The following is a 461,373-nucleotide window of genomic DNA, read 5'->3' on the forward strand; positions in this document are numbered from 1 at the left end:
ACTCGTAAAACAGTGCAAATATAAAGCTTTTTTTTATCTTTCACGAAAATAACGCAATATTTTTTTTTGCGTAAGTATATGTTTTAGGCGATTATGAAATTGAAAATTCAGCTAATTTGTTTCTTTTTAATGATATTTCAACTGGGTAATGCACAGAGAAATATAGCGATGTTTTCGTTAAACAATACTCATACATCCTCTAATCTTCCTAATCCTTATGCTGTGCAGCCACACAAGATAGTTTCTACTGTTTTTCAGGCAGCAGTGCCTGTTTTAGGAATCACTTATGGTGTTATAGCATTGAATCCAAGTCCGTTAAGAGAATGGAATTTCCAAACACGAGAAAGAGTGCTTACACGACATACCGGTTTTCATACGCGTGTGGATGATTATATTCAATACGCACCTGGAGTATCTGTCCTAGCATTAAAATTGTCGGGGGTAAAAGGAGAGTATCCCTTTTGGGAAAGCGTTTCTACCTTTGCATTTAATTCGGTTTTACTATTAGGGGCAACTCAAATAACAAAATACACTGTGAAAGAGATGCGCCCGGATAATTCTTCTCGTAATTCGTTTCCATCTGGGCATACAGCTACTTCTTTTGCTTTTGCTGAATGGCTACGTACTGAATATTGGCAAACTTCTCCATGGATTGGCGTTTCAGGATATTTAGTGGCTAGTACCGTTGGGGTATTACGTGTATTTAATAATCGTCATTGGGTATCTGACGTGGTTTGTGGAGCAGCCATTGGTTTCTTATGTACAAGAATTGCCTATTGGTTAAAACCGTATGTGATTGACCCTATGTTTAGGGGAAAGAAAAAGGGGGTGGATTTAGATACACCACCTATTATTTATGAGCATTCTTTTTAAGAACCTATTAAATCGAGTGTTTCTTTAGAAGCAGCTTGCTCTGCATTTTTCTTAGAAGAACCTGATCCTCTTCCATAAGGGACAGAATTAATAAATATTTCAACTTCATAATTCCAAGAATCTCCTAGCAATTCTTCTTTCAATGGACGAAATTCTATATTTAATTTATTTTTCTGACACCAAATAAATAATTTACTTTTAAAATCAATTTCTTTTTCAAGTAGTGTAGGTAAATCCACATGGAGTCTTAATAGGTATTTATTGATAGAACGCTTTGTCTCGTCATATCCACCATCTAAATATATAGCACCTATAACTGCTTCTAAAGCATTTCCTTCTAGGGTTTCTACGCGAATATTTCTTCCTTTTTGATAAATCAGATGATCCGCTAAATGCATGGATTGTGCAATATTGGTTAGAGAGGCTCTACTTACAATTTTTGATTTTACTTTGGTAAGATACCCTTCATCTTCATGTGGAAATTTGTGAAAGAGAAAATCAGCCATAATAGCATCTAATATGGTATCACCCAAAAACTCTAAGCGTTCGTTGGGTATCATTCCTTCATGTGTATTGGCTATAGATTTATGTGTTAAAGCTCTTTTAAAAAGTTCAATATCCTTCGGGCGATAACCAAAATGTTTAATTAGGAATCGTATGAGTTTTAAATCGTTTGGATTTTTTACTTGCCTTCTAAAAGAAAACCATTGTATCACGTAATACTACTTTAACTTTTTAAATATGGTTGAGGTATTATGTCCTCCGAATCCGAAAGTGTTACATAGTGCCACATTGACAATTCGCTCTTGTGCTTTATTAAACGTAAAATTGAGTTTGTTATCGATTTCAGGATCGTCGGTAAAGTGATTAATGGTTGGGGGAACTATGCTATTGTCAATTGCAAGGATACACGCAATTGCTTCTATAGCACCTGCTGCACCTAATAAGTGACCTGTCATAGATTTGGTAGAGGAGATATTTAATTTATAAGCATGTTCTCCAAACACCTTTTTGATAGCTATAGTTTCAGCGATATCTCCAAGTGGAGTTGAAGTACCATGAACATTTACATAATCAATGTCCTCTGGTTGAAGATTAGCATCTTTTAATGCATTAATCATTACGTTGCTAGCCCCAATTCCTTCTGGATGAGGTGCAGTAATATGGTAAGCATCACTTGACATACCACCACCTGCAACTTCTGCATAAATTTTAGCTCCTCTTTTTACAGCGTGCTCATATTCTTCAAGAATAAGCGCACCAGCACCTTCTCCTAAAACAAAACCATCTCTATCCTTATCAAATGGACGAGAAGCAGTTTCCGGAGAATCATTTCGCATGGATAGTGCACGCATTCCTGTAAAACCACCAACCCCCATAATTGTTACTGCAGCTTCAGATCCTCCCGTCACAACAGCATCAGCCATACCTAAACGAATTGTATTGTAAGCGTCAATAATAGCATTGGAAGAGGAAGCACAAGCAGAAACAGTCACATAGTTTGGTCCCCTTAACCCAAATTCAATTGAGATATGACCTGCGGCAATATCTGCAATCATTTTTGGAATAAAGAAAGGGTTGAACTTTGGCGTTCCATCTCCTTTGATAAATTCATCGTACTCTTCTTGGAAGGTATGTAACCCTCCGATTCCTGACCCCCAGATTACTCCAATGCGGTTGCAGTCAGGATCAGATTCCATTAATTTAGAATCAGCCATGGCTTCCATTGCGGAAACCATGGCGTATTGTGCAAAGGGATCTAATTTCCTAGCTTGTTTCTTATCAATGAAATCTTCTACATTGAAATTCTTAACTTCACAAGCAAATTGTGTTCTAAATTTAGATGCATCAAATTGTTTAATAGTGGCGGCACCACTTTTTCCAGAAAGTAATCCTTTCCAAAATTCCTCAATGTTATTTCCAATGGGAGTGAGGGCACCAAGTCCTGTTACAACAACTCGTTTTAATTCCATGCAAAACCTAAGTTTAGTGACAACTGTACTACTAAAAGTTTAAAAATTACTTCGCGTTTTGTTCAATGTAGCTAATTGCTTGACCTACTGTTTGAATGTTTTCAGCTTGATCATCTGGAATAGCAATATTGAATTCTTTTTCGAATTCCATGATTAGTTCTACAGTATCCAAAGAATCTGCACCTAGATCATTTGTAAAAGACGCTTCAGTTGTTACTTCTGACTCTTCTACTCCTAACTTATCAATAATAATTGATATAACTCTTGATTTAATATCAGACATTTTTTCTAATTTTAATAAATTAATTCAGCATGCAAATAAATAATTTATGTTCCGATTTTCAAAATTAAAACATAAAATAATGCTTTTTTAAATTTATTTTTGGTTTATAATTCATTTCATAAAGGCACTTGACCCCTTCTGTTTTACTTGTATTTCGACAGTTTGAGTATAAATATATAAAAAATTTAACAATCTAGACTATTTTTGTAAAATCTTATAAAAATTAAACAAACCAGCATGATTATCCATTCGGCAGATTTCGTAATTAGTAATTCAGACATTCAAAAGTGTCCTACACCTAACATACCTGAGTATGCTTTTATCGGCAGATCCAATGTGGGGAAATCTTCTTTGATTAATATGCTAACTGTGAAAAAGAATTTAGCTAAAACATCTGGCAAACCTGGTAAAACTCAATTAATCAATCATTTTTTAATCAATAAAGAATGGTATCTAGTTGATTTGCCGGGGTATGGTTTTGCTAAAACTTCTAAATCGAATCGGTATGATTGGACAAAATTTATAGATAAATACCTCCGTACACGAGAGAATCTGATGAATGTGTTTGTGCTTATCGATAGTAGATTAGAACCTCAAAAGATAGATCTTGCATTTATGTCATGGTGTGCCGAGAAAGAAATCCCTTTTTCTATAATTTTTACCAAAACCGATAAACTCTCAGCGACTCAATTGGATAAAAATATTACTTTTTATAAGAAAGAAATGTTAAAAGATTGGGAAGTGATGCCTGATTATTTCATAAGCTCTAGTACAAATGGTAAAGGAAGGGAAGAAGTCCTTCAATTTATTGATCAAATCAACCTATCATTTTAATACTTTCTTTTTTTCATTGTTGAAAAATTAGTTGTAATTATTTATTTAGCAAATGTAAAGTTTACTAAATCATAAGTAAGTTCGTAAGAAAAAATTATGGAATCACACAACATACAGCAAAAGTCGTATTTAATACCTACTGTTATTATCGGTGTATTATTCTTCATTTTTGGATTTGTTACATGGATGAATAGCACCTTAATTCCGTATCTACAATTGGCATGTCAGTTAACTACATCACAAGCTGTATGGGTAACTTTTGCTTTTTACATCTCGTACGTGGTAATGGCTTTTCCCTCTTCTTGGATCTTGAATAAAACGGGATTAAAAAAAGGAATGATGCTTGGCTTGCTTGTTATGGCCCTAGGTGCTATTCTGTTTATTCCGGCTGCTTACATACGGTCATATACTTTATTCTTAACTGGACTTTTTGTTATAGGAACTGGTTTAGCATTGTTGCAAACCGCATCCAATCCTTATATTACGATTCTAGGCCCTATTGAAAGTGCTGCAAAACGAATTAGTATTATGGGAGTCTTCAATAAGGCAGCCGGAGGTATAGCTCCTTTAGTGATGGGTTCTATTATGTTGACAGGGGTAGATAATTTTAATAAAGAATTAGCCCAATTATCGGCTGCCGAACAAGTTGTTAAGCTTGATGAATTGGCTTCGAGAGTTATTTTCCCCTATCTAATTATTACTGCTGTGTTGGTTGTCTTGTCATTAGCTATTAAGTTTTCCTCTTTACCTGAAATCAATCAAGAACAAAAGGAAACGGAGACTTCACGAGATAGAAAAAGTATGTGGAGTTATCCTTACTTAGTCATTGGTTTTTTGGCCTTGTTCTTATATGTTGGATGTGAAGTTGTAGCTGGAGATATTATCCAAGTTTATGGAAATTCTATTGGGATAGAATTAAGTGTAGCAAAGCATTTTACAACTTATACTATGATTGGAATGTTAGCCGGTTATTTAATTGGAATTGTAACTATCCCAAAATTAATTAAACAAGAGAATGCACTTGCTTTAGCCACTGTGTTGGGTATTGTTTTCACTATTTGTGCTATTTATACATCCGGTATAACTTCCATCTTCTTTATTGCATTATTAGGATTTGCAAATGCACCTGTTTGGCCCGCTATCTGGCCATTAGCATTAGATGGTCTTGGAAAGCATATTAATGCTGGATCTGCTTTACTTATTATTGGTATTGGGGGAGGAGCGATTCTCCCTAAAATCTGGGCTATGTTAGGTGAATCTGTTGGCTTCCAAAATGCTTTTTGGCTGATGGTTCCATGCTATTTATTCATTCTTTTCTTTGCCCTTTACGGACATAAAATTGGAAAGCTAAAAGAAAATTAAACTTCTTTATTCTTTCTTTTACTTATAAAGAAAGTGGTTAAAATGATGAGTATTAAACCAAGTTGACTGATTATAGTCTCAATAGAAGCATAAAACCCTAGCCAATCAATACGAGGAAAGATAGATACAGGGGTAACAGAAATCCAACCACTTTCTTGTAGTGAATGAACTCCTTTTCCAAGTAAAATAACTGCTAAAATAACAATGAACCAAGATGAATATTGGAATAATTGACGAATAGGTAATTTCTTGGTAGATTTTAGAAATAAATATGCTATTAATGCAATTACAATTGATGCGGCAATAACTCCTAAGCCAAGGGCTGATTTATTCTCAGGGCCAGCCTCTAAATTAATAGCTTGTAAAAAGAGAATGACTTCAAAAACTTCACGGAATACAATCATAAATGAAAAGGCCGCTAACCCATACATTCTATCACTCTTAAGGTGAACACCTATCTTGTTTTGTACAAATTCTTGCCATTTCTTTGCAGTTGTATGTGTATGTAGCCAAAAACCAACAAACATGAGTATAATCACAGCTAATATAGAAACAAGTCCTTCCATGATTTCTCTGTTTTTACCACCAAATTGGATAATTAAATCTGAAAGATACCAACCTACAATACCTAACAATACGGCTAATATCCATCCACCATGTACCCATGGCAATGCCTTTTTAACATCTAATGAACGAATTAAAGCCAAGATAACAGCTAAAATCAAGAAAGCTTCTAATCCTTCACGTAGCATGATGGAAGCAGCTAAAATAAATGTTAACCAATAATTTAAGGACTGACCTTTAAGAAGTTTGTCTGCTTTATTTAAGGCTTCGATAGCTTCATCAACACTTGCCTCTAATTCATCTACCGACACATTCTTAACTATAGCACTTCGAACATTAAACATTTTTGCTTCAATCTCTCCTACAAAATCTGGATTGATAATTTTTAGTTGAGATTCGATAGGTTCAACACCTTCTAGATAAGCAGTAATGGCGTGAGTACGAGCCAGACCCTTATTTCCTTTCTTATAACTTTCTAACGCGTCTTTTAACCCTTTCACGGCAATTGGAATGCTATTCTCTTTGCTAGTTGATGAAGGAGTTAATATGCGTAGTGCCTGCAATTTAAGTTCAATATTTTTAGTCGATATCTTCTGAATCTGTTCTATTAATTCCTCATCGTTTAAGTTGGCAATTTGGCTTATATCAATATGCTTTGCTATTTCATTAAATTCCTTACGTAATAGTGTGGTGTCATAAGCTGAATATGATAATGATTTTACGAAAAATGCTAAATCCCATAGATCACTCTCATTATAAAAGGAATAAGCCTGCATTCCAGTTCCAGGAAGACCTAAACGTATAGTGTTGAGAGCTTGGAAGGGGGAGAATTGACTCATAGCTTCATGATCCGTAAAATCGCTTGGACTTGGATCCAATGATTTACCCATTTCACCGTCTCCTTTTCCTTTTAGGCCATGACAAGAAGCACAAGTTTGATCATACAATTTTTTGCCATTTGTTAGTGATGGCCATGATTTAGGTGCTGTCTGAATCCCAGTAGTTTCAATAATACTACTATTAATTTCATTGATTATTTTTACAATCTTGGCATTATCTGCTTTCTCATTTATGAGTTGGATAAGTTGCTGTATCTTTGTTGTTACTTGACTTTTAATTGGTTCTTTTAAAAAAGATGATTTTTGTGTAAAACTTAGGGCTTGTTGCGAAAACTCTTGCTGTTCTATGTATTCTAACTGATTAATAACTTCCCCATTTTGAACAGCTCCTGTATAATCAATAGAGATATAGCTTAGAAGGTGAATAACGGTTTCTGCATTTTTTTCATCTCCTTGTGAAAAGATATTCTGAATGGAAATAACTTGAAGTAAAATAACTAATATAACAAATCTTTTCACCATATCAACGGGCTTATTTAGACTAAATAAATGCAAAGATATTCCATTTTTGATATTAGGTTCTTAAAAGTGATAAAAATCATGTGAAAAGTATACTTATAGGTAGAAAATAAAAAGGGGCTGTCTCAAAAAGGCAGCCTCTTTTTTATTATTTTCAAGCAGCCAGCTTTGGATTAGTTGTTCCAGCATGGTTGATTTTATGATTTTGGGTAAAAATTAGAACAACGAGATTGATTTTTAACAAATCAGCTGATTTTTGACTGTTTTTGGGCGTAATTTTCCCTTTCTTATACATTTTTCCAATGTTGAAGGCAATAGCGAAGATAGCAAAATCCATCGTTATCAAATCTTTACCAAAATGTCGAAAGCGGTAGTACTGTTTGTTGGATTTCCCTTGTCCAAACACCGACTCAGGTTCTATTGGACGCTTACTTCTGTGATAAAGCCCCTCTTCGGAGGTCAAAAGTTGCCGGACCCGTTCTTTGTGGCGATTCAAGTTATGATTAATTTCAATTCGGCGATTAGCTTTTGCTTTGTAGCACAAGCATTTAAGAGGACAACCTTTACAGTTTTTTGCCTCATAATAACTTACTTTCGAGATAAAACCACTGTCCGATTTGCGACTTCCTTCTCCTGTTTTTTCCATGTGTTGCCCCATTGGACACACAAAATAATCTTTTTGAGAGTTGTAAAATAAATTTTGGGCAATAAACGCGTTGTTTTTGAACGCTTTTTTCTGTTCTTTATGAAAATAGGGAAACTTGACAAACGGATCGATGTCATTGAGTTCCATAAAATCATAATTTTCTTCGCTTCCGTAACCTGAATCGGCAACTGCCTTGTTCAATACTGTATCAAAATTTGCACTGAAACGCTCTCTGAAACCAGTTACAAAGGGTTTGAATGTTAAAAAATCGGTCGGATTGGAGAAAAAATCGAAGTGGCTGATAAATTGATTTTCAGTACCAATTTGCAGATTGTAAGCGGGTTTGAGCTGCCCGTTCTGCATGTGGTCGTCTTTCAGGCGCATAAAAGTAGCATCGGGGTCGGTTTTGCTGTAAGAATTGCGATTGCCGAGTGTTTCAAGGTGTTTTTCATATTCCTCCAATTTTAGCAAATACTTGTTTTCCAGTGTTTTTATCTCTTTCTGTTCTGCTTTGCTACGGTTTTCGCGATTGATCTCTGCTATGCGTTTTTTTAGTTCCTCGCTGTTGATGGGAGTGGGCGGCTCATCATCTGGACGGTTATCCTGCATAATACCTTCTTCGATATATTTCAGCACTTGATGGATTTTTGCTTCGAGTTTTGCCTTGTTTCTTTCCACCGTTTTGCGCCAGACAAAAGTATAGCGATTGGCACGCGATTCCAGTTTTGTGCCGTCAATGTAAGCTATATCCAAGCTCAAATAACCCATTTCCACCAGCATCGTAACAGTCTGTGTAAATATCTCATTGATAGTGTCTTTCAAATGTTTTGAACGAAAACGGTTGACGGTGTTGTGGTCGGGTTCAAGTCCGCCCGCAAGCCACATAAAAGTGATTCTGTCTTTTACAGCGTCCTCTATTTTGCGGCAAGAATAGATATTGCTCAAATAGGCAAAAATTACTATTTTGAGCATTACCCGAGGCGGATAGGAACTTGTCCCGCCACCCTTATAAGTATCAATAACCTTACTAATATCCAGATTATCGACTATCTGATTGACAAGTCGAACAGGAGAATCCTGCGAAATTTTGCTATCCAGACTTACAGGAAACAGAGTTGCCTGCCCTTGACTATACGCTTTGAAAATTGGTTTCATATGAGTTATGTCTTTGATTATCAGGTGCTAAGATACAAATTTATTCTCAAATTACCAAATGTTTTGACAAAAAAAAGCTGCCTCAAAATACTTTTGAGACAGCCCCTTTATGCTTTCTAAGGTTAAAGTATTTATCTTGTCACACTTGATTTTGAAGTGGTTTCTTCCTTCTTTGAAGATGTTGCTGGTTTATGGCAATCAGAACTAGCTTGTGCAGTCTTACACATTTCAGTATATTTCTTACTTTGCTCATCGTTCAGCACACGCTTAATTTCCTCCATCTCTTTCATATTTTTCTCTTGTATTTTAGCTTGATCTTCCTCTTTTACCGAAGCATACTTTGTTTTGATATCTTTGATTTTCTTAACCTGCTCTTCAGATAATTTAAGATCCTCTTTCATCTTTTGAATATTCATACTTGACATGCTACAAGTTGCTTTGTCAGTAGATGCACCTTTTCCTGCACAACAACTTTGTGCATTTAATCCAGTAGTTCCTAATAAGAAAAGAGAAACAGCAATAAATAATTTTAGATTTTTCATGTTTTATATATTTTCTGTGAAATAAAATACTAAGATATCAAAATTAATTAGATTCTATATTTGTTTAATGAAGTATTTAAAAAAAATCCGAGATAGCGTTACCTACCCCGGAATCTATGGTTGATATGAAGTATTTTACTTATTCTGTAAATCTTTCTGTAAATCTTTCTTTTCTACTGCTTTACGCTCAGTCTGTGATTTTTTTGAATGACTTCTTACTTCTTTTAATTTAGCTTTTTGTTCATCAGTCAATACTTGATTAATTTCCTCGCGTTCGGCCATATTGAGCTCTCGGATTTTCTTTTGCAATTCCTTTTTTTCAGCAGCTCTTTTTTCTTTTATAGATTGAATCTTAGTAACTTGCTCATCTGTTAAATTTAGCTGCTCTTTGATTTGTTGGGGATAATGCTCTGAACGTGCATTTGTTCCATCTTTAGCTTGAGTGGCACAACAACTTTTTGGATGAATATCTTTCTGAGTTCGTGTATTATCCTGTGCTAAAGCCATTGCTCCGGTTAGCAACATAGTGGCGGCGATCATTATTTTTAAATTTTTCATAATTTTCTATTTTAAATTAATATTTCTGATTGTTCATTTACGAACTTCATGCCAATTAAAAAAATAGCGCTTTGTTTTTAACATTTATTTATAACTTCGCCTTTAAACTTGACAGAAATGAATTGGATACTATTAATCATAGGAGGATTATTTGAAACAGGTTTTGCAATTAGTTTAGGTAAAGCTCAAATAACATCAGGAAAGGAATTTTGGATGTGGATATTTTCTTTTGCCATTAGTGTAAGCTTAAGTATGTTTCTTTTATATAAATCTATGGGAGGTGAGCATGCTATTCCTGTTGGGACGGCTTATGCAGTTTGGGGTGCTATTGGTGCAGTAGGTACAGTCATCTTAGGAGTTATTTTATTTAAGGAACCGATTTCTTTTTGGCGAATTTTCTTCTTATGTACATTAATTCTTTCTATTGTAGGTTTACAATTGGTTAGTACTGGGAAACATTAATTGTTAAAAATAATCAGGATTTTATCGGTAATATCTCTTCTCTTTTTAAACATTTTTACAAATAAATTGTAACTTTTATATGAATGATATTCTCTAAATAGGAGATACATTAATAATAAAGAAAATGAAAAATAAACTATTAAAAGTACTATCAGTTAGATATTTAACACACGATGTTTTAGAAATTAGAATAGAAAAACCACAAGGAGTTAGTTACCTCCCTGGACAAGCAACAGAATTAGCAATCAATAAATCTGGATGGGAAAATGAAGGAAGGCCATTTACCTTTACTAGTCTACCAACTGATGATTACTTGGAATTTTGTATCAAGTCATATACTGATCATAATGGAGTTACTAATGAATTACGCAATTTAAAAGCAGGAGATGAGGTTTTGTTAACAGATATATTTGGTGCTATTGAATACAAAGGAAAGGGAACTTTCATTGCTGGGGGTGCAGGATTAACTCCATTTTTATGTATTTTGAGAGATTTAAAAGCAAAAGGACAATTGGATGGGCATCGTTTACTTTTTGCAAACAAAACAAAAGAAGATATTATTTTAAAAGATGAACTTATCTCCATGTTAGGAGGTGATTTTAGAAACATCCTTTCGAACGAAGAATTCCAAGGGTATGCAAAAGGCTTTATGGATGCTAACTATATCAAAGAGAATGCTACCTCTTTAAGTGATTATTTTTATATCTGTGGCCCTGACCCTATGACGAATGCTGTGGAGAAACATTTACTTTCTCTTGGGGTAAAAGAAAATCAAATTATTAAAGAACAATAAAAAACTTATTTTGTTAATTTTATAGTAAAATTAAATAAAATGGGTAAACGAATAAATTATAATCAAGTTGATAGTACTGCTATCAAAGGCTTATTGGAACTTGAAAAATATGTACATGAATCTAGATTAGATCAAACCATTTTTGAATTAGTTAAATTTAGAGCATCTCAAATTAATGGCTGCGCTTATTGTTTAGATATGCACTCTATAGATGCAAGAGCAAATGGCGAAACGGAACAACGTTTATATCTTACATCATGTTGGAGAGAAGCTCCTAAACTTTTTAATGACAAAGAAAAAGCAGCTCTTGAATGGACAGAGGCTTTAACTCTTATTTCAGAAGTGGAAATTGAAGATGAATTGTATGAACGTGTTCATGCACAATTTGGAGATAAGGAAATGTTGGCCTTAACTATGACTATTATAGCTATCAATGGATGGAATCGTTTGGCTATTCCTTTCCAATCTGAACCAGGATATTACAAAGCAGGAAAGCATTAAATATGGTTTTACAGGGAAGAATAGCCATAGTTACTGGAGCAAGTAGTGGTTTAGGAAAGGCTATTTCTGAGGCTTTAGTGAGTAAAGGAGTTATCGTCTATGGTTTGGCTAGAAATAGATCCAAACTTAATCAAATTCAGTCTGAATTAGGAGAAAAGTTTGTACTTATTGAGATGGATATAACTGATTTTGATAAAGTTAAATCATGGGTTCAATCTACCTTTACTGATAAATATTATCCCGATATTCTGATTAATAACGCAGGATTTGGTGTTTTTGCTCGTATTGATGAGATGTCTTCTGATGATTGGTTTGGTATGATGAATACCAATCTGAATGGAGTTTATCATATCACTTCTGAGGTTGTTAAATTTATGCGGAAGCATGAATCCTCCTCTCATATCATCAATATTGGCTCCATTATGGGTAAGACTACCCGTTCAGAGGCAGCTGGGTATTGCGCCACTAAGTATGGTATTAATGGAATGAGTGAAGTATTGTTTAAAGAGTTACGAAGTGATAATATTAAAGTGACCTGCTTAAACTCGGGTTCTATTGAAACAAATTTCTTTCAAAATTCTGGAATAGAACCCCATGATAGAATGCTCCATCCAAATGAAATTGCTGATGTGATTGCCTATATTTTAGAAACTCCCGATAATGTATTGATTAATGAATTGGAAATTAGGCCTCTGATTCCGGGAGCACCTAAGAAATAATATTTATTAAAAAAGGTCGGAAATCTCCGACCTTTTTATTTTAGTATAGGTATTATATTATTGTTTTATAAATCTCTTTGTGGTTGTCTGCCCTTTTGAGTTAGTTATTTTTAGCATATAAACACCATTATTTAAGGTAGATACATTGATTTGGGCTGCATCATTCATGATGGATACTTTCAGTTCTAATGCTTGCCCTTGTAAATTAAATAACTCAATTTCTTTGATAGGACTATTTAATTGGATATTCAACTGATTAATTGCTGGATTTGGAAACAATGAAGCTATTAATCTTTCATTATTCTGTAAACTTGCCGGATTGTCGTGAACTAAATCATATCGCTGGTTTTCTAATACTCCTCTCATTAATTCTACTTGTCCTTTTGTAAAGGTATTTTGGCAATCTTCACTGGAATAATCCATATAATTCTCAAGCATATCAGGTAAATCTACCCCATCGATATTATCCACACATGTATTGGCAGTTTTTGTACAACCTTGAGATTGATTTGAAGCGTTTGGAGTATCATCAATTCCATCTTCTTGCGTACAATCACCATCCGCCCAGATATGTCGTAATCCTAGATAGTGACCAACCTCATGTACAGGTGTTCTTCCTTTTACAACTAATGTAGTTCCCATTGCACTAAGTGGGTTGGGATTATTAGTTCCAAATGCTTGATATTGTATTACTACGCCATCACTCATTCCTGAGGTTGATCCTGGAGGCCAATTTGGTAATCCAGAAGGAGGAGTAGCATATCCTAAAACCATGGGGATATTAAATATACTCATATCACATACCCAAATGTTAAGATATCTGTTCTGATCCCAAGGGTCGATACCTCCAGTTGAAGAACTTTTAACTTTCTCTGAAACAGAAATATCCGTTAAACTTCCAAAGTTTTCATTGGATTGCGTACGTGTAATTCCATCTGTTGGATTACCATCTGGATCTAATCCTGCTAAAACAAATTGAATGTTACCTCTCCCTACATGCGGAAGAAAATCATCTCTTAAGTTAATGGAGTCTGCATTTAAGCGCGCATAGTCTTCATTTAATACACGAATTTGATCATAAATAACACTATCAGGTAAATTCTGAGCAGCTGTCTTATATACTATATGAACTACTACAGGAATAACGTATGTATCATTTGATTTATCCTTTATAGCATTTTTTGCAATGTTAAATTGTACATCCACCATTTCCTTATAACCAGGCGTTTTTTGATTCTGATATTCAATATAATCAGTTGTTCCACAGCGTTTAATATCGGTCTCATTTTGCTGAGCTATACTAATTCCAGAAAGGAATGTGCATATAATAAATAAAATTATTTTCATAAGGAGATTACAATTATAGTTTAACACTCTAAAGATAGCATGAACTTTTTAAAAGGAATCAGAAATTTGATAAATGGTTGGATGAATGGATAAATTATAAGTTTTCATCGTCAACATCTGAAGCATTATCTATTTTCTCTGCATCTATTTGTTTGTCTTTTGGGAAGTATTTCTTTTGCCGAAAAAGTATGAGAATCACCCCTACCGAAATAGAGCCATCCGCTATATTCCATATTGCTGGGAAAACTTGGGTTCCGCCTAACCAAGGAACCCATGAAGGCCAAATCACATTAAATTGAAACATATCAACAACATTTCCGAAAAGAAAACCTCGGTGACGAACTTCTACTGTTTCACTAAAATTTCCATAAATACATTCCTCCCAAATTCCTGAGCCATGCATCTGATTATAGGGGATGCAAGGATCAAAATAATCTTTGAATAGAAAATCATAAAACATAGAATCAATAAGGTTTCCGGTCGCCCCAGCCAAAATGAGAGCTAGTACAACTAAGAACTCCACACGTATGTTTTTATTCTTAATCTGTTTAATAATATAATACGCGATTCCAATGATAGCTCCCACTCGGAATAAGGAGAGGATAAGTTTTCCCCACATGCCACTTCCTAATTGGGTGCCAAATGCCATTCCTTGATTTTCAATGTAATTCAAATGAAACCAATCACCGATTAATGAGATACTAGAATCAGCATAATTAAAACTTGTTTTAATCCAAATCTTAATAATTTGATCTAATAATAGTACAAGAAAAACAACCCCAAAGGTTATGAAATACCTATTTTTCAACATGTAATTCTTATGAATCTTGCTGATTCTTTGCTTCAATACTTAATGTAGCGTGTGGAACTAACTTAAGTCTTTCTTTATTAATTAGTTTACCTGTAACACGGCAAATCCCGTATGTTTTGTTTTCAATACGAATTAAAGCATTCTTTAAGTTTGTAATAAATTTCTCCATACGCAATGCCTGTTGAGCAGTCTCTTCACGCGACAAGGTATCAGAACCGTCTTCCATCATATTAAATGTACGACCCGTATCATCTGTTCCATGATCATCTCTTAATGACAAAGAATTTTTTAAGATATTAAGATCTTCTGTCGCTTCGATAATCTTTTGCTCAATAATTTCTCTGAACTCTTGCAATTCTTCGTCTGAGTATCTAGTCTTTTCTTTTTCCTTTGCCATACTTAATTGTATTTAATTATGAACTAACAAATATAATCGAAAATCGTTTTATTTTACCAATAATTGTTTAATGTTGATAATATTTTTATTTTCAATCCAAAAATTAGTAAGATGAATATTGCTCCCCCTTTTATTTTACGTGAAGATTACAATGAGGAAATTGTAAAATTATTAAAGTCGGTTACTCTTGGTTCTAACGGTGCTATGTATCAACATCAGCGTATTGATGATCGTATTGAACGACTGTATAAACCTATCTTCTTAAATTTAGAGCATGGAGGGAAAGTGCTTGGGAATATTACTTTTTGTAGAAGACCTCAGAATTGGTATGTTCGCTATTTCGCCTTCGATGGAGGTGTGCAAGCAGGAAAAAACAAACCCAAATCAAAGGCCAATAAAGATTCTGGATTAAAAAAACGAATTGAATCCTTTTTTCAACAAGCATTTGAATTAGAAGGTGACGCACCAGAAACTTTTTATGCTTATATAGATCCACATAATGAACGTTCTTTATGGATGAGTCAGAATTTTGATTTCAAAACTATTGCCAAAATTGCTACACAAACTTTTAGCAGAGTACGACTTAAGAAACCTACAGATGTGTATGCAACTGAAGTAAATGATGAAATCAAACATAAAATATTTGAAATCTATGGAAATCATCCTTTCTTTTTTCCATTGCATACCTTCAATGAAACTCCTTTTTATACGCTTGTAAAAGATCATCAGGTTGTAGCTTTTGCTAAAACACATCAAGAAGAATGGAAAATAGCTAGGTTGCCTGGTAAATATGGGAAATTACTTAAAAATATACTCCCTTTTATTCCTGCATTGAATCGTATTATACGCCCAAACGCACATGTTTTCACTGTAGTTGATTCAATTTGGAGTAAAGACTTTTCCCCCGCCTATTTGGAAGAATTATTTGAAGGAATCTTGTTTTATGAGAAAACAAATACTCTTTTTTGGTGGGTGGATAAGAATGAACCAATATATCAGCATGTACAAGATAAAATTAATTGGGGATTATTACATACAATAAATGGTGTTTCTGATGTTGATTTAGTGGTGAGAACTAAATCATCTGTTTATCTAGAAAAAATTCAAGGCCCAACCTATGTCAGTGGTTTTGATTTTATCTAGTTATTCTTTTTCTTTAATTTGAGGAAATTCTATTTTATCCTTGATAACAATGGACTCAGGGAAAGAAGATAAAAGGGAGGCTCTTGCCTTTTCAGCTTCTAGTTGCCCTCTGAAGTTACCATATAATAAAATATAATTAGGTGCCTTATATTGCACATAGGTATCTGCAGTTGGATTGTTTCGAAGTACTTCTCGTCGGGAATCTTCTACATTTGTTTTGTTCTGGTCAAAGAATAATTGAACTCTATATCCGTCTATAACAGGAGTAGTATTAGGTGGAATGGCAGTAGCTTTATACTTGATGATTTTATCAATGGAAGAATTCTTTTTTATATGAACCTCTCCTTTTGGATATGGCTTTTCTGTTTGTGTGGTAGAAGTATTGTCTGCATCTGGTTTCCACCATTCATTCTGTCCAAATGAAAATGTAATAAACAAGAAAGAGGATAAAATAAGAAAGAGTCTCATGAGAAATTTATTTATGACAAAGCTAATGAATAATATTTTATTCAAAAAATTACGGAAAATAATTCCTCAAGAGTTATGCCAAATTCTATTCTTAAAATTTTACAAAATTTCTTTTTCTTCGCTATTCCTTATAATACCTAACGCTTGAGATTTTAACAATTAAAATTTGAAAAATTTAACTAAAAAAGGATGAAAATATATTTAAATTTTTATATATTGGGTTATCATTTAAAAGAGTAAATATGGTTGAATTATGTAAAGACATCTTAACTAAAGTTAGTTTTGATAAGTATCTTTTTCAGAAGGAACTAGAAAAAGCTATTAGATGGATTACGAAGTCTGAAGATTTACAATCTTTCAAAGAATGGTGTATTATTGAATTCGGAGGTATGTATCCGAGTGTATTAAGACAAGCCTTCCACAACTACTAAAAGAATCGGAGGAAGCAAAAAATTGAAAAACCCCGCTTTTGGCGGGGTTTTCTTTTATATATCTTTATTTTGTTTACATCTTAAATACCACACCACCACTTACAAAAGATTTACCATAACCTAATTCTAGGTTAACTCCAATCTTATCTGTGAAATAGTAACGGGCACCTACTTCTGGACCTACAAAAAATAATACGTTAAACCAACCAGGCTCAAAAACATAAGAGATTCCAGATCCCACATTAATTCCAGCATAAATATCTAATTTATCTGCATGGATGTCTTTCCCCTTCTTATCTGCAATGAATTGATAAAAGTGGAAATCGGCTTTAATACCAATTGGGGCTGAAATCATCCCATAACCTCCATAAGCATAGCCATAGCCATAAGGATTCCCATAATATCCTGTTCCCCAACCATAACGACCTCCTTGAATCCCAACAATGAACCCTAAACTCACATAGTCATGAATAGCCCATTCGCCATACACGTTTAAACCTCCATTTGTACTAGACCTCCAAGTAGGCGCATAACCATAAGTTGAACTGTAAGAAGACCAATGATTAATATTAAACATGGAACTACCTACAAAATCTAAAGAAAGTGCAAGATCACCTTTTTTAAACGCTTGTGCTTGTGCATTATTCATTTGGGTGCTAAGAATTAGAGCTACTGCAACAAAACCTATTAAAAACCTTTTCATATATTTTTTTTTACAAATCTAACGGTAAATTGGCACTCGTATTATAAATTCTCATTTAGTTTTTGCACTTTGATATGTTCATTTAGACATTTTGGGCAAAGACAATCGTCATAAGTTACAGCAATAGTAATAGGTGGATGTGTTGAACAATGACACTTTCCAACATTAGCGGCGTTGCATTGGAAATATTGCTGACATTTTGGACAGATTTTGTGAGTTGGAGGCATAATTTATTGGAGTAAATTTAAATACTTGTTAAAATTTGCCGTGACTGAATAGTGATTTTGTATAACCGCCCTTCCTGCTTGCCCAATGGTTTTTCTTAAAGATGAATCTTGCAATAATTTTTCTAAAAACACCATCCATTCTTCTGTGGTTGAGCAGAAAAACCCTGTTTCTTGATGCTTTACTATTTGCTTATTTACACCCACTGGAGAGAGTAGAGTAGGGATCCCCAAAGCCATATATTGTAATGCTTTGAACCCACATTTACCTTGTGCCCATTTATCATCAGCTAATGGCATTAACCCAATTTGAATTTGTGCTAAATCTGCTATTTCAGTAGATTTATTCCAAGGGATATATTGGAGTGATTTTAAATCAAATTTGGGTTCCTGATTAGAAATAACCCTAAAAATAAATGAATAATTATCTTCCAATTTTTGTAGTACGGGTATAATCTCCTCTAAATAGTTCATGGTGGTTAGTGTTCCTGTCCATCCGATAATAATTGGCGTTTTGTCATAGTCCGTAATAAGGTTATGTTGATTCATTAAGTCAATCGTAGTTGGGATTACAGTAACATTCGGATTAAACTGTCGGGAATAATTGGCTAGAAATTCATTTCCTGCACTAATCTTTGAAGCCCATTTCATACAATAATTTACTTTCCAATAAGCTTTCAATCGCTGAAATTTTGCATTGCTTTCACTATAATTAGCCATCCAAATAGCATCATCCAAATCGTAGATAAATTTTCGTTTTAAGATTTTTGCTAAAATCCATTCAAAGATAGGAGGACCTATATGAGCCATTTCTCTATGAATGAATATGATATCATATCTTTTAGTAGTGAATACTTCTTTCCAGCGTCTAAAGAAACTAGCTAAGATATGGAAGGTCTTTTTTATATAACTCCCATCTTTGTAGAGAATGTTCCATGCACTATCACTTAAAAATGCTTTATACTCGATTACATATCCTTCTTTTTCAAATAATTCCAAATATTGTTCAAAACGAAAACGTTGTGAAGGTGCTGTTCCTTTTGGATAAGGGGCAAAAATGACAATTCTTTTTGAATGGATAGTACTCATGAATAATTCAAAAATACTAAAATTCTCACCACTCTACAACAAGCTTCCCAATAGATTCTCCAGATGCTAGAAATTCATGAGCTTGTGCAATGTCTCGTGCATTATAAATGGCTCCTACTTTGGGGTCTAATTTATTTTCTATCGCACGTTGGACTACTGCTTGCAGGCAATTTTGAAGGACGTCTGGTTTATAATCTGCTACTTTAAGCATATTTATTCCAAGAATGCTTTTTGACGTCATCATTAGCGCAATAGGCATCATAAGTCCCATCTTTCGAACAAAATTTAGTTGTGAAAGAATTCCCCATTTTTCTGATAGTTCACTTGCTCCAAATAAAATGAGTTTACCAGTTGGACCAAGCAATTTAAAATCTTTTTTAAAAGTAGAACCAGCAGCAGGATTAAATGAAGCATGTAAGAATTCGGTGCCTAATATACGCTTTACCTCTGCCGAATATTCTGACTTCTTATAATTGACAATATGTTTGACCCCTAAATCCTTGAGATATTCAATCTTATTATTGCTTCCTACTTTAGCAATAATATTTACATCTCTATCTTGTAAAAGCTGGATTAGAGCTGTTCCTACACCACCAGCTGCTGCATGGATAAGCACATTGTCTCCTTTCTGTATAGTTGTAGCCACATGACTCATATAATAGGCAGTCACATATTGAGTTGCCAAACACAGTGCTTTATTTCCATCGTAATCTCCAATTTCTACGATAGCTTTGTATGAAGAATTTACAAGTTGACTATATCCTCCAAATCTTGTAAAAGATATGACACGCTTATTTATCCATTCTTGCGAAACATCCTTTCCTACTTTCACGATTTTTCCAACAACCTCATATCCTAATACACAAGGAAGGGGAGGAGCTTCTCGATACAAACCTTTTCTCGCCTGAACATCGGCATAATTCAATCCAAAACGCTCTACTTCGATCTGTACTTCATCTGATTTAGGTTCGTTTAATAAGACATCTATTATCTTGAATGCCTGTGCAGAATTACCGTATTTGACTAGTTGAATTGCTTTCATATTTACAAATTGGATTGTAAAGATGTGAATTTCTTGTACGACATAAAAGTTTATAATTGTAAATTTGTTTAAAGCATGAAATGGATTAAAAGATTACCTTTACTTTCCAATGAAAAAATTAAAAGTCATTGTATCTGTAACTAACGATTTGTACACTGATCAACGTGTGCATAAGGTATGTTCTTTTCTCCATGAAAATGGATATGATGTGCTATTGGTTGGCAGAAAATTAAAGAATAGCAAAGACATTGATGGGAGACCATATAAAACGTATAGATTTAGATTACCTTTTACGAAAGGAGCCTTCTTTTATATGAGTTATAACCTGAGACTTTTTTGGTTTTTAATTTTCAGAAGATGTGATGTCTTGGTTAGTAATGATTTAGATACTCTCCTGGCAAATTATTGTGCACATAAACTAAAACGTAAATCTCGCTTAGTTTATGATAGTCATGAATTATTCACCGAAGTCCCCGAATTGATATCCCGCCCTAAAGTGCGGAATTTTTGGTTGGCTATTGAAAAACGAATTTTCCCTAAGTTGGATACAATTATAACGGTTAATAAGTCAATTGCACATATATACGCTAAGAAATATCATAAAGATTTGTATGTGGTCCGCAATGTATCCCGTCAATGGAAACCCAGTCAATTACTATCAAAGAAGGAATTGAATTTACCGGAAGATAAATACATAATTATTTTGCAGGGTGCTGGAATTAATGTAGATAGGGGGGCTGAAGAGGCTGTCATGGCAATGAGATATATTGACAATGCATTATTCTTAATTGTTGGGAGCGGAGATGTAATTCCAGAACTTAAGAAATTAGTTGAACGGGAAAATTTGCTTGAGAAGGTTCTTTTTACGGGTCGCGTTCCGTATGAACAAATGATGAATTACACGTATCATGCCGATATTGGTTTGACGTTAGATAAGGATACCAACCCTAATTATCGCTATTCTTTACCAAATAAAGTATTTGATTATATCCATACGGGAACACCTGTTATTAGTTCTGATTTAATAGAATTAAGGAGAGTAATCGAAACTCATCATGTAGGTAAGATTATTCCGTCTCATGAACCAAAAGACATCGCATTAACTATTCGATCCTTGATAGATAATCCTATTGTTCTTCAAGAAATGAAAGAAAACTGTAAAGAAGCAGCGGAAATAGAAAATTGGGAAACGGAATGTGAAGTTTTAAAAAAAATATACCTCTAATCATGTGCACTTTCGCAGAAAAGGCTATCCAATATCATCGAAACCTTACATATTCGGGAGAACTCCCAAAGCAGTTTAAGGTATTAAATCCGTTTTTGGAAAACACTGAGACTCTTGAGGTTATGAGTAAATTTTATACTAAATTTTACAATGATTCGAATCCTAGAAAATTCTTAATTGGAATTAATCCGAGTCGTTTAGGGGCTGGAATTACAGGAGTTCCATTTACAGATACAAAACGTTTAGAAAGCGTTTGTGGTATTAAAATGTTATCAGCAAAAACAAATGAAGTTTCCTCTACTTTTGTGTATCAAATGATAGAAGCGTTTGGGGGAGCAAAAGCATTCTTCAGTCAATATTATATTAATTCTCCTTTTCCATTAGCCCTTCTTCAAGAGAAAAGACCACATGTTTGGTTAAATGCTAATTATTATGATGATATGAAATTATATCAGATGGTAAAAGAGTATATGATTGACAACTTAAGAGAAATTATTAGTTGGGGTATGGATACTGATGAGGTTATTATTTTAGGGAAGAAGAATGCTCGATTTATACAAGATTTGAATAAAGAAGCTCATTTATTTAAGAAAATGACTGTTTTAGAACATCCCCGCTATATTCAACAGTATAAATCAAAAGAACTTGATTTGTATATTGATAAATATCTTATAGCCTTACATACGACTTGATGTTTTTATGTATCTTTAATCTTTAAATATTACAGAATGTTTGCCAATAAGAGTTGTATTCTTTTTTTAATTATTTTTTGGGGGCTTGTTCCTTTTGGAATATCTCAGCGTACGTTACTTTCCAAAGTACGTATCCATATAGGAAATGGAAAAGTGATTAATCAAGGTCTTGTTGGGATTGAAGGTGAAAATATCGTATTGGTTGAGAATGCGTTAACTTTTCCAATAGACAAATCAAAATGGGATACAATTATTGACTTAAAAGGACAAGATTTATATCCTGGTTTTATTGCGATGAACAGTATCTTGGGCTTAACAGACATTGATGCCATACGCGCCACTAGAGACTATAATGAAATAGGTGAATATAACCCAAATATACGTGGTGCTGTTGCTTTCTCTACAGATTCAGAGATAATTGCTACGGTGAAAACTAATGGTGTTTTATATGCACAGATTGCACCGCGTGGCGGGGTAATCTCTGGAAGTTCTTCTCTTATGAAAATGGAAGCATGGGATTGGAAAGATGCCCTTGTAAAAGCAGATGAAGGAATCCATTTATATTGGCCTTCTACCATAAAAGGTGGGGGATGGTGGGCACAACCTTCTTCAATTAAGCCTAATGATAAATATTCTGAGGATATGCTTCAAATTTATCAATTTTTTAAAATGGCTAAAGTTTATCATGGTTCTTCTAAAAATTCTGATTTGCGTTTAGAAGCTATGAAAGGTATCTTTGACGGTAAAACAAAATTATATATACATGCGGATGATTTAAGAGCATTATTAGATATTATTGATTTTAAAAGAGAATATGCTATTAAAAATATTGTAATTGTTGGCGGTTATGATAGTTACAAAATAGCTGACCAATTGATTGAGGTGAATATTCCTATTGTTTTAAGGGGTATGCATGCACTACCAAAGTATGAGGATGACCCTGTTGATTTATCCTATAGAATTCCCGCTATGTTACAAGAAGCCGGATTATTATTTTGTATTCAGAATACGGGAAGTATGGAGACCATTAATGAACGAAATTTACCTTTCCTTACTGGAACTGCTATGGCTTATGGATTATCCGAAGAAGATGCTGTAGCTGCCATTTCACTCAATGCGGCAAAAATATTAGGAGTAGATGACTCTATTGGAAGTATTGAGAAGGGAAAGAAAGCTACTTTATTTGTGAGTCAAGGAAATGCCTTAGAAATGAAATCAAATCAGCTGGTTTTAGCCATGATTGATGGTAAGTTTATCTCGCTTGACAATCACCAAACTGCTTTGTATAAAAAATATCAAAGACGTTACCAACAGAGATAGTTTTCAATCATTCGATTCTGAATCTTCCTAAAGTTTTTTCTTTTATAACTCGTTAGCATGTATAAATACTAATAAAATCACTTATTTCTACATGCAAAACGGTTTTTAAAATAACGCCAAGTATTAGTCTGTATTTCTTTGATTGAGATATTCTTTATCGAAAAATATTTTTAAATTACTTATATCTATTATGTTCTGTTAATCTCCAATGAAATAAGATACCTACTATCCTGCTATTTTTATTTGATGATATATGCCTAAAAAAAACGCCCGAATTTCTTCGAGCATTTATAAGTTTAATGGTGATTACTTCCCTCATCAAATTCCCCTTCTTTCAAAGGAACTGTTTGAGGAACAAAGTCATCTTCATATCCAGGCTTAGAATAATCATATGGCCAACGATATACGGTAGGTAATTCACCAGGCCAGTTACCATGTCCAGGTTCAGCAGTTGGAGTTGTCCACTCCAATGTATTTGCTTTCCATGGGTTTAAAGAAGCCTTAGGTCCTTTCCAAATACTGTAGAAGAAATTGAAAATAAAGAACGCCTGACCAAATGCTCCTAAAATAGCAAAGAGTGTAATTACAACGTTTAAGTCTAAAATCATATCAAATGCTTTCGGATTGAATGTTTCAAATACAGAGTTATCATAATATCTTCTTGGTACTCCAGCTAATCCCACAAAGTGCATAGGCATAAACACACCATATCCTGCTGTTATTGTAATCCAGAAGTGCGCATATCCCATTCGGGTGTTCATCATTCTACCATACATTTTAGGGAACCAGTGGTAAACACCAGCAAACATTCCATAAATAGCTGATAATCCCATTACAACGTGGAAGTGTGCTACTACAAAGTATGTATCATGCACGTGGATATCTAATGAAGAATCTGCTAGAATCATTCCGGTAACACCTCCTGAGATAAAAGTTGAAATCATACCTACAGAGAACAACATCGCTGGAGTATATATGATTGAACCTCTCCAAAGAGTTGTTAAGTAGTTAAATACTTTAACAGCTGATGGAATAGCAATCAATAAAGTTGTAAATACGAACACACTACCTAAGAATGGATCCATACCAGATACGAACATGTGGTGCGCCCAAACGATAAAGGATAAGAATCCGATAGTCATTAATGAACCTGCCATTGCTCTGTACCCGAATATTGGTTTTCTTGAATTTATAGATACTATTTCAGAGGTAATACCTAGAGCAGGTAATACAACGATATATACTTCAGGGTGACCCAAGAACCAGAATAAGTGCTCATAAAGGAGTGGTGAACCTCCTACATTATCTAGCATTTCTCCTCCAATCACAATGTCAGATAAATAGAAAGAAGTTCCAAATACTCTATCCATTACTAACAATAACACTGCAGATAATAAAACAGGGAAAGCAAGTAAACCAACTATTGCGGCAATAAGAATAGCCCAAATTGTTAGTGGCATACGTGTAAATGTCATTCCTTTCGTTCTTAAATTGATAATGGTAGCAATATAGTTTAGATTACCAATTAAAGAAGATGCAATAAATAAGGATAGGGATATAATCCAAAGTGTCATTCCTAATCCGGATCCTGATATTGCTTGTGGTAAAGAGGATAACGGTGGATATACTGTCCAACCTCCCATAGCAGGTCCAGTTTCAACAAATAGAGATACTAGCATTACTACTGCTGCTACATTGAAAAGCCAACAAGATAGCATGTTCATAAATCCAGAAGCCATGTCTCTTGCACCTAATTGCAATGGTATTAATGTGTTTGCAAATGTTCCTGTTAATCCACCAGTTAATACAAAGAATACCATGATGGTTCCATGAAGGGTAACGAGACCTAGATACATATCTTGGTTTAACACTCCGTTTGGTGCCCATCTGTCACCCAAGAACATATTTAGAAGATCTGATGATTCTTCTGGCCAAGCGAGTTGGATTCGGAAGAAAACAGATAGCATCATTCCTACTACACCCATAAAAATAGCTGTCATTAAGAACTGCTTACCAATTGTTTTGTGATCGTAAGAGAAAATGTATTTGGATACAAAACTCTCTTCATGATGATCATGCTCGAAATTTGCTTCGTGAGTTAATGTTGTCATCGGTTTTTATTTAAGTTTTTTTTAAAATTTAATTATTTCTTATCTACGCTAGCTGCGATGGATTCGTAGTATTTCAATAATTCTTGTTCATTAGCTTTCACCCATTTTTCTCCATTATATGTGGCTTTTGATTTTTGCCATTGTAGGTATTCTTTTGGGCCTAATACTTTAATTGACATTTTCATTTTATAGTGAGATCCCCCACATACTTTATTACATAATAAAGCATATTCCCATGTTGGGTCATTTGTTTTCTGTTTCATTTCTTCAGTTGTATAAATTGGCTGAAGAGGGAAATAAGTTATCATTCCAGGGATTGTATTCATCTGCAATCTGAAATGAGGCATGTATGCACTATGAATTACATCTTTTGATCTGAAGTGTAAGTTATATTTTTGTCCCTTTAAAAGAACTAAGCTATCAGCTAGAATTACGTCATCATTTACTAATGCATCTAGTGAATCATTATACGTTACGGACATTGCTTCTAAAACACGAATCATTCTTTCCTTGCGAGCTAGTTCTGTTTCGTATTTTTTTCTGTCTTTTGCTGACATAGCAATTGTTGGATCATTTAATTTAGCTTCCAACATGCTTATTCCTTCACTTCCTGGTTGACCATTTTTCATTAATTCTAATGAGGCAGCTATGTTTTCTCTTGTCATTAAGCCATAAGGATTAAGGTCAGTTGTTAACTTATAATCAAATTTACCTAATTTGTTATTTGCTCCTGCATATCTAGCAGTCCATGCGAATTGATAAGAGATAATTTCAATGTTTTCTACTTCACCTCTCATTCTGAAAGTATCATTCCATGTCTTTAATCCTAAAATTACGACAATGGTAACTACTGCAGCTGGTATTACTGTCCATACCATCTCCAAGGTATTATTATGAGGATAATAGTAGGCCTTAACTCCTTCTTTTCTAACGTATCTTCTTGAGAAATAAAACAATACGCCCATGAAGATAAAGATAACCAACAAAACAATAGTATATTGAACATCGAATAATAAGTCGATAGCCTTGCCACTTGTAGAAGCAGCTGGTCCCATATTACCATATCCATATGCTACTAATAAATATATTAGGGTACCAAATAATATTGCACCAAATACTACTATTAAGTTGGCATTAAATAGATTTTCACTTTGCGGTATTTCGCCAGGTTCTCTATTTGCCTTTTTGTGAACTAATTCGCTCACACGCATTAGTTGGGCTACTGCAATTGCTCCTAGGACAATCACTAGTAAAATAATAAATTTATCCATCAGTTTTTGTTTAAATTTTACTTTTTAAATTTTGATTAAGTGGGTTAAGTCGGAATTGATTCAAAGTTTAGATCTCGTGATGTAGAGATTCTTCCATAAATGGCTCATTCTTACTAACAAGAGGTGCTTTTGCTAATCTCATTAGAATTACGCGAGTGAATAAGCCTAGGAAAAGAACTCCCATTCCGATTTCTAAAACTCCAAAATTTGCTGCAGGTCCCATAGAACCTCCAAATATCATTAACCATACATCAAACCAATGTCCAATAATAATAAGAACACCAATGAAAGTTAATATTCCTGTACTTCTTTTAGCATCTCTTGACATTAATAAAAGCATAGGAAAAATGAAATTAATAATGAACATACCAAAGAACATTACTTTGAATTCGTTTATTCTAGTTAAATAGTAAGTAACCTCTTCTGGCATATCACTGTACCAAATTAACATAAATTGAGCGAACCATAAGTAAGACCATAGGAATGATAATGAGAAAATCCATTTACCAACATCGTGTATATGACTATCGTTTAACTTAGGCATATATCCTTGACTTTTTAGGTGAGTTAATACTAAGATTAATACAACCATTCCTGTTAGCCAAGCTCCTGAGAAAGTGTACCATCCAAAAATAGTTGAATGCCAGTGAATATCAATAGACATTACCCAATCCCATGCACTTGTAGAACTAAAGAAAGCATAAACACCTAAGAATAACGCTCCTCTGTAATAGTTTTTGTAGTGTAAATCCAATGCGTTTGCCGGATTGTTATCTTGTAATTCCGATCTCTTCATGAATCCTCTCCACATGATATAATATACAACCATATAAAGTGCAGTTCTAATCCAGAAATAAAGTGGATTCATGTATTGCGATTTATGCGCAATCACTTCGTCGTAATGATGACTACCTTCTGTGGTGTATGCAGGATCCATCCACAAATAAATACCTCCACCTTTCATAAAAGATAAAGTAATAAGCGTTGCCAACATAATAACAATTCCTACCGGTAGATATCCCGTAACTGCTTCAATAGGTCTTTTGATATAAGCAAACCATCCTACCTCTGCAGCATATTGAAGTGCTAAGAAAAATAATGCACCTAAGGAAATAGCCATGAAGAAGAAGCTATTTGCTAATAGATTACCCATTAATCTTGTCATAAATAAGGATTCACCAGAAGTCATGATTATTCCTACAATCATCAACACAAGACCGCCAGCAATTAATGCTGTTGTCACTGTTTTTGTCTTTTTCGAAATTTGATAATCCATTGTATATAAGTATTTCTAGTTTTTTATTTTATTTAACAATTTCTGCAGTTTCATCAGAAACTGTTGTTGAATCTGTAGCCTCTACAGGATTTCCTGCTCCTTCTGTACCATAGTTGTCAATTCTGAACTTATTGATATAGTGAACTAGAGTCCAGATTTCTTTGTTATTTAGTTGCATTGCATGTGCTCCCATCATTCCTTTACCATAGTAGATAGAATAGAAAAGTTGTCCATCTTTTAAAGATTGAAGGTTTTTGTAATTAGGAACCCCTGCATACGAACCGTTTTCTACAATCTGACCTTTTCCATCTCCTTTTTCACCATGACAGTGTATACAGTTGATATCATATAATCTTTTACCCTCTTTAAAAATAGCTTCTTGGTTTTCAGCTGTTAATACGATAGGGTTAACATCTTCTGCAGAGGTAAAATAATCCCCCATAGCATCATCGCTTAACAACCAACCATCTTGAGGAAATAAGTTATGTGTTTTAGATGCAAATTTACTAGCTCTTCTATGGTAAGGTAGATACATTTCCCATCCTTCTGCATTTCCATGATATGGAATTGTATAAACTGGAGGTACTTTAGCTGATTGAACAGTTGTATATTCAGTTTTTTCTCTATCCTTTATCCATCCGTAATCTACGTAAGGTTCAACTGCAGGTGAACGATACATATCGGGCATAAACTCAAACCCTGGTGAATCTTTATCAGATATACAAGAAGAAAGTGCTCCTATTCCAAGCGCGATTATGAATAATCTGTATGATATTGCCTTTATTGTTCTTTTCATGGCAAGTATTTATTTAATAAATTTTTGATCGAATTCTATAACTCCAGTTTCCATTAACATTTTTTCTAACTCTTCAGCAGAAAATTGTTGGTTCTGGTCTAATCTTAACTCTATTACGAATCTATCACTAGTTGTTCGAGGGTCTGGATTGTCAGCTGGCATTCCCGGTATTGTTTTATTCACTAATAAATAAGTAATTGCCATAGCATGTGCTGCAAATAATACAGTCATTTCAAAAGAGATTGGAATAAATGCTAATAAATTACCCAAAAGTGTAAAGCTTGGTTTACCACCGATATTTAATGGCCAATCATAAATCATGAAATACCACATTCCTAATATTGCTAATGATAAACCTGTTAATCCATATAGGAAAGACATAATTCCTAATCTTGTTTCTTTTAATCCAATGATTGGATCTATTCCATGGATAGGAAATGGTGAAAATACTTCAGCCACTTTAACACCCTTAGAAACTAATTTCTTAGCTCCATCTTTTAGGACATCATCATCATTATACATCCCGTAAAATACTACGTTTGATTTCATGTCTTCTTTATTATCGTTTTTTAATTATGTTCTTCGTTTGTTTGTTCTGATTGGTCATTATGAGAATGACTATCGTGACTAACTGCTTTTGCTAAATGTTGTTCTTCCAATGAATATGCACCTGAAGTAGCCTTTCCATCTTTAAATGATTCTCCAGAAGATTTCAATATAGTTTTTACTTCTGCTATTGGTAAAACTGGGAAGTAACGAGCAAATAAAAGGTAGAATACAGAGAAAATTCCTAATGTTCCAACATAAATAGCAATATCTATGTGAGAAGGATAGAACATTCTCCAGCTAGATGGTAGGAAGTCTTGATGTAAACAAATTACAATGATATCAAAACGTTCAAACCACATACCTATATTTACAAAAATTGAGATAATCCAAGCAGCTACGAAATTGGTTCTTACTTTTCTAAACCAATTTAAACCTGGTATCATTACGTTACATAAAATTAATAACCAGAATGCCCACCAGTATTTTCCAGTTGCAGCTCCATATGACATATATGTATAAGCTTCATATTCTACACCTGTGTACCATCCTACGAAAAATTCAGTAGCATAAGCAACAGCTACGATACCACCTGTTACTACCATTACGATACCGATGTAATCCATATGTTTTTTAGTGATATATGCCTCTAAATGGAAAGCCTTACGTACAATTAACATCAATGTGGTTACCATTGCAAATCCTGAGAATACCGCACCTGCAACGAAGTAAGGCGGGTAAATAGTTGAGTGCCAACCTGGAACAATTGATGTAGCAAAGTCCATTGATACAATTGAGTGAACTGAGAATACAAGTGGTGTTGCTAAACCTGCAAGAACTAATGATACAGTTTCAAATCTTTGCCAGTGTTTTGCTTTCCCAGACCATCCAAAAGATAGTATTGAATACATTTTCTTTGCAACTGGTTTCTTTGCTCTATCTCGGATAGTAGCAAAGTCAGGAATTAATCCAATGTACCAGAACACTAATGATACAGAAAGATATGTTGAGATTGCAAATACGTCCCAAAGTAGTGCAGAGTTAAAGTTAGGCCACAATGAACCAAAATGATTTGGAAGTGGAACAACCCAATATCCTACCCATAGACGACCCATGTGAATTAATGGGAATAAAGCTGCCATAAATACAGCAAAAATTGTCATTGCCTCTGCAGATCTATTAATCGCCATTCTCCATTTTTGACGGAATAATAACAATACGGCTGAAATTAATGTACCAGCGTGTCCAATTCCGACCCACCATACGAAGTTGGTAATATCCCAAGCCCAGTTAATAGTTTTATTTAATCCCCAAGTACCAATACCTGTTCCAAGCAGATACAAAATAGCTCCTATTCCGTATAGTGCTATAATAGACGCAATGGTAAATAAAACATACCATGTCTTAGGTGCTTTTCCTTCTATTGGTCCACAAATGTCATCCGAAATATCTTTGTAGGATTTGTGACCTAAAATGAGGGGTTCTCTAATTGCCGCTTCTTTATGCATTACAATAATTTTTTATTGTTTCTATTCTTTTTAACCTTTATCTTTAATGATCTTGATGATCTTTTTTTGCTTGTATTCCAGCTAATACATCATTCTCGTTATTACGTACTTTTGTTTGATACCATACATTTGGTTTGGTTCCTATTTCAGCTAATGCTTGATATGAACGTTTATGATCTGAAATTTTTCTAACTGCAGAGTTTGGATCATTCCAGTCTCCTACTATGATTGCATTTGTAGGACAAGCATCTTGACAAGCTGTAGTTACATCTCCATCTTTTACTGGTCTTCCAGCCTTCTTAGCTTCTAACTTACCTTCTTGTACTCTTTGAACACAGAATGAACATTTTTCCATGACACCTCTTGTTCTGATAGTTACATCTGGGTTAAGCACTAATCTTCCCATTTCATCTTGAGCAGGGTTAACTTCGTTAAATTTCTTATAAGAAGGATAATTGAACCAGTTAAATCTTCTTACTTTATAAGGACAGTTGTTCGCACAATAACGTGTACCAATACAACGGTTATATGTCATTTGGTTTAAGCCTTCATCAGAGTGAGTGGTTGCAGAAACTGGACATACTGTTTCACATGGTGCATGATTACAATGCTGACACATCATAGGTTGGTGAATAACCATTGGATTTTCTGCTGGTTTCTCAGCTTTCTTATATCCAAAGTCAGCTTCATTTATTCTTTGACCTATAGCAGCCTCTTCTTCAGAAGCATAATAGCGGTCAATTCTCAACCAGTGCATTTCACGTCCTCTTCTCACTTCATCTTTTCCAACAACTGGAATGTTGTTTTCAGCCTGACAAGCAATTAGACATGCACTACATCCGAAACAGTTGTTTAGGTCAATTGTCATTCCCCAACGGTGACCAACATTTTCAATTGGATGCGCATCCCATAAATCGAACTCCTCAATAGGAGCAGTTACGTGATTAGCATTTTTGTCCAATTTAACCATAGTCCACTCTGGATTGTATGCATCTCTTGAGTGTGAACTATAAATATCTAAAGTTGTTTCTCTGATTACAGAATTTCTTCCCATAACGGTTCTTGAAATCTGAGTAGTTGCAATTGCGTATGAAGCATTTGCGTTTACTACTGTACCTGTAGCAGTATACTCAAAATTATTTCCTTCAGTAGAAACCCATTTAAATGCATTTTTACCAACAGGAATTGGGTTACCATTTTTATCGGTAGCGTGACCTCCATATTCTTTTGTTTGGAAGGCAGCCTTTCCGATTTTAGCACCTCCTTCACCACGTCCATAACCTAGGGCAACACCAACAGTGTTTGGCGCTTGTCCTGGTGAAGGGAATACGGGTAAATCATAAGATACATCACCTACTGTAATTTTAGCCAAACTAGCTCCATGTTCCTGATCAATGTTAATAGCATATCCTGCTTTTTCCATTTCTGTTGGGTTCATGGTAATATAGTTATCCCAAGTTACTTTTGTAATTGGGTCTGGCATTTCTTGTAACCAAGGGTTTGCTGCTTGAGAACCATCTCTTATTGCAGCTTTTTGGTAGAATACTACTTCTAAATCTCCAGCTTTTGGAAGATTAGATGAACTTATAGCGTCATCATTAAATTCTGGATTGCTAGCAGCTGTAATTTCTTTTGTATAAATGGAATTATGTACAGATTTATTCCAGAAAATATCAAAATTTTCTTCTCCATTTAACCCCATCTCTTTCCAATTTTCTTTTATATAGTCATGGAATACAGTACTGTCTTTTCCAGCTCTGCTAGCTTTATTAGCCCATACCAAAAAAGATTCTTGTGCTCCAATTGTATCGTATAATGGACGAATAGTTGGTTGAGCTATTGCTAATTCATTTGCTTTTGGTGCATAATCATTCCAAGATTCCAATGCATGGCTATCAGGCATGATATATTGACAACGCATTGCTGTTTCATCCATATATCCAGATAACGAAACAGTTAAGGTTGTATTAGCCAATGCTTCTGCAAATGCTGCTCCATTAGGAAGTGAATATGCAGGATTGGTACCATAGAAGAAAATAGCATCAGGACCTTTTCCTGCAACTACTTCTCCTGCTAATTTTATTATCTTTTCGTCCTCTGAAGCAAACAACAATATAGGATTGTTTAGGTTGATAATTGAGTTATATGCTCCTATGATGTGATTAATTTTATTTACTAAAACTTGAATTCCAGCATTATTAGAACCAGATACAACTAAACCACCTCCGTCTTTTAATCTGTTAATAATTTCTTCAATAATAGCATTATCTACAGTATCAGCAATATTTGCAGAGATACCGTTTGCATTTCCACCTAATCTTTGGATGATAGTGGCTAAAATTCCAGCCTCGTCTGAAGGTTTAATCATTGCACGTACATCTGCATTAGAACCAGTAATAGACATATTTGACTCTAATTGATAATGCTTGCTCATCCAATCTCCATCAGGATTACGTCTCATTGCATATTGTCCTGCATATTGTGAAGATAATAACCATGTACTTAAGAAATCAGCGCCAAAACTTACAATTGTTTTAGCTTTTGAGAAATCATAATCAGGGATTACAGCTTGTCCAAATGATAATTCGTTTGCTTTTCTGATTCCTGAGTAGGAAATGGCATCATATTGAATATGTTCAAATGTTGCTCCGTTTGAAGGTGTAGATACGTCAGATCCATCTTCAGTTGCAGTTGCTTCACCACCTGTGATAAAGTTTCCAAATTCTTGGATTGCTTTATATGTAGATGGAGATGCAATAGTATTAGATACTAAAACAACTTTTCCTTTCTTATTTTTAATTTTAGCTAATTCAGTAGTAATTTCTTTATCTGCATCTGCAGTTGCGATTCCTAATCCACCTTTAAATGCAAATTGAAGTCTTGATTCATTATATAATGAGAGAACAGAAGCTAAAACAACTGGAGAAGCTCCTCCAAAGTTAAATCCAGCATCTTTATTCCCTTTAATAAAGATAGGGCGCCCTTCTCTTGTCTTTACTAAAATGTTTGCATAGCTTGTTCCATCATAATAGGTAGAAGCATACCAAGTAGCAACACCTGGTGTAACATTTACAGGTTTATTTACATAAGGTACAACTTTAGTTACCGGAGTCTCACAAGCTGCGACAGTTGCTGCTGCGACACTAAAACCTAAGAATTTTAAGAAGTTTCTTCTAGATGTAGAAGATTCTGCTACTTCCTCATCTCCTAAAAACTCTTCAACAGAAACTACATCTTGACCAAACTCATCTTCTTTTGTTCTTAAGAACTCTGATGTTTCATTTAGTTCTTCAAGACCTTTCCAATATTTTTTGCCCATTGCTTTATATATTATTTAGCGATCAAAAACTTAATCTTATTTATTAATAGTGGCATTTAGAACACTCCCAACCACCTAATTCTCTTACAGTCACTTTATCATCTTTTAAGTAATCCTCATATAATTTTGGATCATTTTCAAGTAAACGCTTATGAATTTCATCATAATATCCACCCTTTCCTTCAAGAGGACCTTGAGAGATTTCTTTTTTATCGTGACATTCAATACACCATCCCATAGTTAAGGTTGGTTTTGTTAATTGTACGTTTCCTTCAATTTTATTTAATTCTTCTACAGGAACGATACGCGCTGTTTCATTTTGCTTAGTCATATCACCATGACATTGCTTACAGTCTATACCACCTACTGTTACGTGTTGTTGGTGACTAAAGAATACGTGGTCTGGAAGAACGTGTACCTTATTCCAAACAATGTTTTTAGTTTCTCCGCTATAAGTGCCTCCACCTTCTGGGTTAAATCCAGCTGATTCATAAATTTTCTGAATTTTAGCCACCTGTGCGTCTGTTCCTGTAATTTGTTTGTGACAGTTCATACACACGTTGGTTGTTGGAATTCCTGCAGTTCTTGACTTGTCTGCTGAATTATGACAGTATTTACAATCAATTTTATCTAATCCCGCATGAATATCGTGTGGAAATGCAATTGGTTGAGTCGGTTGGTATGCCTCGTAAACTCCAATTCCATATAAACCTAGGAATCCCCATGTGATTAGAGCAAGTGTCACAACTGCACCACCCAATAAAAGTCCTTTACGATTTTTGAAAACCCATGCTTTTGAACCAAAAGTAATTTTTTCTTCACCGTCTGTTTCTTCCAAATCTCTTCTTAGCGCTCCAGCGGAGAAAATAATGATTAAAAACACACCAGCTAAGATATACCATACCCAGTTTGTGCTTCTAGTAACAACTACTTCTCCGGCACCTTCTCCACCAGCCGCAGGCCCACCAGCACCAGGTACAGGTTGTGCATCTACATAATCAAAGATAGCATCAATATCTTCATCGGTTAATTCCGGGAATTTATTCATGGTAGATGGAGACCAATCTGCTACTGATTTCGCATAAGGATCGGTTGCAACAGCTTCTTGCCAGTTTCTTACCCAAGTGTGTAAAGACCCTGCTTTTGCCCCTCCTGCTTCCCATTTCTGACGAACGTTAAATAGTTTCGGTCCAGTCATATCTTTATGAGGAGTGTGACAAGTAGCACATTTTGCATCAAAAATTTCTTGTCCGCTGTCTTGCGCTCTAACAGAATAAGATGCTACAAAAAACAGCATCCCAAATAACGCAATTATTACTTTATTTACCTTGTTAAACATCTGATTCTTAGATATTATAATTTATAATTTCAAGTTTTTTAGAGTGTTAATTCACAATAATTTGGAAGCAAAATTAAAAGAATATCGATATCTTCTGACAGTTTTATGACAAATATGAGACCCTCTTGTTTAATTTAGAATCATTCTAAATATAAAGCATTGAAAGCCTTTATTAAAGGAGTATTTTATCCTAAATAATAAAATTAGTGATTTTAATTCGAAGTGCATCGAGAATAGAATATAGATTGCAATGTCAGACCTCGATAAGTTGTCAACCCTCGATACCCTTCGGCATGCTCAGGACATGCATTTTTTCTTCAAAAAAACACTCGGTCTGACAACGTATCGAGGGCTGACAATCTAATTAATAGGTGTAATTATTAATCTTACTCCTGTCGTATGTTTTTGATAGGAATTTGAAAACCGAGACCTCCTGAACCCATGAATTGGTCAAATGGGCGAGCATGCCACGGGTCTGGTTGATGTGTATAATCCATTTCTAAGAAGAAGTAAAAAAACTTGTACACATGAAAATTCAAACCCGCTTTAACACTAAAAGTTGAATTAACTACCATTTCAGTTGGACGTTCATGTGTATTCAATAGGGAAATTCCTATTTGTACGCCTACATAAGGATCAAATCTTTTTACAGGAAAATAACGCATAAATCCCCATGTAATGCGCGTTTCATTTTTCACATACGAAGGCTTTGTTTGCGAGTTGATGTATTGATAACAATCTCCGCGAAAACTGTATTTATCATGGAAATAATAGTTGGCATAACCTCCTAAATAAATGTTCAAGCCTTTTGTATTTAACTGCTGTGAAGGATAGATAGTGGCTGTTGCCTGAATTAATCCTTTTCGTTGTCCATCAGCTAAAATTTGAGCTGAGACCATAGTTGAAATCAGCACCGTGATTACAACCATTGTTATTTTCTTTTGGAGTTCCATAGGTCAACGATTTTATAGTTAAACGATAAGGTAGTTAGTAAATGCCCTTCAAGGGAACCACCTTTGTGTGTCTCAAAATGAACCTCTCCATCTTCAATGTGTGAATGAACATCAGTTCCAAGATGTATCATGTATTGACTGGATAGGGAAATATCCAAACGTGGAGTTAGATTAAAATGCACTCCCAATCCAGCTTGCACAGCACTACTCCAGCGTTTCACGCCATTATCTCTGTTGGCAATCTCATAGTGATCTGTCATGTCAAAACAGTGACCTGCAATGATATAGGGTTGAACCAAAGGCGCAGGATTCTTTAAAACATAGAACATGATACTCCATCCAATGTGTAAATCGTTACGTCTTGTGTATTCATTCGTTGCAGGCAAATAATCCATAAACCATTCAGAGTTTAAGCGATTGGCAAACTGCAATCTGAATTGACCTCCTGCTCCAATAGCAGGTTTTTCTGAAGCTCCATTAAAGGAACTCAAGGTTGACCGTACTCCCACGGAGAATAATCCCCCTCTTTCTCCCTTCAGTTTTAATCCTGAATTTTCGGTTGTAGCTTCTTGCGAGAAGACTAAAAACGAGGAGAGAACAATAATAGTTGTTACCAGCGTTTTCATCAGTTTAGATTTTAAATTTCACAAATTTTAACGGTTTAAAAATTCGTTTATTGTTATGCTTTGAATTCATAGAAATAAAAATGCCCTCCAAAGAGGGCGTAAATGTATATTTTAGAATTCTTAAATAAAATTTTAACTAAGAATTTCTTAGTTACTCATTTAATAAAGTCGGTAGCTTAATACCCACCACTTAATTCTAATTTTCCTTGTTCGGTCACAAAATCCATGCACCAAGCGGGTTCCCAGACTAATTCAATATCTACTTCCATCCCAGGGAAACAACGTCCACATGTTTCACGAATATCTTGCATGATTGTATCACCCATTGGACAACCGCGAGAAGTTAGTGTTAAATCGATATGTACTTTAGGGAAAGGTTCTTTGGTTAACTCTAATCCATAAATTAATCCAAGATCCACGATGTTTACAAATAATTCAGGGTCGATAACGGCTCTTAATTCTTCGTAAATAGCCATGTCATTTAATTTGTCTATTTCTTCCTGTGTCATAACTCTTTTCTTTTGTGTGTGGCTACTTCCAACACGTTAATAAAAAATAGAACAGCTCCGATGAGTAGAGAAGCCACTCCGATATAAAAAATGAGGGTTTCCATCGTTACCAAACTGATAGCTAAGATAAGAAATCCTATAATATGAAAATAAAAATGTGCCTTTAAAATTTTGGGATCATACAAATCTTTTGGAAGTAAGGTTTTTACTTTTCCTACGTATGCTTTATAGACTTTTAACCAAATAATAAAAGGTAATGTCTTATAAAACATTCCTAAAATTAATGTGCTGATAAACCCAATCAAAAGAATCACGATGTAGAACACAGAAAGATTGAATTTACTATTGAATTCAACTAAGAAGAGAATTGCTACCGGAATAGCAAGTAATAAAGGTATATAGGAAGCCATGGATTTTTTCAAATCATAAGCAAGATTCTTTCGCATACGCTGTTTATATACATTATAGATAAAATAAGCATACGATAATAGTCCACCTGCCACAAAGCCATACCCTATTTCTAAAAGATAGAAAGTGCTCCAGATTTTTCCTGTAATTCCTAATAAAATCCCAAATACCAATAAATAATAGGCAATGTATAAAGGCTTTTTACTTTCCTTGTGCACGAGTAAGAACATTGGGATTAAAACGCTTGAAACTCCAATAATTAGGAAAATAAACCAACCAAATATTCCGATATGTGCATGCACTTTAAGTAACTCTAAGTGATTAAAACGAAGATAAGGGTGGAGGAAGTTGATAGCCAGTAATAAACCTATTAGAGTGGTGATGAGTAACCACACAGCACTGGTTCTAACAAAGAGTTTAGCCACAGGGTTTTCCGTAGATTTTCCAATGGTTCCCCAAATATTAATCACAAAAAGGATGACTGCAATATTAACGAGTGTACCAAAAAGAGTTAGACCCCCGCCATCAATGCCAAAATAAAAAGAAGCTGATAAACCAAGTACTCCTGCTAGTAAAAAATAGAATACTGCTTTCCCAATTTTCTCTGAATATAGCGATTGCAGGAAGATTACAGGTAATAATTGAAATAAGGCGCCGATTATTACAGAAGTCATAAAGCCAAGTACAAGCAAGTGTGTTACTACCAACATATCTGGATTAAAGAAAGGTTTGTGTAGTATAGAACTTGCATGAAAAAGGAGAAATAGTAATGCAGCCACCCAGCTACTAGCAGAGAGTATAAAGAAAGGTACAACTACTTTTGTGGAGGGAGCGTTTCTAGTTCCTTGGTACATCTTATTTTTTTATAAAAATCATCACATTCCCTTCTTCGATATAATCAATATATACCTTCAGTTTTTTAGGTTGTAGTTCAGGTAGTAGGTGTTGCGGAATCTTTTTATGAAACACTTTAATTGCTTGGTTGTCTTGCAGATTCTCTACCGCTTCCAATACGGCAATCATGGGACCAGGCATTTCTAGCATGCGCACGTCAAGAGTTATAATTTCACCGGGGAAATCTGCCAGTAATTTTTCGTACTCTTCGGTACTCACTTTTTGGTAGAGTTCCTCTGGATTGGCATTCGAACTTGCTTCAACTTTCTCACCTGCTTTGAAATAAGTATGATAAACGCCTTCGTCATCAATGATAGTAAGCGTTTTATACCCTTTCTTTTCTTGCAAATGGATTAAAGGAATGGGTTCAAAATTGATAATTACTTCCAACAATTGATTATCAGATAGTTTTTTCAATTCATTTTGAAGTAGAAGTAGAGGATCTTCGTTGCGATCTAGGTAGGGACGAACATCGATGGCAACAACTTCCATCTTTCCAATAAATACAGCCTGTTCTGCAGAAGTATCTATGGTAGTTTCGACTGTATTGTTAGCGGCATAATCAACCTCAAATCCGATTTCGGCTAATTTTTCCAACATCAATTCAGGAGTAACTTTGCCAATTTTAGCAGCCTCACGCACATTAACACGAGGAGCAAGCACTCTTCTTAATATGGGATTTCTTAATTTAGTAAAATGATGATTTAGTGAGGCAATTACTTCAATTGCCTCACTATTTTCTTTAATTATTTTTGAAATCTTCGTATTCCCGTCTATCTTCATATCTTTTGTTTTATCCTTCTACCACCTGTTTTTCCATCTCAATTGCCTTGTGGAATAAGATGTTATTTTCTAAGTGAATATGTTGGAATAAATCTTTTTCAAATTCATCTAGCTTTTTATACATAGTGCTATACGTATTGCAAGCATCTTCTGGTATTTTAAAGCCATTACTTAATTCATTGATTCTTTTCATGTGTTGACCGGCACTATCGTGTTCTTCCAAGTGATGTTGAATTGGTTTATCGATAGAACCAAATCCAGGAACTGGTAACTTTTCATTATTGTTACGAGCATGAACTAGTTTTTTCACATAAGGAAATAAATATTTCTCTTCAGCTGCCATGTGATCGGTTAATTCTTGTGCCAATTTTGCCCAATGCTCTGCTATTTCAACTACTTCTGGATGATGTGCCCCGTGAACGTTAGCTACTTTTTGTGTAAATTCATTCAACATAGGTATAGAATTTCTTACATACGTGTGGTGATTATGAATAATATAATCAGATAAGAAATCTAATTCCCAGTTATTGAAAGTATTTTGTCTTTGATCAGAATTTGAATCTAATGCATCTAAATCCTGTTTTACAGTTTCATAATTTAGGTTTTGTTTATCACAAACGGCTTGTAAACTAACATTTCCGTTACAGCAAAAATCAATACCGTATTTACGAAATACTTCAGCCCTTCTGTAGTCATCCGCAACCATATCTCCAACAGTTGGTTCGGTTTGAGCAGGTAAGTGACGTGTAATTTGAACTTCCCAAATGAGAGGACCCTTTTCTAGATATTCCCAGTCAAAAGTTTCACCATGGATAGCTTTAAAATGGTGATATAATGGAATAGGATCGTGGTCATTATGCAAAATGAAATATTCTCCATCTTTTAAGCTATCAAAGCGAGAAAAAATAATTTCATGTTTGAGAGCATGTGGTTGTATGGCTGTTGCATCTAGTAAAACATCTTGAGTTTCCATGTGATTTATTTTTATTTAGAACAAATCTACATAAGATTATTTTTAAATAAAAGAGTTTTGAATCTTTTTCTGCGAGAATGTCACATAAGTATGGAAGTTGACAAGTTATTTTTTTCCTAAAATCTCGTAAAGTTTGGCATCTAATGCTGTAATTTGAATTTCAACACCATCCTTATTCCATATTTGAACACGGATTTGATCATGTTTTGTTCTTAGGTAGGGAACTAAAAAGGTGGCATTGATTTGGTGATTTATAGTATCATTTTGAAAGTTGAAGTGTCCCTCTTCCATGCCTCTCCAATTGTATCCTTTTCCTTTATACTCTGCGATGAAATTTGGAATCACACCTTGTAAGTGGGTATAGCTATCTCTATACGATTGTATCGTTATTTTTCTTTCAAATATACATAAAATCAGGAACAAAAAATACCCATCCCCATTTTTTTGAAAATGAAGCCAATAAAGCTAAAATAAAGAAAATTGATGATACAATGAAGTTGAACGAAGCCTGAGTAATAATTGAGCTTGAGATGGTTTTAGGAGCTATGGGCATGGTATTCTCTCGAATAATATTTCGATGATGAAAAAGCGTTTTTAATTGCTTTTTTGGGCTCTGAAAAGAATAAACCCCATTCATTCATATCGTTTATTTTTACAATATGTTACCGATAAGACATACCTATCCCGTTACGGTTTTGTCCCGTTTTAAAAAAAAAACTATCTTGAGTCAAAGAGCGTTTCACTAAATATACTGTCACGAAGGCGCCCTTTCTATCGGCTTTCGAATGACCATGTGCCCCTTCTTACACTTCGGGCATAGCAAAGGATCTTGCTGTTTGATTTCTCGATATACCTCATAGGCATTTAAGCCTTCATACTTCGGAAAGAAACGTTCACTTTTGTTTATGGTGGCACATAACTCTACGTTTTCTTTTAGATGTCGCAAAGCTAAAAAACCAATGTACCTTACCTTGCAAAGACCTGAAGGCAGAATGTGCTGTAAAAATCGTCGGACAAATTCTGATTCATCCAATGTCATTACACTTTTAAGTCCTGCTTTCTTGTAGTTTTTGTAATAAAAAGTGACTTTCCCATTTTTATGACTGATAATTCGTTGATTGGAAATCGCAACTCGATGTGTGTAATTGCCAAGATATTTGATGATGTTATCAGGAGTAGTAAAAGGTTTTTCACTGTAAACAACCCACTTTTTCTGATAACAAGTATCTTTAATTTGCTTAAAATTTTGAATATCATCCGGCAGCTTTAATTTGCCGATAGCATACTCTTTTTCTAACGTTTTCATCAATAGTCCTCGAAAAATAGCACTTAAAACTTTCACTGGCAGAAAGAACTTTTTATGGGATGGCACCCATTCAAAGCCGTCTTCTGTTAAACCTCCCGAGGGAACAATCATGTGAATGTGTGGGTGGTAGGACATAGTTTGTCCCCAGGTGTGTAGCACTGCTACGCCTCCCATTTTAGCACCAAGATACTCGTTGTTTTCTCCGCATTGCATAAGTGCTTGACTGGCAGCCTTAAACAAACTATCATAAGCAATGCGCTGATTGATGTAAAACAACTTGTTGAGTGATTCTGGAATGGTAAAAACCAAATGAAAATGCTTCACTTCTGGTAAATTGCTTTTCAGTTTATCCACCCACTGTATTTTTCGTGTCATTTGACACTTCGGGCAATGTCTGTCTCTACATGAGTTGTAGGCGTTTCTGTAATGATGACAGTGATTGCACTCTGCAACATGTCCTCCTAGTTTTACTGTTCGACAAGCTAAAATAGCCTGAAATGCTTTTTCTTGAAAAGGATGCAAGTCATTCAGATTCAGTCCTTTGTTGAGTACTTCACTAAAAATATCGGACAACTCTACTTTTTGTCGTTTATTTTGCTTTGTTTTCATAAGCGAAGATCATCAAAAGGTGAGACAATGTTTTTTAAGCTAGCATTTGAAAGATGCAGGTAAATCGAAGTAGTTCGGATAGAACTATGCCCCATAAAAGATTGAATAATCTTTAGGTTAATTCCTTTGTCCAAGAGATGGGTAGCAAAACTATGTCGTAGCAAATGAGGGGTTACTCTTCTTTTGATGCCCGCTCTTTGTGCAGCATCATGAATTACTTTATCAAAAGTTCGGACACTCATCTTCTTCCCTGGATGCCCATTTGGTTCAAACAAGTAAACTTTTGGTCTAAAACACTTGTAATAATAGCGTAATTCCTCTAGGGTTTGCTTTGAAAGAATCGTTCTTCGGTCTTTCTTTCCTTTACCTTGACGCACGATAATAAAACCGTTTTCTGAGTCAATGTCCTTCGGTTTTAACTGCAATAATTCCATTTTGCGCAATCCTGCCGTGTACATGGTCATAATCATCACCCGATGTTTGATGTTTTGAGTACGCTCAATCATCAATTTAATTTCTTCCAAGGAAAGAATTTCGGGTAGTTCTCGCGGCAATCTAGGACGTTTTATTGCAATGGGTTCCCATTCTTTTTTTAACACATCTTCGGTGTAGATCTTAAACGCACTAATCTTTTGATTGATATAAGATGGTGAAACTTTTTTTGACTTTACTAAATGATGCAAGTATTGTTTCAAATCCTCGCTGGTCAGTTTATCCAAGGTCTTGTTTGCATACGACTCGAAGACCTGCATAGTCTCACAGTAGCTTCTCACAGAGCAATCGCTGTAATTGCGAATCTCCATTTCTCGTTTTAACAGCGCTATGGCTGGGGAAAATTTATTCTCCATAACTTTTTGATTTTTAAAATGAAATCTAAAAGTTATGGAATGTTTTGGGAATTACCGACTTGGTCGGTTTAGTTCAACTGGAGCATAACTCCATTGAGCTTTCACTATGTATAAGATATCGGGATAATAATAATCAGAGAGATCTAAATGGAAATCTGGAGAATATAGATGAAGACTATCTAAATAACCATCTTCAATTTCTGAGTGCCATTCATAGAGTTGTTTTAACTCCAGATTTTCAAAGGGTATACTTTCATATTCAATTCTAGACTTTTCAAGTAAAGCTAATTGTTTCTCTGTGGGACTTGTTGTTTGACCAAAGATGGAAAAATAGTAAGGTTTCGTCATAGATGAGTCTGATAAAATTCCTTTCGTCATCTGCCAAGTTTGGAACATATTAAGGAATATGAATAAACTACATATACCAAAAAATAGACGTTTCCAACGGATATTAGAAAGAAGAGCTCCTAAAGCAATAGCAAACATGGGATAGCTATCAACCATTGCACGTTGTGAGAAACTTTCAGCATACCACCAAGTCGTCCATGTACTCACAACATACAAAAAGAGCACAAATGAGATACTTATTATTTTGCCATTCTCATATTTCCGATATAATTGAACAAATCCTAATAAACCTAGTAGACTAAGAGGAGTATATAGTAGCCAACCTCTTTTAAAACTCAATAGAAACTGTTTAGTATGTGGTTGTAACCAATCAAAACCTTCTCCTGGATTATTCGCATAAGAATTCACAAAGAAATGTCCTGTTAAACTATACCAGAAGATTAGTTGTATCCCAATAATTAATAGAAAACTGATAAATACTGTGGCTAATACTTCCTTCTTTTGAAGAAAGAATTTGATTTTATTCCAGAAAGAGCCATATTGCTTGATACCCCAGAATACGGGTATACATCCAAACAATAAATCGGGTATACGAATTAATCCAAGTATTCCAAGGGATACTCCTAGATAAATCCCATTTCTAATTGTCGGATTTTTATGAAATTTATTTGTGGCTAGCAGTAATAACCCTACAAATAGGAAAGATAAATTATGCGTGAATGTGCTAGGAAGGATTGATAGAGCATAAAGATTTGTTCCAAAGAAAACAAGAGGAACAATCCATGTTACAATTTTATCTTCGAAAAAGAGAAGAAGCACTTTTCTTAGAACAAAGAGACTTATAACAGTATAAAACAAACAGCCCACCCAAAATGCAGTGGTATAAGGGAGCGAATAACCATCCATAGGATAACCTAAAAAGTTAGCAAATAGATGAGCAATTAGAAAGAAAGGAATAAATAGTAAGGCTAAACCACTTGTGTATTTGGAATAGACAAAATCACCGGCATGATTAAACTGATATAATGTTGATGAGAAATTATAAGTTTGATTTAACTGTTCAAAATATTCATAGCTTAAATAGAAAGTTTTCTCAATAAATAGAGAGGGTAGATAGCAATACTGACCAAAAATGTCCCAAGAAATATAATTTACAACTCCTCTATTTATAAAAATTAGTATAAAGATTAAAGCTGTTAATAAAGTGCTGTTTCTCGAGTTAATGTATTGTTTCATTAATGTATTGTCCTATTTTAGGAGATGAATATATAAATAGTTTCTCTAATATTATTGGAATCGGTTCCAACTTTAATAAAATACCTTTAAATTAGTCCCGTCTTTTAATTCATATATTGATGCGGAATCGCTTAGTTATTTTATCATTATTTTTAGTAATTCTTACTAATAGCACTGCACAGCGACACACTTTTAAAGATACAGTCCCAGCAATTATTGAATGTAATTATTTTGCCCCAAGGTTCTCTATTGGCAGTATGACTTTACGAGATGAGAATTTATCCCCTCTTTTTTATGATGGTGTAAATTTGAATTTTGGAGTTGGATATGAATGGTATAAACCGAAATGGTATCATGATGTTTTTGTAGGCTTAGATTATGGAGCTTTGAGAGCTAAACTTCCCAAAAGTTTTATGCCCACCAATAAGGATATGACTCATGTTGTGGGATTTCAATTATCGACGACACATTTATGGAGGACTCCTTGGTTACGTAGTGAGAAATGGGTGATAGAAACTGGAGGTGCTTTTAAAACCGCTCCTTATGTGAAGATAAATCCCTCCTTATTTAATAATACTGTTAGTTTCCAATATTTTATGAATATTATGGGAGCTACCAAAATATCTTATGACTTAAGTCGTACAGCATCTTCGTATAAAACAACCAAAAAAGGAAAAGAGAAATTTAAGGGAGCTGTTCAGCGTAAATTGAATCTACAGGTTGATTATGGGTTATTAAATCTTGGATATTTACCTGGATTTACGAATGTGTATATGTCAGAATATGGAGATGAAATGAAAACATTAACTAGTATGTTTAAAGAATATTATTTCACTTTAAATAGTTGGCGTTTTGATTTTAAATTAGAATTTCTTCATTTGTTCTCAACTGGGAATGGCCACCGAATTGCTCTTGTAACATCTGTAATTCATACACCGGGACGATATCGTCCTCTTGATTTTGGTGCAACATTCCTTCAGTACACTATGATGATTAATCAAAAGAAATAGCCATGAAAAGAATCATTATAATTTTTGCTTTAATTATTGGTTTGACTGGGTGTCAAAAATTATTCTTTAAGAAAAATAATGCATCCGTTGATCCCCAAGAAAATTTTGAATATCTATGGCAAGAGCTCAAAGATAAATACAGTTATTTCCAAGTTAAGAATATCAATTGGGAAGCGGTACATACTCAGTATCAAAATCAGATTCATCCAGGAATGTCTGAAAGTGAGTTGTTCGAAGTTTTAAAGAAAATGCTCTTCGAATTAAAGGATGATCATAGTAACCTAGTTAGTGCTTTTGATGTATCGGTATATAATATATATGCGCAATATCCCAAAAATTTTAACGATCATTTAATCTATCAGTTATTTCCAAATATACACCGAACTGGTCCCTTCGCTCATAGTTGGATTACTGGAAAAAATATTGCTTATGTACGTTATGGTAGTTTTATGAGTATGTTTAGCGAAGAGCAATTAGATTATGTATTAGACATGTATAAGAGCTCTCAAGGATTGATTTTTGATATTCGTGAGAATGGAGGTGGAGTGCTGTTGAATGTGCCAAGTATTTTATCGCGCTTTACGGAACAAGAACTTTTAATTGGCTACTCGAAAACTAAAATAGGTCCGGAAGTGGATGATTTTGGAGATTTAGAGCCTTTCAACATTAAACCTTCAGAAAGAATAAAATATACAAAACCAATTGTTGTATTAATCGATAGAGGATCTTATAGTGCTTCTACTTTCTTTGCAGCAGCTACAAAAGCCTTTAACAATATCACATTAGTTGGAGTGCCAACAGGAGGTGGTGCAGGCTTGCCACATGGAGGACAACTTCCAAATGGTTGGACTTTCCGTTTCAGTATTTCTCAGTTTTTATATCCAAATATGGATGCTTCAGCTGAATTTGGAGTTCAGCCTGATGTTCCATGGGCTTTTGATTGGACGGATATGACAAAAGATGTAATAATCGATAAGGCGGTAGAAATTCTAGAATAAGAAATACCTTTTTTACGGTATTGTTTAGAAACATTCTAAATAGTATCTTTGATAAAATTTTTAGTCATGGCCAAAGAATTACCAGATGTTGATCATGCCGCTAGTCATTATTTATTAGCAAGCATTGGAAAGAAAGTTTTACGTCCCGGAGGTAAAGGATTAACCAAAGAATTAATTGCAAGCCTACACATTTCGGAAGGAGACAAAATTGTAGAATTTGCTCCTGGACAAGGTTTTACTACAACATCGGTATTGGATAAACACCCTGCATCTTACATTGGAATTGATATAGACGAAGAACATGTAGCAAACTTGAAAAAAAGATTTCGCTCTAACGGCACACATGTGGAGATTATGCTAGCTGACGCAGAAGACACTAAATTGCCTGACGCATCACAAGATAAAATCTTTGGAGAAGCTATGTTAAGTATGCATGCTGACCAGCGTAAGACTAGAATTATCAAAGAAGCAGCAAGGGTACTAAAAAGTGGTGGACTCTATGCCATCCATGAGTTAGAACTCAATTTAAAAGAAAATTGTCAGGACGAAAAACACGCGCAGATTCAACGGGATTTAGCAATGGTTTCCAATGTAAACGCACGTCCACTTACTTTCGAAGAATGGACTAAATTGTTAGAAGATGAAGGGTTTGAGGTAGTGTCTGTTGAACGTCGTCCGCTTAAAGTATTAGAACCTTTCCGTATCTTGGCAGATGAAGGATTCTTTCAAACATTAAAGATAGGTTATAACATTCTTACAATGCCAAAATCACGTGAACGTGTACTTAAAATGAGAAAAACTTTTAAGTTACATTATGAGCACCTAAATGCCATAGTGATTATTGCTAAAAAGAGATAAGACTATTTTAATTTACAATCAGCTCCCTTTACATATCCTTTTTGAGGATCGACATCATATTGAATCATCTCACATGCTTGTTTTGCTTCGGACTTAGTATGTGATTCTTTAGACATTTTTACTGTATTCTTTCCAAAATCACCTGTACATGTGCAATTCCATTCTTTTTTGCAGGAAATTAAGGTTAGAGATAAAAGTCCAATACTAAATAATAAGATGTTTTTCATATATAGATGATTAAAGTATGATATTAACTTGCTGATAAAACGTAAGTACAATGTATAAATTGTCTTTTTGTTTTTTATAATTCCACTCTCACTTTTTCTCCTGCTCTGTCTTCAATCAGCATGTGACTGAGTATCAATTTATTTTGAAAATGTAGCTTTTCTAATGAGTTCCCATGTAATCCTTTAACATAGGAGAAATAAACAGTTAAGAATTGTTTGATTTCGTATAAATCTTGACCAGAATTAGTGATAAAATAAGTAGAAAGTAATTTCTTTAACTGCTTAATTTCGTCTTCTGTGAGATCTAGTTTTGTATTATCAAATTCAGTTATTGAGGCAGGTAGCATATCATTGTATTGAACATTCCCTATGTGAGACAGGATACTCTTTGTTACATCTGCTGCTAATACGATAGCTTCTAAGAGAGAGTTAGATGCTAAACGATTGTTTCCATGTAAACCTGTATTCGTGCATTCACCGATAGCATACAGATTTTGAACCGTTGTTTTTCCTTCTATATCCACCTTGATTCCGCCACAGCTGTAATGTGCTGCCGGAACGATTGGTGCAATTTGTTGACTTAAGTCTGTCCCCGCTGCTTTACAATAATCATAGATAAACGGGAATTCTTGTAAAAGTATCTCTTTAGAAATATGTCTACAATCTAGATAAACTTGTTGACTACCACTGCGTTTCATTTCACTGTAAATAGCTTTTGAAACAATATCGCGTGTAGCTAGCTCTCCTCTTTCATCGTAATCAAATACAAAACGCTTTCCTTCATCATTGATGATATAAGCACCAGCGCCACGCATGGCTTCTGTAATAAGGAAAAGTTGGTTCTTTCCTTCTTGCTTGAAAGCTGTTGGATGAAATTGGATGGCCTGAATATTTTCAATGGTTGCTCCTGCTTGATGAGCTAATAAGATTCCATCTCCGGTTGCAATAGCTGAATTAGTGGTGTATTCGAATAACTGACCCATACCACCAGTTGCTAACACAACTATTTTGGCTTGAATTTCTTGAATCGTTTGATCTTGATAGTTGTAAACGGAAGCTCCACCTACGCTTTTATCTGTGTTTAGTAGGAGTTCAATCGCTTCACAATCTTCCAAGATGGTGATATTTTGTAAAGAGCTAGCCTTCTGTAATAATTGCTTGTGTACAGCAGCACCAGTTTGATCTTTGACGTGTAAAACACGTGGTGCAGAATGTCCACCTTCTAACCCGAAGTGGTACTCTCCATTTTCTTTGTCAAACTCAACCCCCCATTTTTCAAGTTGATGGATTCCTTCGTGAGCATGTTCAACAATGTGAGTTACCGTCTGAATATCTGCCTTATTTTGAGAAGCCTTAATGGTATCATCAATATGAGCTTGGTAGCTATCTTTTTCGGTTGACATCACGGCAGCGATTCCACCTTGTGCCAAACTGGTATTGGTTATGCTAACTTCAGATTTACTGATAACTCCTATTTTTAGTGAAGCATCCTTCTCCACCAAAGTAATGGCTTGAGATAGTCCCGCTATCCCTGAGCCAATGATTAATATATCAAATTTATTTTGCAACTGTAAGACCTGCTGAAAATTCTACCATTCTATCAATTGGAAGTCGTCCCCTTTCTATGATGGCAGGGTCAACGAACATCTCCGGAGTTTCATTTAATAAACAACTATATACTTTTTCTAAGGTGTTCATTTTCATGAAAGCACACTCGGAACAAGCGCAGGTGTTATCTTCATTCACTGGAAGAGGAATCAACGTTTTGTTAGGTGCTACCTGACTCATTTTATGTAGAATACCAGCTTCTGTACCTACGATAATAGTTTCAGCATCTGTAGTTTTAACAAACTCAATCATTTTTGCAGTTGAACCAATAAAATCAGCTAAATCTAGTACATGTGGCTCAGATTCTGGGTGTGCAATTAATTTGGCAGTTGGATTTTCATTGATAATTTGTAAGAGTCTATCGAATGAAAATGCTTCGTGCACGATGCAAGCTCCATTCCATAAAACAAGTTCTCTTCCTGTTACCTTCATAAGGTATTTTCCTAAGTTTTTATCTGGAGCAAAAATAATTTTCTGATCTTTTGGAACAGATTCTACGATAGCACGTGCATTTGATGAGGTACAAATAATATCACTCAACGCTTTCACGCCAGCTGAACAATTCACATAACTAATTACATAATGATCAGGATGTGCGTCTATAAATTCTTTAAATTTATCTGGAGGACAGGAATCTGCTAAGGAACAACCCGCCTTTAAATCTGGTAAGAATACACGTTTATCAGGATTCAATAATTTAGCTGTTTCAGCCATGAAATGTACACCTGCAAACACAATGATTTCAGCATCTGTTTTTGCAGCTTCTATAGCTAATCCTAAGCTATCACCTACAAAATCTGCTGCATCTTGGATTTCATCACGTTGGTAGTAATGCGCCAATAGCACTGCATTTTTCTCTTTTTTAAGCTGATTGATTTTTTCGGTGAGTTCCTTCTTATACAATTCGTCCATTTTCTTTCTTCATTAACATTAAATATCTGTTGTTCAAATACCTAAAAGCTATTGCCTTTAGCAAAAGCAATGCCTGATTCATTTTAAAAAAAATATTTGAACACACCCAACCGGCGAATTTCATTGCAAAGATAAAGAATTTCTCTTTTAAAATAAAAAGGAAAGGAGACAAAAAGATGGATTTTCTTTAAAGTCTATATTATTTAAACCATTGTGTATTTAGAATAAGATACAAATTATGATGTCATCCCTCGATACATTGTCATCCCTCGGTACATTTTTTCTTCGAAAAAACACTCGGTCTGACAATATATCCGGTTGTCAGACCGAGTGTTTTTCGACGACAGGAGAAAAATGTACCGAGGGCTGACAAGACAACCAAGCACCGTTAGTTTGGATCTGATAAATCTGGATTTGTTATAAAATCATTATCTGTCAATGTTTTTAAGAAAGCTATGAGATACTGCATTTCTTGTGCATCTAATTGTACCCCACCATTACTAGCATATTTCATTAATGGGGAAAGATTGGGAGAATCTTTTTGTACTCCATTACTATAAAACATCAATACTTCTGCTAAGGTTTGAAAACGTCCATCATGCATATATGGAGCAGTTAACTCAATATTTCGAAGTGTTGGAGATTTGAATTTTCCATAATCACTTGGCTTGCCAGTTGCTTCAAACATTCCTGGATCCGGATTAATATCCAATCCATTGTTGTGCATACTATTGTCATGCGTCAATAAAGTCCCATGGCAATGAAAACAATCTCCTCGTTCAGAAAAGAAGATATAATAACCTTCTAATTCATCATTGGTAAAAGTAGTTTCTCCTCGCAGCCATTTGTCGTATTTTGAATTGTAAGAGTTCATGGTCCGGAAGAATTGAGCTAATGCATAAGCTAGGTTTTTATAACTGATTTGCTCTACGTTGTATGCTTTCTTAAACATAGATTTATATTTTTCGCTAGCGTTTATCACTGCGAGATCTGTTTCAAAAAAGTCTTCAACCTCATAGAGCATGACATCTTCGAGCGTTTTATATTTTCCATTCCATAAAAATTGTTCGCTCCACCCTAAATTAATATGAGCTAATGGGTTAGCTGTTGGAGTAGTGAATGCTTTACTTTGATCATGGCAAGAAGAGCAAGATCTATTCTGATTTTTAGATAACATTTTCTCATAATACAATGCGCGCCCTAAAGCAATAGCCTCTTTAGTAGGAAGATTATCGCTAGGAATCTTCATTTCTGGAAAATTAGATGGGTATTTTATAGAAACAGGTGTTGGTTTATACGGCTCTACTTGTTCAATCTTATTCTTTTTACAACTGAAGAATGGGATAAAAAGAAGTGATATAAGCAATATTTTGTGTATAGTTTTCATATTCATAGTATTTATGCAAACAAGATACTCCTTATTTAGCAACTAAAAAATGATATAAGTCATTTCGGAATATAATGACCTAATTAAGGTTGAGAAAAAGACGTGTTTTGGATAAATTCCTGATCGGTAAAAGTCTTTAGAAAAGCGAGGAGATACTGCATTTCTTGGGCATCTAACTGAACCCCACCATTTGCAGCTGATTCCATGAGTGGAGATAGGTTTGGCGAATCTTTATGTATGCCTGTGCTATAAAACATAAGCACTTGGGCTAAAGTTTGGAAACGGCCATCATGCATATATGGAGCAGATAATTCAATGTTACGTAAAGAAGGGGTTTTAAACTTTCCAAAATCATTTGGGTTTCCTGTAGTATTAAATAGACCAGGGTCGGGATTTAAATCCAAACCATTATTATGGAAACTATTATCATGCGCTAGAATAGTTCCATGGCAATGAAAACAATCTCCTCGCTCTGAAAAGAAAAGATAATATCCTTCTAATTCATCGTTTGTAAAATTAGTCTCTCCTCTCAACCATTTATCGTATTTAGAGTTTCCTGAAATAAAAGTGCGTTCAAATTGAGCGATTGCTTTAGCAACATGCGTTGAGTCAATATTTTCTGTACCAAAAGCTTGTTTAAATGCTTTCCGATAAGAAGCATCGCTTTTAAGTTTGGCAATTACATCACTCCATTTTGAATTCATCTCTACAGGATTTGTGACAGGTCCAAACACTTGTTCTTCGATAGACTTAGCTCTTCCATTCCAAAAGAAAGCATCTTGCCAAGCTAGATTAATGAGAGTTGGGGACTGTACATCCCCAGTTTGTCCACCCACTCCGATTGAGAACTGATTAGGATCACCGAATGAGTGACCTTGTTGATGGCAAGAAGCACAAGAAACGGTATTATCACCACTCAAAATAGGATCATAAAAGAGTCGTCTACCTAATGCTATCCCTTCTTTGGTCATTGGATTATCTGCTGGGATAATCATTGTTGGAAAATTAGAAGGATAAGAAATTTTTACGGGCGTAGGATTATATTCTCCATTATATTCACTATACTCAACTTTATCCTTTTTACAGCTGAAGGATGCACCAATGAGTATTAGAATAAGCCCTATTTTATATGTAGTTTTAATCTTTATTCACTTACAGAAAAAACATCGACTCCATTTTCCTTAACCAACTGCTGTTTTGCTTGGTTTCCCATCATACCTCCAGCTATAGTTGTTAAGTCAAACGTATGAGGGTTTCTGAACCAATTCTGAATTTCCATATTTAAGGAGATATCAAATTCATTTTTAGTCACCTTTAAATTCATAGGAAGTGATACAGAAAAATAATTTTCTGCTCCATTTAATGGTCCCGTATGAAAATTAAAGAAGTTATATCCCGTCCCTACAGCATAACGCCCTTCTAATTTCATATAATGATATCCTCCTCCCATCATAGTTGGCCATTCCATAGCAGTTTCAGGGAAATTAGGAAAAGCTCCTGATTGATTCATTGCGGCATCTAAACCAAAAACGAATTTAATTCCAGTATAAATACCATTTGGGATGGATTTTGTTATTTTTTTGAATAACAATTCAGGCTTCTTTGCATCCACATAAATAGCATCTTTAATCACTATTTCATCACCATTTTCTTTTACTAGCGTAACGCGAGAAATAAAATATTGGATAGTTTCTATACTGAAATTATTTCCAAATTCGTTGGTATATTTAACCGTATCATATACAACATCTACACCATCTACCCAATGGTTAAATCGAATGTATGAAGTTATCTTTTGTGAAGTATCATCCTTTGGTTCAGGATTATTTTTTTTACAGGAATACAAACCTAGTATTACGAATCCAATGGCAAGAGCAATTATAAATTTATTTTTCATAGTAATAATATTTCTACTAAGATAGTGGAATATTTGAAATTATCCAATAACTTATCTAATTTTTATTTCTCTTTGTGAGCTATAATAGTATGGAGGGCACATTCATCCGAAAGTTTTTTAAAATTTGATACAAAACATCCTGTATCGTCCTATTTGTAATAGTCAATAATCATAATGTGAGAAAAAAAGTCAAACAGTTAAAACATTTGGAGTTGTACCGTTGTCCACAAATCATCTTCTGGAGGAGGTTTCTCTGCTTTTTGGACAATCGGTCGGATAGTATTTATAACATAATCTAAGGAAAGATAGAATGGCAGACAAATTCTTATTTTTTCTACAAAGTTTGAAAAAGCCGTTTTCCCTGACACCCCAACTCTTCGTAAAAGTTCAAGTAGTAAATAGGTAATTAATGCAATAAATATTTGTGATTTTACTGCATTTTCAGAAGTTCCTATAAAAGTTTTGACATTGAGATTTTGTTTTAAAAGCTTGAAGAAAGTTTCTATATCCCAACGCCTTCTGTATAGTTCTGCAATTGTTGAAGCTTTCCAAGAAAGATTATTAGTTATAATTTCTATCGTTGTATTTTTCTCTTCATGGTAGGCTACAACCTTTCTGAATTTCATTTGATTTATCCCAACTTCTTTTGCTTTTTGTCCTGTCAAATAAATAATCTCGTCTATTAAAATATGTTGATCCTCATTTTCTGGAAGATCTAATTCTTCAGCTACTTCATAAACAGTGTTTTCTTTTATTCTTGTAACAAAAACATTTTGGGACAACACCCTAGCTTTAATGATGTTAAAATCCCAATATCCTTTATCTTCAACAATAATCGTATCCTTTGGGAAAACAATTTCTTCAAATCCTTTTCTGTCATGAATAGATGCATTAGTGATATTCACAAGGTTAGGCATCATCATCGCCTCATCCCATTGCGTATGGATTTTAATTCCTCCTTTTGCTGTCCGAAACTTTGCCCAATCAAAAAGCCCTAGACACACGCTAACTGTACTGCTATCACGAAGAAGAATAGTTTGATTTTTAACTTCTTCTACTACTTTTCGATGAGTATGTCTTTTCAATAAATTACCGTAGTAGCTTAACAAACTCATATACAGACTCTCAAAGACTTTGTGGCTACGTTTTTTATTCCCATCACTCATCGTTGATTTTGCAGGACTTTGTTTTAAGTCTAAGTCCCGAATAAAGGTTTTCGACACACCAATACCAACAGAAATATCCTCTAAAGTACTACATCGAGACAGCTGTCCGAACAAATTTGCAACAAGTTGGTCATAAGTCTTGTATTTATGGCATCCCTTGTCAGAATTATGCTGTTGAATAACTCTTGCTAATAAATGTTGAGGAATTAAGTCAATAATTTGACGAATTACAGGCTTATTGTTATTTTTGTTCCTACGAAACAGTCCCATTTCATTTGAATTTTGTCGTGATTTTCAAATTTAAGAAGACTGTTTCGGTTTTTTAATTTTTAATATGATTTTCTGAAAAAGTTTCGGATAGTTATGTATGGAGGGTTATGATTGATAAAATGATTTGTATTCTACTTTTTTCTTGTCAAAAAAGTAGGTACAAAGACAAGATAAAAAAATGCCGTCTCCCTGCTCTGGCAGATACCCGTAGAGATGTACGGCCGTACGTCTCTACGGGTATTTGCCATTCACGCTCGCTGCATCCCGCTTTTTTGTCTGGCCGATGCGCTTTGGGTTGGCTTTTCAGAAGGGAGTTGGGAAAAAGAAGAAGGAACTCCAAAAAAATACAATTTTTATTCTGTAAATAACAACTAAACAACTCTTTATATCTTAGACTTCGTTGGATTGATGGTTTTTATTTGTCCTTCCTTTTTATATTTTCTATTTGTTTCGGATTGTCTTTACTTTTTAAAGAGGCCTTTGCATTTTGAGATGTAACAACTTTCTTCTTTGTCTTTGCCTCCAGTGCTTTTCTTGCATCTCCTGCAATTTTTCCGCCTTGATGAGCAATCTTAGCACTATCTTTAAAGGTTTTGGGATTCTCAACTTGTGAAATATCTTTAGTAGAAGCCTCTGCCAACATATTCAAAATAAGTTCAGTATTAGTCATATTATCCCGAAGATTTTCCTTTTTGAGACCTTTAAGGATTTTGTATTCTTTAGTTGTTTTACCACTCCACGCTTTGGTAATAATATCGGTTAGGGTGGCAAACTGTATTCCTTCTTTTAATCCTCGTTTTTTCCATTCATCAGTAAGCTCTTTTCGGATCTCAATACTTTTTAAACGTTGGTTTATCCAATTCTCAGAATAACCTAATTCAAGGTATTGCTTTAATGCTCTATCAATCGTAATTTCAGGGTCTTGCATTTCATCCAGACGTTCAGATGCTAATTGTGCTAACCACAATTTAAAAGGCTCTGCTTTTGGTGATGGGATGGATTGAATGAGTCTAAAAGTTTGTTCTGTATTAGCAACGTCAGTTTTGTAAAATTTCCCATCTTTCGATTTCATTTTCAGTTGTCCGATTTTTTCGGACAACTCACTTCCTTCCTTTTTTAACTTTGTTTTCAAGTCGCTCCAATATTTTCTTGGTCGATCTGTTCCTGTAAGTACTTCAATTACATCAACTACTGAAATATACCAAAGTTCTTCTTCTTCGTCCCACTGTGTGCGGACTTGTTTTTGCTCAAATATTTTTATTGTATTTTCTTTCTCCATTCTTATAAGCTACTACTTAAACCTTAGATAATCTTTTTTAAAGTTAATTGAATTACTATTTTCTAGTCTAAAATTAATACTTTTTTCAACTTAAGCAATTGTCTGTAAATAAGAAAGCATTATAGTACAAAACACATAAAAGTCTATAGATTAAAACATTAGCCTAGCTTAGGGTGCGTTGATAAGATTTCCCTTACTTTCTTCTTGTCAAAAAAGTAGGCAAAAGACAAGACAAAAAATACTACCTCCCTGCTCTGGCAAATACCCGTAGAGACGTACGGCCGTACGTCTCTACGGGTATTTGCCATTCACGCGCGCTGCTTCCCGCTTTTTTGTCTGGCCGACGCGCTTTGCGATGGCTTTTCATGATGGGGTTGAGGATTGTTGATTAGTTTTTATTCGCTTTTACTTTCCTTTGGTTAGTGAGCTTCGCTTCACTACGGTTGTCTCGGGAATTGTCACTTAATTTCTTCTTATACAAATAATAATCATTAGACTCTATGAAATCACTATATGACTCAAAAGAGAGGTGTCCATTTTGAGATATAGAAAAATAAATAGCATAAATCAAAGGAGCCTTTTTACCATCATAAAATACATTATTACATTGAGTAGTATCAACAAAACTAGAAATAGATGAGAATTGAATTGTATCAATCAATATGACATTATCGAACAACTTTGTCTCATATTTATCAAATGAAACGCAGAAAATAAGAGTTTCATTGACTTTAAGAAGCACTAATGTACTATCATATTGCATATCCTTAAAATAATACTTAAACCCCCTATGATTACTTAAAGATAGGGTTGTACTATTATCCTTAGAGTTTTTTAACGATAACTGCAATAATGTAGGTGAATCACAATTCCATTTTCCACTAATAGAATCCATTAAATGATTATAAACTAATGAAATCGGATTTTCCTTGGGGACAGAATACACCATTACTTGAAAATCATTAGTATTTTTCTGACTATAACTATAACTTATCAAATAGAACAGGATTGAAATATAAAAGATAATCTTATTAAATTGCTTACTTTTTGTTAATAGTATTATTTTCATCATATTCATTTGTTTTATAAAATTGCCAGATATAGTTCACCGTCTTTGTTGTATTTTGCTTTACCACGTATTAAACCCATACCTATACCCCTCACTCGCTACCAGCTCCGTTTGTTCCTCGGTTGTTGCTTCCTCGTAGCTAATCAGTACATCATCCACTTCAAAGTAATAAGTTGGGCAAATGCTGCGCACCAAAAACTCGTTTTTGTTGGTTTTCCCAGCTTGGGGAAAAGTATCGAGTATGTGGTTTTGAAGTGTGCGTATCATAATCGAAAGATACAAATTTTAATTTCTTTCCTTACTTTTTTCTTGTCAAAAAAGTAGGCAAAAAGACAAGACAAAAAAATGCTGCCGCCCCGCTCTGGCAAATGCTTGAAATTCATTCGAAGAAGTTCTTTTTGCAAAAGAAAACGACAAGCGTCTTCGAAAATTTGCTACGTATTTGCCATTCACGCGTGCTGCTTCCCGCTTTTTTGTCTGGCCGACGCGCTTTGGGTTGGCTTTTCATGATGGGGATTGGGGAATGTTAATAAGATTTATTTTTGATTATTTTTTCTAGCTTTTAATTTACGTTTCTTATTTTTATCTGACGATTTTAAAGGCATTAAACATATATAATTCTTATCAACTTTACCATCAGGTAAAAATAAAAATCTTAAAAAATCAAAAGACCCAGGTTGACATAACTCAAAAACTTTACCATATTTCAATATTATATTTTTCTCTCCTACATAGTGTATTGAATCCCTGAAAGGTAAATCTTTTAAAACCTCCTCCCGTATAAAAATGTTTATTGAATCTACAGTTACAACAACATTACCCATATCTTCTAACTCTTTGAAATAATTATTTGTATAAAATGGCATATTTTGTATATTATCTATTTCATAGTAGTAATATTTTTTTATTGAATCAAAACCAGTTCTTTGAATAATAGACAATTTATCAGTATTTGTACAACCAAGTCTATTATATGTAGAGTCTAAATAAATATTAACTATATTTTTAAGCATTTTAGAGTCAGAAAAATAATGTTTTATTTCTCCTCCATCCATCTTATCTTGGCTAAATGTAATAGGATTACAAAAAACAAATAGTATTAAAATAATTTTAAATCTATCCATTCTTAGTGTTTTGTAGCTAAAATCTTGAAGTGTCCTTTGCATAAACTAAATATACGAAAATGACTGGCATCTTACTTTTTTCTTGTCAAAAAAGTAGCAAAAAGACAAGACAAAAAATACTACCTCCCTGCTCTGGCAAATGCTTGAAATTCATTCGAAGAAGTTCTTTTTGCAAAAGAAAACGACAAGCATTTTAGAGAGTTTACTGAACGATGAATCTTACAGTTTGATTCTCAACTTTGATAAAGTAAACGCCCTTAGGTAAGTGTTGTATATTTAGGTAGATCATTCCCTCTCCGGTATAGTCCATAACTACATCTTGAGTAATTTCTTTTCCAACGAGGTCAAAAACATGTAAATCATTTATTTCTGCTGTAGTAATTACATTTAGATAATCAGAAGTTGGATTTGGGTAAACTTCTATGAGTTCATCATTCGCTGTTGAATAATCTTGAACGGATATAATTTGTTCGTAATACGCTTCTTTTCCGTCATAATCGGTTTGTGAAATTCGGTAGTAAGAAATTCCGGCAGGGGGATATTCATCTATCATCTTATAAGAAGAGATTTGCGAAGAATTACCTGCTCCATCGTGCGTTCCAACTTTTTTCCAATGCGCACCATCTACTGATCTTTCAATGGTAAAATAAGCGTTGTTATGTTCAGAAGCTGTCATCCAATAGATGGAAACTTTTCGGTTCTTAGAAACTGCTTTGAAATTAAGCCATTCCACAGGAAGTATGATAATAGCTTGCGTGTTATATGCAACAAATCCTTGATCACTTGAACCACTTAGATCCTGTAAGAACTGAACGACTTGTGTATAATTCGAAGTTGTAATTCCAAAATCAGCTAATTGGAAAGTAATGATACGAATTGCACGTGTTCCTTGAAGATCACTTCTATAAGTTTCCGAAGTAGTATAAAATTTCCAACTTGCAGTACCCAAAGAAGCAATCGAATTAAAAGAGATATTGATGATATTTCCTATCAATGTATTGCTGGCATCATAAAAGCTGAATTTATCAGAAGCTCCAGAAGGTTCTCCCATCTGAGTAACAATAATATCGGGCACCCCATCATTAATGGCATTTGGATCTATGGAAGGTACTGAATATTTATTACTTCCAGTCGAATTAAAAAGAGCTGTACCTAAGTCTAATCCTTGAATTCCATCTATAAGATATTGTCCGAAATTAGTTAACGAAATTGGGATAGGGCTTACATTTCCATAACCACCATACCACAGTCCAACCCCAATATATTGAGGGGAAATATTCGTTGCCAAAGGCATGGCTTCAAAAGTCATAGGGGTAAATGTAATTCCATGTGAGATTAGCTTGCTATCATCAACGCCAGTAGAATAAATATTACCGTTTACAACAAATCCAAGTAAATTGTGAGAGTTATCAGGTATTACTCCACCTGTATTTCCACTATCCCACCAACCATTATAGTCAGTAAATATCCTAGTAACAGTACTTTGTGAAAAAGCATGTACAGATATAAATCCCCAAATCATTAAAATGATAATATGGCTAGGTTTCATTATTTTGTAGTTAATTCAGCCATCAATATTAAATAAAATAGTTTAAAATCCAAAATTTATGATTGATTTTCTTCTTATTATGAGCTAATTACTAACTTTAGAACTGTCAAAAATAGAGTCATGAATTATCCATATCAAATTAAGACCAAAGAAGAATATATAGAAATGTATCAGAAAAGCGTAGAAGCGCCTGAAACGTTTTGGGAAGAAATTGCTGAAAATTTTCAATGGAAGAAACGGTGGAGTTCAGTACTTAATTGGCAGTTTAAAGGCAAGGAGGCGCCTATTATTGAATGGTTTAAAGGGGCTAAACTAAATATTACAGAAAACTGTTTAGACAGACATTTAAAAGATAAAGCCAATCAACCTGCTATTATTTGGGAGCCAAATGATCCTTCAGAACAAGCTCGCACGCTAACCTATCAAGAATTGCATGATGCTGTAAATATTTTTGCCAATGTGTTAAAAAACAATGGGGTGAAGAAAGGAGATCGAGTATGTATTTATATGGGAATGATTCCGGAATTGGCTATTTCTTTATTGGCTTGTGCTCGTATTGGTGCTATACATTCAGTTATTTTCGGTGGTTTTTCTGCAAAATCAATTACAGATAGAGTCAATGATGCTCAAGCAAAGCTTGTTATAACTTGTGATGCATCTTATCATGGAAAAAAAATAGTTCCGTTAAAGAATACCGTAGATGAGGCGTTGACGCAATGTGATAGCGTGCAAAAAGTGCTTGTTTATGCTCGAACTGGAGCAAAAATTGACATGTTGGAGGGTAGAGATTACTGGTGGCATGATGAGGTGGAAAAGGTAAAAGCAAGCGGCACCACTTTTTATCCGACTGAGGAAATGGACGCAGAAGATCCTCTGTATATTCTCTATACCAGTGGAAGTACAGGTAAACCAAAAGGGGTAGTCCATACTACAGCAGGTTATATGGTATATACCACCTATACATTTGTAAATGTCTTTAATTATCAACCCGGAGAGGTGTTTTTCTGTACAGCTGATATTGGCTGGGTGACAGGACATAGCTACATTGTATATGGACCGCTATCAGCTGGAGCAACTACCATGATGTTTGAAGGAGTACCCACTTATCCCGATGCTGGAAGAATGTGGGATATTGTAGATAAACATCACGTGAATATCTTATATACAGCTCCAACAGCCATTCGTGCGTTGATGGCTCATGGATTATCGTTTGTTGATGGCAAAGATTTAAGTTCGCTGCGAGTTCTAGGAAGTGTTGGAGAACCTATCAATGAAGAAGCATGGCATTGGTATTATGATCATATTGGGAAAGGAAAATGTCCTATTGTGGATACATGGTGGCAAACCGAAAATGGAGGTGTTCTGATTTCTACATTGGCACATGTTACGGATATGAAACCATCGTATGCAACTTATCCTTTACCTGGAATTCAACCAGCTGTGATGGATGAAAAAGGGAATGAGATCACGACACCTGAAGCAGTAGGCAATTTGTGTATTAAGTTTCCATGGCCAGGAATGTTGCGTACCACTTGGGGGGATCATCAACGTTGTTTTGATGTTTATTTCTCAGCGTACCCTGGAATGTACTTCAGTGGAGATGGCTGTTTACGAGAAAGTGATGGGAAATATCGAATTACAGGAAGAGTTGATGATGTATTGAATGTGAGCGGTCACCGCATCGGGACAGCAGAAATTGAAAATGCTATTAATATCCACCAAAAAGTGGTAGAGAGTGCCGTTGTTGGTTTCCCTCATGATATCAAAGGTCAAGGGATTTATGCCTTTGTTTTATTAGACAAACAAGTGAATGAATCTGAGATAGAATCATGTAGAACTCAAATCATTCAAAGTGTGAGAGATTTGATAGGTCCTCTTGCCAATCCTGATAAGATTCAATTCGTTAAAGACTTACCTAAAACTAGGTCTGGAAAGATTATGCGGAGAATCTTACGTAAGATAGCGGAAGGAGAGATGAATAATGTGGGAGATATAACTACCTTATTGAATCCAGATGTAGTGGAAGATATAAAGAAGAATAGATGCGGATAATTTTCTGGTTTAGTCAATTTAATTACCTTTGCGCTTTTAAAAGTCAATTTGAATAGATGTGGTTTAAACTCTCTCAGTTAATCTTAAGAAATAGAGTTCTGATAATTATCTTGTTATCTGTTCTAACGCTAGTGTTTGGTTATTATGCTTTAACGAGTTTAAAAACAGATAATAAGTATGGAAATACTTTACCAAGAGAATCTCCTGCACAAGAAGATTATGCCAAACTCACAGAAATGTTTGGTGAAGAGGGGGGCACACTTGTTATTGCAATAAAAACTGATAGTCTTTACACCGAAAGTAATTTCCTTCAATGGAAAAAATTAGGTGATTCTATAGCAAATATACCAGGTGTTAAATCTGTATTCTCTGAAGCAGATTTGTTTAATATTATCAATAACACACGTGATCGTAGATTTGAAATGGAGCCCATCTTTAGTGATGAAACTTTCCAAGAAAAATCTATTGATGAAATTCGCGAGGAAGTAAGAAGGGTCCCACTTTATCATAATCTTTTATATAATGATTCAACCCATGTTTCTTTGATGATGATTAACATCGACGAAGCTTATTTAAGCGATCAAAAGAAACAGGCAGTAGTTTTCGATATTGAAGGTCTAGCCGAGAGTTATGAAAAAACATTTGGAAAGATGCACTTTGCAGGGCTACCTCATATCCGAGTGATTCTTGGTAAACGCGTTGTGAACGAGATGTTTATCTTTATCGGAATAGCCATTCTTGTTACTTCCATACTACTTTATATTTTCTATCGCTCTTGGCGCATCGTGATGATATGTAATTTAGTGGTATTTACTGCTGTTATTTGGTCATTAGGAAGTATCGGTATGATGGGCTTTAAGTTATCTATCCTGATGGCTCTGATTCCTCCGCTGATGATTGTTATCGGTATTCCAGATTGTATTTATCTCTTGAATAACTTCCACCAAGAGATAAGAGATCACGGAAATAAAATTAAAGCGCTTTCTCGTGTGATACAAAAAATTGGGAACGCAACTTTTATGACAAATTTGACTACTGCGATAGGTTTCTCAACTTTTATCTTTACAAATTCAGATAAATTATTGGAATTTGGTTTATCAGCCTCACTAAATATTATGATGGTTTTTGCTTTGTCAATCACCATTATTCCAATCGTATTCTCCTATCAATCCCAACCAAAGGACCGTCATTTAAAGCATTTAGAGCAGAAATTCTCTACTTTCATTGTAGACAAGTTAGTATATTATACAACCAATAGAAGGACTCGTATTTATTGGATAACTGCTATTCTTGTTGGTCTTGGTATTTGGGGTGGTTCTCTTATGAAAGCGACAGGTAACCTAACAAGCGATTTACCAGAATCAGACCCGATTTTAAAGGATATTAATTTTATTCAAGACAACTTTAGAGGGGTTATTCCTTTTGAGGTATTGGTGAATTATAAGAGTGATGCTCGAAAATTTGATCAAACGCTTCTTCGAAAAATGGAAGCTGTTCAGAATGGTATAGAAGAAGATACAGTCTTTAGTAAATCTCTTTCCATTGTTAGCTTTATGAAGCTATTAAATATGGCTTACTATGGAAATAATCCAGATATGTATAAATTAATTGAGCGTAAAGATATGTTACGCTTGAAAGATTATGTACAAAATTTCCAAGAGGATGTTTCTAAGAAGCAACGATTAGCAGATTATCAAAATAGTCTAAAAGAAGGAGATACGCAGTTTGCTGATTCTATCTTACTAAACTTCCCTAAAATTGCTTTAAGACTAATAGAGCAACCTAATTGGCTAATCGAAGATTCTCTTTTGAATAATGAACTATTCAATCAGGATAGTTTGCAGGCGTCTTCATATCAAATCTTTCAAAAACAAGTATCGGAATATTTAGAACAAGGAAATGCTCCAAGAGCAGTGTTACTGGCTTCTGAACAACTATATCCAGCTTCAACGAATGGCTTATCGATTAAAGAATTAGTTGATACCACAAATACTACATACCGGATTCGTTTACAGATTCGAGATCTAGGAAAATCTGAGATGGAGGCGATAATAGCACGTGTTTCTCACTTATTGGACAGTGTATTAAACCCTACCTATCCTCAAGCAATGGAATTCTACACCAACTATGAAAAAGGTGATAAATCATATATAGATTCAATTTTTGCTTTATCAAATGCGTATTGGAATAATACAGCATCAAATATTGCTGGTGGGGATGCAGATTTGATTTATCAATTTGATATGGATCCAGCTCTATTAGCAAGCTACTATGACAAACCTGAAATGGCCCAAGCGTTAAGAGATGGTATTGAACATGAAAAATTAGATTATATCATTACAGGAACATCTGTTATTGTAGCAGAAGGAACATCCTACTTAATTTATAATATGTTTACGAGTATCATTATGGCGGTTATAGTTATCAGTATTTTGATGGCTCTACTTTTTGGATCCCTTAAAATGGTGTTAATCTCAATGGCTCCTAACCTTATTCCGTTAATTATGACTGCTGGGATTATGGGCTTTTTTGCTGTGCCGATTAAGCCTTCTACACTGCTGGTATTTAGTATTGCATTAGGTATTACTGTAGATGACACTATCCACTTCTTAACCAAATACCGTCATGAATTAATGCATAGAAGTTATAATCAAAAGGCATGTATTATCTATGCATTGAGAGAAACAGGAATAAGTATGTTATATACTTCTGTAGTCTTATTTGCTGGATTCTCTATGTTCGTTTTCTCTCAATTTGGAGGAACTAAAGCCCTTGGATTATTGATTTCATTAACCTTATTAGTAGCTATGCTTACAAACCTTATTCTTGTGCCTTCTTTCTTACTGACTATTGATAAGAGGATTACACGTAAAGCCTTAAGAGATCCACTTTTCAATGTTTATGACGAAGAAGTAGATATTGAATTAACAGAATTAGAGATAGACCCTGATACGCGAATCGCACCAGATTCTGAGGTAAATCCTGATGATGAATAAAATTACGATTAATGCCTCAACTTCCTCATTTCCAAAAAGCTATTGAAGATTCTATTACGAATTACCCTTTTCCAAGTACCCCTCGTAATTTATATGAACCCTTAAATTATTTTTTATCGCTTGGAGGTAAGCGCATGCGCCCTGCATTAACTCTTTTGGCTTGTGAATTATTTGGAAAACCTGCAATGGAAGCATTAAATGCAGGAGTAGCTGTTGAATTGTTTCATAATTTCACCTTAATTCATGATGATATTATGGATGAGGCACCTTTGAGAAGGGGGAATATGACTGTTCATGAAAAATGGGGTAGAGATGTGGCAATTTTATCTGGAGATGTTTTATATACTGAAGCATTTAAGTTACTCTTAAATTATTCTCCCCATATTACCTCTAAATTATTAGCCATTTTAACTAAAGTATCTCAGGAGGTATGTGAAGGCCAACAAATGGATATGGATTTTGAAAAACGTACGGATGTTTCCATTGAAGAATATATTGAGATGATTCGCTTAAAGACATCTGTTTTGTTGGGTGCTGCTTTAGAAATGGGAGCCGTTGTTGCAGGAGTGGAGAATGAAGAAGACATTCGGAATTGTTATGAATTCGGAGTGAATATTGGCATAGCTTTTCAGATTCAGGATGATATATTGGATGTTTATGCCAATCCAGATAAGTTTGGAAAGCAAGTGGGAGGAGATATTCTATCAAATAAAAAAACAATACTTCTTTTATCAGCTCTACAATTTGGAAATAAAGAATATCAAGAAAGATTACAAGTTTGTTTATATCATCTGGAAGGCCATGAAAAGATAGAAGAAGTGAAGAAAGTATTTGATGCTATTGGAGTTAGGGAATTAGTGGAGAAACAAAAAACATTATTTTATCACAAAGCTTTGAAGAATATGCAACAAATTCATGTTCCAGAAACCCAAAAAAGTGAATTAATTAATCTAGCTAATTTTTTAATGATGCGAGAATATTAATGAAGCAAGAGATACGCTATATTACTACTGACACAGAGTTAAAAGATGTTGCTCAAGGGTTCTCACAAAAAGATATCATCTTTATAGATACCGAATTTGATAAAAATCATTTTAAATATGGATTTCATTTGTGTTTAATTCAAATTTCAGATGGAACAACTTGTTATCTGATTGACCCCATTGGGGAATCTATGAATCTGAAATCTATCTATGCGATTTTAGAAAATCCAAAAATTATAAAAGTAGGTTACGCCTTTAGTGAGGATATGCGTCTATTCTATTACTTAGGAGTTCATCCGACTCATGTTTTTGATTTAGCTATAGGTTTCTCTTTACTAAATAATCCTATTCTCTCATTGGGAAATGCTTTAGCAACTTATTTAGATATTCATGCAAAACAACAGAAAAGTTCTTCTCAGCAAAAGAGTAATTGGTTTTTGCGCCCTCTCACTCAAGACCAAATGGAATATGCTGCGAATGATGTACTCTATCTATCTAAATTATATGAATTTTTAACGCATACCCTATATAAATCCCATAGATTCTCTTGGATGGAAGAAGAAATGGAAGCATTTGAAAGAGCAAGCTGGGATGATGGAGAAGTTTCCAATTTCTTATTATATAAAGATCAAAAAATATTGACAAAAATTGAGTGGATGCGTTTTGAGAGATTGATGGTCCTAAGGGAGAATTTTGGAAAACAGATGGATAAACCAACCTATAAGGTACTCAATAAAGACATTGTATTTGAGTTGGCTCAAAACCCACACATAATTCGTGATTGGCTTATTCTCAAAGGGATACATCCGAAAATCAAGACAGTTGATACTCAGAAGAAAATTGAAGGTATCTTGATGGAGGTAGAAAATGAAGCACAACAAAAACAGATTAAAGCAGACCAATTATCTATTGACATAATAAGCAGAGAAGAAAAAAACATTCAACGCGAAAAACAGCGACGTATTAAAGAAATGTCTGAGCGTTTCTTTCTACCTGTGAAAGAGTGGTTGGAAAAAGAGTATGGTGAACACCTTACACATTATTTTCTTTCAAATAAGCGGGTTATTCAATATGCAGGCGGAGAAAGAGAGTTATTACATTATCAAAAAGAATTAGTAATGGAGGCAGTTAAAGCCTTGAATATCCAACAGATTCCTTCTTTATTTTAGTATTTTAAATGTGAGGTACATTTTATTTTTTAAAATATTATGTAAAAAAGACAACTAAAATGGATAATATTGCGTATATTAGTTAAATAACAATTGTATTATGAAACTTTTTAGTAAAATAATGATTGTAATGGGTGTATTCCTTTTTGCATCATGTATTAAACACGAGATTATTCCGGCACCTGAGAAGAAAGTTGATCTTCCAGCTAGTTTTTCAGGAATGTTAAATGGTTCTCCATATGAATTAATTAAAGATAAGGATGGATATAGATGTATAGCCACGCAGGCAAAAGAGATTCTTCCTTCTCCACAACCGTCCAACGTTATTTATTATTCATCTATTGAGTCTGCTCAAAAAATGGACTTAATTAAGATTAGTTTAGGAAAATTAAATTTCAATCCTGGAACTGATGCTGTCCCTACTTTGAATGAGTTTAAAACTTTCTTTACAAATAATAAAACTCCAGACTTTATGAGAGATGGTCTAGGAGGTGTAGAGATTGCTTATCGTGATGCACAAGGGAATGTATGGCTGAGCCGAGAAGATTCTACTCAACCACAGAATTTTGTTTTTTCTTCCCAAAAACAAGAAACAGATGAAAAGGGAGATTATATGAAATGTGTAGCTCAATTTAATGTAACTCTATATGATGATAGAGATGCACCTACAGATTCGATTGTATTTATGAATGCCACGTATGAGGGGTATTTTAAAAGATAAAATAATAAGCTAATTTTTAAAAATGGTCGCAAATTTGTTGACCATTTTTTGTATATAACAACCCGCAACTTGATATGCGTCGTTCGCTTAAAATAGTTATTATTGGTAATTTTGATTTTTCAAATAACCTTCATCATGCTACTATAATGTCTATAGAGCATTCAGCACGTGTAGTTGGAGTAGAAGTTGATTGTTATTGGTTGAGAATTCAAGAAGCTATTCAAATCAAAGAATCTAAATTAATAGAATATGATGGAATCTGGGTAGCTCCTGATACTTATGAGAATAGTATCGAACTTCAGCAAATTATGCATATCATTATGCAAACATCAATTCCATTATTTATTACAGGAGGAGCATTTCCTTATTTTATTGAAGAAATAGTAGCTACTTATAAACTAAATGTGCTTGAAAGTAAGGTGATTTCTCAAAATCTCATAAAGGATGAGTTACTTCAGAAGATTGAAGTAGAGCCAATTTCTCATAATTTAAAGATTTTATATGGAGATAGACCTCGAACGGAACTAACTAATTCTCGCTTTTCTATTTATCCTGCTATTTTAGGTCCACTTTCTAAAATTGCTATTGATATTGAGGCAGTCAACCAATATGATGATCCTGAGATTGTAAGTTTAAAATCGCGCCCTTTTTGTGTAGCAACTATGTGCATACCTCAAATTTGTAGTTCTGTAGATACTCCCCATCCTCTTATAAATGCCTTTATTAATTTTATGTTCCAGCTTAGCCGGGGGATACAACCTAACTGATATTCTTGAGCTAAATATTTTGATAAAATTCGACAGCATAAAGGTATTTATAAGTCATTCATCTCAATAAATTTGGCATCTTTTAGTAAATAAGTCTATCTTTCATAGAAGTGATTAACTACTTAATCTATTGAAATATCTTATTGGGCTAAAAAATGCAACCACTCCATCAAAACAGAGTTTAATATATTAAATTTGGTTACTATGAGAATGCAGCTTGTGTCAAATAATATAGTAGAATTTCCTGGAGAAATCCAACCAAATGTTTATATGGAAGAAAATGTTTGTCACATTCTGTTAGATTCTGAAGACACATATAGCTATGTAATTTATACTGAATATGATACAATTGTAACTAAAGGGCGTTTTCAGAAAAGTGTGAATATTGATATGAGTATTCTGAATCCTAAGAATAAGTACCAGTTAAAACTCTTTAATTTAGATAGCGTTTTCACCTATAGGTTGAAGGCAGCGATTTAATAAACAAATTACTTGTTCAGGAGCCTCATCATATCCATTGTGCCCAATATTCTTAATTAAATCAAATGTATTGTGATGTATTCTTGCCTCTGCTTGCATGGTGGAAGCGTCAATTAGAACATCATATTCACCTTGAATGATATGTAAGTTCTTACCCATCATTTCTAATACATTGACTTTATCTTCTCTATCACGCATAGCGAGCAAGGATTGAATGATAGCTTCCTCACTAATCGTTTGTGCTATTTTTATAGCGTGTTGAATTTCCTTTGTGAAAGCTTCTTGCTTATGATACAGATATGGAATAGCCTCATTTAGGAATAACATCTTATCGTATTCGACTACTCGCGCAGCACGTGTTCGATTATTCTTTTTCTCTTTTGGGTCTGCCCATGGATGTGAATGAAGAAGTATAAGATGATCAATCTTCTCCGAAGCTAATTCATATAAATTTAAGGCAGTATATCCTCCCATCGAATGACCTACCATAGAGAATCGAGGAAGATTCAAATTCTTAATAACAGTATATACAGCTTGCGCAATATTTGATAGACTTAATTCTTCAGCTAATAAAGGAGATTTTCCATGGCCTGGAAGTTCTATACAAATTGCTTGAATATCTTTCATGTGAGGTAAGATATTCTCCCAGATATGATTAGTTTCTAAAAATCCATGTAAAAAAACTACCGGATAGCCATCTCCAACTATCCGATAGTGTAAGGATGTGGATGAACTCATTTTTTCTTTTTATTCTTGTTCATCAATTCTTCAATTTCATCGACTTCAATAGGAATATTTTTCATTAAATTTTTAGGGCCACCTTTTGCTTGAATAACTAAATCATCTTCGATACGTATTCCTAATTTCTCTTCTGGGATATATATTCCAGGCTCACAAGTGAAAACCATTCCTGCCTTGATTGGTTTGTTAAAAAAGCCATAATCATGTGTGTCTAAACCAATAAAGTGAGAAGTGCCATGCATAAAATATTTCTTAAATGCAGGCCACTCTGGATTTTGGTTTTTAATATCTGTTTTGTCTATCAACTTCAACTTTAATAGTTGAGCTTCCATGATTTTACAAACTTCTTTCTGATATTCGGTAATGATAGTTCCAGAGACCAACATCTTTTGAGCCTCATTTTTTACATGGAGAACAGCATTATATACTTCTTTTTGCCTTTTTGTAAATTTCCCATTTACAGGAATTGAACGTGTTAAATCAGAGGAGTAATTAGCATATTCAGCGGCAACGTCTAATAGGATTACATCACCATCATTACATTTCTCATTGTTTTGAATATAATGTAAAACACATGCATTTTTCCCAGAAGCAATAATTGGAGTATAAGCAAATCCTTTTGAGCGCTGCTTAGTAAATTCATGAATTAATTCTGCCTCTATTTCATATTCCCATACTCCTGGTTTAATAAATCCCAATAACCTTCTGAAACCACTTTCGGTAATGTTACATGCAGTCTGCATTAATTCAATTTCAATATCTTCTTTTACACTGCGTAGTTCATGTAAGATTGGAGCGCTCTTATATACTTGGTGAGCAGGATATTTCTTTTTATATTTCTTTATAAATCGATCTTCACGTGTTTGAACCTCTGTGTTTGCTCGTAAATGTTCATTGGTATTGAAATAGATTCCTTCTGCCTCAGCCATCATTTCATTAAAGATGGTGTCGAACTGATTTAACCAATATACTGTTTTAATTCCACTCGTATCAAAAGCAGCTGCTTTAGTTAGTTTTTCTCCTTCCCAAACTGCAATATGTTCATTTGTTTCACGCAAGAACAATACTTCTCGATGATTCTTATTTTGCGCATCTGGAAAAAGAACTAAAATACTTTCTTCTTGGTCAACTCCTGACAAATAGAAAATATCTCTGTGTTGCTGAAATGGAATGGTACTATCGGCACTTATAGGGTAAATGTCGTTCGAATTAAAAACCGCCAAAGTATGAGCTTTCATCTTTTTTGTGAATTTTGCTCTATTCTTCTCGAACAGTTTTTTGTTTATTTGTTTATATCTCATCGACTTATATTTTAATTTAATTCAAAATTTGCACCTCGAAAAGTACGTATTCTTATATGCAATTAAAAGGAAAATAATATTTATTACTCAACATAACTTAATCGAATCATATTCGATTTCCCTTTAGCTTCAATTGGCATAGAGGCTAAGTTGATAATTAAATCACCTTCTTTAATATAACCTAATTCTTTTAGAATAAATTTAATGTCAGCTATCGTATGATCTGTACTTACCATCTTGTCGTAATAAATAGCACGAACACCCCATACCAAATTAAGTTGCGTCAAAATTTCTTTATTCATAGTAAAGACAAAAATCTCTGATTTTGGACGTTGTGAAGCAATCTTATAGGCTGTATATCCTGAGAAGGACATAGTTACAATTGCTTTTGCATTCACTTGACTTCCTAAACGCGTTGCATTAAAACAAATAGAATCAGAAATAAAGCGTTCTTGATTTTTCACAGGAACTTCTTCTCGGTAATAAATACTATCTGATTCCTCAATTTTGCTTACAATTTTACTCATTGCCTTTATAACTAATGGAGGGTGTTTTCCCACTGATGTTTCACCTGACAGCATCACTGCATCAACGCCATCTAGAACGGCATTCGCCACATCATTTACTTCTGCACGAGTAGGTGAAAAATCGGTAATCATGCTTTCCATCATTTGGGTGGCAACAATAACCGGCTTAGCATAAGAATAACTTTTTTTGATTAACATCTTTTGAACCAATGGTACATCTTCCATTGGGATTTCGACACCTAAATCACCTCTTGCAACCATAATAGCATCGGTATTCTGGATAATATTGTCAATGTCCTTTAATGCTTCTGGTTTTTCAATCTTGGCAACAATTTTAGCCTTATTGTGGTGCTTACTTATGATGTGTTTTAATTCTATGATATCACGTGCAGAACGGACAAAAGATAAGCCTATCCAATCTACATTTTGATCCATAGCAAATTGTAAGTCTTCTTTATCCTTTTCTGTTAATGAAGGTAGAGAGATAGCCGTATTTGGTAGATTTACTCCTTTGTGAGAAGACAAAAAGCCTCCATATACCACTTCTGCTTGGATAACTTTTCCATCTGTGCTCAAAACTTTTAGTTGTAATTTTCCATCATCAAGTAAAATATATTCTCCTTCGTTTACATCTACAGCTAATTGATCATAATTGATGGCAAAACGTTTGCTAGTACCAAGAATCTCTTCTGTTACAATTTCTACTTTTTCTCCCGGGATTAATTCTACTTTATTATTTTCCATATCCAAAGTACGAATCTTAGGTCCCTGCAAGTCGGCGAGAATAGCTATGTTTAATCCGGTCTCTTCATTAATCTCTCGTATATATTGAATCACTTGCGCATGGTATTCATAAGAACCGTGCGAGAAATTAATTCTTGCTACATTCATCCCCTCAGCAACCATTTCACGTAATACTTCCTTTGAGGAGGAAGCAGGTCCCAATGTTGCTATAATCTTCGTTTTTTTCATTCTTTTATTTTTAAATTCTTTTAATCAAATAATAATTTTGGCGCAGATTTCAGTGATTCAACATCTATAACGACTGCTGTTAAAATACATGCAATTTGTTTTAAATCACTAACAATTTTATCTACATCTACCCAACCTGATTCTTTACTAATTAGGAAAAAATCAATCTGCTCTTTCTCGGGTATCAGATACTTATTTCTTTCTCTATCTATGTTTTGAATAAGGTAATAATTCACATTTTCTTCTGCGTCAAACCACTCATATAACGAATGAGCTGAAGCAATTGTTCCTCCTTTTCCCGAAATAATAAAAGATTCTTCAGCTTTGGTTAGTCTAAAACCCATTTGTTCGTTGATAGACCAACATACTTTATAGTCAGCGCTATGACTACAAACCCCAATTAAATCAAAGTTAAAATCATTCTCTAGGTTTAATGTATATTTCGCCATCTGAAGTAATCTTTACTAAGGAATCAAAGATAGAAAAATTATGAAACATGTATATTAGGATAAGGGAAAGAATACAGTATATTTATTCCAAAATTGATTAGTATGAGATTGTTAATAGTATTTCTCTTTTTTTCTTTGGGTATATTAGCTCAAGAGGTGACAGATTTAAAACTACAAATTCTTGGACAAAAGAAAGAAGCTGTTATCAAGAATGGTAGATTAGAATTAGGTTTAACCTTGCCTGATTCAATCTTACATGAGATTGCAACATATCTCACGGACGAACCATTTCAAAGAGGGGGACTTAATCCTTTTGTGAGTTGGGATGTGGATGTTCGAGCTGAATTTTCACATAAATCAGATAATTATAAGTTTACAGCTGTTGGTTTTTGGTATGCAGATATTAAACGGAATACACGAAAAGATACGTGGGAATCCAAAAATACAGACCTGCCTTTCAGAATACGTTATGCGCCCCCATCTATTGGTGAATGGGATGTAGTTGTTTCCGTTCGGATTCGTCATCAGAATTTGATTCAATTAGCTCCTTTAGCATTTACTGTAATTGATTCTGAGATGCCTGGATATGTCACGTATAATAACAGCAAAAACCTCCTTGAGCGTGACGGAAAATCTTTCTTTCCTGCAGGAATTAACTTACCAGGGCCATACAATCAGAATAATGTATTGTATGATTGGAACCCTGATGCAAAATTAAACCTTTCAGCTTGGACAGAATATATGGAACAAGTTACAGATTATGTAAATCAAGGAGGGGAAACTTTTAGAATGTTTATCAATCCGAGTTGTACAGATATAGAATTTGAAGAAGTAGGATTTTATCAGGATAGACAAAATTTTGCTTGGGAAATGGATCAGTTACTTAGTTTTTGTGAATCCAAGCATGTTTTGATTCAATTGAATTTGATGTATCATACACTTTTTATGAAGTTGGGAGATTACTATCAATTTAAATACGATTATACAGATTATTGGTACAATGGAGAGAAACTCTCAGAAGATGACCCCAATTATATCTCTGGATATTCTAAGATTCTGAATAGTAAGACCCCTTCTGATATGTTTTTAGATCCAATAGGTATGCGTTATTTAAAAGAGAAAACACGTTATATAATGGCTCGCTGGGGATATTCAACTAGTATATCTATGATTGAATTAATGAGCGAACCTTGGCATATAGACCAAAACCCATATTTTAATGAATTCCCCTATGATGAAGTATCTCAACGTGGAGATGTAGCTAGAAAAGCAGTATATTATTATCATAAAGAAATAGCTAATTATATCAAAGATACGCTGCATTATCGCCAACATCTATTGAGTGCTATAGGGCGTTTTCCAGTAGGTTCTTCGCATATTTACTCTCATTTAACAGAAGAAACGCCAGCTTTTGTAGATAGCACGTGGTATATTCCCAATATAGATATTATTGCTATTTCATATTATACTTCTAGTCCAGAAAAAATGATTTTCTCAAAATCAGGCTCAAACAATGAATGTGGAGGAAATGAAAACGCTATGCCTTGTACTATTAAACGGTTAAAAGATACCTATGGAAAACCAGTGATTTTTGGTGAATCGGATGATGGAGATGATACGTACTTTTGTTCGGATTATCAGGGACACTATATCAATCTGATGAGATCCCCCTTTACAGGTATGATTGGACATTATTTATGGGATGGTTTTGTAGAGGATACACCAAAAGATGGAATTCCTGGAAGAAATGGGAGGAAATCTTGGGCAGGTATTATTTCGATTCAAAATTATGTTAATCAGCCGTGGTATTATGATTTATGGAGAGGGAGTCCTGTGTTAGGTCATGAGAAAGGTGATTTCCAACGAAGCCCTAAAGATAGAGTAGAACATCAGTATATTATTTCTCAGAATAAAGAAACAGTAGGAGGATATGTGTATAACCGTACCTATAATATAGCGACGGCTTTAGGGAAATCTAATCAGGACTTGAAAGGAACTCCTTGTGATTTTGGAGATACTCCTTTTACGCATCCGGTAACGATTCCTTGGAAGCCTAAGAAACTTAAGATAGAGGGATTGAAGACTATGAAGAAATATGAGATTATTTTTTACAACTATAAAACAGGTTCTTTACACTCGAATGTATTGGTTCGATCAACAATAGGAGGAAAATTAAAATTAGAGCATCCACCATTAATACCTTCTACAGATGGTACGCCTCTTTTGTGGTATAAAGTGAATTTGATTAAATAAGTGTAAAGGAAATTAATCATCCCTTTACACTAAAGTAAACTCCTTATGGTAATGTTCTTAGCATTGCTTTATACTCAGATTGGTACGTATTTTTACCAGTACAACCTAATTCTATAGCTAGATTATTAAAATGTTCTATTCTATTTTCAGGGCTTGGGTGAGTACTCAACCATTCAGGAATTGATGCACCTCCCATTGCTTGGATTTTCTCGAAGAATTTCCCAGCTGCGTTAGCATTATAATCGGTTGGACACATGTAAGTTACTGAAGCCTGGTCTGCCTGAGTTTCATGCGTGCGAGAAAACTTCAATCCAATCAATCCTGTGGTGAGTTCTTTAATCATTTGTCTATTTCCTGCGATAACCTCCAAGAGTACCTGAACACCATATAATTTGGTCATAATTTGAGTGGAATGTCGTAAATCGGCATGACCAATTTCGTGCGCTAATACCCCAGCCAATTGATCTTCTGAATCCAAGAATTTCATTAACCCCGTATATACATAAATGTAACCTCCAGGAGTACAAAAGGCATTTAAAGTATTATCGTCGTTAATTATACGCAATCTCCAAGCGAATTCATTCTTATTGATCACTTTACCTGAATTCAGAATTTTATCTCTGATTTTATATAAATAAGCATACGAAGCACTGTATCTAGCACTATCCAATAATGGATATTCATTTGGATTCCCATCAATCTCAGCCGCTACCTCTTTTCCTAAAGAGATATCATCTTGAATAGAAAATAAGTTAAATCCTTTAGCAAGACCATTATCAGATGTACCACATCCAGATATAAATAGCAAGCTACCAGTGAAAATTGTAAAAAATAGTATCTTTTTCATATTCGATTAATAATTAAAGGGTAAAAATAAATAGTTAAAATTTGAGAAGCAAATCCAAGTAAATACCCCCATCCAATTTCTTTTAAATCATGGGAGTTTAGGGCGAGACGAGCGGAAAGCACTATACCTCCTAAAAGAATAGATATAATTAAAATAAGGTAGGGAATTTCTTCTAATTGTGTACTGTACATATAAAAGAATCCAAAAAAAGCACCCATACCAATAGCATGGAGACTAATTTTCATTCTCCGATTAATCACGGCAGCAACTAAGGCTGCTAAAGCCCCTCCAAGCACCATACTATTTAAGATAGCTGGTATCCATATTTGTTTAGATTGAAATTGAAGGAAGAAAAATAAGATGAAACAATATAGCCCGGTAATTAAAATAGGAGTATTTCGTTCTTCTCGATTCTCCATGCTAAACGAAGAGATTGTTTTATTCATTTTCAGCATGGCAAATGAGATACCTGGTGCTATTACAATAAAAGCAAAAAATAAAATGATAAATAGCATTTTAGCTATAAAAGGCATGTAAAATAGCGATTCTGCACTTCGATAAGAATTTGCATATACAGGTAAGAATAATGCGATTAAAAGTGCATAAATGGGTGTAAATAAAGGTAAGAACACCCAAGAAATCAAGGTGGCAAATTTTCTCATTTATAATTCCTTTCTCAATCTTGCTACGGGGATATTGAGTTGTTCTCTATATTTTGCAATGGTTCTTCGAGCGATGTTATAACCTTTATCCTGTAAAAGTTTAGCTAATTTATCATCTGTTAGTGGTCTTCTCTTATTTTCATCTGACACAGCTTCCGATAAAATTTGCTTTACTTCCCGTGTAGATACTTCTTCTCCTGAATCTGTAGAAAGCGATTCAGAGAAAAAATATTTTAACGGAAAAGTTCCGTATTGTGTTTGTACGTATTTTGAATTAGCTACACGGGAAATAGTAGAGATATCTAGGCCTACTATTTCAGCAATATCTTTAAGAATCATAGGTTTCATGGTAGTTTCATCTCCTGTCAAGAAGAAATCTTTTTGATACTCCATGATGGTACTCATAGTTCCTAGTAAAGTATTCTGTCTTTGTTGGATAGCATCAATAAACCATTTAGCTGCATCTAATTTAGATTTTACAAAGGTGAGTGCTTCTTTGTCGGCACGACTCATTTTGGCTCCTTCGGAATATGTTTTTAGCATGGTTTTATAGCCCTGACTAATTTTTAAATCAGGTGCATTTCTTCCATTTAAGGTCAATTGTAATTCTCCATCTTCCTCAATAACCATGAAATCGGGAACAATTTGTTGAATGGCTCGTGAGGCTTCTTTATGTGAACCACCTGGTTTTGGATTTAATCGAATGATCTCATTAACGGCATCTTTTAAATCATCTTCCGAAATCTCTAATTTTTGTATTATCTTTTGATAGTGTTTTTTTGTAAATTCTTCAAAGAATTCTTCCAACACTTTTAAGGCTGTGTAACGTGTAATATCTCCATTCTGCCTTCTTTCCATTTGAAGAATTAAACATTCTTGTAGGTCTCTAGCACCTACTCCAGCAGGATCTAGTGTCTGTACTTTTTCTAATACTTCCTCTACCTTATCTTCTGTAGTACTAAAATTTTGAGAGAAAGCTAAATCATCTACGATAGATTCAATATCTCGTTCTAAGTACCCTGCATCGTCGATATTTCCAATGAGGTATGCAGCTATTGTTTTTTCTTCATGAGTCAAATCCAATAGATTCAATTGACCAACTAAATATTCATGGAAAGTTGTCCCAGAAGCTAATGGTACAGATTTTTCTTCATCGTCTTTACTTTTATTCGAAATGGATGTTTTATAAGACGGTGTTTCGTCATCACTCAAATAATCATCTATGTCGATATCTCTCTCGTTATCCGTATCTCTTTCTTCGTAATCATCCTGTGTAGTATCCTGCTGATAATCCTCTTCCTCATTTTCTCTCCCTTCTTCTAAAGCTGGGTTTACTTCTAACTCTTGCTTTATACGTTGATCTAATTCAACGGTAGGCACTTGCAACAACTTCATTAATTGAATCTGTTGTGGCGAGAGCTTCTGCTCCATTTTTTGAGAAAGTGATTGTTTTAATGCCATAATTTATATTTTCAAACCTTAAAGTAAGAATAAATATTTAAAATCCTACGTCTTCGATTAAAATTCCGCATTCCCCGGAGTTCTTGGGAAAGGAATAACATCTCGAATATTCGTCATCCCTGTTGCAAACATCACCATACGTTCAAATCCTAAACCGAAGCCGGCATGAGGTACTGTACCAAAACGACGTGTATCCAAATACCACCACAATTCTTTTTCAGAGATATTGAAATCTGCACACTTTTTTTGGAGAATATCTAACCTTTCCTCTCTTTGAGAACCTCCCACTATCTCTCCAATACCAGGGAATAAAACATCCATTGCAGCTACTGTTTTTCCATCTTCATTTTGACGCATGTAGAAAGCCTTAAAAGAAGCAGGATAATTCGTGATAATTACAGGGCATTTGAATTCTTTTTCTACCAGATAACGTTCGTGTTCTGATTGCAAGTCTGTTCCCCAATCCACATCGTATTTGAATTTCTTCTTTTTGTAATGATTTGAATTGCGCAATATTTCAACCGCTTCGGTATAAGTAATACGTTTAAAATCATTTTTTACCACGAACTCCAAGCGTTCAATTAAACTCAAAGGATTACGCTCATTTTCTGGTTTACTCTTTTGTTCCTCTGCATCACGATTATTTAGAAATGCTACATCATCTTTGTAGTTTTCTAAAACATAAGCACACAAATATTTTAAGAAAGATTCTGTTAAATTCATATTATCTTCCAAATCATTAAATGCCACTTCTGGTTCTATCATCCAGAATTCGGCTAAGTGACGAGAAGTATTCGAATTTTCAGCTCTGAAAGTTGGTCCGAAGGTATAAACCTTACCTAAAGCCAATGCTGCTAATTCTGCTTCTAATTGTCCAGATACAGTTAGGTTTACCGGACGTTCAAAGAAGTCTTGACTGAAATCTACTTTTCCATCTTTTTTTGGAATGTTATTTAAATCAAAATTGGTCACGTGAAACATTTCACCTGCTCCCTCTGCATCTGAAGCAGTTAAAATAGGAGTATGTATATTAAAGAAACCTCTGTCGTTAAAGAATTTGTGTATAGCGAAAGTTAAACCATGTCTAATTCTGAAGACTGCACCAAAAGTGTTTGTTCTAAAACGTAGGTGCGCTTGTTCTCTCAAGAATTCTAACGAATGTTTTTTAGGCTGCATTACAGTCTTCTGTACATCATCTGGGTGTGCTTCTCCAATGATTTGAACTGTATCTACACTAATTTCAACAGCTTGTCCTTTTCCTTGAGATTCTATCACAGTTCCACATACTTCGATTGCAGCAGCAGTGGTAATCTTATGTAGAATAGTTTCATCGAAGTTTTCAAAGTCTATAACAGCTTGAATCGTATGGATAGTAGATCCATCATTAATTTGGATAAAACGGTTGCTTCTAAATGCTCTAACCCAACCTCTTACGATTATTTTCTCACCTATTTTCGGAGAGGATAATAATGTTTTGATTTCGACGTGTTTCATTCTTCTAAATTTACAGTGTACAAAAATAGTAAGTTTCAGGAGATGAAGAAGAAGCTAGTGGAAAATATTGGTATGGGATCAGATTAGTATTAGTATTTCCTGTGTATTTTTACACCATGCAAGAAAACTCCTATACATTTCCTCCTGCTGAGACTGCCGATAAAGATGGTTTACTTGCGGTGGGAGGCGATTTATCCCCCCAGTGTTTACTTGCAGCTTATCGTGCAGGTGTGTTTCCTTGGTTTAATGAAGGAGAGCCCTATTTGTGGTGGACTCCCAATCCACGTATGGTACTTTTTCCAGAAAAATTGCATATTTCCAAAAGTATGCATCAATTATTGAATCAGCAGAAGTTTAAAGTGACTGTGAATCAAAATTTTGTAGAAGTAATTTTGAATTGCGCACGTATGACACGCAAAGGACAGCAAGGTACGTGGATTACGAATGAAATGAAAGAGGCGTATATCCATCTGCATGAATTGGGCTATGCTTATTCAGTAGAAGTGTGGCAAGATGCTGAATTAGTTGGTGGCTTATATGGTATTTACTTAAAAGAAAAGCATGTGTTTTGTGGAGAAAGTATGTTTGCCAGAGTAAGTAATGCCTCAAAGTATGGGTTTATCACCTTTGTGCAAAGATTGCAAAGAGAAGGCGTTAAACTTATAGATTGCCAAATCTATACCCCTCATCTTGCAAGTTTAGGGGCAGAAGAAATACCTAGAGAAAAGTTTTTAGCGTTTTTGAAATAACTCTACTTCTTTTTGTATCCTGGTATTTCACATTCCCATTTATCTGTGGCGTTCTTATAAATATCTGTTTCTAGTTTCTTGCAATCATTATCGGCTTGTGCTTTCTTCTTTTTATTCATTTCATAATGAGCTATTTCATTAGCATCACTGGTACATTGACATGTCCAATCTTTCTTACAAGCAGTTAAACTCATAACAATAACTATTATTATTAGATAGGATTTCGCACATTTCATAAAATAGGTTTTGATTATTATAAAGATAGTATAAATTTTATTCCTTTTAAAAATTGTACTTTTGTTTTTCAAATTTTGGCTATGGCATACATTGATACACATGCACATCTTTATCTGGAAAATTTCGACGAGGATCGAAAAGAGGTTATGCAACGAGCCATTAATGAGGGTGTTGAAAAGATTTTTCTTCCAAATATTGATGGTACTACTTTGCCTGCTGTAGAGAAAATGGTAAAAGATTATCCCGATACATGTTATCCGATGATAGGTATTCACCCTTGTGATGTTCGCGCTGACTGGGAGGAACAGTTAACGGAGATTAGATCACTCTATAAAAAAGATTTTCATGTTGCCATTGGGGAGATCGGAATTGACTTATATTGGGATAAGACGTTAAAAAAGGAGCAAATACTATCATTTACTGAACAAATACGCTGGGCAAAAGCAGAAGGACTTCCTATTGTGATACATAGTAGAGATTCCTTTGATGAGATTTTTGAAGTTATGGATAAAGAAAATGATACTTCTTTGTTTGGGATCTTTCATTGCTTTACAGGTACAATAGAGCAAGCGCATCAGATTATTGATTATGGTGGTTTTAAATTGGGAATAGGAGGTGTGGTTACCTTTAAAAATAGTCATTTAGATGAAGTTATAAAGGATATAGATTTATGTCATTTGGTATTGGAAACAGATGCTCCATTCTTAACCCCGGCTCCTTTTCGTGGGAAAAGAAACGAAAGTTCATATATTCCGCTCGTAGCTAAGAAACTTTCTTCTATCTTTGGGATAGATGAAAATGAGATTGGAAGAATTACCACTCAGAATGCATTGGAAGTATTCAAAATAAAGTAATCCCTATGGAAAAATCAAAGGTACTTTTAATTTATACAGGAGGAACAATTGGAATGATTGAAGACCCTAAAACGGGCGTATTAATTCCTTTTGATTTTGAACACTTACATCAGCAGATTCCTGAATTATCGCGTATTAATGCTCAGTTGAGTGTGGAGTCTTTATCCGAATCGTTAGACTCTTCCGATATGCATCCCAATAATTGGAAAGAAATGGCCATGATTATTGAGAAAAACTACAATTCTTTCGATGGTTTTGTAATTCTTCATGGAACAGATACCATGGCATATACAGCAAGTGCATTAAGTTTTATGCTCCAAGGTATTAAAAAACCTGTAATACTTACAGGTTCACAACTTCCAGTTGGTACTATACGTACAGATGGAAAGGAAAATCTAATTACTTCAATTGAAATAGCAGCTTGCAAGGATCAAAAAGGAGAGAGTATAATTCAAGAAGTAGCTGTTTATTTTGAGTATTCACTTTATCGTGGTAATCGCACTACGAAAGTTTCGGCCAATGCTTTTGAAGCTTTTCTTTCTCCTAATTATCGAGAACTAGCTGTGGCTGGGATTGATATTGATTATCATGCGGATGCTTTTCTTCGTACATCTCTTTCTACACCATGCTTCCGTTATGAAATGGATGAAAAAGTTGCACTCATGAAGATATATCCAGGTTTTTCTGTGAAAGTTTATCAGGAACTATTTGATGTTAATCTAGTAGATGCAGTTGTTATTGAGTCCTTCGGAGCTGGAAATATTCCCAATAGCTCTGATTTACATAAGATGATTGAAAACTATATTCAAGCAGGAGGTATCGTAATCAATATCACACAATGCTATTCTGGAAAAGTAGCACAAGGGAAATATGCAAATAGCGTCAAATTAAAAGAATTAGGTGTAATTAGCGGTAGCGATTTAACTACGGAAGCAGCAATCACCAAAATCATGTTCCTTTTGGGTAATTATTCGGATAAAGAACAAATTAAAACACTTATGCAACACGCATTAGTAGGCGAGATGACTCTATAATCTCATCCCTTGGAAAGAATTTAGATTACTTTCTCTAATCGTAATGGTTTTGTATATAATAAATAACCTTCAGTGGGCTTTCCGCTCATTTCGTTAAGAGCTATACAGTAATTATTTACCTGCTTTTTATAACTTGGACGAGGGGTCCCTGATTTAAAATCAACTACTGTAATACTTCTATCGGAAATGTATATTTTATCCGGACGTTTCATTTCTGTTTCATTGATGATGATGTCTTGTTCGTTTATGGTCTGATTCGCCGTAAAAACAAACGCTTGCTGAGATAGAAGTTGGAGCACTTCTTCTACTGTCTGAGCAATTTCATCTTTCCATTGTTTATTGATTTTACCCGTAGTGGTGAGTTCTTCAATAATAGATGTTATATCAGATAAATGAGTAATTCTTGAAAGTGCCAAGTGAATCTGATTTCCTTTTTGTTGTTCTTCACTTAAATTCTCCGTATCAAGGGCTTCTTCATCTTGCAAAGCTAATTTTGGAAACCATAAGAAATCAGTTAGGTTCGTAGCGTGAAATTCCTGAATATCTGATTCGGCAGCTTTGGTATTAACTTTTGAGTGTAATTCTCCTATTTGGAAGGAGTTGTCAGTTATTTCTGTAGCAATCTCAGGATGGTTCCAATTCTGAATAATTTCTGTTATTACTTGACTAATAGATGAATAATCCTTCTCTTTTTCCTTATTAGATTCCTCCAAATACACATATAAACGGTGAATGGGTCGAGTAAAAGCTACATATAAGGTGTTCAACTCATCTAAGAATACTCGTTCATATTCTTCGTTGTATGCGTTAACCATATAATCGGGAATATAATCTTTTCCTTGTTGCTTTATTCGAGTATATAGTAAGCTACCATCATCTGCAAATAGAAAATGAGTGTTTCGAGAAGTAGAGATATTCCAGTCAACTTTTGGCATTATAACGATTGGAAATTCTAACCCTTTTGATTTATGAACCGTCATAATTCGAATAGCATTTTCATTTTCTGGCATTTGGAGCGAACTCTTATATAACTTTTCATGCCATCTTTCCATAAAAACACGGATATCTGGACCTTCGTGTAAATCAAATTCTTGAAACAACTCCATTAAATGATGTAAGTATGGATTAGATAGTTCATCCTTATGGAGTATCTTCATCAATTTTTTGCCTAGATCGTACATGTTTTCATACGGAAAAAATAAGCCGTTGATGTTCCCAAAGAAGTCAATAGCAAATTGTATGAAATTAAAATTTCCCACCTTTTGATTTATCCAATAGGGTAGAAGTGATTCAACAGGATCTTTATTGAGTGAAACCAGATATGTAGTAGCAAATTTAATTTGCAGTGATTTATTTCCTTCGTTTCTTCGTAAATTGATATAATCTATACATAATTGAACGCTTTTATCTGAAGAAACAATTAAACTATCAGAAGAAACAATGGCATATCCCGCATTGATTAATATCTGAGCAAATAGATTTCCTTCTTTATTATTTCGGCAAAGCACACAGATATCTCCTGGACTGAATCCATCCTTTATACAGGAATCTACTTTATCTAATAAGAAAATATCTTCTTTACATGTTTTTTTGGGTTCTAGATGAAAATGTACAGCCCCTCCTTCATTACCCATTGGGTTTTGTTTGATATCTGCATAATATTCACTTAGATTTTTAGGTGAACGCGCTAGAAAATCCAAAAAAAAGTCATTATTGAATTGAACAATTTCTTTACTAGAACGGTAGTTATCTTGGAGAGGTAGTTTTTTACCTTGAATTTTAAAATAATGAGATATCTGTTGTAGATTCTGATTCTTTTCTGGATTATATATTTCTGGCAAAGCAACGAATTGTTCTACTAAGCCATTTCTAAACCGATAAATAGCTTGTTTAGGATCCCCTACAATTAAATTATCATGATTATGTGAAATTGATTCATGAACTAAAGGAATTAGGTTTAACCATTGTAAACGACTTGTGTCTTGGAATTCGTCTAGTAAATAGTGATTATATCTATTACCTAATCTTTCATAGATATAGGGAGCCTTTTCTTCACTTAATAAGGTAGAAATCTTTAAACCAAATTCGTATATACCGATGATATTTTCTTTTTCTTTATATTCCTCAAGTTCATTCGCAACAAACTTCAGAAGAGCCAGATTATAGAAATCCTTCCGCCTTATTTGTAGAGTAAAATATTTTTTTGCTTTGTCTTCTTCGTAGGTGATTAAATCTTGCACTCGCCTTAAGAGTTGTGCATCCATAGGTTTTTTTAACACCTTTTCATCATTATTCAGATAGGCGGTAATATAGCTATTTGGAGCATTGACTTTGGAAATACTTCTCTCATCCAATTTGGATAAAAGATGGAACATGCCACCACTTTTTCCACCTTGGTAATATTCTTCTGGAGAAGTTCCAAGTGAAACAAAATATTCAAATAATTCCTTACATCTAGTTTGATGTTCAATTTCTATCTGTTTAATTTCATTTTGGATGTTTTCATAGGTATCAGTATCGAATGTCTGTTGGAGTAATTCTTTGATATATTTTTGGTCACGCTCTTTAGTGAGTACTTTACTAAAATCAGCTAAATTATCTTTAAAATCCCACCTGTTCCCATCGTCAGAATTGCGTTTTGCATACGTAACAGTCAGATTAGTGATTTCTTCCTCGCCTGTAACACCAATTCGAGAGATAAGTTCATCGATAACCTCATTGAGCATTGAATCGGCATCTAAGCTTACCTTAAAATTATCTTGTAAATCTAGGTCTTTGCTAAATGTACGAATCAAACGTAAACTAAATTTGTCAATAGTTAGCACATTAAAATCGGCATAATTGTGTAATATATTTGAAAGTACATTACCTGCTCTTTTTTCGATTTCTTGAGGAGAAAGTTTAGTAGATTTAATAACCCCATTTATGATGCTAGTTACTTTCTTCTTTTCCCCATCTGTGAGTGAATTTGGATGTGCTAACCAATTTAACGCTTGTATGATACGTTCACGCATTTCAAGGGCTGCCTTATTGGTAAAGGTCATAGCCAAGATATGTGAAAACTGATTAGGGTTGAAACCATTTACTGGATGATTCCCCAGCACTAGTTTTAAATAGCTTTGTACTAAAGAAAAGGTTTTACCAGAGCCTGCTGAGGCACTGTAAACTAAAAGAGGTTTCTTTTCCTTTTCCGCCATTCTTTACTCTATTTTGGCAATTTGGAAAATCCCATATTATAAAGCGTAAAGCTATAAATATCGGCATATTGTTGAATCATCTTACTGACTGGTGTTCCAGCTCCATGTCCCGCATCAGTTTCAATGCGTATTAATACAGGATTATCACCTGTCTGCTTTGCTTGTAATTCTGCAGCAAATTTAAAGCTATGAGCAGGAACCACTCGGTCGTCATGGTCTCCTGTCATAATCATTGTTGCAGGATACGCTACGCCTTCTTTAACATTATGGACAGGTGAATATCCTTTTAAATATTCAAACATTTCTTTACTATCTTCTGCAGTTCCATAATCATAAGCCCATCCAGCTCCTGCGGTAAATTTGTTGTATCTTAGCATATCTAATACACCTACAGCAGGAATAGCTACTTTCATTAAATCTGGACGTTGCGTCATGGTTGCTCCCACTAATAAACCACCGTTTGAACCACCGCGAATAGATAGGTAGTCTGAAGAAGTATATTTATTTTCTATTAAATATTCAGCAGCAGCGATGAAATCATCAAAAACATTTTGTTTTTGCATTTGGGTACCTGCATTGTGCCATTCTTGACCATATTCTCCACCTCCTCTTAAATTGGGAACAGCATATACTCCTCCTAATTCCATCCAAACGGCACTCAATACGCTAAAACTTGGAGTTAAGCTAATGTTAAATCCGCCATACCCGTATAACATGGTTGGATTCTTTCCCTCTAACTTAATACCTTTCTTATAGGAAATAATCATAGGAACTTTTGTTCCGTCTTTAGAAGTATAAAACACTTGTTGACTTTCATAATCATTCGGATTAAATTTAATTTTAGATTCTATAAATAATTCGGATGTACCTTGTTGAATATTGTATTTATAGATAGTACCAGGAACTACATAATTTGTGAAAGAATAATACAGTTCCTGCTCTTCTTTTTTAGATCCAAAACCACTTACTGTACCAATACCTGGAAGTGCAACTTCCCGTATAAGTTTTCCTTCGTAATCGTATTGCAGAACATGTGAAATGGCATCTATCATGTAGCTTGCAAAAATATTTCCACCTGCAATGCTAGGAGAAAGTACATTTTCAGTTTCAGGAATAAAATCTACCCAATTTTCTGGAGAAGGATTTGCAGCATCAACGGTAATAATTTTACCATTGGGAGCATCCTTATTGGTATATAGATATAATTTTGAGCCTATATTGTCAAGTAAATAAGTGTCGAAATCATGTGTTCCAATTATTGTTACGAAAGGACTATGTGCTTTGGTTAAGTCTTTAATCATAAGCATATTTCCAGTAGTTGAGATGCTCCCGCTCACCAATAGATAGTGATTATCTTCCGTTACACTACCTGAAATATAGCGATGTTTTTCCGATGCATTAGCCCCGTATATTACTTTATCTTCTTTTTGATGAGTGCCTAATTTGTGATAGTAAAGTTTATGCTGGTCAGTCATAGCAGACAGTTCACTACCTTTTGGCTTATCATAACTGGAATAATAAAACCCTTCTTCTCCTTTCCAAGAGAGTCCGCTGAATTTAATATCTATTAAAGTATCTTCCATTAATTCTTTTGTAGCCGTATTCATTATGAGCACCTTTCTCCAATCACTACCTCCTTCGGAGATGCTATAGGCTAGTTTACTCCCATCTTCGGAAAAGCTGGTAGCATCTAATGAAATAGTACCATCTTCTTTAAATTTATTTGGATCAAGGAAGACTTCTGCTTGATTAGGATTTTCTCCTTTTCTGTATCTATATAAAACAAATTGATTTTGTAGTCCATCGTTTTTATAGAAGTAAGTATAATCCCCTTCATGGAAAGGAGCTCCTATTTTTTCGTAGTTCCAGATTTCAGTTAAACGTTTTTCTAAATCCTTTTGATAAGGTATCTTACTTAAGTAATCATAGGTAAGTTTGTTTTGAGCTTTTACCCATTCAGCAGTTTCTTCACTTCTATCATCTTCTAGCCAACGGTATGGATCTTTCACTTCTATTCCGAAGTAAACATCAACCGTATCTACTTTTTTTGTGTCGGGATATATCATGGTTAATTTTTCTTGAGTTTTTTCAGTACAACTTATCAAAAGGAGCGCTAGTGGAAAGGCAATGAATTTAGATTTCATAGTTTGAATTTTAGAGATACTAAAGATATAAATTTTATGTTATAAAATGTTATCATAAAAAAAGGGGATTCTCAGAATCCCCTTTTTAGGTTTTATTTTAATTTCCTTATTCTAGAATTAATTTCTTTTGAATTAATTTGTCGTTTTGACGAATCTTTAAGATATAAACTCCTTTAGCGGCTTTATTATTTACAGCTAAATTCATCATAGACTGACCCATTGGTAGTTCAGAAGTACTGATAACTCTTCCAGCAATGTCATATAGTTGAACATTTGCTCCACCCCATTGAGTTGCATCATAGTTTATATTCCAACCTGTTGAGGCATTACTTGGATTTGGGTAAACACTGATTTGACTATTTAAGTCTTCCGCATCTGTAGCAAGAACACCACTTACATTGATATTATCGATAGAAATGTTATTAGATTGATCAGAAGCTAAATATTCAAATTTAAACATTACATGACTTTTATTAAGAGTTGCCACGCTAAATGATGCATTGGTCCATGTAGAATTTGCATCTGGTTTAAAAGATTCCCATCCTGTTCCGTTGTTTACCAAATTTTTAGGTAATATCTTATTTCTCAATTGCCAAGAATTTCCACAGTCAATTGAAGAATATACCCAAAGTTCTTCAGTCATTTCTGTTAAGCTTGTAGCATCAGTTGCACAAGCATAATCAAATGAAAGAGTACCATTGCTAACTAACGATAAATCCATAGGTTGAGTTACAAATGAAACCTTAGAACCTCCTCTTCTCACTTTGAAGAATGACTCAGGAGATAATGGAAGTGGATTTGTATAAGGGTTAGACATATCCAAGAAGATAGCACCTGATCCGTTTGTTCCTACATTTGGAAGTACTTCCCAAGCATAGTCATAGTTTTGAGGATTCAATGCAATTCCAGCATATTGTTGACTAGGAGTATTGAAATCAATATTTACTAATCCATTGAATACTGGCCAATTTGGAGCAATCCAAATAAAGCTTTCTTTTGTAATGGTATTACTTTTCCCATGATCTTCCACTTTTAAGGTAACAGTTTTCCATCCTGGAGAAGTAAAAGAAACGGTAGGGTTAACATCATTTGAAGTTGTAACGTCTGCATCTTCAAAAGTCCAAGTATATGTTGGACTGCTTGTAGTAATTCCCCATGAATAATTGTTGAATTTCACAGAAGATCCCACACAAGAAACGATTTCTTTTGAATTGGTGAAGAAGTCAGCCACAGGATCTGCAACCACTCCATCAGGAATAGAGTTAGCTAAATTTGCTTCACTTACCATTGTCATTCTACCAGATGTATTTGATTTTAATGAGGTTCTCATATATTTCACCTGAAGTTGGGTAAACATGTGGCTGCAATATGAGTAGTCCATGTAATTCTGGAAATTCTCAACAACAGTATCGTTACAAATCATAGCATTATCAGGGTATGTTTTTCCAGAATGTGGAGGATATCCTGAAGGATAAGATTGATTCAAAGGACAGAAATCATATCCTCTTGTTCTTGGAGTATCTTCAATTCCATCATCACCGCAAGCTTGCATTGGATCATTGTTATCACCCCAAACGTGTGGCAATCCTAAATAGTGACCTACTTCATGTGTTACTGCACGTGATGAATACGGATTACTAGTACCATTATCTGCAACATAATTATGAAGAACAACTACTCCATCCATAAATCCAGCAGCGCCTTCAACGTTAGTTGGATATTGAGAATATCCAGCAGCACCAGAATAAATCTTCTTAACAGTCCAAATATTTAAATAACGACTTCTTGGCCACTGGTCTAATTTGGAATATGCATCTCCGATATTAGATTCATGAGTAAAATGTCTTACAATACCAGTAGTAGGGTTACCAACTGGATCTTGTGTAGCTAATTTAAATCGGATATATGCTTTCCCTATGATTGATTGAAATTCAGGGATAACACTTGCTGTATCAGCATTTAACTTTGCATAATCTCTATTTAAGATATCAATTTGTCTATGGATTTGAGCATCTGAAATATTTTCTACACCATATTCATGAAGAACATGAAAAACTACTGGAATGGTAAAAATAATAGTATCTGGCTCTTCACCATCTTTGTCAAACACTCCGTTTGAGTTCCTAAATTGAGCCATCTGTTCATAGAAGGCCTCTTTTAGTTCGGGATGAGTTGCCCATAAATCGTTGGTTAATTCACTTGTTCCACACCAATTATCTTGCTGAGCTCCCACAAAAAGAGGAAATGCTAAAAGAATATAAATCAGATACTTCATGTTATAAAATTTAATTATTTGTTTCTTTTTTAGTTGTGCCTTTGTTTTACTATTACGTATTCAACATGTATAACGTTGGCTAAATTCATAAATAAATCAAGATGTCAAATATACATTATTTTTATTTATTTCAATAACTTCCTTCTAATTTTTATAGAAAAAGAGAATATTCTAAATGCACAACGGGTTATTCTAATATCCTTTTAAATTTGATTTCCAAATAGAATCCTTTTGTTCGGTTGTCCAGTTATATTTTCCCTGATAGATACCTTTACTTTCCCAATCGCCATACATAGGGTTTGGCAGTACAATAAAATTATACCCGAATTTTAAATGAATCGCATCTACAATCTGATTGCGTTTTTGAGTTGAATTTACAATAAATTCAGAAGAGAAATCGGATAGATTATCTCCCATGAATAATAATACAGTATAGTTTGCTAATACCTTGTCAAAACGTACTTGTTTAGAACTCTCAGTAGTTTTAAATAACAGATGCTCATTATCTGCAAATGGAAATTGAATCTGTTTCATATTCTCCAACGTAGCTTCCTTCTCATGTTCCATACGGTTTGAAATGTAAAACACCTCAACTCCTTTGTTTTTCGCATAATTTAGAAAATCAGTAGCTCCTGGAATAGCCAGTGCCGTTTTATGATTTACCCAATCTGTCCAGTCTGCTGCTGTATATTCTTTGTTGTCTAAAATTAAACGTGCATTGTATGGGCTATTATCCATTACTGTTTCGTCTATGTCCGTGATAATTGCAAGTTTTTTCCCTTTGAGCGATTCATCTGCTAGAAATTGATCCAAACGCAATTGGGCAAGATTAAATGCTTGATAGCATAAGGCTCTATATTCACCAGCATTTTGTTGCCAAAGTACTGATTGGATGGAATATTCTCGAGTATTATAAATATGTGCATCTTCTTCTTGTGAAACTGTATTTTTTGTAGTTGAACAGCTTAGAAGAATAGCAAAAGCTAGGATAAAAGATACAAATTTGTATTTCATATGTTCAAAATTAGATGGGCTAAATTACTAATTTTAGTGAGAGTGAACAAGAGGGAATTTCCACATTTGTGAAATTTGGTTATATTTTTGTTATTTTTAAAACCAAAACACGTATCATGATAAAATCGATCCATACCCTTTTATTCATTGTAATCATAACTTTACCAACAATATATTCTCAAACTATTGAATTTCCGAATGGAAAATTCCCATTTACGCAAACCGTGGAATGGTCTGGAAGGGGAAGTTTATTTTATGCTTCAGATCCATCAGGTAAAACAGAAGAAATTAATATCTGTCTTTTAAATCAAACTGGAGTTATTGACTGGACCCGTTCAGTATATCCAAAAGCTAAGGGAACTCATTTGATTTTATCAGGGATGGCAGATTACTTTTATTTTGTAGATGATTTTGTACCTGTGAATAATGCTATTCGCTATAATCAGGTGAATATCAGCGGAAGCGTGACTCCTACTAAAGTGGATTTACTCAATGTGATTAGTAGTTATAAATACCGAAATATAGTAGATCTTGTGTTAAAGGATGTAATTAGTACGCCAAAATCTTTGGTTTTTTATTTTCAGCTTACGACTCCAGATAAAACAGCGATTGAGAATATTTTTGTTTCCATTACCCATCATAATAACCGTGTATATCATTGCAAAGGACCTGTTTCACATCCCGACTTAATTTCTCAGGGAAAAGAGGATGCTTTTGTCTTTTCGGGGGCTTTTGAAGATGCTATTTCATTCTCTCGATTTGCAGGAGGTGCAGTAGAATTTTTCTCATTTTCGTCAAAAGCTGAGCCATTAGTGGGGCATACCTATAAAATTACGGGAGCAGATGCCATTTCTTCTAAAATCCATTTTGTGTCTCTAAACGGAAGCGCCTATATTGAAAAAGAGATGAAACGTATAGCCACTGCCTATGGAAAAGGAATATTTGTAAATGGATATTTTTATTATGTGATGAATGACGCTAAAGACCGTTGTTTAAAGATATTTAGAAGAGATGATAAAGGAAACCTTGTACAAATAAATACATGTGAAAATCCTGCAAAATCGGCTAAGAAATACAGTGGTGATATTACGTTTATCAGTTTGGGTGAAAAATTGATTGTGATTGGAGATATTGACAAAAGCGTAAGCGCTTTTGAAATTTTAAATGATAAGGTAACTTCCATAGATGCTGCCAAAGTGAATAAGGATATAATTCAAAGAAATCCTAGTTCTTTCTATGTTGGAAATAATTCTTCACGTTTTATTCATTATATAAATGGGGCGCCTTATTACGTAGATCCTAGTGACTTGACACAAGCTATAATTTCCTTGAAAAAGCTCGATAAGTAGCCATACGTTATTTATTTCTATAGAATATAAGAATATGGTTCACTGATTTTATTTAGATTTGTTTGTTATGACAAAGATTTCTCATAAAATTCGGTGGATGTTGGTTGCTTTACTTAGCATCATCTTGTCATGGACAGCCTACACCGTCTTTTACAACACGAGAGCTGAAAAGGAATACAAACGATTTCAAGAAGAATTCTCTTTACTAGAGCAAAAGCAGTCACGTTTTAACCAAAAACTGAAAATAGATATTAGTAATCATACCATTGCTTCGCTTTGGAAATCAGAAAATCTACAAAAAAGTAATTATATTATTGCTATTTATAAGAATGAGTCTTTGATTTACTGGAATTCTAATCAAGTTGACTTAAAAAATAGATATTCTTCTAGTTCTGGACATTTTGTAGGTCGTTTTTCAAATGGATATTATCTAGTGGATCATTTTGATGTACATGACTTACATATATATGTAGGGAGTGAAATTAAACATCAGTTTTATTACGAGAATAAATCTTTGCAGAATGTGGTATCAGACTATTTTAAAACACCAAACAAAATCACGATTGATTGGGAACAAAATAAGGACAATAGACCTATTTTATCACAAGATGGCAATCCTTTATTTTACTTAACTATTTTAAAAGAAAAAACCATTGGGGCGTATGAACAACTCATCACCTTCCTTTTGTATCTCATTGGAATGATGTGTTTATTGGTTGCATTGAGTTTGTTTTTACGAGATTGGAGTGCTAAATTTCGTGTTATAATTTGGTTGTATCCTATATTTCTTTTGGTTCTTCGTTATTTATCTATTCAATATGAATGGATACACTTATTCAACGATTTTGCCCTTTTTGACCCAAGTTTATATGCTAATAATTTATGGATTCCAAATTTGGGAAGTTTGATGTTATCACTTCTGGTCATAGGAATAGTCATCTGGTGGGCACTTTACTTTTTGCGAAAAATGGATTATCCACAACAAATTAATAAGATTTTACTCTTAGTTTTTTATCTGGGATTACTTCTTTATTCAATTTTTATCCATTATATATTTCAATCCTTAATCGTCAATAGCTCCATATTTCTTGTAATAGATGAGGTTTCATCTCTTACACTTTATTCAATTATAGTGCTTACCCTTACCGCATCCTTGTTTTTATCTTATTTCTTATTAGCCAAACAAATTATAGAGGGAATCATACAAGCTAAATTCCAATTGAATCTAATTGCTATTGTATGGTTTGTAAGTGGGATGATTTTGATAGGATATATATTTGTTTCTAAGGAAACTTATGAAGGTATTTTCCCTGTCTTTATCAATGGTGTATTTTTTTATCTCTTAAGTAAAGGAGTTAAAATTAATGCATTGAAATATTCCTTGTTTTTTATCATCTTATTTAGTTTGTATAGTGCTGTTATTTTATTTGAAAATAACCAAATCAATGAGCATCAGAAAAGAGAGTTGTATGCGAATCAATTGGTAACGGATCAAGACCCTGCTATGGAGATAGAATATACTACTACCATTGAGAATCTAACCAGTAATTCCGAGTTTTACCAATTGGTTAAAAATAGTAAGTATTTTTCGAGTTCTGACTTTTCATTTCAATTAGAAAATTGTTGTTTTAATGGCTATTGGGAACGCTATGATTTGAATTTCCTCTTATTTGATGAAAAAGGGACTCCACTGCTGAATTCAGATGAATTCCAAAATAAAGAAGAAATTAACCGCTTGATTAGACACCATGCTTCTGCTTCAGCTATTGCCAAAGATTTGTATTTCATTCATGATTATTATCACCAATTAAGTTATTTAGGACATTGTCATTTAACACTTTCTGATTCTTCTCAGGTGGATTTTTATATTTTATTTAAATCAAAAAAGATTCCCGAAAAAATTGGCTTCCCACGTTTATTGATGAATGAAAAATCGAATGCACTTCAAAATATAGAAGCGTATTCATTAGCGCGTTATTCGAAGGGAAAATTAGTGATGCGGTACGGTGAGTATAATTATCCTATAATCTTACAAGCCATACCAAATGTAAAGACAATTACGTCAGGGTTTGTGAATTATAAAGGATTTAGCCATTTTATCTATCAACAAGAGGGCGGACAAGCTATCATCATCTCTCGACCCGCCAAGAGTTTTATTGAGAAATTGAGCACCTTCTCTTATTTAATTCTCTTTTTTGGTGTATTCGTGCTGGTATTATTGCCTTTCTTCTATGCTAGACAATTGTATCCCTTCCGTTCCATTAATTTATCCGTAAAGGTCCAATCCATGTTGATCACAATGGTGATTTCTTCCTTTATTGTTTTTGGAGTGGTCGCCATTAAAAATGTACAACAACAGTTTAGTACCAATGCAGAAGACAATCTCAAAGAAAAAATGTATGCTATTGATAAAGAGATTAATCACGAGTTTCGCGCCTTAGGAGTGGATACGCTATTTAGTTTCTCAAATATTCAGAATCTGAATAATTATATGAAGAAGTTAGCAAATACCTTTAGTACAGATGTTAATTTTTATACAAACAAGGGAGACTTATTAGCTACCTCTCAGCCTAAACTATATGCCAAGGGGATTAATTCTACATTGATGGATAATAGAGCATTTTATGCGATGAATTACCTAAAACGAAGTGAATTTATTCACCATGAATTGTATGGGAATCTAAGATTCTTATCTGGATATTTACCTATTGAGAATGTAAATAATGAATTTATAGGGTACCTCAATATTCAACATTTCTCCCGTCAAAATCTTTTTGAAAATCAAATGAATACGTTTATAGTGGCTGTTATTAATCTAACAGTGCTGATTTTGGTTATTACGGTGATTATTTCCATTATTGTTTCAGGTTGGATTACCTCACCACTTCGATTGATACAGCAGAGCTTCTCCCACATGGAGTTAGGAAAGGAGAACAAACCGATCAATTATAAAGGAGATGATGAAATTGGGGCACTAGTTAAGGAATATAATGATAAATTAAAGGAACTAGAACTCAAAGCTTTACAATTAGCACAAAGTGAAAGAGAAACTGCTTGGCGTGAAATGGCAAAGCAAGTAGCGCATGAAATTAAGAACCCATTGACACCGATGAAGTTGAGTATTCAACAATTCCAGCGTTCTTTTAATCCTGGAGATGACAATGCGCAAGAACGTATCAATCGCTTAGTAACTTCCTTAATTGAACAAATTGATGGGCTCACGCATATTGCTAATGAGTTTTCTAATTTTGCCAAAATGCCGAAAGCAAACGAAGAAGATCTTGATTTACTTCCTATACTGCATAATATTCAGGAATTGTATTCTTCTGCAGAAGTTCACATAGATATACAAACAGACCAACAGGAAAAATACGTAATTTTTGCAGATAAAGATTTAATCATTCGGGTATTTAATAACCTCGTAAAGAATGCCATTCAAGCTACTAAGGAGCATGAAGTCATTGATATACAGATTAAAATAAAGGAAGAAGAGGAGAGTTATCTCATTCAAATTCAGGATAATGGCCAAGGAATGACTGAAGAAATTAGCAGTAAAGTGTTTACTCCAAATTTTACTACCAAATCTACAGGTTCTGGTTTAGGTTTGGCAATGGTAAAACAAATTATTTCCAATCACAACGGAGAGATTTGGTTTGAAACCGTGTGGGGACAAGGAACAATTTTCTATATACAATTGCCCAAGAGAAAATAAACGATGAAAGTGATCTTAAATTCTAGGAATATTAGCGTGTTAAGTGTTATCATCTTTGCAGCATTATATTTGAATCGAGGATTTATTGATTATATCTGTTGGGATGTCTTTGGGCAATATGTATATCTACCTTCTGCTTTTATCAATCATACTTTTTATTTGCCTTTAGAGCATTTTGAAGTGCTAAATCAACACTATCACTTTTCTCCAACGCTATACCAGTTTAATGTTGTAGATGATATTGCTTATTCCAAATATACGAGTGGTCTAGCCATCTTATTTATTCCTTTCTTTTTGATTGGACATCTTTTTGCGAGCTGGTTAGGATATCCTTTAGATGGTTATTCTGAGCCGTATTCGTTGGCTTTTTGGGCTGGTTGTTTCTTTTATACTGCTCTAAATATTTTTGTATTGAGAAAAGTATTATTAATCTTTTTTAAAGATGAATTGGTTACTTGGTTGGTCCCTATTCTCTTCTTTGGCACGAATCTCTATGCACAATCCTTGATTCCAAGCACTTTCACCCACAATTTGGCATTTCTTTTCGTTGGCTTCCTGTTGCTGTCCACCAAAAAATTTCACGATGCTCCCTCTCTTAAGACAGGTTTATATTTGGGTATATCTTTAGGTTTCTTAGGATTGATACGTATTCCGGACTTACTGTTAGGAATCATCCCTGTATTATGGGATATCAAGAAATATGGTTCTTTGAAGAAGAAACTTCTCTTCTTTTGGAGTAAAAAGACGGCTTTTTTCTCCGTGCTAATAAGCTTTATGTTAATTATTGGAATACAACTGACTTTCTGGTATAGTCTAACAGGTCACTTCTTCATAGATTCTTATGCAACAGATCCAGGAGGAGGATTTGATTGGTTACGTCCACATACACTTCCTTTCTTGTTTAGCTTTAAGAAAGGGTGGTTTATTTATACACCTTTGGCATTGTTGGCGATATGGGGCTTTGTTCTTTTATTTAAAAAGAAAGGAAATGAGCAGATTTTGACGATTGCATTTCTTTTATTTTTATATGTTATGAGTACGTGGACGAATTGGTGGTATGCACAAAGTTTCTCCCAACGACCGATGATAGATATATATCCTATTGTAGGAATTGCTATTGGAACACTTTTCTTAAATGTAAACAGAAAATTTTGGCTATATCTATTTACTTGTTTTTGTATAGTTTTAAATGTTTTCCAAACGTGGCAGATGACGGCAGGGATTGTATCTGACTCGCAAATGACACGTGCGTATTATTTTTCTACCTTCGGACAACTTTCTCCTCCTACAGATTTACAAATCCATTTACTGGAAAAAGCCAGAAGTGATTATTATGATTTGTCTTTTGAAGACATGAATTTACAGTTGCTACATACGTGGAAAGAAGAAATTACAGATGGACAACTAAACCCTGAAGAGGCATATACTGATGATTATTACTTTGATATTTCGGAATATTATAAAGAAGATAAATTATATATTCTCCGTGCAAATTGGGAATTTATTCCGGAAAATTCCATTATACTCAATGGGCTGATGCCTAATATTACTACTCAATACAAGGGGAGAAGTTATGAATGGAGAGGTGGTTATGAGGGTAGTTATGACTTCTCCATAGATAGTCTTAACCATCAAATTCAGATGATTTATTTAATTCCTCATTTGCGGACTAAACACGATAAGATACGCGTACAGGTTTGGAATAGAGATGGTGTCTTTATTACATTCTCAGGGTTGAAGGTGGAATTATTTGAAATAATAGGGCGAAAATAGAAATATTCGTAGTTTTGTACTCAAATCACATACATTGAATATACACAAGCTTTCCATATTAATCCCAGCTTATAATGAAGGATCCACCATTCATTTAATTTTAGATAGAATTAGGGCTGTTGTTTTACATCAAAGTATCCAAAAAGAGGTGATTATTGTGAATGACTGTTCGACAGATGATACAGTGGAACGCATAGAAAAGTATAGGGAAAACAATCCAGACTTTCCGATTCAGTTGTTTTCGCAACCGTTTAACATGGGAAAGGGAGCGGCCATCAATCGCGCTATTCAAGAATGTACAGGAGATTACTTAATCATTCAAGATGCAGATTTGGAATATGATCCTGAAGATTACAATCAGCTGTTGCAGCCTGTTTTTATGGATAATGCCGATGTGGTTTATGGTTCTCGTTTTGTGGGAAATCAACCACACCGTATTTTGTTCTTCTGGCATTCAATCGGAAATAAGTTTCTGACTTTCCTATCTAATATGATTAACAATCTGAATTTGACTGATATGGAAACATGTTACAAAATGATCCGTTCTTCTATTGCTAAAAAAATTGTAATTAAAGAAAGTCGTTTTGGCATTGAGCCTGAGATTACTGCAAAGTTATCACGTGTTCCCAAAATTAAAATTTATGAAGTAGGTATTTCCTATTATGGCAGAACCTATGCAGAAGGGAAAAAAATTGGTTGGAAAGACGGGTTTAGAGCAATTTATTGTATTATTCGGTATGGGATAGCAGACTAAAGGCTTTTTATTCAAACTCAAATTCAGTTTCCTGTTCTTTTTTATTCTCTTTTTGCCATTCTTCTACTTTCTTTTGGAATTTTCCTTTCCGTTTTTCCTTATTCTCAGGAGAAAACTCATCGCTTTGTTTGGGATCTGTTCCAAAATCAAGAATGACCTTATCCTCTTTAAATTTCTCTGATTCTATCTTTTGAATGGTGGAATCTTTTTTATTAATTCCAAATCCTTCTTTTAACACACTTTTTAAATCTTCTTTAGCTTGATCTTCTTTCTCTTTTTTGGCCAACTTCTTAGCATCTTTATCCCAAGAGAATATGGGATTTTCTACTGTTCCTGTCATCTTTAGATAAACACGGAACCCTGTTTCATCATCTTCAATGTCTCCAAATTCAGAATGTTTTTTACTTTTTAAATCTCTGAATCTAAATTCAAAAGAATAGTCAATAGCATTATCAAAAGTATGTGTTCCTTCCAATGTTAAATCAATAGCGTTAGAGTTGATGACCATTTTAGGAATATAAATCACACCATTTTTGATACTGAAAGAGTTCTCAAAGGTAGCAAACTGTAAATTTAAGAGCCTTTCCTCAAAATCTTTCAGATTGGATTTTGAAATCATCAAACGAGCCGCAGAAGATTTTAAACTTTTAGTAATCTCTTTAAATGTTTCGACATTTATCAAAGCTCCATCCGTTATTTGGATGGAGGTTGTGACATCAAATTTATCTTTTACTATTTTTTGTTCATACAAATCAAAAGGAGCAGTCATATTGAGCAGAATACTTGCTTGCCCCTTGATATTGTCGGCAGAAATTACGGTCTGATCAAAATTATTCCATTCCTTAAAGAGAGGGCTAAATTTTACAGCATCGGATTTCAAATTGGCGTTTACTACCAGATACATAGGACTTGTTTCGGTTAGGGTTAAGTTTCCTACCACTTTAGCACCCGAATTTACACCTTCAAGATAAGGAAAAGTGAGTTCATGTGCCCCAAAACTCATCTTTGTTTGGATAGATGAATATTTGTGTCCACTGTATTCTACTGTATTTAACATGAGTCGCACATTGCCACTAATATTATCAGGTAAGAGCCATGTCTTAATAGGCTCTGATGTGCTACCTGCGTTGCTAGCTAAATCTTCTATATTGAGATAATTACTGGAGATATCTGCATCTATATATAAGTTACCTTGTTTATTGATATACTTTGCAATCTGGTTAAATTCTCCATCAAATTGAGCAGAAGATTTATTGATATTTAAGGTTAGCCCAGTAATAGCAGCTGCCTGATTTCGTATGGTTAGTTGACCTTCTGGAATAAGAATCTGACGAGAATCATCTGCCCATTGTACTGCTATTTGATGTAAATCTAAGGAAGCCTTTACATCATTAAACTGAACATCCTTTACGACGTTGTTTACAAGTGCCAGATTGATGTCAAAATTCCCCTGTACATCTATATTTCCCGATAAATCTTGTAAACCTGAGAAGGAGAAAAAACTAGAAATAGCCTTGAGGTCGAGTGTTCCGTTGGCTTTACCGACAAAACGAGGATGGTTAAAATTGGTGATGCGTAGATTTCCCTGAAAATCTTTATTAAGCGAATGAAATTGAATAGAAGTGAGTGATAAATGTTCACTATCTGTACTTACCCCATTGGAATATTCTCCTGTGAGTTGGATATTGGAAAGTGTAAACTCTTTTTCAGACAGACTACCATTACTTATGGCAAAATCAGCATCAATAGCGATCGCTTCAGTTTTACTCCCCTTCCCTTTGATGTATAGATTAAAATCTACAGTTCCTTTCCCTTTTAGTCTGTCAACTACTTCTAATTCCTGAAATGCAAAATTCTTTGCCACATCAATTAAATCGAGCTGTTTAGCGCTTATGTAAAAATTCACGTTATAATCACTTACCCTCCCTGTAATTGAAAAAGGTAAATCGTTAATTTTCAGTTTTGCCGATTTAATCTCAAAGATATTATTATCGTAATCCATTTGGATAGCAATCTTACATTCAGCATGTTGATTTTCAATAAGGATCAACGACTTAGATTGTATTTTTCCAATCTGGAAGTCTGTTTTAGCATCCATCATAAACTGCTTCTCGTTGAAGGCTCCTTTTAAGGTAACATTGTAAAAATACCCTGAGTGATATTCTTGTAAAGCTTCATTTGAATAGCTAAATCGAATACCTTTTAAATGAATCCTTTTTAAATTAAATTCGAAGGGAACTTGTACAGTGTCTTCACTTTCCTTTAGAAAATCATAGTTAATTGCGCCATTTTTTAAAATTTTTAAGTAGATTTTTCCTTTGGTAGCGTCCACTTCATGGATGGTATAATTTTTCCGATAGAAGTCTAATAAGCTAAAACGGAGATCTAATCTCTTGGCATAGAAAGCAGTATCTGTTGTTTCTAACTCCCCAAACTTACTATATACCATTACATTGTCAAAAGAAAGAGCCACATTGGGAAAAGTACGCCAAATTCCCACATCAATATTGCTCACATGCACTTCTTTATTCAAATATTGATTAGCTGTTTGCAGGGCATATTTCTTTATGTCATCCTTATATATGAAAATCAGCAAACTAATTAAGAAGATAAAGACAATAAAACTGCCTAATATCCACAAGCTTATTTTCATTATTTTCCGCCAGTTCATAGTACAAAAATAGCTGCTTTTCAATGTGATTACCGCCCTATATTTTATACTTATTAACGGTGAATTTTTTATAATTGTATATGTATTTTAACATTTTGGCAATTTTAAATAGTTACCTTTGACCCTAGAAACGTTAAATACTGATATTATGAAAAAGACATCCCTTATCCTATTAACATTTTTAATCACCTTTGGAATACAAGCGCAAACTCAAATTGATAATGGAGGATTTGAAGCATGGGAGAATATACCCGGAGGAAGTGAACCTGAAAATTGGAATAGTTTCCTGACTGGAGGTGGTTCACTTTCTAGTATGGCTCAAAACCAAATTGCTTCTTCTACCGATGTAAGACCTGGATCTTCTGGAACTAAAAGTGCCTATATTTGGTCAAATAAAATTGCCGGTATCATAGCCAATGGAAATATGACAATTGGGAAAATTAATATGGGAGCTGTTCAACCTACTCATGCTGATAATTATAATCGAACTATTCGTTCAGATGCTGACTTTAATCAACCTTTAACGGATTCTCCTACAGGAATTAAGTTTTGGGTAAAATTCACCCCGAAATCTGTCAATGATGGAAGTGGTAATCCAAACAATGCAAGAATGAAAGCCACTATTCACGATGATTATGATTATAGAGACCCAGAAGATGCTACTTCACAAGATCATGTTGTAGCAACTGCTGTTCTAAATTATCCTTCTACCAATGGAGAGTGGGTGGAAATGATTGTTCCTTTTACGTATAATGGTCCAGCTACAGATCCTCACTATATTTTAGTCACTTTTGCTACCAACGAAATCCCTGGAGGAGGAAAAGAAAACGATAAAGTATGGATAGACGATGTGGAATTATTATATGTGCCGCTAAATATTGAAAAATATGATTATTTATCAAATGTTTCTGTCTATCCAAATCCTGCAAAGGATATCTTAGTAGTAGATGGTATTCAGACTGCTACTGAATATGTAATAACTTCTGTTATTGGAGAGCAAGTAGCTGCTGGTAATTTATCTCAGATAACGACTCATTTGAATATTGCTCAAATCAATAAGGGAGTTTATCTTCTTCAATTAAAAGAGGGACAAAACACACGTACGGTTCGTTTTATTAAAGAATAATTGAAATAGAAGTTTATTAAATAAATCCTATGAAAATTTTTACAGCTCTTTTTTTTATACTGGTTTGCAGTATCTCGTTTTCCCAACAGAAAGCTAAAATAGTGGGTAAGATTACAGATGAAAACAAACAACCTATTTTTGGTGCAACTGTAATTTACAAACAGGATATTACTGTTGGTGCTCATTCCGATGATAATGGAAATTATATGTTGGAAATTCCTGCTGGAAAAGCCATCTTAGTATTTCGTTTTGCCGGTATGCATACGGATACAGTAGATATTGTTTTAAAAGAAGGAGAAGTAAAGAAGGTAGATTTTCAAATGAAACCGGAAGTCATCGAATTAGAAGGTGTAGAAATTAGAGTAGGAAAATTTAATAGACCATTAGAAGAACAAACCGTATCTTTAGAGATCATCCGTGCAGATTACATAGAAAATAAGAATACACGTAGTATCGAAACAGCCTTAGATCAAACACCGGGATTAAATATCTTGGATGGAGAACCACAAATCAGAGGAGGAAGTGGATTCACCTTTGGTGTGGGCTCAAAAGTAGCTGTAATTGTAGATGATATGCCTCTATTATCTGGGGATGCAGGGAGACCTGAGTGGAGTTTTATTCCTGTAGAAAATATTCATCAAATTGAGGTGATTAAAGGTGCTTCTTCTGTGCTTTCGGGGAGTTCAGCTCTATCTGGAGCTATTCATATTAGAACGGCTTACCCTTCTGTGAAGCCTCTAACAAAGGTGAACGTTTATGGTGGATTTTATGCCAAACCAAGTATTGCGGGAGCAAAATGGTGGAATGATTTCCCATTGATAACCGGAGCCAATTTCTTACATTCACGTAAATTAGGAAACTGGGATTTAGTTGTTGGAGCAAATCTAAATTACGATCATGGTTATTTGGGAGCTCCTATTCAAGATTCACTTGTTGAGGCTAAAAACCCAGACACTATTTCTAATTTCTCAGCCAAACAAATGGTATCTAAACGCGCCCGAATCAATTTTAACGTGCGCCATAGAAGTAAACGTTTTAAAGGTTTGAGTTATGGTATTAATGGAAATGTTATGATTGCCGAATCTCCTTTAGTTTTTGCATGGTTAAATGACAGTACAGGACTGTATCGTGGATATCCAGGCGCTGTGTTCTTACAACAACAATTCCTATTTAATGTAGATCCATTTATTTCCTTTGTAACGGATACTGAAGGAAAGCACTATTTGAGAACACGTATTATGCGTGCGGATAATAAAATAACAGCCAACCAAGATAATAATTCCACTACGTATTATGCGGATTATATGTTCCAGAAAGAAATAGTTCGTTTGAAGGGTATTGATTTCATTGCGGGGGTTACAGGAAAATATACGGATTCATACGCACAGATGTATGTAGGTTCTGGATCACCAAACAATACGCTATTAAATGTTTCTGCTTATTCTCAAATAGAGAAGAAATTGATGAAACTGTTAAATCTTTCTATTGGTGGACGTTTAGAATATTTCAATTTAAATAATACTACTACAGCATTAAAACCTATTTTCAGAGCGGGGGCAAGTGTAAACGTATTAAAGGAGACTTATTTTAGAGCTTCTTATGGACAAGGGTATCGTTTTCCAACTATTACAGAACGATATATTCGTACAGGAGTAGGTAATTTTGGTGTATTCCCAAATCCTGATTTAAAATCAGAAAGTAGCTGGAATGCCGAATTTGGTATTAAACAAGGAATTAAATTATGGAATATTTATGGGTATTTTGATGTTGCTGCATATTGGCAAGAATATAAAAACACGATTGAATACTTATTCGGATTCTGGGGTAATTCCTTCACTGTATTGAGTGATGGTTGGGGCTTTAAATTCTTAAATACCGGAAAATCTCGTGTGGTTGGTATAGATGTTTCTTTCCAAGGAAAAGCAAAATTGGCAAAAAATGCAGAAATGGTATTTATGATTGGATATAATTATATTTTACCTAAAACCTTAAGTCCTGATTATGTTTACGCTGTTGATACTATCTTGACTGGAAAGGAATATAGCTTTAACTCTACTTCTTTAAATGGAAAAAATGATATATTAAAATACCGTTTCTTGCATAATTTCAAAGGCGATGTAGAGGCTACTTTCTATAAATCGTTCTCTGTAGGTGTGAGTGCCAAGTATTTTAGTAGAATGGAGAATATGGACCAAGTGATTGAAGAATTTGAGAATGCTACGAGCGGACCTTTTATTCAAAATATCCGCTATATGGATTACTTTAAATCTCACCAAAAAGGAGTATGGATTTTTGATGCACGTGTTTCTTACGGTATCAATGACCATCATAAGGTAGCTGTGATTGGTGCTAATATTTTGAACAAGTCTTATTCACTACGTCCGTTGAAAGTAGAATCTCCAATGACTTTGATGTTACAGTATACCTTTAAACTATAGGCTACAGATTCTTGTAGAATATAAGATAAACACCGTGAGAAGTTTTAAGCTTCTTTTAATTGTGCTGTTTTTATTCTAATCATCTAAGATTTGTAAGTTAAATTACGTCATTTGCCGTATAGGTATTATTTATCTTATACATACATTTGTTGAACATTAAAAACCTATTAAAAAGAAAATGTATGAATAAAAGATTTTTAAAAGCTATCGTTTTAGCTAGTATGACACTTGGATTAGGACTTTACTCTTGTAATAAAGATATTGTTGATCCGAAAGAAACTCCAACAGATACAAATGGTGGAAAAGGATTTACCCCTTATGCACCTGTAATGCCTGGAGCAGATGCCACATTAGTTTCTATTGAAGTATTTACAACGCAAAAAGCTCCTGAGATACCAGGAATGCCTGCTATGGATGATATTGAATTAAATTATGAAATGGGCGTAGCTAGTTTTAAAGGAAATGGAGGAAAAGTAGGTTCTATTACATTGAATGGTAATGAATTAAAATTCCAAAATGGTTCTTATTTATTTATGCCTCAAAATCCTGTGGATCCAGCAGATGATGAGATATTGGATTTTAAATATTCTGGAATTAATTGGGTTGTAACCTCTCCAGATTTTCAGAAAAGTGGATATGGCGTACCAGGAATGCCTAAGATTACAAGCGCTAAAGAAGTAACCATGGCCGATGGATATGCATTTCAAACTGTGTATGCTAATGCTGATAGTGTTGTCTATATGATCTCAGGCTCAAAAGGTACAGTGATAAAAACAATGAGTGCATTAGCAGGAAACCCTACATTTACACCAGAGGAGTTGAGCAATCTTGGTGCAACTGAATATGGAATGCTTCAAGCAACTGCAATAATATATGAAAATGAAGAAGTTGATGGTAAGGATGTATGGTATATAAAAGAAGCTTGCTATAATGTTCCTAACGTTATAATTAAATAATTTCTAATTGAGAACCGATAGCTATCGGTTTGAAAAATGAAAGTTATGGAACTCCATAACTTTCATTTTTTTTTCTTCCAAATCTTTCAGAGAGAATAATTCGATGTCTTTCGAGAGTTTCTTTCTAGTGACTTCTCCCTATTGTTTGCCTATTTCCTCCCCCCAGCCCCCTCCAGAGGGGGAGAGGGTTTTCGTTTCCCCCTCCAAAGGGGGAGTTAAGTACCACTTTTTTATGCTTTTAGATATCGGTATTTTAATTATTTTTCACATTATTAGTAATTTGTATTAAGAATATCGTACCTTTGCACCCTATTTTTAAAATTTTATGACCTTTAGTGAATTAGGACTGCGAAGTCAAATGGTCAAAGCTGTTGAAGACATGGGGTTTAAACAGCCAACGCCAATACAGGAAAAAGCTATACCTCATCTCTTACAATCAAAAAGTGATTTTATCGGATTAGCACAAACAGGAACGGGGAAAACTGCCGCTTTTGGGCTACCCTTAGTAAATCGAATTACTCAAGCTAATAAAACCCCTATGGGCTTGATTATCTGTCCAACAAGAGAGCTTTGCCTCCAAATTGCAGATGATTTAGTAGAATATACCAAATACGAAAAGAATGCGAGCATTGTGGCCGTATATGGTGGAGCTGATATACAAAAACAAATTAGAACCATTAAAGCAGGTATTTCTGTAGTAGTTGCTACTCCAGGAAGATTGGTGGATTTGATTCATAGAAAAGCTGTACAACTACAAGATGTTGAGGTTGTAGTACTCGATGAAGCAGATGAAATGCTGAATATGGGATTCAAAGAAGATTTGGATACAATCTTGAGCCAAACCCCTAGTACCAAAAGTACATGGTTATTCTCGGCTACTATGCCAAAAGAAGTGGAGTCAATCGGGAAGAAATACATGACCGATCCATTGGAAGTGAGTACCGGGAAAAGAAACGAAGGAAATGCCAATATTGATCATATTTACTTTTCAATCAAGGAAAAAGACCGTTTTGATGCTTTAAAACGATTAATTGATTTCAATCCTTCTATTTTTGGATTGATTTTCTGTCGTACACGTAGAGAAACACAACAAGTAGCTGAAAAATTAATGAAAGAAGGCTACAACGCAGACGTATTACATGGTGATTTATCGCAAGCACAAAGAGATCGTGTAATGGGTATGTTCAGAAATAGAAACATCCAATTATTAGTAGCTACAGATGTGGCTGCACGAGGAATTGACGTAGATGATATTACACACGTAATTAATTACAATTTACCAGATGAGGTGGAGAATTATACCCACCGAAGTGGTCGTACAGCACGTGCTGGAAATACAGGTGAATCTTTAGTGTTAATCAATACACGAGAGAAATATAAAATTGACCAAATCGAGAAAATCATCAATCAGAAGTTCACTTTTGGTGCAATTCCTACTCCGGAAGCAATCTGTGGCGTTCAATTAAAATCCATGATTGATAAGGTGATGGATATTAAGGTGAATGAAAAAGAGATTGCTCCTTTTATTCCTCAGATTTTGGAAGACTTTGATGCATTATCTAAGGAAGAAATCATTAAGAAATTTGTTTCGGCTGAGTTTAATCGTTTCTTGGATTATTATAAAAAAGCAGGTGATTTAAATGCAAAACCTTCTGATCCTACTGAAAAAGATATGAGCAGAGGTAGCCGTAGAAGAGGAGGAGACACAGATGAAAATAAACAACGTTTCTTCGTTTCTTTAGGTAAAAAAGATGGTTTAAATCCAGGCGGTTTGTTGCGTATGATTTGCGATGAAACAGGATTAAAATCCAATTCTATCGGTCGCATCGATATCATGCCAGCTTTCTCTTTCTTTGATGCAGATAAAGAAGATGTTCAAAAGATTTTATCTTCTCTAAAAGGAGTGAAATACGAAGGAAAGAACATGAGCGTGGAAGTTACCGAAAATAAAAGCGCTAAAGGAAATAAAGGAAGCAGAGACAGTCGCAGAGATTCTCGTGGAAGAGGAGGAGATAGAGGCGGAAGCAGTCGAAGTGGAAGTAGAGGAGGAGATAGAGGCGGAAGCAGCAGAAGTGGAGGAAGAGACAGACGTAGTAAAAGAAGATAAAAGAATAATTATAAATCAATGGAAATAAGAAATATTGCAATTATTGCACACGTAGACCACGGTAAGACGACCTTGGTGAATCGTATTATTGAATCAGGGGAAAAAGACCCAAATGCTCATTTACAGGAACCGATGATGGACAACAACGACCTGGAAAGAGAAAGGGGAATTACCATCGTTTCAAAAAACGTTTCCGTTCGCTATAAAGGAACTAAAATTAACATTATTGACACTCCCGGACACGCCGACTTTGGTGGTGAGGTAGAACGTGTATTGAATATGGCTGATGGAGTTTGTCTGTTAGTAGATGCTTTTGAAGGTCCTATGCCTCAAACGCGTTTTGTATTACAAAAAGCACTTCAACTTGGATTAAAGGCTTTGGTTGTTATCAATAAAGTAGATAAAGAAAATTGTACTCCCGATATCGTACATGAAAAAGTGTTTGATTTGATGTTTGCCCTAGATGCAAATGAAGAGCAGTTAGAATTTGAAACAGTATATGGTTCCGCTAAGAATAATTGGATGTCTAAAGATTGGAAACAAAAGACGACATCTATCGAACCTTTATTGGACACTATTTTATCTTATTTTCCACCAACAAAAGTGGAGGAAGGAAATACACAGCTGTTGATTACTTCACTTGACTATTCTTCTTTCGTTGGTCGTATTGCTATTGGAAGATTACACCGTGGAAAATTAGCGCCTAAGATGAATATCATCTTAGCAAAAGCAAATGGAGATTTGGAAAAACATAAGATTAAAGACTTATATGTTTTCCAGGGAATGGATAGAATCAAAGTGGAGGAAGTACAACCGGGAGATATCTGTGCTATCACAGGATTGGAAGGTTTTGATATTGGAGATTCTATTTGTGATGCTGAAAATCCAGAACCATTGGATACGATTTCTATTGATGAGCCAACAATGAGTATGTTGTTCTCTATCAACGATTCTCCTTTCTTTGGGAAAGATGGAAAATACGTTACTTCTCGTCATATCGATGAGCGCTTAAAGAAAGAATTAGAGAAAAACCTTGCACTACGTGTAGAACAAACTAATTCTGCCGATAAATGGATGGTATTTGGTCGTGGTGTAATGCACTTGTCTGTATTAATCGAAACCATGCGTCGTGAAGGATATGAATTACAGGTAGGGCAACCTCAAGTAATCATCAAAGAAATTGACGGCGTGAAATGTGAGCCAATCGAGGAATTGACAATCGATTTGCCAGAACAACATTCTGGAACAGCGGTGGAAGCAGTTTCTCGTAGAAAAGGAGAAATGACCAATATGGAAACCAAAGGCGACCGAATGATTATTAACTTTATCATCCCATCTCGTGGTATTATTGGTTTACGAAACTATTTACTCACTCAAACTGCTGGGGAGGCCATTATGAACCACCGTTTCATTGAGTTCCAACCGTATAAAGGAGCAATCCCTGGACGTATAAATGGCTCCTTGATTTCCATGGAAAAAGGAACGGCTATTCCTTATTCTTTGAATAATTTACAAGATAGAGGTAAATTCTTTGTGGATCCAAGTGATGAGGTATACGAAGGTCAGGTAATTGGAGAAAATACACGAGCTGGTGATTTAGTAGTAAACGTTACGAAAACTAAGAAATTAACCAATATGCGTGCTTCTGGTTCTGATGACAAAGTAAAATTGGCTCCGGCTATTAAGATGTCTTTGGAAGAAAGTTTAGAATATATCCAGTCTGATGAATACGTAGAGGTTACTCCACATTCATTGAGAGTAAGAAAAATATTATTAAGCGAAGCGGATAGAAAACGCGCAGGGAAATAGTCGAATGCCAATAATTATCGGCATGAGAGTTGACCCTTCGGCAGACTCTGTATGAAAAGTTGAATTCCGATAACTATCGGTGTTTAATTTTAGATTATGCGAAAAACATTTTCCTATATTGATGAAATTCTACCCTACGACGTTGTTCTATTGGGACTTTCTCCCATCTTAGTGGGTTCTTTTATCGATTGGGATTTAGTGGATTTTCGCTATATATTTATTAATCTACTTTGGATATTACCTTTTACATTAACAGCATCAGGGTTACGTTCGAGTATTCCTATAAAGATAGGCAGTATATTTATTTTTATCAGTGGTTGTATGGAAATAGCTCATTGGCTGATTGTCAAGGGGCCTATCTCTACGGCGAGTTTACTCACGCTTCTGGCTACTAATTTTGAAGAAAGTAAAAGCTTCTTAGCACTACAAGGGTTACTTCCTTTTTTGATTTTGATACCCTATCTAGTGTTATTTCTCTTTTCTTTGCGACGTAAACGCGTTTTTATCCAAGATAAATTCAAGTTTTGGGTAATCTCTGTATTTGCGTTAGTTTTTATTGCTTTTACTTGCGAAAATGCCTTTCATCAGCGTTTTATTCGTAAGGCAACACCTCAATTTGTTAAAACGCTTTTTTCTTTTTCGGAGCAATATGGATTCTTTAAGCAAACGGAAGGAAATACAGTTAGAAAAGTGCAAGCAAATAAGATTGATAATCAAGGATCTATATTTGTCCTAATATTAGGGGAATCGCTTAATAGGAGTCATCTTTCTCTGTATGGTTATCCCCGACCAACAACTCCAAAACTTGAGAAAAGACAAGACATTTATGTATTCCGAGACGTAGTGTCGCCGTATTCTAACACCATTAATTCCGTGTTGTCTTTGCTTACTGAGTCTAACTTAGAAAATCAAAAAAAACCGCTGGAAAGTATAGATGTTTTTGATATATTTTCCTCCGCTGGATATCAAACATATTGGCTTTCGAATCAGCCTCCGTATGGGATCTGGGAAAATAAAGTCACTACCTTGGGAAAGAAAGCCCAACACGTACAGTTTCTCAATTTAGCTAGTAATTCTTCTATGGAAGCAACATTAGCTGCTTCGTATGATGAAAAGGTATTACTTCCCTTTCAAAAGATTCTTTCGCAACAAGTGAACAACCAATTTATTGTTATTCATCTTATGGGAAATCATACTGCTTACGAGAAACGATATCCTTCATCTTTTTCAATTTTTAGCGGAAATACGTCGAAAGAGAAAACCATTGCCGCTTATGATAATGCTGTTTTATACAATGATTTTGTAGTGGATTCTTTATTACACATTCTCCAACAATACAGCGAAAGCACGAATAAAATTGTTTCGGCTATTTATCTTTCTGATCATGGAGAGAATGTGTATGATGAAAATGATGTGGTTGGTCATGTATATGCCGGGAAATTACCCAAAGCCAACGTAGAAATTCCACTTATATTATGGTTATCGGATGCGTATAAGCACAAATATCCTCAAAAAATTCCGCTTATAGAGCAAAACCTAAACGCACCTTATGTAAGTGATGATTTATTTTATAGCATTCTTGATTTGAATCAAATTCAAACGCCTTCTTTTGAGCCTTCTCGAAGCATTTTTCATAAACAATTCAATGCACAACGCAAGCGTATATTAGAAGATGGGTTTGACTATGATTAAATGGAGAGTAACAGAATCTTCTGTGGAGTTGCCGTTCCTACTAGATTTATTTATATTTTTATAGTCTATGAAAAATGTGGAGACTATCAACAGTCAAACGGAGGATTTTTTCCAGCGTGTATTTGAGATTGCGCGACTCATTCCTAAAGGCCGTGTCACTTCTTACGGGAGCATTGCTAAGGTATTGGGAACACCAAAATCTAGTCGTATGGTAGGATGGGCGATGAATAGCGCACATTCACAAAAGAAACCCGTTCCCGCACACCGCGTAGTGAACCGAAATGGACTATTAACTGGAAAGCATCATTTTAATCCACCAGAATCCATGCAAAAACTTCTGGAAGCAGAAGGTATTCGGGTGGAGAATGATAAAATTGTTGATTTTAAAAAATACTTTTGGGATCCTATTGAACTGATTGATTTCTGAGTATCCTCCCCCTCCAAAGGGGGAGAGGGTTTACGCTTCCCCCTTTGGAGGGGGGCAGGGGGGGGAGGACTTTGAAATCCAGGGGGGAGGACACTGTAGACCCAGAAGGGAGGACACTATAAACCCAGGGGAGGACATCGAAAGACTCCAAAATGAAGTAAGATTAAACATTCACACCAAAGAGGTATCCTACGACTCCAGAAATTACCATGGCGAAACTTCCCCAGAGTGCAATTCGTATCACGGCTTTCCAGATACCTGCTCCTCCTGTTTTTGCTGAGATAGCGCCTAATAAAACCAAAGATAATATGGCGATGCTGTACATCCAATATTCCATAAAATTTAAGGGAGCCACTAAAGTTACCATGAAGGGCAAACTTCCACCAGCCAAAAATGAAGCACCTGAAGCTAATGCAGCTTGGAGTGGATTTGCACGACTCGTGTCGGTGATACCCAATTCATCACGTACGTGGGCTGCTAGCGCGTCATGTTCGTGTAGTTCTATTGCTACTTGTTTAGCTGTTTCGGGTTTGAGACCTCGTTCGATATATATTTGCGTTAACATATCCAATTCCTCCTCTGGCATAGTACGCAACTCTTCTGCTTCTCGTGCAATATCTGCATCTTCGATGTCGGTTTGCGAACTAACCGAAACATACTCACCGGCAAACATGGAAAGTGCACCGGCAACTAAGCCCGCGATTGCACCCAAAATGATTGTTTCACGAGAAGAATTAGCCGCAATGATACCAACCGAAATACTCGCTACCGACAAAATCCCATCGTTTGCACCCAATACCGCCGCACGCAGCCAGTTACTCTTGTGGATATAGTGATTCTCAAAATATATTTCCGTATTATTAGAAGATTCCATACGTTCTTATTTTTGATAAAGATAATTAATTAGTTGAAATCCGATAGCTATTGTAGGAAAATGCAGGGTCCTCCCCCCAGCCCCCTCCAGAGGGGGAGTTGGTTTACCCACCCCATCTGTTTGCTTTAATGAATGGGTTCTCATATTCTCCAAAAACCTCTCATCCCTAAATCCATCCGCTTATGTAAAACCGCTCCTTACTCCCTGTTTTATTGCGTTTTAGGGTTACATTTACAAGAATAATGTGAAACCGAATTTAAAAAATTTAACCATTAAGAATAACTTAACTGAGTACAAAATTATGAAAACAAAAATATTATACCTTATATTTACAATAGTATGGACAACTACTAATATCTTTAGTCAAAATCCTGTAGGCTTTTATGGTTATGGTGGTAATTATTCATGGGCAAATCACTTATCCATGAATAGTGCTGGTAACTTATTTGCAATGGCTGGAACTGTTTCTGGACCAAAAGAACATCTTTTGGTAACAGATAATCTTGGTAATGTTGTTTTAAGTAAAAAAACTGATAAAACTGGTGAATTCTTTTCATCAGCCATAGATAATGATGGTAGTATATATGTTGTTGGTGGAGCAGGCTATGCGGGTTCTTATTCTAAACATCTTATGAAACTAACCTCATCTGGCGCCTCTACTTACTCTAAAAACTATGGGAATGGGTAGTTGAGATATGTTTTAACAGATGGTAATTATTTATTAGCTACTGGATTTGATGCAAAATGGAAATCGGATCATACTGGAAAAATAGGTATGCCTTGCATTCTAAAACTAAATAAATCGGATGGATCAATTGTATGGTATAAGGAATACAAAATAAATGGTTCTGAATATGTAGATTCTTATGTTATTCGAAAATTAGGTACAAATTATTATATTACAGGAACTTTTAATGGAGGTGGTAATAAGAGTTATATTCTTTGTGTTAAAGAATCTGATGGTAGTGTTGTTTGGTGTAAAACATATTCTACAACTACATCACCTAATTTTACTGGAATGTCAATAGATAACTCTAATTTAGTTGTATGTGGAGTAAGTAATAATAGAGGATTTGATGGAGATTTATACGTATTAAATGTAAATCCTTCAAATGGAAATGTTATTTGGCAAAGAAAGATAGAAAAAGCTGCTGGTTGGCATTATAATACGATGGATGGTGATAGTTGGGGAATAAATTGTGTTATCGACCCTTATGGTGATGTTGTTATTGCTTATGAAGATAATCCATCATTTGATGGTAGTAGTCCTCAAAGAGGTGGTCTTTTAGCAAAATTAAAAATGACTGATGGAACCACTAAATGGGTTAAAAAGTATAGAACGAGTGATGGAGATGGATTTCATGGTTTAGTTATTTCTGATTGTAATTATGTAGCTAGTGGTTGGTTTCACTCTACAGACTATAATTATGGCTTAGTTATTAGTGATTCAGCTGGTTATGTTGGAGGAACTTATGGTACGCTTGTTACAAAAACCAATTCATCTAATTCATTTTCAGAAGTTGATGTAACATCTACAACTACTGTTTCTTCACTATCTACTAATGCAAATCTAAGTATATCCCTATCTGATGTATCTATATCAACAAGCACCAAAAAATCAGGTAGCTCTCCTACATGTGCAATTCCTTTACCTGTCGAGCTCCTTTCTTTCACAGGAACTCCAGAGCGCGCTGGTAATCTTTTAGAATGGGTTACAGCATCTGAGACCAGCAATGCTTATTTTGAGGTGCAAGCTACCAAAGACGGGCAACATTTTGAGACTATCGGAAGGGTGAATGGCGCAGGTAATTCTACTGAGCGTATCGCATATAGCTTCTTAGATAGAAATCCATCTGCGGAGATTATGTATTACCGTTTAAAACAAGTAGATTATGATGGAGCAGAAAGCATACATAATATTATCTCTATAAAGCGTACTTTTGGTAAAGATATTACCCTATATCCAAATCCTTCTAAAAACATCTTAAACATTGAGTTTGATGCGGAGTGGAGTGGTACGTATGTTGTTTCCTTTGTATCTACGGATGGAAGAATGATCAATAAAGATATTCACGTAGAAACAGGAAAAAACAGTGTGCAAATTAATGTAAACGATAAATTATCAGATGGTTTCTACCAAATGAGATTGCTAGATGAAGAAGGTAATTTGTTAGGGGTTAAGAAATTCATTAAAGAATAAAAAACTTACAACCAATACTGGTTGATAGATCAAGTTAAAAAATAGTGTGCGTAAAAGAGAGAGGCGGAAGCCTCTCTTTTTTTTGGGTCAGCCCTCGGTACCCTTCGGCCAGCTCAGGGCGGGCATTCCCTTAGTTGTATTTTAAATAAAGATGTTAAATTCTTTTGAACTAACAATTACTACTATATAAAGGGTTAGCTTGTGTTCGCTTCGGATCCTAGATCACTGTTAAAGAAAGAGTTTTAGCTTGTGTTTGCTTCGGACTAACATTCACTGCAATAGAAAGGGGTTTAGCTAGTATTCGCTTCGGACTAACATTCACTGCAATAGAAAGGGGTTTAGATTCCGTTCGCTTCGCTCCGGAATGACACGTAAACCCCAAAAAAAGGGTAAAAGGAGGGCGGCGAAGCCGCCCTCCTTTTACCCCTACTCTCTTACGGGCGGTTGTCATTCCGGAGCGAAGCGAACGGAATCTGTTCATCAACCGTAATTCGATAATCGGGGCACATCGAACGGAATCTGTTCTTCCCTCACGATTATTGTTATAGCATACGCACAGCGAACGAAACCTATTCTTACTTGATGATTGTAGTTTTAGCATACGCACATCGAACGGAATCTGTTCTTTATCTATGATTGAATTAAACCGAAAATTTTTCTTTCAAAAATTAGGAAAACCAAATAAAATGACTATTTTTGTCATGATAAAATAAGTCATCATGAAAACACAACTTGAAATCCGAAGAAGTGAATTAGGCATTAAAGTGTTTGAATTAGCTCAATTAGTTGGAATAGATTCCAGTCTAATGAGTCGTATTTTATCAGGTAAGCGTGAAGCAAGTGATGTTCAATTACAGCAACTAGCAGAAGCGCTTTCAATGGATTATTCTATTTTGCTTAAAGAGAAGATGGGTCGTAAAATATTAACAGTTTTACAAGCATACCCTGAACTAGCAGAAGATGTATTGCAAACTGTTCAAGAGGAGCGTATCGCATACCTTACTAGTGATAAACGCATGGAAGTAATTGATGTTTCTAGTTCTATTCCAGCATTGAAAAAACTTAGCAAGCTACAAGAGGAATGGGCACAACATAAACCACTCAATTCTCTTCAACTCCAAAAGATGATGGAATATTTTCATACGGAATACACCTATGAAAGCAATCAAATTGAAGGGAATACTTTGGATATGCAAGAAACGCATTTGGTTGTGAATGGAGGAATAACCATAGGTGGTAAAACCATGCGCGAGCATTTGGAGGCTGTCAATCATCAAGAAGCTATTGAGTTTATTTTAGATTTAGTTGCACGTAAAATAGATTTTACCGAAAGCACCCTCAAACAAATTCATCAGCTTATCTTAAAAGGTATAGATCCAAAAGGAGCTGGCGTATATCGCAATGTTCAAGTGCGCATATCTGGAAGTAAACATCTTCCCCCAGAAGCATTTCTGTTATCTGGCTTAATGGATGATTATTTCCGATTCTATCAACTGCATAAGAATAACTTACATCCAGTTATCCTTGCCGCAGAGATGCATGAACGTTTGGTTTCTATCCATCCATTTATTGATGGAAATGGTCGCACTTCTCGTTTGGTAATGAATTTTATCCTTTTACAACATGGTTATCCAATCGTTAGTTTAAAAGGAGATTTAACCAATCGTCAACGCTACTATAAAGCATTAGAAACAGTTCAAATAAATCATGAAAATGATGATTTCTATCAGTTGATTATAGAGCGAACAGAAGATGCGTTGAAGAGGCATTTGGAGTTGTGTTAGTTAGTGGAGAGTGGAGAGTTGAAAATGGAGAGTTGAAAGTTATCTCTCATTTCATTCGAGATTTAAAAATCTGAAAAAATTTTTCATTTCATTCGAAAATTAAAGTGAAATACCACTCTCCACTTTCAACTATAAAACGCCCAGCCTCTCTTTCGTCGTTTTAACTATAGAAGCTAATATCTTTACTAATTGTGTGGCCTCGTCACTTAATCTTTCATACTTTAGATCAGTTAGATAATTTGTCCTTTTTAATAAAAGAAGCCAGTAGAGTGTTTCATTAGCCTCTTTAAGAGCAATATTTATCTTATTTAGAAAATCTCGTTTACTTTGAGCATGTTCAGCCTCGCTAATTAAAGCGCCAATTGCTGTGCCACTCCGTAACAACTGTTTAGATAAGGTGTATTCTTTCAGAGAAGTCAAATCTTTATAGGTTTCAATAATCCATACTGAAAACTCAATACTACGTTCTTTAATCATAAATTTTAATTTGGTGGTTAATCTCTAATTTAGTTAAAATAATTGAAAACCGATAGCTATCGGTTTGAAAGTGGAAAATTGAAAATGATTGGGTACTTGTGTTTAAACTGATAGTTATCGGTTTTCACTTTCCATTCTCAACTCTCCATTTTCAATTCTCCACTCTCCATTTTCAATTCTCCACTTTTCCACTCTTCACAATCCTCACAACGCTTCGTTGTTTACCCCGTACAATGATTCGATAGCCACCAGCGGCCCAATTGTGGGAATCTATGTAGATATTGTTGATTCCTTTTTCAAGTGGGTATTGTGTAGTATGATATACAAGTTTTCCTGCGTTATCTGTTACATCAATGTCCACTTTTTGCTCATCCGGAGCAATAATCTTCAAGGTAAATTTATCTTGGATGGGGTTAGGGAATGGGTGAATAATAATTGTTCTTCCTTTAGGGATACTCTGACAAACCTCGTTATTAGTAAGATCATCCTCTTTGAATTGAGCTGGAGTTAAGATACGACCATTTATACAAATATGGCTTTGTACGGTGTCTTTTAATGGGATATTTACGCTTGGTTTTGCAGAGAAGATATAAATCTCTTTTTCACCGGATAAGAGCGTTCCTTCCCAATGTTCAAGGATAGTTCCCAGTCCTGTTTTATGAAGTTCAAGTTCTACTTTGGTAATAGGTGTTGTACCATTATTTTTAAGTTCGACACCTATTGAAAGGAATCCATTCTCTTCAAAGGTATAAAGTTCACCTAACTCCAAATCAGTTGTACGGTCTAAAACTGGTAAAGCGAAAGACATACTATCGCTGCAACCATAAGAATTATTAACAAGGAGTTGCACGATTATAGTATCTCCAATTAAGCTTTCATCGAAAATAATGCTGGTATCTTTTGTGTGGCTTTGGGCATAATTACCGAAACTCCAAGTATAGCTGTTAGCACCTATACTATTATCTATAAAATCGATGGGAGTTCCAGCAATCAGAGCTGGCGGATTGACAGTAAAATCAGCTTGGATAAGATCGTGAATGGTGATATTAAATGTTTTGGTATTGAAACAACCAAAGGCGGAATTTACATCTTGTTTGATAGAATAAGTTCCAGGAGTATTAAATAGATGTGAGATTTCCAAACCTATATCGGGAGTTTGGTTATTAATGCTCCATTTAACAACCGCCACGCTACCGTTGGGAACAAAAGATTGATCTAGGAAATGAGTTTCAATGCCTGCACAATTTTGAGTTATCAAAGAAGCCACTTGTGGGTATGCATGCACTTTCAGGTATTCAGTTTGTTGATTAGAACACCCATCTTCGGAAAGTGCTGTAAGAGTTACATAATATTCTCCATAGGAGATATATGGTTTCTGTGGATTTTTAAAGGTGGAAGTAGTTCCATCTCCAAAATTCCATGCATAAGATAAAATATTGGAGCCATCTGGCATATTACTCGTATTTATAAAGTTTATAACACCCCCTTCACAGATATTATTAAAAGTAAATTGAGTAATTGGCTGAGGATAAATCTTTTTAGTAATATTGGCAGTATCTATACAACCATAGATATCAGAACCGATTAGTTGAACGATGTACGTACCATATTGTTCAAAAGTATGAGTTGAATTTTGGGTTGATGCTGTATTATCCGTACCACTTGCTGGATCATCGAAATTCCAGCTCCAATTGTTGATTATAGTAGGTGTATTTTGTCCTCCCATGAAACTAATAAGTTCATTTTCACAAAATTGTGATGTTTGAATAGTTAGCTCAGGTAAAGAGCGAACCAAAATTGTTTTACTATCTGTTTGACCACATCCTGAAGAAGTTTGCACTGAGAGTGTTACTGTATAACTCTGTGCATTTGCATAAGCATGACTTCCAGATGTGCTTGTAGCTTGTGCTAGATCTCCAAAATCCCAGTTCCATGTATTAATTGTTGACCCGTCTGATGTCGTGGAAGCATCCGTATAAGTGAACGGTTCATTTAAGCATACTTCAAGAGGTATATTAAAATTAACAAAAGGAGCATCTCCAATTACTGTGATATTCACAGTGTCTTTAGCTTCACAACCATTAGCATTGGTGGCAATAAGACTGTATTCTCCTGTAGAAAATATGGTAATTTGAGGAGTAGTTTCACCAGTTGACCAAAGGTAGGAAGTAACCAAGCTACTTCCAGAAACTAACCCTATTTTATTTCCAGAACAGAGGGAAGTGTCATTTAGTAAAGCCACATTAAGCGCAAAATCATCTTCTGTAATAATGAGGGTATCAGAAGTTTTAAAACAGCCAAGCGTATCGGTAACTCTTACATAATATGTACCGGGAGTACTTATTACTAAGCTATCTGCATCCGATCCATCCGACCATTGGAAGGAATATAGTGTAGAATCAAGGTCTGTTTTCCAATTGAGAATTTCTCCGGGGCAGTAAGCAGGGAAGAGAGGTTGAGATATTTTTGGGTTAATAACCTTGATGGTATCCGTTGAGATATTCCCAAAGATATCTGTTACTCTGCACCAATATTTTCCAGGTTGTGTAATTATAAGTGAATCCGCTGTTGAACCATCTGACCAGAGGTAGGAAGTAAAATGTTTTTGTGCCCGAAGTAAAGTATCACAAATTCCATAATAAGCTATATCTTTTCCGAGGTTAATAGGTGGAGCATATTTGGATTGATAGAATTCCCCTACTAAATCATTGAGTGAATCATTTAATTTAGTATTAAAGAAAAGTATATTTCCAAATGCACCATCAAAATAATAATTTGCATTTGATTTTCCTATTGTTACTCCATTCTTAAATTGCGCAGTACCAGTAACCGAATTGATAAGAACCTGATTGTTAAGTTTTAATTTAAACCTTGAATCAGAACTAATATTTAGGATAAGCGGTTTCATTGGATTAAGTATCGGTGGAATCGAACCCACTTCAATTCTTGTGTTCCTGCCAAATCCTGAATAAATATGAAGATCTGTCCATGTGAAATGATCATCGGGGCTAGCTGTTCCAAAACCCCAAATACCAGTATTTGCCGGAACTGTAGGTGGAAAATTATGCCTAAATAATAATGCAAAAATTTCTCCTTGTGTCAAGGAAGATAAATTAACACCACCTAGGAAATCTTGAGTATTGGGATTAAAATCAATTACTTTTTGATTATTGGCTAATGTTTCGGTATTTTGTTGTGGTCTATTTCCAGCTGTATTTTGTATAAAATGGTGACCATTTCCGCTTATATCTTTCCATTGTTGTACTTTATTGCTTCCATCTAATATCACACTGTCAGGATCAAGCATAAACTCTAATTCAGACCATGTGCGAAAATCCACAATTATAAAAGAATAAACAGGAGACCAAGCGGAATTATTAGCTTTTACGCGCCAGTAGAATTTTTGATTACTTAAGAGATTATCGGCTATATAATCTGTGACCAATACGTTATTCGCATCCTTAATGAGTAGAGTGAATGCCGCATCAAAGGCAACTTGTACATGATAATTTACAGCGTTGGGATATTCATTCCAGGATAGTGTAATGCTTGTTTTATCAAAAATAGTATTGTTTTTAGGAAACACCAAATCCACCTGAGAAAACGAAGGGAGAGCAATAGCTAGCAATAAAATTAGTAAAAGCTTTTTAAGCATTTGCGTTGGTATTGGTAAAACAAATATAGGGAAAAGGGAGGAATATTATTGGACCTCAGTGTATTTTTCTCCTGTCGTCGAAAAACACTTGATCTAACAGTCCTCGATACCCTTCGGCATGCTCAGGACATGCATTTTTCTCCTGATGTCGAAAAACTCGGTCTGTCAGCCCTCGATACCCTTTTGAGTATTCATGGTGGGTATTTTGTTACGTTATATCAAAACCACAAAGAAGGATATTAGATTCCGTTCGCTGCGCTCCGTTGTATCAGAATCATGAATAAAAAGGATATTGTCTTGTCCTGAAATAGGTTTACACATTTATTAACCATAAAAAGTGTAAACAATGCAAAAAAGTAAAGTCAATTTAGGACTAAAATCTTCGGGAGAATTTAATTTAGAAGAACGGAGGCAAATCATTGAAGAATATCTTCAATCAGATTGTACTAAAAGAGAAATCTGGTATAAATATACCGGTCAAGAACATGAAAAAGGTTATCTTTTAAATTGGATGCGTCAACTAGGTTACCAAGTTCCAGAGAAAAGAGTTAAATTTGTTTCGACTAAAACACTAGCTATGAGCAACAAAGCCAAAGAATCGGTAGAAGTAACTCAATTAAAGGAAAAAATTAAACAGCTAGAAAAGGCACTAGTCAGCTCTGAACTAAGAGCCACTGCGTATGAAACAATGATTGAAATTGCAGAAAAGGAGCTAAAAATAAGTATTAAAAAAAAGTCCAATACCAAACAATCTTTACGATAAAAATGCGTCAACCTAAAATAGGATTAAGCAAATTATGCTGGTTGTTTGGTGTTACTCGTCAGGCATATTATCAGAGTTTTTATAGAGCAGAATTTCAAGAAATTGAACAAGCTTTAGTATTAAAAGAAGTCATTTCTATTAGAAATAATCATCCAAGAATAGGAACTAGGAAGCTGTACATTATGTTGGAAAGTTTTCTGCTAGAGCACCAAATAAAAATGGGGAGAGATGCTTTGTTTGACTTGCTTTCCCTACATACTTTATTGATTAGAAGGAGAAAAAGAGTCATCAGAACAACCCAGTCTAATCACTGGATGAGAAAATACCCCAACTTAATAAGAGCATTTATTCCAACTGCTCCTAACCAGTTATGGGTAAGTGATATAACTTATTGGAAAACAGGATTTGGTGTTTTGTATATTTCTTTAATTACAGATGCTTTTAGTCATAAAATAATTGGTTATAACCTAGCTCAATCTCTTGAAGCCATTGAGAGTTTAAAGGCTCTTAAAATGGCATTAAAGCAGGATATATTGTCGCAAAATCTTATTCATCATTCTGACAGAGGGAGTCAGTATTGCAGCTATAAATATGTAAATCTCTTAAATAGTTATGATGTTCAAATAAGTATGACTGAATCTGGAGATCCGTTAGAAAATGCCGTTGCAGAAAGGGTTAATGGAATACTAAAAGAAGAATATTTAGAGTATTATAAAGTAAGAACTTTTAAGCAGGCTAAGGAGTTATTTGACAAGGTGGTTGTTCTGTATAATGAACATAGACCTCACATGAGTATTGGGAATCAAACTCCTAATAAGGTTCATTTAGGAGAGGTGGAAAAGGGCGAAAGGAAATGGAAAACATATTATAGAAAAGTAAATCAAGAACAAAAAAGTGAAGAGTGTGTATAGGTTTTTTTTAGGCATTAAGACCTCTAAAGTATTTAGAAAAGGGCTAACAAAAGTTAGCCCCATAACAAAGTTTAATACTTCGTCGGTCGTCGATTTATCCCTGATAAGTTGCTCCTCAGCAGAGCTTATTTCCGTTTCCATCGATAATGCAAAAATAAATAAAATGTAAATGAATTTTAGGATTAAAATAAAATGTAAATTTATAACAGGATTAAAGAGAAAAAGTGTAAACTTTTTTTAGGACGAGACATATTAGATTCCGTTCGCTGCACTTCGTTGTATCAGGATCATGAATAAAAAGGATATTAGATTCCGTTCGCTGCGCTTCGTTGTATCAGGATCATGAATAAAAAGGATATTAGATTCCGTTCGCTGCGCTTCGTTGTATCAGGATCATGAATAAAAAGGATATTAGATTCCGTTCGCTGCGCTCCGGAATGACACTTAACCCTTAAAATAATAAGGGAGAGGGGGCGGCGAAGCCGCCCCCTCTCCCTCTAACTACGTTGACGGTTGTCATTCCGGAGCGTAGCGAACGGAATCTGTTCTTCCCTCGCGATTGTAGTTTGCAGCATACGCTCAGCGAACGGAATCTTGTTCTTCCCTCACGATTGTAGTTTGTAGCATATGCTCAGCGAATGGAATCTATTCTTCCCTCAGAATTGTAGTTTGAAATATCCTCCCAAATCGTGAATCTCATACTATTTTTATTTTAGAATAAGAATCACCTATTCTGAGTACACCGAAGGATTTCGAGGATTTGCAACTATACGTAATCCGCCATATCATCTTCTACTTTTCTAAAATAGAGAAGACTCGTAATAAATACAACAAACACCATGGCTACAGATATCCAGAAATAACCATCGGGGGCACTTCCACCAAATAGGCTCCATCGAAAGCCTTGTATAATACCAGCCATAGGATTTAAGAAATAGAGTTGTGCTGCCCATGTAGGAAGAGTTTTCATGGCAAATTCAGCGGGATATGCAATTGGAGTCACATATAATCCAATTTGTACGATAAAGGGAACAACATGTTGAAAATCTCGAAATCGTACAGTAAGTGCACTTAGCCAGATTCCTGCCCCAAGAGCTGCGATCATAGCCAATAGGATAAAGAGAGGTGTTGCCCAAATGTTGGCAGATGGCAATATCTGATAGTAGAAAAGCAAGATTATAAGTATTAACAAGACTATCCCTAAGTCAATTAATCCCACAACGGCTTTGGAAAGCGGAATAATTAAACGAGGAAAATAGATTTTTTTGATCATTGCTTGGGAAGTAATGATAGAATTTCCTGAATTAGAAAGTACAAAGGAGAAATAGGTCCAAATGGCCATTCCTGTAACATTGAAAAGCAAATAAGGAACTTCCGTTTCTACACCTACAAATTTCCCAAATACCAAAGCTAAAATAGCAATGGTAACGATAGGTTGTAAGATAGCCCAAAGCAGGCCAATGGTAGTTTGAGCATATCTTACCTTAAAATCACGCCAAGCTAGAGTCCAAAATAAATCTTTATATCTCACTAACTCTTTGATATTAGGGAGGATAGATTTTTTTTTAGCATCTATAATAAGTTTTGCCATATCACAAAAATAAAAAATAAAGAATAGTATTGTAAAGAATCTCTTTCATTTAAAGATTTATATGAGCTAAAGCCTTTCTCTAACTATTTATATTCAAAAAATAATTAGATTTGTAAGTACATGAGCAATATAGCCATTAAGTTAGACCATGTTTCCAAAAAATACAGTATTGGGAAGGAAAAGGACGGCAGTTTACGCGGTACCTTAGCAACTATTTTTACCAAAAAATCAGAAAAATCGGAAGATTTCTGGGCCTTAAAAGATATTTCTTTTGAAGTGCAAAAAGGAGATGTGGTGGGCATTATTGGAAAGAATGGTGCAGGTAAATCGACTTTATTAAAGATTCTTTCACAAATTACGCGACCTACTGAAGGAAGAATTGAAATTAATGGCCGTGTGGCTTCTTTACTGGAAGTCGGGACTGGTTTTCACCCGGAATTAACCGGACGAGAAAATATTTTTTTAAATGGCACTATTCTCGGCATGACACGCAAAGAAGTACAATCCAAATTTGATGAGATTGTAGCTTTCTCTGGTATTGAGAAATTTATCGATACACCTGTTAAGCATTATTCCTCCGGAATGTATGTGCGTTTAGCTTTTGCAGTGGCAGCACATTTGGAACCCGAAATTTTGATTATTGATGAAGTCTTGGCGGTGGGTGATGCTGAATTTCAGAAGAAATGTTTGGGGAAAATGAAGGATGTGGCTGGAGAAGGGAGGACGGTGTTGTTTGTGAGTCATGATTTGGCGGCGGTAAGAAATTTGTGTACAAGAGGAATAGTATTGAAAGAAGGACAAATGATTTTTAATGGAAATACCACTGAAGCCATTTCTATTTATAATCAAAATCAGTTCACAACAAAAGACTTCTTCAATGAGTCAATTGATAAATTAAAAGATTATGATATTCATTCTATCCAAATAAAAAATGAGAAAGGCAAAAGTCAACACATATTTGAGATTTCAGATAAAATAGTGATTGATTTTGATTTTTATATCAAGCCTCATGCATCTTTATATTCCATGTATTTATGCATCAAAAACACCAATGGAACAAAGGCTTTTTCAATAGATAAGAAAATAGAAAAAGAGCATCACCAATTTATTATTGATAGCTATTGCCTTACTAGAGGAAGCTATACTTTGGAGATATTTATACAGATTCCCCAAAGATTCAGATTGGGTGTGTTTGAGGATGTGACTATGTTTCAGGTGGTTGATCATGAGTCTGAATTAGCAGTACATGGTAGTTATGATTATGGGAATACCTTTGGGAAATATGAATGGAGTTAGACTTTAAATAACTTGGAAAAATTTCAACGATTAAGAAATAGACATATTAAATTTTGAAAAAATTCATTCTTCATATTATTAATAAGCTCGGTTATCGTATTGAGAAAAATTTCAATGATAATAATATGGAGTTTTATGCCCAAAGTAATCACGTAATTCTTAATAAAATTGAACAAGGAAGAATTCTATATCAGTTGAATGATTTTTCTATTTCACTTCGAAAGTTACCTTCTTCCGATTATGAGGTTCTAAAACAGGTCTTGATTAAAGAGGAATATGCCTTTGTGAAAAGCTTCTTTAAATTAAATAATATTATTCCAAAAATTATGATTGATGCTGGAGCAAACATTGGTTTGACTTCGATATATTTCAAAAATACTTTTAAAGATTTACAAATTTTCTGCATAGAACCTGAATGGAATAATTTCAAGCAACTAACTACGAATATTGAAAATAATCGATTAGCCGATTCAGTAAAAGTATATCGAGCTGGTTTAATGGGAGTAGAAAATATTCCACTAAAGATAGGTTCAGAGTTTAGAGATCATAACGATTGGGCAAAACAAACACTCTATGCAACTGATGATGAAAGCGATATTAAGAGTATAACTATACCCCAAATCATGCATGAGAATAATATTGAATACATAGATCTTTTAAAAATAGATATTGAAGGTGCTGAAACCTTTCTTTTAGAGAAAGAAACAGAGACAAATTTTTTAGACAAAACAAAATGTATTGCCATAGAAGTACACGATGAATATGATTGTCGTACAGGTATCTATCAACTTTTAAAGGCAAGAAATTTTATACTCTGTGAATATGGAGAAACAACTATGGGAATTAATACAAATCTTTTATAAATGCAGTCATCAATAGTAGTTAGTATTATCATTCCCTGTTACAATCACGGGAAATATATAGAAGAAACGTTAGAGAGTATCGAACGTTCAAAAGATAAATATTCTGTTGAAATTATCATCGTTAATGATGGCTCAACTGACGAATTTACTATTCAGAAGCTGAAAGAAATAGAAGAGAAAGGATACTTTGTACTTAATCAAGAAAATCAAGGTTTAGGAAAAACCCGAAATAATGGAATTAAATTAGCAAAAGGAAAGTATGTTTTACCTTTGGATAGTGATAATAAGGTTTGTTCTCCCTATCTGAATGAAGCTGTTGATATGTTAGAAAAGAATGAGCAAATTGATATTATTTATGGGAATGCACAGTATATTGGGGAAAAAAAAGGTATATGGAAAAATCAAAAACTAGATAGAAAAAGATTATTATTTGCTAACCAAATAGACGCTTGTGCTATTTTCCGTAAATCTGTTTGGGAAGAAGTAGGTGGTTATGCAGAGGACATGCCATATATGGGCTGTGAAGATTGGAACTTTTGGCTAAGAGCTTTAAACAAAAATAAATCATTTTATTATCTTGAAAATGTATGTTTTGAATATAGAGTTTTATCTGAATCCATGATACATTCTATATCTGATGATTTTAACTCAAAAATATTTTCTTATAATACTATGGATTTATACGATTTATACAATCGTTCTATGCGAGAAGATCACGACAAATTTCATAATATCTTTCATGGTGGTCTTTTACGAAAAATAACCAAATTAATACTAAATCATTTCGGATGCTATAAGTATTAAAAGGTTAGCAAATGATTAAATGTAAATTATAATCATCATTTCGATTATATCTGAGCAATATAATATTCATGATGTTCGAAACTCATACCGTAAAAGAAACACAAATCGAAATTGGGAAATGGTGCAAACGCTTGCGTAAATAGACAAAGATTTAACAAGGAGAATTGGCTGATCCATTGACGGTATCAAGGATTACCATCTCCAATTTGGAAAAGGGAGAAAATGTGATCTTGGACACGCTATTAAAAGTTTTACAACGTTTTCACCAGCTTCAAAATGTGTATGAATTAGTTAAGAATCAAGATTAAACACCACCATCTCTCTATTAATTTATGAAAAAGAACACGAGCATATCCGTTTTTTATTATCAACAAGAAGTGGGAAAAGTAGCTAGAACGGATATAGAACAAGTTGCCTCGTTTGATAGATAATGGGATTATCTTTTTATTTTTTCCACTTTTGAGTAATTTATTCAAACTTATTGAGTAATTTTACTCATTCAATTGAGTAATTATGGATTTTGAACGAAAAGAGCTTTCAATTTTGCAGCAGCGAGTGCTTGAAAAACGGAATTTCCTTCAAGTCATTGTAGGCCCTCGGCAGGTGGGAAAAACGACCTTGGTCAAGCAATTAATGCACAAAATCGAACTTCCAACTATCTTAGAATCCGCCGATAGTGTCGATTCTTTAAACGAAACGTGGATTGCGCAAATTTGGGAAAGTGCCCGTTTAAAGATTACCGCTCAGAACGTACCGGAAGTTTTACTAATTATTGATGAGATTCAAAAGATTTCCAATTGGAGCGAACAAGTAAAGAAATTGTGGGATGAAGATTCTCTTCATGGTACGAATATTAAAGTGATTTTGTTGGGTTCTTCCCGTTTACTTCTTCAAAAAGGATTAACGGAATCATTGGCAGGGCGATTTGAATTACTACCTCTTTCCCATTGGACTTTTTCTGAAATGAAAGAAGCGTTTGGTTGGTCCGCTTCCCAATACGCATGGTTTGGAGGTTATCCCGGTTCGGTGTTCCTCATTCAAGATGAGAATCGATGGAAAGATTACGTACGAAATTCACTCTTGGAAACAACCATTTCAAAAGATATTCTACTTCTAACGCAAGTAAATAAACCGGCACTTTTAAAGCGACTTTTTGAGCTCGGAAGTTTATACTCCGGACAAATTCTATCCTATACTAAAATGCTGGGACAATTATTAGATGCCGGAAATACAACCACACTATCTCATTATTTAGATTTGTTGGATACAGCCGGCTTGTTGGGCGGAATTGAAAAATATGCGACTAATAGTATTCACAAACGTGCCTCAAGTCCCAAGTTTCAAGTATATAATTCTGCGATTATTGCTGCCCAAAGCGATTTGCATTATCAAGATATCATTTTGCAACCAAAAGAATGGGGGCGAGTTATCGAATCGGCTATTGGAGTACATTTAATCAATGCATGCAAAACGAGTAGCATGAAATTGTTCTATTGGCGGGAAGGAAATGATGAAGTGGATTTTGTACTTACAAAAGGAGAGCAATTGATTGGCATTGAGGTGAAGACCAATGCCAAACGCTCCACCCAAGGAATGCGCAAATTCAACGAGCGATTTTCTCCTAACAAACTATTATTAGTAGGTTCTGAGGGAATTCCATGGGAAGATTTTCTAAGCATGGAAGTAGAAATGTTGTTTTGATTTTTAATATAGGAACTTGTAAAATGGAACTTTCAATTATAATTGTAAATTATAAAACACCGATTTTAACACATCGTTGTATTGAAAGTATTTACCAATCAAAAACTTCTTTCAATTTTGAAATAATTGTAGTAGATAATTTCTCACAAGATGATTCAGAAAAGATTATTACAAAAGATTTTCCCGAAGTAAAGTGGATAAATAACACCTACAATGCAGGTTTTGGGAGAGCTAATAATTTGGGAGTTTCACAAGCGAAGGGAGAGTATATTTTATTGTTGAATTCAGATATGCTTCTTAGTCAAGATTTGCATCCATGTATTGAAAAATTGGAAGAATCAACATTAAATGGAGTTCTAGGCTGCCAATTACAAAACGAAGATGGTAGTTTTCAAAAATCTTGTTATTATGATGTTGGAACCATTCGTCACCTTTTATCATACAACATATTGTGGTATAAACTCTTTAAACCTCAACCAAAATCATTAGATGCAGTAATGGGTTCCTTTATGCTTATTCGCAAAACAGATTTTGACGTAGTTGGTGGGTTTGATAAAGATTTTTTTATGTATGCTGAAGAATTAGAAATGTGTTATCGAGTTAAAAAGAAAGGTAAAAAGATTGTTTATTTTGATAAATACATTGCAATTCACAAACATGGTGGAAGTTCAACTGAAAGTAATTGGACACTTCGGCAAAACTTGCTTTCTAACGCACTTCTATACTTAAAAACTGGAGGGTGGTTAAGTTATTTATCATATCATCTTATCTATCATTTCAATATCATTACTAATACCTTCTTATCTTTCAGCTTATCAAAAAATGACCGACAAGTTTATCAAAAACTATACATCGCTTATTTATCAAACTATTTTCGCTATTTTTATCTTCCTTTTATTTATTCCTTTAAAAAGAATAGGGAATTTTTGAAAGTTAAGAGATGAAAGAAGAACAAATGGACTTTCCAACAATCAGTATTGTAATGATAGCCTATAACGTTGAAAAATATATAGGTGAAGCAATAGAAAGTGTCTTGGCTCAAAAAACATCTTATTCGTACGAATTGGTTATTGGAGAAGATTGTAGTACAGATGATACACGTCAGATAGCTTTAGCGTATGAATCAAAATATCCCGATAAAATCCGAGTCATCCAAAATAAAAGTAATCTTGGATTAACACCAAATTGTGTGGAAACGCATAATCATTGTCGTGGTAAATACATTGCTCTTTTAGATAGTGATGATTATTGGACTGATGAGAATAAGCTACAAAAACAGGTGGATTTTCTAGAAAATAATCTAGATTTTGCTGGTAGTGGTCATCAATCAATAAAAATATATGAGAATAATCTAACTAAAAGAGTTCTATTTGGTGAACAGCAGAATAGGGTTTACACCTTAATGGATATGTTAACACACCGAAAATTTCATACTTCTTCCTTTGTTTATCGAAAAGAAATTTGGGATAAAACGGGAGGCATCCCTAAGAATATTTCTTCCAATGAACGAGCTATTTATCCAATGGTGGCTATTTTTGGTAAGATCAAGTATTTTAAAGATGAAATGTGTGTGTATCGCTTTTCAGGGGAAGGGTTAAGTTCTAGGATTGATTACCGAGAACTGGAAACTGACTTCAATATGTTCTCTTGGCTAAAAGAAATCGACAAAAATTTTCCCATATATAGATTTAAGTCATTTATTCATCTATGTGTATATACCTATGGAACAACCAAAATCCCATTCCGTAAGCTAGCCTATCATTACCTTTCGTTTTCTATTTTATCGCTCTCTTACTTTCCAAAAAATTTAGGTGATTTAAAGTGGGGAACTATCTTCTTTTTTCAAAAGTTTTTAAAGATAAAATGACCCCTCTTATCACCATAGCTCTTCCTGTTTTTAATGATGTTGACTTCATCTCTGCATCATTAGATTCTATCTTGGCACAAACTGAACAAAATTTCAAACTTATTATCTCCGATGATGGGTCGACAGATGGATCTGCTGAAATTTGCAAAGCCTATGCAGGAAGAGATAAGCGTATAAAATACATTCGTCAACCGAAAAATCTAGGAATTTCAAAGAATATGGAATTTCTTGTTGCACAAGCTGATACACCATACTTTATGTGGGCTGGAGATGATGATTTGATTCATCCTGATTTTATCAAAACGCATACTACTGCGTTAGAGAATGATAACAACGCTATCGTGTCTTTTAATGCGTATGCAATCATTAATGAAAAAGATAAAATAATAGCACAAATTGATATTAATTATGGTAGTTTTTCGCGATTAATACAACTATTTAAATTGGTCTATTTTGAGAATGATGGATTTGGATATGGAGTATTTAAAACAGAAAAAATAAAGCATGTAAAATTTCCTATTTGGTGGTGGCCAAACCGTAAAACGCCTTACAATAATATCTATCCTAGTTTGGCATATTATTTAAATCGTGGTAGATATTTACACCAAAAGAAAGTGTTATTCTCAAAAAGACAAAAATCTCCACAAAAGACGAATCATGTGATTGGAGGCCAAGGAAATGGGACGAGAGAAATTATCACCTATATCATTCGTAGGTTTTATCTGGTTCATTATACCTTTTTTCAAATGCTAAAATCCATTACTTTCTGGAATGCATTTGTTGTTTATCCTTTTATGCTAATCAAGTGGTTTTTATGGAGCAGTTTAAAGCTGGTTTGTAAGAGTTTCTGGTATAAAATCAGGAAGAGATGAATAGAAAAATTATATTTACACCATGAAAACCGTTCTTATCCTCGCCTACGATTTTCCACCCTATATCTCGGTTGGTGGTTTTCGCTTTATTATAACGGATTTTTTTATAACTTTATGATATGCAAGTTGAAATTATTCGAAATATATTAAAACAAGGAGAGGGATTAACTATAGAATTTAAACAAGCTGAATTTGAGTTGCCTAAAAATCTTTTTGAAACTGTATGCGCTTTTTTAAACCGTGAGGGCGGTACAATATTATTAGGCGTTGATGATAATGGAGGCATAAGAGGTGTAAACGCTGATTGCGCTGAGAAGTTATGTAAGGATTTTGCGAATTTGTCAAATAACAGTGAAAAATTGAACCCAGTTTTTTTACTGCAACCAAAGGTTGTTGAACTGGAAGGAAAAAAAAATATTCATGTATTTGTTCCTTCAAGTTCACAAGTGCATCAAACGAGAGGAGTACTGTATGACCGAAGCTCGGACGGTGATTTTCAGGTAAAAACGCATATTAAAAGAGCAGAATTATATACTCAAAAAAATACGATTTATACAGAGAATACGATCTATCCTTATTTGAATGAATCCCATTTTGAGGATAACATTATTGAAAAAGTAAGAAAGTTAATTCGTTTGAACCGACCAGCTCATCCATGGTTAGAGGCAGAGGGGAAGACATTTTTTAAAATGGCAGGATTGTATCGTACCGATTTACTCACGAATGTGGAAGGTTTTACTTTAGCAGCATTGTTGCTTTTAGGGAAAGAAGAGGTCATCACGAGTATGATTCCGTATTATAGAGTAGAAGCATTAGTCAGAATTAGAGACAAGGAACGATATGATGATCGATTGTCCTTGCGTACTAATTTGATAAATGTTTATGAACAATTAATGGAATTTATAGCAAAACATTTACCCGATAAATTTTATTTGGAAGGAGACACACGGATTTCGTTGAGAGAGCATATTTTCAGAGAAGTAATCGCTAATTTTCTTATACACAGAGAGTATATTAATCCACGTGTTTCCACTTTAGAAATTTTTGAAACAGATTGTATTATACGAAATGCCAATAAACCACATTTATATGGAGATGTGAGACCGACCAATTGTGAATCATTCCCCAAAAACCCACATCTGGCTAAATTTTTTGTACAAATAGGTAGAGCGGAAGAATTAGGTACTGGAATACGTAAAATTTTTAAATATAGTCAGGCATACTCAGGTAGTAATCCTAAAATAGCAGAAGGAGATATTTTTGAAGCGATAGTACCTATTTTAACTACCACTAAAACTACCACTAAAACTACCACTAAAACTACCACTAAAACTACCACTAAAACTACCACTAAAATAGAAACACAACTTATTGATTATCTTACAGATAATCCCAAATTATCCGCTAAAAATTTAGCTAAATTATTAGGGTTAACGGAATATGGTGTCCGCTACCACTTAAAAAAACTAAAATCTGGTAAACTTTTAACGTATGAAGGTAGTCCGCGTTCGGGAAAATGGATAATACTAAATAACAAAAATAACAAATGAAAACCGTTCTCATCCTCGCCTACGATTTTCCACCCTACGTTTCTGTTGGTGGACTTCGACCGCATTATTGGTATGAGCATTTCAAAGAGATGGGAATTTATCCGGTGGTTATTACCCGCAATTGGAACCCTATTCATGGAAACGGACTAGATTACATACAACCGAGTAATACTGCTAAAGTGATTATTGAAGAAACTGAATTTGGCACACTTATCAAAACGCCGTATAAGACTACACTCTCCAATCGCTTGAATTTAAAGGGGAAGAATGATATTTTTTCTAATATTTTAAAGAAAATCAGTACCGGTTGGAACGAAATGGGGCAATGGTTCTTACCAATAGGCACAAAATATGAAGTATATAAAGCTGCCCGAAATTATCTGAAAGCAAATAAAGTTGATCTCATTTTAGCTACCGGAGAACCATTTGTATTGTTTCACTATGCCGCCAAATTGAGTAAAGAATTTGGGGTGAAATGGGTAGCCGATTATCGTGATCCGTGGAGTGATAATACTTCAAGGAGTAAGTCTTCACCTTCCTTCCGGATGAATGTTCGGAATGAAAGACTTGCCTTACGAAATGTCGCGCATATAACTACAGTATCTGATTTTATGAAGAAGAAAATAGAGCAAATTATTGGTAAAAAACCGATTGCTATCTTTCCCAATGGTTTCAATGAAAATGCATTTGAAGGAATTAAGACTGAAACACAAAATACTGAAGTGCTGACCATTTCCCTAGCTGGAACGATTTACGATTGGCATCCGTATCTTGCCTTTTTACAAACCATTCACACTTATCTTGTCAAGTACCCAGAAAAAAGACTTAAGATTCATTTTTACGGTATCAACAAAGAACAAGAAATACAAGCACTTATAACCCAAAATGAAAATCTTAAAGAGGTAGTCGTTTTCCATCCCCGCATGAAAAATCTACTCCTGCTTCGAGAAATGGCAAAAAGTAATGTCTTATTGCTCTTTAACTATTATTCCTATATGGGAACGAAGATATATGACTACCTTGCACTTAACCGTAAAATCCTTCTTTGTTTTGAGGATGATATGGAGGCACAAATGTTGAAAGAGAAATATTACAATATGGCATCCATATCTGGCCTTAGTGAGAGTCTCCAAGCTGATTTAATTCATAGTACCAATAGTGGAATTGTGGTCAAGGATAGAGAGCAGCTGGAAAAAGTTTTAGATGATTTGTTTGAGGAATTTGAGCAAAGGAAATATATTGAAAATCATACGATTGGGGCTGAAAATTATTCACGAAAGATTCAAACAGAGAGATTGGTAAAATTATTAATAGAGATAAGTAATAAGGAATAATCCAAATACTGTCTCGCCCTGAAATTTCATTAAAATACACTACAAAACCATTAGGGAGGAGTCTCCCCAAACGCTGTCATGCCCTCGGTACCCTTAGGCATACTCAGGACAGGCAAATTTATCTTCGAAAAATCACTCAGTCTGACAGCTGGATGAACTGTTATATTCAATGAATTCACGACGTTATAAGTCTCCCCAGACGCTGTTATGCCGAGTGAATTCGCGACGTTAGGAGTCTCCTCTAAACACTGTCAGCCCGAGTGTTTTTCGACGATAGGAGAAAAATGTATCGAGGGCTGATAGTGTTGCCCATTTTTCCTTACCTTTATCCCATGAGATTTGTAACGGGAGGCACAGGACTTATAGGAAGTCACTTATTGATAGAACTTGCTCAACAAGATGAGCCTATTACCGCTATCTATACTCGTCAACATAAGATAGCTCAGGTTAAAAAGCTGTTCGAGTATTATCTTCAAGAAGAGGCTGAAGCTTGTTTTAACAGAATCACTTGGAAGGTCTGTGATATCTTAGATGTTTCTAGCTTGGAAGAGGTTATGCAAGGGCACACAGAAGTATATCATTCAGCTGGATTTGTATCTTTTGCTCGAAAAGATACAGGGAAACTCATCGATATTAATCGCTATGGCACTGCTAATTTAGTGAACCTAGCACTAAGCTTAGGTATCAAAAAATTTGGTTTTGTGAGCTCTACAGCTGCTGTTGGGAAAAAGGATGTTGTAGAAGGAATAGAGATTACAGAAGAAACTAAATGGGTGAAATCTTCTGAAATTGAAACCTATGCACTTTCCAAATATATGGCAGAAAAAGAAGTATGGAGAGGTATTAATGAAGGTCTGAATGCTGTCATGGTAAATCCTGGGGTAGTTATTGGTGCAGGGGACTGGAAGGAGAGTTCCTTGGCTATTTTTGAGACTGTTTCCAAAGGTTTATCCTATTATCCACCTGGAGGCACAGGCTATGTGGACGCTCGTGATGTGGCTAGGTCACTTACCCAGTTGATGAATAAAAATATCTTTGGTGAGCGTTATATCTGTGTGGGAGTTAATGCCGGATTTAAAGAATTGATGGATACTATCGCTACACAAGTAGGTAAAAAGCCACCTCATAAAGAAATAACTCCGTTTTTGATGAAAATCGCGTATGTTTTTGCCTCTATTTATAGTGGAATCACATTTTCAGCACCAAAACTCACTAAAACAGTATTGAAATCTTCTTTTACCAAAACTAAGTTTAGCAATCAGAAATTGAAGGATGCCATTGGGTATGAATTTTATACTTTGAAAGAAAGTGTGGAAAATGCAGTGAAAGGTAAACTCGTGTAATGACCTTTCTCCTTTAAGTCAGATTGTTTTTAACAAAAGTTTTTTTGTTATTCAAAAAAATCAACTTATAATTGCTATAGTAATTAGAGTAATTTTCTAAAATATATTACTACTTTTTATAAAACGTTGGTTAGGTAAATCAGAATTTATTAAGAAATAATTTCTCATGAAAAATAAAAATTGATAGGTTGTAACATACTTATGAATACTATGAAGGAAATATGGTTTCTATCTATTCTTCTGTTTCTATTTGTACAGACTATTTTTTCATTTTCTCAAGATTTGCTGTCAGATACCTTCAAGATTTAGTATAAACAAAATCTTCAAAACAATGAAAATATTAATAAAGCAATTAAGAATATCCAGAACCAACTTTTCAAATAGAATAGGTTAGATAATTAAATCAAAATACTTTAAATTTAAAACTTATAACTATGAATACAATAATTAAAAAAATCGTTTTAGTCCTTACAATAGTTTTGCCAACAATGCTATTTAGTCAAGGACAACCCTACTTCTCGGAAAACTGGAGCAGAGAAGGAGGTGAAATGTCAGTGTTTTATAAAAATGCAACAACCACTGATAACCAACGAAATGTCTATGTCGCTGGTTCGACAATTAACCCAATGGGTAATCACGACATTTTAATTCAAAAATTTAATCCAAAAGGCGACCTAATATGGGAACAGAGTTATAATGGGGCGGCCAATATGGACGATATAGCAGCAGATGTATTTGTTGATAACAATTACAATGTGTATGTTACAGGAGTCGCTATTCAAAATACAAGCAATGGACAAGACCTTGTTGTATTAAAATATGATGGGAATGGTGTATTGAAATGGGATTATTTCTACGATAACAACGGCACTCCTACTCCCACAGATGTTGGAACGGCAATTACAGGAGATAATAATGGGAATATTTTTGTAACCGGAAGTAGTTTTGGAACAAATACGTTAGCAGATTATGTTGTATTAAAACTAAAAGCAAACAATGGTATCAAAATCTGGGAGAAAAGATATGATTTCAATGGCTTAAATGAAATACCTGCTAAAATTGAATTAAAAGGGAATAACCTATACGTATCAGGAGCTAGTCAAGTGGGGCCAAACAAATGGGAATTGGCAACATTAATGTATAAGACTTCGGATGGTACATTATTAGGAGAAAGAAGAAGTGTTGGTAATGCAACGCAAGGGGTCAATGAGATTAACGATTTGACTATTGATGATAATGGGGATATATATATTACTGGAGCCGTTAACAACCAAAATTCATTTGATATAGCAATTTATAAGTTGGATGAAAACCTTAATATTCTTTGGGAAAAACATTATGATGGATATGGAAATGATGACAAAGGAAATGGGATAAAAGTTGATAGCCAAGGAAATGTTTATGTTGCCGGAACAGTAGAAACCAATAATGAAGGGAAGAATTATATTTTATTAAAATATAGTCAAAACGGAGACTTGCTATGGTCAAGGGAGTTTAATGGAAAAGAAAATACAGATGATGAGGCTACACAATTAGTAATAAGTAATAATAAAATATTTGTTACTGGTTTAGCTAAGAATTCAAGTCTCACCTCTTTTCAAACCTTGGTTTATAATGAAGATGGTTCTATATATACACAAGCAGAATTCACTAATCCAGATCAAAATGAAATGCCAACAGGAATTACTGTTGATTTAAGTGGAAATATTATTGTAATTGGTCAAACAGATTTAGGAAATGGAAATTATCGTGCAAGAACTGTAAAATACACCTTATATGAAAAACCGTTCGAACCCGTTTTTGAAAATGGAGAACCAAAATATAATGCTAATGAAGTGATTATTCGATTTGATAGAAGTGTTGTAAATTTCCTGGCTATTGATAGAAAAGGTTTTACAGCCGGTATGCTAAGTGATTTTGTGAAACCGAACGTGATAACCGAGATGAGTAATAAGCTCGGGTTTGATGTTTCGAGATTGGAAACGTTTAAAATCCATAGAGGGATGACTACTGCCGATAGCTTGTCAATTACTCGTTTAGGTGACACTATTCAAGTGCCTGACTTCTGGGCATCATTAACGGTTAGACTACCAGAGAAAATAGATGAGCTTAAAGTCGTTGATAGTTTAAATACTATTTCATTTAATATGGTTCATTACGCAGAACTTAATGGTATAATTCAACACACGAGTATTCCCAACGACTCTCTTGTAACAATAGAACAAGCTGGTTTAATACCAACAAGTCAATATCCTGATGCACATATAAATATTAACCCTGCATGGGATATAGAAACAGGTTATTGGAATGTAAAAGTCGGCGTCTTTGATGATCCAATTTATTGGGTACATGAAGATTTTGGAGACGGAACATTTTTAGGGAGTAAAATAACTGATGGTTGGGACTTTTATAATAACGTTCATGTTTCAACTGTACTTAGTCCTGGCAGCAGTCATGGTACTTCAGTGGCTGGTATTATTGGTGCATATAGGAATAATGGAATCGGTATTGCAGGAATTGCCGGTGGTGATGGTATAAATCCTGGGGTTCAATTAATTTCAATGGGAATTTTCAGTAGTGGAGATTTTAGCACAAACGCTAAAGCAAAAGAAGCAATAGTTAAAGGGTCTTTGAGCACTACAAATAATTATGGATACGGCATAAATATACAGAATCATTCCTGGGGTGGAACTCAACAAAGTCAGGAGATTAAAGAAGGAGTTAATACTGCTTGGAGAAATCATAGTATCTTTATTGCATCTAGAGGAAACGATGGGAGTAATGGGAATCCCATAGAATATCCCGCATGCTATGACGATAAAAAGGTTTTAAACGTTGGAGCTAGTGGAATAGATGGGAAGTACAAGGATGGAACAAATGGAGATATTCTCATCGGACAACAAACTAACGTATTTTGGTCATCTTCTTATGGAAATGGTGTTGATTTTATTGCACCAGGTTGCACCGAATTAGTAACCACACCTTATAATCCTATTTCACCATACTGGTGGCAAAATACGTCCTCAACCCCAAATAATTATTATACCTTTAATGGAACTTCTGCTGCCGCTCCTCATGTTGCGGGTGTGACGGCATTAATGTATAGTAAACATCATCTTGATAAAGGAGCTCCTAACAACTTAGCAACCGAAGATGTAGAGCATATATTGGAAAAAACTGCTAATAATAAACAAAATCCAGGTAGTTATGATCAAAAAAATGGACACGGTTTAATCAATGCCTATGATGCTGCCGAAGAAGTGAATTTTCCAAAATACATTATTAAACATTCGGAAAATGTTACCCCCTCACAAACCACCTCTTCTGGCATGAATATCATACTAGCTAATAATGTAAATGGAATTGCCGCAGGTGCTTATAAAGCAGACAGAATCCAGGTTAATTGGACATATATTGACGTTCTTCCTACTTATCAAGAAATAATTGATTGGTGGCCATTAGAAGCTAGAACAATCAAAGGTGTTAGCGCAGTTGTTCCAGTTACTGGTGAAGAATGGATGGATATAACACCAAATGTAACTATAGGCGGTAATGTTGCCGTTTTTAGTGTTCAAACTTTTGCTTGGTGGGTTAAGAAATCAAATGTTTCAGGGCAAGATATTAATAAATGGATCCCTAATGGAGGACCGTCAAATATGAGATTTGCATATTCTCTTCATATAAAAGATAATAGTGTAACATCTTTAAGTGAGAATGCATTTGAAAATAATGTGATTATTTATCCAAATCCAACGAATGAAATTCTAAATGTTTCTTTAGAATTTCAAAATTCTTCAAACACAACTTTGTTTATTTATGATACACAAGGAAAACTAATTGCGAATCCAAATTTGGGAATTAAGAACAAAGGAGAGCAAAATTTCACAATCAATATTTCAAATCTTCCTAAAGGAATGTATCTATTAAAAATTGTTTCTGAGAACAATTCTATAACTAAAAAATTCATAAAAGAATGAAACAATTAATAATAAATCATTTATATTCAAGCAACAAATTTGTTGCTTGGATATTATTTACATCAGTCATAATGTTTTTCTTGGGATGCAAGAAAGATTTGATACAAACAAATGAAAATACTAGCTCTTGTATTTCAATATCAGCCGAAAATTGTGGCAACCCTTTTGGTATGACTTATATATCAGCAGATACGATAGCTGGTGGTAGTAGTCGATGTTACTTCAATCCTAATAATGATAATGAATTCCTTTATACAAAAGCAACGAAGATTGAAGGGGGGGCAGGTATTTCGAATTCAATGGGCATTTTTAAATATAACATTACAACGGGTCAATCGACTTTAATCTATAATGGAGAAATTTGGAGTTTTCCAAAATGGAGTAAAAAAGATTGGATTATTTTTAATCTTCCAGATCAAAATATATATAAAGTTAAAAGTAATGGGGATAGTTTGACTCAGCTAACCTATCTTAATGATTTACATTCTCCTGAGTGGAATAATGATGGTACCCAATTTGTCGCTTTTTCGGCAAGTAATGCCTGGACTTATCTATTTGATGAAAGCGGGAATATTCTTGATACACTGTATTTTAGTCATAGTCAACTGGGCAATTATCAGAACCCAAAATATATTATTGAAAACACTATTCATATTTTATCATTTTTTAATATGGAAAATAAAGCAATCGAATATCAATTAGATTATTCATCATTATCTACTTCCTCAGTTTGGGGAAGTGTTTTTTGGCTAGATGACGAAACTGTTATATATTCCAATGAAAATGGTCTCAACCAATTTAATATTAATACAAAGGTTAATAAGATAATCAAGAAAAGTTGTAATGCTAGGATTTATTTGAGTGGTAATATTAATCAATCCAAAACAAAAATGATTTGGGAGCGAATCGATAGAAAATTAATTAACGATTGTACCATTGAATTCAGTAATCAAATCTACATTATGAATATTGACGGAACGAATGAACAAAAAATAGAAATTAAATAACAGGTTAATTATGAAAAAAGCATTATATATTACAATGTTAATAATTTTCAATTCTCTGAATATTTATGCTCAAAAAGATAAATTATCCTTTAGTTTTGGCTATGGAGTAAACACCTATTCAATGGGTAATATTAACGAGTTTTATATCGATTCTTTTGCTGCCAAACCCAATGTAAATATGTTGAATGACAATATTAAGAAAGGTAGTCAATATCAATTCTCTTTATTATATCAATCCAATCGTCATTTTGATGTTGGTATATATGGCAGTTATCAATATGGAAATAGTAAATCCAAACCTTTTGTGACCGAAATAGATGAATGGGGGTTTCCTATTAAAGAGCATAAAGGTACTTTTGAATTACGAACAGAGGCTATTTCTGCTGGAATCTCAGCCACTTGGTATATTGACGGTCTTTTAAAATGGCATGAAAAAGAAACAACACTAAATAGGTTTCATTTTGGCGTTGAAGTGAATGGAGGGATTGGTTTTTCAAAAGTATTGATAGATATGCGTTTCCCTACTCTTCCTTTCGCTTCAAGCTACGATTATTTTACCAGTCGAGATTTTCAAGGACAGTTTGGAGTTAAAGTAGAGTATGATTTTACAAAATCTCCAATATATACAACACTTGGAATTCGATTAGGATATCAGTATTTCAAAACCAATTCGGTGAAAGATAGACTTGGAGAAGAATGGGTTGTAAATAAATATCCTATAAATTTAGACTTCTCTGGGTTTTATTTTGGTGTTTATTTGAAAATTGGAAAATAAAAGAAAATAATTTTTATGATTTTATTTTGATATGTTAGTGATCATAGCGGGGAGACAGCATTTTTTATCTTTTCTTTTTGTTACATTTTTTTTGGATAGTTATAAATTAGCTTCAATCTTTTACGCTGATAAATACTTGCATCTTTTTTGTTAAAAGCTTACCTTTAACATCCAATTTTTAAACTGATGAAGATTTTTTCTATACTTATTGGTATATTCTTTACACAATTTCTATTTGCACAAACATCGCCAGAATTCAATTCTGCTCAAATTTTACACGAACTTAAAAAGTTAAATACAGTAGGTTCTGTATTGTATATTGCGGCACATCCCGATGATGAGAATACACGCTTGATTGCTTATTTAACCAATGAATTACATTTGCGTACCGGATATCTGTCTCTAACCCGTGGTGATGGTGGACAAAATCTTATTGGGACAGAACAAGGAGAAGCTCTAGGCTTGATTCGGACACAAGAATTATTAGCAGCGCGTAGAGTGGATGGTGCTGAACAATTTTTTACTCGAGCAAATGATTTTGGGTTTTCTAAGAATCCAGAGGAGACCTTGAGTATATGGGATAAAGAAGAAATTTTATCTGATGTGGTATGGACGATACGTCAATTTAAACCTGATGTGATTATTTGTCGTTTTCCTACTACAGGTGAAGGTGGACATGGGCATCATACAACATCTGCTATACTTGCTGAAGAAGCATTTGATGCGGCAGCAAACCCCAATCGTTTTCCTGAACAACTAAAGGAAGTATCCGTTTGGCAAGCTAAACGTCTTTTCTGGAATACCTACAATTTTGGTATGATAAATACGACCTCCTCGAATCAAATGAAAATGGATGTGGGAGTTTATAATCCTTTGCTCGGGAAAAGTTATGGTGAGATTGCATCCATGAGTAGATCGCAACATAAAAGTCAAGGTTTTGGTGTAGCCATGCAGCGAGGAGAAGAGATAGAATATTTTAAATTTTTAAAAGGAGATTCCAAACCTGATAAGGACTTATTTGAAGGTATCAATTTTAAATGGGATAGATTTACAGAAACTGCTTACTTGGATGATGCTATTCAAAAATGTATTGCGGAATTTAATCCCAGTCATCCAGAGAATTCCTTGGATCAATTAATAGGAATATACAAGGTGCTAGATGAATTAAGAATAGGTCATTCTGATATGTCCTTTTGGGTAAATCAGAAGTTGGCAGCTTGTAAAAATTTGATTATTCAATGTGCAGGTCTGTGGATGGAAGCATATCCGAAAGATTATACTGTAGTTCCTGGTAATACAATACAGGTTACAGCTCAAATCTTAGTTAGAAATCCTGTACCTGTCCAGTTTAATGCGATTAGCTTTTTTAAGCAAACAAATAAGAGTATGAATAAGACTTTGAAGCAAAATATAATGGAAACAATTGAGCAGTCAGAGAAACTGCCGGGGAATTTAGCTTATTCTAATCCATATTGGTTGAATCAATCTCATTCCGTAGGAATGTATTCAGTAAATGATCAAATGTTAATCGGCAAACCTGAAAATGATTTTGCCGAAAAGGTTGTATTTGATATTACAATTAAAGATCTGAATTTACAAATTGAACGAGGACTTTCTTATAAATATACGGATCCAGTGAAAGGAGAAGTATATCGCCCTATGGAAGTATTACCTCCTGCAACAGTGAATATATCCAGTAATGTTTGGGTATTTAGTTCTACCGAGCCTAAGAAAATTGAATTTAAAGTTAAAGCGAATCAAGCACGTGTGAAAGGATTAATTCAAGTCAAAGTTCCAGAAGGTTGGACCTTAGATTTGGAGGATGCTAATTTTGAAATTGCTGAAAAAAATGGAGAAGCTCAAATAAATGGATACCTTCATCCATCCGATTCTGGTAAAGATGGAAAGCTGGAAGTTTCTTTACTGATCAATGAAAGAACCTATACTAAGAGTATTACACGTATTGAGTATGACCATATTCCGTATCAATTCTTTTTATCGGATGCGACAGCTCAGTTAGTACATTTGGATTTAGTAAAAACAGGAACTAAGATTGGATATATTCCAGGGGCAGGAGATAAGGTAGCTGATAATCTCAAACAAATTGGATATGAGATTACTATATTGAATAATGAAGATTTGGATAAAATAGATTTAGCTCAATTTGATGCTATTGTTACAGGAATTCGAGCCTATAATGTGAATACACATTTGCATATTTATCATGAGAAATTAATGAATTATGTGCATACAGGAGGGAACCTTATTGTTCAATACAATACGAATAACCGAATAGCTCCGCTTAAAGAGCAAATAGGACCTTTCCCTTTTGAAATTACAAATGGCCGTGTGACAGATGAAACAGCAGAAGTCAAATTTAATAACCCAAAGGCATCTGTTTTGAATGTGCCTAACAAGATAACAGAAGAGGATTTTAAGGGTTGGATTCAAGAGCGGGGATTATATTTTGCTGATAAGATAGACAGAAATTACGATGCTATTTTCTCTATGCATGACAAAGGAGAAAAGGATTTAAAAGGGAGTTTAATTATAGGTAAATACGGTAAAGGAAACTTTGTCTATACCGGACTAGCCTTCTTTAGAGAACTCCCAGCAGGTGTACCTGGAGCTTATCGCTTATTTGTGAATCTATTAAGTCTTCCCCAAAATTAAGGGAGCAGGTTTGAATTATTCTCCTCCAATCATTTTAGAAGTGATTCCTTTATCTTTTCCCTTCTCTGCTAGAAATACACCCACAAAATGTAGTACGATGAAGATAGGAAAAAGATATACACCTAATTTATGGGTAGCTTCTATTGATTTATGAAGATCTGGGAAGAAATCTTGACGTAAACAAATACCTGTGAAAGCTGCCATAAATACGTATAGGTAAAAATATATGTATGTTAAACCCTGCATCTTTTCTTTCATAGAGGTGCTTCCTTTGAATGGATTCGGAAAACGTATTCCTTTGGCAATCATGTATATTACTCGTATTATAAAAGCTATAATCATAACATGAGCAAAAATCACATGCCATTCCCACATAGGCTCACGAAGTACCTTATACATTGCGTTTGATTGTTCTTTAGTTACCTCCAAATCTTGAGAATTTACTGCTGCGAAAACAGCTTTCTTTCCCATCCAATACATACGTAAGAAACCAGTTACCAATAAAACAGGCATAGAAAATGCCATAACCCAATGTAGAAGTCTATGAAGAGCTGAGAATTTATTTTTTGTTTCCATGAAAATTTATTTTTACGAATCTATGAATAATTGAAATAATATGAAGTGAATTTTATAAATTCCTACGCTTTATCCATTTATATACCTCAAACCATAAAACCGAACTAGCAGCAAAAGAAAAAGCTATCCCTAATTGGTAAGTAGTGAGTGGAATAATATGAAAGAACTTCGAAATTATTGGAATATATAAAAGTGCAAAAAGTGCTATAATAACAATCAAAGTAATTCCAAAAAGAAGTTTGTTCTTATATTTAAGAGTAGTGATAACACTGTAATAAAAGGAGCGGTTAATAAAGCTTAAAAAGATATTAGCTAAAATCAATGTAGTAAAAACCATAGTTCTAGTTAATTCTTCTTGATATCCTTGCCAGATACTGTATTGGTAAATTCCTAACACACCTATGGTAATGATAAGACCTTGCAAAATACTTAAGTTTAATTCTTTCCAGTTGAGGAAGGTATCGGTCATTTTTCGAGGTGGCTGTGTCATTGTGTTTTCTTCCATAGGCTCGTTCTCGTATACGATGGAACAAGTTGGACCCATAACTATTTCTAAGAATATAACATGAATGGGTGTAAATATCTGTGGATATATCCAGCCTAAGAGTAAAGGCAAAGAGACCGTTAGTATAATTGGAATATGAATTGAAATGACATATTGAATAGCCTTTTTTATATTGGTGTAGATTCTTCTCCCTTCTCCAATCCCATAAATAAGTCTATCTAAATTATCGTTGGTGATAATCAAATCAGAAGCAGCTTTTGCAATCTCAGTTCCTTTACTCCCCATTGCAACGCCAATATGTGCAGCCTTTAAGGCAGGTGCATCATTTACACCATCGCCAATCATGGCCACAATCTCATTATTCTTCTTTAAAGCTTTTACAACACTAAGTTTGGCCTGGGGATACATACGTGAAAAGAGTGTTGTTTTACTGGCTATTTCACATAATTGTTCTTCAGAAAGTTGCTCAAGATCACTCCCTTTTACTGGATTGGTGTTGCTTTTTATTCCTGCCTGATTTGCAACTGCTAGTGAGGTATCAGGATTATCTCCAGTAATAACCTTTACTTTAATTCCTGCATCATATATCTGCTGAAAAACTTGTTGTATTCCTTTTTTAGGTGGATCATAGAATATCGTAAACCCTAGGAATTGGAAATCGAATTCTTGTTGTCTTTTAGGGAATTCAGCAGAAAGATACGTAGCTTTTGCTATTCCCAAAATTCGGTATCCTTTATTTCCAAGTTCTTGAAGAAGTCTTTGACATTTTTGAAATGTATCTTCATCTAAGTGAGATACAGTTAGAATAGCTTCTGGAGCTCCCTTGGCAGCAATAATTCTGTTGCCCGATTTATCTTCATAGATATGCGTCATCATGGGAGGTTTACCCTCTAAAGGATACTCGTGAATCATATTGAAATCAGATGATTTATCACTTGTACATACTTTCAAATACCAATTTTGTAAGGTTTTTTCCATGGGATCAAAGGGAACAGGTTCGCTACTCCACATGGCATATTCAATAAGCTCTTCTAATTCAGGTAAACCATATTCGTCTTCTCCATACAATTTTCCTGTTGAATGATTATATAATTTCTCTAAAATCATAGAATTCTCTGTGATAGTACCTGTTTTGTCAACACAAATAACCGTAGTACTCCCAAGAGTTTCTACTATTCCACTTCGTTTGACAATGATATTTTTTTGCATCAATTTCCAGGCTCCCAAGGCCATAAAGGTGGTAAAGGCAACAGGAATCTCCTCTGGTAAAATAGACATAGCCATGGTGAGTCCATAGAGCAAGCTCTCTACAATGCTATTTGTTTGGAAATAACTATATATCCAGACAAGTAAAAAAATCCCTATACCTACAAAAGCCATATACTTCACAAATTGAGAAATTTGTATATTGAGAGGAGTTTTTTCTAATTCAATGTCTCGAAGTGATTCGCCAATTTTTCCAAAACGTGTATTCTTGCCTATTGCAGTGATCTCAAATACGGCAAGACCTGACATTACAATGGTCCCACTGTACACTTGATTGTTATCTGTATCACTATTCTTAAAGATAGAGTAACTCTCTCCTGTTAGCGCAGCTTCATTGACAGAAAAATCATTACTGTGTACGATTTTACCATCAGCATTAATCATCTTTCCTTCTTCTACAATGCATAAATCACCTATCACCAAATCATGAGTTGGTATTTTCTGAACATTCTGATTGCGTATAACTGCACTTAGTGGCTCATTTAATTTCTCAAGTTCTTTGAGTGCCCGTTTTGTTTGAAAATCTTGGTAAAATGAAATTCCTGAGATAATAACGATGGCTGCGAACATAAAAATTGCTTCTCCATATTGAGCTACAATAAGATAAATAATGGAAATGGCAATTAATAATAGCAGCATAGGTTCTTTTATTAAATCAAAAAACCATGCAAGAAGAGGACTTTTGTTATTATCTTTTAATGTGGCTTCAGCATGCAGAGTACGAGAGGCAATAACCTCTTCATCTGTTAATCCCACTAAATTTGAAGGGATATTAATCATGTTATTATTTTTAGTTATACTCCTTTTTCTGACTCGAAAGGTTCCCAAGTGGGTAATACACAACGAATGCCGTTCTTATCATTCATTAAAGGTGCACATTTATTACAATGATTGCAACCATTTATATATTTTTCTTGATAGTGAATTAAATGATTGACCATTTCTGGATCACGAAGTAGAGGTCGGGCTAATTGTACAAAATCAAAGCCCAAGTCCATAATCTTTTCAAGACTTTCTATAGTGCTTGCACCACCGATAAAGATGAGGTTACAGGTCAGTTGTTCACGAAATTTCTTCGCAGCTTCTAGTAAATACAATTCTTTGTATGGATATTTACGAAACATGGTTTGACCTACTAGCAACATCCCCAATTTCATCAATGGATTTTTTTCATATTTGATTAAATCAGGGAGTATGCTATCGCCATGAAATAACAACATAGGATTGTCACTACTTGCTCCGGCACTTAAAATTATTCCATCAATTCCATTATCTTGTAAAAGCTTTCCAACTTGTAAGCTATCTTCTAAAGTAACGCCTCCTTTTTTGTCATCATACATAGAAATCTTGGCGAGAATAGGAAAATCAGGTCCTACATTTTTTCTAACTTCTGCTAAAACTTCCAAGGGAAAACGCATCCTATTTTCTATACTTCCCCCGTATTCATCTTTGCGTTTATTCACCCTTGGGTTGATAAACTGACTGAGTAAGTAACCATGTCCAAAATGGATTTCAACAGCATCAAACCCTGACTCTTTCATAATTCGGGCAGTTTTCCCAAAATTTCCGCTTACTTCTTGTAGTGTGGTTTTATCCATACCTTGTGTAAAGAAATTTCCATAGAGCATTCCCACCAAATTAAAAGCGGTACTAGGTCCTACGGGTCTTTTACGTTCCAATTTCTTATTTCTGCTAAAACCACCACAATGTGCAATTTGTCCGGATAAGAGCGAACCCTGTGCATGAACAGTTTGTGCTAATTTTTGAAGTTGGGGTTTAATTTCTTCTCGGATGTACATGTAGTAATCAAGCATACATCCGTCATTTTCTGGAGCACAGTAGGCAAGAGTGGTCATAGCTACACCACCTCTTGCAACTTCTTCATGGAAATCGATGCAACGCTGTGAAATGTTTTGATTCTTATCTAGCATTCCTTCAAAAGTAGCGGCCTTAATAATTCTGTTTTTCAGGGTGAGCTGATTCAATTTTGCACTAGATAATAATCGTTGTAAGCTCATAATTAGCTGTTAATTCTTTTCCAAATTTGGGTGCGATAAAAAGGTCCTAAAAATACACGTACGAATAATTCATCCTGATTACTTGGATTAAGCCATACTTTTAATTTGTATATCTTTCCATCTTGAGTATTACAGATTGTGCCTCCTTCCCATACACTACCAGTCCAATTTAGGTCACGGATGAATTCAGTTCCAATCACTTTTTTTCCTTTTCGGTCATCTGTACATTTATCACAAGAAGGGTCATTGGATGAATATCCTTTGAAGCTATATAAGTGCAGCATCTTTGCATAGAGTTTTCCATCTTTCTTATAAAATTCTACTTTAGATTGTTTTTCGTTGGTATTGTCATCAAAGGTTTCGTAGATACCAACACAAGATTTCCCTTGTGAATATCCTAAGGAGATGAAAGACAAGAAGATAAATAATAGGATTCTTTTGTACATAAATTTATTATTCATTTGATAACATAAAGATAAGGAAAATGAAGGAAACTCTATATGACATTAGAAAATAAATACCATTACATAAAAGAAGTTAGATTCCGTACGATGCGCTTCGGAATGACACTTAAGCCTTAAATAATAGGGGAGAGGGGGTGGCGAAGCCGCCCCCTCTCCCTTTAACTACGTTGGCGGTTGTCATTCCGGAGCGCAGCGAACGGAATCTGTTCTTCCCTCACGATTGTAGTTTGCAGCATATGATCAGCGAACGGAATCTATTCTTCACCCATGATTATCGTTTATAGCATATACTCAACGAACAGAATTTATTCAGCCCTTAGCACCCTTCAGCATACTAGTGGCTAAATTATTAGTTCTTTATGAATGTACAAGGGATTCCCTATCTACCCAGAACTATTTTTTTCTTTGCATGTTATTCATATTTGTGTGACTTTCTCATAATCTTGATAAATTCGCATTCTATTTAAAAAGTATGAAAGAAAATAAGGAGAAATTATGGAGTAGAGATTTTATTATCATTAGTATATCCTATTTCTTTTTAGCGAGTTCTTTTAGCTTATTGATGCCTACAATTCCTATTTTCTTGTCCAAAGAGTTGGGGGTAGAAACATCTAAAATTGGGATTGTCCTTTCATCCTATGTGATTGCCTTACTAATGTTTAGACCATTTAGTGGATTTATTGTGGATATATATTCTAGGAAACCACTACTTATATTGGGTGTATCTTTATTTGTGGCGACGTTCTTTGGCTATTACTTTGCAGCAACGGTTTTATTTTTAATCTTACTCCGTTTTCTGCATGGTATATTTTGGGGGATGGCAACTGTCTCATCTAATACTGTGGCGATAGATATTATTCCAGCCTCAAGACGTGCTGAAGGGATAGGATTCTTTGGGGTAAACTCCAATATAGCTATGGCAATTGCGCCCTATATTGCGGTGAATATATATAATAGATTTGGATTTCATGCCTTAATAACTGCGTCACTTGTAATGGGGGTATTTTCAATTGTTGCTGTAACACTTATTAGAGTACCAATCCGAAAGAAATTGGATGAAACACCGCCTATTTCCATTGATAGGTTTATTTTGCTTAAAGGCCTTCCTATTTTCTGGAATCAGTTATTTATATCATTTGGTTGGGGAACCTTAGTAGCATTTGCAGTATTATATGGTATAGATATAGGTTTACAAAATTCGGGTATCTTCTTCTTATTTTTAGCGTTAGGATTAGTATTATCTCGTATAAATTCGGGCAAATTAGTGGATAAGGGACATTTACATATCGTTATGCAGGTAGCCTTACTACTCATCACAATAGGTTTTTTAACGTTTGCTTCTTTCCATAGTATTTATATGTTTTGTGTGGCTGCCTTTCTAATTGGATTAGGATATGGCACTTTATTTCCTGCTCTACAATCCATCTATGTAAATATGGCACCTTCTTCTCAACGGGGGACAGCTAATTCTACGTATTTAACAGGCTTTGATGTGGGAATTAGTTTAGGAATGTTAGTGGGAGCATATTTTGTAGAAAAATATAGTTTTTCTTTTATGTACAACATGACAGCCTGCTTAAGCTTTATTGCTATCTTTATTTATCGTTTTAACTCTATACGAGTGTATGAAAGAAATAGATTGTAATAATACAGAAAGCATAAAGAATGTTTTAATTACAGGTGCTGGAAGTGGTTTAGGATATACTACCACACAACTATTAGCCGAAAAAGGTTGGCGTGTTTTTGCCTTAGACATACATTTGTTTGAATTAGAACGCCCTAAGCATGCGTCTATTATCCCTATAAAAGTTGATGTGTCTAATGATGAGAGCGTTGCAGAGGCAATAAAGCAAGTAGAAAATTATACCCACACCCTTGATGCTATCGTAAATTTTGCAGGAATTTTAGTTATTGGTCCTTCCATGGAAACGCCTCCTGATCTTATGTTACGCATAATGAATATCAATTTAGTGGGAACTTATCGTATCAATTATTATTGTTTCCCACTTATACAGAAAGGGAAAGGGAGAATTGTGAATATTTCTAGTGAGGCAGGTATATTTAGTCCGCCTCCTTTTGCCAATTTTTATTATACATCCAAACATGCAATTGAATCTTATACTGACGCATTGCGTAGAGAACTTAGGTTTTTAGGTATAAAGGTTATAACCGTACGCCCAGGTGCTTTTCAGACAAATATGCAAGGTGGAGCCAAGAATAAATTTGATGAAATAGAAAAAAATAGTCAGTTATTCGAGAAGCAAATTGCAAAAGGAAATGCTATGTTTGAGTTAGGCGCCGGTAAACCACGAAACCCTTATGTGTTGGCAAAAAAGATTCACTATATATTGGAAACAAAACACCCTAAATCAGTTTATAATATTTACATAAATAAACTCTTTTGTTTACTAAACATCCTTCCAAAAAGATGTCAAGATATGATTTATTATAGAATGTTGAAGTAATTTAGAATACTAGCACCTTTACAGATTCATTTTCTTGTCGAAAAAAATACATCCCCTTTGATAACTCAAGGGAAGATGATTCACCATGATATATTCTATCTCCTAATATAGAATATACGGAATATCTATGTTCTTTATGGTCAATAAAAACTTTCCCATTGTGAGAAGGGTTTGGATATACTTTAAAAGTCTTCTGTTCTAGTTTGGGTTGCTCTAACATTCCGGAAGTGCCTATTATAACATCTTCTGAAATGGTGTCCGTGTAGCACGCATTGGAAGTAATCATACGGACGTGATAGATTCCTGTTTCGGTATAAGTATGTGTGGTATGCAAAACATGGGATGTATCTCCATCACCAAAGTCCCAAAATTCAAAAGTCCCTTCTTCAATATATGGACTAAGTGTAATTTTATCACCATCTAAGGTGATTCCAAATAGATTATTTGAAAGTGGTCGGTAGTCAATACGTACAGAATCTACCATATAAACGACATGATCGGCTACTTCTTGTAGATATTTAGCTTGATTTGGAGTAACTCCATTTGGAATAAAGGTATTTCCATAAGATGTTTGAGAGAAGATAATATTGTTAAATATGCAAGCAGCCAAATAAGACCCGAAGATAGAGGGGTGACTTCCATCGGAAACATATAAATCAGTAAAAGGAATGGGACTGATTGTGTCTTGCTTAATGTGTTGGAATCCTATACCAACAGGAGAGAGCAATCCTTGGTTATCATTTGCCATAAAAGAATAAGCCGTGTGTAGTCGTGCATTCATACCTTCAAACGTACTAATACTGTCCCATTGTGAGTCGCCATCACGTCTGCCCCAAGTATTATAAAAGATCGGAATAACACACTCATTACTTTGTTTTGCACTGTCTATTAAGATTTTAGCGTAAGGGAAAACATTTGTTTGAACTTGTGCCCATGGGAAAGATGGATTTTGACTTTGTTCCTGGATAACTACTATATCCCAATTGTTACTAGCAATTTTTTGGAGTGTTTGTGGATTTTGAGTGTGTTGAGAAAGAAAATGCCCTCCTGGAAAACTGGCATCCTTTATTAAAATATTTCCGTCTGCTGTTGCCAAATTTTTTACAATTTCAGGAAGATTATTTACATTGGTATAGCTGTTTCCAATAAACAAAACCTGCTTGGTTTTTTGAGTAAATCCATAGCTTGTTATAAGTATGAAGATAATGAGGAGGGTTCTTCTCATAAGGATATGATTTTTTTGCAAATCTACGATATCTTTCAGTAGTTTACATATTAAGATGAAAGTATTTTGATCAAAAAATATACCTAAAATTTATAAGCTATCCGCAAGCCAAAATTGTAATTTTTAGCTATAAGAGATTGCGTAAATGCAAGTCCAAGGGAGAGTGGATTTTCACCTATCCTAAAGTCATAACCAAAACTAAATTGATTACTGATATCCTTAGCACTAATTGTAAATTGGAAATAAGCTTTCTTATAAATTCCTAAATTGAAAGATAGATAGCTGTTTAACCAGTAAAGAGGAGCAGTAAATACCGAGATTTTTAGCGAATAATTCTTTCTTTTTCCTAGCAAAAAATTATAAGCTAGTTGCAGATAAATCTCCCGATCAGTACGAAATAAAATATCATCGGGGGCATATTTTGAGGCTAATATATTCTTAGTAGATATGCCTAATTCGAATCTTTTTATGAAATAATGTATCCCTAAATCAAAATCTCCTAACATTGTCCATTTCTTTGATTTCTCTATATCAATAAATCCAATTTCGTTAAATCGTTTTAGGTTATATATTCCAAAACTTCCACGAACGCCAAAGCTTAATTTATGCTGAGTAGTAAAAGGGATGGTATAAATGAATCCAAGTCCCAATTCATTATTTTTGGTAAACGTAAGTGGCTGCAAATTGTAGTTATAAGTAAGGGTTACATTTTGCATTTTCACGAAAGCTTGGTAAGTAAGATTGGGTACAACTATTTGTCCAATATTATTTGGTACATAACGTAAAAAAGTTCTTGTATCAACTGCCGCTTTAAAATCGGTGCTATCTGTATGAGTGGGTGCATAAGCAGCATTGTAATAATTACTTCCTTGGATGAAGAATAGGTCATCCATATTACGTTGGGCTATTCCAATCTGAAAAGAGATTAGAAGCCAAAAGATGCTATGAAGAATACTTTGTTTCATTTAAGTGCGTCCAATTGATTTTTAGCGTCTGTTATAAAAGGCTTTAAGACGTTCCAGTGCTTCTTTCCTGTATAGGTGAAAAACTGTACATCTACACCATTCTGACTAAGTGTTGTATAGGCATCTTCCGAATTAAAATAAGGAACGAAATCATCTTGATCTCCGTGATATAAATATATTTTCCCAGGAGAATACCAGTTTTTTGCAACCCAACATCTTTCCAAAACCTTTATCATTTCTTTATCTTTCCCATTTTGGATTTGTTGCATAAAGAAATTATTGAGGATTTTGGATGGCACTTTCGAAGGAGGTAAAAAACTAGAACCTTGGTCATACACAGGGTATGAGAAAAAATAATCATTAGGACGTTTTAATTCAGAGAACTTATTGATAGAATATAATGCCCAAGCATACACACCGATATTAGCCTGTTTCTCATCTTTATGTTCTATAATTGTTTGAAGAATACGTTTGATATGATAAGGACCAGAAAGATTTAAACTAGCCGTAACGTTAAATTCAGACGAGTGGTATGTATCAATATACCAATGCGAAAAGAATGAAGCTCCACCACCTTGTGAATATCCTGCCAAAAATAACTTGTTTTCATAGTATGCACTTTGGTCAAGTAGATATTTCTTAACGGCAATTGTTCCATCATAAATGGCATTGACTAACTCAGGATAATAAACGTATGGGTGTTCTACTTTTTTAGTTCTTCCATATCCGATATAATCAGGCATAAAAACAGTATATCCTGCGGTAGCCCATGATAAACCAACGTTTCGGGATTCTATAAAGCCAAATTTTTCACCTTTAAACTGAGAAGGCGTACCCCATTTCTTTCCCATTATATCTGCAGGCGCCACGGTCCCATGACAGTAGGTTACTAAGTTAAAAGTGTCAATTCCCACAGGAACAAACAACATTCCTGATGTTTCTATAGTTTTTCCTTGGTATGTCGAAGCATATACAACTTCTAATAATTGCACATCGTATGTGGCAAAGCCAGATGCATCTACAGAATCAATGAGAGAAATACATTCAGATTTTGTGATTGTTTTTATTTCTTTTGATTCAATGAGTGTTCCAGGGGCTACATCTACATATTTTTCTTTCTTACATGAGACAAGTAGCGTAGTTAAAATAATTCCTATGAAGATAAATCTTTTCATTCTTTTTCTTTAAATATCCACCATTTCTGACCAAAGAAATTCAGTAAGGCGCTAACCCCAGTTGCAACGATGAAAGCGACTAGGTATTTCTTTGGAACAAAACTTAATGCTGGGTAAAGTATTAAAAAGTGAAGCATACCAGAATTTACAATTACGTTTATAAACATAGATAGTATGTATAGAATATAAAAATTTACTAAACGTTTATTGTTTTTATCGCTCTGCTTCCATGTCCAATATTTATTCAGATTATAAGTAACTAAAGACCCACAAATAAAGGAGGTTGATTTGGCTGACATGTCATTGGCAATGAAGCCAAACATTTTTTCGGGGTATATGTGAAGAAATGTATAATAACATGCTAAGTCAACTAGAACTGCTAATATTCCAATGAGTACAAATTTGATAAATTGTTTTTGAAAATCGGGTAGTGTCCTTAAATTCATGCTATTATATTCCGTTGTAAAAGTATGAATTTTTTTTGCATATCGTATAAATAAAAAAGGTGTGAATATTTTCACACCTTTCTATAAACGATATGTAATTACGCTTGCTCTTTTTCAGAAGCAAGAGCTTCTTTAATCTTGGATTCCAATTCGTCCATTAATTCTTGATTATCATTAATAATAAGTTTTACAGCATCACGTCCTTGACCTAATTTGGTATCGCCATAAGAGAACCAAGATCCACTTTTTTTGATAATATCTAAATCAACACCTAAATCAATAATTTCTCCTACTTTAGAAATCCCTTCTCCATACATAATATCAAATTCGGCTTTTTTAAATGGAGGAGCTACTTTGTTCTTTACCACCTTTACTTTAGTGCGGTTACCAGTTACGTCTTCTCCCTCTTTAATTTGGCTTGCTCTTCGGATATCTAAACGCACTGAAGCATAGAACTTTAGAGCGTTTCCTCCTGTTGTAGTTTCAGGATTACCAAACATAACACCTATTTTGTCTCGCAATTGGTTAATAAAGATGCAGCAAGTACCTGTTTTATTGATGGAAGCAGTCAATTTTCGCAAAGCTTTAGACATCAAACGAGCCTGTAATCCCATTTGACTATCACCCATTTCACCTTCGATTTCTGCTTTTGGTGTAAGCGCAGCAACAGAATCAACGACTATTAAATCGATTGCTCCGGAACGAATTAAATTATCAGCAATTTCTAATGCTTGTTCTCCATTGTCAGGTTGAGATATGATTAACTCTTTCGTATTTACACCTAATTTCTTAGCATAGAATTGGTCAAAAGCATGCTCAGCATCTATTATAGCGGCAATACCTCCTTTTTTTTGAACTTCAGCTATAGCGTGAATAGCTAAGGTTGTTTTTCCAGAAGATTCAGGGCCATATATTTCTACAATTCTTCCTTTAGGATATCCACCTACTCCAAGGGCGAGATCTAATGTTACGGAACCAGATGGGATAACATCTACATCCTCAACTGCTTCATCTCCTAATTTCATCACGGAACCTTTTCCGTAAACTTTGTCTAGTTTGTCCATGGTAAGTTGAAGAGCCTTTAACTTGTTTTCATCAACTTGTACTTTTTCTTTAGTCATATCGTTTATTTTTTTTGTTTATGCAAATTTAGATGGTCAGAACGTAATCTATTTACGTAGTTATTTTTATTTAAATTTTTCTATAATTTCTTCTGAATGATTTTTGGTATTGGGCTTAGTTATAATAGCATGAATTGTTCCGTCTTCATTTATTAAGAAGGTCGTTCGATGTAAACCATCGTATTTTTTTCCCATAAATGATTTGGGTCCCCAAACACCATATAATTGGATGACTTTCTTGTCAGTATCCGCAATCAATGTAAAAGGTAAGTTATATTTTTCAATAAATCTTTGATGTTTTTTTTCATCATCGGCACTAACTCCCAATACAATGATCCCTTCTTTTTTAAGTGCAGAAAATCCGTCTCTTATACTACAAGCCTGATTCGTGCATCCAGGTGTCATATCTTTTGGATAAAAATAGAGTGCTACTCTTTTACCTATATAATCTGAAAGTTTTATCACACGACCTTCTTGATCTTGCGCGGTAAAGTCAGGCGCCTTATCTCCTTTTTTTAATGTAATCATGTTGTTGTTTATTTAATCAACTGTTTGATGATAATTTAATCAAATGTAAATATCTTTTTTTATTTTCCAACTATTTTTTGCATTTATTTTTATTTATAAGCCGTTGTACATTTATTAAAGGCTAATAAATCTAATAATTATCCCTAATATACAAGGAGTTAGTTATTATGTTTTCCTTACAAATTGAGTATTAGCATTTTAAGAATATCTATTTACATTAAAATTCAACATACCACTAAGCCATAAAAAAATTCCGTTTATCTATTAAAAATAGCAGTTTAACAAATTTATTCAAAAACTTTATAAAAAAATTGGGTTTGATGCCTAAAGTACTTATATCTTTGTACCGTTAGGTTTCATAAGTAGTAGTGTTTGATTGGAGATAGAAGCGCCCGCTTTTATCTCCAATCTTTTTTTGTAGCTATTTAATGTTAAACCATTCAAAAAGAAATAGGAAAAAAGCTAAAATCTATTAAATTCGCATTTGGTAAGTTGCCTTTTGAATGAATCAATAAAAACACATAAATAAAATTGAATGAAGAACATCCGTAATTTTTGTATCATTGCTCATATTGACCATGGAAAAAGTACATTGGCAGATCGTCTTTTGCAGATTACCGGTACAATCTCTGCGCGCGAAATGCAGAACCAGGCCTTAGATGATATGGATTTGGAGAGGGAGCGAGGGATTACTATTAAGAGTAAGGCCATACAAATGAATTATGAATTTGAGGGGGAGAAATATGTGTTGAACTTGATTGACACCCCGGGACACGTTGATTTTTCATACGAAGTGTCACGCTCCATTGCTGCCTGTGAGGGGGCTTTGTTGATCGTAGATGCAACTCAGGGGATAGAGGCTCAAACAATTTCTAACTTATATTTAGCTCTGGAACACGACTTAGAAATTATTCCTATCTTAAATAAAATGGACTTGCCTAGTGCTTCTCCGGAAGAAGTAACGGATCAAATTATTGACTTAATTGGATGTAGTCCGGAGGATGTAATTCCTGCTTCTGGAAAAACGGGATTAGGTGTAGATAAAATTTTAGAAGCAGTTATCCGTAGAATCCCTGCACCAAAGGGAAATTCAGAAGCGCCTCTTCAAGCCATGATATTTGACTCTGTATTCAACTCTTATAGAGGGATTATTGCCTATTTCCGTGTGTTAAACGGTGTGATTAAACAAGGACAACGTATTAAGTTTATGAATACCGGAGAAGATTATATTGCAGATGAAGTGGGCGTTTTAAAAATGAATCTTTTACCTAAAAAAGAAATTAGAGCGGGAGATGTGGGATACATGGTTTCTGGAATTAAAAATGCAAAAGAGGTTAAGGTAGGGGATACTATTACAACTTTGGAGAACCCTTGTGGTGAAGCTGTAAAAGGATTTGAAGACGTGAAACCTATGGTGTTTGCTGGAATTTATCCTGTGGATACGGAAGATTTTGAAGAATTGAGATACTCGATGGAAAAATTACAATTGAATGATTCTTCATTGGTGTATGAACCAGAGTCTTCTGCTGCTCTAGGTTTCGGATTTCGTTGTGGTTTCTTGGGAATGTTACATATGGAGATTATCCAAGAACGTTTAGAAAGAGAGTTTGGAATGACAGTGATTACAACTGTACCTAACGTTTCATATTATTGTTATACGCGCAAAGAGCCAACCAAAGGAGTTGTAGTGAACAATCCTTCCGAACTGCCGGATCCATCTTCTATTGAGTTTATTGAAGAGCCCTTTATCAAAGCACAGGTGATTACTAAATCGGATTATGTTGGACAAGTTATGACACTTTGTGTTGAAAAAAGAGGCCAACTTAAAAATCAAGTGTATTTGACCCAAGATCGTGTCGAGATTACATTTGATATGCCTTTAGCAGAGATTGTATTTGATTTCTACGATCGATTAAAGTCCGTTTCCAAAGGTTATGCATCTTTTGACTATTCACCAACTGGGTATCGGAAATCTGATTTAGTTAAACTAGACATTCTGTTGAATCACGAACAAGTAGATGCTTTATCTTCCCTTGTACATAGGAGTAATTCATTTGATTTAGGAAAAAAGATTTGTGAAAAATTAAAAGAATTAATCCCACGTCAACAGTTTGAGATTCCTATTCAAGCAAGTATTGGCGCTAAAATTATTGCTAGAGAAACAATAAAGGCACTTCGTAAAGATGTAACAGCTAAATGTTATGGAGGAGATATTACGCGTAAGCGAAAGTTATTACAGAAACAAAAAGAAGGAAAGAAACGTATGCGTCAAGTGGGGCGTGTCGAAATTCCTCAAGAAGCTTTCTTGGCAGTATTAAAATTGAATGATTAAGTATGGATGGTGTATTAGCAGGTCTTATCTTAAAAGGAATTGTCACTGGTTTAATACTAAGTGTTATGCTGGGACCTGCTTTTTTTCTCTTACTTGAAACAAGTATTAAGAAAGGAATACGTGCAGCTATAACCTTTGATGCAGGGGTATTAACTGCGGATATCATATACATCATTATAGCCTATTTGTTTATTCAACAAGTTGAAGAATTATCTCAAGGGGAAAATAACATTTTGATCCGAATTATTGGCGGTACATTATTCCTTGTTTATGGATATATAACCTTTAGTAAAAAGGTGCAACCGATGGAATTGAAAAAGGAATTAAGTGGAGATACAAATGCAAAAGATTATTGGGTGCTTTATATTAAAGGATTGTTGTTGAATATCGCTAACCCCTTAATTATCTTTTATTGGTTTTCAGTTATGGCCTTTGGTCATTCGGGATCAGATTATATATTATCAGGATGGAATATGTTCCTATATTTATCCGTTGTACTTGGAACATTCTGGATAATAGATGTATTGAAGATTTTTGGAGCAAAGAAGTTAAGGCCTTTTATCACTATGAGTCTGCTAGCTTCACTCAATAAAATAATAGGAGTCATTTTAATGGCATTTGGCGCATTCCTTGTAATTAATAGTATAGTAGTGTGGTTGCGATTCTACCAATAAATTTAATAGAATAACGTTAAGATAGTATGACTAAAACTTTGATATCCCTTTTTTCTTTTCTTTTTTTAGTTGCTCCAATTTTCTCGCAAAAGCAGAAGCAACAAGCAAAAGATAATAATCTATCTAAGAAGCAGACCTTTTATTACGATCCATCGACTAAAAATAAGATTGAGAGTGAGGGATATTATTATAAGGATGACCTTGGTGAAACAGCGGACAGACATGGTGAATGGAAATTCTATGATGAAGAAGGAAACTTGGTGGAAGTTCGTCATTATAATCGAAATAAATTAGAAGGAGAAGTAAAACGATACTATAAAAGAAGGAAAGTAAAGGATGTCGGTTATTTTAAAAATGATTTACAGGATAGTATTTATATAGCTTATAGTCTAAAAGGAGATACGAGTGAGGTTGGATATTATAAGATGGGAAACCCAACTGGAAAATGGCGCTATTTTTATGGAGATGGAGCTCTGAAATCGGTGGAGGAAATTATTGACACTATTTCGTATGTATGGCAATATTATAGTGCCGATTCTTTACATAAACCAACCATTATCCAAGGAAATGGAGAAATGATTGATTACTACTCCAATGGTTATATAAAATCTCAGTATCACTATAAGAATGGATTAAAGGATAGTACCTTTTTTGAAGGTTCGGTATATAATTACCCATTGTTAACTGGAACATTTGAACAGAACTTACCTCACGGTGAATGGAGATACTACTTTAATTCTGGAGATTTACAAAAAATTGTACACTATAATAAAGGAGTCATCGAAGGAGATTATATTTATTATTACGATAACGGTAAAGTACGTACTGAGGGAAAATATCTAAATGGGAAGAAGGATGGAAAATGGGCATGGTACACTAATTTAGGTAATATCGATATGGAGGGAACCTTTAAAAATGATTTACAGCACGGTGCATGGGTGTATAATTATCCGACAGGTGAACTTTCCTATAGAGCAAAGTATAAAGAGGGAAAGAAAGACGGAAAATGGTCTTATTATTATAAGAATGGCAAGAAATTTAAAGTAGGCACTTTCGTAGATGATACGCGTAATGGAATGTGGCAAACATGGTACGAAAACGGTACACTTCTAATGGAAGGAGAATATAAAAATGATAAAGAAGAAGGTACGTGGAAGAATTATTGGGAAAACGGAAAATTAAAGAATCAATCTGATTTTAAAGATGGAGAATTGAATGGAGAATGGTTTTCATATTACGATGATGGCAAACTGTTGAACAAAGGATATTACAATATGGGATTGAAAACTGGGGTTTGGACTTCTAATTATATAAATGGTAGAACAAAAGAATTGATAACATATAAAGTGATTTCGGCTAAATCAAAGGTGAAATATGGACCAATGAAAGGTAAAGTTACTCGTAAGTCTGTAGAAAATGGAAAGGCAATTTATTATTCAGCCAATGATTATACTCGTATTCAGGAAGGAAAATATAAGAATGGTAAAAAGAATGGAGAATGGGTAGATTATTATCCGGGTGGACTACTCCCAAAAATTATTGCCAATTATAAGAATGGAGAGTTGAACGGAAAGATGAAAACCTATTCACTCAATCCAAATATTGTAGTCTCTGACATTGAATACAAACATGGCTTGAAAGATGGGAAGGCCAAAATATATGACAAAAAAGGGAAATTAATTAAAGAAGTAGAATACAAAGAAGGAATGCAGGTGGGGTCTGGAAATTTTACACCTGGTAAGTAATTAGCTTCGCTTTTCTGTAAAATGGTGTATGTCCAATAAGAAATCAATGTCTTCTTCAATCCGATTTCCTATTACCACAATATTTGCACCTGCTTTTGTAAAAGATTCTATATGAGCAACATCTCGTATTCCCCCTCCTACAATGACAACGGTGTCTAACTCAGATTTTAATTTTTGGATGAGATGCGGATTTATGGTGTGTTTAGCTCCACTCCCTGCATCGAAATATACTACTTTCTTACCTTGTAATGTGCCAGCAATTGCAGTGTTTAATGCTATTGTCTCATTATCATGCGGAATAGGTGTAGTTTGACTGATATAGGAGGTTGAAGAGTAAACTCCTCCGTCTATAAGTATGTATGCTGTTGGAATAATTTCTAGTGGCAACGCTAATACTTCTTGAGCACTTTTTACATGTTGCCCAATTAAATATTCTGGGTTTCTTCCAGACAAGAGACTTAAATAAAGTAATGCGTCTGCTTCTTTAGATATTTGCTGATGATCACCTGGGAAAATAATGATTGGAATAGACGTTAAGGAACGCAGTAGGTGAATAGTAGATTGAAAATCCTCTTTGGACACAGAACTCCCTCCAATAAAGAAATAATCTATCTTAGCAAATTCAGCCTTTTGAATGATAGGTGTTAATACCTCTAAAGTATTTGTCTTTTCGGGATCAATTAACACCGCAATTTGACCAACGGCAGATCTGAATTTAGTATATATCTTATCTGTTAATTTCATATACGGGAGATGAATTTACTGAAATTATAAAATTATCTTTTTTTATAAGTTGCATTTCTACTTCTTTATGTGCTTCAGGGAAAACTAATTCTCCTTTCCAAGTATCGTCAATTATCTTTTGTAGCAAGAGATTTTCTTTGAATATTATTTTCTTTCTTCCGGCTAATTTATATAAAGCTTCTTTGCCTGACCATATTTTTGTCATTTCTTCTTCGGATGAGGTGTCATTATTCTGATATTCTGAGTCACTAAGAAATTTATGTTTTACTAATAATGCTTTCTCTCGAATGGGTTCCAAATCTAATCCAACTAAGAAATCTTTACAGTAAGCAATTCCAACTACGTTATAAGAATGTGAAATAGAAATATATCCTTCTTGCTTAATATATGGAGCTCCAATCTCAGAATAGAAAACAGGAACTTTTCCAAATACTTGAGTGCGAAGTATGCGAGTGGCAGCAAATTCCTCTTGTTTTAGGTTATGACCATAATTTGTTATTTTATCAATCTCATCTGGAAGGAGAAATGGATGTAACTTAGACAAGTCAATTCTTTCATATCGTAAAAGATAGATAGTAACTTCCCCAATAGATATGTTTTCATATTGCCACACGGAACAAATGTAAGTAAGTTTTGGCTTGTATGGATGAAATAAGGATAATTTACAAGCAGATCCCGAGCAACATAGGTTATCAGGTGACAATTGTGAGGGATTACTATCGGTCGGATTTATCGCCTCCTGTCTGTCAACCCTCGGTACTCTTCGGCAAGCTCAGGATAGGCAATTTTCTTCTATCGTCGAAAATCACTCAATCTGACAGTTCATCCGGTTGTCAGTCCGAGTGATCTTTCGCAGAAAGATTGTGTCGAGGCCTAACAACCTAATCTATATTTATTTTAAATACATAACCTGTTATGTATTATATTTGCAATGAACAGATCTACTTTATAATGAACAAATTAATCTACTTAATCATTTTATTATCCTTTTTTACAGCTTGCTCGAAAGAGAAGAAAACAAATAAGGCAGCCGAAAAAATGCAGGAATTTGTAATCAATATTTCTAAAGCTGCTAAGATGCATAATCCTCATTTTATTGTTATCCCTCAAAATGGAATAGAATTGTGTTATGGTCAGGCAGATATTGCTAATGGAATGAATTTCCAATATACAAATGCTATTGATGGCGTAGGAATGGAAGAACTTCTTTACAAAGGTTACAAAGAAGCAATAGATGAACGATTAGACATGACTCGTGATGTGTATAAGAACTATAAATCTATTTTAGTTTCTGATTACACAGAAACGGAAACGAACTACACCAACTCGGTTCAAATAAATGAAGCGGAAGGATTTATCTGTTATCCTCGAAGAGGAAATAATTACGACTATGCATACATACAACCCATTCCAAATGGAGAAAATGCAGATGATATAACAGCACTTCACATGGCCAAAAACTATCTATATCTTATTAGTGATAATCAGTTTTCATCGAAGTCTGCCTTTTTAGATAGCATTAAGAATACAAACTATGATGTAGTAATTATTGATTTGTTTTTTAAAGGGAATCAACTCTCCTATGGAGATGTAGAATCCTTAAAAACCAAGAAGAACGGAGCGAAACGATTGGTAATCTCTTATATGAATATTGGCTCAGCAGAGAAATACAGATATTATTGGAAAGATACTTGGAAAGTACATAAACCCGCTTGGCTAAAGAAAGAATACGATGGATATCCAGACGAGATATGGGTCGAATTTTGGAAATCAGCGTGGCAAGAAATCATATATAATAACTCAGATTCTTACCTTAAGAGAGTATTGAAATCTGGCTTTGATGGTGTTTATTTAGATAATGTGGAAGCATATTACTTTCTTTATAATGAATAATTTGTCGATGAAATTCATTCATTCGTAGAAGAAAATATATGTAAAATCCATTAAAATATTTTGCCGTTAAGATAAATAACACTAATTTTAGCGCCGTAAATAAAATAAATGTTTGATTTTATAATCAAAGAGGAAATTAAAGATACTAATATTTACTACGAAATATGAATTTTTTAAAATCAAGAAAACTAACCACTCGCCATATACTTATATGGTTGATGTTGGTATGTTTCCACCAAGTTACTACAGCGCAGATAGACACTATTTTTTGGTTCTCTGCCCCTGAAATTAGTGCATCTTTAGGAGATAACCCAATTTCTTTACGCATCTTGAGTTATGATAATCCCTCTACAGTTACTATTTCACAACCTGCAAATGGAAGTTTTACTCCTATTGTAATAAGTTTACCTGCACATAGTGTACAAAGTGTAGATTTAACTCCCTTTATAGCAAGCATTGAAAGTCCGTCTGCTAATACAATTGCTAATACAGGATTAAAAATTTCTGCCACAGAAAGAATTAGTGCTTATTATGAAGTAAATGCAGCAAATAATAGAGAAATATTCTCTCTAAAAGGAAGTAAAGCACTTGGAATTGATTTTTATACTCCGTTCCAAAATTTCTGGAAAAGCGGTGCTACTACGCCTGCTTCTTTCTCTTCTGTAGATATTGTAGCTACTCAAAATAATACCACTGTGTTAATTACTCCCAAAACTGCTATTGTTGGTCATGCTGCCAACGTAACATATAGCATTACATTAAATGCAGGTCAAACTTATAGCATACGCGAAACAAATATTACAAATCCTACTAAATTATCAGGATCTATTGTTTCGGCAAATAAACCAATTGCAATTACTTTACATAGTGGAGCGCTTAATAATGCAGGATGTTTAAGCACCATGGGTGACCAAATCACCAATTCAAGTTATCTTGGGAAAAATCATATAGTTCAAAGAGGAACTACAAAAAATGATAGAGTGTATGTGATGGCTATTGAGAATGGTACTACTATTACATTTACCAACTCAACTACATCTTCAACATTAATTAATTGGGGAGAGACAAAAGAATATGTTCTTTCAACCGAGAATTTGAATTATATTCAAACAAACAAGCCTGTATATGTATGGCATGCTAAAGGCTTTGGCTGTAATGTGAGTGGAGCACAAGTTGCACCTTTGTATTGTGCTGGTGAATATTCAACATCATTTTCTAGAAATACAACTGACTCTATTGGAGTTATGTTAACTGTTCGAAATGGTTTTCAAAATGCATTTAAATTAAATGGGAATGCTTCTTTAATTCCTGCCTCTGCTTTTAATGTTGTTCCAGGAACTGCAAATGAGTTTGTTGCGGCAACTATTTATTTCTCTATAACTCAGGTTCCATTAAATAGTTATAATGAGGTAACAAATACAGGTGATATTTTCGGAATGGCTGTAACCACTGGTGGTAGTGGTGCAGGTGGATCATATGCCTACTTATCTGAATTTGCTTCAATTCCTTTTGTAACCGCAGGCCCAGATGCTACAATTTGTGCAAACTCTACATTGAATCTCAATGGTATTGTAGGTGGAGGTTCTGTAACCGGAAAATGGTCTGGTACTGGTTTTGGAAGTTTCCAAAACCCAATGACAGATTTGAATAACGTATATATTCCTAGTGATTTGGATACTTTGATAAGCCCAATTAGTCTGATTCTTACATCTACAGGGCCTTGTTCCGTTAGGAAAGACACCATCTTATTAACGGTTCAGCCTGCTCCGCTTGTTAATGCTAGTGTAGATCAGATTGTATGTGTGAATAATTCAGAAGTTCAATTAAATGGTGCTGTGAGTGGTGGCGCTAGTACGGGTATTTGGACTACATCAGGTACAGGATCTTTTTTACCAAATGCTACAACTCTCAATGCGAAATATATCCCAACACCTGCTGATATCACGAATGGTTCCGTAACTCTGAATTTAACTTCTACTAATGCAGGTATCTGTCAGAATGAATCAGATTTTATGACAATAACTTTCTCTTCTGGTCCTTCTGTAAATGCAGGGCCAGATACGTTATATGTTTGCTCTAATAATGCGGATGTTAATTTAGTGGGTAGTGTTTCTGGAAATACAACTACAGGTAAATGGTCAACTTCAGGAAATGGCATATTCTCCCCCGATAATTCAAACATGATGACCACTTATCAGTCAACAACAAACGATGTAAATCAAGGACAAGTATGGATATATTTGACTTCTACAAATAATGGAACTTGTTTGAAAGTAGTGGATAGTCTGTTGGTTCAATATACTCCAGCTCCAGTTGTAGATGCTGGATTAAATATTACAGCTTGTTCGAATACAAATGAAGTAAATTTGAATGGAACTGTTTCAGGTCCAACAACAACGGGTCAATGGTCTGGAGGATTAGGTACTTTTTCTCCTGATGACCAAAGTTTGAATGCTACATATTACCCTACTGCTGCTGAAATTAGTAATGGAACTATTACGCTGACTTTAACTACTACTAACAATGCGGGATGTAATTCAGTTTCTGATATTGTGAAAGTAGTATATGTTCAACCTCCTTTTGTCAATTTTAATTATACTGAAGAATGTGCTGGTGTTGCTAGTGTATTTACTGATTTTTCTTTGCCAATAAATGGTACCTTAACAAATTGGAATTGGGATTTTGGAGATGGCGCAACAGCTACTACCAATAATGCAAATCATGCTTACAATACAAAAGGTACGTATAGTGTTACCTTAATTGCTACAAATAGTTATGGTTGTTCTGATACAGTTGTAAAAAATGTAAATGCTTTTGAATCTCCAGTTGCTGACTTTGATTATACGCTAACTTGTACCGATAACGATTTCTTTGTAGCATTCACAGATCAATCAACTTATGATCAAAATCCAATCAATTTCTGGTTTTATGATTATGGAGGACAAGGTTCAGCAGCTGTTAAAGATCCGACCAAATATTTCTTTACGCCAGGAGATTATACTATTACACACATTGTAAGAAATATTCCAGGTTGTTCGGATACTATCCAAAAGACAATTACAATCCCGCATAAGCCTAAAGCTGGATTCTACTACAATACATCAAATGGACTAAATATTGGTGCAACATTTAACTTTATTGATACATCTTCTTATGCAGATTCTTGGTTCTGGACTTTTGGAGATGGAAAGACATCTACTTCTACTAATACAAGTAATGTATATATGGCAAACGGTACTTATACAGTGACACAAGTTGTGTATAATACGTACGGATGTACAGATACGGTTAGTAAAGTATTGATTATAAATACAGCTAAAACTGAAGTGAGTGACTTGATTCCAAACGCCATTTCTCCTAATGGCGACGGAGAAAATGATGTATGGAAATTAGATTTCATTCAAACTTATTATCCAAACGCAACGGTGGACATCTTCAATCAATGGGGTCAATTATTATTTTCTTCAGTTGGATATAAGATTCCTTGGAATGGAACCTATCATGGTGAATTTGTGCCGGATGGGACCTATTTCTACATTATTAACTTGAATGACGGTAAAGAAGACAGTCTATTCAAAGGCACTCTACTAGTATTAAAAAACGGTAACTAATTAGTTTATGAAAAACCTATTATATAGTACAACATTCATTATTCTATTAGTAAGTGGGATAAGTTATGGTCAGCAACAAGGCGTCTATTCCAACTTCTTGATGAATAATTATTATTATAACCCTGCCATTGCAGGTAGTACTCCTAGTTCAGAGTTAAATTTAGGAGTTAGAAAGCAATGGGTTGGCTTTGAAGGATCTCCTTTTATCTTAAATGCCAGTTTCCAAGGTTCTATAAAAAATAGAGGAAAAATTGGATTGGGAGGTTCTATCCTTTCAGAAAATGTGGGAATTACAAATCGTTTAGGAATCTATATTAATTATGCCCAACATTTTAGACTTTTTAAAGATGTAAAATTAGGCCTAGGAGTTCGTCCTGGATTTATGCAGTATAGTGCCAAATTATATAAAGCAATTTTAGCGGATGAGGATGATAAAACTTTGACAGGTAACACCTACTCCGGAAGCGCTTTTGATGTAGATATGGGATTCAATGTGTATTCACCCAAATTTTTCTTCATGGCTTCTTTTAATAATATATTGAGAGATGCTATTCGTTTCGCACCTTACAATTCAAACTTAACTATGCACATCAATGTGATTGCAGGATACAATATTAAATTCCCTAAAAAGAAGTTTGAATTACAACCAAGTTTGATGTTAAAGTATTCTAAACCTGTTCCTTTGCAATTATGTGCTATGTTAAAAGCTACATATAATGACATGGTATGGGTAGGACTCTTAATGAGAACCAATGATGCTGTAGGCATATCTGCTGGTGCAAAGATTAAAGATCAGCTTTGGATCTCATATTCTTATGATTATACTTTGGGAAGATTGATTGGATACCAAACTGGTTCACATGAAATTGGATTATCCATTTTAATCAATAATAAGAAGAAATCTCTTTCTGAAAAAGATGAAGAGCTAAATAATAGTATTATGGATTCTAATAAGAAAAATATTAAATAAAAATTGACTTTGCTATGAAACATATATTCATAATTTTATCGATATTATTTGTTCTAATAGGAACAAAGTCTGCAAATGCCCAGATTGATACGGTTTTCTGGTTTTCAGCTCCTTGGTTAACGCCAGATCATACCAATCAAAAACCGATGGCATTCCATATTTCTACGTTTAATAACCCAACTACTGTTCGTATAAAACAGCCAGCAGGAACTTACGATACCACTATCGTAATCCCTCCAAATACGCTCTTCTCAAAGTATGTTAGTTTTATGATTAATCAAGTAGAAACGAAACCTGCCAATACAGTGTTAAGCACAGGTTTTAGATTCACTTCTGATTATCCTATTACAGTGGTGTATGATATCATTACAGCACCTACAACATATTATAATCCTGAAACATACTCATTGAAAGGACAGAATGGATTAGGAAAGGAATTCGTGTTACCATTCCAAACATTATGGCATAATAGACCTTCCACTGCTGATAATAATGGAGATGGTGTTATTACTCAACCTTACCAGCAATTTTCAGTTGTTGCTTCAGAAGATAATACGACGGTTTATATAACACCCAAAACGGATATTGTGGGGCACCCTGCTAACGTAACCTTTAGTGTTTTCCTACCTTTTAAAGGAAATACATGGACAGGTCAAAATATTTATCAAGAGGTTCAAAACCCAGGTCAAAATCTCGCTGGAACAATTGTAGTTTCTGATAAGCCGATATCTATAACAGTCTGTGAAGACTCAGTGCAACCTGCTGGAGGTTGTGCCGATGAATTAGGCGACCAGATTGTGCCGGTTGATGTTGTTGGAAATGAGTATATTGTAAACAGAGGCTTCTTAAATGCAGCAGTTCTTGAATCTTTCTTTGTAGTAGCAACTGAAAACTTTACATCTGTGACAATAAATGACGGAATAGTTACAAATGTGTTATTAAACAAAGGAGATACCTATCCGTATAATATACAACAACCACTGACGCATATTCAAACTGATAAGTCAGTGTATTTATACCACATGTCAGGATATGGATGTGAGTTAGGATCAGCGCTACTTCCACCTTTAAACTGTGCGGGTTCAGATCAAGTGAGTTTTGCTCGTGCAAATGGACAAAGTTTCCTTTTAAATATTCTTTGTAAAGGTGGTACGGAAGGTGCATTCCAATTAAATGGGAATCCTGCTTTAATTCCTGCTAGCGCTTTCGCTCCTGTACCTGGAACAGGTGGGGCATGGATGGGAGCTCAGATTAGTTTTACAACTGCTCAAGTACCTGTAGGAACTGCAAATACTGTTACAAACTCTATGGATAATTTCGCATTAGGTGTTATTAATGGTGGACCTTCGACAGGTTGTTTGTATCACTATTTATCTTCATTTTTACGACGTGTATATACAGACGCCGGAGAAGATACTACTTTGTGTTCCGGAATTAATTCTATCGATTTAATTGGATCTGTTAAAGGGGGAGTAACTACAGGTGAATGGTCTGTTTTAGATGGTTCTGGGACTATTGCTGATATCTCTAATCTTTCTACAACATATTCCCCAACAGTGAGTGACTTCGCTCAAGGTGAACTAACATTCGTTTTAACATCTACAGGAAACTGTACTCCTGTAACAGATACCATGAAAGTATTTTTTATACAACCACCAGAAGTTAGCACTGGAGCAGATATGACTTATTGTAGAAATAATATTGGTGCCATCCCTGTTAGTGGAACACTTAACTTTGCGATAGGTTCTACATGGTATGGTGGAAATGGTGGATCTTTTGCAAACTCAGGAAATTTATCAACTACATATACTCCTTCACCAACAGATATTGCTCAAGATAGTATAGTTCTTTATCTAGAATCTCAGGGTAGTTTATATAATTGTCCAAATGATATCGACTCAGTTGTCATTCATTTTACCGATGAACCTTCCGTTTTTGCAGGAACTGATATTTATGTTTGTTCAAGTGTAAGTCAAGTATCTCTCAATGGTTTAGTGAGTGGTGGTGCTACAACAGGAGTATGGAGTACAGGAGGATCTGGATCCTTCTCTCCTTCAGAATTTAATTTATCTACTGATTATATTATTACTGCAGCAGATACTACTTCGGGCCAAGTTAAGATATATCTGACTTCTACCAATAATGGAAATTGTATCGCAGCTATGGATAGTATTGTAATTAATATTTATAGTAAACCAGTGGTTGAAATAACTTCCCAAGATTCTATTTGTTCTAACTTACCTATCTTAAATTTAGATGGTATAGTCTCTCTAGGATTTAATGCGGTATGGTCTGTAGATGGTTTAGGTACTATTGCAGATCCAAACTCTTTAAATACTTTTTATACATTAAATCCATTAGATGCTAATAATGGATATATCACAGTATATCTTACTACTGATGCTACTGTTTGTCCGAGTGAAGTAGATTCTATTCAAGTGTACTTTATTGCCCCTCCAGTTGTAGATGCTGGTTCAGATTTAGCAATCTGTCAGAATGAACCAGTTGCCTTAAATGGTTCTATTTCTGGTCCTAATTCGGGCGGGGTGTGGAATACGTTAGGAACAGGTAGTTTTGTTCCTGGTAATAATTTCTTAAATACATATTATTATCCATCTGCATTGGATGTAGCTAATGGAAGCGTAACACTTGTGTTATCTTCTTTGGGTGATTTTGGCTGTGCACCAGATAACGACAATATGGTGATAACTTTCAAACCTATCCCAGCGGCTGATTTTAGTAATAATACTGCTTGCGAGGGGAATAATACAAGCTTCCAAGATGCATCAACTACTTCTACAGGCTCTATCACGGGTTGGGCATGGGATTTTGGTGATGGAGGCAATTCTATTATAAATAATCCACAACATGTGTATCCCGGATATGGAGATTATACAGTTACCTTGGTTGCCACTGGCTCTAATGGTTGTACAGATACGGTACAAAGACAGATTTATGTAAATCCGGCACCTGATGTAGCTTTTTCATATTCTACACCTTGTGTAAATATGCCGATTAAATTTACAGATAAATCTACAATTCCTGTAGGAAGTGTGGTTGCTTGGAACTATAGCTTTGGAAATGGAGATAATAGCTCACAGCAGAACCCAACTTACACGTATTATTCTTCTGCTGATTATGGAGTAACTTTAACTGTGACTTCAGATGTGGGATGTACGGCTTCAACAACTTATTCTATTTTCGTTAATCCTGCACCAGATGCTGAATTTACAATGGACCCAAATCCTGCTATGGCGATGGAAAGTGTTGATTTTATTGATCAATCCGTAGGTACCGGTATTTCTGGTTGGTTGTGGAATTTTGGGGATGAACAAGGTGATAATACACAGCATCCTACACATGTTTATACAGATGGAGGCACATATAATGTATTCTTAGTAGTTACTGATGCAAACGGATGTGTAGATACAGCTTTCCATGAAATGGTTATTGGTTTGATGCCTAATCTTCCTTCCGGATTCTCACCGAATGGAGATGGTGAGAATGATGTGTTTATTATTAGAGGAGGCCCTTTCAATAATGTGATTTTCCAGGTATTTAATAACTGGGGAGAATTATTATTTGAGACACATGATTCCAAAGAGGGATGGGATGGAACTTATAAGGGTCAACCAGTACCTGTAGGAGTATATACCTGGGTAATGAAAGTGGAATTATTTGGAGGAAAAATGGTTAATAAATCTGGAGACGTTACTTTACTACGATGATTAGAAAGATAAGAAATATAGTAATAGCATTAGTTTTTATCCCTGTAATTGGGGTAAAAGCGCAGGATTTCCACCTGTCTATGTATGATGCTGCACCTATTTATTTAAATCCTGCAATGACGGGTTTATTTGAAGGCTCATGGAGATTACATGCACAGTATAGAGATCAATGGAGAGCAGTGAATTTCAAACCTTATAATACTGCTTTATTAAGTTTTGATGCTTCTTACAAGAAATGGGGATTTGGAGTTCAATTTGCTAATTATAGAGCTGGTGCTGGAAATTTTAATATTTTCCAAGGCTTACTCTCAGTGGCATATAATGTTCCTCTAGGAGCTAAGAAAGCACATAATCTAGCCTTTGGAGTTCAGGGAGGTGTTACTAATAAATCTGTTCAGTATCAGTTGTTGACTTTTGATAACCAATACACTACAGCTAATGGAGGTGGTTTTGATCAGACTATGCCTAGTGGAGAAGTATTTGATGTTCAATCTAGATATACTCCAATTGTAAACTTTGGTATGTTATACTATTTCTCTAAACAAGAAAGCAGATTGAATCCATTTGTTGGAGTTTCTGCATTTAATTTAATCAATCCGAATGAATCTTTCTTTGGTGATAAAGCTAAATATCCATTTAGATTCTATGGACATGCGGGAGTTCGTATTAACATCACAGAACTATTTTATATTGTACCTAAGGTGTTAGTAATGAATCAGGATAAGTTTTTTGAACAAACGTATGCTCTTGATTTGGGTTATTATATTTCTTCATCTGATTTATACCTTTTGGGAGGACTTGTATATAGGAATGCGGATGCAATGGTATTCTCTTTAGGTTTAAAGATTAGTAATATCACTGCAAAATTTGCTTACGATGTAAATATGTCTAGGCTTACAAATACATCTTCAGGAAAAGGAGCTTACGAGATTTCATTAACGTATGTATTCTCTAAAAAGAAGAGAAAGGAATATGAAAAGATTTGTCCAAGATTATAAAAAATTGAATTCATGAATACACGATATTTATCCATACATAAATCCCTATTAATCTTAGCAGCAATTTTCTTTTCCATGTTGTCCTATGGACAATCAAAAAAAGTATGGCTGCAATATGCGGACGATTTCTTTAAGAAGGGAGATTATATTACAGCATTAAAATATTACGAGAGAATTTATAGTGATTCTTCTATTAATGAGAGTGGTGTGCTTCCTTATGAGGTGGGGACTACTAGCCAAAAATTAAAAGATAAAAAACCAAAAAATGATTCCGTAGTTAAAGTTCCTTTTAAAGACTATATCGATCACCAGATTGCAGTTTGTCACCAAAAGACTTATGATTATAAACGTGCTGCAGAACATTTTAAAGAAACAGCCAATAGCTCCTATTATCCTGCTGATCGATATGAATATGCAGACGCTTTAATGAAAATGCGAGAATATGATCAAGCTATTCAAAACTTTAAAGCGTATGCAGAAAGTCCTAACCATACAGATTCTCTTGCTATTCTAGCCGCACAACGTATAGTCGCATGTAAATATGCTTTAGATGATGAACATTACGAGAAAGAAATTATTGTGGAGATGGCTGACACCAATATCTTTAATAAAGGAACAGCATCTTTTGGGGTAATGTTTTTTGGCTCTGAAGATAGAATCATGTTCGCTTCTGCACGTGAGGATGGTGTAATTCTAGACCCAAACAAACAGGATTCTCGTTATTTGATGGACTTGTATTGGACTCAAAGGGATGATGTTGATGATCCTTGGGAGACTGCTAAGAACTTTGGTCGTCCGCTAAATGGAGCTGTAAATGATGCATCCGGTACTTATAATGGAAATAATGTAATCATTTATAATCGTTGGGAAAACGAAAACCCAAATGGTGTTTCTATGTACCTAGGGAGAATGTTAGATTTTAAATTCTTTGAATCATATAAATTAGATTCTGTGATTAATTATCCAGGATCCCAAAATATTAATCCATATGTTACCGAAGATGGAAAATGGCTTTACTTCTCAAGTAATAGACCTGGAGGTAAAGGAGGTTTTGATATTTGGAGAATTAAAATTGATGCTACAGGACTCCCAAGTGGCACTCCTGAAAACCTAGGATATCCAGTAAACACTGAATTTGATGAAAAGACTCCTTTCTATCATTCAATTGGTAATATTTTATATTTCAGTTCAACGGGGCATAATTCAATAGGAGGTTTAGATATCTTCCAAAGTAAATTTAATTTGGATGATAGTACATTCATGGCTCCAACTAATATGGGTGAACCAATTAACTCTAGCCAAGATGATGCTTATCTCATTTGGGACAAAAACATGAAACATGGTTTTTTCTCTAGTGATAGAGAACCTTGTGAAGCCGGACATTGCTATGATATTTATACGATTGAAAATGCTCCTATTCGTATATATATAGAGGGGTATGTTTATGATATGGCTACCAACGAGATTATCCCAGGCGCATCTTTGACTTTTAAGGATGTAAGAGGTACTATCCCAGATTTCACACTTACTTCTGATGCAAAAGGGTTTTATCATACGGAATTAATCCAGCAGTCTGAAATATTTATTGTGGCTAAAAAGAAAGATTATTTTGCAGATGCTACCAATATTGATACGCGAAATATTACAAAATCAACTACACTAAAGCACGATTTTTATTTGGAGCAAATTCCACAGGATGAAATTAAAATTGAAGGAATTGAGTATGATTTCGATTCTGCGAATTTACGCCCAAAATCTAAGGAAGTATTGGATAAACTGTATGAATTTATTAAGCTAAATGATAATCTAACGATTCAGATTAACTCTCATACGGATTGTAGAGGTTCTGATACCTATAACCAAAAACTCTCTCAAAGAAGAGCTCAGTCTTGTGTGGATTACCTTGTAAAAGAGAAAGGTATTGAAAAAGAAAGATTGATTGCAATTGGTTATGGTGAATCTAGACCAGCTTATAGAACAGATGAGAATGGTCGAGTTGTGTTGGATGAAAGTGGAAATAAAATTCCATTAACTGAAGCATATATCAATTCTATTCCATCTAAAGACGAACAAGAAGAATTACACCAAAGAAATCGTAGAACTGCTTTTGAGGTAATTAATCAAAAATAATAAGTAAGATAACTATACAGAACTCCTTCATAGAAAGGAGTTTTTTTTTTAAAAATTATTTAAAAATGAATATTCTTTGATGCTATAAATACTGAGAGACAAAAATTATTTGCATTTTTGTTCTACTAGAATAAATAAAATGAGAAAAATAACAATAAGCTTAATTGCTATAGGATTTCTTTATTCCTGCGGAACCACAAAAAAAGAATCATCAAATACCATAAATCCTTCTACACAAACAACTGTTCAATCTGACCAAAAAGAAGAAGTTAGAATTACAGAACGACCTTTATATCAGGCGACAAGTACAGTGTCCACAGATATTAAACATACTAAATTGGAAGTTAATTTTAATTGGGCTGAATCTCAAATGAATGGTTTGGCAACTATTACATGTTCTCCGCATTTTTATCCATCTGATAGTTTAATCCTAGATGCTAAATCTATGGAGATTAAGTCGGTTAAGTTGAATGATAAGAGCTTAAATTTCCGATATAATAAGAAAATGCTTCGTATTGGATTAGATAAAACCTATTCAAAGAACGATACATATAGTGTTGTAATTGATTATATCTCTAAGCCAGAAGAAAAAGAAGAGGGAGGCTCTGCTGCTATTTCCAGTGATAAAGGTTTATATTTCATAAATCCACGTAATGAACGTAAAGGACAAATGCCTCAAATTTGGACACAAGGTGAAACAGAATCGAATTCTGTTTGGTTTCCTACTATTGATAAACCCAATCAAAAAACTAGCTTTGAAATATTCATTACAGTTGAAAATAAGTATAAGACGCTATCTAATGGTACCTTATTATCTTCCCAAATAAATAATGACGGTACTAGAACAGATCACTGGAAACAAGACTTACCTCATGCTCCATATCTTTGTATGTTAGCAGTAGGTGAATTTTCTATAATTGAAGATTCATATACCAAAAACGACGGGTCAAAAATTCCGGTTAATTACTATGTTGAACCTGAATGGGCTCCGTATGCCAAAGATATCTTTGGTGAAACTCCTGCTATGATTAAATTCTTTTCAGATATATTGGGGGTAGAATATCAATGGGATAAATACCATCAGATTGTGGTGAGAGAATATGTTTCGGGAGCCATGGAAAATACGGGAGCAGTAGTTTTTGGTGATTTTGCCTATAAAACAAGAAGAGAATTAATTGATGAAAATGACCAGAGTACGATTGCACATGAACTTTTCCACCATTGGTTTGGAGATTTAGTTACTGCAGAAAGCTGGTCTAATCTTCCTTTGAATGAATCTTTTGCTAACTATTCGCAGTATCTATGGGATGAACACCGATATGGTGTGGATGAAGCAGATTACAATGCAGAAATAGAAGCAAATGGATATTATGCATCTGCACAGCAAGTAGGATATCATGATATGGTTTGGTTTGGATACGATAGTAGGGAAGAAATGTTCGATGGACATTCTTATAATAAAGGAGGAAGAATACTCCATATGTTACGTACCTATGTAGGTGATGAAGCATTCTTTGCTAGCTTAAAAGATTATCTAGAAACCAATAAATTTGGTGCAGCTGAAATGGATAATTTACGCTTGTCTTTTGAGAAAATTACTGGAGAAGACTTGAATTGGTTCTTTAATCAGTGGTTTTTTGCTTCCTACCACCCTGAATTAACTGTCACACCTACCGTCAATGGGAATGAGGTTACCTTAAAAGTTGAACAGAAACAAGATTTGAGTAAAGCGCCCATTTATAGGTTGCCGCTTAAAGTTGGTATATATGCAAATAATCAGAAGAAAACGTTTAATATAATAGTAGATAAGGTCAACTCTGAATTTACTTTTCCGTTTGAAGGAGAACTTCAGAATGTAGTTTTTGATGAAGATAGAGCACTTTTAGGTAAAATTAAATTTGAAAAACCGCGTGAATGGTATATACATCAATATTATCATGCACCTAAATTTATAGATAGGAAAGAGGCTGTTGTAAATGGAAGTAAACTAAAATCTGAAGATTCTTATAAGATGATAGCTGATGCCTTGAACGATAAATTCTGGGATATCCGTAGCCAAGCATTATCTCGCTTCTTAAAAATGAGTGACGAATCTGTGTCTGGGCTGTATGCAAAGATAGTGGATATGGCGCAACATGATGAGAACCCAGCTGTAAGAGCTTCTGCAATTTTAATTCTTACAAATAAATTCTATACAACTACTTCAAATAAAGAACAGATTAATTCTGTTTATGAGCACGCTATCCAGCAAGACAGCTCTTATTCTGTAGTAGCTCAGGCATTGGGTGGTATGACAAATTCCCCTGAGGGAATAAAGAAGGCATTGGAGTTATGTAAAGGACTTGAAAAAGAAAACTCCTCTTCCATGAAGGCGTCTATAGTAAACATTTATACTAGCTATGGAGATACTTCTGATATACGCTTTGTAATTAATACGTTGAAGAACGGAGAAATTACAGGATATAATTCTATTGGAGCAATTTCTGGTTTTTCTCATTTCTTTGCTGAACAAGATTTTGCTTTCCAAAATAAGAATTTCGATGTCTTTGAGGTAATTTCTAAAGATGGAGGAGCTTATTCTCGAGCAGTACTCCCATACGTTTTGATTGGCTTACAACGTAATACAGATAGCCAAATTGAATATATGGAAGGACAACTTTCTGATAAAAGCGTTAGTCAGGTAGAAAAAGATGCTATTCGTATTCATTTAGAAGAAGCGAAGAAGTTATCTACAAGAATACAGAAGCTGATAAACAAATAAGAGTTTAATTTATTTCTTTTGAAAAGGCATGGGAATATATTCCGATGCCTTTTCTATCTTTGCACCATGATTAATATAGAACGTTTAGGAGTTTTCTTACCACAAGGTTATTTGTTTAAAGATGTTAATCTTCAAATTAATATAGGTGATAAAATAGGATTGGTAGGAAAAAATGGAGCAGGAAAGTCAACTTTATTAAAACTTTTAGCAGGGAAAGAACGTCCTTCAGAAGGAAGTATCCATAAATCAAAAGATATTACGATTGGATTCTTGACCCAAGATATTGAAATAGATACTAACCAATCTGTGTTTGAATATTTGGATCATTCTAATCCTAAACTCAATAAGATTAGAACAGGAATTGATGATATTAATCACCAATTAGTTACGCGTACCGATTATGAGAGCGATTCCTATTTATCTTTACTGGACGACTTGAGTGAATTTAATCAACAATTCCAAGTACTAGATGGGTATCAATGGGAGGAGAAGATTATTACTACTCTGCAAGGATTGGGATTTCAAGATAGCGCAATTCATAAGTCCTTAAATGAATTTTCAGGAGGTTGGAAGATGAGAGCAGAGTTAGCCAAAATCTTAGTAAATAACCCGTCTGTAATTTTATTGGATGAGCCAACCAATCACTTGGATATAATCTCCATCCAGTGGCTGGAAACCTATCTTAAAAAATATGATGGAGCTGTTATTACTATCTCTCACGACCGATACTTCTTGGATAATGTGACAAAGAGAACGTTAGAAATTACAAATGGAAAAATCTTAAATTTCCCTTATCCGTATTCTATTTATAAAGAGAAACGTGCAGAAGAATTAGAAATCTTAAAGAATGCTCAAAAACAGCAAGAGAAAGAGATTAAAAGAACGGAAGAGCTAATTGATAAATTTAGAGCAAAATCGAGTAAGGCCGCTTTTGCTCAATCGCTTATAAAGAAGCTAGAGAAGACAGAACGTATTGAAATTGAGTCTGATGCAGTTGCAAAAATGAGAATTTCTTTTCCACTAAGTGTGCAACCTGGAAAGGTAGTACTCGATATGGAAGATCTAGGAAAGAGCTACGGTGATTTAACTTTATTTAAAGGAGTTAACTTGTCTGTAGGAAGAGGAGAGAAGATTGCTTTATTAGGTCCAAATGGTGTTGGTAAGTCAACCCTCTTAAAGCGTATCATGAAAGTGGAAGATGGAGAAGGAACGGTAAATTATGGACATAATGTGAACCTTACTTATTTTGCTCAAGATCAAGTAAATCAGTTAGACCCTAATAAAACTGTTTTTGATACTGTGGATGATATTGCAGAAGGAGAAATTCGTAAACAGTTGCGATCAATTTTAGGAGCGTTCTTATTTAGTGGAGAAGATATTGATAAGAAAGTTTCAGTGCTATCTGGAGGAGAGAAAACACGTTTAGCACTATGTCAGTTGTTGCTGAGTCCATCTAACTTTTTAATTCTGGATGAGCCAACAAATCATCTAGATATCCAAAGTAAGGAGGTTCTAAAACAAGCACTTCAGAAATATGAAGGAACATTTATAGTAGTATCTCACGATCGTGAATTCTTGGAGGGCTTAACAAACCGTATCTGGGATATAGAGAATAAGCATCTTAAGATTCATCATTATACAGTTAAAGAATATCTTGTGAAGAAGATGGATGCTTTCGAAAAGGCACAGAAACTTGGTGTTAGCGCTAAGGAAATTGCAAAGGTTGCTACGAAAGAACCTGAAAAAATGCTTTCTTATGAAGAGGAAAAAGAATTAAAGAGGCAACAAACCCAGAATCAGAATGCAATTAAGAAAATTGAACAAAAGATTGGACAATTGGAAGATAAGATAGCAGAAATGGATAAGGTTGTTGCTGAATTAGATTATACAGACGAAGTAAATTCCACTAAAGTTTTACAAGAGTACGAAACACTAAAAAGTGACCTTGATAAAGCTATGACTGAATGGGAAAAACTTATGGAGGATTAAGTCTTAAATTATTCTCCTTTTAAGATCCCTAATTTTATCATCTTCTGAGCGATTTGAATAGTATTTAATGCAGCCCCTTTACGAAGATTGTCAGCAACAACCCACATATTAAGTGTATTTGGCAAACTCTCATCTCGACGAATTCTTCCTACAAATACATCATTCTTTCCTTTCGCAAATATAGGCATAGGGTAGATGTTCGCTTCAGGATTATCTTGTACATGTAAACCTGGAGTATGATGAAATGTTTTGCGTATCTCAGAAAGATTAAAATCCTTTTCAAATGTTACATTGATTGCTTCTGAGTGACCTCCCGAAACGGGTACTCGAACTGCAGTAGCGGTTACAGCAATAGATGGGTCTAATATTTTCTTAGTTTCATTTACTAATTTCATTTCCTCTTTGGTATACCCGTTTTCAAGGAAAGTGTCGCAATGTGGAAGTACATTCTGGTCAATAGGATAGGGATAAACCATTTTTTCCTTGATGCCTTTACGTTCATTATCCATCTGTTTCACAGCCTCAGCTCCAGTACCTGATATGGATTGATAAGTTGAAACAACCACTCGTTTTGCTTGGTATTGTCGATGTAGTGGTGCTAAAGCCATGAGCATCTGGATAGTCGAGCAATTAGGATTAGCAATGATATAATCATCTTCTGATAACTGATTCCCATTAATTTCAGGTATTATTAACTTCTTATCAGTGTCCATTCTAAATGCAGAGGAATTGTCAATCACTCTACAGCCTACTTCAACAAATTTTGGAGCCCATTCCAATGAAATAGAACCACCAGCAGAAAATAATGCTAAATCGGGTTTTTTAGCAATTGCCTCTTCCAAACTAACTATAGTGTATTCGCTCTCTTTCCATGTAATTCTAGAACCTGCAGATCGTTCAGAGGCAACTGGAATTAGCTCGCTAACAGGAAAATTTTGTTCAGCTAAAACTTGGAGCATCTCTTGCCCCACCATTCCAGTAACACCAACGATAGCAACTCTCATAGCAAATAATTTTTACAAAGATAATGATTTAACCGATTAACCGCAAAGGTTATGAAGGTCTTAAAACTCTGTAGTCTTTGCAGTTAAAAAATTAAATAATTAATGGTAGTCTTTTACAGATTTCCCATTGATAATTAAATCATTAATAACCGCATCCCCATCTTGTACATAAAGAATGGCGTAGCTTTTTTGTAACGTATCGTTTGCCATTTTAAAGTAGTCTCCTTCAACTTTAGGGGCTATTGTTTCATTTAAATAATATCTATCAAAAGGATATCTAATATATACCAATTCATCATAGCTATAATCTATTTTTGCTTTTACAAAATCTTCGTTCGCAGCTGGTTTCTCTTTTGAAAGTCCTTTGATAGTAGCAAATCCATTTGGTCCGGTAGAATGAAGTAAGACATATATGTCTCCTTGCATATTTTCATCCATTGATTCTGGTCGGAAGCTATTTTCTTTGAGTCTTACAATGACATATTTTCCTCGAAATGGATCGGAAGGATCAATAGGAGCAATCTCAAATCGATATATCTTTCCAATTTTTAGAATAGTTTCATGTTCCATTATCATTTTTATAGGTATGGCTAGCTGAACGAGAGCTACTATAATAAAAGTGAGAAATAAATATTTTTTACTATTCATGAGCTTTTCTCTTTTTTAGTAGTTGATAATTCGTTACAAAGAACCCAATTCCAATTCCGATAAAGATAAGTCCACGTAATAGGAAGGAAATATTAGTGTCAAAGAAACGTGTGAGAATGAGTGTGGAAATGATTATCAATCCAAAATTCACAACTCCTAAATGATTCTGTTTTATGCCACGTAGGATTGTATTTATTCCTATTATTAAAATGGCTAGGTTTGATCCAATAGCAATTATAGTAGGAAATTTCATGAAAGTTATGATGAGTATAAAGAAGAAGATGAAAATAAATTCAAGTGGACGTATTCCTCCCCAACCTACTTTCTTTAGTTTGCTTATAAATAAATAAAAACCAATAATAGTGGTTAGAAGCATTGGAATAAATAGAGGGAAATCAAAAAATTGGAAATAAATATCCTCTATGTTATTAATGTATCTCCACATAGAATGAAAGCTGTTGATATACAATAAAATAAGAGTACCAATAGTTCCTATGCTAAATAAAGCATTATCATGTATCTTTAACTTTTCTTTTAAAGGAGTTGATCCCATGAGTAGGAAGATTCCAAAAAGATTCATATATGGGATAAACATTAGTAAAGGCTCACCCTTAGATAAAGAAGTTAACATGATTGTTACGGATAAGGCTATGATAATATGGTGAAAGAATACAAAGTTACTTAGCGTTTGTTTTTTACGCATATAAAGGTAGAAAGGAATGATACCAACTAGAAGTAGCCAATATTCATACGGAATACGAGTTGGATAATTCCAATAGCCAATTTCCATTGCATATACTGTGATTCCTATTAGGTAAAGAATAGAGGAAGTTGCTGACTTCATAATATATATGATAGGCAATCCAAGTAAAATCCATGTAAGAAGGAAGGTGGACATTTCTCCTGAAATGTGATAAATCTGACTTATCAAAGAAATAGAGGCACCAATGGCAAAGATCAGGAGCAAAGCTGAACTTTCTCTCCATACTCTGTTATCATTTTTACGTAGTAATGTATATCCACACAAGATTTGCATAGCAACAAGTGGTAAAAAAGCAAATAAGACTCGTACAGTCTTAGGTAATTCATCCCAGTTGGAAGCTAAAATAAGAATGATACCCAAACCAATTAAAAGGGCTCCTAAAATCCCAAAAACCAAGAGTAGTCGATTTTGTTTAGGTTGTTCTTGTTTACTCTTATAATATGACGCAATTTGAGTAGCAGTTTCTCGGCTGATAATGTTCTCTCTAACTAATTCTTCAAGTTCATGTGGAGTCATTCCAATTAGTTTATATTGTCCATTGATTATGCAAGATGGCTTTTAGTAAATAATTGCTATTTTCTTTATCCACCACAACAATGAGGGCATTCCAGTCAAAGTATCCCTCTTGAGAAGGTGGGAGATAAAATTCAACATAAGTATTATTTGGAAATATCTCCTGAACATTATGGAGTTCGCTTCCATACGTTTTAGGCTTATCTTTATACACGTTAATTTTTAGCTTAGGGTCTTTTAAGTTTAGCCATGAGACATGTTTTTTAATAAACTCATCTAATGTGCTTACAATAGAGTCTCCACTTCCATCGGCATATCCCCAAAACATTTTTTCATTAGATTGATTGAATCGTTCCTTATCAAATTGTTGAGCTGTCTCAACATCGATGTACGCATAAGGTGAAAAAAGAATTCCCTTTTCATCCATATAGTCATTAAGGCTATTATAGTTACCTGCAATTATCTGTTGAACACAAAATTGAGCGAACTCTAATTCATTTTCAAAAGCTCGGAAGTTATCTTCCGAGCTTTTAATGTCATCTTCTATTTCTACTTTATCTAATGGTTGTTCTTTCTTTTCTAAATCACAAGAAAAAAGAGAAATTAAAAATAATAGTCCTAAGAAATATTTCATTTACTCTTTAATTAATTTCTTTACAATAAATTGCGTATTAGATTTTAGAATCACATTGTAAGACCCACTGCTTAAACGCTCAATATTAATGACGTTATTCGTAGTAGAAATAGAAGATTCTTGAATCAATTTTCCATTCATATCATAGAGTAGTAATTTCATTTCTCCATTTATATTTTCGAAAGATATTTCTTTGGAAGAAGGATTTGGATACATTACAACTTTTTGAATATTATCTTGTTCTATTCCAGAAGTTGATTCTACTAATCGTTGACCGTCACTTGAAGCAGTTGCTGTTAATCCCGCATTATTTGTAGCTTTGATAGAGATATAATATATCTGTTCATAAATGGGATTAGTAAGTACATAAGCAATGGAAGTGTTTAAACCAAGATTATTTCCAGACCATGCATATATATCGTCACCACCAGGTGTAGTTCCAATTGCTAATTCGTAGGAAGAAACATCTGAATGAGGGTCATTTACTGTACCCCAATTTGCTTGTAAGGTGGTAGAATTTGTTGTGTCAATATCAGCACCTATACCATCATTTACGATTAAATCCTGAGGCGGAGTCCAATCCACATTTACATCTTTATATGCAACGGCTGATAAATTTCCCGCGTTATCAACAACCATTGATTTTACACGTCCAGCTGGTGTTGATGGATCGCTATTTTGATAGCGGATGTCATTTGTTGCAGCAGGACCAACCGTAATGGTATTGCTTGGGAATCTTGAGCGATAAGCTTTGATGTTATTAGCATCTAAAATACAATTTCCTGATCTAAACGAGATAGCATTACCTGTTGCAATTGGAGTAGGGTCTGTCCAACTCATGACCAAATTATCGTTTACATAAACAGCTAATTCTCCTGTGATTCTATCATATCTTACAGCATAATTATACCAAGTATTCGCATTGATTGTATAATCCTCTTGTTTTACAAGAGTCAGAGCGTTATTGACAATTTTATAAATTTGGACTTCCTTATTCGGTTGATTTTCTGGTAGATTAGCATCTACTCTAAAAAATATCAAATAGCAATTTCCTCTTTCTGTTTGAGTAGGATTATCTGAAAAGATATGTAACCCAGCACGTCTATTAGTCCCTGATCCACTAATTTTCATAGACCAAGTATATAAATATTGATTAGACAAGGATTGATTGAGAGGTGCATTTATATTCGTATTTCCATTTCCTTCATCTGATTGATGTAGATAATTATTAGAAGTTCCCCAAGAGCCGAGAGTATTTGTCCAAAAATACGCTAAATCCGTACTGTCGAAATTATCGGCAAAGAAACCATTGTCGCGATTAGAATACCAGTTGTGACCATTATATTCAAGGACTTGATAGAAGCTTTTCTTTACGCCACTGCCTCCTGGTTCATCAGCATCAGTATAAGTCACTGTAAAATCATCTGTCTGCCAATTTCCAGAAAAAGCTACATCAGTTGTAGGTGAAATATTATCGACAGGTGCACTTGGTACAATAGAGATATTAGCGGCCCAACCAGCTTGGGTTGTTGCGCATTCAGATTTAAAAAGTAAATATAATTTACCTGATGTACCTGTTACAGTTCCTGGGCTAGATGTTCCTGTATATTTTCCAATCAGAGGAGCGGAAGTATTACTTCCGTTATATATATAAAGATAGTCCCACGTGTTTTCAGTATTAAAACTTGTAAAAGTTAGACTAACTTTAGCTGCACCAGTAGGTGCGATGAGCCATCTTTTTCTTTCATCATTACTATAATTTCCGGTTGCACCACCAGAGTCATAAATAGTTCCACTTGTGTTTGTGATTGTTGTAGTAGGGACATTATCGTTGATTAAGTTATCAAAATGTTCCCAATTCCATCTGATTCCAGGATCATTATGTGTTTGATTTGGATAATGCTGGTGACCTTTAATAATATTACATGAACCAGGAATACCAGATTGGTTATAGTAAGTGCTTTTTGTCCATGGATAGTATGCAGCACGTTTTCTGTTTAGATTTCTACGTGTACAAATATCTTTTACTAAATCGGCTGATGCATTATATAAAGCTGAGGTGTACCAACCATCTTGTTCAACCCATCCCTCGTGTTCAAATCCGATGGTATATGGATTTTCACTACCTACGTGCCAGGCCTTATTAGTCTCATCAACCATATAAGTAATTTGACCATCTGAAGAACGGAGTACGTAATGAGCAGAAACTTGAGCCGCACAATTCTTAAACCAATTAATACAACTTGAGTAACTTCCTTGCACTGTGTGAATGGTTATAGCAGAAATAGCAGTACCTCCTCTAGAGGAGTAGTTACAGCTCGCTGCTGGATTCCAGATAGTGGTTACTCGGTTTGTAAGTTCATTAGGTATGAATGAAACTCCCTCAGCAGTTTCAATTCCAGTTGATTTAATTAAAACATTTGGAGAAGAAAGCACTTGAAAATTAGCTTCACCAAAGGCGATTGCCAAATCTAGATCTTGCTCAGGGTAATTATGTGTATTCGCAAAAGAATTGTTATTGAAGGTATTAAGTATGTCATAAATCTGAGAATCAATAGCATAAGCGTCCACATTATCATTTTCTTCAATATTTGTTAAAGCTTTCAATGTACTATACAATCTTCTCTCAAATGGTTGCTCACTATATTGATTGTAAAAATATTCAAATGCGAAAGCATAAGCTTCTAGTTGTAATTGGACTGAAAGCTTTTGGTCCTCAACAGAAATACCCGAAATTTGAGCAATTAATTTTCCGTTTTCAATAAACCAATCAGCTCCATTTTCAAATACTCCCATTACACCGTAGGGTAGAGGCATACCGGTACAACTTTCTTGATAACTTTCATCTATGTTATTCATGTGGGTATTTGTCCAAGATACTGCTTCCAAAATTCCTTTCGGAATCGTTGGATGATTCTGATAGACATTAGTGAAATCTAAGTTTTGTGCATTTAAGGGGAATATGGTTAAGGCAATTGATATAACCAATAGTAAAATGTATTTCATAGTAGTTTGTTTTTAAAATTATAATGCAATGTATAAAAATTAAAGATAAAATCGAAAATTTATTACAGAGATTATCTTCTTTTAATACTAGATTTGTAAAAAACAAGATTTTGAGTCAGGGAGCTTCCAATTTTAATATTTCTTTTTACCAAGAACGAATTAAATTTCTAGAGATTGAACTAAAGAAATATGTAAACTATTCTCGGTGGTGGGTTATTATTAGATTAAGCTACTTCTGCATGATGATTGTTGCTGCTTATCTACTTTTTCCGTATTCATTTCTTTCAGGAATAGGTTTGTTAGGTAGCTTTATTATATTTCTGTACTTAGTACGAAAAAGTATAGAAAACAAAGAAAGATTAAACTTTATAAAACGACTTATACGTATAAATCAACAGGAAATTGATGCAAGTACCTTAGATTATTCTTCTTTTGGGGCAGGTGAGAAATTTGTAGATCCACAACATCCGTATAGTTATGATATGGATTTATTTGGAAAACGAAGTTTATTTCAACTCCTTAATCGAACGGTAACAATTCATGGGGAAAAGGCACTGGCTAATCGCTTACTTAGTGGAATAATATCTAGAGAGGAAAGTCTCCAAACAATAGACGAATTGACAGAAAAAATGCCTTGGTGCCAGAATTATCTAGCTTATGGTGGAATGTTGGAGAAAGAAGAAACAGATCGAAGCATAAAAGAGATTTTAGAACACAAATACGAAGCAAAATCTTGGATGAATTGGCTGCAATATGTGTTTCCGATATTTGCCCTATCATTGAGCCTTATATATTATTTTGATATTATCAATGGGTTTCTTTTTTTACTTGGAGCAGTTGGAGTTTTGTTTCCTATCCAGCGACTATTGAAAATAACAAATCCTATCCATCAAACGATGGGTCATATAGAAAAGAGACTAAAGGCTATGCAGCACCAATTAACTATTATAGAAGAGGAGTCATGGTCTTCCAATCAAATGAAAGCATATTATTCAATATTTTTTGAAGAAAATGAAAATGCAAAGAAAGGTCTAACTGAGTTGGCCAAATTAGCTAAAGAGGCTTTGTATAGAGATAATGTCTTAGTAGCTGTTGTACTTAACTTTTTTCTAGCTTGGGATATTCGTCTATTATGGAGATTTAGTGTCTGGAAAAATAGATATCAAGAGCATATCGCAGAATGGGAGAAAATTTTGTTTGAATTAGAGGCATTAATAAGTGGTGCTACTTTTCGTTATAATTTTAAATCTGTTACTTCTATTCCTGTATTAACAGAAGACGGAATGATTGATATCCAAGGCTTGGGACATCCAATTATTCCTATTCAAAAGCTAATAACAAATGATTTCCAACTCTCTTCAGATGTGAATTTCACGATTATAACAGGACCTAATATGGCTGGGAAAAGTACCTTTCTAAGAAGTATTGGAATTAATTTAATTCTTGCAAAATCAGGCTTCCATGTATTCGCTAAAAAGTTTTGTTTTCCCGACTTAAAACTATATTCTAGTATGCGTAGTTCAGATGATTTGAAAGAGGAGACTTCCTATTTTCATGCTGAATTGTTGCGATTAAGATTCATTGTAGATGCCATCGAGAGAGGAGAAAAAGTTTTTATTATTTTAGATGAAATACTAAAAGGTACCAATTCAAAAGACAAGGAAGAAGGCTCTGCTAAATTCTTAAAAAAACTTAATCAATTGGGAGCAAAAGGAATTATCGCTACCCATGATTTATCGCTTACCCAATTAGCAGAAAACTACTCGCAAATCGTCAATAACTATTTCGACACACATATTGAAGGAGAAGAAATTTCTTTTGATTATAAAATGCGACCTGGTGTTGCTCAAAATATGAATGCAAGCTTCCTGCTGCGAAAAATGGGTTTGGTAGAGGAATAATCTTTCTTTCTAAAACAAAAACTGCCAATCCGTGTTGTTTTTACTGGGTAAGATAAGTTATACACAAAAAGTACTGTCAAATTGTCAAAAAAATGTAAAGGCAGGCTCTTTGATTATTGATAATTGAAAGTATCTTTATCCCACTTTTGAAAAGAAAAAATTAATAAACTTTAAAATAAATAATTATGGCAGTAGAAATCACAGATGCAAATTTTGAGGAATTAGTATTGAAATCTGACAAACCTGTAGTGGTTGACTTTTGGGCTGAATGGTGTGGACCATGTAGAATGATTGGACCAGTTATCGAAGAAATGCACGGAGAATATGAAGGGAAGGCATTGATAGGAAAAGTAAATGTGGACGAAAATCCAGGTGTTTCTGCAAAATTTGGAATTAGAAATATCCCAACTGTATTATTCATTAAAAATGGAGAGATTGCTGATAAATCAATAGGAGCTGTTCCAAAAGCACAATTAACTGATAAATTAAATTCACTTTTATAGTGTAAAAGATTATATCAAAACAAAAAGGGCTGTTAGAAATAACAGCCCTTTTTAACAATTAAACAAATAAAGTAGTAGTTGTTAAACCATAAATAAATCTACCACCTTAAAAAGAAGGACAGGAGATTGTTCTAAAGCTAGGGGTTCTTGATTTACAATTCAAGTTAATACCCATAGACACTTCATGTGAACCCCCTGACACCATATTATTTAATTTGGAAACAGTTACGTCGTAGCTATAACCAATCTTAAAAGTTCCTGTATCAATACCAATAGAGGTAATAAATGCATCGCGAGAACGGAACCAAACACCGGCAGTGAATATTCCATATTTAATATAAGTACCTAACATCAACTCCATAAATCCTTGTTGGTATTGGAAGATAATGTTTGGTAAAATAGATGTTTGGTTAGAATACTGAGATTTTCCACCTAAAGCGATGTTAGCACCTAAATGCCCTACAAAACGCATAGGCATAGGACTCTTTCCAACAATCATAGATTCGTTAGGCATATTTAAGTGGTAAGCAGCCACACCAAAATAGATAATATCTGTATATCCCACAATCCCAGCGGAAACATCAAAGAAACCACGAGTTCCTCCTCTTGGCACGTCACCTGTAGCATAGATAAAACCACGACGAGGGTCAATCATATCTCCAAAAGTCAATTTATCCCAATCCAAGAATTTTTGATTCCATGTAGCTTTCCCAGCAAACATTAATGTGAATTTTCTACTTGCCTTTAAATGGTAGTTATAAATAAAGCTTAATGTAGAATGATTAATCGTACCCTTCCCTTGTTGGTCGTGGGTAACAATCACACCGATACCACCTGCAATTGATTTAAAGAATTGATCGTATGAAGCCGAATAGGTAACAAAGGTTCCTGAAAGTGATGGCCATTGATTTCTATAGTTCAACGCAAATCTCGGGCAACCGTGACTACCAGCAAAAGCTGGATTCAAATAAATAGGATTTGCATAAAACTGTGAAAATTGAGGGTCTTGGGCATAGACCTCACTCAATAACATCAAGGATAATATAAACAACAACAACTTTTTCATCATGACATCCTTTTATAATTTAACATATCTTATAGTTCCTCGTTTTGTAGGTTTAATTAATACTTTCATAGTTAACTGGTGAGACAGAAAACGTTTTTGGAGTAACTCGCTTTTAGTATAATCAATATTATAGGTGAAGTGAACCTGATTAAGCAAGAATCCTGCTGATGCTCCAAAATCTAGATTTGTACTCATACCAGCACCAAATTGAATCCATTTGTATTCAAAATTAGCTCCTGCCCATAACTCATTTAGCTTTCCATAATTCTGATAGAAGGCATAGGTGCTAATTCTATAATTAGCTGTAAGTGGTTGATATTCTGTACCAATAACGGCAGAATAATGAATATTTTCCTTATAGTTTTTACTAATATCATTGGAGTAGTAATTATTGTTATGGCGACTTAAATTATCAAAATTAGCTCCAGCATAGAACCACTTAGTGTTTAACATAAATCCAAGTCCAATATCTTTATACCATAGTTGAGAACCTGTAGCAACTTTATCTTCTTCAAAAAGAGAAATTATATTTTGTCTGTTAAATTCAACTTTATTCCCAATAATGGAGGAATTTTTATTTAGATTCACAACCCCCATTTTAAAGCTTAATGCAGGCTCTATAGAGATATTTCGAGTGATAGCAAGTTTAGGTGAATAAATGATTTGTGCAGAATAGGAGTTTAGTTTATTAGCACTCATGGTGTTATAGTTGATATTAAAGCCTAAGCCACCACGTAAACCACTGATATAACCATCCCAAGCTAAGGTATTCATCAATTGACTGTTAGAAGAGCCCATCCATTGAATACGGGAAGTTGCTAAGATACGATTCCCTAAGTCTGTACCTGCGAGGGCAGGGTTCACTTGTGTTCCTACCATCATAGGAATGTGATAGCTTGGATTTTTGGTGCTTTGTAATGCAAGCGGTTTGCTTGTCATACGATCTATCTTTCGCATAATACCATTAAAGAAAGTACGCGCATTAGATTTATTAGTATGAGAAGTGGTATTAGATGCAACTTTATTCTTTTCTGCTATTCCTTCATTATCTGTAGTAGTTGTTTTGGCTTCAATATTTTCGTGTGTTGCTAAATCAGAAGTACTATCTATGTTAGAATCAGTTGTGTTGTTGCCCTCACTAATCTCAGAGTTATTTTCTGTGGAATTGTTTGAAACCAACGAATTTCTATAATCTTCGATAAGTTGTGCGTAATCTTCTTGTGTTACGTTTGACTCTTCAGTAGCATGATTTTCAGATTCTTCCTGTGAGAGGACGTTATTTATATTGGAATGAGTATTAGTTGAGTTAAGTGTTTGGGTGTGTGTTTGACTTGTAGAAGTCTTTTTAGAATTTATTGTGTATAAATCTGATTGTTCATCAGTTTGGGCAATTAAAGGAGTAGTTGTATTTAACTGAGTGAATTGATTTTCAGCGTAAATAATAGAGGTATCAATGTTTTCAGTTAAATATAATGGACTCAATGTATATAGAGAAGTAATCCACCATCCTAATAATACTAGCATAAGTACTCCTGATGTAATTGCGATTGGCTTAGCGTACTGAGGAGCAGGCTTAAGTAAACCTTCTACAGCAAATTCAGTAGTTTGTGAATTACTGATTTTTGTTTTCTTCCAAGCATCTAATTCCATTGCTAACTCAGGGTTTTCAGCAACAAACTGCATCAATTGAGTTTCTTGAGTAGAAGAAAGATTTCCCTCCATATACTCAAATAGCCACTGGTCAATATTTTCGAAAGAAGGACTACTCATTGATTAACATTAAAACGCCTAACTGTTTCTTTATTTTCTTACGCGCTCTGTAGAGGTACACCTTCACCTGACTTTCAGAAATATCTAAAATATCTCCTATTTCGTCATATGCATAACCTTCTAAATCACGCAAAAGAATAATACTTTTTTGGATGGGAGGAAGTATGGAAAGCGCGAGCTCCACAACTTCTTTTGTTTCAAAACGGTTATCCATTCCTACAAATTCAGGAATTTGTTCCGAATCAAAAATAGTTCTGCCTTTGCGCTTTGCGAAATTGATTAATGCATTGTGTCCAGTTTTAAACATCCACGCTTTGCATTTATCCATTTCTACTTTTTTCCTATTTTCCCATAACTTTTCAAATACATCTTGAACAATATCTTTGCTATCTTCACTGTTGCGAAGAAAGTTGAAGACATACCCATATAAATTGGAGGCATGTTTTCTGACTGCGATATTATATTCTAAACGATTCAAAAAAAAGTATTATTTAACAGTAGAACATTTTAATGGGTGCAAAAGTTACACCTCGAGTAAAATCTTTTTTAAAGATAAGCTATTTTTTCATAATAACGAATAAAATATAGATAATTATGCAATTAAATATCTTTTTGTCTGAAATATCCAACTAATTAGCAATAACTTTATTCTGATTTTTTAGAGTTATCTAAAAAAGTAATTGTTTTTGAGTGTGTTTTTAATTTAAAAACAATTATATTTATCAAAATTAGTAGCATTAAAAACAAAACATATACTATGATGAAGATTGAAAGATTATTTGATATTCCATATTACCAGTTGGAACAACACCCATTAGATATTATGTTCTCAACAAAAAGAAACCAGAAATGGGAAGGGATTAGTACAAAAGACTTTTTAGAAAAGGCTAATCTTGTGTCTAGAGGATTAGTTGCTCTTGGTGTTCAGCCTGGAGATAAAATAGCATTAGTATCAGCAAATAGAGTTGAATGGAATATCATGGATATTGGTATTCAGCAAACAGGTGCGATTGGAGTTCCTATTTATCCTAATATCTCAGTTAAGGATTATAAATATATCTTCAATGACGCTGGGATAAAGTTATGCGTTACAGGGGATGAGGAATTATATAATAAAATTAATGGCATTAAATCTGAATTGCCATTACTAGATAAAATCTATTGTTTTGATCAATTAAATGGGACTCCTTTTTGGGAAGAAATTATGGCTGAAGCAGATAAGATAGATATTTCAGAGGTAGAAAATCGAAAAGCTGCTATCCAAAATGGCGATTTAGCAACCATGATCTATACCTCTGGAACAACAGGAAATCCAAAAGGAGTTATGCTTTCTCACAATAATATTTTGTCTAATGTAAAGGATTGTAGACCGAGAGTTCCAGGGGTTACTGGCAATAGAGCATTGACATTCCTACCTGTATGTCATGTATACGAGCGTATGTTACATTATTTATATATGTATGTTGGATTCTCTATTTATTTTGCAGAAAGTATAGATACAATTGGGGAAAATATCAAAGAGGTAAAACCACATGTGTTCTCAGCTGTACCTCGTTTATTAGAGAAAGTATATGACAAAATAGTAGCTAAAGGTGATGAGTTAAAAGGATTTAAGAGAAATTTATTCTTTTGGGCAATTTCTTTAGGTGAACAATATGAATTTACAGGGAAATCACTTGGATATAAGATAAAACTAGCCATTGCAAACAAACTAATTTTCTCTAAATGGAGAGAAGCATTAGGTGGAGAATTATTGGCGGTAGTTTCTGGTTCAGCTTCCCTATCGCCACGATTGGCTCGTATCTTCACTGCAGGTGGAGTTCCTGTACTAGAAGGATATGGTTTAACAGAAACTTCTCCTGTTATTTCAGTGAACAGTCTTGAAAAAGGAGGCGCTATGTTTGGTTCTGTTGGAACGCTTATCGATAATGTGGAAGTAAAATTTGCAGAGGATGGGGAAATCATCGTACGTGGACCAAATATCATGATGGGTTATTATAATCAACCGGAAAAAACTAAAGAAGTATTGGAAGACGATGGATGGTTCCATACAGGAGACATCGGTGAGTTAGTACAAGGTAAATTCTTAAAAATAACTGACCGAAAGAAAGAAATATTTAAAACTTCTGGAGGTAAGTATATTATCCCTCAAGTGATGGAGAACACCTTCAAACAATCACGATTTATTGAACAAATTATGGTGATAGGTGAGGGTAAAAAACATCCTGCTGCCTTAATTGTTCCTTCGTATGCGTTTGTGAGAGATTGGGCAGAAAGAAAAGGTATTGATGTTGGAAGTGACAATGCTTCCTTAATTTCAAATCAACAAGTAATAGAGAGAATTGGAGAAGAGGTAGCTAATTTCAACCAAGAATTTGGCCACTGGGAGCAAATTAAAAAATTTGAACTCCTACCAAAGGAATTCTCAATTGAGGGAAATGAATTAACTCCTACCTTAAAATTCAAGAGAAATAATATTCTTGAGATTTATAAAGATTTAGTAGATAAAATCTATGCTGAATAAGTAAAAAGTAATATCGGGAAAGAGGTCGTTAAATTATATCGACCTCTTTTTTATGCTATCTACTGTTTTTTCTTACATTCGTACAGATAAATGAATTCCATCCATCAACAAATAGCATCTTGGAAAAAGGGCTTGTTGTCACCCAACAAGAATGATGTTTTATTGAATATTATCCCAACTAAGAATGCAATGGATATTCAGGATTCTTATCAGCCGGAAGGATGGTTTAGTGTAGAAGAAAATGTCTTATTAAAGAAAATTATACAACAACATAACCAGCATCTTCGGGAAACTGGCTCTCCTATTTTTGGAATAGCAAAAGATATCTTATCGTTTGAATTAGCTGGAGTTGCATATAATACTCCTTTTTTATTAGCGAGCGCTCACATCCAGAGAAATAGATTCAATGCTACTTTTGAGATCCAACAAGTAGAAGATTTCTTTATTAACCCGCTTTTATTGAAATTACTACAACAAGAGGAATTGACGGAAGAGACAGAAGATATCGTTTCTTTCCTTTCTGATAAAGGATTAACTGTACAAACTACACAAGGAATTTGGGTAGCTAATTATCATCCACATCGATTCGTCTTGCAAAAAGAATTTGATGAATTATTGGAAGTTCAGGAGTATAGTAATTCGGTAAAAGGATTGCTTGGGGAGACATGTGAAAATAATTTATTGGATTTGCCTGAGATGTTACTTTATCCTGCTGATGAGAGTCAACTTACAGCAATGGAACTGGTAAAACATGAAGATGTTGTAATTCAAGGTCCTCCAGGAACAGGTAAATCTCAAGTGATAGCCAATCTAATTGGAAAAACATTAGGTTGTGGAAAATCGTCATTGTTAGTAGCAGAGAAGCCAGTAGCACTTCAGGTAATTTACGATCAATTAAAGAGGCATAAGCTCCATTATTTCAGTGTACTTTATCACCATGAATTACAGTCTAAACAATTTATAGGCTCACTCAAGAGAACGTGGAAGTACTTGGAAAAAATGGATATAAAATCAATTCAAGTTGCCAACCAATCTCATTTAATTACGCAACAATTGGATTTGAATTTGGCACGTTTACAACAAACTGATTTGATAGGTGGAATCTCATTTATAGCCTTTAAATCCAAGTATGACATATCTAAAAAGGGCACTTACATTCTTAAAAAACCAAGTTTAGCACATTGGCAAAGGGATAAAGAAATATTAGTGTCTCTTGAACAGAATGGGTTTCCTTTATTTAGTGGGTGGAAGATTTTAAAAATCAAACAATTTTCTTTAGAGAAATCGCAAGAAATGTTGGAAAAGTCGCTCTCAATTGTTAAGATACATTTGGGAGATAATGCTACTCTAATAGATTTGCAACAAAAACTAAAACTAAGCAATTATATTTCTTTGTTTTATTATAATGATACACCACTTTCTATAGATGTTTTTCAAAAAGGAAGTAAAACTCATGCGAGTTTTGTGAAATCATATAATGCACTAAAATCTTTAGTTGAGAAAGAAAAGATATATCAAAAAGAAGAAGAACATTGGAAAAAGAAATTTAGCCTTTCTGAGCTAAATGAATACATTTTGGCATTGACCAATACAAAGTTGAGTTATTCAGCTTGGAAAACAAAGAAACACTTACTTAGATTCACCAATTTGAATATGGTGGATGGGAAAAAGATGTTAGAAAATTTACAGTCTTTATATCAGGTAAGAAATGAAATAATTCAAGTAAAGGAACGACTTAGAAAGAACGGCTTACCCGATGAATTAACCGTTTTGGATCATATTCAATATACACTTGGACGTTTAGAAGCTACAGATGAGAATGCATTGAAGATTCTGTTTTCTCTTTCACAACAAGAGCGAAATACTATCCAAAAATCTGCGTTTGAACTTCAACAAGTATCTGAAATACTGCGTACGTATTTTAATTTGTCAGAAGAGCAGGAGATATATCCCCAACTCCTTGAAGGAAGTAAGGCTATTTCTTTAGTAGCAGCATATCGTTCTTTCCTTCAGAATCTTTCGGATGAAACTTTAGATGTGCTTTCTCGGGCAACAGATTTAGCTCAATTAGAAAATGATATATACTATTCACATTGGATTGATTTTAAGGGACAATATCCGAGTTTAGCTTCTTTGCAAGGTAGAGATATTACCCAAAAGATTGAAGAAGTTATTACACATTTTGATAAAGAAGCAGTGCAATATGCCGAGTTTATTCAACAACTAATACGTGCTAAGTTTGAGTCATACCACCAGTTATTGCAAACTCCTTCAAGCAAATTAGATGAAGAACAGAGAGCATTTAAAAAAGTGTTAAAGAAAGGAAAGTCTATATTAATAAATGCTTTTGATAAAAAACGTGTCTTTCCTACTGTTAGAGAATTGTTAGAGAGTGAGGCTGTTTACTGGATTCAAGTCTTACATCCTGTTTTCTTATGTAGTCCGTATAGTGTTTCTAAGAGTTTACCGATTACTACTGTATTTGATTTGGTGATTTTTGATGAGGCAAGTCAGATTCCTTTAGGACATGCCATTGGAAGTATTCAACGTGCTAAACGTGCTGTGATTTGTGGAGATCAGCAACAGATGGCACCTCAATTCTATTTTCAGAAATTGGAATATCAGCAATCTGATGTGTTGCATCATGCTAGCTTTTATTGGAAAAATGCTATGTTAACTCATCATTACCGTTCTCAATATTCTCAATTAATTGCTTTTAGTAATCAGTATTTCTATCAGAATAAATTGAAAACTTTTCCATTACCCAATATTCATAATGCAATAGAGTGTGTCACATTAAATGGAGTATATGCTGATAGAAAGAATAAAATAGAAGCAAAATATGTAGCAAAAATTATTGAAGAGAAACTTCAGAAAAAGGAGTTGGATTTTGGGGTGGTTGCTTTTAGTCAGACTCAACTAGAAGAGATTTTACATAATCTTCCAATGGAAGTGCGAGAAGAAATCCTTTCACTGGATGATGTTTTTATACAGTCACTAGAAAATGTTCAAGGCGACCAATGTCAGCATTTAATTATAAGTTTAGGATATGGGAAGGATGAGAACGGTGATTTTGCCATGCGATTTGGCCCGCTGAATCAAGAGCAGGGACATCGGAGATTGAATGTATTAATGTCTCGTGCGATTCAAAGAATCACATTTATTCGTAGTGTTACCTCTGAAGATTTTACAATTTCTGATAATGAAGGAGTGGAAGCTTTGCGTAAGTTGATGCTTTTCTTAGAGAATTTATCTAGTAAACAAGTTCAATATATCTTTTCAGAAGGAATTCATGCTGAAGATGGAACTATATTTATAAATGATGTCAGTATAGCATTTCCACAAGCACAAGAATTAATCGACTTTTATAGAACATTTAGAAGTAGGGGATGGGAGGTAAAGATTGAAATTTGATACTATAGAGTATTGTCAAAATTACCAAAAGTAGCCTGATTAAACTAAAAAGAGGATGAATATAATCCATCCTCTTTCTATTTTTCAACTTTAACGTTAGTTCTTAATAATTTTCTTAATCACTCTGTTTCCATTGATATATGTTTCAAATAGGTAAACACCTTGATTTAATTTTTCTAAAGAAACGGTAGTGTTGTTTTCAATCTTTTGATTACTTGAAACAACTAAAGCTCCCAACATATTATATACTTTGTATCCATCGATAGAAGGAACATCCTTTAATTGAATCACAAAGCTACCCTTAGTTGGATTTGGATATAATTGGAATGCAGATTCTAAAGAGTTTTCTTCTAAACCAGCAGCACTAGTAACAATTTTAAATTTCTTATCTGAAATATCGAAGAAAGTTTCATTCTCTGAAGTTACCATGATAATAGCTTTGGTTGTAGCCACATTGGGAACTGTAACTTGCTCAGAACCATCATTAGGAGTACTTGCAATGAGTGTTGTGAAGGTATCACCACTATCAGTAGAAATAGAAATCTTTACGTTGTTACATGAAACGGGCGATACATCAGTATTTGCGACATCCCAAGTTACAGTTTCGGTAGTTCCACCTGTCCAAGTAATACCTATAGCATTTGGATAGGTCACTAAGAAAGGTCCTGCATTAGCAGTGACTGGCACAGTAATATCTTTACTATCTGTACATCCTCCAGTTCCGTGATTATCTCTTACAGTTACTCTAAAATTATATGTTCTCGTTTTTTCAGACAAAATTTCCCATTTATAGTTAGGCTGCAATTGCTTGTCAATAGCAGGTACATAACGAATAGGAGAAGTGGTTGGATTATATGATCTAAAGTTCGGGCCTGATGATGCAGTTGCAAGAGGCGGCTGGGTAGTAATCTCTTTATTCATTTGTTCCCAACAATATGTTATATCATCTCCATCAGCATCTGTTGCAGCTGCTTTTAAAATAAAGGGAGTTTTAGCAGGAATAGTTGGAAGAGAATTAGCACTTGTTACGACGGGTGCTGTATTTCCGTTTGGTGTCTTTGTTGGGCAATTATGACTTGGGCTACTTATCTCAATCCCAATCTCTTGTAAAGATGCTGCATGAAAATAAGCATCTGAATGTGCTTGTACATCAGAAGGACAAATTCCAGCATAGCTTAAAATAGTAGAACCACTTCCCGTTTCATAGGCTGTTGAATTATTTCTATTATTACCACATGAGTTATTAAAAGTATGATTAGCCCCAAATTGGTGTCCCATTTCGTGTGCAACATAATCAATATCAAATGCATCTCCAACCGGAGCCCCACTACCTGTTACTCCGCGACCTTTATTACTGCTAGAACAAACGCTTCCTAAGTAAGCAACCCCTCCTGAATTAGTACCAAATACGTGACCTATATCATAGTTAGAACTTCCAATCACAGAATTAAGGTTATTGTGATTTTCGGATAACATCGCACTTGCATTTCCATTTGTATATGGGTCTGTAGCAGGATCTGTATAAATAATAGCATCGTTATTTATCATTGTCATGTGAATAGATAAATCACGCTCATAAAGTCCATTTACCCTATTCATAGTGGTTACTTGTGCGGCAAGTGCTTGAGCCTTTGTACCTCCATGGAAGATGGTGTATTCACCCGTAGCTGCAAGCGCTAAACGATAAGTTCTCATTTCACAAGATTGAACACCTCGTAGACCTATTTCTGTTTCAGGAGCGGATTGTCCTTCAAAGAAACATTCGAAATATTTGTCCGTTATCAAATCTTCTTTTTCATATAATACATATTGATCTTGCAATTCATTTGTAAACGCAGCTGGATCAATAAAAATAGTTGACTTTCCAGGCTGCATAATCATAGCTCTGAAATAGTTGGGTCCTATCTCAACCTTTGCTTTACGACTGGATTTATCTGTGGGATATCCATCAAAAGCTCTAACTTCTGGGTAGGCATCCATTAATTCAGTGCTCATGGTTGTATTTACTGATAATTGAAAATAAATGAATTCATCTACACCCATTGGGAGAGCTATGGTAATAGGAGAATTTGTAGCTACAAGATTCTTAAATGAAGAGATATCAAAAGAGAAATAAGCATCTGTTTTAGTTTCTAATTGATACCCTGAATGATTTATCTTTCCTTTAGAAATAGGTTTCCAAAAATTACTTTGAGAGAACCCAATTGCTCCGCTTAGGAGCATAACGAGAATTAGCATATGTTTTTTCATAGGCTTAAAGTTATAGAAAAAATGTTTAAATTTTAAATCTATTTAATTAAAAGAATGAGATACTATTGGAAACCTAAACAATAAAAAAAGGAGGGATTCCCCTCCTTTCTTCTTTTGATATTCAAATTACTTTAATTCACATGTAGCATTTGGATCATATTGCTTGTAAGTTGTTTGCCAACTATCACATGCGGCTTTTGCATCTTTCTTTTTAGCAGTTACTTTATTGGATGCAGTAACATAATCATTTGTACTTGTACATTTGCAATCCCATGTTTTTACACAAGAAGTTAGAGATGCTACTCCTAAGATGGCAGCTACATAAAATACTTTTTTCATATTATTAAGGTTTTTAGTTAATACTTCAAATCTAAGATAAAATTTTGAAAAATCCAAATTGAGTGTATAAAATAGGGCATTTGCAGTAGTAGTTAACTTATTGAAATAAAAAGGGCTGTCAGATGACAACCCTTTACAACAACCTATCAAAGGAATTATAATCTCTCGATAATACCAGCAGCACCTTGACCAGTTCCTACACACATGGTTACGATACCGTATTTCTGATTACGCTTTTTCAACTCGTTAATAACCTGAACTGTTAATTTAGCCCCAGTACAACCGAGTGGGTGACCTAAGGCAATAGCTCCTCCATTTACATTGAAGATATCGGGATTCATTCCAACTTCTTTAATTACAGCAACAGATTGAGAGGCGAAGGCCTCGTTTAATTCTACTAAATTGATATCATTTTTAGAGATGCCTGAACGCTCTAATACTTGTGGAATTGCATAAGCAGGACCTATACCCATGATTCTAGGCGGAACACCAACTACGGTATAATCCACTAAACGAGCTACTGGTTCCAAGTTTAATTCTTTCACCATCTTTTCTGACATTACAAGCACAAAAGCAGCACCGTCACTAGTTTGTGATGAGTTTCCCGCTGTTACACTTCCTCCAGCAGCAAAAACAGGTTTTAATCTACCTAATGCTTCCATAGATGTCCCCTTTCTTGGACCCTCATCTGTATCAACTACATATTTTTCTACTTGTCTCTTTTCATTCTTATCTAAAAAGATTCGTTCAACTTCAATAGGAACAATATCATCCTTAAATCTACCGCTCTCGATTGCTGCGAGTGCCTTTTCATGAGATTTTAGAGAAAACATATCTTGTTCTTCTCTTGAGATATTATATTCATTAGCCACAGCTTCTGCAGTTAATCCCATTCCCCAATACCAAGTAGGATCTTTCTTAGCTACATTATAATTTGGAACAATTCTCCATCCTCCCATGGGCATGGAAGACATAGATTCTGTACCTCCTGCAATGATGCAATCAGCTATTCCCATATTGATTTTAGCAGTAGCTAAAGCAATAGTTTCTAAACCGGAAGAACAATAACGATTTACCGTCATACCGGGAACCTTTTCTGTGTTTAGTCCCATCAGAGAAATTAAACGACCTACGTTTAAACCTTGTTCAGCTTCAGGGTTAGCATTCCCTACAATCACATCATCAATTCTGTTAGGATCTAGATTTGGGACTGTTGTCATAATATGCTTGATTACTTCTGCAGCCATGTCATCAGGACGATAAAAGCGGAATCCTCCTCTATTGGCTTTTCCTACTGCCGTTCTGAAACCTGTTACGATATATGCATTTTTATTTTTCATTGTCTAATTTTTTAAATAAGTTTTTGAATTAGTTTCTTAGGATTTTACCATTTTTAACCATACTCTCTAAACGCTCTAACGTTTTTCTCTCTGCACATAATTCTAAGAAAGCCTTTCTTTCTAAATCTAATAGATATTGCTCTGATACCTGAGTGAGTTCAGATAAATCCCCACCACACATTACAGTACCTAATTTTTCTGAGATTAACTTATCATGTTCTGAAATGTAGTTTCCAGATTTCATGGAGTGAGCACCAATATATACAATACCTAGTCCTTCTTGACCTAGTACAGTTATATTTCTTTCACCTCTTACTGGCGGCATGTATCCTTTATTTGCCATCTCTAAACAAGCTGCTTTAGCTCTTGTTAATTGACGCTCTCTACTAACAATCACCTCATCTGTTCCTTCTCTTAAATAACCTAAGTCAAACGCCTCATATCCTGAAGTTGCTACTTTAGCTTGACCTACAGTTAAGAAACTATTGCGTAGTCTATTGATACGAATATCTCCGTCTTGTAAACCATCAGAGAAACGTTTTGCAAATTCCTTGGTTCCACCTCCACCTGGGATTAAACCAACACCAAATTCCACTAAGCCCATATAGGTTTCAGCATGTGTTACCACTTTATCAGCATGCATAGAGAATTCACATCCTCCACCTAATGCTAAATTGTGTGGTGCAACAACTACTGGGCATTTTGAGTGACGGATACGCATAGAAGTATCTTGGAAAGCTTTTACTGCAAAATTCAATTCGTCAAAATCTTGCTCAATAGCCATCATAAAGATTAATCCAACATTTGCACCAGCACTGAAGTTTTGTCCTTCGTTATATATTACTAATCCTTTGTATTTTGTTTCAGCTAAGTCTATTGCTTTGTTGATTCCTTCAATAACTCCACCTCCAATTGTATTCATTTTTGTATGGAACTCTAAGTTTAATATACCATCACCTAAATCTACAATTGTAGTATCAGCATTCTTCCATACAGTATGTTCATCACGTAAAGCATCTAGAATCACTAGGTCTTCAGTTCCAGGAATTACTTTATAGCTTTTTGAATGTATATCATAGAATAACTTCTGTCCATTCTCCTTCTTATAGAAAGTTTTTACACCGTCATTTTTCATTTGAATTAACCAATCGGCTGGTTTCTTACCTGCTTTCTCAATTAATTCAATTCCTTTTTCTAAACCAAAGATATCCCATGTTTCAAATGGACCTAATCCCCAGCCAAAACCAGCTTTAATGGCATCGTCAATTTTATAGAGATCTTCAGCAATCTCAGGAACTCGGTTGGTTGCATAAGCAAATAGGCCTCCAAACATCAGACGATAGAAATCTCCAGCTTTGTCTGGACCTTGAATAAGCATCGCAGTACGTTTTACTAAATCATCTACTGGTTTTGCCATATCAAAAGTTACAAACTTCACTTTCTTTTGACTCTTATATTCTAAGGTGTCAAGATCTAATGAGAGAATCTCACTCTTCCCATCTGCATTTTTAACTTTTTTGTAAAATCCTTGTCCAGATTTAGAACCTAGCCATTTGTTATCCACCATTTTGGTAATAAATTCTGGTAACGCAAATAAAGCATGTTCTTCATCATTTGGACAATTCTGATTAAGACCATTTGCAACAAGTACTAGAGTATCTAGACCAACTACATCTGCTGTTCGGAAAGTAGCGGATTTAGCTCTTCCCATGATAGTTCCTGTAAGCTTATCAATTTCTTCAACAGTTAGACCCAAATCTTTGATGCTGTGGAAAAGAGACATAATAGAATATACACCGATTCTATTAGCTATAAATGCAGGAGTATCTTTACAAAGTACTGTTTTCTTTCCGAGGTATTGTCTTCCATATTCCATGTAGAAATCAACTACCGCAGGATCGCTCTCAGGGGTTGGGATGATTTCTAATAGTTGAAGGTATCTTGGAGGATTAAAGAAGTGCGTTCCACAGAAGTGCTTTTTAAAATCTTCACTTCTTCCTTCAAGCATCAGATGAATTGGAATACCAGATGTATTGGAAGAAATTAGAGTACCTGGTTTTCTATATTTTTCTATATTTTCAAAAACAGATTTCTTGATATCTAGACGTTCAATAACTACCTCGATTATCCAATCAACATCTGCTATTTTGTTTAAATCATCTTCTAGGTTACCTGTAGCTATTCTACTAGCAAATTCCTTTTTATAAATAGGGGAGGGACTCATTTTTAATGCTCCTTGTAATGCATCATTGACAATTCTGTTTCGAACAGCTTTATCATTTATGGTTAAGCCCTTTTTTGCTTCAACCTCATTTGGTTCTTTTGGAACGATATCCAAAAGTAACACTTCAACACCGATGTTCGCAAAATGACAGGCAATTTGAGATCCCATCACACCAGAACCAACAACGGCTACCTTACTTATTTTTCTTTCCATTTCTAATAAAAATTTTGATTAGTAATATTAATTGATTTTAATTCATCATCAATGTGCTCTTCCACGATATCCATAATTTCAAAGAAAGTTTGCAGCTTCTTTTTTGGTATGGACAGTAATATCTTTTCATTGAAATCTATAATGTATTGCTTTACTTCTTTACGAAGTTCTAAACCTTTTTTCGTGAGGTAGATAAGTACTCTGCGTTTGTCATTCTTATCCATTTCACGGTAGATATATCCTTTATCCTCCATTGTTTTTAGAGTACGAGATAAACTTGTAGGCTCCATTCCCATGCGCGGACCCAATTGTGTGCTTGGAGTACCCTCCTTATCTACTATCAGGAGTATAAAACCAATAGACATAGTTAATCCATGTTCTTTTGCTTTTTGATTATACATACGAGATATTTTATGCCAAGCATTTCTAACATAAAAATCGAGATAATAATCTTTTTGTATTTTGCTCATAAGACGCTAAAAATACAAAAAATTACTAAGTATGCATAATAATTTTTTGAAAAATTAAGAAAGTTCTTTTATATTATTTGAAATAGCTTATTTGGTTTGGATCTTTTTCTTTTTCTTAAAGTAGAAATAATATAATGATACTCCTATTAGTCCTAAAAGAATAGCTACATTTTCTAGGATATACTCTATTGGTAACACCCAAATCTCTTGAAATAAATTCCATCTACCCATAATCTCAACTACATTCCAAAAGATAATAACTGTTGGGATAGCGTATCGTATAGCATAATCTAATTTACTGATACGTAATAATTTAAAGATGAGGTATAGAGACCAGATTAAAGAACCAAGGGCTACAATAAAAGTAGCAGGATGTCTGTCTCCAGCAATATCATTATCATAAACAACTAATAAAACGATATAGAATGTCCATAATAACATGATTGTTTCTATGAAGGTGATAATTGCAAGTGGTTTAAACGACGCTTTGTTGTCATCTATATGTTGTTTGATTTTGAATGTTTTTTGTATCCATACAAAGAAGGTGCATTTTGTTTTAGAGAATAAGAAAAGTAACAAGAAAGATAGTAAAAGTCCTATGGAAGATAACATCACTAGATATTCAGGTTTTGTAAGAATTTCATCTCCATCCATAAGCGGAGCAACCTTTAATTTCTCAGCAATCCATACAAATGAAAACTCTACCCAACCAGTCCAGACTAATACCCCAGCAAGAAAACCTAATACTGTTGCAGCGTTCCTATGATGATTATTTACGAGTCCGAATACTAATAGTATCAACCCAATAAAACCTATCCCAAAAGCGCCTAAAAATTTATGATCTTGTAAAATAATCTCATTCAATACCATGAGCGCATGCCCTATTGGCATAAGCAATAAAACAATCATAAAAGAAACCAAACCAATTCGAAAGGAATACCAATTTATCTTCATCGCACATTTTCTATGACAATTCTGTGACAAAGATACAATTAAGATTGAGTCTAAATAAGAATAAGCTCAAAATAGATGAAAAATACCACTTTTGTGGTATGACAACAGTTAAACATAGAGTCAGCTTAGTTTATATTTCGATATGCTTTTCTGGCTTCAGTAACAAAGAGGCTACCTGGATAATCCTTCATTAGTTGGAAATAATAATCCGATGCCTTTTTGTTGTTAAATAAATGATTTTCATATATCAAGGCGATTTGATACAAGGCATCATCTGCTAAAATATCCTCCGGAAATTCATCTACAATCTTTTGAAGATATTCTATAGCGACTTCCCACTTTCCTTGGTATTGGAAGGCTTCTGCTTTTTTGTAGAGTATGTTGTCCATTAGTTGATGGTTAGGAAAATTTCTACTTATAGAGTCATAGATTAGAAAAGCAGCATCATATTGATGTTGTTCTACTAGTAAATCTGCTTTTGCAAATTGTCGCATAGCTACGTAATTAGAATCCAAACCTAGGTTTTCAGTTATGAATATAGATAAATTCATAGCATCATTGGCAATTAATTTAGTAGTGGCTTCTTTGAGGATATCCAATTGAGATTGTGCAAACTTAAAGTCACCATCATAATAGAAAATGCGTGCATTCTTAAATTTAGCTTCTTCTCCAATTGGTTCATATTTAAAAGCTTTTTCTACCTGCATATATAGGAGAGACGCATCCCATATCTCATTATTAAGAAGGAGAATATCCGCTAATAATATCTTTAGTTTAGCTTCTTCTAAATCATTATATTTTGGATAGGTAAGAGCTTCGTTTAATAAGCGGATAGCTTCATTTGCTTGATTTCCATAATATGCCTCGATATAGGCTAATTCTTGAACAATAGGTAGTGCTTTTCCATTTTTAGGAATACGATTGAGAACAGCTTTATATTCATTGATAGTTTGATCGATATCCTCTTGAGAATAATTGCGTACAATGGTGATTTCCTTAAAACGTGTATTTAGCAGAAGCTGTTCAGCTGTATAATAATATGGTTTACTTTCCCCTAAGTCTAAAATATAGCGATATGCCTTCCGTGCAGTAGAAAAATCATTGTTTTGTAGGGCTTGATTAGCTAAGGCATAAACTTCTCTACCGTCATTAGAAGTTCGCTTGTCAAGGGCTTTAGCTTGAACAAGTGCTGCTGAGAAGTTTTTTTGTTGTACAAAAGACCAAATAAGTAGATTAGCATATACTTCATCACTAGGATTTTTCTGAATTTTGAGTAGTACTTCTTGTTCAAATATCTTGAAACGCTCATTATTCGCATCTTGAAAATCAATCATTTGAGGGAGGATTATTTTCAATGAAGAAAGCATAGATGGATTATAATCTAGTAAAGTGATATATTCTTTGATCATTTTATCAGTTTGACCGAGAGCACCATATACTTCAGCAAATTGAACATTGAGGGGGTAATTACCCTTTAATAAAGAACGACCTTTCTCTAATGCTTCGAGTGCCAACTGATTTTTATTGGCCTTTGTAAATTCACGTTGCAGGGTGATAATTAAAGATGCATTTGTGGGTAGATTGCTGATAAGACCTTTGTATATCTTTTCAGCCTTTGATACATCTCCCATGCGTTCGTATTCTTTACCTAATTGAATAGGGTATTCATAGTTATTTGGATAAATATCAATTTGCTTAGAAATCAATTTTATAATTTCTTTATCGTTTTGAGTTTCACGTAAACAAGATAAATAACGGGAATAGTTGGTTGGCGAGGGGTTTTTAGGGTATATTTTTTGGAAATAAGGAATGGCTTTTTCGCAATCTCCTTGATTAAAATAGTAATTAGCTAGTTGCTCATCGGTACTTTGACCCAGTGAAAGAGTATAACAACAAAGGATAATTGATATGGTTAAAAAGTATTTCATTATTCTTTTATTTCCCAAGTTGTATTGAATTCTTCCATAATAGGTTGAAGTGAATCATAGAGGAGTATATATTTTTGATTGATAGAGGTGTAGTACTCTAATACGGTCTCAATCTCTTTTACTTTGTTTCTTTCAAATTCTAAAAACTCTTCATATTTATCTCTTTCATTTATACCATTTTGTATATCATGTTTTAAATCTTCTAGTTTCTCTTTTACTTCAGGAATGGCTACCTTAACTTTTGCTAAGTTTCCTGAGTTGATGGAGATAGTTGTGGGTATGTCTTTATAGGTGTCATATTGACTGGCTAAGACATAAGAAATGGTATCCATATTCTCATGACTTTTTATGTGTGATAAAGTAAGATGAATTTTTTCTAGCATTTGGTCAATTTGAGATTTATCAAAATTTTCTGAAATTTCCTGTAGGCTATCCAAAGAATGCACCATTTTCTCAATTTCTATTATATATGTTTCTTTGACTTTGTCTTTACATGAAATGAGAGAAAAAGCTAAAAAGAAGAAAAAAAACCATTTTGATTGCATATACCGAAATTTACTCATGTCAAAAATAAACAAAAAGTTAAAACGAATCGTGAATATAATTCGTATGTTATAAAATCGAGAGTGGACTTATTTGTAAATGCTCAAGTTTTTTCCCTGTAAGTAATTTAATTCCCTGCACTTGAAACCCCAGGCGAATATATAATTTTTTAGCCTGTGGATTTTCTTCTTCAACTAATAGTCCGAGTGTTTTATTCTGTTTATAAACATATTCATCTATCAAGAATTGAAGTAATTTTGTTCCTATCCCTTTTCCTTGGTAGTTAGTTGAAACTCCGATAGAATCTATATAAATTTCTCCTTCATCTGTTTCGTCTTCTGGACTAAATTCTTTATGAAATTGAAGCATAATCTTTTGTGCAACAGGTTCCCTTAATTCTGTTAGCATATTGCCATCATATGCACATGCAGCAGCAATAATCAATTGATTATCTTCAACCACCCAACAATTTTCATAGGAATATTGGTTTCGTTCTTCACTCACCAATTCTGTAAGAAAAGAGAGTGCTTTTTCAGCGTTAACCTCACCTATAAAATCGTACAAGATTCCCTCCATAGCAGATAGCAAGAGAGGAGCAATAGAGTATGCTTCGTCGTGTTTAGCTTTTCGAATAATCATAGAGACATAGTTTACTTAGAATACAGTAAACCAAAGAATCAAAATTATAGGTTACAGTTTTCAATGATGGATCTCAGAAGCAATCGGCCATCTGTATTTCCTAATATGCCTTCAGAGGCTCTTTCAGGATGAGGCATCATTCCCATAACGTTTCCTCTTTCATTGCTTATTCCTGCAATATTTAGAAGAGAGCCATTTGGATTGGAAGTTTCATCAACTAAACCTTCTTCTGTAACATAGTTAAAAAGAATTTGATCTTTATCTTGTAGTTTCTTAATCGTATCATTAGATGCATAGAATCTCCCTTCTCCGTGTGCGATTGGAACTTTATACGCCTTATTTCTATCTAGTCCTTTGGTAATCGCACTACTTTTACTTACAGGTTTAAGATATATATTTTTACAAACAAATTTTTGTACATCATTATGAAGTAAGGCTCCCTCTAATAAACGGGCTTCTGTCAATACTTGAAATCCGTTGCAAATACCAAGTACATATCCACCTTTTTCGGCATGCTTATAGATTTCAGCCATGATAGGGGAGAAACGAGCAATAGCTCCAGAACGTAGGTAGTCACCGTAAGAGAACCCACCCGGAAGCACAATAAAATCACATCCTTTTAAATCGGAATCTTTGTGCCAAAGATGTTCAACCTTTTGGTTAAGTACGTTCTTTAGTACGTGAATTGTATCTCCATCGCAATTAGATCCAGGGAAAGTAACTACTCCAAATTTCATAATCTTCTTTTATTGATTTTCAGCTTACAAAATTACGATATAATTCCGAATGAAAGAAGTTAAACGAAGAATTTAATAACATTTATCGCTAGCAAGCAATAGAATAAGATGTAGGACACCCATTTTATCCTCAAATCCAAAAAAGCGTATGATAAGATGAATGGAAGAACAGTCACACTAATTGTGATATAGAAATAAGAATCAGAAACTCCCAAGATAAAAATACACGTAAAGATAGTTAGAAAAAAAGCGATTAATGTGATAGAATTCATCTTACGGAAGTGAATGGAACTCTTAAATCTCCTTTCCAAGATTTTTTTGTGTGCAATAATAATCAGGATACCTACTACAACGATAGTGACAATAAGGATGCCTATATTGACATTAGAGTAGTGCAACTGACTTCTAAATAAGATGAGATTTTGTAGAAAATCCATATTTACTAGAGGTATCCATAAGAATGGGATAATAAATCCAATGGATGGTAGAAGATGTTCTCGAAGCGAAAAAGGACGAATTATAATTAATGCGATATGAATTAGGATAAGAAAAATACTAAAGACAGGTAAGAAGGAGGCAGATATGCCAAGAAAGAATCCTGCCAAGAAAGAACTGTTTCGAGCATCATCATTTTGTTTAATTTTAAATATGTGATAGAGATATATAATGAAGAAAAGATGAGAAATTAAATCTTCACTTAATTGGAGACTTATAGGGAAAAGAAAGAGCAAAGAAATATAAAGAATACTTGGAATGAATGTGAGTCTGTCATAAAACTCAATGGAATTAAATATATAATTTAATAAGAAGGCATTTCCACAAATAAGAAAGAAAGCAATGATTTTAGAATAAAGCATAGGGATTGCATAAAAATCAATATTCCACAAATTATCAGAGCCTTCCATAAGGTTTGAGAAATTAGGAAAATAAAAACCCAGCACTAAATGCACTAATACCAATACTGGAATTAAGGTAAGTACGAGCGGATTATTACTTGCAAATTGCTTTATCATGAAATTTGTTTATAACGAAACAAAGTTATTCAAATGTCTAATAAAACTTCATCTTTTTGTTGCTAGTTTTAAAAAAAGATTATATTTGTAGGCAAAATATTTTGTTATGAATTATACAGATGTAGTTTACGCGATTGGAGATGGTCTTCTTTGGACATGTGATATTATATTTGATCACGTTGGAAATATTTTCAATATAACTGCTTTATTAGTAGGTTTTGTTGGAGCTTTCTATTGGTTGCGTCTTCAAGCAAAATACCAAAAAGAAGATAAGGCAAAAGGGGTTAGATATTAATCTGATTTCAAACGAGCTTTCTAAATAGATTGTATTATCTATTTTTTTGATATGTAAGGGTTAGATATTTCTAACCCTTAATTTTTTGTATTACACTTGATACACTTATCTGTGTGATATCTTCTAATTTTGGATTTGTTGTATTGCCTATCGTTAGTGCAAGAGCCTTCTCTCCAATAGGTGCCCATCTTCCAGGATGCATAGGAGAAAGATCTGTATATAACCCTATGGCTTGTATCCCTAAAATAGCAGCTATGTGAAGAGGTCCAGTGCTACATGCTACTAACGCATCACATTGAGAAATAAAAGTGATGAATTCTTTTAAGGTACTCTTTCCAGAGATGTCAATAATATGTGCATGTTGAGGCAGCTTATCTCTAAATTGTAATCCTTCATTTTCTGTTCCTGAGAAGCATACTACATATCCTTCTTGTACTAACTCTTCGGCTAAAGTTATGTAGTTTTCGATAGGCCACTCTACGGCAGACCCTTGAGATTTTGGATGGAGAATGATCTTTTTATTTGGCAATTGAATTATTCCTTGTAAGAAATTAGATAGCGCTCCAATAGGTTTGAATTCTGTTAGATATTCTTGAATTTGATTTTTATTTGGCAAGTGTGTTAAGCCTAAAGGTCGTAACAACTCAAAATTGAGTTGAGCCTCATGTAAGGGAGAGTTCTTTCGGGTAAAGTGAATGTATATATTACAAGTTGCCCAATGGAAGAAGCGATGAGAAGTTCCAATTCGGTTTTTCACATTTGACTTTTTCATTAATTGAGCTATTTCTTTCTTGGGAAATACATGTATGCATGTATCAATCTGTTTGGCTTGGATAAATTGAATTTGTTCTTTTTCCGAAAGCAATTCTACTTCATTCCAATCAATAAATGAATCTATCGCAGAGAAACAGGCTATTATGGGCGCTGTGTATTTTCTTCCTAAAAAGATAATGTTTATCTGGGGATATTGTTCTTTGAGCCAACTACAAATCGGAAGAGTTAAGATAACATCGCCAATACTATCTGTCCTACTTATTAAGATAGTATGTGGATTATTTATTTTCTTCATGTTGTAATCGTCTTAATTCTTTGTATTTTAAAATGTTAGATTGCGCAGAAATCAATGCGATATGAAATCCTCCATTTCCATCTAAAATACCACCTTTAATAAAATACATTGTAATGAATCTTCCGATGGCGCTAATATATGGTTTGAGAAAACCTGCCTTCTTTCCGTTCTTCCACAATTTCTGAGCAGTCAACAAAGAATACTTATCTGCTCGTTCTCTGTGTTCTCTATGATTGTAATAGGAATAATGTAAGAGATGCCCAGGGAGTTCTTTGGCTGAGAAGTTAGTATCGAATTCAAGCTCTTCGTGAACAAATTCTCCAGTCCATTTGGTATGTGATTTTGGAAAGATACGAATCTTCTTATCTGGATACCAACTAGAATGTCTAATCCATTGCCCACAGTAATTAGTTAGGCGATTAAGCACATATATCCCTTCCAATCCCTTCTCAATTTCTTTTTGAATAGCCTTTTGTAATTCTAGATCTGGAGCTTCATCTGCATCAACTGATAAAATATATTCGTTTTGGGCAAGTTCTTGTAAATAGTTTTTAGCGTTGGAATATCCTTTCCATTCTCTTTGATGAATGCTAACGCCTTTTTCTTTACATATCTCAACGGTGTTATCTGTAGAGAATGCATCCAGCACGATAATTTCGTCTGAAAAGGAGCGTAAACTATCAATACATCTTGCGATGTTGCGTTCCTCATTGAGAGTGATAATTACAGAAGATAATTTATGTTCCATGGATGGTAAATATACTTTTATTTTTAACCTAAAATGCCACTCCTATCGGAATGGCATTTAATTTTTTCTCAATTTGCAAGCTGAGAGGATATAATTTATATTTATTCTACTTCTTTGATATAAATGCTAGAGAAATCTAAGGTCTCAATTTCATTTGTTACAAATTTTCTAACTCTTAGATTAACCATAGTAATATAATCTTTTATTAAGATAGGCATTACAACGGCATCGTCAATAATAATTTGGTCGCATTTAACAAATAATTTCATTCTTTCTTCACGATTAGGCTCTTGTAAAGCTTCTTCATAATACTTATCAAATGTCTCATTCTTATATTTGAATGGATTAATAGTAGTATTGTGCTCAGAAATATTCTTGCTATAGAATAAGCTTAGGAAGTTGGATGGACTTGGATAGTCAGCTATCCAGCCTGCTCTCCAGAAAATAGCTGTTCCTTCTGCGATTGCTTTTTCTCTATCGTCTATAGAAACAAGTTTAATATCAATATTAACATTTAAGTTTTCTTTTAAAGATTTCTTTACTGCATTTGCCAACTTATCTTCAGCAGAACCTTCCAAAGCATTTACATAAAGCGTGATAGTAGGGAAGCCTCTTCCATCAGGATATCCTGCTTCACTCATTAATTGTTTTGCTTTTGCAATATTGAAATCAAAACCTTTTACGTTTTCATACGGATAACCTTCAATTTTAGGAACAAAACCATTTGTAATTGGCCATCCTTCACCTTCTAACCATGATTCAATAATGGTTTGTCGGTCAATAGCGTAGTTAAATGCTTTTCTAACTCTTATGTCAGAAAATTCTTTACTCTCATTGGCAAAACCATAATAGGTCAAACTCATACTAGTTTTAGAATCTACAATATGTTTTACATTTTTGCCGTCTTTAGCTTCTGTAAGAGAGCCTAAGACATTCTTTACTTCCTCAACTGGAATATCTAGCACTAAATCAATCTTCTCAGCTCTGAATGAAAGTAATTCGTCTGTCTTATTTTGGCTATAGGTCATAACAATATTATCTAGGAATGGAAGTGGATTACCAAATTCATCCTTTTTGTAATAGTGATTATTTTTAACCAAAACAATCTGAGTGTCATCCATCTTATCTAGTTTGAAAGCTCCTGTTCCTACAGGATGAATGCGAATCTGGTCACCGTATTTATCTACAGCTTCTTTAGGGAATACAGAGAGCCCTACATGGGACAATACTTTTCCAAAACCAGAGAATGCACTCTCTAATTGAATAACTAAGGTGTAATCGTCTTTTACAACAATTCCCTCTACATTCTTACTCTTGCCATCGTAGAACTCTTTAGCTCCTTTTATCTTATCTATCAATAAATGTGACATTTGGTTCATAGGATTGTTAGAGCAAGCAAATTCTAAAGAATATTTAAAGTCAGAAGCTGTTACTTTACGACCTTTTCCATTTGTGAAACAAGCATCATCTTGAAAGAATACATCATCACGAAGAATAAATGTAAACTCGGTAGCATTGTCATTTATACTATATTCCTTTGCAATAGAAGGAACCAAATCTGTACTAGCTGGATCAATCTTTAATAATCCTTCAAATATTTGAGATGCAACTCGGTTTGCATAAATATTTGTCGTTTCTAAAGGGAAAAGATTTGTTACTTTCTCACTCGACATAAAACGGAAAGTTCCTCCGTATCGAACTCCTCCTTTAGCTTTTACAATGTTTTTATCGCCAGTTGTATCACAACTAAGAAGAAGCAATGCTGTTAGTGTAAATAGTATAATCTTACGTGTCATTTTGAAGTATTTATACGTTGTATAGTTATATAAGATTTCAAATATATAAAAGTTTGAATAAAATGAATCATTTTTAGTAGATAAAATTGAAATAAATTTATACTACGATACTAAATTGAAATATTTTATTGAAAATATTCGTGAAAAGTTTGGTAAGAATGCTCTAATTCATTTACAATTTTCTGAGCATCTTCTATGTTTTCAGCCTCACCCAAAGCTTTTGTTAAGTCTAAATGCGGATGTAACCACTTATGTAATTCATCGTGACTCTCACCTTCCATAGTACAACTTTTGATTAAATGATTATTTGCCTCTTTCACGTTATTGGCTAAACTTTTATAATCTTCATCTTTTTCTTGAAGATACGCATTTACCAATTTTTCTCCTTCTTCAATAAAAGGTTTCATTTCTTCATTGATAGTCCATTTTTGACCATCAATTAACTGAATTGCTTCAATATTGTGCTCTTCATGCTCATGATGTTCAGTTGCTTCAACTTCATGATGTTCTTCCTGTGGGGCGTCAGTATGGTTACAAGCAATGAGCAAGCAACTAGCTATCCCGGCAATTAAAATCTGTTTTTTCATAAAATCTTATTTTGTATTAAGACAAAGATATCCAAAATAGAGAGAATATAGTTGTTTGGAGAACTTAATTTAAGATTTTGCGTATATCATGATATATTGTTAATTATTTTGGGTAATGATCGAAATTAATCTAAAAGGAAAACATGCTATTGTGTGTGGTAGTACACAGGGTATTGGTAAACAAGTTGCTATGACACTTTCTTCATTGGGAGCCTCCATTACTTTGATTGCACGAAACGAAGAAAAGCTAAAGCAGGTATTAAAAGAATTGACTCCTAATGCGAAAAATGATTATATCGTTGCCGATTTTTCTAAGCCACTTGAATTAGAGAAAAAAATACAGCATTGGGCTGAAAAGAAAAAGGCGCACATTTTAGTTAATAATACAGGTGGACCTACAGGTGGGCCTATTCGTAATGCGAAAGCAATGGAATTTATAGATGCCTTCAATCAACATTTGATTTGTAATCATGTTTTGGTTCAAACACTTTACCCCATTATGCGAGAAGAAGGATATGGCAGGATTATTAACATTGTCTCAACCAGTGTAAAACAACCTTTGAATGGGTTGGGTGTTTCTAATACGATACGTGGTGCTGTTGCCAATTGGAGTAAAACGTTAGCGAATGAATTAGGTCAATTTAATATTACAGTAAATAATATCTTACCTGGCCCGACAAACACATCTCGTATTCAATCAATAGCAGAGAGTGAGACAGCAAAATCTTCTGGATTAGATTATCAAGAAATCGTAGATAGCATGGCTGCTTCTGTGCCAATGAAACGAATAGCAGAACCTCAAGAGATTGCAAATGCAGTTGCCTTTTTGGCAACTCCCGCAGCGAGTTATATCAATGGAATTAATTTACCTGTAGATGGTGGTAGAACAAAGTCACTCTAGTTGTCCTTTACTATCATTACTGAAACTTTCACCCTGTGTCGAACCGCATCAACGGTTGTTCCAAACAACCAATCTTTGATTCCTGTGTGTCCATGCGCACCTAAAATTAATAAATCTACATCACTGTTGTTTACAATTTCTGGAATACTGTTCTTTGGAATACCAAACCCAAGCTTGGTTTCTATCGTATAACCTTGACTTTGAAGTTGTGCTTGGTAGTTCTGCAAATACTGCTGGTCACTATTTGTCTCAAAATCTTGCGTTTCTTTTCCATATATCTTAGCCCCAACGGTTTCTACCACATGGATTAGGGTATATTTGGCAGTATTTCCTCCTAATTGTAAAGCAGTAGAAATACTTCTCTTATCTGATTCAGAAAAATCTACAGCTATTGCAATGTGCTGATATTGTCTACTTTGTTGTAACTTACCCATATCCACATTAGTGATGTGAGGAACCATATTTTTCTTCTTGAAAGAACGTTTTGCAATAAACGGTTCACACGTAATATAAATGAGTAGAAGAAGCAGAGATATTGCAAAAGGAACAACAAATATCCAAATGAATAGAGGTTGCTCAACCGATTCAAGCCATCGATTGATTTCATTGTATGCTAATCCAATGTTAAATCCAACTATGATAAGTGTTATGAACCAAGAAGCAATCTTGAGAGTTGTTTTAATATGGAATCCTTTCATCAACTCTTTGGAACTCACAAAGTGAATCAATGGTATGATGGCAAACCCAAGTTGAAGACTTAATACGACTTGACTCAATACTAATAATTTTCCCGTGGAACTTTCACCAAAATAGAGTATTGCAACAATAGCTGGTACAATAGCTAATAACCGAGTGATGAGTCTGCGCACCCACGGTTGGATACGTAAATTGAGGTGACCTTCCATTACAATTTGACCAGCTAATGTACCTGTAATAGTAGAACTTTGCCCTGCAGCAATTAAGGCTAGAGCAAATAACATCGGAGCCCACTTTGTACCCAAAAGAGGTTCTAACATCTGATGCGCATCTTGTATTTCGGCCACATGAATTCCATTGGAATAGAACGTAGAAGCAGCCAATATAAGAATAGCTGCATTAACAAAGAACGCCATATTCAAAGCAATAGCAGAATCTATGAAATTAAATCGCAACGCCTCTTTAATCCCTTTCGTAGTACGTTCTATTTTACGTGATTGCACCAATGAAGAATGTAGATATAAATTGTGAGGCATTACTGTTGCGCCAATTATCCCAATAGCAATATAAAGCGCAGTACTGTTTGGTATAGAAGGAATAAACCCTTCTATTACTCCATGCATATCTGGCTCTGCAATAAACATTTGAATAAAAAATGAAATACCTATTATGATAATTAGCATCAGAATGAAAGCTTCCATCTTACGTATGCCTTTATGCAATAAAAAGAGTAAGATAAAGCTATCCAAAGCGGTAATAGCAACTCCCCAGATCATTGGTAGTCCAAAAAGCAGATTTAACCCAATAGCCATTCCAATAACTTCTGCTAAATCACATGCTACAATGGCTATCTCGGCTAAAATATAGAGTGAAAAATTAACAATTGGGTTATAGGTGTGACGTGAGGCCTGAGCTAAGTCTAGCCCACGAACAATACCTAAACGGGTGCTCAGGGTTTGTAATAGCAGTGCCATAATATTGGACATCAGAATAACCCAAATCAAGGTATAGCCAAATTGACTTCCTGCTTCAATTCCTGTTGCCCAATTCCCTGGATCCATATAACCGACACTCACAAGATACGCTGGACCTAAGAAAGCCAACAAACGTTTCCACCCTGATTTCTTCAGAGATGGGTCAACGGATTCGTGTACCTCTTCAAGCGATTTATGATTATTATTTAGTTTCAAGTATTTTGTTTTTACAAAAGTAGTGGAAAATAGGTATAATCTCATAATTTCTTGATTATATCTGGCACATTTTCTGTTTACATTTAAAAAGATTATTATTTTTGAACTTCAGAAAAATTACATGCAAAAATTAGTATACCTCACCTGTTTATTTATCACCTTAGCCACCACATTTTATACTCAAGCACAAGCTGATAATTGGAATTTATTTATCAAAAATGATATTGATGAATGGCTTCCTTTCCGTATTTCTTTTAAAGATGTTCAAGGAGAAAAATATTTGAATATTAAAAATGCTGAAGAAGTTATTCAGTTGAAGCCTAGTCGAACAGTGAATGATACCACATTCTATCATTTCATTGATTATAATGCTGAAATTTGTTTTACACCAAGCGAAGAGAATATACTGACAGGATATTGGGTGAATTTTGAGAAGGAGCCAGTAGCTAAAAGACCAATCCGAGCAGAATTAATAAAAGGGAATATAGAGTCAACTTCTAAGGAGACAATGAAGCTGGATGGGCGTTGGAAGACAGACGTAATATTGCCTGATAGAAGCTACGATGCTGAATTAGTATTTACATACCAACAAGGAGATGTAATTTATGGAACAATCCGAACTAATGCTGGTGATTATCGATTTCTAGAAGGAAAGGTGGAAAGAAATAACTTTTACCTGAGTAATTTTATGGGAAATTCTATCTTCCAAATTACAGGAGAGTGGAGAAATGATACAATTTTTGGAGTAATGCATACTGTCTTTAGAAGTAATATCCATACGATTTCCGTGCAAGACGCTGATTTCGCATTAAAAGATCCACTTACTGCAACTAAAATCATAAATGATAAGCCTTTTAATCTTGACTTAAAAGATGAAAATGGGAAGCAACATATATTTAATGACTTAATCAAAGACAAGGTGGCTATTGTTACCATCTTTGGTACTTGGTGCCCTAACTGTATCGATGAGCTTAATTACTTCAAAGAATTGCAGCAAAAATTCCCTGATCTTGCTATCGTGACTGTTGCATTTGAAACTTCCTCCAGTGAAGAAGTGAGAAAACAACGTGTAAAAGGATTTAAACAGCGCAGAAATGTGGATATGCTAATCTTAGTTGCGGGGACACCTGTTCCAGAAAGTGTATTTTCCTATTTTCCTATGATAGATAGTTTCTCCTCTTACCCAACTTCTTTCTTACTTGATAAAAATGGAAAGATTGTTTCTACTCATACAGGATTTGATGGACCAGCAACTGGATCTCTATTTGATGAATATAAAGAACATCTGGAAGGACAGATAAGAGAGTTAATGAAGTGATAGATATTTATCTAATCACAATTTCCATCCATATCACATGAATCACCCTGATTTAGAATTTCGATATTATTCTCTTGAGCAAATTCATGGTAACTTTTTTCTAAAGCCCTTGTGAATGTTTCTACTGGTTGGGCTCCTGAAATAGCATATTTATTATTAAACACAAAAAAAGGCACACCTGATATACGCAATTGCTGTGAACGAACGATGTCTTGTTTAACCTCTTGTGTATAAATGTCCGAAGTAAAAATTGCTTCAATTTCAGCTACATCTATACCGATTTCTTTTCCAATTTTTAGTAAAGATTGGTTGTCATCAATGTTTACACCATCAGTGAAATGCGCTTTGAATAATGCTTCTTCGGCTTCATTGGCCTTATTATGCTTTTGAGCCAACTTGATCAGACGATGTGCTTTAAATGAATTAGCAACGACAGCTTTATCGAAGTTAAAAACTAAACCCAACTCTTTCCCCATCTCTACCGGATGATGCATCATTTGTTGTGCTTGTTCTTTACTAATCCCTTTATTTTGAACAAAATAATCCAAGGTGTTGATGTTTTCATCTGTCTCTATCGTTGGGTCTAATTCATAACTATGCCATACCACTTCTAGCTTATCACCATCTTTAAATTGTGATAATGCCTGCTCTAAATTATGTTTTCCTATGTAGCAAAATGGACAACGGATATCTGACCAAATATCTATCTTCATACGTTTACTTTTTTGTGTAACAAGTATATGTCTTTTTTGTTTCTATTCTAAATATCCAAACTTCCCCATATTGAAATCTTCAAATGCTTCAATCAATTCTTCACGGGTATTCATCACGAAAGGACCGTGTGCTGCAATAGGCTCTCTAATAGGCTCACCACTTAAGACAAGTACAATCGCATTTTCATTGGCCTCAATAGTAAAATCTTCTCCTTTATTGTCGAATAGTACCAAATGGTCTTGCGGAATTTCTTGGTCATTCATTTTTACAGTCCCCTCAATAACAATAGCAAAAGTGGTATAGTTAAATGGGAATGTAAATGTTGCTTTTCCTCCTTTATTTAACTTTGCATTCATCATGTGAACAGGAGTGAAAGTAGAAGCAGGTCCTTTTGTATCTAAATATTCCCCTGCAATTACTTCGATATATCCAGCATCATCTTTTAGTATATGCTTTCCCATTTTATCGTTGGAGATTGCCTGATATTTAGGAGCACTTCTTTTATCTTTTGCTGGTAGATTTACCCAAAGTTGCACCATTTGGAAGTCACCCCCTTGTCTGCTGAAATTTTCTTCATGAAATTCTTTGTGCAAAACTCCATTTGCAGCCGTCATCCATTGTACATCACCTTGGTGAATAACACCACCACCTCCGCTGCTATCATGATGAGCTACGCTGCCGTGATAAGCAATCGTTACTGTCTCAAATCCTTTGTGTGGATGTACACCTACACCTCTCGGTGTATCTGTTGGGGACATGTAGAATTTAGAATTATAATCCAATACAAGAAATGGATCCATTCTGTTAAAATTTAATTTTGGAACACCTGGAATAAATCCATGTACTCTAAATCCATCACCTACCATGTGGGGAGTTGGGGGGGCTATAATTGCTTCAATGTTTCTAAAATTCATAACTCATTGTTTTTATTGATACAAAGATACTAAGGAAGTTAGGAGGGGGCATTGATGTATGATAAGAAGTGTGAGGGAATAGTATATTTCAAAATATAGCTGGAGATGAAGAGAGAAAAAATGGAACTTATTTTATCTTTGTATTTCTTACAATTACTCCTCGTATGAATAAAATAGAACTCATTTTTGCTACACATAATAACAATAAGGCCCAGGAAATTCAGAATCTGTTTCCTGATTTTGTAGTAGTTAAAACATTGGGTGATATTGGATGTCATGAGGAGATTCCAGAAACCCAAAAAACCATAGAAGGAAATGCTCTTCAAAAAGCAAAATACGTGTTTGAGAACTACAACTATAATTGTTTTGCAGATGATACGGGACTAGAAATAGATGCTTTGGACGGTGAACCTGGTGTGTATAGCGCACGTTATGCTGGACCCCAAAAGAACAGTGATGATAATATGGATCTGGTGCTGCAAAAATTAACAACTGAAAACAATAGAAAGGCACATTTTAAAACAGTGATTGCTTTGGTAATTGATGGTGAACAACATTTGTTTGAAGGCATTGTTGAAGGAGCTATCCGAACTGAAAAAACGGGTACTGAAGGTTTTGGATATGACCCGATCTTTGAACCTGAAAACAAAGGAAAAACTTTTGCGGAAATGTCATTGGATGAAAAGAACTCCTGTAGTCATCGAAGTAGAGCAATTGAAAAATTAGTTGCATATTTGAGAGAATTAAATAGAACAAATGAGTAAAGTTAAGTCAGCCTATTTTTGCCAAAACTGCGGTTATGAAGCGCCCAAATGGTTAGGACGTTGCCCATCTTGTAGCGAGTGGAATACCTTTGTAGAGGAAGTGGTAAGTAAAGGGAAAAAGGAGGTTACAGCCTTCTCAAAATTCTCTAAGCGACAAGCTCAACCTCATGCCATCCATGAAATTGAAGATGCACCACAGCAAAGAGCGAATATGGTGGATGGAGAAATTAATCGTGTATTGGGTGGTGGTTTGGTGCCTGGTTCTTTGGTGCTATTTGGTGGTGAGCCTGGTATTGGAAAATCTACCTTGATGCTCCAAATGGCAATGCAGGAAAAAAATTGTAAGATTTTATACGTGTCGGGAGAAGAAAGCGAACAACAAATTAAAATGCGGGCAGAGCGCATTGGGGACTTAAACCCGAATTGTTACTTATTAACTGAGACTCAACTGGAAAGTATCTTTTCCCATGCAGAAAGCCTTCAGCCAGATATGGTAATTATTGATTCTATCCAAACAATACACAGTGAGAACATTGAAAGTTCTCCTGGAAGTATTTCTCAAATCAGAGAATGTACCGCAGAATTATTGCGTTTTGCGAAACAAACTGATACGCCTGTATTTCTGATTGGACATATTACCAAAGAAGGTTCGCTTGCTGGACCAAAGGTTTTGGAACACATGGTGGATACTGTTTTGCAATTTGAAGGCGACCGTAATCATGTATATCGTTTATTGCGAAGCATTAAAAACCGTTTTGGCTCTACCAATGAATTGGGTATTTATGAAATGTTAGGAGATGGTTTACGTCAAGTAGAAAACCCGTCCGAGATCTTAATTTCAAGTCATCAGGATAAACTTTCGGGAGTCGCCATTGCAGCCACTTTAGAAGGTTTACGACCTATGTTAATTGAAGTGCAGGCTTTAGTGAGCACTGCGGCCTACGGAACTCCACAGCGAAGCGCTACCGGTTTTGATTTGCGGAGATTAAATATGTTGCTTGCTGTGATGGAAAAACGATGTGGTTTTAAATTAGGTGCAAAAGATGTATTCCTAAATATTGCAGGTGGAATCAAGGTAAATGACCCGGCTATTGATTTAGCGGTGGTGGCTGCCATCTTATCTTCTAATGTGGACGTAGCTATCGAAAAGAACATTTGTCTTTCTGCAGAAGTTGGTTTATCTGGAGAAATTAGAGCAGTGAATCGTATCAACCAACGTATTTCAGAAGCTGAGAAATTAGGCTTTAAAAAGATAATTGTAGCCAAAGACAATAAAGGAATAGACGCACAAAAATCTAAAATCGAAATTGTGCAATGCTCTCGTATTGAGGAGGTGTTGAAAGAACTATTCGCTTAAGAATCTTTCAAAATAACTGAAAGTAATCTTACTCTATCACCAACTTCTTTGTCTGATTCATTTCAGGGATACGCACTAAATAAATACCCTTAGAAAGCGTGCTTACATCTATACTTGTTCCATAGTTATCCGTATGTATTTCTTTCTGAAGCAACAATTGTCCATCCAAACTAATGATTTGTACATTTCCTTTGATAGGATGATTCCAAGCTATATTTACAATACCTTGAGTTGGGTTAGGATAAAGCTTCAGTTCATAGCTAAGTTCTTTCTCCTTTGGGACATCTAGGTAATAAGAATCATTGAGTTGAGGTAAGGAGATGTAACTCGGGAAGTCGTCATTAAATTCATAAGTAATGGTAGCATTTTGTGGTGTATATGTATGTCCTTGATACATGTATGTTTTACTTTCTCCCGGATTCCATCTAAAGAACTCATTATCTTCATTTGGAAGATGTGGATTACTTTGGTATTTAGGATAATTGGAGCTACTCAAAAGAAATTTAATCTGATGATTTTTCCCAAAAGTATGCCCCAATGGAAGAAGGTCAAATTGGAAATAATAATAGGTATTATTGTCGATATTGGTCAGTAGAATAGTTTCGTTCGTGTCTCTATCAAAGATAGATTTAGCATATTCTCTAGCTCTTGCATTTACCACTCCTTCAGTGATAAGCATTTCTCTTCCATCTGGATAAACATCTACTACTCTGACCATGACATCAAAATCAGTTTTGGCAGTAGGGTATCCTGTTGTATGTCCTTTTGCATAAATTCCTGCTTTTGGGAAACCAACAAAAGTTAAGGTGTCTGTTAAAGGTGCAGAAGTGAATTGCAGTACATCTGAGCGGTTCATGGTAAGATTTATATAATTTGGATTAGCTAAATCCATAGAACCTTGTGATTTTTGTGTATTGTCAGGAGTTTTTGGAATCATATTATTTCCCCCAATGGTAACTACAGGGTTATTTGGGTTGGCAACGTAACTCAAAACACCTTCATTTTGTGTGGGTATATTTCCATCGGTAGTTTTGTTTTGATGTAGATAAAATATCTTTTCTGTAATTCCTTTTTTAAATGGTAGAGAATCTGCACCCATCCAATAATTACCAACTCCTAGATTATCGTTATCATTTGTTGGTCCTGAGATATACATACGGATATCTTTTTTATTATCAAGAGCATTTACATCTGTTGCCCCCAGCGCTTGTGGTAAATAAAAAAGAGGATCGTCATTGACAGGGATAGCATAGGTAAGAGAGCTTATATTCCCTCCATTATCTTTTAGTTGAAATGGGACATTGGGTAGTGCTGCTTTTCCCCCTAGATAATTGAGGAATTTATAATAAGGAATAATATAATTTTGAGAAGGGATGCGTATGGTATTTGTCCCTAGGGTTTGCCAATCATTAGATTCAGGAATGATAAAATAAGGTTCTCCCCCAAGGTATTTCTTATACCAGCTCATCAATTCTGAATTATAGATATTATAAGCTAAGGAAGTGTCAGTAGTAAGATCTAAATCACCCTCTAAATCAAAATTTAGTGTTTCGAAAACATTATCAGGATAAACCATGTCACCCACTTTGTTGCTACCTATGGTTTGATGCGTCCAGGGACCAATTATCAACTTCTGAGTTGATGTTGGGTTTTGTTCTTTGATTTTACGGAATGTTTCAATTTGTCCATTGATGAAAATATCCCACCATCCTGTAAGATGATATCCGGGCATGTTTAGATTTTTATAACGGGAGGTAGTTCCATTGGCCTGAGAATATCCAGCATTATCTATAGGAGCCATGGATGCATCTAAGTCGATACGATGAATAGAGGTTGGATGAGAACCCGAAGGAGATCCATTCAATTCATCGGCTACGAACCAATCAATTAAATCATTGGCAAGAGTCAAGTTATCTGTATAATTATAGTCAGAAGGACTGTGTATATTGTTGTAAATATTTCCACCATCAACAACATTTGAATCATTGTGAACGCCATTTAAGATTTGTCCGGTAATCCAACCTGAAACCAAGGAGTTTCTAAAGACACCATTATGAAAAAGGGTAGTATTATAGTGTTCATTAGTGGCAACAATAGGTAGATAACATTTAATAGGATTATCTTTAGTAAAGGGCATATCTGAAATACCTTGATATTGCGTATTTCCTAAAGCAGATGCCCCAAACATTCCTATTCTTCCATTAGAATAACTTATGGTATCATTTATTCCATCTTTATTAAAATCAAATATACGATACGCACTATCGGCTAAATAGTATATTGTTTCACTACCATCGTGATGGTGAAGGGCGTTGTTGTTGTCATTTAAAGTAGTAATATCCATGGGGATAGTATTATTCGGATGATAAGGAGCTTTTGGCCAAGAATCAGAGTACATAGGAAAATAAACACCTTCACTTTCATATCTACCTCTCATATCTTGGGTTGCATAAGCATATCCCATCATAGGGAATAAAGTACCTCCGGTCTCATCATCTTTTCCGTAAGGAGTTCGAGTTAAGATTATTGGTAATCGATAACTCTCCTTAGTAATATTGGTATTATCATAGATGATAAACTGCGTATTTTTGGGTATAATTTGGACAGTGTAATTAGTGCCGCCTATATTAATAGTTGTAACTACAGAATCCATAAAAATGGGTAGATAAATGTTAGTAGCTAATTTGGTTCCATCACTCATTGGGATAGAGATTACTTCTTTTTTGATGAGTTCGTCCATATTATCTATTTGTCCATTAGGAATAATCTGAGAGTTGGAAGAGAAAATTAAGCTTAGAAATAATAATATTGTACAGAGATGTTTCATGAAGTGAATGTTTTATCTGACTAAAGTATAAAAAAAATAGTATATATAAAAGACAAGAGAGAAAGCGGGCGCTCTCTCTCCTGTGCAACACTACTACTTATGAAACCTAACACTCATACCAAACGAAATTCAATTTTAGATATTGTGTAAAAGGCATAAAAAAGCCCCAACATAATGTTGAGGCTTTCCTATTAGAATAAATATTCTTATTTATTTACAATTAATTTATGAGTAACTGTATTGTTATCAGCATTTAATTTAATGAAGTAAACTCCGTTAGCAAAAGAAGAAGCATCAATAGTGATCTCATTCTTTCCTGCCATAGTTTTTCCATTATCAACTGTAGCAACAATATTTCCAGCTAAATCTGTAACTGTATAAGAAACATTAGCGCTTTCTTTTAAGTTAAAGCTAACTGTAGTTTCATTATTAGTTGGGTTAGGATAAACTCTTGATTGAATTGTATTGATTGTATTTTTTTCAACACTTAAAGTTGGATCAAAGTTTAATCTAATTACAGGGATTGAAGTAAATGTACCCCATTTGTATCCAACACCATCAGAGTAGTTTAACCAAGCTTGAGCTCCTAAATCATTTTCTCCAGCAGCAGCAAATTCAACGGTTTCAGCCCAAACTTCTAGGTAAGCAAGATAAGTCTTTCCAGCTTCTAGTGTGATTGGATTATCAAACACTAAAGTTTGAAATTGTTGAGCTTGACTTGTAGCTGTTACCTCAAAAGGAGCAGAAACCTCATCAATATATATCCAATAATCATCAATAGTTCCTGCATTAGGATTAATCTCTAAGATAGAAGCAGAAACTTGAGCTCCTACGGTAGTTCCGGTATATAATCTAAATGTAATACCAGTTAAATCTTGATCTGCGAATATATCATAAGATGTACCAATTCCCTTGATCGCAACTGGAACGCCACCCATTGATAATCCATTTCTAGGAAATTGTGAAAATGGTGACCCTGCATCAGCAGCATACAAATAATCAGTAACAGTAAACTTAACTGGTGTAAATGGACCATTATTGCTTAAATTATCGTCTACTTCAGTTAATGATAAGCTTGGAGTTACTTCGTAGTTACCTAAATCACTTGGAGTATAGGTAGCAACAACTGTATCTCTGTCTCCAGAGTTTAAAGAATATGCAGAAGAGGAAGCAGACTCATTTCCATTTGGAGCTGCTATACTTAAATCTAATTTAATACCATTTAGAGCATTCATACCTTGATTTTTTATACCAGCATTAAATGAGAAATCCATTTGAGTTGCTTGTGTTAACGGAATTTGAGAGTATTTATAAGCTTCAACATCCCAATTCTCATAAGTTTTTACTAAATCATTATCAGATTTCTTAACAATTTTAACATCGTCTATTCTCCATCCATAAGTTACCCAAACATTTGGATTGGTAGCTTGTGCAGGCACATCAGTCGTCCAGCGAAAACGAATTCTTACTGCAGAAGCATCTCCGCTAATAGCATTCTCAATGTCTGCTTCAACAAGATCTGGGTTAGGATATGCAGAACCTCCGGTACTAGTTAACATTCCTTTTCCTCCGTTATCATAAACAGATACCCAATTTGTACCATCTACGCTAACTTGAACTTCTTGTCTATCATAGAATTTAGCACCAAATTGTTCAAATTGTAGAACTACCTTTGGCACACCTCCTGATAAAGAAAATATGTCAATTGGATCACTAGTTAAAGTATAAACTACTCCTAACCATTGTGTACCTGGTGCTGGTGAAGGAACACCGTTGTTAACCATCGCGTATTTGTTTCCTGAGGTTGAAGTAATTCTTTTAACATTACCTGTCCATCCATGTCCATTGGCATCACTATCAATTACCCAACCGTAATTTGGAGTATTAGGAATTGGATCTGGAGAGCTGTTTGTAGCATCAATTGTCCAAGTAAAACCATTTAGTTTTGTTGCTACACCAGCATTAATAGTTACTGTAGAGTCAAAGTTTTCGTGGAAAATCGCTTCTCCTACCGCTTTATTTATGACTGGATTAGTAGCAGGCTTAACATACTCTGTTTGTAAATCTGTACGAATCAGTCTATTTTGTGCTATTACTAGGCTGGAAGACCCTAATAACAACATTCCAAAAAGTATTTTTTTATTCATTGTTTTATAATATTATAAAGTTTCTACAAATATAAAAACTTTTGGTTATTAACTATATACAACGCTATTTTTAACAAAAGAGTTGGAAAGTTCTCTATTATAAAAGATAAATCATTATATTACACCTTTTAAAAAAATAAAACGTGATTTGTGATGAATGTTAAGATTGTTTCTTTCCTTTTATTTACCATTATCTCATTGGGTAGTTTTGCTCAGAAAAAAAGTATAGATTATACGGTTTATGACTCGTGGAAAACACTATCTAGTCCTGAAATTTCTAGCAGTGGTAATTTTGTTTATTATCAGATAAAACCGTATAAAGGAGATGGTATATTGTTTCTCTATAACCATACAAAGGAGAAAATTAATCAATTTAGTAGAGGTGAAAAGGCGACTCTGAATCAATCAGAGAATCTATTGGCGTTTATGATAACTCCGGGTTATGACACTCTGCGCAACTTAGAATTAGCTAAAGTTAAGAAAGAAAAATGGGTAAAAGATTCGTTGGGCTTATACTGGATTAAAAAAGATACACTTACTAAAATTCCGAATGTTTTAACGTTTAGTATTCCCAAATTCGGAAATGTGATTGGATATACTGTGATAAAGGATTCATTAAAAGTAAATACTGCATCTAAGAAAATAAAAAAGACAAAAAAATCAGCAAAAGAGAAACCCGAAATTAAATCAGATGGAAACACATTATTTGTACTAAATCCTGAAAATCTAAAAGTAGTTTCTTTCTCTAATGTTAAAGATTTTAAATTTAACGATGACGGTAGTCTTCTTTTCTTCACTACACATGAGAAAACAAAAGATTCCACTATTTTGCGAGCCTATCTATATGATATAAAGCAGGATAAGAAAATTGTCTCTTACACCAGATATAGTGATATAGGACCATTTAAATTTACTGAAAAAGGCAATCAATTAGCTTTTATGGCATCTTTAGATACTGCCAAGCAAACAAGGTTGTATGCTATTTATTCATGGAAGATGGATGGAAATCAACCTACGATGTGGGTGAGTCCAACACGAGTCGATTTTCAAAATAATCTTACTCCTAGCCCAAATGGTAAGCTGGAATTCTCTCAAGATGGGAAGAAATTATTTTTTGGATTATATGAGAGACCCCAAAAAGAATTTAAAGATACCTTGTTAGACAGCGAAAAAGCGAAATTGGATGTTTGGCATTATCAAGATAAACGTAACCAACCTCAACAATTAAAAGAACTTAAAAAAGACCAAAAAAAGAGCTTCTTAACAGTCTTTCATATTGTAGATAATTCAATTGTACAATTAGAAAATGATACTTTAGCAGTTTCCCTACTAGATAAAGGGAACACGCGTATTGGATATGCTTCTTCTAATGCACAATATGAAGCTTCTTATAACTGGGTATATCCTTGGCCGGAAGATTCTTATTTTATAGATTTAGAATCAGGAAAAATACAGAAGATAAAAGATAAAATAGAGTATCCGTATGGAATATCACCTAAAGGAACCAGATATTTATATTATAAAGAGAACCAATATTATAGCATTGATTTAAAGTCACAAGAAGAAATTTGTATTACTTGTTCAGTAAAAGATGTTATCTGGTATTCGGATATAAATGGGCAGATTTATGATGCAGAACCTGAAGGAGTTGTTGGTTATACAAATGAAGATAAGCTACTCATAAACTCTCGCTATGATATTTGGGAATATGATTTTGAGCGTAACCAACTGCGATGTGTTACCCAACAAATTGGAGAGAAGAATACAATGGTTTTACGTATTCTTAATCTAGAAAAGGATAGTACTTTTATACATTTATCTAATACATTGGTAAAGGGAGTGAATCAAGAAACGTATGAAGAATCAATATATCGATTTAATTCGGAAAATATTCTTGACACAAACTCCATATATATGGTTGATAATAAGATGATTGCTTTTGCAAAATCAACTCTCTCAGATAAAATCATTTTTCGTCAAATGGATGTAAAAAATTATCCAGAAGTATATTATTCTAGTATGAATCTGCAAAAACCTCAAAAAATTTCTGAAACTAATCCACAACAAGAAGAATATATATGGCCAACAGTAGAGATGATTCACTGGACGTCTTATGAGGGGGAAAAATTGAAAGGGTTAGTGTACAAACCAGAAGATTTTGATTCTTCTAAAAGTTATCCTTTAATCGTATATTATTATGAAAGGTCGAGTGATATGAAGAATATGTATTCATCACCCAGACCTACTGCTTCTATTATTTATCCAACAGAATATACTTCTGCCGGATATATCGTGTTCATGCCAGATATTAATTATAAACCTGGATATCCAGGGAAAAGCGCATATAATTGTATTATGAGCGGTACGGATGAGGTATTGCGTCGTTTTCCCAATATTGACAGTATGCGTATGGGCTTACAAGGGCAGTCGTGGGGTGGCTATCAAACAGCACATTTAGTAACATTAACACACCGTTATAAAGCCGCTATGGCCGGTGCCCCAGTAAGTAATATGATTTCTGCTTATGGAGGTATTCGTTGGGGGATGGGAATTAACCGCGCCTTCCAGTATGAGCATGGACAAAGTAGAATAGGAGCTACAATATGGGAAAAACCTGATTTGTATATTGAAAATTCTCCCTTGTTTGGAGTGCCTAATATAACAACACCTTTATTGATAATGAGTAATGATAACGATGGGGCGGTTCCGTGGTATCAAGGAATAGAAATGTTTATGGCAATGAAACGTATGGGGAAACAAGTATGGATGCTGAATTATAACGGTGATGAACATAATCTTATGAAGGAGACAAATCGTATTGATTTAAGCATACGTATGCGTCAATTTTTTGATTATTATCTATTGAATAAACCTGCTCCAAAATGGTTAATAGATGGCGTTCCGGCTCTTCAGAAGGGCAAAGAGAACAGATTAGAAATGAAAGAATAAACTTTTGGAGTAACCAATTGTTCAGAAATCCGAGAAAAGGATTCCGAAACTTCTTTGTTTTAAAAAGAACTTCGTATTTTTGTAATGGATAAAAAAAACGATTAAGCATGGCTCAAATTAATATCAAGAAAGTATTAAAAGAATTAGATCTTACAGAGGCGGTAAATAACGGTGCTTCAACAGGGTCAAAATGGTTGAAAACCAAAGGAGAAAAGATTGACTCAATTACTCCTGTAAATGCTTCTATTATTGGAAGTGTAAATGCTGCTTCTGTAGCTGATTACAATAAAGTATTAGATGTTGCTCGAAAAGGATTTATAGAGTGGAGAAAATGGACTGCACCCAAAAGAGGTGAGGTTGTTCGTCAATTTGGTCTTGCTTTGCGCGAAAAGAAAGAAGCATTGGGAGCCCTTGTGTCATACGAAATGGGAAAATCATATCAAGAAGGATTAGGCGAGGTACAAGAAATGATTGATATCTGTGATTTTGCTTTAGGATTATCCAGACAATTATATGGATTGACTATTCAATCTGAGCGCCCAGGACATAGAATGATGGAACAATGGCACCCATTAGGTGTTGTAGGTATTATATCTGCATTTAATTTCCCTGTAGCAGTTTGGAGTTGGAATACAGCACTTGCTTGGGTGTGTGGTGATGTATGTGTATGGAAACCGTCTGAAAAAACTCCATTAACTGCAGTTGCTTGTCAAAAGATTATTCAAAAAGTATTCGAAGCAAATAATGTTCCTGAGGGAGTATCCAATATTGTAATTGGAGATCCTGAGATTGGAAAAGCCATGGCAAATGATGTACGTGTTGATTTAGTTTCTGCTACTGGTTCTACTCGAATGGGTAAATCTGTAGCTCAGGCAGTTGCTGCTCGATTGGGTAAATCTTTACTTGAATTAGGAGGTAACAATGCAATTATTATCACTCCAGATGCAGACTTAAAATTAGTTGTGCCGGGAGCTGTCTTTGGTGCTGTAGGTACTGCTGGACAACGTTGTACTTCAACAAGAAGATTAATTATTCATGAAAGTATCTTTAGTAAAGTAACAAAAGTAATTACCGATGCATATAAGCAATTACGTATTGGTGATCCTTTGGATGAGAAGAATCACGTAGGTCCTCTTATTGATAAAGATGCTGTGAAGAACTATCTAGAAGCAATCAAAGCTGCCAAGAAAGCAGGAGGTAAAGTATTGGTAGAAGGTGGTGTTCTTACTGGCAAAGGATATGAATCAGGCTGTTATGTAAAACCAGCCATCTTTGAAGTAGAGAATCATTATGACATCGTACAGCATGAAACATTTGCTCCTATCCTATATGTTATCAAATATAAGGGAGATGTGAGAAATGCAATTGCGCTACAAAATGGTGTTGTTCAGGGATTATCCTCTTCTATTATGACAACCAATATTCGTGAAGCGGAGTTATTCCTTTCTCCAGAAGGTTCTGATTGTGGTATTGCTAATGTAAATATTGGTACTTCAGGGGCTGAAATAGGCGGAGCTTTTGGTGGAGAAAAAGAAACAGGTGGTGGTAGAGAATCTGGCTCAGATGCATGGAAAACATATATGAGAAGACAAACAAATACAGTGAATTATACAACAGAACTTCCTTTAGCTCAAGGGATTAAATTCGATTTGTAATTTTAAACCATAAATAAATAAAAATAAGGCTGTTGAAAGACAGCCTTATTTTTTAATCCCATATAGTCAGGTAGTTTACATTTAAGAGCACTGCCTCAAACTTTCTACTATTCCCCAATTACTTTATAGCAGCATTCAATTGCTCTACAATTTTCTCCTTTTCAATGATTCCATTGTGTTTCCAAATTTGTTCTCCATCAAGAAATAGGAAAAACTCAGGAACCCCTTGTATTTGATATGCTTTAGCTAATTCTTTGCTTGCATCTGCATCAATTCGAATAACAATGGCTTTTTCTTTAAATTCTTTTTCAACTTCATCAATTATAGGAGCCATTTTTTTACAAGGAGCACACCATTGTGTATGGAAATCAACAAGAACAGGTTTGCCTGAAGCTAACATCTTATTAAAATCTTCTACACTTACAGTATTTATATTACTATCTATACCTTCAATAGGTTTAGTAATAGGATAACCTTTATTTTCCCAAGCCATAATACCTCCACTTAGGTTATATATTTGTGTAAAACCATTTTGAGAAAGAATTTCGGCAGCTTTGGCAGATCGAGCTCCTGATTTACAATAAACGTAGATTGCCTTATCTTTTTGCATCAGATTTATTTTATTTACAAAATCCTCATCATATACGTTAACTAAACTTGCATTTTCAATATGTCCTTGGGATGTTTCTTGAGGAGTTCTAACATCTAAAATAATACCTTCACCTTTATCTACTAGTGCCTTAAACTCTTCAGGGGTAACATTCTTTATAAATCCTTTATCACCATCGCCAGGTAGATTCATAGCACTTTCATTGTTTTCTAATATCTCCTTAGGGTGTTCATTTCCAGCATTACTGCAATTAGTAATAAGTAAACCTAGAAGTAAAGTAAGCAAAATTCTTTTCATTGTTTTCAATTTATTAATCGCCCTAAAATATAAAAACAAATTAGTAATTAAAATGTTTTTTTAATAGGAGTCATTTTATGTTATAGTTTAATTTCTTAAATTCGAGGCTCTAAATAATAGAAAGATGAAAAAAATCATTTTAAACACACTAGCTGCTGGGATCCTTTTTTCCTGCTCAGGAAATAAAGATCCACAGATAACAGAACAGCAAACAGAAAATCAAATGGAACAAGAAGAAACTACCTTTGAATATAAAGCAGATCGTTTTGCTGATATTCAAGTTTTACGTTATAAAATTAAAGATTGGGATAAACTTTCTATTCAGCAAAAAGAATTGGCTTATTATCTAGTTCAGGCAGGATTAGCTGGAAGAGATATTATTTATGACCAGAATTACAAATACAATCTAGAGATTCGCAATGCGCTAGAGAATATTGTTCAAAATTATCAGGGAGAGAAAAACGATGACTGGGATAACTTTATGACTTATGTGAAGCAAGTGTGGTTTGCCAATGGAATACACCATCATTATTCTATGGATAAATTTCTACCTAAATTCAATAAAGAATATTTTAACAGTCTCCTATTAGCAACTAATACCACCATAAGTAATGAAGCTCTTATAGCTATTTTCGATCCAAAAGTAGATGCGAAACGAGTGAATCTAGACGCTTCAAAAGGGTTGATTCCAGGAAGCGCTAATAATTTCTATGGGTCTGGAATTACAGATAAGATGGTAGATGATTACTACGAAAAGGTAATTGATAAGAATGATCCACGACCAATTTCTTACGGATTAAATTCAAAGATGGTTTTAAATAATGGACAGATAGAAGAATTACCTTGGAAGATTGGAGGGATGTATGGGCCAGCATTGGAGAAAGTGGTTTATTGGTTAGAAAAAGCAACCTTGGTTGCTGAAAATGATGCACAACGTAAAGCACTTGAAATCTTAATAGAATACTATAAGACAGGAGATTTAAAATTGTGGGATACATATAGTATTGCTTGGTGTGAAGCAACAAAGGGAGACATTGATTATATCAATGGATTTATTGAGGTATATGGTGATGCTAAAGGATATCGAGCTAACTATGAAACCATAGTTCAAATGAAGGATTTTGAAGCAACTGAAACGATGGGAGTTTTAGCTCATGAAGCACAATGGTTTGAAGATAATTCTCCCATTATGAATGAGCATAAGAAGAAGAATGTTACGGGTGTTACCTATAATGTAGTTACTGTAATCGGGGAAGCAGGAGACGCTTCTCCATCTACTCCTATTGGAGTAAACCTACCAAATGCAGAATGGATACGTGAAGAACACGGATCAAAATCAGTGAGTTTAGGGAACCTTATCGATGCATATAATGAAGCTTCCGGACCAAGTATTTTAGAAGAATTCACATATAGCCAGGAGGAAGTTGAGCGTGCTAAAAAATATGGGCATATTGGAGATAATTTACACACTGCTTTACATGAAGTAATCGGACATGCGAGTGGGCAAATTAATCCAGGGATAGGAACTCCAAAAGAAACGTTGGGAAGTTATGCAAGTGCATTAGAAGAAGCAAGAGCTGATTTAGTTGGGTTATATTATTTAATGGATCAGAAATTAGTGGATTTAAAGCTAATGGAATCTCTAGAAACAGGGAAAGCAGAATATGACAATTACATTCGTAATGGATTGATGACTCAATTAAGAAGATTGGAGTTGGGCAAAGATATTGAGGAGGCTCACATGCGTAATCGTCAATTAGTAGCAGCTTGGGCTTTTGAAAAAGGTAAGACTAAAAATGTAATTGAGAAGCTTGTAAAAGATGGGAAAACTTACTTTAAGATTAATGACTATGAAGCGCTTCGTGGATTATTTGGAGATCTTCTACGTGAAATTCAACGTATCAAATCCGAAGGTGATTTTAAAGCAGGAAGAGATTTGATTGAAAATTATGGAGTAAAGGTGGATAGAAAATTACATCAAGAAGTATTGGATAGGACATCTCATTTAGATATTGCTCCATACATGGGCTTTATTAATCCAGAATTAGTTCCTGTGACTGATAAGGATGGAAATATCACAGATATTAAGATTGAGTATCCAAAGAGTTTTGAAGAACAGATGTTAAGATATTCAAAAAACTATAGTTATTTAAAGTAAAAATAATTTTGGATATTTATAAAAGGGATATAATTTATATCCCTTTTTTGATATCCTTAAACGATAATAACTATGGCACGACAGGATAAGGTTCAGTTTACATACCGAAATCCTATGTTGATGTTAAGAGATAAATTATATTTTTTTGTAATTGATATTAGGATGGTAAACAGATTTCGTGCTAATCCTGACTGTAATAGGTGTTAGATAGAAAACAGATTCCGTTCGCTGCGCTCCGGAATGACACTTAAGCCTTAAATAAAGAGGGAGAGGGGGCGGCGAAGCCGCCCCTCTCCTCAATAGCGATGGCGATTGTCATTCCGGAGCGCAGCGAACGGAATCTAATATCCTTTATGTAATGGTAATTGATAGTAGATACGAACGGAATCTGTAATGGTAATTGATAGTAGATAGCGAACGGAATCTGTAACAGTAATTGATAGTAGATAGCGAACAGAATCTAACATCCTTTTATTTGTAAAAGATGCAACTGATTAAAACTTAACAAATTTTAATGGTTTATACATTTTATTTCCTAGTAGAAATACAGTATATACACTTGGAGTCAGATGTTGTGTATCAATTTGATATTGATTAGTTCCTGTAATTAGGTTAACATCTTTTTCGATTACTTTTCTTCCATTGTCATCTATGACAACTAATTGTCCAGCACCATCTTCTAAAGCATGGATAGATACAGTTGCATTATTGATAACAGGAATCGGATATATACTCCAAGAAGTTTCTTGATTATTGCAATCTGCGGAAATTGGACCATAAACTTCTCTTCCTCCATCATAGTCAACTGATTCTAAACGATAATATGTTAAACCACCTCCATTCATATCATTATAGGAATATGTCAAAGGGAGAATTGAGTTCCCAGATGCATTTAAGGAAGAAACAAAATTCCATTCATAACCATCTCTAGAGGAATATAATTCAAAGTGACTCACGTTAGTTTCAGTTTTAGTTTCCCATGTTAATTCTACGCCATCGTTACAAGATGCTGAGAATGAAGTAAGCTCGATAGGAAGTGGTCTTGTTTTATCTTGTAGTACCCAAACTTTAAAAAAGTCTGCAGAAGAAATAGTCACATTTTCCACACGTTTCGCTCCTGTGTTGGCAGTTCCGAAGAGTAAATCTTGCCAGCTTCCGATAGAACTCAGACCTTCGCAGTAATTTCCATATCCGTATCCCGGATTAAAGCGTTGAGCTTGCAAATTCAATTCTCCAATCGTGTTTGGCCCAGCTCCTTCATTAGTCCAGTCATACCCAAAACTTAATGTTGCAGCCGGTTTCGTGGTATAGTTATCATTATCGATAATCCAAAAACGGTCAATAGCATATAAAGATTCGTTGGCATTAGTTACTGAAGAGCACATGTTATTTACAGGTGAAGGATATACACCCCCATGCTTATTTTGTGCATCTGTAGGAATTGTAGATAGTAAGAAATATCCGCCAGCATTTCCAGCAGATGTAAGATTCATTGTATAAGGAATCTTTACCAAATGATTATTGGTAAAAGGCACTTGATAATTTCCAGTTTGATTGCCAATATTCCATTTGATGCGATTTGTTATTTCTTCCGTAATGATATTTCCTCCCGTTCCTGTTGTCGTTATAGCATTTGCGTTTGAATTATCAATGACCAAATAGGCGCTGTTGGTAATGTTTATGTAGGCGTTGTTGTTGAGCACTAATTGAGCACCTTGTGAAAAAGCCCAGATGGGTAAGAAAAATATGAATAATAATTTCTTCATAAATCTACTTATTTTTAATTTCTTCTTTCAATTCCAATAGCATTTGCTCTAGCTTCTCAATGCGATTATTCTGAGACTCTATTATTTGTTGCTGTTCTTGAATTCCCTTTGTTAATATTGGTATTAATCCTATATAATCTACCATATAGTATCCAGTAACATTGTTTTCTTCACTTCTAATTTTTGGTTTTTGAGTAGGATCAGGTATATTTTTCTTATTTGTTACCAGCTCAGGAAATATTTCTTCTAATTCTTGAGCTATAAAACCGAATGAAGTACGAGAAGAATCAAATCCCATTCCTGGAAACTCTTCAGCATTCCAATTATATTGCATAGGTTCTAATAATTTAATTTTATTTAATATAGAATTTGATTCTTTCTCAATAGGTTGAATATTCTTTTTCCATCTAACATCAGAGCTATAATAAGTTCCAGTTGCTCCTACATCTCCAGCAAAATAACCAGCCCACCCAACTATTGTATTCACAACAGATCCTCTAACACCAGTTCCCGATGATGTATTCCATCCCCAAATTCCCGCATTATTACCTGCCGAAATTCCTTCAATAGAGTTGTAACCATTACCACTACTTGTGTTATGAAAAAATCCTGACCCAGATAATGTACCTGTATTATAAGAATTAATTAACCAATAAGAATCATTTCCTTTAACTTCAAATCTATTAGGGTCTGTTGGAATAGTTGTATTAACTAATACTTGTCCACTAGCATTCACCCTCATCCTCTCAACTCCCGCCGTAGATGTTGCTAGAATATTTGTTCCAGCACGCCAAAATCCCATTCCTGTATTTGCACTCCAAGAATAAAAAGGCAAGGCTGCTGTTCCATTACTCATAGCTTGTACTTGATTACCATTCGCAATCCTAAATCGTAATGTATTATTTGTTCTAAAATCCAATGCTTGTGTGTTGGTAGTTCCTAGGAAGTTAGTACCAGAAGTAGTATTTGCGTTCCCTAAAATCTTCCAATCATCACCGCCAGTTGAGAATCTTACCCAAGCACTTCCACTCCAGTAATAATATCCGGGTGTTACTGCTGTTGCACCTGAACCTGCTGTAGCTGTATTATAAACCAATAAAGAGGTGGCAGGAGAAGCAACAGGACTAGCAGAGTTTGTAGCGGTTAACGCTACACGAGGTACTAATACACCTTTATTTGTGAAATCAATATCCAAACCTGCACTAGCGGCAGGTGCAGCACCTGTGGCATTGATTCCAACATTTTGCGCATGCCCATACAAAGTAATAAAACAGAATCCTAAAATTAAATAATATGGATGACAGAATCTTTTCATAAGTATAATATTTAGCGTTTGTATTTAGTGAGTATAGACAACCATTCATATTGCAATAATAACCGTCTGTACTTAAAAAATAACTTACTACAAGTTTACACCTAATTTTATTAATCACCAAAAAATAGGGTTCTTTATTTTAAAAAAATCATTGTACATGTGTAAAAGATTAATAAATTCAATGCTTACCCATGCGATTGATTTGTAAAGGTTAAAAAAATAGATTCCGTTCGCTGCGCTCTGGAATAACACTTAAACCTTTAATAAAAAGGAGAGGGGGCGGCGAAGCCGCCCCCTCTCCCCCAAACAGCGATAGCGATTGTCATTCCGGAGCGCAGCGAACGGAATCTAACCTCTTTAAGTAATGGTGATTGTTAGTATAAGCGAACGGAATCTAACCCCTTTAAGTAATGGTGATTGTTAGTACAAGCGAACGGAATCTAACCCCTTTAAGTAATGGTGATTGTTAGTACAAGCGAACGGAATCCAATCCCTTTAAGTAATGGTGATTGTTAGTACAAGCGAACGGAATCTATCCCCTTTAAGTAATGGTGATTGTTAGTACAAGCGAACGGAATCTAACCCCTTTAAGTAATGGTGATTGTTAGTACAAGCGAACGGAATCTAACCCCTTTAAGTAATGGTGATTGTTAGTACAAGCGAACGGAATCTAACCCCTTTAAGTAATGGTGATTGTTAGTATAAGCGAACGGAATCTAACATCCTTTTATAAATTCAAGAATAATAAGTGCAAAGCGAACGCTATTGCAAATGCTAAAATGGACCTTCTCTATGTTCTGTAACCCCGTTCTGTAACCCGACGGACGCAGGAATGTCAGGGTCTAAGATTATACTCTATACAATATTTGAATTATATGTTCGATAGCCTTAATCTTGACAAACAAGCAAATTGCTTTTCCAATAATTGGCATTTCATCAAAATAGCGTTTAACTTTGCGATTCAATAAATTATATAAATGGATATTCAAGCAATTCGGGCACAGTTTCCAATTTTAACACAGGGGGTACATGGAAAGCCCTTAGTTTATTTTGATAATGGGGCTACCACACAAAAACCTTTATCTGTAACTAAGCGATTGGAAGAATATTATACCAAAGAAAATGCGAATGTCCACAGAGGAGTACACACTCTTAGTCAAATCGCTACAGAGGCTTATGAAGAAGCTAGAAGAACTATACAGCGGTATGTAGGGGCCAAAGAAAGTCACGAAATTATTTTCACAAAAGGCACTACGGATAGTATCAATTTAGTAGCATTTTCTATAGGAGAAACACTTCAAGAAGGAGATGAGATTATAATTTCTCAGATGGAGCATCATTCTAATATTGTTCCTTGGCAAATGGTTTGTCAGCGTAAAGGCTGTAAATTAAAAGTAATCCCTTTTGATGAAAAAGGAAATTTAATGATGGATGAATTTACTAAACTTTTATCCTCAAATACAAAGATAGTTTCTGTAACTCACGTTTCAAATGCTTTGGGAACTATTAATGATGTGGAAACTATCATAGAAAAGGCACATCAAGTGGGAGCAAAGGTATTGGTTGATGGTGCGCAAAGTATTCAGCATATACCTGTGAATGTGAGTGAACTAGACTGTGATTTTTATGCTTTTTCAGGACATAAAGTATTTGGTCCAACGGGTATTGGAGTGCTTTATGGAAAAGAAGCAGTTTTAAACGAACTACCACCATACCAAGGAGGAGGAGATATGATTAAAGAAGTTACACTCGAAGAAACAACTTACAATGAATTGCCTTATAAATTTGAAGCTGGTACTCCCAATATTGCAGGAGCAATTGGTTTGGGTGCTGCTTTTGAGTTTCTTACGTCTCTAAATATGAAGGAAGTAGAAAATCATGAACATGAATTAGTAGAATATGCTACTCAAGCATTAAAAGAAGTAGAAGGATTGAGAATATATGGAGAAGCGGACCGTAAAACGAGTGTTATTTCTTTCTTAATTGATGATTTGCATCCCTATGACGTTGGAACACTTTTAGATAAAATGGGAATAGCTGTAAGGACGGGTCATCATTGTACACAACCTATTATGCAGAAATTCTGTATTCCAGGAACTATTCGAGCTTCTTTTTCTGTTTATAATACTAAGGAAGAAGTAGATGTCTTAGTTCAAGCACTTCATCGTATTGTACCTATATTAAAATCCTAGAAATGAATATTCAAGAAAAAGAAACTGAAATTATAGAAGAGTTTTCAATCTACGATGATTGGATGGACAAATATGCTTATATCATTGAATTAGGTAAAGAATTACCCTTGATTGATGAAGATAAGAAAACGAAGGAAAGACTTATTGTTGGATGTCAATCACAGGTGTGGTTAGACGCAGAGCATGTAGATGGAAAGATGAGATTTACTGCTGATTCAGATGCTATAATCACTAAAGGAATTATCGCATTATTAATTCGAGTAGTAAATGATGAGTCTCCAGCTGAGATCGCAAAATATAATTTTGATTTTATTCAAGAAATTGGCTTACAAGAACATTTATCTCCTACTCGGTCTAATGGATTGGTTGGGATGGTAAAAGATATTAAATTGAATGCCCTAAAAGCTATGAAAGCATAGTCTTTAGTATGTTAAGACTCTTACAGAAGATAATATCTTATCCAAGAAATTAGTTAAATATTCATGGTCTATGACTTTCTTATCACCTAACAATAAGATTGATTTTGGACGATTGTTTTCTAGCCACCTTTCAAGATTAGCTGATGTGGCAAGTAGAGTTCCATTTAAATCAACTTTGTGACTTGGGATATTATGTTTATTTAATGAGTTTATTAACTCTTCATCCTCACGAAGAATCTCATAGTTGTTGTGAAAAAGAACTATGCCTTGTAATAGATTATTTTCATCTTCATTCCGATAAGTAGTGGAGTGAATAGTGATTTCTCTTTCATTACTCATGCTTACAATCTTTTTCTCAAAATTGCTACCTGAAATTGTATAAATAGAATCTATTATCATTGTTGCTCCTTTTTAGCTAAAAACATTACAAATATAGTGCCTTATGGCTATCCTATATTGTTTAAAAGCAGAAATTTATCCTCAAAATCCGATAAGTTATTAACCATAAAACTCTGATTTTGTTCTAAATCAAAATTAAAAATTAATAAAAATCTGATAGGAGTGATGATTCGTAAATAATCTTTTTCGAATGTCTAAGAGCATTTTCGTAGCAAAAATTAATTAGTTTTTGTATATTTACAAACCTTAAAATTAAAATATGTCAGAGACAAAATTAGCTGAACAAACTGGTCAACTTATAAATAAAGCTACAGTACAACGTGCTTTTGAGTTGATGTGTACCGCTAAAACATTATCCGAAAAATACGAAGCTCATAAAGAAATAACTAGTAAATATGTTCATGCTACTTCTCGAGGGCATGAGGCTATCCAATTGGCTTTGGGTATGCAGTTAAAACCGCAAGATTTTGTTGGGCCATATTATAGAGATGATAGTATTTTATTAGGCATAGGAATTACTCCGTATGAGTTAATGCTACATATTTTTGCTAAGAAAGACGAACCTTTTTCTGGAGGAAGAACCTATTATTCTCATCCATCCTTAAGAAGGGAAGATATGCCAAAAATCCCTCACCAATCGTCAGCTACAGGAATGCAGGCTATTCCGATGACAGGAGTTGCAATGGGGTTTCAATATAAGGAAAAACAAGGATTAGCAGAAGATTTTGGAGGTGAGAATCCAGTTACAGTTTGCTCTATTGGTGATGCAGCCTGCACTGAAGGTGAATTTTCTGAAGCACTGCAAATGGCTGCCTTAAAGCAATTGCCAATATTATATTTAGTACAAGATAATGGTTGGGATATTTCTGCTAGTGCTGACGAAGTAAGGGCGCAAGATATTGCATACTATGCTAGAGGTTTTAAAGGAATTGAAGTATACTCAATTGATGGGACTGATTTTGAAGAATGTTATTTAACAGTTGAAAAAGTATTGGCTAAAATTCGTAAAGAAAGAAGACCCTTTTTAATACATGCAAAAGTCCCTTTACTAGGTCACCATACTTCAGGTGTACGAATGGAATGGTATCGTGATGACTTAGAAGACCATAAAAAACGTGATCCTTTTCCAAAGATTAAGGAATTAGCTAAGAAATATGGTGTTACCCAGAAAGAGATTTCAGATTTTGAAAATACTATCAAACAGGAAGTGGATGAGGTATATGAAAAAGCTCAACAGGCTCCAGATCCAACACCTGAAAGTGTAACAGATTTCCGTTTAGCTCCTTCTCCTATTACAGAAGAAAAAGGAGAGCGTGAACCTAAAGGAAAGCAAAAGACGGTAATGGTGGATTGTGCTTTATTTGCCATGCGTGAGATTTTAGAAAAGCATCCAGAAGCATTGTTATATGGACAAGATGTAGGTGGTAGATTGGGAGGTGTTTTCCGTGAGGCGGCAACCTTAGCTCAAACTTTTGGTGATAACCGCGTTTTTAATACTCCTATTATGGAGGCATTCATTATAGGAAGTACTGTAGGTATGTCAGCCGTTGGTTTAAAACCAGTAGTAGAAGTTCAATTTGCTGATTATATATGGCCAGGATTGAACCAATTATTTACAGAATTGAGTAGGAGTTATTATTTGTCTAATGGGAAATGGCCAGTAAGTGCAGTGATACGTGTACCTATTGGTGCTTATGGTTCAGGAGGTCCTTATCACTCTTCCAGTGTAGAGTCTGTAGTGACAAATATTCGTGGAATTAAAGTGGTGTATCCTTCTACAGGAGCTGATCTAAAAGGTTTGTTGAAGGCAGCGTATTACGACCCAAATCCTGTTGTTATTTTTGAACATAAAGGTTTATATTGGTCTAAAATTCCTGGAACAAAAGGTGCTATGACCGTAGAGCCAGATGAAGATTATGTTATTCCTATTGGAAAAGCAAGAGTGGTTCAAGAAGCTTCACCTGAAAAAATTGAGAAAGGAGAGAGTGCTGTAATCATTACTTATGGACGAGGTGTTTACTGGTCGTTGGAAGCTTCTGAAAAATATCCTGGTGCAGTTGAAATTATTGACTTACGTTCCTTGAGTCCAATTGATACAGATGCTATTTATGCAGCGACAAAGAAGCATAGTAAAGTTTTATTAGTAACAGAAGAAACTATAGAGTCTAGTTTCACACAAGGTTTGGCTGGTAGAATACAACGAGAATGTTTTGAGTACTTAGATGCACCAGTTGGAATAGTAGCTGCATTGGATACTCCAGCAATTCCTATGAATAGTGCATTAGAGTTTGAGTATTTGCCAAACGCTGATAAAGTAGAGGCAGAGCTGAAAAAGTTATTAGACTATTAGAGCTACCCGTTGTGCATTTAGAATAAAATATGAATTAATAGTATTAGACCCCGACACTCCTTCGTCCGTCGGGGTGACAATTCCTAGGGAGAATCAGGCGGTCGGCTTTGCCGACCGATAGCCTCTCCTCACAATTGTCACCCCGAGAACCTTGGTTGCTCGGGGTCTATTCATAAATATAGTATAAATTTTATCTTTTGTAAATGCACAACGGATTAGATTTAGTTTCCGATATTCTTTGGTCAGATACTAAAAAGTGCTAATACATTAACTCAAACACACTATGGTAGGCACCAATTTCTTCGGTATATGATACAAATTGTTTGTAAAAACTATCACTGGTAATGGTTGTAGAATCGCCTATTACAATGAGTTTTGATTTAGCTCGAGTTAAAGCTACATTCATCCGGCGGTAGTCAGAAAGAAATCCTATTTTACCCTCAGGATTACTTCGTACTAAGCTAATGATGATGATGTCTGCTTCTTGCCCTTGAAAAGAATCAATTGTACTTACAGTAATTTCAGGAAATTGTTCCTTAGCAAGTTCAACCTGCGCAGCATATGGAGAAATCAACACTACTCGGTCGGTAGGAGTTTTCCATGTATCTATAAGCTTTGCGATGATATTAATTTCTTCTGGATTATAGGTGCTTTGAGAGTTTTCATCTTTCTTTTCGTCAAATCCAGCCCCAGCAGTGTCGTAGAATATGAGCGAATCTGGGTTGGAAGGAGCTACGCTTTTTAATTTTCCTTCATAAAAATAACGAGAGGAGAATTCCGCTATCTCTGGTGTCATTCTGTATTGAATGCCTAATAGGTCGGAAGGGATGCCAGCTTGAATAGCTCTTTCTAAAATAGAAATATTTAATCCTCCTAATGCTGCTTCCTCACTAATAATAGTTGGCGGTAGCTGTAAATGATCGCCAGCTAATATACAATGATTCGCCTTTTCCAAAAGTAACCAAGCTAGCGGTTCTATGCATTGACCTGCTTCATCCAATATCGCTATGTCAAATTTCTTGTCTTTCATTAAATCATCCATCAGCCCAATAGGAGTTCCTAAAATAACATCTACTTTATCAAAATAACCTGATAAATAATAGTTGCTCAAATCTTGGATTTCATTTCTAATAGCACGTGCCTCGTGATTGAGAAGTTTTCGTTGTTCCCGTTCATCTCTTCCAAAATTTCGTTTGTATTGATGAGCTAATTTTCGAAATTCCTCAGCCCTGATTCTTAATTTTTTGAGTGGTTTACTGTATTCTTCTTGGCTCAAAATACCCTCAGGTGTATGTTTCCAAATATCCTCATTAACTTTAGCAGTATTACCTAGACGTAATACTTTAAGACCTTGTTTGATAAGTTGTTTAGCTAAATGGTCAATGGCGGCATTACTTGGAGCAGAGGCAATAACGGTCTTCCCTTGTTCTCGCAATGCTTGAATAATGGCGACTAAAGTTGTAGTTTTCCCTGTCCCAGGAGGACCATGAATAATTTGAACAGAAGGTAATTGTTGACTTTTCTTTAGTGCTGCTAGTTGGAACTCATTGAGATTTCTATACTGATTTTCTATATACTGATTCTCTGATTGTAAAATTTCTTCTTGATTTCCAGTAATTTTATGAAACCTCTCAAATAAGTGATAAATAAATTTGTTTTCTTGCTTTGCGATCCTATTGAGAACTCCATGCATAGCTTGAAAAGTTCGGTTGTCGGGTAATCTCTTTATACCAATTGTGGATGCATAAATCCAATCTGGAAAATCTTCTGTATAAAGTAAGATTTCCGCAGTTCTGTCTTCAATCGATAGGAGTTGACCATTACATATTTCATTATCCGTAGTATTAAATAAAGCAATGGGCATTCCACCTTTGTATAATTGAGAGTTAATTCCTCCTCTAAGATGGAATGAAACCTGAATTACTGGAAAATCATTATAACCAAAGGATTTATTATTTATCTTGACAGGATAGATAATAGCACCCTCTTCTCGAAGTGTTTTGAAAGATATGGATGCATTAAACCATTTCCTTTCTTGTTCCTTCTCTTCTATACGAAGAAGTTCTCGTAATTTTTGTATGATAGAATCTACTTCCATTTTGAGGTCACTAAGTTATAATTTAAAAGTAAATGAAACTTAACTAAAGGGTAAAATCACGTGAATAGAATACATGACTTTTATCAGTTTTTATTTTATAACATATTATAAATCAATTAAATATAAGACATTGACTTTTGTCAGTTCTTGTTTAACAAAAAGAACAATTTTTAATACCTAAATTTGCTTTATGGATATATATCCTAGTTAGTTTTCTCTTTAACAAAAGAGTTATTTGTTTTAAATTTTATGTTAAAACTTGATATAGCCACCTAAATGTCATCAGTTTTTTTAAATTTTTAATTCCTTTGGTTTGCGAGGCCGAGGGAATTTTTTTTAATTGCTGCCTCAGATTTTAAACAATACAATGATAAAATTGTAACTTAGGCATGTGAATGTGATTGCTGAATCTAATGATGTCTAAATTTAAATCTACGTTACACTCAATAATTGAGGATAATACTACGAAACAAGGAAGGTTTTTTGATCTTTTTATAGAGTTTCTAATTCTTTTATCTCTTGCAGGATATGCCATCGAAACCATTCCCGACATTCCATTGCAGTTGAGGAAAATATTGCAAGGAATCGAAACATTCACAATTAGTATATTTCTAATTGAATATATCTTAAGAATTTATGTGGCAGAGAAACCTTTAAAATATATTTTTAGTTTTTATGGTATCATTGATTTTATTGCAATCCTTCCATACTTTATAAGTAGATCGTATGATTTAAGAGCTATTCGAGCATTCCGAATTTTCCGAATCTTCCGGGCATTTAAGTTGATCAGGTATAATAAGGCATTGAATCGTTTTTCACTTGTTTTTAAGTTAATTAGAGAAGAACTTATTCTATTTTTTATAATTACATCTATTTTCTTATTCTTAGCATCTGCTGGGATTTATTACTTCGAGAATCCTGCGCAACCTGATAAATTTTCTTCAATATTTAGTAGCGCTTGGTGGGCGGTTGTCACTCTTACTACAGTTGGTTATGGAGATGTTTATCCCATTACACTAGGAGGTAGAATATTTACCTTTTTTGTGTTAATGGTAGGTGTTGGGGTAGTTACCATTCCTGCGGGTTTAATGGCTAGTGCATTAACCAAAGCTAGGCAAATAGAGGAGGATGAATTACAAAAGGAAATAGAAGAACATGAATTGAAGGAAAAACATGTGAAAAACAAATAAACTTGAGTATCATGAATGAATTTAGCTTTTCATCTTTTCTTACCTCCAACATTGATGTGGACGAAACATATCTAGCAGAACTTATGCAGAACTGCCAGCATAAATCCTATGAAAAGAATGAATTTTTAGTTTCAGCAGGAGAAATATGCACGAATGTATTTTTTGTAGAGAAGGGCTTATTAAGACAGTATTCAATTGATGATAAAGGGAAAGAGCATATTATCCATTTTGCTCCAGAAAGATGGATTCTAAATGATAGGGAAAGTTTGTATTACAATAACCCTTCTAACTATTACATTGATGCTTTGGAAGATACAGAGGTGTTTATTCTTACTAAGGATATGATTTCTAAATTAGAAAGAGAGGTTCCTGGCTTTGCAGATTTTAACACCATGTTACTTAATAACCATATTCGTCAACTTCAAAACCGAATAAACCAACTTTTAAGCGCAACTGCAGAAGAGAGATACTTATCTTTTATTAAGATGTATCCTGATATCATGTTGAGAGTTCCTCAATGGATGATTGCCTCTTATCTTGGGATTACTCCTGAGAGTTTGAGTAGAGTCAGGAAAGATTTGGTTAAAAAGAACTTTAAATAAAAAAGGCCACCTACTGGTAGCCTTTTTAGTTAATTCTGTGGAATTATAAATTCTTGTATTTATCATCTACATCTTGTGTCAACGCTTTTAAGAAAGTAGCAATTGATTTTACATCTTCCTCTGACAATTCTTTATTTACCTGAAGTTTACCCATAATTCTGATAGCATCTTCTAAATTTTCAACGGAGCCATCGTGGAAGTAAGGATATGTCTTTTCAATATTACGTAATCCAGGAACCTTAAAGAAATATAAGTCTTTTTCTTCATTAGTTTCATCAAAACGACCTTTATCAATGTTTTTACTCTTGGTATGTTCCCAGTAATCTCCATTTAATCCAAATTTTTGAAGCATGGTTCCACCAAAAGCTTTTCCATTGTGACAAGTAGTACATGTTTTATCCATGAAAGTAGCCAAACCTTGTTTCTCATCATAACTTAATGCATTGTCATCTCCATCTAGCCATTTATCGAATCTTCCTACTGGATTTAATTGACGTTCAAAAGCTCCAATGGCATCGGTAATAGTTGCAAAAGTGATAGGTTGTGTAGAGTCCGAATAAACTTTTGAAAATAAGCTCACATATTCTGTTACTCCTCTTAATCTTTCTTCTAAGAACTCTTTGGAAGGAATATTGTGTTCAACTGGATTTAGTAGCGGACCTCCAGCTTGTTCTTCGACATCTTTTGCTCTAGCATCCCAAAATTGCATGGTGTGTAAAGAGGCGTATATGTTTGTAGGAGAATTTCTACCTCCTAATTCTTTTGTATCACCTGGAGAGAAAGATAAATTATCAACTCCAAAGGAAGTGTTTAGATTGTGACAAGAATTACAACTAATATTCCCATCTTTTGAAAGTCTCGTATCATAATAGAGCATCTTTCCTAATGCAATTTTATCTTCACTAATAGTGTTTTCTGGAAGGTCAGAGATAGAACCAAAATACATATTAGCCTGCTCTCTTAATTCTTTTTCTTGTTCAGCCGAAAGTGTAACTATTTCTTCAGTTGAAGTGTTCGTACATTTTACAAAAATAAAACTCACTATAGCAACTATTGCCATTAGAGTTATTCTGAGGGATTTTGTATTTTTTCTCATTCTTTTAAATTTTTAATAGTACAAAATTAGGGTTTATCTTTAGGATTAACTATGATAAAAGTCAGGCATATACTTTCTTCCTTAAAATTGTGTGAATCTCCTCTGAGTTTCTACATTTTTAACTGTACTTTTGTGCTGTGGGAAATAAAACACAGACATATAAAGTGGGGGAGCTTTTACAACAAATTAATCTCCCGAAAGATGTAAGAAGTCTTTCTCAGAATCAATTGCAACAGCTAGCTGATGAGGTACGTCAATATATTATAGATGTAGTTTCTGAAAATGGAAATGCTCACTTTGGTGCAAATTTAGGAACAGTTGAATTAACCGTTGCCCTACATTATGTTTTCAATACACCTTATGATTTATTAGTCTGGGATGTTGGTCACCAAGCTTATGGTCATAAAATATTGACGGGAAGAAAAGATGTTTTCTCTACCATACGTAAAAAAGGTGGAATCAGTGGTTTTCCTTCACGAGAAGAGAGCGAATATGACACTTTTGGAGTAGGGCATTCTTCAACTTCTATTTCAGCTGTTCTGGGAATGGCGGTTGCTGATAAATTGAAAGGAATTTTTGATAGGCATCATATTGCAGTTATTGGAGATGGAGCTATGACGGCAGGACTAGCTTTTGAAGGTTTAAACCATGCTGGTTTTGCTAAGGACACAGATGTTTTAGTGATTCTGAATGACAATAGTATGTCGATAGATCCTAATGTAGGAGCCTTGAATGAATACCTCGTACGTATTTCGGAATCATATAAAGGAACGAATCTTTTTGAGGCATTAGATTTTAGTTATTATGGACCTATTGATGGACATAATATGGATGAGGTAGTGGATATGCTGATAAAACTAAAAGCAGAAAAAGGACCTAAATTACTTCATTGTATCACAAAAAAAGGGAAAGGGTACAAATATTCAGAGGAAGGAAACCCAACTAAATGGCATGCACCTGGTTTTTTTAATAAAGAAACAGGGGAGTTTTTGAAATCTCAAAATGATGCACCACAAACACCCAAGTATCAAGATGTTTTTGGTTATACGCTCTTGGAATTAGCACAAAAAAATCAACAAATTGTTGGCGTAACACCTGCCATGCCTACAGGTTCTTCTATGGATATAATGATGAGAGAACTTCCAGAAAGAGTTTTTGACGTAGGAATAGCCGAACAGCATGCAGTCACTTTTTCAGCAGGACTTGCAACCCAAGGAATGATTCCTTTTTGTAACATCTACTCAACCTTTATGCAACGGGCTTATGATCAAGTGATACACGATGTAGCTTTACAAAATTTACATGTTGTATTTTGCTTAGATAGAGCAGGATTAGTAGGGGCAGATGGTGCGACTCATCATGGAGCATACGACTTAGCTTATATGAGAAGTATTCCAAACATGATTATTTCGGCTCCCATGAATGAAGAAGAATTGCGAAATTTGATGCTCACAGCCCAGTCTAAGGAAACGGGACCTTTTGTAATTCGATATCCTCGAGGTAGAGGAGTGATGGTAGATTGGAAAATACCTATGCAGCTTGTAGAGATAGGAAAGGGTAGAGTAGTATCTGAAGGCAATGATATGGCTGTATTATCCATTGGCCATGTTGGTAATTTTGTTCAAGATGCTATTTCTGAAATCCATAAAGAAGGTTTATCTGTTGCACATTATGATTTACGTTTCCTAAAACCACTTGATGAACGTTTATTACACGAGGTTTTTACGAATTTCAATAAAATTATAACCGTAGAAGATGGTTGCTTAGAAGGTGGAATGGGAAGTGCCATATTAGAATTTATGGCAGATAACAATTATGCTGCTAAAGTGATGCGTCTTGGAATTCCCGATCGATTTATTCATCACGGCACACAAGAAGAACTCCAACAAGAATGTGCGTTTGATAAGGAAGGCATCATAAAAGCAATTCGCATGCCCGTTTAATTATAATCCATTGGTAATCAGAAATATAAATTAAGTTGTTGAAAACCTATTGATAAGTGTTTTTACTTTCCAATTTATCAATTTGCTTCTTTTATAACTTTGTTGTGTTATTATTTGCCACGGTGAATTGAGTGAAATCCTCAAACTGTTGCGCAACTGTAAATAAGAGAAATCTTATGAGTCAGACCTCTGGTAAATAAGGACATTACTTTCGCATTAAAGGTAATCGTCTGTAAGTTCTGACTCAATTTAAATGAAATCATTACTTCGGAATTGCCTACGATCCGAAACTGTTAGAATTATTGTTTCATTTAAAACCTAAACGTATGAGTCTTTTCGATAAACGTATTAATTATAAACCTTTTGAATATCCTGAAGTAATGGACTTTGTGGATATGATGAATAAAACCTTTTGGGTACATAAGGAAATAGATTTTACAGCTGATATTCAGGATTTTGGAGCACAATTAAGTTCCACAGAAAAAGAGGTCGTGAAGCGAAGCCTACTTAGTATTGCACAAGTTGAAGTAGGAGTAAAAGCTTTTTGGGGTGATCTTTATAAACATTTTCCAAAACCGGAAATTAATAATTTAGGAAGCACCTTTGCTGAATCTGAAACACGACACTCTGAGGCTTATGCAAGATTGTTAGAGGTCATGGGATTAAACGATTCATTTAAAGATATATATTCTATTCCTATCTTTAAAAAGAAGATAGATATGATGGACAATTATATGAAAACAAATGATGATATCATTTGGAAGCTGTTGTTCTTTGTTGTTGTAATTGAAAATAGTAGCTTATTTTCTCAGTTTGCAAATATTCTTTCTTTTACGCGCTTTAAAGGATATTTAAAGAATACTTCTAATATCATTGCTTGGACTTCTATAGATGAACAAACTCACGCCAATGCAGGAATATATCTTATCAATAAATTAAGGGAAGAAGGATATATTGATGCTAAAATGATGGAAGAAATAAAGCGTGCTGTAAGTAACTATATTCAATATGAAGAAGAATTATTAGACTGGATCTATGAAAAGGGTGAGTTGAGCTTCTTTACTAAAAACGATATGCTCAATTTTATGAAATACCGTGTAGATGATGCATTAGTAAATATGGGAGTAGAGAAAGTATTCCATATTACTGAAGATCAATATCGTGCTATGATTTGGTTTGATGAAGATGTTTTTGCCAATGAATTAGATGATTTTTTTGCGAAGCGGCCAACAGCATATACCAAACACGATAAAAGTATTACTGCAGAAGATTTATTTTAAAATTCTTTTATGAATATACAAGAACGCATAGTACAGGCTCAAACTAGTCTATTTAAAGTGGTGTTTCCGAATACTACGAATCACCATGATACCCTATTTGGAGGCAATGCTATGCAGTTAATGGATGAGATTGCTTTTATTACGGCTACTCGTTTTAGTCGAAAGAAAATGGTAACTGTATCTTCAAGTCAAATTGATTTTACTGAGCCTATTCCTGCGAATACTATTATTGAATTGAATGGGAAGGTTAAGAAAGTAGGAAATACAAGTTTACAGATTGAGGTAACAGTTTATCAAGAGGAAATGTATGACGCATCCAGTCGTAAAAAATCGATAGAAGGACTCTTTACATTAGTTGCTATTGATGTCAATAAAAGACCTATACCAATCTTATAAAATTATAAATTATGGAAGAAGTTATTAAAAATGAAATAGCAACATGCCTTCGTCCCGATTATCCACTAGGGAAATTTCTTTATTTGGGAATGGCTCGTAAGAATGGTAGAAAGGTATGTGTAGCTGTTGCTTATAAAATGAACTATTGTATTAAAAAACTTGACCAATTTTTATCGGAAGATACTTCCTTAGAATTAGAGCATATTAGCAAAATACAAGTAGGAGAATTAAAAGCATGTACAAAATTTAAAATTACTAAACCTTATAATAAATACTATCTATGAAAAGATTATGGTGGCTCAATGAAGAAAGTGAGCAAATTTTAAACAGAGGATATCTGTTAAAGGGAGAAACACCCCAGAAAGCTATTGAAAGAATAGCGAATGCTGCGGCTAAAAGATTATATAAACCCGAATTAGCTGAAGCTTTTATTGAAATGATAGAGAAAGGCTGGATGAGTTTGTCATCACCTATTTGGGCTAATATGGGTACAGAAAGAGGTTTGCCAATTTCTTGTTTTAACGTGCATGTGCCAGATAATATTGAAGGAATAACTGGGAAATTGGGTGAAGTAATCATGCAAACAAAAATAGGAGGAGGAACTTCTGGGTATTTTGGAGAATTACGTGAACGCGGAAGCGCTGTGACTGATAATGGGAAGAGTAGTGGAGCTGTTAGTTTTATGAAATTATTTGATACTGCGATGGATACGATTTCACAAGGAGGAGTCAGAAGAGGAGCTTTTGCAGCTTATTTGGATATTGATCATCCGGATATTGAAGAGTTTTTAGAAATCAAAAATATTGGAAGTCCGATTCAAAATCTCTTTAATGCCGTTTGTGTGCAAGATTATTGGATGCAAGAGATGATTGATGGAGATACAGAAAAACGTAAAGTTTGGGCAAAAGTATTACAATCTAGACAAGAAAAAGGTTTGCCTTATATTTTCTTCACTGATAATGTGAATCGTAATAAACCACAAGTATATAAAGACAAAGGAATGATGATTAATGCGAGTAATCTTTGTTCTGAAATTGCATTACCATCTTCACAAGAAGAGTCATTTGTTTGTTGCTTATCTTCTATGAATTTAGAATTATACGATGAGTGGAAGAATACAGAAGCTGTGAAACTGGCGATCTATTTTCTAGATGCTGTAATGTCCGAATTTATAGAGAAAACAGCGGGTAATTATTACCTAACAGCTGCACATAACTTTGCTAAGAATCATAGAGCCTTAGGATTAGGAGTAATGGGATGGCATTCTTACTTGCAGAAGAATAGAATTTCTTTTGAAAGTTTGGATGCAAAATCGCTAACGAATAAAATCTTTAAAGGAATTCAAGAAAATGCAAATAAGGCATCTGAGGAATTGGCATTGATTTATGGTGAGCCTGAAGTTTTAAAAGGATATGGTAGAAGGAATACGACTCTACTTTCTATTGCTCCAACTACTACATCTTCTGCGATTCTTGGTCAAACTTCACCAGGTATTGAGCCATATAGTAGTAACTATTATAAAGCAGGATTAGCTAAAGGAAATTTTGTCAGAAAGAACAAATATTTAAAACAACTTCTCATAGAGAAAGGGATTGACAATGAAGATACTTGGCGAGATATCATGCTACATAATGGAAGCGTTCAACACATTGCAGAATTTTCCGAAGAGGAGAAAGATATCTTTAAAACTTTCAAAGAAATTAGCCAATATGAGATTATCCTTCAAGCATCAATAAGACAAAAATATATTGATCAAGCTCAGAGTTTAAATATTAATATACCATCCACTCTTCCGGTTAAAGATGTAAATTCTTTGATTATTGAGGCATGGAGAATGGGAGTGAAAACACTTTATTATCAACGTAGCCAATCGGTGTCTAAAGAAAAGATAAACGAGTTGGTAGTTTGTAAAAGTTGTGAGGCATAGACCTTATTTTCGCTTTAATAATAAAGGGGCAAATATTTTCGCCCCTTTTTTTATCTTTCAAATACTGAATTATTTAGAGATAATCTTAAACTCAGTACGTCTATTTTCTTGGTGAGCAGCCTCACGATCTTCTTTTCGTTTCATTTGAGCAATTTGAGCATCGGTTACAATAGGGCGTTCAGAAGCATATCCTGCCGAAGTTAAACGATCCGCACTAATACCACGAGCAATTAAATAATCAACCACTGCTTTTGCTCTATTTTGAGACAATGTTTTATTGTGAGCAACAGAACCTCTGGAGTCGGTATGACCACTAATTTCAATTTTAATGGTTGGATTCTCCTTCAATAAAGCAGTTAAACGAGCAAGTTCATTCTCAGATTCTGGACGTAGTGAATATTTATCTAAATCAAAGAAAATGTTACGTAATACGATAGATTTACCCACATCAATTTTCTTTAAATCTATGTCTTTTTCAACTTCTTTGTATCCCTCTTCTTTTTTTACTTCAAAGTTTTCAGAGTGGAACAAGTAACCGTCAGCCTTAACTGCGATACCATAGTTTCTTCCACCTGGCAGGGAAACCAAATAACGCCCAGTTTTACTGTCAGAAGTGAATTCAGCAACTGTTTGTCCGGTAGTATTGTCAACTAAAATAATGTTTGCTTTTAATGGCTCTCGGGTTGTTTCATCTCGAACAACTCCTTTTAGAATCATTAAATTTCCTGTTGAAACTTCTACTTTAGGCTCTATTTGGATAGCACGTGTTGGTGTGCTTGCATTGGCTAGAAGCATGTCCTCCCCACTTAAAATAGGCTCTTTCTTAGGACCTAATAAAGTAACTTTATACAAATCCTTATCACCAATTCCATCTTCTCTAAAAGAGGTCATGTAGGCATCTCGTCCGTTTGCCGCGACAACAAAGAAAACGTCGTCATCTGGGGTATTGATTGGATAACCTAAGTTTTCGGGATTAGACCAAGATCCATCATCTTGTTTAACAGATTTAAATACATCATATCCTCCCATGGAATTGTGACCTTTAGAAGAGAAATAGATTGTTTTTCCATCAGGGTGTACATAGATTCCATCCTCGTTGTATGGAGTATTTATATTATCTGGTAAACGTTGCACATTCCCCCAATCTTTTTTAGCCTCATCCCATGTTGCTACAAAAATATCACGGTCTCCCGGTTCACTCCCTGAACGTGGGCGTTCACTAATAAAATAGAGTTGTTTACCATCTGGAGTGTACCAAGCAGAAGCTTCATGGTATTTACTGCAAATCTCTTTATTGAATTTTTGAGGTTTACTCCATACACCTTCTTGCCTTACACTCTCATACAAATTCCCATCTCCTTTATCATCAATATATACAATCATCTTACTTCCATCAGGATTTAATGCAACTGCCGCATCGTGACCTTTTGTATTAATAGGCGTCCCTACGTTTTTTGCTGGAGCCCAATCTTTAGAATTGTATCTATTGGAAGTATATACATCTTCATAATATCCATCTGTAAACTCATCAATTCCACCACCTGTTGTGTTAGGTCGTCGGCTTGTATAGTAAATTTCCATAGCATCAGCCGTCATAATCATCCCATAATCAGGATAAGCTGAATTCACATTTGAACCCATGTTATCAATCCAAACACGCACAGGAGTAGTTACTAATTTTTTACCGGAGTTACATTCAAATATTTTCTTCTGAACATCCTGACCTTTAGCTACATCTTTTGGATTAATCACTTTCTTATATGCTTCATAATGCTCAATAGCCTTATCCCATTCCATTTTTAAATGGTAACCTCTTCCAAGATAGTAATGAATGTCTGGAAAAATCCCTGCGTTTAATTTAAAAGCATTCTGAAAATATTCTAATGCTTTAAACTTCTGAGGAGTATTCAAATAACATATTCCAATATTGTAGTTTAAAATAGAAAATTTTGGATTAAACTGTTGTGCTAATAAATATTCCTTTAAGGCAGCATTATAGTGAGGAAAAGGCATAATGCCCATTAGTCTATCACCTTCTTTCAAATGAGCTTCGGCTTCTTTGAAAGCTCCTTTATCATCTTTAAAATTCTTCTTGTCAAAGGTTACTTCTTGAGAATATGAAATATAACCAATGGTGAATATCGTAAGTATCGCTAGTATCTTCTTCATTATTTCTCAATTAAACTTTTACAACCATTTTTTTCATAGTGCTGATTAGCTACATGTACGCCTAAATCAGCGGCAGTACTCCAATCTTTACATGCTTCTATCTCTTTTCTCAACATTTCGTATGCAATTGCTCTGTTATAAAAAGCGGCACCATAGTTTTCGTCTAACTTGATAGCTTTGGTACTATATTCCACTACTTTATTATAGTCTTCCATAGCCATGTAAACACCTGCTAGATTATTAAAACCAATTGCATATTCTGGCTTTAATTGATTCACCTTTTTAAAATCAGTAATAGCATCTTGATAATCTCCTTTTTCATATTTTGCATATCCTCTATTATTCCATGCTAAATAATTATCTGATTCAATCAAAATGGCTTTGTCATAACTCTTAATAGCTAAATCATATTTCTTTTGCTCACGGTATAAACTTCCTAAATTATTATAGGCTAATCCTGATTTTTTGTTTACTTCAGCTGCTGTATTGTAATCACTAATAGCTTTATCAATATTGCCACTTAACTTGTAAGCACTTCCTCTATCGTTATATGCATCAGCAGCCTTTGGGTCTATTAAAATTACTTTGGAAAAATCTGTAATTGCATCATCATATTTTTCAAGTTTAAAATATTGAATTCCACGCTGATAATAATATTTCTTTTCTCCAGATTGACGTTCAATGGCTTTTGTGTAGAAGCTAATTGCTGTTTCAAGACTATCTTGTGATTCTGCCATCAAGCCAATTTCATAGAACGGTTCCCCAGAGTTTTTGTCTAATTCGGCAATGTGTATAAATGTATTCTTGGCTTGTTCAGAATTATTATTAGCTAAATAGGTATTAGCTAAGTTTTTATACGCTTCATAAAAATTAGGGGAAATGCTAATTGCCTTTTCAAATTGCTCAATAGCAACTCGATAGTTTTTACTTTCAAATGCAGAAATCCCTTGATTATAGGCCTCTTGTGCTTCAGGTTTAATAGCTGTAGAATCAATTTCCACATTGGAAGCAACAACCATTTTTACTTCCTCTTCTTCTTGAGCTAGTAAACAAAAGCTTGAAAAAGTGAGCAGCATGGTAATACTCAATTTGTATAAATTCATATAGTTTTATTTTCGTAATTTGTAATATAGATTTCTAATATAACAAGATTTTCTTTGAAAATACTGTGCCGAAACTATTTTTTAGATGATTTGTGTAAAATATTCGATGATTCGTATTAAAACCGAAGGAGTTTCTTAAATAATTTTAAGTTTTTCTCAGTATTAAACTTGTATTTTAACTTAGGATCTATCCAGGTAGCTTTATGTACAACACCTTTGTAATGGGTAAAGGCATCAAACCCAGATTTTCCGTGATAACTTCCTACGCCACTGTCTCCCACACCTCCAAAGGGAAGATAGGTATTTGTAATATGCATTACGGTATCATTAACCATCCCTCCTCCAAATGAAATTCGGGAGATTATTTCATTTTGTATAGTTTTTGAATTTGAAAAAATATAGCAAGACAATGGTTTAGGAAGTAAACTCACTTTCTCGATTACTTCCAAAAGGTTATTGTATGAAATTACGGGTAAGATTGGTCCAAATATTTCTTCTTGCATTATAGCATCAGAAAACGCAATATTGTGTAAAATAGTTGGTGCCAAAATTCTTTGCGCTATATCAGATGTTTCTTGGTAAAAAATCTTTTCTTCAGGGATTAATTTTGATAAACGCTCCAGATGTCGTTCATTGATAATCTGTGTATAATTTCCATCTCTTACGGTGTAGTTTATTGCTGTGATACGATTCTTTAATTTCTCTAAAAAACTATCGTGAATAGCTTGATCCACTAATATATAATCAGGAGCAATACAAGTTTGACCTGCATTAAGAAATTTGCCCCATACAATACGATTTACAGCAATATCTATGTTACAATCTTTGGTGACAAACGCAGGACTCTTCCCGCCTAATTCCAGGGTTACAGGGGTTAGATGTTTTGCAGCTGCTTGATACACAATTTTCCCAACTTGTGTACTGCCCGTAAAGAAGATCTTATCCCATTTGAATTCTAGCAGGGAAGTTACAATTTCCGCATCTCCTTCAATCACATGAAAGAAAGCTTTATCAAAATGTTGATTAATGAGTTTGGCAAGTACATTACTGGTGTGTTGAGCAATTTCGCTAGGCTTTAAAACAACTGTGTTTCCCGCAGCGATAGCGGCAATACATGGGGCAAGGGATAATAACAAAGGATAATTCCAAGCACCAATGATTAAACTTTGTCCATAAGGTTCAGGATAAATATAACTTCTTGCTGGAAGATTGAGTAAATTGGTTTTAACTCGTTTTTTTTTAGACCAACTTTGAATATGAGAGAGAGCATCTCGAATGTCGTGTTGTAAAAGACCAATTTCGGTTGTTATCACATCATATTTGGATTTGTTGAAGTCTTGATAAACAGCCTTACATAGTTGATCTTCATGTGTAAGGAGTATATTTTTTAATTTTAGGAGTTGCTTTTTACGAAAATCGATTTCTTTTGTAACTCCTGATAAGAATGTTTGTTTCTGTGCGTTATATATCTCTGTGTAATCCGTATTCATGATTGCTTATTGATATGGAAAGATACTATAAATTATCGTATAAAGCAGGAGGTTTTACATTTTTTCATAAATTCGTGGTATGGTAAGAAGTTTCTTTATATTTTTTCTACTTACAATTGGCATATCCGTTTCTATGGCACAAAATAAATGGATGTGGACTGAAGTGACCTCTTTACCAATTTCAACTACTAACAATGCTCTTTGTGAAGCAAAAACGGCAACAAAGAAATTTGTATATAGTTTTGGAGGAGTTTCTGATTCATTAAAAATAACTGATATCCACCAGCGTGTTTTTAAATATTATACAAATAATGATTCTTGGGAAGAAATGCCTATGATTCCTGATACGGCCGGAAAAACTGGAAGCATGGCAAGTTATGTAAATAATAAAATTTATTTGATAGGAGGGAATTATCACCCTAATGATTCAACAGCTATAAGTTCTAATAAAGTATTTGTATATAATCCCAATCAAGATATTTTTGAAGCGGAAGGGGCTGATTTAATTACCCCAATAGCTGATCATGTGCAGGCAGTGTGGCGAGATAGCTTAATTTATGTAGTGTCAGGTTGGAGTAATTCTACTATTTTAATGGATGTTCAGATTTATAATCCATTTGATGACACTTGGTTTTCAGGCACACCACTTCCCAATGATGAAATTTTTTCCAGTCACGGTGCATCTGGATTTATATTAGGAGATACAATTTTCTTTTATGGTGGGGTAAATGAAAATGCTATCGATAATAAGAAATATATCATTAAAGGTGTTATTGATAAGGATATTCCGAGTCAGATTACATGGTCTTATATCAATTCGAATCTAGGAACGAGTATCTTCAGAGGGGCGTGCTCTGGGTTTGATAAATCTATTTTTTGGGTAGGTGGTGCTGATGAGGCATATCTACTAAATGGAAAAACACTTGATTCGACAACTTATGTGAATCCTAATCAACGACTGATGACAGTTAATTTAGAAGAAAAAACTCAAGTAAATTCCTTTGATCCAAAAAATAACGTAATGGACTTAAGAGGAATAGCTAATTTAGGAGGAGGTAATTGGATGATTGCCGGTGGAATTGACTCTACACATGTTGCTACAAACCGTGCCTTCTTATTGCATAATCCTACATTATCTAATATTGGTAAAGCGTTAAATCCAGCTTATTTTGAAGTAATAGACCTAAAAGATGATTTTGTGATTTTGACTGAAAATATTGGAGAACTTAAGGTATATGACCTCTCTGGAGGAGTTTTATATATTTCTCCTAAATATTTAGCCGATTTAATTATTCCTAGGTATTTACTTCCTAAAGGATTGCTTCTGTTTGTTTATGAAGACTCTATTAATTTGCCATTGGTAATTAAAAAGGTTAACCCATAATTCATGCATGGAAAGTCTTCAGAATATTTCCATAGAATACATTAAAGGTGTTGGCCCGGAACGTGGGAAAGCGCTCCGTCAAGAATTAGAAATCGAAAATGCTTGGGATTTATTAAATCATTTCCCATTTCGTTATGTGGACAGATCATTCTATCATCAGATTCGTGATTTACCGAACTTAGAAGGACAATCTGTGCAATTAAAAGGAACCATAAAAGGATTTAGATTAATTGGAGTAGGCCGACATGCTCGTCTCCAAGCTCAATTTCAAGATGAAACAGGAGTTATAGATTTAGTATGGTTCAAAGGAATTAAGTGGATTCAGGATAAAGTTAAGCCAGGAATTTTATACAGAATATATGGAAAGCCAACACAATATCAAGCGGGCTGGAATATAGCACATCCTGAAATAGTTTCTTTTAAAGATGTAGCACATGAAAAGGGATTACAGCCAATCTATAACTCTACGGAGAAGTTGGCTAAAAAAGGTCTCAATTCTGGAGGAATAGAAAAATTAACATACCAACTGGCAAGCCAGATTGAAGGCAAAATTCCAGAAATACTTCCCGTGAAATATATTGAGCAATATAAGTTGTGCTCTCGTGAAGAAGCCTATAGATATATTCATATTCCACGAAATTTACAAGATGTTCAAAAAGCACAATTTCGATTAAAGTTTGAAGAACTATTATTACTCCAATTGGAACTATTAATCCGAAAAATTGGGAATAGTAAACCATTGAGTGGTTTTCAATTGGATAAGACGGGTAGTGCGTTCGATGATTTTTTTGAACATCATTTACCTTTTCCGTTGACCAATGCTCAAAAACGTGTCACGAAAGAAATTTGGCGAGATTTAAAGAGTGGGAAACAAATGAATAGGTTACTACAAGGAGATGTGGGAAGTGGTAAAACCTTGGTTTCAGTGTTAAGTATGCTCTTTGCTATAGGAAATGGATTTCAGGCAGCTTTGATGGCACCAACAGAAATATTAGCACAGCAGCATTTCCTTACGATTTCAGAATTATTGGCTCCGATACAAGTGAAAGTAGCCTTACTTACTGGATCCACCAAAAAATCTGAGCGAAAAGGTTTATTTGAGCAGTTAAAGAATGGAGAGATTCAGCTGATTATTGGAACTCATGCCTTACTAGAACCTACTGTCCATTTTTCAAATTTAGGTTTGGTGGTTATTGATGAACAGCATCGTTTTGGAGTAGAACAACGTTCTAAGTTATGGAAAAAAAATACCAAACCTCCACATATTTTAGTCATGACAGCCACTCCAATTCCCAGAACATTAGCAATGACTTTTTATGGAGATTTAGACGTGTCAGTTATCGATGAGCTTCCGCCCGGACGAAAACCAATTACCACCATGCACGCGTATGAGAGTCACCGATTAAAAGTGTTTCAACTAATCAAACAAGAAATAGCTTTAGGAAGACAAGTTTATATTGTGTATCCACTGATTAAGGAATCTGAAACCTTGGATTATAATAATCTAAATGAAGGATACGAAGCTATTTCACGAAGCTTTCCACGCCCTCACTATCAAACTAGTATTGTTCATGGACAATTGTCTCCTGAAGTGAAAGCTTATGAAATGGAACAGTTTGTTAAGGGTAATACGCATATTATGGTTGCAACAACGGTTATTGAAGTTGGAGTGAACGTTCCGAATGCTTCTGTGATGATTATTGAAAGCTCAGAGCGTTTTGGATTGTCACAATTACATCAGTTGCGTGGACGTGTAGGAAGAGGTGCAGAGAAATCCTATTGTATCTTAATGACAGGGAATAAATTAAGTAAAGAAGGTAAAAAGCGTATTAACACGATGGTTTCTACGAATGATGGATTTAAAATAGCTGAGGTGGATTTAGAAATCCGAGGTCCTGGAGATATTATGGGGACTCAACAAAGTGGCATATTAAACCTAGCAATTGCTAATTTAGCGGTAGATGGCCCTATCGTAAGTCTGGCACGAAATGTGGCTATAGAAATCCTAGATAATGACCCCACAATGGAAAGATTAGAGAATCAAGCATTAAAATTAGCCTTAAAACGAAAAATTAAATCAAAGCCTAATTGGAGTAAAATCTCATAAAAACCCTTACATTTAATCCATGAAAAAATACATTACACTTCTATTATTTGTTACGCTTAGTTATGCTACATTTTCCCAACTAAAAGGGGATATTGTGAGAGATAACCGGAAATTAGTTACCCCAAAAGATTATATTATACAAGGAATTGCGGATGGTCGAGTTACCTTCCAAATTGCTGTTGATATTAATGGAGATATTTCATCTGCAAAAGTGGTGGATTCTCTTACAACACTTAAGAGTTCTCCAGCTAAAATTGATGCCTACACGTATGTGAAGGATTTTAAATTTGAGCCGGGCACTTGGTTTCCAAAGTTTCATCAAGGACAAATAACCATTACGATGCTTCGACCAAAATAGCTATCTTTTAATCCCCATTACACAAGCATCATTTATTTGTTCCCTCTGACCTTTCAATTGCTCAAAGGTTTGACTAATTACTTTAGCTTAGTTCATTGCTTAACAATCTTTAACAGCCCTTTTTTTGAAATAGGAGTAAACAATGAACATCTTTGTATTAATGAATTATTGATTTATTTATGGAAGAAAATAATACATCGTCATTAACTCCTGCTGACACGATACGCCAGGTTACTGAGAAAATTCAACAAGAGCGCCCACTTATTGACTTGATTAATCGCGAGATGTCAAGCGTAATTATCGGCCAGCATAAGATGCAAGAGTGTTTGTTAATTGGATTGTTTTCTAATGGACACGTACTATTAGAGGGGGTTCCTGGATTAGCAAAAACATTAGCTATTAAGACGTTGACAGATATTATTGGAGGAGTATATAGTAGGGTACAATTTACACCTGATTTACTACCTGCAGATATTACAGGAACTCAGATTTATAATCAGAAAACGCAAGCATTTTCTGTAACAAAAGGACCTATCTTTGCCAATTTCATTTTAGCGGATGAGATTAATCGTGCACCAGCTAAAGTGCAAGCAGCTTTATTAGAAGCTATGCAAGAACGCCAAGTTACAATAGGAGATGAAACTTTTAAACTACCTGAACCATTTTTAGTTTTGGCAACACAAAATCCTATTGAACAGGAAGGAACCTATCCATTACCAGAAGCACAAATGGATAGATTTATGCTAAAAGTTACCCTAGAATATCCAACACGTGATGATGAAAAATTAATTCTACGTAACAATGTTCGAAGTGAAGGATTAGCCAAAGCAAATCGAGTGGTTTCACCTGAAGATATTATGCGCCTAAAATCACTTGTGAGAGAGGTTTATATCGACGAAAAAATTGAAAAGTATATCATTGATATCGTGTTTGCTACGAGAAATCCAGATGAATATAATCTAAATAACTTATCTCCATTGATAGCCTTTGGAGCATCGCCTAGAGCAAGTATAAATCTAGCTTTGGCAGCAAAGGCAAATGCATTCTTAAATGGAAGAGCTTATGTTATTCCAGAAGATGTCCGAAGTATGGCGGTAAACGTGATACAGCATCGTTTGGGATTAACTTACGAAGCTGAAGCAGAAGGAGTCACTGCAACCGATATCATTGAAAAGATTCTAGGTAGAGTAGAAGTTCCGTAAATCTTTGTGAAATGGACATTAGCGAATTACTCAAAAAGGTTCAAGACATTGAAATAAAAACGAAGCGTAACTCTAAACTTGTTTTTTCAGGGGGATATCAGTCTGCGTTTAAAGGCAAGGGTATGATTTTCTCTGAAGTTAAAGAATATCAATATGGAGATGATGTGCGAACAATAGATTGGAATGTTACTGCTCGCTTTGATACTCCTTATGTTAAAGTTTTTGAGGAGGAAAGAGAGCTTTCTATTGTTCTGATTATAGATGTATCAGCATCTAATTTCTTTGGGAGCAAAAATAAGTCCAAGTTAGACTTAATCCTAGAAACAACAGCTGTTTTAGCTCTTTCCGCTGTAGCTAATAATGATAAAGTAGGAGCTATTTTCGTGACTGATGAGGTGGAAAAGTATATACCACCAAAGAAGGGTAAACCACATGCACTGCGTATTTTAAGAGAACTGATTTCATTTGAATCCACCTCTAATGGAACACATCTTAATAAAGGTATTCAGTTTTATATCAATATGGTGAGAAGAAAGGGAATTTGCTTTATCATAAGTGATTTTATTGATGAACATGATTTTCAAGAAGGGCTTAAAATTGCAAATAGTAGGCATGATATGGTAGCAATTCGTATTACAGATCCTGCCGAGAAGAATCTTCCTAAAATAGGCTTGCGTAAAATGTTCCTGGCAGAAGGAAAGGGAGAACAGTGGGTCAATACCAATTCTTCTTCTGTGCAGCGTCAATTTCATAAGAATTATAAGACAAGAGAGAGTAAGTTAAATAATCTACTTTGGAGTTCAGGAGTAGATCACGCAGTTTTATCAACGGATAATAATCACTTGGTTGAATTAAAGAAATTATTTTTAACGAGAAGAAGATAGTGCGGGTAATTTTATACATATTGTCAATAACTTTCTGTACTTTTTTACAAGCACAACAATTAGATATTGTTATAAATAAGACAGAAATCAAGATAGGAGAGCCTTTTATACTTACCTTCCAAATAAAAGATAAAAATCCAATTACGAAGATTCAATATACGCCACAATTAAATGAATTTATCGGCAAAGAAAGTACGAGTAAACCCATAGATAACTCACAAGGAGTCTCAACAGATTATCATTTTGATATTTTGCAACCTTTTCATGATACTACTTATCAGGTTAATGGTGAATATATCTGGCAAGGAACTTACGAATTAACTGGATGGGATAGTGCATACGTAGTTATTCCGCCAGAATCAATTCAGTTAGCCGAGCAAGAATTATTCTTTCCAGCAGGTTTAATAGGGGTAATTAAACCACTGGTAAATCCAAACCAGCCTATCTATGATATTCGAGAATCATTCTCCGAAATCCCAAGTTTGACCTTCTTGGAAATTCTTAAGAAATATTGGTGGGCTTTTGCATTAGCTTTAATAGGACTCATTATACTTGTATTTCTTCTAGTGAGAAAAGGTAAAAAACGAGATGAACCAGTAATCCAACTTTCTTTCTTGGAAGAAGCTTTATTGAAGATTAAACACCTTCGTGATGCTAGAAGTTATGATAAAAATTTAAAAGAATATTATTACGAATTATCTATTATTATTCGAAAATTCCTAGTGGCTCATTTTAAGGTTGAATTATTAGATAAAACAACGTATGAGATAGAGATAATACTTCGCAAACATGCATTGCCTGAGGTAATTGTTTCGGATATTAGATTACTCCTTAATCAGTCTGATATGGTGAAATTTGCTAAATCAAAACCCGATGTTGGAGAAATTCTGCGAATAACTGATATGGCTGAGAATGTTCTTAAAAAGATAGCTCAAATAGATTCATAATGCGTTTTTGGGAGTATTTACATATCAATATTTTGGATTATCAATTCTATGCAAAACAATGGCTGTGGCTTTTATTAATAACACCTATTATTTTATATCTCAGATATCGCTGGACAGAACAAAAAAGAGGAGAGGTTAAATTCTCTAATTTATCTAAAGATTTAAAGAGTATCTCCTATAAACCCGCTAGCTTGATCCAGTTACTTATCTATACTTCTTTAGCAGTAGGGATGAGTTCTTTAATTATTGCTATGGCGCTTCCTACTTTACCATATTCTGAAGAAAGCTCACCTCAATATAGTGAGGGAATTGATATTGTGATTGCTATGGATATCTCAGGCAGTATGATGGCGACAGATTTCTTGCCAAACCGATTAGAAGTTGCTAAGAAATTGGCGCAGGAATTTATCGATAAAAGACCACAAGATAAAATTGGATTCGTAGTATTTGAAGGTGAAGCATATACAACATGCCCTACCACTAAGAATCATAGTTTCTTAAAATCAAAAATTGAAGAAATTCAATCAGGAAATTTACTACCTGGAACAGCAATAGGTGTTGGACTAGGTACTGCTGTGGCGCGCTTAAGAAGTGATACGATTGAATCGAAAGTAGTGATCCTATTAACGGATGGAGAGAATAATAGAGGTGATTTATTACCTATGGATGCAGCTCAAATAGCTAAAAACAAAAATATCCGTGTTTATACCATTGGAATAGGACAGAAAGGGGTTGTGAAAATGCCGATTGATACCCCTTTTGGAAGAATCATGCAAGATATGGAAGTGAATATCGACGAAGATCTTTTAACCAAAATGGCAGATATGACAGGAGGGGAATATTTTCGTGCAACTGATGAGAATTCTCTTAAAGATATTTATGGAAAGATTGACCAAATGGAAAAGAGTAAAATTGTTGAAAATCATATTGAGAAAGAACCTCCCTATACCCCAACCTTCTTTTTATTACTTGGAGTAGTCACCCTAATCTTAGGATTTTTTACGGAACATATTGTATTCAAAAAAAATGATTAACCGCAAGTTATATACATATAAAACATCTTTGTTTCTGATTACAGCACTTGTTGTGGAGTTTGTTTTTTGGATTGCTACATGGCAAATATTAAAAATATTAGGTTTCTTCTCCTATACGCAAAATGGAGAAAAATTCTCTTTTCTTCACCCTGAATTTGCATGGTGTTTATTGAGTGTATTATTTGTTCTATTAATTTTTGTATATCAGATGTTAGCAAGAAACCGTATGGTAAGGAAATTCGATGGACTACAAGATTTATCTCATTTGCTTCGCCCTGTTTCACTTAAAAATTTATTTTTTAAATATTTCTTTATCCGAAATGTTATTGTATTTGCTTGCTTCGCCTTGATGCAACCTGTGTATGGAACAAAGAAAGTCCATGGTGTGATGTCAGGTGTAGAACTTGTTTTTGCGGTGGATATTTCTAATTCAATGAATACGCGTGATATTGACGGAAAGGAAACTAGATTAGAAGTTGCAAAGCGAGCCATGAATCAAATTATTACTAATTCCAATGTTGCTCAGGTAGGTTTAGTGGTATTCGCAGGTAGTGCTTATACACAACTACCACTTACAGTGGATAAGGGTATTATCCGTATGTATATTCAAGACTTGAATACTAATTTTATTTCTAATCAAGGAACTAATATTGCAGATGCTCTGATTGAATCTAGTAAACTCTATATAAAAGAAAAAACCAAGCGTATGATTGTGCTGATTTCAGATGGAGAGAATCATGATGGAAATATGGAGGAAGCATATAAAACTGTAAAAGAAAAGAATATAGAAGTATATACCTTAGGAATTGGTACAGAAAAAGGGGGGATTGTACCAGAAAATGATAGACCAAATGCAAAATATTTAAAAGATGAGAAAGGACAATCTATTTTGTCTCGCGTGAATCCAGAAATGCTTCGAGAAATAGCTAAGAACTTAGATGGAAGTATGACACTAACAAGTAGTTCTTTTCCCAATGTTTATCAAATTTTAACTGAAATTAACAAACCCTCTAAAAGTAGTACCGTAAATTTGGAGTTAGAAATACAGGCAGACAGATATCGTTGGCCTTTATTGATTTCGATATTATTTTTAATAATGCTGTTTGGCTGGGAATTGATACTTAATAAATGGAAGTAAGAAGAATATATATCATTTTCTTTTTGATGTTGGTTGTAAGTTTCTCTTATGCTCAATCTTGGCGTGATACTTTGAGATTAGGGCAAGAGTTATACCGCAAAGGCGAATTTGATAAAGCATATAAAACTTTACTTTCTGCCCAAAAAATTGCTCCAACAGGTGTCGATTTGTCTCAAGATATTGGAAACGCTGCTTATCGAGCAAAAGATTATGAATTGTCACAAAAGGCATATTCAGCAACCGTGGCTAATCAAAAGAACTCTGCTCAACAAGCTAATTCTTGGCATAATACAGGAAATAGCCAAATGATGGCTAAAAATTATCAAGGGGCTGTAGAGAGTTATAAAAATGCGCTCCGTTTGCAGCCTGACAACGATGAGACGCGTTATAATCTTGCCGTTGCTCAGCGAGAATTAAAGAAACAAGAACAGCAAAACAAAGAAAATCAGCAAGACAAACAGAATCAACAAGATAAAAAGAATGATAGCTCTGATTCTAAAGATGCTAATTCTCAAGATCAAAAAGATAAACAAAACCAAAACGAAAATCAACAGAAACCTTCACAGGGCAACTCTGAGAACCAAGATAAAAAGCAATCAGAAGGTCAGCTTAGTGATCAAAAATCAGATCGTATTTTAGATGATTTGCTAAAACAAGAAATGGAAACGAAAAAGAAGATCAGAAAAATAGAACAATCTAATGATCCAAAAAATTCGGTTAATTCAGGAAAGAAATGGTAAGAAGCATTGTTTTACATATCGTTTTGTGGTTTATTCCCGTATTTGCTTGGCTCCAAAACTCGGATGTAGTGCTAGAGATATCTCCTACTGTTGTAGAAAAAGGACAACCAATTACCATAACCATTAAAACGAGTGTAGATGGTGAAATTGACATGCATCTTCCAGATCAGTTTGTTCAGTCTGGAGGTGTACAATCAGGTATGTCCTCTTCTGTACAAGTAATCAATGGAAAGCGTACTATGACGAGTTTTAAGTTCCGTACTTTTGTAGGATACCTCACTCAAAATGGAACCTTTTCGCTTGGACCAGTCACTGTAACTAACGGAAAAAAGAAATATACCTCAGAAGCATATACTGTCAAAGTGCTTGAAAAACAGGATATGATTAGTTCTGTACCAAGTGAAAATATGAATAAAAAGATTTTTGGATTGATTTCACACTCACGTTCAGAAGTATATGAAGGGGAGCCTATTGTGGTCGTTAGTAAAATCTATGCACGTGTTCCTATTATGCAATTTGAAGATTATACCCCTTTTCAATTTGATAAGTCAGTTGATGCACATGCCTTGGGAGAGCAAGATAAAGTAAAAACAGCGTATGAGGTTATTAACGGCTCCAATGTTCAAACGTTTGAGATAGGGAAACAAATTATTTTCCCAGATCATGTAGGAGAATTAAAAATACAACCCTTTAAGACATCTCTCTTATATGATGATCCACGTAGTTTCTTCCCTGAAAGGACAAAAATTGAGTCAAATACAGTAACAATTAAGGTGAAGTCACTTCCAAGTGGAGCTCCTACTGATTTTATTGGAGCAGTTGGGAAATTTAATTTATCAGGCAATATTTCTACTACACAAATTGAGCAAGGGAATGTGGTAGAATTAAAACTTCGTGTAAAGGGTAATGGTAATCTTCAAAATATTAAGGAACCGAAACTTCAATTACCGGATGGCATTTCTTTATATGGTTACCCCGAAGTAGTGGATTCATTTACTTATTGTTCAGTTGGAGCAGAAGGAAAGAAAATATTTACCTATTATCTACAGATTAATAAGAGTGGAGATATTCAGTTGGATCCTGTTACGATTTCGTATTTTAATCCAGTAACAGAAAAGTATGAGTCTGCTTCCAATAGTTTCCCTACTATTCATTCTATAGCGAATCCTAATGCAAAGATTGAAAGTCCAATTATTCATAAAGATGAGGTTAGAAATGAAGGGTTACATCCTTATTTAACAAATAATTCAAAGAATGCTAAAGATCCTAATTCTTTCTTCACAAGTTGGAAAGGCTCTTTTATATTGTTTTCTCCATTGTTTCTTGGGTTTTTAATTGGATTTGTGATCCGAAAAAGGAATGAGCAATCAGTAGCTGGAGGTAGTAAAAAATCGAGAATTATATATAAAGAAGAGGCATTAAAGGAACTTAATAAGTTAAATTATCTCGCTACCGATGCGGAGAAAGGGAATGCACTCATGAATATCTTTATTTCTTTCTTAGCAAATTATTTTGTGGTTGAAAAAGGAGGTGTCACTAAAGAATATATTCTGAAACAGGAGGAAATATCGTCTGCTTCCAAGGAGTTAATAACAAAAATTATGGATGATGCGGATCAATTGCGATACAGTGGAGGCGTATATAATAATACGGATATTCATCGCCTAACTGGAGAAATTCAATCTGTTATTCAAACTATAGGGTAATGAGAATACTAATTCTGGGGATATTATGTTGGGTTGGCAGCTTTTCTTATAGCATAGCATCAATAGACACACTTTTCCAAAAAGGTGTCGAGAGGTTAGCTGAAGAAGATTTTAATGAAGCACGCACAACCTTTAAAGCCATAGTGGAACAAGAACCATCTTTCGCAGCATATTATAATTTGGGGATTGCTTTTGCTCGTTTAAATGAATGGAATCATGCACGTTGGGCTTTTGAATCTGCATTGAAGTATAAACCTATGGAGGAAGATGCACAATACAATGCACAATATGCCTTGCAACAAGTTAATCCAAAAATTGAATGGCAACATCCATATTCTTGGTACAATCGGTTTGTGCTAGGTGCAGGAGTATATTTATGGTATGTATTAGCTTTGATATCTTCTCTATTAATTGGATTAGCCATTTATTTTTCTGTTAGTAAGTACTCAAAAGAGTTGGTACGCAAATGGATTAACCGACTTCTTCCTTTGGGAATTTTATTATTTATCTTCTCTACATATAATGTATCTGTTATTAAACAGCATTTTAATGCTTATCAATTTGCTATTGCATCTCGTAGTGAAATCAAATTATATCTTTCACCGAATGGATTAGAAGTAAACGAGGAAATAAAATATGAAGATCGGTTTATACTTGAAGAATATGCTATAGATAGTACATGGATTCATATTCTTACATCAGAGAATAGAGATTTTTGGGTAAAGAGTGAAGATATGTTAGTGTATTAAGACAGGAATACTTTCTTAAAGTTTGTCCTAGAGTGCATGAATAACATTAATTGTATAATGATTGAAAGCAGTCTAATCAAAAATCCTTCACTTTTTCTTGATTTCTCACAGTAATTTTCTTTGCTTTGTTATCTGGATTAAACGAGCAAAAATCAACATGAAAAATATACTCATATTAGGCGCAGGACTTTCTTCTTCATCTCTCATCCGTTATCTTTTAAAGAATGCTGAAAAAGAGGATTGGCATGTGAAGATTGTGGATAAAGATAAATCACTTATAGAAAAAAAGATTAACGGATCAGCATTCGGAGAAGCTTTAGTAATCGATGCGCTTAATCCAGAACAAAGACGACCTGAAATCCAGAAGTCTGATATTGTGATAAGTATGCTCCCTGCTATGTATCACATAGAGGTAGCAAAAGATTGTATTGAATTTAAGAAAAATTTGATTACCCCTTCTTATGTCTCTAAAGAAATGGAAGCCTTGGATGAAGCTGCTAAAGAAGCAGGTATTATTATTATGAATGAGATTGGTGTTGACCCTGGTATTGATCACATGAGTGCTATGAAGATAATCAATCATATTCGTGAGCAAGGAGGGGTGATGTTAAATTTTGAATCTTTTACAGGAGGTTTGGTAGCACCAGAAAGTGATGATAACCCATGGAATTATAAGTTTACTTGGAATCCAAGAAACGTGGTTTTAGCAGGTCAAGGAGGTGCTGCACAATTTATTCAGGAAGGACAGTATAAATATATTCCTTACCATAAATTATTTAGAAGAACAGAGATTATTGATATTACAGGTTATGGTAAGTTTGAAGGCTATGCTAATCGCAATTCACTTCAATACCGTAAAATTTATGATTTGATGGATATCCCTACCATCTACCGAGGAACATTAAGAAGAATTGGGTTTTGTAGAGCTTGGGATATGTTTGTTCAATTAGGAGCCACGGATGACTCGTATATACTAGAAGATAGTGAGCACATGTCGAACCGTGACTTCATCAATTCCTTTTTACCCTATGATCCACATGATTCTGTTGAATTGAAATTGAGACATTATCTAAAGATTGATCAAGATGATATTTTATGGGAAAAGCTAATGTGGTTAGATATCTTTCATCCCTATAAATACCCTGGACTTAAAAGAGCAACCCCTGCACAAATGCTTCAAAAAATATTGGAGGATAAATGGACTCTACATTCAACCGATAAAGATATGATTGTAATGTACCACCGTTTTGTATATGAAATGAAAGGAGAATTGAAAGAAATGAAATCTGAAATGGTGTGTATTGGTGAAGATCAAACCTATACCGCTATGAGTAATACTGTAGGATTACCTGTAGCGATTTGTGCGCGACATATTTTAAATGGAAATATTCAGTTAAAAGGTGTACACATTCCTATCATTAAAGAAATTTATTCCCCTATTTTGAATGAATTGGAAGAATATGGAGTTAAATTCCATGAGAGTGAAGTGTTCCCAGCAAGATTATATAGCCAAGATAAAATCTGGAGTCAAGTGTAATTAATCTGACTCATTATGGGAAATTCATCTCTCGCTATTAAACTCAGTAAATCAGCTGAAACTGCCGTAAAGAAAGGACATCCTTGGATTTTTGAGAAAAGCATAATAAAGGGGCCAGCAAATAATCCACAAGCTGGGAGCCTCTGTGTATTATTTGATCGAAGCAATAATAGACCCTATGCTTTTGGTCTTTGGGATCCCGAAGAGATTATCCGAATAAAGGTTATTGCACATGATTCCAAACTCCAACTTTCAGAAACGTATTGGATAGAGAAATTAGAAGTCGCTAAAGAGAAACGTAAGTTGCTTTTGCAGTACGTTACAGGTTATCGCGCAATTCATGGAGAGAATGATGGTTTTCCGGGACTTATTTTAGATATATATGATAAAGTTGGGGTTCTCAAGGTATATTCAAAAATTTGGAAGCCCTATTTAGAAACGCTCACCCAGGCAATTCCTTCGATATTCCAGGTGGAATCAATCGTATTTAGATTAAATAGAAAATTAGAAGGAAGTAAAGAATTTGCATACCAGCAAGGTCAAGTAATTGGTAAGAAGTTATCGAATGAAAGAATTCCTTTCTCAGAGTATGGGGTTAAGTTTTATGCTTATCCAATTTCTGGACACAAAACAGGCTTCTTTTTAGATCAACGCCCAAATCGTTATTGGGTACAACAGCATGCAAAAGAAAAGACCATTTTGGATGTATTTAGTTATGTAGGTGGTTTTGGTATTCATGGATTAAAAGGAGGAGCAAAATCTCTTACTTCCATGGATATTAGTGCTCAAGCTATGGATGTAGCTAAGGAAAATCTGCTTCTAAATCAACTAAAAATTGAAAAATGGCATCCATTGGTGGGTGATGCTTTTAAAGAATTAGAAAATTTGATTCAATCACGAACTGTATTTGATATTGTAGTGATAGATCCCCCTTCTTTTGCCAAACAAAATTCAGAAGTAGAAGTGGCTCTAAAACAATATCAGCGTTTAGCAGAATTAGGAGCAAAACTTACACGCAAAGGTGGTTACCTTCTATTAGGCTCCTGCTCAAGTCGAATCACTCTCGAAGACTTTAAGATATCCCATGAACTTGCTTTCCAACAAACAAATACACACTGGAAGATTGTAAATGAAATCTTACACGATGTTGATCATCCTATCACATATTTAGAAGGTATCTATTTAAAGACAATCACCTACCAAAAGAGCTAATAAGCCTTTATTCAATAATCTCCCTTTTTCCAGTCAAACCAGAACTTTACTCCAATTATTGCTAAAATATAAATGTAATATGGAATGGGTATGAAGTAAGAAATAAGCACAGCAGTAACTCCACCACCTAGCGCTATCCATAAAAGCTTTCTATTCTCTAAGATAATATTCTTCCAAGAAAGTACTTGGTATCTTCCAGTTCGTATGAATAGCATTTTGTATTGTTGCCAATTTCCCAGAATCACAATAGGTAGTAAAATATACCCTTGAGGGATAGGCATGCCTGCTTCTTCGTAGGCTAGAAAATCTATAAACTGAGTATAGAAATCAATTCCTGGTTCAATAAAGAAAACAGCTAAATGGGCAATAAGTATGACAGATACAGTAATAGTATTATTCACTAGAATTCTCCCATAGCTTGAATTGTAAGGATACTTAATACCTTGGAATTGAATTATCTTTTTAACTTTTAAGTAAAGAAATACTTGTGAAGTAAGTAAATCAAGAAAATAAAAAAGCAAGATGAAATAGATTCCCCAATTAAAGAAGAGCATACCCATAAGTGGGATGATTGCTTCACCAATAGCACTTATGATACGCAATCGAGTGTTCATTATTCGTATTTGAAATTCTTTAATCTTTTTGCTCCATCCAAAGCAGGTTCAAAGTGAGGGTCTATGTGTAATGATTCTGAGAAGGCACGAGCTGCATCTGTTGTTCTTTTTTGAGCTAAATATACTTCTCCTAATTGATACCAAGCTTCTTTGTATTCAGGGAAAATGCGAATAGCTTTGTCATAGTAATAGGCTGCACTATCCAACTGATTTTGATGGTATTGTTTAATAAATGCCTGATTGAAGAAGGTAATATAAAATTTGGGACTCACCTTTGCCAATTTCCGATAATGGAATAAAGCTTCATCGTAATTGGCTAAATCTTGGTAACTCTTAGCTACACCATAAATGGCATTTATATTATTAGGTTGTAATTCTACTGCATTTTGATAGTATTCCAGGGCTAAGTCATGCTTTTCCATTTGAGTCAATAACCAGCCAGTTTCCAATTGTCCCATAAAGAAATTAGGATCCATCTGTAATGCAGTTTGGTAGCTAGATAATGCCAAATCATATTTTTCCATCACACGATAAATAGAACCTTTTAATACATAAGCATCTCTGTATCTCTCATCAATTCGAAGCGCATCATTGATATATTTGAATGCTGTTTTAAAATCTCCAGTTAATGAATATGTGTTTGCCAAATCAACCAAAACTTGTGGATTTTTAGGAGAGATAGAAAGTATGTATTCATAATGACGTTGTGCGGTTTCAATATCAGAGAGAGGAGCATTAGGTTTATTGATAAGCGTCCATGCATATAACTCTCTTGCCTGAAGATTGGTAGAATCTAATTTGAAGGATCTTGCTCCTGCATCTAAAGCACATTTGAAATCTAAGTTTTTTTTACATAATTCACCTTTGGCCAACCACAATTTGATGTCATTTGGATATTTTCCTAAACTGTCATTGAGCATCTTTAATCGATCTTCATCTGTTAAAGAATCCTGTGTAGTATAAAACTGTTCATTATCTTTGGATTTGTCCACTCCATTGCATGACAATAAAGTAAGTATCAAGATTATATATGCTATGTAATAAACTTTCATTTTAATTTAAATCTTCCTTTGTACGGGTTTTATACATTATTCTTTTGATTTTCCTCTATTGCTGTTCTCTTCTTCCTCTTTCTCAATATCATCATTGTCTTTTTTAAGGCCGAAAATGGAACCAATACCTTTACCTAATTTTTGTACTACTTCTAGACCAACATCCAATGGCTCACTAGAAACATCTCGGTAAGTTCCTTCTGAATATTGTGCAAATTGTTCAGGATAAATCACAATGAGATTATTTTTAGGAAAATATTTTTCTAATTTGGAGGGTAAATTTTCTAAGATACCCATAAAAGAATTTGCTTTTCTACGTGCTGAAATCAAGACAACTAAATCATCTTTATCAATTTCACGAGATAAGATTAAGAAATCATCCCAATTATCAAAGATTTTATAATTTTTAGAGGCTTGTATTTTCTCCTTTGTTAAGAAAGATTCAATAGCATTTTCTGTAGCCTTATTGCAATAGATGGATATAACACTACTTAATTCACTACTTAATTTAACTATCTTTTTAACCCATAATTCAAAGCCAATTTCTAACTCTGCCATGGGAGGTACAGTTATAACAATTCGCTTATTAAGTGCAAGAGGCTTCTTAAAATTGCAGATGAAGGTTGTCTTGTATGTTTTTTCTAAGATGCTATCTGTATTACTACCAATCAGTTTATTAAAGAATCCTGCTTGATGTGGCCATCCTAGAATAATCATATCTGCCATAATTTCTCTTGAGATACGTGCAATTCCACTGGCTACATTGAAATCGATAGTTGTAATCACATTGGCACGAGTTTCAGATGCAGAGGCTTCTTTTACAAAGTTTTCTAATTTGCTCTTTGCTTTTAAGATATTTGCCTCTGCTTCGTTGTCATTCGGAACAACGGTAAGAATGGAGACAGGATTAACAGAGTTCTTGTCTTTAATGAGAACGCCTAATTCAAGAAGTTTTTCACATTTCTCAATATTATCTATTGGTAAGAGGATATGTTCATTAGCTGATTCTGGATTATCTTCTAAAATTTCATCCGAATCATTATCCATTTTCTTAATGATTTTCACACCTGCTCTTTCTGTGGCAAAAGAGGCAACAATACTAGCTATCAATATTAGGATAATAGTCCCATTTAGAATGCTATCACCTAATATACCCTCTCTATGTCCCACCATAATAACAGCTAGAGTAGCAGCTGCATGTGCGGAACTTAAACCGAAGATTAATTGTCGTTGAGAGCCTGAAAATTTGAATGTTAACTGTGTAATCCATGCAGCTAGCCATTTTCCAAAGATTGCAACCGCAGTTAGAATCCCTGCAACCACCCAGGCATCATATCCATGCATGATGACACGTACATCTACTAGCATCCCAACACTAATTAAGAAGAATGGAATAAACAATGAGTTTCCCATAAATTCAATACGATTCATAAGAGCTGAAGAGGATGGGATCAATTTGTTTAGGGCTAATCCTGCGGTAAATGCACCGATAATTGCTTCAACCCCTGCAACATCTGCTAAGAAGGCGGCTAAGAATACTACAGAAAGTACAAAAATGTAATGGGAATGTTTTTCACTCTCCAATTTTCTAAAGAACCATCTAGCAATACGTGGAATTACTAAAAACATGAATATAGAGAATAGGGCTAATGAAATCCCTAGTTGTATCCAAAAGGACTGTGATAGTCCGCCATGATGGTTTCCTACAATAACCGCTAAGATTATTAATACAGCCGTATCTGTTAAGATAGTTCCACCTACGGTTGCAGCTACGGCTTTGTTCTTGGAAATTCCTAATTTGCTTATAATAGGATAAGTTACCAAAGTGTGTGTCGAGAACATACTTGCCGTCAAAAGACTCGCATTAAAATCTAGCCCTAATAGGTAATGACAGGCTGGGTAGCCTAAAGCTAATGGAATAATGAATGTGTAAAAACCAAAAACTAAGCTCTTGTTTTTGTTTGCTTTAAATTGATTCATGTCTAGTTCCAACCCTGCTATAAACATGATATAAAGTAACCCAATGGTTGAAAAAAGCTCCACAGCATTGACAGCATCTGTATCTGCTCCTGCTCCTGCCCCTTCAATGATATATAGCCCATGAGGACCAATGACAATTCCAGCTATAATTAACCCAATAATCCCCGGAATTTTTAACTTCTTTAATACGATTGGAGTGATTAGGATGATAAATAATATCAGTGAGAATACAATAATAGGATCCGTTAAAGGTAATCTGAATGCTTCTTTTAACTCGAGAATTAATTCTTTCATAAGCCTCCTTTTAAATTGAGAATTCAAAAATAAGAAAATAAACTAACCTTTTGGAGTGAGTATAGAAGTTTAGGTATTTTTAAGAATTATTTTGAAATACCCATTGTGTATTTACAAAAAATAAATATAATCAGTATCTTGTTTTTAATGCGCAACAGATTTTGATGTGTATCTATTAAGAAGATTCTTAAATTCTTTACTCTTTTTGATTGACTGAAGGTCTTCGTCTTCTTCTATACTTTTTCTATCAAAATCCTTCACTAATTTTAAATAGTTTTCAAGGTAGAATAGCGCTTTGTCTTTATCATTTAGTTGTGCATAAACTCCAGCCAGATAATAATATGTATCCTGATTGAATTTGTTATTTTCAAGGGAAATTAGAAAATAATGAGCTGCATCATTGTATGCTTTCTGGAGGTAATAAAGATACCCAACGTTAAAATTCAAAAGATAATCTTTAGGATTAAATGTTAATCCCTTTAAGAAAGTATTCAAAGAATAATCTATGTAATCTAGATTGTAGTAGAAAGTTCCTAAGAGTGCGTATGTGGAATTGTTTGTACTATCAATTTCAAGAGATTTTAAATAGATAGTATGCGCCGTATTATAATCTTCTAATTTGTAAGAACTATTCGCATAAGCATTCCAATAATCAATATTGAGCGAGTCATAATAAATAGCATAATTGAAAAATGTGCGTGCCATACTGTCCGCAGAAAATTCCGATAAGATTATCCCAATATCAAAATAGATTTCAGGATTAGTTGAATCACGTTCTACTATCTTGTTGATATAGAACTTTGTGCTATCTGAATCCATTTTTTTAATATGAACCTTAAGTGCGTTTTCATAGCCATATAAAAATGACTTGTCATAACTAAATGATTGTATATAATAGCTCAAAGCTTTGTCATAATCCTCTTTTTGATAGTAATAATAATTTCCTTTCTGAAGTAGAAGGGAAGGATCGGTTGGGTCTTTTGATAATCCTTTGTTAACATACTTGATAAAAGATTCATAATCATCAATATGTGCATATTCTTGAGCAATCACGCTGTATGTAGTTTGATAATTAGTGTCTAATTCTAATGCTTTAAAATAATAGTAAAAGCTACTGTCTCGTTGACCTAAATAACTGAAGTTTAAGCCTAAATTATGAGTAGGATATATCCATCCTGGTGCTAACTTCATGCCTTTATGGAAGGCTAACGAAGCTTCTTTATATTGCTTTAAACGTTGGTGTAAAACTCCTTTTAAATTATAGAGATAAGAAGCTTCAGGTTTTAAGATAACAGCACTATCTATTTTTTCTAAGCTAGATTTTAATTCACTTGTTCGATTAGTTTTCCAATTTGCATGCGCCTCTAAAAAGAGAAGATTTACTTTAGCATCTAAAGGAATGTAAAATAGCGTGTCTGCTATCTTTATGAATTCTTTAAGCTTGAGATATCCAGTATAAAAGTAATCGTAAGTATAAAGATTGTTGTTTTGAGCTGCATTGATGTATGTATTGATGATTTTGTTGACATCTGTTATCAAACGACTACTTAAAATTCCTCTAAATTCATTTACAAGATATGTGGGAATTGTCTCTTCTAGCATAATTTTTTGAAAAGTAGTGGCAGCACTATTCTCCCCAATGAGTTCATTGTTCTGTAGATGATTTACAAATTCGTTGTATAAGGCTTTGAAACCTATTTTATCCATTTCGATAGGTAGATTGACTCCTTTAGCAGGAGAAGATGTAGCTAGTGCATCTTGATAAAAGGAGTTGTCACCTTTTTGTAACTCTTGTGCTAATCGATTTTTTTCCGTGTCATTCACAAGATTTAAAACAAATGTTTCGCAATTTTCAGCCTTGCAATCAAATTGTGGAGTTTGTTTGTAGGTCTTTGTTGCCTTATCATAGGAGGCATTCTTTACCTGCGTTTTAACATAACTTACTAATTCATCTACGGTTACTTCTCCATCTTTTGGAGAGGTATCTGCCATTCCAATTAATCCGTTAACTAAATGCCAAGAGAATAACCCTCGTCCACCTCCCCAACGGACATCTTCATAAGAAACTTGGTTCGAAGAACAAGAGCTAAAGCGTATCTCTCCCGCATCATCTTCCATAATTTTTTTAAATACGCTCGTTCTACCTTCTTCTCCACCACTTAATTCATTAGTTCTGCACGCATCACTTATAAAAATGACTTTCCTTCCATTGGAAGTTAAATCTTTAAAAATTACTTTAATGGTATAAATATCCAATACAGTTGTTCCAATTAGGTAATGATTTTTATCAGAGCGTCCATTTCCAGAGGGAGCATCATAGGGTAGGAGGAAAGCTTTGGCGGCATTGTAAGCATCTCCGTGGCCAGAAAAATAGAAATATAATAAATCATTTTCCTTCATGCGATCTTTGATGCTGAGTAGCTTCGACATAACTTCACCATACGTTGCTCTTTCGTTAAATAGGGTGTCTATATTTTCAGAAGGAACTTTTCCTCCTGCGTCTGAACGCAGATAAGTATAAAAGACGCGCGCATCTTTATCGGCAAATTGCAGTGGAGTATAAGTTTCAGGATATTGATATTTAGATAGACCTACAATCAATGCATAGATATTTCCCACAGGATGTGTAGGCTCTGTATATACTTGCTCAATACCTTTGGTTTGGGGTGTTGTTTGTGCTTTTGTTTGATTAAAAACAATCAAAAGAAGCAAAAAGAAGATTAGTTTGAGTTGCAGCATCAAATAGGCTTTAAACAAATATATGATTTTTCAAAAGTTGAAGCAACTTTTACTTTGCCTTTTTAAAGCCTATTCGATGATGATGAGGTAATTATTCTTTTTTCCTTTTCCTAATAATATGAATTTATTATTAATAAGATTGTCCTGAGTTATTAAGAAGCTTTCATCTACTTTGTTCTTATTTACACTTACTGCATTTCCCTTTAACTCTCTACGGGCTTCTCCATTGGATGCCAAGAAACCTGTTTTGGCAGAAAGAGCATCTACTATTCCAATTCCCTGAGTTATATCGGTACGTGATAATTTAGCTTGAGGAACCCCTTCGAATATTTGTAGAAATTCTTTTTCTGAAAGTGATTTTAAATCTTCTTCGGTAGATTTTCCAAATAAGATATTGGAAGCCGCCATAGCAGTTTTTAAATCTGCTTCTGAATGAACCATGATGGTAATTTCTTCTGCTAATTTCTTCTGGAGTTGTCTTTCATGAGGAGCTTCTTTGTGGCTCGAAATAAGCGATTCTATTTCGTCTTTAGAGAGGAAAGTGAAAATCTTAATAAATTTTTCAGCATCTTCATCTGAAGTATTTAACCAATATTGGTAGAACTGATAAGAAGAAGTTTTATCCGCATCCAGCCAAATATTTCCCCCTTCTGTTTTTCCAAATTTAGTTCCGTCTGCTTTGGTAATTAGTGGACAAGTTACAGCAAAGGCTTTCCCACTTTCTATTCTTCGTATTAATTCAGTTCCGGTGGTGATGTTTCCCCACTGGTCTGATCCTCCCATCTGAAGTGTAGCATTTTTTTCTCTGTATAGATGAAGGAAGTCATATCCTTGCACCAATTGATAAGAAAACTCAGTAAAAGACATTCCTTCTGTTTCATCTCCAGAAAATCTTTTCTTAACAGAGTCTTTAGCCATCATATAATTGACAGTGATGTGCTTTCCAACATCACGAATAAAATTCAAAAATGAAAAATCTTTCATCCAATCGTAATTATTTACAAGAATAGCTTGATTTCCTTTTTCAGAATGAAAGTCTAGAAATTTACTGAGTTGTTTTTGAATCTCAGTTTGATTATGACGAAGTATGTCTTCAGTTAATAAGTTTCTTTCTTTTGATTTTCCAGATGGATCTCCAATCATTCCTGTAGCTCCGCCTAATAATGCGATAGGCTGATGCCCAGCTCTTTGAAAATGTTTCAGCATCATAATACTTACTAAGTGACCAATATGAAGTGAATCTGCTGTTGGATCTATACCCACATAAGCAGTTCGTTGTTGTTCCATTAAATGTTCTTCTACACCAGGCATGGCATCATGTATCATACCTCTCCAAGTTAGTTCCTCGATAAAGTTTTTAATCATCTTTTAAAATTTTGCCAAAAATACAAATTTAGTAGAAGAATAGAAATAAAAAAGCGCCTCCCGAAGAAGACGCTTCTTAAAAATATCAGATTGTTTTATTGTTTTACAATCTTAAAGATTCTATATCCTTCTGTATTAAATACACGAAGTGTATATATACCCTTTTCAAGGAATGAAATGTTTATAGTTGCCTTATCTGCATGAGATAATAGATTTTTATCTGCTAATACAATTCTTCCGTTCATATCAACCATCTCTACAATTAATTCATCCATATTAGATGGATTTTCAATTGTAAGTTGTGTAGTTGCAGGGTTAGGATATACCGCTAATTGGGTAAATACCTCTTCACCAACAGATAAATAATCACAAGTTCCAACAATTACTTCAATGATAGCAGTATCTGCAGGACATACACCGTTATCAACTATATACATATAGTTAAAGCTACCAGGGAAGTTTGAAGCGATTGGTTGTGAAGTAGTTACATTATTGTTGTAATCTTTCCAAACTCCACCCATGTGTACAACACCATTTAATCCATCGTATAAATTAATTGGTTGGTTTCTACATACGTTGATAGAATGTCCTGTACCAGATGTTGGATAAGTATGATCTTGTACAGTAGCAACAACTTCAACTAAATTGGAAATACAGCTTGGATTGCTATAGTAAACCGTTCCATTGAAAGCTCTCGGTGTATTTGTACTACCAAAATCAGCGCAAAGTCCAAACTGAGCAGCAATTGTTACATCACTGTTGGAATAAGTAGAACCTGGTGTTACTGTCGTATATGCAGCATAGTGATTAATATAGATACCATAAGTTTGACCAGCATTCATTTGAAGCGGATTTGAGAACGGAATACTTATTGGACCACCTGCATAATTTCCAGGAAGAGTTTCTAGTAATGTCCAATCAGCAGGATTGGTTTCATGACCTACACAAGTTCCTGCAATATAATATACTTTTAAGTTAGATCCTGCATCATATGAGAATGTCTGAATAGAATCTAAATTGAAATTGCTATTCGGAGTGATGTCAAACATAACACCACCACTACAGCCATTGCTTTGATCTGTTAATGTAGTTAATGAGCCACCAGCGCCGTTTCCACCATTTGCAGCAGCTACCCAGTAAGAAGTAGTTTGACTTAAAGATGGAGTTGTAAAGTTAGCACCTATGTAGATAGGCTCTCCAATTCCTCCTGGGTTATCATACCATAAAGCTTGTGTATTTGTTGATGTTTGTGCAGAAAGTGTTACTGGCCCATCCTCACATCTTTCACCATCTGTTGTAGAAAGCACTTGTGGATTTACTACAGGAATATGAATTGCTTGTGTTGGATCTACTGGATTTCCATTACAAGCCCACATTGCTCTTACATAAATATCTGTACTTACGTTTAAGATGTATGGATTAGCTAAGTTTGTCCAATTTATGCCATCTGTAGAAGATTGGTAAGTATAAGACACGTCATTCGCATAGATTGGATTTTCAATGCTGAGCCCAACTGAATCTGCAAAAAGACAAATAGTATCCATACTAGTTTTTAGCGCCCAATCAGCAGGTGTCGCTGTAGTGTCACATGCTGGTTTAGGGATAACAATGAATGTATAATCTTCAAATTCACGACTTCCTGTTTCACAAGGGGAATTTGGTCCGGTATTAGGTGTGTAACTGATTCCCACACGCATTCGAGTTGGCCCTTCAAGTGCATCGTTAGGAACAATGAAACTACCTGTTTGAGATGAAACATAGCTGTTGCTCTGAAAAGCAATTTCATTTACATCAAATTGTCCATTTTGATTCCAATCAACCCATATTTTTGTACCAAATGTTCCACCACCATAGGCTGCACTGAAGTTAACTGTTTGATTAAAATTTTGAGATACTGTATCTGTAGCTGTATAATCACCATATCCACCTGGATCTGAACCGGTATTTAAATTAGAGATATTCTGTACTCCTCCAGTAGTTGAGAAGTCATTGATGTAATAACTTGTACTAGTACCACCAGGTATACAATAACATTGGTTAGCTGGCTTTAAAGAAACGGTCATTACATTAGAAGTGTCAGCTGTTGATGTCAGATTACAACCAATTATTAAACGGTAGTATGTTTCTGAAGTAATTCCACCTGTCACATTATGACTATATCCATTAGCTCCCGTTATATTATTCCAATTAATCCCGTCTGAAGAAGATTGCCATGTGAATTCAAATCCATTTGCAGGAGCAGATGCACCTACTGTTTCTATTATGAAGTCTTTATTCGCACAGACGTCTATGTCTGAAATTGTTCCTGCATCTGGAGTTCCAGCACAATCTGCTAGTGGCAAAACTTCAACTGTATAGTCTTCCGCTTCTCCATAAGGTTGAGGGTCGCATGGTGTTCTATTTATGTAATTTCGGATACGCATTCTTGTTGTCCCTAATACTGCTGTCACAGGTACATTAATTGTCCCAGTATAATTATTTAAACTGGAAGATTGACCAGCGCCTGAAGAGAATACTTCTTCTACAGCTTCAAAAACACCATTTTGATTCCAGTCAATCCAAATACTAATTCCAGGGGAAGATCCACTCTGTGCATCAATATTAAACTGAAAATCACTAAAAGGAGTAACTTGAATAGTCATGTTAGTGTAATCACCATATTCGTTTGGTTCAATTCCAGTTCCTAGATTACTTATGTTTATACTTCCTCCAGTAGTAGAAACATTCTCAATCCAATATAATCCTCCTGTAGAAGCAGGAGGAGGAGTACAATAACACTGATTAGCTGGTTTCACAGTTACTGTTATTATATCGGAAGTATCAGATAAACCAGAGTTTGTACATTCAACCCATAATCTAAATTCTAAATCAGCATTAAAATATCCTGGAGGATAATTCAGATTTGGAGTAGTAGCAGCATTTAACCATGGATCTGTACTTCCCGCATTTCTTCCTTGCCATTGATAAATTACATCAGCTTCATTTGTTACACCAGACATTTGTATTTGGAAGGGTTGACCTCCACATACGCTAAATGTAGATGGTCCAACAACAACACCTGCGGATGGTTGTCCAGAACATGCTATTGCTGGAGTCATATCAAATTGTATTTGAGCAACAGTGTTTATTGTATTACTAGCTGTAGGAGGAGATGCAGGATCAGGGTTAGTTCCATCACTGTAATAATAAATCCCTTTACTTCCTGTTGAAGGAGCTAATGTATAACCTGCCCAATTTGGAGTATTTCCATATCCAGATGTATTCTCATCTACTGCAATTACAATATTTGATGTTCCATCCCATAAGAAGGAAGAGTTAAACGGAATTTCTAGCCAATCATTAGCAGTTGTATTAGCTGGAAGTTGACCATTAAATACTTCTGTTAGCGAACTAACAGCTATCCAATCAGTAGTCCCAGAGAATCCGTCTTGACTAGTGGTACCAATATACACAACCCAATCTTTCCAATTATTTGTAGATGCAGAACTCGTTGGCTTATATCTTATAGCTGATATAAGTTGAGCTCCAGAAACTCCCTGTGATGTGAACTCATCTGCCGTATAAATCGTTTGTGAGTAAGAATAATTATAAAGATAATATAATGGGAAATAATTAGAAGTAGCTGCTCCAGAACCGATTGTAATAGTCATCTGAGAAAGCGATACACTTCCAATTGTTAAAATAAAGATGAAGGACATGATGGCCTTCTTTGCAAAGCTACCTATCCATAGGTTACTATGCTTTTGTAGTGTTTTATTCATAAACGTTTTTTTTAAAAGAGCTAAGTTATGAAAAGTTCTTATATTAAAAAAATTATATTCTAAGATTTATGCATAAAAAAAGTGCGCTCCATTATTGAAACGCACTTTCTTTTAAAGTTAGTCTATGTTATTGTTTTACAACCTTGAAAATTCTTTGTTCTAGGTTGTTATAAACTCTAAGTGTATATACCCCTCTTTCAAAATTAGAAATATCTATTGTTGCTTCAGAGGTATTGAATAGCGCATTATTATCTACTAATACCACACGACCATTAACATCTATCATCTCTATTCTTAAATCTGTGTAAGAAGTAAGGTTTTCAATATTAACAGTTGTATGAGCAGGGTTTGGATATACTGTGATATTTCCTAGACCTTCAACAGTAAGTGATGAAGAACAATCTTTCACAGTGATAGTTATTGTAGCTGTATCAGCACAATTACCAGATCCAACGATATAGTTGAAGTTATAAACTTCTCCTTCTACATTACTTACAGTAAATGGTGAAGTTATTGGATTTCCATTTTCATCTTCCCAAACACCGCCAGCATCAGCACCATTTAAAAGATCGTCTAAATCAACACTTTCTTCTTGACAAGCCTCATCCGTAACATCAGCACCTGCATTTCCTGTTGAGGTAATTGTTAAATCAAGCGTAACAATACTATCACAACCATCAGCATTAGTTAATGTCCAAGTAGCTGTGTTATCACTTGTTGTATAAGTAACTCCATCTATCCAAGTGTAAGAATCACATGCAGTTATAACATCTGTTCCTGTAGATGAATAGTTAATTGTTAAATCAAGTGTAATAATACTATCACATCCAGCAGCATTAGTTAGCGTCCAAGTAGCTGAATTATCACTTGCTGTATAAGTGTTACCATCAATCCAAGTATAAGTATCACACGCAACTTGTACATCCGTACCAGTAGTTGAATAATTGATAGTTAAATCAAGTGTAATAATACTATCGCAACCATCAACACTAGTAAGTGTTACAAAGTCTGAATTATTACTTGAAGTATACGTTTGTCCATTTTCAGGCCAAGTATATGTATCACATGCCACTTGAACATCAGTTGTATGAATCACTCCTAAAATTAGATTTAAGGTAACTATACTGTCACATCCATCAACTGTTTGAAGTGTTTCAGTAACACCTGTCACATCTGATGTATATGTTTGTCCATTTGCTGGCCAAGTATAAGATGTGGCACATGTAGATATATTATCAGTTCCTGTAGTAGAGTAATTGATAGTTAAATCAAGTGTAACAATACTATCACACCCAGCAGCGTTTGTTAGCGTCCAAGTAGCTGAATTGTCACTTGCTGTGTATGTGTTACCATCAATCCAAGTATAAGTATCACAAGCCACTTGTACATCAGTTCCTGTAGTTGAATAATTGATAGTTAAATCAAGCGTAACAATACTATCACACCCAGCAGCGTTGATTAATGTCCAAGTAGCTGTGTTATTGCTTGATGTATATGTATTTCCATCAATCCAAGTGTATGTATCACAAGCTGATTGTATATCTGTACCATAAGTAATTCCATTTACAGTTAAAGTAACAGTAGCTGATTCGTTACATACTGGACTATGGTCAATTACATAAGTATATTCTGTCATGCTTGGGTCAACTATGATTGAACCTGATGCTAACGCATTATTATCACTATCATACCAAACACCGTTATTTTGTGGTGTTCCACCAAGTACAGTTAGCAAGTCAAGTGAACTTCCTTCACATACAGTAGCATTTCCATCTATACCAGCATCACAGATATTCGTAACATTTAAAGTGTAATCTTCAGCCTGACCAAACCCTGCGTTGTTACATGGAGTAGGTGTTGTTGAAAATCTCTTCATAACACGCATCCTAGTATTTCCAGGAAGTGCAGTATAAGGTACATTGATAGTTCCATTTGACTCTATAGCATCCACACCAGTAGATCCATAAATATCAGGAAGTGTGTACATTTCATCAGAACCATTTGAATTATCAAAAATACCATCTTGATTCCAGTCTACATAAACAACTATTTTTGCATTATAAGGGCCATCTGTATTACCTTTTACCTTAATAGGATAAGCTATTCCTGCTGTAACATTAGCGGACATACTGGTAAAATCTTCTAATGCTGGAGTTCCACCGACAACAGCACTCGTTGTATTGCTAATACTTTCAAATTCAACTAATGTAATTGGTTCAACACTAGATGGGAAATCTACATCACAATAATCAAATAAGAATGTTATTGGACCTACCCAATTACTAGTACCATCTGCATCACAATCAGCTTGTATATATGCTTGATATGTAGTTCCTAAAACTAGGCCATTCAATACGTATGAACCATCTATAGTTGTGTTTCCATCAGGTGTACTTGGTGTATATGGAGAAGTACCCCAAGCAATATTCCAACTAGAACCTGAACCACCGGTAGTCCATGAAATGTCGGCAGTGCCATTTGTGAAATTCATTCCATCTAAAGTTAAATTAGTTGGAGATGGACATGTTGGTATTATTAATGATACATTGTCAACAGCTGCAGGAGGTTGATTTCCCCCAATTCCGTCGTTTCTCCATTCAAATACCAAACGCATAGTCTGCCCAGCAAAACTACTAATATCTAAACTGTTATTAGAATAAGTAGTCCAAGTGTTTTGTGATAAGAAATAGTTTGGACCTTCTTGTATTCTTCCGTTCCCAGCTGTCATTTGAGTTCCAGCTGTAGGAATATATGAGGTTGGTACCAACCAAACCTTCATCCAATCCCAACTAGCTCCTTCTCCCTCACATCTCCAGTCAAAACTAAATTCGGCAGTTGTTGCTCCTGTAGGAATAGCAATATCTCTATAAGCATGTGCCACACTTGAAGAACTTGTAGTATAAGCATTTGTTACTCCTCCATCATTTGAAATATATATAGCGTCAGATGGGTTTCCAGCCGCAGAACCATGAGCCCATTTATTGGTTTGTGTTCCATTTACAAAAGTGTATTTGTTGGCAGAAAAATCATCTGTATATGGGATTGTTGCTGGAATTTGAGAAGTCGTAAAACTAAAAGGACCTACCCAGCTACTTTCATCACCTCCTCCACAATCAGCCTGTACGTAATATTCATAGGTTGTAGAAGGAGATAATCCAGAAAGGGTAAATGGATTTGATCCTGTAGGAACTATAGTTCCACTGCCTTGTGTAAATCCAGAAGCACCATGTTCTATGTTCCATTGAGTTGCAGTACCATTTTCAGTCCATCCTAAATCAGCAGAGTTATCAGTGATATTAGTTGCTGTTAAAGCAGAAGGAGCGATACATGTTGGTGTGGGCTCCCATCTGAAATCATCTATCAAGATACTATTAGCAGGAGAACCTGTATGTTTTATAGCAGGATAATTAGAATATGTTCCAGCCACTGGAATGAATGTATATTCTTCATATGTTAGTGAAGATGCGGTAACAGTTCCTAGATCAACAAAACTACTAGCATCGCTGGGATCTGTCAAATAGCCAATTTGTATTTCTCCTCCAACTGTAACATTAGCTCTCATATTAAATCTAAACCAATGTGTTCCATCTCCTAGATTGGATACTGGTTGCATACTAACTATTGGGGTAGCACTAGAGGATGACCCATATATGTATAGCGTATTTGGAGCTGAATTTGAATTTGAGGTTTGTGTATAAACAGAACCTGATGTTCCAACTTTTTCCCAACAGTTAGGAAGAGCAGGAGTGCTAACTCCGTCAAAAGTTTCAACAAAATCTGTTACTAGAGAGCATTCAGTTGTAAAACTATAAGGTCCAACCCAGCTACTTTCATCACCTCCTCCACAATCAGCTTGTACATAATACTCATAAGTTGTGCCAGAGGATAATCCAGTAAGAGTAAATGGATTCGAGTTAGTAGGGACTACAGTTCCATTACCCTGTGTAAAACCAGGAGTACCATATTCTACGTTCCATAGTGTTGCTGTGCCATTTTCAGTCCAATCTATATCAGCAGAATTATCAGTGATATTTGTTACTGTTAGGTCGCTGGGAGCAAGACATGTTGGTGGTATTTCTATTTTTATGTTATCAAAGGCCATATCATAGTCACCACTTACCCAGTTTCCAGTAATTTTAACTTTAACTATTTGACCTATATAAGAAGTTAGAGAATATGTTTTAGTTCTCCATCCTGCTACACCATCATTTGTAACTGTTTCAAGTGCAGTATAAGTTGCGCCAAAATCAGTTGATATTTCGACTACATAATCTCCTGAACCAGCTACAGGTGCATTATATGGAGAAGAATAGTTAGAAACTTTGTAATCAAATTTTAACTCATCTCCAGTTTGAATGGGACCAACATTAATAGTAGTGAAACTTGCTCCAGATGAACTGCTAGACCAAATATTTTTATAGATGTTATAACCAGGATTTCCGGTGACTCCTCGTGTTGAACCAATATTCCAACCAGTAGTTGTCCATTCTGTTGGAGTTGAAGTTGTTGTAAACGGTTCTACCCATGGAGAAGGAACAACAAGTATCGTTGTAAATGAAATAGTATTACTATTTGTACTATATCCATCTCCATCACCAGAACAGTCTTGACGAATTACATAAGAATAACCAGTCCCAGATAATAAACCAGATAATCCTATTGTATTTGCATTAGAAATAGTTAGAATAGAATTATTAGCATTTCCTGCAGTTGCTCCTGTTCCTACTGGAGTAAAAGTAGCTGTAGGTCCATATTCGATAATCCAGTCTCCAGTTATATCTGTCCAATTTACATCAGCTGTAGCATTTGTAATGTTTGTAGCTGCTGTAGCTGTAGTGGAAAGACATGCAGGTGCCGGTTCTAATTTAAGATTATCAATACCAATATCTGTTGAACCATAGTCACTAGTAGCTTCTATACGAATGATTGTTGTTCCAGAGTTACTGTTAAAATCAAATGTCTTATTAGTCCATGTAGAAGAAATCCCAATATTATTTCCTACTTGTGTTTCTGTAACACCACCATCAGTAGAAACAAAGACTTTAACAACATCAGTACCGCTTGTGTTGATATGATCAAAACTTAAGCGAGTATTGCCTGAAGCCGCACTCATATCTACATAGAATCTCAATGAACCCTGTAAACCACTTGTTGAATTGAAACTATGGAAACGAGCTGAATAAGCGCCTTGACTGAAAGAAGGACTATAAGACCCGCCTGTTGAAGTCCAACTTGCACTTGTACCTTGATCATTTCTTCTCCAACTATTATTTCCAGTTAGAGGAGTATTTGTCCAGCTTACAGAAGGCTGTTCCGTAATGTCACAGCCACTAATCCAATTTTCAAAATCTTCAGTATAGGATACGCCATCATAGCTCGCATAAATAGGATTGTTAATTGTGACCAAAACAGGAGTGGAATAAGCGTCTGTACTTGTGTTAGTACAAGTTACGAGACAACGATAGTATTTATCAGAAGATGGAGATACGGTTTCAGTAGAGTTTGTACCTAGCATAGTAAGGTTTGCTGTAAATCCAGCATCGTCAGCACTTTCCCATTGATATGTAACTCCAGTACCTGAAGTTAGATTTTGTAACGATAAAGTAAAGTTAGCTCCTGAGCAAACAGGGTTTGCACTTGCTAAAGTATTTCCTGGTGTAGGTGTTCCAGAGCATGGAGGACCTGCTGTATAAGTAATACGAACATTTGGTCTACTAGAGGAGGTAACCCCATTTCCTGTTGGAGGGTTATTATCTGCTGTCCATGTTAAATTATTGCCCGTTGATGATGAATATCTTAATAAAGGATTAGTTCCACCACCAGATCCTCCAAGATTAGTTTCTACTAAAACTACGAGATTTCCTCCTGAATATAAATAAGGATTGATAGGTACATTATACCATCCATTAGTAGGAGCAGGTGTTGTGGATCCATCGTAAACTAAAGTAGCTCCTGAAATCATAGTAGCCCAAGTCGTAGATACTAATGGAGAAGCAACACCAGTTGCTAAATAAATTTTTGTAGGACATGCACTACCTGCAGTACCAGCTACATCCCATCCAATATCTGTAATAATGTTAGATGCAACAACAGACATCTCAGCAGCTGTATATAAAGAGGCAGTGCGTTCATAACCCCAAAGATGACCTAGTGGAAACCGTTGGGTAGATGTTCCAGAGCCAATGTCAAGAGTCTGCGACCATGCAGACCATTTACCCCCCATAAGGAAGCTTAGTGCCAATAGTGTTCCTAGTATATATCTTTGATAGGAACTTTTAAATAATTCTTTTTTCATAAACCAAATTATTATGTGATTAAAATATAATGTTAGTGGGGCGCAAGATAGGTAAATAATTTCTGTTGAACTAATTTTTTAACATTTTGGTAGATTTTTTTATGCTATTTGTCGGAATAAAACAGAAAGAGTTCTTTCTGGTTGTATTATTTCTTCTCCTTTGGAAAAAGACGTATGTTTGTATATCTAAATTGAAAAAGAGAACAATGGAAACACAAGAAGAATTAGATGTACGTGTACTCGTACCTATGGATAGACATACCTTATTAAACAAAATGTTTAATGAATTACCTGCTGGAGAAAGCTTTATTTTTATTAATGATCACGATCCAAAACCTTTGTTTTACGAATTTCAATCCATACATGGAGATGTAGTTGGTTGGGAGTACTTAAACCAAGGAGGAAGAGAATGGAAAGTTAAAGTAACACGTTTGGCTAATTCTGTTGGGCGAGATTTTGAGGGAGCTGCAACGTTGATTGATTTACGTAAAACAAAAGAAGAAGATAAAAAGCATACTGTTTTTCATCGCTACGGAATGATGTTGGTTGGAGATACCATGGAATTAATTTCAGAGGGTTATCCCAATGAGATTAAAGAAATTTTTGATACTAAATTTCAAGGTGAATTTGATTGGAAATATAAAAAGCAAGAACCTCAAGAAGTAATTGCTCATATTACTAAGGTAAAAGTGCATGATAAAAAATTAGAAGAGAGTAATATCATTGAAAATTTTGATTTACGCCCTTATCCTCCAGCACAAAGACACGATATGGTATTTGATACATTTGATAAATTAAAATCAGGTGAGGCTTTTGTTTTTATAAATGATCATGATCCGAAGCCTTTGTATTATCAAATTGAAGCAGAAAATACCGAGCCATTTAAATGGGAATATTTAGTTTCTGGACCTATTGAGTGGAAGATAAAAGTAAGTAAGGATTAGAAAATAATGGAGTGATTATCTATTCTACAACTTTCATAGAGTAGATAATTGCTCTTATCTTATTTATTTCTAGACTAGGGGATACTGTTGGTGGGGCTCCTATATAACCACTTAGGGCTACGATGGTGTTTCGATGTGGATGTTTAAATTGAAATTCCCAAAATCTACCACCTGAAGGCTCCATCTTTCCAGTAAATTTATATAGACCACGAATTTGGTAGCCTATCACGTCTCCAATTTTAAATTTTTCATATTGCGGAATAACTGCAGGATGGTATTGGGTTCCCATATATACGCCTGGAATTTCATGTTTAACATATTTCTTTAAGATAGAATCTCTCATTTGGATGAGGTGTTCAGGGATAAGTTGAGAGGAATCTTTAAAGGGATATTCCCAAATCATGACTCCACTTTCGATGAAATTAACACGCGAAACTGCACTGTTTCCAGTAGTTTTTAAATCCATTTGTTTGGAACGTTCAGGGAAAAGGATAATTCCATAAGTATTGTCAATAGACTCATATTTATACTTATCAGGGAGAGTTAAATCTATTCCAAATTTGGTCTTAATTTTTTCTCTTACTTCTGTGTTTGCATATTTCCTATGGCGATAAAATTCACGTTTCCACTCTTGGCGGTCATAGAGTTTAAATAAATATCCAATCTCTTCCTGAAGTATTTGATACAAATCTGTGATATCATGCGCCTGTATTTTTGTATAAAGCTGCGTTTTTGCATAATAATTCTCAAAAATATGCATGATTGGTTTTCCTTTTTCTACTTTATTATCAATAGTTAATTCAATTATGTTACGTAGTTTGGTAGAAAGACTGTTGAATTGATTGAGCGTACGCTCATGAATCTCAAAATAGGGTGTATATGGATAAAAAGGACGAATAGGCGCGGCAAAGATTGAGTCGAACAAATTTTTAATCTCATTTGTATAAACCGTGTTTTCCGTAACGACAATTAATTTACCTGGAGAACCTGTATATTGTGTTTCAGAACCAGCATTGATAATATCACGTCCACTCTTTAGATCTTTAAGGGCAACTTTCTTGGTTTTATTTTTCCCATTATTCGTAGTTTTATGACCGTCTAAACAGGAAACTAATATTGTAATTAACGCCAAAAAGAAAAGCCAATATGTGAGTTTCTTCATTTTCATTTTATGGAGAGATTGTGCAATAAAGATACCACTTATTTAACGCGAATGATTTGACCAGTTTTTAATCCGTTGCGATCCATTCCAGGGTTTAATTGTAGTAATTCATCCACTGTCAAACCATTTTTATTAGCAATACCCCACAGTGTATCTCCTGCAACAACTTTATGAGTTTTACTCTCTGTACTCACAGTATCTTGATTTTCTACCACATTATTTTCGGGTGTATTCGAAATAGAGTCTTGTACAGCAATTTCATTAGTTGGAGTTTCTGTAACTTTAGGTGTTACTGGAGTAGGCGTAGTTTGTGCGGGTTTTTTTACTGGTGGAGCACTCGTGTAAATGATTAGTCGTTGTCCAATTGCAATATTTGTAGAACGTAACTTATTCCATTCCATAATTTTTTGAACGGTCGTTTTGTATTTCCCTGCGATATGCCCTAAGGTTTGTCCTACTGTTACAACATGTGTGATATAAGTGGGTTGAGATGCTTCAGCTTCCAATATCTTTTCTTCAATTACTTTTTGATATATCAAAGAATCTATCTTGAAAATACTATCTTCTATTTCTATCCATTTATTAATAAATGTACTAGGGATATTAATGCAAGCATGTTTCTCGCTATAAGGAATGTACGTTGTTTTGTAGATTGGGTTCAATGCTTGAATGTCTTCTACTTTCCAGCCTATTAATGAGTCGATGGTTTCCATGTGAATTCCTCTTTTGATACATACAGTATCAATCTGGAAATCATGAAATTTAGGTTCTCTTTCTGAAATATTATGCTCTGCCGAATAGGTCATCATATATGCCATAGCAATGAAATTAGGAACATACCCTTGAGTTTCTTTAGGCAAATAAGGACGAACTCCCCAATAAGTCATTTCACCTCCTGATCGTTTAATTGCCTTATTTACGTTTCCAGGTCCAGCATTATAAGCTGCAAGTGCCATAGACCAATCTCCATATAATTCATATAATTTTTTTAGATATAAACAGGCAGCCTCTGTCGCCATTTTAGGATCCATACGTTCATCAATGTATGTGGACTCATCCATTCCATACATTTTCCCAGTTCTATACATAAACTGCCATAGGCCTAGCGCTCCTGCTTTTGACTTTACTTGTGGGCGTAAACCGCTTTCAATGACGGCGAGATATTTTAGTTCTAACGGCATGTCATGTTTTGCCAACTTTTCTTCAAACATTGGAAAATATAGCTTAGATCTCCCTAATACAACACTTACAAATCCTCTTCTACTTTGATTGAAGAATTTGATAACACTTAAAGTAGTTGGATTGCATACAAATTCAAAAGGACTTTGTGCATCTAAAACAGTTAATCTGTTGCAATATTCAGAATCGGAGAATTGAGGAACAAATTTTTCATCATATCCAAAGGCAGCCTTAATTGAATCTTTTTGTTTTTTAGTAGAGGAAAATTGTAAATAATAATCATGTAATGTGCTGTTAATTACCTCTATAAATTCATCGCATTCTATTGTAGTAGTATCAGAGGTAGATTTAACGTTTTGTGCAAAAGAAGGCAATCCTATTAAAGATGTGCACACTATAATTATTATCTTACCTATTGTTCTTTTCATCCACCAAATTTCAGGAGATACGCTGAAGCGTCAATTAATATTTTTTCCTCAAAAGATTTGCCAATTACCTGCAATCCAAAAGGCATTCCGTTGTTATGTGTTCCAATAGGAAGGGAAATAGCAGGATTACCAGCTAAATTTGCTTGTACGGTATAGATGTCTTGTAGATACATCTGTATGGGATCTTTGATAGAATTTAATTTAAAAGCCGTAGATGGGGTTGTAGGTAATATAATGATATCGTAATTGCTTAAGATTTCATTTGTTTTATTTTGAATAAGACGTCTTACTTTTTGCGCCTTTGAATAGTAAGCATCATAGAAGCCATGTGAAAGCACGAAGGTACCAGCCATAATTCTACGTTTGACTTCTTGCCCGAATCCTTCATTTCTTGTTTTCACATAAATTTCTTCTACACCTTCTGCTGAAGGACTTCTATATCCATAGTGAATCCCATCAAATCGGGCTAGGTTGGAAGAAGCTTCTGCTGTGGTCAATACATAATAGGTAGGAACCATCTCATCGAGATAGGGAAATCCAACACCTTCTACAGTATGCCCTTCAACTTGTAACTTGCTGATAATTTCTTTTATTTTTGACTTTACTTCGGTATCGATTCCTTCACGTTCTATAGTATCTGTAAGATACGCAATTTTAAGCTTTTTGTTTAACGGAATTGGTTGATAAGAAGGTACTTCCTTACTAGAAGAAGTAGAATCATATTCATCTTTTCCAGCTATAACTTCTGTAATAAGTGCAATATCTTCAATCGAATTAGCAATTGGACCAATCTGATCAAAAGATGAAGCGTAAGCGATGGCTCCATAACGACTCACTCTACCATAGGTTGGTTTTAAACCGATAGTTCCAGTAAAAGATGCAGGTTGTCTGATGGAACCTCCTGTATCTGTACCTAATGAAACAGTACATAAATTAGCAGCAACTGCACATGCACTACCTCCAGAAGATCCTCCTGCTACATATTCCTGATTTATCGGATTTTTAACAGATCCGTAGTAAGATGTTTCGCTGGAACCTCCCATTGCAAATTCATCACAATTGAGACGTCCGATAATAACAGCATCTTCGGCTAATAATCGTTCTACTACAGTAGCTGAATAGATAGATGTGAAATTTTCTAAGATTTTGGATGCAGCAGAAACTTTATGGCCGTTATAGCAGATATTGTCTTTTAATCCAATCACCATCCCAGCTAATTTGCCAGCTGTTCCTTCTTTGATTTTTTCATCTATTTTTTTAGCATTAGCTATAGCTGTATCGGTAAACACTTCAATAAAAGCATTTAAATCTTTACGCTGCTCTATCACATTCAGATAACTCTGAACGATTTGCTCTACCGATTTCCCAGCTTGGAGTGCTATTTTTATTTCAGCAAAAGTTTTGTACATGAAAAATGAAAATCTTATTGATCGTTAGATTCTTTATTTTCAATATTCTTTGAGTCTTTTCCTTCCTCACCTTTTGTGGCATCCTTAAATTCTTTTACTCCTTGTCCAAGACCTTTCATTAATTCAGGAATTTTCTTTCCTCCAAATAAAAGTAAAACAACGACAACAATCAGAACTATTTGCCATGGGCCTGCTATTCCTAAAATCATTTTATTTCTATTAAAATTTATACAAATTTAATCAATAATCTAAAATTAAAGGTTTATCGTGAACAAAGTTTTAAGAAATGCTGTTATTTTTACTGAATTAAAAGAATTCTTAAGATATATTTATGGAACTTATATTAGAATCTCAAAATTTACAGGACTATTTGCAGGAAATTCCACCTGTTATCCAATTTAACAATCCTTCCATTCAAGAACGAATAGTTGAAATCCAAGAACGTTCTGGTTCAAAAATAGATCAGGCTAGATGGGCTTTTGAAATAGCAAGGGATGAAATTGCACATTCGTTTGATACCAAAGACCCTATAGTTACCATTAATGCTATAGATGTGATAGAAAATAAAGAAGGTATTTGCTTTGCTAAAGCACATTTATTAGCTACATTATTGCGTGGTTTGGGTATTCCTGCTGGCTTCTGCTATCAACGTGTTTTAAGAAATCCTAAAGATCCAGAATCAGGTCATGCCTTACATGGATTAAATGCTCTTTATTTAGAAGATTATGGCTGGTTCAGAGTAGATCCAAGAGGGAATAAACCTGGTGTAAATTCTCAATTCTCTATAGAAAAAGAACAGTTAGCTTACCCAATCCGCTCTGAATTTGGTGAAATAGACTATCCAAATGTATTTATAGCTCCCTTAGATACTGTAATTACATCTATGAAGAATTCTAAAACGAGTCAGGAATTATTTTTTAATAGACCTGAGGCTTTGTAATTTCTTATTTGGATAGGGGAGCGACAAATTTAATATGTACCAAGCTAATTATCTAATGAAAGTTAGGACGTGATTTCCCGTTTCATTTATAAGATATAGGAAACGGAAATTAGATGATCCCAACAACAATTAGAGTCAAATAAAAAACCAAGAAAAAAGCCGTTCCAAACTGAAACGGCTTTGTGTATAAATCACCTCATATAAATCTTCTTTTTACCTCTTCATCATTCGTTTAGTAGCCACCACTTGACCATCTGCGATTAAGGTGTACATGTAAATTCCAGTACTCAAATCGTCGGCATAAACATTTAATCTGCCTTCTCCTCGCTCGTCAATTACAACAGTCTTAATAATTTTACCCTCTGCACCGTAGAAAACGATTTCTGCTTCTTTAACGGTTTCAGGAATGGTGTAACCAATTATTGTTCGTTCGGCAAATGGATTCGGTATATTTTGGTTCAAAATAATAGTCGATTTATCGCTCAAAATAACCTTTATCTCTTCCAACAATTTTGCTTGGTTATCCTTTGGCATTTCTTCTGTCATTGACTGATTAATTTGACACAGTTGGGGCAATATACCACTTAGGCAATTTTCTAACTGGCTCAACCGATCATTTAAATTATTGATTAATGAATCTTTCTTGCCAATTTCATCTTGTTGCTCTTTAATTGCCGCTGCCAGAATACTTATAAAGGCATTGTAATTTACATTCTTATAGGTTATTTCTTCTGTAATAATATTTCCTATAGAATCCCTTGTTGCTGGTTTTGTTATCTCCTTAACTAATTCAGGAAGTATTTGCTCAACATCTTGTGCTATAAAACCATATTGTTTCTCATTTGGAAAATGAATGCCATATACATTTGAAGTGTCATAATAATATGACTTTGGTTGCAGGTTTGTTATTATTTCTATTGGGTTTAAAATGGTGTTAACGTCTGACTTAAATTGGGCATCAGAAGCTAAAACATAGCCTGTTCCTGAGTTCATACCATTAACATATATATCTCCTTCAAACCAGCCTGCATAACTAATTGCACTTCCACCTTGACTATTTGCAGAGGCGTATATTCCATAGTTTACTCCTGTTGGGTTAAAGGCCAGAGCTTTAACACCATAATTTTGGATGCTTCCAAAAGCTCGAGATTGTACCCCTATTGATTCTAACGAAGAACCTGAAGCTACTGAATTTAAACCATAACTACTTATACCACCCCCTCCATTTGCCTCGATGGCATAATTATTATTGCCGTCAAATGCCAAAGCTATCACACCTACATTACCCCCGTTTTGAATTCCATTAAAACTAGAAGAAGATTCAAAATAGCCCCCCACATTTGCAAAGCCATTTTCCGCAATTCCTTTTATACCTATACTCCATTTATTATAATTATTAGCAATACCCAATATTCCTATTGCATCACCAGTCATTGGATCTGAATTTGCTTGGTCTGAATTGACAACCTTAGCTCCCACGACTTCTGATGGGTTGTTTAATCCCAAATCTCTATACACATCTAATTTAGCCTCTGGACTTGTTGTACAGTTTTTACCTATTACAACACTATTTTCTCCATACAAAAGATTCCCAGTGGGATCTGAAAAATAATAATTATTCATATTCAAAGGTATTTCGTAATCTGCCGTCAATGGGTTAGGAGTATCACCACAGTAATTTCCAATTCCTACACCGCTATCATCTTCTACATAAATTACTTTACCCGTTGCATCCACAGCTAATACTCCATGCCCTGGATTAGTTGTCGTGGGGGAGGACGTATTCAAATCTGTAAACCGCATACCTGAACTTCCTCCTACATCGCTAACACTTCCCCAAGAATTAACTTCTAAATTTTCGCTTGGATTTATAGACCCTCCATAATACAAATTCGCACTCGGATCACCTCCTACACCTACAAATACACCTGTTGCTAACGTTGGGGTTAATCGCATTCCTTCTAAGCCGTCAATACTTGTAGCTGGTGGAGTTCCGCTACCTGGTGGCAATGCTGTAGTTGTGGAAGTGAAGATAAAGCGCATGTTATCGGGTCCGTTTGGAGTATTTCCTGCAACTTGATTATCTCCCCAGTTAATAACAGCATCCATTCGGTCATTGTCTTCTCGTTTTAAGCCGACATACATATTATCTGAATCATCACTGATAAACATTCCAACATCCATCCATGGCCTGTAGCCATCATCAAGACTTGTACCTATTATCGGAATTGATGAAGTGTTGTAGCCAAGATGAAGTAAACTTCTTGGTTGGGTAATCGGATTAGCACCATCCGCGCTAATAGCAACTCTCGTTCTATTCACAGGAGTTGTTAATCCACCAAAATTGCCCTCAGTGTTATTTAAAGCCCCAATGCTGGTAATTCTCATTCGCTCACCACTAGTTGCTGTTGAACCACTTGCTGTGCTTGCACTTTGAATGATAAACGGCGTATTTTCTTGCCAACGCAAGTAGCCATTGATATAAGAGCCTGTTTGTGCTATTCCAAATCGCAATCCGTCAAATTCGGTTTGACCTGTAGATTCGTTGGTATATTGAGACCAAACTTGCCTGTTTCCGTTTAAACTTAGATGCATCAGAGATTGTGGGCGCACATAAAGATTGGGTGGTGTAGTTGGTGTATTAATACCGAAGGTATTTCCCAATCCAAACTCACCAGTTGGTGCGAATCGTGCAACATGCAATCCATCGAAATCATTTACTGACTCCAAATCAGAGGATATTGCTGTTGTCCCACCTCCGCTAGCTAAAAATCGAAACACCATATCATCAGGCCCAGGATGTGAAGAGCCTTGGTTGTCTGACCATGCAATAGTGGTTTCAGTTATATCTGTTCCCGTTCCCAATTGTCGTTAACCAATATAACTCAAATCATTATTCCCAGTAAAGGTAATACCTGTTTTCATCCATGAACGATACCCTCCTTCCTGTAAAAGTGTTCCCTCTCCATTGAGATGTAAAAGAGAATATGCCCCTCTGTTAGCATTATACAACGTTCCTGGATTCTGCCATCCAATTAGCAGATTTCCATTGCGTGTAGCCGAATAACCGTCAATCGAATAACTCAAATTACCGTTGAGTTTCATACGGTTGACGTTGTTGGTTTTGAAAAGCAAAGGGTTGGTTCCGTTGGAGGTATTCCAACCAAGATATTTATTTGCGCCCCAAGTATTCCCATTTAACCCAGCATCAGTACTTTGTGCTTTTAAATGACCAATTGTAAACAAAATTAGTCCTAAATAAATAAAATTTTTCATAATTGACAAAATTTAATCACATTCATCCGAAAGTTTTTTAAAATTTGATACAAAACATCCTGTATCGTCCTATTTGTAATAGTCAATAATCATAATGTGAGAAAAAAAGTCAAACAGTTAAAACATTTGGAGTTGTACCGTTGTCCACAAATCATCTTCTGGAGGAGGTTTCTCTGCTTTTTGGACAATCGGTCGGATAGTATTTATAACATAATCTAAGGAAAGATAGAATGGCAGACAAATTCTTATTTTTTCTACAAAGTTTGAAAAAGCCGTTTTCCCTGACACCCCAACTCTTCGTAAAAGTTCAAGTAGTAAATAGGTAATTAATGCAATAAATATTTGTGATTTTACTGCATTTTCAGAAGTTCCTATAAAAGTTTTGACATTGAGATTTTGTTTTAAAAGCTTGAAGAAAGTTTCTATATCCCAACGCCTTCTGTATAGTTCTGCAATTGTTGAAGCTTTCCAAGAAAGATTATTAGTTATAATTTCTATCGTTGTATTTTTCTCTTCATGGTAGGCTACAACCTTTCTGAATTTCATTTGATTTATCCCAACTTCTTTTGCTTTTTGTCCTGTCAAATAAATAATCTCGTCTATTAAAATATGTTGATCCTCATTTTCTGGAAGATCTAATTCTTCAGCTACTTCATAAACAGTGTTTTCTTTTATTCTTGTAACAAAAACATTTTGGGACAACACCCTAGCTTTAATGATGTTAAAATCCCAATATCCTTTATCTTCAACAATAATCGTATCCTTTGGGAAAACAATTTCTTCAAATCCTTTTCTGTCATGAATAGATGCATTAGTGATATTCACAAGGTTAGGCATCATCATCGCCTCATCCCATTGCGTATGGATTTTAATTCCTCCTTTTGCTGTCCGAAACTTTGCCCAATCAAAAAGCCCTAGACACACGCTAACTGTACTGCTATCACGAAGAAGAATAGTTTGATTTTTAACTTCTTCTACTACTTTTCGATGAGTATGTCTTTTCAATAAATTACCGTAGTAGCTTAACAAACTCATATACAGACTCTCAAAGACTTTGTGGCTACGTTTTTTATTCCCATCACTCATCGTTGATTTTGCAGGACTTTGTTTTAAGTCTAAGTCCCGAATAAAGGTTTTCGACACACCAATACCAACAGAAATATCCTCTAAAGTACTACATCGAGACAGCTGTCCGAACAAATTTGCAACAAGTTGGTCATAAGTCTTGTATTTATGGCATCCCTTGTCAGAATTATGCTGTTGAATAACTCTTGCTAATAAATGTTGAGGAATTAAGTCAATAATTTGACGAATTACAGGCTTATTGTTATTTTTGTTCCTACGAAACAGTCCCATTTCATTTGAATTTTGTCGTGATTTTCAAATTTAAGAAGACTGTTTCGGTTTTTTAATTTTTAATATGATTTTCTGAAAAAGTTTCGGATAGTTATGAAATTTAATTTATCTTACCAAATGAATAAAACCACTTTTTTTAAAATCGTCTTTTACAAGTGTATAAAAATACACACCGTCTGTACATCTATTTCCATCGTATGTTCCATCCCAAAATTCGTGACTTGAATTATTAGTTTCAAATACAACATTTCCCCATCGGTTTAGAATTGTAAAATTAAACCCCTCGGGAACACCTTTAATCGTTAACACATCATTGACCCCATCATTATTTGGAGTATAAACATTTGGAATTGTAAAATTGGTTGCCACTAAGGAGACTTTATCTATATAATAATATGATTGAACACCATATATTGAATATTTTGTCACAACTGTGTCTAGATGATTATCTAAATCGAAAAAGCCAATGGTTAAGAATTTTTCACCACCTTGCGCCTCAAATATAAAATTAATTTTGCTCCAATTTTCTTCGTCACACGTTATAAATGAATTAGTATTTGTGTATTGAACTTCATGTAGAATTTGATTTACATCCCCCCCTATAGAATCCTCTGAAAACAAAAAACCTAAATTTGTTGTGCATACGGAAGGGTCATCAGCCTTATTTATAAAACAAGAAAACTCATATATTTTTTGTGAATCTAACGGATGTTTTAAATGAACTTGGATATACTCCCGAAATGTTGGATTGACATTAAAATCAAGCCCCAAACCTACATAAGCATCACCATCTTTTGGATATTGATATCCTATAAAATTTAATGGAATCCCTGTTGATAAATAATCGCTATTGCATACATTAAAATAATCAGGAGTTCCCCACGTTGCCGAAAACCACTCTGAAACAGAAAAATCTGCAATTCCTAAAGGACATTCCTCATACTCCTCAAAACTTCCATTCGGCACTAAATTTTCGCTTTCAGGTACGATTTGAGACAGTGTCAATTTAGACATCCATAACAAACAAAAGACAGTATAAAAAACGGTTTTATTCAATTGAATAAGATTATTGTTTTTTTAGTTCTTAATCTTTACCTCTTATCGCTTTGGATAGAACTAGTTAACTCCAATGGAGGGGAAACGTGTCTATTGTACTCTTTCTTAAAAGACAAAGACAGGATATGTTTTTCATCTCTTTCATACTATGCTCCTTTGCAATAAATCTCCATTGTGTTGGTATTAAAAAAACTTTCTTAAATTTCATAAATGGGAGTAGTTTTCCCCTGTGGTTTTAATTTCTTTCTTATAAAATTACCGTAAATGTAAACTTATGCCATATAATGTTTTTTTGTTATATAAGCAATTTACATCTTTTTTTCGAAAGGAAAAAATAAATTTTAAAGATAAATTGATGGTTAAGAGGCTTTTGTTCTACACAGGAGTAGTTAATCCACCAAAATTGCCCTCAGTGTTATTTAAAGCCCCAATGCTGGTAATTCTCATTCGCTCACCACTAGTTGCTGTAGAACCACTTGCTGTGCTTGCACTTTGAATGATAAACGGCGTATTTTCTTGCCAACGCAAGTAGCCATTGATATAAGAGCCTGTTTGTGCTATTCCAAATCGCAAGTATGAAGAATTCCAAAACAAGTCAAGAATTATTCTTTAATAGACCTGAGACTTTGTGATTTTTTAATTAGATAGGGGAGACACAAATTTAATATGTACCAAGCTAATTATCTAATGAAAGTTAGGACGTGATTTCCCGTTTCATTTATAAGAATTAATTCTTCCTCTTTTAATTGATAAGAAACTACCTCATTCAAAGCCTTTGAAAAACTATCTGGAATGGTCATATCTGCACACATCTTACGTGTAGAGCCAATTAAACCCAATTCTAATGTCTTTCCTGTAATGTTTTTGATTGCTCCAAAGTAGTTATTACAAGCATCTATCCCAAATACTCTTCCTTCGTTAAAATCGAAGTTGATTGTAGGACGTGTTTCTACATCAGTCACTTCTTTCTCATAGATGCTTTTAACGTTCCATTCTCCACTTAATTCTTTCTTAATAGCTACCATGTTATCCCTTTTAAAAGTCAGAATTTCATTTCCACTAGCATCTCGTATAATGAGTTTATCATCCACAATTTTGTAAGCATTCACTTTATCTAATAATTGAAAATAGATATCTTCTTTATTTTCATCGGAACAAGCCATGAGAGTAGCTACGGTTTTCCCTAATAGAATTTCTTTAGAAGTTAGTTTCTCTATATTACTTGAATAAGAATTGCAACCACCATTTCCAGAAATTGTATTACCCTCCACTATGAAATAAGGTTTTCTAACGGCATTATCCACCTCCTTTCCTTCCATTGATTCAACTATCCAAGTACCTTGAATTAAATCTTGATAATTTTTCTGTATGCTTTTGCTTGTCCCACAAGCAGTTAATCCAATTGCTACGATTGCTATTACAATTCTACTTCTTTTTGTCATCATCCTTTTTATTATAAAACAAAACGGGTTTGGCAAATTACATACCAAACCCGCTAGAAATTTTATTTCTTAAACCGTTAAGTATTTACAAAAATAAATAAAATCAATAATTTCTACTGTATATGAATTATATTTAATTTATAAAGATGCAAGAAATAGGAATAATTTTAAAATAGACCCCGAGCAACCAAGGTTCTCGGGGTGACAATCGAGGGGGGGGAGACTATCGGTCGGCAAAGCCGACCGCCTTACCCTCACCATGTATTGTCACCCCGACAGACGAAGGAGTGTCGGGGTCTATAATTATAATCTGTATTTTTTATTATTTATGTAATAAAGTGTTTATCTTAATTACGCTATCTTTTGCATCACCGTAAAGCATATCGGTATTGTCTTTATAGAAAAGAGGATTTTCTACACCAGCATAACCAACTGCCATCGAGCGCTTCATTACGATTACTTTCTTGGCTTCCCATGCGTGAATTACAGGCATTCCATATATCGGACTAGAAGCATCATCTATTGCACCTGGATTAACTACGTCATTAGCACCGATAACCATAACAACATCGGTATTAGGAAGGTCATCATTGATTTCATCCATTTCCAATACGATATCATAAGGAATTTTTGCTTCTGCTAATAATACATTCATGTGACCAGGTAAACGACCAGCAACTGGGTGAATAGCAAATCTTACTTCCTTTCCTTGTCCGCGTAAAAACTCAACCATTTCAAAAATTGGATATTGTGCTTTTGCTACAGCCATTCCGTACCCTGGAACGATTACTACTGAGTTTGCACTTTCCAATAATTCTGCGGTAGCTTCATGCGTAACAGAAGTGATTTCTCCTTCAATTTCTTGTGATCCTGTTGCTGCTGGTGCGCTCCCGAAACCTCCAAAAATCACAGAGAAGAATGAACGATTCATCGCTTCACACATGATGATGGAAAGAATGGCACCTGAGCTACCTACTAAGGCTCCAGTTACAATCAATAGGTCATTGCTTAGCATAAAACCAGCCGCTGCAGCTGCCCATCCTGAATAGGAGTTTAACATAGAAACAACTACAGGCATGTCAGCACCACCGATTGCCATAACAAGCATCACTCCTATAAAAGAAGAGATAGCTGTCATGATTATCAAGTACAACATTCCCTCAGTACCTGGCGCATTAGTAAATAGAACTCCTAACACAATGGAAGCTATTACTAAGATGATATTTACAGCATGTCTTCCAGGATATAATAAAGGTTTACTTCTTATTTTCCCATCTAACTTACCCCAAGCAATAATAGAACCTGTGAATGTTAATGCACCGATGAAAACACCTGCAAAAACTTCTACCAAATGAATATTCTTTTCTACACCTTCTAGAGCTTGGCTGTGAGGATCTATATAAGAACCAAAACCAACTAATACTGCTGCTAATCCAACAAAACTGTGTAAGATAGCAACTAACTGAGGCATAGCTGTCATTTCTACTTTACGCGCTACCATGATTCCAATCAAAGAAGCAATAGCTAGAGCAATAATAATATATACATATCCATTTTGTCCGTCTTCAACTCCTAAGATAGTTGCTAAAACGGCGATAATCATACCTACAATTCCAAAAAGAACACCTCTTTTGGCAGATTCTTGAGAAGATAAACCTCCCAAGCTCAATATAAACAAGATACTTGCGAATAAATAGGCTGCTGTTTGAATTCCTCCACTAATCATAATTTCTTGTTTTTATTTTTTAAACATATTCAACATACGGTGAGTTACAAAGAAACCACCTACGATATTGATACTTGCCACTAGGATTGCTAGAAAAGCAATAATTGTTAGTGGATGATCCCAGCTACTTGCAGGACTTAACACTTGAAGTAATCCTCCAACTACGATAATACCACTAATAGCATTGGTTACAGCCATTAAAGGGGTGTGTAAAGAGTGCGAAACATTCCAAATTACTTGCCATCCTACGAATACTGCTAGTACGAATACAGTAAAATGTTGCATAAATTCTCTAGGAGCAAATTGTCCCATTAAAAATAATACTGCACCTACAACACCTAATTGGATGAATAAAGATTTTGTTTTCTTTTTAATAGCTGCAATTTCTTGAGCTCTTAATTCTTCTGGTGTAACTTCCTTTACAACCGGTTTTGGTTTTTGTGGACTCACAGGAAGTGGTTTTGGTGGCCAATTAATAGCACCATTATATGTTACCATAGCTCTAGAAACTACATCATCCTCCATATCGATTTTGAAGTTTTCTCCTTTTCCCATGTCATCGAGTAGGTGGCATAAGTTGTTTCCATAAAGTTGAGAAGCTTGTGTTGGTAACTGATCCAATTTCCCAATAATGGTTATCCCATTATCAGTTGTGTAAATCTCTCCGTTTTTTGTGGCTTCGCAGTTACCTCCAGTTGAAGCAGCTAAATCTACTATAACAGAACCTGGCTTCATTGCTTTTACGTGATAATCCATTACCAACTTTGGAGCAGGTCTTCCTGGAATTTGAGCAGTTGTGATAATAATATCAACTTCTTGTGCTTGTTTTAGGAATAACTCCATTTCTGCTTTGATAAAGGCATCACTCATTTCTTTAGAATACCCTGAATCAGTAGCTCCGTCTTCATCAATGTTTACAGTTAAAAATTCTGCACCCATAGACTGAATCTGTTCGGCCACTTCCTTACGTGTATCAAATGCACGTACGATAGCTCCTAATGAGTTAGCCGTTCCAATAGCTGCCAAACCTGCAACTCCGGCTCCGATAACGAGTACCTTTGCAGGATCAACCTTACCTGCGGCAGTTATCTGTCCATTTAAAAATCTTCCAAAATGAAAAGAAGCTTCAATTACTGCACGATATCCATCGATATTTGCCATAGAGGAACGAACGTCCATCTTTTGAGCTCTTGAAATACGTGGAACCGCATCCATTGCTACTGCATTTACTTTCTTTTCAGCAAGTTTTTGCATTAAACTTGGATTTTGGTCTGGCCATAAATAACTTAAAAGGACCAAGCCTTCTTTCATCATGTCCACTTCTTCCAACGTAGGAGCCTGTACTTTTAACACAATATCAGACTCTGCATAAATATTTTGTGCAGAACCAACGATTTTTGCACCAGCTTCTTCAAATTCTTTGTCAGAAAAGTTTGCTCTCTTACCAGCTCCTGCTTCAATAATTACTTCAAAGCCTTGCTTAAGTAATCGCTTGGTTGTGGTAGGAGTGGCTGCAACTCTTCGTTCTTCTTTAGAAACTTCGGTTGGGATACCAACTATCATCTTCCTTATTTTTTGATTAATACTCTATAATTCGTTTTGTAATGTTCTTGCTTTTTTGCAAAGCACTCACAAAGATAGAAAATTATCGAAAATAAAAATGTGAAACTTATAATAGTCACAAATTTAATTTAATAAGTTGTTGGAATGTAGGTGGACCTATTAGACATTTCCTTCCATTTCCTCTAATACTGAGAAGATAAGATCGTTTTCATATCCTTTACTCTGTAGATATAGCACAACTTTTCCTTTGATTTGAAACGGGGTACCTTTCTTTTCTTTCCATTTCTTTTCTGCTAATTGATAAAGTGTTTGAAAATATTCATTAGAATCTATTGTATTTAACGCACTTTGAATACAAGATGAAGGTACCTGTTTGAATTTGAGCTGGGTTTTTATTTTAATTTTCCCCCATTTTTTGATACGAAACTTTCCAGACACATAACTATCTGCAAAGCGTTGTTCATCGAGGAAACGATTAACGATTAGGTCGGCTAATAAAGCATTGGTGTCCTCATCATCCAGTCCATAACTGCGGAGTTTTTTATAAACTTCACTATGGCATCTGTCCTGATAAGCACACCAAGCCTCAATTTTTTGTTTGGCTTCAAGAAAGGAATATCTGATTTCCTTTTGATCCATTATATTTTAATTGTCTTCCCGTCTTTGTCTTTAAACTGATATTGCATGAAATGGAAATTAGTGATGCCAGTTACAGCTATCCATTTCTTGTATTTAAAGAACCATTTTACTTGCTTTGAGAATATACCACGTTTAAAGTGTGACTCAATATATGGATGAACCTCTAAAGTAAGCCCTTTAATCTTTTTATCTTCTAGTAGATAAACAAGATTTGTTTCGATTTCATCTGCAAAAAGAATACTTGCACTGATTTCTCCTGTTCCGTCACAAACAGGGCATTTTTCAGAAGTTTCAATATCTGTTTCAGGTCTCACACGTTGACGTGTAATCTCAATTACTCCAAATCGAGAAGGAGGAAGAATATTATGCTTTGCTCTATCTGGCTTCATAAATTCTTTCAATGCATCAAAAAGAGCCTTGTTGTTCTCTTTTTCGTGCATATCAATGAAATCCACAGCTACAATTCCACCCATATCTCGCAACTGCAAAACTCTAGCTAATTCTTCTGCAGCTTCTAGATTGGTAGCAAGTGCGTTGCTTTCTTGACCTTTAGCATCTTTCCTGTTTCCGCTATTCACGTCCACTACGTGCATAGCCTCAGTATGCTCAATAATTAGATAGCCACCACTAGGAAGTGGCACCTTCTTACCAAAAAGAGTTTTGATTTGCTTATTGATGCCAAACTTTTCAAAAATAGGTAATTTGCCATTATAGCGTTTAACAATTTTTTCTCTTTCTGGCGCAAAAGAAGATATGAATGATTTCATCTTGTCGAATAAATCATCATCATTGACATGGATATCAGTGAAATCAGAATTTAACAAATCTCTTAGAATAGAAGATGCTTTGTTTATCTCACCTAAAACTCTACGAGGAGGTGTAGAATGTTGCAAATTCTTATGCAAAGTTTTCCACTTCTCCAAGAGACTTTTCAAATCTTGGTCAATCAACTCAATCTTTTTATTTTGAGCTACAGTTCGAATAATAACCCCAAAATTTTTGGGTTTAATATTGCTAATAATATCTTTTAAACGTTCTCTTTCTTTTGAGTCTCTTATTTTTTGTGAAACAGAGATTTTATCTGAGAAAGGAACGAGTACTAAATAGCGTCCGGCTAATGTTACTTCTGCACTTAAACGAGGACCTTTTGATGAAATAGGTTCCTTTGCAACCTGTACTATAATATGTTGGGAAGAAGAAATTACATCAGCAATTTTCCCTTCTTTTTCAATATCATTTTCGGTCTTGAAGTATAACAAGTCGGCCACATTCTGTTTGCCTTGCAATGTTTGCTGGGTAAACTTATTGAGTGACAAAAACTGAGGTCCTAAGTCTAAATAATGTAGAAAAGCATCTTTTTCATATCCTACATCGACAAAACAAGCGTTTAGGCTAGGTACTATTTTCCGAACTTTCCCGTGGTAAATGTCACCAACGGCGAAATCAATCTGTTCTTTTTCCTCGTGTAACTCAACAAGCTTTCCATCTTTTAGTAGTGCAAGCCAAACGCTACCCTTGCGGGAATCAACTACTAATTCGTAATTCACGGAAGCCGTTTTAAAGTTATATAATATGCGAAATGCTTTCTTAAACCTAAGAAAGCCCTATTCCGCGTTAATTTTTTACGTCTAAAAAATTATTTTTTCTTGTGTCTATTTTTTCTTAGACGTTTTTTTCTTTTGTGTGTAGACATTTTATGTCTTTTCTTTTTCTTACCACTTGGCATATCTATATATTTTTAAATATTAATATTCAATATCTTAAAGGTGTTTAAAAAAACACTCCTAATTCTTTTTTGAAATTAGGAGTGCAAAGATAATAATATCTTTAATAAGTCCCAAAAAGAGGGTAAAATTATATTATTTTACTTTTACTTTCTTCTTTACGTCTTCAACAAAAGTCTTTGCAGGCTTGAATGAAGGAATGTTATGAGCAGGAATAACAATTGATTTTTTTCTAGAAATATCACGTCCTACTTTTTTAGCTCTTTCTTTGATTACAAAGCTACCAAAGCCTCTTAGGTAAACATTATCTCCTTTTGCTAGAGATTTTCTAATCTCTTTCATAAAGGTTTCAACTGTCTTCTGTATTTCGTTTTTTTCTAAACCTGTCTCTTCTGAAATTTTTGCTACAATATCCGCTTTAGTCATAATAATAAATATTTAATAAGTTTATAAACATCATTAGTTTATTTGTTACAAAGTTAATAGGAATAAACATATTACCTTTGTAAATAGGTTAATAAATTATAAAAATTGCCTAATGCAAGATTTTTATCTACAAATTCGTAATTGGTTTCGACAAAACGCGAGAGAGTTGCCTTGGAGACAGACAAATAACCCCTATAAAATATGGTTATCTGAGATTATTTTACAGCAAACTCGAGTTGCGCAAGGGATAAATTACTATTTAAAATTCATAAAGACATATCCTACTGTGAAAGAATTAGCAGAGGCCGATGAGCAAGAAATTCTAAAATTATGGCAGGGATTAGGCTATTATAGTAGAGCACGGAACCTGCATTATGCTGCAAAGCAAGTTATGGATGAATTCCAAGGTCAATTCCCTTCTACTTATAATGACGTTCTGAAATTAAAAGGAGTGGGGGAGTACACAGCTGCTGCTATTACTTCTTTTGCATACAATCTCCCATATCCTGTGCTCGATGGAAATGCATACCGAGTTTTGGCTCGTTATTTTAATGATAGTACGCCCATTGACACTTCAGAAGGTAGAAAGGTATTTAAGAAATATATTACAGAGGTTTTTGATGACAGTTATCCTGCTGAGTTTAACCAGGCGATTATGGAGTTAGGAGCCTTAGTTTGTACTCCCCTTACTCCAAACTGTATAATATGCCCTTTACAAGAATCTTGTTTGGCATTTAGAGAAGGAAACCCGATAGATTTACCTCAGAAGATTCAAAAAGTAAAGATAAAACACCGTTTTTTACATTATTTAGTTTGTCCTGCTCAACTTCAACTTAAGAAACGTGAAAAGAATGATATCTGGAAAAACCTGTATGAATTTCCTATGTTAGAAAAAGAAAATCAGAAAAGTGATGAAGAAGTTAGAAAGGATGTATGGGATGCTTTTGGGGTGCAAATAAGAAATAAGCTGTGTACAGATAAACACATACTCTCACATCAACATTTACATACTATCTTTTGGGAAATTGATACGGCAATTGTGCATCCAGAGATATTAAATATTCAACTAAAGGATATGGAGGATTTCCCTATTCCTAGATTAATAGATCGGTTCTTAGAGGAAAATTGTAAATTATTTTTAAAGTAATTTCTCTCTTTTTTAGAAAATTCTATATACATTTATATCTTATAAATTCTATTTTTGCAAATATGGCTGGTAGCGTTAACAAAGTAATCTTAATTGGAAATCTAGGGAAAGATCCTGAAGTGAGAACCTTAGAACATGGCGTTAAATTGGCTCGTTTCCCTTTAGCTACCTCAGAAACATTTACCGATAAAACGACAGGAGAAAAAAAGAGTATAACCGACTGGCATACTATTGTTGTTTGGCGTGGCTTAGCTGAAATTGCTGAAAAATATCTAACAAAAGGAAAGCAGGTGTATATTGAAGGGAAGTTAAAAACCCGTTCATGGCAAGATGAAGCTGGTAATATGAAATATTCTACTGAAATTATTGCAGACAATATGATGATGCTTTCTAATAGGTCAATAGATGAATCACAAAAGAATCCTGGATTTGATTCTGGAGATACTCCTGAAAAACCAAGCCCCCTTGATGGAGGAATGATGGAGGATGAAATTGACAATTTACCCTTTTAATGCATAACCAAATGGATGATACGGATCCCCTGAGTTTTTTTCTTTTTTCACATTCGATTAACAACGAGATGAGTTTTTGGTTCTCAGTTGTATGTTTACTTCTCCTTTTATTAGGCTCGGCTTTGATGTCTGCATCTGAAGTTGCATTCTTTTCTTTAAGCCCGGAGGAACGTGAAGAGATAAAAGATAGCAAAGGAAGAAAGTTTGAATTAATTATGGATTGGCTCGGCAAACCAAAAACTTTGTTAGCAATTATATTAATATCGAATAACTTTATAAATGTATCGGCTGTTATATTAGCAAGTTACATATTTAATCAGATTTATCCTGTAGACCCTCTATATATAGGTGTAGATTATATACGCTCTATTATAGAAATTGGTGGGATTACTTTTATTTTGGTATTAATAGGCGAGATTACACCAAAGGTATATGCCAATCGCAATGCTTTACAAGTTGCTAAATTGATGGCACAACCACTTTATATTATTAATAAAATCCCTCCTTTTTCTTGGTTGAGAGCCTTCTTGGTAAACGGAACAGATGTCATATTAAAATATGCTAGGAAGCGTAAGATAGATGTGTCAACTGCGGAATTGGAATCGGCTATTGCATTGACCAATGAAGATGATGTTACTCAAGAAGAACAAAAAATTTTAAAAGGAATAGTCAACTTTGGAAATAAGGATGTAAAGCAAATTATGCGTTCTCGTATGGATACTGTATCTATTGATGGTACTGTTAATTATGAAGAGCTTATGAAAATTATCTTGGAACATGGATATTCTCGAATCCCTGTATATCAAGAAAAATTTGATAATGTATTGGGGATATTATACGTAAAAGATTTACTTAAGCATTTGAGTGCACCTTCCGATTTTGAGTGGTCAACTTTGATACGACCTGCCCTCTTTGTGCCAGAGAATAAGAAGATTGATGATTTATTAAAACAATTTCAAGAAAAGAAAATGCACATGGCCGTAGTAGTTGATGAATATGGAGGTGCTTCGGGTATTGTGACTATGGAAGATATTTTGGAAGAGATTGTGGGAGAAATTACAGATGAATTTGATGATGAAGATATTATCTATACGAAAATAGATGATTCTACCTATCTGTTTGAAGGGAAAACTTCTCTAGTTGACATGTATAAAGTACTTGATATTGATGGAAAAGATTTTGAGGATGAAAAAGGAGAATCAGACTCTATTGGAGGCTTCCTTGTAGAACATAGTGGTAGAATCCTGAAAAATAATGAAAGTTTGAAATTTGGAGATTTTAAATTCGTTGTAGAATCATCTGATAAGAAAAGAGTCAAATTGGTTAAAGTTATTAAGCAGAAATAAAATGATACAACTGAAAAAGGCGCATATCTCTATTATTATTGGACTTTCTATCATGACTGCTTGTACGCAACAACAAACATTTATTCCCAAACCCCCTACTTATCTTGAGCTCCAATTTCCAGAGCGTACTTATTCTATCTATCAGGATAACTGTGGCTACAGTTTTTCCAAGCCTAGTTATTTTACAATTAAAGAAGCAAATAATTCACCATGTAACCGCGATATTGATTTTGGAATGCTAAATGGAGTTTTGTTTCTGAGTAGAATGGATATGGACACTAGCCTATCAGCATATATTAATTACGCCTTGGGTAAAATTGATGAACATAAGATTAAGGCTACTGCGATTTATGATTCCACTTTTATTCGTAAAGAGGACAAAGTGTATGGTACTTTCTTTGAACTACAAGGAAATGTTGCGTCGCCTTTTCAGTTCTATCTCACGGATTCCACTAGCCGCTTTGTAAGTGGAGTTGTTTACTTTAATACTCGCCCTAATTACGATTCTATTAAGCCTGTATTGAATTTTGTAAAGAAAGACTTATATGAATTTATGAATACCCTAAAATGGGATAACTAAAGCGCTGAAAACTTTAGTGTAGCATTTATATTATAATTAGAAACTTTTCTTTTATTATCCCAAAAGTAAATCAATATTTTATCATCTTTAGTTAATTGTAATTGAAGGTTGTTTTTTATGTAGAATTGGATTGATTTTTTATTCGTTTGATGCATATCCTTAGGCAACCATTCTAGTGTATTCCAAAAAATAGTTGAGTCTCCACGCTTTATGGTATAGACTAAGTTAGGTGCATTTTCTGGGGTGAGTTTGGCATAATCTCCAGAAAACACTAAATTTAACTCAAAAGAGAGTTCTTTGTATGACTCTTTTAAAATGTCATCTAGTACATTATAAAATTCTTTTTCTTCATGTATGGTAAGAGATCTTGTTTGCTCCTTTTTGAGTGAATAATCTATATCTCTTGGGATGAGTATGTTTTGAGTTACTACCTCTTTATGGATAAGATCGGAGCTTTTTAAGAGATTTTTGTAGTGAGTGATTTCATCCAAATTTGTGACTTTTGATAAATGGAGTCTATTGCTAATCTTATATAAATCTCCCTCAGAATAGAAATATTCATTGTGTAGCATGTCTTTGATTATCCGATCGTTGCGCATAAATGCTACATCGCATTTTGATTGAAAAGTTGCAGATGTATCTAAAGAGTTTCCTAGCCAGCTGACAGAATCTAATTTTGGGAGTTTATATTTCTGTTGTATGAGCTGGTAAAGAGATGGTCCGATGTCTAAATGAGAATTTACACCGAGAATATTTTTTGTACGGTTTAATAAAGGAGAATATATCATGAGAACTGAACGATACTTTTCTATGGGATTTGTTTGTGGAATATCGCCAAACATGTGGTCTCCTAAAATAACGTAAATGGTATTTTGATGACTAGCTAATTTTTCACGTTCTTTAAAATACATTTTGAGTGCGTCATCTGTGTATAAGAAGGTAGCAAATTCTGCAATATACTTCTGGTGTTTCTTTTTTATATTAGATGGAGCATTAGACTTTTGTATGCTAGCTTGTACCTTTTCATAGTAATAATTGGGATTTTCTACTATATATGGATAATGCATGGATAGTGTAATTAACACATCAATATAGGGTGAAGATTTTTGTGTATGTTTTTCTTTTTCTATAATATCTTGAAATAAGGCTCTGTCTGGAATTCCAAAAGGAATAGAATCTACGCTAGTTGTTTTCCCTGTTCCTTCGTAGTTGTATTCAGATTTGTCGTAGATATTTTTAAATCCTTGATTATCTATGAATAAATCCATGTAATCAAAATGGGCGTAGCCTCCATAATAGAAATTGCCTGTGTATCCATTCTGTAAAAACCAAGAAATAGGCGTTTTATTAGTCGGATACCCTGCTAGAGTATTTATGAAGCCTTTTGGACCATGTGGTAAACTACCTAAAACACTAGGAAGGGAAGCAAAGGATCGTTCTGCAGTAGCTAAAGAATTCTCGAAATAAAGACTATGCTTTGCTAGGGAATCTAAGAAAGGGGTATAACTGATTTCATCTGCGTGTAATCCACTAAAAGATGAAGAAAGACTTTCAACTATAATATACACAATATTAGGTGGAGTATCCCCTAGATTAAAGAATGGAGCTAAGGTGTTCTTATTGTCGTTTGGATGATAAAGAGGATAATCAGTGTTGACGAGATGATGATTAATAGTTTGTTGATACAAACGTATGTCATCAAGAGTTAAGTCATTATTTATTTCATCTTTGTTAAGTATTGAATTTATAAAATAAATGGTTTTATTCTCTGAGAGACCTCTATAACTTCCACTATCTATTCTAATTTGCTGTTGAAAGAAAAAAGAAACGCCTCCTATAAATAGGAAGAAATATATCATCCATGATTTGCTAGGTCTTTCTAATAATCTCAAAAACAAGAAATAGAGTAGGATAGGAGTTGGTAATAAGAAGTAATACCATTTGACAGTAAAGTAACTTTTGTAGATGATACCAATTTGTTCGCCATTGAATTCAAAAACAGTTGAATCTATAGGAGTGAGTGTGATAAGAAAGAAAAAAATGGAACTTAATTCGAATAGTAGAATAGAGCATAGTATAAAATGAATAAAAGCTTTAAATGGAAGAGAGAGTGTTTTTAAGAAATGAAGAGGAAAAAATAAGATGCTTATTAAACCAATAGCAAAAAGAGAATTTAGAACACCTACTCCCCATATCTCCCATGGGTTTTCAATATAATGTATCGAATTTGCTAGGTAGAACCCACTACTCCATACAAGTATTAAAACAATCAAAGCAGATAGTAAATATGTAGGTATAGTTTTTTTCATACGCGCAAGATAAAAGAAAAGGATAGCTGATTACTATCCTTTTCTTTCAGTTTTCTTTACCAATTTATCTCATACGGCATTCTTGCCTGAACTCCAGAAAGATTTTCCAAACGTTTTACTTGATAATATAGATTCGATATTTCTTGAGGAACTATAGTTTTTTGAGCTTTTACATCGTCTTCATCATCACTATTGATTATATCAACCATTTCCATCCATATATCTTTTTTTACTTTAGGATAATAGCGAACAGAAGGGTCCTCAATTCCAGCTTGTTTAACAGCAAAATCAATAGCATCCTGTAAACTACCAAGTGTATCCACGAGTCCGATACGCAATGCATCAACTCCCGTCCATACCCTTCCGCGAGCAACCTTATTTATTTGATCTGGAGTAGTTTTCCTTCCATCTGCTACGCGTTGCAGAAATAAAGAATAGGTAGAATTCACCTCCTCCTGAATCATCTCGAACTCTTCAGGAGTGAATTTTTTATTAAGAGAAAGTACAGCATGAGGATTTGTGGATACTCTGTCAAAAGTGATTCCCAATTTTTCTTCTAGCATTTTACCTGTAAAAGGAATAACTCCAAATACACCGATAGAACCAGTAATAGTAGTTTTTTCAGCAAATACTTTGGAACTTGGAGTGGAAATGTAATAACCACCAGATGCAGCTACATCTCCCATAGAAACCACTACTTTCTTTTCATCGTTAGCTAACTTTACTTCTCTCCAAATCTCCTCGCTTGCTAGTGCACTACCTCCAGGAGAATTAATGCGTAGCACAATTGTTTTGATGTTTTTGTCTTTTCTAGCCTCACGAATCAATTTTGTTAAACGATTACTAGCCATCTGATTACCATCCACAGTAATCTCACCTTCGGCAATGATTACAGCTACATTGGCAGTTTTTGCATGAGCCAGTTCCTGCTGATTCTCAAATTTTGCTTGAGCATATTTTTCAAAATTTGAAAGATTTAAATCTTTGAAATCTTTAGCTCCTACTTTATCAGCTAATATCTGAAGTACTTCATCTCTATATAAAACACTGTCTATAAGTTTGTGCTCTAGAGCTTGGTCCATACGGCGTACAAGTGCATTGTTAGCTATATTGTCCAATTCATCAAGAGAAATCCCTCTATCTTCACTGATATTCTTTTTGATGGCAGTCCATAAATTATTCATATAGACAGAAATCTGTAATCTACTCGAATCACTCATCTCTGAGAGAAAATAAGGCTCAACCGCACTTTTAAAAGCATTATCTTTTCCTCTCACTACCTGCATTTCTAAGCCTAATTTATCAAAAAGGCCTTTGTAGAACATAAGCTCGGCTCCTAATCCTAAGAACTCAAAATTTGTGGTAGGAAACGCATAATTTTTAGTTGCTGCAGAGGCAATATAATATTGCTTTAGACTTACAGATTCTCCTTTATGATAAGCAATTACAAATTTACCTGATTTCTCTTCAAATTGATGAATTGCATCTCGGATAGCAGTTGCTGTAGCTAATCCACAAGAAGGACTCCCAAGTTCAATGTAGATTCCTTTTACATGATCATCATCTGCTGCTTTTTCCAAACCATAAAGAATATCAGCTAATCCAGTTTTTGAATCGACACCTAATCCTGTGAAATTCACTTCATTCTGACTAATTTCTCCTATTGCTCCATCTAATTTCATGTGGAGAATTGTTTTGTTTTTCACTTCATAAGTAGGTTTACTTTTCATTAAAGAACCTATTACTGAAGTAAATAGAATAAAAAATAGTAGGATGAGAACACATCCTGCGATTAAACTTGGCCAAAAAACTCGCCAAAAAGAAACCCTAACTTTGTTAGTTGCGCTCATGTTGTTTGTTTTATAGATATAGAATTATATCTTCATTAGTAAATGCAAGTATAATTATATTATTATTTTTTCTTTATTTAATCAATGAAATATTTGTTAAATCAATTAATTCTTACTGGAAAGTTAAATTAATTTAATTGAAATGTTTTTGTTTTTATTTAATCGGTTAAATTAGCTTGATAATTAACATTGTTTTGTGACATATGGAGAATGAGGTATAGAAGGGATATAAATAGTGAAAATTCTCAAACGCTTATTTTTAGTTTAGGAAGTAATCTCGGAAATAAGGAAAAAAATATACGAAATGCTATCGAGTTATTACGAATGGAATTTGGTAGTGAAGATGCCTGCTCTTCATTCTATGAAACAGAACCGTGGGGATTTCAAGCGGATTCTACTTTCATTAATTGCTGCATTGTGTTTCAAAGTAACCTTGATCCTTTCCATGTATTAGAAAGAATTCAAATTATAGAAAAGAAACTAGGAAGAACTCAGAAAACTTTGGAAGGGCAATATGAATCACGTTTAATAGATGTTGATATAATTTATTATGGGGATAAAATTGTGAATGACTCGCAATTAAATATTCCTCATCCTTTATTGTATCAAAGAGATTTTGTGTTAATCCCTTTAGCTGAAATTCTCCCTAACTTTATAGATCCTATTCGAAAAATATCAATTGCTCAAATAAAGGAAAATCAACGCAAAAAATATGAATTAGTACAAAAAATACTAAGAAATATTTGAATAAATTAGCAACTTCTTTTGTGTAGAGAAAAAAATTATTAATATTGCATTTATAACTAAGAAAGAATAATCATATGAACATGAAAAAAAATAGTGTTAAAAGTCTAGCGTTAATTGCTACAGTTGGTGTATTAGCAACTGGTTGTGACTTATTAAAAGATGTAGATTATACTATTACTCCTAACCCTCTTGAAATGCATGGGGATAGTGTAAGAGTTAAAGCTGAAATTACAATTCCTGAAAAAGGAATTAAGAAAAAAGTATATGCTGAGGTTACTCCTGCTGTTGGATCACACGCTTTAAAACCGATTTCTATTGTTGGAGAAAAAGCAACAGCAAATGGAACAGTAATTCCATTTAAAGCAGGTGGTAAAGTAGTATATGAAGATATTATTGCATACGCTCCTGATATGGAAGTTTCTGAACTTACAGTGTCTGGTAAAGTGTATAAAAAAGGTAAAGTAAAAGAAGAATTAGAGCCAACAAAAGTTGCAGATGCTACAATTGTAACTCCGTTCTTAGTAAATAAAGATTTTAAAGTAATTATTGCAAAAGATGAATTTCAGCGAGTTACTGATGAAAAACAAATTGCAGAGATTAATTACTTAAAGGGAAATGCAGCTGTTAGACCTACTGAAAAAGTAGATGCTGATATGAAAGCAATGGCAGATTTCTTAGCTGCTGCTCAGACAAACCCAAAAATTGATATCCAAAACATCAATATTGAAGCATTTGCTTCTATCGAAGGTGAAGAAAACAAAAACAATACACTTTCTTCTGACCGTGCAGAATCTGCAAAAAAAGCTACTATAGAGATTGCTTCTCAAAAGAAAGTTGCAAATGAAAAAGCTAAAGCTGCAGAAAATTATTCCACAGTTGGAAAAGGAGAAGATTTTGTAGGATTCAAAAATGCATTAGTTGCTTCAACTATGGATAAAGGTGATAAAGACCTTATCTTACGTATTTTAGATATGCAACAGTCTTCAGAAGCTCGTGAACAAGCAATTAGAGATTTAAGTACTTATTTATATTTGGATAAGAACATCTTCCCTGCTCAACGTCGCGCAGAAATCGTTGTTAATTATAAATTGACTGGTTACTCTGATGAAGAATTAGTAGAACTTTCTAAAACAAATATTGATGCGCTTAAATTGGAAGAAATCTTATTTACAGCTACTTTAACTCAAGATTTAAACGAAAAAATGCGTTTATATAAAGAAGCTGAAAGATTATTCCCTCAAGATTATAGAACAGCTAATAATGTAGGTGTTATTTACTACATGCAGAATGATCTTGATCAAGCAAAAACTCAATTTGATAAAGCTAATAGTATTCAAGAAAACGTAATTTCTAAAAATAACTTAGCTGCAATCGCTGGAGTAAAAGGTGATCGTGATAAAGCAAAAGCTTTATTAGATGAAGCTAAAGGTGCAGGATCTGAAGTTTCTTATAATAAAGGTATCTTGAATATCCAAGATGGTAAATACGATGATGCTATCTCTAATTTTGGAAGTGATGCTTCTTTCAACAAAGCATTGGCTTATTTGTTAAATAAAAATGAAGGTCAAGCTAAATCTACAATTGAAAGCGCACCAGAGGTAGAAACAGCAAAAGGATATTATTTACAAGCTATCATAGCTGCTCATGAAAGCAATTTAGATGCGATTGTATCTAATTTGAAGAAAGCATTTACTCAAGATGCTTCTCTAAAAAATAAAGCTGCTACAGATAGAGAATTCATTAAATATTTAGAAAACGCTGCATTTACTGCAATCGTTAAATAATTCACATTAATTCTTTCTTATAAGAAAGGGTTACCGCGAGGTAACCCTTTTTTTTTATGCTATATTTGTCTTGTCCTAACATAGCGTTACACTAAAAAAAGTAATGTTATGGATAAATCTAAAAATCAGTACATTAAACGTACACAAAAAGATTACAGCATGTCTTTTAAATTAGCTGTAGTTAAAGAAGTTGAAAGCGGAGAAATTAGTACCGAAGCAGTAATGCGAAAGTACGGTATACAATCTCATAGTACAATTTTAAATTGGAGAAGGAAATTTGGTATCTTTGATTTAAAAAACAGTTCTAATTCTATATTTATGAAAACACCACAACAAAGAATCCAAGAGTTAGAGCAGAAATTACGGTTATTGGAATCAAAGAATGATTTCTTAGAGGAACAATTAATGAAAGCCGAGGATAAAGCTTATATTTTGGATAAGCTTATAGACATAGCAGAAAAAGAATATATGCTTCCTGTAAGAAAAAACTCCTTCCCCGATCAATCAAAGAAACAAACAAAGAAAGGCAAAGGTCAATAGGCTATCTTTGTGGATTGGTCGGGATAAATAGACAATACTATTATCGTAGTTTCTGGCTTATAAATGAAAAACGAGAAGTCGCTAGCCAAGTTATTGAAATGGTTAATAATGTACGTATAAAAATGCCTAGAATAGGTACTAAGAAGCTTTATTTTCTTTTAAAAGAAGAATTAAAAGGTCTTCATGTGGGTAGAGATAAACTTTTTGATATTCTTAGAGCAAATCATATGTTAGTAATTCCAAGGAAAAACTATCATATCACAACTAATTCTCATCATCGATTTCATAAATATAAAAATATTGTAGAGAATTTAGAAATAACAAAACCAGAACAAGTATGGGTATCAGATATAACTTATATTGAAGGAAGAGGTAATGGTTATTTAGCTCTAGTAACGGATGCTTATTCAAAGAGGATAATGGGGTATGATTTATCAAATAGCCTTGCAACAGAAGGTGCTTTAAGAGCTCTTAAAATGGCCTGTAAAAATCGTATATATAAGAATCATCCTTTGATTCATCATTCTGATAGAGGAATACAATATTGTAGTAATAAATATCAAGAATGTCTTAAAAGGAAAAATATTCGACCTAGTATGACTGAAAGCTATGATCCGTATGCAAACGCGGTAGCTGAAAGAGTAAATGGAATATTAAAGGATGAGTTTTTATTGGAAAATTATAAAGCTGATATTCAAACAATGAAAAAAATTGTAAAAGAATCTATTGAAATCTATAATAACCAAAGACCACATCTGTCATGTGAATTGTTAACACCAAGTAAAATGCATATGCAAAGAACTATAAAAAGAAAAACTTATAAAAAAACTTCTGTGAAGCTAGCTTCACAGAAGTTTTAATTATTTTTGTTTAAAATATGTAACGCTTATTTAGGACGATACAATTAAATGATATGTAGTTTATTGTATGTATAAAAACTACCAAAGTATTGGATTGCTCATTCTTTCATCACCAATGGTTGTTTCTGTGCCATGACCGCTATATACAACAGTATCGTCCGGAAGTAAAAACATTCTTTGAGTGATTGTATGTTTTAATACATCAAAATTGCCCCCGGGCAAATCCACTCTACCATAACTTCCCTTGAAAAGGATATCTCCATTAATTACTAATTTGTCTTTTGAACTATAAAAAGCAACATGTCCTGGAGAGTGTCCAGGACCAAAAATCACTTCAAATTCCATGTCGCCAAATTGTAGTTTTTGTTTATCTTCAAGATATTTATCTGGTAGTGGAGATGGTTCAAATTGATACATGCCATATAATTGTGCACTCTTTTCTCCCATAGCTAAAGTAGGTAAATCAGCCTGATGAAGATATAAGTCAACACCAAATTCTCTTTTCATAAAAGCATTTCCCATCACATGGTCTAAATGAGCATGGGTATTAAGAATCGCGCAAATATTTAATTGATTTTCACTGATGTAATTCCTTAATAAATCTCTTTCCTCTTGAAAATAACAACCTGGATCTATAATTACTGCATTCTTCTGTTCGTCAAACACAATATATGTGTTTTCTTGGATGGGATTGAATATGAATTTTACAATTCTCATAGTGCTTATCTAAATTTGGTAGTAAATCAATCAACAAATCCGCAAAATTGATTACTTTTAGCTTTGACAAAAATAAAATTTATTTCTCTATAAATTTCTCAATTCATGAATATCGATGTGAAATCCGTTGTTATTGCTAAGTCTGAAGAACTATTTGAGAAGGTTGTCGGATATAGGCAACACCTACATCAATACCCAGAATTATCTTATCAGGAATACAATACTATGAAATTTATTTCTGAACAATTATCTCAAATTGGAATCCCTCACCAAACAGGAGTAGCTGAAACTGGTATTGTAGCTTTGATTAAAGGAAAACATCACTCTGAAAATCAACCTTGTATTGGTTTAAGAGCAGATATAGATGCACTACCTATTCAAGAGTTAAATGAAATCCCTTTTGCTTCTAAGAATCAGGGTGTAATGCATGCTTGTGGGCATGATGTGCATACTTCTATACTTCTGGGAGTGGCTGAGATTTTATGGGAATTACGAGAAAACCTTCCGCATCCTGTTAAGTTGATATTTCAACCAGGAGAAGAGAAAAATCCAGGAGGAGCCGGTCTTATGATTAAGGCAGATTGTCTTTCAAATCCGCCTGTTATGAAGATGTATGCTTTACATGCGGATCCAGATATCGAAGTGGGAAAAGTGGGAACAAAAGAGGGGCTATTTATGGCTTCATGTGATGAAATATATATTGATATTATTGGTAAAGGAGGGCATGGAGCAAGACCACAACAAGCAGTTGATAGTATTCTAGTGGGTGCTGAAATAGTTACCTCCTTACAAAAAATAGTTAGTAGAAATTGTGACCCAAATATCCCTTGTGTTCTTACTTTTGGTCATTTTGAAGGATTGGGCGCAACAAATGTAATTCCAGAAAGAGTCCATCTCAAAGGCACGTTTAGAACAATGAATGAAAGGTGGAGAGCTGAGGCTTTAGAGAGAATACAGAAACAATCTGAATTAATTGCACAAGCACATGGAGCAGAGGCTAAGGTTGAAATTAGTCATGGTTATCCATTCTTGGAAAATGATGTAACTACTACACGAGAGTTTATTCAAAATGCTCAAAATTGGTTGGGAGCAGAAAATGTAATTCCCAATATGGAAATGCGTATGGGATCTGAAGACTTCTCGTTTTATGCACAAGTTGTTCCAGTTTGTTTTTTTAGAATTGGTGTTAGGAATAAACATGCTCAAAGAATATCAGGTTTACATACAGCTACTTTTAATATTGATAATCAATCTCTTAAAATAGGAATGCAATTAATGACAATGAATTGCATAATTTAGCGTTATATGGTTTGAAATTTGTTATACCTACGAGAAGAAATTACAAGATGAACCAAAAACTATTGCTACAATATTTAAGAAGAATTAAATTTCAAGGTACGCCCGATGTAAGTTTGAAGACACTCTCTCAAATTATCCTACGACACACCCAGACTTTTGCATTTGAAAATCTTAATCCTCTGGTGGGACTTCCTGTTTCCTTAGAGTTAGAAACTATTGCTCATAAATTTATAGTAGAGCATAGGGGAGGATATTGCTTTGAGCATAATAGATTGTTATTAGAAGTTTTTAAAGCTATTGGTTTTGAAGTGCGAGGTTTATTAGGCAAGGTGTATGCAAAGGGGAAGAGAATAGAGGATTTACAAAGGACTCACATGATTGTACTTGTTTCTTTAGATGGGAAAAACTTTATTGCCGATGTAGGATTTGGAGGGTTCGATCCAACGAGTCCAATTCGTTTAGTTTGCAATCGGATCCAAAAAACAACGAAAGAAAATTTTAGAATAATTAAAGAAAGAAATCATTATATTTTACAAATAATGATTCAAAGTAGATGGGTATCTCTTTATCTTTTTGATTTGCAAGAGCAATATCCTCCTGATTTTAAAATAGCTAATTGGTACACCTCTGCACATCCAGACTCTTCATTTACATATCAATTAAAAGCTGCTATAGCAACAGAAGAATGTAGATATACTTTGTTTAATAACGTGCTTTCTACACATTACCTTGGTAAAAAATCAGTGAAAGAAAAACTGACTAATCTTTCTTCAATTCGAAGGGTTTTGCAAGAAAATTTTAAAATTAGGATAGACGATCTACCAAATTTGGATAAGGAGCTTCAAAAGTTGATCTAAATCTGTACATTTGTGGTCTAATTATTAAATAGATTCAAATTATGAGTACAACTGATGCTATTCTTCAAGGAGATGTTCATTTTGATGTAGATTCAAGAGGTGTTGCAACGATTACTTTCCATCATCCATTAAGTAATTCTTTACCTGGTAGGGTTTTAAAGAAGCTGGCAGAAACAATTACAGAAATGGGTAATAATAATGAAGTAAAAGTTATTGTATTAAAATCTGAAGGAGAAAAAGCATTTTGTGCCGGTGCCAGTTTTGATGAATTAATTTCTATTAAAGATTTAGAAACAGGAAAAATATTCTTTTCAGGATTTGCCAATGTAATCAATGCCTGTCGAAAAGCACCAAAATTTATTATTGGAAGAGTTCAAGGGAAAGCAGTAGGAGGTGGAGTTGGTTTAGCATCTGCAGTTGATTATTGCTATGCTACACGTGAAGCTTCTGTAAAGTTATCAGAATTAGCGGTAGGAATTGGCCCTTTTGTTGTTGGTCCAGCAGTAGAACGTAAAGTTGGGGTTTCTGGTATGAGTCGTTTAGCTATTGATGCTACAACTTGGAAGAGCGCAGAATGGGCAAGAGATAATGGTTTGTATGCTGAAATATACGATACGATTGAAGAGATGGATAAAGAAGTTGATAAACTAGCTAATCAATTATCAAAGTCTAACCCTGAAGCTATGAAATTAATGAAAGAAACTATTTGGAGAGGAACTGAAGATTGGGATAGTTTATTGGCAGAAAGAGCTGCTATGAGTGGAAAACTTGTGTTATCTGAATTTACTGTGAATGCTATCAGTGCTTTCAAAGGCAAATAATATCTTCGTAAAATAAAATTGTAAACATGTCAATTTCTGTTAAATATCTTACTAAAATCTATGGAGAGCAAGTTGCCGTAAATAACATTTCATTTGAAGCTAAAAAGGGTGAAATATTAGGTTTCTTAGGACCTAATGGTGCTGGTAAATCTACCACTATGAAAATAATTACAGGTTTTATACCTGCAACGGAAGGAGATGTAGAGGTATGTGGTATTGACATAAAGAAGGAACCTCTGAAAGCAAGAGATAAGATTGGATATTTACCCGAACATAATCCTATTTATTTGGATATGTATGTAAAAGAATATTTGAAGTTTGTAGGGAAAATATACAAGATAAAGGATATCGATAAAAGAGTTGAAGAGGTTATTGATTTAGTAGGTTTACAAAAAGAGCAACATAAAATAATTGGTGCTTTATCCAAAGGATACCGACAACGTGTAGGACTGGCTCAAGCAATTATTCATGATCCGGAAGTATTGATCTTAGATGAGCCAACATCAGGATTAGATCCCAACCAGTTAGTAGAGATTCGTGGATTAATTAAAAAAATAGGAAAAGAAAAAACAGTGATGCTTTCTACTCATATTATGCAGGAAGTAGAAGCTGTGTGTGATAGAGTTATCATCATAAATAATGGGAATCTGGTTGCCAATGCTAAGACAGAAGAACTAGAATCTGGTGGAAATGAGCAAGTGGTATATGTTGAGTTTGAAGAGCAGGTGGCTCGTAACCGATTGGCTAAGGTTCCCCACATCATGCAAGTGGAAGCCCTTAGTGATAATACATTTGTTGTAAAAACATCTGCTGAGATAGATCTTCGAAAAGTGATAGCCGAATTTGCGAAAGAAGAAAATAATCTTATATTAACTATTCGTAAAGAAGAAAAGTCACTAGAGGAAGTATTTAAGGAATACACTAAAAAATAATTTACTTATTAAGTAACTGATAACTTTGAACAATCTCTTTTGCCAATTTAGCTAATTCTTTTTTACTTTCTATATCAGGTTCTCCTTCAATTTTAAGAATTTTCCCGCCGCTTATTGCGCCTGTATTATCAAATTGTTGAGCAAAGTCATCAGCAGATTTGCAGAAATAGCCATAATCCTCTTCTCCAGTTCCAATCGAGGCGTATATCTTTCCTTTTAAATTCACACTTTTTAAATCATCATAAAACCCGTGAATCTCTTCTGGTAGGTTTCCAGCTGAGCCATAAGTATAAGAAGCAACAATACAAATATCTGCCTCAAGGAAAGTTGATGGATTTATTTGTTGACATTCATAGATATCTACTTGTATTTCTAATGAACGTAAACAATTCGCTAAGAAATTTGCTGCAACCTCGGTGTTCCCTGTTAAACTAGCATATACAATAATTGCTTTCACATATTCATTTTTAGCCTAACAAATTAAAATGTGTATGGTTGAACATCTATATCATAATATGAAGTTATGTCCTATTTAAACAAAAAAGAGCAACTAAAAGCTGCTCTTTTTATACCGTAATTTTGTTTTTTTTATTGAACTAATACTTTTCTAGATAATACTCCATTCTCTGTTGAGATTTGGATGATATACATCCCTTTTACTATAGAAGAAGTATTGATTCGAATAGTATGACTATCTATTGTCGAGATATCAGTAGTAATGATTTTTCCATCTGTTGTAACTACTTGAAGTTCTTTAACAATAAGATTACCTGTTACAACATCTACATGACTTGTCGCAGGGTTAGGATGAATAGTCACATTTGTATTTAAATTATTTGCATCTACAGAAGCACAACCATCTACTGTAATAGTCATAGTAGCAGAATTTTCGCAAGTACCATCATTATATGTATAGGTGATAGTGTATGTTCCTATACCAATGGATGGATCAAAACTATTATTAGTAACCCCTTGCCCTGAGAAAGTTCCTCCATTTGGTGTACCATTAAGTATAATTGCATTATTATAAGTACATAATGTTTGATCTTGTCCTGCATCCACAGCTGGTAATCCGTTTATTGTAATGTTAAATGTTTCTACTGCTTGTGGACATGAACCTGATGCTGCGATTGTATTAGTTACAGTATATGAACCTGGAACACTAGAATTAGTTGTAATTACACCAGTATTACTATTGATATTTAAACCATTTGTAGAGCTAAATAAACCCGCACTTCCTCCGTTGAAAATAGGACTCACTGTTCCTTCATTTTGACAATACGCATTGTTTGAATAAGTAAATGATGCATTAGGAGCAGATGTAATAGTGATATTTTGTGTTTTAGTATCACCACATGTTCCACTAATGGTATAAGTAACAGTATACTGACCATCAGCACTAGCTGTTACATCAATTTCACCAGTAGCCGTATTTACAAATACGAGTCCTGAAGTAGAAGAGAATACTCCACCAGATTGTGAAATTATTGGAGTTACATTACTTCCACCACTGCAAAATGTATTAGAACTGTAATTAAATGTTGCATCTGCTGAAGGATTTACAGTAACTGTAATTTGTTTTGAATCTACGCAACCATTTCCATCTGTTAGTTTCACATCATAAGTTGTAGTTGTGGCAGGAGAAGCTGTATAAGAAGCACCTGTCCCTACTTGAGTTACCCCAATATACCAAGTGATTGTTCCATTACCAGAAGCGGTTAATGTAACTTGATTTCCGGCACAAATAGGAGCTGGCGTTGCACCAAGTGTTAAAGTTTCTCCTGGAACATTGTTAATAGTAACAGTTTGAGAATAAACGCAACCATTACCATCAGCTATGACTTGTGTATTATATGAATTAGCAGGTAAGTTAAATGTGTTACCTGACTGTGTATTCACACCTCCATCAGAAGAATATAAATAAGGAGGTTTTCCTCCAGAAGCGTTGGTTATAGTAATCGACCCATTATTTCCACAATGAGCATCGGTTGGGGTAACTGTTGCAGTTACATCCGGATAAACCTTAATATAGTAACCAGTTGCATCTGAATGGCATGCTCCATTGACAAGTAAAAAAAGTGACTGATTTTGAGGAGAACTTTGACTAGGTCCAACCTGATCGATTGCGTTACCATAGAAATCCACATAGAATTGTGTGACATCATCATCAGTAATCAACCAATTATAGGTGTCAATAGTTCCAGTTGAAGCAGAAGCGTCCACATTAATATGTCCACTTAGACATACCTCGTCATTATCTATACTAAAGTCAGCAACGGGTTTTGTTCCATTTGATAATAATACTTCAAATGCGAAAGCACTATTAATTGGAGTGCCGTTTGAAGAATAAACCTCATTCACGCCTTTCCATTGATTGTAAAAGTATGAACCTATAGGACCTGATAAATGGAATAATGTAAAATTAGAAGTAGGCTGAGTTGTTGCTAAAGCAAAAGAATCAACAGGCGAGGTGAAAGTTACTTCATACCCTACAAAAAATTTACCTGTGACTGATATAGGAGTTGTTAATTCTATTTGACTCCAATACATTTCAGGTTTCAAAGAACTAAAAGGAACAACTTGAGAATATAGTTGAGTTCCCGGTTGATTACCTGAAGCATTATAAACACGAAGTGTTATTTTACCATTGTTACTAGCATTTTTGATTTTCCAAGGCAACATTCTAACCGCACGAATTTGGTTAGATTGTGTACCGATGTTATAAGGTTCTACCCATACATCAGTTTCGTATGTGTCAGTTCCGTCAAAGATTTCATCTTGCCCCAAGAGTAAGCCATCGCCATTGCTAGTCCAAGTGGTGTAAGTATTATTAGCAGGTTTAATAAAGTTTCTCAGCGTATCACAGCTTTGTGAGAATGAGACACTATAGGTTAAAAGAATAGCAACTAATGCCATTCCAAGCATATTTATTGTTTTCATCGGAAGTAATAATAGATTTTAAATTATTTATTTGAATTATTTTCAGATTCTGTAGTTTTAGGCTCAACAGCAGGAGAAGTCTCAGCAGGTACTATCTTTGCTTCCTTTAGTTCAGCACTCTTGATTTCACTTGATTCTAATCTTCTTACAGCTTTAGCTTCTGCTTTTACAGCTTCCTTTTGCACCGGCTGAACAGTCTTCTCTTGTTCTACAGTTTGTGCCTTAGTCTGAGCATTTTCTTGTGAAAATGCAAAAGATCCAACTAGTAGAGCTAGACCTAATAAAGTAATAGTTTTTTTCATAAAAAATAAATTAATTGATTACAAATATAGAGATAAAGACTGATGAAACAAAAAAAATATTAACTGAGTCTATTTTTTATGAATAACTTGTTCCGCAGCTTGATTCTTATTAGCTAATTGTCCACAGGCTGCATCAATGTCTTTTCCGCGACTACGACGTACATTTACAATTATATTTTTATCCTCAAGATACTTAGCAAATGCATCCATCTTTTCAGAGCTAGTACGTTGAAAATCTACTCCTTCTATAGGATTGTATTCAATTAGATTTACTTTGCAAGGAACTATTTTACAAAATTCGGCTAATTCTTGTGCATCCTCAATACTATCATTAAAATCTTTAAACACAATAAATTCATAGGTGACTCTCGTACCTGTTTTTTCATGAAAATAAGTTAAAGATTCTTTTAACGAGGCTAGATCGTTTGTATCATTAATAGGCATTATTTTGCTTCTTTTTTTATCATTAGCTGCATGTAATGAAAGAGCAAAATTAAATTTCACTTCATCGGCCCCTAATTTCTTAATCATTTTAGAAATTCCAGAAGTTGATACTGTAATTCTTTTGGGAGACATGCCCAAACCTTCTTCAGAAGTTATTTTGTCAATGCTGTCTAGTACATTTTTGTAATTGAGAAGAGGTTCTCCCATCCCCATATATACAATATTGGTTAAGTTTTGTTGATATTTTTTTTCAGCTAGATTTTTTAAATATACTACTTGATCAAAAATCTCTCCTGCAGATAAATTCTTTAATAGCTTCAATTGTCCAGTAGCACAAAACTCACAGCCTAAGCTACAACCTACTTGACTAGATATACATGCTGTCATACGAGATGAGGTTGGAATTAACACTCCTTCTACCACCTTGCCAGGCCCTACGTTAAAAGCACATTTGATTGTTCCGTCAGAAGATATTTGCTGTTCCTCTAATTTTATCTTATCAATGAAGAAATTTGTTTCTAATTTCTCACGGAGGGGTTTACTCAAATTGGTCATTTCTTCAAAAGAGCCAGCATTTTTTTGCCAAAGCCATTCATAGATTTGTTGTGCACGGAAAGGTTTCTCTCCAAGTTCTCTAAGAATTTCTTTGAGTTCCTCTTTATTAAAGTCTCGTATATTTTTTTGTTTATTCATAAATCTGTCTGCAAATTTCGGGATAATTTTAGAATACACAATAGTCTAGGAAAAATAACTAGAAAATAAAGAATGAAATTAATTATATTTGGATGTTCAATAAAAGAAATAAAGAAATGCCCGATTTTCAATCTGTTAGTAGTGATGTTAAGCCAGTCTTAATTGATTTTTATGCAGATTGGTGTGGACCTTGCCAGACTATGATTCCTATAATAAAAGAAATGGAGAATTTGTATCGGGATAAACTACAAATAGTTAAAATTGATATTGAGACAAATCAATTGATTTCTAAACAATATTCTATTCAGAGTGTACCAACTTTTATACTCTTATACAAGAATGAAATTGTCTGGCGTGCAGCCGGTATCCAATCTCGAAATGATTTAAGAACTCAAATTGATAAATTACTGTAAATTTGAGCATGTTAAAATCAGATGACAAATATGGACGAAAGTTTTGGTAAGGAATATAAACTTTGTAGTAAAAAGATTATTGACCAAATCTTTTCTGAAGGGAAGGTGGTGAAAGAATATCCCTTCTTTTTGCGATATCTTCCTGCCCAGTTGTCAACGCCGAAAACTTTCCAACTTGTTATTTCTGTTCCAAAAGCAAAATTTAAAAAAGCAGTAGATAGGAATCGTATTAAGCGACTCATTAGGGAAAGTGTAAGAAAGAAAAAATATTTATTGGAATCGGAATTATCCAAGCAAGAGTTTCAATTAGCCCTCTTTATCGTCTATACGGAAACAAAAGAAGAAACCTATCAAAAAATAAGCGATAAAATAGAGGTGCTTTTTTTGCGTTTAGTTAAAGAATTAAAATAACCAGAGTTTTTACGTACTTTTGAAATTGAAAATATACTATATGCATTTTAAATATCTTTTGTTTATACTACTATGTATTGGATTGAGTAGTGTAGGTTACAATCAATCTAAGGGGTTTGAAACCATTAAAAACTTAGAATTAATTGATCTGATTTATAAGAATCTAGATGAATATTATGTGGATGATCCAAAAATTGGGGAAATTTCTAAAGCAGGAATTGATGCCATGTTAGCAGAATTAGATCCCTATACTGTGTATTATCATGAATCAAATATTGAAGATTATCGTTTGATGACTACAGGTCAGTATGGGGGTATAGGAGCCTTAATTCGAAAAGTAGATGATTATATTGTAATAGCAGAACCTTATGAAGGTATGCCAGCTCAAAAAGCAGGATTGGTGGCAGGAGATAAGATACTTACTATTGATGGGAATGATATGAAAGGGAAAAGTTCAGATATCGTTTCTGAATCTTTAAAAGGGCCGAAAGGATCAACATTTATCATTGAGGTTGAAAGACCAAATAAAACAAAAAAGACATTTACGATTACACGTGATGAAATAAAATTATTGGACGTTCCTTATTCAGGAATAGTAGATGAAGATAATAAAATCGGATACATTAAATTGACATCTTTTACTCAAACGGCCTCCAAAAGTGTAAGGGAGGCTTATGAAAAGTTAACACATGAAGGAATGAAAAAACTCATTCTTGATTTGAGAGGAAATGGAGGAGGGCTTTTAATAGAAGCTATTGATATTGTTAACTTCTTTGTTCCTCGTGATGTAGAAATTGTAAAGACAATGGGTAGGATTGAAGATGAAAATCGAACATATAAAACTAGAAATATGCCACTTGATATAGATATCCCATTAGTAGTCTTAGTAGATGAAAATTCGGCTTCGGCCTCTGAAATTGTTTCAGGTTCACTACAAGATTTGGATAGAGCAGTAGTTGTTGGGAAAAACACTTTTGGTAAAGGCTTGGTTCAACGTACCCTGGATTTAGAATATGGAGCTAAAATGAAATTGACTATAGCAAAATATTACACTCCCTCAGGTAGATGTGTACAAAAGTTAGATTACTACCATAGGCAAGATGGTATGGTAGATAAGATTCCAGATTCATTAATTAAAATTTTCCATACAAAGAATGGTAGAGAGGTAATTGATGGTAGAGGAGTAGATCCTGATGTTAAGTTAGAAGATGAATATTTCTCTAAGTTGTTAGGAGTATTAGTAATTGATAATATTATATTTAATTATGCAACTGAATTTGCGTTATCTCATCCTACTATAGATGTTGCTAAGAATTTTATAATTACCGATGACATCTATAAGGAGTTTAAGGAATATGTATTAAAACAGGATTTTGAATACAAATCAACGACACAAGAGCAATTAGAAAAAGTATTAAGGGTAGCAGAACAGGAAGGGTATGATAAAAAAATTAATGGCGAATATCAGGCTTTATATGATGTCTTAAAAGTTTCTAAAAGTTCTGATTTAGACCTATTTGCAGATGAAATTAAGGAAGTGTTAAGCAATGAAATTGTTTCTAGATATTATTATCAGGAAGGTAGAGTTGAGAATTCTTTTAAGGACGACAAAGCGTTAAAGGAAGGAATAGAAATTTTAAACAATGAGGAGCAATATAAATCCATTTTAAATCCTACTAAATAATTAAATGCTAGATCGTTTATTTGGTTTTAAAATTCAAGATTATCTCCAAACTTTTGGATTATTTATCATTGCAGTAGGACTTCCATTGAGTAAGGTTTTGATGTCTATAGGAGCTATTTGGTTAGTTTCCAATGTGTTGCTTAAGATGGAATTTAAAACCTATTGGGAACGATGGAGAAAAGAACCTACATTCTGGTTTATCCTAACTTTCTTTTTGCTACATATACTTGGACTCTTTTATACTTCTGATTTTAGCTATGGATTTAAAGATATTAAGGCTAAATTACCATTATTTGTTGTTCCGACAGCCTTGATAGCCTATCCTATACAAAAGAGATTCTTTAATTATATTTTATACGGTTTTCTTATATCATTAATTATTACTTCCCTAATTAATTTTAGCTTTATTATTTCGGGAGAGATTACTGATTATAGGGAATTTTCTAGATTTGGTTCTCATATCCGATATGCATTACTTATCGTGATGGGTATCTTAATCTCTTTCTCTCTTTGGATAGAAGATAAAAGGAAATGGTGGTTATTCCTTGTCCTTTTCTGCTGGTTTAGCTATTATACGTTTGCAAGTCAGGTAGTCAATGGTTATTTGGTATATGGAGTAATCCTGTTTGTTATCATATTAATATTGACATGGAGAATCCCCTCAAAATCAATTAGAATTACTGCCTTTACTTTATGTTTAAGTCTAATTATACTTTTTATCTCTCTCTTCCTAGTGTCTTTACGCCCAAATAAGGAGAGTTGGAATTTTGAACATTTAGATCAATTTTCTGCTCATAACGAAAGATATTTTCACGATACAACTAGTTTATGGATAGAGAATGGGAATCCTGTATTAGTTTTTATTGCAGAAGACGAAATAGATAGTACTTGGAATAAGTACTCAAACATGAATTTGGAGCAAGAGATGCCTAATGGATTAACTCTAAAGACTAATCTAATTCTCTATTTGACCTCTAAAGGAATAAGAAAAGATAAGGAAGGTATTGAATCACTCTCAAAAGATGAAATTAAGCTTATTGAAAATGGGACAACTTCTGTGCTAGAATCATACCCTTCATTGTATAGAGAATTTAGAGAACTACAAAATACTTTTTTACAGTATTCATTAGGGAATGATCCAGATGGGAATACCGTTAGTCAGCGCTTTGTTCATTGGAATGTTGCCAAAGAAATTATTAAAAAAAATTGGATTGTAGGTGTTGGGACAGGCGACGTCCAGAATGCCTTTAACAGAGTATATGAAGAAACTAAAACGAATTTGGATAATGATCATTGGTATCGAGCCCACAATCAATTTTTAACTTTTTGGATAAGTTTTGGAATACTTGGTTTTATAGCATTTATCTTATTTTGGATTTGGTTCTTATATAAAAATATAAGAAATAAATATATCATAGGCATTGGTTTTACACTCATTGCTATTATTTCATTCTTATCAGAAGATACACTTGAAACACAGCAAGGAGTTTCTTTTATAGCTATGTTTATAGGTTTGACTTTAATGAAAATAACTGATAATGAGTTATGTGAACAAAGTAAAGAAAGCGATTAAAATTTTTCTTTAAAAAGTAGCAACATCATTAAAATATATTTATCTTCATCTCAATAATAAACTAAACTCAAACAAAATGGCAACAGTATTTGAAACAAGACTTATAGGAAACATTGGTAAAGATGCCGTTATAAGAAAGATGGAAAAAGGAGTAGTAGCTATTAACTTTCCTGTTGCTCACAATAAGAATTGGAGAGATAAAAAGACAGGCGAATCTCGTACAAAAACCACTTGGGTAAATTGTACTATTTGGAAACGTGAAGGAGGGAACATGAGAATTTTAGATTTTCTAAAGAGTGGAACATTAGTTGAGTTAGTCGGCACGCCTTATGCAAAAGCATTTCAGCGAGAAGATGGAACTATTAAAACTGAAATCAGATTAAATATCTCCCAAACAAATGTTTTACGCTCAAGTAAAATAGACACATCTGGCATGGATGAAGAATTCGAAACAGATGAAATGGGAGAGGACGATTTTTATTCTCCTCTAGATGATTTTTCTATAGATGAAGATGATTTCTAAGATTGTATTCGATTAATCCAGTGATTTCATTGAGTTGTTTGAAATCTTAACAATCTCTTCATATTGTTCAGGAGTCAAGTCAGAGTGAAAGAAATTAATAGGATTCACTTTATTTCCGTTACTTTCTACCTCATAATGGCAGTGAGGACCTGTAGATTTACCTGTATTACCTACTAATCCAATTCGATCTCCACGTTTTACTACATCTCCACGTTTTACTAAGAACTCACTTAAGTGTGCATAGCGTGTTTTGTAGCCAAAACCGTGATTAATTACTATCTCCCTTCCATATCCCCAGCTATTTATATTAACTTCTTCTACGACTCCATTCCCAGTAGCATAGACATCCGAACCTTTAGGGGCTGTGAAATCAAGTCCCCAATGCATTTTCCTGGTTCCATATATAGGATCAGTTCGCCATCCATAACCCGAGGCAACGTGTTTTAAGTCTTTATTATTAACTGGCTGTATTGCCGGCAAGGAGGCTAATCTGTTCTTCCTGTCTTTGGCTAGTTTTACTAAATCTTTAAAAGAAATACTTTGTGCGTGTAATTTTCTCTCAATTTCATCTAATTTTTGAGCTGTTGTTATAAGCAGTTTACTATTACTCATATTCTTATATGCTTCGTAAGCATCACCACCTCCAACTCCCATAAGTCTTAATTCTTCGGGAAAGGCATTTGCCCCGAGAGCAGTCCGATATAAGTCTTCATCTCGTTTCTTGATAATCTCAGTCACTTGGTCTATTGTATTTAGTCTACTCTGTAAATTTTTGAATTCTTGCTTTAATTCTTCATTTTCAATTCTTAAGAATTTTTCCTTTGGTGAAGGGAGTCGGTACGAAATAAAAAAACCAAAAACGAGGCTTAATGCAACAGTTGGAGCAATAAAGATTAACCCACGCAATATACGTTCCCCGAATGAACGACGGACTTTCTCATACGAGAGTGTCTTGGGATTAAATCTAAACTTTGACATTATTTCTGTATAAAGGTCAACGAATTTAGGGATTTAATCTAAATTTGCAAAAATTATTAACGTTGATTAACAGTTTTTCAAATGAAACTCGAAGAAATTAGAAAGCAATATTTGACATTTTTTGAAAGTAAAAAGCATGAGATTGTGCCCTCTTCTCCTATGGTGATTAAAGATGACCCAACTTTAATGTTTACGAATGCGGGTATGAATCCTTTTAAAGAATTTTTCTTAGGAAATGCAGTTTCTAAGTATCCTAGAATTGCAGATACCCAAAAATGTTTGCGTGTTTCAGGAAAACATAATGATTTGGAAGAGGTAGGAGTAGATACCTATCATCATACCATGTTTGAGATGCTTGGAAATTGGTCCTTTGGAGATTATTTTAAAGAAGAAGCAATTGATTGGGCATGGGAATTATTAACCGAAGTTTATAAGATAGATAAGGATAATCTATATGTTACCATCTTTGGTGGAGATGAGAAAGATGGAGTTCCAAGAGATACAGAATCGTATGATTTCTGGAAAAAATGGATTTCAGAAGATAGAATAATCGAAGCAAGTAAAAAGGATAATTTTTGGGAAATGGGTGAGACTGGACCCTGTGGACCCTGTTCTGAGATTCATGTTGATATTCGATCAGCTGAGGAAAAACTGAAAATAAATGGTAAGATTTTGGTTAATCAAGATCATCCGCAAGTTATTGAAATTTGGAACCTAGTGTTTATGCAGTTTAACCGTAAGGCAGATGGAACATTAGAGAAATTACCTGCAACACATGTAGATACAGGTATGGGGTTAGAGCGTTTAGCAATGGTTTTACAAGGAAAACAATCAAATTATGATATTGATTTATTTCAAGGACTAATTCGTTCAATAGAGAAACAATCTGGGTTTAGATATGGAGAACAAAATAATCTGGACATAGCTTTCCGTGTTATTGCTGACCATATAAGAGCAATCTCTTTTGCTATTGCGGATGGACAATTGCCTTCTAATAATGGTGCGGGATATGTGATTCGAAGAATTTTAAGAAGGGCTGTCCGATATGGATATCAAACACTTCAAATGAAAGAACCATTTTTGTCTCCTCTAAGCAAAGTTTTGGTACAATTAATGGGAGATGCCTTCCCTGAATTGATAGCTAATGGAAAATTAATTGAGGATGTGGTAAGAGAAGAAGAATTGAGTTTCTTTCATACTTTAGAACATGGAATTAAACGCCTTGAAATAATTATTAACCAAACAAAACAACACAATGAATCGGTTATATCAGGAGAGAAAGCTTTTGAATTATATGATACTTTTGGATTTCCTTATGATTTAACTCGTTTGATGGCTAAAGAAACGGGTATGGAAGTGGATGAGGTAGGGTTTGAGGCTGCTTTGAAAGAGCAAAAAGATCGCTCTAGAATTGCAGCAACAATTAAAGCAGATGATTGGGTAGAGCTAATAGAAGATGATATTGAGGAATTTGTTGGATATGATCAATTGAGCGCTCAAGTGAAAATTACCCGTTATCGAAGAGTGGTTCAAAACAATAAAGATATTTATCAGTTAGTATTTAACCTTACTCCTTTCTATCCGGAAGGAGGAGGGCAAGTTGGTGATACAGGATATATTGAGGCAAACGGAAAAAGAACCTATATTATAGATACTAAGAAGGAGAATAACCTTATTATTCATTTGGTGAACGAGTTGCCCGAGAACCCTCAGGCAATATTTGTAGCGAATGTTCAAAAAGAAAAACGAGAATTAGCTATGGCAAATCATAGCGCCACACACTTATTGCATTTTGCCTTAAGAGAAGTATTAGGTACTCATGTTGCCCAAAAAGGGTCTTTAGTAAGTCCTGATTATTTACGTTTTGATTTTTCTCATTTTGCGAAAATGACCAAAGAAGAGCTTCAAAAAGTAGAAAATAGAGTAAATGAATTGATTCGTAAGAATTCGATATTGAACGAGAGAAGAAATGTACCCATTAATGAGGCAAAGAATTTGGGAGCTATGATGCTCTTTGGAGAAAAATATGGAGAAACGGTTCGTGTAATTCAGTTTGGTGATTCTATCGAACTATGCGGAGGAACACATGTAGGAGAAACAGGTAAAATTGGTTGGTTTAAAATTATTTCAGAAGGTTCTGTTGCATCTGGAATACGTAGAATAGAAGCAAAAACAAGTACAGGTGCTGAATGTTATATTCAAGCTAAACTGGAAGAACTTGAACTAGTTCAAACTGCTATTAAGAACCCAAAGGATACAATCAAGGCAGTAGAGGATCTCTTACTAGAGAATCAAAAATTAAAAAAAGAATTAGAAAAAATGGCACAATCTCGTGCTGCTGAAATAAAAAGAGAGCTAAAGAATACTATTCAAAACAAAGGTGATATACAATTTATTGAAGGTATCGTTCCTTTGGATAGTAAAATGATTAAAGATATTTTATTTCAGTTAAAGGGTGAAGTCGATAATCTCTTTGCTGTGGTTGGAGGGGAGACAAGTGATTCTTGTTCCTTGAATATTATCGTAGCAGACAACATTGTGCAATCAAAAGGATATCATGCGGGGAACTTGGTGAAAAATGCTGCAACTTTTATTGATGGAGGTGGAGGAGGACAAGCTTTCTTTGCAACTGCTGGAGGTAAAAAATCAGATGGTTTGGAAGCAGCTATTGCTGAGGTAAAGAAGAATCTTTAACAGCAATTTTTTTTGTATCTCTTCGGATAATGACTTTCTGAATAAATAGATTACTCGGACAAGTCATAATTTCTCCATTCTCAGTTTCTATATATATAAAGAAGATTCCAATATCATGAACGATGCCTTTTATAGGGTAATCTTTATCAAACATCTCTATAGTATCTCCAATTTTAGCTGGATGGTTGAAAAACACAATGATTGCAGCAGTAATGTTAGATATGATTGACCATTGGGCAAAAAAAGCAATGCCTAATACTGTAAGTAGAGACGTTAAGAAAAGTACGAGTTGTGATTGCTCGACTCCCCAAATTAGTAGAACTATGAAAATTAGGATGGATAATAAGATAAAATGAATTACTTTATTAATCACAGTTGCTCGTGTGTGAGGCTTATCTAATTTATTTGCTGCATTTACTGTAGCCTTACGTATGAGATATTTCAAAATAAAATACACCAGAAGAATAAAGGCAGTTTCAATAATGTGGACAGTATATAATCTGAAGTTTAAAAGCAAAAATGTCATTCCGTTAATTTCTTTGATTTATACAAAGTTAACTAATTATCGAAAGAATATGTGGAGGACGATTTAATAAAAGAATTTTTTTCTTTTGATTTTTAAAATTAATTTATAGATTTGTAGATGAAATTTTCAAAAATTGAGTTAAAAGCTCTATTTTTGGAGACGAATAAACACGAAAGATTTAACATTTATGAAACTTAATAAGAAACTATTACATTCTGCATTAATTTTTATTCCATTTGGGTTATCTGCTCAAGTTATGCATTCTAATGGCATGATTATTCATGTAACTAATGGCGGGATTCTTCATTGTAATGGTGGAGTCTTATTGTCTAATACTGATTTTACAAATGATGGATTAGTGGATATTACAAAGAATTCTACACTTGCACAACCAGGAACATTAGAATTTAATATGAATTCAAATGTAGCTGGTGATGGCACTTATCGTATTGAACAAGATTGGATAAATGATGCTAATTTTAGTTCAGGGAATAGTGAAGTAATTCTATATGGAAGTACAGAGCAATTTATCACCTCAAATACGGGAGTTGTTACAACTTTCAATGACTTAACATTAACAGGTATAGGAACTTCTGATAATAGAAGGAAGACACTTTTAGATGTAGATTCTAAAACAGGAACAAATGGAGTGCTTAATTTAAATGATAGAGAATTATATACACAAGGAAATATATTTACTGTAGAGAATTCAAGTCCAAATGCTGTTTTAAATTCACTAACTTATAATGAAGAAGGATTTGTAAGTAGTATAGATGCTGGAAATTTAATTAGAAATATCAATCAGTCAGATGACTATATTTTTCCAGTAGGTTCTAGTGATGGAACTAGAAGATACAGGCCAGTAGTGATAGGAAGCTATTCAACGAACCCACAAAGCTATGCAGTCCGCATGAATAATTTCACTCCTAGCCAAAATGGATATACTGTAGGGAATCATGAATCACATATTGATGACGTAAATAGCAAGTATTATCATTCTATAGTGCAATTATCCGGAGTTAATGATGCGGATTTAAGTATTGCTTATGATGGGAATACTGAAAAAAAATGGGAAAGTATTGCACATTGGGGAGTTGCAAGTAATAAATGGGAAGAAACATACAATAATTCGATTTCTACTTTAGGAAATTATAAGTTAGTATCTAAAAGTAATTGGAACTTTCCTGTAAATGAGAATGAATATGCATTAATTACTAAATCTAAGACTGTTACTATTGTTGAGTCATTCTCTCCTAATGGAGATGGATCAAACGATTTCTTTCATATAGATAATTTAGAGGAATATCCAAAAACTGAAATATGGATTTATACTCGTTGGGGTCTAGAAGTTTACCACAATGAGGATTATAAGAACGATTGGGATGGAACTTCCCAAAATGCATTGAATATTGGGAGTGAGATACTACCCGAAGGAACTTATTATTATATTGTGAAAATGGGAGGAGATAAAGAACTCTCTAATTCAGGAAAAGAATATAAAGGATTTGTATATATTAAACGATAAAACCAACTCTTATGAATAGATTATTTAGAAGAATAAGTCTAGCGACTGTAATTATTTCTTGCATGACTAATGGCGTGTCTGCGCAGCAGGAACCTCAGTTTACCCAATATATGGATAATCTGATTTATTACAACCCTGGTTATGCTGGAAGTCATGACAGAATGAGTATTGCCGCTTTACACCGCCAACAATGGGCAGGATTTGCTGGAGCTCCTATGTCAACAACATTTGCACTTCATTCACCTTTGAGTTATGACAATATAGGCTTAGGGTTAAGCTTTGTAAATGATAGACTTGGACCTACAAATGACACTTGGATTAATGGGGACGTATCTTATTCGTTAAAATTTAAAAATCACAATGGTAGATTAGCTTTTGGTGTGAAAGCAGGGGTTAATATGCTAAATGGAGATTTAACAAACCTAGTGAAGGAAGATCAAGAAGATGCGACTTTAAATGTCCGATATAAGAATGAAGTTAAGTTTAATGTTGGAGCTGGTATCTTTTATCATTCTGATCAGTTCTTTGTGGGCGTTGCTGTTCCTAGAATTCTTGAGAACATTAAGGATATCAAAGATGTTACTTCAGTGGCTAATGAGAAGTTCAGTTTACAACGTCACTATTATGCTATGATTGGTGGATATATCAATGCAGGAAGAATGCTTAAAATCCGACCAAATGCAATGGTGAAGATAACTGAAAATGCTCCTTTAGCTGTCGATGCAGGCTTGGCATTTATATTCTATGATAAATTCTGGTTGGGATTAAATTATAGAGTACTAGAAAGTGCGGGACTTTATCTACAATATTCTTTTACTCCTCAGTTTAAAATGGGCTATGCATTTGAATTCTCAACAACTAAGATGGGGACACATAGTGCAGGAACACATGAAATCATGTTAGCCTTTGATTTATTATTCAAAAATAAATCATTAGCAACACCAAGATACTTCTAACTAACACTCTAATTACTTAAGAAAATGAAATTCGTTATGAAAAGAAATCAAAATATTATGAAAGGGCTGGCTTTTACATTTATTGCTACTTCACTTTCATTGACAGGATATGCACAGCAATCTCGATTAAAGTATGCTGATAAAATGTATGCGAATGAAGGATATTATTATGCTAGTGAAGCTTATGAAGATGTATTAGCAAGAAAAACAGATTCTGCAACCGTTGCAGTTAAACTTGCTGATAGCTATGATAAACTTGGAGATATAAATAAAGCCGCTGCTTGGTATCGCTATTTAAAGAGAAATAATAATTTAAATAAAGAACAACTTTTACGTTTGGCCTTATTAGAGAGACAATTATCTAATTATGATGAATCCAAAAAGTTAATGGATACATATGTTCAAAAATATGGACAAAATGATGTGGCTAGTAGTATTGTTTCTGCATCAACAAGTATTGCAGAACTTCAAAATAAGAAATGGTTTGATTTAAAGCCTAGATTATCTGTAAATACACCAGCTTCTGAGATGGGACTGTCTTATTTTGGAAAAGATAATGTATTAATTGCTAGCTCTAAAAGACAAGGAAAATCTTCTATGCAGGTACATTCTTGGACAGGACAATATTATTATAGTGTTTTTAAAGCAACTATCGATGCTTCTGGAAATGTGGGCAAGAAGATGAAAGCTATCAAGAAAATTGATGAAAAATTTAATGATGGTCCAGTTTCGTTTAATGAAAAGAATAATGTAATCTACTTTAGTAGAAATGCAGAGTTCTATACTGTAAGCGGAAATAAAAAGTCTTCTATCCTAAAATTATACAAAGCTGATTATAAAGATGGTAAATTTAAGAATGTAAAAGAACTAGGGATAAATGGGGATGATTTTTCTTGTGCACACCCAAGTGTATCAAAAGATGGAAAACGTTTATATTTTGCCTCTAATCGTTCTGGTGGTATGGGAGGTATGGATATTTACTATGTAAATTTAGATAGTGAAGGAAACACTTCAGGTTCTCCTGTAAATTTAGGACCTAAAGTGAATACATCTGAGAATGACATGTTCCCTTATTTTAATAGTGAAGAAGGAATTCTTTTCTTTGCTTCTGAAGGGCATTTTGGATTAGGGGGCTTAGATGTATTTGTTTCTAGAATGGATAAAGCTGGTATGCCTAAAGATGTTGAAAATCTTGGTTCTCCTGTTAATGGACCATACGATGATTTTTCTTTTGTAAATAATGCTACACAAACGAATGGATTTTTCTCTTCTAATCGCCCTGGTGGTTCAGGATCTGATGATATCTATGCATTTAATCAATTGTACGTTATTAGAAATAGAGCTGTTGTAAACGGTTCTTTGACTGATTTAATTACAAATAATAAGATAGATAATGGGACTATTTACTTAGCAGATAAGAATGGTAATGTTGTAGATAGTGTTAAATCTAGCCCTGATGGTAAATTCAATATATCTTTAGCAGAAGGTATTAATGATGAATTTAAATTGATTGCTAAAAAAGATGGATATAATCAAGAGCTTGCATCTATTCCTTTTGATGAATCTAAAGGGGAATATGCTCAAGATTTAAAGTTAATGCCAATTCTTAACTACTATTTTGTGGGAACTATTAAAGATAAGGCTAATGGAGAAATAATTAAAGATGTGAAAGTTACGATAACTGATTTAGATAAAAATCAAGTATTTGAAACTGTACAAACTGCTTCTGCAGGTGATTTTAAAACAAAAGAATTACCTTATGGTTACAAAGATAAAACGTCTTATAGATTTAAGATAGAGAAGGACGGCTATGTAGCTAAAACAGTTGATATTTCCAGTATGCTTGATACGAAAGAAGAAATTGTTGTAAATGATCTATTAAATATTGATTTAACTAAAATTGAAGTTGGTAAAACTGACTTAAATGAGATTGTTGATATTAAACCTATCTTCTTTGATTTTAATAAAGCAGATATTCGTCCAGATGCTGCTATTGAGTTGAATAAGGTAGTTGCTATTATGAAAGATAATCCAAAGATGGTTATTGAATTAAGATCTTTTACTGATAACCGTGGATCTAAAGCGTATAATAAAACGTTATCTGATAAGCGTGCGAAATCTTCTGCAAAATATATTGTTTCTCAAGGAATTGGTGCTGATAGAATTGCAGGTAAAGGATATGGAGCTGATATTTTAGTTGTTTCTGATGCTGAGATAGCAAAAGCTAAGACCGAAGAAGAGAAAGAAGCTTTACATCAAAAGAATAGACGCACAGAGTTTATTATCGTTAAAATGAAATAAGCATTAAAATGAAAAGAATAACTTTATTACTTACTTTACTAGTAACTTCAATAGGTTTATATGCACAAGATAATGTGGGTATAGGAACGAATACACCTGATGCTTCTGCTGTCTTGGAATTAAAGGCAAATGATAAGGGGGTTTTAGTGCCACGTTTAACAACTGCTCAAAGAACAGCTATCTCTAATCCAGCCGAAGGTTTGCTAGTATATGATATAGATTTTGAATGTTTCTATTATTATAAATTAAATTCTGGTTGGAATGATATGTGTACTGGCATCGCTGGCCCTGCTGGTCCACAAGGTCCTGCCGGCCCTGCTGGTCCACAAGGTCCTGCGGGAGTAAATGGAAATGATGGTGTGAATGGAGCTCAAGGTCCTGCTGGTAATAATGGTATAGATGGTTCTGATGGAGTTGACGGGAAAAATTCTCTTGCTGTAACAACACCAGAGATAGCCGGAGTTAATTGCCCTGCAGGAGGATTTAAATTGGAGATTGGAATTGATTTAAATGGAAATGGAACCTTAGAACCGACAGAAATTACTTCTACTCAATATATCTGTAATGGAAATGGAGGAACAGGTTCTGTTGGTCCACAAGGTCCGCAAGGTCCTGCCGGTCCACAAGGTCCTGCCGGTCCACAAGGTCCTGCCGGTGCTGATGGGAATGATGGTGCTACTGGTCCACAAGGTCCTGCCGGTCCACAAGGTCCTGCCGGAAATAATGGAGCTCCTGGTGCTCAAGGTGCTACTGGTCCACAAGGCCCTGCTGGCCCTATCGGTCCACAAGGTCCTGCCGGCGCTGATGGGAATGATGGTGCTACTGGTCCGCAAGGTCCAACTGGCCCACAAGGTCCAACTGGCCCGCAAGGTCCACAAGGTCCAACTGGTCCACAAGGTCCCTCTTGGGATATCACTTCTACTAATTTCAATGCTGACGGATCTTATCAAATTATAACTGATAAACCTTCTACAATATCCTCTACAAATAAAGCTTGGTTATTAAGTGGAAATAACCCAGTTGCTGCTACTGATTTCCTTGGATCAGTTAATAATGCAGATGTTAAGTTCAGAACAAATAATATAGAAAGAATGAAAATTCAAGGAAATGGACAAGTTGTGGTTAATAACACAGGAGCGCCATTTGCTGGTGATGTTTTTTCTGCTTATGCAGCTGGAGCAGATTATGCAATTAATGGATATACTACAGGTACGAAGGCAGGAGTTTACGGGCAAGCTCAAAATGCTTCAGCAATTGGTGTTTTAGGTATTAACACACTAGGAGTTGGAGTCCAAGGTCAATCTACTGATGATCGAGGAGTAATAGGATTATCAACTAATTCCTATGCTGTTCATGGTCAATCTACTAATTCTTTGGGTGTCTTCGGCTCTTCTCAAGGAGATGTTGGAATTTGGGGACAAACAAAAGTGGCTACAGAGACAGGTGTAGTTGGTTTAGGGAATAATCTTGCAGCAGCCACTGTTCTAATTAAAGGCTCTGGTGGTGCTTTTACTGGTAGCACTATTGGAGTGTTTGGAAATGCAAACCCTGTATCTCTTTCGACGGGAACAATTTCGGCGGGAGGATATTTTACGGATAGTGTATCGGCCTCCGTTAAAACAGGAACTTATATTGGAGGGTATAATGGTTTGACTGAATTTAAAGTATTAGGAACTGGTAGTATAAGTACAATCGTAGAAGACATGAATGAAAAACAGGTTGTAATGTATTCCCCTGAAGCCCCTGAAATCTTGTTTGAAGATTATGGTGAAGGAAATCTTGTAAATGGTTTTGCTCATATTGAGTTAGATCCTATCTTCGCAAAGAATGTTACTATTAATGAAAAACACCCTTTACGTGTGTTAGTCCAATTAGAAGGAGATTGTAACGGTGTATTTGTTACAAATAAGACACCAACGGGGTTTGATGTGAAAGAACTTCAAGGAGGAAATTCTACAGTTAAATTCACCTATAAAGTGGTTGCAAATAGAATTGATAGAATAGTTAACGGAGAAGTTGTTTCTAAAAATGCAGACATTCGATTTGCTCCTTTTGTTGGATTCCAATCTACAAAAGAGAAAATAGTGGATGATAAATCAATAGAAGGAGTAGCTAAACCCATTCGAGATAAATAAAATTTGTTGATTTATTTTATCTCCTTTTTATTATATATTTTTTGATAATTTGAATAAAAATAGTATTTTTACATACGAAAAGTTTATTTCCAAGATAATTGGTTATAAAGTATGATAAACAAATATTACTACTATGAGAACAATTCATGTTTTTATTTCTTTAATTCTTTTATGTTGTGCTTCAAATGTGTTAGCACAAGACAATGTTGGGATAGGAACCAACACACCGGATGCATCTGCAGTTCTAGAGGTACAGTCTAAAGATAAGGGAATGTTAGTTCCTAGATTAACGACTGCGCAAAGAATAGCCATCTCTAATCCGGCTGAAGGTTTACTAGTATATGATATAGATTTTGAATGTTTTTATTACTATAAATTAAACTCTGGATGGAATGATATGTGTACTGGTATTTCAGGTCCCGCTGGTCCCGCTGGTCCCGCTGGTCCACAAGGTCCAGCTGGAAATAATGGCGCTACTGGTGCTCAAGGTCCTGCCGGTCCCGCTGGTCCCGCTGGTCCTGCTGGTCCCGCTGGTAATGATGGAGCAGCTGGTCCACAAGGTCCTGCTGGTCCTGCTGGTAATGATGGAGCAGCTGGTCCACAAGGCCCTGCTGGTCCTATCGGTCCTATCGGCCCACAAGGTCCTGCTGGAAATAATGGTGCTACTGGTGCTCAAGGTCCCGCTGGTCCACAAGGTCCTGCTGGTCCTGCTGGTCCACAAGGTCCACAAGGCCCACAAGGTCCAACTGGAGCTACTGGTGCAACCGGAGCTACAGGTGCAGCTGGTGCAGCTGGTGCAACAGGTCCACAAGGTCCTACAGGCCCCGCTGGTCCACAAGGCCCTGCTGGTACAGCTAAATTCTATACAGTTAAGGGGACAACTGATGCTTCTGTAACATCATCTGTATGGACACCAATGCCTCAGATGACGATTACACTTACTCCTACTAAAAATGTAATTTATGCTACATTCTCTGCAAGTGGAACTACATCTGGAACTCAAGAAGTTAATTTAGCAGGGTATAGAATTTTTAATCAGACATCTGGGGCTCAGATAGCTGCTTCAAGTATGAATCTAGGACATTTTGGAAATTGGTATGTTTTAAATGGAGGGGCGACAAGCATTGCTCCTACTGCTATCAATGTTACGCCAGGTGTTCCAGTAACAATTCGTGTAGATTGGAGAATGGTTTCACCAGGAGGAGGACAGCAGATAAATAACATTCCTGTCTCTGATCCTGATTTTCAGCATAGAATATTAACCATTTTTGAATAAAAAGAAATGAAAAATTATTCTTTATTTTTGATAGCATTCTTTTCTATTAGTTATTCTTTTGGACAAGAAAATACTGAAAATCAAATCCAAGTAGAACAAACTATTACTAAGTCTCAACAAGAGCATAAATTGATCTTAGATGAAAATGGAAAACCAATTGAATTTCCTAAAAATATGGTTATTATAAGATTATCAGACAGAGAGATTAATAGTGATTCTACTCAAGTTTTCGGCGAAAAGTTTGAGATTCTTAAAATAGAGAAGAAGGAGGAAGAAAAGAAATAGATATTTCTTTCATCTCGGTGCAACTATTTTTTTATTGTTTACGTTTTATTTATGTCTAGTGATATATTATAAATAAAATACACTATTTATTATGAATCGATTTTGTTTAATATCTTATATAGGAATTTTATCTCTATTTTCTTCTACACTTCTCTCGCAAGTTATTTATTCAGATGGTGCTACCATTTCTATTAAAACAGATGGTATAGTATATTCAAATGGTGGCGTGACTCTTAACAATACTTCAGATTTAATTAATGATGGTCTGTTAATAGCAACCAAAAGTTCAGTAGTTGCACATCCTGGAGATTTTGAGATTTTATCTAATTCTACAGTTTCTGGAGAGGGAACATATAGAATCGAACAAAATTGGATAAATGATGCACAGTTTATAGCTCAAAATAGTACAGTTGAATTATTTGGTAATACCGAGCAGTTTATAACTTCAACTAATGGAACAACTACTCAATTCAATAATCTTACACTAAGTGGGAATGGAATTAATTCTGATAGAAAAAAAACATTACAAAATGTAAATTCATCGGTTAGTTCAAGTGGTATATTAAATTTAACAGATAGGGAGCTCAATACGGATATAAATACTTTTACAGTAGAAAATATTAATCTTTCAGCAATTCAATTTAGCAATGACTATTTAAATGAAGGATTCGTAAGTAGTAGAGTGGGTGGTTTTTTAGTTCGAAAAATGGCGGTAACAGGTGATTATATCTTCCCTGTAGGATCCAGTGATGGCACAAGAAGATATCGAGCTGTAATTATTGATTCAAAAACAAGTAGTGCACAATCTTATGCTGTTCGAATGAATAATTTTATATCTGATAATGAAGGGTACCCTGTCGTACAGCATGAGGCTGAGATAGATGAGGTGAATTCGGCATATTATCATTCTATTCGCAGGTTGGAAGGAAGTACAGATGCAAACTTAATCATATATTATGATCCATCAACTGATAAAGATTGGGAAAGTATCGCTCATTGGAGTTCTTCGCAGCAAGAATGGAGGAATATAAAGAATGCTATCCAACAAGATGAGTCTAATTATAGCTACATTGAAAAGAGTGGTTGGCATTTTCCGACTGATAATGATGAGTATGCGTTTATAACAACAGCTTATGAACTTATCATACCAAATGTTTTAACTCCTAATGGAGATGGTTTGAATGATGGATTCTACGTTACAACATATGGGCTTTCTGAATATAAAATTCAGATTATAAACCGTTGGGGAAATTTAGTATATGAATCTGAAGATCCAAATGGTGTGTGGGATGGTAAAACTCCTAGTAGTCAAGACTGTACAGAAGGTGTTTATTTCTACACATTAAATGCAAAGTTTAAAGATAAGGAGATTAAAGAACATGGATTTATCACTCTAATAAGAAAATAATAAATATACAGAAAATATGAAAGCTTTAAAATTATTAATTTGGACTAGCCTTTTTAGCATTAGCTCAATTGTTATTGCTCAAAATGATAATGTAGGTATAGGAACAACTAATCCTGATCCATCTGCACTCTTAGATATGAAGTCTAGTAATAAGGGAGCCCTAGTTCCTCGTATGACTACAGCTCAACGCCTTGGAATATCCTCCCCTGCTGAAGGATTATTGGTTTATGATACAGATTTTGAATGTTTTTATTATTATAAATTATCTTTAGGCTGGAATGATTTATGCACTGGAATTGTTGGTCCCGCTGGCCCCGCTGGTGCTGCTGGTCCACAAGGTCCTGCCGGTCCCGCTGGTCCACAAGGCCCCGCTGGTCCACAAGGTCCTGCTGGTAATGATGGTGCTACTGGTGCTCAAGGTCCCGCTGGTGCTCAAGGTCCCGCTGGTCCACAAGGTCCTGCTGGTCCACAAGGTCCTGCTGGTCCACAAGGCCCTGCTGGTCCACAAGGTCCTGCTGGTAATAATGGTGCTACTGGTCCCGCTGGTCCACAAGGTCCTGCTGGTCCACAAGGTCCACAAGGCCCGCAAGGACAAGCTGCAAATTTTTATAGCACAAGTTTAACTACAGATGTTAATATAACAAGTAGTTCTTGGACGAATGTGCCAAGTATGGGAACAGTTACTTTTACAGCGACATCATCAACAGCATTAGTTATGTTTACAGCATCAGGTCATGGATACACTAACTCTATGTCTTATGTTGCATTTAGATTGTTGAATAATGGAGCTAATATTGGAGGTACAATGGAGAAAATCCAAAATTATGATGATTGGACTGGAACAATCACAACTTGGAGTTGTGGTTTTAATAAATTGTTGACAGGATTGACTGTGGGAAATTCATATACAATTAGTGTTCAAGGGATGGTGAGTGGGATTTCAGGAACCTATACCGCTGTAGTAAATCCATCTTCTCAGCCAAATGAGGAACACATGACATTAACTGTATTACAATAAATTAACTAGGATATGAAGAAAGTAATTACAATTTGTATGCTAGCTGCATGTTATAGTGTTTCATTTTCACAAGAGAAACCAGAGAATGCTTTTATGAGTAAGACAACTAATGTACAAGAGGTAAAGAAGAGCAATAATCCTGCTCCTGAGAATGCTACAATGGAACAAGGGACTCAATCTGAGCAAAAGAATACATCAATTAAGAATGAACCACAGGGTGCTTTAAAAGAAAACAACCAAGCAGAACCTGTCAAAGAAAAATAAAGGAAATGGGTTACCAAGCTAGGTCGTTAAATCTCATAGACCGTAAATAGATTACGGACTGCCACAATAAATTTGTATCAAAATTAAAGAGATGAAGACAGTTAGAGGTTTAAGTAGAAAGGAGTTTGATAGGAAATTTGGTACAAATGAACAATGTCTAATTTATTTGACAACGAAGAAATGGGGTGATAGTTATGTCTGCACAAGATGTGGCAAGAATGATTATGTAAAGGGTAAAAAGCAATTTAATAGACGTTGTTCCAACTGCGGATATGAAGAAAGTCCAATTGCTAATACTTTGTTCCACAACATAAAGTTTGATATATACAAAGCTTTTGGAATGGTTTATGAGATGATGACCAATAAAAAAGGAGCGAGTAGTATGCGTCTTGGTGAGTTATTTGAGATTTCCCAGAATACAGCTTGGTTATTTAGATGTAAAATCCAAAGCTATCTCAAAAGTAGCGGTGAACATTTACTAACTGGTCTCGTCCACGTTGATGAGTTTGAGGTCGGAACACCTAAAAAAGGAAAGCAAGGGAGGGCAAAAACAGATGAAAAAGCAAGAGCTATTATAGCTGTTGAAATCCGTAAAAATAAACATCGTAAAAACAAATCAGTTATCGGAAATGCTTATGTAAAGGTAATAAAGGACTTTAGTGAGGAATCATTAAGACCAATTTTCAATGAACATATTGACAAACTAGCTGAAATAGTTACTGACAAATGGTCAAGTTATCAACCGATAGCAAAAGATTACCCCAACATGAAACAAGTCCTATCAAATAATGGAGCTAATTTTCCAGAAATTCATGTACAGATAAGAAATTTTAAGAACTGGCTTAGAGGAACTCACTCCTTTTGCGATTGGAATAAACTTCAACACTATATAAACGAGTATATCTATCGTTTGAATAGGAGAAACCACAGAGGTTCTATGGTTGATAAGTTATTCGATAGGTTTCTAAATGAAAAGGCTCCGAATTACAAGAGTTTAACAGCTTTAACGACTTAAATTGGTAACCCATTAAAGGAATATATAAAAGTAATATATAAAAAAACGAGACCAAAAGTCTCGTTTTTTGTTTAAGTTTTTATTTATTTGGTAAATCTCTAGTAAAAGCTGAAATCCCAGTTATATCAGCTCCAGTTATCAATAGATGAATGTCATGAGTTCCTTCATACGTAACAACAGATTCTAAGTTTGCCATGTGTCTCATGATAGAGAATTCAGATGTAATACCCATGGCTCCAAGCATTTGTCTAGCTTCTCTAGCAATGTTTAGAGCAACTTCCACACTATTTCTTTTAGCCATAGAAATTTGAGCACTTGTAGCTTTCCCATCATTTCTTAATTGACCCAAACGAAATAAAAGTAGCTGACTCTTTGTTATTTCTGTAATCATTTCCGCTAATTTTTTTTGAGTGAGTTGAAATGCAGCAATTGGAACACCGAACTGTGTTCTTTCTTTAGAATATCGTAGGGCTTGATCATAACAATCCATGGCAGCTCCTAATGCTCCCCAAGCAATACCATATCTTGCAGAGTCTAAACAGGATAAAGGAGCACCTAAACCGCTTCTACCAGGTAGTATATTTTCTTTTGGAACTTTTACGTTTACAAAGATTAATTCTCCAGTAGAAGAAGCACGAAGAGATAATTTACCTGTCATCTCGGGAGTCGAAAATCCTTCCATTCCTTTTTCTACAATTAAACCGTGAATCCTTCCTGCTTCATCTTTTGCCCAAACTACCGCAATATCAGCAAATGGGGCATTCGAAATCCACATCTTTGCACCATTTAAAAGATAATGATCTCCCATATCTTTAAAATTAGTAACCATACCAGCAGGATTAGAACCATGGTCAGGTTCAGTTAAACCAAAACATCCCATGAATTCACCTGTAGCTAATTTAGGTAAATATTTATGCTTTTGTTCTTCTGTTCCATATTTCCAAATCGGATACATGACTAGGGAACTCTGTACGGAGGCCGTTGAACGAATACCACTATCACATCTTTCAAGCTCTTGCATAATTAATCCATAGGAAATTTGGTCAAGACCTGGTCCTCCATACTCTTCAGGAATGTATGGACCAAAAGCACCAATCTCCCCCAAACCATTTAGAATCTGATTAGGAAAAGTGGCATTTTCAAAATGCTCATCTATAATGGGTGAAACTTCTTTCTTAACCCAATTTCTGGCGGTATCACGAATTAATTTATGCTCATCTGTCAATAAATCATCCATCATATAATAATCGGGATGCGTGTACAAATCTGATTTCATGTATTTCTCTTTTATTTTGCGCCTAAAGGTAAGTAATTATTTTCTTTTTGAGGTTTCTAGTGGGAGATTAACATCTTATATTATTTTTGTATTTCTTCTTTTGAAACGAAAGAACAGGATGGATCATTTTGAATTGATAATAAGAAAAGAATTATTTCCGCATTGGATATTGCTGGTGTTATTCGGTTCAATTTCGCTATTAATGATATTAAAATATACCAAAGAATATACTTTCTATTATCTGTTATTAGCATTATACAAACCACCTTTTAAAATACCATATTCCAAAAATGAATTAAGGTATTTTGGCGGATATAATCTATTATTACTTCTTAACTTTTTTTTAATATCTTCTCTAACCATGTATATGATAATGACCTATTATAATATTCATGTTGAGTATGCTATTCTTCTTCCTACAGGCTATTACTTTTTTCGATTGCTTTCACATGTTTTTGTTGGAGCAGTTTCGGGAGTATCTAAAGATCTGGGAGAGAATATTTTCTTAACAAATACTATAGCACATATTATTGGAGTTATATCTATTCCTTTTCTTTTAGCTTGGATTCTAAATCCACAATACTCAATTTATTTTATTGTCATTTTTGTGTTTATTTTTGGTTTATTACATATTGCTCAAATATGGAGAGGTTTTTTTATTGCTTTGCGGAATAATATACGGTGGTATTACATAATTTTGTATCTTTGCACTTTGGAAATTTTACCTATTATACTTATTTATATGTTATATAAGGTTTAATTCATTGAGAGAGAGATTGTTTTAAAATTATAAATTCGCTAGACTTGAGTATTCGAACCATTTTAGTTTCGCAACCGGAACCAGCAGATAATAAGAATCCTTATGCATCGTTGGCTGAAAAGTACGATTTAAAAGTTGATTTTAGACCTTTTGTGCAAGTAGAAGGTATTAATTTGACCGATTTTAGGGCACAGAAAGTTGATTTTGCTAATTATACTGCTGTAATTATGACTTCAAAGAATGCCATTGATCATTATTTTAGAATGGCTGAAGAATGCAGATATGAAGTCCCTACCACAATGAAATATTTTTGTATTTCAGAGGCGGTTGCATATTATCTTCAAAAGTATGTAACATATAGAAAACGTAAAATTTTCTTTGGGAAACAGACTATTCAAGAATTGATGGTGGCTATTAAGAAGCATAAAGGAGAAAAATTTTTATTACCCTGTACTGATATTTTGAGAGATAGTATCCCAGAAGCATTAGATACTGAAGGAGTACAGTTTCAGAAAGTTGTTTTATATAGAACTGTCGCCTCAGATTTATCGGATTTAGAGGATGTATATTATGATGTGTTAGTTTTCTTTTCACCTTCAGGAATTGAATCTCTATTAAAAAACTTCCCTGATTTTAAACAAAATAAAACGCTTATTGCTGCATTTGGACCTACAACAGCAAAGGCTGTTTTAGATAACAATCTACGTTTAGATATCAATGCACCACAGCCTCAGATACCTTCTATGTCGATGGCTATTGAGCAATATATAAAGGACTCTAAGAAGAAAAGTAAAAAAATTGGATAATATAGAATGACCCATATAGGGTCATTTTTTTTGAGAATATATTTTTATGCAATAATTTAAAATACTAATTCATCAATATTTCTTAATTTTATACTTTCATTAATAATAAATGGCTAAACTAAAAAATAAAGAGAGTCTTACTTCTAAAAGAACATTTCTTTCAAGGATAGTTGTTATTGGTATATGGCTTGGAGGTATGATGCCTTTGTTATTTATCTTATATTTAAGATACTTTCAAACAGACAACTCTTCTTTACCTTCTGCTTCTATGTTAGAGAATCCTGAAGAATTATTAGCCACTACTGTATATGCAGATGATGGAATCACTGAGTTGGGTAAGTACTGGAAAGTGAATAGAACGAGTATCCCTTATAAGGAAATTTCTCCGTATGTTATATCTGCCTTAATTGCAACTGAAGATGAGCGATTTGAAGAACATTCAGGTATCGACTTTAAGGCTGTAGGAAGGTCCGTGGTGAGTTTAGGATCAGCAGGTGGTGCTTCTACTATTTCTCAACAATTAGCAAAGTTAATCTTTACCTTGAAGGAGAGAGAAGAAAGAGATAATTCGTTACAAGAAAATTCAGGCCCTACCCAAGAAGAGGAGCGTAAGAGTAAAATGAATAAGATTGAGCGTCGACTTTTTGAGAAAGTGAAAGAAAATGTTATTGCTCTTCGTTTAGAGAGACGCTATTCAAAAGATGAAATTATTGCGATGTATTTGAATCAATTTGACTTCTTGTATAATGCAGTAGGGATATCGAGTGCAGCCCATGTTTATTTTAATAAAAAGGCATCGGATTTAACCCCTGATGAGGCAGCTATTTTAGTAGGTATGTGCAAAAACCCAGGACTATACAATCCATACAGCTATACTGTAAGGGATTATAGAGATAGAGTGGCAAGTAGAAATGGGATAAATAAGAAAGATGTTTCCTTAGTACAAATCAGAGAAGAAAAACAGAAGGATTCTTTACGAACGATTCAAAGGCGTAATGTTGTTTTATATCAATGGTATAAGAGTTCTAACAGAGGAAATGATGCTTTAACCAGTAAAATCACTAAAGAGCAATACGATAGTTTGATAGCTTTACCTCTCCATGTAGATTATCAGGTGGTAGATCATAGGGAGGGATTAGCTCCATATTTCAGAGAAAGTCTTCGAAAGAAGGTGACTCAGATGTTGAAAGAGAAGACAATAGATGGGAAATACAAAATTAGTAAAGAAAATGGTCAGCCATATAATATCTATGAAGATGGTTTGAAAATCTATACTTCTATAAATCCTGATATTCAAAAATATGCAGAGGCTGCAGTTGTAAAACATTTAAAGAATAATCTCCAAAAACCATTTACAAAGAATAACCTCCGTTCAAAAAATTATCCATTTGCGTATGATATAACGCAAGAGAACGTTGACAGACTTATGAATAATGCTCGTAAACGTTCAAATAGATATATAGAAATGAAGCTACGAGGAATTCCAGAAAAGGAGATTTTGGCAAGTTTCGAAACCCCAATTCCTATGAAAGTATTTTCTTGGGAGGGGGATTTTGATACTATCATGACGCCAAATGATTCTATTCGTTGGTATAAAAATGTAATGCGAGCTGGATTGGTTTCTGTGGAGCCTCAAACAGGTTTTATTAAAGCTTGGGTAGGAGGGCCTGATTTTGCACATTTCTCCTATGATCACGTGGCTCAAGGAAAGCGCCAGGTGGGATCTACAATCAAGCCTTTTGTGTATTCAGCAGGAATGCAGTTTGGAGTAATTACTCCTTGTGAAACCACACCTAATATTCCATATTGTGTTGATGTCCAAACAGGTCCTAAGCCAGAAAATATGAAGCAATGGTGTCCTAGAAATGCAGGAGTAGATATGGATGGAAAACCAGTGTCTTTTGAGAAAGGATTAGCTAATTCTATGAATAATATTACCGTTGCAGTAATGGCTAGAATGGGTGGGACTGCTGGGCCAAGAGCCGTTGCTAAGTTAATGCGCGATCTTAATATTGATTTAAGAGAGGAAGATATTGTTCCTGCAATGTGTTTGGGTGTTATGGATTTATCTCTTTTAGAGATGATATCTGCACAAGCAACATTTGTAAATGGTGGTATCTATAACGAACCTTCTGCAATTATTCGTATTGAAGACAGGAATGGAAATACGATATATGAGCATGAGCCAGTTTCCAAAGAGGCTATGTCAGAAGATTTAGCTTATGCTACTCTACAATTAATGGAAAATGTAGTATTATACGGTACGGGAGCAAGTTTGCGTGGAACGTGGAGAGGAGATTGGGGAGGGATTACCTATCCAACAGCAGGGAAAACAGGTACCACACAACACAACACAGATGGATGGTTTATGGCATTAACTCCTGACTTAGCAACAGGTGTATGGGTAGGAGCTGAAGATGGTGCAATCCGTTTCCGATCTATGGAGTGGGGACAAGGAGCTAGGTTGGCTTTGCCAATTTATGGTTATATGATGCAAGGAGTTTATAAAGACCCAAATATTCATATTTCTAAAGATGGTTTTGAAGCCCCCTTCGGCTATGAGAATTCCATATATAATTGTCGGGGAAATAGTAATGACACAAATAATTCAAATGACCCATTTAAGATATAAAGAAAATTTGTTATGAGAAAGACAGTAGAAAATGTAGAGAAAGCTTGTGAAGACATTAAAGATGGTGCTACTATTATGTTTGGTGGATTCGGACTATGTGGAATCCCTGAAAATACTATTGCATATTTAGAAAAGAAAGGAGTTAAGAATTTAACTTGTATATCCAATAATGCAGGTGTAGATGATTTTGGTTTGGGATTGCTTTTACATAAGAAACAAATTAAAAAAATGATTTCTTCGTATGTGGGTGAAAACGAAGAGTTTGAAAGACAAATGTTATCAGGTGAATTGGAAGTAGATTTAATTCCACAAGGAACTCTTGCTGAAAGATGTAGGGCGGGTGGTGCTGGAATTCCCGCTTTTTATACCCCGGCTGGATACGGAACAGAAGTAGCGGAAGGGAAAGAAGTACGTGTTTTTAATGATAAACCACACATCTTAGAAACTGCACTGACAGCAGATTATGCGATTGTGAAAGCTTGGAAAGGTGATACAGAAGGAAACTTAATATACAAAGGAACGGCAAGAAATTTCAATCCTGTGATGGCTATGGCAGGAAAGATTACAATTGCTGAGGTTGAGGAATTGGTGCCAGCAGGAGCTTTAGACCCTAATCAAATACATACACCTGGAATTTTTGTTCAACGCATTTTTCAAGGACAAAAATTTGAGAAACGTATCGAGCAAAGAACCGTTAGAAAGAGAAATTAGTAAGCATACTATTTCTTAAGAAGTCGGGCTACATATTTTCCAATAATGTCAAATTCTATATTTACGCTGTCTCCAATGTTTAATTGATGAAAAGAAGTGTGTTCATAGGTGTAAGGAATAATATGTACTGAAAAAGATTTATCTTTTGAATCTACAACAGTCAAACTAGCTCCATTTATTGTAATTGACCCTTTCTCGACGGTGATGTTATCTGATTCGTACTGAAAAGTAAATACCCAACTTCCATCCTTTTCTTGGATGTTCTTGCATACAGCTGTTGTGTCTACATGACCTTGTACGATATGCCCATCAAATCTCCCATTAGCAGGCATGCAACGTTCTAGATTTACGTTGTCTCCTATTTTTAATTCCTTTAGATTTGTTTTTAAAAGCGTTTCGTCTATGGCGGTAACACGGTATTGATTATTCTCAATGGCAATCACTGTTAAACAAACGCCATTGTGAGCCACACTTTGATCTATCTTAAGTTCATCTACAAAAGCACATGATAGTGTAAAATGAAGATTGCTACCTTCTTTTTGAATATCTTGTATAGTACCTAGTGTTTCAATAATTCCTGTGAACATATTTGTTTAGTTTGAAGGGATTAATTCCATGTTATCAATAAGTCTTACATCTCCACAATAAGATGCAATACATGCTGTTGCACCAGGAACCCAATGCGTTATTTCTTTGAGTGTTTCAGGGTGAACAATTTGTATGTATTCTAATTTTAGTTTACTTTTATTAAATTCACTTACCATGTATTCCAATACTTCTTGAGGGGTGAATTTGCGTGCCCATTGTATTCCTTGCTTTAACACTTTAGAAATAATAACAGCATCTTTTAATTCTTGTTCGCTCAATCGTGCATTTCTACTACTCAAAGCTAAACCATCTTGATTCCGAATAGTATCTATTTCCCTTATCGTAACTGATTGGTTCAGAGTTTTTGTTATATGCTTAATAATAGATACTTGTTGAAAATCTTTTCTCCCAAAATAGGCAATAGTTGGTTGAACAATATCAAAAAGGCGAGATACAACATTTACTACTCCTTGGAAGTGCCCTGGTCTAAATTCACCTTCCATTACTGTATCCAATCCAATAAGATCAATAGAAGGTGCTTGGTAATTGGGAGGATAAATAACCTCAACTGTTGGGATAAAAACAAAGTCAGTTCCTATAGACTCTAATAAAGCAATGTCTTTTGCTTCTTGTCGAGGATAAAGAGCCAAGTCTTGTGTGTTGTTAAATTGTGTCGGATTTACAAAAATGCTGACAATTACATAGTCACATTCTTTTTGAGCTTCTCTGACAAGTGAAAGATGCCCTTCATGTAAAGCTCCCATTGTAGGGATAAACCCAATAATCTTGTTTTGCTCGTATAATGATTGAAGTCCGTTTCGAACCTCAAAATATGTATGAAAGCTCTCCAATTCTTTAATTTTTAAGGGGAAAACCAACAAATCTATCTTTTTATACTGAATATCCGATTTTTTTTTTATATTTTTGTGAAACATTTACAAAAAACAAATTTCATGGAGAAAAAGAAAGTCCTTTTTGTTTCGCAAGAAATATATCCCTTTTTACCGACATCGGAAATTTCAACGGCAACAAGAAAACTTACACAAGGAACTCAAGACAATGGAAAAGAAATTCGAGTTTTTACGCCTCGTTTTGGACTTATTAATGAACGCAGACATCAATTACATGAGGTAATCAGATTATCAGGAATGAATTTAATTGTAGATGATACAGATCACCCGTTGATTATTAAAGTAGCTTCTATACCAACAGCTCGCATTCAAGTATATTTTATCGATAATGATGAATTTTTTAGAAGAAAAGGAATGTACGCGAACGAAAAAGGAGAAGAATTTAAAGATAATGATGAGCGTTCTATGTTCTTTTGTCGTGGTGTTTTAGAAATTGTAAAGAAATTAGGTTGGAAGCCAGATGTGATACATTGCCATGGTTGGATGACTGCTTTAATGCCTATGTATATTAAAGATGTTTATAAGAATGACCCACATTTTGATGATGTTAAAGTTGTATATTCATTATATGAAGATGGATTTAACAAAAATTGGGATGATACATTTGAATCAAAACTTAAATTTGAAGGATTCAATGAAGAGATTATATCTACATTGAAGAGCGGCGACTTCTTTGATTTGAATAGAGCAGCGATTGAATACTCTGATGGTGTTATAATTGGTAATCCAGAAGTGAACGGTCAATTGCGTAAGATCTTTAATGAAACAGATAAATTAAAGCTAGATTTTGAATCAGAGGAAGGACACCCTAAAAAGGTAAATGAGTTTTTTGACAGAGTATTGGATGAAGAAGCAGTGATTCAATGAAAATAAAATATATGTATAAATTTATAGAGTGGCGAAAGACATACTTGTTTTTCGCTGCTTTTTTTTGTTTGAGCGTAGGAATAACTTCGTGTAAAAAGAAAGTAAATCCATTAGGAGAAAACGTGTACCCTTCAGATTACATCATGGGTTCAATCGTTGTTGATACCTTTGATTTGCTTACTTATACGGTTGAGGAAGATTCTGTTGCTTCTAAAGATCCAGAATTTAATTTATTGGGATCATATAATGACCCTACTTTTGGGATGGTTGAGGCAAGTTTTTATACACAACTAACACTTTCGGGATTCTCTCCTGATTTTGGTGATTTAGCCTCTAAAAAGATTGATTCGGCAGTTATTGCATTTCAGTATGGTGGTTACTATGGGTCTGTAAATAAGAACCAATTATTTGAAATATATGAATTGACTGAGAGTTTATCAGCAGATTCTACTTATACGCGCAAGTCTATTGTGAATGTAAACCCACAAAACTTAGTACCTACCTTAAATAATGAAGGTTATATTAAACCTAACCCATTAAAACCAACTGTGGTGGGTACAGATACTTTATCGCCTCAGTTGAGAATTCCAATTGATACCGTATTTGCTCGTAATATGCTTGTACTTGCTGAGAATTCTGTAAATGATAAGGATTTCTTAGAAAATTTTAAAGGGTTTTATGTAAAAGTTAATAATGCTTCAATGATGCCTGGGGAAGGCGCTATTTTATATTTAGCTTCAACTAAATCAGCATCAAAGTTGACTGTATATTATTCAGATGCGCAAGGACCTAATAAATTTGATTTTATTATTACAAGTAAGGCGGTCGATTTTAATCATATAGATGTTGATTATACAGGAACAAAAATGAGTCAGTTACTTACTGATAGCACTTTGGGTAAAAAGGAATACTATGCTCAAGCATTTACTACGAGAGCTAAAATAGATTTTCCTTCCTTAAATAATTTACCTAAAGATGTGTTTATTCATAATGCTACATTGGAGATTCCTTTATCGTATTATCCAGCAGGTGATTTATATCCAAGTGAACAGGTCAATGTGGTCGCTAATTTATTTAAAGGAGATAAAAAGAAATACACTCTATCAACAGTTACATATAGTATGACTAAAAAAGCATATATTATTGATTTAAGAACGTATGTGCAGAATGTTTTAAAAGGAGATATTCAGAATTATGGAATATATGTATCCCCTAAACGATTTAATACTTCAGTAGAGCGTATTATATTTAACGGATCAAATACACTAAATAAAAAGAAGCCTAAACTAAAAATAGTTTACACAAAACTTTAATTGAACTTTTAAACTTAAATTATGTGTGGAATAGTCGCTTATATCGGAAATGAACAGGCATTCCCTATCATTATGAAGGGATTGAGAAGATTGGAATATCGTGGTTATGATAGTGCGGGAGTTGCTTTATTGCATAATGATAAATTAGATGTATATAAACGTCAAGGGAAAGTAGATGCCTTAGAAGAATATTCTAAATCTAAAGATATTTCGGGAACTATAGGGATTGGACATACGCGCTGGGCAACTCATGGACTTCCTAATGATATTAATGCGCATCCTCATATCTCAGATAAAGGAGATTTAGCTTTGATTCACAATGGAATTATTGAAAATTATGATTCTTTGAAGGAAGAATTAATTGCTAGAGGACATATATTCCGAAGTGAGACAGATACCGAAGTATTAGTCCACCTTATAGATGATATTCGTAAAAGAGAGCAATTAGAAACATCTGAAGCAGTTCGAGTGGCTTTGCAAAGTGTAATAGGGGCTTATGCTATTGTGGTGTTAGATCAGGAGAATCCGAATGAATTGATTGCTGCACGAAAGTCAAGCCCCTTAGTAGTAGGGATAGGAAAAAATAATGATTTCTTCTTTGCCTCTGATGCTACACCAATTATTGAATATACCAATGAAGTAGTTTATTTGGAAGATGAAGAAATAGCTATTGTGCACCGCACCAATGGTTTAAAAATAATCAACATCCAAAATCAAGAAAAAACTCCTTATATTCAAGAGTTAGAACTCCAATTAGAGGCTATTGAGAAAGGTGGTTTTGAACATTTCATGTTAAAAGAAATTAATGAACAGCCGAGAACTATTAGAGATTGTTTTAGGGGTAGATTAAATGTAGAAACTGGCTGGGTTGGACTTGGTGGTATCAAGGATTATGAGGAGAAGTTAGCTAATGCCAAACGTATTATCATGGTTGCATGCGGAACTTCTTGGCATGCAGCATTGGTCGGAGAGTACTTATTTGAAGATTTAGCACGCATTCCAGTGGAAGTTGAATATGCTTCTGAATTCAGATATAGAAATCCTATCATAGATGAAAGTGATATAGTGATTGCTATTTCTCAGTCTGGTGAAACAGCAGATACTTTAGCCGCATTGAACCTAGCAAAATCAAAGGGGGCAACTATATTAGGTATTTGTAATGTTGTAGGTTCTTCAATTTCGAGAGTGACTGATGCGGGATCATACACACATGCAGGCCCTGAAATTGGAGTAGCCTCTACGAAAGCGTTTACTGCTCAAGTAACAGTTCTTACTTTAATGGCTCTTACAATTGCTAAGAAAAAAAATGAATTAAAAGAGAGTGAGTTTAGAAGAATCATTACAGAATTAGATTTAGTACCAGAAAAGGTAAAAAAGATTCTTGATAAGAGTAGTGCTATTCAATCAATTGCTGAGGTATATAAAGATGCACGAAATGCACTTTATCTAGGAAGAGGAAATTCATTCCCTGTTGCTTTAGAAGGAGCCCTAAAATTGAAAGAAATATCCTACATTCATGCGGAGGGATACCCTGCGGCAGAGATGAAACATGGGCCTATTGCACTCATTGATGAGGAAATGCCTGTATTTGTGATAGCTACCAAAGGAGCTTCGTACGAAAAAGTTGTGAGTAATATTCAAGAAGTAAAGGCTAGGAAAGGAAGAATTATTGCTATTGTTACAGAAGGAGATACTCAGGTAAAGGATATGGCAGATCATACTATTGAAATTCCTGAAACAGATGAGAACTTAACTCCGTTATTGGCAACCATTCCTTTACAATTAGTAGCCTATTATGTTGCTGTTATGAGGGGAGCTAATGTAGATCAACCTAGAAATCTAGCTAAGTCGGTTACAGTTGAATAAAAGAAATAAAAAATAAATAGGGAGCTGTTTCAAACTAAAATTTGAACAGTCTATTTTAAGGTGTTATTCAAGAATTTACCTTCTTTCTCATCAATAACTAACGATATTCTATTATCGTAAGCTCATCGAAGAATCCACATTCTCTACAGAGTAAGACCAATTTATTTTCCTCTTGTCAGATGTATAAATCCATTTTCTTCGTGAACTACATCTTCATAATCAGTAACCTTAATGGAATAAAAATAAATGCCTTCTGAACAATCTGCTCCTGAATTTTTTACTTTCCCATTCCAACTGAAAACTACCTCATCACTTTCGAATACAGTATTTCCCCAACGGTTAACAATTACCAATTCAAGACTTTTTATATTTTTAGCATATACAAAATGGAATTCATCGTTATTACCGTCCCCATTAGGAGTGAATACATTTGGAACTTTGAATTCTACACCTGGATATTTAATAGTTATCTTAACCTTTGCCGAATCTGTACAGTTAGCATCACTTGCATATAATGTTACTGTATATTCTCCGGCATCATCACTTGGGAAAAAATGAGTGGGATTTTCATCTGTGCTCCCATTAGTTCCATCCCCAAATTCCCATGTGTAATTGGTTGCATTACTTGAATTATTGGTAAAGTTTACTTCTGTATTAGGTAAATGAGTAACTGTAGGATTAGCCGTGAATGCTGCTGTAGGTCCATCTATTACATGAATATAATTTGTTTTGGTAGTTGTGCCTTGACAGTTACCTACATTAATGGAGAGAGTTACTGTATAATCACCTGCGTCTTGATATGTATGAATAACTGTACCACAATCTGTTGAAGTAGTTCCATCTCCAAAGTTCCACAAACAAGTTCCTCCTGTAATTCCAGATGTATTACTGAAAGTAACTTTTAATGCTTTACAACCCTCAAGAATATCGGCATCAAATGTAGGATCAGGATTAGCTATGACTGTGACGGTTGTTTGGTCAAATGCATCGCATCCTCCCAACGTTGCAGTTACAGTGTAAGTTGTAACACCTGCACTTGTAGGTGTAAAGGTAACGCCGTCATTTATACCATTATCCCAAGAAATAGTTGCTCCATCTGGGTTTGTGGCAGTAAGAGTTACATCATCTCCTAGACAAATAGTTATATCTGAAGGAGCTGTAACGCTAGGCCCACCAATGCTTCCAATGCTTTCATTTGTTGTTCCTACACATCCATTATCGTCTTTAACTGTTACAGTATATGCTCCAGATGCTAAACTTGTAAATGTATTACTACTTTGTGTAGGTCCTCCTATTCCGTATGTATAAGGACTAGCTCCATTTGATACTGAAACATTGATTTGGCCATCACTCATGCCACAATTCGCATCTGTTGAAGTAGCCGATACGTCTAGTTCTAAATTCTCGATAACCACACTAAAAACTTGTGTATTACCATTATTATCAGTTACTGTCACTTGATATGTGTTCCCACATAATCCTGTGGCCGTTTGAGTGGTCTGAGCTTGTGAATCATTCCATGCATAAGTATATGGAGGTGTTCCTCCTGTTACGTTGATTGTAGCGGTCCCTGCACATGTGGAAGAGCCTACTTGAGCACAAATGTCGTTACAGGTTCCATAGGTGGGTGTTGCATCTGTGTTTATAACCCAGTTTCCTCCATCAGGTATTCTTCGAATGGTATTGTTATTTTTAGGCACTTCTCCATTGTAAATCTTTGTTTTTCGATTAGCAGGGAAGTTAGTGTAACTTGATAACGATGTTACGCCAGTATTGCATCCCGAACTGGTGGGCAAACAAGGCTGTCCACTTGCACCTGCTTCTGTTCCCCAGCTGATCGCATCTTGAGGAACTCCATTTCCATCATAAAACGCAAACCAACCTCCTGCGTTTGGGAACCATAAACGGTGACCACCAGCGCCAACACAAACGCCATCGGAATTAATTAATTCAGGAACAATAATTTCAACAGTATTTCCACCGTTTTGCACTAATAAATTGCTTGGTACTGTAGGTGCATATACACCTCTGATGACACAGAATCCAGCAGGAGGAACAATGGTTCCTTGTGGCAATTGGAATCCTCCACCGTAATTGGAAGGGTCGGGGGCGTTATTTCCTAAATAATAACAAGATATATCTACAGGTTCACAAACGTTCGGATTGTATAATTCAATCCACTCCCCTGCGGCTGATACAGGGGGGATTAGAGGGGGAACTCCCTCGCTTTGATATCCAGATAATGAACCATCTCCATTGACTGGGGCAACTTGTATCTCATTGATCAAGATACTTGGCCCTGTCCAATTACAATCTGCTCCCAAACATTCGGTATTAATTGTTTTAGTAAATGTAGCTTGTAATTGAGCGAATATATTTCCTGAAAAAAAGCATAGGAATAAAAGTGTGAAAATTTGTTTGTTCATATTATATAGTTTCAAATCGTATTTAGTTTTGATGCAATTAATCTGCATTAAAGATACTAAAATAGTGAGGGATGGTGCTATAATTTCTATTCCCACTTAAATTATATTGATAATCGGCGTACATCCATTATGAATGGTGTGTGGAAGTATTTATTCACTTTTAGTCTTTATGAGGAGTAAAAAATCCTTCACGTTAAATAGTTTGAGTACAAAAAGGAGTATAGAACCAACTCCTATGGAAATTAACAAGCCAAAGAATTGATTATCAATATAATTCTTAGATTCGATTGCACAAATACACACTATACAGATTAATATGAAGAAGCGAATGATGCTGTCCCAATGTATGTGAAATTTGAATACTTTTAAAACGAGTAACACCTGAATAATAGCCATTGTAGTTTGTGTAAAAAGAGTAGCTATTGCAGCGCCTTCAGCTCCCATTATAGGAATGAGAGTATAATTTAAACCTACATTTACTATAATACCGGCTATAGCCATTTGATTCAGTTGGCGTAGATTGTTATTGGCAGTTAGTAAGGTGCTGAATATGTGCGAAAAGGACAAAGGTATAAAACAAAGAACCAGCCAAAAGAAAATAGTTGAAGCTGTTTCTATATGTTCATGATATATCTTGCTTATTACAAGATGCGCATATATTGCCAACCCAATACTAATGACAAAGGTAGTTCCAATTAGTAACTTGGAAGACATTTGTAGAATGGGTTGGATGGGCTTATTTTCACGGATTATTCTTGAAAAAACAGGTAATAAAAGTCCAGCCACTAAAAAGGCAAACATATTTAAGGCATCAAGAAGACGAAATCCTTGTGCATAAATCCCAGCTTGTTCTTTGCCGTTAGGAAGCATTCTTTCTATCATAACAGAATCAATGCGTGTATATAGCATCATGAGTAGAATTAAAAGCGCAAAAGGAAAACTTCGTTTTAGAATGGCAATTGAGAAAGTTTTTTTAATGTGAACTCGTAATTTTCCTATCTTAATTCCTGTTAGAATTATGGCGGTAATTAACGTGAAAAAATAGGTGAGTGTTTGTAAATATATAAACCACTCAATTTGAAAAGGTTTGTGAAGTATGTTTCCATAAAGTAATAGAGACGTAAATAAGATTAATAAAAATCTATCCATTACGGATAAGATGGCATCTATTTTAAATAAATGTAGACCTGCAAAATTGCTTCGTAGATATTGAATAATACCTACCATAATTTGATTTATGATAAAGAAACTTAAGATATACATCTCTTTGTCGGAATAGCCAACTAGAAGAGCAAAACCTATAGTGATAAATGTATATAAAAAAATGAGTACAATTTTTACTCCTAAAAAAGAACTCATATATTTACTTACTGCATGCGGATATTGAGCAGTATTTTTTGTGTTATAATTAGTGATGCCAATATCTAAGAACATATTGAAAAGGAAAGAGAAATTCAATAATGAAAAGTACATCCCATAATCCTCTGCCCCAACAATGTTTTGTATTTGTAAATCTATACCGAATATATAAATCGGCTTGATGAGAAGATTTAGTAAGATAATAAAAAGTAAATTTCCTAAGAATTTCTTTTGCATGAGGGCTTATTACATTCTATTCAGGCAAATATAACATAAAAATCAGGCTATTTATTTTCCTTCTTTTTAAATAAATTGGAAAAGAAATTATCTTTAGATGTTGGAGTTTCTTTTATGCCTAATTCTTTATCTACAATCTTTTGGATATCGCGCATGGATCGAACACCTGCAACTTTCCATTTTTGTTCACCTTTATGCATTAAGATAAGTGAAGGGATGCTAAAAATAGAATATTTCTCTGAGAGTTTCCGTTCTTTATCTACATTGATACGTAAGATGTGCAATTGCTCTCCATAATGTTTTTCAATTTCATTGATAATAGGAGTTTGTGCTTGACAAGGGCCGCACCAATCTGCATAAAAATCAAATAAAACAGGAATATCACCCTGAATCAGAGTATTTACCTCCTTATTTGTCATTGTGCTGTTTTATTAACTATGTACAACATACGCACCAGAGAAAGTACTAAGAAAAGAGCAACAATTTGATGTAGTTCGGCGATGAATTCAAAAGTTCCAAAATGTCCTCTAACAACAGTAGTAGAAGTTAAAACAGCCATAATTCCTAATGTAACCTGTAGTACAACAAAAACAACAGGCCAAACAAGAGCTCTTTTAAGAGATAAATTGCTTGAATTTTCTTTCATTAATGTCCTTAATTTCATGAACATCCAAATAATTAGAATTACTAGAATATAAGCCAACATACGATGGATAAACTGCACATTAAGTCGGTCATTTATCCAACTCTCAGAAGGAAATGTATTTGGTATGAATTTTCCGTTGATATCAGGCCAAGAAGGAGCAGCAGCTCCTGCGTGTAATCCAGCCATAAAGGAACCATAAAAGAGTTGAATGATTAAGATGCCAAGAATGGAGAGAAGCAACCATCTTAACGGAGGTTGAGTTATTCTGTCTTCTTTAGGGATTAACAATTTTAATGCAAACCAATAGGTATAAACTAAAAGTATCAAGGCTGTATTAAAATGAATGGCTAAACGAATGTGACTTACATAGATATTGGTGTCATTTAAGCCAGATTTAACCATAATCCAACCGATTAAACCCTGCAAGCCTCCTAAGATAAATAACAAAACAAGAGGGAAAATCATCTCTTTTGTAAAATATTTTTTAATAATAAAATAAACAAAAGGAATTGCAAATACAACACCGAGTGTGCGTCCCCAAAGTCTGTGGAACCATTCCCAGAAATAGATAAATTTGAAATCGCTCAGCGTATAGTCGTAATTAATTTTAGAAAACTGAGCGATGCCTTTGTATTTCTCAAAAGCATCCAGCCAATCTTGTTCACTTATAGGAGGAATAATGCCTAATATAGGTTGCCATTCCGTAATGGAAAGCCCAGAGCCAGTTAACCGAGTTACTCCTCCAATGATGATTTGGATAATCACCATAAAAACACCTATAAGTAGCCAGTATGCGACTGTTTTTTGTTTTTGAAGACTATCAGTTTGTATGGACATGATTTTAATTTAAGGTTTCTAACAACCATTTATAAAACTCAGTTTGCCAAATCATAGCATTTTGAGGTTGCATAACCCAGTGATTTTCTTTTGGGAAGTATAATAGCTTAGATTTTATACCTTTTAATTGAGCCACTTGAAATGCTTCTAGTCCTTGACCAATAGGTACTCTAAAATCGTTTCCACCTTGAATAATAAGAATAGGAGTATCCCAATTGTTTACGTATGTTGTTGGGTTAAATTCTGTATATGATTTTTCATTTTCTTTTTCCCAATATGGACCACCTAAGTCCCAATTAGCAAAGAATAATTCCTCTGTTGTTCCATACCAAGAAGTCATGTTAAATAATCCATCGTGAGCAATAAATGTTTTGAATCGGCCTTCGTGGTTACCTGCTAAGAAGTAAATAGAATACCCACCATAAGAAGCTCCGACAGCTCCTCTTCTTTCTTTGTCGACATATTTCTCTTTGCTTACATCGTCAATTGCTGCTAAATAGTCACGCATAGGTTGACCGCCCCAATCTTTTGAAATAGAGTTATTCCATTTACTTCCAAATCCAGGTAAACCTCTTCGATTTGGTGCAACAACTACATATCCTTGAGAAGCCATTAATCTGAAATTCCATCTAAATGAAAAGAATTGACTTACAGCACTTTGTGGGCCTCCTTGACAATAAAGTAAAGTTGGATATTTCCTGTTTTCATCAAAATTTGGAGGAAGAATCACCCATACCAGCATCTTCTCCCCATCGCTTGTCGTTACCCAGCGTTGTGTAACTTTAGGGGTATCAAATTTTGCCAAGAATTCATCATTTATATGAGTAAGTTGCTTTTCAACACCTGTTTTGATATCTGCCTCATAAAATTCATTGGGGGTTAGCATAGATTGTCTCATACCGATTAACTTGGTTCCTACTAGTTGGATACTTGTATAATCATGTACTCCTTCTGTAATTTGACGAAAATCTTTGGTTTTCACATCAATTTCAAAATATTGAAAAGTAGCTTCTTTTACAGCTAAGAAATAAATTTTATCTCCTTTTTCATTCCAAACAAAATCGCTAATCGTTAAATCTATGTTATGTGTTAGATTCACATCAGTTTGAGTGGTAATATCACGAATAATAATTTCACTTTTATCAGATTCAAAACCATCATTTGCCATACTCAACCAAGCTAATTGTTGTGTCTTTTCATGGAAGATGGGCTGCTGATCATATCCCATGTAGTGCTCCGTCCAATTTTCAGTTGATTTTGAAGCTATATCATATATATATAAATCAGTATCAGTACTTTGAGCAGCTTCTTTACCTATTTTCTTTTTACAAGCATATACAATGCTATTTTCGTTTAAGAAAATAACATTACTCATTCCACCAAATACATCATACTCAGTTCCATCTAATAGATTTATCCCTGGGGTTTTTGCAACACCGTTTTCGAGTGTATATACGAAAAGTTGTTCACTAAATTCATCCTGCCATGTATCCCAATGTCTATACATTAAATCATCAATTATTCGCACATCAGATTTGGGGTAGTTTGGATAGATATCTGTAGTTGTTTTTCTAGTTTTTACTTTTTCTATGGTAACTAAGTATTTTCCTTCAGGGCTTATTTTAAAATCAATTAATTGTTCGGCAGGTAAGGAGATAATGACAAGAGGCTTGTCATTATCTAGAGTAGTAGAAATGATTTTCTTTTCTTTATCTACTACTTGAATTCCAGCTATTCTGTCTTTCGTCCATTGAATTCCTTTTAGTTTGGATACTTCACCACTTAGAGTTTCATTTTTTCCATTCTTTAAATTATACGTGAAATAAGAGCTAGACCCTTTGTTTTCTCCCACATCGTATTTAGTAACTGAGTACAATAAAGTGGAATTGTCTGGAGATACACTTCCTCCACCAATACGATCTAATTTCCATAAATCACTTGGCGAAAATGCTGTTTTTTGTCCAAAACTGTATGCTGTCATCAATATAAAAAGTAAAATGAATAGTCTATTTTGTTTCATGGTAAGATATTTGGGCTTTAAAGTTATAAAAACAAACTAAAAGTATGCCGAAGTTATCTATTTAAATTGATATTTTTGCTCCCGTTTAAACAACTTCAAAGTAAAGTTGTTTGTTGTTTTATATTTAGAACTATGGATAATTCAAATCCAAAAACAATATATCCTATCTTGATGGCCTTGTTTATGGCTCATTTCATCAATGATTTGTTACAAATTGTTTTGCAGACAGGTTTTCCTCAATTTAAAGAGGATTATCATTTATCCTATCTACAAATAGGGATGATTACTCTTGTTTTTCAGCTCTCTTCATCTATTTTTCAGCCCTTGGTGGGAAATTATACGGATAAACACCCCATGCCATTTTCGTTTATGATTGGTATGAGTTTTACTTTCTTCGGTATCATTCTATTAGCTTATTCCTACAATTATCACATGATTTTATTGTCTGCAGGATTAATCGGAATTGGCTCATCTATTTTTCATCCAGAAGCTTCCAAATTAGCATTCTATGTAGCAGGTGGAAAAAGGGGTTTAGCCCAATCTATTTTCCAGATAGGAGGAAATGCAGGAACAGCACTTGGCCCTTTGTTGTTTATCTTATTTGTTATACCTAATGGGCAAGAGTATATTGTCTTTTTTAGTGGATTAGCTATTGTAGGAATTTTTATTTTGTATCGGATAGGTAAATGGTATAAGAAATTTCTACAAGAGAATAAGCGAATAGTTAAAAATGCAATGAAAATTGTCACAAATCTTTCCAAGAAACAGATTAATATTTCGTTGTTTATTTTACTTGTCTTGGTCTTCTCAAAATTCTTTTATGTAGCTTCCATTCAAAGTTATCTTCATTTATATCTTATGGATAAATTTGATTTTTCTGAAAGTAAGGCTCAAAGTTATCTATTTGCTTATTTGTTTTCAGTGGCTATTGGCGTTATTTTGGGAGGGCCTCTTGGTGATAAATTTGGCAGAAAATATATCATTTGGTTTTCCATCTTGGGAGTAGCTCCATTTACCTTCATGCTCCCTTATGCTGATCCTTTTTGGACGCTAGTTTTATTGATTATTATAGGGGTGATACTTTCCTCTGCATTTCCTTCCATCATTGTATATGCACAAGAGCTTTTACCAGGTCGAACGGGAATGATTTCTGGCTTCTTTTATGGCTTTGCCTTCGGAATGGGAGGGATTGGAGCTGCTGTATTAGGGAAATTAGCAGATTTAGAGGGTATCCAGCAAGTATTTATTTGGTGCTCATTCTTGCCATTACTAGGGTTGTTGACCGTTTATTTGCCCAATTTAAAGAAATCCTGATAAGCTTTAATATTCTGTTTATTTGAACAAATTAATACATATAGCGTTAATAGATAGTGTTTTATAAAGTTCATTTTTTTCACATTTTGACTTTATTAGAGAAATTATTATTTTTGATTGAAAATTTTAAAAAAACAAAATGAATTATGACTAAAGATCAAGCGACTTTAACAGATTCAGAAATTATAGAAAGAGTTCTGAAAGGTGAAAAGTCACTTTATGAGGTGATTATTAGAAAATACAATCCTTATTTATACAAAATAGGGAGATCGTATAATTATAATCATGAGGATACAGAAGACTTAATGCAAGACACCTATATTGATGCTTATAAGAGCCTAAATCAATTTGAAAATAGATCTAATTTTAAAACTTGGGTTACTCGTATTATGTTGAACAACTGTTATAGAAAACGCGAGAAATCTAGCTTTAAGAATGAGTTTTCAGAAGAAAATTTAAGAGAGAATGTTACACCTATGTATGCAAATACAAGCAATGATACGTTAAAAATGGTTCATAATTCAGAATTAGCAGCGCTTCTCGAAGAAGCTTTAAGTAAAGTGCCTGAGAATTACCGCATGGTTTTCACACTTCGAGAAATGAACGGATATAGTGTGGAAGAAACAGCCAAACTTTTGGATATTACTGAAGCAAATGTGAAAGTAAGATTAAATAGGGCAAAAACTATGTTACAAGAATTCATCACACAATCTCATGAAGTAACTGAATTATATGAATTTAATGCAGTTTTGTGTAATCCATTTACAGCAAGAGTGATGGATAAAATTAATAAGCTGGATTAATCTATTAAATTCAGAATAAGAAGGTCCCCTCTATTTTTAATTTATACTTTTGGAGTCAAATTGCCTTTGTGAAGATTCAAGATTTTATACAACGTCGTTTTACGGGAGAACTCAATAATGAGGCTGAATATACTGATTTGTTAGTACAAGTATTTGCTGTTCTGATTGTAGGTCTTGTGCTTTGGCGTATGGTGATAATTTTTCATAAAAAGAAAAATGCCAATAGAAAAACACACCATTTTTTTGAGAATACTTATGCAAAGAGATGGAAGCAATAATCGCTTTTTATATTCGTTTTGTATTTTAAATTGTATCAATTAACAGTTTTCTTTTTATAAATTAATTGTATATTTCTCCTATTCTGTTTGGATACTCTTAAATTTGGCATTATGATACGTTATATTTTCATCATTATATGCTTGACTTTTATAAGTTCTTATTCTATTGGGCAATATAAACCTAAAACGAAGAAGAAACAATTTTATGGAAATCCAAGACTTTCAGAGCCTCTTTTTAGATGGGTAACTGGCGATTATTCCAAACATGGATTACAAGTTGCTTTTGGACCCAATTATACGCTCACTCGTATTCCTTCAAAAGATTATACTTTTCAATTTAAAGGGAATGATCCGACAGATGAACAAAATATTCATACTTCAGTCACTACCAAAAGTAAATTAGGAGGATTTGTGGAGTTAGGAATGGTACACATAACAAAGCGCCCACGAAAAATTATTCACTATTATGATTGGGGTATTGGTTATAAAATGATAGGAGGAGGTGAGATAACTCAAACAGATATTTATAACTATCGAGATTCACTTGTTTCATCTACGAAAGGGGTAGGTGATTTTTATAATGGATACGTTTATGGTCGCTTTGCCGCACACAATGTTTTTCAATTCAATAGATATAATTTCTTAGATAATTCATTGGGATTTAATTTTGATTATATGGTACAGCAAGGTAAAACTAGTTATCCTAGTTTTGTTGCTAATCCTTCTCAGCCTTTTCAAGGAAAAATGATGTTTCAATTAAATTATGCATTTGGATTTGGTATAAAGCCAGACCCCAAAAAGGGCTTCTTTATTATTCCAAGTGTAGAAGTTCCAATTTTAGGAGCGTATGAATGGAGGGGAGGTACACCACAAATCCATTGGTTCAATAGCAAATATTATCCTATTACAGCAAAAGTACGTTTAGTATGGTTGTTTAAAAAAGATCCAAATCGTTGTCCGCCTGTTGAGAATAATGAGGATGATAAACAGCGAGCGAGGGAATATGAGAGCAAATAATTATCGCTTAGATTGAAAGAATTTCAATAGTAAATCACTACATTCTTTCTCCAACACTCCTCCTTCTACCTCTGTAGCTGGATGAAAAACTCCTTCATAACGTGAGGCACCTCTTTTTTCATCATAAGCTCCAAAGACAATCTTATCAATTTGTGACCAGTTTAGAGCGCCTGCACACATCACACAAGGCTCTAAAGTTACATATAAAGTACACTTCTTTAGATATTTTCCTCCTAAGAAATTAGCAGCCGAGGTAATACACATCATCTCAGCATGTGCGGTAACATCCTTTAATTGTTCTGTTAGGTTATGCCCTCGCGCTATAATTTGATTATTTGCCACAATAATTGCACCCACAGGTACTTCATCTTTCTCAAAGGCAATTTTAGCTTCTTCCAAAGCCTTCTTCATAAAGTATTCGTTGTTGTATGGGGTAATCATGGTTATTTTTTTATAAAAGTATATGAATTTTATTCTGATTCAACTTCAAATTGTTTTATTTCTACACTTGGAGCATCGTGATTTTGCTTTATACTAGATAGAATTAAATAGATAAGGATAGCTGTTGTAACCGCATAAATGAGTAAGCGATAAAAAGTTTTCTTATTTTTTTTTAACTCTTGAAACCTTGTAAAATCAGTCTTATTCGTTTCCATTCCGTTTTTAAATCGCTTTTAAATGTAACCAAACTTTTTAATTGTCGTACAAATGTTCACGCACAAAAAAAAATAATGTTATGAAACTAAAAACTTGCCCTAATTGTAAAAACGAATTTGAAGGAAGAAGGAATAAGAAATTCTGTTCAGTGGCTTGTAAGAACCAGCTGCATAATGAAGAATATCGAAATGATAATCAGAACATCTTTGATATAAACAGAATTTTAACGAAAAATAGAACTATTTTAAAAGACTTATTTCAAGTGTATAGAAGTTCAGCCATTTCTTTAAATGTGCTGAATTCGTATGGATTCAATGATAAATTCCATACACATTTATTTAATGCTCCGTCAGGAGAACGATACACCATGATTTATGATTTTGGTTTTAAATCGACTTTTGATAATCAGGTACAGATTGTCGAAATAGAAAATTAAAGTATTGAAAAAAAATCATAGTCATAGCTAGCTATGACTATGATTAAATTGTATCAATTGTCACCCTCAATCACCCTTTTTTAATACAACCACAACATTCTTTAAAATATATTCTCTATTTTTGAACGCATGGAATCTAAAGGTGAGTATATTTTAGTAACAGGCGGAGCTGGTTATATAGGTTCCCACACTGTGATTTCTTTATTAGAAAATGGATATACACCTATCATTATAGATGATTTTCGCAATTCCAATCGGGATGTTATTGCACGACTGCAAGAAATAACAGGTCAAAATATAATTTATTATGATCTAGCTTGCCAAGAAAAAATCAAGTTACGAGAAGTTTTTACAAAATATAAGGTACAAGGTGTTATTCATTTTGCGGCCTATAAAGCTGTAGGAGAGTCGGTTGAGAAGCCACTTATGTATTTTGAGAATAACTTAGGGAGTCTTATTACTCTATTAGAGCTTATTCAAGAATTCCAGATTACTAATTTAGTTTTTTCATCTAGTTGCACGGTATATGGAAATCCAACTCAAATCCCAGTTGTAGAAAATAGTCCACTTTCTTTCAATTCACCGTATGGATATACGAAGAAGGTGAGTGAGGAAATTATCACTCAATTTATTGAAAGTTTCCCAACAACCAAAGCTACTTTTTTACGCTATTTTAACCCTATTGGAGCTCATGATAGTGGAATTATAGGAGAAGAACCAGGTGGCAAACCCAATAATCTTTTACCTTTTATTACGCAAACAGCTATTGGTATAAGAGAAAAGTTAACAGTTTTTGGAGATGATTATAATACGGAGGATGGAACTTGTGTTAGGGATTACATTCATGTATGCGATTTAGCAGAGGCACATGTGGCTGCGTTGAAAAAAGCATACTCAATTACGGAAAATCCGATTGTATATAATATTGGAACAGGAAAGGGGAGCAGTGTAATGGAAATGATCTCTGTTTTTGAAAAAGTCAGTCACTTGAAACTTCCTTATACGATTGGCCCGAGGAGAAGTGGTGATGTTCCTATTATCTTTGCGAATACTGATAAGGCAAATAAAAATTTAGAATGGAAAGCAAGCCGAAGCATTGAGCAAGCAATTGATTCCGCATGGAAATTTGAAAAATACATTAGAACAAAGAGAAATAATTCATGAAATACATTGCCTTATTCATATTATTTACATTATCTCATCATTGTATTTCTCAATATAATGCAAAAGAAGATGGTATTCATTCTGAATTTAGACCAGGGATTGGATGGTTTTTCTCGGGATTTAAGGCCTATGAAGTCGAGAAACTCAGAAAATATGATCGACTTATTATTGATCTGGTGTATAATGATTGGCATGGAGATACAAAAGCTTTCAAGAGTCCATGGTCGTCTATAGGTATAAATGCTGCGTTTATGTTTGATATACCTTTTACTCAAGCAAATACTGTAGGAATGGGGATAGGAATTGGAATAAGTCATTATAGTAATCGTACCAAATGGCAGTTCTCAAGAGATTTCCTAAATAAAGCCACACTTGCTTCTGATTTTAATGCGTCGAATATGCCGAAAAGCAATTTATATGGAGCAAATTATATCGAACTACCTATTGAATTTCGTTTTAAGACAAAAGGAATCCAACATTTTAAGTTTTTTGTTGGAGGAAAGATAGGTTACCGATTGAATGATTATACAAAAGAAGTATATCGTAAGGATGGAAAAAATTACCCAATTAAACAATATAACTTTATTGATTCAAATCCACTGAGATATGGTATTACAGCTCGTATTGGAATTCGAAATTGGGCATTATTTGGCGCGTATTATTTTTCTCCTATTTTTAAGCGTAAAGAAAGTGTACAGTTGTATCCTTTTTCTATTGGAATTAGTGTTTCTTGGTTCTAAATCACGTCATTTTAGCATCTTGTAATCTTCTTCTAGCACGAGATAAAAGCCTAATTTTATCAAATCGAATAATTGTTCGGCTGCTGATTTATTAATTTTATCAGTTTGTTTGCGAATATCGTGCATGTCTAACTCATTAAATAAACGAATAACATCTTCTTTTTGAGTTAAATCAAATGTATTTGTTTTGGGCTGAATATACCATGTGCTTAATGTATTCTCACTCACTCTACAAACAACAAGTTGGTTTTTGAATCTTTTTTCTACTGTAGAATGTTTTCGCAATATACTTTCCCATACAACATCACTGAATTGGTCTATAATAGCTTCTACTTTTGACATATCTGTCTTTTTTAAGGCCTCCCATTCATTAGCAGGAATTCCATTCACCACTAGAAATTCAATAAATTCTTTTTCTAAATCTTTTAGATCTGTTAAAGAAAGACGTGCATATTTCATGTGCTCCAATGCTTAATTTGGGTAACAAAGGTAAGATAAATGAATGAAGTAAAATATGCTTTAAAAGTCTCTATTTCTAAAAATTCGATTATTTTTGAAGAACTGTAACAAAGAATATGATACGCATAGAAAATATCACTAAGTATTACAATCACCAATTGATATTAAATGATATTTCATTTACGTTAGAGAAAGGTAAAATCGTTGGTTTATTAGGACCGAATGGTGCAGGAAAAACCACGTTGATGCGTATTATTAATCGTATTATTCAACAGGATAAAGGACATATTTCTTTTGACGAACAATTATTTAAAGAGAAACATCTTGCTGAAATTGGATATCTTCCTGAAGAAAGGGGTTTATATCCTTCTATGACTGTAGAAAAACAAATTTTGTTCATTGGTCAATTAAGAGGTCTCACCAAGAGTGAAGCAAGGACACAAATGGAAGCTTGGTTGAATAAATTTGAGATTGCTTCTTGGAAAAAGAAACGTATTGAGGAACTCTCTAAGGGAATGGCTCAGAAAATCCAATTTATCTGTACAGTTCTACACGAGCCTTCTATATTAATTCTAGATGAACCATTCAGCGGTTTTGATCCGTTGAATATTGAATTGATTCGAAAGGAATTGCTGAGCATGAAAGAAAAAGGGAAGACCATTATTATTTCTACTCATAACATGAATAATGTAGAGGAATTGTGTGATGAGGTTATTCTAATTAATAAAGGAGAAATCGTTCTTCAAGGAAGAGTACATGAATTACGCGAACAATATAAAGATGGAATGTATAAAATTACTTTCCAAGGCAATATGATTGCTTTTGCAAATGCGCTGTGGGTGGGTTACGAGATTGTAGATAAGGAAGTGCAAGGAGATGATGTCTTTACAGTTTATTTAAAGATGAGAAAGGAAAATGAAATCAATGACCTTTTGAGAGATGTTATGAATGCAATTCATATTATTGGGGTAGAAGAGGTTTTACCTCGTATGGAAACTATTTTTATTCAATCTATTCAAAAACAAGCGGTAAATGAATAAGATAGCACTTATAGCAAAACGTGAAATAGCTGAACGCTTGGGAAGTCGTTCTTTTCGTGCGTTTATGATATTGGGACCTATTCTCGTCCTTGCCGCTCTATATCTGTTTTTCGCCTTAACAACTTCTACAAAAAAAGATTGGAATGTTCTTATCATGGATAAAAATGAGCTTCTAAAAGGAAAATTAACTCCATCTCACCCAAAGGATATGACATTTGATTTTATCAATGCTTTTGTGGAATACGATGAATTTGCCAATCTGTCTCAATTTAAGAAATATGATTTAGCCGTTACTATTAATGAAAAAGTGATTAGTAATAAACATGTTACTATCTTGTATAAAGAGTATCCCCCGTTGAATGTTCAGCGAAAATTAGTCTATTTCTTAGAACGTAGGGTAGAAGAATTAATGGTGGAGCAATTCACTGATTTGCCCATAGAGAAGTTTAGAGAGATTAAACAATCACTTGCATTTCACTTGATAGATGCCAATGATCCACGAAATGAAAAGTCTAACACGGCTAGTTGGGTGGGCTTTGCTTTTGGGACGCTCATCTTCTTATTTATTTTCTCTTTTGGAATGACTATCTTACGTAGTGTATCACGAGAGAAAACCAATAGAGTGGTAGAAGTATTATTATCTAGTGTAAAGGCACGACAATTATTATCAGGCAAAGTAATAGGAATAGGTATTGCTGCGATTCTACAGTTCCTTGTGTGGATACTGGTAATAGGTGTGGGACTTTATGTATTTCGAGAGACACTCTTTCCGGACCTATTCAGTGGAAAATTTATTGCTCAAGAGATTGTAAAAGATAATTTGGATGAAGCTGTTTTTAACCAAAGCCCTTTTGTTGATTTGATTTATAAGGATATTCAATATGGGAATATGTTGCTATTTTTCCTTCTGTTTTTTATCGGAGGCTATCTTTTTTATGGCTCTTTTTATGCTATGTTGGGAGCTTCTGTGGGTTCTGAGTCAGATGGGCAACAATTTGTGATTCCACTCACTATCTTGATTTTATTATCGGTTGCTTCGGGTTATTATTTAATTTACTATCCATCAATAAATTTAGAGATGTGGCTTGGATTTATACCTTTCACATCGCCCATGATTATGATGATTAAACTCTCGAATGGTTTTGATTCAGGGGATTCTTGGCAATTGTTCTTGTCCTTATTTATCCTGATTATTTCAGCTTATGGAATGTTGGTTTTAGCTGGAAGAATTTATAAAAATGGACTGCTACGTTATAATCACCGTTTAAAATTTGTCATGTTGCTCAAATGGATGAAAAAGAGCTAGCAAATTGTAGTAAATGGGGAGTGATGTCGTGGTTATGAGAAAGCATACATTCATTCCCCAGCTTCCATAAAAGAAGACATGATTTCAGATTACCATAGAAAAGATTAAATATACCCGTTGTGTATTTACATATTTAATTTGTAAAGATGTACGAAATAGGAATGATTTATAAATAGACCCCGAGCAGCCAAGGCTCTCGGGGTGACAATTGTATGGGCAGCTGACGGTCGGCTTTGCCGACCGCCTTACTCACTCTGTGTATTGTCACCCCGACGGACGAAGGAGTGTCGGGGTCTATGAACATAATCTGTATTTTATTTTAAATGCACAATAAGTTAAATATACTTTAAAAGCAAAATCTCTTATTTTTGCTCCAAATTAACAAACGAATGATTCAAACCATTGATTGTATTCTAACTCCTGAGCAGGCAAAAGATGTTGTATTTATTGAGAAACATCTTAGAAGATTGCTGAAATTTAATGGAGACATATTTGAATACCGTTGGTTAAAACGTTCTATTGATGCGCGAAAGAAAGATATTAAGATAAATGCTCGTTTTGAGGTGGCATTGGATGAAGAGTTACCTCAACCCAAGCCATATTTTATTCCACAGAATGTTTCAGAATCTCCAGAAGTGGTTATTATTGGAGCTGGACCTGCGGGGTTATTTGCAGCGCTACATGCTATCGAATTGGGTTTAAAACCTATTGTGTATGAGCGTGGAAAAGACGTTAAGGAACGCCGCCGCGATTTGGCTAAAATCACTAAAGAGCAGCGCATTAATCCTGAATCTAATTACTGTTTTGGAGAAGGAGGAGCTGGCACTTACTCTGATGGGAAACTCTATACTCGCTCTAAAAAAAGAGGAGATATTCAAAAAGCTTTAGAATGGTTTGTTCATTTTGGTGCGCCTGAGGACATTCTGATAAATGCGCATCCACATATCGGGACTAACAAACTTCCTTCTATCATTGTTTCAATGCGAGAAACAATTATTCAGTCGGGTGGAGAAGTTCATTTTAATGCTAAGTTGACAGATATATTTATTGAAGATAAAAGAATACAAGGAATAGAAATAAACAATCAAGCTCGAATCTCGTGTAAATATCTTGTCCTGGCTACTGGACATTCGGCTCGTGATATTTACACCTTACTTTATCGAAAAGGAGTACAATTAAATGCTAAAGGCTTTGCCTTGGGAGTTCGCATAGAACATGCTCAAGAATTGATTGATAAATTACAATATCACGGAAGAATAAATGATGAATTTTTACCACCTGCGAGTTATGCTTTAGTTACACAAGTCAAGGAGAAAGGTGTTTATTCATTTTGTATGTGCCCTGGGGGAATTATAGCACCTTGTGCAACTGAACAGGAAGAAGTGGTTACTAATGGTTGGTCACCTTCTAAACGCAATAATCCATATTCAAATTCTGGGATAGTAGTACAAATTGATAAAGAAGATTTTAAGGATTATCAGAAAGATCCTTTCGTCTGTCTTAATTTTCAGAAATCAGTTGAAAAAGCCTGCTGGGAGGCTGCTGGTAAAACCCAACGAGTACCTGCTCAACGTATGTTAGATTTTATAAATGGAGTAGTATCACAAGATTTTCCTCGTAGTTCCTACTTGCCAGGTATTGTGAGTTGTGATTTAAATATAGTCTTGCCTCCACAAATTGCCAAAAGGTTGAAACAAGCTTTTGTTGATTTTGGTAAGAAAATGCCTGGCTATCTAACAAATGATGCTGTATTGCATGCGCCTGAATCTAGAACTAGCTCACCTATTCAAATACCAAGAAATCCAGAAACGCTAGAGCATATTGAAATTAAAGGGCTATATCCATGCGCAGAGGGAGCAGGATATGCTGGGGGAATAATTTCTGCAGGAATAGATGGTATGAAATGCGTGGAAGCAATAAAGAAGGTGACTAATTTGTAAAGATGTAAGCAATAGAAATTATTTACAAATAGACCCCGAGCAATCGAGGGCTGACAACACTATCTGTATCTTATTCTTAATGCATAACAACTCCAATTAATAACCAGCATGACTTATAAAAAAGAGAAGAGGTTGAATTTTCAACCTCTTCTCTTACGATAAACCTTAATTATATTATTTAAAATTTATTTGGAAATTGTTTTGCTATACCTACAGCTAAATCGTGAGCCATTTCTGTCATGTGGCTAAATGCTTCGTCAAACTTAACAATAGCTGAATCATAGTTTTTACCTAATAAATCTACTGAATAAGCTGTGGTTTGATCAATGTGCATTCTCATCATGTGAACCATCATCATACGATCAAAGTTTTTTGGATTGGCATCTGCTAAGAAATTTCCTATGTCTTCAGCATTTTGATACCAGTCATCAAGAGCTATTCCTAGAGCAGTTTGGTCTCCATCTTTTGCTGCTGTAAGCACTGGAACGGCCAATTGAATATGTTCTGTCAATAAATCAGCCAATTGATTACCAGCTTCTTCACCATAATATGGCTTAATAGCATCACCTATATCAATTTGATTTTGTAATAATCTTGTAAGATTTTGATTTAAGGCATCTGTATTGTTAAAGAAAGCATCAACAGTAGTATAAGTCCAAGTCATGTGATCAGCCCATAATTTATGCATGGCATCATCAAAGGCAGTAAATGATGATTTTGATAAAACATTAACAGGAATATCTTTTACTGGTTCAATGTTTTCTTTTTTACAACTTGTAACGGCTAGTAATCCTAAAACTAATACTAATGATGTTAGGGAAAATAAATTTAACTTTTTCATGATTTTGTTTTTTTAAATTATTAATTTGTTTTAGGCAAATAGAGATGGAAGTCACCGATAGGTTACAATCTATTGAAAAATATTTTTTAACTATCTGATTATTAGATAAATAAAATTGTTTTATTTTTATTATCTTTTTGTAATTTTGACAAAAAACTAATATTATGAAAGCACTTAGGCTTATTTCAATTATATTTCTTATCGTATTTGGAGGGGTAACTATCTTTATGTCCACTTCCGTTGTATTTGATTTATTTGGAATTCGTGCAATGGAAGGAAATTATGTTCCCTTTGTTGTATATGCAAATATGGTATGTGGATATATGTATATTATTGCTGCGCTTTTGTATTTAAAAAGGCCTCTTACAACGGCAAAGATACTTTTAGTTTGTACCTCATTATTGATAATTACATTTAGCGCTTTCTTGATTTATATCCAAAATGGAGGTGTTCATGAATTAAAGACTATTAAAGCGATGACTTTCCGGGTTGTCATTACAGCATTGTTAACGGTAGTAGCATTCTATATTATTAAATTTTCACCAGATAAGGATTAGTTTTTAATATCGATTAAATTTGTATAAAAAAATAACATGAGATTACTTAGCACGGTTGGACTTATAATTATATTCTTTTTTTCTATTGAGAATACTCTATTCTCTCAACACTTGAATCAAACGGATAAAGGTGGATTTTACTTGTATTGGGGATATAATCGATCAGCTTATACAAAAAGTAGCTTACGTTTGGTGGGGCCGGGTTATGATTTTAGACTGAATGAATTAAAAGCTGAGGATAGGCCGGAAAAGGTTTCGTTAGTATATCTCAATCCCAAAAAAATCACGATACCTCAATTTAACGTGAGAATGGGATATTTCTTTATGGATAAATGGGCCGTTACCTTTGGGTATGATCACATGAAATATATCATGCGTCATCCACAAACTGTAAAGATTAAGGGACATGTTGATCCGGGAGTAAGCACCCTTTGGAATGGAGATTATAATAACCAAGAAACAGAACTTCCATATAATCAAATTCACTATGAAAATTCGGATGGGAATAATTATATTCGTTTTGGTGTAGCTCGTTATTTTGACTTATTATCAGTAGGGGAGAAAAATTGGTTTAGAATCCGAGGAGTGGTTGAAGGAACTGTTGGATTTCTATTACCTTTTAATGATTTAGATTTTGGTGGTAAGAAGAATTTAAAAACAATTTCAGTTTCAGGTTATGGAATTTCCTTACACCCAGGTTTGCGATTAGAATTCTTTAATCACCTATTTTTTGAAGGACATTTTTCAGGAGGTTTTTTGCATCATGTGCGCGTAAGAACTCGTCCGGATGATAAAAGTAGTTTTGCCCGACAAGCCTATGGCTTTATTGAAACTGATTTTGTATTTGGATATACGTGGAGATTTAACCGCAAGAAATATGATGCTTTAAAGACAGGTAATAAAGAAGATGGTGCTTTTTTATAATTTAGGAGAAATAAAATTTATTTTTTATCTTTAACCTATGCTCTCAAAGAAGACGAAATATGGAATTAAAGCACTCACTTATATCTGTAAACAGCAAAGTGAGCATCCTATCTCTATCTTAGAGATTTCGGAAGCAGAAATTATACCCAGAAAATTTCTTGAAGCAATATTGTTAGATCTTAAAAAAGGAAAGATCCTTGGCTCAAGGAAAGGAAAAACAGGAGGATATTACCTGTTGCGCAATGCCTCGGAAATCTATATGAGTGAAGTGATTCGACTTTTAAATGGACCTATTGCTATGGTTCCTTGTGTAAGCTTAAATTTTTACGAGAAGTGCGATGATTGTCCGTATGAAGAAGGTTGCGGTGTTAATAGATTAATGCTGGAAGTAAGAGACAGCGCACTTAAAATATTAGAAGGAAAGAGTCTGGCTCAACTTTGTATGGAAATAAATTCCAATTATTTATCTGTTGATTAATTCGAATTAATTTTAGTTTTTCATTTTTTCTTTTTCGATTATTTCATTAAATTTGCAATTCCTATTAAATTGATAGGATAAATAGAATTTATGATTTTAGATCAAATAATAAATAAACCCAAAACCAAAGTAAAATCTAAGAGTGATGCACCTATCCGCAGTTTTGTAAAGGCTTTATCTTGGAGGGTGTTAGGAACGTTAGATACAATTATTATTTCTTGGATAATTTCGGGAAATTTTACAATTGCTTTCTCCATAGGCTCTTTTGAATTAATCACTAAAACATTTCTTTATTATTTCCATGAACGACTTTGGAATAATATCAAATGGGGGAAAGCAGATTGCTAATATATGAGCAGAAAAGACTATGGATATTCAACAGATAAATAAAGAATTAACAGGGAAAAGTCCTGAGGAAGTTGTTAAATGGGCGATAGCTCAAGCAAAAAACCCTGTAATTACAACTAATTTTCGCCCTTATGAGAGCGCAATTTTACATTTAGTATGTTCAATAGCTCCAGATATTAAAGTAATTTGGTGTGATACAGGGTATAATACACCTGCCACGTATCGTCATGCAAAGCAATTGATAGATACACTCAAACTTAATATTCAATTATATGTTCCTCAGCAAACAACAGGATGGAGGGATGTGGTGTTAGGAATACCCGAAGTGGATACCCCGGCACATAAAATATTTAGCGAAGAGGTTAAGTTGGAACCATTCCGAAGAGCAATGGCTGAGCATCAACCCGACTTTTGGTTTACCAATTTACGTGAAGGACAAACTGCTTTTAGAGATAGCATAGATTTGGTGTCTTTAGGAAATGATGGAGTTATAAAAGTGAGTCCATTTTATCATTTCTCAGATAAAGATTTAGATGTCTATTTGAAAGAGCATCAACTTCCAAATGAAATGAATTACTATGATCCTACCAAAGCATTGGCAAATAGAGAGTGTGGAATTCATGGGTAAAAATTTAAATAGAAAATGAACAACATTGTAAAAAATAATCCATTAGAAGACGAAGCAATTTACATCATACGTGAAGTAGCTGCTCAGTTTGAAAACCCTGCTATTTTGTTTTCAGGAGGTAAAGATTCTATCACGTTGGTACATCTAGCAAAAAAAGCTTTTTATCCGGCTAAGATTCCCTTTCCTTTATTGCATGTGGATACAGGACATAACTTTCCTGAAACAATTGAATTTAGAGATAATTTAGTAAAGGAACTAGGTCTTGATTTACGTGTTGCGTATGTGCAAGATAATATTGATGCAGGAATCGTAAAGGAGGAGTCAGGGAGATATGCAAGTAGAAATGGATTACAAATCGAAACGCTATTAAACGCTATAGAGAAGAATAAATTTGATGCTTGTATAGGTGGGGCAAGAAGAGATGAAGAAAAGGCTAGGGCCAAAGAACGTATATTCTCAGTTCGAGACGACTTTGGAGGTTGGGATGAAAAAAATCAACGCCCTGAAGTATTCGATATGCTCAATGGAAAGATTGATTTTGGACATAATGTGCGTGTTTTCCCTATTTCAAACTGGACGGAATTAGATGTGTGGAGTTATATCCAATCTGAAAATATTCCACTCCCTTCTATCTACTTTGCTCATAAGAGGAAGGTGTTTATGAGAGATAATCTCATTTGGTCAGTAGATGATAATATCGTATTCAGAGAGGCGGAAGAAGAAATATTGGAAAAAACCGTACGCTTTAGAACGGTAGGAGATATGAGTTGTACTGCTGCTGTTGAATCAGATGCTTTTACTATTGATCAGGTAGTAGATGAGATTCGAAATTCTAATATTTCCGAAAGAGGCGCTCGAATAGATGATAAACGTTCTGAGGCCGCTATGGAAAAAAGAAAGCAACAAGGTTATTTTTAAAGGATATTCAAACAACGACAATGATTGAGCAAAAAAATAAAGTATTACGAATCAGTACTGCAGGGAGTGTTGATGATGGAAAATCTACCTTAATTGGAAGAATGTTATATGATACAAACTCATTGAAAGCTGATAAATTAGAGGCAATGCGCCGTAGTAGTGAGCAAAAGGGGAGTGATACACTTGATTTTTCTCTCGCAACAGATGGGTTAGTAGCAGAAAGAGAGCAGGGTATTACCATTGATGTGGCACATATTTATTTTTCTACTGCAAATCGTTCTTATATTATTGCTGATACTCCGGGGCATATCGAATATACTCGAAATATGGTTACGGGAACATCCACATCAGATGTATCAATCATTCTAATTGATGCTAGAAACGGTGTTATAGAACAAACTAAACGACATTTCTTTATCAATAGCCTATTGCGCACTAGGAAGATAATTGTAGCTATCAATAAGATGGATTTGGTAGATTATAATGAAGAAAGGTTTACTAACATTGTTCAAGATTTTAATAAATTAGTTGCTCATTCAAGTTATAAAGAACAAGCTATCATCTTTATTCCTATTAGTGCTAAGTTTGGAGATAATATTACAGAAAAGTCTAGTAATTTTCCTTGGTATAAAGGAGAAACATTAATGCAAGTACTAGAAAATATCCAAATAGATGAAACGGAAGACCATGCTGCTGCTCGCTTCCAAATACAAACGGTGATTCGCCCGCAAACAGATGAATTTCATGATTATCGTGGATATGCTGGGAAATTAAAAGGCGGTGAGATGAGTGTCGGGGATGAGGTGGTTGTGCTACCTTCTGGCACAAACTCAAAAATTAAATCTATTGATTTTTATGATAAACACTATCAGACAGCAAGCCGAGGATCTTCTATTACACTAACTTTGGAGGATGATATCAATGTATCCCGAGGAGATTTAATTGTAAAAGTAAATGAACTGCCACAAGAGGCTAAAGAACTTAAAGCAATTATTTGCTGGATGGATAAAGAACCTCTTATATCAGCAGGAAATTACCTTCTTCAACACGGTGTGAAAATTGTGAAATCTAAGATAGCTTCTATAGATTCAAAATTAGATGAAACATTTACATCTCAAGAAACTAATGTCAATGAATTAAAATTGAATGACCTAGGATTAGTTACAATTAAATTAGCCCAGTCGCTTAATTTTGACGCCTATATTGATAATAAGGAAAATGGTTCTTTTATTTTAATAGATACAAGAAGTAATACTACTGCTGGAGTTGGATTTATTCAATAGTATTTCTTTTCATATATTTTGTTTTTACTATAAGTTTATAGGAAATTGAGTTTTTGTTTTATCAAACAAAAAAAGGTTGTTAAATATTTAACAACCTCTTAGATATACTATCATATGATCTTACAATCCGAATGCAGCCTTTACGCTATCTACTGCATCTAGTTTCTCCCAAGTGAAGAATTCAACTTCAACAGAAGTTTGGTTACCCGCATTGCTGAAAGTAAGTTTCTTTACTTCAGGTTTTCTTCCCATGTGTCCATAAGCTGCGGTTGGACCGTATATTGGATTTCTTAATTTTAATCGTTGTTCAATAGCGTAAGGACGCATATCGAATATTTCTTCAATTTTCTTTGCAATTTCACCATCGGTCATATTAACTTTTGAACTACCATAAGTATTTACATAAATCCCCATGGGTTTTGCTACTCCTATTGCATAAGAAACTTGTACTAATATTTCATCACATACTCCCGCTGCTACCATATTTTTAGCGATATGACGTGTAGCATACGCTGCGGAACGGTCAACTTTAGAAGGGTCTTTCCCAGAAAAAGCTCCTCCTCCATGTGCACCTTTTCCTCCATAGGTATCAACGATAATTTTTCTACCTGTTAAGCCGGTATCTCCGTGTGGTCCTCCAATAACAAACTTCCCTGTAGGATTTATGTGGTAAATGATTTGGTCGTTGAATAATTTCTGTACGTCGGTATTATTTAATTTCTGAATCACACGGGGGATAAGAATCTCTCTCATATCTTTTTGAATCTTTGCCAGCATCTTATTCTCGTCTGCATCAAAATCATCATGTTGTGTAGAAATTACAATGGTATCGATTCTTAAAGGTTTATTGTCGTCACTGTACTCAATAGTTACTTGAGATTTGGCATCTGGACGTAAATAAGTTATATCTTTATTTTCTCTTCGTAACTCTGCTAATTCACGCAAAATTCTATGAGAAAGATCTAGCGCTAATGGCATATAATCTTCGGTTTCATTAGACGCATATCCGAACATCATTCCTTGATCACCTGCACCTTGCTCTTCTAAGTTTGTTTTTTCAACTCCTCTATTGATATCAGCAGATTGTTCATGAATGGCAGAAATAATTCCACATGAGTTATAATCAAATTGATATTCTCCTTTTGTGTAACCAATCTTTTTGATTACGTCTCTTGCGATGTTCTGTACATCTAAATATATTTCAGATTTTACTTCTCCAGCTAGGGTTACTAATCCAGTGGTAACAAGGGTCTCACATGCTACCTTAGCATTTTTATCAAATGCTAAAAAATGATCTATAATTGCATCAGAAATTTGATCTGCCACCTTATCTGGGTGTCCTTCTGATACAGACTCTGAAGTAAATAAATATGCCATGTTTTACTTTTAAAATGTGAAGGCCAAAAATAAGTATTGTTTATGAAATCTCTAAATTATTTCGGGAAATAAAATCAAATTCGTCAAAAAAGCAGTAATCTTGCATTATGACAAGACTTCTTCATATTGAAACAGCTACAAAAGTATGTTCTGTTGCACTCTCAGAAGATGGGAAATTAGTTGACGTTTTGGAAGAATCATCGGGTGAATATATTCACTCTGAGAAGTTAACTATCTTTATTGAGGAAATTTGCAAAAGAAACCACTGGAATCTTCAGGATTTACAAGGGATTGTAGTGACGAGCGGACCTGGATCTTACACAGGACTTCGTATCGGTGTTTCTACTGCTAAAGGACTTTGTTTTGGTTTAGATATTCCACTGATTTCTGTAAACACGCTTGAAAGTATAACGCAATTGGCTTTGATAAAATACCCAGATGCAATCATCTGTGCTATGATAGATGCCCGCAGAATGGAAGTTTTTTCAGGGATATATGATAATCAAATGCGACTTGTTAAGCCCTTGTCAGCCGATATATTAGATGACAATTCATACGCAGAGTTTGAGCCTTTTGTAGTTTGTGGAGATGGTGCTGAAAAGGTGCAAACTCTATGGCCTAATAGAAATATCACAGTGGATATAACAATTTTATCAAGTGCCTCAGGACAAGTGCAAATTGCCTATCAAAAATACCTCAATCAAGAATTTGAAGATGTAGCCTATTTTGAACCGAAATATTTGAAAGATTTTATGGTGACGACAGCTAAATCCAAATTGTAATCCTACTTCTTTACTGTCCTTCATGGATAACCGGTCTCAATATAAAATACCCTGCTAATGAAAACCCCAAAAAAAGAGTTATATCATGCGCATAATAAATCCAAAACTGATCTTCTAATGCCATAAAACTGCCTTTCTGTTTTACAGTTTGAATAATGAAATATAAATGAAGCATCCATCCGGGAAAAAACGAAAATACAGTCCATGAAATAAAAGAGACAAAGGCATTCCGTTTTGCTTCTGTTTCTACTGTATTGTTTCTGTTTAGCACAATAAGTAGGGCAAAGATAACAGCCCCCAATACGATATACATAGTTTTCAAGAAAGCTGGTTTATAATAAAAAAACTGTTCTTTGGTGAATGAGAAGACAATCTGTTCAGATGTCTGATTTACTGTGTAAAGGAAAAGTCCAAATACAATAAATAAAACAACTCCAAGGCGAAATTCTTTTTTAAACAATAGAAAATTCATCTCTTCTAGGTTTTGCGTTTTTTCTTCTTAGCCGCAGGGAAAAGAATATTGTTCAAAATAAGCCGGTATCCAGGAGAGTTTGGATGTAAATTCAAATCAGTTGGATCATCTCCTACACGGTGTTGATAATCCTCTGGGTCGTGACCACCATAGAACGTCCATGTTCCATTTCCAAATTCTCCGTGCATATATTTTACAGTTCCTAAGGACTTTGATTCTCCCATAACTGTAACAGAAGGCTTAATATATTCCTTTACAAAATCGGTTGTTTGGCCATAGAAATTTTTGATAATTTTTGTGTGGTTTTGACAAAGAATGGTAGGAACAATATCCCATTTAGCAGAGAAATCAAATAAGGTGAATATGTCATCGCGTTCAGTAACTGTTCTATGTCTGTCTGTCCCATCAATCGTGGAATATTCATATTCCAATGGGTTTTCCTTAATCTGGTAATTTTGAAAAGCTAATCCGTTATTAAAGTCCATCTTTGATTTATAGTTTGGATCCATGCCATCTCCATCGTACATATATTCACATATATCGGTGTTGTGAGCAGCTAAAGCAATATCAAAACTATCTGTTCCACTACACATGGTAAATAGAAATCCACCTGCAAAAACAAAACTTTTAATGCTTTCTGCTACAGCTAATTTCATGTCAGAAACTTTTTTGAATCCTAAACTCTCAGCACTTGCTTCCATGATAGCTACTTGATTTTGATACCAAGCTGCATTGCGATAGGCCGCGTAAAATTTTCCATATTGACCTGTAAAATCTTCATGGTGTAAGTGTAGCCAATCGTATTTGGAAAGCCCGCCAACTAATACGGTACTGTCATAAATCTTATCATATGGAATCTCAGCATATTCTAGCACCATTGTTACAGCGTCATCCCAAGGTCTTTTATCCAAGGGAGTATATACAGCAATTTTTGGAGCGACATCGAGTTGAACTATCTCTTGATTTACTTCTGGCGCAGAAATATTTCGCTTTATTTCATTTGCCTGACCGTCCGCAATAACTTCGTAGCTAACACCTCGAATAATTAATTCCTTTTCTATGGATTCTAGATTTGGCATTAAGAAAGATCCTCCTCTGTAATTGAGTAGCCATTCAATAGATACATTATGTTCCAAAACAAAGAAGGCAACGCCGTATGCTTTTAAATGATTCTTTTGGCTATTATCCATAGGAATCAAAAGTTGTGAAGCTCTTATATTTCCTATAAAAATAATAACTACAAAGAATACTAAAATATATGGTTGTATTTTTTTCATTTTATTAAACCCGTTTATTAAAACGGATCATCTTCAAATTCATTGCCAGAAGTATTAAAATCATCATCAAAATTAACATCAATATCATCCATTCTACTAGAGCGGATAATAGCTTGAGGCCCTTCTGAATCAAAACTATTACCCATAGGTAGTGTATTAGATGTTTGCAATTCTTCTTCAAAACGATAAGACTCAAAATTCGAAAATCGAGCATATTTTCCAATGAATTGAAGACGAACAGAGCCAGTAGAACCATTTCTGTGTTTTGCTATGATAATATCACCTGTTCCAGTTGTTGGTCCCTTATCATCTTCAGTAAATCCATAGTATTCCCCTCGATAAATAAAAGCAACAATATCGGCATCTTGCTCAATCGCTCCTGATTCCCTCAAGTCAGAAAGAACAGGCTTTTTATCCCCACCTCGCTGTTCTACAGAACGACTTAACTGAGATAATGCAATTACAGGGACATTTAATTCTTTGGCTATTTCTTTAATTGAACGAGAAATCTGAGAAATCTCTTGTTCACGATTTCCAAATGATTTTCCTGTTCCGGAGGTCATTAGTTGTAAATAATCGATGATGATAATCTGTATATCGTGTTTTTGTTTCATCCTACGGCACTTAGCACGTAATTCAAAGATGGAGATACCTGGTGTATCATCAATATAAATAGGAGCTTTGGATAATTTTGCAATTTTCGAATGAATTTGTTGTAATTCGTGATCTGCGATGTTTCCTCTTCTTAATTTTTCAGCATCAACTTCTGTTTCGGAAGCGATTAAACGTTTTACTAATTGGACGCTTGACATCTCAAGAGAAAAGATAGCAACACCCATATTGTACTCAACAGCAGTATTTCTAGCCATGGATAAGACAAAAGCTGTTTTTCCCATACCAGGTCGCGCCGCAATAACAACCATGTCAGAACGTTGCCACCCAGCTGTAATTTTGTCTAAATCTTTAAATCCAGAAGGTACACCAGAAACGCCATCTTTGTTTTTTCTCGCATTCTCAATTTCCTCAATTGCACCCTTCATGGCAGTTTGCATGGTGTCGTAGCTCTTTTTCATGTTGTTTTGAGCAACAGCAAATAATTCTTCCTCAGCTTTTGCTAATATTTCAAAAACGTCTTTGGTTTCATCGTATGATTCGCGAAGTAATTCATTCGATATACCAATAATCTCACGCTGAATGAATTTTTCAATAATAACACGACTATGGTGTTCAATGTGTGCCGAAGAAGCAATCTTGTTTGTGAGTGTAGATAAATAGTAGGCTCCACCTGCAATTTCTAAACTTCCCATTTTGCGCAACTGTTCGGTTACTGTCAATACATCAATAGGAGTAGTAGATTTAAAAAGCTCTGCAATGGCATCAAATATGATTTGGTGCTTTGGGTCGTAGAAGGCATCTTTAGTACGTAAGATATCAATTACATTATTTACAGCCCCACTATCCAACATCATAGCACCTAAAACAGATTGTTCTAAATCAAGTGCTTGTGGTGGAATCTTACCAATATCCGTGGGAGTTAATTTACCCCTCCTAGCTCTGTTTACAGAAATTTTCTCTTCTCTATTTTCTTCGTTTGACATGTTGCAAATATATTTATTTCCTTTTCTATTTTTTTGAAAAAAAGAAAGAAGAAATCTAATTGTGTATAACTTAGTTGTTGTTGATAACTCTATTTTATGCTATCCTTTTATTTTTCTAACTTTTTCGGAATTTACGACTAAAAATTTACTTCCCCAAATTAATTCAATGTGAATATCTCATATAGTTTTATAATTAGGTTTATCCAGTTGTGCATTTAGAATATGATACAGATAGTGATGTCAGCCCTCGATTGCTCGGGGTCTATTTGAAGATTAGTAATTTTATTTATTTTTGTATAAGCACAAAGGGTTAAGGTTTAATTTAGCAAAATGAGAAGAGAAATTCGAAAAACCAATGATGGATTGTGTACGATTTACCTTCCAGATTTGAATGAATGTTACCATTCTACTAATGGTGCCTATCAAGAAGCTATGCATGTGTTTATTGAAAGTGGTTGGAAACGAATTAATCTTGATTCTGTTTCTATCTTAGAAATAGGGTTTGGAACAGGTTTAAATGCAATACTAACACTTATACAAGGGGAAAAAGAAAATAGACATGTAAAGTATGTTGGATTAGAAGCTTTCCCAGTTTCTGATAAGGAAATTAGTCAGTTAGGATATGCTGAATTCCCAAGTATATCATCATATAAGTCTCTATATCTTCAGATGCATGAGAGTGAATGGGGGAAAGAAGTTGGTATTACTCCTTTGTTTCATCTTACTAAAATTAAGCAGAGTTTAGAAATATACGAGCCTCCAATCAACTCTTTTAATTTGGTCTATTTTGATGCTTTTGGACCTAAGGTGCAGCCTGAAATGTGGACAGAGGAAGTATTCCATAAATTGTTTACCTCTCTCCAATCGGGAGGAATTTTGGTAACATATAGTGCCAATGGACAAGTTAGACGCAACCTACAAGCCGTAGGTTTTCATGTAGAACGTATTCCGGGACCTGCTGGAAAAAGAGAAATGCTCAGGGCTACTAAACCTTAAATTTAATATCCAAAAATTTCTTTGAGACTGAGCGTTTTTACTTTTCCTAATTGATTTAATTTCTCTTGATTAATCTTCCCTTCTCCTGCTACAATACAATATGTGAAAGCCTTCTCACTGATTTGTTCTTTATGAAAATCTGTGATATCAGATAGTTCTAAACCAATCAATTTGTCGTAAATCATTTTGCGCACATCATAATTCTGTCCTAATTTATTAGCACGTAAATAATATGTTAGAATATCCTCATCAATAATCCGTTCAGAAGCTAATTGCTTTTGTAAAGCAGATTTAGCATTTTCAAAAGCAGGTTTGGATTGAGGTAATTCAGTTAACAATTCATTCATGCCATCTACAGCTTCCGTGAATTTATCGGCTTGTGTGCCTATATAAGCATAGAATGAATTGCGTTTGATTTTCATATCTGGCGTCGCATAATATGCATAGGTAGAATAAGCTAATGCTTTAGATTCACGAATAGTCTGGAAAACGATAGATTCCATACCTCCACCAAAATATTGATTAAATAGTTGAATCTTTGGAAGTAATTCTTCTTGGTATTTATCCTCATTTCTTATCCAAAAAATCTCTGCTTGAACCATATCAAAGTGAGCAATTAGTACTTGATTCTCATTTTGGTCAATTTGAGGGTAATCCACCTTTGGAGGTAATTGTAAAAATTGTGCAGGGGCTTTGTGGACTTCGTTTAGAGTTTCCACGATTTCTTTTGCTGATTTAGGGCCATAATAAAGTATTTGATGTGGATAATTAGCTAATGTTCTTAAACAAGTAATTAAGTCCTCCGCTTTAATTTTCTTTAATTCATCATTAGAAAGCACTTGGTTAAATGGATTTTTCTCTCCAAACATTGCATAATTACGAAGTCCATACATTATTTGATTCTTGTTTTCCTTTCTATTTTGACGACTTTTTTGAATGCGTTGTATGTATGCTTTAAGTGCTTTTTTATCTGCTAAACAATTGTGTAGGAGCTCATCAAAAAGAGATACTGTTTTTTCGAAATTCTCTTGCAATCCTTCTAAGTAGATTTCTGTAGATTCAGGAGAAACATTTATACTAAATGAGCTCGCTAAATCGTAAAACTCCATACTGATGTCTTCGGGGTTCTTATTCTTAGTGCCTATATAATCAATATATCCAGCTGCAAGTGATAATAATTTATTACTCCAACTTCCAGTTTCGATATGGTAGGTTAGGCTGAAAAGTTCGTTGTTTTCATTCTTTACTGCTAATACTTCATAGTTTCCACTTGTTTCTCTTTGAATATCTTTATTAAAATCAACCCATACAGGTTTGATTTCATTTTCTGGTATGGAAGCAACATATTTTACAAATTCAGACTGATCTTCTCGATTTACAGTAACAGGCGTTATAGCAGGCTTTTCGACCTTAACCACATTATTGTCTTCTCCCTTTCGCTTATAAATTACAACATAATTCTCTTTGAAATAACGATTGGCAAAATCTACAATATCTTGTTTGGAGATTTTGCTTAATCGCTCAATCATGTTTATACGATCTAACCAATCTGTGCCTAAAACGAAATTATCCATGAGTTGGTAAGCTCTATCACCGTAATCTTCCTCAGCATAAATCATTTCTTTTTTTGCGTTATTAATAATAGAAGTAATGATATCTTCAGAAAAATTTCCTGATTTTAACTTATTGATTTCATTTAATAGAAGGTCTTTTACTTTTTCTAGACTTTGCCCTTCAGTGGGATTACCTCCTAATAGCAGAGTGCTATAATCTTTCATGACATAGGGATAAGCATAGGCACTTAATAGCTTTTGTTTTCCAATTAAATTCAAATCAATGAGTCCAGCTGAACCATTGGTTAGTATAGACCCCACCAATTCAAGTAGTTGTGCATCTTTGGTAGCTGCGCCTGGTAATCGGTAACCCAATAAAATTCGTTCAGGCTGTGGTCCCCATACTTCAGAAACTATAGGGGCTGCTGTTTCCTGTTCAGGCTCGAAGGTATAAACTGGAAGTTCTTTTGGTTCCATATAACCAAATGCTTTATCAATTTTTTGGATTACCTCATCCGGATTGAAGTCTCCAGACATAATAATCCCCATATTGTTAGGGACATAATATGTATTAAAATATTTCCTAATTTCAACTAAGGAAGGATTCTTGAGGTGCTCTATTGTTCCAATAGTAGTTTGTCTTCCGTAATTATTGTTTTGAAAGAGAAGTCGAAACATTTCTTCAAAAACTTTATTTCCATCATCGTCTAAACCTCTATTCTTTTCTTCATAAACAGCTTCTAATTCAGTATGAAAGATTCGAAAGACAGGGTTTCTAAATCGTTCTGCCTGAACAGCCAGATATTTATCTATTACATTGCTGGGAATATCTTCGGTATAAACAGTTTCTTCTACAGAAGTAAAAGCATTTGTTCCTTCAGCCCCCATTGCAGCCATCATTTTATCGTATTCATTTGCAATGGCATATTTTGCTGCTTCTCCTGAAGTTTTATCGATTTCTGCATAGATTCGTTTTCTTTCTTCTATATCTGTGGTTGTATTATATTGTTCATATAATCGTTCTATTTCATCTAATAAGGGCTTTTCCTGCGCATAATCTAAAGAACCGAATTTATCAGTGCCTTTAAACAACATGTGTTCTAGATAGTGAGCTAAGCCTGTATGTGTAGCAGGGTCAGTTTTACTTCCAGCTTTGACTGCAATGTATGTTTGAATGCGTGGTACTTTATTAGAAGGACTTAATATGACTGTCAAACCGTTTGAAAGTCTATAAAATCGTGTGTGCGTAGGGTCATTTGTAATGTATTTATAAGCATACCCATTGGCATTGCCATCTTCCCATGTTTTAATTTGATTATCAGCTTTCTGAGAAATGCTAAAAGCAGAAGATATTAATACAACTAGTAAAGTAATTAATACGTATTTAAATTTATTTTTAATCATTATCCAACTTTTTTTTGAATGTTAAAGTTATATCTTTTTGGAAAACATTTGCTCATTTATCATTTATAAATAATCTTTTTTAATTATACTTGTACGTTTACTAATTAACATTAAACAATAAAATGACCGAAAAAGAACAAGTGGAATTTATCAATTTTGGACGTATCTGTTGGAGGAATAGACGTTTATTACTAATTACTAGTTTTGTTTCGGCAATTATGGGAGTTGTTATATCTTTTCTTTTGCCTGTTATCTATCGCTCAACTGCTACAGTATATCCAGCTGCAATTACTTTAGTTGAATCAACAGATGCTATTTATAATCATGGAAACATTGATGAATTTGGAGATATTGAACAAGCAGAACAACTTCTAGAATTGGCAAGTTCTAATGATTTTCATGAACGTGTGATTCAACAAATGGAACTTTATAACCATTACGAAATTAAACCTGATTCTCCCAAGGCAAAGTTTAAGATGGATGAGATGTATAATGATTTAATCCGTGTGAGTAGAAGTAAATTTAGTGCAATTAAGATTACTGTATTTGATAAAAGTCCAGAAAAAGCAGCTAAAATAGCTGGATTTATTGTAAATGACTTGAATGATTTTAGAGCCCAAATAATACGAAATAGAATTCAACAAAATTTAGCTGTTTTAAATCATTTTAAGGATAGTTTGTTAGAAAATCGACAAATGATTGCGGATAGTATGTTAAAGTTTAAAGCTTTTGGAGTTGTAAGTAGAGTTGAACGAGCAGGGTTGTTACAAGCGGTTGATTCATACAAAGCAAATGATCCAAGTATCCAAGACATTCTTAAAGCAAATATACAATATGGCTCCGCTTATGATGAATTGGATATTAATTATAATTTTCAAACTGACATGATTAATCATGTGAATAAGGTTCGATTACAATGGGAAACTTCTAGTGCTAAGACAGTTTCTCATCAATTTATTGTTGAGCATCCACAAGTGGCAGATAAAAAATATTCTCCTAAAAGATTGTTAGTGGTTCTTGGAGTAATAGCAGTTACCTTGTTCTTACTTGTTTTCTATTTATATCTCAAAGAAAATTGGACTAAGTACAAGGCTAAATTAGAAGCATGAATTTTCTAAGTACAAAACCCTCTTTAAAATGGAAGGGAATTCTGGAGGTATTCCTTATTTGTACTATTGTCTTTTGTTTATTTATGATGCCATTAAATTGGGCATTGGGTATTGGCGGTATAATTCTTTTGTTTATCTTACTATTCTTTTTGACTTTTCAAACTGAAAAGATATGGTGGGTAATTCTGTTTTTAACCCCTCTTTCTATTGAACTAGAAAGTGTTTATGAAGGACCTATAAATTTTTATTTTCCCACAGAACCTTTGCTGGCCTGTGTGTTGATTCTTTTCTTGTTTTCATTTCCAAAATTGCCTTTTAAGAGAGAATTCTTTGCGCATCCAATTATTACATTAATCTTGATTTATTACTTCTGGATTGGTATCTCAGTTGCAAATTCTACAGATATTTTAATTAGTCTCAAGAAATATCTATCTCATTTGTGGTTTATAGTACCTATTCTTGTCTTGGGAGGAATCATTCTTCAGTCTAAATCAAACCGCATAAGGTTCTTTAATTTGTATATATTTAGTTTTTCCTTAGTTGTTATCTATACTTTATTTAACCTCATCTTACTTAACTTCCCAGTTAAAGAATCACAATTTGTAATGCAACCATTTCTGAAAGATCATACGATCTTGGGTGCGGTGCTAGGACTTACAATTCCCTATATTTATTCCAAATTCTTCCAGCGTGATATATCTGTGCCTAAACGAATTCTGTGGGGAAGTTTGGTTGTAATATATACCTTAGTTCTCATATTTACGTATTCACGTGCTGCTTTACTTTCATTAATTATTGCGCTACTACTTTATGTTTTTATTGCGCTTCGGATTCAGTTTAAACATTTGTTATTAGGAATGCTATTAATTCTATGTGTAGGACTAATATTTCAGGATGCAATATTAGACACACTTAAATCAAACAAATCTGAGTCTAGTGGAGATGTGATTGAAAATGTTGAGTCCATGAGTAATGTATCTTCTGATGCAAGTAATGTAGAGCGGATTAATCGTTGGAATTCGGCGCTTGCCATGTCTAAAGAAAAACCACTTTTTGGGTGGGGATTAGGGACTTATCAGTTTGAATATGCACCGTTTCAAGAGTCAAAAAACTTAACTATCATTAGTACAAACTTTGGCGATGTAGGAAATGCACACTCTGAATATTTAGGTACATTGGCAGAAAATGGTTGGCCTGCAATGATTTTATTAATCCTTTTTATTTTAACTACTATTGGAGTTGGATATCAAACGGTATTAATGATGCCTCGTGGAGTTGATAGATTGATTTTACTTTCTGCTTTGCTTGGGTTTACAGCCTATTTTGTGCATGGAGTACTCAATAATTTCTTAGATTCGGATAAAATTGCTGTATTAGTTTGGGGTTTCACAGTAATTATTGTTCATTATCACATAGATTCTAAACGTAGTCAAGAAATCATCTCTCACTAAATAGACGTTGATTTAGACAGGAAAATGTACGTATCTTTTTGAAATAATAATTCCACAGCAAAGAGCCTTTAAATAACCCTGATTTATTGTACGATTTTGTTGTAATTACAAGTGCTTTTCTTTTTCGTTGAAGTTTACCCAAATCTCTGTAATAGTGGAAGTGAGCTTTTAAGATTGCAATAACATGATTGAATTGACCGGACAGTAAGAATTTTATCCCAGCTAAGCCATCTAAGCATAAACGATAACATACTTTAAAAAAGAGAAGTCTCTCATGATTCTTATGTATCATGTATAAGCTATTTCTAAAATTGAGGTAGGTTTTGCGTGGACTTCCATAAGCTAAGGTTCCGCCTCCCACATGGTATATTACTGATGCTGGGTTAACATAAAAAGTATATCCTTGTCTTTTTGCTCTCCAACAAAAATCAATTTCTTCCATGTGTGCAAAGAAATCTTCATCAAAACCTTTTAATGAATGAAAGATGTTGGCGCGCACTGCCATACATGCCCCTGAAACCCAAAAGACCTCTGTTTCTGAATCGTATTGTCCAGTGTCCTTTTCTACGACATCAAACATGCGTCCTCTACAAAAAGGGTAGTAGTTTTTATCCATATACCCACCACAGGCACCTGCATATTCAAATGTATCTTTTTGTTTATAAGATAAAATCTTCGGTTGAACTCCTACAATTGAATCATTACTATCCATTAACGTGATAAGAGGTGATAGCCATCCAGAAGTCACTTCTACATCTGAATTAATCAATACATAATACTTAAATCTTCCGTTTAATAGATTCAAGCCATCATTATAACCCTTGGCAAAACCTCCATTAAAAGAATTTATAATGACTTCCACCTCTGGATGATTTTCATGAAGATATAAGGTGCTCTCATCTGTAGATTGATTGTCAATTACAATTATTTTAGCTTCTGGAGTGAATTGTATCAATGTAGGTAAGAACTGCTTTAAAAAAGCAACTCCATTCCAGTTTAAAATGACTACAGCTGTTTCCAAAGGTAAGATTTAGTAACTGTTGTAATAGCGCGATGAGTTTCCTCCAAAGTGTTCTATTCCTCCCCCGGTTGGATCGTCTAAGTTTTGATCAGGAGTATTACGCTTATTTAAAGCATATTTCCAGCGATAATTCTGAACTTCTCCAATCATATCACTATGCAATAAACGATATTCATTGTTTAGGTTATTCGGGCAGTAGAATACAAACCTCTTATTCGAGTATTGATTGATTTTATCATATTGCCAAATCTCGTATGGATACTCAGAAGGAGAAGATGGGTTTTCTATGATGCTATTTGGTGAGCCGTATTGTAGATATACGCGACCTCTGTCTGTTTCAAATCCTACTTGGTAATTTGTGGCGTATAGGCGTTGAACAAGTTGAACCTGCGATTTGTATTTTATCCAAGATTCAAACGCGTTGGTTGGAGCAATCTGTTTCCAAAATGCCTGTAAATATTTAAAACTTTTCTCCCTATCCTTTGATTTCAATACACTTAGAATATTCTTTACCTCAGCTTGTCTCGAAATAGGGATAAGACTAGCCACATAATAATTTACTGAATCCATAGGAACACTCTCAGCAAAAGCAGGATCGAGTATGATATTTTGATATGCTAGTTCATTTATTTCATCCGAATTGTTACGGTCAAAGTTGTAAGAAGTCGTAGCCAACACCTTGTTTTCTTTATCGAGTAAGTTCAATTCTAAAGTGTATGCACCTGTCGGAAGTTCTCTAATATCAACAATTTTGGCAATTGGACGAAGTGGGAGAGGGGCAAATTTGAAAATACGTGTGTATTTATTCCAATCCAATTTATTATCTCTTCCAACTATCTTTTGCTCAAGTATTACTGAGTCTTGTTTTAATTTTTGCGTATTATATATTTCTACATAGTAAAGAAGATTCTCCAATTCTGTTGGGTAATAATTATTGACGATAGGAATCACATCATATCCTGCTTTTGTAAATAAATTCTGCTTCTCAGATGTATTCACTCGGATGATTTCAGCAGGAATAACTGAAGAAAAACTCACCTCCGAAAAGTCGCGAATCACAATTTCCTTTTGAACACCAAGTGCCTCTTTTTTTGAATTCACGTCATTTACTATTAGCTCGTAATTGTATTTTCCTGGGTGTAAAATATATTTCTGAATATCATAAAAGTTCATGAAAATACTATCTACTACTGTTGGACTGTTTAATTGATACTTATCGGCCATTATGATTTTCCCATCTTGTTCAAATATTTGAGTAATCTCTAACTGCCCCTTTAAGCTGTCTCCTGATTGTATGTATTCTAATGATCTTCCGTCAAAAGTCATTTGGATCTCAATATAGCTTCCCTGTTCTGGAGCATATAGTTGATTTTCCTTAAGATATACTTTTAAATGCTGACTTTGGGAAAAACCAGATAAAACAGTTGCAAATGCTATTATCAATAAAAACCCTTGTTTCAACATATTTATTTATTCAGAAATGAGTACAAATTTAGGGATTTATTGGTAGATGGCAAAAAAAATAACATGCATTGATGGAATTCTACATAACCAGCTAAAATTCAATGTGATAGGAAGAGAGTATAAAATTATTTCATTTTTTACTTGTCATAAATAATTCTATTACTATTTTTGCAGCGGAGAAATGGCAGAGCGGTTGAATGCACCGGTCTTGAAAACCGGCGTACCGAAAGGTATCGGGGGTTCGAATCCCTCTTTCTCCGCTGAAGGTCTTAGTTGAAAAGCTAAGACTTTTTTTATTTCTAATAGCTTATATTTGGAAGAAGACTAGAGGGATGAGAACCCTCGGGTTCGTGCCGTAGCGAAGCGAAGACTAGCGGAGCTAATCCCTCTTTCTCCGCTGAAAGTCTTAGTTGAAAAGCTAAGACTTTTTTTGTTTCTAATAACTTATGTTTGAAATAAAACTAGAGGGATGAGAACCCCCGGGTTCGTGCCGTAGCGAAGCGAAGACCAGCGGAGCTAATCCCTCTTTCTCCGCTGAAAGTCTTGGTTGAAAAACTAAGACTTTTTTGTGTTTTAACCGAAAAGGGCGCAAAGATTTGGCGCAAAGGGTGTGGAAGTTTTTTCAGGGCTTGAAGTCTCTTTCTTTGTGAATGACTTTTACACTTTTTAGTGTAAATCGATTTTATGACTAGACAAGTAGAAATAGTGTTTAAACTGTTTCCACCTTATCTTTGAGACAGCTCATAGCTTTTTCTACCATTTTTTTAGAGCCGACGAAATAGCCACAACGTTGATGTAAACGATTTGGTTCAATTTCTAAAACTCTACGATAACCATCTGTGGCTAGAGCTCCTGCCTGCTCAGCAATAAAAGCAAGCGGATTGCATTCATATAATAATCGTAATCTACCTTCTTTATGATTATTAGTTGTGGGATAAACATAAATACCACCTTTAATTAAGTTTCTGTGAAAATCTGCCACTAAAGAGCCGATATATCTACCAGAGTAAGGTCTTCCGGTGCTTGAGTCATCTTCTCTACAATATTGCACATAATCTTTTAAACCTGGGTCGCAACGATCCAAATTCCCCTCATTAATAGAGTAAACTCTGCCTGTGTCAGGAGATTTTAAATCAGGGTGTGATAAGCAAAATTCTCCAATAGAAGGATCTAAAGTAAATCCATTAACACCTTTTCCAGTAGTATAAACCAACATAGTTGAGGAGCCGTATAAAACATACCCCGCTGCTACTTGTTCTGTTCCTTTTTGTAAGAAATCTTCTTTCGTTGCCAATGTACCCTGAGGTGAAAGTCTTCTGTAAATTGAAAAAATTGTACCAATTGAAACATTAACATCAATATTAGAAGAACCATCTAATGGATCAAACAATACTACATATTTACCATTCTTTGATAGTTCATTGTCAAAAGCCACAAAATCATCATTCTCTTCTGAGGCAATTCCGCAAACTTCACCACCATTCTTAAATGCACGAATCATAGTTTCATCTGCAATGACGTCTAGTTTCTGTTGCGCCTCTCCTTGCACATTAATTTCTCCCTTTGCACCTAAAATATCTACTAATCCAGCTCGATTTACATCTCGGTTGATGATTTTAGCAGCTACAACGATATCGTTCAGTAGGTTGGATAACTCTCCAGTAGCAAATGGGAAATCTTTCTGTTTGTTTAAGATAAAATTGTTTAAGGTGACGATTTTTGACATGACTCATATTTTGTTATGCAAATATCGTGATTTCTATTCAAAAGACAACCTTTTTACTAATTGAAAATTGAATATTCTTCCCAATAATGTCAGTATTACTACCGATAACTAATGGTGCTCAACTTTAATGAAGAGTCACTTTCTACTAACTAGGCTCTAATTTGTTTAAAGTCTTGTCGTGGTTCAAAATCATTAATCTCAATATTATCCCAACCTCTTTTAGTAAAATCTAGTGTGTATAAATTTCCATCTGTAGTTGCATAATTATCAAAGTCTTCACTTAAATCGAGGGATATCCCATAACTATTTAAACGAGCTAGTAATAAATTTAAATCTGTAAGACCTAGCATCAAAACTGTTTCGATTAATACTTTATCTTGAATATATTGAACTTCTACCTCTGCTTTTCTAGTTTTTTCTTCTAGTTGGATATACTGTATTGTCATGTTGTTAAATGAATTTGTCATAACCGTAATTTTTAATGTACATGACAAACTTATGGAGGCAGAACGTAAACTATTTACGTTGTGGAATTTTTTCAAGAGATCTTTCTTATTTAAATAATAAATCAGCTATTGATGCGGTTAATTTTTCTCTATCCCCTTCAATTTTAGAGGTTTGTGTATTGCAAAGGATTACAATAACTGTATTTCTGTTACTATACATACGTATATACGAACGTGCACCTAGTTGATCTCCGGATTTTCCAAACCATTTTCCATAATCACTGGTTCCTGTATCCCAACCTTGAGCATAGGATGTTCCGTTTGGAGGTGTGAGCATTTCCTCCATACAATCTGGAGTTAAAAAACGGTGATTCAGCATGGCTATACCAAAACGAGTCAAATCATAGACGCTAGCCTCCATACCTCCACCTCCAAATTTCCACGTGATATCATCAGGAGTAGCCTTTTTAAAAGTTTTATCAGCAGATTTATAAGTATATAAAGCAGAGCGTTCATCTACTTTACTATTTGGCTTTTGGCAGTTTAATGTAGGAAATCCATACGGGTTGCTAATTAAATCACGTAGTTGTTTATCAATGGATTTACCTGTTAGTTTTTCGATTGCGGCTGCTGCAATGGTATATCCATGTGTGGAATAATAAAATCCAGAGCCTGGCACTAATGGGTCATTCATAAATGCTTTGGTTGCTTGCCAAGCAGTCACATTTCGCAATTTATATACCGTGTCGTTTGTTACGTAATGTCTTACGTGTGATTGACAATTCAATAATTCTTCAAAACTATAGCGGTGATGTGCAGGTAAATCCAACATGGTTAGGATGGTATCTTGAATTGGAAAATATTTTTTTTCGTGTAACATGAAAGAGAGTGTCCCAGTCATTGCTTTTGAGATGGATGCTAAACGATATACAGTTCGTGAGTGAGTTACCTTATTCAATTCTTTATCTGCATAACCAAATCCTCTTTGATAGACTATCTTTCCATCACGTGCAATAGCAACAGACATACCCTGCGTAGGTTTTTTTTCCATATATTGCAGAACCAATTTTTCAATTTCTTGCTGGCTTCTGAAGTGTATCAAACTCAAATCGTTCTGCACCCATATTCCTAAATATCGTGTTCCACTACTAGTTGGGTAGATGTCAACTTTTTCGAGTCTGTATCCTTTGTCTCTTAATAATACACGTTTATTTAAAAAGTCGTCTCCAGTCATATTCCTAGACTCTAACCAATTCTTGATACCGTCTCTTACCCATAGACAGGCGTAGTATTGCTGATTTTTTATAGAATAGCTATTGCACTCTTGCAAGCGATAACCATCTTTCTTTCTAGCTTCGAGATGTGCAGCAAAATCTTGAGCTCTTAAAGCAACGCTATATATTGATTTAATATTTGATTCCCTGCGAACATACACACCTGAGTAATATACAATTCCATTGATAATGTATGCGTCCATGTCCACTAGAATATAGCCACGCTCAATATTTTCTTTGTAGGATTTTTCAAATCGGTCGGCTGTTAGATTACGGTAACTTGTCCAGCGTTTATTGTCTTTGACCCAGATAGCACCATAATATTGTTTCCCTTTATATGTGTAACTGCGCTGTTTTGAAGGTCTATATCCTTTATCACGCATTTCAGTCCATTTGGTTTTAAAATCTTTATCTAACAATTGCGTATGTACTGTCCAATCATATTTCTCCGTATTTTCTCGCATTACAATTGTATAAGATAGATCATTTCCTCCAAATATTTTTATATCAATTGGACGATATCCCTTCTTCCTATATTCGATTAGTTTGGCATTATATGTTTGTGGAGACATTCCTCTATAAAAGATTGAAGAACGATAATCAGCAGGTGTGTCCATTTGTGCATATAAATATCTGTCACAATCTAAAAAGAAGAAACCCAATAGGATAGGAAGAAATCGCACGTACTTTAGCCACATAATCTTATGGGTTTGTTTTTGTAAATTTAGGGCAAAAGTATATAAAGTAAGAGGTCATTATTCTTAAAAATGATTTTTTTTTTAGATGCTATAATCTAATTCTATTTTAAATTGTTAAAAGATTAATAGAAAAATAAATAACATTATGCTTGCATAATAAAAAAAGAGTATTTATATTTACATTTCGAAAAAGTGAAGATTACATTAAAACAATATAATTATGTCAGAAATAAGCGAAAAAGCAATTAAGGGAGCAGAGTTCATTATTCGTGACTCTAAACCTGAAGAAATTTTCATTCCAGAAGAATGGTCAGAAGAGCAACAAATGATTGCTAAAATGTGCGATGATTTTATCGTACAAGAAGTTATGCCTAATATAGAAGGCATTGATAAAATGGAGGAAGGATTGATGGTTTCTCTTCTAAATAAAGCAGGAGAATTGGGGCTATTAGGTCTATCAGTTCCTGAAGAATTAGGCGGAATGGGAGTTGACTTTAAAACTTCTCTTTTAGCAACTGAGAGATTGGGAGCAGGATACTCTTTTTCAGTAGCATTTGGTGCGCATACAGGAATTGGTTCTCTACCTTTATTATATTATGGAACAGAAGCACAAAAACAAAAATATTCTCCAAAATTAGCTTCTGGAGAATGGAAGGCTTCTTATTGTTTAACTGAGCCATCTGCTGGTTCTGACGCAAACTCTGGTAAAACAAAAGCTGTTTTATCCGAAGATGGAAAACATTATATCATCAATGGTCAGAAGATGTGGATTACCAATGCAGGGTTTGCCAATTTATTTACTGTTTTTGCTAAGATTGATAATGATGAAAAATTATCAGCGTTTTTGGTAGAGGCAGATAGTGAAGGGATTACATTAAATCCCGAAGAAAAGAAAATGGGAATTAAAGGTTCTTCTACTCGCCAAGTGTTCTTTAACAATGTTAAAGTTCCGGTAGAGAACATGCTTTCTGAAAGAGGAAATGGATTTAAGATAGCTTTAAACATTTTAAATATTGGTAGAATTAAATTAGCTGCCGGTGTTTTAGGAGGAGCTAAAGCTGCTATTTCTGAATCTATTAAATACGCTAACGAGAGAGAGCAATTTGGAAGACCTATTTCAAAATATGGAGCTATCCGTTACAAAATTGCTGAGCAAGTAATTCGTGCGTATGTTGTAGAATCTGCAACTTACAGAGCGGGACAAAATATTGATGATGCTATCAATGCTTACCATGCTGGAGGAATGGATTTAGGTGAGGCTACCTTAAAAGGAATTGAGCAATTTGCACCTGAATGTGCTATTTTAAAAGTAGCTGGTTCAGAGACATTGGATTATGTGGTAGATGAAGCAGTTCAGATCCATGGTGGTATTGGATATTCAGCTGAGTCATTAGTGGAAAGAGCTTACCGTGATTCTCGTATCAATCGAATTTTTGAAGGAACCAATGAGATTAACAGAATGTTAATTATTGACCTAGTTCTAAAAAGAGCGATGAAAGGAGAATTGGATTTAATGGGACCAGCTATGGCTGTTGCAGGTGAGTTGATGAGTATCCCTGATATGGGTGATGCTGGAGAAGGTGTCTTTGCCGAAGAATACAAAGCACTGAAAGGATTCAAAAAGACTGTATTAATGGTAGCTGGTTCAGCTGTTCAGAAATTGATGCAAACTTTATCCAAAGAACAAGAAGTTTTAATGAATATTGCTGATTTATCTATTCAAACATATTTAGCAGAATCTGTTCTATTGCGAGTTGATAAATTAATTGGAATGCGTGGTGAAGAAGCATGTAAGGATGAAATTGCTATTGCAAAAACATTTATCTATGATGCGGCTGATCGTATGCACAAAGCAGCTAAAGACGCTATTAATTCATTTGCAGATGGAGATGAAGCTCGTATGATGCAAATGGGATTAAAACGATTTACAAAAACTGAAAACTTCAACGTCAAAGAAGCACGTCAGCAAATTGCACAGCGTGTTATCAATGCGGGAGTATATAATTTTTAAACGGTGTTTTAGTGTAGACAAAACATAAAGTTTGGTTGACTTTATGTAGCTTGTTTAGTTTATAGTTGAAAAGGGTTCACGCAAGTGAGCCCTTTTTGATTGTTAGTTATTATTCCCTGATATACAAACGTGATATACAAGTTAATTTCCTAAATTAGTGATATTAAAACACTATGTAATGACTAAAAAGATTAGAATTTTATGCCTTGATGGTGGAGGAATCAGAGGCATCATACCTGCTACCGTTATGGAATATGTGGAGCATGAATTAAAAAAACGAACAAATAATCAACAAGCACGTATTGCTGATTATTTTGATATGATTGTTGGAACGAGTACCGGAGGTATTCTCGCTTGCTACTATTTATTTCCCAATCCAAAGAAAGATGATCTCAACGAACCAACATCTTTGTATGAAGCTTCTGAAGCTTTGGATTTATATGCCAAATTAGGACCTAAGATTTTTACAGAATCCAAACGATTTGGGTGGTTTGGCTTGCGACAGTTATTCAATGCTACCATGTTTAGTTCTTCTAATATAGAAACTATATTTAAGGAGGAATTTGGAGATGTATATATGGACGATCTTGTAAAAAAATGTGTTATAACGACATATAATATGGACAAACAACGCTCCTTCTTTTTCGATAGTAGGGACGAAAAAAAAGGAAGGAAGTTTTTAATTAGAGATGTTGCCAGATCTACTTCAGCTGCTCCCACTTATTTCCCTTCTGCAATTATTAAAAATTACGGAGATGATACGAAAATGGTAAATATTGATGGGGGAGTATTTGCCAACAATCCTGCGATGTGTGCCTATGCAGAAGCACGGAATACAAACTTCCAAGATATTGGAAAAGAAAACTTTCCCTCAGCAAAAGATATGCTTATCTTATCTATAGGAACGGGAGCACAAAACCTCAATTTAAATAATTACCAACAATCTAATAAATGGGGTATCATAAAATGGGCGAAAGCGATTCCTGATATTATGATGGATGGAAGTGCAGATACAGTTAACTATCAAGCGAAACTGCTTTTTGAGACCTTGGAAGGAGAAGATAAAAAGAACTATAAAAGAGTGGATGTGCCAAGCGCTAACCGCAATGAAAATATGTACAGTACAGATATGTCTGATGCTTCTCAAGAAAATATAGAAAACCTCAAAAGAGCAGGGAAGCTTGCTTTAGAACAAGCCCAAGTCGAGAAGAAAAATGAATTTACGCTGGATGAATTTATTGATCAATTAATAAATCATGGATGAGGTGCGACGGAGGATTTTCTGATATTTTCTAATTAATTTCTTGGATTTTCCATTTCTTATCTTATCTTATCTTAGTTATACATTAACTATTAAAACTTCTATTATGAAACACTTAGCGACCCCTTTAAGAAATGTTATACGAGTTGTTATTGCACTGATTTGTGCGACTTCGGTATAGTTCATTGTATTCAATTCTTAGTACAATGAAAACAATTAGAACAATTCTTAGTATTATTTTGTTACTGTCTTTATTTTCCTGCACTAAATTTGGGAAGAACGTAACAGTTAAGGGCAGAGTATTAAATCCCATAACTGGGGAGGGAATTTCTGGCGTACAAATAATATTGAAAAGAAGCACTCTGGGTGGCGCTCCTGGATTTCAATCGGGAGGTAGTAAGATAATTAAAGAAACGACCACTGATGAGAATGGTTATTATGAATTAAATAAACTCACATTAAGTGGCTCTGTACTCATGAGCGCGCACATTGGAGACAGACATCCTATAGGTTGGTGGAAGGGTGGTTCCTATTCTTCTTTTCAAAATTTACCCATAGATTTAGGAAAAACTACCCATGCTGATTTCCATGCCGTGCCTTATGGGAAGTTAAGATATACAATAAAGAATGTTTCGTGTTTCGATCAATATGATTCATTATTATTATATACTAATTATCAATTATCAAATGTTTCTGAATATCAAAATTCAAGGACTTATCTTGGATGTTTTGAATATGTTGGTACAGTTTATACTAAATTTCCAATGGGCTGGTATTATTTTAGTGGAAATGTAATCAAGAATAATATAACGACAAGTTTTAAAGACAGTATTTTCATTACAAATGGAGGGAAACACGAATGGTTATTTTACTATTAATTGGAAATGAGTTTAAATAAATTAATGGTTAATTGATGATGAAAACAATTAGAACAATTCTTGGTATTATTTTGTTACTGTCTTTATTTTCCTGCACTAAATTTGGGAAGAACGTAACAGTTAAGGGTATCGAGGACTGATAATACATTAGAACGGGTAAGGCGGTCGCGAAGCCGACCGAAGTAGCCCTCACAATTGTCACTCCGAGAGCCTTAGTTGATCGAGGTCTATTTGTAAATTTCCACTATTTTCTCCCAGCCATACAAATTAAACACCCACAATACCCATCCCTTTCGTGCCTAAAATAGAAATAAAACTACGGAGTTATTTTCCCTCACTATAAAATACTTAAATTTTCACTTCATTTCATTATCTTTGTGCATCTGAAAATTGAAACATGGAGATTCCGGCTAAATACGAAGCAAATAAAGTAGAAGATAAGTGGTATAAACACTGGATGGATAAGAATCATTTCCACAGTGAACCCGATGGAAGAGAAGCATATACTGTGGTTTTACCTCCTCCCAATGTGACAGGGATTTTACACATGGGACACATGTTGAATAGCACTATTCAGGATGTATTGGTGCGTCGCGCACGTATGTTGGGTAAAAACGCTTGCTGGGTGCCGGGAACGGATCATGCTTCGATTGCAACTGAAGCTAAAGTAGTCAATAAACTACGTGCTGAGGGTATCAAAAAATCAGATTTAACTCGTGAAGAATTCCTACGTCATGCGATGGAATGGAAAGATAAGCATGGGGGAATTATTCTAGAACAATTGAAAAAAATTGGTGCTTCATGTGATTGGGACAGAACAGCATTCACCATGGATAAAGAATACGGGGAATCCGTAATCGATGTTTTTATTGACTTATACAATAAAGGGAAAATTTATCGAGGTGTGCGAATGGTCAATTGGGACCCTGCTGCACAGACCGCTTTATCGGATGAGGAGGTTATTCATAAAGAGGTAAATTCTAAATTTTACAGCGTTCGCTATCAGGTAGAAGGAACTGATGATTGGATGGTAATTGCAACCACTCGTCCCGAAACCATACTAGGAGATAGTGCAGTATGTGTAAATCCTAACGATGCACGCTATGCGAATTTAGTAGGGAAAAATGTAATTGTTCCTATTGCAAATCGTGTCGTTCCAATTATTGCAGATGATTATGTAGATATGGAGTTTGGAACGGGTTGTTTGAAAGTTACGCCTGCTCACGACATCAATGACTATGAAATTGGAAAACGCCATAAGCTAGAAACGATAGATGTATTTAATGCTAATGGAACTTTAAACCACTTTGGACTGCATTACGAAGGAAAAGATCGTTTCGAAGTACGAAAAGAAATTGTTAAGGAATTAGAAGAAAAAGGCTTCCTTGTAAAAGTGGAAGACCATATCAATAAAGTCGGTTTTTCTGAGAGAACAGATGCGGTAATTGAACCTCGTCTTTCTATGCAATGGTTTGTGGATATGAAAGAATTATCTAAACCTGCTTTAGAAAATGTGATGAATGGAAACATCAATTTCTATCCTGACAATATGAAAAATACATATCGTCACTGGATGGAAAACATCAAAGATTGGTGTATTTCTCGTCAGTTGTGGTGGGGACATCAAATTCCGGCTTGGTATTGTGATAAAAATTGCGATCAACCAATTATTTCTAAAACAAAGCCAGAGAAATGCCCGCATTGTGGTTCGACCAACTTAAAACAAGATGAAGATGTGCTAGATACGTGGTTCTCTAGCTGGTTATGGCCAATTTCTGTTTTTAATGGATTGACACAACCTAATAATAAAGACATTCAATATTACTATCCTAGTAATGATTTGGTGACAGCTCCTGAGATTATGTTTTTCTGGGTGGCTCGTATGATTATTGCAGGATATGAGTGGTTGGGAGATAAGCCTTTCTCCAATGTATATTATACAGGAATTGTACGTGATAAATTGGGTCGAAAAATGTCCAAATCGCTTGGAAATTCTCCAGACCCTATCCAATTAATGGAAGATTATGGAGCAGATGGTGTTCGTTTGGGAATGTTGCTTTCATCTCCTGCTGGAAATGACCTTCCGTTTGATACAGACCAATGTATTCAAGGAAGAAACTTTACCAATAAGATTTGGAATGCCTTCCGTTTGGTAAGTGGTTGGGAAGTAAAAGAAATAGAACAACCAGAATACGCTAAACTAGCTGTAAATTGGTTTGAAAATAAATTTAATGAAACATTAGCGCATATCAACGACCAATTTGATAAGTTCAGAATCTCTGATGCTTTGATGGCTTCTTATAAATTGATTTGGGACGATTTCTGCTCTTGGTATTTGGAAATGATTAAACCCGAATACCAGCAGCCTATTGATGCAAAAACTAAAGAACAAACGCTCGAGTTTTTTGAGAAGTTAATGAAAATTATTCATCCGTTTACACCGTTTATTTCGGAGGAAGTTTGGCATTTATTGAGAGCAAGAAAAGAAGGAGAAGATATTATTGTAGCTGCTTGGCCAAAGTTAGAAGCTATTGATTCTAAAATAATTGCAGATTTTGAAATTGCTTTTGAGATTATTTCAAATATCCGAAACATTCGTAAACAAAATAATATTGCTAATAAAATAGCGATTGATTTCTTTATAGAGAACAATAAGCGTCACCCGAAATATTTGGATGCCGTTGTGGAGAAAATGGGCAATATTGGTTCACTTTCTTATACTTCTGTAAAACCTGAAAATGTATTTTCTTTCATAACTAATACTACTTCATTCTATATTCCTTTTGGAGAGAATGTAGATGTGGAGGCTGAACTCCAGAAGTTAAAAGAAGAATTGGATTACACCATTGGTTTTATGAAGTCCACACAGAAGAAACTTGGAAATGAGCGTTTTGTGAATGGTGCTCCTGAACAAGTTGTTGCGATGGAAAAAAAGAAATTAGCAGATGCACAAGAAAAGATTAAGTTATTAGAAGAAAAAATAGCTGAAATCAGTAAATAATTAAATCATGACACTACAAGAGTTTCAGGCAGATATTAAGGGAGGAATTCCAGCGACAATTCCTGCAAAGAAATCGTATGATATTGAGATTAATCATGCTCCCAAGAGAAAAAAGATTCTCTCTAAAGAGGAAGAAAAATTAGCGTTGAGAAATGCTTTGCGTTACTTCCCCAAAGAGCAGCATGCTCAATTATTGCCTGAATTTAGAGAGGAATTAGAGAAATATGGAAGAATCTACATGTATCGTTACCGTCCCGACTACGAGATGTATGCGAGAAATATTGAGGATTATCCAGGGAATTCTCTACAAGCGAAAGCTATCATGGTCATGATTCAAAATAATTTAGATAAAGCGGTAGCTCAACACCCTCATGAACTTATTACATACGGTGGAAACGGTGCGGTTTTTCAAAACTGGGCTCAATACCGTTTGGCTATGCAATACTTGTCCGAAATGACCGACGATCAAACCTTGGTTATGTATTCGGGTCACCCGATGGGTTTATTCCCATCGCACAAAGATGCACCAAGAGTTGTGGTTACCAATGGAATGATGATACCGAATTATTCAAAACCGGATGATTGGGAAAAATTCAATGCCTTAGGTGTTACGCAGTATGGACAAATGACAGCAGGTTCTTATATGTACATCGGACCACAAGGAATTGTTCATGGAACAACTATTACCGTGTTAAATGCTGGAAGAATGATAGCCAAAAACAACGAAGGATTGGCTGGTAAATTATTCGTAACAGCGGGACTTGGTGGAATGAGTGGGGCACAGCCAAAGGCTGGAAATATAGCAGGATGTATTACGGTTTGTGCTGAAGTTAATCCTCTAGCAGCCAGAAAACGCCACGCACAAGGTTGGGTGGATGAATTGATAGCTGATTTAGATGAATTAGTTGCTCGTGTTCGTAAGGCACAAACGGATAAAGAAATTGTTTCTATTGCTTTTGAAGGAAATGTAGTAGATGTATGGGAGAAATTTGCACAAGAAAATGTGCGAGTAGATTTGGGCTCTGACCAAACTTCTTCCCACAATCCATTTGCTGGAGGATATTATCCTGTTGGATTGTCTTTAGAGGAATCTAATCAAATGATGGCAGAGAATCCAGCGCTTTTTAAAGAAAAAGTGTATGCATCTTATCGTCGCCATATAGCTGCGGTAAATGTTCACGCTTCTCGTGGAATGTATTTCTTTGATTACGGAAACGCTTTCTTGTTAGAAGCTTCTCGTGCAGGAGCAGATGTAATGGCTGCCAATGGAATTGATTTTAAATACCCGTCTTATGTACAAGACATTATGGGACCTATGTGTTTTGATTATGGCTTTGGTCCTTTCCGTTGGGTGTGTACTTCTGGAAAACCTGAAGATTTAGCCAAAACGGATGAGTTAGCTTGTCAGGTACTAGAGAAGTTGAAACAAGAGAGTCCTGCTGAGATTCAACAGCAAATGGCAGACAATATTCATTGGATAAAAGGAGCGCAAGAAAATCATTTAGTGGTTGGATCACAAGCACGTATCTTATATGCAGATGCTTTAGGACGTATTAAAATCGCAGAAGCATTCAATCAAGCAATTGCTAGAGGTGAATTAGGTCCGGTTGTATTAGGACGTGACCACCATGACGTTTCAGGAACAGATTCTCCTTTCCGTGAAACTTCCAATATTTATGATGGCTCTAGTTTTACCGCAGATATGGCAATTCATAATGTAATTGGTGACTCATTTCGTGGTGCTACGTGGGTCTCTATCCATAACGGAGGCGGTGTTGGTTGGGGAGAGGTAATCAATGGTGGTTTCGGAATGTTATTGGATGGCTCTGCTGACTCTGATAGACGTTTAAAAATGATGCTACATTGGGATGTTAACAACGGTATCGCACGTAGAAATTGGGCGAGAAATGAAGGTGCAATTTTCGCTATCAAACGAGCTATGGAAATGGAACCTAAATTAAAGGTTACTATTCCTAATTTGGTGGATGATGATTTGTTAGGGTAGGATATTATTTCTTAAAAAACTCTATCAATATTTTTGCCTTAGCTTGTCCTACAACATCAGCTAATTCGTTAAAAGATGCTGCTTTAATTTTAGAAAGTGTTTTAAATTGATGCATCAGAATTTCTTGAGTTTTCTCTCCAATTCCTTCAATGCCAATTAATTCAGATGTGAGACTTGCTTTACTTCTTCTGTTTCTATGATGTTCGATTCCAAAACGATGCGCTTCGTTACGCATATTCTGGATGACCTTCAAACTTTCACTTTTCTTATCTAAATAAAGAGGAATGCTATCACCTGGGAAGAAAATCTCTTCCAAACGTTCAGCAATTCCCACGATTGGAAGTTTTCCCCTTAAATTTAATTTCTCCAAAGCCTCTAAAGCGGCACTTAACTGTCCTTTTCCACCATCAATAACTACTAATTGAGGTAATTCTTTTTCCTCATCCAGCAGACGACGATATCTTCGATAAACTACTTCGCGCATGGTTTCAAAATCATCAGGACCTTGAACAGTTTTTGGGATAAAATGTCGATAATCTTTTTTACTTGGGCGTGCATTTCTAAAAACAACACAAGCTGAAACAGGATTAGTTCCCATGATATTGGAGTTATCAAAACATTCCATGTAAACAGGTAACTCTTTTAGACGAAAATCTTCTTGAATCTTCTTTAAAATGCGTTCTACCTTTACCTCTGGATTTTTAAGTACCTCTTGTTTTTGTCTTTGTAACATGAAATACTTTGCATTTCGTTTAGACAAATCAAGTAAATGTTTTTTATCTCCACGCTGAGGAGTAAAGAAGGACAAACCTTCTATTTCTTCCATTTTAGTTGAGTCTTCAACAAGAATCTCCTTGGATTGACTGTTGAATTTATCGCGCATGTTAATGAGGGTAAAAGCCAGAATCTCTTCATCCGTTTCATCCAGTTTATTTTTAACCTCTACGGTAAATCCATGAATGATAGTACCGTGACTAATCACTAAATAATTGACATAGGCGCTCTTGTCATTTTTCTCTAAAGTAATCACATCAACCTTATTAATAGTTGAAGCAACTACTGTAGATTTCTTGCGATATTTTTCTAAAGCGTTAATTTTGGTTTTGTATTCTTCAGCCTCTTCAAAAGCTAAATTATCAGCCGATTCTTGCATTTTTTCTTTGAGAATACGAATTACAAAAGGGATATTTCCATTCAAAATCTGTTCGATTTGTTCAATGTATTCGTTATAGGTATCTTCTCCCTCCAAACCAATGCAAGGTGCCTTACAATTTCCAATTTGATATTCTAGACAGGCCTTATATTTTCCTAAATCAATGTTTTTTTTGCTCAAATCATAATTGCATGTACGCAATGGAAATATCTCTTTAAACAAGTCTAATAAGGTATTGACAACAAAAACAGACGGATAGGGACCATAATATTTAGAGCCATCTTTTATAATATTCCGTGTAGAGAATACCCGTGGAAATCGCTCATTTTTAATACAGATCCATGGATAAGTTTTATCGTCTTTGAGTTGAATGTTGTATTTAGGTTGGTGCTCTTTGATGAGGTTGTTTTCTAATAAAAGTGCATCGGTTTCTGTTTCTACAACGATAAAACGAATGTTATAGATATTCCGAACTAAAATGCGTGTCTTTGCATTATCATGTGTCTTAGTAAAGTATGAACTAACTCTTTTCCTAAGATTCTTGGCTTTTCCTATATAAATAATTACACCCTCAGTATTGAAATACTGATAAATCCCTGGGCTTTCAGGAAGTGACTTTATAATTTGTTGCAAATGTTCGATTCGCTCAGACATAGTACAAAAATAAGGTATAACCCGTTGTATATTCACAAAAAATAAATAATTTCTATTATAAATGAATAGTACTGAATTTGTAAAGATGTCAGAAATATGATTTTAAAAAAATAGACCCCGAGAAACCAAGGTTCTCGGGGTGACAATTGTGAGGGGAGACTATCGGTCGGCAAAGCCGACCGCCCTTCCCACTCTATGTTTTGTCACCCCGACGGACGAAGGAGTGTCGGGGTCTAAGATTATAATCTGTATTTTGTTCTAAATGCACAACAGGTTAAGGTATAATTGAGAGGAATGTTTATATATATAAAAAAAGAAGGGTAAAGTCTTATTTTACCCTTCTCTGAATAGTTGAAATATTCTATCTCTTTATATATACATATCCTTTATATTCTTTGCCACTATTTTTCTGACCTTCAGGACCTCCTAATTTAACCACATAGAAGTATGTTCCTTCTGGCAACTCATTTCCAGTGACATTTAATTTGCTTTGAGAAGTACCATCCCAATCATTTAGATAATTTTCATTGTGATATACCTCTAATCCCCAACGTGTATATATCCATACTTCAGTATTTGGGTAGGACTCTAAATTTCCAATATGGAAGTAGTCATTTGATCCATCGTTATTTGGAGAGAACGTCTCAACAATGGTTATATCGCATGGCTCAAGTGTTACATGAATAATTTGCGCTAAAGCAGTACATCCTTCATCTGTTTGAGCATATATATAGTAATCACCGCTACCATCTGAATTAGCAGAAGTGTTATGAGAAGTACCTTGATTAACAACATGGTTATCAAATTCCCAGTAATAAGTATAATTATTCTGTGGGTTGCTTACATTTAATGTTAAACTTTCATTAGAACATCCATTCGCATTTGTTTCTGTTATATTTCCAACATTAGGAAGAGGATTTATTACAATTGTAACCTGATCAATATCAGAGGAACAGCCTTCAGGGGTTGTAACAGTTACTTCATAAGTACCCGCATTATCCGTAGAAGCATTTGTGATAATTGGATTTTGGAAAGCACTTGTGAATCCATTCGGTCCGGTCCAACTATAGCTAACAGGGTCTGTAACATCTGTAGTAGCTGTTAAGAAAATCTGGTCTCCTTCACAAACACTTTGAGAAAGAGCATTAGCATCTACCGATGGTTGATCAGACATTGTAATAGTTATAGTACTAGCAGCTGAAATACATCCATCTGCTGAAGTAACACTAACAGTATATGTTCCTTCCGCATTTGAATCTGCATTTGGAATTGTTGGGTTCTGATCAGAGCTTGTGAATCCATTTGGTCCTGTCCAATTATAGTTGTCCGGAGTTACTCCATTAGTGATAGAAACAGTAAGTTCGATATCCCCACCGATACAAACATGATTTGAAGCTGCATTAGCATCTAGTATAGGAAGTGGATGATTTGCATTGATTGTTATGCTTTCAGTGGAAGAACAACCTGCATCATCTGTTACTGTTACGGTATAAGTACCTTCTCCTAGGTTAGTTGCAAGAGCATCACTACCACCACTTGGAGACCAGTTATACGTGTAATTACCAGAACCACCTGTAGCTAAAGCTTCAGCAGATCCATCTGTATCACCTTCACAATTGACATCCTGACTATTTATAATGCTCAGTGTAGGTGCGTTCGGATTTACTACAATGATAGTTTCTGTAATAGAACAACCATTGTCATCGCTTACTGTTACGTGATAAGTTCCAATAGCTAGATTGGTAGCTGTTGCTGTCGTTTGATTACTCGAATCATCCCATGAATACGAATAACTTCCTGTGCCACCAGATACTGAAACGGTAGCTTCTCCATTATTTGATCCACAATCAGCATCTTGAGAACTTGTTGTAGCAGTTAATGCATCAGGTTCAGTAATTACAACTGTAGCAGTATTCTCACAGGTATTTCCATCAGTTACTGTTACAGTATAAGTTCCTGGAGCTAATCCTGATGCAGTAGCAGCATTTCCACCCGATGGACTCCAAGAGTAGGTCATTGTTCCATTCCCTGTAGCTGTTACAGAAGCTGAACCGTTGTTATCCCCATTACAAGTTACATCACTAGCTGTGGTAGATAGCGTTGGTTTTGGATTTACTGTAACGGTTACTTGACTTTGCGCGGAAGTACACCCACCATCTCCTTGAACAGTTACCATATAAGTACCAGAATTACCAGCACTAGCAGGAGAAATAGTTGGATTCTGGTCAGAACTTGAATAAGTTCCAGGTCCAGTCCAGCTAATCACAGGAGAGCTACCTCCATCTGTAATTGAAAGGGAGAGTTCAATATCTTCACCTTCACATACTGTTGTAGAAGCTGCGCTAGCAGAGATTGTTGGAGTCTGATTATTAGCAACGATAGTAATAGTTTCTGAACCTGCACATCCTCCGCCATCTGTTACATATACTGTATATGTTCCAGCAGCTAAATTACTAGCAGAAGCGCTTGTGGACACATTTGGATCCCATGTATATGTATAACTTCCTGTACCTCCTGTAACATTAACAGTAGCACTACCTGTATTTTGTGCAGAGCAGTCCACATTTTGCTGACTAGCAATAGTAACAATTGGTCCACTTGAATTAGTAACAATCGCGTTTGCAGTGATAGAACATCCTTTACTATCAGTTACAGTTACAGTATATGTTCCAGCAGCGAGATTTGAAGCTGTCTGTGTGGTTTGATTTGTTATATCATTCCAAGAATATGTGTAACCACCATTACCCCCTGTTGGAGTAGCAGTAGCTGATCCTGTACTAGCGGCACAACCTGATTGTGTAGTACTAGTTGAAACCGATAATGCGGTTGGCTCAGCAATTACAACTGTAGCGGTATTTTGACATGAATTTCCATCAGTTACTGTTACCGTATAAGTTCCCGGTGCTAATCCTGATGCAGTAGCAGCATTTCCACCCGATGGACTCCAAGAGTAGGTCATTGTTCCATTCCCTGTAGCTGTTACAGAAGCTGAACCATTGTTATCTCCGTTACAAGTTACATCACTAGCTGTGGTAGATAGCGTTGGTTTTGGATTTACTGTAACGGTTACTTGACTCTGTGCTGAAGTACACCCACCATCTCCTTCAACGGTTACCGTATAAGTACCAGCATTGCTAGCACTAGCAGGAGAAATAGTTGGATTTTGGTCAGAACTTGAATAAGTTCCAGGTCCAGTCCAGCTAATCACAGGAGAACTACCTCCATCCGTGATTGAAAGGGAGAGTTCAATATCTTCACCTTCACATACTGTTGTAGAAGCTGCGCTAGCAGAGATTGTTGGAGTAGGATTAGTAGCTCCAATTACGATTGTTTCAAAATTTGTACAGTTGGCATCATCAGTTACAGTAACAGTATATGTTCCGTTTGTAAGGTTGCTTGCAGTATTCGTTGAAGAAACGTTAGGACTCCATGAGTATGTCATTGTTCCAGTACCTCCAGTTACATTAATGGTTGCGCTACCATCAGTTCCTCCGTCACATGTAGCATCTTGTTGAGAAGCTACAGAAATTGTAGGAGCATTTGGAGTTGTAATATTTACATTTACAGTTTCTGAACAGCCTTTACTATCTGTTACAGTTACAGAATGAGTACCAGGAGCCAGACCAGTTTCTGTAGCAGAAGTACCACCTGAAGGGTTCCAAGTATATGTGTAGCCACCATTTCCACCTGAAGGTGTAGCAGTAGCTGTACCGGTACTAGCAGAACAATCGGATTGTGTAGTACTAGTTGTTACAGTTAATGCATCAGGTTCGGTAATTACAACTGTAGCGGTATTCTCACAATTATTTCCATCAGTTACAGTTACCGTATAAGTACCAGAAGATAATCCTGTCGCAGTAGCTGCATTTCCACCCGATGGACTCCAAGAGTAGGTCATTGTTCCATTTCCTGTAGCTGTTACAGAAGCTGAACCATTGTTATCTCCGTTACAAGTTACATCACTAGCAGTGGTAGATAGCGTTGGTTTTGGATTTACTGTAACGGTTACTTGACTCTGTGCAGAAGTACAACCACCATCTCCTTCAACGGTTACCGTATAAGTACCAGAATTACTAGCGCTAGCAGGGGAAATAGTTGGATTCTGGTCAGAACTTGAATAAGCTCCAGGTCCATTCCAGCTAATCACAGGAGAACTACCTCCATCTGTAATTGAAAGGGAGAGTTCAATATCTTCACCTTCACATACTGTTGTAGAAGCTGCGCTAGCAGAGATTGTTGGCGTCTGGTTATTTGTAGCGATAGTTATGGTTTGTGTACCAGTACATCCAGCACCATCCGTAACAGTTACATTATAAACTCCAGCAGCTAAGTTGGTTGCAGATGCACTAGAAGATACATTTGGAGACCAAGTGTAAGTATAGCTTCCAGTTCCACCAGTTGCATTTACAGTAGCACTACCTGTGTTTTGTCCAGAGCAGTTCACATCTTGTTGGTTAGCAATAGAAACTGTTGGGCTACTTGGATTTGTAATAGTAACATTTGCTGTATTTGAGCATCCTTTATTATCTGTTACAGTTACAGTATAAGGTCCAGCAGCTAAACCAGTTGCAGTAGCTCCTGTACCACCAGAAGGACTCCAAGAGTATGTGTAACCACCATTTCCACCAGAAGGTGTAGCGGTTGCTGTACCAGTGCTAGCAGAACAATTACTTGTAGTAGTACTTGTAGCTATTGTTATTGGATCAGGTTCGCTGATAGAGATAGTTTGAGTAAAGGTACATGGAGAACCTCCACCTGCTCCAGCGGTTGTTATTGTCAAATTATTAATAGCCACGGATGGATCTGTTCCTACGCCATCATCATTGTTATCCCAACGAATTGCAATTTGAAGGTTACTGATGTTTTCACACGAAGTAGGTAATGCATGTGAATAAGCAGTCCATTCTCCTTGATTGCTAGGGCATAAATTAGATTGAATACGACTACCTAATTGTGTCCAGCCATTTCCATCATTGTACCAAACGGTCGCTTGATCTGCTCCTGAAGATTGTCCTCTAGCAATAAAATCAAAATTAAGTGTTAATCCAGTTTGTCCAATCGTACTAATTGTTGGAGATTCAGCTTGGCGATGAGTTTCTACACACATCAAAAATCCACATAATCCTCCTGCATTATACGCGGCACCTCCATTTGGGTTAAATGTACTGGTTACATGCAAAGTTGGATCTCCATTGTTTGCTACACCACATCCACCTGGAGGAAGTCCTCCTTCTGCATCGCTAATCTTAAAGAAGTTAGCGTCAGATCCTTCTGAACCCATTACGTGATTTAAGTTCCACCCTGGTGCACCTGAATTAAAGTCTTCGGAGTAGATTACAATTGGACTTCCGCCACCGCCACCACTTGCGTCAGTTATGGTAACAGTATAGTCTCCATCACATAGGTCGCTAATTCCATTTGAATTTCCACCAACTGGATTACCAGAGCCATCTACCCATGAGTAAGAATAAGGTGGTACTCCTCCAGCTACTACAATTTCAATAGATCCATCACAATCTCCATTACAAGTAGGGTCACCCTTAATGATTTTTGTAATAGATAAACCTGTTATCGAACCAACGGTTGCAGAGGCATTATTTGTACACCCATTCGCGTCAGTTACAGTCACATTGTATCCGCCTGCACTGACTCCAGAAAGATCTTCATTGGTAGAACCATCAGACCAAGAATACGTGTAAGGGGAAGTTCCACCGGTTACAGAGATATCAACAGAACCATTGTTGTTTCCGCATGCTTCATCTACTATCGTTCCCACTGTAATAGAAGGAGAATCTTCTTTCACAATGGTAAATGTTCCTGTCTGAATACACCCATTATCGTCTTTTACGCTGTAAGTATGATTTCCTGCACTTAATCCAGTAGCTACATTAGAAGAAGTATATCCGCTTCCAAAATCATATTGGTGAGGAGCCTGCCCTCCGTTTGGTGTAACAGTAGCGGTACCTGTGTTAGAATCACATCGTGTTTTGGTTGTACTAACTGTTGAAGTATAAGTTGCACAACAACCATCAGCACCTATTATTTCTAGATAAAAATTAGATTGTGCATCAGAACCTTCTCCGTCAACAATTAAAATATATTGTTGACCAACAGTGAGACCTGTTAACGTATAACCATGATTTATGGAGACACCATTTCCCGGTGCATAGGATTGTTTGTAGTATTGTGTATAGTTGGAAGAGCCTGTAAACATTGTTCCTGGGCAACCACCATTAGCTAAAGTAAAATTTCCACAATCTCCTTGTAAGACCACTGTTTGGATTCTATCGGTCATACCGGATAATGATAGATTAACAGTTGAGTTTGATGCTGTGAAATAAAACCATGCTGCGTGGTTGTCATCATTATTCCACTTACATCCACCTATTGAAAAAGGCAATCCTTGATTTTGAGGATATCCATTATTTGTTGCGGTATAAATTGTGCCAGTTTGGATGCATTTTCTATCAGCACAAGATTGATTAGGCTTTGATGTAATAATATCTTCAAATTGGAAAGCACTACCAAATTCGAGTGTGGAACTGATATATTTCCTAGCGTAGCTTGTACTAAGACCTGGAAATGATATAGTAAGAGTCCATGTACCGTTATGTGTTCCAGTAAAATTACTATACGAGCCAGTTGTTGGCACCCTCCAATATCCATAGTTAAATGGATAACAATCAGAAATAGTATTACCAGTTGCAGATGCATATTGCCAAGGAGTGTTTAGAGCAGCATGATCCCTTAAAGTTATATTTAACTGTTTCCTATCAGCATCTGTTGTAGTACTTCCGTTATTAAAACTTGTAGGATTTATGAGTGTTACAACAGTTCCTCCAGGATTGGTTAGTGTAATCACGGCACTTGCTAAGTCTCCCGAATATATACTAGCGTCACCAAACTTAAGTGTTACTTGTCTCAATTGGCTTCCTGAAGCAATTCCTGATGTTGTAAATGTTGTTGTATATACTGTAGCATTTGTAAAATTATGTGCTGCAGTATTAGTAAAAGTTTGTGCAAAACTGATGCTTATTCCCAAACATAGGGATAAGGTAAATGAAATTAGTTTATAGATTTTCATGTTTGTAATGTTTAAGCGCCCCTAATTTATGAGATTTTTTTTAAATTTTATAACCAACCCAGTTTAAATTTTTAAAAGCATGCTATTATTGTGTATTCTAATAAATTTCTTCACTTTTGTTGTATGAAAATTCACAGTTGGTTAAAAGCTGCTCGTTTAAGAACCTTACCTTTATCCCTTTCAGGGATAGTTTTAGGGAGTTTTATCGCTTATCAACAAGGATTTTGGAGCAATTGGATATTTTTACTATCACTACTTACTACTCTTTTTCTTCAGGTATTATCCAACTTTGCAAACGATTTAGGAGATAGCTATAAAGGAGCTGATAATGCAGAAAGATTGGGACCTGTTAGAGCTATACAATCAGGTGAGATTTCACAAAAAGAAATGCTTGGTGGAGTGATTTTAATGTCTATTTTATCATTAGTAGTTGCTGTTCCACTTATTCTAATCGGAGTAAAAGGTATGCAAAGTTCAGTTTTATGGATATATGTGATATTAGCCATCTTGTGCATAATAGCAGCAATCACTTATACTCTAGGAAAGAAAGCCTATGGATATTATGGTTTAGGAGATGTAATGGTATTTGCATTTTTTGGATTAGTAAGTGTTTTAGGAGTTTATAGTCTATATGCAAAACAATTTGATTGGTCATTGATAGGTTACGCATGCACTATTGGGCTTCTTAGCGTGGCCGTTTTGAATCTGAATAATATGCGTGATCATGAAAATGATAAAAAGGTAGGTAAAAATACATTAGTAGTAAAAATAGGGTTTAAAAAAGCTAAGATCTATCATGCATTATTGATTATAATTGCCTTTTTAGGTTTTCTGTGGAGCACTTCTATAAATGAATGGTGGTTACATTTGTTAGCTCTTCTTCCTTTTGTTGTTTTAATCATTCATTTGGTTAAGGTTCTGAATACGAAAGAGCCAAAAGAATTGGATCATGAAATGAAAAAGGTGGCACTTTCTACTTTTGCTATTGCTGTACTTTTTGTAATTTTAACCTTGATATGAGTATCCAAGCTAAATTTGAAAAGAAAGTATTTGAGTTCAAGCGACCTGCAGGCACTAGTAGAGGAATTCTAAATGATAAAAAGGCTTGGTTTATATCTGTTTGGGATGATTCAAATCCGACTATAGTTGGAGTAGGGGAGTGTAGTGTCATTCCTAATCTATCTTCGGATTATATTGACGACTTCTTTTATGAAATGAAAATAAAAGAGGTAGTAGATAATGTTCAATTTTTTATCAATAATCCGATAGAGCTGGAAACATTTCCTTCTATTTATTTTGGTCTTGAAATGGCTTTGTTAGATTTGGAAAATGGAGGTAAATCTTTATTTTTTGATACAGATTTTTCAAAAGGAAAAATGGGAATTCCTATCAATGGCTTAATCTGGATGGGAGCACCAGACTTCATGTTTGAACAAATTCAGCAGAAGTTAGAGGAAGGGTATTCTTGTATTAAAATGAAGATAGGTGCTATTGATTTTAATGAAGAGATAAAATTATTAGAAGGTATACGCAGTCAATTTTCTCCTGATAAAATTACTTTGCGTGTGGATGCTAATGGAGCTTTTTCTCCTGAAAACGCACCTGAAAAACTGAAGAGATTGGCAGAATTGTCTATCCATTCCATTGAACAACCCATTAAATCAGGACAAGTTAGAGAGATGGCCAAACTCTGTGAAATGAACATTCTTCCTATAGCCTTGGACGAGGAATTAATTGGAATATATGATCCCTTGGTCAAAGGAAGATTACTTGATGATATTAAGCCTCAATATATTATTTTGAAACCTAGTTTGATAGGAGGGTTTAAAGGAACGCAAGAGTGGATAGAACTCGCTGAAAAAAGAAACATTCCATGGTGGATTACAAGTGCATTAGAATCAAATGTAGGTTTACATGCAATTGCTCAATTCACAAGTACTTTCCAAATAGAAAGAGAACAAGGTTTGGGTACCGGAATGTTATATGTAAATAATGTTCCATCTCCCATGTTCATAGAAAAAGGCTATCTGAAAATCCAAAAGGATGCTTTCTAATTAGCACCTATTTTCCTCATCCTAAATGACGACAACTAAACAGAAATAAAGACAAATGAAATTGACTAAAGCACTTCAAATATTATTCATTTTGATACTTGGACTAATTCTGTTTTTTTGGATTGGTGACCTTCTCATGGGAATACCTGCGAAAATAAGTGATAGAGCAGTAACAGAAGGTTGGGCTGAAGATAGAACAATGTATGAAGCTGAGAAAGCTAAATCAAGATTTTGGACTTTACTTTATGTCATTCCAACAATAATTTTGTTGATAATGACAATTATGTCCATTAGACGAAAGAATGAACTTGTGTTTTATTGGACGTTTTTGATCGGTTTGACAATTTTTCAAATAATACCAGTAGCAGGCCTTCTAAGCAACAAAACAAATAATCCTCCATTTATTATTCCTGTAATTTTTACCTTCTTTTTTATTTTCATAAGTGGTCAAATATTTTCAGTAATTAGAATAGTAAAACTTACAAAAGTGAAATAACTAAAATGACAGTACAAAGTACGGGTAGTACGGTCGGCTTTTCAGATCGATATTAGCCCTTCACAATTGTCACCCCGAGAGCCTTGGCTGCTCGGGGTCTATTTATAAATTATTCCTATTTCTTGTATTTTTACTATATACAAGAGAAAGTACTGATTTAATTACTGTATTTATCCAAAAGATAGATTAATGAAGCGATGCTAGCACAACCTAAATGTAATTCACGTTTGTTTACGTTTTCAAAGACATCATTATTATTGTGATGAATATCAAAATAACGTTGGCTATCAGGTAGAAATCCAATGAGTCCAATATTTTCAAACTTTCCTCCTAAAGGTGATATGTCCACTCCTCCTCCTCCGGGAATAAATTCAGTTAATTGATAGGGAGCAAATAAATGCTTAAATTGAGTAATAAAATCAATGTCTCTTGTTTTGCTAAATTCAAAACCTCTAGGGGAGAAGCCGCCTGCATCACTTTCGATGGCAAAAATATGTTCTTCGTTGTTCTCTATTGCCTTCTCAGCATAGGTATGTCCACCTTTATTTCCATTTTCTTCATTCATAAAAAATACAACCCGTATGGTATTTTGAGGTTTATAACCTACAGTTTTTAAAATTCGTAGAGCCTCCATAGAATGAACAATTCCGGTTCCATCATCGTGTGCACCTTCTCCTACATCCCAAGAATCTAAATGTCCACCAACAGTAATTATTCGATTTGGATATTTTGAACCTGTAATTTCTCCAATTACGTTGTACGATCCAACATCAGGTAACTGTTGACAATCCATTTCCATTGCAAAAGTGAATTGTTCACCAGCTTCAATTCTTTTCTTTAAAAGAGTAGCATCATTTGTAGAGATAGCAGCTGCTGGAATTTTGGCTACATCATCCTCATATTTCATGATACCCGTGTTTGGGAAATCATTTTCGCTCAAACTCAGTGTTCGAATAATAACACCAACAGCACCTTGTTTAGCAGCCTCTATAGCTGCAAAATAACGAACGCCAAATCCCTTTCCGTATGCTTCAAAGGCAGTCGGAACATTAGCGTCCATAGCTTCAGCTAAGAATATAATTTTACCCTTATATACATCTGTATTAGTATTTTTTAATTCTTCCAATGAATTGACCATAACTAATGGAGCCTTTAAAATTCCATTTGTTCCTACTGACCCTCCTAATGCCAAGATGGTAATCTGTTGGACGTCGTTAGTATTAGAGATATAAAAGCCCCTTTCACGCGTACCTCTTTTCCAATGAGGAACCATTACTTTTTGGAGATATACTTTGTCAAAATCATATTTTTTTAAGGTTTGTTCTCCCCATTGAACAGCCATCTCAGCTCCTAAGGATCCTGAAAGGCGTTGCCCGATATTTTTAGTAAGGTTATATAAATCGTCGTAAGCTTTTCCGTTGCTTAATGCCTCCGTATAAATACTACGAATAAGAGTGCTATCTTTTTTAAAATCTTGACTAAACAGAATAATCGAAGAGATAATGAAATAGATGAGTGTTATGAATTTTAGATTATACATGATTTAACTTATTTTTTGGAAAAGTAAGAATTACAAAAAAAAATATCAATAGATTCTTTAAATTCTTATTTTTGGAGTAAAAACATATGAAGGAAAAACTTAAAATTTATGCTGATTTTGCGTTGGTTAGTCTTTTGCTAATCTCGGCTATTTTTATTATTATTTATTATCTTTTAGCAAAAACAATTATCGAACTACGTGATTTACCTCCTTCCTTTTTAATTGCTATTGTATGCTACATTGGAGCACAATTACTAAAACAGTTGTTACATAAAAAGAGACCATGGTATAATTGGTTATATTATTTAGGGCTAATTGCTATTGTAATACCTTTGCCACTCTTCTCTGCGCAAGGAGATTGGCTGTTAACTCTAGTGCGTTTTGGATCTATCTTTTTACTTCTACCACCTATGATAGAATTGTTTATTCTTTCTAGAGAAGTATCTCAACTTAAAAATAGACAGGGTTTAGAAAAAGAGGACTGAGAAAAATCAGTTCCTAATATTTAATATGAATAAAGGTTTTTTAAATTAAATTTTAATTTCTATATTCGGAACATTAATAAACTCCAAAAAACTACTGGTTTATGAGATATATCTCTATTTTAATTTACAGTCTAGTAATTTTATTCCTTTATATTGAAAAATCAAATGCTCAAGATTTGATTATTAGTTGTCCCCAGGATACTTTGGTAAGTGATGAACTTACTTGTTCATACGTACTAACAGATTTTACTGTATTAGCATCAGTTACACATATAAATAACATACAGAGTTTTACTCAGAATCCACCTGCAGGAACAGTTTTGTTACAAGGTATCCATGCGATAACGTTAACAGTTGAGGATGATATGGGAAATATTGAAACTTGTAGTTTTACCGTACAAGTTGCAGATACATTTGTTCCTAAAATTACTTGCCCAGCAGATACCATTTTTGGTTCAAACGGGGAAATTAAAAGAGTTATAGATACATTATCGAGTTGTAACCCCGTGTTTATATATGATCTTCCCATAACTTCTGATAATTGTACAATAGCTTCACTTACTCAAATTGATGGCACTGGATTGTCTTCCGCAAGCACTTTTCCTGAAGGAGTTACCAAACAAACATATCAAGTAACAGATGATTCTGGAAATTCTTCCATGTGTAGTTTTTATGTTGAGATTTTAGAGAATCCCAAGGCGAACATCTTAACACCAGATACTTCTTTGTGCGATATTCAAAATTATACCTTAGAAGCCCAAGCGTTAAATTCGGGAACTGGTTTTTGGATTGTGAAGAGTAGCGGACCTTCTGTTGTAGATATTAATAATAATATCACCTCTGTAACAGGACTTACCTATGGTGAAAATATTTTTGTTTGGTTAGTCCATTCTGAGGAGTGCGGTTCAGCTTCAGATACCGTAAGAATCTTTGTTGATAAGGCTCCATCACTTGCCCAAACACAAGCTGAATTATATGTTTGTTCAGATACTTTAATTAATGTTTCAGCAACAGTGCCTACTTATGGTATTGGTTCATGGACTTCCGCGGAAGGCAATGTGAAATTTCTAGATTATACAAAAGTGAACACAGTTGCCTATCATTTTAATGAAGGGTGGAATTCCTTGCTTTGGGTGGTTTCTAGTGGGGTGTGTCCAGCTTCAATAGATACCTTACGAATTTATAAGAAAGAGCAAGTTCATATTTTGACAAATGACACCTCTTTTTGTTTGCCTTTTCAAGGCATGGAATTATACGGCACAGACCCAAATGGTAGTGGAACAGTATTATGGTATTCTATAGATGGTAATACTGAGTTTAGTGATGAAACAACAAGTCACCCCACTCTTCAAAAAATTGGTGCAGGGGAAAATAGAATTGTGTATGGATTTAAAAATCCGGTATGTGGGACTTCAACAGATACACTCTACATTATGGCAAAAATATGTGATGAGTACAATCCGATTATACCGACTATGATAACACCCAATGGAGATGGTAAAAATGATTTGTTTGTTATTCAAGATTTGAATATATTATATCCTAAATCCAATATAACTATTGTTAATCGATGGGGCAAGTTAGTTTTTGAATCAGAAGGATATCCAGATCCTTGGAACGGAACCTATTTAAATGAGGGAAATGAACTACCTATGGGAACGTATTTTTATAAGATAAAGTTAAATAATTCTGAGAATCAAGAATTATCAGGTTCAATTAGTATTATTAGATAAGCAAAGAAAGATGAGCAGAAAAAGTATATTACTCGTTATAATGTGTCTGATTTCTCTTGCTGTTGAGGCACAGCAGATTGCACAATTCACTCAATATTATATAAACCCTTATATAATTAATCCAGCGGCTAGTGGTTTAACTAAAACAATATCTGTCGATTTAGGTTTTAGAAAACAATGGATGGGAATACAAGATTCTCCCCAAACGATTTATGGAACTATTCATTCTCAAATTGGATTTGATAAAAGAGATAAAACCTTAGATGATTTTAACCCAAATAAAGATTTTATTTACTCTTCTCCCTTAAATAGTGTTGGGGTAAATAAGCATGTTGTTGGGGCAAGTATATATAATGATCAAATTGGACCTTTTAGAGAAACAAATGTAATGGCGAGTTATGCTGTGCATATTCGTTTTGCTTTAGAGACTATGTTGAGTTTTGGAGTGAGTGCAGGGTATTCTAATTTTGGAATTTATAGTAGCAAAATTTTGTTATTACAGCAGGATGATAGTCGTTATGAAGATTTCTTAACAAAGAATGCGAATCAATCACTCTTTGATATGAATGCAGGAATAGTATTTTATGCGAAGCGTTTCCAATTAGGTATATCTAGCATGCATTTGGTGGGAAATAAAATTAAACTAGCTGATATCTCTTCTTTATCTAAATATGGACGCCACTGGTTTATTTATGGAATGTATAATATTCCATTTCAATCTTCCAAGATTTCTTTGGAACCACATTTTATGTTCCAGTTGATGAAACACGCACCATTATCTATGAACCTAGGAGCTAGAATCCATATAGATAGAAAATACTGGGTGAATTTAGGGTATAGACTTCAGGATGCTATTTCTATTGGAGCTGGATTGAATTTTGGAAATTTTGTAAGATTGGGCTATTCTTATGATATTGCTATAGGAAAAGTACAAAGAGTCTCTAATATGGTACATGAAATCACATTAGGATTTACCTTTGGAAGTAAAAGGGTAGTACAATTAGATAGTCCTATCGATGAAAATAATCAGTTGGACGAATAACAATTGAAATTTGATAAATTTACTGTAAGTTTATCTGACTTACAGTTTACTATCAATTGTTCAATGGGCACTAATGATTCACATATTCGATTAATAGAAGAGGAAGCATCTAATGCTTGTATGGATGTCTTGTACCAATTTTCTGATTATTCATTAAAAGTTAAGTCTGAAGGAGAATTATATAAGATTATAATTCGTAGCCTCCAAGAGTTCCAAACTGAATTAAAGTGTGCTATTTATACATTGGATATGCCCAACAATGTATATATAACTAGGCATGATTCAGGAGATAATAATTTTCTTACAGAAATTTCTGTTGATGATTTATTGATTAAAAAACTGGTAAATGGTGGGCAAACTATTAAAATAGATAGCACTAAGGACTTAGCCATAAATCATAAAAGAGTAGCATCAGCCGTTTTATCTCCGATAAAGCATCAACATAAAATATATGCTTTTATTTTTTGTGAATATCTAACTCCAAATTCCTTTCAACAACGGCATATCAAATTATTTGATGTGATTGCTTTGCAGGCATCTAATATTTTACTTCGTATAAATGAATTTGATAAAGTTAGAATAGACAATATTAAATACGAAGAAAGTTTAGAAAAGAAAAGTGAAGATTTAGATAAGACAATAGAAACCTTAGCGACTAAATATTCGGAATTGAAGTATCAATATGAAAAACAAACCACTTTGATACAAGAGGTTCATCATCGTGTTTCGAATAATTTACAAGTTATTTCTAGTATTTTGAGATTGTATCTAAATGAAAATTCACCCAGCCATCAAGATGCTATTAAAGAAATTTATGATAGAATACAGATTATGTCTATAGTTCATCAGAATGTCTATAAATCGATGGAAGATGAATTCAAACAGATTGGGGTGGATTCATTTATGAGAGACATCTGTAATTATTTATCAAGTATAACTGATAAGATTAGAATTCTTGCAACTACTGAAGTGGAAATAAAATACCTCCCACTCGACACGCTCGTACCCTTAGGTTTATTGATGACAGAATTTTTTTATACATTGATTGATAAAGCAATATCGAAAGATTTAAATAGCTTAGAGATATTAATTTCTATCTCAAAATCTTCAAATAGTAGCTTACATTCATTATTTATTAGTAGTTCGGTATTTTTACCTATAAATGAAAATGGAAATATTCAAGCGAAATCATCCTTAAATGAGATTTTAATAGAGGCCTTGGTAGATCAATTAGGCGGTAAATTATCTGTTTTCTCAGATCAAAAACATACATTCAGATTTGATTTTAATTTATAGATTCGTGCTAAATAAATAAAATGGCAGCGAAATTATTATTTTTGTAATCATCAAACTTTATACTTGTATATGTTTCGACCATTTTATTTTTACTTAAAACAAACCTTAAAGATTAAGCTTTGGATTTATTATCCTAGGTTTCTTAATATTAACCCACCCCGTAGGAAGTATGTTAGTACGATATTTATGTCGAATCACGCGGCTTCTTTTATGGATCCATTAATTATTGCAGATTCTCAAAATCCAATTGTGTTTTTTATGACCCGGTCAGATGTTTTTGTTCCATGGCTCAAGCCTGTGCTTTGGGGCGCAAGAATGTTACCTATATATAGAGAACAAGATGGAGAAGATACCAAAAAGAAAAATCATGAAGTATTTAAACAATGTAGTAAGATACTTCAGGGGGGAGAAAATCTTATTGTGTTTTCTGAGGGATTTACCGATGACACCTTTGTAAGAAGATTAAAACCAATAAAGAAAGGAGCCGTTCGGATAGGATTTACGGCATTAGAAGAATGTAATTGGAAAAAAAAGATTTTTATACAAGCTGTTGGAATAAATTATTCAGATCCTAATTATGTGGGAGGTGATTGTGTGGTTTCTAACGGTGAACCTGTTTGTTTAAATAACTATAAACATCAGTATGAGTCTGATCCGAATAAAATTATTTATGAGCTTACTCAACAGATGGAATTATCTATGCGAGCGCAAATAACAGATGTTAGGGATATACATCTTACTACTTTTCATGAAAGTATTATGCGAATTACCCGAAAAGGGATGAACGCGATAGATACAGATAAATCTATTCCATTATTAGACAGATGGAATTATTCGAAGAATTTAGCGCATTGGATAAATACTGAAAATATTACTGCTAATGATGAGGTTATGCAGTTGAAAGATAAAATGGAAACTTATTTTAGTTTACTTAAACAAAAAAGAATTGAAGAAACCCCACTGTACAATGTCATATCTAATCAGCGAGAAAAATTGCGGGAGCGAGCATATTTGTTTTTCTTGTTTCCCATCATGTTAATAGGGGTGCTATTCAATTATATACCATATATGATCACGAAAAATATGGTTGAAGGTGCTATGAAGCGTAGAGTGTTTTGGGGAAGTGTTAAGATGAATGTAGGACTAGTATTCACTGGAATTTATAATATTCTTTTATTTTTACTTGTCTCTTTTGTAACTCCTTTGCCTTTTTGGGGTTTATTCTGTGTTGGTTTATTTGTGATTCCAATTACTGGACTTATTGCATATCAATGGCGAAGAAGATTAAAAGAATATGTAAAGATGAATAAAATTGAACGTTCAGATATTTCAGAAATCGCAACTGAGAGAACTCATATCTTAAAAGAAATTAAAAGATTAATTCCTGTCGCTTAGTTTGTTTATTATTTTTCGGTATATCCAATGAAATAATAAACTTAGGAGAGTTCCCCAAAGGATTCCTGCTAAAATATCAGTTGGATAGTGCACTCCTAAATACATTCTACTATAACATACAATGAAGACCCAAATAAATAAGAGAGGTCCGATATGTCTTATTTTTCCTCTAAGTTGTTGAATGAACATTAGGGCAATAACCGTAGAGTTGGCTGCATGCCCCGAAATAAAGCCATATTGACCTCCCTTGTATAAATTGCTCGGAGAGATTTCATAAAAATGTAGCAAACCCTCTAAGTTTAAATTATGCGAAGGTCTATATCGCATGAAGTTATACTTAAACAAGTAAGTAGCTGTAAAGTCAGTGACTCCTACAGCAACCAATCCGATAATTGTAAACCATATAGCAGATTTTAAAGAGTACTTCTTATAAACAATAATGAATAATAACAAATAAAGAGGAAACCAAGTTGTAGTTCTGGAAATCCACCACATTAAATTATCTAAGAGAGGTGTATGTGCTCCATTAATGAGAAGTAGAATATACTGATCTATTGATTTAATCCAATCAATCATCTTGAAGTGTTTTCCAGATTAAGTCTTTGAGTTGTGTTAAATTTTTCCCTGAAACAGCAGAAATAAAGATGGGGTCTAAATCTTTTATTTGGGCTCTTATCTCATTTTCTAATTCTTCATCCAGCAAGTCTGATTTTGAAATAGCTAATATTCTTCGCTTATCTAATAATTCAGGATTATATAATCGAAGCTCATTCAATAAAATATCATATTCTTCTTGAATATCCTTGCTGTCTGCTGGGATAAGAAAGAGTAATGCAGAATTTCGTTCAATATGCCTTAAGAAACGTAATCCAATACCTTTCCCTTCGTGTGCTCCTTCTATGATTCCCGGGATATCTGCGACGATAAAAGATTTATCTCCTCTGTATTCTACCATTCCTAGGTTAGGGCGTAATGTAGTGAAAGGATAGTCACCAATTTCAGGTTTAGCAGCGGTTATAACAGATAGTAAGGTACTTTTACCTGCATTTGGAAACCCCACAAGCCCAATGTCTGCTAGAATCTTTAACTCAAGAATAGACCATCCTTCTTCACAATCTTCACCAGGCTGTGCATAGTCAGGGGCTTGATTTGTAGCGGTTTTAAAGAAAGTATTTCCCTTTCCGCCTCGTCCACCCTTTCGTAAAATGCCTTCTTGCTTATCTTCTGTAATTTCAAAAAGTATTTCATTTGTTTCAGCGTCTCTAGCAACTGTTCCAATAGGGACTTCAATGATTACATCTTTTCCTTGAGCTCCTGTCATTAGATTTTCTCCACCAGAGACTCCATCGGTTGCTTTAATGTGCTTCTTGAATTTGAGATGCAAGAGTGTCCACATTTGCTTATTTCCTCGTAAAATCACATGACCACCTCGTCCACCATCTCCCCCGTCGGGTCCGCCTTTAGGAATATATTTAGCCCTGAAAAAATGGCGAGAACCAGCTCCTCCCTTTCCTGATTTACAAAAAATCTTAACGTAATCAACGAAATTATCAGAGGCCATGGGTAATAATTTATTTCTTTAAAGAATGAATAGCTGAAACAATAGCTTTGGTAATTGCATCTATTTCTCCTTTCCCATTAATCAGATAGAGTTTATTTTGTTTCTTATAAAATTCTTTTACAGGTGCTGTCTCGGCATTATAAACATTGATTCGATTTGCAATGATTTTCGGATCTGCATCATCGCTTCTTCCTGAATCAATTGCTCTTTTGCGAAGTCTTTCTTTTAACTCTTCCTCTGGTACTTCCAAAGCAATCATGCCTGTAATAGTTGTTCCTTTTTTTGATAAGAAGTTGTCTAGTGCTTCTGCTTGAGTTGAAGTGCGAGGAAATCCATCAAAAATAAAACCCCTTGCTTCAGCATGTTTGTTTACTTCAGACTCTAATAAGTTTATCGTTACTTCGTCAGGGACTAATTGTCCTTTATCAATATATGACTTGGCTAGTTTGCCAAGTTCAGTTCCTCCTTTTATGTTTGATCTAAAAATATCTCCAGTTGAAAGATGTACTAACCCAAACTCATTAATAATGCGTTCTGATTGTGTTCCTTTTCCTGCTCCCGGAGGTCCAAATAGTACTAAATTTAACATTGTGTAATTATTCTTTTATCTTGTAAATATCCTTTAAATTTCTACCTTTTTCTTGGTAGTCTAATCCATAACCAACAATAAACTTGTTTTGTATTTCTTTACCAATATACTTTGGAGGTGTTTTCCCTTTAAAAGCGTCAGGTTTAAATAATAATGTTGCTACTTCAAAAGATTGTGGTTGATGTTCTTTCATCATTGTATGTAATTTCTCCAATGTTAAGCCAGTGTCAACAATATCTTCTAAAATAATAACATGCTTCCCTTCCAATTCGGTGCTTAACCCAATCAATTTAGTCACTTTGCCGGAACTTGATGTGCCTTGGTAAGACTGAACTTTTATAAAAGTAACTTCACAAGAAACAGAAATATGTTTAATTAAGTCACTGGCAAACATGAAGACACCATTCAGAACTCCTACGAAAACAATTTCTTTATTTTCATAATCAGTATTGATTTTAGAAGCAACATTTTTTACTGCTTCTTGAATTTCCTCATGAGTTAAAAATAGTTCAAAACTTCTGTCTGCAACTTCCACAACAACAATTTTATTGGTAACAAAGATAATATTAATATATAAGTAATTTGTGTTTAGTATCTTTTTTTAAAAATATTGCATTTCCTAAAAAGGACATTATCTTCGCATTTATTAATCTTTAATGCAGATAAAATGTGGTATGGTGATTTTTTAAGATTGGGTGTTTTAGGAGGTGGGCAATTAGGTAGAATGCTCATTCAATCTGCCATTAGTTACGATGTTCATGTTTATGTTATGGATATCTCTAAATCCTACCCATGTGGCAAAATTGCTTATGAATTTACAGAGGGCAATATACAAGATTACAATGAGGTAATCCAGTTTGGGAAAGATATGGATGTCCTCACAGTAGAAATTGAGCATGTAAATGTAGAAGCCCTTGAAGAATTAGAAAAACGTGGTGTAAGAGTATATCCACAACCAAGAGTTTTACGAATGATTCAGGACAAGGGATTGCAAAAACGTTTTTATCAAGAAAATAATATTCCAACAGCTCCTTTTCACTTAGTGGATAATAGAGATGAACTTATAACTAAGTTTAGCAATCAATATCCTTTTGTGCAAAAAGCTAGAAAAGGAGGATACGATGGGAAGGGAGTCTATACAATAAACACAGAAAAGGATTTAGCGGAGGCTTTTGATGCGCCCTCTGTGATTGAAGAAAAGATTCCATTTAAGAAAGAACTATCTGTTTTAGTAGCTAGAAATTCTGAGGGGGAGATGGCAGCTTTTCCTGTTGTAGAATGTGAATTTAACCCATCTCTCAATTTAGTGGAATTTCTTTTTACTCCAGCTGATATCACTCCAGCAGTTGAAGAAAAGGCAAAAGAAATAGCAAAGGATGTGATTACCAAATTAGATATGGTGGGTTTATTAGCTGTTGAATTTTTCCTAACTCAAGAGGATGAATTATTAGTAAATGAAGTTGCTCCAAGACCGCATAATAGCGGACACCATACAATAGAATGTTCTAATATTTCTCAATTTGAACAACACTTAAGATCCATTCTTAACCTACCCTTAGGTAATACTGATACCGTTATTCCGGGTGTGATGGTTAATCTACTGGGAGGGGAAGAGGGAAGTGGAAAAGCGCTTTATCAGGGTATTGAAGATGTCATGAAGATAAAAGGTGTTTACGTACATTCATACGGAAAACCAGAAACGAAACCTCATAGGAAAATGGGACATGTAACTATTACGGATACATCCATTGAGAAGGCTAAAGAAAAAGCTAGAATAGTTCAAAATAAATTAAATATTGTACCTTTTATTGATAAAAGGTAATTAGATGTCATTTAATTTTCTTAGTTTTATAAATTGAACATTGTTTCAACATGAGGCTAACTAAGATTCTACCGATTCTCATATTATTGGTATTCCCTTTTTTGCTGTATTCTCAGGTGTATTCACTAAAGAATTATAGACAAAAGGATGGACTTAATTTGTCTTCATTTTTAGCAGTAGAGGAATCTCCAGATGGCTATATTTGGTTCGGTTCGGATGGGGCTGGTTTAATACGGTATGATGGGAATAATTTTGATTATCTTTCCTCTATCCAAGGAAGAAGTAACCGACATGTTCAACAAATTTTATTTCAAGGAGATAAAATTCTATTTTCTACTATCTATAGTGGGATTTATGAATACAACTATGGTGTAATCAGAGAATTGGGATATATCAATGGTTTGGAAAAAGGGAAAGCTACTTTCCCATTTCATAAAAATGCTGTAGTAATTTTTGTAAATGGTATCAAACTCTATCAAGGGGATAAAATTATTGATGAAAAAAATTTTTATACCTACGAAGAAGATTTAAAAATTTATGGCAATTTTAAATTAAATGAAAATCAATGTATTTTCACTTCTAAAGGAAATTATTTTGTCACTCCTGAGAAAATTCAAAATTTAAATGAATGGCTGCTGACTGATGAAGGTACTACAAAGGACTTAATTCTTGCAACTAAGAAGGGAGATAGTCTCATTATGTTTGATAAATTTCTTAAGCAAGAATTAACAATTTTAATTGAAGAAAATAGACCCAAATTTTTTATTAATCAGAAATTAGAAAAATCCATATTAGAAGAAGGAGAATATGTGGTTTCATGGTCTAAAAAAGGAAGTGAAATTTATTTTGTAACCAATTATGGGGATATACTAAAGTGGACTTCAAAGACTAGCGAGTTCCAAACTATTTTCGTATCAAAGAAAAACGGCATAAATACACCAACAGATATTTTAGTTGATAAAAATGGAGATATATGGGTAACAAGTCATACAAGTGGTATTTATCGTGTGTCTATAGAACCTTTTTCTACCATAGGGAGAGGTGCTCCATTTGAAACGAAAGGAATCTCATTTGTGGGAAGGACAAATGATGGAAGATATATTGTTAATACACTTGATAATGAAGTTTATATTGGAACCGATGAGAGTGACGAATATAAGTTAATAAAGGATGTTGTAATTTCTTCAATGACGTATTACAAAGAAAGAGCACTTGTATCCACAAATAAGGGTATTTATGAATTAAAAGATGATGAATTTATACCTTTTGCTCCTTTGAATGAATTCCATAATCGGTCAATCAATCTAGTATTTTATGGATATGACAATATCTGGATAGGTGTTTCTGGTAAAGGATTAGTAAGGAAAAATTTAGAAACTAATGATAGCCGCTATTTTAGTACCTCGTCAAATTATTTTTATAATGCTCTATATAATCAGGATTCTTCAGCTTTATTCTTTGGGTCAAACAATGGTGTTTTTAAATATTATAAAGAAGGCGATATCTTATCTAAATTGGTAAAGAAGGTTGATGGTATTGAGATGGGATACTATGTAGGTAATTCCACCAAAGATTCATACGGTAATCTTTGGTTTAGTTTTGATAATGGCTTGATGGGTATTCTCCCTTCTGGTAAACAAATAGCTATCACAGAAGAAAAATTCCTTCCCTCTCTATTGATTTATACGCTGAATTCAGATAGATTTGGAAATCTTTATGTAGGAAGTAATGTCGGTGTTACTATTATTAAAATTGATAAGAATGGAATACCTCAATCAAGTATCACGTATGATAAAAGCAATGGCTTTTATGGGTATGAGACTAACATGCGGTCTTCATTTGATTTACCTAATGGGCAAATATTATTAGGTACAGTTGAAGGTGCCTTTATTGTAAAACCTAGGCAATTAATAAAAATCCAAACTCCAAATAGACCTTCAATATTTTCAGTTACGGATAAAGGGGTTGAAAAATTAAAAAGTTCTCTTCATTCTGTTTCGTTAACTACAGTGAATAATAATATTCATATTCAATTTAAAAGTATAAATTCCAAATCTAGCTTTGTTTTATATAGCCATCGTTTGAAAGGGAAATATAATGAATGGACAAATTGGTCTAAGAACAAAGGTGTAACCTTTAATAATTTAGAACCTGGTGAATATATCTTTGAGGTAAGAGCATCAATTGATGGTGAAAAGATTAGTGAAATTAGTTCAGTTGCCATAAGAATTCAAGTCCCTTTTTATAAAAATAAGTGGTTTATAATTGTATTTATTTCTTTGGTAGTTATTATCTATCTTGTAATTATTGATAGAAACAAGAAGTATGACAAGAAAAATATTATTCTTTCTAGGGATATAGGAGTTGCCCGAGTAATGGGTATAGGAATGGTGCTATTTGGTAGTATTGTAAATACTTTTATACATATAATTGCATCGCGAATAGATGTGGAAATTGAAAATCATGATATCAGTGCAATTATTCTAGGAGCAGTCGTTCTTGTTCTATGTCTTATCGTGATTTTCTTTAAAGGGGCCTATAAAGATGCAAAAATATACTTAGGTATAGGGTATGTGCTTTTATTAGTATATAATTTTCTATTTGTTTTTCTTTCAAATATTCATGTATTCTATGTTATAAATACATTAATATTTATTTCTATGGCTTCATATGCATTCAAGAAAATTAGATCTATCATTTTTTTGAGTTTAGTTATTGTTGCTGTATCTTTTTTGATGATATTCTTTGTAAGTGATACTTATTATAATCAATATCTATTTTTAATAGGAATCGTTTTGTCGGCTGTGTTGATGATCTTAATAATGTATTTACGGAATAGTTCGTTGGAACAGTTGATTTTTACTTCAGGTGTTATCAATAATGGAAATGCATTAGTGGTGGCTTTTGATGTCAATGGTGTAATTACATATGCAAGTGAAAACATCGAATCATTGCTAGGTACGAAAAAAGATTTAAAGGGGACTCCTATTTCTTATCTTAATAAGTTTTACCCAACAAAAGATTATGATAGTGATCGATTTCCAAATGTAAACTTGTCAACTTCCTTTAACGATGGTGGTATCTTTGTTACGCCTTTGCTAACTAAAAAAGATGAGATAGTTTATTACCAATGGTCATGTAAGGAATTTTCAGAACATGTTAGAGTTATTTTAGGGCAGGATGTGACGGAGAAAATCAAATTAGAAAATTATTATGAACTTATTGTTAGAAATGCAGAAGATTTAATTTTCCAAACAGATACAGAAGGAAATTTTACATTCTTAAATGAGAGAGGAACTGAGATTTTGGAAAAACCAATAACAGATTTGTTAGGAACTCCAATTTTTAATTTAGTTGAAGATTCTTATAAAGAAAAGGTTATTAATTTCTTTAAAGACTGCCAAAATCTTGAAATGAAGAATAGTTATATCGAATTCTTGATTTCCCCTTCAAAAAAGAAAAAGAAAAAGTGGCTCGGGTTAAAATTAACAACTATGCGTAAACCAGGAGTAGAAAATGAAATCACTGGATTCTTGGGATTAGCAAGAGATGTTACAGAAGCATTAAATTACAAAGGAATTATTGAAGAGCAGAATAAAGATATTACAGACTCCATTAACTATGCACGTAGAATACAGTTTAATATGCTTCCACGTACTTCTGATTTTGATAAATTATTTGAGGAATTCTTTATTTTATATCGACCTAGGGATATTGTCTCTGGAGATTTCGTTTGGTTGCGAAAAATTGAAGGAAAGACAGTGCTGATTGTCGGAGATTGTACAGGGCACGGTGTACCTGGGGCATTTATGACTTCTTTAGGAATTAATATTTTAAATCAGATTATTTTAGAGGCTGGAGTGCTCAACCCAGGTGATATATTAAATAGATTGGATAGGCATCTAATAGATGTACTTCCAAGAGATGGTAGAAACGTGATTCGTGATGGAATGGAGGTGGTTGTATGTGTGTTCGATGACAAATCTGATTTGCTGGAGTATGCTACTGCAGGTGGACGTTTTGTTATAGTGAATAGTGAGACAAGGCAAGTTAACGTCATTAGAGGGCAAGCCAAGCACATTGGAGATGAAATAGAGAATGAAGATTTCCAATATACAACCAAGATGATATCGATCACAGAGGATCATATTATTTATCTTTTCTCTGATGGCTATATAGATCAGTTTGGAGGAGATAATAATAAAAAGTTGACCTTTAAAAAATTCTTAGGTTTATTAGAAGCAATCTCTCCTCAATACTTAAAGGAACAAAATAGTATGATGCAAGAACATCTTTCAGAATGGATTGGATCAAATCAACAAACAGATGATATTACTGTAATAGGTGTCAAAAGAAAGAAAAAACATATTGATTTGGATATGTAAGAATTAAGTATTACATTCAATAAAATTTTTAAAACCACCTCTATCATGCAAGAAAAATATTTGCATTATCTATGGCGTATGAAACGCCTTCCTTTGCATCAATTTAAATTAATTAATTATCCGAAATCATCTGTTTATATTGAAAATATTGGATGGTATAATCAAGAATCTGGGCCTGATTTTTTTAATGGGTCGGTAATATTAGATAATATTAGATGGCAGGGAAATATTGAAATGCACATTAAATCTTCTGATTGGTATGTACATAAACATCATTTAGACAAGGCTTATCAAAATGTAATTCTTCATGTGGTGTATGAGTATGATAAACCCGTCTATATTGAAGGAAAAGAAATCCCTACTATTGAATTAAAACCATATATAGAAAAAGAACACCTGAATCGCTACATAAAAATGATAAATCATGAAAATCATTTTCATATTCCATGTTATAGAAATATTAAATCACATATCATCTCTTTGCACCAACAAATTGAGATAGCTTTTTTCAATAGAATAGAACGAAAGGGAATAGAATTAGTTGAGAAGATAGACGATAGGGATTTTTATTCCTTGTTTTATCATGCCATATTAAAATCAGTTGGGGGAAAAACAAATGTACTAGCATTAGAACAATTAGGGAATATGCTACCTTATTCTATACTCTTAAGGGAATCTTGGAATCCTGTGCATGTTGAGTCATTGTTGTTTGGTTGTTCAGGCTTGCTTTCTATATCTTGTGATGATGAATACTTTCTTCATTTATGTAAAAATTGGCAACTTTTAAAACGGAAATATAATTTGTCAGAAATGAATAGAGAGTCATGGAAATTTGGCGGAACTCGCCCTAACAGTTTTCCCACTATGCTGTTAGCTCAACTAAGTATATTTCTTATTCAGTTTAAACTGGAGAATATATATAAATTAGATTCGCAAGCACTGTTGACTAGAATAGAAAGTATATCTTCAAATTCTATGAATGTGTATTGGCAGAATCATTACCTATTTGGTGTAGAAACTAACTGTAAAAAGAATCAATTCTCACCGTTATTTAAACAAAACTTGTTAATTAATGGAGTAATTCCTCTATTGGTTGCTTTAAAATATATGCATAACGATTTCTCATATATGGAGAAGGCAATTGATTTAGCTGAAAATATCCCTCCAGAAAATAATAATATTATCAATTATTGGAAAAGTTTAAATATATTTCCCAAAAATGTACTAGAAAGTCAAGGTTTATTAGAATTAAAGAATGAATTTTGTAATTTTAAGAAATGTTTATCCTGTAAAGTTGGAGCAGCTATATTAGAATATGAAAATAAAGAAATTGATACAAAAAATAGTATTTTTCTTTGAGATGCGTTCGTTTGGAGTAAGTGAATGGTGGGCTAAAAAGCTGGGTATTCAAACTAAACGTGTTCGCTTATTCTTTATTTATAGCTCCTTTATTACGCTTGGATCTCCGATAATTATATATTTGTTTATGAGTCTCATTTTAGAATACAAGCACATTTTTAAATTCTCCAAAAGAAGAAAATCGATATGGGAATTGTAAATGCAGATAAACTTAGGATCCTTATCACAGGTAGTAATGGACTATTAGGACAACATATAGTTCGCTATTGTTTAAATAATGGATTGGAATTTTTAGCAACATCCTCAAAGGATAATAAGATATCATATTGTCCAAGTTCTGCATTTCAAGTATTAGATATTTCTTCTAAAACTAAAGTTGAGCAAATTATTGAGTCTTATCAGCCGACTCATATCGTTAATGCAGCGGCTATGACAAATGTAGATTTGTGCGAAACAGAAAAAGATGCTTGCTATCGAATAAATAAAGATGGAGTTGAGAATATTATAGATACAATTAAGAATTCTTCTATTCATCTCATACATATATCAACAGATTTTATCTTTGATGGAAAGAAACGTCTTTATCAGGAAGGAGATCGAGCAAATCCATTGGGAGAATATGGGAAATCAAAATGGGAAGCAGAAACTTTATTGTTACAGTCTCAAATAAAAAGGTTAACTATTCTAAGAACATCTATTTTATATGGAGTAGGCGAACATTTGGAGAAAAAAAATATCTTCAATTGGGCAATGGATCAATTAAGAGGTGGAAATACCATCAATATTGTCAATGATCAATATAGAACTCCAACATTTGTTGAAGATTTAGTCCAAGCTTGCTTTAAATCTATCAAGAAGAAAAAATATGGGACATATCATGTAGCTGGACCAGAATTATACTCCATGTATGAATTAATTTGTATTGTTGCTAAATATGTAGGGGTAGCTCCTGAAAGAGTAAAACCTATTTCAACAGAGGATTTAAACCAAAAGGCACCCAGACCTCAATCTTCAGGGTTATTAATTGAGAAGGCAAAAGAACTATTAAATTATCAACCTACAAGATTTGTTGAAACATTATCTAAGATTGACCCCACCAAATAAAGAGGTGTTTTATTATCAAAAAATATAATGAAAGAGAAGGATTGGGATAAAGATTGGTTGTATTTTACAAAAAGAGCTAGAAGAGGAGTTTTTGTATTATTGACCCTTTTTATCATTATAGCAATATTCCCTAGATTCTATGACAATTATTTTTATAAACCTATTGCATACAAGGTGGGAGATATAGTTACAGAAAATCCTTCTAAAGAGATAGTTGAGAAGAACCATAAACAATACGTTATCCCAGAAAAGCCTTTTAACCCAAATACTATAGATAAAGAAGGATGGGTGAGAATTGGATTGAGTGAAAAACAAGCACAAATGATAATAAACTATTTAAAATCAGGAGCTATACTAAAGACGAAATCTGATGTTAAAAAGTTATATCCAATTACAGATGAATTATATAACCTGTTAGAGCCTATGATTGATTTACCCACAACACGCCATAAAGAAGAATTTGCTCAATATGAAAATAATACAGAATCTAAAAAAGAATCACCAATTTCTATAAAGAATAATCTTTTAATACCTATCTCCATAAATACAGCAACTGAAGAGGAATTATTACAAGTTAAAGGGATAGGGCCTTTCTTTGCTAGAGAAATTATAAAATTAAGAGATGCTTATGGAGGTTTAATTTCTTTAAATCAGCTGCTAACAATCTATAAGATGGATAAAGAGAGATTAGATTTGATTTCACCTATGTTGATTGTAAATGAATCAGAAATAAAGAAGATTAATATAAATTCAGCTAGCTTAGAACGCCTTAAAAGACATCCATTGATTACAATTGATATGGCAAAATCTCTTGTGTATTACAGAGAACACGAACATCCTTTTAAGACAGTTGATGAAATAATGCTCACTCCGTATATTGATAAAAAGGTTTATTTAGAGATAAAACCGTATCTAACTGTAGATTAACTTGGAATCATAATATTGTACATTTAAAATAAAAAATGATTATATTTGCCCGTCAAAAAAATATAGCACACTAATAAATAAAAAAGTATAGGTAATGAATTTTGATTTAAATGAGAATCAGTTGATGATTCAACAAATGGTTCGTGATTTTGCAGAGAAAGAAATTAAACCAAATTTTATGGATTGGGATGAAAAAGAATATTTCCCAGTTGAAACCATGAAGAAATTAGGAGAATTAGGTTTGCTAGGAATCTATATCCCTGAAGAATATGGAGGAAGCGGATTTTCTTATTTCGAGTATGTTACTGCATTAATAGAATTAGGGAAGGTTTGTGGAGGATTGGGATTATCAGTGGCAGCGCATAATTCTTTATGTACCGGACACATTTATTATCATGGTTCAGAAGCACAAAAGAAAAAATATTTACCAAAATTAGCTTCAGGAGAATTTATTGGAGCGTGGGGTTTAACAGAGCCTAATACAGGTTCTGATGCCATGAGGATGAAAACTACCGCAGTGAAAGAAGGGAATGAATGGGTAATCAATGGAGCTAAAAATTGGATTACACATGGCTTATCTGGCGATGTTGCTGTTGTTTTAGTAAGAACAGGAGAGTTATTAGATAGCCATGGAATTACAGCATTCATTATAGAGAAAGGAACGCCAGGATTCTCTGCTGTAAAGATTAAAGGAAAATTAGGAGTAAGAGCAAGTGAAACGGCTGAGTTGATTTTTGATAATGTACGTGTTCCAGAAGAAAATGTGATAGGAGAGGTAGGGAAAGGATTTATTCAGGCTATGCAAATTTTGGATGGCGGTAGAATTTCTATTGCTGCTTTAAGTTGTGGTGTAGCTAGAGGTGCTTATGAGGCTTCTGTTAAATATGCTAAAGAGCGTGAACAATTTGGAAAACCAATTGGAACATTCCAAGGAATTGGATTTAAGTTAGCTGACATGGCCACTCAAGTAAAAGCAGCTGAATTATTAACTCTTAACGCAGCGGCACTAAAAAATAAGAAAGAAAGAATGACTCAAGAAGGAGCCTTTGCTAAATATTTTGCTAGTGAAACAGCTGTAATGTGTGGGAATGAAGCAGTCCAAATCATGGGAGGATATGGATATACAAGGGAATATCCTGCAGAGAAATTCCTACGAGATGCCAAGTTGATGACAATAGGGGAAGGAACATCCGAAATCCAAAAATTAGTTATTTCTAGAGAATTATTGAAATAAAATTTGTTTTAATAATTCATTTTATTACATTTGCCTCCCCATAATATTAAAAGAAAACGAAATTAAATTTAGAATATGTTAGTAATACCTGTAAAAGAAGGAGAAAATATCGAAAGAGCTCTTAAAAAATATAAGAGAAAATTTGAAAAAACTGGAGTGATGAGAGAAATTAGAAGCAGAAAGGAATTTATTAAGCCTTCTATCATTGGACGTCAACAAAGAATTAAAGCTGCATATAAGCAGAGAATGCAATCTTTGGATATTTAATACTATTCTTTTAAAAGATACGTTAAGGAGTCTATAAGACTCCTTTTTTCATTTCTGATGGTTGAAGAATTTTTCATTTATTTAGAAACAGAGAAGCGATTCTCACAGCACACAATTACTGCTTATGATAATGATATCAGATCATTTCTCACGCACTGTGATATAAGTTCTATTTCACAGCTAAATGAAATAAGCTACCAACATATCCGCTCTTGGATTGTAGAATTGGTAAACTCAAATCATTCTAAAAAGAGTATTAACCGAAAGTTGTCTAGTTTGCGTACATTTTTTAAGTGGGCCCAAAAAAATGACATAGTTGATTCAAATCCTTGCGTACGAATAAAAGGCTTAAAACAAGAAAAACGTATTCCAGAATTCATAAAGGAAGAGGAATTAGATACTACTAAAATGGAAATGGTTTTTCCAGAAAATTTCTCAGGGCTCAGGGATCGGTTAATGATTGAGGTTTTGTATCAAACAGGAATACGTTTAACTGAGTTAATTAACTTAAAAAAGAATGATGTATCGAGTGAAAATATTAAAGTGCTAGGAAAACGCAATAAAGAACGCTATATCCCAATCACAAATGAATTATATAGCGCGATTGAGTCTTATTTGAATATGAAGGATTATTTGGAATGTTATTCTGATTACCTTTTTCTAACAGATAAAGGTAGAAAACTATATCCTAAATTTGTGTATAGAAAAGTGCATCATTATCTTTCGTTGTTAACACACTTAAAAAAGCGAAGCCCACATATCTTACGTCATACATTTGCTACACACATGCTAAATAATGGCTCGGGATTGGAAACCTTGAAAGAATTATTAGGACATTCTAATTTGAGTGCAACCCAGATTTATACACATAACTCATTTGATCAGATATCTACTATATATAAACAAGCGCATCCTCGAGGAAATAAAAAAAGCGAATAATCCTATAAACTATTGATTTACAACACAAACAGCTTGTATGGTTATTGTTTACAATTTAAAAAAGTAAAAAAAAAATATTTTTTTTGAAAAAATGCTTGCTGGAAATTATTTATTTACTACATTTGCAACCCCGAACTGATTATTGAATTAAAGAATCAGGGAAGGAAAGTTCTTTTAAAAGTTGAAATACCAATCAAAAAAATAAAGCGCCGATGTAGCTCAGTTGGCTAGAGCAGCTGATTTGTAATCAGCAGGTCGGGGGTTCGAATCCCTCTATCGGCTCAAATAAATGATGGGGATGTCGCATAGTGGCTATTGCAGCAGACTGTAAATCTGTCACCTTAAGGTATCGGTGGTTCGAGTCCATCCATCCCCACAAAAAAAAGATTATAAGCGGGAGTAGCTCAGTTGGTAGAGCGTCAGCCTTCCAAGCTGAGGGTCGCGAGTTCGAATCTCGTCTCCCGCTCAATTTTAAAAGCCTTTGCCGGTGTAGCTCAGTGGTAGAGCGCTTCCTTGGTAAGGAAGAGGTCACGAGTTCAACTCTCGTCATTGGCTCGAGAAAAAAGAATATAAAATACTCAGTTTCAATAACATGAGTAGTTTTTTTATATAAATAGGTAAATAAATTAGTATATTAACAAGTAACAAATAGAAAATGGCTAAGGAAACATTTAACCGTTCCAAACCGCACTTAAACATTGGAACGCTAGGTCACGTTGACCACGGAAAAACTACATTAACTGCTGCAATTGCTGCTGTATTAGCATCTAAAGGATTGGCAGAAGCTCGTAGTTTTGACTCTATTGATAACGCTCCAGAGGAAAAAGAGCGTGGTATTACAATTAACACATCTCACATTGAGTATCAAACTGCTAGTCGTCACTATGCGCACGTTGACTGTCCAGGACACGCCGACTACGTAAAGAACATGATTACAGGTGCTGCTCAAATGGACGGTGCTATCTTAGTAGTTGCATCTACAGATGGACCTATGCCACAAACTCGTGAGCACATTCTATTAGGACGTCAGGTTGGTGTTCCAAGAATTGTTGTTTTCATGAATAAAGTTGACTTAGTAGATGATGCTGAGTTATTAGAATTAGTAGAAATCGAAATCCGTGATTTATTATCATTCTATGATTATGATGGAGATAATTCTCCAGTAATTCAAGGTTCAGCTCTTGGTGCTCTTAATGGAGATCCAAAATGGGTAGAAAAAGTTATGGAATTAATGGATGCAGTTGATAACTGGATTGAATTACCAACACGTGATATAGATAAACCATTCTTGATGCCAGTAGAGGACGTATTCTCTATTACTGGTCGTGGTACTGTTGCTACAGGACGTATTGAAACTGGTGTTATTAACTCAGGTGAAGAGGTTGAAATCCTAGGTATGGGTGCTGAAAAATTAAAATCAGTAGTTACTGGGGTTGAGATGTTCCGTAAAATTTTGGATAGAGGTGAGGCTGGAGATAACGTAGGACTATTACTAAGAGGTATTGATAAAAATGATATCCGTAGAGGTATGGTTATTTCTAAACCAGGCGCTACAACTCCACATAAAAAATTCAAAGCTGAAATTTATGTTTTGAAAAAAGAAGAAGGAGGACGTCATACACCATTCCACCAGAAATATCGTCCACAGTTCTACTTTAGAACTACTGACGTAACAGGAGAAATCACTCTTGAAGCTGGACGTGATATGGTTATGCCTGGTGATAACGTTTCTATTACGGTTGAATTAATCGTTCCTATTGCAATGAACAAAGGTCTTCGTTTTGCAATGCGTGAAGGAGGTAGAACTGTAGGAGCTGGTCAGGTAACTGAAATTATTGAATAAGAAATATTTCAATTAAAAAAAGGGAAGCTCGCTTCCCTTTTTTATCCTACGGGTGTAGCTCAGTTGGTAGAGTACTGGTCTCCAAAACCATTGGTCGTGGGTTCGAATCCTACCACCCGTGCAGAAAAGAAAAAGAATGAAAGAGATTGTTAATTATTTTCAAGATACTTACCACGAGTTAATGCATAAGGTAACTTGGCCAACGTGGGATGAGTTGCAAAACAATACAGTACTAGTTGTTATTGGTTCTGTAATTTTTGCTCTTATTGTTTTTGTTATGGATTTTGTATTCGGAGTGAACCCTTCATCTTATTTTTGGAAGGGAGTACTTGGAATGATTTATCCTAATTAATCGGTATAACTGACTGAACAGTGGAAGAGATTAAAAAAAGATGGTACGTTGTACGTGCAATTAGCGGAAAAGAAAATTGGGTTAAAGAAAACCTTGAATTAGAAGTTGGTCGCCAAAAACTTGGGGATTACTTTGGACAAATACTTATTCCAACAGAAAAAGTTTTTCAAATCCGTAATGGGAAAAAATATTCTAAGGAAAAACCTTATCTTCCTGGATATGTTTTGGTTGAGGCAGCTTTGGTTGGAGAAGTTTCTCACGTTATTAAGGGTTTGCCAAATGTTATTGGTTTCCTTGGTGCTGAAAAAGGTGGAGATCCTCTTCCTATGAGAAAAGCAGAAGTAAATCGTATCTTAGGAAAAGTGGATGAAATGTCCGAGTCTGAGAACGAGATGAAAATTCCTTTTGTTGTTGGCGAATCCGTAAAGGTTGTTGATGGACCATTCAATAACTTTAACGGTATTATTGAAGAAATTAACGAAGAAAAGAAAAAATTGAAAGTCATGGTTAAGATATTCGGTCGAAAAAATTTGGTCGAATTGAGTTACATGCAAGTAGATAAAGAAAGTTAACTTTGTATTTTTAACCAGTAGGAGTAACCAAAATTATTGATTTAAGCTTCCCAATTTTCTAGGTTACGTTTGTACTACTTAAATTTTATATAAATGGCTAAAGAAGTAGCAGGTTTAATTAAATTACAGATCAAAGGTGGTGCTGCAAATCCAGCTCCTCCTGTTGGCCCCGCGTTAGGTTCGAAGGGGGTAAATATCATGGAGTTTTGTAAACAATTCAACTCCAGAACACAAGATAAACCAGGAAAGGTTTTGCCTGTTGTAATAACAGTCTATAGTGATAAGTCTTTTGACTTTATCATTAAAACTCCACCAGCAGCTGTTCAATTGAAGGATATCAGTAAGGCTAAAAAAGGTTCTGCTGAACCTAATAAGTCAAAAGTAGCAACTATTACTTGGGATCAAGTAAGAACAATCGCGGAAGATAAACTTCCTGATTTGAATTGCTTCACTGTTGAATCCGGAATGAAAATGGTAGCTGGGACTGCTAGAAGTATGGGTATTGCAATTAAAGGTGAATTTCCAAAAAACTAAAAAACATTAATCATGGGACGTATTTCTAAAAAAAGAAAAGAAGTTCTTTCAAAATATGATTTTGAAAAGACTTATTCGTTAACTGAAGCGTGTGATTTGGTAAAGGAAATCACAACAACAAAATTCGATGCTTCTGTTGATATCAGTGTACGCTTAGGCGTAGATCCAAGAAAAGCTAATCAGATGATTAGAGGAACTGTTGCTCTACCACATGGTACTGGTAAAGATGTACGAGTTCTTGTACTTTGTACTCCAGATAAAGTTGCAGAAGCTACTGCAGCTGGAGCTGATTATGTTGGATTGGATGACTACATTGAGAAGATTAAAGGTGGTTGGACAGATATAGATGTAATTATTACAATGCCGTCTGTAATGGGTAAGGTTGGTGCACTTGGACGTGTATTAGGTCCACGTGGATTAATGCCAAACCCTAAAACTGGTACTGTAACAGTAGATGTTGCAAAGGCTGTGACTGAAGTGAAATCAGGTAAAATTGATTTCCGTGTTGATAAATATGGTATTGTTCATTCTAATATTGCTAAAGTTTCTTTTGAAGGAAGCAAAATTAAAGAGAATGCTACTGAGTTAATCAATACGTTAATTAAGATGAAACCTTCGTCAGCTAAAGGAACATATATTAAAAGTATTTATTTGAGTTCTACTATGAGCCCAGGTATTGAAATTGATACAAAATCTGTTGTCGCTTAAATTTTATTATTATTATGACTAGAGAAGAAAAAGCGCAGTACATTGAAGACCTTACGGCAGAATTGAAAGAATATGGTGTATTCTATTTGACAGATACATCAGATTTGACAGTTGAAACAATTAATAATTTAAGGGCTCGTTGCTTCAAAAGTGATATCAAGTTAAAGGTTGTAAAAAACACCTTACTTGCTAAAGCTTTAGAAAATATCGAAGGAAAAGAGTTTGGAGATTTGAAAGGTGTTTTGGCTGGACCAACTTCAATTATGTTCTCACAGGTAGGTAATGCTCCTGCTAAATTAATTAAGGATTTCAGAAAAAAAGCTGATAAGCCTATTCTTAAAGCTGCTTATGTTGAAGAAGCTATCTATGTTGGAGATCAAAACTTAGATGCTTTAGTGAACATTAAAAGTAGAGAAGAACTTATTGGTGATATTATTGCCTTATTACAAAGCCCAGCTAAAAATGTTGTATCTGGTCTTAAAGGTCAAGGTGGTAAGATTGCAGGAATCCTTAAAACGCTCTCTGAAAGAGCATAGATTAAATGAATATTATTATTAAACTTTTTTAAATTAAAAAAAATGGCACAAATAAAAGAAATCGCTGAAACATTAGTTAACCTTACAGTAAAAGAAGTTAACGAATTAGCTACTATCCTAAAAGAAGAATACGGTATCGAGCCTGCTGCTGCAGCTGTTGCTGTTGCTGCTGGTGGTGGTGCTGCTGCTGGTGGCGCTGCTGCTGAAGAAAAATCTGAATTTGATGTATTCTTAAAGAATGCTGGTGGTCAGAAATTAGCTATCGTTAAATTAGTAAAAGAACTTACTGGTTTAGGATTAAAAGAAGCTAAAGAATTAGTTGATGCTGCTCCATGCAAAATTAAAGAGGCTGTTTCTAAAGACGAAGCTGAAAGCTTAAAGAAATCTCTTGAAGAAAGCGGAGCTGAGGTTGAAGTTAAGTAGTACTTATACTATTTTTAGTGCAGGCATCACCCGATTTTCGGGGATGCCTTGCGCTATTTATATGCATTAAGATGCATTTTTATAAATTTTTAACAAAAATTCATAGTTTTGGCAACATCAAATAATATCACAACGCGAATTAACTTTGCTGCTAGTAAAGGCGTTTTTGAGTATCCTGATTTCTTGGATATTCAGTTAAAATCTTTCCAAGAGTTTTTTCAGCTAGAAACTACTCCTGAAAATCGTGAAAAAGAAGGTCTTTTTAAAGTTTTTTCTGAAAATTTTCCAATTACCGATACAAGAAATCAGTTTGTCTTAGAGTTTCTTGATTATTTCATAGATCCACCTAGATACACCATTGAAGAATGTATTGATAGAGGTCTGACATATAGTGTTCCTCTAAAGGCCAAACTAAAACTATATTGTACCGATCCTGAACATGAAGATTTTGAAACAATTGTTCAAGATGTTTATTTAGGTACTATACCTTACATGACCCCAAAAGGATCTTTTGTGATTAATGGGGCCGAGCGTGTAATTGTTTCTCAGTTACATAGATCTCCTGGTGTGTTCTTCGGACAATCCAGACACGCGAATGGAGCTAAATTATACTCTGCGCGTATTATTCCTTTCAAGGGTTCTTGGATTGAATTTGCTACTGATATCAATAGCGTAATGTATGCATACATTGATAGAAAGAAAAAACTTCCGGTTACAACTCTTTTTAGAGCTATTGGATTCGAAAGTGATAAAGAAATTTTGGAAATTTTTGACTTAGCTGATGAGATTAAAGTTAATAAAGCTAATCTTAAAAAAGTCTTAGGTCGTAAATTAGCTGCCCGTGTATTAAAAACTTGGGTGGAAGACTTCGTAGATGAAGATACTAGCGAAGTGGTTTCAATTGAGCGTAATGAAGTTATTTTAGATAGAGATACTGTTTTAGAAGAACACCATATTGATGAAATTATCGATTCAGGTGCTAAAACTATAATTCTAAATAAAGAAGATGTTAGATCTGTTGACTTCACTATTATATATAATACTTTACAAAAAGATACTTCTAACTCTGAAAAAGAAGCGTTAGAAGTTATTTACCGTTTATTGCGTAATGCTGAACCACCTGATTTTGAAACAGCACGTAGTGTATTCGAAAAATTATTCTTTTCTGACACTCGTTATGATTTGGGAGAAGTTGGTCGTTTTAGAATCAATAAGAAATTAAAAATATCTGATGATGAAGAGTCAAGAGTATTGACTAAGAATGACATTATTAAGATTGTTAAATATTTAATTGAACTAATTAATATGAAGGCAGAGGTGGACGATATCGACCACCTTTCAAATCGTCGTGTTAGAACTGTTGGGGAACAATTATATTCTCAGTTTGGTGTCGGTTTAGCTCGTATGGCTAGAACGATTCGAGAAAGAATGAATGTTCGCGATAACGAGGTGTTTACACCAATAGATTTAATTAATGCAAAGACATTATCTTCAGTTATTAATTCGTTCTTTGGTACGAACCAGTTGTCTCAGTTTATGGATCAAACAAATCCATTGGCTGAAGTAACACATAAGAGACGTTTTTCTGCACTTGGACCAGGTGGTCTTTCCCGTGAGAGAGCCGGATTCGAGGTGCGTGACGTTCACTATACTCACTATGGCCGTTTATGTACTATAGAAACTCCCGAAGGACCTAATATTGGTTTGATTTCTTCACTTTGTGTGTTTGCTAAGGTGAATAAACTTGGATTCATAGAAACTCCTTATAGAACTGTAAAAGATGGCGTAGCTGATTTAAAAGGCGAGCCAACTTTCTTAACTGCTGAAGAAGAAGATAATAAAATTATTGCTCAGTCAAACTCTCCAATGTCTGACAAAGGTGCTTTCTTAGGAGATGTTGTAAAAGCAAGAAGAGAAGGTGACTTCCCTGTTGTTGAACCGAAAGAAATTGACTTGATGGACGTTGGAGCTAACCAAATTGCTTCTATTGCAGCATCATCTATTCCTTTCTTAGAGCATAACGATGCAAACCGTGCTTTGATGGGATCAAACATGCAACGTCAGGCACTTCCTTTATTAAAACCTCATGCTCCAATTGTAGGGACAGGAATCGAGCGTTTAGTTGCTCGTGATTCACGTGTACTTATCAATGCTGAAGGAGAAGGGGTAGTTGAATATGTGGATGCTAATAATATTACAATTAAATATAATTTATCTGATTCTGATAGACTAGTTTCTTTCGATGGAGATACAAAAACATATTCTTTAACTAAATATGCAAAAACAAATCAAGGTACTTGTATTAACTTGAAACCTATCGTTCAGAAAGGAGATTCAGTTTCAAAAGGACAAGTTCTTTGTGAAGGTTATGCAACAGAAAGTGGTGAGTTAGCTTTAGGGCAAAACTTAAAGGTAGCCTTCATGCCTTGGAAAGGATATAACTATGAGGATGCTATCGTAATCTCAGAAAGAGTAGTTAGAGAAGATTTATTTACATCCATCCATATCGATGAATATTCTATGGAGGTTCGTGATACTAAACGTGGTATGGAGGAGTTGACTTCTGATATTCCAAACGTGAGCGAAGAAGCAACTAGAGATTTAGATGAAAATGGTATCATCAGAATCGGAGCTGAAGTTAAAGAAGGCGATATTTTAATCGGTAAAATCACTCCAAAAGGTGAGACCGACCCTTCACCTGAAGAAAAACTATTAAGAGCTATCTTTGGTGATAAAGCAGGGGATGTAAAAGACGCTTCTTTAAAAGTAGGTCCATCTATTGAAGGTGTTGTCATCAATAAAATGTTGTTCTCTAGAGCTGTAAAAGATAGAAAAACTAAAGCACAAGATAAACCTATTCTTGAAGAATTAGATAAAGAATATGAAAAGGATTTTGCTGCGTTGAAAGTAGTTTTAATTGAAAAATTAATGACAATTCTTGACGGACAGAAATCTGCTGGTGTTACAAATAACTTTAGAGAAGAAATAATTAAAAAAGGTGCGAAATTCACTGATAAAGCACTGAATATTATTGATTATTCTATTGTTAATCCATATAATTGGACAGATAATGCTGAAGTGAATTCAATGATTCAACGAGTTATCCATAACTTTACAATTAAAGCAAATGATTTATTAGGTAATTACAAGAGAAAGAAATTCCATATTTCTGTTGGAGATGAACTACCTACTGGAATCATTAAGTTGGCAAAAGTTTACTTAGCTAAGAAAAGAAAATTGAAAGTTGGGGATAAAATGGCTGGTCGTCACGGTAACAAAGGTATTGTGGCTAAAATCGTAAGAGATGAGGATATGCCATTCTTAGAAGATGGAACTCCTGTTGATATAGTATTGAACCCACTTGGGGTGCCTTCTCGTATGAACTTGGGTCAGATTTATGAAACTGTTCTTGGTTGGGCTGGACAAAAATTAGGATTGAAATTTGCCACTCCGATTTTTGATGGAGCTGAACCGTATGAAGTAGATGAATACTGTGATCAAGCAGGTATTCCAAGAGCGGGTAAAACATATTTATATGATGGTGGAACAGGTGAGCGTTTCGATCAACCAGCTACTGTAGGGGTAATTTATATGCTTAAATTATCTCACATGGTAGATGATAAGATGCACGCTCGTTCAATCGGACCTTATTCTTTAATTACTCAACAACCTCTTGGTGGTAAAGCCTTATTTGGAGGTCAACGTTTTGGTGAGATGGAGGTTTGGGCTCTTGAAGCATTTGGTGCTTCTAATATTCTACAGGAAATCTTGACAGTAAAATCTGATGATGTGAATGGTAGAGCAAAAGCGTACGAAGCTATTGTGAAGGGAGATAATCTTCCTACTCCAGGAATTCCAGAGTCATTTAATGTACTCCTACATGAATTGAGAGGTTTAGGTCTTAATATTCAGATTGATAAGTAATCAAATTTTAATTGATAATACTCTTTAAAAATGGCATATAAAACAGATACAAAAAACACAGTGAAAGAATTTTCCGAAATTACGATTTCACTTGCGTCTCCTGAATTGGTTTTAGAACAATCAAGCGGAGAGGTACTTAAGCCGGAAACAATTAACTACAGAACATATAAACCAGAAAGAGATGGTTTGTTTTGTGAACGAATCTTTGGACCGGTAAAAGATTACGAATGTCACTGTGGGAAATATAAACGTATTAGATATAAAGGTATCGTTTGCGACCGATGTGGAGTGGAGGTAACCGAAAAGAAAGTACGTCGTGAAAGAATGGGACACATTCAATTAGTTGTTCCTGTGGTTCATATTTGGTATTTTAGATCTTTACCAAATAAAATTGGATATCTTTTAGGTCTTCCTACTAAAAAACTAGATCAGATTATTTACTATGAAAGATACGTAGTTATTCAATCTGGTATTGCTAGAAATACAGAAGGTGAACCTCTTGAAGAATATCAATTCTTAACAGAAGAGGAATATCTAGATATTGTAGATGAATTACCGCAAGAAAATCAATATTTAGATGATTCAGATCCTAATAAGTTCATTGCAAAGATGGGAGCTGAAGCTATCTATGATTTATTAAAGAGATTAG

363 protein-coding genes, 6 tRNA genes and 1 CRISPR repeat array (1 of these 370 cut by a window edge) are annotated in these 461,373 nt (G+C 34.5%); of the genes, 198 read left to right on the forward strand and 171 right to left on the reverse strand.

Features of this window, described 5'->3' with window-relative positions:
* The first annotated feature begins 168 nt into the window (after nt 1-168).
* The gene (locus tag M9897_11585) at nt 169-873 is read left to right on the forward strand and encodes a phosphatase PAP2 family protein (GenBank protein MCO5269521.1); all 705 of its coding nucleotides are present in this window, start codon (nt 169-171) and stop codon (nt 871-873) included.
* Here the strand turns inward: M9897_11585 and rnc are convergent.
* Genes rnc through M9897_11600 form a run of 3 tightly spaced genes read right to left on the reverse strand, consistent with a single transcriptional unit; the run spans nt 870 to nt 3,129 of the window.
* Nucleotides 870-1,589 (reverse strand): ribonuclease III, encoded by a 720-nt coding sequence (rnc, locus tag M9897_11590; GenBank protein MCO5269522.1) that lies wholly within the window; start codon nt 1,587-1,589, stop codon nt 870-872. The two genes, M9897_11585 and rnc, sit on opposite strands and share 4 nt — an antisense overlap.
* Nucleotides 1,590-1,595: 6 nt before the next feature.
* Nucleotides 1,596-2,846 carry a beta-ketoacyl-ACP synthase II gene (fabF, locus tag M9897_11595; protein ID MCO5269523.1) on the reverse strand — a complete coding sequence of 417 codons (1,251 nt, stop codon included), beginning with the start codon at nt 2,844-2,846 and terminating at the stop codon, nt 1,596-1,598.
* Nucleotides 2,847-2,892: 46 nt separating this feature from the next.
* The gene (locus M9897_11600) at nt 2,893-3,129 is read right to left on the reverse strand and encodes an acyl carrier protein (GenBank protein ID MCO5269524.1); all 237 of its coding nucleotides are present in this window, start codon (nt 3,127-3,129) and stop codon (nt 2,893-2,895) included.
* Nucleotides 3,130-3,366: 237 nt separating this feature from the next.
* Between M9897_11600 and yihA the strand changes: the two genes are divergently transcribed.
* A complete protein-coding gene (yihA, locus tag M9897_11605; GenBank protein MCO5269525.1) occupies nt 3,367-3,963 on the forward strand; it encodes a ribosome biogenesis GTP-binding protein YihA/YsxC in 597 nt (198 codons plus the stop codon).
* Between the two features lie 96 nt (nt 3,964-4,059).
* Nucleotides 4,060-5,325 (forward strand): sugar MFS transporter, encoded by a 1,266-nt coding sequence (locus M9897_11610; GenBank protein MCO5269526.1) that lies wholly within the window; start codon nt 4,060-4,062, stop codon nt 5,323-5,325.
* On the opposite strand, the gene M9897_11615 is transcribed toward M9897_11610, so the two are convergent.
* From M9897_11615 to M9897_11630, 4 genes are all read right to left on the reverse strand, one after another.
* Nucleotides 5,322-7,250 carry an FTR1 family protein gene (locus M9897_11615; GenBank protein MCO5269527.1) on the reverse strand — a complete coding sequence of 643 codons (1,929 nt, stop codon included), beginning with the start codon at nt 7,248-7,250 and terminating at the stop codon, nt 5,322-5,324. The genes M9897_11610 and M9897_11615 overlap by 4 nt on opposite strands.
* A 151-nt stretch (nt 7,251-7,401) precedes the next feature.
* Nucleotides 7,402-9,048: an IS1182 family transposase gene (locus tag M9897_11620; protein MCO5269528.1), complete on the reverse strand. Its 1,647-nt coding sequence runs from the start codon at nt 9,046-9,048 to the stop codon at nt 7,402-7,404.
* Nucleotides 9,049-9,179: 131 nt separating this feature from the next.
* Nucleotides 9,180-9,590 carry a hypothetical protein gene (locus M9897_11625; GenBank protein ID MCO5269529.1) on the reverse strand — a complete coding sequence of 137 codons (411 nt, stop codon included), beginning with the start codon at nt 9,588-9,590 and terminating at the stop codon, nt 9,180-9,182.
* Between the two features lie 135 nt (nt 9,591-9,725).
* Nucleotides 9,726-10,148 carry a hypothetical protein gene (locus M9897_11630; GenBank protein MCO5269530.1) on the reverse strand — a complete coding sequence of 141 codons (423 nt, stop codon included), beginning with the start codon at nt 10,146-10,148 and terminating at the stop codon, nt 9,726-9,728.
* Between the two features lie 117 nt (nt 10,149-10,265).
* Between M9897_11630 and M9897_11635 the strand changes: the two genes are divergently transcribed.
* The 4 genes from M9897_11635 (at nt 10,266) to M9897_11650 (ending at nt 12,623) form a co-directional block, all read left to right on the forward strand.
* Complete coding sequence (locus M9897_11635) at nt 10,266-10,610, forward strand: SMR family transporter (protein MCO5269531.1); 345 nt, start codon at nt 10,266-10,268, stop codon at nt 10,608-10,610.
* Nucleotides 10,611-10,734: 124 nt separating this feature from the next.
* Nucleotides 10,735-11,403, forward strand: a complete 669-nt coding sequence (locus M9897_11640; GenBank protein ID MCO5269532.1) for a flavodoxin reductase — start codon at nt 10,735-10,737, stop codon at nt 11,401-11,403.
* Nucleotides 11,404-11,442: 39 nt separating this feature from the next.
* Nucleotides 11,443-11,904, forward strand: a complete 462-nt coding sequence (locus M9897_11645; GenBank protein ID MCO5269533.1) for a carboxymuconolactone decarboxylase family protein — start codon at nt 11,443-11,445, stop codon at nt 11,902-11,904.
* A 2-nt stretch (nt 11,905-11,906) separates the two neighbouring features.
* The gene (locus M9897_11650) at nt 11,907-12,623 is read left to right on the forward strand and encodes an SDR family NAD(P)-dependent oxidoreductase (protein MCO5269534.1); all 717 of its coding nucleotides are present in this window, start codon (nt 11,907-11,909) and stop codon (nt 12,621-12,623) included.
* A 57-nt stretch (nt 12,624-12,680) separates the two neighbouring features.
* Here the strand turns inward: M9897_11650 and M9897_11655 are convergent, their stop codons facing one another.
* The 3 genes from M9897_11655 to M9897_11665 all read right to left on the reverse strand — a co-directional run bounded on the left by M9897_11655 (nt 12,681) and on the right by M9897_11665 (nt 15,178).
* Nucleotides 12,681-13,970 carry a M43 family zinc metalloprotease gene (locus M9897_11655; protein ID MCO5269535.1) on the reverse strand — a complete coding sequence of 430 codons (1,290 nt, stop codon included), beginning with the start codon at nt 13,968-13,970 and terminating at the stop codon, nt 12,681-12,683.
* Nucleotides 13,971-14,064: 94 nt separating this feature from the next.
* Nucleotides 14,065-14,781, reverse strand: a complete 717-nt coding sequence (locus M9897_11660; GenBank protein ID MCO5269536.1) for a signal peptidase II — start codon at nt 14,779-14,781, stop codon at nt 14,065-14,067.
* Nucleotides 14,782-14,788: 7 nt separating this feature from the next.
* Nucleotides 14,789-15,178: a TraR/DksA C4-type zinc finger protein gene (locus M9897_11665; protein MCO5269537.1), complete on the reverse strand. Its 390-nt coding sequence runs from the start codon at nt 15,176-15,178 to the stop codon at nt 14,789-14,791.
* Between the two features lie 111 nt (nt 15,179-15,289).
* Here M9897_11665 and M9897_11670 point away from each other — a divergent pair, with 111 nt between their 5' ends.
* A complete protein-coding gene (locus M9897_11670; GenBank protein MCO5269538.1) occupies nt 15,290-16,321 on the forward strand; it encodes a hypothetical protein in 1,032 nt (343 codons plus the stop codon).
* Here M9897_11670 and M9897_11675 read toward each other — a convergent pair whose 3' ends face one another.
* The gene (locus M9897_11675) at nt 16,322-16,789 is read right to left on the reverse strand and encodes a hypothetical protein (protein MCO5269539.1); all 468 of its coding nucleotides are present in this window, start codon (nt 16,787-16,789) and stop codon (nt 16,322-16,324) included.
* Nucleotides 16,790-17,031: 242 nt separating this feature from the next.
* On the opposite strand from M9897_11675, the gene M9897_11680 reads away from it, so the two are divergent.
* Nucleotides 17,032-17,220 (forward strand): hypothetical protein, encoded by a 189-nt coding sequence (locus M9897_11680; protein MCO5269540.1) that lies wholly within the window; start codon nt 17,032-17,034, stop codon nt 17,218-17,220.
* A gap of 73 nt (nt 17,221-17,293) precedes the next feature.
* Here the strand turns inward: M9897_11680 and M9897_11685 are convergent, their stop codons facing one another.
* The 3 genes from M9897_11685 to M9897_11695 form a co-directional block, all read right to left on the reverse strand.
* A complete protein-coding gene (locus tag M9897_11685) occupies nt 17,294-17,923 on the reverse strand; it encodes a hypothetical protein (protein MCO5269541.1) in 630 nt (209 codons plus the stop codon).
* A gap of 230 nt (nt 17,924-18,153) precedes the next feature.
* On the reverse strand, nt 18,154-19,236 hold the full coding sequence (locus M9897_11690; GenBank protein ID MCO5269542.1) for a glycosyltransferase: 1,083 nt from the start codon (nt 19,234-19,236) through the stop codon (nt 18,154-18,156).
* A 25-nt stretch (nt 19,237-19,261) separates the two neighbouring features.
* Nucleotides 19,262-20,278 carry a zinc-binding dehydrogenase gene (locus tag M9897_11695; protein ID MCO5269543.1) on the reverse strand — a complete coding sequence of 339 codons (1,017 nt, stop codon included), beginning with the start codon at nt 20,276-20,278 and terminating at the stop codon, nt 19,262-19,264.
* Nucleotides 20,279-20,387: 109 nt separating this feature from the next.
* Between M9897_11695 and M9897_11700 the strand changes: the two genes are divergently transcribed.
* Genes M9897_11700 through M9897_11710 form a run of 3 tightly spaced genes read left to right on the forward strand, consistent with a single transcriptional unit; the run spans nt 20,388 to nt 23,515 of the window.
* Nucleotides 20,388-21,503 (forward strand): glycosyltransferase family 4 protein, encoded by a 1,116-nt coding sequence (locus tag M9897_11700; GenBank protein ID MCO5269544.1) that lies wholly within the window; start codon nt 20,388-20,390, stop codon nt 21,501-21,503.
* 2 nt (nt 21,504-21,505) lie between these two features.
* Nucleotides 21,506-22,195: an SMUG2 DNA glycosylase family protein gene (locus M9897_11705; GenBank protein ID MCO5269545.1), complete on the forward strand. Its 690-nt coding sequence runs from the start codon at nt 21,506-21,508 to the stop codon at nt 22,193-22,195.
* Nucleotides 22,196-22,231: 36 nt separating this feature from the next.
* Complete coding sequence (locus tag M9897_11710) at nt 22,232-23,515, forward strand: amidohydrolase family protein (GenBank protein MCO5269546.1); 1,284 nt, start codon at nt 22,232-22,234, stop codon at nt 23,513-23,515.
* Between the two features lie 296 nt (nt 23,516-23,811).
* Here the strand turns inward: M9897_11710 and M9897_11715 are convergent, their stop codons facing one another.
* The 19 genes from M9897_11715 to M9897_11805 form a co-directional block, all read right to left on the reverse strand.
* Nucleotides 23,812-25,626 carry a cbb3-type cytochrome c oxidase subunit I gene (locus tag M9897_11715; protein MCO5269547.1) on the reverse strand — a complete coding sequence of 605 codons (1,815 nt, stop codon included), beginning with the start codon at nt 25,624-25,626 and terminating at the stop codon, nt 23,812-23,814.
* Nucleotides 25,627-25,658: 32 nt separating this feature from the next.
* Nucleotides 25,659-26,897 carry a cytochrome c oxidase subunit II gene (locus M9897_11720; GenBank protein ID MCO5269548.1) on the reverse strand — a complete coding sequence of 413 codons (1,239 nt, stop codon included), beginning with the start codon at nt 26,895-26,897 and terminating at the stop codon, nt 25,659-25,661.
* A 67-nt stretch (nt 26,898-26,964) separates the two neighbouring features.
* Nucleotides 26,965-28,140 carry a quinol:cytochrome C oxidoreductase gene (locus tag M9897_11725; protein MCO5269549.1) on the reverse strand — a complete coding sequence of 392 codons (1,176 nt, stop codon included), beginning with the start codon at nt 28,138-28,140 and terminating at the stop codon, nt 26,965-26,967.
* A 61-nt stretch (nt 28,141-28,201) separates the two neighbouring features.
* Nucleotides 28,202-28,969 carry a cytochrome c gene (locus M9897_11730; GenBank protein MCO5269550.1) on the reverse strand — a complete coding sequence of 256 codons (768 nt, stop codon included), beginning with the start codon at nt 28,967-28,969 and terminating at the stop codon, nt 28,202-28,204.
* Between the two features lie 9 nt (nt 28,970-28,978).
* Entirely contained in the window at nt 28,979-29,518 is a 540-nt protein-coding gene (locus tag M9897_11735; protein MCO5269551.1) for a DUF3341 domain-containing protein, read from the reverse strand.
* A 20-nt stretch (nt 29,519-29,538) separates the two neighbouring features.
* Complete coding sequence (nrfD, locus tag M9897_11740) at nt 29,539-31,023, reverse strand: polysulfide reductase NrfD (protein MCO5269552.1); 1,485 nt, start codon at nt 31,021-31,023, stop codon at nt 29,539-29,541.
* Nucleotides 31,024-31,066: 43 nt separating this feature from the next.
* Complete coding sequence (locus M9897_11745) at nt 31,067-34,342, reverse strand: TAT-variant-translocated molybdopterin oxidoreductase (protein ID MCO5269553.1); 3,276 nt, start codon at nt 34,340-34,342, stop codon at nt 31,067-31,069.
* Between the two features lie 43 nt (nt 34,343-34,385).
* Entirely contained in the window at nt 34,386-35,681 is a 1,296-nt protein-coding gene (locus M9897_11750; protein MCO5269554.1) for a c-type cytochrome, read from the reverse strand.
* A gap of 386 nt (nt 35,682-36,067) precedes the next feature.
* Nucleotides 36,068-36,634, reverse strand: a complete 567-nt coding sequence (locus tag M9897_11755) for a hypothetical protein (GenBank protein MCO5269555.1) — start codon at nt 36,632-36,634, stop codon at nt 36,068-36,070.
* Nucleotides 36,613-37,260, reverse strand: coding sequence for a hypothetical protein (locus M9897_11760; protein MCO5269556.1), 648 nt, complete (start codon nt 37,258-37,260; stop codon nt 36,613-36,615). Before M9897_11760 ends, M9897_11755 begins: the two co-directional genes overlap by 22 nt.
* A gap of 176 nt (nt 37,261-37,436) precedes the next feature.
* On the reverse strand, nt 37,437-37,769 hold the full coding sequence (locus M9897_11765; GenBank protein MCO5269557.1) for a metal-sulfur cluster assembly factor: 333 nt from the start codon (nt 37,767-37,769) through the stop codon (nt 37,437-37,439).
* Nucleotides 37,766-39,031 (reverse strand): hypothetical protein, encoded by a 1,266-nt coding sequence (locus M9897_11770; GenBank protein ID MCO5269558.1) that lies wholly within the window; start codon nt 39,029-39,031, stop codon nt 37,766-37,768. Before M9897_11770 ends, M9897_11765 begins: the two co-directional genes overlap by 4 nt.
* A gap of 1 nt (nt 39,032) precedes the next feature.
* A complete protein-coding gene (locus tag M9897_11775) occupies nt 39,033-39,854 on the reverse strand; it encodes a DUF1858 domain-containing protein (GenBank protein ID MCO5269559.1) in 822 nt (273 codons plus the stop codon).
* A 10-nt stretch (nt 39,855-39,864) separates the two neighbouring features.
* A complete protein-coding gene (gene ric / locus M9897_11780; protein ID MCO5269560.1) occupies nt 39,865-40,827 on the reverse strand; it encodes an iron-sulfur cluster repair di-iron protein in 963 nt (320 codons plus the stop codon).
* Between the two features lie 105 nt (nt 40,828-40,932).
* On the reverse strand, nt 40,933-41,172 hold the full coding sequence (locus M9897_11785; GenBank protein ID MCO5269561.1) for a hypothetical protein: 240 nt from the start codon (nt 41,170-41,172) through the stop codon (nt 40,933-40,935).
* Between the two features lie 52 nt (nt 41,173-41,224).
* Entirely contained in the window at nt 41,225-41,464 is a 240-nt protein-coding gene (locus M9897_11790) for a hypothetical protein (GenBank protein ID MCO5269562.1), read from the reverse strand.
* 117 nt (nt 41,465-41,581) lie between these two features.
* On the reverse strand, nt 41,582-42,742 hold the full coding sequence (locus tag M9897_11795) for an IS91 family transposase (protein ID MCO5269563.1): 1,161 nt from the start codon (nt 42,740-42,742) through the stop codon (nt 41,582-41,584).
* The gene (locus M9897_11800; GenBank protein MCO5269564.1) at nt 42,739-43,590 is read right to left on the reverse strand and encodes a site-specific integrase; all 852 of its coding nucleotides are present in this window, start codon (nt 43,588-43,590) and stop codon (nt 42,739-42,741) included. The genes M9897_11795 and M9897_11800 overlap by 4 nt, the downstream gene beginning before the upstream one ends.
* A 51-nt stretch (nt 43,591-43,641) precedes the next feature.
* Nucleotides 43,642-45,174, reverse strand: coding sequence for a hypothetical protein (locus tag M9897_11805; protein MCO5269565.1), 1,533 nt, complete (start codon nt 45,172-45,174; stop codon nt 43,642-43,644).
* 119 nt (nt 45,175-45,293) lie between these two features.
* Here M9897_11805 and M9897_11810 point away from each other — a divergent pair, with 119 nt between their 5' ends.
* The 3 genes from M9897_11810 to M9897_11820 all read left to right on the forward strand — a co-directional run bounded on the left by M9897_11810 (nt 45,294) and on the right by M9897_11820 (nt 48,040).
* The gene (locus M9897_11810; GenBank protein MCO5269566.1) at nt 45,294-46,184 is read left to right on the forward strand and encodes a hypothetical protein; all 891 of its coding nucleotides are present in this window, start codon (nt 45,294-45,296) and stop codon (nt 46,182-46,184) included.
* A gap of 2 nt (nt 46,185-46,186) precedes the next feature.
* Entirely contained in the window at nt 46,187-47,182 is a 996-nt protein-coding gene (locus tag M9897_11815; GenBank protein ID MCO5269567.1) for a S41 family peptidase, read from the forward strand.
* A 66-nt stretch (nt 47,183-47,248) separates the two neighbouring features.
* The gene (locus M9897_11820) at nt 47,249-48,040 is read left to right on the forward strand and encodes a class I SAM-dependent methyltransferase (GenBank protein MCO5269568.1); all 792 of its coding nucleotides are present in this window, start codon (nt 47,249-47,251) and stop codon (nt 48,038-48,040) included.
* Between the two features lie 2 nt (nt 48,041-48,042).
* On the opposite strand, the gene M9897_11825 is transcribed toward M9897_11820, so the two are convergent.
* The 11 genes from M9897_11825 to M9897_11875 form a co-directional block, all read right to left on the reverse strand.
* Complete coding sequence (locus M9897_11825; GenBank protein ID MCO5269569.1) at nt 48,043-48,267, reverse strand: hypothetical protein; 225 nt, start codon at nt 48,265-48,267, stop codon at nt 48,043-48,045.
* Nucleotides 48,268-48,341: 74 nt separating this feature from the next.
* The gene (gene nadB / locus M9897_11830; GenBank protein ID MCO5269570.1) at nt 48,342-49,835 is read right to left on the reverse strand and encodes an L-aspartate oxidase; all 1,494 of its coding nucleotides are present in this window, start codon (nt 49,833-49,835) and stop codon (nt 48,342-48,344) included.
* On the reverse strand, nt 49,825-50,787 hold the full coding sequence (gene nadA / locus M9897_11835; protein ID MCO5269571.1) for a quinolinate synthase NadA: 963 nt from the start codon (nt 50,785-50,787) through the stop codon (nt 49,825-49,827). Before nadA ends, nadB begins: the two co-directional genes overlap by 11 nt.
* Nucleotides 50,788-51,175: 388 nt before the next feature.
* Complete coding sequence (locus tag M9897_11840) at nt 51,176-52,174, reverse strand: c-type cytochrome (GenBank protein MCO5269572.1); 999 nt, start codon at nt 52,172-52,174, stop codon at nt 51,176-51,178.
* Between the two features lie 83 nt (nt 52,175-52,257).
* On the reverse strand, nt 52,258-53,169 hold the full coding sequence (locus tag M9897_11845) for a cytochrome-c peroxidase (protein MCO5269573.1): 912 nt from the start codon (nt 53,167-53,169) through the stop codon (nt 52,258-52,260).
* Between the two features lie 149 nt (nt 53,170-53,318).
* Complete coding sequence (locus tag M9897_11850) at nt 53,319-54,071, reverse strand: hypothetical protein (GenBank protein ID MCO5269574.1); 753 nt, start codon at nt 54,069-54,071, stop codon at nt 53,319-53,321.
* 197 nt (nt 54,072-54,268) lie between these two features.
* Entirely contained in the window at nt 54,269-55,507 is a 1,239-nt protein-coding gene (locus tag M9897_11855; GenBank protein MCO5269575.1) for an IS4 family transposase, read from the reverse strand.
* Nucleotides 55,508-55,922: 415 nt separating this feature from the next.
* Complete coding sequence (locus M9897_11860; protein MCO5269576.1) at nt 55,923-56,786, reverse strand: Bro-N domain-containing protein; 864 nt, start codon at nt 56,784-56,786, stop codon at nt 55,923-55,925.
* Nucleotides 56,787-57,174: 388 nt separating this feature from the next.
* On the reverse strand, nt 57,175-57,858 hold the full coding sequence (locus M9897_11865) for a hypothetical protein (GenBank protein MCO5269577.1): 684 nt from the start codon (nt 57,856-57,858) through the stop codon (nt 57,175-57,177).
* A 533-nt stretch (nt 57,859-58,391) separates the two neighbouring features.
* Entirely contained in the window at nt 58,392-58,979 is a 588-nt protein-coding gene (locus tag M9897_11870) for a hypothetical protein (GenBank protein MCO5269578.1), read from the reverse strand.
* A gap of 202 nt (nt 58,980-59,181) precedes the next feature.
* Entirely contained in the window at nt 59,182-60,528 is a 1,347-nt protein-coding gene (locus tag M9897_11875) for a T9SS type A sorting domain-containing protein (protein MCO5269579.1), read from the reverse strand.
* Between the two features lie 120 nt (nt 60,529-60,648).
* Here M9897_11875 and acs point away from each other — a divergent pair, with 120 nt between their 5' ends.
* From acs to M9897_11910, 7 genes are all read left to right on the forward strand, one after another.
* Nucleotides 60,649-62,580: an acetate--CoA ligase gene (gene acs, locus M9897_11880; protein ID MCO5269580.1), complete on the forward strand. Its 1,932-nt coding sequence runs from the start codon at nt 60,649-60,651 to the stop codon at nt 62,578-62,580.
* A gap of 56 nt (nt 62,581-62,636) precedes the next feature.
* On the forward strand, nt 62,637-65,576 hold the full coding sequence (locus tag M9897_11885) for an MMPL family transporter (GenBank protein ID MCO5269581.1): 2,940 nt from the start codon (nt 62,637-62,639) through the stop codon (nt 65,574-65,576).
* Nucleotides 65,577-65,587: 11 nt separating this feature from the next.
* Nucleotides 65,588-66,559: a polyprenyl synthetase family protein gene (locus M9897_11890; GenBank protein MCO5269582.1), complete on the forward strand. Its 972-nt coding sequence runs from the start codon at nt 65,588-65,590 to the stop codon at nt 66,557-66,559.
* Complete coding sequence (locus M9897_11895; protein MCO5269583.1) at nt 66,559-67,728, forward strand: ribonuclease D; 1,170 nt, start codon at nt 66,559-66,561, stop codon at nt 67,726-67,728. The genes M9897_11890 and M9897_11895 overlap by 1 nt, the downstream gene beginning before the upstream one ends.
* A 100-nt stretch (nt 67,729-67,828) precedes the next feature.
* Complete coding sequence (locus tag M9897_11900; GenBank protein MCO5269584.1) at nt 67,829-68,449, forward strand: hypothetical protein; 621 nt, start codon at nt 67,829-67,831, stop codon at nt 68,447-68,449.
* A gap of 74 nt (nt 68,450-68,523) precedes the next feature.
* Nucleotides 68,524-69,216, forward strand: a complete 693-nt coding sequence (locus tag M9897_11905) for a hypothetical protein (protein ID MCO5269585.1) — start codon at nt 68,524-68,526, stop codon at nt 69,214-69,216.
* 204 nt (nt 69,217-69,420) lie between these two features.
* Nucleotides 69,421-69,696 carry a hypothetical protein gene (locus tag M9897_11910; protein ID MCO5269586.1) on the forward strand — a complete coding sequence of 92 codons (276 nt, stop codon included), beginning with the start codon at nt 69,421-69,423 and terminating at the stop codon, nt 69,694-69,696.
* Here M9897_11910 and M9897_11915 read toward each other — a convergent pair.
* From M9897_11915 to M9897_11930, 4 genes are all read right to left on the reverse strand, one after another.
* Nucleotides 69,655-70,434: an alpha/beta hydrolase gene (locus tag M9897_11915; GenBank protein ID MCO5269587.1), complete on the reverse strand. Its 780-nt coding sequence runs from the start codon at nt 70,432-70,434 to the stop codon at nt 69,655-69,657. The genes M9897_11910 and M9897_11915 overlap by 42 nt on opposite strands.
* Nucleotides 70,431-71,738, reverse strand: coding sequence for an aminopeptidase P N-terminal domain-containing protein (locus tag M9897_11920; GenBank protein MCO5269588.1), 1,308 nt, complete (start codon nt 71,736-71,738; stop codon nt 70,431-70,433). Before M9897_11920 ends, M9897_11915 begins: the two co-directional genes overlap by 4 nt.
* Before the next feature lie 83 nt (nt 71,739-71,821).
* Complete coding sequence (gene pyk, locus M9897_11925; GenBank protein ID MCO5269589.1) at nt 71,822-73,237, reverse strand: pyruvate kinase; 1,416 nt, start codon at nt 73,235-73,237, stop codon at nt 71,822-71,824.
* A 20-nt stretch (nt 73,238-73,257) separates the two neighbouring features.
* A complete protein-coding gene (locus tag M9897_11930; protein ID MCO5269590.1) occupies nt 73,258-73,686 on the reverse strand; it encodes an IPExxxVDY family protein in 429 nt (142 codons plus the stop codon).
* Nucleotides 73,687-73,788: 102 nt separating this feature from the next.
* Here M9897_11930 and M9897_11935 point away from each other — a divergent pair, with 102 nt between their 5' ends.
* Nucleotides 73,789-75,939: a DUF5060 domain-containing protein gene (locus M9897_11935; GenBank protein ID MCO5269591.1), complete on the forward strand. Its 2,151-nt coding sequence runs from the start codon at nt 73,789-73,791 to the stop codon at nt 75,937-75,939.
* A 43-nt stretch (nt 75,940-75,982) separates the two neighbouring features.
* On the opposite strand, the gene M9897_11940 is transcribed toward M9897_11935, so the two are convergent.
* The 4 genes from M9897_11940 to asnS are packed head-to-tail and all read right to left on the reverse strand — an operon-like array spanning nt 75,983 to nt 80,403.
* Nucleotides 75,983-76,786 (reverse strand): M48 family metalloprotease, encoded by an 804-nt coding sequence (locus tag M9897_11940; protein ID MCO5269592.1) that lies wholly within the window; start codon nt 76,784-76,786, stop codon nt 75,983-75,985.
* A complete protein-coding gene (locus M9897_11945) occupies nt 76,783-77,448 on the reverse strand; it encodes a hypothetical protein (GenBank protein MCO5269593.1) in 666 nt (221 codons plus the stop codon). Before M9897_11945 ends, M9897_11940 begins: the two co-directional genes overlap by 4 nt.
* Nucleotides 77,449-78,909 carry an RNA polymerase factor sigma-54 gene (rpoN, locus tag M9897_11950; GenBank protein ID MCO5269594.1) on the reverse strand — a complete coding sequence of 487 codons (1,461 nt, stop codon included), beginning with the start codon at nt 78,907-78,909 and terminating at the stop codon, nt 77,449-77,451.
* Nucleotides 78,910-78,966: 57 nt separating this feature from the next.
* Nucleotides 78,967-80,403, reverse strand: coding sequence for an asparagine--tRNA ligase (asnS, locus tag M9897_11955; protein MCO5269595.1), 1,437 nt, complete (start codon nt 80,401-80,403; stop codon nt 78,967-78,969).
* 116 nt (nt 80,404-80,519) lie between these two features.
* On the opposite strand from asnS, the gene aat reads away from it, so the two are divergent.
* Complete coding sequence (aat, locus tag M9897_11960; protein MCO5269596.1) at nt 80,520-81,152, forward strand: leucyl/phenylalanyl-tRNA--protein transferase; 633 nt, start codon at nt 80,520-80,522, stop codon at nt 81,150-81,152.
* 2 nt (nt 81,153-81,154) lie between these two features.
* Here aat and M9897_11965 read toward each other — a convergent pair whose 3' ends face one another.
* Nucleotides 81,155-81,346, reverse strand: a complete 192-nt coding sequence (locus M9897_11965; protein ID MCO5269597.1) for a hypothetical protein — start codon at nt 81,344-81,346, stop codon at nt 81,155-81,157.
* A gap of 123 nt (nt 81,347-81,469) precedes the next feature.
* Between M9897_11965 and M9897_11970 the strand changes: the two genes are divergently transcribed.
* The gene (locus M9897_11970) at nt 81,470-82,243 is read left to right on the forward strand and encodes a TatD family hydrolase (GenBank protein ID MCO5269598.1); all 774 of its coding nucleotides are present in this window, start codon (nt 81,470-81,472) and stop codon (nt 82,241-82,243) included.
* Between the two features lie 5 nt (nt 82,244-82,248).
* Nucleotides 82,249-83,277, forward strand: coding sequence for an asparaginase (locus M9897_11975; GenBank protein MCO5269599.1), 1,029 nt, complete (start codon nt 82,249-82,251; stop codon nt 83,275-83,277).
* A 20-nt stretch (nt 83,278-83,297) separates the two neighbouring features.
* Here M9897_11975 and M9897_11980 read toward each other — a convergent pair whose 3' ends face one another.
* From M9897_11980 to M9897_11995, 4 genes are all read right to left on the reverse strand, one after another.
* Complete coding sequence (locus M9897_11980; GenBank protein ID MCO5269600.1) at nt 83,298-86,474, reverse strand: UvrD-helicase domain-containing protein; 3,177 nt, start codon at nt 86,472-86,474, stop codon at nt 83,298-83,300.
* Nucleotides 86,475-86,482: 8 nt separating this feature from the next.
* The gene (locus M9897_11985; protein MCO5269601.1) at nt 86,483-88,618 is read right to left on the reverse strand and encodes a prolyl oligopeptidase family serine peptidase; all 2,136 of its coding nucleotides are present in this window, start codon (nt 88,616-88,618) and stop codon (nt 86,483-86,485) included.
* Nucleotides 88,619-88,724: 106 nt separating this feature from the next.
* Nucleotides 88,725-90,893 carry a M43 family zinc metalloprotease gene (locus M9897_11990; protein MCO5269602.1) on the reverse strand — a complete coding sequence of 723 codons (2,169 nt, stop codon included), beginning with the start codon at nt 90,891-90,893 and terminating at the stop codon, nt 88,725-88,727.
* Nucleotides 90,894-91,085: 192 nt separating this feature from the next.
* Entirely contained in the window at nt 91,086-91,907 is an 822-nt protein-coding gene (locus M9897_11995; GenBank protein MCO5269603.1) for a 5'-nucleotidase, lipoprotein e(P4) family, read from the reverse strand.
* A 116-nt stretch (nt 91,908-92,023) separates the two neighbouring features.
* Between M9897_11995 and M9897_12000 the strand changes: the two genes are divergently transcribed.
* From M9897_12000 to M9897_12015, 4 genes are all read left to right on the forward strand, one after another.
* Nucleotides 92,024-93,256 (forward strand): hypothetical protein, encoded by a 1,233-nt coding sequence (locus M9897_12000; protein MCO5269604.1) that lies wholly within the window; start codon nt 92,024-92,026, stop codon nt 93,254-93,256.
* A 67-nt stretch (nt 93,257-93,323) separates the two neighbouring features.
* Nucleotides 93,324-96,968: an ATP-binding protein gene (locus tag M9897_12005; protein ID MCO5269605.1), complete on the forward strand. Its 3,645-nt coding sequence runs from the start codon at nt 93,324-93,326 to the stop codon at nt 96,966-96,968.
* A gap of 3 nt (nt 96,969-96,971) precedes the next feature.
* Entirely contained in the window at nt 96,972-98,741 is a 1,770-nt protein-coding gene (locus M9897_12010) for a hypothetical protein (protein ID MCO5269606.1), read from the forward strand.
* Nucleotides 98,742-98,775: 34 nt separating this feature from the next.
* Nucleotides 98,776-99,495, forward strand: a complete 720-nt coding sequence (locus M9897_12015) for a glycosyltransferase family 2 protein (GenBank protein MCO5269607.1) — start codon at nt 98,776-98,778, stop codon at nt 99,493-99,495.
* A 7-nt stretch (nt 99,496-99,502) separates the two neighbouring features.
* Here the strand turns inward: M9897_12015 and M9897_12020 are convergent, their stop codons facing one another.
* Nucleotides 99,503-102,148, reverse strand: a complete 2,646-nt coding sequence (locus M9897_12020) for a hypothetical protein (protein ID MCO5269608.1) — start codon at nt 102,146-102,148, stop codon at nt 99,503-99,505.
* 166 nt (nt 102,149-102,314) lie between these two features.
* Between M9897_12020 and M9897_12025 the strand changes: the two genes are divergently transcribed.
* From M9897_12025 to M9897_12055, 7 genes are all read left to right on the forward strand, one after another.
* Nucleotides 102,315-103,292: a T9SS type A sorting domain-containing protein gene (locus tag M9897_12025; GenBank protein ID MCO5269609.1), complete on the forward strand. Its 978-nt coding sequence runs from the start codon at nt 102,315-102,317 to the stop codon at nt 103,290-103,292.
* 29 nt (nt 103,293-103,321) lie between these two features.
* Nucleotides 103,322-105,730 (forward strand): TonB-dependent receptor, encoded by a 2,409-nt coding sequence (locus tag M9897_12030; protein ID MCO5269610.1) that lies wholly within the window; start codon nt 103,322-103,324, stop codon nt 105,728-105,730.
* A gap of 182 nt (nt 105,731-105,912) precedes the next feature.
* Entirely contained in the window at nt 105,913-106,686 is a 774-nt protein-coding gene (locus tag M9897_12035; protein MCO5269611.1) for a hypothetical protein, read from the forward strand.
* Between the two features lie 325 nt (nt 106,687-107,011).
* Nucleotides 107,012-108,793 carry a DEAD/DEAH box helicase gene (locus M9897_12040; GenBank protein ID MCO5269612.1) on the forward strand — a complete coding sequence of 594 codons (1,782 nt, stop codon included), beginning with the start codon at nt 107,012-107,014 and terminating at the stop codon, nt 108,791-108,793.
* A gap of 18 nt (nt 108,794-108,811) precedes the next feature.
* Nucleotides 108,812-110,602: a translational GTPase TypA gene (gene typA, locus M9897_12045; protein MCO5269613.1), complete on the forward strand. Its 1,791-nt coding sequence runs from the start codon at nt 108,812-108,814 to the stop codon at nt 110,600-110,602.
* 96 nt (nt 110,603-110,698) lie between these two features.
* Nucleotides 110,699-112,294, forward strand: a complete 1,596-nt coding sequence (locus M9897_12050; GenBank protein MCO5269614.1) for a phosphoethanolamine transferase — start codon at nt 110,699-110,701, stop codon at nt 112,292-112,294.
* A gap of 67 nt (nt 112,295-112,361) precedes the next feature.
* Nucleotides 112,362-112,721: an MGMT family protein gene (locus tag M9897_12055; GenBank protein ID MCO5269615.1), complete on the forward strand. Its 360-nt coding sequence runs from the start codon at nt 112,362-112,364 to the stop codon at nt 112,719-112,721.
* A gap of 163 nt (nt 112,722-112,884) precedes the next feature.
* Here the strand turns inward: M9897_12055 and M9897_12060 are convergent, their stop codons facing one another.
* The gene (locus M9897_12060) at nt 112,885-113,595 is read right to left on the reverse strand and encodes a VIT family protein (protein ID MCO5269616.1); all 711 of its coding nucleotides are present in this window, start codon (nt 113,593-113,595) and stop codon (nt 112,885-112,887) included.
* Between the two features lie 301 nt (nt 113,596-113,896).
* On the opposite strand from M9897_12060, the gene M9897_12065 reads away from it, so the two are divergent.
* The 3 genes from M9897_12065 to M9897_12075 all read left to right on the forward strand — a co-directional run bounded on the left by M9897_12065 (nt 113,897) and on the right by M9897_12075 (nt 117,579).
* Complete coding sequence (locus tag M9897_12065) at nt 113,897-114,283, forward strand: hypothetical protein (GenBank protein MCO5269617.1); 387 nt, start codon at nt 113,897-113,899, stop codon at nt 114,281-114,283.
* Nucleotides 114,284-115,795 carry a hypothetical protein gene (locus M9897_12070; protein MCO5269618.1) on the forward strand — a complete coding sequence of 504 codons (1,512 nt, stop codon included), beginning with the start codon at nt 114,284-114,286 and terminating at the stop codon, nt 115,793-115,795.
* Nucleotides 115,796-116,514: 719 nt separating this feature from the next.
* Nucleotides 116,515-117,579 (forward strand): Fic family protein, encoded by a 1,065-nt coding sequence (locus M9897_12075; GenBank protein MCO5269619.1) that lies wholly within the window; start codon nt 116,515-116,517, stop codon nt 117,577-117,579.
* A gap of 129 nt (nt 117,580-117,708) precedes the next feature.
* On the opposite strand, the gene M9897_12080 is transcribed toward M9897_12075, so the two are convergent.
* The gene (locus tag M9897_12080; protein ID MCO5269620.1) at nt 117,709-118,056 is read right to left on the reverse strand and encodes a four helix bundle protein; all 348 of its coding nucleotides are present in this window, start codon (nt 118,054-118,056) and stop codon (nt 117,709-117,711) included.
* A gap of 172 nt (nt 118,057-118,228) precedes the next feature.
* The gene (locus tag M9897_12085) at nt 118,229-121,711 is read right to left on the reverse strand and encodes a PKD domain-containing protein (GenBank protein ID MCO5269621.1); all 3,483 of its coding nucleotides are present in this window, start codon (nt 121,709-121,711) and stop codon (nt 118,229-118,231) included.
* A 346-nt stretch (nt 121,712-122,057) separates the two neighbouring features.
* Here M9897_12085 and M9897_12090 point away from each other — a divergent pair, with 346 nt between their 5' ends.
* Nucleotides 122,058-122,474 (forward strand): hypothetical protein, encoded by a 417-nt coding sequence (locus tag M9897_12090; protein MCO5269622.1) that lies wholly within the window; start codon nt 122,058-122,060, stop codon nt 122,472-122,474.
* Between the two features lie 2 nt (nt 122,475-122,476).
* The gene (locus M9897_12095; GenBank protein ID MCO5269623.1) at nt 122,477-123,385 is read left to right on the forward strand and encodes an IS3 family transposase; all 909 of its coding nucleotides are present in this window, start codon (nt 122,477-122,479) and stop codon (nt 123,383-123,385) included.
* A 766-nt stretch (nt 123,386-124,151) separates the two neighbouring features.
* Here M9897_12095 and M9897_12100 read toward each other — a convergent pair.
* A complete protein-coding gene (locus M9897_12100) occupies nt 124,152-124,976 on the reverse strand; it encodes an ABC transporter permease (protein MCO5269624.1) in 825 nt (274 codons plus the stop codon).
* 120 nt (nt 124,977-125,096) lie between these two features.
* Between M9897_12100 and M9897_12105 the strand changes: the two genes are divergently transcribed.
* From M9897_12105 to M9897_12170, 14 genes are all read left to right on the forward strand, one after another.
* Complete coding sequence (locus tag M9897_12105; GenBank protein ID MCO5269625.1) at nt 125,097-126,272, forward strand: ABC transporter ATP-binding protein; 1,176 nt, start codon at nt 125,097-125,099, stop codon at nt 126,270-126,272.
* A 53-nt stretch (nt 126,273-126,325) separates the two neighbouring features.
* Nucleotides 126,326-127,135, forward strand: coding sequence for an FkbM family methyltransferase (locus tag M9897_12110; GenBank protein ID MCO5269626.1), 810 nt, complete (start codon nt 126,326-126,328; stop codon nt 127,133-127,135).
* Complete coding sequence (locus M9897_12115; protein MCO5269627.1) at nt 127,136-127,939, forward strand: glycosyltransferase family 2 protein; 804 nt, start codon at nt 127,136-127,138, stop codon at nt 127,937-127,939. It begins immediately after the preceding gene.
* A gap of 513 nt (nt 127,940-128,452) precedes the next feature.
* On the forward strand, nt 128,453-129,640 hold the full coding sequence (locus M9897_12120; GenBank protein ID MCO5269628.1) for an ATP-binding protein: 1,188 nt from the start codon (nt 128,453-128,455) through the stop codon (nt 129,638-129,640).
* Nucleotides 129,598-130,584: a glycosyltransferase family 2 protein gene (locus M9897_12125; protein MCO5269629.1), complete on the forward strand. Its 987-nt coding sequence runs from the start codon at nt 129,598-129,600 to the stop codon at nt 130,582-130,584. The genes M9897_12120 and M9897_12125 overlap by 43 nt, the downstream gene beginning before the upstream one ends.
* The gene (locus tag M9897_12130) at nt 130,581-131,507 is read left to right on the forward strand and encodes a glycosyltransferase (protein MCO5269630.1); all 927 of its coding nucleotides are present in this window, start codon (nt 130,581-130,583) and stop codon (nt 131,505-131,507) included. The genes M9897_12125 and M9897_12130 overlap by 4 nt, the downstream gene beginning before the upstream one ends.
* Nucleotides 131,504-132,379 (forward strand): glycosyltransferase, encoded by an 876-nt coding sequence (locus M9897_12135; protein MCO5269631.1) that lies wholly within the window; start codon nt 131,504-131,506, stop codon nt 132,377-132,379. The genes M9897_12130 and M9897_12135 overlap by 4 nt, the downstream gene beginning before the upstream one ends.
* A 119-nt stretch (nt 132,380-132,498) precedes the next feature.
* Nucleotides 132,499-133,929 (forward strand): putative DNA binding domain-containing protein, encoded by a 1,431-nt coding sequence (locus tag M9897_12140; GenBank protein MCO5269632.1) that lies wholly within the window; start codon nt 132,499-132,501, stop codon nt 133,927-133,929.
* Nucleotides 133,926-135,263: a glycosyltransferase gene (locus M9897_12145; GenBank protein ID MCO5269633.1), complete on the forward strand. Its 1,338-nt coding sequence runs from the start codon at nt 133,926-133,928 to the stop codon at nt 135,261-135,263. The genes M9897_12140 and M9897_12145 overlap by 4 nt, the downstream gene beginning before the upstream one ends.
* A 332-nt stretch (nt 135,264-135,595) precedes the next feature.
* A complete protein-coding gene (locus M9897_12150) occupies nt 135,596-136,606 on the forward strand; it encodes an NAD-dependent epimerase/dehydratase family protein (protein MCO5269634.1) in 1,011 nt (336 codons plus the stop codon).
* A gap of 434 nt (nt 136,607-137,040) precedes the next feature.
* Nucleotides 137,041-140,583 (forward strand): S8 family serine peptidase, encoded by a 3,543-nt coding sequence (locus M9897_12155; protein MCO5269635.1) that lies wholly within the window; start codon nt 137,041-137,043, stop codon nt 140,581-140,583.
* Complete coding sequence (locus M9897_12160) at nt 140,580-141,590, forward strand: hypothetical protein (protein ID MCO5269636.1); 1,011 nt, start codon at nt 140,580-140,582, stop codon at nt 141,588-141,590. Before M9897_12155 ends, M9897_12160 begins: the two co-directional genes overlap by 4 nt.
* 10 nt (nt 141,591-141,600) lie before the next feature.
* A complete protein-coding gene (locus M9897_12165) occupies nt 141,601-142,365 on the forward strand; it encodes a hypothetical protein (protein ID MCO5269637.1) in 765 nt (254 codons plus the stop codon).
* Between the two features lie 186 nt (nt 142,366-142,551).
* Nucleotides 142,552-145,038 carry a PIG-L family deacetylase gene (locus tag M9897_12170; GenBank protein ID MCO5269638.1) on the forward strand — a complete coding sequence of 829 codons (2,487 nt, stop codon included), beginning with the start codon at nt 142,552-142,554 and terminating at the stop codon, nt 145,036-145,038.
* A gap of 15 nt (nt 145,039-145,053) precedes the next feature.
* Here the strand turns inward: M9897_12170 and M9897_12175 are convergent, their stop codons facing one another.
* From M9897_12175 to M9897_12190, 4 genes are read right to left on the reverse strand one after another with little or no spacing between them, the layout of a single operon-like run.
* On the reverse strand, nt 145,054-145,614 hold the full coding sequence (locus M9897_12175; GenBank protein MCO5269639.1) for a cytochrome b/b6 domain-containing protein: 561 nt from the start codon (nt 145,612-145,614) through the stop codon (nt 145,054-145,056).
* 52 nt (nt 145,615-145,666) lie between these two features.
* Complete coding sequence (locus tag M9897_12180) at nt 145,667-148,165, reverse strand: cation-translocating P-type ATPase (GenBank protein ID MCO5269640.1); 2,499 nt, start codon at nt 148,163-148,165, stop codon at nt 145,667-145,669.
* 14 nt (nt 148,166-148,179) lie between these two features.
* Nucleotides 148,180-149,403 (reverse strand): NADH:flavin oxidoreductase, encoded by a 1,224-nt coding sequence (locus M9897_12185; protein MCO5269641.1) that lies wholly within the window; start codon nt 149,401-149,403, stop codon nt 148,180-148,182.
* A 2-nt stretch (nt 149,404-149,405) separates the two neighbouring features.
* Complete coding sequence (locus M9897_12190) at nt 149,406-149,849, reverse strand: DUF2147 domain-containing protein (protein ID MCO5269642.1); 444 nt, start codon at nt 149,847-149,849, stop codon at nt 149,406-149,408.
* Between the two features lie 490 nt (nt 149,850-150,339).
* Between M9897_12190 and M9897_12195 the strand changes: the two genes are divergently transcribed.
* Together M9897_12195 and M9897_12200 are read left to right on the forward strand one after the other, a co-directional pair.
* Complete coding sequence (locus M9897_12195; protein ID MCO5269643.1) at nt 150,340-151,512, forward strand: MFS transporter; 1,173 nt, start codon at nt 150,340-150,342, stop codon at nt 151,510-151,512.
* A complete protein-coding gene (locus tag M9897_12200) occupies nt 151,493-152,332 on the forward strand; it encodes an SDR family NAD(P)-dependent oxidoreductase (protein ID MCO5269644.1) in 840 nt (279 codons plus the stop codon). Before M9897_12195 ends, M9897_12200 begins: the two co-directional genes overlap by 20 nt.
* Before the next feature lies 1 nt (nt 152,333).
* Here the strand turns inward: M9897_12200 and M9897_12205 are convergent, their stop codons facing one another.
* The 6 genes from M9897_12205 to bcp all read right to left on the reverse strand — a co-directional run bounded on the left by M9897_12205 (nt 152,334) and on the right by bcp (nt 157,792).
* Nucleotides 152,334-153,557 (reverse strand): PKD domain-containing protein, encoded by a 1,224-nt coding sequence (locus M9897_12205; GenBank protein MCO5269645.1) that lies wholly within the window; start codon nt 153,555-153,557, stop codon nt 152,334-152,336.
* 83 nt (nt 153,558-153,640) lie between these two features.
* Complete coding sequence (locus M9897_12210; GenBank protein ID MCO5269646.1) at nt 153,641-154,522, reverse strand: type IX secretion system membrane protein PorP/SprF; 882 nt, start codon at nt 154,520-154,522, stop codon at nt 153,641-153,643.
* Complete coding sequence (locus M9897_12215; GenBank protein ID MCO5269647.1) at nt 154,519-155,697, reverse strand: prolyl oligopeptidase family serine peptidase; 1,179 nt, start codon at nt 155,695-155,697, stop codon at nt 154,519-154,521. Before M9897_12215 ends, M9897_12210 begins: the two co-directional genes overlap by 4 nt.
* Complete coding sequence (locus M9897_12220; GenBank protein MCO5269648.1) at nt 155,694-156,143, reverse strand: GtrA family protein; 450 nt, start codon at nt 156,141-156,143, stop codon at nt 155,694-155,696. The genes M9897_12215 and M9897_12220 overlap by 4 nt, the downstream gene beginning before the upstream one ends.
* Nucleotides 156,144-156,241: 98 nt before the next feature.
* Entirely contained in the window at nt 156,242-157,264 is a 1,023-nt protein-coding gene (gene recA / locus M9897_12225; GenBank protein ID MCO5269649.1) for a recombinase RecA, read from the reverse strand.
* 66 nt (nt 157,265-157,330) lie between these two features.
* Nucleotides 157,331-157,792, reverse strand: a complete 462-nt coding sequence (gene bcp, locus M9897_12230) for a thioredoxin-dependent thiol peroxidase (protein ID MCO5269650.1) — start codon at nt 157,790-157,792, stop codon at nt 157,331-157,333.
* A gap of 535 nt (nt 157,793-158,327) precedes the next feature.
* Here bcp and lepA point away from each other — a divergent pair.
* The 3 genes from lepA to M9897_12245 are packed head-to-tail and all read left to right on the forward strand — an operon-like array spanning nt 158,328 to nt 162,543.
* The gene (lepA, locus tag M9897_12235; protein MCO5269651.1) at nt 158,328-160,124 is read left to right on the forward strand and encodes a translation elongation factor 4; all 1,797 of its coding nucleotides are present in this window, start codon (nt 158,328-158,330) and stop codon (nt 160,122-160,124) included.
* 2 nt (nt 160,125-160,126) lie between these two features.
* A complete protein-coding gene (locus tag M9897_12240) occupies nt 160,127-160,798 on the forward strand; it encodes a LysE family translocator (protein ID MCO5269652.1) in 672 nt (223 codons plus the stop codon).
* 26 nt (nt 160,799-160,824) lie between these two features.
* Nucleotides 160,825-162,543: a hypothetical protein gene (locus M9897_12245; protein ID MCO5269653.1), complete on the forward strand. Its 1,719-nt coding sequence runs from the start codon at nt 160,825-160,827 to the stop codon at nt 162,541-162,543.
* On the opposite strand, the gene M9897_12250 is transcribed toward M9897_12245, so the two are convergent.
* Together M9897_12250 and M9897_12255 are read right to left on the reverse strand one after the other, a co-directional pair.
* The gene (locus M9897_12250; protein ID MCO5269654.1) at nt 162,544-163,287 is read right to left on the reverse strand and encodes a geranylgeranylglyceryl/heptaprenylglyceryl phosphate synthase; all 744 of its coding nucleotides are present in this window, start codon (nt 163,285-163,287) and stop codon (nt 162,544-162,546) included.
* Nucleotides 163,271-163,900 (reverse strand): 4'-phosphopantetheinyl transferase superfamily protein, encoded by a 630-nt coding sequence (locus M9897_12255; protein ID MCO5269655.1) that lies wholly within the window; start codon nt 163,898-163,900, stop codon nt 163,271-163,273. The genes M9897_12250 and M9897_12255 overlap by 17 nt, the downstream gene beginning before the upstream one ends.
* A 338-nt stretch (nt 163,901-164,238) precedes the next feature.
* On the opposite strand from M9897_12255, the gene M9897_12260 reads away from it, so the two are divergent.
* From M9897_12260 to M9897_12295, 8 genes are all read left to right on the forward strand, one after another.
* Entirely contained in the window at nt 164,239-165,180 is a 942-nt protein-coding gene (locus M9897_12260; GenBank protein ID MCO5269656.1) for an endo alpha-1,4 polygalactosaminidase, read from the forward strand.
* Nucleotides 165,181-165,344: 164 nt separating this feature from the next.
* A complete protein-coding gene (locus tag M9897_12265; GenBank protein MCO5269657.1) occupies nt 165,345-168,791 on the forward strand; it encodes a PKD domain-containing protein in 3,447 nt (1,148 codons plus the stop codon).
* Between the two features lie 7 nt (nt 168,792-168,798).
* Entirely contained in the window at nt 168,799-169,761 is a 963-nt protein-coding gene (locus tag M9897_12270) for a PorP/SprF family type IX secretion system membrane protein (protein MCO5269658.1), read from the forward strand.
* Between the two features lie 14 nt (nt 169,762-169,775).
* Nucleotides 169,776-173,489 (forward strand): PKD domain-containing protein, encoded by a 3,714-nt coding sequence (locus M9897_12275; protein MCO5269659.1) that lies wholly within the window; start codon nt 169,776-169,778, stop codon nt 173,487-173,489.
* A complete protein-coding gene (locus tag M9897_12280; protein ID MCO5269660.1) occupies nt 173,486-174,487 on the forward strand; it encodes a PorP/SprF family type IX secretion system membrane protein in 1,002 nt (333 codons plus the stop codon). Before M9897_12275 ends, M9897_12280 begins: the two co-directional genes overlap by 4 nt.
* Nucleotides 174,488-174,499: 12 nt before the next feature.
* Nucleotides 174,500-176,617 carry an OmpA family protein gene (locus M9897_12285; GenBank protein ID MCO5269661.1) on the forward strand — a complete coding sequence of 706 codons (2,118 nt, stop codon included), beginning with the start codon at nt 174,500-174,502 and terminating at the stop codon, nt 176,615-176,617.
* Between the two features lie 139 nt (nt 176,618-176,756).
* On the forward strand, nt 176,757-179,378 hold the full coding sequence (locus M9897_12290; GenBank protein MCO5269662.1) for a M1 family peptidase: 2,622 nt from the start codon (nt 176,757-176,759) through the stop codon (nt 179,376-179,378).
* A gap of 66 nt (nt 179,379-179,444) precedes the next feature.
* Entirely contained in the window at nt 179,445-181,367 is a 1,923-nt protein-coding gene (locus M9897_12295) for an ABC-F family ATP-binding cassette domain-containing protein (GenBank protein ID MCO5269663.1), read from the forward strand.
* 8 nt (nt 181,368-181,375) lie between these two features.
* Here the strand turns inward: M9897_12295 and M9897_12300 are convergent, their stop codons facing one another.
* The 5 genes from M9897_12300 to M9897_12320 all read right to left on the reverse strand — a co-directional run bounded on the left by M9897_12300 (nt 181,376) and on the right by M9897_12320 (nt 187,935).
* Nucleotides 181,376-182,371: an aspartate-semialdehyde dehydrogenase gene (locus tag M9897_12300; protein ID MCO5269664.1), complete on the reverse strand. Its 996-nt coding sequence runs from the start codon at nt 182,369-182,371 to the stop codon at nt 181,376-181,378.
* Nucleotides 182,372-182,470: 99 nt separating this feature from the next.
* Nucleotides 182,471-183,019 (reverse strand): GDYXXLXY domain-containing protein, encoded by a 549-nt coding sequence (locus M9897_12305; GenBank protein ID MCO5269665.1) that lies wholly within the window; start codon nt 183,017-183,019, stop codon nt 182,471-182,473.
* Entirely contained in the window at nt 183,012-184,298 is a 1,287-nt protein-coding gene (locus M9897_12310) for a DUF2157 domain-containing protein (GenBank protein MCO5269666.1), read from the reverse strand. Before M9897_12310 ends, M9897_12305 begins: the two co-directional genes overlap by 8 nt.
* A gap of 10 nt (nt 184,299-184,308) precedes the next feature.
* Entirely contained in the window at nt 184,309-184,929 is a 621-nt protein-coding gene (locus M9897_12315; protein MCO5269667.1) for a hypothetical protein, read from the reverse strand.
* A complete protein-coding gene (locus M9897_12320) occupies nt 184,930-187,935 on the reverse strand; it encodes an N-acetylmuramoyl-L-alanine amidase (protein ID MCO5269668.1) in 3,006 nt (1,001 codons plus the stop codon).
* A gap of 110 nt (nt 187,936-188,045) precedes the next feature.
* Between M9897_12320 and M9897_12325 the strand changes: the two genes are divergently transcribed.
* Nucleotides 188,046-189,836, forward strand: coding sequence for a hypothetical protein (locus M9897_12325; GenBank protein MCO5269669.1), 1,791 nt, complete (start codon nt 188,046-188,048; stop codon nt 189,834-189,836).
* Between the two features lie 185 nt (nt 189,837-190,021).
* Nucleotides 190,022-190,339, forward strand: coding sequence for a thioredoxin (gene trxA, locus M9897_12330; GenBank protein ID MCO5269670.1), 318 nt, complete (start codon nt 190,022-190,024; stop codon nt 190,337-190,339).
* Nucleotides 190,340-190,445: 106 nt separating this feature from the next.
* Here trxA (M9897_12330) and M9897_12335 read toward each other — a convergent pair whose 3' ends face one another.
* From M9897_12335 to M9897_12345, 3 genes are read right to left on the reverse strand one after another with little or no spacing between them, the layout of a single operon-like run.
* Nucleotides 190,446-191,405 (reverse strand): PorP/SprF family type IX secretion system membrane protein, encoded by a 960-nt coding sequence (locus M9897_12335; protein MCO5269671.1) that lies wholly within the window; start codon nt 191,403-191,405, stop codon nt 190,446-190,448.
* A 12-nt stretch (nt 191,406-191,417) separates the two neighbouring features.
* Complete coding sequence (locus tag M9897_12340; GenBank protein ID MCO5269672.1) at nt 191,418-193,175, reverse strand: type IX secretion system membrane protein PorP/SprF; 1,758 nt, start codon at nt 193,173-193,175, stop codon at nt 191,418-191,420.
* Nucleotides 193,168-193,653: an RNA polymerase sigma factor gene (locus tag M9897_12345; protein ID MCO5269673.1), complete on the reverse strand. Its 486-nt coding sequence runs from the start codon at nt 193,651-193,653 to the stop codon at nt 193,168-193,170. The genes M9897_12340 and M9897_12345 overlap by 8 nt, the downstream gene beginning before the upstream one ends.
* A 279-nt stretch (nt 193,654-193,932) precedes the next feature.
* On the opposite strand from M9897_12345, the gene M9897_12350 reads away from it, so the two are divergent.
* Together M9897_12350 and M9897_12355 are read left to right on the forward strand one after the other, a co-directional pair.
* Nucleotides 193,933-195,699, forward strand: coding sequence for a long-chain fatty acid--CoA ligase (locus M9897_12350; protein ID MCO5269674.1), 1,767 nt, complete (start codon nt 193,933-193,935; stop codon nt 195,697-195,699).
* Nucleotides 195,700-195,789: 90 nt separating this feature from the next.
* Nucleotides 195,790-199,113, forward strand: a complete 3,324-nt coding sequence (locus M9897_12355) for an ATP-binding protein (GenBank protein ID MCO5269675.1) — start codon at nt 195,790-195,792, stop codon at nt 199,111-199,113.
* A 96-nt stretch (nt 199,114-199,209) separates the two neighbouring features.
* Here M9897_12355 and M9897_12360 read toward each other — a convergent pair whose 3' ends face one another.
* The 11 genes from M9897_12360 to M9897_12410 form a co-directional block, all read right to left on the reverse strand.
* A complete protein-coding gene (locus M9897_12360) occupies nt 199,210-201,363 on the reverse strand; it encodes a M12 family metallo-peptidase (protein ID MCO5269676.1) in 2,154 nt (717 codons plus the stop codon).
* Between the two features lie 126 nt (nt 201,364-201,489).
* The gene (locus M9897_12365; protein ID MCO5269677.1) at nt 201,490-201,702 is read right to left on the reverse strand and encodes a hypothetical protein; all 213 of its coding nucleotides are present in this window, start codon (nt 201,700-201,702) and stop codon (nt 201,490-201,492) included.
* Nucleotides 201,703-201,857: 155 nt separating this feature from the next.
* Nucleotides 201,858-203,042, reverse strand: a complete 1,185-nt coding sequence (locus M9897_12370) for an acetyl-CoA C-acyltransferase (protein ID MCO5269678.1) — start codon at nt 203,040-203,042, stop codon at nt 201,858-201,860.
* 28 nt (nt 203,043-203,070) lie between these two features.
* Complete coding sequence (locus M9897_12375; protein ID MCO5269679.1) at nt 203,071-205,479, reverse strand: 3-hydroxyacyl-CoA dehydrogenase/enoyl-CoA hydratase family protein; 2,409 nt, start codon at nt 205,477-205,479, stop codon at nt 203,071-203,073.
* A 2-nt stretch (nt 205,480-205,481) separates the two neighbouring features.
* A complete protein-coding gene (locus M9897_12380) occupies nt 205,482-205,949 on the reverse strand; it encodes a MarR family transcriptional regulator (GenBank protein MCO5269680.1) in 468 nt (155 codons plus the stop codon).
* An 87-nt stretch (nt 205,950-206,036) separates the two neighbouring features.
* Complete coding sequence (locus M9897_12385) at nt 206,037-206,903, reverse strand: hypothetical protein (GenBank protein MCO5269681.1); 867 nt, start codon at nt 206,901-206,903, stop codon at nt 206,037-206,039.
* Between the two features lie 125 nt (nt 206,904-207,028).
* Nucleotides 207,029-208,831, reverse strand: a complete 1,803-nt coding sequence (locus M9897_12390) for a tetratricopeptide repeat protein (GenBank protein MCO5269682.1) — start codon at nt 208,829-208,831, stop codon at nt 207,029-207,031.
* Nucleotides 208,831-209,376, reverse strand: coding sequence for a hypothetical protein (locus M9897_12395; GenBank protein MCO5269683.1), 546 nt, complete (start codon nt 209,374-209,376; stop codon nt 208,831-208,833). The genes M9897_12390 and M9897_12395 overlap by 1 nt, the downstream gene beginning before the upstream one ends.
* A gap of 67 nt (nt 209,377-209,443) precedes the next feature.
* Entirely contained in the window at nt 209,444-210,013 is a 570-nt protein-coding gene (locus tag M9897_12400) for a GNAT family N-acetyltransferase (GenBank protein ID MCO5269684.1), read from the reverse strand.
* A gap of 44 nt (nt 210,014-210,057) precedes the next feature.
* Complete coding sequence (gene purQ, locus M9897_12405; protein MCO5269685.1) at nt 210,058-210,750, reverse strand: phosphoribosylformylglycinamidine synthase subunit PurQ; 693 nt, start codon at nt 210,748-210,750, stop codon at nt 210,058-210,060.
* Nucleotides 210,751-210,809: 59 nt separating this feature from the next.
* Nucleotides 210,810-211,763, reverse strand: a complete 954-nt coding sequence (locus tag M9897_12410) for a hypothetical protein (protein ID MCO5269686.1) — start codon at nt 211,761-211,763, stop codon at nt 210,810-210,812.
* Nucleotides 211,764-211,869: 106 nt separating this feature from the next.
* On the opposite strand from M9897_12410, the gene M9897_12415 reads away from it, so the two are divergent.
* Complete coding sequence (locus M9897_12415) at nt 211,870-212,058, forward strand: hypothetical protein (GenBank protein MCO5269687.1); 189 nt, start codon at nt 211,870-211,872, stop codon at nt 212,056-212,058.
* 70 nt (nt 212,059-212,128) lie between these two features.
* On the opposite strand, the gene M9897_12420 is transcribed toward M9897_12415, so the two are convergent.
* From M9897_12420 to M9897_12435, 4 genes are all read right to left on the reverse strand, one after another.
* Entirely contained in the window at nt 212,129-213,127 is a 999-nt protein-coding gene (locus M9897_12420) for a glycosyltransferase family 9 protein (protein ID MCO5269688.1), read from the reverse strand.
* A complete protein-coding gene (locus M9897_12425; GenBank protein MCO5269689.1) occupies nt 213,111-213,875 on the reverse strand; it encodes a glycosyltransferase family 2 protein in 765 nt (254 codons plus the stop codon). Before M9897_12425 ends, M9897_12420 begins: the two co-directional genes overlap by 17 nt.
* Nucleotides 213,876-213,976: 101 nt before the next feature.
* Complete coding sequence (locus M9897_12430; protein MCO5269690.1) at nt 213,977-215,671, reverse strand: ABC transporter substrate-binding protein; 1,695 nt, start codon at nt 215,669-215,671, stop codon at nt 213,977-213,979.
* A 125-nt stretch (nt 215,672-215,796) separates the two neighbouring features.
* The gene (locus M9897_12435) at nt 215,797-216,258 is read right to left on the reverse strand and encodes a hypothetical protein (protein MCO5269691.1); all 462 of its coding nucleotides are present in this window, start codon (nt 216,256-216,258) and stop codon (nt 215,797-215,799) included.
* A gap of 118 nt (nt 216,259-216,376) precedes the next feature.
* Between M9897_12435 and M9897_12440 the strand changes: the two genes are divergently transcribed.
* The gene (locus M9897_12440; protein MCO5269692.1) at nt 216,377-217,159 is read left to right on the forward strand and encodes an SDR family oxidoreductase; all 783 of its coding nucleotides are present in this window, start codon (nt 216,377-216,379) and stop codon (nt 217,157-217,159) included.
* On the opposite strand, the gene M9897_12445 is transcribed toward M9897_12440, so the two are convergent.
* The gene (locus M9897_12445; protein ID MCO5269693.1) at nt 217,156-219,090 is read right to left on the reverse strand and encodes an Nramp family divalent metal transporter; all 1,935 of its coding nucleotides are present in this window, start codon (nt 219,088-219,090) and stop codon (nt 217,156-217,158) included. The genes M9897_12440 and M9897_12445 overlap by 4 nt on opposite strands.
* Before the next feature lie 76 nt (nt 219,091-219,166).
* Between M9897_12445 and M9897_12450 the strand changes: the two genes are divergently transcribed.
* Nucleotides 219,167-220,363, forward strand: coding sequence for a TlpA family protein disulfide reductase (locus M9897_12450; GenBank protein ID MCO5269694.1), 1,197 nt, complete (start codon nt 219,167-219,169; stop codon nt 220,361-220,363).
* Between the two features lie 11 nt (nt 220,364-220,374).
* Here M9897_12450 and M9897_12455 read toward each other — a convergent pair whose 3' ends face one another.
* Nucleotides 220,375-221,076, reverse strand: coding sequence for a DsbA family oxidoreductase (locus M9897_12455; protein ID MCO5269695.1), 702 nt, complete (start codon nt 221,074-221,076; stop codon nt 220,375-220,377).
* A gap of 42 nt (nt 221,077-221,118) precedes the next feature.
* Nucleotides 221,119-221,991: a pirin family protein gene (locus tag M9897_12460; protein ID MCO5269696.1), complete on the reverse strand. Its 873-nt coding sequence runs from the start codon at nt 221,989-221,991 to the stop codon at nt 221,119-221,121.
* 173 nt (nt 221,992-222,164) lie between these two features.
* Between M9897_12460 and M9897_12465 the strand changes: the two genes are divergently transcribed.
* Nucleotides 222,165-222,755, forward strand: coding sequence for a non-canonical purine NTP diphosphatase (locus M9897_12465; GenBank protein MCO5269697.1), 591 nt, complete (start codon nt 222,165-222,167; stop codon nt 222,753-222,755).
* A complete protein-coding gene (gene radA, locus M9897_12470; GenBank protein ID MCO5269698.1) occupies nt 222,748-224,112 on the forward strand; it encodes a DNA repair protein RadA in 1,365 nt (454 codons plus the stop codon). The genes M9897_12465 and radA overlap by 8 nt, the downstream gene beginning before the upstream one ends.
* A gap of 28 nt (nt 224,113-224,140) precedes the next feature.
* Here radA and M9897_12475 read toward each other — a convergent pair whose 3' ends face one another.
* Nucleotides 224,141-226,939 carry a CocE/NonD family hydrolase gene (locus M9897_12475; GenBank protein MCO5269699.1) on the reverse strand — a complete coding sequence of 933 codons (2,799 nt, stop codon included), beginning with the start codon at nt 226,937-226,939 and terminating at the stop codon, nt 224,141-224,143.
* 206 nt (nt 226,940-227,145) lie between these two features.
* On the reverse strand, nt 227,146-229,086 hold the full coding sequence (locus M9897_12480; GenBank protein ID MCO5269700.1) for a T9SS type A sorting domain-containing protein: 1,941 nt from the start codon (nt 229,084-229,086) through the stop codon (nt 227,146-227,148).
* A 153-nt stretch (nt 229,087-229,239) separates the two neighbouring features.
* On the opposite strand from M9897_12480, the gene M9897_12485 reads away from it, so the two are divergent.
* Nucleotides 229,240-232,035 carry a prolyl oligopeptidase family serine peptidase gene (locus M9897_12485; GenBank protein MCO5269701.1) on the forward strand — a complete coding sequence of 932 codons (2,796 nt, stop codon included), beginning with the start codon at nt 229,240-229,242 and terminating at the stop codon, nt 232,033-232,035.
* A gap of 107 nt (nt 232,036-232,142) precedes the next feature.
* Nucleotides 232,143-233,690, forward strand: a complete 1,548-nt coding sequence (locus M9897_12490) for an aldehyde dehydrogenase family protein (protein ID MCO5269702.1) — start codon at nt 232,143-232,145, stop codon at nt 233,688-233,690.
* 118 nt (nt 233,691-233,808) lie between these two features.
* On the opposite strand, the gene M9897_12495 is transcribed toward M9897_12490, so the two are convergent.
* Nucleotides 233,809-234,597 (reverse strand): thioredoxin domain-containing protein, encoded by a 789-nt coding sequence (locus tag M9897_12495; GenBank protein ID MCO5269703.1) that lies wholly within the window; start codon nt 234,595-234,597, stop codon nt 233,809-233,811.
* A gap of 124 nt (nt 234,598-234,721) precedes the next feature.
* Between M9897_12495 and M9897_12500 the strand changes: the two genes are divergently transcribed.
* Nucleotides 234,722-236,755, forward strand: coding sequence for a dipeptidyl peptidase 3 (locus tag M9897_12500; GenBank protein MCO5269704.1), 2,034 nt, complete (start codon nt 234,722-234,724; stop codon nt 236,753-236,755).
* A gap of 494 nt (nt 236,756-237,249) precedes the next feature.
* Here the strand turns inward: M9897_12500 and M9897_12505 are convergent, their stop codons facing one another.
* On the reverse strand, nt 237,250-238,521 hold the full coding sequence (locus tag M9897_12505; protein MCO5269705.1) for a T9SS type A sorting domain-containing protein: 1,272 nt from the start codon (nt 238,519-238,521) through the stop codon (nt 237,250-237,252).
* Nucleotides 238,522-238,525: 4 nt separating this feature from the next.
* The gene (locus tag M9897_12510; protein MCO5269706.1) at nt 238,526-239,836 is read right to left on the reverse strand and encodes a tail fiber domain-containing protein; all 1,311 of its coding nucleotides are present in this window, start codon (nt 239,834-239,836) and stop codon (nt 238,526-238,528) included.
* Between the two features lie 977 nt (nt 239,837-240,813).
* On the opposite strand from M9897_12510, the gene M9897_12515 reads away from it, so the two are divergent.
* Together M9897_12515 and M9897_12520 are read left to right on the forward strand one after the other, a co-directional pair.
* Nucleotides 240,814-242,028 carry a cysteine desulfurase gene (locus M9897_12515; protein ID MCO5269707.1) on the forward strand — a complete coding sequence of 405 codons (1,215 nt, stop codon included), beginning with the start codon at nt 240,814-240,816 and terminating at the stop codon, nt 242,026-242,028.
* 2 nt (nt 242,029-242,030) lie between these two features.
* On the forward strand, nt 242,031-242,447 hold the full coding sequence (locus M9897_12520) for a SufE family protein (GenBank protein ID MCO5269708.1): 417 nt from the start codon (nt 242,031-242,033) through the stop codon (nt 242,445-242,447).
* 3 nt (nt 242,448-242,450) lie between these two features.
* On the opposite strand, the gene M9897_12525 is transcribed toward M9897_12520, so the two are convergent.
* A complete protein-coding gene (locus tag M9897_12525; GenBank protein ID MCO5269709.1) occupies nt 242,451-242,846 on the reverse strand; it encodes a hypothetical protein in 396 nt (131 codons plus the stop codon).
* A gap of 259 nt (nt 242,847-243,105) precedes the next feature.
* Between M9897_12525 and M9897_12530 the strand changes: the two genes are divergently transcribed.
* Nucleotides 243,106-245,196 carry a thiamine pyrophosphate-dependent enzyme gene (locus M9897_12530; protein MCO5269710.1) on the forward strand — a complete coding sequence of 697 codons (2,091 nt, stop codon included), beginning with the start codon at nt 243,106-243,108 and terminating at the stop codon, nt 245,194-245,196.
* Nucleotides 245,197-245,455: 259 nt separating this feature from the next.
* Here the strand turns inward: M9897_12530 and M9897_12535 are convergent, their stop codons facing one another.
* Complete coding sequence (locus M9897_12535) at nt 245,456-247,294, reverse strand: AAA domain-containing protein (GenBank protein MCO5269711.1); 1,839 nt, start codon at nt 247,292-247,294, stop codon at nt 245,456-245,458.
* A gap of 416 nt (nt 247,295-247,710) precedes the next feature.
* On the opposite strand from M9897_12535, the gene M9897_12540 reads away from it, so the two are divergent.
* A complete protein-coding gene (locus M9897_12540) occupies nt 247,711-248,484 on the forward strand; it encodes an ion transporter (GenBank protein ID MCO5269712.1) in 774 nt (257 codons plus the stop codon).
* Nucleotides 248,485-248,495: 11 nt separating this feature from the next.
* A complete protein-coding gene (locus M9897_12545; GenBank protein ID MCO5269713.1) occupies nt 248,496-249,086 on the forward strand; it encodes a Crp/Fnr family transcriptional regulator in 591 nt (196 codons plus the stop codon).
* Between the two features lie 43 nt (nt 249,087-249,129).
* On the opposite strand, the gene M9897_12550 is transcribed toward M9897_12545, so the two are convergent.
* Nucleotides 249,130-250,182 (reverse strand): c-type cytochrome, encoded by a 1,053-nt coding sequence (locus M9897_12550; GenBank protein ID MCO5269714.1) that lies wholly within the window; start codon nt 250,180-250,182, stop codon nt 249,130-249,132.
* A gap of 137 nt (nt 250,183-250,319) precedes the next feature.
* On the opposite strand from M9897_12550, the gene dxs reads away from it, so the two are divergent.
* The 5 genes from dxs (at nt 250,320) to M9897_12575 (ending at nt 255,728) form a co-directional block, all read left to right on the forward strand.
* Nucleotides 250,320-252,125 carry a 1-deoxy-D-xylulose-5-phosphate synthase gene (gene dxs, locus M9897_12555; protein ID MCO5269715.1) on the forward strand — a complete coding sequence of 602 codons (1,806 nt, stop codon included), beginning with the start codon at nt 250,320-250,322 and terminating at the stop codon, nt 252,123-252,125.
* Between the two features lie 326 nt (nt 252,126-252,451).
* Complete coding sequence (locus M9897_12560) at nt 252,452-253,405, forward strand: ribonucleotide-diphosphate reductase subunit beta (GenBank protein ID MCO5269716.1); 954 nt, start codon at nt 252,452-252,454, stop codon at nt 253,403-253,405.
* A gap of 9 nt (nt 253,406-253,414) precedes the next feature.
* Nucleotides 253,415-253,801, forward strand: coding sequence for an acyl-CoA thioesterase (locus M9897_12565; GenBank protein MCO5269717.1), 387 nt, complete (start codon nt 253,415-253,417; stop codon nt 253,799-253,801).
* Nucleotides 253,802-253,812: 11 nt separating this feature from the next.
* The gene (locus tag M9897_12570) at nt 253,813-254,085 is read left to right on the forward strand and encodes a hypothetical protein (protein MCO5269718.1); all 273 of its coding nucleotides are present in this window, start codon (nt 253,813-253,815) and stop codon (nt 254,083-254,085) included.
* The gene (locus tag M9897_12575) at nt 254,082-255,728 is read left to right on the forward strand and encodes a ribonucleoside-diphosphate reductase subunit alpha (GenBank protein ID MCO5269719.1); all 1,647 of its coding nucleotides are present in this window, start codon (nt 254,082-254,084) and stop codon (nt 255,726-255,728) included. Before M9897_12570 ends, M9897_12575 begins: the two co-directional genes overlap by 4 nt.
* Before the next feature lie 69 nt (nt 255,729-255,797).
* Here M9897_12575 and M9897_12580 read toward each other — a convergent pair whose 3' ends face one another.
* The 3 genes from M9897_12580 to M9897_12590 form a co-directional block, all read right to left on the reverse strand.
* Nucleotides 255,798-257,897, reverse strand: a complete 2,100-nt coding sequence (locus tag M9897_12580) for an OmpA family protein (GenBank protein MCO5269720.1) — start codon at nt 257,895-257,897, stop codon at nt 255,798-255,800.
* Nucleotides 257,897-259,000, reverse strand: coding sequence for a tetratricopeptide repeat protein (locus M9897_12585; protein MCO5269721.1), 1,104 nt, complete (start codon nt 258,998-259,000; stop codon nt 257,897-257,899). The genes M9897_12580 and M9897_12585 overlap by 1 nt, the downstream gene beginning before the upstream one ends.
* A 116-nt stretch (nt 259,001-259,116) precedes the next feature.
* Complete coding sequence (locus M9897_12590) at nt 259,117-260,490, reverse strand: aldehyde dehydrogenase family protein (protein ID MCO5269722.1); 1,374 nt, start codon at nt 260,488-260,490, stop codon at nt 259,117-259,119.
* 79 nt (nt 260,491-260,569) lie between these two features.
* On the opposite strand from M9897_12590, the gene M9897_12595 reads away from it, so the two are divergent.
* From M9897_12595 to M9897_12655, 13 genes are all read left to right on the forward strand, one after another.
* Nucleotides 260,570-261,874, forward strand: coding sequence for a hypothetical protein (locus tag M9897_12595; GenBank protein MCO5269723.1), 1,305 nt, complete (start codon nt 260,570-260,572; stop codon nt 261,872-261,874).
* A gap of 7 nt (nt 261,875-261,881) precedes the next feature.
* Nucleotides 261,882-263,981 (forward strand): ATP-dependent DNA helicase RecG, encoded by a 2,100-nt coding sequence (recG, locus tag M9897_12600; protein ID MCO5269724.1) that lies wholly within the window; start codon nt 261,882-261,884, stop codon nt 263,979-263,981.
* A 19-nt stretch (nt 263,982-264,000) separates the two neighbouring features.
* A complete protein-coding gene (locus M9897_12605) occupies nt 264,001-264,339 on the forward strand; it encodes a hypothetical protein (GenBank protein ID MCO5269725.1) in 339 nt (112 codons plus the stop codon).
* A gap of 179 nt (nt 264,340-264,518) precedes the next feature.
* Complete coding sequence (locus M9897_12610; protein ID MCO5269726.1) at nt 264,519-265,541, forward strand: AAA family ATPase; 1,023 nt, start codon at nt 264,519-264,521, stop codon at nt 265,539-265,541.
* Between the two features lie 11 nt (nt 265,542-265,552).
* Complete coding sequence (locus M9897_12615) at nt 265,553-266,425, forward strand: DUF58 domain-containing protein (protein ID MCO5269727.1); 873 nt, start codon at nt 265,553-265,555, stop codon at nt 266,423-266,425.
* Nucleotides 266,426-266,445: 20 nt separating this feature from the next.
* Nucleotides 266,446-267,372 carry a hypothetical protein gene (locus M9897_12620; GenBank protein MCO5269728.1) on the forward strand — a complete coding sequence of 309 codons (927 nt, stop codon included), beginning with the start codon at nt 266,446-266,448 and terminating at the stop codon, nt 267,370-267,372.
* Nucleotides 267,372-268,406, forward strand: a complete 1,035-nt coding sequence (locus tag M9897_12625) for a VWA domain-containing protein (GenBank protein MCO5269729.1) — start codon at nt 267,372-267,374, stop codon at nt 268,404-268,406. Before M9897_12620 ends, M9897_12625 begins: the two co-directional genes overlap by 1 nt.
* The gene (locus M9897_12630) at nt 268,399-269,544 is read left to right on the forward strand and encodes a VWA domain-containing protein (GenBank protein ID MCO5269730.1); all 1,146 of its coding nucleotides are present in this window, start codon (nt 268,399-268,401) and stop codon (nt 269,542-269,544) included. Before M9897_12625 ends, M9897_12630 begins: the two co-directional genes overlap by 8 nt.
* Nucleotides 269,535-270,284 (forward strand): tetratricopeptide repeat protein, encoded by a 750-nt coding sequence (locus M9897_12635; protein MCO5269731.1) that lies wholly within the window; start codon nt 269,535-269,537, stop codon nt 270,282-270,284. The genes M9897_12630 and M9897_12635 overlap by 10 nt, the downstream gene beginning before the upstream one ends.
* Nucleotides 270,278-271,990, forward strand: a complete 1,713-nt coding sequence (locus M9897_12640) for a BatD family protein (protein MCO5269732.1) — start codon at nt 270,278-270,280, stop codon at nt 271,988-271,990. Before M9897_12635 ends, M9897_12640 begins: the two co-directional genes overlap by 7 nt.
* Nucleotides 271,990-272,739: a hypothetical protein gene (locus M9897_12645; protein MCO5269733.1), complete on the forward strand. Its 750-nt coding sequence runs from the start codon at nt 271,990-271,992 to the stop codon at nt 272,737-272,739. Before M9897_12640 ends, M9897_12645 begins: the two co-directional genes overlap by 1 nt.
* Nucleotides 272,740-272,896: 157 nt before the next feature.
* A complete protein-coding gene (locus M9897_12650) occupies nt 272,897-274,276 on the forward strand; it encodes a saccharopine dehydrogenase NADP-binding domain-containing protein (protein MCO5269734.1) in 1,380 nt (459 codons plus the stop codon).
* A 15-nt stretch (nt 274,277-274,291) separates the two neighbouring features.
* The gene (locus tag M9897_12655) at nt 274,292-275,488 is read left to right on the forward strand and encodes a class I SAM-dependent rRNA methyltransferase (GenBank protein ID MCO5269735.1); all 1,197 of its coding nucleotides are present in this window, start codon (nt 274,292-274,294) and stop codon (nt 275,486-275,488) included.
* 11 nt (nt 275,489-275,499) lie between these two features.
* On the opposite strand, the gene M9897_12660 is transcribed toward M9897_12655, so the two are convergent.
* The 7 genes from M9897_12660 to M9897_12690 form a co-directional block, all read right to left on the reverse strand.
* Nucleotides 275,500-276,102 carry a hypothetical protein gene (locus M9897_12660; protein MCO5269736.1) on the reverse strand — a complete coding sequence of 201 codons (603 nt, stop codon included), beginning with the start codon at nt 276,100-276,102 and terminating at the stop codon, nt 275,500-275,502.
* Nucleotides 276,102-277,154 carry a tetratricopeptide repeat protein gene (locus tag M9897_12665; GenBank protein ID MCO5269737.1) on the reverse strand — a complete coding sequence of 351 codons (1,053 nt, stop codon included), beginning with the start codon at nt 277,152-277,154 and terminating at the stop codon, nt 276,102-276,104. The genes M9897_12660 and M9897_12665 overlap by 1 nt, the downstream gene beginning before the upstream one ends.
* Before the next feature lie 36 nt (nt 277,155-277,190).
* Nucleotides 277,191-279,428, reverse strand: coding sequence for a cation:proton antiporter (locus M9897_12670; GenBank protein MCO5269738.1), 2,238 nt, complete (start codon nt 279,426-279,428; stop codon nt 277,191-277,193).
* Between the two features lie 144 nt (nt 279,429-279,572).
* The gene (locus tag M9897_12675; protein ID MCO5269739.1) at nt 279,573-282,167 is read right to left on the reverse strand and encodes a caspase family protein; all 2,595 of its coding nucleotides are present in this window, start codon (nt 282,165-282,167) and stop codon (nt 279,573-279,575) included.
* A 69-nt stretch (nt 282,168-282,236) separates the two neighbouring features.
* A complete protein-coding gene (gene tyrS / locus M9897_12680; protein MCO5269740.1) occupies nt 282,237-283,532 on the reverse strand; it encodes a tyrosine--tRNA ligase in 1,296 nt (431 codons plus the stop codon).
* 95 nt (nt 283,533-283,627) lie between these two features.
* Nucleotides 283,628-287,293 carry a GEVED domain-containing protein gene (locus M9897_12685; GenBank protein ID MCO5269741.1) on the reverse strand — a complete coding sequence of 1,222 codons (3,666 nt, stop codon included), beginning with the start codon at nt 287,291-287,293 and terminating at the stop codon, nt 283,628-283,630.
* 127 nt (nt 287,294-287,420) lie between these two features.
* Nucleotides 287,421-293,588 carry a fibronectin type III domain-containing protein gene (locus M9897_12690; protein ID MCO5269742.1) on the reverse strand — a complete coding sequence of 2,056 codons (6,168 nt, stop codon included), beginning with the start codon at nt 293,586-293,588 and terminating at the stop codon, nt 287,421-287,423.
* Nucleotides 293,589-293,794: 206 nt separating this feature from the next.
* Here M9897_12690 and M9897_12695 point away from each other — a divergent pair, with 206 nt between their 5' ends.
* The gene (locus M9897_12695; protein MCO5269743.1) at nt 293,795-294,532 is read left to right on the forward strand and encodes a DUF2249 domain-containing protein; all 738 of its coding nucleotides are present in this window, start codon (nt 293,795-293,797) and stop codon (nt 294,530-294,532) included.
* 19 nt (nt 294,533-294,551) lie between these two features.
* Here the strand turns inward: M9897_12695 and M9897_12700 are convergent, their stop codons facing one another.
* From M9897_12700 to tatA, 4 genes are read right to left on the reverse strand one after another with little or no spacing between them, the layout of a single operon-like run.
* Nucleotides 294,552-295,694 (reverse strand): DUF4837 family protein, encoded by a 1,143-nt coding sequence (locus tag M9897_12700; GenBank protein MCO5269744.1) that lies wholly within the window; start codon nt 295,692-295,694, stop codon nt 294,552-294,554.
* A 38-nt stretch (nt 295,695-295,732) separates the two neighbouring features.
* Nucleotides 295,733-297,301 carry a LysM peptidoglycan-binding domain-containing protein gene (locus M9897_12705; protein MCO5269745.1) on the reverse strand — a complete coding sequence of 523 codons (1,569 nt, stop codon included), beginning with the start codon at nt 297,299-297,301 and terminating at the stop codon, nt 295,733-295,735.
* A complete protein-coding gene (gatA, locus tag M9897_12710; GenBank protein ID MCO5269746.1) occupies nt 297,298-298,710 on the reverse strand; it encodes an Asp-tRNA(Asn)/Glu-tRNA(Gln) amidotransferase subunit GatA in 1,413 nt (470 codons plus the stop codon). Before gatA ends, M9897_12705 begins: the two co-directional genes overlap by 4 nt.
* A 14-nt stretch (nt 298,711-298,724) precedes the next feature.
* A complete protein-coding gene (gene tatA, locus M9897_12715) occupies nt 298,725-298,919 on the reverse strand; it encodes a twin-arginine translocase TatA/TatE family subunit (GenBank protein ID MCO5269747.1) in 195 nt (64 codons plus the stop codon).
* 122 nt (nt 298,920-299,041) lie between these two features.
* Here tatA and M9897_12720 point away from each other — a divergent pair, with 122 nt between their 5' ends.
* Nucleotides 299,042-299,650 (forward strand): transglutaminase family protein, encoded by a 609-nt coding sequence (locus M9897_12720; protein ID MCO5269748.1) that lies wholly within the window; start codon nt 299,042-299,044, stop codon nt 299,648-299,650.
* A 213-nt stretch (nt 299,651-299,863) separates the two neighbouring features.
* Here M9897_12720 and M9897_12725 read toward each other — a convergent pair whose 3' ends face one another.
* The 11 genes from M9897_12725 to M9897_12775 form a co-directional block, all read right to left on the reverse strand.
* Nucleotides 299,864-302,515 carry a tail fiber domain-containing protein gene (locus M9897_12725; GenBank protein ID MCO5269749.1) on the reverse strand — a complete coding sequence of 884 codons (2,652 nt, stop codon included), beginning with the start codon at nt 302,513-302,515 and terminating at the stop codon, nt 299,864-299,866.
* A 6-nt stretch (nt 302,516-302,521) separates the two neighbouring features.
* Entirely contained in the window at nt 302,522-302,926 is a 405-nt protein-coding gene (locus M9897_12730; protein MCO5269750.1) for a hypothetical protein, read from the reverse strand.
* 117 nt (nt 302,927-303,043) lie between these two features.
* On the reverse strand, nt 303,044-304,282 hold the full coding sequence (locus M9897_12735) for an IS4 family transposase (GenBank protein MCO5269751.1): 1,239 nt from the start codon (nt 304,280-304,282) through the stop codon (nt 303,044-303,046).
* Between the two features lie 105 nt (nt 304,283-304,387).
* Nucleotides 304,388-305,296, reverse strand: a complete 909-nt coding sequence (locus M9897_12740; GenBank protein ID MCO5269752.1) for a gliding motility-associated C-terminal domain-containing protein — start codon at nt 305,294-305,296, stop codon at nt 304,388-304,390.
* 417 nt (nt 305,297-305,713) lie between these two features.
* Nucleotides 305,714-305,911, reverse strand: a complete 198-nt coding sequence (locus M9897_12745) for a hypothetical protein (GenBank protein ID MCO5269753.1) — start codon at nt 305,909-305,911, stop codon at nt 305,714-305,716.
* Nucleotides 305,912-306,018: 107 nt separating this feature from the next.
* A complete protein-coding gene (locus tag M9897_12750) occupies nt 306,019-306,780 on the reverse strand; it encodes an META domain-containing protein (GenBank protein MCO5269754.1) in 762 nt (253 codons plus the stop codon).
* 322 nt (nt 306,781-307,102) lie between these two features.
* Nucleotides 307,103-308,506, reverse strand: a complete 1,404-nt coding sequence (gene pntB, locus M9897_12755; protein MCO5269755.1) for a Re/Si-specific NAD(P)(+) transhydrogenase subunit beta — start codon at nt 308,504-308,506, stop codon at nt 307,103-307,105.
* Nucleotides 308,507-308,518: 12 nt separating this feature from the next.
* On the reverse strand, nt 308,519-310,069 hold the full coding sequence (locus tag M9897_12760; GenBank protein ID MCO5269756.1) for a Re/Si-specific NAD(P)(+) transhydrogenase subunit alpha: 1,551 nt from the start codon (nt 310,067-310,069) through the stop codon (nt 308,519-308,521).
* A 159-nt stretch (nt 310,070-310,228) separates the two neighbouring features.
* Nucleotides 310,229-310,708, reverse strand: coding sequence for a recombination regulator RecX (locus tag M9897_12765; GenBank protein ID MCO5269757.1), 480 nt, complete (start codon nt 310,706-310,708; stop codon nt 310,229-310,231).
* Nucleotides 310,708-312,255 (reverse strand): Rne/Rng family ribonuclease, encoded by a 1,548-nt coding sequence (locus M9897_12770; protein MCO5269758.1) that lies wholly within the window; start codon nt 312,253-312,255, stop codon nt 310,708-310,710. Before M9897_12770 ends, M9897_12765 begins: the two co-directional genes overlap by 1 nt.
* 312 nt (nt 312,256-312,567) lie before the next feature.
* Nucleotides 312,568-312,858 (reverse strand): integration host factor subunit beta, encoded by a 291-nt coding sequence (locus M9897_12775; protein MCO5269759.1) that lies wholly within the window; start codon nt 312,856-312,858, stop codon nt 312,568-312,570.
* Nucleotides 312,859-312,970: 112 nt separating this feature from the next.
* Here M9897_12775 and mutY point away from each other — a divergent pair, with 112 nt between their 5' ends.
* From mutY to M9897_12795, 4 genes are all read left to right on the forward strand, one after another.
* The gene (gene mutY, locus M9897_12780) at nt 312,971-314,005 is read left to right on the forward strand and encodes an A/G-specific adenine glycosylase (protein MCO5269760.1); all 1,035 of its coding nucleotides are present in this window, start codon (nt 312,971-312,973) and stop codon (nt 314,003-314,005) included.
* A 62-nt stretch (nt 314,006-314,067) separates the two neighbouring features.
* On the forward strand, nt 314,068-314,517 hold the full coding sequence (locus tag M9897_12785) for a single-stranded DNA-binding protein (GenBank protein ID MCO5269761.1): 450 nt from the start codon (nt 314,068-314,070) through the stop codon (nt 314,515-314,517).
* Nucleotides 314,518-314,528: 11 nt separating this feature from the next.
* Complete coding sequence (gene gldE / locus M9897_12790; GenBank protein ID MCO5269762.1) at nt 314,529-315,863, forward strand: gliding motility-associated protein GldE; 1,335 nt, start codon at nt 314,529-314,531, stop codon at nt 315,861-315,863.
* A gap of 1 nt (nt 315,864) precedes the next feature.
* Entirely contained in the window at nt 315,865-316,443 is a 579-nt protein-coding gene (locus M9897_12795) for a gliding motility lipoprotein GldD (GenBank protein MCO5269763.1), read from the forward strand.
* On the opposite strand, the gene M9897_12800 is transcribed toward M9897_12795, so the two are convergent.
* Both M9897_12800 and sppA read right to left on the reverse strand, forming a co-directional pair.
* Nucleotides 316,440-318,752: a sulfatase-like hydrolase/transferase gene (locus M9897_12800; protein MCO5269764.1), complete on the reverse strand. Its 2,313-nt coding sequence runs from the start codon at nt 318,750-318,752 to the stop codon at nt 316,440-316,442. The genes M9897_12795 and M9897_12800 overlap by 4 nt on opposite strands.
* A 56-nt stretch (nt 318,753-318,808) precedes the next feature.
* Nucleotides 318,809-320,602, reverse strand: coding sequence for a signal peptide peptidase SppA (gene sppA / locus M9897_12805; GenBank protein ID MCO5269765.1), 1,794 nt, complete (start codon nt 320,600-320,602; stop codon nt 318,809-318,811).
* A gap of 210 nt (nt 320,603-320,812) precedes the next feature.
* On the opposite strand from sppA, the gene folK reads away from it, so the two are divergent.
* From folK to M9897_12825, 4 genes are all read left to right on the forward strand, one after another.
* Entirely contained in the window at nt 320,813-321,349 is a 537-nt protein-coding gene (gene folK, locus M9897_12810) for a 2-amino-4-hydroxy-6-hydroxymethyldihydropteridine diphosphokinase (GenBank protein ID MCO5269766.1), read from the forward strand.
* 80 nt (nt 321,350-321,429) lie between these two features.
* Nucleotides 321,430-323,133, forward strand: coding sequence for a hypothetical protein (locus M9897_12815; GenBank protein ID MCO5269767.1), 1,704 nt, complete (start codon nt 321,430-321,432; stop codon nt 323,131-323,133).
* 108 nt (nt 323,134-323,241) lie between these two features.
* Nucleotides 323,242-323,673, forward strand: a complete 432-nt coding sequence (locus tag M9897_12820) for a transposase (protein ID MCO5269768.1) — start codon at nt 323,242-323,244, stop codon at nt 323,671-323,673.
* A gap of 14 nt (nt 323,674-323,687) precedes the next feature.
* A complete protein-coding gene (locus tag M9897_12825) occupies nt 323,688-324,533 on the forward strand; it encodes an IS3 family transposase (GenBank protein ID MCO5269769.1) in 846 nt (281 codons plus the stop codon).
* Nucleotides 324,534-324,611: 78 nt separating this feature from the next.
* On the opposite strand, the gene M9897_12830 is transcribed toward M9897_12825, so the two are convergent.
* The gene (locus tag M9897_12830) at nt 324,612-325,250 is read right to left on the reverse strand and encodes an MBL fold metallo-hydrolase (protein MCO5269770.1); all 639 of its coding nucleotides are present in this window, start codon (nt 325,248-325,250) and stop codon (nt 324,612-324,614) included.
* Between the two features lie 105 nt (nt 325,251-325,355).
* Here M9897_12830 and M9897_12835 point away from each other — a divergent pair, with 105 nt between their 5' ends.
* The 4 genes from M9897_12835 to gldA are packed head-to-tail and all read left to right on the forward strand — an operon-like array spanning nt 325,356 to nt 329,159.
* Complete coding sequence (locus M9897_12835) at nt 325,356-326,549, forward strand: amidohydrolase (GenBank protein MCO5269771.1); 1,194 nt, start codon at nt 325,356-325,358, stop codon at nt 326,547-326,549.
* Between the two features lie 47 nt (nt 326,550-326,596).
* The gene (locus M9897_12840; GenBank protein ID MCO5269772.1) at nt 326,597-327,406 is read left to right on the forward strand and encodes an arylamine N-acetyltransferase; all 810 of its coding nucleotides are present in this window, start codon (nt 326,597-326,599) and stop codon (nt 327,404-327,406) included.
* A gap of 41 nt (nt 327,407-327,447) precedes the next feature.
* Nucleotides 327,448-328,227, forward strand: a complete 780-nt coding sequence (locus M9897_12845; protein MCO5269773.1) for an enoyl-CoA hydratase/isomerase family protein — start codon at nt 327,448-327,450, stop codon at nt 328,225-328,227.
* Between the two features lie 26 nt (nt 328,228-328,253).
* Complete coding sequence (gldA, locus tag M9897_12850; GenBank protein ID MCO5269774.1) at nt 328,254-329,159, forward strand: gliding motility-associated ABC transporter ATP-binding subunit GldA; 906 nt, start codon at nt 328,254-328,256, stop codon at nt 329,157-329,159.
* 1 nt (nt 329,160) lies between these two features.
* On the opposite strand, the gene M9897_12855 is transcribed toward gldA, so the two are convergent.
* The 4 genes from M9897_12855 to rlmN all read right to left on the reverse strand — a co-directional run bounded on the left by M9897_12855 (nt 329,161) and on the right by rlmN (nt 333,538).
* Entirely contained in the window at nt 329,161-329,616 is a 456-nt protein-coding gene (locus M9897_12855) for a flavodoxin (protein ID MCO5269775.1), read from the reverse strand.
* A gap of 131 nt (nt 329,617-329,747) precedes the next feature.
* Nucleotides 329,748-332,099: a T9SS type A sorting domain-containing protein gene (locus M9897_12860; GenBank protein MCO5269776.1), complete on the reverse strand. Its 2,352-nt coding sequence runs from the start codon at nt 332,097-332,099 to the stop codon at nt 329,748-329,750.
* Nucleotides 332,100-332,122: 23 nt separating this feature from the next.
* Entirely contained in the window at nt 332,123-332,401 is a 279-nt protein-coding gene (locus M9897_12865) for a hypothetical protein (GenBank protein ID MCO5269777.1), read from the reverse strand.
* A 69-nt stretch (nt 332,402-332,470) separates the two neighbouring features.
* On the reverse strand, nt 332,471-333,538 hold the full coding sequence (gene rlmN / locus M9897_12870; GenBank protein MCO5269778.1) for a 23S rRNA (adenine(2503)-C(2))-methyltransferase RlmN: 1,068 nt from the start codon (nt 333,536-333,538) through the stop codon (nt 332,471-332,473).
* Nucleotides 333,539-333,630: 92 nt separating this feature from the next.
* On the opposite strand from rlmN, the gene trxA (M9897_12875) reads away from it, so the two are divergent.
* From trxA (M9897_12875) to M9897_12895, 5 genes are all read left to right on the forward strand, one after another.
* Nucleotides 333,631-333,951 carry a thioredoxin gene (gene trxA, locus M9897_12875; GenBank protein MCO5269779.1) on the forward strand — a complete coding sequence of 107 codons (321 nt, stop codon included), beginning with the start codon at nt 333,631-333,633 and terminating at the stop codon, nt 333,949-333,951.
* Between the two features lie 30 nt (nt 333,952-333,981).
* Nucleotides 333,982-334,362, forward strand: coding sequence for a ribonuclease P protein component (rnpA, locus tag M9897_12880; GenBank protein MCO5269780.1), 381 nt, complete (start codon nt 333,982-333,984; stop codon nt 334,360-334,362).
* A gap of 40 nt (nt 334,363-334,402) precedes the next feature.
* The gene (locus M9897_12885; protein ID MCO5269781.1) at nt 334,403-336,046 is read left to right on the forward strand and encodes a S41 family peptidase; all 1,644 of its coding nucleotides are present in this window, start codon (nt 334,403-334,405) and stop codon (nt 336,044-336,046) included.
* A 4-nt stretch (nt 336,047-336,050) separates the two neighbouring features.
* Complete coding sequence (locus M9897_12890; GenBank protein ID MCO5269782.1) at nt 336,051-337,619, forward strand: O-antigen ligase family protein; 1,569 nt, start codon at nt 336,051-336,053, stop codon at nt 337,617-337,619.
* 76 nt (nt 337,620-337,695) lie between these two features.
* Nucleotides 337,696-338,142 (forward strand): single-stranded DNA-binding protein, encoded by a 447-nt coding sequence (locus M9897_12895; protein MCO5269783.1) that lies wholly within the window; start codon nt 337,696-337,698, stop codon nt 338,140-338,142.
* Between the two features lie 12 nt (nt 338,143-338,154).
* Here the strand turns inward: M9897_12895 and M9897_12900 are convergent, their stop codons facing one another.
* Nucleotides 338,155-339,120, reverse strand: coding sequence for a peptidoglycan DD-metalloendopeptidase family protein (locus M9897_12900; GenBank protein MCO5269784.1), 966 nt, complete (start codon nt 339,118-339,120; stop codon nt 338,155-338,157).
* A gap of 81 nt (nt 339,121-339,201) precedes the next feature.
* On the opposite strand from M9897_12900, the gene alaS reads away from it, so the two are divergent.
* Nucleotides 339,202-341,814 (forward strand): alanine--tRNA ligase, encoded by a 2,613-nt coding sequence (alaS, locus tag M9897_12905; GenBank protein ID MCO5269785.1) that lies wholly within the window; start codon nt 339,202-339,204, stop codon nt 341,812-341,814.
* Here the strand turns inward: alaS and M9897_12910 are convergent.
* Nucleotides 341,786-342,340 (reverse strand): mechanosensitive ion channel family protein, encoded by a 555-nt coding sequence (locus M9897_12910; GenBank protein ID MCO5269786.1) that lies wholly within the window; start codon nt 342,338-342,340, stop codon nt 341,786-341,788. The two genes, alaS and M9897_12910, sit on opposite strands and share 29 nt — an antisense overlap.
* A gap of 187 nt (nt 342,341-342,527) precedes the next feature.
* On the opposite strand from M9897_12910, the gene M9897_12915 reads away from it, so the two are divergent.
* The 10 genes from M9897_12915 to M9897_12960 all read left to right on the forward strand — a co-directional run bounded on the left by M9897_12915 (nt 342,528) and on the right by M9897_12960 (nt 354,523).
* Nucleotides 342,528-343,865 (forward strand): gliding motility-associated C-terminal domain-containing protein, encoded by a 1,338-nt coding sequence (locus tag M9897_12915; GenBank protein MCO5269787.1) that lies wholly within the window; start codon nt 342,528-342,530, stop codon nt 343,863-343,865.
* An 11-nt stretch (nt 343,866-343,876) separates the two neighbouring features.
* The gene (locus M9897_12920; protein MCO5269788.1) at nt 343,877-344,821 is read left to right on the forward strand and encodes a type IX secretion system membrane protein PorP/SprF; all 945 of its coding nucleotides are present in this window, start codon (nt 343,877-343,879) and stop codon (nt 344,819-344,821) included.
* 36 nt (nt 344,822-344,857) lie between these two features.
* Nucleotides 344,858-347,122 carry an OmpA family protein gene (locus M9897_12925; protein MCO5269789.1) on the forward strand — a complete coding sequence of 755 codons (2,265 nt, stop codon included), beginning with the start codon at nt 344,858-344,860 and terminating at the stop codon, nt 347,120-347,122.
* Between the two features lie 8 nt (nt 347,123-347,130).
* Nucleotides 347,131-349,257: a collagen-like protein gene (locus M9897_12930; GenBank protein MCO5269790.1), complete on the forward strand. Its 2,127-nt coding sequence runs from the start codon at nt 347,131-347,133 to the stop codon at nt 349,255-349,257.
* 133 nt (nt 349,258-349,390) lie between these two features.
* A complete protein-coding gene (locus M9897_12935; protein MCO5269791.1) occupies nt 349,391-350,533 on the forward strand; it encodes a collagen-like protein in 1,143 nt (380 codons plus the stop codon).
* Between the two features lie 6 nt (nt 350,534-350,539).
* On the forward strand, nt 350,540-350,818 hold the full coding sequence (locus M9897_12940; protein MCO5269792.1) for a hypothetical protein: 279 nt from the start codon (nt 350,540-350,542) through the stop codon (nt 350,816-350,818).
* A gap of 91 nt (nt 350,819-350,909) precedes the next feature.
* Nucleotides 350,910-352,226: a gliding motility-associated C-terminal domain-containing protein gene (locus M9897_12945; GenBank protein ID MCO5269793.1), complete on the forward strand. Its 1,317-nt coding sequence runs from the start codon at nt 350,910-350,912 to the stop codon at nt 352,224-352,226.
* Between the two features lie 325 nt (nt 352,227-352,551).
* A CRISPR array of direct repeats spans nt 352,552-352,791; the repeat unit is 24 nt; unit sequence GCTGGTCCACAAGGTCCTGCTGGT.
* A gap of 105 nt (nt 352,792-352,896) precedes the next feature.
* Complete coding sequence (locus M9897_12950; protein MCO5269794.1) at nt 352,897-353,244, forward strand: hypothetical protein; 348 nt, start codon at nt 352,897-352,899, stop codon at nt 353,242-353,244.
* 12 nt (nt 353,245-353,256) lie between these two features.
* Nucleotides 353,257-353,508, forward strand: a complete 252-nt coding sequence (locus M9897_12955; protein MCO5269795.1) for a hypothetical protein — start codon at nt 353,257-353,259, stop codon at nt 353,506-353,508.
* Between the two features lie 91 nt (nt 353,509-353,599).
* On the forward strand, nt 353,600-354,523 hold the full coding sequence (locus tag M9897_12960) for an IS1595 family transposase (protein MCO5269796.1): 924 nt from the start codon (nt 353,600-353,602) through the stop codon (nt 354,521-354,523).
* Between the two features lie 79 nt (nt 354,524-354,602).
* On the opposite strand, the gene M9897_12965 is transcribed toward M9897_12960, so the two are convergent.
* The gene (locus M9897_12965) at nt 354,603-355,799 is read right to left on the reverse strand and encodes an acyl-CoA dehydrogenase family protein (protein ID MCO5269797.1); all 1,197 of its coding nucleotides are present in this window, start codon (nt 355,797-355,799) and stop codon (nt 354,603-354,605) included.
* Nucleotides 355,800-356,001: 202 nt separating this feature from the next.
* Between M9897_12965 and M9897_12970 the strand changes: the two genes are divergently transcribed.
* The 4 genes from M9897_12970 (at nt 356,002) to M9897_12985 (ending at nt 360,708) form a co-directional block, all read left to right on the forward strand.
* A complete protein-coding gene (locus tag M9897_12970; GenBank protein MCO5269798.1) occupies nt 356,002-356,559 on the forward strand; it encodes a DUF4271 domain-containing protein in 558 nt (185 codons plus the stop codon).
* Between the two features lie 44 nt (nt 356,560-356,603).
* Entirely contained in the window at nt 356,604-357,365 is a 762-nt protein-coding gene (locus tag M9897_12975) for a uroporphyrinogen-III synthase (GenBank protein ID MCO5269799.1), read from the forward strand.
* A 109-nt stretch (nt 357,366-357,474) separates the two neighbouring features.
* A complete protein-coding gene (locus tag M9897_12980; protein MCO5269800.1) occupies nt 357,475-359,997 on the forward strand; it encodes a transglycosylase domain-containing protein in 2,523 nt (840 codons plus the stop codon).
* A 12-nt stretch (nt 359,998-360,009) separates the two neighbouring features.
* Nucleotides 360,010-360,708, forward strand: coding sequence for a CoA transferase subunit A (locus M9897_12985; protein ID MCO5269801.1), 699 nt, complete (start codon nt 360,010-360,012; stop codon nt 360,706-360,708).
* A gap of 8 nt (nt 360,709-360,716) precedes the next feature.
* Here the strand turns inward: M9897_12985 and M9897_12990 are convergent, their stop codons facing one another.
* Together M9897_12990 and panC are read right to left on the reverse strand one after the other, a co-directional pair.
* Nucleotides 360,717-361,295: a riboflavin synthase gene (locus M9897_12990; GenBank protein MCO5269802.1), complete on the reverse strand. Its 579-nt coding sequence runs from the start codon at nt 361,293-361,295 to the stop codon at nt 360,717-360,719.
* Nucleotides 361,296-361,301: 6 nt separating this feature from the next.
* Nucleotides 361,302-362,177, reverse strand: a complete 876-nt coding sequence (panC, locus tag M9897_12995) for a pantoate--beta-alanine ligase (protein MCO5269803.1) — start codon at nt 362,175-362,177, stop codon at nt 361,302-361,304.
* Nucleotides 362,178-362,249: 72 nt separating this feature from the next.
* Between panC and M9897_13000 the strand changes: the two genes are divergently transcribed.
* Genes M9897_13000 through glmS form a run of 3 tightly spaced genes read left to right on the forward strand, consistent with a single transcriptional unit; the run spans nt 362,250 to nt 366,253 of the window.
* A complete protein-coding gene (locus M9897_13000) occupies nt 362,250-363,074 on the forward strand; it encodes a glycogen/starch synthase (GenBank protein ID MCO5269804.1) in 825 nt (274 codons plus the stop codon).
* Nucleotides 363,075-363,085: 11 nt separating this feature from the next.
* The gene (locus M9897_13005; protein MCO5269805.1) at nt 363,086-364,387 is read left to right on the forward strand and encodes a DUF4270 domain-containing protein; all 1,302 of its coding nucleotides are present in this window, start codon (nt 363,086-363,088) and stop codon (nt 364,385-364,387) included.
* Nucleotides 364,388-364,408: 21 nt separating this feature from the next.
* Nucleotides 364,409-366,253 carry a glutamine--fructose-6-phosphate transaminase (isomerizing) gene (gene glmS, locus M9897_13010; GenBank protein MCO5269806.1) on the forward strand — a complete coding sequence of 615 codons (1,845 nt, stop codon included), beginning with the start codon at nt 364,409-364,411 and terminating at the stop codon, nt 366,251-366,253.
* A gap of 161 nt (nt 366,254-366,414) precedes the next feature.
* Here glmS and M9897_13015 read toward each other — a convergent pair whose 3' ends face one another.
* The 5 genes from M9897_13015 to M9897_13035 all read right to left on the reverse strand — a co-directional run bounded on the left by M9897_13015 (nt 366,415) and on the right by M9897_13035 (nt 373,778).
* Nucleotides 366,415-368,679, reverse strand: coding sequence for a gliding motility-associated C-terminal domain-containing protein (locus tag M9897_13015; protein MCO5269807.1), 2,265 nt, complete (start codon nt 368,677-368,679; stop codon nt 366,415-366,417).
* Between the two features lie 150 nt (nt 368,680-368,829).
* Nucleotides 368,830-370,275 (reverse strand): oligosaccharide flippase family protein, encoded by a 1,446-nt coding sequence (locus tag M9897_13020; GenBank protein ID MCO5269808.1) that lies wholly within the window; start codon nt 370,273-370,275, stop codon nt 368,830-368,832.
* 47 nt (nt 370,276-370,322) lie between these two features.
* Entirely contained in the window at nt 370,323-370,694 is a 372-nt protein-coding gene (locus tag M9897_13025) for a thioredoxin family protein (GenBank protein MCO5269809.1), read from the reverse strand.
* Nucleotides 370,691-371,758 carry a COX15/CtaA family protein gene (locus tag M9897_13030; GenBank protein MCO5269810.1) on the reverse strand — a complete coding sequence of 356 codons (1,068 nt, stop codon included), beginning with the start codon at nt 371,756-371,758 and terminating at the stop codon, nt 370,691-370,693. Before M9897_13030 ends, M9897_13025 begins: the two co-directional genes overlap by 4 nt.
* Before the next feature lie 4 nt (nt 371,759-371,762).
* Nucleotides 371,763-373,778 carry a S9 family peptidase gene (locus tag M9897_13035; protein ID MCO5269811.1) on the reverse strand — a complete coding sequence of 672 codons (2,016 nt, stop codon included), beginning with the start codon at nt 373,776-373,778 and terminating at the stop codon, nt 371,763-371,765.
* A gap of 132 nt (nt 373,779-373,910) precedes the next feature.
* On the opposite strand from M9897_13035, the gene M9897_13040 reads away from it, so the two are divergent.
* The 4 genes from M9897_13040 (at nt 373,911) to M9897_13055 (ending at nt 377,190) form a co-directional block, all read left to right on the forward strand.
* Entirely contained in the window at nt 373,911-375,092 is a 1,182-nt protein-coding gene (locus tag M9897_13040; protein MCO5269812.1) for an MFS transporter, read from the forward strand.
* A gap of 146 nt (nt 375,093-375,238) precedes the next feature.
* Nucleotides 375,239-375,895, forward strand: a complete 657-nt coding sequence (locus M9897_13045; GenBank protein MCO5269813.1) for a sigma-70 family RNA polymerase sigma factor — start codon at nt 375,239-375,241, stop codon at nt 375,893-375,895.
* Between the two features lie 68 nt (nt 375,896-375,963).
* Complete coding sequence (locus M9897_13050; GenBank protein MCO5269814.1) at nt 375,964-376,173, forward strand: hypothetical protein; 210 nt, start codon at nt 375,964-375,966, stop codon at nt 376,171-376,173.
* 111 nt (nt 376,174-376,284) lie between these two features.
* Nucleotides 376,285-377,190 (forward strand): hypothetical protein, encoded by a 906-nt coding sequence (locus M9897_13055; protein ID MCO5269815.1) that lies wholly within the window; start codon nt 376,285-376,287, stop codon nt 377,188-377,190.
* Here M9897_13055 and M9897_13060 read toward each other — a convergent pair whose 3' ends face one another.
* Both M9897_13060 and M9897_13065 read right to left on the reverse strand, forming a co-directional pair.
* Complete coding sequence (locus tag M9897_13060) at nt 377,191-377,631, reverse strand: nucleoside deaminase (GenBank protein ID MCO5269816.1); 441 nt, start codon at nt 377,629-377,631, stop codon at nt 377,191-377,193. It abuts the gene before it with no gap.
* Between the two features lie 29 nt (nt 377,632-377,660).
* Nucleotides 377,661-377,846, reverse strand: a complete 186-nt coding sequence (locus tag M9897_13065) for a hypothetical protein (protein ID MCO5269817.1) — start codon at nt 377,844-377,846, stop codon at nt 377,661-377,663.
* An 80-nt stretch (nt 377,847-377,926) separates the two neighbouring features.
* Between M9897_13065 and M9897_13070 the strand changes: the two genes are divergently transcribed.
* The 3 genes from M9897_13070 (at nt 377,927) to M9897_13080 (ending at nt 380,187) form a co-directional block, all read left to right on the forward strand.
* Nucleotides 377,927-378,283, forward strand: a complete 357-nt coding sequence (locus M9897_13070) for a hypothetical protein (protein MCO5269818.1) — start codon at nt 377,927-377,929, stop codon at nt 378,281-378,283.
* Between the two features lie 129 nt (nt 378,284-378,412).
* On the forward strand, nt 378,413-379,447 hold the full coding sequence (gene galE / locus M9897_13075) for a UDP-glucose 4-epimerase GalE (GenBank protein MCO5269819.1): 1,035 nt from the start codon (nt 378,413-378,415) through the stop codon (nt 379,445-379,447).
* Nucleotides 379,444-380,187 carry a PorT family protein gene (locus M9897_13080; protein ID MCO5269820.1) on the forward strand — a complete coding sequence of 248 codons (744 nt, stop codon included), beginning with the start codon at nt 379,444-379,446 and terminating at the stop codon, nt 380,185-380,187. The genes galE and M9897_13080 overlap by 4 nt, the downstream gene beginning before the upstream one ends.
* A gap of 6 nt (nt 380,188-380,193) precedes the next feature.
* Here M9897_13080 and M9897_13085 read toward each other — a convergent pair whose 3' ends face one another.
* Nucleotides 380,194-380,646 carry a DUF6495 family protein gene (locus M9897_13085; GenBank protein ID MCO5269821.1) on the reverse strand — a complete coding sequence of 151 codons (453 nt, stop codon included), beginning with the start codon at nt 380,644-380,646 and terminating at the stop codon, nt 380,194-380,196.
* A 116-nt stretch (nt 380,647-380,762) separates the two neighbouring features.
* On the opposite strand from M9897_13085, the gene M9897_13090 reads away from it, so the two are divergent.
* From M9897_13090 to M9897_13100, 3 genes are all read left to right on the forward strand, one after another.
* Entirely contained in the window at nt 380,763-381,686 is a 924-nt protein-coding gene (locus M9897_13090; protein MCO5269822.1) for an ATP-binding cassette domain-containing protein, read from the forward strand.
* Nucleotides 381,679-382,992: an ABC transporter permease gene (locus tag M9897_13095; protein MCO5269823.1), complete on the forward strand. Its 1,314-nt coding sequence runs from the start codon at nt 381,679-381,681 to the stop codon at nt 382,990-382,992. The genes M9897_13090 and M9897_13095 overlap by 8 nt, the downstream gene beginning before the upstream one ends.
* Nucleotides 382,993-383,381: 389 nt before the next feature.
* Entirely contained in the window at nt 383,382-384,932 is a 1,551-nt protein-coding gene (locus M9897_13100) for an NAD(P)/FAD-dependent oxidoreductase (GenBank protein MCO5269824.1), read from the forward strand.
* 178 nt (nt 384,933-385,110) lie between these two features.
* Here M9897_13100 and M9897_13105 read toward each other — a convergent pair whose 3' ends face one another.
* A complete protein-coding gene (locus M9897_13105) occupies nt 385,111-385,773 on the reverse strand; it encodes a hypothetical protein (protein ID MCO5269825.1) in 663 nt (220 codons plus the stop codon).
* A 164-nt stretch (nt 385,774-385,937) separates the two neighbouring features.
* Here M9897_13105 and M9897_13110 point away from each other — a divergent pair, with 164 nt between their 5' ends.
* The 7 genes from M9897_13110 to M9897_13140 all read left to right on the forward strand — a co-directional run bounded on the left by M9897_13110 (nt 385,938) and on the right by M9897_13140 (nt 390,909).
* On the forward strand, nt 385,938-386,330 hold the full coding sequence (locus tag M9897_13110) for a hypothetical protein (GenBank protein MCO5269826.1): 393 nt from the start codon (nt 385,938-385,940) through the stop codon (nt 386,328-386,330).
* A gap of 36 nt (nt 386,331-386,366) precedes the next feature.
* Nucleotides 386,367-387,254, forward strand: coding sequence for a hypothetical protein (locus tag M9897_13115; GenBank protein MCO5269827.1), 888 nt, complete (start codon nt 386,367-386,369; stop codon nt 387,252-387,254).
* Nucleotides 387,255-387,291: 37 nt separating this feature from the next.
* Nucleotides 387,292-387,732, forward strand: a complete 441-nt coding sequence (locus M9897_13120) for an Rrf2 family transcriptional regulator (GenBank protein MCO5269828.1) — start codon at nt 387,292-387,294, stop codon at nt 387,730-387,732.
* 90 nt (nt 387,733-387,822) lie between these two features.
* Complete coding sequence (locus M9897_13125; protein MCO5269829.1) at nt 387,823-388,080, forward strand: DUF2061 domain-containing protein; 258 nt, start codon at nt 387,823-387,825, stop codon at nt 388,078-388,080.
* A gap of 19 nt (nt 388,081-388,099) precedes the next feature.
* Entirely contained in the window at nt 388,100-388,708 is a 609-nt protein-coding gene (locus M9897_13130) for a phosphoadenosine phosphosulfate reductase family protein (protein MCO5269830.1), read from the forward strand.
* Between the two features lie 15 nt (nt 388,709-388,723).
* The gene (gene cysD / locus M9897_13135; GenBank protein ID MCO5269831.1) at nt 388,724-389,626 is read left to right on the forward strand and encodes a sulfate adenylyltransferase subunit CysD; all 903 of its coding nucleotides are present in this window, start codon (nt 388,724-388,726) and stop codon (nt 389,624-389,626) included.
* 20 nt (nt 389,627-389,646) lie between these two features.
* Nucleotides 389,647-390,909 (forward strand): GTP-binding protein, encoded by a 1,263-nt coding sequence (locus M9897_13140; GenBank protein MCO5269832.1) that lies wholly within the window; start codon nt 389,647-389,649, stop codon nt 390,907-390,909.
* A gap of 120 nt (nt 390,910-391,029) precedes the next feature.
* Here the strand turns inward: M9897_13140 and metK are convergent, their stop codons facing one another.
* Nucleotides 391,030-392,286 carry a methionine adenosyltransferase gene (gene metK / locus M9897_13145; GenBank protein MCO5269833.1) on the reverse strand — a complete coding sequence of 419 codons (1,257 nt, stop codon included), beginning with the start codon at nt 392,284-392,286 and terminating at the stop codon, nt 391,030-391,032.
* 107 nt (nt 392,287-392,393) lie between these two features.
* Here metK and tsaB point away from each other — a divergent pair, with 107 nt between their 5' ends.
* Nucleotides 392,394-393,068, forward strand: a complete 675-nt coding sequence (gene tsaB, locus M9897_13150) for a tRNA (adenosine(37)-N6)-threonylcarbamoyltransferase complex dimerization subunit type 1 TsaB (GenBank protein MCO5269834.1) — start codon at nt 392,394-392,396, stop codon at nt 393,066-393,068.
* A 10-nt stretch (nt 393,069-393,078) separates the two neighbouring features.
* On the opposite strand, the gene M9897_13155 is transcribed toward tsaB, so the two are convergent.
* The 3 genes from M9897_13155 to dnaB are packed head-to-tail and all read right to left on the reverse strand — an operon-like array spanning nt 393,079 to nt 396,415.
* Nucleotides 393,079-393,540, reverse strand: coding sequence for a hypothetical protein (locus tag M9897_13155; protein MCO5269835.1), 462 nt, complete (start codon nt 393,538-393,540; stop codon nt 393,079-393,081).
* A 5-nt stretch (nt 393,541-393,545) separates the two neighbouring features.
* Nucleotides 393,546-394,817 carry an asparagine synthetase B gene (locus M9897_13160; protein ID MCO5269836.1) on the reverse strand — a complete coding sequence of 424 codons (1,272 nt, stop codon included), beginning with the start codon at nt 394,815-394,817 and terminating at the stop codon, nt 393,546-393,548.
* 17 nt (nt 394,818-394,834) lie between these two features.
* The gene (gene dnaB / locus M9897_13165) at nt 394,835-396,415 is read right to left on the reverse strand and encodes a replicative DNA helicase (GenBank protein ID MCO5269837.1); all 1,581 of its coding nucleotides are present in this window, start codon (nt 396,413-396,415) and stop codon (nt 394,835-394,837) included.
* A 330-nt stretch (nt 396,416-396,745) separates the two neighbouring features.
* Here dnaB and mnmD point away from each other — a divergent pair, with 330 nt between their 5' ends.
* Complete coding sequence (gene mnmD, locus M9897_13170) at nt 396,746-397,411, forward strand: tRNA (5-methylaminomethyl-2-thiouridine)(34)-methyltransferase MnmD (protein MCO5269838.1); 666 nt, start codon at nt 396,746-396,748, stop codon at nt 397,409-397,411.
* A gap of 2 nt (nt 397,412-397,413) precedes the next feature.
* Here the strand turns inward: mnmD and M9897_13175 are convergent, their stop codons facing one another.
* A complete protein-coding gene (locus tag M9897_13175) occupies nt 397,414-400,368 on the reverse strand; it encodes an insulinase family protein (protein MCO5269839.1) in 2,955 nt (984 codons plus the stop codon).
* Nucleotides 400,369-400,490: 122 nt separating this feature from the next.
* On the opposite strand from M9897_13175, the gene M9897_13180 reads away from it, so the two are divergent.
* The gene (locus M9897_13180; GenBank protein ID MCO5269840.1) at nt 400,491-401,477 is read left to right on the forward strand and encodes a Wzz/FepE/Etk N-terminal domain-containing protein; all 987 of its coding nucleotides are present in this window, start codon (nt 400,491-400,493) and stop codon (nt 401,475-401,477) included.
* On the forward strand, nt 401,474-402,928 hold the full coding sequence (locus M9897_13185; protein MCO5269841.1) for an O-antigen ligase family protein: 1,455 nt from the start codon (nt 401,474-401,476) through the stop codon (nt 402,926-402,928). Before M9897_13180 ends, M9897_13185 begins: the two co-directional genes overlap by 4 nt.
* Here M9897_13185 and M9897_13190 read toward each other — a convergent pair.
* Both M9897_13190 and M9897_13195 read right to left on the reverse strand, forming a co-directional pair.
* Nucleotides 402,915-403,949: a glycosyltransferase family 2 protein gene (locus tag M9897_13190; GenBank protein ID MCO5269842.1), complete on the reverse strand. Its 1,035-nt coding sequence runs from the start codon at nt 403,947-403,949 to the stop codon at nt 402,915-402,917. The two genes, M9897_13185 and M9897_13190, sit on opposite strands and share 14 nt — an antisense overlap.
* A gap of 9 nt (nt 403,950-403,958) precedes the next feature.
* Nucleotides 403,959-405,413, reverse strand: a complete 1,455-nt coding sequence (locus M9897_13195) for a GWxTD domain-containing protein (protein ID MCO5269843.1) — start codon at nt 405,411-405,413, stop codon at nt 403,959-403,961.
* 175 nt (nt 405,414-405,588) lie between these two features.
* Between M9897_13195 and M9897_13200 the strand changes: the two genes are divergently transcribed.
* Nucleotides 405,589-405,673, forward strand: a tRNA-Ser gene (locus tag M9897_13200).
* A gap of 449 nt (nt 405,674-406,122) precedes the next feature.
* Here M9897_13200 and fbp read toward each other — a convergent pair.
* The 3 genes from fbp to M9897_13215 form a co-directional block, all read right to left on the reverse strand.
* Nucleotides 406,123-407,139: a class 1 fructose-bisphosphatase gene (gene fbp / locus M9897_13205; protein ID MCO5269844.1), complete on the reverse strand. Its 1,017-nt coding sequence runs from the start codon at nt 407,137-407,139 to the stop codon at nt 406,123-406,125.
* Between the two features lie 149 nt (nt 407,140-407,288).
* The gene (locus M9897_13210) at nt 407,289-407,606 is read right to left on the reverse strand and encodes a hypothetical protein (protein ID MCO5269845.1); all 318 of its coding nucleotides are present in this window, start codon (nt 407,604-407,606) and stop codon (nt 407,289-407,291) included.
* A gap of 85 nt (nt 407,607-407,691) precedes the next feature.
* Nucleotides 407,692-409,557: a serine hydrolase gene (locus tag M9897_13215; GenBank protein MCO5269846.1), complete on the reverse strand. Its 1,866-nt coding sequence runs from the start codon at nt 409,555-409,557 to the stop codon at nt 407,692-407,694.
* Nucleotides 409,558-409,777: 220 nt separating this feature from the next.
* Here M9897_13215 and M9897_13220 point away from each other — a divergent pair, with 220 nt between their 5' ends.
* The 5 genes from M9897_13220 (at nt 409,778) to M9897_13240 (ending at nt 418,713) form a co-directional block, all read left to right on the forward strand.
* The gene (locus M9897_13220; protein ID MCO5269847.1) at nt 409,778-411,568 is read left to right on the forward strand and encodes an acyl-CoA dehydrogenase family protein; all 1,791 of its coding nucleotides are present in this window, start codon (nt 409,778-409,780) and stop codon (nt 411,566-411,568) included.
* Between the two features lie 178 nt (nt 411,569-411,746).
* Nucleotides 411,747-412,832 (forward strand): patatin-like phospholipase family protein, encoded by a 1,086-nt coding sequence (locus M9897_13225; protein MCO5269848.1) that lies wholly within the window; start codon nt 411,747-411,749, stop codon nt 412,830-412,832.
* Between the two features lie 203 nt (nt 412,833-413,035).
* The gene (locus M9897_13230; GenBank protein MCO5269849.1) at nt 413,036-413,707 is read left to right on the forward strand and encodes a carboxypeptidase-like regulatory domain-containing protein; all 672 of its coding nucleotides are present in this window, start codon (nt 413,036-413,038) and stop codon (nt 413,705-413,707) included.
* A 397-nt stretch (nt 413,708-414,104) separates the two neighbouring features.
* On the forward strand, nt 414,105-416,708 hold the full coding sequence (locus tag M9897_13235; protein MCO5269850.1) for a valine--tRNA ligase: 2,604 nt from the start codon (nt 414,105-414,107) through the stop codon (nt 416,706-416,708).
* Nucleotides 416,709-416,715: 7 nt separating this feature from the next.
* Entirely contained in the window at nt 416,716-418,713 is a 1,998-nt protein-coding gene (locus M9897_13240; protein MCO5269851.1) for a urocanate hydratase, read from the forward strand.
* A 4-nt stretch (nt 418,714-418,717) separates the two neighbouring features.
* Here the strand turns inward: M9897_13240 and uvrC are convergent, their stop codons facing one another.
* Both uvrC and M9897_13250 read right to left on the reverse strand, forming a co-directional pair.
* Complete coding sequence (gene uvrC, locus M9897_13245; protein ID MCO5269852.1) at nt 418,718-420,520, reverse strand: excinuclease ABC subunit UvrC; 1,803 nt, start codon at nt 420,518-420,520, stop codon at nt 418,718-418,720.
* A gap of 361 nt (nt 420,521-420,881) precedes the next feature.
* The gene (locus M9897_13250; protein MCO5269853.1) at nt 420,882-427,604 is read right to left on the reverse strand and encodes a gliding motility-associated C-terminal domain-containing protein; all 6,723 of its coding nucleotides are present in this window, start codon (nt 427,602-427,604) and stop codon (nt 420,882-420,884) included.
* 123 nt (nt 427,605-427,727) lie between these two features.
* Between M9897_13250 and menA the strand changes: the two genes are divergently transcribed.
* Genes menA through M9897_13265 form a run of 3 tightly spaced genes read left to right on the forward strand, consistent with a single transcriptional unit; the run spans nt 427,728 to nt 430,154 of the window.
* Entirely contained in the window at nt 427,728-428,624 is an 897-nt protein-coding gene (gene menA, locus M9897_13255; protein MCO5269854.1) for a 1,4-dihydroxy-2-naphthoate octaprenyltransferase, read from the forward strand.
* Nucleotides 428,621-429,658: an o-succinylbenzoate synthase gene (locus tag M9897_13260; GenBank protein MCO5269855.1), complete on the forward strand. Its 1,038-nt coding sequence runs from the start codon at nt 428,621-428,623 to the stop codon at nt 429,656-429,658. Before menA ends, M9897_13260 begins: the two co-directional genes overlap by 4 nt.
* A gap of 55 nt (nt 429,659-429,713) precedes the next feature.
* On the forward strand, nt 429,714-430,154 hold the full coding sequence (locus M9897_13265; protein ID MCO5269856.1) for a hypothetical protein: 441 nt from the start codon (nt 429,714-429,716) through the stop codon (nt 430,152-430,154).
* 157 nt (nt 430,155-430,311) lie between these two features.
* On the opposite strand, the gene M9897_13270 is transcribed toward M9897_13265, so the two are convergent.
* Nucleotides 430,312-431,694: a M20/M25/M40 family metallo-hydrolase gene (locus M9897_13270; protein MCO5269857.1), complete on the reverse strand. Its 1,383-nt coding sequence runs from the start codon at nt 431,692-431,694 to the stop codon at nt 430,312-430,314.
* An 86-nt stretch (nt 431,695-431,780) separates the two neighbouring features.
* Between M9897_13270 and M9897_13275 the strand changes: the two genes are divergently transcribed.
* The 5 genes from M9897_13275 (at nt 431,781) to M9897_13295 (ending at nt 437,645) form a co-directional block, all read left to right on the forward strand.
* On the forward strand, nt 431,781-432,179 hold the full coding sequence (locus M9897_13275) for a hypothetical protein (GenBank protein ID MCO5269858.1): 399 nt from the start codon (nt 431,781-431,783) through the stop codon (nt 432,177-432,179).
* Nucleotides 432,180-432,280: 101 nt separating this feature from the next.
* Nucleotides 432,281-433,912 carry a gliding motility-associated C-terminal domain-containing protein gene (locus M9897_13280; protein ID MCO5269859.1) on the forward strand — a complete coding sequence of 544 codons (1,632 nt, stop codon included), beginning with the start codon at nt 432,281-432,283 and terminating at the stop codon, nt 433,910-433,912.
* A gap of 40 nt (nt 433,913-433,952) precedes the next feature.
* Nucleotides 433,953-434,954: a type IX secretion system membrane protein PorP/SprF gene (locus M9897_13285; GenBank protein MCO5269860.1), complete on the forward strand. Its 1,002-nt coding sequence runs from the start codon at nt 433,953-433,955 to the stop codon at nt 434,952-434,954.
* 3 nt (nt 434,955-434,957) lie between these two features.
* The gene (locus M9897_13290) at nt 434,958-436,250 is read left to right on the forward strand and encodes a hypothetical protein (protein ID MCO5269861.1); all 1,293 of its coding nucleotides are present in this window, start codon (nt 434,958-434,960) and stop codon (nt 436,248-436,250) included.
* Nucleotides 436,251-436,436: 186 nt separating this feature from the next.
* Entirely contained in the window at nt 436,437-437,645 is a 1,209-nt protein-coding gene (locus tag M9897_13295) for a 1-acyl-sn-glycerol-3-phosphate acyltransferase (GenBank protein ID MCO5269862.1), read from the forward strand.
* Here M9897_13295 and M9897_13300 read toward each other — a convergent pair.
* The 4 genes from M9897_13300 to hpt are packed head-to-tail and all read right to left on the reverse strand — an operon-like array spanning nt 437,628 to nt 440,330.
* Nucleotides 437,628-438,221 carry a phosphatase PAP2 family protein gene (locus M9897_13300; protein ID MCO5269863.1) on the reverse strand — a complete coding sequence of 198 codons (594 nt, stop codon included), beginning with the start codon at nt 438,219-438,221 and terminating at the stop codon, nt 437,628-437,630. The two genes, M9897_13295 and M9897_13300, sit on opposite strands and share 18 nt — an antisense overlap.
* Nucleotides 438,214-439,206 carry a GTPase ObgE gene (gene obgE / locus M9897_13305; protein MCO5269864.1) on the reverse strand — a complete coding sequence of 331 codons (993 nt, stop codon included), beginning with the start codon at nt 439,204-439,206 and terminating at the stop codon, nt 438,214-438,216. Before obgE ends, M9897_13300 begins: the two co-directional genes overlap by 8 nt.
* Before the next feature lie 10 nt (nt 439,207-439,216).
* A complete protein-coding gene (locus tag M9897_13310) occupies nt 439,217-439,795 on the reverse strand; it encodes an adenylate kinase (GenBank protein ID MCO5269865.1) in 579 nt (192 codons plus the stop codon).
* Between the two features lie 7 nt (nt 439,796-439,802).
* Nucleotides 439,803-440,330: a hypoxanthine phosphoribosyltransferase gene (gene hpt, locus M9897_13315; GenBank protein MCO5269866.1), complete on the reverse strand. Its 528-nt coding sequence runs from the start codon at nt 440,328-440,330 to the stop codon at nt 439,803-439,805.
* Between the two features lie 132 nt (nt 440,331-440,462).
* Here hpt and M9897_13320 point away from each other — a divergent pair, with 132 nt between their 5' ends.
* The 22 genes from M9897_13320 to rpoC form a co-directional block, all read left to right on the forward strand.
* Entirely contained in the window at nt 440,463-441,617 is a 1,155-nt protein-coding gene (locus M9897_13320) for a 5-(carboxyamino)imidazole ribonucleotide synthase (protein MCO5269867.1), read from the forward strand.
* 50 nt (nt 441,618-441,667) lie between these two features.
* Nucleotides 441,668-446,002 (forward strand): SpoIIE family protein phosphatase, encoded by a 4,335-nt coding sequence (locus M9897_13325; protein MCO5269868.1) that lies wholly within the window; start codon nt 441,668-441,670, stop codon nt 446,000-446,002.
* A gap of 45 nt (nt 446,003-446,047) precedes the next feature.
* Entirely contained in the window at nt 446,048-447,361 is a 1,314-nt protein-coding gene (locus M9897_13330; protein ID MCO5269869.1) for a DUF2851 family protein, read from the forward strand.
* Nucleotides 447,362-447,547: 186 nt separating this feature from the next.
* A complete protein-coding gene (locus M9897_13335) occupies nt 447,548-448,465 on the forward strand; it encodes an SDR family oxidoreductase (GenBank protein MCO5269870.1) in 918 nt (305 codons plus the stop codon).
* Between the two features lie 27 nt (nt 448,466-448,492).
* Nucleotides 448,493-449,392 (forward strand): helix-hairpin-helix domain-containing protein, encoded by a 900-nt coding sequence (locus tag M9897_13340; GenBank protein ID MCO5269871.1) that lies wholly within the window; start codon nt 448,493-448,495, stop codon nt 449,390-449,392.
* 94 nt (nt 449,393-449,486) lie between these two features.
* Entirely contained in the window at nt 449,487-450,626 is a 1,140-nt protein-coding gene (locus tag M9897_13345; GenBank protein ID MCO5269872.1) for an acyl-CoA dehydrogenase family protein, read from the forward strand.
* Between the two features lie 75 nt (nt 450,627-450,701).
* The gene (gene rpsU / locus M9897_13350) at nt 450,702-450,893 is read left to right on the forward strand and encodes a 30S ribosomal protein S21 (protein ID MCO5269873.1); all 192 of its coding nucleotides are present in this window, start codon (nt 450,702-450,704) and stop codon (nt 450,891-450,893) included.
* A 57-nt stretch (nt 450,894-450,950) separates the two neighbouring features.
* Nucleotides 450,951-451,832 (forward strand): tyrosine-type recombinase/integrase, encoded by an 882-nt coding sequence (locus M9897_13355; protein MCO5269874.1) that lies wholly within the window; start codon nt 450,951-450,953, stop codon nt 451,830-451,832.
* Between the two features lie 208 nt (nt 451,833-452,040).
* A tRNA-Thr gene (locus M9897_13360) sits at nt 452,041-452,114 on the forward strand.
* Between the two features lie 12 nt (nt 452,115-452,126).
* Nucleotides 452,127-452,208, forward strand: a tRNA-Tyr gene (locus M9897_13365).
* 17 nt (nt 452,209-452,225) lie between these two features.
* Nucleotides 452,226-452,298, forward strand: a tRNA-Gly gene (locus tag M9897_13370).
* Between the two features lie 17 nt (nt 452,299-452,315).
* A tRNA-Thr gene (locus tag M9897_13375) sits at nt 452,316-452,387 on the forward strand.
* 100 nt (nt 452,388-452,487) lie between these two features.
* Complete coding sequence (gene tuf, locus M9897_13380) at nt 452,488-453,675, forward strand: elongation factor Tu (protein ID MCO5269875.1); 1,188 nt, start codon at nt 452,488-452,490, stop codon at nt 453,673-453,675.
* 48 nt (nt 453,676-453,723) lie between these two features.
* Nucleotides 453,724-453,796, forward strand: a tRNA-Trp gene (locus tag M9897_13385).
* A gap of 15 nt (nt 453,797-453,811) precedes the next feature.
* Entirely contained in the window at nt 453,812-454,027 is a 216-nt protein-coding gene (secE, locus tag M9897_13390) for a preprotein translocase subunit SecE (GenBank protein ID MCO5269876.1), read from the forward strand.
* A 20-nt stretch (nt 454,028-454,047) separates the two neighbouring features.
* Nucleotides 454,048-454,599 carry a transcription termination/antitermination protein NusG gene (gene nusG, locus M9897_13395; protein ID MCO5269877.1) on the forward strand — a complete coding sequence of 184 codons (552 nt, stop codon included), beginning with the start codon at nt 454,048-454,050 and terminating at the stop codon, nt 454,597-454,599.
* A gap of 93 nt (nt 454,600-454,692) precedes the next feature.
* Nucleotides 454,693-455,133 (forward strand): 50S ribosomal protein L11, encoded by a 441-nt coding sequence (gene rplK, locus M9897_13400; protein MCO5269878.1) that lies wholly within the window; start codon nt 454,693-454,695, stop codon nt 455,131-455,133.
* Nucleotides 455,134-455,145: 12 nt separating this feature from the next.
* Nucleotides 455,146-455,841 carry a 50S ribosomal protein L1 gene (gene rplA / locus M9897_13405; GenBank protein MCO5269879.1) on the forward strand — a complete coding sequence of 232 codons (696 nt, stop codon included), beginning with the start codon at nt 455,146-455,148 and terminating at the stop codon, nt 455,839-455,841.
* Between the two features lie 14 nt (nt 455,842-455,855).
* Nucleotides 455,856-456,377, forward strand: coding sequence for a 50S ribosomal protein L10 (gene rplJ / locus M9897_13410; GenBank protein MCO5269880.1), 522 nt, complete (start codon nt 455,856-455,858; stop codon nt 456,375-456,377).
* A 42-nt stretch (nt 456,378-456,419) separates the two neighbouring features.
* Nucleotides 456,420-456,800, forward strand: a complete 381-nt coding sequence (rplL, locus tag M9897_13415; protein MCO5269881.1) for a 50S ribosomal protein L7/L12 — start codon at nt 456,420-456,422, stop codon at nt 456,798-456,800.
* 108 nt (nt 456,801-456,908) lie between these two features.
* Nucleotides 456,909-460,724, forward strand: a complete 3,816-nt coding sequence (gene rpoB / locus M9897_13420) for a DNA-directed RNA polymerase subunit beta (protein ID MCO5269882.1) — start codon at nt 456,909-456,911, stop codon at nt 460,722-460,724.
* Between the two features lie 30 nt (nt 460,725-460,754).
* Nucleotides 460,755-461,373 carry the beginning of a DNA-directed RNA polymerase subunit beta' gene (gene rpoC, locus M9897_13425; GenBank protein MCO5269883.1) on the forward strand. Its footprint extends 3,653 nt past the window's final position, so only the first 619 of its 4,272 coding nucleotides appear in the window; the start codon lies at nt 460,755-460,757; its stop codon lies off the right edge, out of view.

Origin of the sequence: Brumimicrobium sp., from assembly GCA_023957385.1 — a bacterium.
GTDB lineage: Bacteria > Bacteroidota > Bacteroidia > Flavobacteriales_D > Crocinitomicaceae > Brumimicrobium.

Bases quoted from the DNA above. Each gene is read 5' to 3' on its own strand.
- M9897_12370 (MCO5269678.1), bottom strand. From the start codon at position 203,042: ATGAAAAATAAAAATGCATATATCGTAACAGGTTTCAGAACGGCAGTA.
- M9897_12615 (MCO5269727.1), top strand. From the start codon at position 265,553: ATGGACATTAGCGAATTACTCAAAAAGGTTCAAGACATTGAAATAAAA.
- glmS (MCO5269806.1), top strand. From the start codon at position 364,409: ATGTGTGGAATAGTCGCTTATATCGGAAATGAACAGGCATTCCCTATC.
- M9897_12020 (MCO5269608.1), bottom strand. From the start codon at position 102,148: ATGAAAATAAGCTTGTGGATATTAGGCAGTTTTATTGTCTTTATCTTC.
- M9897_12130 (MCO5269630.1), top strand. From the start codon at position 130,581: ATGAAAGAAGAACAAATGGACTTTCCAACAATCAGTATTGTAATGATA.
- M9897_12065 (MCO5269617.1), top strand. From the start codon at position 113,897: ATGAAAACAAAAATATTATACCTTATATTTACAATAGTATGGACAACT.
- M9897_12075 (MCO5269619.1), top strand. From the start codon at position 116,515: ATGAAAACACAACTTGAAATCCGAAGAAGTGAATTAGGCATTAAAGTG.
- M9897_12350 (MCO5269674.1), top strand. From the start codon at position 193,933: ATGATGAAGATTGAAAGATTATTTGATATTCCATATTACCAGTTGGAA.
- M9897_13310 (MCO5269865.1), bottom strand. From the start codon at position 439,795: ATGTTAAATTTAGTACTATTTGGACCTCCGGGAGCAGGAAAAGGAACA.
- typA (MCO5269613.1), top strand. From the start codon at position 108,812: ATGGAAATAAGAAATATTGCAATTATTGCACACGTAGACCACGGTAAG.
- M9897_13100 (MCO5269824.1), top strand. From the start codon at position 383,382: ATGATTCAAACCATTGATTGTATTCTAACTCCTGAGCAGGCAAAAGAT.
- M9897_12300 (MCO5269664.1), bottom strand. From the start codon at position 182,371: ATGAGAGTTGCTATCGTTGGTGTTACTGGAATGGTGGGGCAAGAGATG.
- M9897_13185 (MCO5269841.1), top strand. From the start codon at position 401,474: ATGAATTTTCTAAGTACAAAACCCTCTTTAAAATGGAAGGGAATTCTG.
- M9897_12730 (MCO5269750.1), bottom strand. From the start codon at position 302,926: ATGAAAAATTTTATTTATTTAGGACTAATTTTGTTTACAATTGGTCAT.
- M9897_11585 (MCO5269521.1), top strand. From the start codon at position 169: ATGTTTTCGTTAAACAATACTCATACATCCTCTAATCTTCCTAATCCT.
- lepA (MCO5269651.1), top strand. From the start codon at position 158,328: ATGAAGAACATCCGTAATTTTTGTATCATTGCTCATATTGACCATGGA.
- M9897_12970 (MCO5269798.1), top strand. From the start codon at position 356,002: ATGATATTAAAATATACCAAAGAATATACTTTCTATTATCTGTTATTA.
- M9897_11860 (MCO5269576.1), bottom strand. From the start codon at position 56,786: ATGGAGAAAGAAAATACAATAAAAATATTTGAGCAAAAACAAGTCCGC.
- M9897_11715 (MCO5269547.1), bottom strand. From the start codon at position 25,626: ATGACAACATTAACTCACGAAGCAAATTTCGAGCATGATCATCATGAA.
- M9897_12750 (MCO5269754.1), bottom strand. From the start codon at position 306,780: ATGACAAAAAGAAGTAGAATTGTAATAGCAATCGTAGCAATTGGATTA.
- M9897_11820 (MCO5269568.1), top strand. From the start codon at position 47,249: ATGGCCAAAGAATTACCAGATGTTGATCATGCCGCTAGTCATTATTTA.
- M9897_12500 (MCO5269704.1), top strand. From the start codon at position 234,722: ATGAAAAAAATCATTTTAAACACACTAGCTGCTGGGATCCTTTTTTCC.
- M9897_12950 (MCO5269794.1), top strand. From the start codon at position 352,897: ATGGGAACAGTTACTTTTACAGCGACATCATCAACAGCATTAGTTATG.
- M9897_12280 (MCO5269660.1), top strand. From the start codon at position 173,486: ATGATTAGAAAGATAAGAAATATAGTAATAGCATTAGTTTTTATCCCT.
- M9897_12095 (MCO5269623.1), top strand. From the start codon at position 122,477: ATGCGTCAACCTAAAATAGGATTAAGCAAATTATGCTGGTTGTTTGGT.
- M9897_12360 (MCO5269676.1), bottom strand. From the start codon at position 201,363: ATGAAAAAACATATGCTAATTCTCGTTATGCTCCTAAGCGGAGCAATT.
- M9897_12190 (MCO5269642.1), bottom strand. From the start codon at position 149,849: ATGTACAAAAGAATCCTATTATTTATCTTCTTGTCTTTCATCTCCTTA.
- M9897_12760 (MCO5269756.1), bottom strand. From the start codon at position 310,069: ATGATAGTTGGTATCCCAACCGAAGTTTCTAAAGAAGAACGAAGAGTT.
- M9897_13240 (MCO5269851.1), top strand. From the start codon at position 416,716: ATGACACTACAAGAGTTTCAGGCAGATATTAAGGGAGGAATTCCAGCG.
- M9897_13045 (MCO5269813.1), top strand. From the start codon at position 375,239: ATGACTAAAGATCAAGCGACTTTAACAGATTCAGAAATTATAGAAAGA.
- M9897_12525 (MCO5269709.1), bottom strand. From the start codon at position 242,846: ATGATAATAGATTCTATTTATACAATTTCAGGTAGCAATTTTGAGAAA.
- M9897_12290 (MCO5269662.1), top strand. From the start codon at position 176,757: ATGAGAAAAATAACAATAAGCTTAATTGCTATAGGATTTCTTTATTCC.
- M9897_12245 (MCO5269653.1), top strand. From the start codon at position 160,825: ATGACTAAAACTTTGATATCCCTTTTTTCTTTTCTTTTTTTAGTTGCT.
- M9897_12595 (MCO5269723.1), top strand. From the start codon at position 260,570: ATGGTAAGAAGTTTCTTTATATTTTTTCTACTTACAATTGGCATATCC.
- M9897_12520 (MCO5269708.1), top strand. From the start codon at position 242,031: ATGAATATTCAAGAAAAAGAAACTGAAATTATAGAAGAGTTTTCAATC.
- M9897_12645 (MCO5269733.1), top strand. From the start codon at position 271,990: ATGAGAATACTAATTCTGGGGATATTATGTTGGGTTGGCAGCTTTTCT.
- M9897_12655 (MCO5269735.1), top strand. From the start codon at position 274,292: ATGGGAAATTCATCTCTCGCTATTAAACTCAGTAAATCAGCTGAAACT.
- M9897_13230 (MCO5269849.1), top strand. From the start codon at position 413,036: ATGAAAACAATTAGAACAATTCTTAGTATTATTTTGTTACTGTCTTTA.
- M9897_12000 (MCO5269604.1), top strand. From the start codon at position 92,024: ATGATAAAATCGATCCATACCCTTTTATTCATTGTAATCATAACTTTA.
- metK (MCO5269833.1), bottom strand. From the start codon at position 392,286: ATGGCATATTTATTTACTTCAGAGTCTGTATCAGAAGGACACCCAGAT.
- M9897_12860 (MCO5269776.1), bottom strand. From the start codon at position 332,099: ATGAAAACAATAAATATGCTTGGAATGGCATTAGTTGCTATTCTTTTA.
- M9897_13225 (MCO5269848.1), top strand. From the start codon at position 411,747: ATGACTAAAAAGATTAGAATTTTATGCCTTGATGGTGGAGGAATCAGA.
- dnaB (MCO5269837.1), bottom strand. From the start codon at position 396,415: ATGTCAAACGAAGAAAATAGAGAAGAGAAAATTTCTGTAAACAGAGCT.
- M9897_12815 (MCO5269767.1), top strand. From the start codon at position 321,430: ATGAAAAAAAATAGTGTTAAAAGTCTAGCGTTAATTGCTACAGTTGGT.
- M9897_13125 (MCO5269829.1), top strand. From the start codon at position 387,823: ATGATTTTAGATCAAATAATAAATAAACCCAAAACCAAAGTAAAATCT.
- nrfD (MCO5269552.1), bottom strand. From the start codon at position 31,023: ATGCATAAAGAAGCGGCAATTAGAGAACCCCTCATTTTAGGTCACAAA.
- folK (MCO5269766.1), top strand. From the start codon at position 320,813: ATGAGGTATAGAAGGGATATAAATAGTGAAAATTCTCAAACGCTTATT.
- M9897_11915 (MCO5269587.1), bottom strand. From the start codon at position 70,434: ATGAGTTCATCCACATCCTTACACTATCGGATAGTTGGAGATGGCTAT.
- tyrS (MCO5269740.1), bottom strand. From the start codon at position 283,532: ATGATTAAAAACTTTATCGAGGAACTAACTTGGAGAGGTATGATACAT.
- M9897_13115 (MCO5269827.1), top strand. From the start codon at position 386,367: ATGAGATTACTTAGCACGGTTGGACTTATAATTATATTCTTTTTTTCT.
- M9897_12895 (MCO5269783.1), top strand. From the start codon at position 337,696: ATGGCAACAGTATTTGAAACAAGACTTATAGGAAACATTGGTAAAGAT.
- M9897_12060 (MCO5269616.1), bottom strand. From the start codon at position 113,595: ATGGAATCTTCTAATAATACGGAAATATATTTTGAGAATCACTATATC.
- M9897_12375 (MCO5269679.1), bottom strand. From the start codon at position 205,479: ATGGAAAGAAAAATAAGTAAGGTAGCCGTTGTTGGTTCTGGTGTGATG.
- M9897_12550 (MCO5269714.1), bottom strand. From the start codon at position 250,182: ATGAGAAAAAATACAAAATCCCTCAGAATAACTCTAATGGCAATAGTT.
- fabF (MCO5269523.1), bottom strand. From the start codon at position 2,846: ATGGAATTAAAACGAGTTGTTGTAACAGGACTTGGTGCCCTCACTCCC.
- M9897_11775 (MCO5269559.1), bottom strand. From the start codon at position 39,854: ATGAAGATAGACGGGAATACGAAGATTTCAAAAATAATTAAAGAAAAT.
- M9897_11805 (MCO5269565.1), bottom strand. From the start codon at position 45,174: ATGAAACAATACATTAACTCGAGAAACAGCACTTTATTAACAGCTTTA.
- M9897_12285 (MCO5269661.1), top strand. From the start codon at position 174,500: ATGAATACACGATATTTATCCATACATAAATCCCTATTAATCTTAGCA.
- M9897_12890 (MCO5269782.1), top strand. From the start codon at position 336,051: ATGCTAGATCGTTTATTTGGTTTTAAAATTCAAGATTATCTCCAAACT.
- M9897_13055 (MCO5269815.1), top strand. From the start codon at position 376,285: ATGATACGTTATATTTTCATCATTATATGCTTGACTTTTATAAGTTCT.
- M9897_12540 (MCO5269712.1), top strand. From the start codon at position 247,711: ATGTCTAAATTTAAATCTACGTTACACTCAATAATTGAGGATAATACT.
- M9897_11900 (MCO5269584.1), top strand. From the start codon at position 67,829: ATGAAACTTTTTAGTAAAATAATGATTGTAATGGGTGTATTCCTTTTT.
- M9897_13140 (MCO5269832.1), top strand. From the start codon at position 389,647: ATGATTGAGCAAAAAAATAAAGTATTACGAATCAGTACTGCAGGGAGT.
- M9897_12820 (MCO5269768.1), top strand. From the start codon at position 323,242: ATGGATAAATCTAAAAATCAGTACATTAAACGTACACAAAAAGATTAC.
- pyk (MCO5269589.1), bottom strand. From the start codon at position 73,237: ATGAAAAAAACGAAGATTATAGCAACATTGGGACCTGCTTCCTCCTCA.
- M9897_13325 (MCO5269868.1), top strand. From the start codon at position 441,668: ATGAGGCTAACTAAGATTCTACCGATTCTCATATTATTGGTATTCCCT.
- M9897_12160 (MCO5269636.1), top strand. From the start codon at position 140,580: ATGAAACAATTAATAATAAATCATTTATATTCAAGCAACAAATTTGTT.
- M9897_12155 (MCO5269635.1), top strand. From the start codon at position 137,041: ATGAATACAATAATTAAAAAAATCGTTTTAGTCCTTACAATAGTTTTG.
- M9897_11965 (MCO5269597.1), bottom strand. From the start codon at position 81,346: ATGAGTTTAACTGCTTGTAAGAAAGATTGGACATGTCAATGTACCAGT.
- M9897_12380 (MCO5269680.1), bottom strand. From the start codon at position 205,949: ATGAGCAAAATACAAAAAGATTATTATCTCGATTTTTATGTTAGAAAT.
- M9897_12630 (MCO5269730.1), top strand. From the start codon at position 268,399: ATGATTAACCGCAAGTTATATACATATAAAACATCTTTGTTTCTGATT.
- M9897_12535 (MCO5269711.1), bottom strand. From the start codon at position 247,294: ATGGAAGTAGATTCTATCATACAAAAATTACGAGAACTTCTTCGTATA.
- M9897_11875 (MCO5269579.1), bottom strand. From the start codon at position 60,528: ATGAAACCTAGCCATATTATCATTTTAATGATTTGGGGATTTATATCT.
- M9897_12930 (MCO5269790.1), top strand. From the start codon at position 347,131: ATGAAAAGAATAACTTTATTACTTACTTTACTAGTAACTTCAATAGGT.
- M9897_11610 (MCO5269526.1), top strand. From the start codon at position 4,060: ATGGAATCACACAACATACAGCAAAAGTCGTATTTAATACCTACTGTT.
- menA (MCO5269854.1), top strand. From the start codon at position 427,728: ATGAAAATTCACAGTTGGTTAAAAGCTGCTCGTTTAAGAACCTTACCT.
- M9897_12605 (MCO5269725.1), top strand. From the start codon at position 264,001: ATGAAAAAATACATTACACTTCTATTATTTGTTACGCTTAGTTATGCT.
- M9897_11810 (MCO5269566.1), top strand. From the start codon at position 45,294: ATGCGGAATCGCTTAGTTATTTTATCATTATTTTTAGTAATTCTTACT.
- M9897_12205 (MCO5269645.1), bottom strand. From the start codon at position 153,557: ATGAGAAGAACCCTCCTCATTATCTTCATACTTATAACAAGCTATGGA.
- M9897_11685 (MCO5269541.1), bottom strand. From the start codon at position 17,923: ATGAAAAGGTTTTTAATAGGTTTTGTTGCAGTAGCTCTAATTCTTAGC.
- M9897_12530 (MCO5269710.1), top strand. From the start codon at position 243,106: ATGTCAGAGACAAAATTAGCTGAACAAACTGGTCAACTTATAAATAAA.
- M9897_12495 (MCO5269703.1), bottom strand. From the start codon at position 234,597: ATGAAAAGAATTTTGCTTACTTTACTTCTAGGTTTACTTATTACTAAT.
- M9897_11885 (MCO5269581.1), top strand. From the start codon at position 62,637: ATGTGGTTTAAACTCTCTCAGTTAATCTTAAGAAATAGAGTTCTGATA.
- M9897_13220 (MCO5269847.1), top strand. From the start codon at position 409,778: ATGTCAGAAATAAGCGAAAAAGCAATTAAGGGAGCAGAGTTCATTATT.
- M9897_12830 (MCO5269770.1), bottom strand. From the start codon at position 325,250: ATGAGAATTGTAAAATTCATATTCAATCCCATCCAAGAAAACACATAT.
- M9897_12985 (MCO5269801.1), top strand. From the start codon at position 360,010: ATGAGAAAGACAGTAGAAAATGTAGAGAAAGCTTGTGAAGACATTAAA.
- M9897_12005 (MCO5269605.1), top strand. From the start codon at position 93,324: ATGACAAAGATTTCTCATAAAATTCGGTGGATGTTGGTTGCTTTACTT.
- M9897_12170 (MCO5269638.1), top strand. From the start codon at position 142,552: ATGAAGATTTTTTCTATACTTATTGGTATATTCTTTACACAATTTCTA.
- gldA (MCO5269774.1), top strand. From the start codon at position 328,254: ATGTCAATTTCTGTTAAATATCTTACTAAAATCTATGGAGAGCAAGTT.
- M9897_12505 (MCO5269705.1), bottom strand. From the start codon at position 238,521: ATGAAGAAATTATTATTCATATTTTTCTTACCCATCTGGGCTTTTTCA.
- M9897_12935 (MCO5269791.1), top strand. From the start codon at position 349,391: ATGAGAACAATTCATGTTTTTATTTCTTTAATTCTTTTATGTTGTGCT.
- recG (MCO5269724.1), top strand. From the start codon at position 261,882: ATGGAAAGTCTTCAGAATATTTCCATAGAATACATTAAAGGTGTTGGC.
- M9897_11650 (MCO5269534.1), top strand. From the start codon at position 11,907: ATGGTTTTACAGGGAAGAATAGCCATAGTTACTGGAGCAAGTAGTGGT.
- M9897_11930 (MCO5269590.1), bottom strand. From the start codon at position 73,686: ATGGCGAAATATACATTAAACCTAGAGAATGATTTTAACTTTGATTTA.
- uvrC (MCO5269852.1), bottom strand. From the start codon at position 420,520: ATGTCTGAGCGAATCGAACATTTGCAACAAATTATAAAGTCACTTCCT.
- M9897_12035 (MCO5269611.1), top strand. From the start codon at position 105,913: ATGAATAAAAGATTTTTAAAAGCTATCGTTTTAGCTAGTATGACACTT.
- M9897_13085 (MCO5269821.1), bottom strand. From the start codon at position 380,646: ATGAAATATGCACGTCTTTCTTTAACAGATCTAAAAGATTTAGAAAAA.
- M9897_12080 (MCO5269620.1), bottom strand. From the start codon at position 118,056: ATGATTAAAGAACGTAGTATTGAGTTTTCAGTATGGATTATTGAAACC.
- M9897_11770 (MCO5269558.1), bottom strand. From the start codon at position 39,031: ATGTACCAAGGAACTAGAAACGCTCCCTCCACAAAAGTAGTTGTACCT.
- acs (MCO5269580.1), top strand. From the start codon at position 60,649: ATGAATTATCCATATCAAATTAAGACCAAAGAAGAATATATAGAAATG.
- M9897_12865 (MCO5269777.1), bottom strand. From the start codon at position 332,401: ATGAAAAAAACTATTACTTTATTAGGTCTAGCTCTACTAGTTGGATCT.
- M9897_12085 (MCO5269621.1), bottom strand. From the start codon at position 121,711: ATGCTTAAAAAGCTTTTACTAATTTTATTGCTAGCTATTGCTCTCCCT.
- M9897_12185 (MCO5269641.1), bottom strand. From the start codon at position 149,403: ATGAGCTTACAACGATTATTATCTAGTGCAAAATTGAATCAGCTCACC.
- M9897_12485 (MCO5269701.1), top strand. From the start codon at position 229,240: ATGAATGTTAAGATTGTTTCTTTCCTTTTATTTACCATTATCTCATTG.
- M9897_12575 (MCO5269719.1), top strand. From the start codon at position 254,082: ATGAAAAGATTATGGTGGCTCAATGAAGAAAGTGAGCAAATTTTAAAC.
- M9897_13250 (MCO5269853.1), bottom strand. From the start codon at position 427,604: ATGAAAATCTATAAACTAATTTCATTTACCTTATCCCTATGTTTGGGA.
- tsaB (MCO5269834.1), top strand. From the start codon at position 392,394: ATGACAAGACTTCTTCATATTGAAACAGCTACAAAAGTATGTTCTGTT.
- M9897_12940 (MCO5269792.1), top strand. From the start codon at position 350,540: ATGAAAAATTATTCTTTATTTTTGATAGCATTCTTTTCTATTAGTTAT.
- M9897_12590 (MCO5269722.1), bottom strand. From the start codon at position 260,490: ATGAATACGGATTACACAGAGATATATAACGCACAGAAACAAACATTC.
- M9897_11940 (MCO5269592.1), bottom strand. From the start codon at position 76,786: ATGAAAAAGATACTATTTTTTACAATTTTCACTGGTAGCTTGCTATTT.
- M9897_11840 (MCO5269572.1), bottom strand. From the start codon at position 52,174: ATGAAAACTATACACAAAATATTGCTTATATCACTTCTTTTTATCCCA.
- M9897_12460 (MCO5269696.1), bottom strand. From the start codon at position 221,991: ATGAATTTTAGAAACATTGAAGCAATTATAGCCCCCCCAACTCCCCAC.
- rplL (MCO5269881.1), top strand. From the start codon at position 456,420: ATGGCACAAATAAAAGAAATCGCTGAAACATTAGTTAACCTTACAGTA.
- M9897_11630 (MCO5269530.1), bottom strand. From the start codon at position 10,148: ATGAAAAATTTAAAAATAATGATCGCCGCCACTATGTTGCTAACCGGA.
- M9897_11975 (MCO5269599.1), top strand. From the start codon at position 82,249: ATGGAAAAATCAAAGGTACTTTTAATTTATACAGGAGGAACAATTGGA.
- mutY (MCO5269760.1), top strand. From the start codon at position 312,971: ATGCAAGATTTTTATCTACAAATTCGTAATTGGTTTCGACAAAACGCG.
- M9897_12140 (MCO5269632.1), top strand. From the start codon at position 132,499: ATGCAAGTTGAAATTATTCGAAATATATTAAAACAAGGAGAGGGATTA.
- M9897_11850 (MCO5269574.1), bottom strand. From the start codon at position 54,071: ATGAAAAATAAATTTATAATTGCTCTTGCCATTGGATTCGTAATACTA.
- M9897_12195 (MCO5269643.1), top strand. From the start codon at position 150,340: ATGAAAGAAAATAAGGAGAAATTATGGAGTAGAGATTTTATTATCATT.
- M9897_12580 (MCO5269720.1), bottom strand. From the start codon at position 257,897: ATGAAGAAGATACTAGCGATACTTACGATATTCACCATTGGTTATATT.
- M9897_12660 (MCO5269736.1), bottom strand. From the start codon at position 276,102: ATGAACACTCGATTGCGTATCATAAGTGCTATTGGTGAAGCAATCATC.
- M9897_11675 (MCO5269539.1), bottom strand. From the start codon at position 16,789: ATGAGACTCTTTCTTATTTTATCCTCTTTCTTGTTTATTACATTTTCA.
- M9897_11935 (MCO5269591.1), top strand. From the start codon at position 73,789: ATGAGATTGTTAATAGTATTTCTCTTTTTTTCTTTGGGTATATTAGCT.
- M9897_12625 (MCO5269729.1), top strand. From the start codon at position 267,372: ATGCGTTTTTGGGAGTATTTACATATCAATATTTTGGATTATCAATTC.
- M9897_11645 (MCO5269533.1), top strand. From the start codon at position 11,443: ATGGGTAAACGAATAAATTATAATCAAGTTGATAGTACTGCTATCAAA.
- M9897_12305 (MCO5269665.1), bottom strand. From the start codon at position 183,019: ATGAATAGTAAAAAATATTTATTTCTCACTTTTATTATAGTAGCTCTC.
- M9897_13340 (MCO5269871.1), top strand. From the start codon at position 448,493: ATGAAAGAGAAGGATTGGGATAAAGATTGGTTGTATTTTACAAAAAGA.
- M9897_13335 (MCO5269870.1), top strand. From the start codon at position 447,548: ATGGGAATTGTAAATGCAGATAAACTTAGGATCCTTATCACAGGTAGT.
- M9897_12635 (MCO5269731.1), top strand. From the start codon at position 269,535: ATGGAAGTAAGAAGAATATATATCATTTTCTTTTTGATGTTGGTTGTA.
- M9897_12220 (MCO5269648.1), bottom strand. From the start codon at position 156,143: ATGAATTTAAGGACACTACCCGATTTTCAAAAACAATTTATCAAATTT.
- tuf (MCO5269875.1), top strand. From the start codon at position 452,488: ATGGCTAAGGAAACATTTAACCGTTCCAAACCGCACTTAAACATTGGA.
- M9897_12125 (MCO5269629.1), top strand. From the start codon at position 129,598: ATGGGAAGATTTTCTAAGCATGGAAGTAGAAATGTTGTTTTGATTTTT.
- M9897_12565 (MCO5269717.1), top strand. From the start codon at position 253,415: ATGAATATACAAGAACGCATAGTACAGGCTCAAACTAGTCTATTTAAA.
- M9897_12175 (MCO5269639.1), bottom strand. From the start codon at position 145,614: ATGGAAACAAAAAATAAATTCTCAGCTCTTCATAGACTTCTACATTGG.
- M9897_13065 (MCO5269817.1), bottom strand. From the start codon at position 377,846: ATGGAAACGAATAAGACTGATTTTACAAGGTTTCAAGAGTTAAAAAAA.
- M9897_12435 (MCO5269691.1), bottom strand. From the start codon at position 216,258: ATGAAAAAACAGATTTTAATTGCCGGGATAGCTAGTTGCTTGCTCATT.
- M9897_13040 (MCO5269812.1), top strand. From the start codon at position 373,911: ATGGATAATTCAAATCCAAAAACAATATATCCTATCTTGATGGCCTTG.
- M9897_11620 (MCO5269528.1), bottom strand. From the start codon at position 9,048: ATGAAACCAATTTTCAAAGCGTATAGTCAAGGGCAGGCAACTCTGTTT.
- M9897_13105 (MCO5269825.1), bottom strand. From the start codon at position 385,773: ATGAAAAAGTTAAATTTATTTTCCCTAACATCATTAGTATTAGTTTTA.
- M9897_12010 (MCO5269606.1), top strand. From the start codon at position 96,972: ATGAAAGTGATCTTAAATTCTAGGAATATTAGCGTGTTAAGTGTTATC.
- M9897_11710 (MCO5269546.1), top strand. From the start codon at position 22,232: ATGTTTGCCAATAAGAGTTGTATTCTTTTTTTAATTATTTTTTGGGGG.
- rplJ (MCO5269880.1), top strand. From the start codon at position 455,856: ATGACTAGAGAAGAAAAAGCGCAGTACATTGAAGACCTTACGGCAGAA.
- M9897_13195 (MCO5269843.1), bottom strand. From the start codon at position 405,413: ATGTTGAAACAAGGGTTTTTATTGATAATAGCATTTGCAACTGTTTTA.
- M9897_12705 (MCO5269745.1), bottom strand. From the start codon at position 297,301: ATGAAAAGAACAATAGGTAAGATAATAATTATAGTGTGCACATCTTTA.
- M9897_12475 (MCO5269699.1), bottom strand. From the start codon at position 226,939: ATGAAACATCTCTGTACAATATTATTATTTCTAAGCTTAATTTTCTCT.
- trxA (MCO5269779.1), top strand. From the start codon at position 333,631: ATGTTCAATAAAAGAAATAAAGAAATGCCCGATTTTCAATCTGTTAGT.
- M9897_13025 (MCO5269809.1), bottom strand. From the start codon at position 370,694: ATGACAAATAAGGAGGTAAATACTCTGATTCAGGGTGATATTCCTGTT.
- M9897_12320 (MCO5269668.1), bottom strand. From the start codon at position 187,935: ATGAAATACATTTTACTATTGGTTATATCAATTGCCTTAACCATATTC.
- M9897_12510 (MCO5269706.1), bottom strand. From the start codon at position 239,836: ATGAAAAGATTCTGTCATCCATATTATTTAATTTTAGGATTCTGTTTT.
- M9897_13260 (MCO5269855.1), top strand. From the start codon at position 428,621: ATGAGTATCCAAGCTAAATTTGAAAAGAAAGTATTTGAGTTCAAGCGA.
- fbp (MCO5269844.1), bottom strand. From the start codon at position 407,139: ATGTCAAAAATCGTCACCTTAAACAATTTTATCTTAAACAAACAGAAA.
- M9897_12200 (MCO5269644.1), top strand. From the start codon at position 151,493: ATGAAAGAAATAGATTGTAATAATACAGAAAGCATAAAGAATGTTTTA.
- M9897_12795 (MCO5269763.1), top strand. From the start codon at position 315,865: ATGATACAACTGAAAAAGGCGCATATCTCTATTATTATTGGACTTTCT.
- rplA (MCO5269879.1), top strand. From the start codon at position 455,146: ATGGGACGTATTTCTAAAAAAAGAAAAGAAGTTCTTTCAAAATATGAT.
- M9897_13265 (MCO5269856.1), top strand. From the start codon at position 429,714: ATGAAATTGACTAAAGCACTTCAAATATTATTCATTTTGATACTTGGA.
- M9897_12355 (MCO5269675.1), top strand. From the start codon at position 195,790: ATGAATTCCATCCATCAACAAATAGCATCTTGGAAAAAGGGCTTGTTG.
- M9897_11795 (MCO5269563.1), bottom strand. From the start codon at position 42,742: ATGAAAACAAAGCAAAATAAACGACAAAAAGTAGAGTTGTCCGATATT.
- M9897_12400 (MCO5269684.1), bottom strand. From the start codon at position 210,013: ATGATTATTCGAAAAGCTAAACACGACGAAGCATACTCTATTGCTCCT.
- M9897_11690 (MCO5269542.1), bottom strand. From the start codon at position 19,236: ATGAGTACTATCCATTCAAAAAGAATTGTCATTTTTGCCCCTTATCCA.
- M9897_11910 (MCO5269586.1), top strand. From the start codon at position 69,421: ATGAGAATGCAGCTTGTGTCAAATAATATAGTAGAATTTCCTGGAGAA.
- pntB (MCO5269755.1), bottom strand. From the start codon at position 308,506: ATGATTAGTGGAGGAATTCAAACAGCAGCCTATTTATTCGCAAGTATC.
- M9897_11635 (MCO5269531.1), top strand. From the start codon at position 10,266: ATGAATTGGATACTATTAATCATAGGAGGATTATTTGAAACAGGTTTT.
- M9897_12775 (MCO5269759.1), bottom strand. From the start codon at position 312,858: ATGACTAAAGCGGATATTGTAGCAAAAATTTCAGAAGAGACAGGTTTA.
- M9897_11895 (MCO5269583.1), top strand. From the start codon at position 66,559: ATGAAGCAAGAGATACGCTATATTACTACTGACACAGAGTTAAAAGAT.
- M9897_12925 (MCO5269789.1), top strand. From the start codon at position 344,858: ATGAAAAGAAATCAAAATATTATGAAAGGGCTGGCTTTTACATTTATT.
- M9897_12570 (MCO5269718.1), top strand. From the start codon at position 253,813: ATGGAAGAAGTTATTAAAAATGAAATAGCAACATGCCTTCGTCCCGAT.
- mnmD (MCO5269838.1), top strand. From the start codon at position 396,746: ATGAGAAGAGAAATTCGAAAAACCAATGATGGATTGTGTACGATTTAC.
- M9897_12960 (MCO5269796.1), top strand. From the start codon at position 353,600: ATGAAGACAGTTAGAGGTTTAAGTAGAAAGGAGTTTGATAGGAAATTT.
- M9897_13175 (MCO5269839.1), bottom strand. From the start codon at position 400,368: ATGATTAAAAATAAATTTAAATACGTATTAATTACTTTACTAGTTGTA.
- M9897_11600 (MCO5269524.1), bottom strand. From the start codon at position 3,129: ATGTCTGATATTAAATCAAGAGTTATATCAATTATTATTGATAAGTTA.
- M9897_13320 (MCO5269867.1), top strand. From the start codon at position 440,463: ATGTGGTATGGTGATTTTTTAAGATTGGGTGTTTTAGGAGGTGGGCAA.
- M9897_13285 (MCO5269860.1), top strand. From the start codon at position 433,953: ATGTGTCTGATTTCTCTTGCTGTTGAGGCACAGCAGATTGCACAATTC.
- M9897_11670 (MCO5269538.1), top strand. From the start codon at position 15,290: ATGAATATTGCTCCCCCTTTTATTTTACGTGAAGATTACAATGAGGAA.
- M9897_11720 (MCO5269548.1), bottom strand. From the start codon at position 26,897: ATGGATAAATTTATTATTTTACTAGTGATTGTCCTAGGAGCAATTGCA.
- M9897_13035 (MCO5269811.1), bottom strand. From the start codon at position 373,778: ATGAAACAAAATAGACTATTCATTTTACTTTTTATATTGATGACAGCA.
- M9897_11985 (MCO5269601.1), bottom strand. From the start codon at position 88,618: ATGAAATCTAAATTCATTGCCTTTCCACTAGCGCTCCTTTTGATAAGT.
- M9897_13130 (MCO5269830.1), top strand. From the start codon at position 388,100: ATGGATATTCAACAGATAAATAAAGAATTAACAGGGAAAAGTCCTGAG.
- M9897_12215 (MCO5269647.1), bottom strand. From the start codon at position 155,697: ATGAAAAGATTTATCTTCATAGGAATTATTTTAACTACGCTACTTGTC.
- M9897_12340 (MCO5269672.1), bottom strand. From the start codon at position 193,175: ATGAGTAGTCCTTCTTTCGAAAATATTGACCAGTGGCTATTTGAGTAT.
- sppA (MCO5269765.1), bottom strand. From the start codon at position 320,602: ATGAGCGCAACTAACAAAGTTAGGGTTTCTTTTTGGCGAGTTTTTTGG.
- M9897_12800 (MCO5269764.1), bottom strand. From the start codon at position 318,752: ATGAAAAAAACTATACCTACATATTTACTATCTGCTTTGATTGTTTTA.
- M9897_12385 (MCO5269681.1), bottom strand. From the start codon at position 206,903: ATGAAGATAAATTGGTATTCCTTTCGAATTGGTTTGGTTTCTTTTATG.
- nadA (MCO5269571.1), bottom strand. From the start codon at position 50,787: ATGGACGAATTGTATAAGAAGGAACTCACCGAAAAAATCAATCAGCTT.
- M9897_11660 (MCO5269536.1), bottom strand. From the start codon at position 14,781: ATGTTGAAAAATAGGTATTTCATAACCTTTGGGGTTGTTTTTCTTGTA.
- M9897_11640 (MCO5269532.1), top strand. From the start codon at position 10,735: ATGAAAAATAAACTATTAAAAGTACTATCAGTTAGATATTTAACACAC.
- M9897_12455 (MCO5269695.1), bottom strand. From the start codon at position 221,076: ATGAAGATAGATATTTGGTCAGATATCCGTTGTCCATTTTGCTACATA.
- M9897_11865 (MCO5269577.1), bottom strand. From the start codon at position 57,858: ATGATGAAAATAATACTATTAACAAAAAGTAAGCAATTTAATAAGATT.
- M9897_11665 (MCO5269537.1), bottom strand. From the start codon at position 15,178: ATGGCAAAGGAAAAAGAAAAGACTAGATACTCAGACGAAGAATTGCAA.
- M9897_12845 (MCO5269773.1), top strand. From the start codon at position 327,448: ATGAGTACAACTGATGCTATTCTTCAAGGAGATGTTCATTTTGATGTA.
- M9897_12515 (MCO5269707.1), top strand. From the start codon at position 240,814: ATGGATATTCAAGCAATTCGGGCACAGTTTCCAATTTTAACACAGGGG.
- M9897_13160 (MCO5269836.1), bottom strand. From the start codon at position 394,817: ATGAAAAAAATACAACCATATATTTTAGTATTCTTTGTAGTTATTATT.
- rpoN (MCO5269594.1), bottom strand. From the start codon at position 78,909: ATGGCATTAAAACAATCACTTTCTCAAAAAATGGAGCAGAAGCTCTCG.
- gldE (MCO5269762.1), top strand. From the start codon at position 314,529: ATGGATGATACGGATCCCCTGAGTTTTTTTCTTTTTTCACATTCGATT.
- M9897_13235 (MCO5269850.1), top strand. From the start codon at position 414,105: ATGGAGATTCCGGCTAAATACGAAGCAAATAAAGTAGAAGATAAGTGG.
- M9897_12135 (MCO5269631.1), top strand. From the start codon at position 131,504: ATGACCCCTCTTATCACCATAGCTCTTCCTGTTTTTAATGATGTTGAC.
- M9897_12445 (MCO5269693.1), bottom strand. From the start codon at position 219,090: ATGAGATTATACCTATTTTCCACTACTTTTGTAAAAACAAAATACTTG.
- M9897_12965 (MCO5269797.1), bottom strand. From the start codon at position 355,799: ATGAAATCAGATTTGTACACGCATCCCGATTATTATATGATGGATGAT.
- trxA (MCO5269670.1), top strand. From the start codon at position 190,022: ATGGCAGTAGAAATCACAGATGCAAATTTTGAGGAATTAGTATTGAAA.
- M9897_13215 (MCO5269846.1), bottom strand. From the start codon at position 409,557: ATGTGGCTAAAGTACGTGCGATTTCTTCCTATCCTATTGGGTTTCTTC.
- M9897_12415 (MCO5269687.1), top strand. From the start codon at position 211,870: ATGAATTATACAGATGTAGTTTACGCGATTGGAGATGGTCTTCTTTGG.
- rpsU (MCO5269873.1), top strand. From the start codon at position 450,702: ATGTTAGTAATACCTGTAAAAGAAGGAGAAAATATCGAAAGAGCTCTT.
- M9897_12025 (MCO5269609.1), top strand. From the start codon at position 102,315: ATGAAAAAGACATCCCTTATCCTATTAACATTTTTAATCACCTTTGGA.
- M9897_12900 (MCO5269784.1), bottom strand. From the start codon at position 339,120: ATGTCAAAGTTTAGATTTAATCCCAAGACACTCTCGTATGAGAAAGTC.
- M9897_12250 (MCO5269654.1), bottom strand. From the start codon at position 163,287: ATGAAATTAACAGATAAGATATATACTAAATTCAGATCTGCCGTTGGT.
- M9897_12420 (MCO5269688.1), bottom strand. From the start codon at position 213,127: ATGAAGAAAATAAATAATCCACATACTATCTTAATAAGTAGGACAGAT.
- M9897_11890 (MCO5269582.1), top strand. From the start codon at position 65,588: ATGCCTCAACTTCCTCATTTCCAAAAAGCTATTGAAGATTCTATTACG.
- M9897_11625 (MCO5269529.1), bottom strand. From the start codon at position 9,590: ATGAAAAATCTAAAATTATTTATTGCTGTTTCTCTTTTCTTATTAGGA.
- M9897_11745 (MCO5269553.1), bottom strand. From the start codon at position 34,342: ATGGGCAAAAAATATTGGAAAGGTCTTGAAGAACTAAATGAAACATCA.
- cysD (MCO5269831.1), top strand. From the start codon at position 388,724: ATGAACAACATTGTAAAAAATAATCCATTAGAAGACGAAGCAATTTAC.
- M9897_12675 (MCO5269739.1), bottom strand. From the start codon at position 282,167: ATGCTGCAACTCAAACTAATCTTCTTTTTGCTTCTTTTGATTGTTTTT.
- gatA (MCO5269746.1), bottom strand. From the start codon at position 298,710: ATGTACAAAACTTTTGCTGAAATAAAAATAGCACTCCAAGCTGGGAAA.
- tatA (MCO5269747.1), bottom strand. From the start codon at position 298,919: ATGATTTTAGGAATAGCAGGCCCATGGCAAATAGTTCTGATTGTTGTC.
- M9897_13275 (MCO5269858.1), top strand. From the start codon at position 431,781: ATGAAGGAAAAACTTAAAATTTATGCTGATTTTGCGTTGGTTAGTCTT.
- radA (MCO5269698.1), top strand. From the start codon at position 222,748: ATGAGTAAAGTTAAGTCAGCCTATTTTTGCCAAAACTGCGGTTATGAA.
- M9897_12560 (MCO5269716.1), top strand. From the start codon at position 252,452: ATGAGTCTTTTCGATAAACGTATTAATTATAAACCTTTTGAATATCCT.
- M9897_12365 (MCO5269677.1), bottom strand. From the start codon at position 201,702: ATGAAAAAAGTATTTTATGTAGCTGCCATCTTAGGAGTAGCATCTCTA.
- M9897_11700 (MCO5269544.1), top strand. From the start codon at position 20,388: ATGAAAAAATTAAAAGTCATTGTATCTGTAACTAACGATTTGTACACT.
- M9897_12720 (MCO5269748.1), top strand. From the start codon at position 299,042: ATGGAACTTATATTAGAATCTCAAAATTTACAGGACTATTTGCAGGAA.
- M9897_13300 (MCO5269863.1), bottom strand. From the start codon at position 438,221: ATGATTGATTGGATTAAATCAATAGATCAGTATATTCTACTTCTCATT.
- M9897_12450 (MCO5269694.1), top strand. From the start codon at position 219,167: ATGCAAAAATTAGTATACCTCACCTGTTTATTTATCACCTTAGCCACC.
- M9897_12115 (MCO5269627.1), top strand. From the start codon at position 127,136: ATGCAGTCATCAATAGTAGTTAGTATTATCATTCCCTGTTACAATCAC.
- M9897_12090 (MCO5269622.1), top strand. From the start codon at position 122,058: ATGCAAAAAAGTAAAGTCAATTTAGGACTAAAATCTTCGGGAGAATTT.
- M9897_12260 (MCO5269656.1), top strand. From the start codon at position 164,239: ATGAACAAATTAATCTACTTAATCATTTTATTATCCTTTTTTACAGCT.
- M9897_12145 (MCO5269633.1), top strand. From the start codon at position 133,926: ATGAAAACCGTTCTCATCCTCGCCTACGATTTTCCACCCTACGTTTCT.
- M9897_12910 (MCO5269786.1), bottom strand. From the start codon at position 342,340: ATGACATTTTTGCTTTTAAACTTCAGATTATATACTGTCCACATTATT.
- rplK (MCO5269878.1), top strand. From the start codon at position 454,693: ATGGCTAAAGAAGTAGCAGGTTTAATTAAATTACAGATCAAAGGTGGT.
- M9897_11970 (MCO5269598.1), top strand. From the start codon at position 81,470: ATGGCATACATTGATACACATGCACATCTTTATCTGGAAAATTTCGAC.
- M9897_12885 (MCO5269781.1), top strand. From the start codon at position 334,403: ATGCATTTTAAATATCTTTTGTTTATACTACTATGTATTGGATTGAGT.
- M9897_11755 (MCO5269555.1), bottom strand. From the start codon at position 36,634: ATGGAACTCCAAAAGAAAATAACAATGGTTGTAATCACGGTGCTGATT.
- M9897_13210 (MCO5269845.1), bottom strand. From the start codon at position 407,606: ATGACAAATTCATTTAACAACATGACAATACAGTATATCCAACTAGAA.
- M9897_12100 (MCO5269624.1), bottom strand. From the start codon at position 124,976: ATGGCAAAACTTATTATAGATGCTAAAAAAAAATCTATCCTCCCTAAT.
- M9897_11945 (MCO5269593.1), bottom strand. From the start codon at position 77,448: ATGAGAAAATTTGCCACCTTGATTTCTTGGGTGTTCTTACCTTTATTT.
- M9897_12055 (MCO5269615.1), top strand. From the start codon at position 112,362: ATGAAAAATGTGGAGACTATCAACAGTCAAACGGAGGATTTTTTCCAG.
- aat (MCO5269596.1), top strand. From the start codon at position 80,520: ATGCAAGAAAACTCCTATACATTTCCTCCTGCTGAGACTGCCGATAAA.
- M9897_12990 (MCO5269802.1), bottom strand. From the start codon at position 361,295: ATGTTCACAGGAATTATTGAAACACTAGGTACTATACAAGATATTCAA.
- M9897_13295 (MCO5269862.1), top strand. From the start codon at position 436,437: ATGTCGAATCACGCGGCTTCTTTTATGGATCCATTAATTATTGCAGAT.
- M9897_11825 (MCO5269569.1), bottom strand. From the start codon at position 48,267: ATGAAAAACATCTTATTATTTAGTATTGGACTTTTATCTCTAACCTTA.
- M9897_13330 (MCO5269869.1), top strand. From the start codon at position 446,048: ATGCAAGAAAAATATTTGCATTATCTATGGCGTATGAAACGCCTTCCT.
- rlmN (MCO5269778.1), bottom strand. From the start codon at position 333,538: ATGAATAAACAAAAAAATATACGAGACTTTAATAAAGAGGAACTCAAA.
- M9897_12150 (MCO5269634.1), top strand. From the start codon at position 135,596: ATGAGATTTGTAACGGGAGGCACAGGACTTATAGGAAGTCACTTATTG.
- M9897_12945 (MCO5269793.1), top strand. From the start codon at position 350,910: ATGAATCGATTTTGTTTAATATCTTATATAGGAATTTTATCTCTATTT.
- M9897_12610 (MCO5269726.1), top strand. From the start codon at position 264,519: ATGGAAGAAAATAATACATCGTCATTAACTCCTGCTGACACGATACGC.
- M9897_12490 (MCO5269702.1), top strand. From the start codon at position 232,143: ATGGCTCAAATTAATATCAAGAAAGTATTAAAAGAATTAGATCTTACA.
- M9897_12310 (MCO5269666.1), bottom strand. From the start codon at position 184,298: ATGACTCCACATGAACTTGAAGAATTAGTTAGAGAGAACATTATCAGC.
- M9897_11990 (MCO5269602.1), bottom strand. From the start codon at position 90,893: ATGAAGTATCTGATTTATATTCTTTTAGCATTTCCTCTTTTTGTGGGA.
- M9897_13000 (MCO5269804.1), top strand. From the start codon at position 362,250: ATGGAGAAAAAGAAAGTCCTTTTTGTTTCGCAAGAAATATATCCCTTT.
- M9897_11995 (MCO5269603.1), bottom strand. From the start codon at position 91,907: ATGAAATACAAATTTGTATCTTTTATCCTAGCTTTTGCTATTCTTCTA.
- rnpA (MCO5269780.1), top strand. From the start codon at position 333,982: ATGGACGAAAGTTTTGGTAAGGAATATAAACTTTGTAGTAAAAAGATT.
- M9897_13095 (MCO5269823.1), top strand. From the start codon at position 381,679: ATGAATAAGATAGCACTTATAGCAAAACGTGAAATAGCTGAACGCTTG.
- M9897_12390 (MCO5269682.1), bottom strand. From the start codon at position 208,831: ATGAAATACTTTTTAACCATATCAATTATCCTTTGTTGTTATACTCTT.
- M9897_12685 (MCO5269741.1), bottom strand. From the start codon at position 287,293: ATGAATAAAACACTACAAAAGCATAGTAACCTATGGATAGGTAGCTTT.
- recA (MCO5269649.1), bottom strand. From the start codon at position 157,264: ATGACTAAAGAAAAAGTACAAGTTGATGAAAACAAGTTAAAGGCTCTT.
- M9897_11855 (MCO5269575.1), bottom strand. From the start codon at position 55,507: ATGGGACTGTTTCGTAGGAACAAAAATAACAATAAGCCTGTAATTCGT.
- M9897_11790 (MCO5269562.1), bottom strand. From the start codon at position 41,464: ATGAATGGGGTTTATTCTTTTCAGAGCCCAAAAAAGCAATTAAAAACG.
- M9897_11920 (MCO5269588.1), bottom strand. From the start codon at position 71,738: ATGAGATATAAACAAATAAACAAAAAACTGTTCGAGAAGAATAGAGCA.
- yihA (MCO5269525.1), top strand. From the start codon at position 3,367: ATGATTATCCATTCGGCAGATTTCGTAATTAGTAATTCAGACATTCAA.
- M9897_12040 (MCO5269612.1), top strand. From the start codon at position 107,012: ATGACCTTTAGTGAATTAGGACTGCGAAGTCAAATGGTCAAAGCTGTT.
- M9897_11760 (MCO5269556.1), bottom strand. From the start codon at position 37,260: ATGAAAACGCTGGTAACAACTATTATTGTTCTCTCCTCGTTTTTAGTC.
- M9897_12275 (MCO5269659.1), top strand. From the start codon at position 169,776: ATGAAACATATATTCATAATTTTATCGATATTATTTGTTCTAATAGGA.
- alaS (MCO5269785.1), top strand. From the start codon at position 339,202: ATGAAACTCGAAGAAATTAGAAAGCAATATTTGACATTTTTTGAAAGT.
- M9897_13015 (MCO5269807.1), bottom strand. From the start codon at position 368,679: ATGAACAAACAAATTTTCACACTTTTATTCCTATGCTTTTTTTCAGGA.
- M9897_12335 (MCO5269671.1), bottom strand. From the start codon at position 191,405: ATGAAAAAGTTGTTGTTGTTTATATTATCCTTGATGTTATTGAGTGAG.
- M9897_12765 (MCO5269757.1), bottom strand. From the start codon at position 310,708: ATGGATCAAAAGGAAATCAGATATTCCTTTCTTGAAGCCAAACAAAAA.
- M9897_12980 (MCO5269800.1), top strand. From the start codon at position 357,475: ATGGCTAAACTAAAAAATAAAGAGAGTCTTACTTCTAAAAGAACATTT.
- M9897_12410 (MCO5269686.1), bottom strand. From the start codon at position 211,763: ATGATAAAGCAATTTGCAAGTAATAATCCGCTCGTACTTACCTTAATT.
- M9897_12165 (MCO5269637.1), top strand. From the start codon at position 141,601: ATGAAAAAAGCATTATATATTACAATGTTAATAATTTTCAATTCTCTG.
- M9897_12030 (MCO5269610.1), top strand. From the start codon at position 103,322: ATGAAAATTTTTACAGCTCTTTTTTTTATACTGGTTTGCAGTATCTCG.
- obgE (MCO5269864.1), bottom strand. From the start codon at position 439,206: ATGGCCTCTGATAATTTCGTTGATTACGTTAAGATTTTTTGTAAATCA.
- M9897_13090 (MCO5269822.1), top strand. From the start codon at position 380,763: ATGATACGCATAGAAAATATCACTAAGTATTACAATCACCAATTGATA.
- M9897_12640 (MCO5269732.1), top strand. From the start codon at position 270,278: ATGGTAAGAAGCATTGTTTTACATATCGTTTTGTGGTTTATTCCCGTA.
- M9897_12835 (MCO5269771.1), top strand. From the start codon at position 325,356: ATGAATATCGATGTGAAATCCGTTGTTATTGCTAAGTCTGAAGAACTA.
- M9897_12735 (MCO5269751.1), bottom strand. From the start codon at position 304,282: ATGGGACTGTTTCGTAGGAACAAAAATAACAATAAGCCTGTAATTCGT.
- M9897_13060 (MCO5269816.1), bottom strand. From the start codon at position 377,631: ATGATTACCCCATACAACAACGAATACTTTATGAAGAAGGCTTTGGAA.
- M9897_12650 (MCO5269734.1), top strand. From the start codon at position 272,897: ATGAAAAATATACTCATATTAGGCGCAGGACTTTCTTCTTCATCTCTC.
- M9897_11800 (MCO5269564.1), bottom strand. From the start codon at position 43,590: ATGGAGAATAAATTTTCCCCAGCCATAGCGCTGTTAAAACGAGAAATG.
- M9897_11845 (MCO5269573.1), bottom strand. From the start codon at position 53,169: ATGATTATCCCAGCAGATAATCCAATGACCAAAGAAGGGATAGCATTA.
- ric (MCO5269560.1), bottom strand. From the start codon at position 40,827: ATGGAAACTCAAGATGTTTTACTAGATGCAACAGCCATACAACCACAT.
- M9897_11615 (MCO5269527.1), bottom strand. From the start codon at position 7,250: ATGGTGAAAAGATTTGTTATATTAGTTATTTTACTTCAAGTTATTTCC.
- M9897_13270 (MCO5269857.1), bottom strand. From the start codon at position 431,694: ATGTATAATCTAAAATTCATAACACTCATCTATTTCATTATCTCTTCG.
- M9897_12315 (MCO5269667.1), bottom strand. From the start codon at position 184,929: ATGAAATATTTCTTAGGACTATTATTTTTAATTTCTCTTTTTTCTTGT.
- M9897_12050 (MCO5269614.1), top strand. From the start codon at position 110,699: ATGCGAAAAACATTTTCCTATATTGATGAAATTCTACCCTACGACGTT.
- M9897_11980 (MCO5269600.1), bottom strand. From the start codon at position 86,474: ATGGCGGAAAAGGAAAAGAAACCTCTTTTAGTTTACAGTGCCTCAGCA.
- M9897_12265 (MCO5269657.1), top strand. From the start codon at position 165,345: ATGAATTTTTTAAAATCAAGAAAACTAACCACTCGCCATATACTTATA.
- M9897_12840 (MCO5269772.1), top strand. From the start codon at position 326,597: ATGAACCAAAAACTATTGCTACAATATTTAAGAAGAATTAAATTTCAA.
- M9897_11815 (MCO5269567.1), top strand. From the start codon at position 46,187: ATGAAAAGAATCATTATAATTTTTGCTTTAATTATTGGTTTGACTGGG.
- M9897_13280 (MCO5269859.1), top strand. From the start codon at position 432,281: ATGAGATATATCTCTATTTTAATTTACAGTCTAGTAATTTTATTCCTT.
- M9897_12120 (MCO5269628.1), top strand. From the start codon at position 128,453: ATGGATTTTGAACGAAAAGAGCTTTCAATTTTGCAGCAGCGAGTGCTT.
- M9897_11655 (MCO5269535.1), bottom strand. From the start codon at position 13,970: ATGAAAATAATTTTATTTATTATATGCACATTCCTTTCTGGAATTAGT.
- M9897_12920 (MCO5269788.1), top strand. From the start codon at position 343,877: ATGAATAGATTATTTAGAAGAATAAGTCTAGCGACTGTAATTATTTCT.
- M9897_12480 (MCO5269700.1), bottom strand. From the start codon at position 229,086: ATGAATAAAAAAATACTTTTTGGAATGTTGTTATTAGGGTCTTCCAGC.
- M9897_11735 (MCO5269551.1), bottom strand. From the start codon at position 29,518: ATGAAATCAAACGTAGTATTTTACGGGATGTATAATGATGATGATGTC.
- M9897_12295 (MCO5269663.1), top strand. From the start codon at position 179,445: ATGATTAATATAGAACGTTTAGGAGTTTTCTTACCACAAGGTTATTTG.
- M9897_12955 (MCO5269795.1), top strand. From the start codon at position 353,257: ATGAAGAAAGTAATTACAATTTGTATGCTAGCTGCATGTTATAGTGTT.
- M9897_12585 (MCO5269721.1), bottom strand. From the start codon at position 259,000: ATGAATTTATACAAATTGAGTATTACCATGCTGCTCACTTTTTCAAGC.
- M9897_13120 (MCO5269828.1), top strand. From the start codon at position 387,292: ATGCTCTCAAAGAAGACGAAATATGGAATTAAAGCACTCACTTATATC.
- M9897_13070 (MCO5269818.1), top strand. From the start codon at position 377,927: ATGAAACTAAAAACTTGCCCTAATTGTAAAAACGAATTTGAAGGAAGA.
- M9897_12270 (MCO5269658.1), top strand. From the start codon at position 168,799: ATGAAAAACCTATTATATAGTACAACATTCATTATTCTATTAGTAAGT.
- M9897_13180 (MCO5269840.1), top strand. From the start codon at position 400,491: ATGACCGAAAAAGAACAAGTGGAATTTATCAATTTTGGACGTATCTGT.
- M9897_12785 (MCO5269761.1), top strand. From the start codon at position 314,068: ATGGCTGGTAGCGTTAACAAAGTAATCTTAATTGGAAATCTAGGGAAA.
- M9897_11750 (MCO5269554.1), bottom strand. From the start codon at position 35,681: ATGTTTAACAAGGTAAATAAAGTAATAATTGCGTTATTTGGGATGCTG.
- M9897_11905 (MCO5269585.1), top strand. From the start codon at position 68,524: ATGCGTCGTTCGCTTAAAATAGTTATTATTGGTAATTTTGATTTTTCA.
- M9897_12430 (MCO5269690.1), bottom strand. From the start codon at position 215,671: ATGACACGTAAGATTATACTATTTACACTAACAGCATTGCTTCTTCTT.
- M9897_12425 (MCO5269689.1), bottom strand. From the start codon at position 213,875: ATGGAACATAAATTATCTTCTGTAATTATCACTCTCAATGAGGAACGC.
- galE (MCO5269819.1), top strand. From the start codon at position 378,413: ATGGAATCTAAAGGTGAGTATATTTTAGTAACAGGCGGAGCTGGTTAT.
- M9897_13030 (MCO5269810.1), bottom strand. From the start codon at position 371,758: ATGTCCATACAAACTGATAGTCTTCAAAAACAAAAAACAGTCGCATAC.
- M9897_11765 (MCO5269557.1), bottom strand. From the start codon at position 37,769: ATGACACAGGAAGAAATAGACAAATTAAATGACATGGCTATTTACGAA.
- secE (MCO5269876.1), top strand. From the start codon at position 453,812: ATGAAAGAGATTGTTAATTATTTTCAAGATACTTACCACGAGTTAATG.
- M9897_11870 (MCO5269578.1), bottom strand. From the start codon at position 58,979: ATGGATAGATTTAAAATTATTTTAATACTATTTGTTTTTTGTAATCCT.
- M9897_11695 (MCO5269543.1), bottom strand. From the start codon at position 20,278: ATGAAAGCAATTCAACTAGTCAAATACGGTAATTCTGCACAGGCATTC.
- M9897_11730 (MCO5269550.1), bottom strand. From the start codon at position 28,969: ATGAAAAGAACAATAAAGGCAATATCATACAGATTATTCATAATCGCG.
- purQ (MCO5269685.1), bottom strand. From the start codon at position 210,750: ATGAAATTTGGAGTAGTTACTTTCCCTGGATCTAATTGCGATGGAGAT.
- M9897_12180 (MCO5269640.1), bottom strand. From the start codon at position 148,165: ATGATTAATATCCCTTCAAATTTAGTGGGATTAACAGATGAAGAGGTT.
- bcp (MCO5269650.1), bottom strand. From the start codon at position 157,792: ATGATTACATTAAAAAAAGGAGATAAGGCGCCTGACTTTACCGCGCAA.
- M9897_13355 (MCO5269874.1), top strand. From the start codon at position 450,951: ATGGTTGAAGAATTTTTCATTTATTTAGAAACAGAGAAGCGATTCTCA.
- M9897_12700 (MCO5269744.1), bottom strand. From the start codon at position 295,694: ATGAAGAAACTCACATATTGGCTTTTCTTTTTGGCGTTAATTACAATA.
- M9897_12210 (MCO5269646.1), bottom strand. From the start codon at position 154,522: ATGAAACAAAGTATTCTTCATAGCATCTTTTGGCTTCTAATCTCTTTT.
- M9897_12665 (MCO5269737.1), bottom strand. From the start codon at position 277,154: ATGAAAGTTTATTACATAGCATATATAATCTTGATACTTACTTTATTG.
- M9897_12915 (MCO5269787.1), top strand. From the start codon at position 342,528: ATGAAACTTAATAAGAAACTATTACATTCTGCATTAATTTTTATTCCA.
- M9897_12105 (MCO5269625.1), top strand. From the start codon at position 125,097: ATGAGCAATATAGCCATTAAGTTAGACCATGTTTCCAAAAAATACAGT.
- M9897_12395 (MCO5269683.1), bottom strand. From the start codon at position 209,376: ATGCAATCAAAATGGTTTTTTTTCTTCTTTTTAGCTTTTTCTCTCATT.
- M9897_12545 (MCO5269713.1), top strand. From the start codon at position 248,496: ATGAATGAATTTAGCTTTTCATCTTTTCTTACCTCCAACATTGATGTG.
- M9897_13110 (MCO5269826.1), top strand. From the start codon at position 385,938: ATGAAAGCACTTAGGCTTATTTCAATTATATTTCTTATCGTATTTGGA.
- M9897_11705 (MCO5269545.1), top strand. From the start codon at position 21,506: ATGTGCACTTTCGCAGAAAAGGCTATCCAATATCATCGAAACCTTACA.
- M9897_12240 (MCO5269652.1), top strand. From the start codon at position 160,127: ATGGATGGTGTATTAGCAGGTCTTATCTTAAAAGGAATTGTCACTGGT.
- M9897_13080 (MCO5269820.1), top strand. From the start codon at position 379,444: ATGAAATACATTGCCTTATTCATATTATTTACATTATCTCATCATTGT.
- M9897_12695 (MCO5269743.1), top strand. From the start codon at position 293,795: ATGGAAACACAAGAAGAATTAGATGTACGTGTACTCGTACCTATGGAT.
- M9897_11680 (MCO5269540.1), top strand. From the start codon at position 17,032: ATGGTTGAATTATGTAAAGACATCTTAACTAAAGTTAGTTTTGATAAG.
- M9897_12740 (MCO5269752.1), bottom strand. From the start codon at position 305,296: ATGTCTAAATTGACACTGTCTCAAATCGTACCTGAAAGCGAAAATTTA.
- M9897_13155 (MCO5269835.1), bottom strand. From the start codon at position 393,540: ATGAATTTTCTATTGTTTAAAAAAGAATTTCGCCTTGGAGTTGTTTTA.
- asnS (MCO5269595.1), bottom strand. From the start codon at position 80,403: ATGAAACACGTCGAAATCAAAACATTATTATCCTCTCCGAAAATAGGT.
- M9897_12670 (MCO5269738.1), bottom strand. From the start codon at position 279,428: ATGAAAGAATTAATTCTCGAGTTAAAAGAAGCATTCAGATTACCTTTA.
- M9897_13020 (MCO5269808.1), bottom strand. From the start codon at position 370,275: ATGCAAAAGAAATTCTTAGGAAATTTACTTTTTATTATCTTACTAAAT.
- M9897_13005 (MCO5269805.1), top strand. From the start codon at position 363,086: ATGTATAAATTTATAGAGTGGCGAAAGACATACTTGTTTTTCGCTGCT.
- M9897_12690 (MCO5269742.1), bottom strand. From the start codon at position 293,588: ATGAAAAAAGAATTATTTAAAAGTTCCTATCAAAGATATATACTAGGA.
- M9897_13345 (MCO5269872.1), top strand. From the start codon at position 449,487: ATGAATTTTGATTTAAATGAGAATCAGTTGATGATTCAACAAATGGTT.